401 protein-coding genes, 7 tRNA genes and 3 pseudogenes (2 of these 411 cut by a window edge) are annotated in these 459,085 nt (G+C 64.7%); 187 read left to right on the top strand and 224 right to left on the bottom strand.

Translation table 11 applies throughout. From position 1 onward, the window contains the following. From menE to DVR07_RS05900, 5 genes are all read right to left on the bottom strand, one after another. Window positions 1-201, bottom strand: the 5' end (the start) of a protein-coding gene (menE, locus tag DVR07_RS05920) for an o-succinylbenzoate--CoA ligase (protein ID WP_115795819.1). The gene continues 1,443 nt to the left of window position 1, outside the view; the window shows 201 of its 1,644 coding nt (coding positions 1-201); its start codon is at window positions 199-201; its stop codon lies off the left edge, out of view. Then, window positions 194-1,225, bottom strand: coding sequence for a mandelate racemase/muconate lactonizing enzyme family protein (locus DVR07_RS05915; protein ID WP_115795818.1), 1,032 nt, complete (start codon window positions 1,223-1,225; stop codon window positions 194-196). Before DVR07_RS05915 ends, menE begins: the two co-directional genes overlap by 8 nt. Continuing rightward, complete coding sequence (locus DVR07_RS05910) at window positions 1,222-2,163, bottom strand: 1,4-dihydroxy-2-naphthoate polyprenyltransferase (RefSeq protein ID WP_205254490.1); 942 nt, start codon at window positions 2,161-2,163, stop codon at window positions 1,222-1,224. The genes DVR07_RS05915 and DVR07_RS05910 overlap by 4 nt, the downstream gene beginning before the upstream one ends. A 184-nt stretch (window positions 2,164-2,347) precedes the next feature. Continuing rightward, window positions 2,348-3,367 (bottom strand): NAD(P)/FAD-dependent oxidoreductase, encoded by a 1,020-nt coding sequence (locus DVR07_RS05905; protein ID WP_115795817.1) that lies wholly within the window; start codon window positions 3,365-3,367, stop codon window positions 2,348-2,350. A gap of 138 nt (window positions 3,368-3,505) precedes the next feature. Next, window positions 3,506-4,399 carry a 1,4-dihydroxy-2-naphthoyl-CoA synthase gene (locus DVR07_RS05900; RefSeq protein ID WP_115795816.1) on the bottom strand — a complete coding sequence of 298 codons (894 nt, stop codon included), beginning with the start codon at window positions 4,397-4,399 and terminating at the stop codon, window positions 3,506-3,508. A 417-nt stretch (window positions 4,400-4,816) separates the two neighbouring features. Here DVR07_RS05900 and DVR07_RS05895 point away from each other — a divergent pair, with 417 nt between their 5' ends. Further along, a complete protein-coding gene (locus tag DVR07_RS05895) occupies window positions 4,817-6,016 on the top strand; it encodes a pyridoxal phosphate-dependent aminotransferase (RefSeq protein ID WP_115795815.1) in 1,200 nt (399 codons plus the stop codon). A gap of 79 nt (window positions 6,017-6,095) precedes the next feature. Next, entirely contained in the window at window positions 6,096-8,192 is a 2,097-nt protein-coding gene (locus tag DVR07_RS05890) for an alpha/beta hydrolase family protein (RefSeq protein WP_115795814.1), read from the top strand. Between the two features lie 14 nt (window positions 8,193-8,206). Here the strand turns inward: DVR07_RS05890 and DVR07_RS05885 are convergent, their stop codons facing one another. From DVR07_RS05885 to DVR07_RS05870, 4 genes are all read right to left on the bottom strand, one after another. Beyond that, a complete protein-coding gene (locus tag DVR07_RS05885; RefSeq protein ID WP_115795813.1) occupies window positions 8,207-8,581 on the bottom strand; it encodes a DUF7522 family protein in 375 nt (124 codons plus the stop codon). Between the two features lie 117 nt (window positions 8,582-8,698). Beyond that, entirely contained in the window at window positions 8,699-10,522 is a 1,824-nt protein-coding gene (menD, locus tag DVR07_RS05880) for a 2-succinyl-5-enolpyruvyl-6-hydroxy-3-cyclohexene-1-carboxylic-acid synthase (RefSeq protein WP_115795812.1), read from the bottom strand. Beyond that, the gene (locus DVR07_RS05875) at window positions 10,515-11,888 is read right to left on the bottom strand and encodes an isochorismate synthase (RefSeq protein WP_115795811.1); all 1,374 of its coding nucleotides are present in this window, start codon (window positions 11,886-11,888) and stop codon (window positions 10,515-10,517) included. Before DVR07_RS05875 ends, menD begins: the two co-directional genes overlap by 8 nt. 57 nt (window positions 11,889-11,945) lie before the next feature. Further along, window positions 11,946-12,542 carry a sulfite oxidase-like oxidoreductase gene (locus DVR07_RS05870; RefSeq protein WP_115795810.1) on the bottom strand — a complete coding sequence of 199 codons (597 nt, stop codon included), beginning with the start codon at window positions 12,540-12,542 and terminating at the stop codon, window positions 11,946-11,948. Window positions 12,543-12,770: 228 nt separating this feature from the next. Here DVR07_RS05870 and DVR07_RS05865 point away from each other — a divergent pair, with 228 nt between their 5' ends. The 4 genes from DVR07_RS05865 to DVR07_RS05850 all read left to right on the top strand — a co-directional run bounded on the left by DVR07_RS05865 (window position 12,771) and on the right by DVR07_RS05850 (window position 16,800). Further along, a complete protein-coding gene (locus tag DVR07_RS05865; protein ID WP_394338815.1) occupies window positions 12,771-13,052 on the top strand; it encodes a hypothetical protein in 282 nt (93 codons plus the stop codon). Window positions 13,053-13,247: 195 nt separating this feature from the next. Continuing rightward, the gene (locus DVR07_RS05860; RefSeq protein ID WP_115795808.1) at window positions 13,248-13,466 is read left to right on the top strand and encodes a ribbon-helix-helix domain-containing protein; all 219 of its coding nucleotides are present in this window, start codon (window positions 13,248-13,250) and stop codon (window positions 13,464-13,466) included. Window positions 13,467-13,538: 72 nt separating this feature from the next. Continuing rightward, window positions 13,539-13,817 (top strand): UPF0058 family protein, encoded by a 279-nt coding sequence (locus DVR07_RS05855; RefSeq protein ID WP_115795807.1) that lies wholly within the window; start codon window positions 13,539-13,541, stop codon window positions 13,815-13,817. Between the two features lie 460 nt (window positions 13,818-14,277). Next, a complete protein-coding gene (locus tag DVR07_RS05850) occupies window positions 14,278-16,800 on the top strand; it encodes a DUF7527 domain-containing protein (RefSeq protein WP_115795806.1) in 2,523 nt (840 codons plus the stop codon). Here DVR07_RS05850 and DVR07_RS05845 read toward each other — a convergent pair. Beyond that, window positions 16,797-17,102, bottom strand: a complete 306-nt coding sequence (locus tag DVR07_RS05845) for a hypothetical protein (RefSeq protein ID WP_115795805.1) — start codon at window positions 17,100-17,102, stop codon at window positions 16,797-16,799. The genes DVR07_RS05850 and DVR07_RS05845 overlap by 4 nt on opposite strands. A gap of 274 nt (window positions 17,103-17,376) precedes the next feature. On the opposite strand from DVR07_RS05845, the gene DVR07_RS05840 reads away from it, so the two are divergent. The 8 genes from DVR07_RS05840 (at window position 17,377) to corA (ending at window position 23,748) form a co-directional block, all read left to right on the top strand. Beyond that, entirely contained in the window at window positions 17,377-18,741 is a 1,365-nt protein-coding gene (locus tag DVR07_RS05840) for an adenylosuccinate synthase (protein WP_115795804.1), read from the top strand. A gap of 109 nt (window positions 18,742-18,850) precedes the next feature. Next, on the top strand, window positions 18,851-19,042 hold the full coding sequence (locus DVR07_RS05835; RefSeq protein ID WP_115795803.1) for a methytransferase partner Trm112: 192 nt from the start codon (window positions 18,851-18,853) through the stop codon (window positions 19,040-19,042). A gap of 34 nt (window positions 19,043-19,076) precedes the next feature. Beyond that, window positions 19,077-19,649, top strand: a complete 573-nt coding sequence (locus DVR07_RS05830; protein WP_115795802.1) for a DUF7524 family protein — start codon at window positions 19,077-19,079, stop codon at window positions 19,647-19,649. 92 nt (window positions 19,650-19,741) lie between these two features. Next, entirely contained in the window at window positions 19,742-20,236 is a 495-nt protein-coding gene (locus DVR07_RS05825) for a DUF7523 family protein (protein ID WP_115795801.1), read from the top strand. Between the two features lie 106 nt (window positions 20,237-20,342). Next, entirely contained in the window at window positions 20,343-21,791 is a 1,449-nt protein-coding gene (cysS, locus tag DVR07_RS05820; protein ID WP_115795800.1) for a cysteine--tRNA ligase, read from the top strand. Window positions 21,792-21,883: 92 nt separating this feature from the next. Then, on the top strand, window positions 21,884-22,522 hold the full coding sequence (locus tag DVR07_RS05815; RefSeq protein WP_115795799.1) for a DUF6517 family protein: 639 nt from the start codon (window positions 21,884-21,886) through the stop codon (window positions 22,520-22,522). A gap of 87 nt (window positions 22,523-22,609) precedes the next feature. Further along, window positions 22,610-22,771: a hypothetical protein gene (locus DVR07_RS22010; protein ID WP_165881733.1), complete on the top strand. Its 162-nt coding sequence runs from the start codon at window positions 22,610-22,612 to the stop codon at window positions 22,769-22,771. Beyond that, window positions 22,768-23,748 (top strand): magnesium/cobalt transporter CorA, encoded by a 981-nt coding sequence (corA, locus tag DVR07_RS05810; protein ID WP_115795798.1) that lies wholly within the window; start codon window positions 22,768-22,770, stop codon window positions 23,746-23,748. The genes DVR07_RS22010 and corA overlap by 4 nt, the downstream gene beginning before the upstream one ends. 15 nt (window positions 23,749-23,763) lie before the next feature. On the opposite strand, the gene DVR07_RS05805 is transcribed toward corA, so the two are convergent. Next, a complete protein-coding gene (locus DVR07_RS05805) occupies window positions 23,764-23,958 on the bottom strand; it encodes a hypothetical protein (protein WP_115795797.1) in 195 nt (64 codons plus the stop codon). A 201-nt stretch (window positions 23,959-24,159) separates the two neighbouring features. Beyond that, window positions 24,160-25,020 (bottom strand): DMT family transporter, encoded by an 861-nt coding sequence (locus DVR07_RS05800; RefSeq protein ID WP_115795796.1) that lies wholly within the window; start codon window positions 25,018-25,020, stop codon window positions 24,160-24,162. Window positions 25,021-25,120: 100 nt separating this feature from the next. Here DVR07_RS05800 and DVR07_RS05795 point away from each other — a divergent pair, with 100 nt between their 5' ends. From DVR07_RS05795 to DVR07_RS21405, 3 genes are all read left to right on the top strand, one after another. Beyond that, a complete protein-coding gene (locus tag DVR07_RS05795; protein ID WP_115795795.1) occupies window positions 25,121-26,038 on the top strand; it encodes a DMT family transporter in 918 nt (305 codons plus the stop codon). Between the two features lie 476 nt (window positions 26,039-26,514). Continuing rightward, a complete protein-coding gene (locus DVR07_RS05790) occupies window positions 26,515-31,035 on the top strand; it encodes a PKD domain-containing protein (RefSeq protein WP_115795794.1) in 4,521 nt (1,506 codons plus the stop codon). Window positions 31,036-31,358: 323 nt separating this feature from the next. Continuing rightward, window positions 31,359-34,646 (top strand): COG1470 family protein, encoded by a 3,288-nt coding sequence (locus DVR07_RS21405; protein WP_162829454.1) that lies wholly within the window; start codon window positions 31,359-31,361, stop codon window positions 34,644-34,646. A gap of 30 nt (window positions 34,647-34,676) precedes the next feature. Here the strand turns inward: DVR07_RS21405 and queC are convergent, their stop codons facing one another. The 10 genes from queC to DVR07_RS05725 all read right to left on the bottom strand — a co-directional run bounded on the left by queC (window position 34,677) and on the right by DVR07_RS05725 (window position 41,964). Continuing rightward, a complete protein-coding gene (gene queC, locus DVR07_RS05770; protein ID WP_115795792.1) occupies window positions 34,677-35,432 on the bottom strand; it encodes a 7-cyano-7-deazaguanine synthase QueC in 756 nt (251 codons plus the stop codon). Between the two features lie 42 nt (window positions 35,433-35,474). Further along, window positions 35,475-35,717 carry a hypothetical protein gene (locus tag DVR07_RS05765; RefSeq protein WP_162829453.1) on the bottom strand — a complete coding sequence of 81 codons (243 nt, stop codon included), beginning with the start codon at window positions 35,715-35,717 and terminating at the stop codon, window positions 35,475-35,477. 78 nt (window positions 35,718-35,795) lie between these two features. Continuing rightward, a complete protein-coding gene (locus tag DVR07_RS05760; protein ID WP_115795790.1) occupies window positions 35,796-36,575 on the bottom strand; it encodes a 7-carboxy-7-deazaguanine synthase QueE in 780 nt (259 codons plus the stop codon). Window positions 36,576-36,577: 2 nt separating this feature from the next. After that, window positions 36,578-37,030: a 6-pyruvoyl trahydropterin synthase family protein gene (locus tag DVR07_RS05755; RefSeq protein WP_115795789.1), complete on the bottom strand. Its 453-nt coding sequence runs from the start codon at window positions 37,028-37,030 to the stop codon at window positions 36,578-36,580. 35 nt (window positions 37,031-37,065) lie between these two features. Continuing rightward, window positions 37,066-38,121: a hypothetical protein gene (locus DVR07_RS05750; protein WP_162829452.1), complete on the bottom strand. Its 1,056-nt coding sequence runs from the start codon at window positions 38,119-38,121 to the stop codon at window positions 37,066-37,068. 49 nt (window positions 38,122-38,170) lie between these two features. Continuing rightward, window positions 38,171-38,599: a DUF3006 domain-containing protein gene (locus DVR07_RS05745; protein ID WP_115795787.1), complete on the bottom strand. Its 429-nt coding sequence runs from the start codon at window positions 38,597-38,599 to the stop codon at window positions 38,171-38,173. Continuing rightward, a complete protein-coding gene (locus DVR07_RS05740; protein WP_115795786.1) occupies window positions 38,589-40,034 on the bottom strand; it encodes a lamin tail domain-containing protein in 1,446 nt (481 codons plus the stop codon). Before DVR07_RS05740 ends, DVR07_RS05745 begins: the two co-directional genes overlap by 11 nt. 633 nt (window positions 40,035-40,667) lie before the next feature. Beyond that, window positions 40,668-41,126: an HTH-type transcriptional regulator Lrp gene (gene lrp, locus DVR07_RS05735; protein ID WP_115795785.1), complete on the bottom strand. Its 459-nt coding sequence runs from the start codon at window positions 41,124-41,126 to the stop codon at window positions 40,668-40,670. A gap of 133 nt (window positions 41,127-41,259) precedes the next feature. Further along, window positions 41,260-41,694, bottom strand: a complete 435-nt coding sequence (locus DVR07_RS05730; RefSeq protein ID WP_115795784.1) for an NUDIX hydrolase — start codon at window positions 41,692-41,694, stop codon at window positions 41,260-41,262. 123 nt (window positions 41,695-41,817) lie between these two features. Then, the gene (locus DVR07_RS05725; protein WP_115795783.1) at window positions 41,818-41,964 is read right to left on the bottom strand and encodes a rubrerythrin-like domain-containing protein; all 147 of its coding nucleotides are present in this window, start codon (window positions 41,962-41,964) and stop codon (window positions 41,818-41,820) included. 538 nt (window positions 41,965-42,502) lie between these two features. On the opposite strand from DVR07_RS05725, the gene DVR07_RS05720 reads away from it, so the two are divergent. The 5 genes from DVR07_RS05720 (at window position 42,503) to DVR07_RS05700 (ending at window position 47,256) form a co-directional block, all read left to right on the top strand. Then, window positions 42,503-42,745 (top strand): hypothetical protein, encoded by a 243-nt coding sequence (locus tag DVR07_RS05720; protein ID WP_115795782.1) that lies wholly within the window; start codon window positions 42,503-42,505, stop codon window positions 42,743-42,745. Then, window positions 42,738-44,126: an ammonium transporter gene (locus DVR07_RS05715; protein ID WP_115795781.1), complete on the top strand. Its 1,389-nt coding sequence runs from the start codon at window positions 42,738-42,740 to the stop codon at window positions 44,124-44,126. Before DVR07_RS05720 ends, DVR07_RS05715 begins: the two co-directional genes overlap by 8 nt. Next, a complete protein-coding gene (locus tag DVR07_RS05710) occupies window positions 44,119-44,478 on the top strand; it encodes a P-II family nitrogen regulator (RefSeq protein ID WP_115795780.1) in 360 nt (119 codons plus the stop codon). Before DVR07_RS05715 ends, DVR07_RS05710 begins: the two co-directional genes overlap by 8 nt. A 115-nt stretch (window positions 44,479-44,593) precedes the next feature. After that, window positions 44,594-45,553, top strand: coding sequence for a hypothetical protein (locus tag DVR07_RS05705; protein WP_115795779.1), 960 nt, complete (start codon window positions 44,594-44,596; stop codon window positions 45,551-45,553). An 8-nt stretch (window positions 45,554-45,561) separates the two neighbouring features. Next, window positions 45,562-47,256, top strand: a complete 1,695-nt coding sequence (locus DVR07_RS05700; RefSeq protein ID WP_115795778.1) for an NAD+ synthase — start codon at window positions 45,562-45,564, stop codon at window positions 47,254-47,256. 58 nt (window positions 47,257-47,314) lie between these two features. On the opposite strand, the gene DVR07_RS05695 is transcribed toward DVR07_RS05700, so the two are convergent. The 6 genes from DVR07_RS05695 to DVR07_RS05670 all read right to left on the bottom strand — a co-directional run bounded on the left by DVR07_RS05695 (window position 47,315) and on the right by DVR07_RS05670 (window position 54,053). After that, window positions 47,315-48,205 carry a carbohydrate ABC transporter permease gene (locus tag DVR07_RS05695; protein WP_115795777.1) on the bottom strand — a complete coding sequence of 297 codons (891 nt, stop codon included), beginning with the start codon at window positions 48,203-48,205 and terminating at the stop codon, window positions 47,315-47,317. Then, entirely contained in the window at window positions 48,202-49,161 is a 960-nt protein-coding gene (locus DVR07_RS05690) for a carbohydrate ABC transporter permease (RefSeq protein WP_115795776.1), read from the bottom strand. The genes DVR07_RS05695 and DVR07_RS05690 overlap by 4 nt, the downstream gene beginning before the upstream one ends. A gap of 131 nt (window positions 49,162-49,292) precedes the next feature. After that, entirely contained in the window at window positions 49,293-50,726 is a 1,434-nt protein-coding gene (locus DVR07_RS05685) for an ABC transporter substrate-binding protein (protein WP_115795775.1), read from the bottom strand. A 217-nt stretch (window positions 50,727-50,943) separates the two neighbouring features. After that, window positions 50,944-52,032 (bottom strand): ABC transporter ATP-binding protein, encoded by a 1,089-nt coding sequence (locus DVR07_RS05680; RefSeq protein WP_115795774.1) that lies wholly within the window; start codon window positions 52,030-52,032, stop codon window positions 50,944-50,946. A gap of 82 nt (window positions 52,033-52,114) precedes the next feature. Continuing rightward, on the bottom strand, window positions 52,115-53,188 hold the full coding sequence (locus tag DVR07_RS05675; protein ID WP_162829450.1) for an Ldh family oxidoreductase: 1,074 nt from the start codon (window positions 53,186-53,188) through the stop codon (window positions 52,115-52,117). 100 nt (window positions 53,189-53,288) lie between these two features. After that, complete coding sequence (locus DVR07_RS05670; RefSeq protein WP_115795772.1) at window positions 53,289-54,053, bottom strand: SDR family NAD(P)-dependent oxidoreductase; 765 nt, start codon at window positions 54,051-54,053, stop codon at window positions 53,289-53,291. Window positions 54,054-54,204: 151 nt separating this feature from the next. Between DVR07_RS05670 and DVR07_RS05665 the strand changes: the two genes are divergently transcribed. Both DVR07_RS05665 and DVR07_RS05660 read left to right on the top strand, forming a co-directional pair. Continuing rightward, the gene (locus tag DVR07_RS05665) at window positions 54,205-55,167 is read left to right on the top strand and encodes a transcription initiation factor IIB (protein ID WP_115795771.1); all 963 of its coding nucleotides are present in this window, start codon (window positions 54,205-54,207) and stop codon (window positions 55,165-55,167) included. A gap of 120 nt (window positions 55,168-55,287) precedes the next feature. Next, window positions 55,288-55,821 (top strand): hypothetical protein, encoded by a 534-nt coding sequence (locus DVR07_RS05660; RefSeq protein ID WP_162829378.1) that lies wholly within the window; start codon window positions 55,288-55,290, stop codon window positions 55,819-55,821. Between the two features lie 13 nt (window positions 55,822-55,834). On the opposite strand, the gene DVR07_RS05655 is transcribed toward DVR07_RS05660, so the two are convergent. Then, entirely contained in the window at window positions 55,835-57,175 is a 1,341-nt protein-coding gene (locus DVR07_RS05655) for a phosphoribosylamine--glycine ligase (protein WP_115795769.1), read from the bottom strand. A 152-nt stretch (window positions 57,176-57,327) separates the two neighbouring features. Between DVR07_RS05655 and DVR07_RS05650 the strand changes: the two genes are divergently transcribed. Further along, window positions 57,328-58,674: an FAD-dependent oxidoreductase gene (locus DVR07_RS05650; RefSeq protein WP_115795768.1), complete on the top strand. Its 1,347-nt coding sequence runs from the start codon at window positions 57,328-57,330 to the stop codon at window positions 58,672-58,674. A 614-nt stretch (window positions 58,675-59,288) separates the two neighbouring features. Next, window positions 59,289-60,739: pseudogene (locus tag DVR07_RS22595) on the top strand (ATP-binding protein). A 561-nt stretch (window positions 60,740-61,300) separates the two neighbouring features. On the opposite strand, the gene wecB reads toward DVR07_RS22595, so the two are convergent. The 3 genes from wecB to DVR07_RS05625 all read right to left on the bottom strand — a co-directional run bounded on the left by wecB (window position 61,301) and on the right by DVR07_RS05625 (window position 64,706). Continuing rightward, the gene (gene wecB / locus DVR07_RS05635; protein ID WP_115795767.1) at window positions 61,301-62,425 is read right to left on the bottom strand and encodes a non-hydrolyzing UDP-N-acetylglucosamine 2-epimerase; all 1,125 of its coding nucleotides are present in this window, start codon (window positions 62,423-62,425) and stop codon (window positions 61,301-61,303) included. After that, entirely contained in the window at window positions 62,422-63,393 is a 972-nt protein-coding gene (locus DVR07_RS05630) for a glycosyltransferase family 2 protein (RefSeq protein WP_115795766.1), read from the bottom strand. The genes wecB and DVR07_RS05630 overlap by 4 nt, the downstream gene beginning before the upstream one ends. A 284-nt stretch (window positions 63,394-63,677) precedes the next feature. Continuing rightward, window positions 63,678-64,706, bottom strand: a complete 1,029-nt coding sequence (locus tag DVR07_RS05625; protein ID WP_115795765.1) for a GNAT family N-acetyltransferase — start codon at window positions 64,704-64,706, stop codon at window positions 63,678-63,680. Between the two features lie 304 nt (window positions 64,707-65,010). Here DVR07_RS05625 and DVR07_RS22320 point away from each other — a divergent pair. Next, window positions 65,011-65,218, top strand: a pseudogene (locus DVR07_RS22320) (peptide-methionine (S)-S-oxide reductase); the annotation flags it as partial. 488 nt (window positions 65,219-65,706) lie between these two features. On the opposite strand, the gene DVR07_RS05615 reads toward DVR07_RS22320, so the two are convergent. Both DVR07_RS05615 and DVR07_RS05610 read right to left on the bottom strand, forming a co-directional pair. Beyond that, window positions 65,707-66,741: a glycosyltransferase family 4 protein gene (locus DVR07_RS05615; RefSeq protein WP_255457472.1), complete on the bottom strand. Its 1,035-nt coding sequence runs from the start codon at window positions 66,739-66,741 to the stop codon at window positions 65,707-65,709. Window positions 66,742-66,934: 193 nt separating this feature from the next. After that, a complete protein-coding gene (locus DVR07_RS05610) occupies window positions 66,935-68,068 on the bottom strand; it encodes a glycosyltransferase family 4 protein (protein ID WP_162829448.1) in 1,134 nt (377 codons plus the stop codon). On the opposite strand from DVR07_RS05610, the gene DVR07_RS05605 reads away from it, so the two are divergent. The 7 genes from DVR07_RS05605 (at window position 67,982) to DVR07_RS05580 (ending at window position 77,695) form a co-directional block, all read left to right on the top strand. Next, complete coding sequence (locus tag DVR07_RS05605; RefSeq protein WP_162829447.1) at window positions 67,982-69,949, top strand: asparagine synthase-related protein; 1,968 nt, start codon at window positions 67,982-67,984, stop codon at window positions 69,947-69,949. The two genes, DVR07_RS05610 and DVR07_RS05605, sit on opposite strands and share 87 nt — an antisense overlap. A 75-nt stretch (window positions 69,950-70,024) precedes the next feature. Next, window positions 70,025-72,118, top strand: a complete 2,094-nt coding sequence (locus tag DVR07_RS05600; protein WP_162829446.1) for a hypothetical protein — start codon at window positions 70,025-70,027, stop codon at window positions 72,116-72,118. Next, window positions 72,024-72,302 (top strand): hypothetical protein, encoded by a 279-nt coding sequence (locus DVR07_RS21400; protein ID WP_162829445.1) that lies wholly within the window; start codon window positions 72,024-72,026, stop codon window positions 72,300-72,302. Before DVR07_RS05600 ends, DVR07_RS21400 begins: the two co-directional genes overlap by 95 nt. A gap of 101 nt (window positions 72,303-72,403) precedes the next feature. Further along, on the top strand, window positions 72,404-73,930 hold the full coding sequence (locus DVR07_RS05595; protein WP_115795760.1) for a flippase: 1,527 nt from the start codon (window positions 72,404-72,406) through the stop codon (window positions 73,928-73,930). A gap of 191 nt (window positions 73,931-74,121) precedes the next feature. Beyond that, on the top strand, window positions 74,122-75,384 hold the full coding sequence (locus DVR07_RS05590) for a nucleotide sugar dehydrogenase (protein WP_115795759.1): 1,263 nt from the start codon (window positions 74,122-74,124) through the stop codon (window positions 75,382-75,384). A 5-nt stretch (window positions 75,385-75,389) separates the two neighbouring features. Continuing rightward, window positions 75,390-76,502 (top strand): DUF354 domain-containing protein, encoded by a 1,113-nt coding sequence (locus tag DVR07_RS05585; RefSeq protein WP_115795758.1) that lies wholly within the window; start codon window positions 75,390-75,392, stop codon window positions 76,500-76,502. Next, the gene (locus DVR07_RS05580; protein ID WP_240147439.1) at window positions 76,490-77,695 is read left to right on the top strand and encodes a hypothetical protein; all 1,206 of its coding nucleotides are present in this window, start codon (window positions 76,490-76,492) and stop codon (window positions 77,693-77,695) included. Before DVR07_RS05585 ends, DVR07_RS05580 begins: the two co-directional genes overlap by 13 nt. 2 nt (window positions 77,696-77,697) lie before the next feature. On the opposite strand, the gene DVR07_RS05575 is transcribed toward DVR07_RS05580, so the two are convergent. The 3 genes from DVR07_RS05575 to DVR07_RS21395 form a co-directional block, all read right to left on the bottom strand. Beyond that, window positions 77,698-79,263, bottom strand: a complete 1,566-nt coding sequence (locus DVR07_RS05575; RefSeq protein WP_162829444.1) for a hypothetical protein — start codon at window positions 79,261-79,263, stop codon at window positions 77,698-77,700. Continuing rightward, window positions 79,263-80,315 (bottom strand): glycosyltransferase, encoded by a 1,053-nt coding sequence (locus DVR07_RS05570; RefSeq protein ID WP_205254489.1) that lies wholly within the window; start codon window positions 80,313-80,315, stop codon window positions 79,263-79,265. The genes DVR07_RS05575 and DVR07_RS05570 overlap by 1 nt, the downstream gene beginning before the upstream one ends. A gap of 168 nt (window positions 80,316-80,483) precedes the next feature. Then, complete coding sequence (locus DVR07_RS21395) at window positions 80,484-82,472, bottom strand: hypothetical protein (RefSeq protein ID WP_162829443.1); 1,989 nt, start codon at window positions 82,470-82,472, stop codon at window positions 80,484-80,486. Window positions 82,473-82,782: 310 nt separating this feature from the next. Here DVR07_RS21395 and DVR07_RS05560 point away from each other — a divergent pair, with 310 nt between their 5' ends. The 6 genes from DVR07_RS05560 (at window position 82,783) to DVR07_RS21385 (ending at window position 90,216) form a co-directional block, all read left to right on the top strand. Continuing rightward, window positions 82,783-83,991 (top strand): lipid II:glycine glycyltransferase FemX, encoded by a 1,209-nt coding sequence (locus DVR07_RS05560; RefSeq protein WP_162829442.1) that lies wholly within the window; start codon window positions 82,783-82,785, stop codon window positions 83,989-83,991. Window positions 83,992-84,012: 21 nt separating this feature from the next. Then, window positions 84,013-84,957: a polysaccharide deacetylase family protein gene (locus DVR07_RS05555; protein ID WP_115795755.1), complete on the top strand. Its 945-nt coding sequence runs from the start codon at window positions 84,013-84,015 to the stop codon at window positions 84,955-84,957. A 182-nt stretch (window positions 84,958-85,139) separates the two neighbouring features. Continuing rightward, complete coding sequence (locus tag DVR07_RS05550) at window positions 85,140-86,060, top strand: DUF1616 domain-containing protein (protein WP_162829441.1); 921 nt, start codon at window positions 85,140-85,142, stop codon at window positions 86,058-86,060. Between the two features lie 275 nt (window positions 86,061-86,335). Continuing rightward, entirely contained in the window at window positions 86,336-87,709 is a 1,374-nt protein-coding gene (locus DVR07_RS05545) for an ATP-binding protein (RefSeq protein WP_115795753.1), read from the top strand. Window positions 87,710-87,976: 267 nt separating this feature from the next. Then, window positions 87,977-88,465, top strand: a complete 489-nt coding sequence (locus DVR07_RS21390) for a hypothetical protein (protein ID WP_162829440.1) — start codon at window positions 87,977-87,979, stop codon at window positions 88,463-88,465. 353 nt (window positions 88,466-88,818) lie between these two features. Further along, window positions 88,819-90,216, top strand: a complete 1,398-nt coding sequence (locus DVR07_RS21385; RefSeq protein WP_162829439.1) for a hypothetical protein — start codon at window positions 88,819-88,821, stop codon at window positions 90,214-90,216. Between the two features lie 79 nt (window positions 90,217-90,295). Here the strand turns inward: DVR07_RS21385 and DVR07_RS05540 are convergent, their stop codons facing one another. Beyond that, window positions 90,296-91,096 (bottom strand): helix-turn-helix transcriptional regulator, encoded by an 801-nt coding sequence (locus DVR07_RS05540; protein WP_115795752.1) that lies wholly within the window; start codon window positions 91,094-91,096, stop codon window positions 90,296-90,298. Window positions 91,097-91,530: 434 nt separating this feature from the next. On the opposite strand from DVR07_RS05540, the gene DVR07_RS05535 reads away from it, so the two are divergent. Further along, window positions 91,531-92,799 carry a glycosyltransferase family 2 protein gene (locus tag DVR07_RS05535; RefSeq protein ID WP_115795751.1) on the top strand — a complete coding sequence of 423 codons (1,269 nt, stop codon included), beginning with the start codon at window positions 91,531-91,533 and terminating at the stop codon, window positions 92,797-92,799. A gap of 22 nt (window positions 92,800-92,821) precedes the next feature. Then, window positions 92,822-93,568 carry an FkbM family methyltransferase gene (locus tag DVR07_RS05530; protein ID WP_162829438.1) on the top strand — a complete coding sequence of 249 codons (747 nt, stop codon included), beginning with the start codon at window positions 92,822-92,824 and terminating at the stop codon, window positions 93,566-93,568. A 24-nt stretch (window positions 93,569-93,592) separates the two neighbouring features. Here DVR07_RS05530 and DVR07_RS05525 read toward each other — a convergent pair whose 3' ends face one another. Further along, complete coding sequence (locus DVR07_RS05525; protein WP_162829437.1) at window positions 93,593-94,357, bottom strand: glycosyltransferase; 765 nt, start codon at window positions 94,355-94,357, stop codon at window positions 93,593-93,595. A gap of 700 nt (window positions 94,358-95,057) precedes the next feature. On the opposite strand from DVR07_RS05525, the gene DVR07_RS05520 reads away from it, so the two are divergent. The 6 genes from DVR07_RS05520 to DVR07_RS05505 all read left to right on the top strand — a co-directional run bounded on the left by DVR07_RS05520 (window position 95,058) and on the right by DVR07_RS05505 (window position 103,732). Beyond that, complete coding sequence (locus DVR07_RS05520; RefSeq protein WP_115795748.1) at window positions 95,058-96,257, top strand: glycosyltransferase family 4 protein; 1,200 nt, start codon at window positions 95,058-95,060, stop codon at window positions 96,255-96,257. A gap of 177 nt (window positions 96,258-96,434) precedes the next feature. After that, a complete protein-coding gene (locus DVR07_RS05515) occupies window positions 96,435-97,712 on the top strand; it encodes a glycosyltransferase (RefSeq protein WP_115795747.1) in 1,278 nt (425 codons plus the stop codon). A gap of 280 nt (window positions 97,713-97,992) precedes the next feature. Further along, entirely contained in the window at window positions 97,993-99,402 is a 1,410-nt protein-coding gene (locus tag DVR07_RS21380) for a hypothetical protein (RefSeq protein WP_162829436.1), read from the top strand. A 719-nt stretch (window positions 99,403-100,121) separates the two neighbouring features. Next, window positions 100,122-100,616 carry a hypothetical protein gene (locus DVR07_RS21375; RefSeq protein ID WP_162829435.1) on the top strand — a complete coding sequence of 165 codons (495 nt, stop codon included), beginning with the start codon at window positions 100,122-100,124 and terminating at the stop codon, window positions 100,614-100,616. A 601-nt stretch (window positions 100,617-101,217) separates the two neighbouring features. Then, entirely contained in the window at window positions 101,218-102,255 is a 1,038-nt protein-coding gene (locus tag DVR07_RS05510; RefSeq protein ID WP_115795746.1) for a DUF1616 domain-containing protein, read from the top strand. Next, window positions 102,248-103,732, top strand: coding sequence for a flippase (locus tag DVR07_RS05505; RefSeq protein WP_115795745.1), 1,485 nt, complete (start codon window positions 102,248-102,250; stop codon window positions 103,730-103,732). Before DVR07_RS05510 ends, DVR07_RS05505 begins: the two co-directional genes overlap by 8 nt. Here the strand turns inward: DVR07_RS05505 and DVR07_RS21370 are convergent. The 4 genes from DVR07_RS21370 to DVR07_RS05490 all read right to left on the bottom strand — a co-directional run bounded on the left by DVR07_RS21370 (window position 103,729) and on the right by DVR07_RS05490 (window position 110,647). Then, complete coding sequence (locus DVR07_RS21370; RefSeq protein WP_162829434.1) at window positions 103,729-105,663, bottom strand: hypothetical protein; 1,935 nt, start codon at window positions 105,661-105,663, stop codon at window positions 103,729-103,731. The genes DVR07_RS05505 and DVR07_RS21370 overlap by 4 nt on opposite strands. 61 nt (window positions 105,664-105,724) lie before the next feature. Beyond that, window positions 105,725-106,909, bottom strand: a complete 1,185-nt coding sequence (locus DVR07_RS05500) for a glycosyltransferase family 4 protein (RefSeq protein ID WP_115795744.1) — start codon at window positions 106,907-106,909, stop codon at window positions 105,725-105,727. Between the two features lie 621 nt (window positions 106,910-107,530). Next, on the bottom strand, window positions 107,531-108,484 hold the full coding sequence (locus DVR07_RS21365; protein ID WP_162829433.1) for a hypothetical protein: 954 nt from the start codon (window positions 108,482-108,484) through the stop codon (window positions 107,531-107,533). Window positions 108,485-109,699: 1,215 nt separating this feature from the next. Continuing rightward, window positions 109,700-110,647 carry a hypothetical protein gene (locus DVR07_RS05490; RefSeq protein ID WP_115795743.1) on the bottom strand — a complete coding sequence of 316 codons (948 nt, stop codon included), beginning with the start codon at window positions 110,645-110,647 and terminating at the stop codon, window positions 109,700-109,702. A gap of 128 nt (window positions 110,648-110,775) precedes the next feature. On the opposite strand from DVR07_RS05490, the gene DVR07_RS05485 reads away from it, so the two are divergent. The 3 genes from DVR07_RS05485 (at window position 110,776) to DVR07_RS05480 (ending at window position 112,171) form a co-directional block, all read left to right on the top strand. Next, window positions 110,776-111,111: a hypothetical protein gene (locus DVR07_RS05485; RefSeq protein ID WP_205254488.1), complete on the top strand. Its 336-nt coding sequence runs from the start codon at window positions 110,776-110,778 to the stop codon at window positions 111,109-111,111. A 12-nt stretch (window positions 111,112-111,123) separates the two neighbouring features. After that, window positions 111,124-111,348, top strand: coding sequence for a hypothetical protein (locus DVR07_RS22005; RefSeq protein ID WP_205254487.1), 225 nt, complete (start codon window positions 111,124-111,126; stop codon window positions 111,346-111,348). Between the two features lie 88 nt (window positions 111,349-111,436). After that, window positions 111,437-112,171 carry a hypothetical protein gene (locus DVR07_RS05480; protein WP_115795742.1) on the top strand — a complete coding sequence of 245 codons (735 nt, stop codon included), beginning with the start codon at window positions 111,437-111,439 and terminating at the stop codon, window positions 112,169-112,171. Window positions 112,172-112,174: 3 nt separating this feature from the next. On the opposite strand, the gene DVR07_RS05475 is transcribed toward DVR07_RS05480, so the two are convergent. Then, the gene (locus tag DVR07_RS05475; RefSeq protein ID WP_115795741.1) at window positions 112,175-112,399 is read right to left on the bottom strand and encodes a hypothetical protein; all 225 of its coding nucleotides are present in this window, start codon (window positions 112,397-112,399) and stop codon (window positions 112,175-112,177) included. A 910-nt stretch (window positions 112,400-113,309) separates the two neighbouring features. Here DVR07_RS05475 and DVR07_RS05470 point away from each other — a divergent pair. Together DVR07_RS05470 and DVR07_RS05465 are read left to right on the top strand one after the other, a co-directional pair. Next, window positions 113,310-114,926 (top strand): hypothetical protein, encoded by a 1,617-nt coding sequence (locus tag DVR07_RS05470; RefSeq protein WP_205254486.1) that lies wholly within the window; start codon window positions 113,310-113,312, stop codon window positions 114,924-114,926. Beyond that, complete coding sequence (locus DVR07_RS05465) at window positions 114,926-115,687, top strand: DNA polymerase (protein ID WP_115795739.1); 762 nt, start codon at window positions 114,926-114,928, stop codon at window positions 115,685-115,687. Before DVR07_RS05470 ends, DVR07_RS05465 begins: the two co-directional genes overlap by 1 nt. Window positions 115,688-115,898: 211 nt before the next feature. Here the strand turns inward: DVR07_RS05465 and DVR07_RS05460 are convergent, their stop codons facing one another. Continuing rightward, window positions 115,899-116,699: a nucleotidyl transferase AbiEii/AbiGii toxin family protein gene (locus DVR07_RS05460; protein ID WP_115795738.1), complete on the bottom strand. Its 801-nt coding sequence runs from the start codon at window positions 116,697-116,699 to the stop codon at window positions 115,899-115,901. Then, the gene (locus DVR07_RS05455) at window positions 116,696-117,529 is read right to left on the bottom strand and encodes a type IV toxin-antitoxin system AbiEi family antitoxin domain-containing protein (protein ID WP_115795737.1); all 834 of its coding nucleotides are present in this window, start codon (window positions 117,527-117,529) and stop codon (window positions 116,696-116,698) included. The genes DVR07_RS05460 and DVR07_RS05455 overlap by 4 nt, the downstream gene beginning before the upstream one ends. A gap of 232 nt (window positions 117,530-117,761) precedes the next feature. On the opposite strand from DVR07_RS05455, the gene DVR07_RS21360 reads away from it, so the two are divergent. Beyond that, window positions 117,762-117,947, top strand: a complete 186-nt coding sequence (locus tag DVR07_RS21360; protein ID WP_162829377.1) for a hypothetical protein — start codon at window positions 117,762-117,764, stop codon at window positions 117,945-117,947. A gap of 175 nt (window positions 117,948-118,122) precedes the next feature. On the opposite strand, the gene DVR07_RS05450 is transcribed toward DVR07_RS21360, so the two are convergent. The 9 genes from DVR07_RS05450 to DVR07_RS05410 form a co-directional block, all read right to left on the bottom strand. Then, the gene (locus DVR07_RS05450) at window positions 118,123-119,031 is read right to left on the bottom strand and encodes an ADP-ribosylglycohydrolase family protein (RefSeq protein WP_115795736.1); all 909 of its coding nucleotides are present in this window, start codon (window positions 119,029-119,031) and stop codon (window positions 118,123-118,125) included. A gap of 42 nt (window positions 119,032-119,073) precedes the next feature. After that, the gene (locus DVR07_RS05445; protein ID WP_115795735.1) at window positions 119,074-119,343 is read right to left on the bottom strand and encodes a hypothetical protein; all 270 of its coding nucleotides are present in this window, start codon (window positions 119,341-119,343) and stop codon (window positions 119,074-119,076) included. A gap of 51 nt (window positions 119,344-119,394) precedes the next feature. Continuing rightward, window positions 119,395-119,751, bottom strand: a complete 357-nt coding sequence (locus DVR07_RS05440) for a hypothetical protein (RefSeq protein WP_115795734.1) — start codon at window positions 119,749-119,751, stop codon at window positions 119,395-119,397. A 189-nt stretch (window positions 119,752-119,940) separates the two neighbouring features. Further along, window positions 119,941-124,971, bottom strand: a complete 5,031-nt coding sequence (locus DVR07_RS05435) for a sacsin N-terminal ATP-binding-like domain-containing protein (RefSeq protein WP_115795733.1) — start codon at window positions 124,969-124,971, stop codon at window positions 119,941-119,943. A gap of 306 nt (window positions 124,972-125,277) precedes the next feature. Further along, the gene (locus DVR07_RS05430) at window positions 125,278-126,303 is read right to left on the bottom strand and encodes an HNH endonuclease (RefSeq protein WP_394338814.1); all 1,026 of its coding nucleotides are present in this window, start codon (window positions 126,301-126,303) and stop codon (window positions 125,278-125,280) included. A gap of 233 nt (window positions 126,304-126,536) precedes the next feature. Beyond that, entirely contained in the window at window positions 126,537-127,199 is a 663-nt protein-coding gene (locus tag DVR07_RS05425; protein WP_115795731.1) for a 3'-5' exonuclease, read from the bottom strand. Further along, window positions 127,199-128,131 carry a hypothetical protein gene (locus tag DVR07_RS05420; RefSeq protein WP_115795730.1) on the bottom strand — a complete coding sequence of 311 codons (933 nt, stop codon included), beginning with the start codon at window positions 128,129-128,131 and terminating at the stop codon, window positions 127,199-127,201. Before DVR07_RS05420 ends, DVR07_RS05425 begins: the two co-directional genes overlap by 1 nt. Then, on the bottom strand, window positions 128,128-128,985 hold the full coding sequence (locus tag DVR07_RS05415; protein WP_205410971.1) for a hypothetical protein: 858 nt from the start codon (window positions 128,983-128,985) through the stop codon (window positions 128,128-128,130). The genes DVR07_RS05420 and DVR07_RS05415 overlap by 4 nt, the downstream gene beginning before the upstream one ends. Window positions 128,986-129,273: 288 nt before the next feature. Further along, window positions 129,274-130,239, bottom strand: coding sequence for a hypothetical protein (locus tag DVR07_RS05410; RefSeq protein ID WP_115795729.1), 966 nt, complete (start codon window positions 130,237-130,239; stop codon window positions 129,274-129,276). Between the two features lie 745 nt (window positions 130,240-130,984). On the opposite strand from DVR07_RS05410, the gene DVR07_RS05400 reads away from it, so the two are divergent. Continuing rightward, a complete protein-coding gene (locus DVR07_RS05400; RefSeq protein ID WP_115795727.1) occupies window positions 130,985-131,215 on the top strand; it encodes a transcriptional regulator in 231 nt (76 codons plus the stop codon). 21 nt (window positions 131,216-131,236) lie between these two features. On the opposite strand, the gene brxL is transcribed toward DVR07_RS05400, so the two are convergent. The 7 genes from brxL to DVR07_RS05365 form a co-directional block, all read right to left on the bottom strand. After that, window positions 131,237-133,264, bottom strand: a complete 2,028-nt coding sequence (gene brxL, locus DVR07_RS05395) for a protease Lon-related BREX system protein BrxL (RefSeq protein ID WP_115795726.1) — start codon at window positions 133,262-133,264, stop codon at window positions 131,237-131,239. 392 nt (window positions 133,265-133,656) lie between these two features. Further along, window positions 133,657-136,083: a PglZ domain-containing protein gene (locus DVR07_RS05390; RefSeq protein WP_115795725.1), complete on the bottom strand. Its 2,427-nt coding sequence runs from the start codon at window positions 136,081-136,083 to the stop codon at window positions 133,657-133,659. Window positions 136,084-136,089: 6 nt separating this feature from the next. Beyond that, window positions 136,090-139,806, bottom strand: a complete 3,717-nt coding sequence (gene pglX, locus DVR07_RS05385; RefSeq protein WP_162829432.1) for a BREX-1 system adenine-specific DNA-methyltransferase PglX — start codon at window positions 139,804-139,806, stop codon at window positions 136,090-136,092. Window positions 139,807-139,969: 163 nt separating this feature from the next. Continuing rightward, window positions 139,970-143,614: a BREX system P-loop protein BrxC gene (gene brxC, locus DVR07_RS05380; RefSeq protein WP_115795723.1), complete on the bottom strand. Its 3,645-nt coding sequence runs from the start codon at window positions 143,612-143,614 to the stop codon at window positions 139,970-139,972. After that, complete coding sequence (locus tag DVR07_RS05375) at window positions 143,607-144,176, bottom strand: BREX protein BrxB domain-containing protein (RefSeq protein ID WP_115795722.1); 570 nt, start codon at window positions 144,174-144,176, stop codon at window positions 143,607-143,609. Before DVR07_RS05375 ends, brxC begins: the two co-directional genes overlap by 8 nt. Beyond that, window positions 144,166-144,978, bottom strand: a complete 813-nt coding sequence (locus tag DVR07_RS05370; protein ID WP_115795721.1) for a BrxA family protein — start codon at window positions 144,976-144,978, stop codon at window positions 144,166-144,168. The genes DVR07_RS05375 and DVR07_RS05370 overlap by 11 nt, the downstream gene beginning before the upstream one ends. Before the next feature lie 9 nt (window positions 144,979-144,987). Then, a complete protein-coding gene (locus DVR07_RS05365; RefSeq protein WP_115795720.1) occupies window positions 144,988-145,638 on the bottom strand; it encodes a BrxE family protein in 651 nt (216 codons plus the stop codon). Window positions 145,639-145,704: 66 nt separating this feature from the next. On the opposite strand from DVR07_RS05365, the gene DVR07_RS22000 reads away from it, so the two are divergent. Next, complete coding sequence (locus DVR07_RS22000; protein WP_205254484.1) at window positions 145,705-147,075, top strand: metallophosphoesterase; 1,371 nt, start codon at window positions 145,705-145,707, stop codon at window positions 147,073-147,075. Between the two features lie 195 nt (window positions 147,076-147,270). Here DVR07_RS22000 and DVR07_RS21355 read toward each other — a convergent pair whose 3' ends face one another. The 3 genes from DVR07_RS21355 to DVR07_RS05345 form a co-directional block, all read right to left on the bottom strand. Next, on the bottom strand, window positions 147,271-147,966 hold the full coding sequence (locus tag DVR07_RS21355) for a hypothetical protein (protein WP_162829431.1): 696 nt from the start codon (window positions 147,964-147,966) through the stop codon (window positions 147,271-147,273). A gap of 55 nt (window positions 147,967-148,021) precedes the next feature. Further along, complete coding sequence (locus DVR07_RS05350) at window positions 148,022-148,882, bottom strand: hypothetical protein (RefSeq protein WP_162829430.1); 861 nt, start codon at window positions 148,880-148,882, stop codon at window positions 148,022-148,024. 289 nt (window positions 148,883-149,171) lie between these two features. After that, window positions 149,172-150,185, bottom strand: a complete 1,014-nt coding sequence (locus tag DVR07_RS05345; RefSeq protein ID WP_162829429.1) for a hypothetical protein — start codon at window positions 150,183-150,185, stop codon at window positions 149,172-149,174. Window positions 150,186-150,295: 110 nt separating this feature from the next. Between DVR07_RS05345 and DVR07_RS05340 the strand changes: the two genes are divergently transcribed. The 3 genes from DVR07_RS05340 to DVR07_RS05330 all read left to right on the top strand — a co-directional run bounded on the left by DVR07_RS05340 (window position 150,296) and on the right by DVR07_RS05330 (window position 156,257). Then, complete coding sequence (locus DVR07_RS05340) at window positions 150,296-151,282, top strand: HNH endonuclease signature motif containing protein (protein WP_205254483.1); 987 nt, start codon at window positions 150,296-150,298, stop codon at window positions 151,280-151,282. A gap of 135 nt (window positions 151,283-151,417) precedes the next feature. Continuing rightward, window positions 151,418-152,704, top strand: coding sequence for a metallophosphoesterase family protein (locus tag DVR07_RS05335; RefSeq protein ID WP_115795715.1), 1,287 nt, complete (start codon window positions 151,418-151,420; stop codon window positions 152,702-152,704). Next, the gene (locus DVR07_RS05330; protein ID WP_115795714.1) at window positions 152,697-156,257 is read left to right on the top strand and encodes an ATP-binding protein; all 3,561 of its coding nucleotides are present in this window, start codon (window positions 152,697-152,699) and stop codon (window positions 156,255-156,257) included. The genes DVR07_RS05335 and DVR07_RS05330 overlap by 8 nt, the downstream gene beginning before the upstream one ends. A 62-nt stretch (window positions 156,258-156,319) precedes the next feature. On the opposite strand, the gene DVR07_RS05325 is transcribed toward DVR07_RS05330, so the two are convergent. Continuing rightward, the gene (locus DVR07_RS05325) at window positions 156,320-157,057 is read right to left on the bottom strand and encodes a hypothetical protein (RefSeq protein ID WP_115795713.1); all 738 of its coding nucleotides are present in this window, start codon (window positions 157,055-157,057) and stop codon (window positions 156,320-156,322) included. A gap of 213 nt (window positions 157,058-157,270) precedes the next feature. On the opposite strand from DVR07_RS05325, the gene DVR07_RS05320 reads away from it, so the two are divergent. Beyond that, complete coding sequence (locus DVR07_RS05320) at window positions 157,271-158,554, top strand: restriction endonuclease (RefSeq protein WP_205254482.1); 1,284 nt, start codon at window positions 157,271-157,273, stop codon at window positions 158,552-158,554. Between the two features lie 5 nt (window positions 158,555-158,559). On the opposite strand, the gene DVR07_RS05315 is transcribed toward DVR07_RS05320, so the two are convergent. Together DVR07_RS05315 and DVR07_RS05310 are read right to left on the bottom strand one after the other, a co-directional pair. Beyond that, window positions 158,560-159,792, bottom strand: a complete 1,233-nt coding sequence (locus DVR07_RS05315) for a hypothetical protein (protein ID WP_115795712.1) — start codon at window positions 159,790-159,792, stop codon at window positions 158,560-158,562. 103 nt (window positions 159,793-159,895) lie between these two features. Further along, a complete protein-coding gene (locus DVR07_RS05310) occupies window positions 159,896-160,207 on the bottom strand; it encodes a hypothetical protein (protein ID WP_115795711.1) in 312 nt (103 codons plus the stop codon). A 2-nt stretch (window positions 160,208-160,209) separates the two neighbouring features. Between DVR07_RS05310 and DVR07_RS05305 the strand changes: the two genes are divergently transcribed. Further along, complete coding sequence (locus DVR07_RS05305) at window positions 160,210-160,593, top strand: hypothetical protein (RefSeq protein ID WP_115795710.1); 384 nt, start codon at window positions 160,210-160,212, stop codon at window positions 160,591-160,593. A gap of 622 nt (window positions 160,594-161,215) precedes the next feature. On the opposite strand, the gene DVR07_RS05300 is transcribed toward DVR07_RS05305, so the two are convergent. Continuing rightward, window positions 161,216-161,830 (bottom strand): DNA-directed RNA polymerase subunit epsilon, encoded by a 615-nt coding sequence (locus tag DVR07_RS05300; protein ID WP_115795709.1) that lies wholly within the window; start codon window positions 161,828-161,830, stop codon window positions 161,216-161,218. A gap of 156 nt (window positions 161,831-161,986) precedes the next feature. Between DVR07_RS05300 and DVR07_RS05295 the strand changes: the two genes are divergently transcribed. Then, the gene (locus tag DVR07_RS05295; protein ID WP_115795708.1) at window positions 161,987-162,871 is read left to right on the top strand and encodes an endonuclease NucS domain-containing protein; all 885 of its coding nucleotides are present in this window, start codon (window positions 161,987-161,989) and stop codon (window positions 162,869-162,871) included. 13 nt (window positions 162,872-162,884) lie between these two features. Here the strand turns inward: DVR07_RS05295 and DVR07_RS22585 are convergent. Both DVR07_RS22585 and DVR07_RS05285 read right to left on the bottom strand, forming a co-directional pair. Then, window positions 162,885-163,175: pseudogene (locus tag DVR07_RS22585) on the bottom strand (Zn-binding domain-containing protein); the annotation flags it as partial. A gap of 138 nt (window positions 163,176-163,313) precedes the next feature. Further along, the gene (locus DVR07_RS05285) at window positions 163,314-165,014 is read right to left on the bottom strand and encodes an ATP-dependent nuclease (protein ID WP_115795707.1); all 1,701 of its coding nucleotides are present in this window, start codon (window positions 165,012-165,014) and stop codon (window positions 163,314-163,316) included. A gap of 579 nt (window positions 165,015-165,593) precedes the next feature. Between DVR07_RS05285 and DVR07_RS05280 the strand changes: the two genes are divergently transcribed. Then, on the top strand, window positions 165,594-168,227 hold the full coding sequence (locus DVR07_RS05280) for an AAA family ATPase (RefSeq protein WP_115795706.1): 2,634 nt from the start codon (window positions 165,594-165,596) through the stop codon (window positions 168,225-168,227). Window positions 168,228-168,233: 6 nt separating this feature from the next. Beyond that, on the top strand, window positions 168,234-169,628 hold the full coding sequence (locus tag DVR07_RS22310) for a hypothetical protein (protein ID WP_115795705.1): 1,395 nt from the start codon (window positions 168,234-168,236) through the stop codon (window positions 169,626-169,628). A gap of 24 nt (window positions 169,629-169,652) precedes the next feature. Here the strand turns inward: DVR07_RS22310 and DVR07_RS05270 are convergent, their stop codons facing one another. Beyond that, window positions 169,653-171,062 (bottom strand): PD-(D/E)XK nuclease family protein, encoded by a 1,410-nt coding sequence (locus DVR07_RS05270; RefSeq protein WP_205254481.1) that lies wholly within the window; start codon window positions 171,060-171,062, stop codon window positions 169,653-169,655. A 146-nt stretch (window positions 171,063-171,208) separates the two neighbouring features. Beyond that, the gene (locus DVR07_RS05265) at window positions 171,209-172,888 is read right to left on the bottom strand and encodes an AAA family ATPase (protein WP_115795704.1); all 1,680 of its coding nucleotides are present in this window, start codon (window positions 172,886-172,888) and stop codon (window positions 171,209-171,211) included. A gap of 258 nt (window positions 172,889-173,146) precedes the next feature. On the opposite strand from DVR07_RS05265, the gene DVR07_RS05260 reads away from it, so the two are divergent. The 6 genes from DVR07_RS05260 to DVR07_RS05230 all read left to right on the top strand — a co-directional run bounded on the left by DVR07_RS05260 (window position 173,147) and on the right by DVR07_RS05230 (window position 187,221). Further along, window positions 173,147-175,816: a Piwi domain-containing protein gene (locus DVR07_RS05260; protein ID WP_115795703.1), complete on the top strand. Its 2,670-nt coding sequence runs from the start codon at window positions 173,147-173,149 to the stop codon at window positions 175,814-175,816. A gap of 63 nt (window positions 175,817-175,879) precedes the next feature. Continuing rightward, window positions 175,880-177,997 (top strand): phospholipase D-like domain-containing protein, encoded by a 2,118-nt coding sequence (locus DVR07_RS05255; RefSeq protein ID WP_115795702.1) that lies wholly within the window; start codon window positions 175,880-175,882, stop codon window positions 177,995-177,997. A gap of 5 nt (window positions 177,998-178,002) precedes the next feature. Further along, complete coding sequence (locus DVR07_RS05250; protein ID WP_165881729.1) at window positions 178,003-180,063, top strand: DNA helicase UvrD; 2,061 nt, start codon at window positions 178,003-178,005, stop codon at window positions 180,061-180,063. Next, the gene (locus DVR07_RS05245; protein WP_115795700.1) at window positions 180,060-180,962 is read left to right on the top strand and encodes a RecB family exonuclease; all 903 of its coding nucleotides are present in this window, start codon (window positions 180,060-180,062) and stop codon (window positions 180,960-180,962) included. The genes DVR07_RS05250 and DVR07_RS05245 overlap by 4 nt, the downstream gene beginning before the upstream one ends. Then, entirely contained in the window at window positions 180,959-184,411 is a 3,453-nt protein-coding gene (locus tag DVR07_RS05240) for an ATP-dependent helicase (protein ID WP_115795699.1), read from the top strand. The genes DVR07_RS05245 and DVR07_RS05240 overlap by 4 nt, the downstream gene beginning before the upstream one ends. Window positions 184,412-185,028: 617 nt before the next feature. Next, entirely contained in the window at window positions 185,029-187,221 is a 2,193-nt protein-coding gene (locus DVR07_RS05230; RefSeq protein ID WP_115795697.1) for an Eco57I restriction-modification methylase domain-containing protein, read from the top strand. Window positions 187,222-187,287: 66 nt separating this feature from the next. Here DVR07_RS05230 and DVR07_RS05225 read toward each other — a convergent pair whose 3' ends face one another. Next, window positions 187,288-189,564 carry a hypothetical protein gene (locus DVR07_RS05225; protein WP_115795696.1) on the bottom strand — a complete coding sequence of 759 codons (2,277 nt, stop codon included), beginning with the start codon at window positions 189,562-189,564 and terminating at the stop codon, window positions 187,288-187,290. A 107-nt stretch (window positions 189,565-189,671) separates the two neighbouring features. Here DVR07_RS05225 and DVR07_RS21990 point away from each other — a divergent pair, with 107 nt between their 5' ends. Both DVR07_RS21990 and DVR07_RS05215 read left to right on the top strand, forming a co-directional pair. Next, window positions 189,672-190,007 carry a type II toxin-antitoxin system HicB family antitoxin gene (locus DVR07_RS21990; protein WP_193570014.1) on the top strand — a complete coding sequence of 112 codons (336 nt, stop codon included), beginning with the start codon at window positions 189,672-189,674 and terminating at the stop codon, window positions 190,005-190,007. 694 nt (window positions 190,008-190,701) lie between these two features. Further along, entirely contained in the window at window positions 190,702-192,021 is a 1,320-nt protein-coding gene (locus tag DVR07_RS05215) for a tyrosine-type recombinase/integrase (RefSeq protein ID WP_115795695.1), read from the top strand. 31 nt (window positions 192,022-192,052) lie between these two features. On the opposite strand, the gene DVR07_RS05210 is transcribed toward DVR07_RS05215, so the two are convergent. From DVR07_RS05210 to DVR07_RS05195, 4 genes are all read right to left on the bottom strand, one after another. Further along, window positions 192,053-193,177 (bottom strand): tyrosine-type recombinase/integrase, encoded by a 1,125-nt coding sequence (locus DVR07_RS05210; protein ID WP_115795694.1) that lies wholly within the window; start codon window positions 193,175-193,177, stop codon window positions 192,053-192,055. A 221-nt stretch (window positions 193,178-193,398) separates the two neighbouring features. After that, window positions 193,399-193,473: transfer RNA gene (locus DVR07_RS05205), tRNA-Glu, on the bottom strand. Window positions 193,474-193,845: 372 nt separating this feature from the next. Further along, window positions 193,846-195,018 carry a helix-turn-helix transcriptional regulator gene (locus tag DVR07_RS05200; protein ID WP_115795693.1) on the bottom strand — a complete coding sequence of 391 codons (1,173 nt, stop codon included), beginning with the start codon at window positions 195,016-195,018 and terminating at the stop codon, window positions 193,846-193,848. A 186-nt stretch (window positions 195,019-195,204) separates the two neighbouring features. Beyond that, window positions 195,205-196,359, bottom strand: coding sequence for a metal-dependent hydrolase family protein (locus DVR07_RS05195; protein ID WP_115795692.1), 1,155 nt, complete (start codon window positions 196,357-196,359; stop codon window positions 195,205-195,207). A 158-nt stretch (window positions 196,360-196,517) separates the two neighbouring features. Between DVR07_RS05195 and DVR07_RS05190 the strand changes: the two genes are divergently transcribed. Beyond that, window positions 196,518-197,258, top strand: a complete 741-nt coding sequence (locus tag DVR07_RS05190; RefSeq protein ID WP_115795691.1) for an SDR family oxidoreductase — start codon at window positions 196,518-196,520, stop codon at window positions 197,256-197,258. On the opposite strand, the gene DVR07_RS05185 is transcribed toward DVR07_RS05190, so the two are convergent. Then, on the bottom strand, window positions 197,255-200,365 hold the full coding sequence (locus DVR07_RS05185; protein WP_115795690.1) for an FAD-binding and (Fe-S)-binding domain-containing protein: 3,111 nt from the start codon (window positions 200,363-200,365) through the stop codon (window positions 197,255-197,257). The two genes, DVR07_RS05190 and DVR07_RS05185, sit on opposite strands and share 4 nt — an antisense overlap. 121 nt (window positions 200,366-200,486) lie before the next feature. Then, on the bottom strand, window positions 200,487-201,488 hold the full coding sequence (locus tag DVR07_RS05180; protein ID WP_240147436.1) for a DMT family transporter: 1,002 nt from the start codon (window positions 201,486-201,488) through the stop codon (window positions 200,487-200,489). A 261-nt stretch (window positions 201,489-201,749) separates the two neighbouring features. On the opposite strand from DVR07_RS05180, the gene DVR07_RS05175 reads away from it, so the two are divergent. Next, window positions 201,750-202,235: an Lrp/AsnC family transcriptional regulator gene (locus DVR07_RS05175; RefSeq protein ID WP_115795688.1), complete on the top strand. Its 486-nt coding sequence runs from the start codon at window positions 201,750-201,752 to the stop codon at window positions 202,233-202,235. 18 nt (window positions 202,236-202,253) lie between these two features. On the opposite strand, the gene thyX is transcribed toward DVR07_RS05175, so the two are convergent. Continuing rightward, complete coding sequence (gene thyX, locus DVR07_RS05170) at window positions 202,254-202,997, bottom strand: FAD-dependent thymidylate synthase (RefSeq protein WP_115795687.1); 744 nt, start codon at window positions 202,995-202,997, stop codon at window positions 202,254-202,256. Window positions 202,998-203,113: 116 nt separating this feature from the next. Here thyX and DVR07_RS05165 point away from each other — a divergent pair, with 116 nt between their 5' ends. Next, complete coding sequence (locus DVR07_RS05165) at window positions 203,114-203,689, top strand: MBL fold metallo-hydrolase (RefSeq protein ID WP_115795686.1); 576 nt, start codon at window positions 203,114-203,116, stop codon at window positions 203,687-203,689. 83 nt (window positions 203,690-203,772) lie between these two features. Further along, window positions 203,773-204,339 (top strand): Rieske (2Fe-2S) protein, encoded by a 567-nt coding sequence (locus DVR07_RS05160; RefSeq protein WP_115795685.1) that lies wholly within the window; start codon window positions 203,773-203,775, stop codon window positions 204,337-204,339. Between the two features lie 3 nt (window positions 204,340-204,342). On the opposite strand, the gene DVR07_RS05155 is transcribed toward DVR07_RS05160, so the two are convergent. Together DVR07_RS05155 and DVR07_RS05150 are read right to left on the bottom strand one after the other, a co-directional pair. Further along, entirely contained in the window at window positions 204,343-205,161 is an 819-nt protein-coding gene (locus DVR07_RS05155) for an ATPase (RefSeq protein WP_115795684.1), read from the bottom strand. Continuing rightward, window positions 205,158-205,436 carry a DUF5827 family protein gene (locus tag DVR07_RS05150; RefSeq protein ID WP_115795683.1) on the bottom strand — a complete coding sequence of 93 codons (279 nt, stop codon included), beginning with the start codon at window positions 205,434-205,436 and terminating at the stop codon, window positions 205,158-205,160. Before DVR07_RS05150 ends, DVR07_RS05155 begins: the two co-directional genes overlap by 4 nt. 170 nt (window positions 205,437-205,606) lie before the next feature. Here DVR07_RS05150 and DVR07_RS05145 point away from each other — a divergent pair, with 170 nt between their 5' ends. Then, window positions 205,607-206,038, top strand: a complete 432-nt coding sequence (locus DVR07_RS05145; protein ID WP_115795682.1) for a DUF7522 family protein — start codon at window positions 205,607-205,609, stop codon at window positions 206,036-206,038. Window positions 206,039-206,098: 60 nt separating this feature from the next. Continuing rightward, window positions 206,099-206,413, top strand: a complete 315-nt coding sequence (locus tag DVR07_RS05140) for a DUF167 domain-containing protein (protein ID WP_115795681.1) — start codon at window positions 206,099-206,101, stop codon at window positions 206,411-206,413. An 82-nt stretch (window positions 206,414-206,495) separates the two neighbouring features. On the opposite strand, the gene sod is transcribed toward DVR07_RS05140, so the two are convergent. The 4 genes from sod to DVR07_RS05120 form a co-directional block, all read right to left on the bottom strand. Beyond that, window positions 206,496-207,107, bottom strand: coding sequence for a superoxide dismutase (gene sod, locus DVR07_RS05135; RefSeq protein ID WP_115795680.1), 612 nt, complete (start codon window positions 207,105-207,107; stop codon window positions 206,496-206,498). A gap of 208 nt (window positions 207,108-207,315) precedes the next feature. Further along, the gene (locus DVR07_RS05130) at window positions 207,316-207,948 is read right to left on the bottom strand and encodes a superoxide dismutase (protein ID WP_115795679.1); all 633 of its coding nucleotides are present in this window, start codon (window positions 207,946-207,948) and stop codon (window positions 207,316-207,318) included. A gap of 118 nt (window positions 207,949-208,066) precedes the next feature. Beyond that, window positions 208,067-208,597 (bottom strand): hypothetical protein, encoded by a 531-nt coding sequence (locus tag DVR07_RS05125; RefSeq protein WP_115795678.1) that lies wholly within the window; start codon window positions 208,595-208,597, stop codon window positions 208,067-208,069. Next, the gene (locus tag DVR07_RS05120; RefSeq protein WP_115795677.1) at window positions 208,594-209,337 is read right to left on the bottom strand and encodes a DsbA family protein; all 744 of its coding nucleotides are present in this window, start codon (window positions 209,335-209,337) and stop codon (window positions 208,594-208,596) included. The genes DVR07_RS05125 and DVR07_RS05120 overlap by 4 nt, the downstream gene beginning before the upstream one ends. Before the next feature lie 193 nt (window positions 209,338-209,530). On the opposite strand from DVR07_RS05120, the gene DVR07_RS05115 reads away from it, so the two are divergent. Then, complete coding sequence (locus tag DVR07_RS05115; RefSeq protein ID WP_115795676.1) at window positions 209,531-210,013, top strand: peroxiredoxin family protein; 483 nt, start codon at window positions 209,531-209,533, stop codon at window positions 210,011-210,013. Between the two features lie 20 nt (window positions 210,014-210,033). On the opposite strand, the gene DVR07_RS05110 is transcribed toward DVR07_RS05115, so the two are convergent. The 6 genes from DVR07_RS05110 to DVR07_RS05085 all read right to left on the bottom strand — a co-directional run bounded on the left by DVR07_RS05110 (window position 210,034) and on the right by DVR07_RS05085 (window position 217,370). Continuing rightward, the gene (locus tag DVR07_RS05110) at window positions 210,034-211,470 is read right to left on the bottom strand and encodes a cryptochrome/photolyase family protein (protein WP_115795675.1); all 1,437 of its coding nucleotides are present in this window, start codon (window positions 211,468-211,470) and stop codon (window positions 210,034-210,036) included. 95 nt (window positions 211,471-211,565) lie between these two features. After that, window positions 211,566-212,765 (bottom strand): NAD(P)/FAD-dependent oxidoreductase, encoded by a 1,200-nt coding sequence (locus DVR07_RS05105; protein ID WP_115795674.1) that lies wholly within the window; start codon window positions 212,763-212,765, stop codon window positions 211,566-211,568. 6 nt (window positions 212,766-212,771) lie between these two features. Further along, entirely contained in the window at window positions 212,772-214,058 is a 1,287-nt protein-coding gene (locus DVR07_RS05100; RefSeq protein WP_162829428.1) for an ABC transporter substrate-binding protein, read from the bottom strand. Between the two features lie 151 nt (window positions 214,059-214,209). Then, complete coding sequence (locus tag DVR07_RS05095; protein ID WP_115795672.1) at window positions 214,210-215,421, bottom strand: alpha-hydroxy-acid oxidizing protein; 1,212 nt, start codon at window positions 215,419-215,421, stop codon at window positions 214,210-214,212. 85 nt (window positions 215,422-215,506) lie between these two features. Beyond that, window positions 215,507-216,637 carry a putative sulfate/molybdate transporter gene (locus DVR07_RS05090; RefSeq protein ID WP_115795671.1) on the bottom strand — a complete coding sequence of 377 codons (1,131 nt, stop codon included), beginning with the start codon at window positions 216,635-216,637 and terminating at the stop codon, window positions 215,507-215,509. Window positions 216,638-216,734: 97 nt separating this feature from the next. Further along, the gene (locus tag DVR07_RS05085) at window positions 216,735-217,370 is read right to left on the bottom strand and encodes a S26 family signal peptidase (protein WP_115795670.1); all 636 of its coding nucleotides are present in this window, start codon (window positions 217,368-217,370) and stop codon (window positions 216,735-216,737) included. 188 nt (window positions 217,371-217,558) lie between these two features. On the opposite strand from DVR07_RS05085, the gene DVR07_RS05080 reads away from it, so the two are divergent. From DVR07_RS05080 to DVR07_RS05060, 5 genes are all read left to right on the top strand, one after another. Beyond that, window positions 217,559-218,563, top strand: a complete 1,005-nt coding sequence (locus DVR07_RS05080; protein WP_115796308.1) for a TIGR04024 family LLM class F420-dependent oxidoreductase — start codon at window positions 217,559-217,561, stop codon at window positions 218,561-218,563. A gap of 122 nt (window positions 218,564-218,685) precedes the next feature. Continuing rightward, window positions 218,686-218,871, top strand: a complete 186-nt coding sequence (locus tag DVR07_RS05075) for an HVO_2922 family protein (protein ID WP_115795669.1) — start codon at window positions 218,686-218,688, stop codon at window positions 218,869-218,871. A 99-nt stretch (window positions 218,872-218,970) separates the two neighbouring features. Next, complete coding sequence (locus DVR07_RS05070) at window positions 218,971-219,435, top strand: VOC family protein (protein WP_115796307.1); 465 nt, start codon at window positions 218,971-218,973, stop codon at window positions 219,433-219,435. Window positions 219,436-219,665: 230 nt separating this feature from the next. Beyond that, window positions 219,666-219,965: a hypothetical protein gene (locus tag DVR07_RS05065; RefSeq protein WP_115795668.1), complete on the top strand. Its 300-nt coding sequence runs from the start codon at window positions 219,666-219,668 to the stop codon at window positions 219,963-219,965. A 33-nt stretch (window positions 219,966-219,998) separates the two neighbouring features. Beyond that, the gene (locus DVR07_RS05060) at window positions 219,999-220,970 is read left to right on the top strand and encodes a quinone oxidoreductase family protein (RefSeq protein ID WP_115795667.1); all 972 of its coding nucleotides are present in this window, start codon (window positions 219,999-220,001) and stop codon (window positions 220,968-220,970) included. 3 nt (window positions 220,971-220,973) lie between these two features. On the opposite strand, the gene DVR07_RS05055 is transcribed toward DVR07_RS05060, so the two are convergent. Then, complete coding sequence (locus DVR07_RS05055; protein WP_115796306.1) at window positions 220,974-221,666, bottom strand: 6-hydroxymethylpterin diphosphokinase MptE-like protein; 693 nt, start codon at window positions 221,664-221,666, stop codon at window positions 220,974-220,976. 105 nt (window positions 221,667-221,771) lie between these two features. Further along, the gene (gene folP, locus DVR07_RS05050; protein WP_115795666.1) at window positions 221,772-222,914 is read right to left on the bottom strand and encodes a dihydropteroate synthase; all 1,143 of its coding nucleotides are present in this window, start codon (window positions 222,912-222,914) and stop codon (window positions 221,772-221,774) included. Window positions 222,915-223,275: 361 nt separating this feature from the next. Between folP and DVR07_RS05045 the strand changes: the two genes are divergently transcribed. From DVR07_RS05045 to DVR07_RS05020, 6 genes are all read left to right on the top strand, one after another. Beyond that, window positions 223,276-225,420: an NERD domain-containing protein gene (locus tag DVR07_RS05045; RefSeq protein WP_162829427.1), complete on the top strand. Its 2,145-nt coding sequence runs from the start codon at window positions 223,276-223,278 to the stop codon at window positions 225,418-225,420. A 195-nt stretch (window positions 225,421-225,615) separates the two neighbouring features. Then, a complete protein-coding gene (locus tag DVR07_RS05040; RefSeq protein ID WP_115795664.1) occupies window positions 225,616-226,209 on the top strand; it encodes a hypothetical protein in 594 nt (197 codons plus the stop codon). Beyond that, on the top strand, window positions 226,206-226,931 hold the full coding sequence (locus tag DVR07_RS05035) for an RNA methyltransferase (RefSeq protein WP_115795663.1): 726 nt from the start codon (window positions 226,206-226,208) through the stop codon (window positions 226,929-226,931). Before DVR07_RS05040 ends, DVR07_RS05035 begins: the two co-directional genes overlap by 4 nt. Before the next feature lie 209 nt (window positions 226,932-227,140). After that, complete coding sequence (locus tag DVR07_RS05030; RefSeq protein WP_115795662.1) at window positions 227,141-227,962, top strand: phosphatase PAP2 family protein; 822 nt, start codon at window positions 227,141-227,143, stop codon at window positions 227,960-227,962. Window positions 227,963-228,046: 84 nt separating this feature from the next. After that, the gene (locus tag DVR07_RS05025; RefSeq protein WP_115795661.1) at window positions 228,047-228,295 is read left to right on the top strand and encodes a hypothetical protein; all 249 of its coding nucleotides are present in this window, start codon (window positions 228,047-228,049) and stop codon (window positions 228,293-228,295) included. 158 nt (window positions 228,296-228,453) lie between these two features. After that, on the top strand, window positions 228,454-228,702 hold the full coding sequence (locus DVR07_RS05020; RefSeq protein ID WP_115795660.1) for a DUF1345 domain-containing protein: 249 nt from the start codon (window positions 228,454-228,456) through the stop codon (window positions 228,700-228,702). On the opposite strand, the gene DVR07_RS05015 is transcribed toward DVR07_RS05020, so the two are convergent. The 4 genes from DVR07_RS05015 to DVR07_RS05000 form a co-directional block, all read right to left on the bottom strand. Then, a complete protein-coding gene (locus tag DVR07_RS05015; protein WP_115795659.1) occupies window positions 228,648-229,481 on the bottom strand; it encodes a formate/nitrite transporter family protein in 834 nt (277 codons plus the stop codon). The two genes, DVR07_RS05020 and DVR07_RS05015, sit on opposite strands and share 55 nt — an antisense overlap. A 93-nt stretch (window positions 229,482-229,574) precedes the next feature. Next, a complete protein-coding gene (gatE, locus tag DVR07_RS05010) occupies window positions 229,575-231,452 on the bottom strand; it encodes a Glu-tRNA(Gln) amidotransferase subunit GatE (RefSeq protein WP_115795658.1) in 1,878 nt (625 codons plus the stop codon). 36 nt (window positions 231,453-231,488) lie between these two features. Further along, window positions 231,489-233,078 carry a PH domain-containing protein gene (locus DVR07_RS05005; RefSeq protein ID WP_115795657.1) on the bottom strand — a complete coding sequence of 530 codons (1,590 nt, stop codon included), beginning with the start codon at window positions 233,076-233,078 and terminating at the stop codon, window positions 231,489-231,491. After that, entirely contained in the window at window positions 233,075-233,539 is a 465-nt protein-coding gene (locus DVR07_RS05000) for a PH domain-containing protein (RefSeq protein WP_115795656.1), read from the bottom strand. Before DVR07_RS05000 ends, DVR07_RS05005 begins: the two co-directional genes overlap by 4 nt. A 190-nt stretch (window positions 233,540-233,729) precedes the next feature. Here DVR07_RS05000 and DVR07_RS04995 point away from each other — a divergent pair, with 190 nt between their 5' ends. The 3 genes from DVR07_RS04995 (at window position 233,730) to DVR07_RS04985 (ending at window position 237,589) form a co-directional block, all read left to right on the top strand. Beyond that, on the top strand, window positions 233,730-235,661 hold the full coding sequence (locus DVR07_RS04995; RefSeq protein ID WP_115795655.1) for an ABC transporter ATP-binding protein: 1,932 nt from the start codon (window positions 233,730-233,732) through the stop codon (window positions 235,659-235,661). Between the two features lie 88 nt (window positions 235,662-235,749). Further along, the gene (locus tag DVR07_RS04990) at window positions 235,750-236,697 is read left to right on the top strand and encodes a hypothetical protein (protein WP_115795654.1); all 948 of its coding nucleotides are present in this window, start codon (window positions 235,750-235,752) and stop codon (window positions 236,695-236,697) included. A 190-nt stretch (window positions 236,698-236,887) separates the two neighbouring features. Further along, entirely contained in the window at window positions 236,888-237,589 is a 702-nt protein-coding gene (locus tag DVR07_RS04985) for a TMEM165/GDT1 family protein (protein ID WP_115795653.1), read from the top strand. Window positions 237,590-237,611: 22 nt separating this feature from the next. Here the strand turns inward: DVR07_RS04985 and DVR07_RS04980 are convergent, their stop codons facing one another. Next, window positions 237,612-238,010, bottom strand: a complete 399-nt coding sequence (locus DVR07_RS04980; RefSeq protein WP_115795652.1) for a hypothetical protein — start codon at window positions 238,008-238,010, stop codon at window positions 237,612-237,614. A gap of 218 nt (window positions 238,011-238,228) precedes the next feature. Between DVR07_RS04980 and DVR07_RS04975 the strand changes: the two genes are divergently transcribed. Beyond that, window positions 238,229-240,175, top strand: coding sequence for a cupredoxin domain-containing protein (locus DVR07_RS04975; RefSeq protein WP_162829426.1), 1,947 nt, complete (start codon window positions 238,229-238,231; stop codon window positions 240,173-240,175). Between the two features lie 4 nt (window positions 240,176-240,179). Here DVR07_RS04975 and DVR07_RS04970 read toward each other — a convergent pair whose 3' ends face one another. Beyond that, window positions 240,180-241,595: a class II fumarate hydratase gene (locus DVR07_RS04970; protein WP_115795650.1), complete on the bottom strand. Its 1,416-nt coding sequence runs from the start codon at window positions 241,593-241,595 to the stop codon at window positions 240,180-240,182. Window positions 241,596-241,904: 309 nt separating this feature from the next. Here DVR07_RS04970 and DVR07_RS04965 point away from each other — a divergent pair, with 309 nt between their 5' ends. The 5 genes from DVR07_RS04965 (at window position 241,905) to DVR07_RS04945 (ending at window position 247,954) form a co-directional block, all read left to right on the top strand. Continuing rightward, on the top strand, window positions 241,905-243,290 hold the full coding sequence (locus DVR07_RS04965; protein WP_115795649.1) for an ABC transporter substrate-binding protein: 1,386 nt from the start codon (window positions 241,905-241,907) through the stop codon (window positions 243,288-243,290). A 27-nt stretch (window positions 243,291-243,317) separates the two neighbouring features. Continuing rightward, a complete protein-coding gene (locus DVR07_RS04960; protein WP_115795648.1) occupies window positions 243,318-244,442 on the top strand; it encodes a carbohydrate ABC transporter permease in 1,125 nt (374 codons plus the stop codon). A gap of 28 nt (window positions 244,443-244,470) precedes the next feature. Further along, complete coding sequence (locus DVR07_RS04955; protein WP_115795647.1) at window positions 244,471-245,409, top strand: carbohydrate ABC transporter permease; 939 nt, start codon at window positions 244,471-244,473, stop codon at window positions 245,407-245,409. 49 nt (window positions 245,410-245,458) lie between these two features. Further along, window positions 245,459-246,622, top strand: coding sequence for an ABC transporter ATP-binding protein (locus DVR07_RS04950; RefSeq protein WP_115795646.1), 1,164 nt, complete (start codon window positions 245,459-245,461; stop codon window positions 246,620-246,622). 156 nt (window positions 246,623-246,778) lie between these two features. After that, window positions 246,779-247,954, top strand: coding sequence for a carbon-nitrogen hydrolase family protein (locus DVR07_RS04945; protein ID WP_115795645.1), 1,176 nt, complete (start codon window positions 246,779-246,781; stop codon window positions 247,952-247,954). A gap of 46 nt (window positions 247,955-248,000) precedes the next feature. Here the strand turns inward: DVR07_RS04945 and DVR07_RS04940 are convergent, their stop codons facing one another. From DVR07_RS04940 to DVR07_RS04915, 6 genes are all read right to left on the bottom strand, one after another. Then, window positions 248,001-248,552, bottom strand: a complete 552-nt coding sequence (locus tag DVR07_RS04940; RefSeq protein ID WP_115795644.1) for a hypothetical protein — start codon at window positions 248,550-248,552, stop codon at window positions 248,001-248,003. Between the two features lie 227 nt (window positions 248,553-248,779). After that, the gene (locus DVR07_RS04935) at window positions 248,780-252,004 is read right to left on the bottom strand and encodes a right-handed parallel beta-helix repeat-containing protein (RefSeq protein WP_115795643.1); all 3,225 of its coding nucleotides are present in this window, start codon (window positions 252,002-252,004) and stop codon (window positions 248,780-248,782) included. Between the two features lie 87 nt (window positions 252,005-252,091). Next, window positions 252,092-252,943, bottom strand: coding sequence for a DUF7519 family protein (locus DVR07_RS04930; protein ID WP_115795642.1), 852 nt, complete (start codon window positions 252,941-252,943; stop codon window positions 252,092-252,094). Continuing rightward, entirely contained in the window at window positions 252,943-254,205 is a 1,263-nt protein-coding gene (locus DVR07_RS04925; RefSeq protein ID WP_115795641.1) for a DUF58 domain-containing protein, read from the bottom strand. Before DVR07_RS04925 ends, DVR07_RS04930 begins: the two co-directional genes overlap by 1 nt. A gap of 28 nt (window positions 254,206-254,233) precedes the next feature. Beyond that, the gene (locus DVR07_RS04920) at window positions 254,234-254,812 is read right to left on the bottom strand and encodes a DUF7269 family protein (RefSeq protein WP_115795640.1); all 579 of its coding nucleotides are present in this window, start codon (window positions 254,810-254,812) and stop codon (window positions 254,234-254,236) included. After that, window positions 254,809-255,699, bottom strand: coding sequence for a DUF4129 domain-containing protein (locus DVR07_RS04915; RefSeq protein WP_115795639.1), 891 nt, complete (start codon window positions 255,697-255,699; stop codon window positions 254,809-254,811). Before DVR07_RS04915 ends, DVR07_RS04920 begins: the two co-directional genes overlap by 4 nt. Before the next feature lie 315 nt (window positions 255,700-256,014). Here DVR07_RS04915 and DVR07_RS04910 point away from each other — a divergent pair, with 315 nt between their 5' ends. Next, window positions 256,015-257,205 (top strand): AGE family epimerase/isomerase, encoded by a 1,191-nt coding sequence (locus DVR07_RS04910; protein WP_115795638.1) that lies wholly within the window; start codon window positions 256,015-256,017, stop codon window positions 257,203-257,205. A 46-nt stretch (window positions 257,206-257,251) separates the two neighbouring features. On the opposite strand, the gene DVR07_RS04905 is transcribed toward DVR07_RS04910, so the two are convergent. The 4 genes from DVR07_RS04905 to DVR07_RS04890 form a co-directional block, all read right to left on the bottom strand. Further along, complete coding sequence (locus DVR07_RS04905; protein WP_115795637.1) at window positions 257,252-257,506, bottom strand: BolA family protein; 255 nt, start codon at window positions 257,504-257,506, stop codon at window positions 257,252-257,254. Between the two features lie 94 nt (window positions 257,507-257,600). After that, window positions 257,601-257,795 carry a hypothetical protein gene (locus tag DVR07_RS04900; protein WP_115795636.1) on the bottom strand — a complete coding sequence of 65 codons (195 nt, stop codon included), beginning with the start codon at window positions 257,793-257,795 and terminating at the stop codon, window positions 257,601-257,603. After that, window positions 257,792-258,151 carry a HalOD1 output domain-containing protein gene (locus DVR07_RS04895; protein WP_115795635.1) on the bottom strand — a complete coding sequence of 120 codons (360 nt, stop codon included), beginning with the start codon at window positions 258,149-258,151 and terminating at the stop codon, window positions 257,792-257,794. The genes DVR07_RS04900 and DVR07_RS04895 overlap by 4 nt, the downstream gene beginning before the upstream one ends. Before the next feature lie 120 nt (window positions 258,152-258,271). Further along, window positions 258,272-258,568, bottom strand: coding sequence for a hypothetical protein (locus tag DVR07_RS04890; RefSeq protein ID WP_115795634.1), 297 nt, complete (start codon window positions 258,566-258,568; stop codon window positions 258,272-258,274). Window positions 258,569-258,691: 123 nt separating this feature from the next. Here DVR07_RS04890 and DVR07_RS04885 point away from each other — a divergent pair, with 123 nt between their 5' ends. Next, window positions 258,692-259,135, top strand: coding sequence for a hypothetical protein (locus DVR07_RS04885; protein WP_115795633.1), 444 nt, complete (start codon window positions 258,692-258,694; stop codon window positions 259,133-259,135). A 145-nt stretch (window positions 259,136-259,280) separates the two neighbouring features. Here DVR07_RS04885 and DVR07_RS04880 read toward each other — a convergent pair whose 3' ends face one another. Then, window positions 259,281-259,556 (bottom strand): MarR family transcriptional regulator, encoded by a 276-nt coding sequence (locus tag DVR07_RS04880; RefSeq protein ID WP_115795632.1) that lies wholly within the window; start codon window positions 259,554-259,556, stop codon window positions 259,281-259,283. Between the two features lie 172 nt (window positions 259,557-259,728). On the opposite strand from DVR07_RS04880, the gene pan1 reads away from it, so the two are divergent. After that, the gene (gene pan1, locus DVR07_RS04875; protein ID WP_115795631.1) at window positions 259,729-260,943 is read left to right on the top strand and encodes a proteasome-activating nucleotidase Pan1; all 1,215 of its coding nucleotides are present in this window, start codon (window positions 259,729-259,731) and stop codon (window positions 260,941-260,943) included. Window positions 260,944-261,075: 132 nt separating this feature from the next. Here pan1 and DVR07_RS04870 read toward each other — a convergent pair whose 3' ends face one another. The 3 genes from DVR07_RS04870 to DVR07_RS04865 all read right to left on the bottom strand — a co-directional run bounded on the left by DVR07_RS04870 (window position 261,076) and on the right by DVR07_RS04865 (window position 262,663). Continuing rightward, window positions 261,076-262,077, bottom strand: coding sequence for a bile acid:sodium symporter family protein (locus DVR07_RS04870; RefSeq protein ID WP_115795630.1), 1,002 nt, complete (start codon window positions 262,075-262,077; stop codon window positions 261,076-261,078). A gap of 179 nt (window positions 262,078-262,256) precedes the next feature. Continuing rightward, a complete protein-coding gene (locus DVR07_RS21985) occupies window positions 262,257-262,394 on the bottom strand; it encodes a hypothetical protein (RefSeq protein ID WP_165881728.1) in 138 nt (45 codons plus the stop codon). 71 nt (window positions 262,395-262,465) lie between these two features. Next, window positions 262,466-262,663, bottom strand: coding sequence for a DUF5800 family protein (locus DVR07_RS04865; protein ID WP_115795629.1), 198 nt, complete (start codon window positions 262,661-262,663; stop codon window positions 262,466-262,468). A 114-nt stretch (window positions 262,664-262,777) separates the two neighbouring features. Between DVR07_RS04865 and DVR07_RS04860 the strand changes: the two genes are divergently transcribed. From DVR07_RS04860 to DVR07_RS04830, 7 genes are all read left to right on the top strand, one after another. Then, window positions 262,778-264,031, top strand: coding sequence for a polymer-forming cytoskeletal protein (locus DVR07_RS04860; protein WP_115795628.1), 1,254 nt, complete (start codon window positions 262,778-262,780; stop codon window positions 264,029-264,031). Window positions 264,032-264,239: 208 nt separating this feature from the next. Beyond that, window positions 264,240-265,091 (top strand): electron transfer flavoprotein subunit beta/FixA family protein, encoded by an 852-nt coding sequence (locus tag DVR07_RS04855; RefSeq protein WP_115795627.1) that lies wholly within the window; start codon window positions 264,240-264,242, stop codon window positions 265,089-265,091. A gap of 2 nt (window positions 265,092-265,093) precedes the next feature. Continuing rightward, window positions 265,094-266,662, top strand: a complete 1,569-nt coding sequence (locus DVR07_RS04850; protein ID WP_115795626.1) for an electron transfer flavoprotein subunit alpha/FixB family protein — start codon at window positions 265,094-265,096, stop codon at window positions 266,660-266,662. Window positions 266,663-266,683: 21 nt separating this feature from the next. Next, window positions 266,684-268,351, top strand: coding sequence for an FAD-dependent monooxygenase (locus DVR07_RS04845; protein WP_115795625.1), 1,668 nt, complete (start codon window positions 266,684-266,686; stop codon window positions 268,349-268,351). Window positions 268,352-268,372: 21 nt separating this feature from the next. After that, on the top strand, window positions 268,373-268,741 hold the full coding sequence (locus DVR07_RS04840) for a hypothetical protein (RefSeq protein WP_115795624.1): 369 nt from the start codon (window positions 268,373-268,375) through the stop codon (window positions 268,739-268,741). Window positions 268,742-268,845: 104 nt separating this feature from the next. Further along, window positions 268,846-269,577, top strand: a complete 732-nt coding sequence (locus tag DVR07_RS04835) for a bifunctional helix-turn-helix transcriptional regulator/GNAT family N-acetyltransferase (protein WP_115795623.1) — start codon at window positions 268,846-268,848, stop codon at window positions 269,575-269,577. A gap of 118 nt (window positions 269,578-269,695) precedes the next feature. Then, window positions 269,696-270,478, top strand: a complete 783-nt coding sequence (locus DVR07_RS04830; protein WP_115795622.1) for a hypothetical protein — start codon at window positions 269,696-269,698, stop codon at window positions 270,476-270,478. 72 nt (window positions 270,479-270,550) lie between these two features. On the opposite strand, the gene DVR07_RS04825 is transcribed toward DVR07_RS04830, so the two are convergent. Beyond that, window positions 270,551-270,760: a dodecin family protein gene (locus DVR07_RS04825; RefSeq protein ID WP_115795621.1), complete on the bottom strand. Its 210-nt coding sequence runs from the start codon at window positions 270,758-270,760 to the stop codon at window positions 270,551-270,553. Between the two features lie 128 nt (window positions 270,761-270,888). Here DVR07_RS04825 and DVR07_RS04820 point away from each other — a divergent pair, with 128 nt between their 5' ends. From DVR07_RS04820 to DVR07_RS04810, 3 genes are all read left to right on the top strand, one after another. Then, a complete protein-coding gene (locus DVR07_RS04820) occupies window positions 270,889-272,070 on the top strand; it encodes a redox-regulated ATPase YchF (protein ID WP_115795620.1) in 1,182 nt (393 codons plus the stop codon). Between the two features lie 108 nt (window positions 272,071-272,178). Further along, window positions 272,179-273,096, top strand: coding sequence for a M48 family metallopeptidase (locus DVR07_RS04815; RefSeq protein ID WP_115795619.1), 918 nt, complete (start codon window positions 272,179-272,181; stop codon window positions 273,094-273,096). 162 nt (window positions 273,097-273,258) lie between these two features. Continuing rightward, window positions 273,259-273,804 carry a hypothetical protein gene (locus tag DVR07_RS04810; RefSeq protein WP_115795618.1) on the top strand — a complete coding sequence of 182 codons (546 nt, stop codon included), beginning with the start codon at window positions 273,259-273,261 and terminating at the stop codon, window positions 273,802-273,804. A 37-nt stretch (window positions 273,805-273,841) separates the two neighbouring features. Here DVR07_RS04810 and DVR07_RS04805 read toward each other — a convergent pair whose 3' ends face one another. The 8 genes from DVR07_RS04805 to DVR07_RS04770 all read right to left on the bottom strand — a co-directional run bounded on the left by DVR07_RS04805 (window position 273,842) and on the right by DVR07_RS04770 (window position 281,888). Continuing rightward, window positions 273,842-274,786, bottom strand: a complete 945-nt coding sequence (locus DVR07_RS04805; RefSeq protein WP_115795617.1) for an alpha/beta fold hydrolase — start codon at window positions 274,784-274,786, stop codon at window positions 273,842-273,844. A 131-nt stretch (window positions 274,787-274,917) separates the two neighbouring features. Next, window positions 274,918-275,625, bottom strand: coding sequence for a DUF7282 domain-containing protein (locus DVR07_RS04800; RefSeq protein WP_115795616.1), 708 nt, complete (start codon window positions 275,623-275,625; stop codon window positions 274,918-274,920). A gap of 208 nt (window positions 275,626-275,833) precedes the next feature. Next, window positions 275,834-276,631, bottom strand: a complete 798-nt coding sequence (locus DVR07_RS04795) for a class I SAM-dependent methyltransferase (protein WP_115795615.1) — start codon at window positions 276,629-276,631, stop codon at window positions 275,834-275,836. Window positions 276,632-276,914: 283 nt separating this feature from the next. Next, window positions 276,915-277,766, bottom strand: coding sequence for a UbiA family prenyltransferase (locus DVR07_RS04790; RefSeq protein WP_115795614.1), 852 nt, complete (start codon window positions 277,764-277,766; stop codon window positions 276,915-276,917). Between the two features lie 226 nt (window positions 277,767-277,992). Continuing rightward, window positions 277,993-279,114 (bottom strand): pyridoxal phosphate-dependent aminotransferase, encoded by a 1,122-nt coding sequence (locus DVR07_RS04785; protein ID WP_115795613.1) that lies wholly within the window; start codon window positions 279,112-279,114, stop codon window positions 277,993-277,995. 122 nt (window positions 279,115-279,236) lie between these two features. Beyond that, the gene (locus DVR07_RS04780; protein WP_115795612.1) at window positions 279,237-280,655 is read right to left on the bottom strand and encodes a DUF6498-containing protein; all 1,419 of its coding nucleotides are present in this window, start codon (window positions 280,653-280,655) and stop codon (window positions 279,237-279,239) included. A gap of 276 nt (window positions 280,656-280,931) precedes the next feature. Further along, on the bottom strand, window positions 280,932-281,471 hold the full coding sequence (locus tag DVR07_RS04775; RefSeq protein WP_115795611.1) for a CBS domain-containing protein: 540 nt from the start codon (window positions 281,469-281,471) through the stop codon (window positions 280,932-280,934). A 39-nt stretch (window positions 281,472-281,510) separates the two neighbouring features. Next, window positions 281,511-281,888, bottom strand: a complete 378-nt coding sequence (locus DVR07_RS04770) for a DUF555 domain-containing protein (protein WP_115795610.1) — start codon at window positions 281,886-281,888, stop codon at window positions 281,511-281,513. Window positions 281,889-282,249: 361 nt separating this feature from the next. Between DVR07_RS04770 and DVR07_RS21980 the strand changes: the two genes are divergently transcribed. Both DVR07_RS21980 and psmB read left to right on the top strand, forming a co-directional pair. Further along, window positions 282,250-282,417 carry a hypothetical protein gene (locus DVR07_RS21980; RefSeq protein WP_165881727.1) on the top strand — a complete coding sequence of 56 codons (168 nt, stop codon included), beginning with the start codon at window positions 282,250-282,252 and terminating at the stop codon, window positions 282,415-282,417. A 123-nt stretch (window positions 282,418-282,540) separates the two neighbouring features. Beyond that, on the top strand, window positions 282,541-283,257 hold the full coding sequence (gene psmB / locus DVR07_RS04765) for an archaeal proteasome endopeptidase complex subunit beta (RefSeq protein WP_275895645.1): 717 nt from the start codon (window positions 282,541-282,543) through the stop codon (window positions 283,255-283,257). A gap of 118 nt (window positions 283,258-283,375) precedes the next feature. Here the strand turns inward: psmB and DVR07_RS04760 are convergent, their stop codons facing one another. The 6 genes from DVR07_RS04760 to DVR07_RS04735 all read right to left on the bottom strand — a co-directional run bounded on the left by DVR07_RS04760 (window position 283,376) and on the right by DVR07_RS04735 (window position 289,127). After that, entirely contained in the window at window positions 283,376-284,143 is a 768-nt protein-coding gene (locus DVR07_RS04760; RefSeq protein ID WP_115795608.1) for a hypothetical protein, read from the bottom strand. Then, window positions 284,140-285,387, bottom strand: a complete 1,248-nt coding sequence (locus DVR07_RS04755; protein WP_115795607.1) for an outer membrane protein assembly factor BamB family protein — start codon at window positions 285,385-285,387, stop codon at window positions 284,140-284,142. The genes DVR07_RS04760 and DVR07_RS04755 overlap by 4 nt, the downstream gene beginning before the upstream one ends. A gap of 93 nt (window positions 285,388-285,480) precedes the next feature. Continuing rightward, window positions 285,481-287,028, bottom strand: a complete 1,548-nt coding sequence (locus tag DVR07_RS04750) for a hypothetical protein (RefSeq protein ID WP_115795606.1) — start codon at window positions 287,026-287,028, stop codon at window positions 285,481-285,483. A 76-nt stretch (window positions 287,029-287,104) separates the two neighbouring features. Then, window positions 287,105-287,704, bottom strand: a complete 600-nt coding sequence (locus DVR07_RS04745) for a hypothetical protein (protein WP_115795605.1) — start codon at window positions 287,702-287,704, stop codon at window positions 287,105-287,107. Further along, on the bottom strand, window positions 287,697-288,149 hold the full coding sequence (locus DVR07_RS04740; RefSeq protein WP_240318850.1) for a CopD family protein: 453 nt from the start codon (window positions 288,147-288,149) through the stop codon (window positions 287,697-287,699). The genes DVR07_RS04745 and DVR07_RS04740 overlap by 8 nt, the downstream gene beginning before the upstream one ends. After that, on the bottom strand, window positions 288,150-289,127 hold the full coding sequence (locus DVR07_RS04735; RefSeq protein WP_115795604.1) for a hypothetical protein: 978 nt from the start codon (window positions 289,125-289,127) through the stop codon (window positions 288,150-288,152). A gap of 396 nt (window positions 289,128-289,523) precedes the next feature. On the opposite strand from DVR07_RS04735, the gene ligA reads away from it, so the two are divergent. Together ligA and DVR07_RS04725 are read left to right on the top strand one after the other, a co-directional pair. Then, the gene (gene ligA, locus DVR07_RS04730) at window positions 289,524-291,320 is read left to right on the top strand and encodes an ATP-dependent DNA ligase LigA (RefSeq protein ID WP_115795603.1); all 1,797 of its coding nucleotides are present in this window, start codon (window positions 289,524-289,526) and stop codon (window positions 291,318-291,320) included. Window positions 291,321-291,429: 109 nt separating this feature from the next. After that, window positions 291,430-291,948: a hypothetical protein gene (locus DVR07_RS04725; protein ID WP_115795602.1), complete on the top strand. Its 519-nt coding sequence runs from the start codon at window positions 291,430-291,432 to the stop codon at window positions 291,946-291,948. Window positions 291,949-291,974: 26 nt separating this feature from the next. On the opposite strand, the gene DVR07_RS04720 is transcribed toward DVR07_RS04725, so the two are convergent. Continuing rightward, the gene (locus DVR07_RS04720) at window positions 291,975-292,952 is read right to left on the bottom strand and encodes a sodium:calcium antiporter (protein WP_115795601.1); all 978 of its coding nucleotides are present in this window, start codon (window positions 292,950-292,952) and stop codon (window positions 291,975-291,977) included. A 125-nt stretch (window positions 292,953-293,077) separates the two neighbouring features. Between DVR07_RS04720 and DVR07_RS04715 the strand changes: the two genes are divergently transcribed. From DVR07_RS04715 to DVR07_RS04695, 5 genes are all read left to right on the top strand, one after another. Continuing rightward, a complete protein-coding gene (locus DVR07_RS04715) occupies window positions 293,078-293,812 on the top strand; it encodes a class I SAM-dependent methyltransferase (RefSeq protein WP_115795600.1) in 735 nt (244 codons plus the stop codon). A 106-nt stretch (window positions 293,813-293,918) separates the two neighbouring features. Next, window positions 293,919-294,680: an MBL fold metallo-hydrolase gene (locus DVR07_RS04710; protein WP_115795599.1), complete on the top strand. Its 762-nt coding sequence runs from the start codon at window positions 293,919-293,921 to the stop codon at window positions 294,678-294,680. A 66-nt stretch (window positions 294,681-294,746) separates the two neighbouring features. Beyond that, window positions 294,747-295,085 carry a hypothetical protein gene (locus DVR07_RS04705; RefSeq protein WP_115795598.1) on the top strand — a complete coding sequence of 113 codons (339 nt, stop codon included), beginning with the start codon at window positions 294,747-294,749 and terminating at the stop codon, window positions 295,083-295,085. 70 nt (window positions 295,086-295,155) lie between these two features. Beyond that, window positions 295,156-295,602, top strand: a complete 447-nt coding sequence (locus DVR07_RS04700; RefSeq protein ID WP_115795597.1) for a hypothetical protein — start codon at window positions 295,156-295,158, stop codon at window positions 295,600-295,602. Between the two features lie 130 nt (window positions 295,603-295,732). Beyond that, on the top strand, window positions 295,733-296,764 hold the full coding sequence (locus DVR07_RS04695; RefSeq protein WP_115795596.1) for a zinc ribbon domain-containing protein: 1,032 nt from the start codon (window positions 295,733-295,735) through the stop codon (window positions 296,762-296,764). A 42-nt stretch (window positions 296,765-296,806) separates the two neighbouring features. Here DVR07_RS04695 and DVR07_RS04690 read toward each other — a convergent pair whose 3' ends face one another. The 3 genes from DVR07_RS04690 to DVR07_RS04680 form a co-directional block, all read right to left on the bottom strand. Next, the gene (locus DVR07_RS04690) at window positions 296,807-297,016 is read right to left on the bottom strand and encodes a TOBE domain-containing protein (RefSeq protein WP_115795595.1); all 210 of its coding nucleotides are present in this window, start codon (window positions 297,014-297,016) and stop codon (window positions 296,807-296,809) included. Between the two features lie 114 nt (window positions 297,017-297,130). Beyond that, window positions 297,131-298,222 (bottom strand): DNA topoisomerase IV subunit A, encoded by a 1,092-nt coding sequence (locus tag DVR07_RS04685; RefSeq protein ID WP_115795594.1) that lies wholly within the window; start codon window positions 298,220-298,222, stop codon window positions 297,131-297,133. After that, window positions 298,219-300,627, bottom strand: a complete 2,409-nt coding sequence (locus DVR07_RS04680) for a DNA topoisomerase VI subunit B (protein ID WP_115795593.1) — start codon at window positions 300,625-300,627, stop codon at window positions 298,219-298,221. The genes DVR07_RS04685 and DVR07_RS04680 overlap by 4 nt, the downstream gene beginning before the upstream one ends. A gap of 179 nt (window positions 300,628-300,806) precedes the next feature. Between DVR07_RS04680 and DVR07_RS04675 the strand changes: the two genes are divergently transcribed. The 4 genes from DVR07_RS04675 to DVR07_RS04660 all read left to right on the top strand — a co-directional run bounded on the left by DVR07_RS04675 (window position 300,807) and on the right by DVR07_RS04660 (window position 304,084). Further along, window positions 300,807-302,108: an MFS transporter gene (locus DVR07_RS04675; protein ID WP_115795592.1), complete on the top strand. Its 1,302-nt coding sequence runs from the start codon at window positions 300,807-300,809 to the stop codon at window positions 302,106-302,108. Then, entirely contained in the window at window positions 302,105-302,980 is an 876-nt protein-coding gene (locus tag DVR07_RS04670) for a polymer-forming cytoskeletal protein (protein ID WP_115795591.1), read from the top strand. Before DVR07_RS04675 ends, DVR07_RS04670 begins: the two co-directional genes overlap by 4 nt. Before the next feature lie 131 nt (window positions 302,981-303,111). Continuing rightward, window positions 303,112-303,348 carry a hypothetical protein gene (locus DVR07_RS04665; protein ID WP_115795590.1) on the top strand — a complete coding sequence of 79 codons (237 nt, stop codon included), beginning with the start codon at window positions 303,112-303,114 and terminating at the stop codon, window positions 303,346-303,348. 4 nt (window positions 303,349-303,352) lie between these two features. Beyond that, window positions 303,353-304,084, top strand: coding sequence for a YqjF family protein (locus tag DVR07_RS04660; RefSeq protein WP_240147435.1), 732 nt, complete (start codon window positions 303,353-303,355; stop codon window positions 304,082-304,084). Between the two features lie 22 nt (window positions 304,085-304,106). Here DVR07_RS04660 and DVR07_RS04655 read toward each other — a convergent pair whose 3' ends face one another. Next, entirely contained in the window at window positions 304,107-304,805 is a 699-nt protein-coding gene (locus tag DVR07_RS04655; RefSeq protein ID WP_115795589.1) for a DJ-1/PfpI family protein, read from the bottom strand. A gap of 219 nt (window positions 304,806-305,024) precedes the next feature. On the opposite strand from DVR07_RS04655, the gene DVR07_RS04650 reads away from it, so the two are divergent. Next, the gene (locus tag DVR07_RS04650; protein WP_115795588.1) at window positions 305,025-305,837 is read left to right on the top strand and encodes an ABC transporter ATP-binding protein; all 813 of its coding nucleotides are present in this window, start codon (window positions 305,025-305,027) and stop codon (window positions 305,835-305,837) included. A gap of 43 nt (window positions 305,838-305,880) precedes the next feature. After that, the gene (locus DVR07_RS04645) at window positions 305,881-306,636 is read left to right on the top strand and encodes an ABC transporter permease (RefSeq protein ID WP_240318849.1); all 756 of its coding nucleotides are present in this window, start codon (window positions 305,881-305,883) and stop codon (window positions 306,634-306,636) included. A 28-nt stretch (window positions 306,637-306,664) separates the two neighbouring features. Here DVR07_RS04645 and DVR07_RS04640 read toward each other — a convergent pair whose 3' ends face one another. The 3 genes from DVR07_RS04640 to DVR07_RS04630 all read right to left on the bottom strand — a co-directional run bounded on the left by DVR07_RS04640 (window position 306,665) and on the right by DVR07_RS04630 (window position 309,885). Continuing rightward, entirely contained in the window at window positions 306,665-307,525 is an 861-nt protein-coding gene (locus DVR07_RS04640; RefSeq protein WP_205254480.1) for an ABC transporter permease, read from the bottom strand. Then, window positions 307,525-308,742, bottom strand: a complete 1,218-nt coding sequence (locus DVR07_RS04635; protein WP_115795586.1) for an ABC transporter substrate-binding protein — start codon at window positions 308,740-308,742, stop codon at window positions 307,525-307,527. The genes DVR07_RS04640 and DVR07_RS04635 overlap by 1 nt, the downstream gene beginning before the upstream one ends. Window positions 308,743-308,877: 135 nt before the next feature. Next, window positions 308,878-309,885, bottom strand: coding sequence for a hypothetical protein (locus tag DVR07_RS04630; protein WP_115795585.1), 1,008 nt, complete (start codon window positions 309,883-309,885; stop codon window positions 308,878-308,880). A gap of 267 nt (window positions 309,886-310,152) precedes the next feature. Between DVR07_RS04630 and DVR07_RS04625 the strand changes: the two genes are divergently transcribed. Continuing rightward, window positions 310,153-310,899: a hypothetical protein gene (locus DVR07_RS04625; RefSeq protein WP_115795584.1), complete on the top strand. Its 747-nt coding sequence runs from the start codon at window positions 310,153-310,155 to the stop codon at window positions 310,897-310,899. Between the two features lie 134 nt (window positions 310,900-311,033). Here DVR07_RS04625 and DVR07_RS04620 read toward each other — a convergent pair whose 3' ends face one another. Beyond that, window positions 311,034-313,139 carry an outer membrane protein assembly factor BamB family protein gene (locus DVR07_RS04620; protein WP_115795583.1) on the bottom strand — a complete coding sequence of 702 codons (2,106 nt, stop codon included), beginning with the start codon at window positions 313,137-313,139 and terminating at the stop codon, window positions 311,034-311,036. Between the two features lies 1 nt (window position 313,140). Continuing rightward, window positions 313,141-314,088 carry a twin-arginine translocation signal domain-containing protein gene (locus DVR07_RS04615; RefSeq protein ID WP_115795582.1) on the bottom strand — a complete coding sequence of 316 codons (948 nt, stop codon included), beginning with the start codon at window positions 314,086-314,088 and terminating at the stop codon, window positions 313,141-313,143. Window positions 314,089-314,525: 437 nt separating this feature from the next. Here DVR07_RS04615 and gyrB point away from each other — a divergent pair, with 437 nt between their 5' ends. Both gyrB and gyrA read left to right on the top strand, forming a co-directional pair. Then, on the top strand, window positions 314,526-316,445 hold the full coding sequence (gyrB, locus tag DVR07_RS04610) for a DNA topoisomerase (ATP-hydrolyzing) subunit B (RefSeq protein ID WP_115795581.1): 1,920 nt from the start codon (window positions 314,526-314,528) through the stop codon (window positions 316,443-316,445). A gap of 1 nt (window position 316,446) precedes the next feature. Beyond that, window positions 316,447-318,936 (top strand): DNA gyrase subunit A, encoded by a 2,490-nt coding sequence (gyrA, locus tag DVR07_RS04605; protein WP_115795580.1) that lies wholly within the window; start codon window positions 316,447-316,449, stop codon window positions 318,934-318,936. Between the two features lie 61 nt (window positions 318,937-318,997). Here the strand turns inward: gyrA and DVR07_RS04600 are convergent, their stop codons facing one another. The 3 genes from DVR07_RS04600 to DVR07_RS04590 form a co-directional block, all read right to left on the bottom strand. Further along, a complete protein-coding gene (locus tag DVR07_RS04600) occupies window positions 318,998-319,663 on the bottom strand; it encodes an HAD family hydrolase (RefSeq protein WP_115795579.1) in 666 nt (221 codons plus the stop codon). 222 nt (window positions 319,664-319,885) lie between these two features. Next, window positions 319,886-320,809, bottom strand: a complete 924-nt coding sequence (gene rocF, locus DVR07_RS04595; RefSeq protein WP_115795578.1) for an arginase — start codon at window positions 320,807-320,809, stop codon at window positions 319,886-319,888. Between the two features lie 116 nt (window positions 320,810-320,925). Then, window positions 320,926-321,855, bottom strand: a complete 930-nt coding sequence (locus DVR07_RS04590; RefSeq protein WP_115795577.1) for an NAD-dependent epimerase/dehydratase family protein — start codon at window positions 321,853-321,855, stop codon at window positions 320,926-320,928. A 234-nt stretch (window positions 321,856-322,089) separates the two neighbouring features. Between DVR07_RS04590 and DVR07_RS04585 the strand changes: the two genes are divergently transcribed. Both DVR07_RS04585 and DVR07_RS04580 read left to right on the top strand, forming a co-directional pair. Then, complete coding sequence (locus DVR07_RS04585; RefSeq protein ID WP_115795576.1) at window positions 322,090-322,623, top strand: Rrf2 family transcriptional regulator; 534 nt, start codon at window positions 322,090-322,092, stop codon at window positions 322,621-322,623. A gap of 233 nt (window positions 322,624-322,856) precedes the next feature. Then, entirely contained in the window at window positions 322,857-324,026 is a 1,170-nt protein-coding gene (locus DVR07_RS04580; protein ID WP_115795575.1) for an NAD(P)/FAD-dependent oxidoreductase, read from the top strand. An 86-nt stretch (window positions 324,027-324,112) separates the two neighbouring features. On the opposite strand, the gene DVR07_RS04575 is transcribed toward DVR07_RS04580, so the two are convergent. Continuing rightward, on the bottom strand, window positions 324,113-324,547 hold the full coding sequence (locus DVR07_RS04575; RefSeq protein WP_115795574.1) for an adenylyltransferase/cytidyltransferase family protein: 435 nt from the start codon (window positions 324,545-324,547) through the stop codon (window positions 324,113-324,115). Window positions 324,548-324,623: 76 nt separating this feature from the next. Continuing rightward, on the bottom strand, window positions 324,624-325,130 hold the full coding sequence (locus tag DVR07_RS04570; protein ID WP_115795573.1) for a Mov34/MPN/PAD-1 family protein: 507 nt from the start codon (window positions 325,128-325,130) through the stop codon (window positions 324,624-324,626). A 613-nt stretch (window positions 325,131-325,743) separates the two neighbouring features. Between DVR07_RS04570 and DVR07_RS04565 the strand changes: the two genes are divergently transcribed. Next, on the top strand, window positions 325,744-327,648 hold the full coding sequence (locus DVR07_RS04565; protein WP_115795572.1) for a DHH family phosphoesterase: 1,905 nt from the start codon (window positions 325,744-325,746) through the stop codon (window positions 327,646-327,648). A 37-nt stretch (window positions 327,649-327,685) separates the two neighbouring features. Here the strand turns inward: DVR07_RS04565 and DVR07_RS04560 are convergent, their stop codons facing one another. Beyond that, on the bottom strand, window positions 327,686-329,569 hold the full coding sequence (locus DVR07_RS04560) for a phospholipase D-like domain-containing protein (protein ID WP_240318848.1): 1,884 nt from the start codon (window positions 329,567-329,569) through the stop codon (window positions 327,686-327,688). A 79-nt stretch (window positions 329,570-329,648) separates the two neighbouring features. Here DVR07_RS04560 and DVR07_RS04555 point away from each other — a divergent pair, with 79 nt between their 5' ends. Then, window positions 329,649-329,891: a hypothetical protein gene (locus tag DVR07_RS04555; RefSeq protein ID WP_115795571.1), complete on the top strand. Its 243-nt coding sequence runs from the start codon at window positions 329,649-329,651 to the stop codon at window positions 329,889-329,891. Here DVR07_RS04555 and DVR07_RS21350 read toward each other — a convergent pair. The 3 genes from DVR07_RS21350 to DVR07_RS04545 form a co-directional block, all read right to left on the bottom strand. Continuing rightward, window positions 329,880-330,032, bottom strand: coding sequence for a DUF7837 family putative zinc-binding protein (locus tag DVR07_RS21350; protein WP_162829376.1), 153 nt, complete (start codon window positions 330,030-330,032; stop codon window positions 329,880-329,882). The genes DVR07_RS04555 and DVR07_RS21350 overlap by 12 nt on opposite strands. 136 nt (window positions 330,033-330,168) lie before the next feature. Continuing rightward, window positions 330,169-331,479, bottom strand: a complete 1,311-nt coding sequence (locus tag DVR07_RS04550; protein ID WP_115795570.1) for a HEAT repeat domain-containing protein — start codon at window positions 331,477-331,479, stop codon at window positions 330,169-330,171. A gap of 57 nt (window positions 331,480-331,536) precedes the next feature. Further along, window positions 331,537-332,277 carry a protein sorting system archaetidylserine synthase gene (locus DVR07_RS04545; RefSeq protein ID WP_115795569.1) on the bottom strand — a complete coding sequence of 247 codons (741 nt, stop codon included), beginning with the start codon at window positions 332,275-332,277 and terminating at the stop codon, window positions 331,537-331,539. A gap of 145 nt (window positions 332,278-332,422) precedes the next feature. Between DVR07_RS04545 and DVR07_RS04540 the strand changes: the two genes are divergently transcribed. After that, the gene (locus tag DVR07_RS04540; RefSeq protein WP_115795568.1) at window positions 332,423-332,848 is read left to right on the top strand and encodes a plastocyanin/azurin family copper-binding protein; all 426 of its coding nucleotides are present in this window, start codon (window positions 332,423-332,425) and stop codon (window positions 332,846-332,848) included. Between the two features lie 77 nt (window positions 332,849-332,925). Here DVR07_RS04540 and DVR07_RS04535 read toward each other — a convergent pair whose 3' ends face one another. Genes DVR07_RS04535 through DVR07_RS04520 form a run of 4 tightly spaced genes read right to left on the bottom strand, consistent with a single transcriptional unit; the run spans window position 332,926 to window position 335,575 of the window. After that, window positions 332,926-333,561: a 30S ribosomal protein S3ae gene (locus DVR07_RS04535; RefSeq protein WP_115795567.1), complete on the bottom strand. Its 636-nt coding sequence runs from the start codon at window positions 333,559-333,561 to the stop codon at window positions 332,926-332,928. Continuing rightward, window positions 333,558-333,872: a KEOPS complex subunit Pcc1 gene (locus tag DVR07_RS04530; protein ID WP_368280872.1), complete on the bottom strand. Its 315-nt coding sequence runs from the start codon at window positions 333,870-333,872 to the stop codon at window positions 333,558-333,560. The genes DVR07_RS04535 and DVR07_RS04530 overlap by 4 nt, the downstream gene beginning before the upstream one ends. Continuing rightward, window positions 333,869-335,110, bottom strand: a complete 1,242-nt coding sequence (locus DVR07_RS04525) for an exonuclease RecJ (RefSeq protein ID WP_115795566.1) — start codon at window positions 335,108-335,110, stop codon at window positions 333,869-333,871. Before DVR07_RS04525 ends, DVR07_RS04530 begins: the two co-directional genes overlap by 4 nt. Continuing rightward, window positions 335,111-335,575 (bottom strand): 30S ribosomal protein S15, encoded by a 465-nt coding sequence (locus DVR07_RS04520; protein WP_115795565.1) that lies wholly within the window; start codon window positions 335,573-335,575, stop codon window positions 335,111-335,113. 272 nt (window positions 335,576-335,847) lie between these two features. Between DVR07_RS04520 and DVR07_RS04515 the strand changes: the two genes are divergently transcribed. Beyond that, a tRNA-Ala gene (locus tag DVR07_RS04515) sits at window positions 335,848-335,919 on the top strand. A gap of 107 nt (window positions 335,920-336,026) precedes the next feature. On the opposite strand, the gene DVR07_RS21345 is transcribed toward DVR07_RS04515, so the two are convergent. Together DVR07_RS21345 and DVR07_RS04510 are read right to left on the bottom strand one after the other, a co-directional pair. After that, the gene (locus tag DVR07_RS21345) at window positions 336,027-336,665 is read right to left on the bottom strand and encodes a hypothetical protein (RefSeq protein ID WP_162829425.1); all 639 of its coding nucleotides are present in this window, start codon (window positions 336,663-336,665) and stop codon (window positions 336,027-336,029) included. A gap of 120 nt (window positions 336,666-336,785) precedes the next feature. Beyond that, window positions 336,786-338,324 carry an FAD-dependent oxidoreductase gene (locus DVR07_RS04510; protein WP_115795564.1) on the bottom strand — a complete coding sequence of 513 codons (1,539 nt, stop codon included), beginning with the start codon at window positions 338,322-338,324 and terminating at the stop codon, window positions 336,786-336,788. Window positions 338,325-338,521: 197 nt separating this feature from the next. Here DVR07_RS04510 and DVR07_RS04505 point away from each other — a divergent pair, with 197 nt between their 5' ends. Then, entirely contained in the window at window positions 338,522-340,990 is a 2,469-nt protein-coding gene (locus DVR07_RS04505; RefSeq protein WP_115795563.1) for a GAF domain-containing protein, read from the top strand. Between the two features lie 51 nt (window positions 340,991-341,041). Here the strand turns inward: DVR07_RS04505 and DVR07_RS04500 are convergent, their stop codons facing one another. The 11 genes from DVR07_RS04500 to DVR07_RS22475 all read right to left on the bottom strand — a co-directional run bounded on the left by DVR07_RS04500 (window position 341,042) and on the right by DVR07_RS22475 (window position 350,645). Next, complete coding sequence (locus tag DVR07_RS04500) at window positions 341,042-341,659, bottom strand: molybdenum cofactor guanylyltransferase (RefSeq protein ID WP_115795562.1); 618 nt, start codon at window positions 341,657-341,659, stop codon at window positions 341,042-341,044. Window positions 341,660-341,755: 96 nt separating this feature from the next. Continuing rightward, a complete protein-coding gene (locus tag DVR07_RS22480; RefSeq protein WP_255457459.1) occupies window positions 341,756-341,884 on the bottom strand; it encodes a hypothetical protein in 129 nt (42 codons plus the stop codon). Next, window positions 341,884-343,236, bottom strand: a complete 1,353-nt coding sequence (locus tag DVR07_RS04495) for an MFS transporter (protein WP_115795561.1) — start codon at window positions 343,234-343,236, stop codon at window positions 341,884-341,886. The genes DVR07_RS22480 and DVR07_RS04495 overlap by 1 nt, the downstream gene beginning before the upstream one ends. Continuing rightward, window positions 343,233-345,353 carry an assimilatory nitrate reductase NasA gene (gene nasA / locus DVR07_RS04490; protein ID WP_115795560.1) on the bottom strand — a complete coding sequence of 707 codons (2,121 nt, stop codon included), beginning with the start codon at window positions 345,351-345,353 and terminating at the stop codon, window positions 343,233-343,235. Before nasA ends, DVR07_RS04495 begins: the two co-directional genes overlap by 4 nt. A gap of 108 nt (window positions 345,354-345,461) precedes the next feature. Beyond that, the gene (locus DVR07_RS04485; protein WP_115795559.1) at window positions 345,462-345,758 is read right to left on the bottom strand and encodes a DUF6360 family protein; all 297 of its coding nucleotides are present in this window, start codon (window positions 345,756-345,758) and stop codon (window positions 345,462-345,464) included. After that, a complete protein-coding gene (locus DVR07_RS04480) occupies window positions 345,758-347,524 on the bottom strand; it encodes a nitrite/sulfite reductase (protein ID WP_115795558.1) in 1,767 nt (588 codons plus the stop codon). Before DVR07_RS04480 ends, DVR07_RS04485 begins: the two co-directional genes overlap by 1 nt. Window positions 347,525-347,841: 317 nt before the next feature. Further along, entirely contained in the window at window positions 347,842-348,681 is an 840-nt protein-coding gene (cobA, locus tag DVR07_RS04475) for a uroporphyrinogen-III C-methyltransferase (protein WP_205410970.1), read from the bottom strand. 353 nt (window positions 348,682-349,034) lie between these two features. Then, complete coding sequence (gene eif1A, locus DVR07_RS04470) at window positions 349,035-349,322, bottom strand: translation initiation factor eIF-1A (RefSeq protein ID WP_115795556.1); 288 nt, start codon at window positions 349,320-349,322, stop codon at window positions 349,035-349,037. Between the two features lie 148 nt (window positions 349,323-349,470). Further along, complete coding sequence (locus DVR07_RS04465) at window positions 349,471-349,659, bottom strand: hypothetical protein (RefSeq protein WP_115795555.1); 189 nt, start codon at window positions 349,657-349,659, stop codon at window positions 349,471-349,473. A gap of 419 nt (window positions 349,660-350,078) precedes the next feature. After that, window positions 350,079-350,408, bottom strand: a complete 330-nt coding sequence (locus DVR07_RS04460) for a HalOD1 output domain-containing protein (protein ID WP_240147434.1) — start codon at window positions 350,406-350,408, stop codon at window positions 350,079-350,081. A gap of 105 nt (window positions 350,409-350,513) precedes the next feature. After that, window positions 350,514-350,645 carry a hypothetical protein gene (locus tag DVR07_RS22475; protein WP_255457458.1) on the bottom strand — a complete coding sequence of 44 codons (132 nt, stop codon included), beginning with the start codon at window positions 350,643-350,645 and terminating at the stop codon, window positions 350,514-350,516. A 301-nt stretch (window positions 350,646-350,946) separates the two neighbouring features. Here DVR07_RS22475 and DVR07_RS04455 point away from each other — a divergent pair, with 301 nt between their 5' ends. After that, window positions 350,947-352,434: a DUF7289 family protein gene (locus DVR07_RS04455; protein ID WP_162829424.1), complete on the top strand. Its 1,488-nt coding sequence runs from the start codon at window positions 350,947-350,949 to the stop codon at window positions 352,432-352,434. Between the two features lie 9 nt (window positions 352,435-352,443). On the opposite strand, the gene DVR07_RS04450 is transcribed toward DVR07_RS04455, so the two are convergent. The 14 genes from DVR07_RS04450 to DVR07_RS04380 all read right to left on the bottom strand — a co-directional run bounded on the left by DVR07_RS04450 (window position 352,444) and on the right by DVR07_RS04380 (window position 370,473). Further along, complete coding sequence (locus tag DVR07_RS04450; protein WP_115795553.1) at window positions 352,444-353,235, bottom strand: DUF7289 family protein; 792 nt, start codon at window positions 353,233-353,235, stop codon at window positions 352,444-352,446. Beyond that, window positions 353,228-353,761 carry a DUF7266 family protein gene (locus DVR07_RS04445; RefSeq protein ID WP_115795552.1) on the bottom strand — a complete coding sequence of 178 codons (534 nt, stop codon included), beginning with the start codon at window positions 353,759-353,761 and terminating at the stop codon, window positions 353,228-353,230. The genes DVR07_RS04450 and DVR07_RS04445 overlap by 8 nt, the downstream gene beginning before the upstream one ends. Then, entirely contained in the window at window positions 353,758-355,143 is a 1,386-nt protein-coding gene (locus DVR07_RS04440; RefSeq protein ID WP_115795551.1) for a DUF7261 family protein, read from the bottom strand. The genes DVR07_RS04445 and DVR07_RS04440 overlap by 4 nt, the downstream gene beginning before the upstream one ends. Continuing rightward, window positions 355,131-355,733, bottom strand: coding sequence for a DUF7288 family protein (locus tag DVR07_RS04435; protein ID WP_115796299.1), 603 nt, complete (start codon window positions 355,731-355,733; stop codon window positions 355,131-355,133). The genes DVR07_RS04440 and DVR07_RS04435 overlap by 13 nt, the downstream gene beginning before the upstream one ends. 2 nt (window positions 355,734-355,735) lie before the next feature. Further along, the gene (locus tag DVR07_RS21340) at window positions 355,736-356,296 is read right to left on the bottom strand and encodes a DUF7287 family protein (RefSeq protein ID WP_449272227.1); all 561 of its coding nucleotides are present in this window, start codon (window positions 356,294-356,296) and stop codon (window positions 355,736-355,738) included. A gap of 2 nt (window positions 356,297-356,298) precedes the next feature. Then, window positions 356,299-358,323, bottom strand: coding sequence for a type II secretion system F family protein (locus tag DVR07_RS04425; protein ID WP_115795550.1), 2,025 nt, complete (start codon window positions 358,321-358,323; stop codon window positions 356,299-356,301). After that, the gene (locus DVR07_RS22300; protein ID WP_240147433.1) at window positions 358,320-362,387 is read right to left on the bottom strand and encodes an ATPase, T2SS/T4P/T4SS family; all 4,068 of its coding nucleotides are present in this window, start codon (window positions 362,385-362,387) and stop codon (window positions 358,320-358,322) included. Before DVR07_RS22300 ends, DVR07_RS04425 begins: the two co-directional genes overlap by 4 nt. Before the next feature lie 304 nt (window positions 362,388-362,691). Then, window positions 362,692-364,059, bottom strand: a complete 1,368-nt coding sequence (locus tag DVR07_RS04410; protein ID WP_115795549.1) for an ABC transporter ATP-binding protein — start codon at window positions 364,057-364,059, stop codon at window positions 362,692-362,694. Then, on the bottom strand, window positions 364,052-365,101 hold the full coding sequence (locus DVR07_RS04405; protein WP_115795548.1) for an ABC transporter ATP-binding protein: 1,050 nt from the start codon (window positions 365,099-365,101) through the stop codon (window positions 364,052-364,054). Before DVR07_RS04405 ends, DVR07_RS04410 begins: the two co-directional genes overlap by 8 nt. 2 nt (window positions 365,102-365,103) lie before the next feature. After that, window positions 365,104-366,297, bottom strand: a complete 1,194-nt coding sequence (locus tag DVR07_RS04400) for an ABC transporter permease (RefSeq protein ID WP_115795547.1) — start codon at window positions 366,295-366,297, stop codon at window positions 365,104-365,106. Beyond that, window positions 366,297-367,271, bottom strand: a complete 975-nt coding sequence (locus tag DVR07_RS04395; RefSeq protein ID WP_115795546.1) for an ABC transporter permease — start codon at window positions 367,269-367,271, stop codon at window positions 366,297-366,299. The genes DVR07_RS04400 and DVR07_RS04395 overlap by 1 nt, the downstream gene beginning before the upstream one ends. A 58-nt stretch (window positions 367,272-367,329) precedes the next feature. After that, window positions 367,330-369,240, bottom strand: coding sequence for an ABC transporter substrate-binding protein (locus DVR07_RS04390; protein ID WP_115795545.1), 1,911 nt, complete (start codon window positions 369,238-369,240; stop codon window positions 367,330-367,332). A gap of 235 nt (window positions 369,241-369,475) precedes the next feature. Further along, window positions 369,476-370,168: a DJ-1/PfpI family protein gene (locus tag DVR07_RS04385; RefSeq protein ID WP_115795544.1), complete on the bottom strand. Its 693-nt coding sequence runs from the start codon at window positions 370,166-370,168 to the stop codon at window positions 369,476-369,478. Window positions 370,169-370,398: 230 nt separating this feature from the next. Further along, window positions 370,399-370,473, bottom strand: a tRNA-Met gene (locus DVR07_RS04380). 304 nt (window positions 370,474-370,777) lie between these two features. Here DVR07_RS04380 and DVR07_RS04375 point away from each other — a divergent pair. Then, window positions 370,778-373,156 carry a DUF2298 domain-containing protein gene (locus DVR07_RS04375; RefSeq protein ID WP_115795543.1) on the top strand — a complete coding sequence of 793 codons (2,379 nt, stop codon included), beginning with the start codon at window positions 370,778-370,780 and terminating at the stop codon, window positions 373,154-373,156. A gap of 61 nt (window positions 373,157-373,217) precedes the next feature. Here DVR07_RS04375 and DVR07_RS21335 read toward each other — a convergent pair whose 3' ends face one another. From DVR07_RS21335 to DVR07_RS04340, 8 genes are all read right to left on the bottom strand, one after another. Next, on the bottom strand, window positions 373,218-373,376 hold the full coding sequence (locus DVR07_RS21335) for a DUF7576 family protein (RefSeq protein ID WP_162829423.1): 159 nt from the start codon (window positions 373,374-373,376) through the stop codon (window positions 373,218-373,220). Window positions 373,377-373,486: 110 nt separating this feature from the next. Next, window positions 373,487-373,777, bottom strand: a complete 291-nt coding sequence (locus tag DVR07_RS04370; RefSeq protein WP_115795542.1) for a HalOD1 output domain-containing protein — start codon at window positions 373,775-373,777, stop codon at window positions 373,487-373,489. A 157-nt stretch (window positions 373,778-373,934) separates the two neighbouring features. Then, the gene (locus tag DVR07_RS04365; RefSeq protein WP_115795541.1) at window positions 373,935-376,964 is read right to left on the bottom strand and encodes a PAS domain S-box protein; all 3,030 of its coding nucleotides are present in this window, start codon (window positions 376,962-376,964) and stop codon (window positions 373,935-373,937) included. A 128-nt stretch (window positions 376,965-377,092) separates the two neighbouring features. Further along, window positions 377,093-377,641: an iron transporter gene (locus DVR07_RS04360; RefSeq protein WP_115795540.1), complete on the bottom strand. Its 549-nt coding sequence runs from the start codon at window positions 377,639-377,641 to the stop codon at window positions 377,093-377,095. Window positions 377,642-377,841: 200 nt separating this feature from the next. Then, a tRNA-Gly gene (locus DVR07_RS04355) sits at window positions 377,842-377,912 on the bottom strand. Window positions 377,913-378,070: 158 nt separating this feature from the next. Then, on the bottom strand, window positions 378,071-378,769 hold the full coding sequence (locus tag DVR07_RS04350; protein WP_115795539.1) for a class I SAM-dependent methyltransferase: 699 nt from the start codon (window positions 378,767-378,769) through the stop codon (window positions 378,071-378,073). A gap of 405 nt (window positions 378,770-379,174) precedes the next feature. After that, window positions 379,175-381,319, bottom strand: a complete 2,145-nt coding sequence (locus tag DVR07_RS04345) for a type II secretion system F family protein (protein ID WP_115795538.1) — start codon at window positions 381,317-381,319, stop codon at window positions 379,175-379,177. Further along, entirely contained in the window at window positions 381,319-382,977 is a 1,659-nt protein-coding gene (locus tag DVR07_RS04340; RefSeq protein WP_193570012.1) for a type II/IV secretion system ATPase subunit, read from the bottom strand. Before DVR07_RS04340 ends, DVR07_RS04345 begins: the two co-directional genes overlap by 1 nt. Before the next feature lie 559 nt (window positions 382,978-383,536). On the opposite strand from DVR07_RS04340, the gene DVR07_RS04335 reads away from it, so the two are divergent. The 3 genes from DVR07_RS04335 (at window position 383,537) to DVR07_RS21975 (ending at window position 386,185) form a co-directional block, all read left to right on the top strand. Next, window positions 383,537-385,033: an MATE family efflux transporter gene (locus DVR07_RS04335; protein WP_115795537.1), complete on the top strand. Its 1,497-nt coding sequence runs from the start codon at window positions 383,537-383,539 to the stop codon at window positions 385,031-385,033. A gap of 697 nt (window positions 385,034-385,730) precedes the next feature. Beyond that, window positions 385,731-386,036 (top strand): DUF7344 domain-containing protein, encoded by a 306-nt coding sequence (locus tag DVR07_RS04330; RefSeq protein ID WP_162829422.1) that lies wholly within the window; start codon window positions 385,731-385,733, stop codon window positions 386,034-386,036. Further along, entirely contained in the window at window positions 386,036-386,185 is a 150-nt protein-coding gene (locus tag DVR07_RS21975) for a hypothetical protein (protein WP_165881726.1), read from the top strand. The genes DVR07_RS04330 and DVR07_RS21975 overlap by 1 nt, the downstream gene beginning before the upstream one ends. Window positions 386,186-386,318: 133 nt before the next feature. On the opposite strand, the gene DVR07_RS04325 is transcribed toward DVR07_RS21975, so the two are convergent. From DVR07_RS04325 to DVR07_RS04310, 4 genes are all read right to left on the bottom strand, one after another. After that, window positions 386,319-386,549, bottom strand: coding sequence for a hypothetical protein (locus DVR07_RS04325; RefSeq protein WP_115795535.1), 231 nt, complete (start codon window positions 386,547-386,549; stop codon window positions 386,319-386,321). Between the two features lie 386 nt (window positions 386,550-386,935). Next, entirely contained in the window at window positions 386,936-388,219 is a 1,284-nt protein-coding gene (locus DVR07_RS04320) for an OFA family MFS transporter (protein ID WP_115795534.1), read from the bottom strand. A 111-nt stretch (window positions 388,220-388,330) separates the two neighbouring features. Beyond that, window positions 388,331-388,987 carry an RAD55 family ATPase gene (locus DVR07_RS04315; protein ID WP_115795533.1) on the bottom strand — a complete coding sequence of 219 codons (657 nt, stop codon included), beginning with the start codon at window positions 388,985-388,987 and terminating at the stop codon, window positions 388,331-388,333. Window positions 388,988-389,133: 146 nt separating this feature from the next. Continuing rightward, window positions 389,134-390,249 carry a hypothetical protein gene (locus DVR07_RS04310; protein WP_115795532.1) on the bottom strand — a complete coding sequence of 372 codons (1,116 nt, stop codon included), beginning with the start codon at window positions 390,247-390,249 and terminating at the stop codon, window positions 389,134-389,136. 116 nt (window positions 390,250-390,365) lie between these two features. On the opposite strand from DVR07_RS04310, the gene DVR07_RS04305 reads away from it, so the two are divergent. Together DVR07_RS04305 and DVR07_RS21970 are read left to right on the top strand one after the other, a co-directional pair. Then, window positions 390,366-391,709, top strand: coding sequence for a heptaprenylglyceryl phosphate synthase (locus DVR07_RS04305; RefSeq protein WP_115795531.1), 1,344 nt, complete (start codon window positions 390,366-390,368; stop codon window positions 391,707-391,709). 144 nt (window positions 391,710-391,853) lie between these two features. Next, on the top strand, window positions 391,854-392,027 hold the full coding sequence (locus tag DVR07_RS21970) for a hypothetical protein (protein ID WP_165881725.1): 174 nt from the start codon (window positions 391,854-391,856) through the stop codon (window positions 392,025-392,027). Between the two features lie 1,555 nt (window positions 392,028-393,582). Here the strand turns inward: DVR07_RS21970 and DVR07_RS21330 are convergent. Together DVR07_RS21330 and DVR07_RS21325 are read right to left on the bottom strand one after the other, a co-directional pair. After that, window positions 393,583-393,840: a hypothetical protein gene (locus DVR07_RS21330; RefSeq protein WP_162829421.1), complete on the bottom strand. Its 258-nt coding sequence runs from the start codon at window positions 393,838-393,840 to the stop codon at window positions 393,583-393,585. A 435-nt stretch (window positions 393,841-394,275) separates the two neighbouring features. Beyond that, window positions 394,276-395,136 (bottom strand): hypothetical protein, encoded by an 861-nt coding sequence (locus DVR07_RS21325; protein WP_162829420.1) that lies wholly within the window; start codon window positions 395,134-395,136, stop codon window positions 394,276-394,278. Between the two features lie 416 nt (window positions 395,137-395,552). Between DVR07_RS21325 and DVR07_RS21320 the strand changes: the two genes are divergently transcribed. The 3 genes from DVR07_RS21320 (at window position 395,553) to DVR07_RS04300 (ending at window position 397,944) form a co-directional block, all read left to right on the top strand. Then, window positions 395,553-396,236, top strand: coding sequence for a hypothetical protein (locus DVR07_RS21320; protein WP_162829419.1), 684 nt, complete (start codon window positions 395,553-395,555; stop codon window positions 396,234-396,236). Between the two features lie 935 nt (window positions 396,237-397,171). Then, window positions 397,172-397,501 (top strand): hypothetical protein, encoded by a 330-nt coding sequence (locus tag DVR07_RS21315; protein ID WP_162829418.1) that lies wholly within the window; start codon window positions 397,172-397,174, stop codon window positions 397,499-397,501. 368 nt (window positions 397,502-397,869) lie between these two features. After that, window positions 397,870-397,944 (top strand) — tRNA-Arg (locus tag DVR07_RS04300). Window positions 397,945-398,244: 300 nt separating this feature from the next. Here DVR07_RS04300 and DVR07_RS04295 read toward each other — a convergent pair. Next, window positions 398,245-398,514 carry a DUF7571 family protein gene (locus DVR07_RS04295; protein ID WP_115795530.1) on the bottom strand — a complete coding sequence of 90 codons (270 nt, stop codon included), beginning with the start codon at window positions 398,512-398,514 and terminating at the stop codon, window positions 398,245-398,247. Between the two features lie 269 nt (window positions 398,515-398,783). Here DVR07_RS04295 and DVR07_RS04290 point away from each other — a divergent pair, with 269 nt between their 5' ends. Beyond that, on the top strand, window positions 398,784-398,990 hold the full coding sequence (locus DVR07_RS04290; RefSeq protein ID WP_008418277.1) for a cold-shock protein: 207 nt from the start codon (window positions 398,784-398,786) through the stop codon (window positions 398,988-398,990). Window positions 398,991-399,129: 139 nt separating this feature from the next. On the opposite strand, the gene DVR07_RS04285 is transcribed toward DVR07_RS04290, so the two are convergent. Next, window positions 399,130-400,314: a trans-sulfuration enzyme family protein gene (locus DVR07_RS04285; protein WP_115795529.1), complete on the bottom strand. Its 1,185-nt coding sequence runs from the start codon at window positions 400,312-400,314 to the stop codon at window positions 399,130-399,132. Window positions 400,315-400,540: 226 nt separating this feature from the next. Here DVR07_RS04285 and DVR07_RS04280 point away from each other — a divergent pair, with 226 nt between their 5' ends. Next, a complete protein-coding gene (locus DVR07_RS04280; protein ID WP_115795528.1) occupies window positions 400,541-400,861 on the top strand; it encodes an antibiotic biosynthesis monooxygenase family protein in 321 nt (106 codons plus the stop codon). Between the two features lie 242 nt (window positions 400,862-401,103). On the opposite strand, the gene DVR07_RS04275 is transcribed toward DVR07_RS04280, so the two are convergent. Together DVR07_RS04275 and DVR07_RS04270 are read right to left on the bottom strand one after the other, a co-directional pair. Then, entirely contained in the window at window positions 401,104-402,603 is a 1,500-nt protein-coding gene (locus DVR07_RS04275; protein WP_115795527.1) for a hypothetical protein, read from the bottom strand. 208 nt (window positions 402,604-402,811) lie between these two features. Next, a complete protein-coding gene (locus DVR07_RS04270) occupies window positions 402,812-404,044 on the bottom strand; it encodes a DUF7282 domain-containing protein (RefSeq protein WP_115795526.1) in 1,233 nt (410 codons plus the stop codon). 224 nt (window positions 404,045-404,268) lie between these two features. On the opposite strand from DVR07_RS04270, the gene DVR07_RS04265 reads away from it, so the two are divergent. From DVR07_RS04265 to DVR07_RS04235, 7 genes are all read left to right on the top strand, one after another. Further along, window positions 404,269-404,949, top strand: a complete 681-nt coding sequence (locus DVR07_RS04265; protein WP_115795525.1) for a helix-turn-helix domain-containing protein — start codon at window positions 404,269-404,271, stop codon at window positions 404,947-404,949. Window positions 404,950-405,020: 71 nt separating this feature from the next. Further along, window positions 405,021-406,376 carry an ABC transporter substrate-binding protein gene (locus DVR07_RS04260; RefSeq protein ID WP_205254479.1) on the top strand — a complete coding sequence of 452 codons (1,356 nt, stop codon included), beginning with the start codon at window positions 405,021-405,023 and terminating at the stop codon, window positions 406,374-406,376. Between the two features lie 24 nt (window positions 406,377-406,400). Then, the gene (locus DVR07_RS04255; protein WP_115795524.1) at window positions 406,401-407,312 is read left to right on the top strand and encodes a carbohydrate ABC transporter permease; all 912 of its coding nucleotides are present in this window, start codon (window positions 406,401-406,403) and stop codon (window positions 407,310-407,312) included. Beyond that, window positions 407,312-408,214 (top strand): carbohydrate ABC transporter permease, encoded by a 903-nt coding sequence (locus DVR07_RS04250; protein ID WP_115795523.1) that lies wholly within the window; start codon window positions 407,312-407,314, stop codon window positions 408,212-408,214. The genes DVR07_RS04255 and DVR07_RS04250 overlap by 1 nt, the downstream gene beginning before the upstream one ends. Beyond that, window positions 408,214-409,350 carry an ABC transporter ATP-binding protein gene (locus DVR07_RS04245; protein WP_115795522.1) on the top strand — a complete coding sequence of 379 codons (1,137 nt, stop codon included), beginning with the start codon at window positions 408,214-408,216 and terminating at the stop codon, window positions 409,348-409,350. Before DVR07_RS04250 ends, DVR07_RS04245 begins: the two co-directional genes overlap by 1 nt. Window positions 409,351-409,358: 8 nt before the next feature. Beyond that, on the top strand, window positions 409,359-410,711 hold the full coding sequence (locus DVR07_RS04240; protein WP_115795521.1) for a CaiB/BaiF CoA transferase family protein: 1,353 nt from the start codon (window positions 409,359-409,361) through the stop codon (window positions 410,709-410,711). Next, window positions 410,708-411,784 (top strand): LeuA family protein, encoded by a 1,077-nt coding sequence (locus DVR07_RS04235; RefSeq protein WP_115795520.1) that lies wholly within the window; start codon window positions 410,708-410,710, stop codon window positions 411,782-411,784. The genes DVR07_RS04240 and DVR07_RS04235 overlap by 4 nt, the downstream gene beginning before the upstream one ends. A gap of 149 nt (window positions 411,785-411,933) precedes the next feature. On the opposite strand, the gene DVR07_RS04230 is transcribed toward DVR07_RS04235, so the two are convergent. Further along, complete coding sequence (locus tag DVR07_RS04230; protein WP_115795519.1) at window positions 411,934-412,266, bottom strand: HalOD1 output domain-containing protein; 333 nt, start codon at window positions 412,264-412,266, stop codon at window positions 411,934-411,936. Window positions 412,267-413,064: 798 nt separating this feature from the next. On the opposite strand from DVR07_RS04230, the gene DVR07_RS04225 reads away from it, so the two are divergent. The 3 genes from DVR07_RS04225 (at window position 413,065) to DVR07_RS04215 (ending at window position 415,521) form a co-directional block, all read left to right on the top strand. Beyond that, entirely contained in the window at window positions 413,065-413,397 is a 333-nt protein-coding gene (locus DVR07_RS04225; protein ID WP_162829417.1) for a HalOD1 output domain-containing protein, read from the top strand. 52 nt (window positions 413,398-413,449) lie between these two features. Next, complete coding sequence (locus tag DVR07_RS04220) at window positions 413,450-414,340, top strand: YihY/virulence factor BrkB family protein (protein ID WP_115795518.1); 891 nt, start codon at window positions 413,450-413,452, stop codon at window positions 414,338-414,340. Between the two features lie 92 nt (window positions 414,341-414,432). Then, window positions 414,433-415,521: a pyridoxal-phosphate-dependent aminotransferase family protein gene (locus DVR07_RS04215; RefSeq protein ID WP_115795517.1), complete on the top strand. Its 1,089-nt coding sequence runs from the start codon at window positions 414,433-414,435 to the stop codon at window positions 415,519-415,521. A 23-nt stretch (window positions 415,522-415,544) separates the two neighbouring features. Here DVR07_RS04215 and DVR07_RS04210 read toward each other — a convergent pair whose 3' ends face one another. Further along, window positions 415,545-416,276, bottom strand: coding sequence for a hypothetical protein (locus tag DVR07_RS04210; RefSeq protein WP_115795516.1), 732 nt, complete (start codon window positions 416,274-416,276; stop codon window positions 415,545-415,547). A 249-nt stretch (window positions 416,277-416,525) separates the two neighbouring features. Between DVR07_RS04210 and DVR07_RS04205 the strand changes: the two genes are divergently transcribed. The 4 genes from DVR07_RS04205 (at window position 416,526) to DVR07_RS04190 (ending at window position 419,973) form a co-directional block, all read left to right on the top strand. Continuing rightward, entirely contained in the window at window positions 416,526-417,164 is a 639-nt protein-coding gene (locus DVR07_RS04205) for a 50S ribosomal protein L1 (protein WP_115795515.1), read from the top strand. 1 nt (window position 417,165) lies between these two features. Next, window positions 417,166-418,218: a 50S ribosomal protein L10 gene (locus DVR07_RS04200; protein WP_115795514.1), complete on the top strand. Its 1,053-nt coding sequence runs from the start codon at window positions 417,166-417,168 to the stop codon at window positions 418,216-418,218. A 24-nt stretch (window positions 418,219-418,242) separates the two neighbouring features. Continuing rightward, complete coding sequence (gene rpl12p, locus DVR07_RS04195) at window positions 418,243-418,587, top strand: 50S ribosomal protein P1 (protein WP_115795513.1); 345 nt, start codon at window positions 418,243-418,245, stop codon at window positions 418,585-418,587. A 144-nt stretch (window positions 418,588-418,731) separates the two neighbouring features. Beyond that, window positions 418,732-419,973 carry a tripartite tricarboxylate transporter permease gene (locus tag DVR07_RS04190; RefSeq protein ID WP_115795512.1) on the top strand — a complete coding sequence of 414 codons (1,242 nt, stop codon included), beginning with the start codon at window positions 418,732-418,734 and terminating at the stop codon, window positions 419,971-419,973. Here DVR07_RS04190 and DVR07_RS04185 read toward each other — a convergent pair. Then, window positions 419,944-420,477, bottom strand: coding sequence for an SRPBCC family protein (locus DVR07_RS04185; RefSeq protein ID WP_115795511.1), 534 nt, complete (start codon window positions 420,475-420,477; stop codon window positions 419,944-419,946). The genes DVR07_RS04190 and DVR07_RS04185 overlap by 30 nt on opposite strands. A gap of 113 nt (window positions 420,478-420,590) precedes the next feature. On the opposite strand from DVR07_RS04185, the gene DVR07_RS04180 reads away from it, so the two are divergent. Further along, entirely contained in the window at window positions 420,591-421,748 is a 1,158-nt protein-coding gene (locus tag DVR07_RS04180; protein WP_115795510.1) for a pyridoxal phosphate-dependent aminotransferase, read from the top strand. A 245-nt stretch (window positions 421,749-421,993) separates the two neighbouring features. Here DVR07_RS04180 and lrpA1 read toward each other — a convergent pair whose 3' ends face one another. Continuing rightward, complete coding sequence (gene lrpA1, locus DVR07_RS04175) at window positions 421,994-422,422, bottom strand: HTH-type transcriptional regulator LrpA1 (protein WP_115795509.1); 429 nt, start codon at window positions 422,420-422,422, stop codon at window positions 421,994-421,996. A 232-nt stretch (window positions 422,423-422,654) separates the two neighbouring features. Here lrpA1 and DVR07_RS04170 point away from each other — a divergent pair, with 232 nt between their 5' ends. Continuing rightward, entirely contained in the window at window positions 422,655-422,927 is a 273-nt protein-coding gene (locus DVR07_RS04170) for a hypothetical protein (RefSeq protein WP_115795508.1), read from the top strand. A gap of 113 nt (window positions 422,928-423,040) precedes the next feature. Here DVR07_RS04170 and DVR07_RS04165 read toward each other — a convergent pair whose 3' ends face one another. Together DVR07_RS04165 and DVR07_RS04160 are read right to left on the bottom strand one after the other, a co-directional pair. Beyond that, window positions 423,041-423,976 (bottom strand): thiamine pyrophosphate-dependent enzyme, encoded by a 936-nt coding sequence (locus DVR07_RS04165; RefSeq protein WP_115795507.1) that lies wholly within the window; start codon window positions 423,974-423,976, stop codon window positions 423,041-423,043. A gap of 1 nt (window position 423,977) precedes the next feature. Continuing rightward, window positions 423,978-425,882 carry a 2-oxoacid:acceptor oxidoreductase subunit alpha gene (locus tag DVR07_RS04160; RefSeq protein WP_115795506.1) on the bottom strand — a complete coding sequence of 635 codons (1,905 nt, stop codon included), beginning with the start codon at window positions 425,880-425,882 and terminating at the stop codon, window positions 423,978-423,980. A gap of 237 nt (window positions 425,883-426,119) precedes the next feature. Between DVR07_RS04160 and DVR07_RS21310 the strand changes: the two genes are divergently transcribed. Both DVR07_RS21310 and DVR07_RS22295 read left to right on the top strand, forming a co-directional pair. Then, entirely contained in the window at window positions 426,120-429,536 is a 3,417-nt protein-coding gene (locus tag DVR07_RS21310; RefSeq protein WP_162829416.1) for a PKD domain-containing protein, read from the top strand. Window positions 429,537-429,576: 40 nt separating this feature from the next. Further along, entirely contained in the window at window positions 429,577-430,497 is a 921-nt protein-coding gene (locus DVR07_RS22295) for a hypothetical protein (protein WP_240147432.1), read from the top strand. Window positions 430,498-430,502: 5 nt separating this feature from the next. Here the strand turns inward: DVR07_RS22295 and DVR07_RS04145 are convergent, their stop codons facing one another. After that, entirely contained in the window at window positions 430,503-430,715 is a 213-nt protein-coding gene (locus DVR07_RS04145) for a hypothetical protein (protein ID WP_115795504.1), read from the bottom strand. A gap of 3 nt (window positions 430,716-430,718) precedes the next feature. Then, a complete protein-coding gene (locus DVR07_RS04140) occupies window positions 430,719-431,753 on the bottom strand; it encodes an Mrp/NBP35 family ATP-binding protein (RefSeq protein WP_115795503.1) in 1,035 nt (344 codons plus the stop codon). Window positions 431,754-431,924: 171 nt separating this feature from the next. On the opposite strand from DVR07_RS04140, the gene moaA reads away from it, so the two are divergent. The 15 genes from moaA (at window position 431,925) to rpsB (ending at window position 439,744) form a co-directional block, all read left to right on the top strand. After that, a complete protein-coding gene (moaA, locus tag DVR07_RS04135; protein ID WP_115795502.1) occupies window positions 431,925-432,914 on the top strand; it encodes a GTP 3',8-cyclase MoaA in 990 nt (329 codons plus the stop codon). A 125-nt stretch (window positions 432,915-433,039) separates the two neighbouring features. Further along, a complete protein-coding gene (locus tag DVR07_RS04130; protein ID WP_115795501.1) occupies window positions 433,040-433,366 on the top strand; it encodes a hypothetical protein in 327 nt (108 codons plus the stop codon). Between the two features lie 175 nt (window positions 433,367-433,541). After that, window positions 433,542-433,626: transfer RNA gene (locus DVR07_RS04125), tRNA-Ser, on the top strand. Between the two features lie 17 nt (window positions 433,627-433,643). Then, a complete protein-coding gene (locus DVR07_RS04120; RefSeq protein ID WP_115795500.1) occupies window positions 433,644-434,165 on the top strand; it encodes a 30S ribosomal protein S13 in 522 nt (173 codons plus the stop codon). Next, entirely contained in the window at window positions 434,165-434,689 is a 525-nt protein-coding gene (locus tag DVR07_RS04115) for a 30S ribosomal protein S4 (protein WP_115795499.1), read from the top strand. Before DVR07_RS04120 ends, DVR07_RS04115 begins: the two co-directional genes overlap by 1 nt. Next, on the top strand, window positions 434,686-435,078 hold the full coding sequence (locus DVR07_RS04110; protein WP_115795498.1) for a 30S ribosomal protein S11: 393 nt from the start codon (window positions 434,686-434,688) through the stop codon (window positions 435,076-435,078). The genes DVR07_RS04115 and DVR07_RS04110 overlap by 4 nt, the downstream gene beginning before the upstream one ends. A gap of 3 nt (window positions 435,079-435,081) precedes the next feature. Continuing rightward, window positions 435,082-435,828: a DNA-directed RNA polymerase subunit D gene (locus DVR07_RS04105; protein ID WP_115795497.1), complete on the top strand. Its 747-nt coding sequence runs from the start codon at window positions 435,082-435,084 to the stop codon at window positions 435,826-435,828. Window positions 435,829-435,998: 170 nt separating this feature from the next. Next, a tRNA-Leu gene (locus DVR07_RS04100) sits at window positions 435,999-436,083 on the top strand. A 33-nt stretch (window positions 436,084-436,116) separates the two neighbouring features. Next, window positions 436,117-436,470 carry a 50S ribosomal protein L18e gene (locus DVR07_RS04095; protein WP_115795496.1) on the top strand — a complete coding sequence of 118 codons (354 nt, stop codon included), beginning with the start codon at window positions 436,117-436,119 and terminating at the stop codon, window positions 436,468-436,470. Next, the gene (locus DVR07_RS04090; protein WP_115795495.1) at window positions 436,467-436,904 is read left to right on the top strand and encodes a 50S ribosomal protein L13; all 438 of its coding nucleotides are present in this window, start codon (window positions 436,467-436,469) and stop codon (window positions 436,902-436,904) included. Before DVR07_RS04095 ends, DVR07_RS04090 begins: the two co-directional genes overlap by 4 nt. After that, a complete protein-coding gene (locus DVR07_RS04085) occupies window positions 436,898-437,296 on the top strand; it encodes a 30S ribosomal protein S9 (RefSeq protein WP_115795494.1) in 399 nt (132 codons plus the stop codon). The genes DVR07_RS04090 and DVR07_RS04085 overlap by 7 nt, the downstream gene beginning before the upstream one ends. 45 nt (window positions 437,297-437,341) lie before the next feature. Continuing rightward, complete coding sequence (locus DVR07_RS04080) at window positions 437,342-437,542, top strand: DNA-directed RNA polymerase subunit N (RefSeq protein ID WP_115795493.1); 201 nt, start codon at window positions 437,342-437,344, stop codon at window positions 437,540-437,542. After that, window positions 437,542-437,721 (top strand): DNA-directed RNA polymerase subunit K, encoded by a 180-nt coding sequence (locus DVR07_RS04075; RefSeq protein WP_115795492.1) that lies wholly within the window; start codon window positions 437,542-437,544, stop codon window positions 437,719-437,721. Before DVR07_RS04080 ends, DVR07_RS04075 begins: the two co-directional genes overlap by 1 nt. Beyond that, window positions 437,718-438,929 carry a phosphopyruvate hydratase gene (gene eno, locus DVR07_RS04070; protein WP_115795491.1) on the top strand — a complete coding sequence of 404 codons (1,212 nt, stop codon included), beginning with the start codon at window positions 437,718-437,720 and terminating at the stop codon, window positions 438,927-438,929. The genes DVR07_RS04075 and eno overlap by 4 nt, the downstream gene beginning before the upstream one ends. Next, window positions 438,926-439,744, top strand: a complete 819-nt coding sequence (gene rpsB, locus DVR07_RS04065; protein ID WP_115795490.1) for a 30S ribosomal protein S2 — start codon at window positions 438,926-438,928, stop codon at window positions 439,742-439,744. The genes eno and rpsB overlap by 4 nt, the downstream gene beginning before the upstream one ends. Window positions 439,745-439,863: 119 nt before the next feature. On the opposite strand, the gene meaB is transcribed toward rpsB, so the two are convergent. Further along, window positions 439,864-440,931, bottom strand: coding sequence for a methylmalonyl Co-A mutase-associated GTPase MeaB (gene meaB, locus DVR07_RS04060; RefSeq protein ID WP_115795489.1), 1,068 nt, complete (start codon window positions 440,929-440,931; stop codon window positions 439,864-439,866). Next, a complete protein-coding gene (locus tag DVR07_RS04055; RefSeq protein WP_115795488.1) occupies window positions 440,928-441,344 on the bottom strand; it encodes a cobalamin B12-binding domain-containing protein in 417 nt (138 codons plus the stop codon). Before DVR07_RS04055 ends, meaB begins: the two co-directional genes overlap by 4 nt. A 431-nt stretch (window positions 441,345-441,775) precedes the next feature. On the opposite strand from DVR07_RS04055, the gene DVR07_RS04050 reads away from it, so the two are divergent. Beyond that, complete coding sequence (locus DVR07_RS04050) at window positions 441,776-442,396, top strand: DUF420 domain-containing protein (protein ID WP_115795487.1); 621 nt, start codon at window positions 441,776-441,778, stop codon at window positions 442,394-442,396. Between the two features lie 245 nt (window positions 442,397-442,641). Here DVR07_RS04050 and DVR07_RS04045 read toward each other — a convergent pair whose 3' ends face one another. The 5 genes from DVR07_RS04045 to cyoE all read right to left on the bottom strand — a co-directional run bounded on the left by DVR07_RS04045 (window position 442,642) and on the right by cyoE (window position 447,257). After that, window positions 442,642-443,430 carry an ABC transporter permease gene (locus DVR07_RS04045; RefSeq protein WP_115795486.1) on the bottom strand — a complete coding sequence of 263 codons (789 nt, stop codon included), beginning with the start codon at window positions 443,428-443,430 and terminating at the stop codon, window positions 442,642-442,644. Beyond that, window positions 443,427-444,419, bottom strand: a complete 993-nt coding sequence (locus DVR07_RS04040) for an ABC transporter ATP-binding protein (protein ID WP_115795485.1) — start codon at window positions 444,417-444,419, stop codon at window positions 443,427-443,429. The genes DVR07_RS04045 and DVR07_RS04040 overlap by 4 nt, the downstream gene beginning before the upstream one ends. Before the next feature lie 42 nt (window positions 444,420-444,461). After that, a complete protein-coding gene (locus DVR07_RS04035) occupies window positions 444,462-445,091 on the bottom strand; it encodes an SHOCT domain-containing protein (protein WP_115795484.1) in 630 nt (209 codons plus the stop codon). Window positions 445,092-445,172: 81 nt separating this feature from the next. Further along, window positions 445,173-445,844 (bottom strand): DUF7546 family protein, encoded by a 672-nt coding sequence (locus DVR07_RS04030; RefSeq protein WP_115795483.1) that lies wholly within the window; start codon window positions 445,842-445,844, stop codon window positions 445,173-445,175. A 39-nt stretch (window positions 445,845-445,883) separates the two neighbouring features. Continuing rightward, complete coding sequence (cyoE, locus tag DVR07_RS04025) at window positions 445,884-447,257, bottom strand: heme o synthase (RefSeq protein ID WP_115795482.1); 1,374 nt, start codon at window positions 447,255-447,257, stop codon at window positions 445,884-445,886. Between the two features lie 170 nt (window positions 447,258-447,427). On the opposite strand from cyoE, the gene coxB reads away from it, so the two are divergent. Then, window positions 447,428-448,147 carry a cytochrome c oxidase subunit II gene (coxB, locus tag DVR07_RS04020; protein ID WP_115795481.1) on the top strand — a complete coding sequence of 240 codons (720 nt, stop codon included), beginning with the start codon at window positions 447,428-447,430 and terminating at the stop codon, window positions 448,145-448,147. Between the two features lie 91 nt (window positions 448,148-448,238). On the opposite strand, the gene DVR07_RS04015 is transcribed toward coxB, so the two are convergent. The 3 genes from DVR07_RS04015 to pdhA all read right to left on the bottom strand — a co-directional run bounded on the left by DVR07_RS04015 (window position 448,239) and on the right by pdhA (window position 451,194). Further along, window positions 448,239-448,994 carry a class I SAM-dependent methyltransferase gene (locus DVR07_RS04015; RefSeq protein WP_115795480.1) on the bottom strand — a complete coding sequence of 252 codons (756 nt, stop codon included), beginning with the start codon at window positions 448,992-448,994 and terminating at the stop codon, window positions 448,239-448,241. Window positions 448,995-449,164: 170 nt separating this feature from the next. Next, complete coding sequence (locus tag DVR07_RS04010) at window positions 449,165-450,016, bottom strand: cytochrome c oxidase subunit 3 (protein ID WP_115795479.1); 852 nt, start codon at window positions 450,014-450,016, stop codon at window positions 449,165-449,167. Window positions 450,017-450,123: 107 nt separating this feature from the next. Next, window positions 450,124-451,194 (bottom strand): pyruvate dehydrogenase (acetyl-transferring) E1 component subunit alpha, encoded by a 1,071-nt coding sequence (gene pdhA / locus DVR07_RS04005; RefSeq protein ID WP_115795478.1) that lies wholly within the window; start codon window positions 451,192-451,194, stop codon window positions 450,124-450,126. 208 nt (window positions 451,195-451,402) lie between these two features. Between pdhA and DVR07_RS04000 the strand changes: the two genes are divergently transcribed. From DVR07_RS04000 to DVR07_RS03990, 3 genes are all read left to right on the top strand, one after another. Next, window positions 451,403-452,713, top strand: a complete 1,311-nt coding sequence (locus DVR07_RS04000) for a M28 family peptidase (RefSeq protein ID WP_115795477.1) — start codon at window positions 451,403-451,405, stop codon at window positions 452,711-452,713. A 101-nt stretch (window positions 452,714-452,814) separates the two neighbouring features. Beyond that, entirely contained in the window at window positions 452,815-453,573 is a 759-nt protein-coding gene (locus DVR07_RS03995; RefSeq protein ID WP_115795476.1) for an NAD(+)/NADH kinase, read from the top strand. 68 nt (window positions 453,574-453,641) lie between these two features. Further along, window positions 453,642-454,079, top strand: coding sequence for a DUF7313 family protein (locus DVR07_RS03990; RefSeq protein WP_115795475.1), 438 nt, complete (start codon window positions 453,642-453,644; stop codon window positions 454,077-454,079). A gap of 608 nt (window positions 454,080-454,687) precedes the next feature. On the opposite strand, the gene DVR07_RS03985 is transcribed toward DVR07_RS03990, so the two are convergent. The 8 genes from DVR07_RS03985 to DVR07_RS21965 all read right to left on the bottom strand — a co-directional run. Further along, window positions 454,688-454,942 (bottom strand): DUF7314 family protein, encoded by a 255-nt coding sequence (locus DVR07_RS03985; protein ID WP_115795474.1) that lies wholly within the window; start codon window positions 454,940-454,942, stop codon window positions 454,688-454,690. Beyond that, window positions 454,935-455,249, bottom strand: a complete 315-nt coding sequence (locus DVR07_RS03980; protein WP_115795473.1) for a DUF7315 family membrane protein — start codon at window positions 455,247-455,249, stop codon at window positions 454,935-454,937. The genes DVR07_RS03985 and DVR07_RS03980 overlap by 8 nt, the downstream gene beginning before the upstream one ends. 22 nt (window positions 455,250-455,271) lie before the next feature. Beyond that, window positions 455,272-456,051: a cytochrome bc complex cytochrome b subunit gene (locus DVR07_RS03975; RefSeq protein WP_115795472.1), complete on the bottom strand. Its 780-nt coding sequence runs from the start codon at window positions 456,049-456,051 to the stop codon at window positions 455,272-455,274. A 3-nt stretch (window positions 456,052-456,054) separates the two neighbouring features. After that, complete coding sequence (locus DVR07_RS03970; protein ID WP_115795471.1) at window positions 456,055-456,858, bottom strand: cytochrome b; 804 nt, start codon at window positions 456,856-456,858, stop codon at window positions 456,055-456,057. 1 nt (window position 456,859) lies between these two features. After that, a complete protein-coding gene (locus DVR07_RS03965; protein WP_115795470.1) occupies window positions 456,860-457,711 on the bottom strand; it encodes a ubiquinol-cytochrome c reductase iron-sulfur subunit in 852 nt (283 codons plus the stop codon). A gap of 2 nt (window positions 457,712-457,713) precedes the next feature. Continuing rightward, the gene (locus DVR07_RS03960) at window positions 457,714-458,100 is read right to left on the bottom strand and encodes a DUF7318 family protein (protein WP_115795469.1); all 387 of its coding nucleotides are present in this window, start codon (window positions 458,098-458,100) and stop codon (window positions 457,714-457,716) included. 2 nt (window positions 458,101-458,102) lie between these two features. Next, window positions 458,103-458,759, bottom strand: a complete 657-nt coding sequence (locus tag DVR07_RS03955) for a plastocyanin/azurin family copper-binding protein (RefSeq protein ID WP_115795468.1) — start codon at window positions 458,757-458,759, stop codon at window positions 458,103-458,105. An 85-nt stretch (window positions 458,760-458,844) separates the two neighbouring features. Next, on the bottom strand, window positions 458,845-459,085 hold the 3' portion of the coding sequence (locus DVR07_RS21965) for a DUF7319 domain-containing protein (RefSeq protein ID WP_205254478.1). 764 nt of this gene lie beyond the right edge of the window; only the last 241 of its 1,005 coding nucleotides appear in the window; its start codon lies beyond the right edge, outside the window — the gene reads right to left on this strand; its stop codon occupies window positions 458,845-458,847.

Raw genomic sequence — 459,085 nt, 5'->3', positions numbered from 1 at the left:
AGCGAGTCGGCCCGCGGTCTCGTCGACAGCGTCGTCGAGTTCGGCGTACGTCCACCGAGTTCCGCCGTCGGCCTCGTTCAGCGCCGTCGACTCCGGGGCGGCCCGCGCGCGGTCGGCCAGCCAGTCGCGGGTCGGCGCGTCGATCGCTCGCCGCGCGGTCGCGTCTCCCGCCGCATCCGCCGACTCCGGCGCGTCAGTCATGGTACCCCCACGTGTCCGCGGTGCCGTTACCGGTGCCCTGGGGAACGACCGCCCGTCCGTCCGCGACCGGCGCGATGTCCGGTCCGAGGTCCTCCTCCAGCATCGTCGCGGTGGCGAGCCCGCAGGCCGGCACCGACGGGATCGCGGCCGCGACGTGGACCGCGGCGGTCCGGGCCACCGCGGCGTCGATGGTCGTCGTCACGACCGGGGAGACGCCTCCTTCGCGGGCGCGCTCGGCGAGCGCCGCCGCCCTGTGGGGGCCGCCGAGCGCCATCGGCTTCAGGACGACCGCCTCGGGGTCGGCGTCGAGCGCGTCGTCGAAGTCGACCGCGGACAGCGTCTCGTCGAGCGCGACCGGGCCCGAGAGCGCCGCGAGGCCCGCGAGGTCGGTCGCCGGCAGGGGCTGCTCGACGTACGCGAGGCGGTCGCCCGCGGCGTCGAGGAACTGCTGGGCCTGTCCGCGGTCCCACGCCGCGTTGGCGTCGGCCCGGAGTTCGATGTCATTGTGGGCGTCGCTCACGGCCTCGACTCGCTCGATGTCCGCAGACAGCGAGCGGGCGCCCACCTTGAGCTTCAGGCAGTCGAAGCCGGCCGTCGCGGCGCGCTCGGCCGCGCCGACCGTCTCGGCCTTCGGCGCGTCGCCGACCGTCGCGTTCACCGGGACGCTCTCGACCGCGCCGTCCGCGCCGAGATATCGGTACAGGGGAACCCCCTCGCGGGACGCCGCCATGTCTGCCAGCGCGAGGTCGAGGGCGTGGCGCGCGGCCGGGGTCGCATCGAGGTCTGCGAGCAGGTCGGCCGGGTCCTCGCCGGTGTCGATCGCGTCGACCGCGTCGGTCAGCACCGACTCGCACTCGTCGTGGTGCTCGGTCCACCCGGGCAGCGGGCCGGCCTCGCCGACGCCGACCGCGCCGTCGTCGGCCTCGATTCTCAGGAGGAGCCCCTCCCGGCGCTCGACGGCGCCGCGGGCCGTGTCGAGGGGGTCGGCCAGCGGGAGCGAGAACGGGCGGAGCTCGGCGTTCATACTATCAGACCCAGCGCGAACAGCGCCGAGAACGCCGCGAGCAGTTTGCTGGTCCGGGCCAGCGCGGGGTTGAGCGCCTCGCCCGAGGTGTCCGTCAGGACTGTCCGGGTGACGTCGGCGGCGTACGGGACCGTCACGAGCGGGAGCAGGACAGCCGGGGAGTAGTCGCGGGCGAGCCAGAACCAGAACGGAACGGCGTAGGAGAGCGCGAGCAGCCCGACGAACTCGGCCCTGCTCGCGCGGTAGCCGAGGATGACCGCCAGGGTGCGCTTGCCGGCCTCGCGGTCGGTCTCGAGGTCCCGGACGTTGTTCACGACCAGGATGTCCGTGGAGATGGCCGCGACCGGGAGGCTGGCCGCGAACGCCGCGAGCGTGACGGTGCCCTCCGGGACTCCCAGCGGGAAGGGCCCGGCGAGCAGGCTGGCGGCCTGGACGTAGAAGGTGCCCGTCACCGCCACGACGCCGAAGAAGACGAAGACGAACAGGTCACCGAGGCCGTGGGAGCCAAGCGGGTACGGCCCGCCCGCGTAGGCGATGCCGGAGGCGACGCTCGCGAGGCCGATGACGAGGATGGGCAGGCCGCCCACGTAGACCAGGTAGACGCCGACGAGTATCGCCAGGGCGAACGTGGCGTACATCGCGCGCTTGACCGACTGAGGGGCGATGAGCCCCGACTGGGTGACTCGGGTGAACCCCTCGCGCTCGTCGGTGTCGACGCCCTTCACGGCGTCGTAGTAGTCGTTGGCGAAGTTGGTGCCGATCTGGATGAGGGCCGCGCCGACGAACGCCGCCAGCGCGGGCAGCGGCGCGAACTTGCCGACGGCGAACGCGAGTCCGGTGCCGACGACCACGGGCGCGGCGGCCGCCGGGAGGGTGTGGGGCCGGGCGGCCATCAGCCACGCCTCGCGGCGGGAGCGGTCGGTAGCCATGTCGCTCATTGTCGGAGGTTACGGCGAGTGAACAATAGCGTCTGCGGTTTCGAGAGCGCGGCGGCGAGCACCGCGGCTACCGAATCGGATGTCCGAGAGAAGCGTTCTCCGTCCGTATCTACCCCTTGTCGCCAGAACCACTTAAATCGCGGTCGCGGCCGACCCGCAAGCGGGGTGACGTCCCGTCGAAACCTCAGTCGTCGCCGGCCGCGTTGAACTCCCGGGCCGCCTCGCGCAGCTCGTCGGACATGCCCGGCACCTCGTCGGCCGACACCTCTCCCTCGGCCTCGATCTCCTCGACGGACTTCGGGAACTCCCGGAGGGCGTAGTGGATGTCGATGCCGGCGTTGGCGCCCTCGCCCATCGCGACCGGAATCTGGTTGTGGCCCGGCGTGAGGTCGCCGACCGCGTAGACGCCGTCGACGCTGGTCTCGCCCGCCTCGCCGACCGCCACCGTCTCGTCGTCGTTGCGCTCCAGACCGAGCTGGTCGACCAGTTCGGCGTTGTAGTCCGAGCCGTACATCGGGAAGCCGCCGCGGTATTCCCGGAAGGTGCCGTCCTCGAACTCGAAGCCCGCCAGCCAGCCGTCGTCGGCCTTCTCCATGCCGGTGACTTCGTCGTCGACGATGTCGACGGGGTGGGCGCGGAGCTGGCGGTCGGTCTCCTCGCTCCACGTCGGGTCGTCGCCCCGTGTGAGCAGGTCGACCTCGTCGGTGAAGTTGAGCATGATCATCGCGACGTGGGCGGCCGACTCGCCGGCCCCCATCACGAACACCGGCTCGTCGACGAACATGTAGGCGTCGCAGTGGAGACACCAGTGGAGGCCCCGACCGGTCGGTGGCAGCGGCGGGTCGGGTCGGACGTCGTTGAATCCCGTCGCGAGGACGACCTTCTCCGCGACGAACTCGTCGCCGTCGGTGCCCAGGCGGAACCGGCCGTCATCGGCACGCTCGACCGATTCGACGTACCCTCGGACGTAGTCGGCGCCGTAGTGCTGGATCTGCTCGCGCGCGGTCCGGAGCAGTTCGTTGCCCGAGACGTCCTCCGTGATGCCGATGACGTTGTGCGTGTCGGCCATCATGGCGGCCCGGCCGCCGCCCCGGTTGACGACGACCGTGTCGTGGCTCAGTCGGGTGGTGTACAGCGCGGTCGTGAGCCCCGCGGGCCCGCCGCCGACCACCGCGACCTCGTACTCCCGGACGTTGTCAGTCATCGGGTAGGAGTAGGAACCTGACGGCCTTAAGTCGGCGGGCGACGGCGAGGGCGGCCGGGAGGGATGGAGTTCAGGGGTCGGTTAGTAGGTCTCGACCTCGACACCCGACGAAGAAAAAAGGTGGTAGTCAAAAGGTCGTTAGTAGTGCCAGTCGAACTCGTCGAAGTCGGGCTCTCGGCCCTCGACGAACGCGTCGCGGCCCTCCTTCGCCTCGTCGGTCATGTATCCCAGTCGGGTGGCCTCGCCGGCGAACACCTGTTGGCCGACCATCCCGTCGTCGGTCATGTTGAAGGCGTACTTGAGCATCCGCATCGCCGTCGGGCTCTTCGAGTTCATCTCCTCGGCCCACTCCAGCGCGATGTCCTCCAGGTCCTCGTGGGGCACCACCTCGTTGACCATGCCCATGTCGGCGGCCTCCTCGGCGTCGTAGTTCTTCCCGAGGAAGAATATCTCGCGGGCCTTCTTCTGGCCGACCTGCTTGGCGAGGTACGCCGACCCGAACCCGCCGTCGAACGACGCCACGTCGGGGTCGGTCTGCTTGAAGACGGCGTGCTCCTCGCTGGCGATGGTCATGTCGCAGACTACGTGCAGGCTGTGGCCGCCGCCGACCGCCCACCCGGGCACCACGCAGAGCACCGGCTTGGGGATGTGGCGGATGAGCCGCTGGACTTCGAGGATGTGGAGCCGGCCGCCCTTCGCGGCCCGGTCGGTCTCGCCATCTTCGCCCCGGTACTCGTAGCCCTCCTCGCCCCGGACGGTCTGGTCGCCGCCCGCGCAGAACGCCCACCCGCCGTCCTTCGGCGACGGGCCGTTGCCGGTCAACAGGACGCAGCCCACGTCGGTCTGGCGTTTGGCGTGGTCGAGCGCGTCGTAGAGTTCGTCGACGGTCTTCGGGCGGAAGGCGTTGCGGACCCCGGGGCGGTCGAACGCGATGCGCACGGTCCCGGAGTCGACCGCGCGGTGGTAGGTGACGTCGTCGAAGTCGGGACCGGCGGCCTCCCACTTCTCGGGGTCGAAGATCTCGGATACCATGTGTCGGCGTGGGGGCGGATTCCGCAAAAAGATTCCTCGTTCGGATTTCCGGGGGCGTGGATTGGCTCGACCAATCGACTACGGGGTTGGTGGAATCGAGGCCGATCGAACAACGAAGACCGCGATCAGCTAGCTTCAGCCGTCACCTGTGTCCCGCCCCGCACCGCGACCGCGAGCCTCATCCCGCCCCAGCCGACTGCGTTGCTCGCGTCGTCGCTTCGCTCCTCGTTGCGCTACTCGTCCACCTTCAGAGCAGAGCTCTGACGAGCCTGCGCTCGCCACGCTCGCGCAGACCTCGCACGCACCGGCGGGGTCACGGGGACCCCGCCAGCGCGCGCCAATTCCAGGAGTCCCCCAGGGCGCCAGTTGCCTTCCGCGAGACGAACTTACTTCACGCGGTGGTCCGTGACGTAGGCCATGACAGACACGAGCCAGCGGGCCGTCTCCGCGCGGCTGGCCGACCGCACCGCGAGCCTCGATCGCTCGAAGATCCGCGTGATGTTCGGGCTCGCCGAGGAGGCGCTGCGGGAGTCCGACCGGGACATCGTGCGCCTGGAGGTCGGCGAACCCGACTTCGGCACGCCGGACCACGTCATCGACGCCGCTGCGGAGGCCGCCCGCGAGGGCGCGACCCAGTACACCGAGAACGCCGGCATCCAGCCCCTCCGGGAGGCCATCGCCGACACGATGGCCCGCGAGAGCGGCGTCGAGGTCGGACCCGAGCGGGTCACCGTCAAGAGCGGCGCGATGGATGCGCTCGCGACGGCGATGATGGCGCTCGCGGGGCCGGGCGACGAGGTCGTCGTCCCGACGCCCGCGTGGCCAAACTACGTGAACCAGGTCCAGCTGGCCGGTGCGACCCCGGTGACGGTCCCGTTGCCGGCCGAGACCGGGTTCGACCTCGACCCGGAACTGGTCGCCGACCACGTCACCGAGGACACCGCGGCCGTCATTCTGACGAGTCCCTCGAACCCGACTGGCCGAGTGTACGACGAGGACGCAGTCGCCGCTGTGGCCGACGCCGCCGCGGCCCACGACGCCTACCTGGTCGCAGACGAGGTGTACGGCCGGCTCACCTACGACCGGGACTTCCGGGGCGCGGCGTCGTACGTCGACGACGCCGACAACGTACTGACGGTCGACTCCTGCTCGAAGACCTACGCCATGACCGGGTGGCGGCTCGGCTGGCTCGCCGGACCCGAGCCGGTGGTCGACGCTGTGACCCAGATCAGCGAGAGCACGACCGCCTGCCCGTCGAGCGTGAGCCAGCAGGCCGCGCTGGCGGCCCTGACCGGACCCCAGGAGCCGGTCGCCGAGATGAAGGCCGCGTTCGCCGAGCGACGGGACTTCGTCGTCGACCGCGTGGCCGAGATGCCGGTCGTCTCCTGTCCCCGGCCGGAGGGCGCGTTCTACGCCCTCCTCGACGTGAGCGACCTGCCGGGCGGGAGCTTCGACGTCGCGAAGCGCCTGCTCGCGGAGTACGGCGTCGTGACGGCGCCGGGCGACGGATTCGGCGACGCCGGCGAGGGCTACGTCCGCATCAGCTTCGCCAACAGCCTCGACCGCATCGAGACCGGCCTCGACCGCATCGAGCGGATGGTTCGCGACGAGACGTAGGAAACGAGGCCGCAGACGGTATGTGGCTGGATCGCACGGAAGGTAAGGAGTTATCCCGGACGCGTCTGAAGGCGTCCCCATGGCAGACCGCCCGCTCGACCTCGCGGACCTCTACGACCTGCGCCGGATCGGAAGCCCAACCGTCTCGCCGGATGGCGAGCGCGTCGCGTTCGTCGTCGCCGAGGCTGACGAAGGCGAGGACACCTGGCACAACAGCCTCTTCGTCGCGCCGACCGACGGGAGCCGGGACCCCCACCGACTGACCCGGCTTCCCGGCGCGAGCTCGCCGAAGTGGAGCCCCGACGGGAGCGCGCTCGCGTTCGTCGCGAACCGCGAGCGAGACCTGGACTTTCGCGCCGGCAGAGACGAGGGGGAGAACGGTGACGGAGCAGAAACGGACGAGGAGACGGAAGATGACGGCGACGAGACCGGCGAGGACCGCCCGCAGGTCTGGGCGTTCGACCTCGAACGCGGCGGCGACGCCCGTCAGCTCACCGACTTCGAGGAGGGCGTCCGGAGCTTCGACTGGGGACCCGACGGCGAGCGCCTCGTGGTCGCGGCCCGGGACCCGACCGACGACCAGCGCGAGTACCTCGACGCCCGGCGCGACGACGAGGGCCCGATAGAGACCGAGCGCCTCCAGCACAAGTTCGACGGCCACGGCTGGCTCGACGACGTGGCCTCGTACCTGTTCGTGGTCGACCGCGAGTCCCGCGAAGCGACCCGCCTCGACGACGCCTACGGCGGCGGCGCGATGGAACCCCGGACCGGACTCAGTCCGGCGTGGTCGCCCGACGGCGACCGCATCGCGTTCCTCTCGAACCGGACCGACCGCCCCGACGACTCGGGCGCGATGCACGTCTACACGATCGCGCCCGACGGGTCGGACCTCCGGCAGCTCACCGAGGGCGACCTGTTCGTGCGCGACTTCCGGTGGCATCCCGACGGCGAGAAGCTCGCGCTCGTGGCCCGGACGGCGTCGAACTGGTACGACACCGCCGACCTGCTCGTGGGCGACGCCGACGGCGGCGACTGGACCGACGTCTCGGCCGGACTGGACCGGAAGCTCGCGTGGGGAGGAACGCCGGCGTGGGTGGGCGACGACACCCTGCTCGCGCCGGTCGCCGACGAGGCCCGGACGCGCCTGGCCCGGTTCCGGGTCGACGGCGACCCCGAGCGCGTCTACGACGGCCAGGGGGAGGACCGGACGCTCACCGGCTTCGACGCGGCCGGCGGAACCGTCGCGATTACGCGCTCGGCCGCGGACTCGCCCTCGGAACTGTACTCGCTCTCGGTCTCGGAGATCGCCGCCGGGCCGGGCGACGAGGACCCAGCGCGTAAGCTCTCCCGGTTCAACGCCGACGTCGTCGCGGACGTCGACACGCCGCGGTACGAGCGCGTCAGGTTCGAGAACGGCGACGGCGACGAGATCGAGGCCATCGCATACCTGCCCGCAGACTTCGATTCGGAGACCGACGACCCGCTCCCGCTGGTCGTGAACGTGCACGGCGGGCCGATGTCCTACGATACGCCCGGGTTCGGCTTCACGGAGACGTACTGGACCGGGCAGGGCTACGCGGTGCTGGAAGTGAACTACCGCGGGAGTACGTCCTACGGCCAGGCGTTCAGCGAGCAGATCCGGGGCGACTGGGGCCCCCGCGAGAGCGACGACATCGTCTCGGGCGCGCGCGAACTGGTCGACCGCGGCGTGGCCGACCCCGACCGCCTGTTCATCACCGGGTTCTCGCAGGGCGCTATCAACACGCTCTACGTCGTCACGCGGACCGACGAGTTCGCGGCGGCCGCGCCCGAGCACGGCATCTACGACTTCCACGGGCTGTACGGCACGGCCGACACGCAGCTCTGGTACGACGCGGACCTCGGCCTGCCGTGGGAGGAGCCCGAGAACTACCGCCGCATCTCCAGCATCCAGGACGTCGACGAGGTCGACACGCCGGCGCTGATTACCGCGGGCGAGGAGGACTGGCGGTGTCCGCCGTGGCAGGCCGAGCAGCTCTACGTCCGGTTCAAGAAGCGCGGCGTCCCGTCGAAGCTCGTGGTCTACCCCGGCGAGCACCACAACGTCGGCGACCCCGAGCGGGCGATCCACCGGCTCCGAACGCTGACCGACTGGTTCGAGCGCCACGACCCCGCGGTCGAGGGGACCGAAGAGTAGGCCTGGGGAAGGGGCTACCGCTCCATCGCTTCCAGACACCGGCCGAGGAACGTGTTGTGGATGGCGAACACCTCGCCGTCGAGCGCGACCGCGGTGCCGCTGGTCTCGTCGCGCGGGAAGTGCATCTCGACCGCGTCGTCGAAGCACCGGACCGTGGCGTTGAGTTCGCCGTGCCGGTAGAGGTCCTCCTGGTGGTGTTTCGCGACGGCTTCGAGCCGCACGTCGTCGGCCACCCGGGCCATCTCCTCGTCGGTGTACTGGTCGGCGACGTCGTCGCGGACGTACAGCAACTCCGCGCCCTCGTCGTCGTAGGTGAGGACGCTCCGCATGTGATCGCCGACGCGCTCCCGAAGGAACTCCGTCAGCGCTTCGGAGGGCGTCTCGGTCATTGTCGAGATGGAGTTCAGCCCCGTCAGATATTAATATTCCTTTCGTTATCAGAGGATAGAACGACTCCTGATATCGGAAGCCGACCCGAGAGACCTCGAAGACGCCCGTCTCCGAACTTAGTTCGACCGAAGGACGTCGGCCGCGCGCTCGGCCAGTTCCTCCCGGAACCGGTGGCTTGCTTCGGCGTCCGTCGGTACCTCGACGACCTGCGTTCCCTCGCTGGCGACCGACTCGCGGAACGCCGACCGGAACGCGTCGAGGTCGGCCGCTCGTTCGAAGTCGAGACCGTAGAGGTCCCCGGTCGGTTCGTAGTCGAGGCCGTGGGGCGTCCGGAACTGCTCGGTGAACGGCGGGTCGAACTCCTCGATGGGGAGCATGTGGAAGATGCCGCCGCCGTCGTTGTTCACTTCGACGACGGTCGCGTCGACCCCGCACCGCGCGACCGCCAGCAGCCCGTTCATGTCGTGGTAGTACGCCAGGTCGCCGGTCACGATCACCAGGGGGTCGTCGGTCGCGCTCCCGGCGCCGAGGCCGGTGCTGGTGATGCCGTCGATGCCGCTGGCGCCCCGGTTGCCGAGGACCGTCAGGTCGGCCGCACGGGGTTCGGCGAAGCGGTCGAGGTCCCGGACCGGCATGCTGTTCGAGACCATCACGGTGGCGGGGTCGGGCGCCTCGGCCGCGACCGCCGAGAGCACGCCCCCCTCGAACAGTCGCTCGTCGCGCGCCTCGGCGACGAGGTCCCAGTACCGGCGCTCGGCGTCGGCGAACCGGTCGCGCCACGCCGCGGCCGCGTCCGAGTCGCCCGCTCCGTCACCGACAGTAGCGGCCAGATTGCGGGCGAATCGGGTCGGGTCGGCCGCCAGGAGGTCGGTCGCGGTGAACGACGCCTCGCGCCACCCGGCCGCGGGGTCGACGAGGAACTGCCGGGCGTCGCCGGCTTCGAGGTAGTTGCGCAGGACCTTCGAGGTGGGCGACGCGCCGAACCGCACGACGACTTCGGGGTCGGGCCACGCGTCGCCGACCGCGCCGAGGTAGCCGTCGTAGCCGCCGACGACGAGCGGTCCGTCCGCGGCGACTCCGTCCCCGTTATCCGGCAGGAGCGCCTCGTCGTGGCCGAACCGGTGGCCCGAGAGCGGGTCGGCGAGGACCGGGAAGCCGGTCGCGTCGGCGAGGTCGGCGAGGGCGTCGCGGGCGGGCGTCGGGGCGTCCGCGGGACCGGCGACGACGAGGCCCCGGTCGGCGCTCTCGACCGCCCGTCGAACGCGGCGGAGGTCGGCGTCGGCCAGTTCCGGTCGGCCCTGGGCCGTCTCGACGAAGGGACCGTCCCGTCCCTCGGCCGCGAGGGGCGCTTCGCCGGCGAAATCGCCGGGCACGTCGCCCTCGACCTCGACCGGTTCGAGGGGCTTGCGGAACGGGACGTTGAGGTGGACCGGCCCCGGCGGCACGCCGGTCGACTCGGCCACCGCCCGGGCGGCGGTCGTCCGGAGCGACCGGAGTTTTCGCGCTTCGGGCTCGGGCTCCGGCAGGTCGGCGTACCACCGGACGGCGTCGCCGTAGAGCTTCTCCTGGTCGACGGTCTGGTTGGCGCCCGAGTCCCGGAGCTCCGGCGGTCGGTCGGCGGTGAGGACGAGCATCGGGACGCGGGCCCGGTTCGCCTCGATGACCGCGGGGTGGAAGTTCGCGGCCGCAGTGCCCGAAGTACACACTAGCGGGGTCGGCTCGCCGGTGCGCTTGGCGCGGCCCAGCGCGAAGAAGGCGGCCGAGCGCTCGTCGAGGTGGGAGAAGACGCGGACGTCCGGGTGTTCGGCGAACGCGACCGTCAGGGGCGTCGAGCGGCTGCCCGGCGCGACGCAGACCGCCTCGACCCCGGCGGCGGCGAGTTCCGCGACGAGGCCCCGGGCCCAGAGTGTGTTGCGGTTCGGGGCGGGCGAGTCACTCATCTTCGAGTTCGTCGAGGATCGGCCGGTACTTCAGCTGAACCTCCTCGTACTCCTCGTCCGGGTCGCTGTCGGCGACGATGCCGTTGCCGGCGTAGAGGGTGGCCGACGACTCGCCGGTGACCGCACACCGGAGGCCGACCGCGAACGTGCCGTCGCCGTCGGCGTCGAACCAGCCGACCGGGGCGGCGTACCAGCCGCGATCGAACGTCTCGGTCTCCCGGATGGTCCGCAGGGCCGTCTCGGGCGGGAGCCCCCCGACCGCCGGGGTCGGGTGGAGCGCCTCGACGATGGAGAGGACGTGGTCGCTCTCGGTCAGGTCGGCCTCGATCGGGGTCCAGAGGTGCTGGATGGTCGCCAGCTTCCGGACTCGGCGGTCGGCGACCCGGACCTCGCCCGCGAGGGGCGCGAGCTGGTCCCGGATGGTGTCGACGACCAGTTGGTGCTCGTGGGCCATCTTCTCGCTGTTCTCGATGCTGGCCTCCAGCTCGGCGTCCTCCTCGGGCGTCGCCCCCCGCCCGATGGACCCCGCGAGGCCGTCGGCCTCGACCGTTCGACCGCGGAGGGTCGCGAGCCGCTCGGGGGTCGCGCCGAAGAACGCGCCCTCGGTGGTCGGCTCGAAGCAGAATCGGAAGCAGTCGGGGTACGACTCGCCCAGGCGCGCGAGCGCGTCGGGGACCGACACGTCGCCCGCGAGTTCGACCCGGAGCGACTGGGCGAGCGTGACCTTCCGGAGTTCGCCGGCCTCGATGCGCGAGACGGCGGCCGCGACCTGCTCGGCCCACTCCTCGCGGGTCGTGGTCGGTTCCGTGGCCAGCACGCCCGGCGGTCCGCCGTCGTCAGCGCCGTCGCCAGGTACGGCGTCGCCGTCTCCGCCGTCGATCGCATCGGCGAGCGCGTCCCGGACCTCCGCCAGTTCGCGCTCGACGGCGTCGGGCGAAGCGTCGAGCGCCGAGACGGTCAGCCACGTCTCGCCGTTCGCGCGGGTCAGCAGGGTCCGGGGGAGGACGAACTCGGCGCCGCCGAACCCCTGCCACGGCGGGGCCGGGTCGTGGTCGGCGTGGAACGAGAAGCCGCCAAAGAGGCGAGGTCGGGCCTGCTCGGGACCGACGTAGTCGAGGCCGTCGAAGAGGTCGTCCGCGGCGTCCGCGACCGCCGCGAACCGGTCGTCGCCGTCCGCCGCGACGCGGGCCGTCGTGCCCCCGCCCGCGAACTCCGGGCCGTAAGGACTGGTCCAGTACGTTCGGGGCGCGTCCCGGCCGGCGAGGAAGCGCCGGGGCTCGCAGTCCGGTAGTTCGGTAGCCCGGCTCACGAGGCTGGAGCCGGTCTGTTCGGCCGACACCTGTCCGTCGCGCGGCGGAGACTCCATTCAGTCGAAGTCGGGAGGCGGGAGCCTTTAGTCTAACTGTCTCGGAATCCCACGGCGTCAGCTGTACCGCTCCTCGTTCCAGGGGTTCGCGGTGTCGGAGTAGCCGCGCTTCTCCCAGTAGCCCCGCTCGGGCTCGGTGAGGAACTCCACGCCGTCGACCCACTTGGCGCCCTTGTAGGCGTACTTGTGAGGCGTGACCACCCGGAGCGGGCCGCCGTGCTCGCGGGGCAGCGACTCGCCGTCGAACTCGTAGGTGAACAGCACCTCCTCGCGCACGCAGTCTTCGAGCGGCAGGTTGGTCGTGTAGCCGTCGAGGGCCGAGAACATGACGTGGACCGCGTCGTCCTCGACTCCGGCCAGCTCGGCCAGGTCGGGGAACGTGACGCCGGTGAACTCGCAGTCGAACTTGCTCCACCCGGTCACGCAGTGGAAGTCCTGGTTCTGGGTCTCGCTCGGCAGTTCCCGGAACTCGTCCCACGAGAGCGACAGCTCCTCCTCGACCGCGCCGGTGACCGTGAACTCCCACGTCTCGGGGTCCCAGTCGGGCGTCCCGCTCTTCGAGAGGACCGGGAACTTGCCGGTCTCCCGCTGGCCCGGCGGGAGCCGTTCGCCGTCGAACTCCTCGTAGAGGTCGGTCACGTCCGTGACGCTCATGAAGACGAATCGGCGGCGGACGCAGGTAGATGTATCGACTGCGCGCGACCGTTCCGCCGTCCGGCCGGTTTCAATCGGGGATTTCCCGGGGTAGTGGGACCGGTGCGGGCTCCGTAACGAGCCGATTCCCCGAAAAACCGAATGAACTCCCGCAACGCATCGTCGATACTCCCGGGCATCTACTGAATAACAAAGAAGGGCGTGTCCCTAGTCGGAGTCGCGATGTCAATGGAAAATCAGCGGACGGTGGAACGAAAGGCCAAGATGGAGGCCGCCGAGGAGTCGACGACCGACCTGGCCGTCCTCGCGTCGGCCGCGTCGGTCGCCCTGTCGTGGTACCAGTTCTTCGGTCGCGGGAACCGGATGCAGGGGCTGTTCATCGGTCTTTGGCCGCCGACCATCCTGGCGTTCGCCAGTTACTTCAACCAGAAGCGGATGGAGGAGAAGCTCGGCGCGATGGGTCCGGGCCGAATCGTGAGCTCCATCGAGCAGATGCTCAGCAGCCGCTGAGACCGTCTCCGCGACTCGACACGTTTTTTCGGCCGGCAGTTGCGCACAAGCTCTGCAAACTATTGTTTCGAGATGAGCCGCTTCAGTTCCCGCACTCGGAATCAAAATTCGAGTTTTATTCAAAATCGTTCGCCGTCTCCCGTACTCGTCCCCGTCAGACTTAAGAACACCCCTCCCGAAGCCACCAATGTTCCAATGCCGAAGGTAGAGATAACTATTCCGGAACATCTCGAAATGCAGATCGCCCAGATGGTCGAACAGGGCGAGTTCGTCAACCGGGAGGAGGCCATCGAGGACCTCCTCTCCACCGGACTGAAGGCCTACAAGACCAGCGGTCCGATGGACGACGACGACCGCGAGCCCGGTATCGAGGACGAAGGGATGATGGGTCACGAGGACGAGTACGTCTTCTAATCCGCTCTTTTCGGAGCGCGTGCGAAGTGTTCTCAGAAACCCTTAAATCGGTTTACCTCCCTAGCCACGCCCATGCACAAGGACGAGCTTCTAGAACTCCACGAGGAGATGGTACTCATCATGGAGTACTTCCAAGACAAGGAGCGGGTGACCGACGGACTGTTCGACCCCTACGAGGAACTCGACGTCGAACCCTCGCACGTCCACAAGTCCAAGAGCGAGCACAAGCACGCCGTCTTCGTCCTCGGCAACGCGCTCGCCACCGCCATGAGCGACGACGAGTTCAGTGAGGCGGGCCGCATCGGCAAGCGCATGCAGGAGCTCGCCGACGACGCCGAGTCCAAGATATAGAAACGACCTGTTCCGCGGCGCGCCCCACGAGGCGCGCCCTTGCAAAAGCTCGACCGAAACCACCGTCAGAGCAAAGCTCTGACGAGCCGTCGTTCGCTCCGCTCACGACGACACGTCGGTCGTCTCGTTGGTCCTCACTTGGGCCGCTCGCTCACTGCGTTCGCTCGCGGTAGAACCACCTTGTACACCGCGTGAACCGTCGTAGTAATCGAAACCGACACTCTCATCTCGTAACTCGGTGAATCTCTGAACGGGATCTCCGAAATCCACCGCGAGCGAGGGCGAAGCCCGAGCGAGCGGACCAAGGAACCCTCGAGTGAGGACCGAGCGAAGCGAGGACCGAACGAGGGGGTGACGCCGGTTTTTCATCAAAGTTTTGCAAGGGAACGCCTCTCGGGGCGCGACCGCAGCAAAAGTTTGGGCCGCAAGATATTTGAGAGGCTTGTGGCTTCCTCGTAATATGGAAACGCGCACGGTCGAGCAGGTCGAAAGTTGGCAATCCCGTTCGTTCCGGGACGGGTTCGCTGGCCTGCGCGAACTCTCCGACGGGGAGTTCTCGGGGGCAGTGAAGACCGGTGGCGCGTGGCTGTTCATGCTCAACGGGCGAATAATCGGGGTCTACGAGGGGAGCCTCGACGACTTCGAGGACGCCGAGGGCACCGCCTACGCCGCGCCACACCCGTCGCTGCCGCTCCTGTTCAGCATGCAGGAGCGCGGCGGCGAGACACAGGCAAAGTACTACACGAACAAGACGCCGCTGTCGGAGGTCGACTCCACGCTCACGAGCGGGAAGTTCACGGGGTTCATCGAACTCAGCGAGAACGTCCTGAGCGGTGACTACTACGTGGCGTACTACGGCGGGCGCTCGATGAGCGTCGCGTTCGTCGGCGCGAGCGAGCAGGTCGTGACCGGCGACGAGGCGTTCGAGCGCGCCGACGACGAGGTGGGCATCTACGAGGTCACTGACGTCGACATCGAAGTCACCGACGTCCCGGAACCCGACGAACCGGAGGACTCGTCAGCGGGGGCAAGCGCGAGCGCGGGAGCATCGGCGTCATCGGACGATGCGGGCGGCGTCTCCGGCGGAACGGGCGAGGCTACCAGCGGATCGGCGCAGTCGGGCGGCGGGGGCGCGTCGACCGGGGCCGGGGGTTCGGGCGGCACGTCCGGCGGCGGGTCGCCGACCCCCGACTCCTCGGGGACCGACGCCGCATCGGCGAACGAGGGGACCGGAGGCGGGCAGTCGACCGCCGGCACCGGATCGGCAGTGAGCCAGTCGCCGGCGGGCGGCGCGGCGGCGACCGACTCCGCCCCGGAGCCCACGCCGGAACGGGACGCCGAACGCGACTCCGAGCCCACCAGCCCCGCCGAGTCCGGCCCGAGGGCGGGTCGAGCACCCGAGAAATCGGGTTCCGCCCGTCCCGAGTCTGGCGAGGCCGAAACCGAGGCCGAGGTCGGCGCGGGACGGAGCGACGCCGGCGAGCGTTCGCCCCGACAGAACGCGCAGACCGCCGACACACAGTCGGTCCAGTCCGAAGCGGCGACCGCCGACGCGACTGCGCGCGAGAGCGACCGTGCGGACGCGGGCGCCGGTGACGACCCTGCCTCAGTGCAGTCCGAACCGAGCCAGGACGTTTCCCGGCCCGAACGGAGCGACGAGGAGGACGACCAGAACGCCGGGAGCGCGTTCGACGAGGAGGAGGAGTGGCGCGAAGCCACCACCATCCCGTCGCTGGACCCGGACCTCAGCGAGGGGCCGGACGACGAAGCGGAGGCGGAGTCCGAGACCGGGCCGTCGCTGGGCGCGACGGCAGCGGCCGAGCCGACGAGCGGGAGTTCCGCGGACTCGGGGACCGGCACCGCTCCGAGCGCGCGGGGCGACGACGGCGACGACGCCGGCGCGACCCACCGGTCCGCGGAGCAGACCGTTGCGTCGAATCGCCGGGCCGGCTCCGGCGGGTCCGGATCGGCCGGGGCGGGCGCGGCGTCCGATGGGGAGACGAGCTCCGGCCGCGACCGTTCCTCGGGCGCGTCGGGCGGGGCGGCCGGCGGGGACGGCGACGAGTCGGGCGCCCGCGTCCGGGAGCTCCGATCGCAGCTCGACCAGCGCGAGCAGCAGGTCGGCCAGCTGAAGAAGCGGCTGTCGAACGTCGAGTCCGAGCGCAACGAGTACAAGCGCGAGCGCGACGCCCTGCGCCAGGAGGTCGAGCGCCTCGAGGCCAAACTCGAGTCGGCCGGGTCGAACGGGTCGGGCGGCGCGAAGCGCCAGCTCGACCGGGCCCAGGCGTTCGACGGGACCAACCTGTTCGTCCGGTACCAGTCGAAGGGGAAGGCGACGCTCGACGAGGCGGCCGAGGGCAAGGTCGACGCCGCCGAGGTCAACGCCAACCTCCGGCTCGAACACCACACCCAGTTCGAGGCCGACGACGTCGAGGTCGCGGGCGAGTCGTTCGAGTCGTTCCTGACCGACTCGTTCGAGTACCGGTTCGTCTCGTGGGTCGTCGAGGAACTGCTCTACGAGGTCCGCGACACCGGTCACCGGACCGCGCTGAAGGACCTCTACGAGTCGATCCCGAAGGTCGACCGCGTCGACCTCCACGGGTCGGTGAGCGCGGGAACTACCGACGACGACACGCGACAGGAGTCGTTCGACGTCATCATGCGCGACCGGATGGGCAACCCGCTGCTGCTCGCGGACCTCAACGGGTCGCGCGACCCCACGACCGGCGAGATGATGGGGACGCTGGTCGACGCCGCCGACGGCGTCGGCCACGCCCACGACGAACTCGCCGGGGCGTTCCAGGTCACGGAGAGCTTCTTCGAACCCGAGGCGCTCGAAACCGCCGAGTCGGCGACTTCGGGCGGGTTCTTGAGCCGCGAGAAGAGACAGAGCTTCGTCAAGCTCTCCCGCAAGCGGGGGTACCACCTCTGTCTCGTGGAGTCACGCAGCGGCGGCTTCCATCTGAACGTGCCGGAGCTCTAGCTCTCGGCTTCCGCGGTTCCGCTGATCTTCATCTCGTCGAGCTTCTCGCCGATCTCGTCGAGCTTGCCGTCGAGCTCCTCGACGAACTCCTGGGTGCGCTCGGTGGTGATGGCCCCCTGGCTCGACGGCTCGATGAGGTTCTCCTCTTCGAGAACGCGGAGGGAGTACCGGACCTTGTGATGGGGGTAGCCGGTCTCGTTGGACATCTTGACGATGCCGATCGGTTCGCTCTCGATGACCATCTTCAGGACCTGCAGATGGCGCTCCAGCATATCGACTTCCTTCTCCAGTCTATCTATCATGGCACGTGTTAACTTGTCTTAGAGACTTTTAAAAGTTGCTGTCCGCACGGGCGGACCGACCCGTTCAGACATCGCGTAATGCGACTAGCTAGCAGGTCAGGCGGCGACCACTAAAGCGTTGTCGGTCCCCGGTCGACCCGGCGATCCCGGTCGGTGTTGTACTCGATACTGGTGGCTCTCCCGCCCTACCAGCTCGAATGTGTTCACGTACGTGCATCATATCGGGAGAAAGACCGTAATCGGTTTACCGAGCGCCCGACAACCGTTCCGCGTAATGACCGTAACCATCGTCGGTTCGCAGCTCGGCGACGAGGGGAAAGGCGGCGTCGTCGACCTCTGGGGCGACGCCGCCGACGTGGTCGCCCGCTACCAGGGCGGGGACAACGCCGGCCACACCGTCGTCGAGGGCGGCACCGAGTACAAGCTCTCGCTGGTACCCAGCGGCGCCGTCCGCGGCAAGGTCGGCGTCCTCGGCAACGGCTGCGTCGTCAACCCCGCGACGCTGTTCGAGGAGATGGACGACCTGCGCGACCGCGGGCTCGACCCCGACGTGCGCGTCGCGCGCCGGGCGCACGTCATCTTCCCGTACCACCGGGTGCTCGACGGCATCGAGGAGGAGGCCAAGAGCGACACCGACTCCGAGGTGGGGACGACCGGCCGCGGCATCGGCCCCACTTACGAGGACAAGGCGGGCCGGCGCGGCATCCGCGTCGGCGACCTGCTCGACCCCGACGTGCTCCGCGAGAAGCTCGAGTACGTCGTGCCCCTGAAGCAGCGACTCGCCGAGGAGGTGTTCGGCGTCGAGACCGGCGAGGAGTTCGACATCGCCAGCCTCTACGGGGAGTACCGCCGCTACGGCGAGCGACTCGCCGAGGAGGAGATGACCGTCGACGCCGGCGAGTTCCTCGCCGACCGCATCGCCGACGGGCAGAACGTGATGTTCGAGGGCGCGCAGGGCACACTCATCGACATCGACCACGGCAACTACCCCTACGTCACGTCCTCGAACCCGACGGCGGGCGGGGCCGCGACGGGGACCGGCCTCAGTCCCGGCGTCGTCGGCGGCGGCGAGGTCGTCGGTATCGTGAAGGCGTACCTCACGCGCGTGGGAAGCGGCCCGCTGCCGACCGAACTCGGCGGCGTGGTCGGCGACACGCCCGGCTACGACGAGCAGGGTGCGGGCGACAACGAGGAGCTGGCGACTTACATCCGCGAGGAGGGCGGCGAGTACGGCACCGTCACCGGCCGCCCCCGGCGCGTGGGGTGGCTCGACGTACCGATGCTCCGCCACGCCGCGCGGGCGAACGGCTTCACCGGCATCGCGGTGAACCACATCGACGTGCTCGCGGGCCTCGACGAGGTGAAGGTGGGCCACAGCTACGACCTGGACGGGGAAGAGGTATACACCGTCCCCGCGACCACCGAGCGGTGGGCCGCCTGCGAACCCAACTACCGGACGTTCGACGGCTGGGAGGACACCGACTGGGGCCGCGTCGCCGATGAGGGGTACGACGCCATCCCCGAGAACGCCCGGGACTACCTCGAGTACGTCAGCGAGGAGGTCGACGCCGACATCTACGCGGTCGGCGTCGGGCCCGACCGCGAGGAGTCGGTCGTCGTCGAGGACCCCTTCGAGTAGGGTCGAGGACTACCGAGCGCCCGCCCCGACTCGGCGGCGTCCGCGGGGCTCGCGCGGGGTCGCCGCCGAACCCGTCACGTTTTTGGCCCGGCCGCTCGCAGCCAGTACCATGAAGCAGTCGCTGATGGACATCATCTGCTGTCCGCTGGACAAGCAGGAGCTCGAACTCGACGCGACCGAGACCGACGACGAGGAGGTGCTGTCCGGGACGCTGACCTGCACCGAGTGCGGCGAGACCTACCCCATCGAGGACGGCATCCCGAACTTGCTGCCGCCGGACATGCGCGACGCGGAGGCGTAGTTTTTTCTACCCTCGGTTGGAGCGTGACGGTAGCGTGCAAGACAGTCTCCCCGTCGACCTCAACGAGGAAAGCCTGCACGACATCAGGACGCCCGCGTCCTTCGAGGCGACGGACTCGTTTCCCATTCTGCTGCAGAACGGCGACGCGCCGGTCCACGTCCACCTCCACCTCGACGACGCGCTCTCGTCGGTGGCGTCGATTCCGGCGAACAACCACTTCCTCGACGCCGACTCGACCAGGCAGATCGGCGTCGAGGTCGGGGACGGCCCGCGGCCGGTCGAAGGACAACTCAAGATCGTCACCGGCCACGGCGCGGAGACCGACTACGTCACGGTGAAGGTCGTCGAACCCGAGGAGCGCGAGGACGCGGTAGCCGTCGACGAGTCGTTCGCGGCCCCGCCCCGCGACGAGAGCGACGACGATGACGAGGGCGTCGAGTGGCCCGACCTCTCGCTGGCCGAGAACGCACCCCTGGCGGCGCTCGGGGTGTTCGCGGTCGCGGTCGCGGCGGCGTCGGCAACCCTCTCGGGCAGCGTGGCGGTGCTGCTGGGCGCGCTTGTGGTTCTCGGGAGCGTGGCGGCCGCGGGCTACCTGCTCGTCCGGTAGACGCGGTCCTCACCGCTTCCCGATCGCCTCCCGTCTCTTCCCGCGTCCCGGCTTTCGCATCGCTTTTACCGGTCCCCGACCACGCTCCGCGCATGTCACTCGCCGAGGACACCCGCGACACGGCCCGGCGCCGGCCGTTCCTCCTGGCCGCGCTCCGGGCGGGCGTCGTCAACTACACCGCCGCCGCCCGGTACCTCTCCGGGGACGTCGACGGCGACATCGAGTCGATTGCGACCGCGCTCCGACGCTTCGCCGAGTCGCTTCCCGACCCGGACCCCGAATCGCGGACCGCTGCGGTCTCGATGAAGAGCGGCCTCGGCGAAACCGAGGAGCCGGCGGACGCGCTCCTCGCCGTCGGCGGTACCGCGCTGGCGCCCGACGCGGGGTCGCTGACTGGCGTGGTCGCCACCGGCGACGTGGACGCGCGTGCGCTGGCCCACGTCCTCTGGCGTCTGGACGCGGCCGGCGTCGACGTCCGGGCAGCGGGCGTCGCGGGCGACGGCCTGGCGGTCGCGGTCGAGCGCCGCGACGGGCCGGACGCGGTCCGGGTCGTGGAGGACGCGCTGGACGCGGTGCCGGCCGAGTGAGGCAGGCCCGCCGAACCGCGGGCGGGCAAAGAACGGGCCGGCCGGACGTCGGCGCCAAGTGCGACTTTCGACGCTTTGAAACGGGTGCTGGGGCTACTAGCCGGCAATGACGCTCCACGTGACGAACACCCTCACCGGTGAGCGGGAACCGTTCGAGCCCCAGGACCCCGACTCCGTGCTCCTCTACTACTGCGGGCTGACGGTCTCGGACCTCGCCCACCTCGGGCACGCCCGGTCGTGGGTCCACGTCGACGCGATGCACCGGTGGCTCGAGCACCTCGGCTACGACGTGCGCCACGTCGAGAACTTCACCGACGTCAACGAGAAGATCGTCGCGCGCGTCGGCGAGAACGACCTCGGCGACTCCGAGGGCGAGGTCGCGCGCCACTTCGTCTCGGAGGTCATCCGGGACATGCGGTCGCTCAACCTCCAGCGCGCGGAGGTCTACCCCCGGGTCAGCGAGCACGTCCCGGAGATCATCGACCTCGTGGAGACCCTCGTCGAGAAAGGGTACGCCTACGAGTCGAACGGGTCGGTCTACTTCGACGTGACCGAGTTCGACGGGTACGGCAAGCTCTCGAACCAGGACGTCGCGGAGATGGAGGCCCAAGGTGAGGAGGACGAGCGCGCGGAGAAGCGCCACGCCGCGGACTTCGCGCTGTGGAAGGCCGGCGAAGCGCATCCGGACGACGCGCCCGCCGGCGGGGAGACGTGGGACTCGCCGTGGGGCGAGGGCCGGCCCGGGTGGCACATCGAGTGCTCGGCGATGAGCATGACCCACCTCGGCGAGACGCTGGACCTCCACGTCGGCGGGCAGGACCTCGTCTTCCCCCACCACGAGAACGAGATCGCCCAGAGCGAGGCCGCGACCGGCCAGCAGTTCGTCGACTACTGGCTCCACGTCCGGCTGCTTGAGACCGGCGGCGAGAAGATGTCCTCCAGCCTCCAGAACTACTTCACGGTCCGGAACGCGGTCGAGGAGTTCGGCACGAACGCCGTCCGGATGTTCCTGCTGTCGACCGCGTACAACAACCGCCAGACCTACAGCGAGGCGACCTTAGACGAGGCGGTCGAGCGCTGGGAGCGGCTCGAACGGGGGTACGAGGCCGCCGTCGACGCCGCCGACAGCGAGGCCGCCAGGACGAAGGTCGAGGACGGCGACCTCCGGAATGCGGTGGCCGAAACCCGGGAGTCGTTCGCCGACGCGATGAACGACGACTTCAACACCCGCGAGGCCATCACCGCGCTGCTGGAACTGGTCAGCGCGGTCAACAGGCACGTCGACGCACGCGAGGAGTACGACTACCGGGCGCTCCGCGACGCCGTCGAGACCTTCGAGGAACTCGGCGAGGGCGTCCTCGGATTCGCGCTGGCCGGCAGTAGCGGGGGCAACGTCGAACTGCTGGACGAACTGGTCGAACTCGTCCTCGACGTGCGCGAGCGGGAGCGAGACGCGGGCAACTACGAGCGCGCCGACGAACTCCGGGACGACCTCCAGTCGCTCGGCGTCGAGGTGCAGGACACCGACGACGGCGCCGAGTTCCGGCTGGAGTGAAACGGTTCGATTTCCAACGGATAGCGCCTGACGAGCCGTTTTCTCCGAAGCCACGAGATTGATAACCCCTGCTTGTCTACGCCGCGAGTAGCATGACACGCAGCGCAGTCGCCGGCGTCTCGCTCGCCGTCCTCCTCGTGCTCGGCGGGTGCACCGGCTTCCTCTCGGGGCCGGTCTCGTTCTCGGCCTCGCAGGCCACGGTGAGCGACGCCGCGCTCGAAGAGACGGGGTACGAACACAACGGCACGCGGGCGATGAACGTCACGCGGACCTTCTCGGCCGCCGGCCAGGAGAAGCAGGTCGAGGTGACCAACTGGATCTCGGAGTATCACCAGTCGGTCGGGCTGCCCGGCGTCGGCGAGCGTAAGGTCGCGATGTTCGTGACGTTCTCCAGCCCGCAGGTGAACGTGCTCGGCAAGTCGTTCAACCCGCTCGCGAAGTACGACGACCGCCAGCTCGCCCGGCAGTTCACCTCTCAGCTCCGGAGCGTCGGCGGCGTTCGGAAGGTCGGCGGTCAGAACCGGACGATGCTCGGGAAGACGACCGAGGTCTCGAGGTTCGAGGCCACCGTGACGACGACCGCCGGCATCCAGTTCGACGCCTACCTCCACGTCGCGAAGGTGAAACACGAGGGCGACGTCGTGGTCGCGCTCGGAGTCTACCCCCAGAAGCTCCCGGGTCAGAGCGAGAAGGTCTACCGGCTCCTCCGGGGCGTCGAACACGCGAAGTAGCGAACGCCCGACAGCACCTCGCGTCCGACGTCGTCCGGTGCCGGACGTCTGACAACGCTTTTCTCGGTCGGGCGTGTCACCGGGGATATGAATACCCCGTTGGCCGCCGGCGCCGCGCTCACGGCCGCCGGACTTGTCGGCTACCTGGTCGGCGTCGTCGCGCCGTACCCGGGCCGGGCGTTCTCGGTCACCGGCGTGATGGTCGGGGTCACCCTGCTCGCCATCGGCCGGGGAGGTGAGTCGGCGTGACCGTCGAGGCGGTCGTCTACTCGCCCGACGGCACGACGACGTACGCCGACCTCCAGTCGGCACGCGACGCGGCCGGCACGACCTGGGTCCGGGCGTCGAACGCGAGCCAGAGCGAACTGGAGCGGGTCGCCGAGACGTTCGACGTCCACCCGCTGTCGGTCGAGGACGTGAGCAACGGGGTCCGGCCCAAGACCGAGGAGTTCGACGACCACGTGTTCGTGCTATTGAAGACCGCGACCCTGCGACGGGGCGAGACGACGTTCGAGGAGGAGATCCGCAAGCGCTCGGTCGGCTTCTTCGTCGGGGACGACTGGCTGGTCACCATGTCGACCGAGCCGGTCGACGCGGTCGAGCGCGTCTGGGGGATGGTCGTCCGCGAGGAGGGCCGCATCCTCCGTCAGGGCCCGGACTTCGCGACCTACCGCGTCGCCGACGCCATCGTCGACAGCTACTTCGACGTGCTCGACCGCATCGAGGACCAGATCGAGGCGGTCGAGGAGGACGTCACGACCTCGACCGACGTCGAGACGCTGGAGACCATCAACAACGTCCGGCGGGAGCTGCTCTCGTTCCGGAAGCTGCTGTGGCCCTCCCGCGAGGCGGTGGGCTACCTCGCCCGCGGCGACCCCGAGCAGATACGCGAGGCCACCGAGAAGTACTACCGGGACGTGTACGACCACCTGGTCCAGCTGGTCGACCTGACCGAGACCTACCGCGACCTCGCCAGCGGCGCGCGGGACATCTACCTCAACTCGCTGTCGCTGTCGACCAACGAGGTGATGAAGAAGCTGACCGTGGTGGCAACCATCGTGCTCCCGCTGACGTTCGTCGTGGGCGTCTACGGGATGAACTTCTCGGACAGCCCGTACAACATGCCGGAACTCGGCTGGACCTTCGGCTACCCCGCGGTCATGCTCGGGATGCTCGCGGTGACGGTCATCCTCGTCGCGTACTTCCGGAACGAGGAGTTCATCTGAACGGGACCGGCACGCCTACTCACGGACGCTCTCGACCGTCTTGACGACCAGGTCCTTCGCGTCGACGGTGAAGACGAGACTACCGACGACGCTCAGCAGGATGCCGACGACTGTCGCGGTGGAGTCCGGAAGGACCACCAGGACCGTGCCGGCGAGCAGGGCCGCCGCGGTGAGGGCGGTCAGCAACGCATCGCGAGTGCCGGGCACCATACGCTGTTGTATTTCAGACACAGTGATGTGTCGACTGGCACGAGGGTTTATCCCGAAAGACGGGACGATTCCCGACCGGACGCCTCGCGCGGTTTCGGTCGGGTCGCCCGCAGTTCGTTGCCCCGAGAAGCGAACCGCTCGCCCTGCCGAGACCGCCAGTCCGACTACCCCGAGAGGGCTGCGCCAGACCGACACCGCTGACTACGCATCGCCGATCTGGACGAGCAGGACACCTCCGAGCACCAGGGCGCCGCCGACAACCGTCGCGACCGTGATCGGTTCGTCGAGCACCGCCGCGCCGAGCAGGAGGGTCACCACCGGTTCGACGGTGCTGACGATGCTGGCTCTGCTCGCGCCAATCCGGCGGAGGCCCGCGAAGAAGGTGAAGATGGGGAGCGCGGTCGCCACGACGGCGATGGCGGCGATCAGTCCCCACTCGTACCCGGTCGCCGGGACGGCCAGTCGGCCGGTCGCGGTCCCGAACGCGAGGTAGGTCACCGCAGCCGCCGGGAGGACGTGGGCGGTCAGGACCCGCGGGTCCACCGTCGCCAGAGCCGACCGACTCGCCGCGATGTAGCCGGCGTACACCAGCGCGGCCGCGAGCACGACAGCCACACCGCGGGGGTCGGCGCCCACCGGGTCCGCGCCCGTCACGAGCGCGACGCCCGCGAGCGCGGCCCCGAGCGCCGCGACCGTCCGCCGAGTCACCGGCTCGTCCAGCCCGAGCGCCGCCGCACCGACGACGAAGACCGGGTAGGTGTAGAGCACGATGCCCACCAGGCCGGCGGTCATGAACGCCAGCCCCCAGAAGTAGAGGCCGCTCATGACCGCGTAACCCAGCGTGCCGAGCGCGAGCCCGACCGCGAGCGCCCGGCCGCGAAGCCGTCGCAGGTCGCCGCGAACGCCCAGCACGACCCACACGAACAGCGTCGCGAGCACGAACCGGTAGGCAAGCACGGTCGGAATCGACAGCCCCGCGGCCGCGGCCAGCTCGCCGAAGATCCCGAGCGTGCCGAACCCGACCGCCGACGTCAGCACGAGCGCCGTGCCCACCCTGTCCATGGCCGAGGTTGGCAGGCGCGACGGAAAACCGGTTCGGAGCCGGACGCCGGGCCGACCCGAACCGGTTCGCCTAAGCCGCCGCCGTCCGATTCCGTGGACGATGACGTGGCTGGCGTCGCTCGAGGAGCGGACCCCGCCGATGGCCGCCCTCGCGGTCTCGGTCGTCGCTATCAGCACCAGCGCCATCCTGGTCCGGTTCAGCGACGCGCCGAGCGTCGTCAAAGCGCTGTACCGCGTGGTGTTCACCACGCTGCTGCTCGCACCACTCGCGGGTACCCACTACCGAGAGGACCTCCGGGCGCTGTCGGTCCGGGACGCCGGCGTCGCCGTGGTGTCCGGCGTCGCGCTCGCGGCCCACTTCGCGACGTGGTTCGAGAGCCTGGAGTGGACCACCGTCGCCGCCAGCGTCACGCTCGTCCAGTCCCAGCCGCTGTTCGTCGCGGTCGGCGCGGCGGTGCTGCTCGACGAGGCCATCAACCGCCGGATGGTCGGGGGCATCCTGGTCGCCGTGGCGGGCGTCGCGGTCATGTCGCTGGGCGGCCTGCTGTCTGGGGCCGCGCTAGCCGGCGCCCGACCGCTCTACGGCGACGCGCTCGCACTGGTCGGCGCCCTCATGGCCGCGGGCTACGTGCTGGCCGGCCGGTCGCTCCGCCAGCGGGTCGCGCTCGTCCCGTACGTCACGGTGGTCTACTCGGTTTGCGCGGTCGTGCTGCTGGGCGTCGCGCTGGCCGACGGGACGACGGTCGCGCCGACGGCCTACCCGCCCGAGGAGTGGCTGCTGTTCCTCGGGATGGCGGTCGGGCCGGGCGTCTTCGGCCACACGGTCATCAACTGGGCGCTGAAGTACGTCGAGTCGAGCGTCGTCAGCGTCACCCTGCTCGGCGAGCCCGTCGGGTCGACCCTGCTCGCGCTCGTGCTGCTCGACGAGATCCCCGACGCGTACACCGTGCTGGGCGGCGCGGTCGTCCTCGCGGGCATCTACGTCACCGCGACCGGTCGCCCCGACCGGGACGGCTGACGGGAGCGGCCGGCGCCGATACCGGATTCGACGGGGCATCGTCGGCCCATCGAAATCGGGCGTATCAGTCTGTCTATCACCGAGTAGGCACCGCCTGTTGCTCGCCGATGTTCATTCAGGTGGCGCCAACGTTTCTTTCAGTCCTCGATAGTGGTCGGTATATGACCGAATAGGTGGTGATTTCAAACGGTGCAGGCGCTCTGTTCCGGTTCTACAGCCGAAGGATAACAAAGGGCCAGTCCCCCGGAAGTCTGGGCTAACGATGCTCTGACGAACGCCCTCCAGGTTACGAAGGTCCGAACGCACCGGTAAACGCCAAACTACCCCCGAAATCCGAAACGAATGCCCGACGCGAAACTCCCCAGAAAACGCCACGGAACGCCGTCGACGCGGCGGTACCCGTACGCTAGCATCGATAAGCAGACCGGAACGTCCCGCGGTCGACGCGGGCCGAGACGTCACGGAGGTGAGTCCGCGTGAGCGACAGCGCGCGCAGCGTCCTGTTGAGCCTCCTGCTGGTCGTGTCGACGCTCTCCACGGTGGGCGTCGGCGCGGCCGCTGCGGCTACACCGGCCAACACCTCGCCGGGAACGTTCCATATCGCGCAGAACGGTAACTGCTACCAGGTAGCGGCCTACGGTAGCGGCGACCAGACCGTCGAGGAGTTCTACGACTACCGGAAACCGAACAACACGGAGCCCGACGTTTACACGTATTCGTCGCACGGGACCAAGAAGTTCCAGAAGAATCAGGTCAGTAACCTGTTCTTCTACGACGGAGCCGACGGGTACAGCGTCGTCCTCCTCCACGACAAGCTCGATGAGGACAATGAGGCTGGTCCCAACGCCAGCACCATCACGTTCTCGTTCTCCAACATGAGCGGCGTGGAGTGGAAGGTCCGCGACGACAACTACACCATCGACGGCGAGCCCCAGGACGACAACTGGAACATCGACGGTTCCGACCACCAGGTCGACTGGATGTGGGCGGCCCACCGGACCGACGGCGGCGCGTTCAGCGGCATCGGCGACAAGTCGATCACCATCGACCCCGGATTCAACGAGGAGGCCTCTCACTGGACCTCCTGGGACTACGCCGGTGACGACGCCAACAAGACCGAGGAGTGGCGACTCCTCGACAATGGTGGCGAGAACGTCTCGCTCGACATGCAGTCGAGCCTGACCATCGAGAAGGGCAGTTGCCCCGACACCACCTCGCCGGAAGCGGCGCTCTCGGCATCGTCAACTACAGTCGCCAACGACGAGGCGGTCTCGTTCGACGCGAGCGGTTCCGCCGACGACGACGGCGGCTCCGGCATCGCCGAGTACCGGTGGGACTTCGACGGTGACGACCAGATCGACAACGTCACCGAGGGCCCGACGGACACGCACACGTACGACTCCACCGGGGAGTACACCGCCTCGGTGACTGTCGTCGACGAGGCCGGGAACAGAGACTCCGCGAGTGTGGACGTCACGGTCGAAGAGTCGAACACCGCGGACCCGACGGTCGAGGTGTCCGCGCCCGACACGGTCAACGTCAGCGAGACGTTCGAGGTCTCGGCCAGCGCGAGCGACGAGAGCAAGGTCGAGAGCTACGAGTGGGACTTCGGTTCCACGACCGAGTCCGGTAGCACGGTCTCGCACACCTACACCGAGGCCGGCAACCACACCGTGACGCTCACATGGACCGAGTCCGACGGTGACACCGGCACGAAGACGGTCGAGATCGAGGCCGTGAAGCCCGACGACGGCGGCGACACCTCGCCGACCGTCGAGAGCTTCCGGGTCACCAACCCCGAGAACAAGACGGTCCAGGTCTCGTTCCTCGGGTCGTCCTCGATCACGGACATCGGCGTGGAACTCCGGAACGACGCCGGGGACCTCGTCCAGGAACTCGGTGAGAGCAACTTCACCAGTTCGCCCGCGGGTGACTCCGTCGAATACACCGCGAACCACACGGTCGAGTCGTCCGGTAGCTACACGGCAGTGCTGCAGAAGGCCGCCGACAGCGACGGCGACGACGCCGCCGACGGCCAGACCGACTCCACCTACGTCGGCACGGTCGACGGCGAGATCAACTACGTCGACGCCACCCACGTCTGGGTGAACGGCACCTTCGACCAGGTCGACGCCACGGTCGGCTTCTACGACCAGTCCGGCTACGGCCAGTCGATGATTCGAAAGACGAACGTCTCCGGGTCGACGCTCATCTCCAGCGAGGGCATGGGTGGCGTCAACGGCACGGTCATCAACCTGGTCGAGGCCGACGTCGACAACTCCACCGCGGGCGACAGCCTCCGGAAGGAGCACCCGAACCTCTCGCGCTACGCCGAGCAGATCAAACCCCAGCCCGTGACCACCTCGGTCGAGAGCGTCACCGAGGTCGACGGCGGCGTCTACGAGGTCGCGTTCGGGTACGCGAACCCGAACGACGAGTCGCTGACGATGTCCAACAGCACGCTCTCGGGCAACGTCTCGGGTGACGCGCCCGAGACGTTCCAGTCGGGCGAGCACAACTTCACGGTGACGTGGACGCCCGACGCCGACGACGAGAGCGCGGCCTGGACGCTCAACCGGAGCGCCTTCGGCCAGGCCGACGCGACCGCGCGGACGGAGACCGCAGCCGACTACGGCGGCACCGGCCCCGAGATCGAGTTCGTCGACGAGTCGGCGGTCCGGGTGACCGGCGACTTCGCCGCGGTGAACCTGACGACGGTGTCGTTCACCGCCGACGGGAAGCAGACGACGACCCACACCTTCGAGAACGTCTCGAACGAGACGCTGCTGACTCCCTCGGTCGACGCGGCCTGGGGTCCAGTCACGAAGGAGGCAGCGGCCTACGAGAACGCCTCGGACGACGACGCCACGCTCAGTTCGCAGAACCCCGACTTCGCCGGCCAGCTCGACCAGGTTCGGCCGGAGAAGGTCAGCACCTTCGTCGATAGCGCGAACGAGACTGGCAACGGTACCTACGAGGTCACGTTCGGCTACGTCAACCCGAACGACCACGCGATGAACGCCTCGGAGAGCGCGTTCACCGCGGGTAACACCTCGGACCAGCCCCCGGCCCAGTTCGCGCCGGGCCGTAACACGTTCACGGCGACGTGGACGCCCGAGTCCAACGAGTCGAACCTGGTCTGGCGGACGGACCTCTCGAACTTCGGCTACACCCCGTCGACCGCGACGAGTCCGACGCCGGACCAGATCGCGGACGGCGAGATGCCGCCGACCGCCGACCTCAGCGTCGAGTCCAACACGGTGAAAGTCGACGAGACCGTCACCTTCGACGCCTCGGGCTCGTCCGACGACGCGAGCGTGACGGAGTACCGGTGGGACTTCGACACCGACGACGAGATCGACCGCACAACCACCGACAACGCGACCATCGGCCACGTGTACCGGTCGCCGGGGACGTACGAGGTCACCGTGACGGTCGTCGACGAGTCGGGCCAGACCGACACCGCGTCGACGACCGTGGTCGTCGAGCAGCGCGAGACCGGTGACACCGACGAGCCGCCGGTCGCCGAGCTCACCGCGCCCGAGAAGGGCCAGATGAGCCTGCTGTTCTACGAACTCGACGCCTCGGCGTCGACCGACGACAACGGTATCGAACACTACCACTGGGACGTCAACAACAACGGGACGGTCGAGTGGACGAGCCACGGCAAAAACGATACGACCTCGTTCAAGCCGTACAAGCGCTTCGACGAACCCGGCTGGCACGAAGCGTCCGTGACGGTCGAGGACGCCAGCGGTCAGACCGACACCGCCACGGTGAAGTTCTACATCGAGAAGGTCACGCCGACGGCCGACGTCTCGGCGTCCGACGAGACCGTGGAAGTCGGCGAAGACGTCACCTTCACCGCGAGCGACCCGAACCAGTCGTTCGAGAACCTCCACGAGGTCTACTGGCGGACGGGCGACCGGACCAGTCCGAACGAGACGTCGGAGTGGACCACCTCGTTCGACGAGACCGGCGAGCACACCGTCGAGCTCGTCCTGCAGACCCGCGCCGGCGTTCAGAACACTATCCCGGTGACGATCACCGTCACGGCAGCGGACGACGGTGGTTCCGACGGTGACGACAACGACAACGAGCGCGGGATAGACAACAGCCCCAACACCGGAAGCCGGAGCGGCAGCATCGGCGGAGCCAGCCCCGGCGGCAACAACAACGACGACTCGTCCGACGACACCGAGTCCGTCTCCGCGCCGATGCGAGACGCCGACAGCCGTATCGGCAAGGTCGTCGTCACCGCGAGCGGGTCGAGCGCCGACCCCGCGGTCGACGTGACCGACACGGCGCCCGCGGGCGTCACCGCGCCGACGGTCGCCGCGGACGGCTTCGCGGCGATCTCCTACCTGAACGTCAGCGGCGCGGAGCAGGCGACGTTCACCATCTCGAAGTCCCGGCTCCAGGCGAGCGACGCCGCGGCCGACGCGGTGAGCCTGTTCCGGTACGACGAGGGCGCGTGGACCATTGTCGAGACCGCGCAGGTCAACGAGACCGGTGACGCGTTCAAGTTCCGCGCGAACGTCTCCGACGGCGTCTACGCGGTCGGCGTCGGCGAGGCCGTCACGTCCGTCGCGGACGTGTCGGTCGACAGCCAGCGCGTCGAACCCGGCCAGCAGGTCACCGTGACCGCGGCCATCGAGAACACCGGGTACGCCGACGGCACCCGCGAGGTGGAGCTGAGCGTCGGCGGCGAGGTCGTCGCCACCAAGACCGTCTCGGTCGAGGCCGACGGCACGACCGAGGTCACCTTCACCCGCACGTTCGACGAGAGCGGCGTCTACGAGGTCGGCGTCGGCGACGCCAGCGCCGAGGTGGTCGTGAAGGGCATCGAGACCGAGACGGCGACCGAGGAGGGCTCCGACGACCGGACCGGCACCGAGACGACGTCCGACAGCTCGTCGGGCATCCCCGGCTTCGGCGTGGGCGTCTCGCTGGTCGCGCTCCTCGCAGCCGCGCTCCTCGCCCTCCGGCGGCAGTAACCGACCGCGGCTTTCGATTTCGTCCTTTTTTTTGCGTTGGCGAACGGTCACTCGCTGGCGGACCCGTCCCCGACCCCCGCGTAGCCGCGTCGCTGTTCTGACACCGCGGCGAATCGACATCCGGCGGCGGCCGACTAGGCCCCGACTGCGGCCGGTTAAGCGGCGACGACCGCCGAAGTCGGGGCGAAGTTATCGCCGCGCAGCCGACGTATAACAAAGGCCATCTCCGGGTTACATCGGTCCGAACCGTCCGCTAACGGGCGGTAGAACGACTCACGGACAGCGATTGCGGTGACTGCCCGTCACCCCATTCCCCGCTTCACATGACTCGGACACTATCGCGGCTCGCTATCGTCGGTATCGCCCTGCTGGTCGTCGCGTCCGCGGTGCCCCTCCCGGCTCCCGTCGGGACCGCGGCGGCCGCCGAACACAGTTTCGTCGTCGAACAGGGAAGCCAGTGTTACGAGGTGTCGCCGCTCCAGGGCGACGAGGACGCGGTGTCGTTCTACGACTACCGGACCGCCGACGGCTCTCCCGCGTGGTACAGTTCGAACATGCCCGACCGGTTCACGCGGGACGACGCCAGCCGACTGTTCCTCTACGAGGGTCCCGACGGCGTGAGCCTGGTAATCGTCCACAACGAGAACGGCGGCGACGGCGCCGGAAGCGCCGCCACGTTCCGGTTCGACGGCCTCCCGGGCGGCGGCGAGTGGGTCGTCGATGACGACAGCTATCCGGGCCAGGACGACCGGTTCGCCCGGGACCGCATCGACTGGTCGTGGGCCGGCCAGCGGACCGACGGCGCGGTCTTCCGGGGGCTCGACCGCGACGGCACCGAGGTCACCGTCGAGGCGGCGTTCGACGAGGACGCCGCGCTCTACGACGAGCCGGTCGACCGGACGGGGGACACCGACGCGTGGCAGTTCCTCGCCGGCAGCATCGACGACCCGAGCGCGGTCGACCTCGACGCGAGTGCCCCCGTCACCGTCCGGACCGGTCACTGCGGCCCCGACGAGACCGCCCCGAGCGCGGCGCTCGACGGAGAGGACGGCGTGGTCGGCTCGCCCGTGACCTTCGACGCCGGCGACTCCTCGGACGACCGCACCATCGCGGAGTTCCGGTGGGACTTCGACGGCGACGGCGAGGTCGACGAGACCTCGACCGACCCGACGATTCGGCACACGTACGAGGCGGCGGACACCTACGAGGCCTCCGTGACCGTCGTCGACGAGGCCGGGAACGCCGACACCGCGGCGGTCAGCGTGACGATCGAGACCGACGACCCGCCGGAGGCGGCGTTCCGGACCGACGGCAGCGCGGTCCAGGGCTTCCCGGTCAGCTTCGACGCCACCGGCTCCGACGACGACCGCGGCGTCGAGGAGTACCGGTGGGACTTCGACGGCGACGGCGAGGTCGACGAGACGACCGGCGACGCGACGGTCAGCTACACGTACGAGGAGGCCGGCGACCACGAGGTCGGCCTGACGGTCGTCGACACCGCGGGCCAGAACGCGACCGCGTCCCGGACCGTCTCGGTCGGCGAGGACGAGCCCCCGGAACCGGTGATCCAGGTCGAGTCGCCCGAAACTCCGGTCGAAGGCCAGGAGGTCGTCTTCAACGCGAGCGCGTCGACCGACGACACCGGCATCGCGGAGTACCGCTGGACGTTCGCGGGCGGGGATACCGAGACCGGCGAGCGGGTCGCCCACTCTTTCGATGGCAACGGGACGTTCACGGTGACGTTGGAGGTCGTCGACGAGGGCGACAACAACGCCACCGCGGAGAGCGAGGTCTCCGTCAGGCCGACCGACGAAACGGACCCCAGCGCCGCACTCGAGGCGAACCCGACCGACGTCGCCGCGAACGACCAGGTCCAGTTCGACGCGAGTGACTCGAGCGACGAGCAGACCAACATCGAGGAGTACCGGTGGAACTTCGACGGCGAGGGCGGCCCCGAGCAGACAACGGACGACGCGACTGTCACCCGCGCGTACGACTCGCCGGGCACCTACGACGCGGTCGTGACCGTGGTCGACGCCGGCGGGAACGAGGACAGCGCGAACGTGACCGTCGAGGTCCGGGAGCGCGACACGACCGATCCGAACGCCGCACTCTCCGTCGAACCCAACGAGACCGAGACGGGGAGGGAAGTCGAGTTCGACGCGAGCGGGTCGTCCGACAGCGGGACCGGTGTCGAGGAGTACCGGTGGGACTTCGACGGCGACGGTCAGGTCGACGACACCACCGGCGACGCGACGGTCACGCACACGTACAACACGCCGGACACGTACGATGCCACGGTGACCGTCGCCGACGAGGACAACAACACCGACCCCGCGAGCGTCTCGGTCCGCGTCGACCAGAACCGGCAGGCGAAGGATGACAAGGACGACGGCGGCAGCGACGGCGGGAGTATCGGGGGCGGAGGCGGTGGCGGTGGCGGCGGAGGCGGTAGCTACGGCCCGCCGCCGGTCGTCACGCAGGTCGAGTCGAAAGGTCCGAACGCGGGACTCGTCGACGTCCGGAACGCCCGGAGCGACGAGACGGTCGAGGCCGGCCTGCCCGAGAGCGAGGTCGCCGCCCGAACCGGCGTCGCGTTCCGACAGGTCGCGGTCGACCTGGACAGCGACGACCCGCACTTCGCGGTCGAGACGTCGCGGCCCGCCGAGGGCGTCACCGCGGCCGCGCTCCCCGCCGACGTGACGCTCGGGTCGCTGTCGGTCGGCGCGAAGTACCTCCGGACCGAACAGGTGACCGGGGTCGCCTACGAGGTGGCGGTCGAGCGCTCCCGGCTCGCCGACGCCGGGCTCGCGCCGGCGGACCTGACCGCCTACCGGCGCACCGGCGGCGAGTGGACGGCGGTCAACACCACGGTCGCCTCGCGCGGGAAGACCGTCGTCATCCGGGCCGAGACCGACGGCTTCGCCCCCATCGCGGTCGGCGGCGATCGGTCGGTGACGGTCGCCGACGCGACGCTCGACGCGACCGGCCTCGCGGCCGACGAACCCGTCTCCGTCACCGCGACGCTCCGGAACGAGGGCGAGACGGCCGTCCCGTACCGGGCGAACCTCACGGCCGACGGCGAGGTGGTCGCGACGAAGACGGTCGAAGTGCCCGCGGGCGAGACGACGAACGTCACGGTCGAACAGACGCTGTCCCCGGGGACCCACAGCATCGCGCTCGATTCCACCTCGGTCGGCGACGCGACGGTGGCCGACCCCGGCCCCGACATCGGCGTGGCCGAGGTGTCGCTCAACGACTCGTCCATCGCGGCGGGCGAGCGGGTCGAGATCACCGCCTCGGTCCGCAACGACGGCAGCGAACCGGGCGAGCGGACGGTCGCGCTGACGCTGTTCGGCGAGCAGATCGCGACGAAGACGGTCCGCGTGCCGGCCCACGAGACCGAGCGGGTCACCTTCGTCCGGTCGGTCAACGCCGCCGGAAACTACACCGCGAAGGTGGGCGACGCCTCGGCGTCGCTGGCGGTCGAGTCCGCGGAGAACGGGGACGGCAATTCATCGGCGCCGAGCGCGCCCATCCCCGGCTTCGGCGTCGGCGCGGCGGTGACGGCGCTGGTCGCGGCGCTGCTTCTACTTAGAAACCGGAGATAGACCGCACGTTTCCGGACTCGGGCCTTCGGCTCAGTCCGCGTACTCCGGCCGTTCCTCGTACTCGATGGGGTCGCGCACGCCGACGTTCTGGAACGCCTGGAGCCGGAACGCGCAGGCGTCGCAGGTCCCGCACGCCGGCGACTCGGCCCGGTAGCAGCTCCAGGTGTGCTCGTAGGGGACGCCGAGTTCGGTCCCGCGCTCGGCGATGTCGGTCTTCGACCACTCGACGAACGGCGCGCGGAGCTCGATGTCGGTCTCGTCCTTCGTGCCGGCGTCGATGACCCGCCGGAACGCGTCGAAGAACGCCGGCCGGCAGTCGGGGTACCCCGAGAAGTCCTCGCTGTGGGCGCCGATGAAGACCGCCTCGCAGCCGTTGGCCTCGGCGTAGGAGGTCGCCATCGCGAGCAGGTTGGCGTTCCGGAACGGGACGTACGACGTCGGGACCTCCTCGGAGTCGAGGTCGGCGTCGGCCACGTCCATCTCGTCGTCGGTGAGGCTGGAGTTCCCGATGGCGGCGAGGTGGCCGGTCTCGACCCGGAGGAAGTCGGCGGCGTCGATCTCCTCGGCGAGCCGCCGGGCGCACTCGTACTCCTTGCCCTCGGTCTGCTGGCCGTAGGAGGTGTGGAGCAGGTAGAGGTCGTACCCCTCCTCGTCGGCGAGGTAGGCCGCGGTGGCGCTGTCCATCCCGCCGGATGCGAGGACGACCGCGCGCCCCTCGGTCGGTTCGTCGGTCGGTCGGGAGTCGTCGGTGCTGGTCACGTCCGACCACTCGTGCGGGGCCGTCATGAGTCGTGCGGTCCGGCGAGTCCGTCCGACGGACCGGGCCGGTCAGTGCCGGGCGACGTGGTAGCAGACGCCCCAGACGAACGACAGGGCGGTCGCGATGAGCAGCGTACCCGCGAACCGCGGGGAGAACGCCACGCCGGTCGCGGCGACGAGGACGCTGCCGACGCGCCGGGACACCTCGACGAACGACGGGGTGTGCTGCCAGACGAACTTCGAGATGACCGCCGCGGTGAGCATGCTGGCGAACGCCGAGAACGAGTGGGAGCCGCCGGATGTGGCTGGCACGAGTAACTATCTCCTCTGTTACTAGTCGCGAGTGTGGTACGTCCAATTAAAGCTACCGCTCCCCGCCATCTTCGCGCGTCACGTCTCCGGGGCGTCGTTCCAGAGGGTGACGTGGAGGCGGGGCGTGTACCGGAAGCCGTACTCCTGGGCGAGTTCGGCAGCGACCGGTCGGGTCTCGGCGATGCGTTCGCGAGTCGCCCCTTCGGGCATCACGAGGACGTCGGTGTCGCGGATCTCGACGGCGGCTTCCTCGCGGAGTCGGCCGAGCAAGTCCGTGATATCGTCGACGTCGTCGCGCTCGCTGACGACGAACTTGAGCTGGAAGTCGTGCGACTCCACCAGCGCCGTCAGCGCGTCGAGGTCGACGCGGCGCTCCTCGTGGCGCTCGGCCCACTCGCCCGCTCCCTTCGGGTCCCGTTCGGCGGTGGGCGTGCTCGACGCCAGCTTCGGGCTGATGCTGGCGAGGTCGATTGGCGCGTCCCGGTGGATGGTCCCGTTGGTCTCGACGGTGGTATGGTAACCCCTGGTGTCGAGTTCGCGGAGCAGCGAAACGACCTCGTCGTGGAGCAGGGGTTCCCCGCCCGTGACGACCACGTGGTCGGCGTCGCGGGACTCGACCTCGGCCAGGACCTCGTCGACGCTCATCGTCGCGTGGGTCGGCTCCCACGAGGTGAGGTAGGAGTCGCAGAACCAGCACCGGAGGTTGCAGCCCGAGGTGCGGACGAAGACGCTCGGGACGCCCGCGAGTCGGCCCTCGCCCTGGAGCGACTCGAACAGTTCGTTTATCGGGAGAGCGTCGCCCTCGCTCGCGCGGTCCGCGCTCTCGTCCGCCTCGACCACGTCGCTGGAGACCGGCATCGTCAGAACGTCGCCCCGCCGCAGAGCTCGGCCGTCTCGCTCACCTGGACCGCGACCTCCGAGACGGTGTCGGGCAGTTCCTCCGCGAGCCGGCGCTCCAGCACCGCGCTCATCACCTCCGCGGTCGGCGGGTCCGCCAACACGACCACGGCGTCGTCGTCGCCCGACGCCTCGAACGCCTCGACCAGCGGGTCGCCGGCCTCCAGCAGGAACCTGTGGTCCCACTCGGAGAGCACCGAGGTAATATCGCCCTTGTCGACGACCCACCCCTCCTCGCGCAGTTCGCCGACGACCTTCACGGTGATCTCGTAGTTGTGGCCGTGGGGGCGGCTGCACTTGCCCTCGTGGTGCAGGATGCGGTGGCCGGCGCTGATTCGGATCGGCCGATCTCGACCGACGTAGAGCGTGCGCGCGTCGGACTCGTCGACGGAGGACTGCAATACTCGCCGAGACATACCCGAAGATTATTCGTCGAGCACTTAACTCCACCTCAACTCGGTCGGCGGGCGGACCTCACCGCCGCGACTCGGTTCGACCGGGTGGTCGTTCCGGCGAGCGAAACCGTCGCCGTGCCGGAGACGCACCCCTCGACGCTCGCGGTCGCCTCGCCCGCCGACGCGTCGGCGTACTTCGCGCTCACCGTCGTCGACCAGTCGACGCGGCCGTGCGCGGCGACACGCTCCCGGACGATGCGACTCTCGTCGTCGTCCGCGATGGTCGTCGGCCAGTAGACCGCCGCGAGGAACTCGCCGGCCCGGTCGGTCGCGTTCTCGGCGGTCAACGAGAGTTCGACCCCGTCGTCGGTCCTCGTCGCCGTGAACGACCGCAGTTCGAAGTCCGGCGGCGACCGGCCGAGGGCTGTCGCGGCATCCTCGGGAAGCGACCAGGTCGCGGTCTCGCCGCCGTATCGACAGCGAATCGCGGGCGTATCCGCGGTAAGCGGCGAGGGGAGCCCGAAGGCGATCCAGCCGACGCCGCCGTTCAGGCCGTCCGCGTACGGGTCGTCGTACTTGACGTCGCCACGGCCCGCGAGCGACGTGGTGAACGCACCTTTCGTCTGCGCTTCGATAGCGAGGGCGGGGTAGCTGTCTCCGCCGGCGACGAGGTCGAAGGCGTCGTAGGACGGCGGTCCCGCCGCGTCGGGAGCCGAGTCGGTCGCGCTCTGGACGGCCGCGACGACGAACTGCTCGCCGTCCGGGGCGAGAACGCCGCCCGACCCCATGATGGACTCGTAGGCGACCGCGCTCCGGCGGACGGGGTCGGCCACCGCGACACGGGCGTCGGCGACGGTCTCGACCGTCGACTCGGGGAGCGCGAACGACGCGTCGGCTCCGTCGGTCGTCGTCTCGGAGTCGGGCGGGTCGCTCGACGTGGTTCCCTGACGGGTCAGAGCGGTCGTCTCGGTGGGTTCCTGGCGGTCGGTCACGGTCGCGTCCGGCGTCGCCGCTTCGTCCGAATCGTCGCCGCCCGTGCAGCCCGCGAGACCCATCGCGGCGATGGCGGCGGCGCTCGTCCGGAGGAAGCGACGTCGTCTGGTGGAGGGCACGTCCGGAAGTGCTCGAACGACCGACAAGTACTTTCTGTCGAGAGGCGGGCTACTGCGCGTCGTCCGCGCTCTCGTCCGACCCGTCCGCGCTCTCGTCCGTCTCGCCCGCCGCGTCGGACTCGGGCCGCTCCGCGAGCGCGTCGAACCGCGACTGGGCCCCGTCGGCGCGCCGCTCGGTCGCGTCGGGGTCGTAGGACAGCGAGGTGACGTGGCCGCTGCTCACCGCGAGTTCCAGAACGGCGTCCTGTCGCCGCGCGTCCTCGGGGAGCCGCCACGCCGGGATCGCTCGCTCGGCCACGACCTCCTCGCCGGATTCCAGCAGCAGGACCGCCAGCTCCCGGCCGTCGTCGGCCGGGTCGGTCGCCTCGAACCGGTCGAGGACCGCGACGTACCGGCCGTCTGGGACCGCGTCGCGGCGCTCGGACCCGCCGCCGTCCGGGACGGGGCTGCGGTCGGGAGCGTTCCGGTCACCCGTCATACTCGGCCTCCAGCACGAGTCGGCCTTCGTCGGTCCGGACGAAAACCGTGTCACCCGCGTTGTTCCAGACCGGCGCGTCGGCGTTCCAGTGGTACTCCCCGTCTTCGTCCCGACCGCTCCCCGTTCGGAGCGTCAGCGTCTTGCCCGGCCCGAGCGTCGTCTCCGATGGGAACGCGTACTCGTGGTCCGCCTCGTCGGCGACGGTCCACCCCGAGAGGTCGAGCGGACGGTCGCCGTCGTTCCTGAGGACGACGTACTCGTCGTTCAGGTTCTCGTACTCGTCGCCGGCCGCGTCCGCGTGGACTCCGGCGAGTTCGAGGGCGGCGGTCGGCCCACCGGTCTCGGTCTGCGTTCCCCCGTCCGCAACTGCGGTCGGCCGCGGAGCGAAGTCGCCGACCGGGAACACCGCGCGGCGTTCGAGCGGACCGTCCGCGCTCGGGGCGACGGGGTCCGCGCGCCGGAGTTCGAGCGGGTCGGTCGGCGCGTCGGACTGGGTCCGGACCGCGACGCGCTCGCCGTCGGTCTCGAACGCGACGGTTCCGTGGACCGCGGTCCAGTAGGTCCGGACGCCGCGCGCCGCGAGGCGTTCGAGGACCTCCCGGTGCGGGTGGCCGTACGGCGAGTCGTAGGCGCTCTGGACGGCGGCCGCCCGCGGCGTGACTTCGGCGAGGAGTGCGGGACCGGTGCTGGTGTTCGACCCGTGGTGTCCGGCCGCCAGTATCGTGGCGTTCAACAGCGCGTCGTAGCGTTCGGTCAGGTACGCCTCGGCCTCGCGCTCGGCGTCGCCGGTCAGGAGCGCGCTCGCGTTCCCACGGGCGACCCGCAGGACGAGGCTGTTCTCGTTGCGGTCCCGGTCCGCGAGATACCCCTCGGGCGGCCCGAGCACCCGGACCGACGCGCCCGCCAGCGGAATCCGGTCGCCGGCCCGGGCCCGGTAGAGGGTCACGTCGTGCTCCTCGACGGCGTCGAGGTACGACTCGTAGGTCCGGGAGGCCGCCGCGATGCCCGGGTCGTACACCGCGCCGACGCCGCGGGCCTCGGTCTCGAAGTAGTCGATGACCGCGGCGTGCCCGCCGACGTGGTCGGCGTCGGCGTGGGAGGTCACGAGGTAGTCGATTCTGGTGATGTTCTGCCGTCGGAGGTAGTCCAGGACGTGCTCGCCGTCGTCGTTCCAGTTGCCGGTGTCGTACAGCAGCGTCTCGCCGGTCGGGCCGACCACGAGGACGCTGCCGCCCTGGCCGACGTGGATGAAGTGGAGTGTGAGGTTACCGGTCCCGCCGTCGTCGCCCGCCTGCGGAGTCCCGTGGGTCGCGGTCCGCGCGGTCGCGTCCGCGTTCGGCGCGGTGCCGCCGAGACACCCCGCGAGCGACGCGACGGCGACGACCGCGAGGAGCGCGACCGCCGCGCGGCGTGACGCTCCGAGGTCATGTCGCATCCCGTGTCCGAACGCCCCGCCGAGAGAACAGTTCTTCCCATGCGCACGCGACGACACGAGGTGAAAGAATCCGCGACGATCACCGGGGATGGCTGGCGATACGGATTCGGTTGCGGACGGAGGACGACACGTCCCGAATCTCCGACGTTCGAGCTGGATAAGCCTACACCACGAAACTAAACAAAAACTGAGTTCAAGCAGACGAATGGTGTTCTTCGACCTAATACACACAATATACTGCTAGGTGATGCCGATTCTACTGACTACTTGTAAGAAACTGTTTTATGGTTTCCGGACGACGTACCCGTATGGAAGGAGGTGACCAGACGCACTGTCCGGCGTAGCGAGCATCCCGTTCGGTAACCGTTGATCTCGCGGCTCCGTACCGGCCCGTCCGCCGCTACTGTCACCATGGATTCGAGATCAGCGACACTCCCCGTGGCTCGGATTACCTCGGGTAATTCACCTCGGAGATTTTCGGATAGAGCGCCGACGCACGTCGCTCACGGTCGGGACGGACCGCGTCGTACTGCGACACGCTCGTCCGGCGGAAGCAGTCCGACCGTCCGTCCCAATTCGTAGCTCCCGCTTCTCGAGATCGCAGAGACCCTCGCTACTTCGCGTACTGCAGCCTCAGTCCTCGACGTCGAGCGCGAACTGGTCGTGTTCGCTCGCGGTTGCGAGCACGACGCTCGTGTTGCTCTCGTTGACGTCCTCGTCGTTGAGCAGCAGCTTTATCTGCTCGTTCATCCCGTCGGTGTCGGCGAACTTCCCGACGGCGATGATGTCGTAGTCGCCGGTGACCTCGTAGACGCTGATCATCCGGTCGTGGTCCCGGAGCCGGTCGGTGACCTCCGGGAGCGCGTGGCCCTCGACCTTGAGCTGGATGATGGCGGTCACGTCGTAGCCCAGCGCGTCGTAGTCCACTCGCGGGGTGTACCCCTGCACGACGCCGGCGTCCTCCAGGTCGGAGAGGTGGTTCGAGACGGTGGTCACCGACACGTCGAGCTGCTCGGCCAGGTTCCGGAGGCTGGCCCGGCCGTCGTCGAGGAGGGCGTTCACGAGTTCCACGTCGAGGTTCTCGTACGTCATACTCCGTCACAGCACACCGCACGCTTTATAATTTGCCGAACGTCCAATGTTCGCCGGAAGAACGAGCCCGACGTTAACCTAGTGTCCTTTGTAACGCTCGGATGCGAACTACAATTGCGGAACCGGTGACTGTTCACGCGGTGGCCCCGAGCAGGTGGACGTAATCGTCGAGTTCCAGGGCGAACTCCTCCGAGGCGGGCAGGTCGACCCACGAGAACTCGAACTCCAACCCCCGCTCCTCGCCCTCGCTGGTGACGGTGTGGGTCCAGCTGTCGCGCGGTTCGTGGACGCTCGCGTGGAAGAAGTGACGGACGTACCGCTTGGGCGGGGACCGCCGGCGGGTCCAGACGTCGGTCGTCAGGTGCCGGGTCGGGCCGACCGCGCCCAACCCGCTCTCCTCGGCGACCTCCCGAAAGACCGCCGTGCGCGGATTCTCCTCGGACTCGATGGTCCCCTTCGGAATCTGCAATCCGTCGTGCTCCGGCCCCTCGAACACGAGCAGTTCGTCGTCCCCGCGCGTGATGTACGCGCAGGCCTTCTGGACGTACGTTACGGCTTGGGTAGACATTTTCATCGAAGGACAACAATCTCCCGTAAAAGGATTACGACGATGCAAGATTTAGGTGTAATAAGAATACAATCGATTCCTCGCGCCCCGGACCCGTGCCGGCCTGTCGGGCGGTTGCCGGGGCTACTCGCGCGGGACGGCGACGTTCCGGAGCTGTCCCTGGCACTCCGGGCAGGTCGACCGGTGTTCGTCGGCGGTGACCCGCGTCAGGCACTCTCTGCACTCGTACTGTTTCGTCGGTACGCCCGTGTCTGGGGTGTGTTGAACCATAACGTGATAGTGTTTTCCACACAGAATGTAAACTCTTCCCTAGTATCTCCTAGAGGAGTACAACCGATTCCAGATAGTAATTGACGTTCGACCATTATCAACTACTACTTTGGACGAATAGGTAATTCTTGATGCGGTCCAGATTGAACCGGCTCAGTCCAACTCGCTCGTACCCGTCTTCGGAGGAGGAAAGGCGGTGGTTGCACCCACAGAATTTTAATAAATTGTATCTATCTTGACTCAGCCTCCGTTTTCGAACCTATTCGCCCTAATATATTCCTTATACTGTTAACAATACCATCTCGGATTAGGCAACCGTACGAAACCTTTTAGTAAATGATAGCTGTTGCCGGACGGTGTAGACGATGAACGGACGAACGTCGAACGAGTGTCCGATAAGCGGACTAGATACGGTTTCAGAACCGATTACGAACGACAAACGGAAGAATATCTCATGAAAAAGTACACGAACGATTCCGGGAAAGATGGCGCCGCTGCGAGCGAACGCACGAACGATACCGACGGAGCTGACAAACCGATGGACGACACTCCACCGACGATCGACGCGACCGACCCCGACGACGGGAGATACGCCGAACTGAATCTCGCGGACGACGCGGTCGTGGTGTACGACCGCACCCGCACCCACGCCTGGATACAGTCGGACGTCACCTACCCGACCGACGTCCCGGGCGAGACCGGCTCGGCGGTCGACCGCGAGCGGGACCTCGCGGCTCGCAACGCCGAGCACCCCGTAACGGGAGGCGAACTCGATGGTTGACCTCGCCGCACTCCAGCAGTTCACCGAACTCGCGAGCGGGGTCAACACCGTCTGGGTGCTGACCGTGTCGTTCCTCATCTTCTTCATGCAGCCGGGCTTCGCGCTGCTGGAGGCCGGCCAGGTCCGGGCGAAGAACGTCGCCAACGTCCTCATGAAGAACCTGATGGACTGGGGCATGGGCGTCATCGTCTACTTCCTGGTCGGACTCGGTATCGCGGGCGTGGCCGCCACGCTGACGGCGTCGGGCTCGTCCGGACTCGCCTCGTCGTTCAGCTACATCAACGACTCCGGGTCGTGGGTCAGCTGGCTGTTCGGCGCGGTGTTCGCGATGACCGCCGCCACCATCGTGAGCGGGGCGGTCGCAGAGCGCATCAAGTTCAAGGCGTACGTGTTCTACTCGATCGGCCTGACCGCGGTCATCTACCCCGTCGTCCAGGGCTTCGCCTGGGGCGGCGGCCTGCTGTCGTCGAGCGGCTTCATCGGCTCGGCGCTCGGCGTCGGCTACCTCGACTTCGCGGGCGCCACGGTCGTCCACATGCTGGGCGGGGTCGCCGGTCTCGTCGGCGCGTGGATGGTCGGCCCGCGGCGCGGGCGCTTCGACGAGACGGGCGAGAGCAACCCCATCCCCGGCCACTCCATCACGTTCGCGGTGCTCGGAACCTTCATCCTGGCGTTCGGCTGGTACGGCTTCAACGTCGGCACCCAGGCGACGGTGCTCGCCGTCGAGGACGGCGGGCTCACCTTCATGGGCGACGCGCTGGGCCGGGTCGCGCTCAACACCACGCTCGGCATGGGCGGCGGCGCTGTCGCGGCCGCCCTCACCACGGTGTACACCGAGGGCAAGCCCGACCCGCTGTTCACGGCCAACGGCCTGCTCGCGGGTCTCGTCGGCGTCACCGGCGCGGTCCCCCACGTCACGTGGTGGGGCGGTCTCGCGCTCGGCGTCATCGCCGGCGTCCAGACCCCGCTCGTCTACCGGTGGGTCGTCGACTCGCTCAAGATCGACGACGTCTGCGGCGTGTTCGCGGTCCACGGCAGCGCGGGCGCCATCGGCACCCTGCTCATCCCGGTGTTCGCGGTCGGCGGCTTCTCGGCAATCCAGTTCGTGATGCAGGCCATCGGCATCGGCGTCATCGCACTCTGGACCGTCGTCACCACGTGGCTGGTGTTCAAACTGGCCGACGTGACGGTCGGGCTCCGCGTCGACGACGAGGACGAGCAGCTCGGCCTCGACCGGAGCGAGCACGGCTACACCGCCTACCCCGAGTTCGTCGAGGGGACGACCAGCGATTCGGGCCGGCGCCCGAGCGGTGCCGGCGAGAGCGGTCCGGTCGCCACCGACGGCGGTGCCAGCGCGTCGGAGGTGAGCCGGGATGAGTGAGACCGACGGCGACATCGAACTCGTGATGGCCATCGTCAGGCCCGACCGGCTCGGCGACGTCAAGGCCGCGCTCGCCGAGGTCGGCGCGCCCAGCCTCACCGTCACCGACGTCAGCGGTCGGGGCAGCCAGCCCGCCAAGACCGAGCAGTGGCGCGGCGAGGAGTACACGGTCGACCTCCACCAGAAGGTCAAGATCGAGTGCGTCGTCGCCGACGTCCCCGCCGAGGACGTGGTCGCCGCCATCCAGGAGGCGGCCAACACCGGCGAACCCGGCGACGGCAAGATATTCGTCCTCCCCGTGTCGGACGCGGTCCAGGTCCGCACCGGCAAGAGCGGCGTCGACGCGGTCTGACGTGACTGTGGGGGAGACCGACGTCGCGCAGTTCGCCCGTCCGGCCGGCCACCTCGGCGGTCGGCCGATTCGATTGCTCTCTCGGAACACTCGAACAACACCAGTAGTCCATCCAATGTCACGCACAGCCCAGCATCTCGATTGGTCCGCCGACGTCGATCAGCCCGCGCTCGACGACCCCCAGGCGACCGCCCGCGAGCGGAGGGCGTTCATCGAACGCGCCGTCGCCGACGCCGGCGCCGACGGCGTCGTCGTGGCCCTGACCGGCGACGTCGACTCGGCGGTCGTCGCCGCCCTGGCCGCGGAGGCGCTCGGCCGGGAGTCGGTCCGGGGTCTCCTCCCGACGACTGCCGGAGACGCCGACCGAGCAGACCCGAAGGCGGACGCCTTCGGCGACGACGCGCCCGGTCGGCGCGCCGCGACGGAGCTCGGCATCTCGGCGCGGCAGCTCGACGTCGCGCCGTACGTCGAAGCTCTGGCCCGGACGTTCTCCGACGACGCGACCGCCCTCGTGGGGGACCGTCCGGGAACCGGCGCAGCCTCGCCGGCCAAAGACGGTGACGCCGCGGACGCCGACGACCGCGCCCCGGCGGTCCGCCGCGCCGTCGCTCTCTGTCTCGGCGAGCTCGCGGCCGCCGTCGAGGCGAGCGCCGCCTCGCGGCTCGTGCTCGGTCCGGGCACCCGGACGTCGCTGGTCGGCGCCGCTCCCGTCCGGGCGAGCGACCCGGGCGCCGACCTGCTCCCGCTCGGCGACCTCTACCTGTCCGAGGTCCGGGAGCTCGGCCGCCACCTCGGCGTGCCGACCCCGCGCGCCGACGGCCCTGACGCCGACAGGCGGTGGTTCGGGCCGACCGCGACCCCGGACGCCGCGCTCACCGTGGAGACGGTCGACGCCGTCCTGTGGAAGCTGCTCGACGACGGCGCCGGCATCGAGCAGACCGCGGAGGCCCTCGACATCGCGCCCGCGCTCGTCGGCCGCATCGCGGTCCGATACGCCAGGCGGGTCCGGCGGAGCGAGGCGAGCGCGTCCCGTGCGACGGGGGAGCCGCGGGAGACCGACGGAGGAGGTGACTGACGGTGGCGATGCGACGGTCCCCGCCGGTCGAGTCGACCGCGCCCCGCGACCGGACCGGCCTCTCGCCGGACGAACTGCGGGAGCGCGCCGCGACACTCCTCCGCGAGACGGTCGAGGACGCCGACGCCGAGGGCGTGGTCGTCAACATGAGCGGCGGGGTCGACTCCTCGGCCACGGCCGCGCTGGCGGCCGACGCGCTCGGCGCGGACCGGGTGTCGGGGCTGTTGCTCCCGACCGCACAGAACCGGGCGGCGAACACCCGGGACGCCCGCCAGCTCGCGGTCGACCTGGGCGTCGAGTACGACCACGTGCCGCTCCAGTCGGCGCTCGACGCCTTCGAGCGGAGCGTCGGGCCGAAGATCGCGCCCGGCGGCGACCGGTACGCGGTCGGGAACCTCGCGGCCAGGCTGCGGATGGCGTGCGCCTACTTCGTGGCCAACGCCACCTCCCGGCTCGTGGTCGGCACGAGCAACCGGAGCGAGCGGTTGCTGGGCTACTTCACCAAGTACGGCGACGGCGGCGCCGACGTCCTCCCGCTCGCCGACTACTACAAGACCGAGGTCCGACGACTCGCTGGAGACCTCGAGGTTCCCGACGACGTAATCGAGAAACCCCCGACTGCGGGGTTCTGGTCGGGCCAGACCGACGAGTCGGAGCTCGGCGCGCCCTACGAGACGCTCGACGGCGTGCTCCGGTCGCTGGTGGACGAGGACCGGGACGTTCCGGCAACCGCCCGGGCGCGGGACGTCGACGAGGGCCGGGTCCGGCAGTACGCCGCCACGGTCGCCCGGACCGCCCATAAGCGCTCGCGGCCGCCGACGCCGACCAGGCGGACCGCGGCCGGCGACCCCCGGCCGACGTTCGCGTCCGACCGGGCCGGGGCGGCCCGGCTCGCCGACCGGCTGACCGAGTCCGTCCGCGAGTACGTCGAGCGCGCCGACGCCGACGGGGTCGTCGTCAACATGAGCGGCGGGCTGGATTCGAGCGCGGCGGCCGCGCTCGCGGCCGAGGCGCTCGGTCCCGACAGGGTCTACGTCCTCCACCTCCCCTGTCACAAGGGGACCGACGCCGCGACGGTCGACCCGGGGTCGCTGGCGACCGACCTGGGCATCGACTACGCCCGGGTGAACGTCCACCCGGTGGTCTCGGAGATCGAGCGCCGCCTGCCGACCGAGGTGACCCGGTCCGCCGGGACCCGGGAACTCGGCAACCTCGTCGCGCGCCTCCGGATGGCGTGCGCCTACTACGTCGCCAACGCCACCTCCCGGCTGGTCCTGGGAACGACCAACCGGACCGAACGGCTGCTGGGCTATTTCACCAAGTACGGCGACGGCGGGGTCGATCTCCGGCCGCTGGGCAACTGCTACAAGACGGAGGTCAGCGCGCTCGGCCGGTATCTCGACCTCCCGGCCGAGGTGCTCGACCAGCCGCCGACCGCCGGGTTCCGCGCCGGCCAGACCGACGAGGGCGACTTCGGGATTCCGTACGAGACCCTCGACCGGGTGCTCGCCCGGCTTGTCGACGGCGACCTCGGCGTGGCCCGGACCGCCGACGCACTCGACCTCGACCCCGAGCCGGTCCGGCGGTGCGCGGCATGGCACCTCGACACCCGGCACAAGCGGACGGTCCCGCCGACGCCGCGCCGGCTCGAGACCACCGACCGGCCGCGGTACTTCCACGAGGTCGAACTCAACTTCCGGTGACCAGTCGCGGGGCCACCGGGTCGTCCCGGCGTTCGACCGACGGCGGGAGCCGGTCGCGTCACAGCCCGGTCCGGAACCCCTCGAGGAGGTACTTCCGAAGCACGATCACGAAGACGAACGCCGGGAGGACGATCATGATGCTGGCGGCCATGATCTGACCCCAGAAGACCCGCTGGCCCTCCGACAGTGTGAAGAGGCCGACCGTCAGCGGCCACTTGCTCCGGTCGGACATCAGCACCTTCGGGATCGTGTACTCGTTCCACGACACCGCGTAGGAGAACAGCGCGACCGCGATCATCCCGGGCTTGGCGAGCGGGATCGCGACGTCCTTGAACGCCTGGAACCGGGTCGCTCCCGCGGTCCGGGCGGACTCCTCCAGCGACCGCGGGACCGTCTGGAAGAACTGCCACATCAGCCAGAGCGAGAACGGCAGCGAGAGCGCCGTCTCGGCCAACACCAGTCCGAACAGGTTGTTCGTGAGGTTGATCTCGGTCCAGATGATGAACATCGGAATCGAGAGCAGGATCGCCGGGAACATGTACCCGAACAGCACGAGCCGGGCGAACTTCCGCTTGAACCGGAAGTCCAGCCGGGCCAGCCCGTACCCCCCGAGCGTCGACAGCACCACGGTCAGCGAGACCACCCCGAGCGAGACGACGATGCTGTTGGCGTAGAACTGCGGGAACTCGGTCTCGAACAGCAACGTCCGGTAGTGGACCAGCGAGATCACCTCCGGCACCAGCGGGACCGATTCGATGAATATCTGGCTCTGGGGGCGCAGCGACGTGTGGAACATCCAGAGGATCGGAAAGAGGACGACGGCCAGCACGAGAGCGATCGCGAGGCCCAGGCCTGCCCGCTTCAGCAACCGGATCTGGCGGTAGCTCAGGGCGCCGTCGGTCGCCACCGCGCTGGCGGCGTCGTCGGGCGTCTCGGGCGGGTTGCTCATTCGGTACGCACCCCCTCGGCGGGTTCGAGCACCCGGAAGTAGACGAGCGCGACGGCGACGAGGAAGACGAACAGGAGCGTCGACATCGCCGCCGCCTTCCCGAGTCGGGTGAGTCCGAAGCCCAGTTCGTAGGCGTAGATGGGCGCGGTGCGGGTCGCGTCGCCCGGCCCGCCGCCGGTCAGCACGTAGACGATGTCGAACTTGTTGAACATCCAGACGCCCCGGAGCAGGATGACGATGAAGATGACGTTCTTGAGGTTCGGCAGTGTGATGTCCCGGAACACCTGGTAGGAGGAGGCGCCCGCCACCCGGGCGGCCTCGTAGTGGTCCTGGGGGATGCTCTGGAGCCGGGCGAGCACCATTATCGTGACGAAGATGGTGAACTTCCAGCTGCTCGTGAGGATAACCGACAGCATCGCCGTGCTGTGGTTACCGAACCAGCTGAACGGGTTGTCGAGGAGACCCAGTTCGATCAGCACCCCGTTGAGGACGCCCCACTGGGCGTTGCCGATCCACAGCGCCATGAAGCCGAGCACGGCCGTCGGAATCATGTACGGCAGGATGACGACGGCCTGGACGACGTTCGAGAACCGGAACTGGCGGTTGACGAGCAGCGCGATGCCGGTGCCGACGACGAGCTGGAACGCGGTCGACCCGCCGGCGAAGACGACCGACCGCCAGACCGTCATCCAGAACGTCTCCTCGGTGAGCAGCTCGACGTAGTTGTCGAACCAGACGAACTCCCACGTCGGGACGAACACCGGGATCTCGTAGAACCCCGCCGCGACGGCCCAGACGATGGGCCCGAGCGTGATGAAGACGAACAGCAGCAGCGCGGGCAGGATGGTGAAGGCGGCCATGACTCGTCGCCGCGAGAGGAACTCGTACAGCGAGTTCCGGTATCGGAGCCGCCGTTCGCGGAGCGACTGGTCCTCGGTCTGTGTATCGGTAGCCATGTTGTGTCGAGTCGGATGCTGGCGAGTGGTGTCGTATCGCTGAAAGTATCGTGCGGTGTTCAATCACGTCCCCGGCGGGAACTGGGTCCCGGTCGCAGACCGGACCCCGCCGGGAACCGCGCCCGGTCGTGCTACCCCCGCGACTGGTCGATCACGGACTGGATCTGGCCGGCGTAGTCGTCGACGATGGCGGCCGGGTCCCGCTCGTTGATGGTCGCGTCGTTCAGGATGTCGACCAGCAGCTTCGAGCTGTAGATGGTTCCCGCGTACGGGTTCGGCGGCGACGTCTCCTGGCTGAACGGCAGTATCTCGTCGGCGAACGCGAGCGAGGTCTCGACGTCCTGGTCGGTCCAGGCGTCCGAGAGCTGGTTCAGTCCCTGCTGGTACGCCTGGTTCTCCCGGATGGACGGGTACGAGGGGTTGTTGTGGATGGGCGTCAGCAGCAGCAGGTCGATGAAGTACCGTTCCTGGAACATGTAGCTGACGAACGTGTTGGCCGCCTCCGTGTTCGCGCCCTGGAACGTCATGTACGCGATGGAGTTCGCGTGGCTCTGAGACGTCCGGTTCGACGGCACGAACGACGCCCGGACCTGGTCGGCGAACGGCACGTCCTGCTGGACGCTCTGGACCTTGGGTCGGGCCCCGACGTAGCCCGCCTCCGCCGACGTCCCGGTCGGAATCGCCTGCACCTGCTGGGAGCAGCCGGCGTTCGCGTTGGTCGGCGAGTACTGGTAGAGGTTCCCGAGGAACTCCAGGGTCTCGATCCACCGCTGACGGTTGTCCCCCTGGTCCATGACGCACTGGACCTGCCCGTTGTCGTCGCGCGCACACACCCGGCCCTCGTTGGTGTAGAGGTACGCCAGGAAGAACGAGTCGTTGCACAGCGCGGGCGCGAGCGGAATCGACGTGCCCCGCGTCCCGTTCGGGTCGTCGGCCTGCTCGGCCTGGGCCAGCATCGTGTCCCAGTCGGTCGGCTCCTGATTGTAGATGTCCTCGCGGTACCACTGGCCCGAGGGGTTGATCCAGCACGGCACGCCGTAGTCGTCGCCGTCGACCTGCACCCGCGTCCCGCCCACGGGCTCGCCGTAGCGGTCGAGCATGTCCGACATCGCCGAGTTGACCGGCGCCGCGACCCCCTGGTGCTGGAGCTGGACCACCCGCGTCTGGACAGCCTGCATCACGTCCGGCGGGTCGCCGGCCTGCAACAGCTGGGCGAGCCGCTGGCCCTGCTCGCCGAGGTTCACCAGGTCGAGGTTGACGGTCGCGCCGGTGTCGCGCTCGAAGTCGCTCTTGACCCGCTGGAAGAAGTTGGTGAACGCCTCGCTCGACTCGTCGGTCAGGAAGTGGACCTCCGTCCCGCTAAGGTCGGGCCAGTCGCCGCCCTGGGTCGTCGTTTGCTGGGCCACCGCGGTCGGGTCCGCGTATCCCGACAGTCCGGACAGGCCGGCGACCGAACTCGCGCCGACCAGCTTCATCACCCGCCGCCGACTGTGGTCGCTCCCGGTCGCGCCCGATTCTCCGTCCCCCGTTCTCGCGTCGTCTCCCGAGTCACGTTCCCCCGTCATGTGACGGCATACCGCACAATTCGGGGATACATATACCTAGGGGATGTAACCAGTCCGCCCAGTATCTATATTCTCGGCATCATTATACAGTAACTGACATTCGGTGGCAACTGCTCGGTCGTCGTCAGCATCGACGTCGTTCGGGGTCGGCCGCCCGGCGCTCGCCGGGTCCGGAAGCCGAGTCGACGACGGCCGGCTGACGAGCGCGGCGGCGCTCTCAGCTGCTCCGCGCGATGAGCGTCGTGCTCTCGGGGTCGAACAGGTACAGCTCCGCGCTGTCGAAGTAGATCTCGGTCTCCTCGCCCTCGGCGACCGGGGCGTCCCGGGGTATCAGCGCCGAGAGCTCCCCCTGCGGGCCGTCGATGGTCGCGAGCGTGCGGTCGCCGATGGGTTCGAGCAACCGTATCGTACCGGCGAACGCCCGAACGCCCTCCCCGGACAGCGAGACGTTCTGCGGCCGGACGCCCACCGTGACGCCGCCGTCGCGCCCGTCGGCGAGTCGCTCGACGTCGAACGCGATCTCGTTCTCCTCGATCTCGACGGTCGCGGTCGCGTCCGACAGCTCCGACAGCGACCCGGTCACGAAGTTCATGCTGGGGTTGCCGATGAACTCGGCCACGAACCGGTTGTTCGGATAGTCGTACACCTCGTCGACGTCGCCGATCTGCTCGATGCGGCCCTCGTTCATCACCACGATGCGGTCGCTCATCGTCATCGCCTCCTCCTGGTCGTGGGTGACGTAGATGGCCGGCTCGCCGATGCGCCCGTGGATGCGCTGGATCTCCTTGCGGATCTCGACCTTGAGCTTCGCGTCGAGGTCGCTCAGGGGCTCGTCCATCAACAGCGCCACCGAGTCGCCGACGACCGTCCGGGCGAGCGCGACGCGCTGTTGCTGGCCGCCGCTCAGTTCGCCCGGGTACTTGTCCAGGTCCTCGTCGATCTGCATCACCTCGGCGGCCGCCTCGACCTCGTCGTTCAGTTCGTTCCGGGGAACGCCGCTCACCTTCAGCGGGTAGCCGATGTTGTTCCGGAGCGTCATGTGGGGGTACAGCGCGATGGACTGGAACATCATCGCGATGTTGCGCTCGTTCACCGGGACGTCGGTGACGTCAGCGCCGTCGTACCGGATGCGCCCCCCGGAGGGCGTCTCGAGTCCCGCGATGCACCGCAGCGTCGTCGTCTTCCCGCACCCCGACGGCCCGACGATGGAGAGGAACTCCTCGCCCTCGACGTCGAAGCTGATGCCGTCGACCGCCGTCACCGGGCCGAACTGCTTCGTGAGCGACTCGACCTCGATGCGAGTCATGCTACCAACCCACTCTCCGGTCCCGTATAGCTCTTTTCCCGGTCGGTTTCCGAAGAGGCGGCGCATCGGGCATCGCGCGCTCCTACGAGATCGCCTCGGGGAACGGAACGCCGTAGGTCTCGGCGAGCGACCGGAGGCTCTCGACCGCCCCGGGACGGAGTTCGACGCCGTATTCTCGCTGCTCCCGGAGCTTCCTCGCCTCGATCTCGCCGGGCACCAGCACCTCGTCGAACCCGTCCCGAGGTTCGACCGCCTTCAGTCGGTCGACGTAGTCGCCGACGTCCCGTTTGAACGCCCCCACGTCCCGGAACGTCTCGACGTCGACCGCGGCCAGGAAGTGGCCGAGGCGCATCGGTTCGTCGTAGTCGTCGTAGAGCGGTCCCACCGAGGGACTCGGCCCCGCTCCCGACAGGAGGCCGGAGAACACGTCGACCACGATGCCGAGCCCGTACCCCTTCGGTCCGCCCAGCGGTCGCACCGCGACGGCCTCGTGCGGGTCGGTCGTCGGTTCGCCGTCGGCGTCGACCGCCCACTCGGCCGGAATCTCGTCGTCCTCCCGCCGGGCCACCTCCTGGATCTTCCCCATGGCGACGACGCTGGTCGCCATGTCGAGCGTGACGGGGAACTCCCGGTCGGTCGGGACCGAGAACGAGATGGGGTTCGTCCCGAGCAACGGTTCGGCGCCGCCGAACGGGATGACGTCGGGCCCGACGTTCGTCATCGCGAGGCCGACGAAGTCGTTCTCCGAGGCGAACTCGGTGTACCCCGCCGCCGTGCCGAAGTGGTTGCTGTTCGTGACGGTCACGGCGCCCACGCCGGTCTCGGTCGCGAGCTCCATCGCGGTCTCCATCCCGGCGCGGGCCGCGACCTGCCCGGGACCGTCGTCCGCGTCGACGACCGCCGTCGCGTCGCCCAGCGCGGTGATGGCCACGTCCGGGTCGGGGTCGAACCCGCCGGCCTCGAAGTTCTCGACGTAGGCCTCGAGCCGGGCCACCCCGTGGGAGCTGACGCCCCGGAGGTCGGCCCGGACGAGCCCCTCGGCGACCCTGTCGGCGCAGTCGTCCGCGACGCCGCTCTCGCGGAGCACCTGACCGACGAACCGCCGGAGGTCGCCGTCGTCGATGCGAACTGTCGAACCGCTGTCGTCCCCACCCATGGTACCCCTCTCGGCCGGAACCACCATATGCGTTCGTGACGGTCGGCCCTCCTCGTCACGGTTCGGACCGTCTGCGTCGGTCCTCCCGGTCTCCTGCCGGCTACTTCGCGGTCGTCCCGCCGTCGATGTTCACGATCTCCCCGTTGACCTTCTTCGCGGCGTCCGAGGCGAGGTAGACGCCGAGCTCCGCGACGTCCTCCGGTTCGTTCAGCATGCCGACGGGGATGTCGGCGACGCGCTCGTCGACCCAGTCGGGGTCCTCCCGGCGGACCTCCTCGTTGATGGCGGTCTTCGTCGTGCCGGGCGCGATGGCGTTCACGTTGACCCCCTGCGGGCCGTACTCGACCGCGAGCTGCCGGGTGAGCGCGTTCACGCCGCCCTTGCTCGCGCAGTACACCGGCAGGCTCTCGATGCCGCGCTCGGCCGCCTCCGAGGAGACGGTGATCAGCGTCCCGTCGGTCTCGACCAGTTCGGGCAGGACCCCCTTCGCGAAGCGGATCGCGCCGGTCAGGTTCACGTCGAGGACCTGCCGGATGTCCTCCTCCGCGGTCTCGGTGACCGGGCCGCGGGTCATCGCCCCCGCGCAGTTGACCGCGACGTCGACGCGGCCGAACTCCGAGACGGTCGCTTCCACGGCGTTGTCGACGGACCGCTGGTCGGTGAGGTCGCACTCGACGAAGACGGCGTCGCCGCCGCGCTCAGAGATCGCTTCGTGCGTCGCGGTACCGCCGCCCTCCGGCGACCGGTGGAGGCCGCCGACCGCGACGGTCGCGCCCGCGTCGGCGAACCGGGTGGCGACGCCGCGGCCGATGCCCGAGGACGCGCCGACGACCACGGCGACTTTCGAAGCCAATCGATCTGGCATGGGGCCCAATACCACGGTCTCCCGTGATTAATCTTGTCCGGGTGGCGATGGGACAGGTCGGACTCGGACGGCAACCGGGAAACTTGCCTTCCGGTGTACGAACGTCCGCGCCTGCACAACTGTTACCCGTGCACGCACCGAACTCCGTGGTATGGAGAGGCTCCGTCGGCAAGACGAGCGCGACGAACGCGAGGAGGAGAGCGAGGAAACCGGAGGGCGGCGGCGGTGCCCGGAGTGCGACTCCGCCGGACTCGTCAAGAGCGCCGACGAGACGGAGCTCACCTGCGAGGACTGCGGCGTCATCCTGGAGGAGGAGACCATCGACCGCGGGCCCGAGTGGCGGGCGTTCAACACTCAGGAGCGCGAGAGCAAGTCCCGCGTCGGGGCCCCGACCACCCAGACGATGCACGACAAGGGGCTGACGACCACCATCGACTGGAAGAACAAGGACGCCTACGGCAACTCGCTCTCCTCGGAGAAGCGCAACCAGATGCATCGCCTGCGCAAGTGGCAGCAGCGACTCCGGACCAAGGACGCGGGCGAGCGCAACCTCCAGTTCGCGCTGGGCGAGATCGACAGGATGGCCTCCGGGATGGGCGTTCCGCGGTCGGTCCGCGAGGTCGCGTGCGTCATCTACCGCCGGGCCTTGAAGGAGGACATGATCCGCGGGCGCTCCATCGAGGGGACGTCGACCGCCGCGCTCTACGCGGCCTGTCGGAAGGAGGGCATCCCCCGCTCGCTCGCGGAGGTCGCGGAGGTGTCCCGGGTCGAACGCAAGGAGATCGGCCGGACCTACCGGTACCTCTCCCAGGAGCTCGGCCTGGAGATGCGTCCCGTCGACCCCAAGCAGTACGTCCCGCGGTTCTGCTCGGAGATCGGCCTGTCCGAGGAGGTCGAGGCCAAGACCAACGAGATCATCGACGTCACCGTCGAGCAGGGGTTGCTGTCGGGCAAGTCCCCAACGGGCTACGCGGCCGCGGCGATCTACGCGGCGTCGCTGCTCTGCAACGAGAAGAAGACCCAGCGCGAGGTCGCCGACGCCGCCCAGGTCACCGAGGTCACCATCCGGAACCGCTATCAGGAGCAGATCGAGGCGATGGGGCTCCACCAGTAGGATTCGTCTCGGGCGCGGCAAGCGATGGACTGCTGACGTTCCTCGGTCCCCCTCTGGTCCCTGCTCGGGTGTTTGCAACCTTTTAGCCGGGGCGGACGAAGAATCGGTCGTCTGGTACTCATGAGAGAACGCGTCTCGCAGTTGGAAGTGGTCCGGAGCTGGCTCGACCGCGAACGGCGGAAGGGGGAGGCCGAGATTTCGCTCTCGGGCGACGAGGCCGACTGGCAACTCGTCGGCGCGCTGTTCGCCCACCGCCCGTTCCAGGCCGCGTTCGTCTGGCGCCACCCGGTGACGTGGTACCGGACCGAACTCGACGAGACCGCGTTCCGGCGGCTCGAGGTCATCGAGGGACCGCGCGACGAGTCGTGGCGAGAACTCTCGCCCGACGGCACCATCCTCGGCGCGGCCCGGCGCATCCGCGGGGCCGACCTCCGCGGGCGATTCGAAGATATCGACGTGGACCACGTCCGCCGACTCGCCGGCAGGACGCCCGAGTCCGAGCGAATCGTCTGCTTCCGGCGGGGCACCGCCGCGCCGTACGTCGCCGACGGCAACCACTACGCGACCGCGACCGCCCTCCGACTCCTCCGCGACGGCGAGTACGCGCCACAGCGGGCCTATCTCGGCGTCCGCCGGTATCCGAGCGTTCGGTAGACGCTTCCCGGCTTCAGTCCGCGCTCCGCGGACCGACCGAGTCCCGCGGACCCAGGTACCCCCACGCGTGGAGCCTGTCGCCGTCGCCCTCCACCCAGCGGTCGCCGACGTCGTCGCGGTAGTAGAGGTTCGGGATGATGACGTTGTCGACGCGCTCGTAGCACTCGGCCTGAGCCTCCTGCATGGTCTCGCCCTTCCCGGTCACGACCAGGGGCATCCCGGACTCGCCGGCGGCGCGCCACTGGCCGTCGACGTTCTTCGCGTCCTCGATGTGGACGCCCTCCCTGTCGCCGTTCTCAAAGACGATGGCGGCGTTCCGGGAGTTCTCGTCGTAGGTCTTCTCGTCGTCGAACGGGAACGGCGGCAGCACGACGCGGACGCAGACCTGGTACCCACGGTGGACCCGGAGGTCGGGGTCGCGGCCGTGGGCGAGGTCGTGGAAGAACTCGCCGGTCGGCGACTCCATCGCCTCCGCCTGGAGCGCGATGGTCGGATAGCCGAATCGGGGCGTGAACTCCAGCGGGTAGATTCCGGTCGCGTTGACGATGCAGTTGAGGTCGATGCTCCCGACGTACCCCTCGTCGGCGAGCCAGCCCTCCAGCTTCCCGAGGGTCCGCTCGAACAGCTCGTTTCGGCGGCTCCAGAACATCGAGGTCCCCATCTCCCCGGTCGACGGCCCGATGTTGCCGGGGAACAGCTTCTTGTGCTCGAAGTTGAAGTTGACCGGCTCGACGAACCGGGAGCCGTCGAAGAGGCCGCAGACCGCGATCTCGACGCCCTCGACCTTCCGCTGGAGCTGGAACCCCTTCATCCGGTGGCCCCACGCCTTCTCGTAGGCCCGGAGCACCTCGACCACGTCGCTGCCGTCGTCCTCGGTCCCGACGTACAGGAGTCGCTTGACGTTCTGGACCTCGCCGAGCGGCTTGACGACGTACGGGCCGGGATTCTCCTCGACGTGGCGGATGCCCGCCGAGAAGTCCGAGAACTCGTGGTGGTCGACGGTGTCGATGCCGTGCTCCTCGAGGACGTCCATCGCGTACCCCCGGTCGTCCTCCAGTCGGTCGGTGTTCGGCGTCCCGCCGACGACGGCTTTGCCCTCGTCCCGGAGCTCCGCTGCGAGTTCGCCGGTTCCGAGCTCCGAACCGCGCCAGATGTCGTCGAAGATGACGACGTCGGCCCACCCGAGTTCGGCCTCCCAGTCGTCGGTCTTGGGCACGAACCCGTCGGCGATCTCCCGGTCGCTCTCGGCCTCGATGTAGTACTTCACGTCGTGGCCCTCGCCGTGGATCTGCCACGCGAGGTCGCCGATGAGCGCGGCGTCCGCCGAGACGAAGAGGAAGCGCTTGGAATCCATGGCCCTTCCGACGAGCGCCACCCTCAAAAGAACCGCGACGAGCGCGTCACCGAGTGGTCCGTAGCGTCGCTCTCTCAGTCGGATGGCGGTCCCGTCATCAGTATTGTTTGACCCTCGAAATTCTTTATAGCGACGCCCGCGTATCTTCACTCATGGGTGAGACCTTCGTCGTGATCGGCGGCGACGCAGCCGGGTTGAGCGCCGCGAGCAAGGCCAAGCGCGAGGATCCCGACCGGGACGTGATCGTCTTCGAGCGGGGGCAGTGGGTCTCCTACGCTGCCTGCGGGATGCCGTACTACGTCAAGGGAGACGTCCCGGAACTGGACGACCTGGTCACGCTGACGCCCGAGCAGGTCCGGGAGGAGCGGGACATCGACCTCCGGACCGGCCACGAGGTGGTCGGAATCAGTCCGGAGGCGCGGACGGTCACGGTGTCCGCCGACGGCGAACGGTTCGAGCAACCCTACGACGACCTGCTCGTTGCCACCGGTGCCCGGGCGATCGAACCCCCGTTCGACGGGGTGGACCTCGACGGGGTGTTCACAATCCACGACATGGACGAGGCCGAGGCCATCGAGCAGTACGTCACCGAGAACGCGCCCGAGACGGCGGCCGTCGTCGGCGGCGGGTACGTCGGCGTCGAGATGGCCGAGGCGCTGACCGAACGCGGCGCGACGGTCCACCTCTTCGAGATGCTCCCCCACGTCCTCCGACCGTTCGGCGATCCCGTCGCCGTGGCGGTCGAGGACCATCTCCGCGAACAGGGGGTGGAGCTCCACCTCGACACGCCCGTCTCGGGGTTCGCCGGCGAGGACGCCGTGGAGGGCGTCGCGTTCGACGACGAGTCGGTGCAGGTCGATCTGGCTATCGTCGGCGTTGGCGTCGAACCGAACGTCGAACTGGCCGAGGACGCCGGCATCGAACTCGGGCCGACCGGCGCCGTCGCGACCGACGAGTTCGGCCTGACGAACGTCGAGCGCGTCTACGTCGCCGGCGACTGCGCCGAGTCGACCGACGTCGTCACGGGCACCCCGGACCACGTTCCGCTGGCGCTGACGGCGAATCGGGCGGGCCGGGCCATCGGCCAGACCGTCACCGGGACGCCGACGCGAGTCGGCGAGATCGCGGGCACGGCCATCGTGAAGGCGTTCGACCTCGGCGCCGCCCGGACGGGCATCGTCCGCGAGGAGGCGGCGCGCGAGGCCGGATTCGACCCCGTCTCGGTGACGATTACGGACTCCACTCGAGCGGAGTACTACCCCGACGCCGAGGACCTCACGGTGACGCTGCTGGCCGACCGCGAGACTAATCGAGTTATCGGGGGCAGTGTAGTCGGCCGAGAGGGGGCCAAGCGCATCGACACGGTCGCGACTGCGCTCCACGCCGGACTGACGGCGACCGAACTCGAGGAACTGGACCTGGCGTACGCGCCGCCGTTCAGCCCGACCTGGGATCCGGTTCTGACGGCCGCGAAGGTCCTCGGTGGGAAGTTGGAGTAATCGGAGGCTGCATGCTATGTCAGCTTCTTCAAGAGGAAATGACTGGACGAGCGCGAGAGCGAACTACGAAAAATGTCAGATAGATATATTGGTTTCGGGGTCCGGACAGAAGTGCTCCGTTAGGGATTTGAACCCTAGTCCTTGCCGTGAGAGGGCGCCTCAAGCCTCTTATAAATACTTGATGGCTAGCCCTCGATCCCTTATCCCGCGTCGCCTGTTTTCGTCCGTGTAGGCGTCTCTAACGGGTCCTGGCTTTATATAACACGGTGGAATTGCCGGAAAGACAATGGAAGTTCAGTGGAATTCACCCAGGTCCATGCCCAACGTGGGTCAAAGAGCGGCAAGGACCTGGGGTCGCGGATTTCTCGATACTTTATATGTGAGCCGGGGGGTCAGCCATTATTTCGATACATCCTATTCCGGATAACCGCGATTCTTTATAAGGAATCTCCGAAAGTAGCTATCCTAAAGACGAACATCGAGATTTACCTGAGGTAAACCCCTGGCCTCTCTAGCCGCTTCAAATAGGAAATCGCAATTTCCGTACTCTGGAGTATCATACTCTGGAGTACGGTAATAGCAAATATCATCTAGAGTGGTGAAGTACGTCAATCATGACTGCGTTCGTGAATCGGACGGAGGAACTCTCTGTCTCCACGAGCTCTACGAGTCCGGTGATGCCGAGCTCGCGGTGATTTTCGGGCGACGACGGCTCGGGAAAACCGCGCTCGTCAAACACTCGCTCAAACAGCGCGACGACTGCGTTGTCTATCAGGCGAAGCAGAAAACGAGTGCACTTCAACTCCAACAGTTCATCGAGACCGCGGCGGACTCCAATCCGGGTATCACGCGGATCCTAGAGGACTGGGAGGCCGTCCTTGGATATCTCGCCGATCAAGACGCAGTCGTTGTTCTCGATAAGTTCCCCTACCTCGTCGAACAGGACGAGTGTCTCCTGTCCGTGTTGTAGGCGATGTTCGACCACGAACTGGACGACTCAGCCGCGACGTTCGTACTTGTTGGGTCGTCAATCATCATGATGGAAGAGGCCGCGTTACTGGGGAACAGTCCTTTATACGGTTGTGTCTCACTCAAAGTCGACATCCGGCAGCTCCCGTTTGTTGCCGCGATGGAGTTCTTCGACGAGCCGTATACTCCGGACGAGCAAGTGCTCACCTGGGGCGTGTTCGGCGTTGTCGCGTACTACTTGGAAGAAGTCTCGCCCAACACCACGCTCGCGGAATACATCCAGCAAACCATCCTCTCCCGGCATGGCATACTCCACCACGAACCCCACTACGTCCTCCGCATGTCACTCAGAGAACCGACACGGTACTTCTCCATCTTGGAGGCCATTGTCGGTGGACACACCAGTCGGAACGAGATTGCGGGAGCGACGGGAATCGACTACAATCAACTCTCGAAGTATCTCAACCGACTCTCCCGCCTTCGCCTCGTTGACCAACACGTCCCTATCACCGACCAAAAAGAGCGAAGCAAACGAAGCCGCTACCGCATCCGGGACTCGTTCTTTCGGTTCTAGTTCCACTTCGTCTACGGGACGGGAGATCAGTACGACGAACTCGGTGACAACGCGTACAGCGTGCTCGTCGAACCGGAACTGGTGGATTTCGTAAGCCGATACTTCGAGGAGTTATGTTGTTCGGCACTCCGAGCACTCTATTCGGACTACACGGTTCGAGAAACCGGGCAGTGGTGGTACGGGAAACACGAAATCGACGTCGTTGGTCTCGCAACAAGCGACACCCTCATCCTCGGTGAATACAAATTCCAAGAGTCCCCACTCGGAGCTGACGCCTTTTCGAAACTCCGGAGTCACGCTGACGAACTCCGCTGGGCGTCCGACGACGGCAGTGAGCGTATTGAGCAGTACGCGCTCTTCTCACGCAGCGGATTCAAATCATCCGTCGAAGAATCAGCGGCAGAACGAGACGATCTACGCATATTTACGGTCGCTGATATCGTCGAAGCAGTGAGCGCGAGATTGGACCATAGAGTTTCAAGAGACCAGGATGACGCTCGTTCTCGTCGGCTCCTCGATTAACGTCATGGAGGACAAGGTACTCTCCGGAAGCGGACCGGTTTACGGTCGCCGGACGGCGACGCTGATCTCAAGCCCCTCTCAGTAACTGATGCACGTTAGTTCTTCACGACGTACGACCCCGAGACCGCCATCACTGCGTGGTTGATCTACGACAGCAAGAATCTGCGGTCATGGGGTCAATACGCGAACCGGTCATTCGGCCGTATTTCGCTACCTCCTATTCCAGATAACAACGATTCTTCACAGCGCACCACCGAAAGTGGCTATCTTAAAGACGAACATCGGGAATTAACCTGAGAACCAATCTCTTCTTCAAAGTAGGTCATTTATTTGCATTGAGACAACTTTGGCGGCCGTAGCGCAATCAGTCGATTTTCGCAGATAATGTAGCAAGGGCGACCCCGCGGGTCCTATAGGATATCCGTTATCTTCGCGGAAGTCGGGCGAGTGATCGAGACGACGTACACCGATGCCGTTGGTGGGTTCGATAGAACCGTGTGGTTCGCAAACATCGCAGCTATCGGTAAGCCGACACAGTCCGACCTAGAGATACAACTGTACTTACTTCGAAACCTCCCGAATCGAGGTCATGTCTTGAGGCGGAGTCACAGATTCTAATATATCCAGAATTTGCGTTCCTGCGGTACCATCACCGAACGGACTCTCCCAGTTATCAGACGCACCGTACATCTGTTTTGCCCCGGCAACGATATCGGATGGGTCAGTTCCGACCAACGTGTTTGCACCGACGGCGATAGTCTCTGGTCGTTCCGTGTGGTCGCGCATCGTCACGCAGGGTACCCCGAGGATGCAGGCCTCCTCTTGGATACCCCCGGAGTCGGTTAGGATGATCTCGGCGTTGCTTTCCAACTCAAGAAAATCGAGATAGTCTTTGGGTTCCGTCAAGCGTATTCGCGGTGGGATGCGCAAACCGAACTTGTTCGCTTTGGTTCTCGCACGAGGATGAACAGGGTAGATTACCTCGATTCCGAACTCTGTCGCAACTCGCTGTACACCGTCGAGTAAGCTTTGAAAACACGTTCGATCATCGACATTCTCTGCTCGGTGGGCCGTCATCAAACCGTACTCTTGGTTAGTGAGATTAAAATCGGCGAGCACGTCGCTTTTCTCGTGCGCTAACCCCTTGTTCTGGGTAACAGCGTCAACGACAGTGTTCCCCGTCACGAAGATTCGCTCGTTTGAAATCCCCTCTTGACGGAGGAGGTCGTGTGCATCGTCTGTCGGCGCGAACAAGTAATCCGCTAAATGGTCGGTTGCCCTCCGGTTCGACTCCTCGGGCATCGACCGGTTGAAACTCCGCAAACCGGCCTCAACGTGACCTAATTCCATGTCCAACTTATCTGTCGCGATCGTACCAGCCAACACCGAATTCGTATCACCTTGGACGAGAACTGTATCGGGGTCTATCTCCAACAGAATCTTCTCAATCTCGGCGATCATCTTTCCCGTCTGCTGGCCATGTGGCTGGGAACCGATAGCTAAGTTGTACTCTGGGGTCGGGAGTTCTAACTGCTCGAAAAATACGCCGTCTAGCGAGTCGGAATAGTGTTGCCCGGTATGAATAAGCGTGTACTCAACGTCTCGGCGGTCACACTCACGGATAACGGGAGAGAGTTTGATAATTTCGGGGCGAGTGCCGAGGACGATAGCGACCTGTTGGGTCATTCCTCGATCACCTCAGTCAATTCAGCGATGATGGCCGAAATCTGATTCAGAATTAGCCCACAGAAAACACCGAGGATGCCAATTATCGTGACGAAACCACTGACGAGAACCTTCGCGGGATAGAATTCGCCCGTTTGCTGGTAGACGAGGATCGCGTCGATACCATACATCGTTCCAGCAAGCGTCAGCAGCGCTCCCGGAACGCCGAAAAAGAGTAGCGGATGTCTGTCCCGGACGAGACGAAGAAAGAAAGCGACTACAGAAAGGCCGTGGCGAAGTGGATTATACGTTTGTCCCTCGACTCCGTCGTATCTGATGTCGATGGGCGTCTCCTTTATCCTTAAACCCTGTTGGACCGCAGCGTCGATCATCTCGCTCTCGACGCAGATTCCATTCGATCTCAGCGGGAGGTTCTTGACTGTAGCGGGAGAGAAGGCACGGAATCCGCTCTGGGTATCGGTGAGTTTAACGCCAGTGGAGCCGGTCGTTAACAGATCTAAGACACGCTGGCCGAACCGTCGATAGCGCGGTGTTTCGTTCTCCGGATCCTGTTCCAGATACCGACTTCCGATACTGATATCCGCGTCGTTCTTGAGGATCGGTTCTGTGACGGTCGGGATGTCACTTGGAAGATGTTGCCCATCCCCGTCTAAAACGACGAGGACGTCCCACTCCAAACTGTCGATGTACGTGAAGAGGGTTTTAATCGCAGATCCCTTGCCTTTGTTCGTTTCGTGTTGGATGACCGTTGCGCCTGCTTGCCGTGCTCGTTCGGCAGTTTTATCGGTACTTCCATCATCGACAACGATGACTCGATCGACGTATTTCTTCGCTCCGAGGACTGTACTTGCAATAGCGTGTTCTTCGTTGTAGGCGGGAATCCCGACTACAACGTGAGAGACGGATTTCGTGGAACTCTCTCGAATGGGGCCGTCGAGTGTCTTTGCGGTGTCTATCGTTTTACTCATACAACCACTCCTTCCGTAGAAACTGCGTTGTACGGTGTCCGTTCCGGCTTCCGCCCAGCACTGCTCTGAATACAGGGACACCGTATTCAAAATACCCCGCTAATTGTTCAAGGGGATATTTTCTATGACCAAAGATAACGTACTGAGTACCGTTTTCACCGACAAGACCTAACGAATCGTAACTTACCGTTGTATTCGTTCCATCCCCCGTTTCTGACACCATTTTTTCTGCAGGCGGAGCAGGCTGAGTGCCTTGGGACTCAACCCCAAGGCGGTTCACGTTGTCAGAGACCTACGATATCCCGAAACATGTTCGACATACGGCTGTACGCCTGTTCTGCCACCGAGGCTACGATTCCTTTTCGTTCCATCGTGTACACTGGCACCGGGTCCGGGGCAAACTTGGACTTGTAATCACAGAGACTCTGCTCCATCGCGCCGACGAGGTCGTAGCATTTCAGGTCGCGCTCACGAGCGTCCTGGATGACGTGCCAGTCGAGAAGTTCAGTAACTGGAATGTCGACGTCCAATCGTGAACCGCTCTGCCAACGGTACATGGTATCGCCGTGTTCCAGCGCAAGGATTCCGCCGACTATCTTGCCGTCGACACGACAGACGTACGGTCGGACGTACTCGGAGGACGACGTGGTATAGAGGTCGACCGCCAACTCCGAATTGAGCCAGTAGTACAAGTCTTGCTCGTCGAAACGACGCTGTACGAGATTGACGATAGCTGGTATCTCTTCAGCACTCCCTCGTTCGGTGACGTACTCGTCGGCGTTGACGTTCGTAATATTGCTCCGGGCGTCCCGACTGAACCGGCCGAGCAGTTCCTCTTCGGATGGCGTTAGATCTAGAACATACGTGTAGGAGACACCCACGTCGTACCCTCGTCGAATGAACTGTCGAACGTCGTTATAACGGGTCGCTGTCTTTAGGTCTACGTAATTCGTATCGAAGTTACCTTCGATGAAGTCCAGACATCCATCAACGAATTCGCGGTGGCGTTTCTCCTTCTTTCGCTGTTTTACCTTGTCGTAGTTCAGCAATGCAGGCCCAATGTTCACTTCGAGGTGCGGGGGTGGCGATGCGATAATCGTGAACGGACCCTTTCCGAGTTCGAATAGCGGAAGGATTCCGACGGGTTCTTGACCTCGATAGCCGATTAGCGGATAAAGCGCCGCGTCGAAGTAGTCGGCAACCGATTGTAGAGCATCGTATCTGTGGAAGAAGGTCGTCTGTGGAGACTTCACCACGCACGAGTCCCACTCGTCTCTTTCGGTTTCGCGAATGAGTTCGATATCAAGTCCCATCGGAGTTACATGGAGAACACACTACTGTATCAATCTTCGTATGGTGGACTCCCTGCTACGGAATCGGGATATGATGAAAGGTAATCGTGTGGGCGCGGTCGGCGATAGCACGACGTCCAACACGGATAGCCGCGTGAGGCAACTTCCTGTGCCGCCCCAACGTCTTCTGGACACTCCGTTCTCGTCCTCTTCTTCTGCATCTGTCCGATAAAAACAGGGTCGAGATCCGAGACCGTCAGCCGCCCGTGATTTACTGTACGTCACATACATAGACCCCGGAAGCTAACGAACAGGTGGTAACCGAATCCGCCAAAGCACCGTTTGGCGACGGTGTTTCTGGTGCGAGGAAGCGGCGTTCAAGGAACTTGACGGAATTGAATCTGTCACGTCCGGCTACGCCGGTGGACACGGATGATCCAACCTATCAGGAAGTCTATACTGCGAATACGGGCCACGCCGAGGTCGTACACGACATCGTTAGGCTTGATTTCAGATACGAATTCGGTCCGGACGTTTTCTTCGGAAAGCGTGGTTTCGATCAGTCCGCGTTCGTAGCCCGATTCCGGCCGGAACACTACTGTTTAACTACCTACGTCAATAGTGACGGTATCAGGGCCGAACTTGTGTTTGGCTTGAGCGTACACCCGGCCGACAATCGGTTCGACGCCGGTTCGCCGACCTACTGTTCGTAGTGGAGTATGTGAACCACGTGCGAAGGGACATGTACAAACGTGTAAACTATACATTCTTTTCACTGATTTCACATATTCGACCCCGATTGTACCAAATTAATAATTCAAACAAGAACTGTACGTTCGTACCAGAAATTGCTCATGTTCTCGTCGAACGACTCGTGAATCTTCTGGAGTGCGGGGTCGACTCGTACGAACAGTAGCTATCCTGAACAGTTCCGTCGGCCAGACATCGTCTTTTCTGTGCGTCTGGTTCGCTTGGTAGGGGCGTGGCGAGTGATGGGACGTTGACACGCTTTCGGGTGTCTCTACCGGAGCGAGTCGTACATTCCGAGCAGTCGTCCGGCGGTGTCGTCCCAACTCATCTCGCGTTCCCCGAACCGGTGGGCCACTGCACCGAGTTCTCGCGCCCACTCCCGGTCGGTGAGGAGTCGCTCACAGGCCGCGGCCAACTGGCGGGGGTTCTCCGGGTCGACCAGCAGGCCCGTCTCCTCGTGGGCGACGAGTTCGGGGTTCGTCCCGACGTCGGTGGCGACGACCGGTTTCTCGAACGAGTAGGCGATGGGAAGAACGCCCGATTGGGAGGCGTCACGGTACGGGAGGACGACCGCGCGACACCTGCTGAACAGTTCGCAGACCGTCTCGTCGGCGACGTACTCGTTGAGCAGTCGGACGTGGTCGCTCTCGGCGATGCGCTCGCGGCAGAACTCGTCGAGTTCGCCCTCGCCGGCGACGACGATCCGGAAGTCGTCTACCCGGTCGGCGAGTAACCGCTCGGCCTCTAAAAGCACGTCCAGTCCCTTGTACGGTGCTATCCGACCGAAGAACAGCAGTTCGGGCTCGTAGGTCGTCGGGTCGTCACAGTAGGAGTCGAACATCCCGTAGTCGCCGTGCGTTATCTCGAAGGCCTTTTCGGCACTCCCGAACTTCCGGGCGAACTGCTCGACGTTGTACTCGCCGTGGACGACGACCCTGTCGGCGTACCGGACGAGCAACTGCTGGACCACACTCCCTCGTAGTGAGAACTCGCCGCTGTGATAGTAGATATCGTGGGAGGTGTAGACGAACGGCCGGTCGCGGACGGCCGGGAGGACGAACGGTATCAGTTCCTGACCGGAAGTGACGTGGACGACGTCGCTCTCGACGCGCTTCAACCGGCGGTACACCGTCCGGAGGCCCGAGACGGTAGATGGGCCGAGTTCCGAGACCTCGACCGGCAACGGGAGTTCGCGCAGGTCCACGCGGTCGGAGAAGACCTTGGAGTCGGCCCCCGATACGACGAACTGGGTCACGTCCGCTCGTTCGGCCATAGCGTTGGCTAACTGCGAGGTATAGTGGAGCATACCGCCGTGTCTGTGCGGCGTTACGAGTGTGACGTTCACGTTCAGTCCCCTGTGTTCGCGTCCCGTTCGTTTTCCGTTCGACGCCCCACGTTTGGTACTGTTCCCGCCAGGGACCGGTCCGACGCTTTTGAACGTTCTGGCCCTCTCGCCGCCCAGTCTCGCTTTGCTGTTCCGACGATGGGTTCGGAAACCCTCATACCGCGCCCCGACGATACGTGGCTTCGAGCTGGTCGGCGATGGCGGGCCAGCTGAACTCATCTACCACCGACTCCCGACCGGCGGTGGCGATGGCGTTCCGGAGTTCGTCGTCGTCAAGGAGTCGACGAATCTCGTCGCGGAGACTCGAAGCGTCCGCCCGTTCTGCGACGAGCGCTGTCTCACCGTGGTCGAGGTGGCCCTGTTCGCCGCTCGTGTGAGCCGTTGTACCTACGACCGGGGTCTCGCAGGCCATCGCCTCTAGGCAGACCACGCCAAAACCCTCCGTGAGGGACGGGAACGCACAAACGTCGGCGGCGTTGTAGTAATCGACCAGTTCGTCGTCCGAGACCCGACCCACAAACTCCACGTTCGTCCCCCAGTCGGTGGCGCGACGGCGCAACTCCGCGACGTGATCGTCGTCGCCGCCGCCGTAAACCAGCAGAAGCGTGGCCGGCACGTCCGCCATCGCATCGACGAGGTACGATACCCCTTTCGGTTCCTCCATCCGGCCCACGAAGAGAACGTACCGTCCGTCGCCGAGGCCGAGTCGCTCGCGGGCTTCCGATTTATCGCGCGGACGGTACTTCTCAGTGTCCACAGCGTTTGGGATGTACTCCACGTCGCTTCCGATGCTGAAGCGGCGGACGTTCCGGACCTCCTTGCGGTTGACCGACAGGACGGTGGCGTCGGTTCCAGCGAACGCCGCCCGGAGGCCGCGGTACCAGAGCGCGGTCCCGAACTCCGAAGCGTCACGCGACGGCCCGTGATTCTGGACCACGAGGCTATCGGTGAACCACTGGGAGACCAACAGCGGGACGTTGTTCAACTGGTGGAAGCCGTGGACGTGCACCACGTCGGGCGAGGCCCGAACCGTGGCCACGTACAGCGACGGCGAGAGCTCTTTGCCGAACTCTCCGGGGTTGATCGCAGGAAACTGCCTGACGAGGTGGCCATACTCGTGTCGGACGCTCCGTTCGGACCGTCCGAGGTGCCAGAACTCCACGTCGTGTCCCCGCTCGTCCATCAGCCGACAGTACTCGTGGTGGTACTCCGCGAACTCAAGGAACTCCTCACAGGAGTCGTAGCCGACAGACTCCGGCGTATGGAGTGCGAGGTATCGGATATCCACGGAGCATCGACGCCGACCATCGTAATAAAAATATCGTCGGTTCGACCGTACTACCCGCTATCTCACCGAAATATTCTATTATCAAAAGAATGTATAGGGAGTATGACCGGGTTGGTGGGCGGAGTACGGGGGAGCGGCGTCGAAGCAGTTCGAGCGGCGATGCCGACCGAATCGTGGTCAAACTGGAAGGATGTTAGCGGCGATGACGTAGAGGTGGGTCTTGCGTATCACGGCGACAGTGACCCCGGCGGAACGACCTGCTGGCAGTCGGGGTCCCGGCACGTGCTGGTCTTCGGCATCGTCCCGAACCGCGACGAACTGGGGTACTCGACCACGGAACTCGTGGACGAACTGTTCGAATCGCCCGAGACTACCTTCTCAAAGCTTGACGGTCCGTTCTCACTGGCGGGAGTGGACGTCGACCGGGAGATCCTACTGCTTGGGACCGACAAAATCGGTAGTCGTCCACTCTACTATGCGAACGCCGGAATTGGCACGACTGACGAGGAGTTCGCCTTCTGCTCACACGTCGGTCCGCTGTCGGAACTTGTGGACCCGGAACTCGACCCGCAGGCCCTGTCGGACATGCTGATGCTCGGAAGCGTCTGGGGCGAGCGGACCCTGCTGGCGGGCGTCCGCGGTCTCCGCCCGGGTCACTTCCTGCAGTACGAAGGCGGCAAGACCACCGTTACCCGCTACTGGCATCCGACCTGCGACACCTCCGAAACACGGTTCTACGGCCAGCGGGTGTTCCGGGAGTACCGGAACGCGGTGACGAACGTGACCGACACCGTCACCGGCGACATCGGTCTCTGGCTCTCGGGAGGACTCGACAGCCGTATGATGGGGACCGTCCTCGCCGAGTACGGCGTCTTCCCGACCGCGTTCACCTACGACCGGCCGTTGGATTACCGGAAGGTGGTCGGGTACAGCGACGTGGACCTCGCGCCAAAGGTCGCTAAACGGCTATCGCTCGACCACGAGACGGTGGCTCACCCGCCGAGCGAGGTGCCGGAGTTCCTGACGCGGGCCGTGAAACTGGTGGACGGGATGATCGCGTGGCCGTCTCTTCTGGGACTCGCAGCGTCGTTCGAACTCCCACGGTCGGACCTCGACGTGGTGTTCGAAGGGTCTGGTCACAGCGAGTTCCTCGGCGAGGGGTTGTGGCGCTACCACCTCAACCCGGGAAACTACTCTCGCCCCGAGTCTGCGATTCTAGCCCGCCACGGCAACTTAGACCCCGACGAGGCAGAGACCTACTTGACTGCCGACGTGAACCCCGTCGAGACGCTCACCGAGGAGGTCACTCGGAGCGAACAGGACACGTTCGCCGCGACGGTCACTGACGTGAACGTTCGCAACCTCTTCTCGCGGTTCCAACTTCTGAGCAACAAGGTACCCCGGAGCCTGTTCGGGACGCGCCACCCGTTCGCTAGCGGTGACCTGCTGGCGGTCCTCTGTCGTCTGCCAGCCGACCGCTCGATGGCGACAGTCCCGCTAACGGGCGGCAAGATTCCGTGGGGGTACTCCCCGCTGAAGCTCGACCTCGCTCGTCGTCTCGGACCCGCGATGGCTCGACTGCCCTACGAGCGCACCGGAATACCTCCGTCGATGCCCAACCGCCTCCACGGCGTCGGGTTCGTGGTTCAGGAGTCGGTCAATCGGACGCTGTCCGAACCGCCGTTCCATCGGTGGCTTCGAGAGTATCCGCCCTTCCGGGAGTGGACGGTGTCGCGCCTCGAACAGAGTCGCCGTCGCCCAGAGTGGTCGACGGACGCTATCGATAGCGTCGCCGCGGACGTATTGGAGGGCGAAGGCGAGTTCGGGACGGCGGCGGCAATCGCGTCGGTGGAACTCTGGTGTGATGCCTACGACCTCTGATCGGGACCAGTCGTCGCGACCGCCGGTCTGACACCCAAATCATTTATGTCGAACTACCGTTCACTCATCGAGGATTTGGCTGGAGCGCTCGCCCGACTCAGTGACTTCCTGAGGGAGCAGTTCCTCGGAGTGGCCATCGTCCTCTGTCTCGTCACGCTACTGGCCGTCACGAGACTTTTCGGACTGTACGTCGCCGTCCGTGGGACCTACGCGCTCGTCGGACTGGTCATCGCCCTCCTGCTCGTCACCCTGCCTCGTTTGTTTGGCGGGCGCGAGCAGAGTCTCGCGACCCTCAACGAGCGGACTGCTCGCCGATTGCCGAAGGTGACGTTCATCTTGTTCGGGCTGGCTATCGCCGCTGCGGGGACACTCGACGCTCGCTGGCCGCTCCTCCTGACCGTCTTTCCGGCGCTGTACCTTGTCGTCGGGGTCCAACTCGTCTACGGCGGCCAGAGACTACTCGCACAGTTGGTCGCGCTGTTTCTGGTCACACCGCTCACCAAGTACCTGAACACCGACTTCTACTTCGGGAACACCGACACACTCCTGCACGTTGACGCGGTCCGATCGGTCGTCTCGGTTGGCCACGTCTCGGCCATCGACGTGATGAACTACGAGAACGTACCGCTGCTCCACGTTCTGGGGGCGATGATCGATCTCGTCGGCGGTCTATCGGCGTATGACGCGGTCATGATCGCCGGTATCGCTAGTTTCGCGTTCCTGCTCGTGGTCTGGTTCCTATTTGTCGAGGTGACGGTCGGGAGTCGGCGTCTAGCGACAAACACGACGTTCGGCCTGATCGCCCTCCACCCGTTCCTCTACTACTCGACGTACTTCATCCCGCAGGCGATGGCCATCACCTTCTGGATATTCCTGCTGTACCTCCTCCTCAACGTCGAGTCTTTCGAGGGGTCGGTTGCAGTGAAGTTCCTCTTCTCTTCGGGCGCACTCGTCCTCGCCATCAATTTCACGCATCACTTCACGTTCGTGCTAATGGGCGTACTCCTCACGGTCTTTTTCGTCTCGGGACTGTTCTTCCGGCGGGTCCTCGACGTCGAGGTCCCACTTCCACGGTTCAAGCCGATACTCGGGACGTTCCTCGCGGGTCTGGCCTACCTCTCGTGGGTGGAGAAGGAGTTCCTCACCGAATTCTTCCACCTGCTCACTTCAGAGTTCGTCAGCAACGTCCTCGCTCGGGGGAGCGGTGTCTCGGAAGGTATCTCCATCTACGCACTCGGTCTGACGGTTTCGGAACCGACGGTCGCGGACGCGGTTCGTAGCCTCTTCGGACCGGTGGGAATTTACTACGCGCTTCACATCGCGGTGTTCGCGGTCGCACTCGCCGCCGTCCTCCGGCGTCCGGACCGTCACAAGCGCTACGCTCATCTGGTGGTCACCGGCCTATTCACCGCTATATTCATCTTCCAGACGCCGCTCGTGCTGCAAGGCGGCATCAAGCGCATCCGGTTCCCAATGACGTTCTTCTTCGCGTTCGTCACGGGACTCGGACTCACGAGGCTGTTCGCCGAGCGAACTCCGTCCCGGGTCCACGTGGGGTTGGTGGTGGCCGTGCTGGTCGTCCTCGGGAGTACCGCCAGCATCATGGTCGCCGACGACGCGTCGGGTGTGTTCTCTCGGGACGACGCTCCGCCCGGTCAGGTCCAGTACACCAGTCAGGAGTATGCACAGCTCCGGGCCGCCGGGGCGCAGGTCGAGGAGCATGGACTCGACCCGGCGACGCTCTGGCTGACGCGCCGGACGCTCTCGCACTTCGACGTGGCGGTCGACGGGTACGCCCTCGAGATCACGGACGGTGTCCGAGTGGACCGAGAGCTACTGCTGTATCGGTCGAACTGGGGCCAAAGACGACTCGCAGTCAGGATACGCGACCGACCCGGAAGCGGCGTCGTCTTCGTCTCCGAGCAGTGGGTTGGCGAGACGGTGGCGTCGAGCGGGAAGGTGTATACGTCCGGCGGGATCGGCATCCTCTGGTCGGAATCGCAGTTCTTCGGTCCGCGACGTCGACCGACCTCCGCCGTAGCTGTTAAGACGGACTCGGTGGTAAGACGTGTCGGTGAAACGACGAACCGTCTCCAGCGCCATCGTCGGCTTCCACACGTCGCTCATACTGGCGGCGCTGGCGCTGCTATTCGCGTTCGATACCTTTGAGCCGGACCTGTTCTTCGTGGTCACGTACGTCATCCTCCTCTTTGAGTGGGAGGCGCTGGAGGTGGTCGTCAGTGAGTCGCCCATCGACGACTGGATGCAGGCGCTCATGGTCGTCGGGTTCGGCGTCACCAGCTATCTCATCGGCCGCGAGGCCCTCACTCTACTGGCTCGGGGGCCGACGTAATGGGCCCCTCGACCGTAGCGTATCGTGTCACCGAACGTACTTGCGCGTCGAACTGCGCGAGCAGGCCGAAGCACGGGAGAGCAGGGTGAAGGACGGGAAACATGGATGACGGAACCGACACAGATGCCGCCTCAACGTTCGGCACGCTCTTTCGGGGCGGAAGTGTCATCTTCCTCGGTCTGATCCTCGAACTCGGCCTGACGTTCGTCTCAAAGATTCTCATCGCCCGGTTCCTCGGGAGCGTGGACTACGGGATGGTGGCGACCGGGTTCGCTCTGCTGAACATCGCGTCGTGGGTCACGCTCATCGGACTCCACGCCGGGGTCGCCCGTTACCTCCCGCGGTACGACTCGGCCGACGACAAGCGGGCGGTCTTCGCGTCGGCGCTCCAGATAGTGCTGGTCACGTCGATGTCGGCCGGTGTTGCCCTCTTCGTAGCCTCGCCGTGGCTGGCGACGACCGTCTTCGGGAACGCCGAGTTGACCCCCGTACTGCAGGTCTTCAGCGTCTCCATCCCGTTCGCCTCGTTCGTCAAGTTGACGAACAGCTCGATTCGGGGGCTGAAGCTGTCGCTCCCGAAGGTGTACCTCGACAACGTTACACTCCCGGTCGCTCGGTTCGCGCTCGTCGCGGTCGCGCTGTGGTTCGGACTTCGGTCGGTCGCCATCGCCGTCGCCTACGCGGCCTCGTTCGCCATCACCGCGCTGGTCGGGTTCTACTACCTGCGGACCCGAACCCGACTGTTCTCGTGGTACGGCGAGCGGTCGAGGCACCGGGAACTGCTGGCGTTCTCGTCGCCGCTCATCATCACGGCGATGTTCTCGATGCTGCTCGTGAATCTGGACACGTTCCTCGTCGGCTACTACTGGTCGATGAGCGAGGTCGGGGTGTACAACGTCGTCTACCCGCTGGCGAACCTGATGACCGTGTTCCTGAGTTCGTTCGGGTTCGTCTTCCTCCCGTTCATCTCCACGCTCCATCAGGAGGATCACGACGAGCGGTTGGCGACCGTTTATCGTACTGTCACCAAGTGGATCACCTTCGTCACGTTGCCCATCCTGCTGGTGTTCCTGCTGTTTCCTGGCCTCATCGTCGAGATCGCGTTTGGTGCGCAGTACGTCGACGGCGCGTTCGCGCTCTCCGTCCTCGCCGTCGGCTTTTTCGTCCACTCGATACTGGGACTCGGGTGGGAGACGCTCACCGCCATCGGGCGGACCAAAACGGTCATGATAGTCAACGTCGTGGCCGCGACCGCGAACGTCGTCATCAACGTCGCGCTGATTCCCGAGTTCTCCATCTACGGGGCCGCCGCGGCGACCACCGCGTCGTACCTCTTGCTCAACGCACTCTACCTGTGGCGACTCTACGTCGACGTGGGCATCCACCCGTTCGCTCGGGACTGGCTCGTGCCGACCACCGTCTTCTCCGGGTCGGTCGGGGTGACCTACCTCCTCGTGGTGAACACGTTGGGGATGGCAAAGACGACCCTTCTGGCGCTCGCTCCCGCCCTGTTGGTCCTCTACGTCGGCGTCATCGTCCACTTCGGAGGCATTCAGCGCGAGGAGCGCCTCCTGCTCGAAAAGGTCGAAGAGCAGACGGGCGTCGAACTCACGAAGTACCTCGGATAACAGTCACAGTAAACCGTCCAAACCGGTCTGTAATCGAGGTTACGAGCCCCCTACCCCGCTTGCGCACGTCGACGACCGACTGCCGGAGACGTTCAGGTCGCGTTACCATGCAGTGACGAGTAAATAACAATTATAGGGGCACTCGAACGTGTATCCCCTCGGATGAGTCGAGGGGAGCGCCGAGGAGAAACATGGTAACGATACGTGTACACGGGCTGGGATACGTCGGTTTGCCGGTCGCCGCACTGCTCGCAAACGAGGGCCACGACGTGGCGGGATACGACATCGACGAGAAACGGATTCGGGATCTCCGGGAGGGGAACGTTCCGGTCGAAAGCGAGCAACTCCGGGAGTTCGTCCGGAGCGCCATCGATTCGGGGTCGCTCACGCCGAGCAGCGCAGTCGGCCCCGCCGAGTGCCACATCGTCTGCGTGCCGACGCCGCTGGGTGAATCGAACGCCGCCGACCTCTCGATGGTCGAGCAGGCCGCGGACGCCGTCGGCGAAGTCCTCCGGCCCGACGACTTCGTCGTCCTACAGTCCACGGTGCCGCCCGGCACGACCTCGGGCGTCTTCAGGCGACGCCTCGAACGCGAGGGGCTTCGGGCCGGGGACGACTTCGGTCTGGCCTACGTGCCCGAGACGGTACTTCCCGGCGCGATACTCGACGAACTCTACGAGAACGACCGCATCGTCGGGGGCATCGACGAGGACTCGCGGAACGCCGTGGCCGAACTCTACACCTCGGCCGTCGACGGCGACGTCTGGCTCGCACCGGACCCGACGACCGCGGAGTTCGTCAAACTCGCCCAGAACGCCTACCGGGACGCGAACATCGCCTTCGCCAACGAGATGGCGAAGGTCGCACGCGACTACGGCGTCGATTCCCGGACCGCCATCGAGTTGGCGAACCACCACCCGAGGGTCGATATCCTCGACCCCGGTCCCGGCGTCGGTGGCCACTGCCTCCCGGTAGACCCCCACTTCTTCGGGGAGGGGTCGGACCGACTCGACCTCGTCGAACGAGCGAGAGCCGTCAACGACGGCATGGCCGAGTACGTCGTGGACGTTCTCGCCGAGGAAATGAGTCGCCTCTCGGAGGCCGCCGTCGCCGTCCTCGGAATCGCGTACAAGGGCGATGTGAACGACGTTCGACACAGCCCCGGTCTCTCGGTGGCCCGGGAACTCCAGTCGCGGACGAGCGGTGACGGTCGGTCGCCCTCGGTCAGGTTGCACGACCCGATGGTGGACGACCACACGCTCGACCTCCGACCGCTGGACGAGGCGCTATCGGATGCGGACGCCGCGGTCGTCACGACCGACCACTCCCATTACGAGAGGCTTGACCCCGCGACGGTCCGGGAAGCGATGGACCGACCGTTCGTTCTCGACGTGAAGGGAGTCCTCGACGCGGACGCGTGGGCTGCCGAAGAGTGTACGGTGACCCGTCTATGAACGGGATGCGAAACGAAGCGGACAGGAGGAGGACGCAGACCGGCGCGGCCGGGGAGACCGAGACGCGGACCGGCCGCAGACGGCCGTCCGTGTGGGTCGATCTCGTAAGCCCCTCACACCCCTTCTTCTTCGACGCGCTGTTGAAGCGACTCCCCGACGTGGACGTCACGGCGACGGCACGGCAGAAGACCGAGACCGTGACGATAGCGAACTCGCTGGGCATCCGACCGCGCGTGGTCGGTCAGGACCTCCAGCACCCGGCACTCCGGCCGTTCGGGATTCCGCTCCGGACCGCCCAACTCGCAGCTCGAGCGCCGAAGTGCGACGTGTCGCTGTCGTCCCGGAACGTGATGTGCATTCTCGCCTCGAAGGCCCGCGGCGTCCCCTCCATCCACTTCACGGACAACGACGTCACGGCGTACATCGACGGCCTCACTCAAGAGGAACTCTACCATCGACTCGAAGGGACCGCCACGTACAACGTCGTGCCCGAATCCTTCCGGCAAGCGACCCTCGCCTCGGAGGTCCTTCCGTCGTCACAGGTGTTCACCTACGACGGCTACAAGGAGGACGTGTCTGTCGCGGCGTTCGACCCGGACCCGACGTTCACCGACCGGCTTCCGTTCGAGGAGTTCGTCGTCGTCCGCCCGGAGGCGCTGACCGCCTCCTACGTCGCCGAGACGGACTCGCTCATCCCCGACCTGCTGGCCGGGTTCGCCAGCGCGGGCGTCAACGTCGTCTACCTACCGAGAGGCCGGGGCGACGAGAGCTACGCCGACGAGTACGGCGACGCTGTGTTCGTCCCCGACGACCCGCTCGACGGACTCCAGTTGGCGTGGCACGCCACCTGTGTGCTGACCGGTTCGGGCACGATGGCCCGCGAGGCGGCCTGCATGGGCAAACCGGCCGTCTCCTTTTTCCCCCACTCGCTGCTATCGGTGGACCGCAAGATGGTCGAGGAGGGTCGCGTCTACCACTCTCGGGACCCCGACGCCATCCTCGACTACGTGGTGTCGCTCACCCCGCGCAGGATTGAACCCGACCGGTCGCGCTCGAAAGACACCTACGAGGATGTCGCCGACCTGACCGAAGATCTGATTCGAAGATGTCTGGACTAACGACCACCGGGCGGACCGAGCACCGAACCGCCCGCGAGATGTGTTCCTCGGCCCTCGAATGGGCGCGAAACGAGGGCTACGCCGGATGGGACCCTTACGACGGCCTCAACAGTCCGCTGTTCGACGCCGAGGAGATGCACTGGCTGAGCAGGTTGCTCGCGCTCCACGGCGTCCAGAAGTCGCCGGTCAACCTGCGTCGGCTACTCGGTGTCCCCCGCGAACGGAACCCGAAGGGCGTCGCGCTGTTCGCCACGGCCTACCTGAATCGCTACGAGACGACCGGAGACGACGGACACCGCTTGGAGGCAGAGCGACTCCTCGACTGGCTTCGGGAGAACCCGTCCCCGTACTTCGACCGATACTGCTGGGGCTACAACTTCGACTGGCAGAACGGTCGAAAGTTCTTCCTTCCAGCGTACTACCCGTCGCTCGTGGTGAGTACCTTCTGCGCCCGAACGTTCCTCCGCCACTACGACGTGACAGGCGACTCGCGGTCGCTGTCAGTCGTCGAGGACGTCTGTCGGTTCGTGGCGGAGGAGGTCAACGTCGAGACGGTGGACGGCCACGGGGTGTACGCCTACTCGCCGCTGGACTCGTTCGTCGTCGTCAACGCCAACGCGCTGGCCTCGGCCTTGTTCGCCGAGACCGCGGACCGTACCGGCGACCGAGCTTGGTTCGAGCGGGCCCGGAAGCTAGTCGAGTTCGTCTGCGCGATGCAGGCCGACGACGGCGCGTGGTACTACGCGGTCCCGGCGACCGACTCGCATCTCTCGCACGACAACTTCCACACGGGGTTCGTGCTGGAGTCGCTCGAACGGTGTCGGCGGGCCGGAATCGACGGCGAACGCGTCACCGCGACGTACCAGCGGGGACTCCGGTTCTACCGGAACCACCTGTTCGACCCGGACGGCGCCCCCAGATTCGAACACGACGCTCCCTACCCCCGCGATGTCCACGCCGCAGCGCAGGCGGTCGTCACCTTCGTCGAGGATGGGTCGCCGGAGTCGATGGCCCTCGCGGCGGACGTGGTCGAGTGGACGAACGACAATCTCTACGACGACTCGGGCTACTTCTACCGGCGGGTCGGCCGACTGCTCACCGACAGGACCCCGTACATCCGCTGGTCACAGGCGTGGATGAGCTACGCGCTCTCGAAGTACCTCGCCGCGGGTAGTGCCGACGCTGGCAGATAGTTTCACTGTTCGAGGACGTACCCCGAAGCAATCGCGCCGTCGAGTTCCGTGAACGTGACCCACTTCGGGGCGTCGCCGTCCGTTTTCGGGAGGCTTTCGACGGTAATGCACCGCGAGTCGCCCTCCCGTATCTTCACCGGGTCGGCGTTCAACTGACCGGAGTAGGCCGCCGGTAGCCTGCCGACCGCCCGTAGCGTGGGCGCTTCGGAGAACCGAATCAGGCAGGTCGACGGCGATAGCCCTCCCGCCGACCGGACGCTGACGGGGAACCGTGACGCGGCGATGGAACCCCCGGCGATCTCGCTCCGTTCTGATCGGACGAACGTCACCCCGTCGCGATTCTGCCCGCGCTGCGAGACGTCGCAGTTCCGCAGGACCGACTTCGGTGCGTCCGTCAGCGTCACCGCGCTCGACTCGGTCGCAGTCCCCGTGACGGTGACGTTGTCCATGCGGACCCAGCGGGGACCGTCCGGGGGCTGATAGATGCCCGACTGAGCGCGCTTCGGGAGGCGGTGGACGGCGCGGTTGCTGTCGTCCATCTCAATGGTGGTGTTCCGGATGGTGGCGGTCCGGCCAGTTTCCCAGACGGCGATGGGGACCGCGCCCGTCCCGACGCGCCGGAACGTGATGTCGCAGTTCAGTATCCGGACGCCCGGCGGTTTGTAGTCCGGCCCCAGTTCGCCTTGTTCGATGCGTACGCCGTTGAAGTAGCTCTCCGAGGCGTCGGCCTCCGGGCCGGTGTACTTGTCGGGGTCGATCTCGATGGTCGCGCCGTCGACGTAACTGCCCTCGCCGCTGATCCGGATGCTCGACGCGTTGTTGTTGAGGAAGTAGCCGCCTTCGACCTGTACCGCGCCGGGGGTCCGACTGGCGTAGATGGCGTTGTTGCCGAACTCTCGCAGGTCCACGCCCTCCACGTCGATCAGGCCCTCGTTCTCGAATCCGACCCAGATACCGACCCGGCCATCACCGTCCTTGTAGGTGCTCCAGACGCTCCCCTTCTTGGCGACGACGTTCTTGACTACGCCGGTGGCGTCGGGCGCGGTGCAGGCTACCGACAGCGCGTTAGTGACGTTCGGGTCGGGGTGAGCGCCCCGGCCCACGTACCGGACGTTCTCGACCTGCAACCGACGACTGGCGAACACCTCGACGCCAGTAGTGGTCTCCGGTGCCCGGATGTCGATATCGAAGTTCTTGAACAGCAGTTCACCCACGTCGAACCTGAAGACGACGTCGTTGTACTTTTCGTCCGGTCGAAACGTCGCCTCGCCGGTTCCCGAGAACCCGATTCGGTCCACGTCCGTGACTTCCACTGGTTCGGTCACGCGGTACGTCCCCGGTGGAAAGTCGATTCGCACTCCGTCCTCGATTGCCTGACGTATCTGCTGTCCGCAGGGGTCGTCGGCGGAGGGGTCGCAACCCGCGTCTTCGACGGCGTCGATGACCCGACCGAACTCGAACTCACGAATCTGGTTCTCGTCGCCCGACGACTGACAACCCGAGAGCGGGGTCATCGCGGCTCCGAGCGCTCGCAGACAGGTCCGACGGTCGAACGCCGAGTCCCTCATTACCCGTCACCCCGCCGACTGCGGTCCGCACTCGGGGATGTCGAGGCGGGTTCTGCCGCCAGTTTCTCGTGGTCCTCGGTCGGGCGGAGGACGCCGAGAATCTCGGCCCAGTCTGCGGACGCCGCCTCGTAGGAGTACCGACGGCGGACCTCGGGCGCGTTCGCCGCGAATCGACTGCAGAGGCGCTCATCCCCGAGCAGTCGTTCGAGCGCAGTGGCCAGCGACGACCGGCTCATCCGGTCGAGGACGAGCGCGTTGTGGCCGTGCTCGGCCACGTCCGTCACGTTACCCACGTCGGGGACGATGCAGGCCGTGCCGGTCGCCATCGCTTCGACCAGCGTCAGCGGTAGCGCGTCCCTGCTGGAGGTGAGGACGAAGATCCGAGACCGGTGGTAGTAGTCGAGCGGGTCCTCGACCCATCCGGTGAGTTCGACGGCGTCTTCCAGTCCGAGTCGAGCGCGCTCGGCCGTCACCGCCGACCGGAGCGGGCCGTCGCCGATCATCACCCCGCGGAACTCCGCGCCCCGACGGTGCAACTCGGCGAGCGCCTGCAGGAACAGACGGGGTCGCTTCTCCGTCTGGAACCGGCCGACCCACACGAAGTCGAACGCCTCGTCCCGGTCTGGCGCTGGCCGATACCTGTCCACGTCCACGGGGTTCCGGAGGATGGCTATCCGGTCGTCGGCCACTCCGAGGTTCAGAAGCTGACGACGGTGGGTCGTCCCCGGGACCGAGACGGCATCGAACCGCTTGAGGAGGAGTTGTATCACCGGCCCGTAACTGGCGCGAGCGTGAACGTCGAGGTCCTGACCGATGACGCCGAGGTGGACCGGCAGGTTCCACGCCCTGCCGATAGCGAGCGCGAACGTCCCGTGCGGGATTAGCGAGAACGAGACGACGGCGTCGTATCGGTCGCGGCGACACTCCACGAGGCCGACTAGAAACATCAGTAGGAGGCCGATTGGCCGGACGCCGAACGAGGGAACCGTCCGGTAATCGAGGTTCTCGGCGCTCTCGCCGGCCTCGATGCACACCATGGTGACTTCGGCCACCTCGGTCAGCGGATGGACGTGTCGGACGATCTTCTCCGGATTCGACGAGAAGTCACCGACGAGGAGACATGAGACGTTCCTGGTGATAGATAACTCACCCGGTCACATCTGAAACGTCGGCTGAGAATATAAATATGGTGAACGGCGGAGGGCCGGAGACACGGAACTTTAGCCGTCGTTGTCCTCGAACTCGACGGAGGCAGTTCCGTTCACGTCGAGTCGGGTGACGTCGCCCGAGAACCGGTAGCCGTCCACGCCGTTCACGACGAACCCGCTCACCGTGCCGTTCGAGATGGTGTCGGCGTCGTTGACCGAACCGAACAGCGAACTCTTCTCGACCTGACCGTCAACGTCGAACTCGTACTCGGTCCTGTCCCCGGTCTGTCCGTCGATGACGAGCGTGTTGGGGAGCGAAGACCCGCTGTCCGACGACCCGAGCGAGGCCGGGTCGACCTCCTTGCCGTCGATGAGCACCGTCGCGTCGCCCACCATCTCGAAGGCGGAGACGTCGCCGGTGATGCGGTAGCCGTCCTGACCGCCCTTCACGAACCCGTTCACCGTACTGCCGGAGATGTCGTCGGCGTCGTTGACCGAACCGAGGTCCGAGGCCTTCCCGACGCTCCCGGTGACCGAGAACTCATACCGACTGAACTGGCTGTTCCCCTGCCCGTCGAGGACGAGTGTTCGCGTCGTGGGTTCGGTAGTCGTCGTCTCAGTGGTCGTCGTCTCAGTAGTCGTGGATTCGGTGGTCGTCGGTTCGGTCGTCGTGGACTCGGTCGTCGTGGACTTGTCCGAGGTCGAACAGCCACCGTCTTTGGAGACGTTCGTGGTCTCGGCCTGCGTGTCCGTCAGCGAGACGGCCCGTCCAGTCACGTCCACCGTCGTGTCTGCGATGACACTCGAATCGGAGTTGATGAGATGGACGCCGTCGCGGTCCTGTCCGGTTCCCGAGATGCAACATCCGGTGATCTCCGTGCCGGGCGCGTCCTCAATCCGGACTGTGGTTCCGCCTGAGGCGGCACCCTCGATGGTGACGTTGTCCATGCGGACCCAGCGGGGACCGTCCGGGGGTTGGTAGGTGCCGGACTGGGCGCGCTTCGGACGTCGGTGGATGGCGTAGCCCCCGTCGTCCATCTTGATAGTGGTGTTCCGGATGGAGACGGTCCGGCCAGTTTCCCAGATGGCTATCGGCTTGACTGTGGTGCCGACGCTCCGGGCCACGATGTCGACGTTCCGGATCTCGACGCCAGCGGGCTTGTAGTCGGGGCCGAGTTCGCCCTGTTCGATTCGGATGGGCGTGTAGTACCACTCGTCGTCCGACGCGATGGTCGGGCCGGTGTACTTGTCGGGGTCGATCTCGATGGTCGCGCCGTCGACGTAACTGCCCTCGCCGCTGATCCGGATGCTCGACGCGTTGTTGTTGAGGAAGTAGCCGCCTTCGACCTGTACAGCGCCGGGGGTCCGACTAGCGTAGATGGCGTTGTTGCCGAACTCCCGCAGATCCACGTCCTTGATGCGGACGGTCCCGTGGGTCTCGAACCCGACCCAGATACCGCCGCGTCCCTGCCCGTTCTTGTACGTTCCGCCCTGACTCCCCTCGTGGGCCACCAGATTTCGAACGAGACCGGTCGCGTCCGAATTGCTGACTACCGGCATGCAGGCGAAGGGAACCTGACTGTCGGTGTGGGCTCCCCGTCCGTGGTAGGTGACGTTCTCGATGCGCACGCCATTGGCAGAGTAGGCCTTGAACCCAGCGGAGGTGTTGGGCTTCTCCAGGTTCACGTCTATGTCCCGGAACTCGATGGTGTTCCCGTAGACGCGGAGGAAGTAGTCACAGAACCCCTCTGGGACGGTGAACGTCGCGTCCCCCTGACCGACGAGGCCAACTGGACCGCCAGCGGCGTTCTGGTAGTCGTCCCACGAGCCGATAGCCTTGTTCATCGAGAACAGGTACTCGCCGTCGGGGAACACTAGCTTGGTGCCCGGCTCGGCGGCCTCCGCGATAGCGTCTTCGACCGGTTGGCTTCCCATCGAGTCCACACCGAGGTCCTCGACGACGTTGACGGTTCGGTCGTAGGTGGGACTGGGAGTGCTCGACTCGGACGCACCGAGCGCAGTGTTCGCAGTTATCGCCGCCGCGCCAGCAACACCTGCCATCTTCAAATACGACCGCCGGTCGAACGTCGATCTCTCACTGCCACAGTTGCCACTGGCTCCATGCTTCTCGTCTTTGCGTGCCATGCATCTTCAATGCTCTGAAGACATCTTAAATATCTATCGGAACGCGTAAACGGTAACCTAACTTTATCAACGAATCATTACCTCACCCCCTCGATGCAGTTCCGGATATACACAAATCCGACGCTTCGATCGGCTCTGCCGTCAGAAACTAGGTTCGCCGACTGAAGCCGCTAAGGACGTGTCGGTCGTCCACCGACAACGCCAGCGAAAATCGGGGTCGAAGCATGTGAGGGACGGCTTAACGATTGTATTTCTGAAAGAACCGGGTCGCGTTGCCCGTAGACAGTGGCAAATAACAAAAACACCACCGACCCTTCGTTGGAGAGACGAACCGACGAGAGCCGTCGGAATACCCATCATGAGCGAGCTTGAGACGCGACTGATAGACACCGTCACGGAAATGAACGAGAACCAGTGGAACCACGTCGTTGAGCAGTCGGACCTCGGTTGCCTGTTCCACCGATACGGGTGGGTTCAGACCGTCGAGGAGGCCCTCGACGTCTCTCCGAACCACGTCGTCGTCTCGAAGGGTCAAAACCCGATTGCGGTGTTCCCGAACGTCACGGCCCCAGTTCTCACTGACCCGCCGGCCATCCCGGAGCGACTGCCGGACGTGGCCGGCCGAGTCCTGTTCAGACGCCTCGTCTCGACCGAACCGGGTACCGGTGGCCCTATCACTATGACCGACGAAAAGGAGTCGCTCCGGCGGATGTTCGAGGCGCTCCCGTCGGCCGCCGACTCGTCAGTGCTCTATCACTCCGTCATCACGAGCGACCCAGGCTACGTCCGATACGGCAAGCACTTCGCGCGCGAGGGGTACGAGTCGAATCTGGTCAACTGCCGACTACTCCTCGACCTGCGTCCCGACTGGGAGACAATCAAGGCGAACATGCACAAAAGCCGACGACAGGGACTCCGCCGGGCCGAGGACGCCGACGTGGAAGTGCGGACGCCGGAACTCGACCAGAGCGTCGTGCGCGAAACCTACAAGGCTTACGTCTCGAACATGGAACGCATCGACGGTGAGGTACTGCCCTACGAGTTCTTCGACGGACTCTACGAGTCAATGCCAAACCGCCTCGCGGTCTTCGTCGCCGAGCGCGATGGGATGGAACTCGGGCGCTACCTCTGTTTGCTAGACGACGAGCGGTCGGCGGTCCACTACTACTTCGCTGGGATTCCGACCGAGGATGTGCTCAAGTTCTACCCTTCGGAGGCGCTCCACGCCGCGGCTATCCAGTGGGCGCAGGACCGCAATTACGACTACTACGATTTCGGCGGGTCGGGGTCGGACTTCACGGACGGCGTCTTCCGATTCAAGTCGCGGTTCGGTGCGAAGGCGGTCCCGTCGCTGATGTGGCAAAAGGGGTATTCGTCGGTGGGATGGCCGGTATTCAAGCAGTTGCGTGACGTCTATCGGAAGTACGCCTACTGAATTCACTCACGGTCAGAAGACATGGGAACGGTCGTCGTCTCACTCGACGCGGAGCTCGCATGGGGGTTTCACGATCTGCCATCGCTCCCCTGGAAGAACGTGACGAGCGCCCGCCGTGGGTGGCAACGCACCCTATCGCTACTCGACAGGCTCGAACTTCCGGCGACGTGGGCGGTGGTCGGCCACCTGTTCCTCGACCACTGTGACGGCCGACACGCCGACCATCCGTCCCCGCCCGACTGGTTCGCCAGCGACCCCGGCGGAAACTCTCCAGACCGCCGCTACTGGTTCGACGACGGGCTGGTCTCCGCTATCGTCAAATCGTCGGTCGACCACGAAATCGCGTGCCACTCGTTCTCCCACCAGATATTCGGGAACGCCGCTGTCTCCCGACAGATGGCCGACGCGGAACTCGCAGCGAGCGTCGAAGCGGCGAGCGCTCGCGGCCTGTCACTTTCCTCGTTTGTCTTCCCGCGAAACAGAATCGGCCACCGCGACCTCCTCGCCGAACACGGCTTTGACTGCTACCGTGCGACGCCTGAACCTAACTGGTACGACGATAGCCTCGTCCCCACCGCGCTCGGAAAGTTAGCCTCCTTCTCAGTCGGCCGGAACGAACCGCCGACGGTAACCCCCTTCGTCGACGAGTACGGACTGGTCGCCATCCCCTCCTCCGTCTACTGCTTCACCTTCGAGGGACTCCCACGACAGTTCGTCAAACTGTTCCACGAGAGTCCGGTCGTCCAGCGGGCAAAGCGCGGCGTCGACGCGGCGGCCGAGAACAACGAACTTTTCCACCTCTGGTTTCACCCCAACGACCTCGTGACTGACGCCTGTTACGAACGAGTCGCCGAAATCCTCGAATACGTCGCAGAGCGCGAACGGGACGGACAGGTGGTCGTGAAGACGATGGCGACCGTCGCCGAGAAGTGGCAAGCGGGCCGGCCGTCGAACGAGTTCCACTGAGAGCCGTGTGCGCGCCGGAAACTATCAGGCTACTGTTTAAAGCCGTTCGACTTTTGTCAGTTCGGGTCGAGATTCGACCCGTGAGCTCGGGTTCCGACAGGAAGTGGCGGCGTCGCTGGCTCTCTGTTCTCCGATGGGTGTCGAGCGAGATACCCGCGGACCTCGGGGCCCTTCTGGTTCTCGTGGCACTATGTTACGCGCTCGTCGTCGGCCAGCAAGTCGAATCCGATCTGCTCCGGGCAACGTTCGGCGTTCCACTCGTCCTCTTCGCGCCGGGCTACGCCGTCGTGGCCGTTCTCTTCCCGAGGGCGGCCGACTTCGGCAGGTCGGTGACGTGGACCGAGCGCACCGTCCTCTCGTTCGGGACGAGCCTCGCGGTGTCGCCGTTGGTCGGTCTCGGTCTCGGCCTCACGCCGTGGCGCATCCGGCTACTCCCCGTCTTCGTCGCCATCAGCGGCGTGACGCTCGCACTAGTGGGAATCGCGGCCGTCCGACGACTGGCGGTCCCGGCCGAGGAGCGCCTGACGGTTCCGCTCGGCGACTGGACGGCCAGCGTCCACGTCGGTTCGTTCGCCCGCGGCGAGCGGGTGGACCTCCTTTTGAGCGTGTTGCTGGTCGTAAGCCTCGCCGCCGCGGGTGCGAGCGTCGCCGACGAGGTGACGACTCCCTCCGGCGACGCGGACTTCACCGAACTCTACCTGCTGACCGAGAACGAGAGCGGACGACTCGTCGCCGACGACTATCCCACCGAGTTCGCCGCGGGCGAGACCAAACGGATGCACGTCGGCCTCACCAACCGCGAGGGGCGGCAGATTTCCTACGCCATCGTCGTGGAGTTACAGCGGGTCGACCCGGCAGACGGGTCTGCCGAGTCGTCGGTCACGCGCGAGGAGGTCCTGTATCGGACCCACCAGTCGGTCTCGCCCGGCGAGTCGTGGGTCGAAGCGGTGTCGCTCACGCCGACCCTCACGGGACCGAACCTCCGACTTGCGGTCCTCGCCTACGCGGGGCCACCGCCGGAGAATCCCTCCGTCGAGAATGCCTACCGGGAGACCCACCTGTGGGTGAACGTCACCGCCGATAATCAGTCTGCCAGCCGATAGGTTAACGAGAGCGGCGGGGAACCGGAATAGACTACTCTATTGGAACATTTTATCTATAATAACCACTATACTTTAATTCTGAGGCAACATACTACCATGAAGACAGCAGAAAAATAAAAATACCTAAAAGGACGGTTGTATCAAATGTTGTTAAGATAGCCTCATCGTTGTTCTAGAGAACACACTATCGCTCTTCATCTGGAAGAAATCGTGATTTCTGAAATCGTAGTTTCCGAAATCGGAAGTTCCAATTAGGAAGAGATACAACTAGCTGTATGGCTCAATTCGTTGATCGAGACGTCGAACTCGATCAACTCACAGACTGCTACGAGTCCGAGACCGCAGATCTGGTCGTGATTTACGGACGGCGTCGTCTCGGGAAGAGTGAGCTCGTTCGTCAGTCCATCGCTGACCGGGACGACGCCGTCTACTACCAAGCGGTCGAGTCAACGGCGCAGAACCAGCTCGAACAGTTCGTCGATACCACCACCGCACAGTTCTCCTCATTGCGGAACGTCCGCCGTGATTGGGAGGCCCTTCTTGAAGCACTCGGTGAGGAAGACGCTATCGTCGTCATCGACGAGTTCCCCTTCCTCATTGAGGAGGACGAGTCGCTTCCCTCGCGGATTCAACGCGTCTGGGACATGGAGCTCCAAGAGACCGGGATGACGCTCGTTCTCGTCGGCTCCTCGATCAGCGTGATGGAGGACAAGGTACTCTCCGGAAGCGCACCGCTGTACGGTCGTCGGACGGCGACGATTGACCTCAAGCCCCTCTCCGCAGCTGATGCGCGCCAGTTCTTCCCGGCGTATGACCCCGAGACCGCCATCACCGCGTGGTCGATCTACGGCGGCACACCGTACTACCTCCAGACTATCGATCCGGAACAGCCGCTGGGGACAAACGTTCAGCAATCGATCCTCTCGGAGCGCGGCCTCTTGTACTCAGAGCCGGAGTTCTTACTCCGGACCGAACTTCGGCAGCCGAACACGTACTTCAGCATTCTCCGCGCGCTTGCTCACGGGCGTCGGACCCCGAACGAGATCGCAGGCATGGCCGGCATGGAGTCGGGATCGCTCAGCACGTACCTCCAGAAGCTTCGCCGGATCCGCCTCGTCGAACGCCACATTCCCGTGACAGAATCGCCGACGGCCTCTAAGCGCGGCCGATATCGCATCGGCGCGCCGCTGTTCCGGTTTTGGTTCCGGTTCGTGTACGGGAATCAGGACCAACTTCGGATGCTCGGCGACGACGCCTACAACGAACTCGTTGCGCCCGAACTCGCGGATTACGTGAGTCCGTTGTTCGAACGCCTCTGCCAGCGAGCGCTCCCGAAACTCATCGACCGCCGATTCCGTGACGTCGGGCAATGGTGGTTCAAAGAACACGAACTAGATGTCCTCGGTCTCACCGATGACGGACTCGTCGCGGGCGAGTGTAAGTTCACCTCCCGCCCCGTTAGTGAAGGCGTTCTCACCGATCTCGAACGCACGACGACGGAGGTGCGCTGGTCAGGGGAGCCAGCAGACGCAAAGACGCTGTACGTCCTGTTCAGCCGCTCCGGGTACACCGACGATCTCGAACACGTCGCTGACACGCGCGATGACGTCCTCCTCTTCGACCTCTCGAACGTCCTCTCATCACTATAAAAACGCGGTAGAGAACTGCTAGCCGTCGCTCACTGCTTTCCTTCCATACTCACGTGTACTGCTAAACAATGACGCACTATGCTACAGTTCTGAGCTCAACCAATCTGGAAGATCAGATGCCATGGTACAACGACGAATCTCCTATGCGTACTGTCTACGATACAAACCAGTAGTGGTGAATCACTATCTCCTCCACTGATGAGACTCTATAGCCTGTTCCTTCAAGACCGGAACCTACTTGCGTAATTCTTGGTTGGGTCAAATTGCATGGCACGCGAGCAACAGCAGCTTGAACGACAGAAAGACGAATCTCTGCTTCTTAATCGGCGATCATACTTGGCACTTGCTGGGTCAGCAATCGCAGCAGCCGTCGGAACTGATTCAGTACAAGCCCAAACTGCAACCGGATACGGAGAGGCAGGATACGGAGAATCTCCCTATGGTGGAAGTAACACCGAATCTGGTGTCCCGACGATTAACTCGTTCTCGTTGGCAACGAGTGAAGAACTCGGAGATGATCGAATGGTGACTGTCAAGTGGGAGGTCGCGGATTCCGGGAATGATCTTGACGTCGTCGAGGTCGTTGTCGGTGACGGTTCCTACAATCTAAACTTCGCTGTTACCGACGTAACCGGCGGAAGTGCATCGGGTTGGGATATCTTTCAATTCCCTATCGGGACCTCGTTAAACGTGAGTCTAAAGGTAACAGATACTGCCGGGAACACGACGCAGCAAAGCAAATCAGTAACGTTGTAGGCACCTAATAGCTAACTGAACGACGTTAAACCACCAAGAGAGGAAGCACAGCAGGACGAAACAACTTCTCTTGAAATATGATTCGTTGCAATCATCGAAGACCACGCTTCTTTCGGTTACTTTTCGAGAATCCTCATTACCAGAAACTCCAGCCGGTAGATCGATAGTAGCACGGTCTCTAGAATGAAGTAATCGCCATGGCCACAATATAGGCCTGTATTACCGCCGTTCCTCCCGTTTCTGGAAAAGTGTTATGGTGGTGTTAGTTATCCGAACTACCATCTATCTTTATAAGTATCGGACCTGTCCACAGTTCACTAACCATGTTGGGGGTAGGGACTGCATATCAAGAGATGGGGGAGGCCCTCGAAACGATTGAAACAGTTGGAACGGATGAGTCATTAACTCTTACGAGTATACAACCTGAAAGTCAGGAGTACCTTGACGATAAGAAGTTAAGTGTGAGGTTTGGGATTCAAATCCCATTTCTTCAAACTCAGTCCATCACCGACCCCGTGACAATCACTCCGTGCGATACTCAGATAGCAGATGACGGATCTCTATACGTAGAATGCCAAGCTACCATTAGGCAACAAGAGACTTCGAACCACGCCCGGCCATCGGAGGGAGAAGAAAGCTCAAAGAGTTCACTTGGCCAGACGGAGACCGAAATATCGAACGAACCGGATCAAATATCCCCGAGTAAGGATTGTCCAACTGCAGTTGACGGTAAAGAGCCTAAGACAGATACAGAGTCAGATGAATCGGTCGAGCCTTCAGAATCAGATCTGTCTAGCGAACCTCAAGGGACTGCTAGCCCGGAAAAGGGAATACAGTCCGGCAATGGTGAGACAGACAAGCAACTTGTAGATTTTAATAATTCAACGGATGAAGAGAATGACTCTCACGGGTCGTCTAACCGGGACAACAACGCTAAGCCCTCAAAGATAAATGTCGAGCCGACAAATAAAGAGCCATCTCGCCCTCCGTATCGGGATCCTGATCAACTTGAAGCGGTCTACGAGAAATACGATACATTTGCGGAGATGACCGATGCACTTGAAGTAGACGTAACGTCGCAAACGGTGCGGCGGTACATGATTCAACACGGAATCCATGAGCCGGCATCGCGGTCGGGGCCGACATCAGCTGATAGTCTCTTGGAGATGGATCCTGACGAGATCCCTGCGCTCAACGGCAGCGGGAGAGATCAGGAAGACGGCCGAGAAACTGATAATCAGGAGTCACGGACAGGTTCCTCGCAAGACGCAGCAACAAACACGCTACTGGTTACCGATGGCAATGGAGCCAAGATAGAGTCAGAAAGTGCGTCTGGCCAAGAATCTTCCTTGAAAGCCAGTGAAAGTCAAAATGAACCTACTGAAACAACAATCGAATCCGCAGAAGAGGAAGGTGATGAGGGAGACGGACATTCAAAACAAGAGAAGATACCTACCAACTCAGACAATCTAGAAATCAGAACATCCGATATCGCGGATTTTGTTGATTTACCCTCTGATCTGACTCTCTCCGAAGTAAAAACGGTTGTCCAAGAAGTAAAGACGCTCTACGAAGCCCAACAACGATTAGATTTAGAACGAGACGAAACCCGCCATCTCCTTCAGGAGCTTGATCTACTGGACTTGGTTCAAGGTCGCTTAGCAACACGAGAGTTAGAAGAGCGCACGATTGAGGACATTAACCGTCGTATTCAAAGTGCCTCCGTAGCTAGCGAGGGAAACAAGGACTGAAGGCGAAAATCACCGACGTTTGGCAGCTATAATGGGTTTTTAACCGGTCCTATAGGCTCAATTGGAATCTGATTCTAGGTCAGATATTGAACTCTTCTCCATCAAGGGGGGCGGCTTCAGACCGATGCTGTTGAAACACGTCTTTCCCCCAGGCGATAGCCTGTGACGTATCATTGACGATGATCCCCTGAAGTTGTTTATTTGGATCATAAATAATGAGGCATACGACAGTTCGATCTTCTAATGAAAGTATGAATAGTCCATATGGCAAGTCTCTAACTATGTATCCAGTGAAGTTGTTACTGGCTGTGAAATCTGTGACGGCTTCCGGATAGGTATCCGCCAAGACGACGAACATCTCTTTTTGGAATACCAACTCAGCTGTCATCCCAACGTCAAGTATCTGTTCTTCGAAGAGGCTCATCGCTTCAGGTGACGTATGAGCATACGCAAGGCCTTTCAGTTGAGATGCGTTCTCAACGAGTTCTGCTATTCGGGTAGTTGGTGTATGCGGAGCAGGACGTGACGTGGTGTGAACTTCAGCATCAATTAAGATACTAAATTCGAATGCTACATCAGGCGGTAACAACGCCAAGAGAGATTTTGCACGCTGAATATGTGACATCGTATCAAGAACAGACTCATAACAAGCCAATACGGTACGGCCATAGAGTGTAGCGTGATAACCGGATGTATGGTTCCTCACTAACTGTGCAGTTTCCAGTTCTCGAATAGCACGGTCAACGGTTGACCGGGAAACGTCAAGTTCAGTTACGAGATCTCGCTTCTGTAAGATCTGTGCGTCAAGCGCCGCTAGGAAGGAGTACCGTTGATTCACCAGTTGAAAGAGACTCGTTGGTGACTGTTGTGCATCCCCCATTTGCCGGTCATTACAAGCAAACTCCTGATAATCATTTTCTTCACAATCTTTTACATGAGGTCTATTTCCAAGATCTTGATGTACTCGAAACGCTTTTAAGTGAAAAACCAGTTTTTGAGGAACTCCTCAGGCGATGACTCTATCTAACTGATTGTTGGTCTGACGAGTATGGATGGGGGACAGCTGCTAGGTAGCCAATCGATTCACTCACAAAAGCCACGGACCATAAAAACGGGGTTGCTGAGTTCAAAGCCACTAGTTCGGAGGTTCTACGATGGGAAGTGATCGCTTCCCGAAGCGAGTCCGAGCAGCGTCGGTGAAGTGTATCGATTGTAACGCACCCGCTGTTGAGACAGTCGAATCACAATACGTCTGCGTCCGCTGTGGTTCACCCATGATTTCAGGAAAATCGCCTAGGGAGGTGACTGAGTAGCATGGCATCAGAATCCCACCAGCACGAAGCAACGGTACAGGAACCAGAAGTCATTTCTACTGATGCCGAGACGACAGGGCAGTCCCATCCCGATGTTGAACGGGCTACGCCAACACTGAGTATTGTTCTCCCAACTATGAATGAGGAAGACGGAATTGCAGAGTGTCTTGAGCGCATCCACCGGGCTAAAGACGTAATCGGGATGGATATCCAGATCATTGTTAGCGATAGCTCAACCGATCAGACCCCTGAGATTGCACGTGAATACGGAGCAACTGTAGTGAAGCCACCCGAAGAGGGCTACGGAAACGCGTACAAGCACGGATTCGAACATATCCGTGGGGAATACGTCGCTATCGGTGATGCCGACACCACCTACGACTTCGAGGAACTCCCGAAACTACTGACGCCGCTCGTACTCGAAGAGGCAGACATCGTCTTGGGGAGTCGCTTCGCAGGTGAGATAAAACCAGGAGCAATGCCCAATTTACACCAGTATGTCGGCAATCCATTGCTTACCACGTTCTTGAATAGATTTTATGATGCTGGTGTGACTGATGCCCACAGCGGTTTCCGTGTCATTCGTCGTGATGCGCTAGAAAAACTCGATCTCAAAAGTGGGGGTATGGAGTTTGCAAGCGAAATGATAATGGAAGCGGCAGAGAAAGACCTTGAGATTGTCGAGGTGCCTATCACCTATCACGAAAGGGTGGGCGATGCCACCCTCGAAAGTTTCCGTGACGGGTGGCGACACGTGAAGTTCATGCTCCAAAACGCTCCCAGCTATCTCTTCACCGGACCCGCAACCTTCTGTGGACTTGCAGGAGGACTTCTTACTATAGTCTCCCTGTTAGGGATCCAATTTGGCGGCATCTCGTTTGGCGTCCATACGATGATTGTTGCCAGCCTCTGCCTGCTCATCGGAACGCAAGTCGGTAGTTTAGCCGTCGTCAGTTCAATTGCTGCAAATCCCATTAAATCACCAAGTGATCGGGTTACGACATGGATTGCAGAAGAATTCCAATTGGAGCATGGTGCAACCCTTGGTCTATTCTTGTTAGGAATTGGGTCGGCTATGGCTGGATACATGACTGCTGAGTGGCTAGCCGGTAACGTGGCGACACCATTTGTCGTACCAAGTCTCATCGCGTATACGCTGATCATCCTTGGGGTGCAGACAATCTTTAGTTCGTTCTGCTTCAGTCTCCTTGTTGAGAGTCGGGACCTCAACAAACAGAGTTCAATACCGGTATCTAGGAATTATGAATAATTCGCCACATCTACGTTCGTACTTGAGGGAGGGGTTAGCTAAATTGCCTGATCAAATATTGACAGCCGCTAGAAATATTGAGGCGCTCAATTATCAACATGAAGTGAAAGGGTTACGGAAACAGGTACATGGGATTTCTTATTTTACTTATAGCCTTGCTCCATCACCATCTGAAGTATTGTTAACTGAGTTTCTTTCTCGCTCATCACCTGGAGATGTTCTATATGATGTAGGTGCAAATATTGGAAACTACACATTAGTAGCGGCCATAGCAGATCGTGAGGTGGTCTCTTTTGAACCAGACCCTGAAATGTTTTGTAGACTTCAAAAGAATATTGGCATTAATGACACCAATTTAGTTACTGCATATAATATTGGTTTAGCAAATAAGGAAACAACTCTAACTTTCTATCAGTCCTCACATCAAGGTAGAGGATCATTCAATAAATTCAACGCAACATATGATAATTCCCATATAGTTGGAACTCAGGACGTTGACGTAACTATGTTAGATAGAATTATCGAGTCAGATTCTTTACCATCTCCGAATCATCTAAAGGTGGATGTAGAGGGATTCGAAAAGGAAGTCCTACAAGGTGCTAGTCAGACAATAGAAAAATATCGTCCTACGCTCTACATAGAACCCCATGAAACCGCCGAAAATCACGGAATTGAGGGATTACAGAAATTAGTAAAGAGTTTCAATTATAAGATTGAGGATTATGGATATCCGTGGGTATGTGAACCAATAAATGATCAACAAGTATAGTTTAGAGGTGGAAATAATAAATTATTAAATTGAATTATTTACTAAAGAAAAGAATTCAGATTGAAACTGACCCGGACTAAAATAGTTGGCTGATTTAGCGAGTTCTTCTCTTACACGTTGGCACTGAGCGGGGTTCGAAAGGATATTGTCAATTTTACTTATAGCTTCATCAGGGGTATCATATAATAGGAGTTCGTTCTTATTGACGATCTCCCGTTGACCGCCGCCATTTGGTACAAACGGAATTGTTCCGGCTGCAACCAGTTCAGCAACGGCCATGCCATAGTGCTCTTGAGTCATACCATGTAGACCAAACCGATGCCGACAAATGAAGTCAACCAATTCAGTCCGAGGGAGAGCCCCTTCTAGAAAAACGAAGTCATTCTGAGCAACCTGTTTACGAACAGACATAGCGTAGCTAGTATCGGGAATCGGTCCCACTAGATGAAGATGTACATCATGTCCTTTTGTACGTATTTCCCTAATAATTTCTATTATCTCCAATACATTCTTTTCCCTGCTAATTCTACCCAAGGTAATAAAACCGTTTTCACGAGTATCCCAGGATCGGTTAACAAATCCTTTTGTATCTACTGGGGGATAGATGATCCTTGGGTTTACGTCATATGCTCTTTCGATAATTGAGGCGGTCCAGTTCGAATTAGTACACAATGTATTACTCGTAACGCGACCAGCAGAAAAACGGGCGAGTCTTCGGCACAGTAAATCATGTTGTGCGAGAAAATCTTTCTTTTCACCTCGACACATAAAGCGTTCAAATTGAGGCATATGAACATATTGAACAGAATCGGTTTCAAGGGGGAATTCATTATATGTGCTAATGACAGCGTCAAAATTCCCCGAATGTCGCCATAATCGCCTAGAAAACAAAGACATTCGGAGTGTATACAACCGTGGATGAAAGTGATCATGTAAAAACCGAACTAGGGGCCCTAATTGTTGGACGGTGATTAGTTCGGATTCTACAGAGGTATTATAATACGTATTTAGTTTCTTGAATGAAGGGTGGGTAAGGGTAAGAAGTGTCACATCGAACTTGTCTTGGAGTACTTCTAAGACGTTCATTGCGACGCCTTCTGCTCCTCCTCGCATTTGTAAATCGGGGTGAACTACTGCAAGGGATCTCATAACACACCCGGCAGTTAGCAGACCGCTACACTAATAGATGAGCATATTAATATCCGGGTGGCTCTTTTGTGGATGAATACTCTATATCTGCTGATTGGTGGCAGAAGGAAGACGCCCCGATAGTCTTATTTCTATCTGTTAGATGAGATATAGCCCTAGGTTTATTGCCCAGACTGGAATACTGCTCTTGAGTAATAGCGAAAATGGGAAGACTAGACAACTCCCATTCTAGGATGAGGAAAGGTGATTTGCAGTGAATCGTTCCGACCTTCCCTCTTTCATTTCAAGAGTAGAACTAGAATCAACCTTTCGAGAATGGAATTCTTAGTGGGAATTAAATATGAATATACTTCAACTCAGTAAGAACCAACCGTGTCCACCAACAAGTGGGGAAGAAACACGGATCTGGCGTACTACGAAACAGCTTGCTCAAATCGGCAAGGTTTGGTTGGCCTCCCCTTGGGACAGCGATGTTGTTCCACCGGAGGATATCAATGTTTTACCGATGAACTCACCTCTATTGACTTGGAAAACCCTCCAAAACGACCTTTGGTACGGCGGTTTCTTATTCCGCCACCATCCACTGGTGACGATAATGACAAATCGGATTGTCGCTGCAATAAGAAGGCAAAACCTGTCGTTTGATATTGTTGTCTCTGAATCACCCCAACTTATGGATGCCGCCAAGAAGATCGCAACTGGTCACTCAGCACCAGTCCTTCATAATAAGCACAATGCGTATTATAGATATCTTGATCAGTATCTTGAAGATAAATCATTCCCACGCTCAGTCCGCCACCGGGCAGTTAGGAACATGCGAAAGTATGAACAGCAGGGTATAGACAATGCTGACGCAGTAGTATTCATGTCAGAAAATGACCAAAAAGCGTTTAGCCTCTCTACAACAACCATATCAAAAATCATACCGAATGGAACTGATATAAGCCATATACAAGGCGGAGATAATCCTGCGTCTCTCATTGCGGAACTCGGAATTGATACCTCGAAGCCCGTCTGTGTCTTCGTCGGTTCATTTGACTATGATCCTAATCAGGGTGCTGCCAAAATCATTAGTACAGATCTCGCTCCTGCGCTTCCCGAAGTTGAATTCCTTCTCGTGGGTCGCCGCCCACCACGAAGCACTCCTGAGAACGTATACACTCCAGGATACGTCAACGACCTATCGGATATATTATATTTAGCTGATATTGCACTCTGTCCGTTACCGCGGGGGTCTGGAACGAAGCTCAAAATGCTAGATTATCTTGCGGCGGGTCTTCCAATCGTCACGACAACTGTTGGGACTCAAGGGATTCCTATTGAAGACGGTGTTCACGCAATTGTTCGGGATAATCCTGCAGAGATAGTGACTGCACTCCAGATGCTTATTAATTCGCCTAAACTCCAAGATTATCTTGCTGAGAACGCGTGTGATCTCGGTCAACAGTATGATTGGAAGTCCCTCATGAGTCGATATGACACCTTACTCAAGCGGTTAGTCGAAGTTGAACATCAATTCCCATCCTCCCAGAAGCGATAATGAAGGACCAACCACGGATCACATCAACTAACATGGTGCAACAACATTACCGCTCACCGGCCTGAGTCCAGTAGTTCTTGTCATACATAAACTGAACTTTGATATCACGATAGCCGTCAAGATAGCTTACATTTTTAGAGGTGGTTTTTAGCCTCGTGGAATAGAGTAAGGGATACAATGTTCACAGACCATGTGACGCGAGTGTCCATCGCACTTCTCTTCGCTGGAGTTTCAACCCTTCTCCTCCTTTGGTATTTCGGCGGGTATCCACTTCTTATGGGAATTACTGCACTGAGAACGGAGTCTCCTAACAAAGACCTAACTTCGACACCATTCATAACGATCATTGTACCCACCTATAACGAAGAAACTGTCGTCGCACAACGAGTGACAAATATCTCGGAATTATCCTATCCAGAGCACTCATATGAAGTCCTCTTTGTAGATTCCAACTCCAAAGATAGAACGGTTCCCCGACTGAAGGAGCATATCACCGAAGGTAAGCACCCCGAGATGCGCGTACTGACAGAATCAGAGCGACGAGGGAAAGCATCTGCAATCAATACTGCGATCGAAGCGGCTACCGGTGAAATCGTCCTCGTTTCAGATGCGAACACATGGTTCGACGACGAAGTCCTTCAAATGATAGGTGCCCACTTCAACGATCCGGCCGTTGGAGGTGTCGCTGGCCGCCTGAAACGTAGTGACGGTAACATTCCCACGACAGCCGAGTTCACTGCGTCAAATCAGGTCTATCACGACCTCGAACATATAAAATCAATGGGCGAATCCCGTCTTGATTCCGTGACCCAGTTCGTGGGCGAGATAAGCGCTTGGCGGAAATCTATCGCAACTGCAAACCCATCCAGTCTTGCAGAGGATCTTGATTTGTCGATTCAAATACGGAAGGAGGGATACGAAATCCGATATGAACCAGAAGCAGTCGTCTACGAACCTGACCCTGATGTAGCGAGCGAACAGGTGGAGGTCAACAAACGTCGATTAATCGGCGTCCTGCAAGCGATAGTGCGGCACTGGCGGTTCCTCGGAACACCGACAGATTACTACCGTGCCCTGATATTTCCTTCACGGAAAACGCTGCAACTTCTTTCGCCAATTCTCTTTATTTGCCTTGGCGGAGCACTCACAATATTATTGAGTGTCAGAGCGTACCAAGCCTTCAGTTGGTATCTTGGTTTAACAACCATTGGTGCACTCGGACTCGCCTCGGCTCTTCAAACCATTAAATCACGGGTCATTTCCACTGAATCCTCCCCCAGTGTCTCCATGGCTACAGGAGTCAGCTTAGTCAAGTATCTTATACTGATGGAATACGTGATTCTCCTATCATGGGCTGAATTTCTTCTGGGAAGATACTCGGTTCGCTGGGATAAATCGAACTCTGATAGAGATATGGTGAACAATGAAATGTCAGATAGGGAACATAATAATTGATATTTCATCAGAGGTCAATCAAATATTGACCCTAAATAGTGGACTACCCCCGTTAGACGCCCAAGAGAGGGAATTGCGGTAAGGATGGCAAATATATCACCACCTCAACTTACTGCGGATAGAGATTGACGGATTCTGCGATGGCTCAAGTAGTGATAGCGACGATAAGCCACTGTAGTACAGTAGCGGTAAAAGCGGTGGCATTGGAGGTGATCCAATCTGCACCTACAATCAATGCATAGCGGAGAATTTAATAAAGGCCGATAGAGAAACCCATCTCATGGTACAGAAGACTCCCCGACTTAACCTCTACGACTACGAACAAGGCGATACAAACTGGGATCACAGCGATCTCGTCAATGCTGTCGACGAACAAGCGATTGAACGCGGCCCTATCGCTAATCGACCGTCCTCCGGTGACTACGATGACGAGTTGTACTACGCGACAAATCAACGCATTATGTGGCGCTGGGACTCCAGCGCATCTGGTTGGATTGTCGCCGGCGGGACTGGTACAACATCGAAACCTCTCCCAGAGCAGCACGTTCAGAGATTCAATGCAGACCAATTATCTATCGGTTCGGATGGTCCGGTGGGTGATTTCGGGGGAATAGGCGGCGGCCATGCACTTTCGAATGGGAAACTTGTTGCTATAACGGATGGTGAGCGGACGGTAGTCAATCCTAATGACACCACAACGCCAGTACAAGATGCCTGTGACATTGCGATGAGTGGGAGTCAATCTACTGGTACTGTCTTACTCCCCCCGACAACTATCCAAGAAGCTGGAGATGTGAGTTTCGAGCGTGTTCGTCTTTTCGGCCACGGGACTGCAAAAACCAAGATTGAGTTCACTCATGGCGGCGATGGTCTGGTTGCTTCGTCAACCCAATATCGGCTGTCGGATTCGTTCATTGATGGCGTGAATATCTCCGGCCAGTCTGGGAACGAGTTGACAAACGCAATCCATTGGGATGACGACGCGGGGCCGAAATCGCATATCGGCCGTATCACGCTTTCGTATTATCAAACCGGGGTGAAGACAACATCGGATGCCCCGTGGGGGTCGCATTGGCACTCAATTTATGGCGGTACGGGTGGGACGGGGAAGACATTCCACTTCACCACGGGAGGGATGACTGACATGCGGCTTGACCAAGCAACGATTGCTAACACCACGCAGTCTATCGGATTCCATGTTGATGGGGGTGCGATTTACTTGGACATCGGAACGCTTCAGTTCGAACGGGATATGGGACAGGCGATGCAGTTGAAGATGAGTGGTGGGATGTTGAACGTCAATCAGATTGGGTACGAAAATAATGATCGGAATGACCTCACCGGCACGAACAAAGGCACGTTGGTAGATATTGTCGGAAATGGAAACATCCGCATCGGTCAAATGCGTCTCCTTGATGTAACCGTGAACTATCCAATAGAATGTGAATTTAACACGGAAAACGTCTACATCGGGACCATCACCACAACCACTTCAGCAACGATTGACAAGAATTATATCGCTGTTGAAGACGACCTTGAAAGCCACGTCATTTATGAAGGAACGATAGATGAGGTGGATAATAATACGGGTTCTACGTTGTCAAATCCAGTAGTCTGTCTCGGTGATATGAGTAAGAAGAAAAGCACTGGGACGGGGTATGACGGCGGTACGGACGATTCGCGGCTATAAGTTAGCGCGAGATATGCACGCTCATTTGAATGATGGGGATGTCGTCATGGGGATATCGTCATTGTGATCGGCACTCCGGATATCGGAAGCGAATGACGAGTGTTCCGTCGAAGTTGTCGGTGTCCGCGATGATTTCACGGAGCATGCGTTATCGACGGCCATTGACTGACTTCAACGCTCGGATAGTTACTGAGTCAGTGGCTATACCGAGTTTTCAAGTAAACACCGTGATTCTACACGTCTCACACCGTCTCTTCGTGTTGCCGATTAGTTCGACCAACCAGGTCGAAGTATTCCCGCCCTTTCTTGGGGGACTATGTCGAAAGAGTAGTACCCGTTGTGCGCAAGTTCCAGCGCTCGTTTCCTCGTCGCAGGAGCATCGAGTGAACTTTAGGTCCTCGACGACGGTCTTTCGAGATCACTCTGTTCTCATCCCCTAGTCGGTGACGACTTCTTGCCGGAAATGGTGTTAGAACGTTAACTGTCCGTCAGCAGGGAGTCTCCGGGGTCGGAATCGAGACGGCCATAAACGAACGGGAGTGTCAAGAGTCCTGCGACCGTTCGTAGGTACGTACGTTGGGTCAGTTGTCAAGATGGACGCCGGTTTTCTTCAACCGACTCCCGGTTCCAAGGAGTACGCTCTGATACAGTAATTCACGGGTTAACCATTTTACTGCGATATATTTTATAGAAATATCGCAAAATAACTATTTTAGAGGATGTTCTACTACTCTTGGTGTCATAAGATGACACGAAAGATGATCGTAATAGCGGTAGCGTGTACTCTATTGGTTAGTATTGCAAGTGGAGGGACATTTATATCACTAAAAAAAGGGGGTGGCCAAGGGCTTCAATCCGAGGAAACAAATGTGCAGTCAGAACCTCTGTCATTTAACGTAAGTTCGATAAACGCAGAAAATACTACTGTCGGTGGATTGACCACGGTTACTGCAGAAATCACAAATCCAAACTCGGTGAACTTGACTCAGAATGTTACTCTTCGAGCAGGAATCGAAAGCGAAGTGGTAGAAAGAATTCAGGTCTCCATTTCTGCTGATAATTCTACTACAGTTCAGTTTCATGTTTTTATCTCGGAACAATTAGTGGCGCAAAGCGGAATGGAAGCCGGTAGATGGAACTTCTTCACGGTACAAACGCGTCAACACGGGTCGCCAGCCTGGTTCTATCTTAGGAATCAGTCAGCAGAATCATAGTAGATTCCTCAGGCAAAGATATGTTCAGACTCCTAGACTATGATTCGCACCTCGTGTACTTCGGTTTCATATAGCTCACAAATTTGACGTTACGAAGTTCCACCCCGAATATGCCAATCAAAATGATCCAGCAACTTGGTTGCACGCGCATTAAATGGAGACCCCTAATCCGTACGCGAGAACCGATACTGAAGGACGTTGGCTTCATTTCGTAAGGGTGATATTCTCATCAAGAGCGACACGCTGTTGTCTACGTCGTTTCAAGGCTGGTAACGAAGACACGGAATCCAAAGAGAGTTCAGAAACAGGTCTTGAAGAGGCATAATAGTTAGTAAACTAATATGTTCGTAGATTATAATATCTATTTTATTGCCAAAATTTGTGGTAGTGGAGGGACAGCAAGTTCGGTAAAAAGAGCGAATAGTTACGGGATCGTCTACAAGATAGATGGAACGATTAGAAATTAGAACTATTTTACATGATGGCGGTGCTAATAGAACGGGGGCTATGAACTACTTTTGGTTATAAGACCCCGGTTCGTAGTCGCTCACGGAACTCCTGCTCCGTATCCTTTAAGTGTTTGTTCGTCAACCATCTCATAATGAGGCCCGGAAGAGGAAGGGACGATATATCACGAAAGTCCTCGGTGGACTTGCTGATAGGGGGGATACTTGCAGTAGCAACTATTATCTCTGTTCTATTCTTTGACTCGACACCTGCAGTACTGCAGGTCCCTCTCGGAGTTCTACTCACCCTCTTCCTCCCAGGATATGCGTTCGTCTCGGCCCTATTTCCTCACCAAATGCAAGTGGTAGAGAATGGCTCGGGGACGGAACGAACGATCCTGGGTGAGGGAATCACCAATGCGGAACGACTCGTATTTTCTATAATCGGGAGTGCGACTATCGTCGTGCTTCTCACTGCTATTGTGGCGCTCACGCCGTACGGGTTCCGAGTCGACCCAATAGTACTGTTGCTGACCGGGTTCACCATCGGAGTATCGCTTATAGCTATCGTCCGGAGACACCGGTTACCAGTCGACAGACGGTATCAGAGCCCCATTAATGAATGGCTCCAGCGCAGAACGACCGGGTTTCGGACAGGTTCACGGATTACTACTATATTGAATTTTCTACTTGTTATAACAGCCCTCATTGCGGCCGGGAGTGTGTACGGTACCACGTCCAATGATATGGCACCATCGACCGAGTTCTATCTCCTTACTGAGGATGACAATGGTGAATTGAGGGGTACTGATTACCCTACGGAGTACGTGCAAAACGAGAACCGTTCAATAGTCATCGGTATCGGGAACAATGAGAGTGTAGAAACCACTTACACTGTGGTGGTTAAACTTCAACGGCTCCACGTCTACAGTGGTGGCATCGCTATTCTACAGGAACGGAAACTTTCTAAATTTTCCGTGTCCGTGACTCCGGACGACACGCAGTTAATTAGCCACGAGGTTCAACCGTCGATGGTCGGTCAGGAACTCCGTCTCACATTTTTATTGTACAAAGGTGACCCGCCGAGCAACCCCACGATGGCAAATGCGTATCGGGAAGCCCATCTGTTCATCAATGTGACCGTAGAAAAACCACCAACACAGACCCGATATTTCGACAGGGGCGATGACTAAGGGCCTCCTACGGAGTTTTCTTTCTGTCTTCTTCGGTCGGGTCGGCGAACTTATCATTGGGATGAGCGTAACCCCTATACTTGTACGAATCCTCGGGAGTTCGAAGTACGGCGACTATGCGTTCGTAATGTCCATATTCTCGTTTCTCTTTGTCTTTGTTGAAGCGGGTATCTTCGACGGACTTCGGAAGCATATCTCTGAGTCTCACGACAAACACGACTGGCGCTCTCAGGTGTTCGGCTTCTATTTTAAACTTGCAGCAGTATGGAGTATCACGATTGCGTTGCTCTTGATAATTGCAGTCGTATCCGGGTTAGTAGAAAAAGTGTTTGGTAGCCGATCCCCGGTATACGTCCTCTTCATTGCCCTCTTGATTCTTGGGGAGCAATCATTTAGCGTCGTCAGAGCGACACTTATGGGTTTCAAATTGGAGTCCTACTCTGAGTCACTTCGGGTTCTTCGAAATCTCGTTTCCGGTGCAGTTGGTCTCACTCTCGCGTTCTCTGGTTTCGGACTAGTCGGCGTCTTTACCGGGGAGGTACTCGGAGTGGTCATCGTCTCGTTCGTCGGATTCATGCTCGTTGCAGGTCGTATTTCCCTTCGAACGATTGTCGAGCCGTCCCCAGATTACCTCCCTCGGAAGCAGTTCTTATCATTCAACACATACGGTATCTTACTCAACTTCCTCATGTTGTCTCTTTTTCAGGTAGACATTTTAGTAATACAGGCAAACGTTGGAAGCAGTGCTACGGGATATTATAAGGCTGCGCTGGTCGTTACCGAACTTCTCTGGTTTGCTCCGATGGCGGTTCAGATGGTCTTCCTCCAGTCAGCCTCTCGGCTCTGGTCGCAAGGAGAAACCAGTCGAATTACGTTGCTTTCCGCTCGCGGCACTAGATACACGCTTTTGTTCACGCTGCTCCTCGCTATTGGTATCGCTGCCTTGGCTGAACCGTTCGTCTCTCTCTATTTCGGCTCCGAGTTCGACAACGCTGTAACACCGCTGTTATTGCTTATTCCTGGAACTGTCTGTTTCGCTGTCGTCCGCCCCATTATCGCTATCGGACAAGCGAAAGGTAACCTACGCCCACTCGTCTATGCGACCGGTGTCGCAGCCGTCATCAATGGAGGACTGAACCTACTTCTCGTCCCCGAATTCGAAATAATCGGTGCGGCAACTGCTACAACAATCGGATATAGTTTGATGTTGATATGCCAAGTCTATACGGCATGGAACCTCGGATTCGATCCGGTGGCAAACATTCGATTCGGGCGAGTCGCGCTGACAGCGTCGCTGAGCGGATTTCTCATTTATGGAACGACGATACTCATTTCCTCAGAGCTGCTCTCGCTCGTAATCGTTCCCCCTTTTGGCCTCATAGTGTACTCCGGACTCGCTCTCAAAACGAGGGCTCTCGACTGGGAAGAGGTCGTTGAATCCCTGGAAAAGTTGCCAGCAGTGAGCCAGCGCGGTTAAATCCCAGTATTTTCCCTTTGGTTAAACCGAACATCAAACCCTCGAACGCTGGAGGCCGGAGTAGACGTTCCAAGGTTACCTCCACTCCGCGTCCAGAGTATGCCAGTATCGCCGGTTGTATAGACCTTGTTTTCAGTGGCGACCATGCGATCAAACCAAGCATCAGAAATCACTACGGTGCCGATCCGATTACCTCTGGTAAACGAGACGCGATGGTCAGTCCATGCTTCACGGTAGACGAAGAGTTCCTGAGACGTCCTAAATCCACGTTCGCTTACAGATGCCTCCTCAAACGACACTTCGAGCATTTTCAACGCCCTGCCCGTCATCGATAGGGTGCTAGCTCCATTGCCGTAGTTACGTACGAAATCACTTGTTACTTGAAGCTCCTGTACTTCAGTCCGCGAAAGTTCCTTCTCCGGTTCGGGGAGGGGTCGGAGTTCGTAGAGATCAGGACCAGCATTGAAGGCGTACAGATCGTGACTGGCTACTAGTACACCGGTCATACCCAGAGTAATGACTAGTATTGCCGGAATCACGCGTAGCATTTGACTGTCAAATTCTGTTCTCCAAAGCCATTCTAAACCTGGACCGACGATAAACGCGAAAAAAATGGCCAATGGGAACCGTATTCGAGAGACATCTGGCGCGATCGGCGTACGAAGTAGAAGAGGAGACGTGAGAATACCGACGACGACGAGGTGCCCCGCCCGAAAATAAACAGACGGAGAACGTAGTATGAGAACAATGCCAAGAGCAACCACAGCGACTAAAAGAGCAAAGTAGATCCCTTCAGGGCTAACAAGGCTTCGAAGTGCGACCCGCCAGCCCAACGGCGTTAGGGACTTTCCGAGAGTGACAACGGTCCGCCATTCAGTACTTGTTGCGGTCGGTTGAAAAACCTCAGATGTATGATATATTAGTTCTGATATGAAGTTTTGTTCATACACCCAATATACGACTGTGCCGAATCCGAACGCTACAAGCGGAAATGTTTCGGGCCCTACCCGAATGGTTTTATCCAGATACCGAAGGCAATATCGGCCGATTAAGACTGCTGCGATTACTGGAAGAAAAATAAAACTTGTAAGGTGGTGGGTCATAATCGTTGCTACCCCAACTAACGTTACCAAGATACTCCACGAGCGCCAAGTTTCGTCTCCTCGTCGCTTCATTACGAATGCCAAGTAAAGTAGAGCGGTTAAGAATAAGACCGCGATCGACTGGGGAAAGTAAATGCTACTGTACCGTGAGACGGTGTATATCATCGTAAGTGCAAAAGCTGTCAGGAGAGCGCGCCGGGATTCCTCAAAGACTGTGAGGGCAATGAAATACACGATGGGGATTAAAACGGTGAACAATACCAATTGGAGAACCACCATTGAATGATAAGGAGAGAATCCAGTTAAGAGCGAAATGGTTCCCGTGAGAAGGTGGTAGCCGGGGTAGTCGCTGTACCGACCAAGTGCCCAGAGGTGCCCACTGGCGATTAACTCATTTGTATGGTGGACGTGCTTGAACACATCGCCATTTTCGAAGTACAAACCGGTGGTGAGTACCTTCGTCACTGGGGAGATAAAGTAGACTGCGACCAGTTGAGTAATTAGAAACATTGGTGAGATTTTGTTAATTTGAAGCCAGATACAAAGGTAGCAGAGGGGTACGATAGTTAGGAGTGCTGGGAGCCGGGAGTTAGTAATTACAGTCAGTGGTACCGATGATAGAGCAAGAATGAGAGTAAGGTAGCCAAATTTAATTGGTTGTGTTGTTTCAGAAAACGCGGGTTCTCTCGAAGAAAGATATTGAAGAGAGATTGCAATGAGAATCCCAATTAGTGCATAGGTCCCTTTTATAGCCGTTACCATGTTGTCTACTATAACAACAACTGCTAAACCTACTAATACAGCGAAAGCCGCTATAGGTAATATCACCAGACTAATATATTCATAATTCATCTGTAATATTGTAGTAAGTGATGGGTTTTACGGTAATCTACATTAGTAGGTCTCCACTAGGGTTGTCACCCTTGATGGCTTTCATAAAGGGTTGAATTCCTGTTTCTACATCAGAGGCAGAGCTATTGTTGTTTGATTGGCTAGCTAATTTCTCTCGCTCTTTTTCGTCTAAAAGAAGTTGTTGTATAGCCTGATGAAGATCAGAGGAGTTCCTCGGTTCTATTATTATTCCGTTATTTTCTTTTTGAATAAGATGTTTAGATCCAGCTGCCTCTGTAACTATTATTGGAAGACCAAAATGCATCGCCTCATTCACAACTAAACCCCAAGGATCATGTTTAGTTGGTAACACAAACAAGTCTGCTTGTTTGTAACACCTAGCTTTTTCGTTGCCACTAACGTAACCAAGGAAGGACACATCAGGGATATTTTCTGCCTGAACATGCAGAGACTCCTCAATTGGACCTGATCCTGCAATCATGAGAGTAGCTTGTGCGATAGCCGGAGAGTCATTATTTCGCTTTAATCTTCCCCATGCATTAAGTAAATACTCTACACCCTTTCTATTATTTAGATATCCCAGATACAGTACTGTTAGTCCATCATCGTTATTCTTATCTGACTCATATGAATCCGGTAATGTTTCGATTGGCATTACCTGTCCACCGACGAACGTATTTTGCGTATCAGCCCCTCTAGCTTTAAGATACTCCACGCTCTCGGGCGAATACGCGATGAAGCCATCAGCAAATATATAAGAAAATGTTTGTATATAATCTTTGAACTTTCGATATATTCGAACGAATAGTTTCATGAGGATATGCTCTTGATGAGTCTCACTAGAGTAGTCTGAATCTAACCAACCAGTCCAGTAATAAATATCTGTTTCGGAGACGAGGGAATAGAACGAGATTATCAACATGGAGAGGAGCATTTGTCGAGTATCACTGACAATATACACATCGGATTTTTCTTGAAGTAATTTAACCGGGAGTGAATAGTTGACAGTTAAGGGTCCTATTTGAAAGCCCGGGAGAAACTCATATTTGAACTCCGTATTATGACTTTCAATGGAGGTATCCCACTTTCTGCCTTGTTCATTTCGCTTAGCAAACAACACCTTTAAGTCTGTTTTTTCAGCTAAGCTAGAGAAGAGGGGTAAGCGATAGGGAGAAACAACATTGTGAAATACAACGACCTGTTTTTCGGGATCCCCATCCATATTTTGATCTGGGTGAGTAGGACTACAGAGACACAAAAAAATCTACCGCTGTTATTACTTGAAAATCATATCTTTTATAAGTCCGAGGTAATCGTATAGGATTCATCTACCTCATTCTACTATGACCCAATTCAATTTCGATCCAGACTGGGTCGGTAGGGGCCGTCAACACCGTCTCGTTAGCGACGAGTTTTTCACTTCTCCTAGCCCGTGATTGATGTGAACGGCTTCGTTACCCCGTCTCTTTACCCTTCGTAGTTTCCAGGCCGGTCTGGGAAAAGTCGACTTCGAGATCGGCAAGTGGATCGTGTTTGAGTTATGGTTAATAATCTTATCGTGAATCATGACGTCATTTCCTTAATTAAGGTCTAAGAATACTTACACTCAGTATTCTGCATTTCGTAAAAGCTTTCCCAGGAGTAGTTATTTCTGTACGCGGCCCAGATACACACGCTAAATCCCCCATTGGCGAGGATGCATTTTCCGGGAGTACTGACTTGGTCAATACCTTCGACGTTGAGGATACCAACGCTAAATTCGTTATCTTTCCCGTTGAAACCATTTTCTTTCAGAGCTCGATCTATCCTGCTTGTAGTCTCATACGTGACGCCAAGGGACTAGTTATAAATATCCGAGGTGATTAAGTTTGTCCTTCACGCCTTCGTCCTCAATATTATCTTCAGTATCCCCTCTCGGTGGAGCAGCTGTTATTGTCCGACGTTGTTCCGATGGAAGAACGTGCCATGGTACTTTAACAAGATCTCGAAGAAAAATTCCCCTAGGATGTGGGAAGCCTTTATCAGGCAACGGAGGGAAACGGTCTGAGAAGAGATTTCCGTGGTCTGCTGTGATTACTGTTCGACCTTTTAATCCGGACACAAGACGTGTAATAGAGTCAAGAGCTAATTTAAGATTCTCCTCATAGGCTTCTCGTATTATTGTTTCAGATATTTCACCACGTTTCCTCCTATTGTAGGGGTTTTCCCCTTTCCAGTCCGGATCTTCCCCTAACGCCATCTCACGGTGTCCATCAACACTTTCGTACTCCTCAATTCTTTCACCTATTTCTCCGATGAATGGCCTATGTGGTTGAATGAAATGCGAAATTATTCTTTTTTCTGAGTATTTATTTGCCGTCTCGGCAGTAACATCTGCCATAACATCTGGCATCACAGTATGATAATGTTCATTCCAGTGAGTTCGCCAAGGGCTGATAACAGAATGAAAATTACCACTCACATACCTATCAACGTGTGGGTTTGCCGTCACATATACAGTATCAAAATATTTATTATCTAAAAAGTTATTTTGAATAAATTCTATCGTATTTGATCCTTTAGAAATTACTGCCCGGCATTTTCCTGAGAAGTTATTTCTCCTTAAGTATAGGTCGTACCGACAAGCATCGAGAATAATAAGATTATCCCAATCTTCTTTCAGAACTTCAATTCCGTCCTTTGATCTTATTTTTCGTTGGTAAAATGTATATAAGTCATAAATCGCGCGATGTTTAATGTAAGAGGGAATCCGGTCTGGCTGACGTACCGCCGTTGAGAGTTTCGAGGGCAATGTCATACTTTGAATCATCACCTGCATAGGTATATACGATATGGTTTAACGCATACCATGGAACCCAAACCTATGGGCAATAAATTTATGAGATATCGTTATATCTATGAGTAATTTTCTATGGCCGTATTTATGTCGTACCAGTGTCCACAATCCAAAACAGGGTAACTCGATCTGCGGAAGTGCTACTCACCGTATTATCCTCAAACGGTACTTGCCGAAAAGGAATTCTACAGCGTGAGACCTTTGCGACCAGACTGAAGACGAGTTACTTGGAAAAACGGTTACTGACTTTACTGTCATGAGTTCGATTTCGAGGTAGCATAAGATTTATTCCAGTAATCTGAAGAAGAGCGCGGACTCTTTCCCGTTGAACATCCCGACGGCACAGACCGGGTCGCCGAAAACGCCGCTAGCGCGAATATTTTGTCGGGCAAGCACCTGTCCGTTCTCTGTGACACCACCGAACGTAGTGAGAATACTTCGACCGCGCTTGTCGAGTTGAACGGCAACAAGAAGAGACGGCTTTAGACATATATAATCTCGGGATTTACATTGGACACTCGGTGTGGTCACCGACTCAGTAACTATCCGAGCGTTGAAGCCAGTAGCCGTCGACAGCGCATGCTCCGCAAAATCATCGCTGACACCAACAATGACGACGGGACACCCGTCGTCCGCCTCCGATGCCCAGAGTACCGATCCCAGATCGACCGTGAGTACCCCGTCCGGTACGGCGAACGGATCATGTGCAACCCGTGCTGAGAATACGTGCTCGTCACGTTCCGAGTCAAGCAAGTCCCGAAGTAACCCTGACCGACAACGAGATATCGATTAGCGCGAACTACCCGCGAGATGAAGTTTGGCTCCTGGCACGAGGCTTGACGTAGGTCTGGACGATAGGAGATAGTTCGTTGAGACTGCCGTTAGCGTGAACGATCCCGAGGTCGTTGAGCGCATGCAGATCGTGTGTGTCGAGAGACTCACCCAGCGGGTGGAGAACTGTCTGAAGCGCCTCATGATACCGTGATGTGAGGAACTCACCGGCGACAACATGTGCATTGCCGATATTCCGGGTTGGATGGATTGCCTCGTGGTGGTCGGCATCGCGGTGATCAACGTGGGTTCGAGGATAAGTCATGAACCACTCCCCACAACGTGGTACCAGGTCTTAACGTTCCGAGCATACCAACTCCTGCGGAAATCGACAGTGGCAAAGCCTTAGTTATCGGATTCCGCGTCCCATCCAGCGAATTCAGGGAAACATGATTCGCAGAACTCGACAACGTTCCCGCGTTCTATGACGTCGGCAACTGTTTGTCGCTCTACATCCAGCTCTTCCTGGAGGTCATTGTCAACGTCGTCTAACAGCCCGAGCCGCGTCTCGCGCTCATAACCACATGGCGAGGTTTCCGCGCGGTGTACTAGAGGAGCACGTTTCTCTCCTGTGTCCGTGAATCGATGCTCGTGCTCAACTGGGGTCAAGAGTGGCTCGTCACCGAGACGGTCCCTGACCTCGGGAAGCTCCTCCGGTTGAATCGTCCTGAGAGTGGAGACGTGCGCTATCGACGGTTCAACTGTAGCAGCTTCCTCGAACGACGTGTACTCACATCTCCGGATCGGCCGCAATGAGTACCGGAGCCGCTCCCCGACCGATCCTGCGTGTTCTCGTATTGCGTACGTCCGGTAGAGGAGTGACGTGTATGAGTCATGGACCGAGTCGAGATCCCATCCGGACTCCTTGTCGGGTCGGATCCACACCGGAAACACTGCTCCCTCCACGCCCGCTTCAGTAAGGATTCCGTCTTCTTCTCCTGCCTTATCGAGTCGCCGCTCGGTGGCGTACCTGGGGAAGCATTCGACGCACGGTGTAATATCACGCGTAAGCGCTTCCCGGTGTGTGATATAGAGATACCGCGACTCCCGCATATCTTCGGGTTGGCTGTCAGCGGTGACACGTCCACCGGATGCAGTCACGAACTCGCCATCCTGAACTGCTGGAGGGGTACCATCGACAACGTGCTCAGCATCGTGGAAGCCATGATGAGTATCGAGTTCCGGTTCCCCGTCGTCTTTGAACCTGTGCCACCATTCCACAGCAACGACCGCATCAAGCGGTGGTGTCTCCTCGTTCAACGTCGGAGGATCGGTAGACTCGTCGACGGTCATACGTCGACAAACGCAGTAAAGTATATAAGTCGAGGGTGTAGCCCACTTAAATGGGAGGTACGGATGGACGCTCAGGCTGTGTGACTTCTGGACGGTGTATATGTGGCAGGAAATGCTATGCCATCCTAATGGTGGTATACGATACGCTGGTCGTGGAGGACGGTGTTGAACTCCCGAAATTTCCACGAGATCGAAGCCCAGCCGAAATCGATTGGCAGACGAAGGAGATCGGCCATCCCTTCATGCGGACGTTCAACTTGACTGCGTCAGGACAGCTTCTTCGAAAGGAACGGGATCTGCGGGAGAAAACTGCTGAGGAAAAACGAGCGGAGGCCGAAGAACACGGCTTCGACTCGTGGGACGACTATGTCTCGTTCCGTGAGGACGCAGATCCACAGAAGCTGCTCAATCGAGGACTCGGGATCGGCACACCCGACGAGCAGACCGTCGCTGACGAATTCTGACTCGACCACAACATGCACGGCTCCTTCGAGTTCCACGGGTCGAACGACGGCATCGAGAACGGATTCTACTGGTCGTACGAAGCCCGCTTCACAAGAGGCGACCTCGATGCTATCGTATTCCTCGGTAAACGCGGTGGAGACTATCCTGAAGATTTCAAACCAGACGACCCCGACATCATCCGCTTCTGTCTCTACGCACCTACCATCCCGTCGTGGATGGGACGGCTCTGCGTCTGACTCCGTCGGTGGGCTCCACAGTGCCCTCTCTTAGTTGCAAAAATACGAATTTATTCATGTGTGGTTCGTAGAAATGCAATCGTGAGTCATGCCGGAGGCGCTGGTCAAGGGTGAAACCCACTCATCGAAGAAGGACAAACAGGCTCTACTTGACCTGGACCTATCAGAGTACGAGGCGGTCTTCCGTGAGGGCCACGATAAGGACCACTTCGAACGGGACATCGACTCACTGTACGCCTTATTCGCTATCGGGCACATTGTCTATGGTGCGACGTATAGCCGACTGTACCGCTCCAGCGACGAGTTCAAACAACAAGCGAAGCAGCAGGGGCTCCCAGTCCACGACCGGATCGACGCGGCTGTCTACGAAACCTACGAAATGGTGTCCCGATGGCAACGGGGCGGACTCTTCCTCCTCTCACCACTGTTCGCCGGGCTCATGCTTGGGTTCATTGCCCAGCCTGCCGAGTGGGTGCTGTCCCGAGTCGCACCTGGCCTGCTCCAAGAACTGACTTTCGCTGGTGTCGTGCTCACGCTCTTGTGTTTCGGATTTGTGTGGGCGCTCGCGTACTTTCTCCTCATTGAAGGCCGAGTGATGTATGATCGAGATGAAGCGATGGCGCGTGAAGTCGTACAAATCGCAGAAGCAAACGGGTACGAATCAATTCTCATCTCCTGTGGTGGAAATCACCGACCCGGAATCGCCTCGTATCTCCGTGGTGAAGGATGGGACGTGACAGAAGAACCCACCGACAGTCTTCTCGGGAAGCTACTCAATCTCTTATCGATCAAGCGGCTTCGTCGAAGGTGGGCTGAGCGGTGAGCGTTATTCGTCGGGATCGGCGTGATCCAGAAGTAAGAATCTGTCCTCAACCCGAAGCACTACTTCGTCCGTCTCTTCCGGATCTATGCCTTGTTGTTCAAGCTCTTCGGCGGTCAGGAAGGTTGGAACCCCGACAGCACCTTGCTCACCGGTTCGATTAACCTTTGCTCGCCGCAGCTGATCGGCGTTTCCTGAATCATCGATGAACGTGTCGATATGGCGTGTCATCGGGACTCACCTGCGGAGAGGACGTTACCTGTACTTGATTCCCTACGAGTTCTCAGCTTCATAGTTATCATCCTGTAATCCGGGGTAACCTGTATCCACTTTTAAAACCTCGTGCCCGCTCACTCAACGACGACCGCTGTTCAGCCCGAAACCCGGTATTCGGGGCAAAGAAAGGGTCTTCGGGGGACTGAACCGTTAGCGAAAACCGGAGTAATCGGAACCCCAACTGTCCACTCAGAGCGGACACCAGCGGGCCATTCTCATTGGAATCTTGAGAATCAATAAACGGCAGGAACATCCGCAATGTGGTCTTCATCAGTTTCTCATGTAGGACGACTATCTGCCCCACCAAAGGCAGCCTTCCAGCACCCTCAATGATTTCTTAGTAATGCCAGGACGTGGAGAGACTCCCGGTGTTTACGCGCGCGATTCACCCCCCGAGCAGTAACTCACAGCCAGTCCTCCTCGCTTACTTCACGACTGTGATCGAATCGTTTCTCACGCAAGATGGGATTAATCGGAAAGCTGCGTTACAAGCTTTGTAACTGCTGAATCGTCCACTTTCAAATAATACCACCCCCGATTTAAGCAGGTGAGGGGTGGATCTACAGGCCCTCTACGCGGTATTCTACTCTTTCTGCGGAATCACGCGGACGCACTAAGGGGATTATCGGAGAGGACCATAGCGTTCCTGCCGACGAGGGTTTATCCGTCGCTGGAGCAGATAATTAGGACTAGACGGGCAATGGCCACACATCAAGATGCATTCGCTAGTGAAACACGATATTCGAAGCAGGAACGCGTAGACGAGTTTAAATCATTCAATTCTGACGCCACAGACGACGTCTTCATTTCGCACCCGGCTGGCGGTCGGCGAACGATTGAATTACGGGAACCACTGCTCGTAGCGATGGCGCAGGAAAACGGGTTAGACTCCTACGGTGATGCCTCTAATGCGAACGGCTCCGTGGACGCCATTTTCGATGAAGCGATCTGTGAGGTTACCGAACTCGCGCTGCAGATCGTTGGACTGGATGGGCTTCAGGCTGACCTGTACAAGCTACGTGCATTGGTGATTCGGATCGCCCGCGGTTTCGCCTCGTTCGATGATTTAGCGACGCACGTATCGCAGTACTCAACTACCGAACTCAAGCAGTTTGGGCTACATCCTGCCCGCGGAGGGTCAACGTACACGAAAACGGCGAAGAAATTGAAAGAGAGCGACCAGTTCGAGGCGCTGCGTGAGGCGTGTTTCATCGCGGTTCATGCGCTGTTCTGGAACGGAATCCCGATCCCGGAGACAGTGAGAGAACAGTACGAGCTATCCTACGATGCGGGGCCCGCAGCGACTGATTTCTCGCCCGGAGCGAGGCAGTTAGCACTCTACAATCTCGTCGAAGCACTCTTACAAACCGTCGTTCAGAACCTGAGTTTCCAGCGCAGTACGAATAAGTCACGGCAGCTCCGGAGTCTGATCGGCGTATTCGCCTATGCCGCACATCACGGAGAAAGCATTGAGAACTACATGCAGACTGCTCAGCATACCTTCGATCTCACCGACGCATTCGGTGGCTCAACCCTCCGCGAGCACATTGACGAGTTGACGCTGTGGGAAATCGAAGAGATGTTCGACGATATCAATCAGGCGCTCCTTGAGTACGTCATCGAATCTGGAGTGGTGTCAAAACCGGTGATGGTTTCGTATGATCTCACAGACATCCAGAGCCTCGGCTTGAACGCGTACGACGGGACCTTTCTCACGGAGGATGGCCGCTGGCGGTTTGCCTCCCTCTCCTTCACGGACCCAGATCTCGAATTTGCCTTCGGGTTACGACTCCTCAAGTCAGAAGCCCAACGGGCTCGTGTACTGAAGAACTTCCTCCGGAATCTAAAGTCGATGGTCGATGTGAAACTCTTCATGGCTGACCGCGGGTTCGACGGCCGAGAAGACATCGAAGCCTGCCAGGCATTTGTTCCGGGACACTGGGTGATCTGCGCACAAGACGACAGTCACCCGCGCGGCCAACGGTCCGATTACGGACGTCTTCGCACAGAACTGGATCCTGGGCGAACGACAGTTCTACCGAGTGCCGGATATAACGACTTGCATCCGCCAGTCAAGCTAATTGGATACTCGGGAGCCGATCCGGAAGCGGACTCACCTGCACCCATTCGAGCGTTCTACACTGACATCTCGATCCCCGAAGACAAGGATGACGAAGAGGAGCTGATCACGGATATCAATTTCCAGTATAATCAGCGTGCGAAAATAGAGATCCTGTTCAGCATGGCGAAAAACCGGTTCGATGTCGCTACTGACACCGATAAACCACCGCGGAAAGCCTTCTACTTCCATATATCCGTGCTGTTCTACAATCTCTACAAGATCGTGAACACCGTCCCGTCACCGAAGCACGGGCTCGAATTCGACACCACGCAGAATGAATTGCTGGAAGTTCTCCACAACCTGGCCCTCGACGGACCAGCGCTCCCCGACGCACTCACCTACCATCGGCACCACTACTAATGCCCATTCGAATCGCCTTCAACACCCTCCAGCAAATCACTCGCCTCGCGTTAGCCGTTCGGAAAGACGGCGAGTGCCGGCTCGACATTACCTCCGATACGATCCGGTTGCGTGCCCGGTCAGAGGACCACGTGGCATACTTAGATTACTCACTCCCGATATCGACTCCAGAGTTCCCCGTTGCTGATGTCACCGGTGACTACTGGTTGCGATTTGAACACGTCGAAAAATTCTTGAACGCTAGCCCTGACGCGGAAGTTACCATTCGAACCCCGGCCGAGACACCTGACTCAACATTCACGCTCCAGTCAACTGGCCTCACCTATCGACGTACACCAATCACGAAATACACCGCCCACCGCGTGTTCGACAGTATCTCTGCAGAGTTACGAACAACCTTTTCGCTTCAAAATAGCGTCCTCACCCGAGCTGTTGACGCTGCAAACCTCCTCGGCACCAGCTTACGGGTACGATTCAACCACGAGACACATCACGTCGAATTCTCCGCGGAGGGCAACGCCATTAACGACGCATTCGCGTACACACAGCCCATCGAGCAGATCTGCAGCACCCAACCGTCTTCTTCAGAACTCACAATCACAATTGACCGCCTTCGAGAGATCGCATCTCTCGTTCCAGCGACCAACACCGTGTTGCTCGAAGTGACCCCTCACCATCTAACGTACCGTGCCGAACACCCAATCTCTGGCGCTAATTTGACCGTGTACATCGCCGAATACCTTGGCACAATCCGCGAGTAAACCAAACAACATGAAAAAGCGTGTCCGGGGTGCCGGTCGAATGCGGTCAAGACTATTGATGAACTCGTCGACGACCAATGCTCTGTCTGTGAAGCTGGAACGGTTATCGCCGAAGACACCGGCGCAATAGCATAGAAGAGCGGTACGATGTGACCGAAAGCGAACGCACCCGGGCACTCGATCCTGTCATCGCCCACCCCCAGAACTAGCGTTACTGCTCGTTTACCAGCGAATCGACGTAGTCTTCGAGTGTGTCATACACGGGGCCGAACTCGGGGAGGTCTGCAACCAAATCGGGAAGCGTGTTCTGCCAGCCGTCACGGATCTCTCCCCGTTTCTCTCCGGGAAGCCCGTCCCGAAGGTCGATGTCCAGGCCGTCGTGTTCACACTTCCGCGTGAATGCAGGAAGAATAACCGAGTCATCAACGTCAGCCTCCGTAAGCATCCGATACAGGTCGTAGTAGTCACGCGCCTGTGACCGCTGATAGAGCGCTCGTAACTTCTCCGCGAAGATTTCCTCCAAGCTGTACGCGGTCAACTCGAATTCGGGGACATTCTCGTAGCTGTGGCGATGGTTTACCGAAGCGAACGCCACGTGTTCATCGATCATCACGTCCAGACTCGTCGTGTTCTTGTGACCGAGCACAGCGTCGTACTGGATATCGATATCAACGTAGTGCGTCGGATACGCTTCTTTCTGCAGTTCACGGTGTTTGGTCACCTCGAAGTCGATACCGGAGGCTCTGGTCGCGTCTTCCAATGTGCTTTGCAACTCCGCTTCGCTCCCGTGATACCCTCCCTCGACACCGAAATCAAGGTCTTCCGAGTAGCGCCACGTCTCCGGGAAGTACAACTTGCTGAGCGCAGTGCCACCCTTGAACAGCAGGTTGTCACCGTAGGGACTCGTGTAGATCGCCCACAGAATCCACGAATTGACGTAGTTCTTCTCCGCGTAGCCAAGTCGAACATCCAGCTCTCTGGCCAGCCGTCGGAGTTGCGCTTCGGAGATCATGAGAAGTCACCAGGGAGGAACGATTCGGGACCGACGTTCAGACGGAGTTGGTACTTGCTGTCCCGGGTCCCCGTCGCTTCTCTCGTCGGGTCGAGCAGCGGGTACCCGGTCGTGAAGTTCTCGACGAGGTCCTGATACTCCGGAAGGTCGATGTCCAACTGGTCGGCGAGATACACGAGTCGCTTCGTTGCGGCACCGTTCCCAACCCGCCGCAGGTACTCGACGACGCGTTCCCACGAACAGCGAGTATCGACAGCGTTCTGCATTGCCTTCGCAAGCTCGCTGATACCCCCGCAAAACTCCGGATGGTCGGCGCAATCGACCAGCGTCTTTTCGATACTCGATATATTCACCTGGCTCGACCCGACCGCAGTCGGTTGATACCCGAAGAACTTCTGCTCAGTGACCGTCACCGGACGGTACGGGACACCGTGGATTTCACGCTCCTGGGCGCGCTCTGTCGTCACGACATACACCGTGCGGGACATCTGCTCGGTCAGCCCGTGGTGATTCAACGCACTCCAGTACCCGATGTACATCGGCTCTACGAGTGCTGACGCGATCACGAACTCGTGTTCGGTATACACGGCGTTCTCACCGGCAGCGAGCGGGAGAATTAGATATTTCCCGTGCGCGATCCGCTCAAGCCACCCTTTCTCCTTAAGCGCATACGCCATGTCCTTGGCCGACTTCCGCGGAATGTCAAGCGCGTCCGCGATGTCACTAATACTGATGACCTGCCGGTTCTCGCTTGCGAGCCGTGACAGTGCCTGCGACTCGCGCGTCGACAGGCTCTTTCGTTGAGTCTCTTCGTCGTTTGTTGACTCCATAGCCGCTCAGCGTACATAGAGTCTAAATCTCCCTCGGTATAAATGTGGTTGTTGAGAATTGTTTTTAGTAAAGTTGTCCTCATAGCCGCCCAGCGTACATAGAATCTAAATATACCTTCGATACCGACACAAAACAGGAGTGTTCCTTCCATCACCTGTATCATACCAACGCAAGTTGCTCCGCCAGCAACCGATACCGACGTTTTTGTCAATAGGGCACATGCCTTCCAGTATGGACGTTGAGGAGTTCCGGCGCTTCATTGCCAGCCTCAATCAGTTAGACCGACTGCTTAGACGTCCAATCGGCGATTCTGCCAAGGATGAAGAGAACAAGACACCGGTACAGGTGGACGAGTCTAAACTCGACGCAGAACTCACTGCCTTGGAAGAGGAGATGCGAAACGACTCCAGCCGATAATTGCATCTTGCCCAGGCGTCGTTATCTCATCCCTGTCCTGAGTAACATATGCGAGAGAATACTGAGAATCCTCGGGATGATGGTAATAGACGCAGGCAGTCATCATATCAGCGTAGGTGACAGACCGAATTAAAACACACCGCATCCAGAGCCTGGCCAACACATTTCCCCTGAGTTACCCTACGTTGGTAAGCTGGGTTGCCAGTCCTTCGAGTTCGTCGACCTCATCGATAGCACCCAACCATCGATCCGGAAGCTGTGACGCTCCGAACCGCGCCCCAGCGACTGCACCAGCAATCGCCCCAATCGTATCCGTATCACCGCCACGATTCACCGCCGTCACAATCGCTTCCTCGGCACTGTCCGCGAATAACCCATCGTGGAGTGCCGTCTGCAGCGAATGCACAACGTACCCCGACGTTTCCAACGTATCGGGCGAGTCGCCACGCGCAAGCGGTCGGAGTGCCGTCACAAGCTCATCAGGCGCGTCCGACCCAACATCATCGAGGGCATCCTGCAACGGTCTGTCCGCGTCTTCAAGCAGACCAGCTATCGTGAGATTCAGAATCGCACAGCCGTCGGTACAGCGCGGGTCAGCGTGCGTGATCTGCGAGGACTTCCGGCTCACTTCGGCGAGTCGGTCCCAGTCCGTCGCGTACGGGATGGCGAGCGGCGGACACCGCATTACACTCCCATTCCCCGCGTTTTGCCCTTCCGGACTGTTCTCCCACACGTGCTGACCTGCCTCGTCCCACGCGTCGCCGCGTTTGAGCCGGGTAAGCGACCGCCTCGTCATTCCTCCAATATCGAACGGGCCACTGTCGTACCACGCGACGAACCGATCAGCGACATCCGCCGGATCGAACGCTTGGTGTTCGACGAGACTTCGAGCAATACACAGCGCCTGTTCGGTGTCGTCCGTGATCGTCCCAGCCGGTTGGTTCCACGTGCCGTGCCCGACCATCTCGTCAAGCCGTCCGTACTCAGCGGAGATCCCCGACGCAGACGTAAACTCGGCTGGCCGGCCAAGCGCATCCCCACACGCTAATCCAAGTAACGCACCACGCGCCCGATCCAAATCCATACGTCACCAACGACTACCGCTGCGAAAAATGTAGGGTAGCAGTCACTCGCCAGGTTTCGTTCCGGTACGGAGGTTCTCCCGGTACCCAGCCCACGCCTGGTACATTTCGGTCCGTTCCTCTTCGGTCATCGTGTCGTGCTCGTCCGCGTCGTAGAACGGGAGTTCGTCCTTTTCGGGCATCTTCATGAGTCTCCCGAGTGGGTAGAGTTGCTGGTAGTAATTCTCCAGCACCCAGTCTTCGCCGTGTTCGTCGACAGCTTGCTGGATGTACGGGGCAGCTTCCGGGTACTCGTCGGCGAGTGTCTCAGTCATTGGGAGTCGTGTGGTAGGGCCTCTTGGGTTCTGTGCGTCTGCAGATCGGGTTCAGGCGTTTGTGAATTCAGTAAGCGAGTGGTTTGGACTGTCTCGGTTCCACTTGCCGATCTGGATGAGCTCGAACGTGTCTAAGGAATCGTCAAGCTCGTTGGCGAGTTGGGTCTGAACTGCAGTGGAGAGACTGTCGACGGGCATTGCGGTGAGCGTGTGCTGGGTGAGGAAGTAACTGGTTGCAAGACTCGTCGGGGCGACGACGATGACGTCTGAACCATCGACGTCGTCGAGCGCGAGTTGGGCATCTCGGTACTGGAGCACCGTCGCATCCAGGTCATCGACGGGGAAAAGACAGCCAGCAGCACCGTACTCGATACTCGCCCCCGACGATTCAAAATGCCCTTTGAACATAATCAATACCAGATATATGCCTGAAAGACATTAACTTTGTGTTGGATTGGCGGATTGATCTGTTGCTCCCGCGCGTCCTGTTCCCCAATTAGATTATCCTTGCCTTCCCCCACCAGAGGCTATGCCTCGTCATCTCTATGATTGCTTAGAGAAGGAAGGTTCGCATCAAACAAGGCTGCTGGATAGCAGTCAGTAGTCTATCCGGAGCTCACCATTCTTTTGGATAGTGATTTCACCCTTGTCCGACATAGCGGCTAAGTTCGTGAATCGCTGGTCAATGTACACATGTGGTGTCCCAACCTGACAGACCGTGACGATACAGTAGTCATCTTGCTGCTCTCGTGCCCGGCCATACTCTGGGATTGTTAAATTGAATCCATCCATGGTGCCGACTGACGACTTCACCTCAATCCATATTTCGGCATTTTCGGAAGGCTGAATCTGAGCCAATAAGTTGTTCGCCTCGTTTGATATCCTGAAGTCTGCGCCTTCAATCAAAATATCGGCACCAAGGCTAGTATCTCGTATATGCAGAACACGAACTGTCCAATCAGGGCCTGTGATTTCGACTCCGGGCACGGTAGCCCCGTAGCGGTCCATTGACAGCCGTGATTGCGATTCAAGACCGTCGGAGTCGTGCGCATGCTCGGGAAGTTCCAGAAACGTGGGATCCCAGAACCACGTCACTGTGCACTGCTCCTCAGCGAGTGCAGTCCGGAGCTCATCGACCAGCGATGTTAGCACAAACTCTTCACCCCATAGCCCAGCTTCCCAAGCGGCAGATCCGCCACCGCCGCCTCCACCACCGCTCCCAGTGCCTCGTCGGGATTTACTCCCTTCACCCTGGGAACGATTTCGTGAATCCGGTTTGTTTTCAATAGCGGTTCGACTACCTATCGAAGACGGCGAAACCTCCGATTCGAATGTGGATGACTGAGGGTCCGTATTCCGAGCCCCGCTATTATGTCTGTCCCTCGATTCCTGATTTGAGGAGATCGCTTCGGAAGAGTTGGAATTCGAGTCTGCTGTCGAGCGCCTACCAGAGGAACTGTCTCCCACTGGAGACCGGGAAGAAGTGTCTGAGTCCATCGACGGTGACTGGCCCGGCGTTTCGGGCTCGACCGATGCTGGCTCCGAATCTGAAGGCGGGTCCGAGGCTTCTACGGATCCATGCGATGAGTTAGCCTCCCCGGAACCCTCGACAGTGGCTGTTTTCGAGTCTCTTTCGGGCGGTTCGTTGGCAGTGGCAGCTATTTCATCAGACTCAGACTTCGTAACCGACTCACTCAATTCTGAACCGGAGGGTTTCGTCCTGGTGTCTGTCTCTTTTTCTTGTGTGGCCGTTTCGACTTCCTCAGTCGAATAGTCAGTGAACCAAACGAGAGTGATGTCGTGATCGTCGAGATAGGCCTCAAGAAAGTCTGATTCTGCTCCGACTGCCCCCGATAATAACGACCTGAGTTCTCGATGTTGGTCTAAAGGAAGTTGCAGTTCATCTGCTATCTTCGTTGCCATGTCGTAGTACGATTCGGCCCCGGATGCTCTGAGAATCCGTGTGTTAGTGTGGTCTATGTAGGATTGCAAAGGAAGCCGCTTGGAGATATTCTGTTTGTTTAGCGTATAGTATCCCTGTAACTCATTATGCTGTTCGACGTGATACCGGCTGAGCGTCGTAAGCTCGTTTAGTTCGTCGTCTCGATTCCCATTGGTCGTCTCTAAAAAACTTTGAGAGACTGTCAATAGCTTCCGGAGTCGGTCATCGTCAACAACCCTGTCCCACTCATCCGCCGGTTCTAAAGTAGCGGCATCGGCAAGATCAAGTTCCACGGCAGCTCGAAGATTTTCCAGCCCAAGAACCTCCCACAGAGGGATCAGCCGCTTCTGTGTCAGGTTTTGTGACTCGGGTTGTTGAATTACTCGGTGACCGATCTCTTGTTCTGTCGCCTCCAGAAGCCCCTCGTCATAGCAATAAAAATCGATCTCGGTGAGTGGCCCTGTTGTTCCCGAGGAGGTAGGTACGACAGCCTCTTCGCTGAGTCGCCTCAGTACAGCTAAATCACGGAATTCATGCTCACTCAACTCATCAAATTCATTCAACAGTTCTCGAAGAGTCTGGTTCCACGCTTTCGATTCCTCGTCGGTGAACTCCGTACCGGAGTGGCCGGCCAGGAAGTCTAGACAGTCTTCTATTCCTACCCGCCTCTGTACGCCGACCCTCTCTTGCAGGAATTGGTGGTGACGAGTGTAGAGCGTTGATATTGAGACAAATTGGTCACCGAGACTGATCCCCTCAAGCACCACTTGTGTCGACGTTCGGAATTGTGTCTCGGCTGCCTCGACGTATAGAAACGGAGCCTTCCGGAGTTCCGAGAGCAACCTTTCAGCCTCGTCGTCCGAACAATCGGCCAGACCAGCTTTGAACTGATCAAGCTGATCGTTAACTGCAGTTCGTATTTCACTCGGTTCTCCATCACTCCAGACCGTGGGGGCCTGTGTGAGTAATTTCAAGACAGACGACGGATCTAACCGGGTGCTGATATTCAGACCATTATAATTCGCTTCCGAAAACGGGAGATCATTATTGAGATACCGCCCGTCAGGTTGTCCCTGTGTTCGAGGTATCTCAACCAGCAACACTGATGGGGGGCTTATTGTCCCTGTTTTTGTTGGACACCATGCTGTGTTTCGAATCCGATTAGCGAATTTGGACGGGCATTGTGTCCCCTGAGATTTGGTGCGGAACGGATTTCCTTTCCCATACTGGGCTGTGTAGTAGAGTTCCTTATTCAGACGATCCTCGTAGTAGTCCCAGCACGACGCAAGCATCGTTGCCAGCTCCCACGCCTGTGCTCCCGATTCTCTCCCTTTCTCTGGGATGATGTCCAGCAAGTCTTCGAATGTGTCGCTGATTTCGTAATCCGAGAGCGCGTACCGATACCCCCTCAGCCACGTATCGTAGGTATCCCCCGAGTGTCTCGGTGCTTGCGGAATATTAGTCGATCTGTCACCACACGACTCAAGTTCCGTCTCTAAATCGTCCTTATCACGGAATCTTTCACGAGTTTTCGCACCTTCCTCCGTTACTTCGAGTTTGTCTCTCACCCCCGCCTTCGTCAAGAAACTCGACCACGGTGACAGCGAGTTCCCTAACTCCCGGTATGATGGTGTCACGAACTGTGCAGAGTCGATATCCTCAAGAAGTATCTCCAGATCGTAGTCCAAGCCATAGGCCTTTGGGAGATAGAGCTCGGATGGCTTTTTATATACTGACTCGTCGCTGCTGGACGATTTGACCCTCAGTCGAATTGCGTTCTTCTTACGCGCAACCTTCCGTCGGTGTTTGTCACTGATAACAAACTCTAGAAATGCATCCAACGTCGAATCAGTCTCGGCGCTTGGATTTTTGAAAGCTTCTGCGATTACCTCGGTGATGATGTAGTCATCTTCAACGACCGAGAGCTCTAGTGCGTTCTCAAAAAAGGATCGAGCATCAGCTGCGACTGCTTTGTGATCCTCAACCTTACCATTGCCATCCGACTCGTCAAAAGTCAGGTCTACTAGTGTAATCCGATCAGTGAAAATCTCATACTCGTCTCCCCCGCTATCGGGCGGAAGAACCGGATCCGAGTCCGTGTCGTTACTGCTGACTACAGCACCGGTTTGGAGTGGAACCAGCGGAATTTGCTTAACTGCACTAAGGAACTCTCTCCGTTCATCGTTGTAAGATCGTTTATCCCGATATGTGTCTTCCCACAATTCGTTGAAAAGGGCAGCCAAACGTAACAACTCGGAAGTTGACTTTTCGCGGTAAACATTACTATCCTGCTCAACTTGGGCAAGACTGGCAATCGTAAGCTCATCAATCAAACCCAACCCGACGAGATCATTGAGACACCGCTGCGTCAGCGAGTCTGCAGGATAATTGGTAGCCTCTCCGAACAGTTCTTGAACATCTGACTCAGAGAGCAGCCCTTCCAGTCGGGAATCGGGCACAATGATCTGCTCTGGGAGGTGGTATTCCCCATCCTGACCTAGAATGCATTCGTGCTCCCTCAGGACATCCAAGATATCTTCCTGAATGCGTTTAAGATGGGAATCAAGTGTTCTTCGAGTTGGAACAAGTTCCAAAAAAGTGGTTGTGGGTGAATCCCGCTCTAAATAATATTCAACTGCCTTTTCATAGACTGCACTTACGAGGCCGAAAATCCACTGGTTGTACGGGCTCTTGGTATTATGCAGGCTTGAACGGTCAGAGTCAAGAAGAAAATCGGCTTGAATATCGAACGGAATATCCAGTTCCGTTTCTGTGGGGAAAAAATTGAACAGCCGACTGGGTTCGTCTCCAGAGATTGGATTGCCATCCTCATCTACGGGAAACGAAATCTTGATCGGCACCGGTTCATCTCGGAACTCCTCCTCGTTTTCTAAAGCACGATGCTTGACTAGCTCGGAAAATTCAGCCTCCGGTGGTACCTCCTCAATACCGAAAATATGACGTCTCTCATAGAGAATTTCATTCTTGTAAATCTCAACCTCAGTAAGCTCTCCCCTGGTCGTTTCTTCCCGTCGATAGGTCGTCCGTTCGCCGTGATCAACGACACTGATTTTCGAGACGTTCCGGAGATACGGCATCAATCGAGGGAGAGACTCAATCTGCCCCATGAGCTGTGACCGATCATACTCCGAAAGGTCAGTGAAAGGCAACCTAACCTCGGTCGCAGGTGCGTACTTAATCTCATCAACGGCCGTCTCATCTACGAGATGTAGGGGTAGAACGCATCGGTCTCGTTTGAAGCCGAAGCGTAGGAATCCCGAACGAACCTGCGGGTGATCCGAGACGCTGAAAACAGACTTGAACCCACGGCCAAAGTGGCCAATATACCCCGGCTCCTGCTTTGTACTCTGTCCGATGTGACATATGGCTTCGAACTCATCTTCCAGAAGTGGTCGGCCATCGTTCCGAACAACGAGTTCATCTTCTGAGATTAGGATCTCGACTGTCTCACACTCCTTTACGTCATCAGCATTCTGCAACAGCTCAGGAATCACCTGTGCTGGAGTGTCAAGGTCCCGCTTGACATCCCGGTCGTAATTATGGAAGAGATCCTGAATGACCTCGTTGTCACTCTCGTATCCCTCTAGGAGAGTCTGCCGGCGTTTCTCTACGAGCTCTCTTGCTTCACGCGGCGTTTGTGGGTGATTTGGGGGAATTCCGGGCATGTATCTCTGAGTCAGTCGCTTGTTTGCGCCGTAGCACCGATTCGAGAAGCGGGCTCTTCAACAGTCGTTTCGCTGTCAGGTGTAAGTCCAGTGAATTCCTTCGGTGATGGAATCGAGAGTTGAAGTCTATTAGAATGACTCAAATGAGTACCACCAGCCTTCCGTTGAGCAACAACATAGATCACGAAGGAACATAATGAACTCATCAATAGTAGTCTTTCTTTAACAGACACATTTAGATTTGATGGAGCGTGTTGTTTTGAAAGAGTCCCCGACACCTCCGCATTCCAGAACCCCTATATACCCCTACAACTCCGAGTTCACTTCCTGTAGCGCCTCAATTGCTTGCTGTAGGTGCACACGCAACTCCTCCTCGGAACCGTTCTCACTCACCGCTTGATCAGTACCCTCCACGCTCTCATTCGAGGGCCGCGCTTCGGGGGCGGTCTCAGTCGTCCCCCACGTTTCTGTCCGGCCCAACGAGTCTGTGTCCTGTTCGGGGACTGCGTCAAGTCGCTGCTGTTCATCACCGTCGTCCTCTACTGTGTCGGTCGTGCCCGGACTGCGTTCCGACCGCTCGCTGTCGGTCGGCCGTCCCCCGCGGTTGAACGCGGCCAACGGGAAGTCGTACGCACAGGCTCGCTTCTGCTTGTTGAACGTCGTCCGCCGCGAGACATCGAACACGTTGATGACGTCACTGCGATCACACCCGCGGTCGAGTGCCTGTCGGACTTTCTCGTCCTCCATCCGCTGGAGCAACAGTTGTGGGTCGTCCGGGATGTGCCCGCGAGCGGAGTTCTCGATCTGTTCGGTGAGTCCCCATTCCCCGGTCTCGACGTCCTTATCGACGATCTGCCGGTCGCGGGCTTCGACCAAGTTATCGAGTCCCATCAGCACCCACAACCGCTCACGAACCGCTGACACCGTCAAGTCAGTCGGCACCCCGGACGCAATATCACCCGTTCGCGCCGGACCCGCATCTGCTAAGAACCGTAGGATCTCGATGTCCTGCGGAAGCAACACGCTCTGGTCTTCCTCCGTGATCTCGACGGGCGCGTCGTCAGGCGTGCTCTGTTGATGGAACCAACTGTGGCACGACCGGCACAGCAACGTCAGATTCTCCATATCATGCTCACCCATCCCGTCCGGGTCGCGTTCGATATGGTGGACATGCAGCGTCGCTAACCCGCCTTTCTCCGGTCCGCGTCGCCCGCAGACCTGGCAGCGATGGGCGTACTCGTCAAGCACCGCTTCCCGCGTCTTCGGATCAACCGTCTCGTGGCACTCCTCAGGCGTCAACCGCTCCGTTCGTTCACCGCTCGATTCGCTCATCCTCGTCGCGTCGTCGTGATTGTGTGACTCTGTTTCTGTCATTCGCTGATTTCCAGTGGTCGGTTCTGCAACTGTTCACACCGCTTGAACGGGAAGTCGTGGAGTATCGCTTCAATTCGCAGCTCGTCGTACCCGTGTCGCCGCCGCGTACCGCTCACAGTGCATCCGGCGGCACCACCCAGTCACGAACCCACCTACTGCGAACCCCACGTAGGACTCGATCCACCTGCATCTCAGATCGACCTCGTCGGCGTCAGCGACTTCACTTTGAACTCGGATTTCGAACAGTACCGCTCCGCAACGCGGCCGAGCGCCCGTGTCCGCAGCACATCCGCCACGTTATGCAACACGAGCTCCGCAAACCGCCCGTCCTCGAACGATGTCACAGCCTCTTTGCTGTCCGTGAACGGGTCGAGATCACCGTGCGATCCGTCGCACAACACGTCGTACGCCGTCACGAGATCACCGTTCTCGCCACCATCAACAGTCGTGTTGAACCGGTCGGTGACGAGCGGCATCACGTCCGCGTACGGCACATCGAACGGCCACGCCAACTCGCACTTCGCGTACCGCGTTCGCAGGAACGGTAGATCGAACCCGCCGTTCCACCGCTCCCCATTGTACGCCACGAGCAACACGTCACCATCACGGAACCGCTCGGCAACGAACTCCGATACCGCGACCAGCAACTCACGTTCAGACGCGTGCGTAGATACTCGCACGAGCGTCTCCGGCACTGCTGAGTCAACACGCGACTCAATACCCGACGCGTCCCGCTCGCCAGTCTGCAGGAACACGCGTACACCCATCGGCACCGCAAACCCAACCGTCGTCACCTCGTCATCAACATCGAACCCGGTCGTCTCAATATCGAACGCCACTTGCTCCAACACCATCACACACCACCTCCGTCCGACGCGGCCGCCGCACGCTCCGGCACCCGGTCCGCGTCACTCGGGCGCAGCCGAAACTCCCCGAACCCGAACCGAGAATGCGTTCCAACCCGCGTCACACCGTTCTTCGCCGTTCTCCCCGCGTCATCTCCGACGTACTCGACGACCTGCCCGTGATCAACCGTCGCCACAGCGTACGACTCGTCACCGTTCACGAGGCGCGTTTCACCGCGACGCAACCCGCCAGTAGGTACGTCCCACCACCACGGCACCGACTGCGAATCCGCGTTCGGAGCCTCACTCACCAGCACGAACGGCGTCACAAGCTCCAACTGCAACTCGTCAGCCCCTCGCACCCCAGCGTAATCCAACGCATCGAGATCCACGAGTTGTGTCTCCACCACGGACACATCCCCGAACCCGTAATTCCGCCACCCACCAACACGAATCCCCTCCAGTACATCCTCCGCGACCGGTACGACACCGTCACGCCCGGCGTGCAAGTAGCAGTGCAGGAACCACGACACGGACCGGCGGTGATCCCGCATCTCCGCCGGCCGCCCGAACCAACACGAATCGTCGAACGCAACACGGCCACCATGAGTTTGCAACGGGTGTACGTTATGCGCATCCCGCGGCCGTGAATCCAGAAGCCACCGCTGCGCCGCGTCCCGAAACACGAACAAGTCCTCGTACGACTCCACGTCCGGCAACGACAACCCGAGCTTCCCCGCATACCCATCCTGCGACGCGCCTGCCGGGTACTCACCGTACTCACCCGGGAGAAACACGCCGTGACTCACATGCAGTGCCCCACGCGTCGCAGCACCGACACGCCGCGCCACCGCATTGAACACGGCGTTACCCGACACGAAATACGGATGCCCGGAGTACGGCGACTCCAACTCGAAGAGAACCTGTTGGAGCCGCGTCACCGACCCTCACCTCCACCTCGACGGCCACGGCGACCATGCCCAGCGCACTGCGCCGGTGCGAACGCCGCGACGTAGTCCTCGATAAACTGTAGCGCCACCGACCACGAACGGATCCGCCGCAACTGCGAATCCAGCACGCGCCACCGACGTGACCCGGCCACGTCAAACGGGAGCGCCGGGAGCCGCGCCCACGTGTCTGCGAACGACCGTGCTGGCGCGTCACCCAACCGCGCTGCCGGCCGATCCCCCGGCTCCCCAGTCACAGCCAACGATACCCCACCCGTCGAGAGTACTGTTCGATGCGGGGTTACAGACTCCGTGTCCGGAGCCTCAACTGCGAGGAACAGGTCGCCGAACTCGTGACCTCCCCGGTAATTATCCAACAGCACCGCCGTCAAGAGCGTGTGGTACTTCACCGACGTGTACGGGTAGTACGGCGACTCATTGAACCCGGCCGGCAATGACGCCGACAACCACGTCGCGTGCAACTCCTCGGCGTCATCTGCCACGAGCAGCCCGTCCAGCGACTCAACCGAATCACTCGATACGACCTCCCCGGTCAGCAGCGACACGCGCCGCCACGACCCGTGCGCATCCAACGTCTGCTCCGGGTCACCGCGCGGCCGACTCAACAACGCCGCATCCCCGTCCGCCCCGTCCGGCACCGGCTCATTCACCCGCACACCGTCAACCCAATCCACTGCATGACTATGCGCCCGCGCCCGCAGCTTATGCACATCGTGCCGATACGCCGCCACCAACGGGTCCACCGCATCGGCGTCACCCTCTACGTCAGAATCCGAAATCGCATCACGCACCCCGATCACCCGCCCGGCCAGCTTCACCATCCTCATCACCAGTCGATGTCTCCGTCTCTTGTTCCTGGGCTGTGCGGAGCCCCGTCGACGGCTCCATCAACTCATCGAGACCGTCAGTATCAGAGCCACCAGTCGCTGAGGACCCATCACTCGCAGCACCCGCCTCCCCACCACCAGACGCAACAATCGACTCCTTCGATGCCGCCCGTTCTTGAGCAGTCCGCAGACCAGTCGCTGGCTCGGCTAATTTGTCCAGTTCCGCACCGTCCTGATCCATCTTTCCCGAATCATCATCGCCCGCATCCCGACCATCACGCCCACTAGTCATGCCGAACCACCCCCTGCCCCGTCACCAGCACCAGGGAACGACACATCACCATCACGCTGCGCAACCCGCGCCTGCAACGCCCTGACGAACTCCGGCCGGCACTCCGACCGCCACACCTCATCCTTCTCCTCCATCGCAGACGTCACCGCCTTCGCACGGTCAAACACGCGACGCACCTCCTGGTCGCTGTACAGCGGATTTATCACCCACACATCAGCGATACCAGCCCCAAAATTCCGTGCGCCGCCGAGCTGGAACTCGAACTGGTCACTATGCGCATCAAGGAACGACACAGCTTCCAAGAGTAACCCGACGAACTCCGGCTTCAGTTCCCGGAGCGTCAACTTCCACGTTCCCTCGACGTTCCCGAGCACATCACGATCCGCCTGGCGGAGCGGCTGCCCACCGTCCTCCTCGTTCCGCGACCGCACTTGGTTCGAGATCTGTCGGTAGTGCGCTTCCGCCTCTCCGTCCAGGACATCCACCTGTCTCCGAATCGGGGAGAACGACACCGGACGGCGCAGCAACTTCCCCGGCTGCGCACCGAACCCACCGAACAAGTCGTAGACGACACACCCATCATCGTATTCATCCAGACAAGTTCCCTTCTCGTGGTACCCGGACTCCAAGTCACGCTCATACGTCTCCGCACGCATGTAGTCCGCATTCGGTTCACCAGGGTGACACGCCGTCGCACCAGCGACCTGGACGACCTCCTCACACCCGTGTCGCAGCCAGCCTGACAGGGTGAATGGGCTTATCTGTCCTTCAATCTGATTCATCGGATCATCCGACTCATACCGATCCGCCGACGCATGATGCCGATCCGTGACGATGCCGTCCCCTGGAGACAGCAGGTCGATTTCGAGCCCAACGTACACATCCGGCAGCAACATCTCCTCCACCGACCGCGGCACATCCAACTCGACATCAAGATGCGAATCCACGAGGCCCGACGTCATCGCTGCTCACCCCAGAACAATCCGCGAACCACGTCACCATCCGCTCCGTCAGCTCGACGACGCGTCTCACCAACAGACACCTTCTCCGATGCCTTGGCGGACTCCCGCTCCTCAACACCGGAGGCAACGTTCGACCCCGTGCTACCACCATCCGGAATCAGACGTAGTGACTTCGTCGCTGCCGCGCTCACACCGACCACTTCAGGCGCAAGCAACACCGGCCACGACGACTGCGTCGCCCCATCCGAACACCACCCAACACGCCCCTCGACGAGCAACTCCCGCACACCCAACGGGTACTCCTTCGGAAGTTCGTGTTCGTCGTCACCGCAAACCACGTAACCAGTCTGAAAAAGCAGCTCTCCAGCCGGGCGAAACACGTACGCAACAACCGAATCCCCCTCGTGAAGAGGAGATCCGCACGCTTGACACGTCGCGGCCCCTTCCCCGAGCGAAATATAATTTATTTGATTTATTTCTTCAATTAGCGATCTGTCGTCGCCTTCTTGTGTTTCTGGATTTAATTTCTTCATGGGTTCTCGGACGGTATTCGGAACCCAGCCTGGGTGCTGCAACACCCGGGCACTTCTGTCGATCAGTGCCCAACGGCTGAGTTCACATCCATTAGTCGCTCGTCTAATGGTATAAACCTTTGGACACTCGACTAATGGTATAAACCTTTGGACACTCGACTAATGGAGAGTCATCCAGCAGTCATATGTGAAATGGCACTCACACCAGTACTATGGGCGACCGGGACCGGGACGAAAAAAGTGGGAAGTTTACTGAGGAATACCCTCACCAGGATTTTCTGGAAGCCTTAGCAGAACTCGGACCAAGTGGAACTACAGATATTTCGGATTATGTTGGCTGTGATCGCCGAACCGCCTATCTGAAATTAAAATCGATCGAAGAGGATGGGGAGATTAGAAGCAAAAAAGTCGGAAATTCCCTTCTTTGGGAATTAGACGAATAACTACGCACCCGTTCTGCGAGATTACTCCAACTCTATCGCTTTACTAGCTGCATCAAGCGGATTGGTGTAAAATACGAGTTGAAGTTGATCCAAGAGCTCATCGGGTATCTTCGCTAGGTCCTCTTTATTTTTCGCGGGGAGTAACACCGTCTTTGCTCCTGAATCAGCGGCTAACTGGAGTTTATCCACTAATGAACTCACGGCAACCAGTTCTCCCATCAAACTCATAGCACCTAGTACTACGGCTTGTGGGCGGACCGGTCGGTCGAGAATGCCGGAGACGATCCCAACAAGTAATCCGACACTTGTCTCACCACCTTCGCTCGCGTCTGCTGGATTGAGTACCTGTACATTGATATTGTACTCATCCAGCGTCTCATCGCGGCGGAGTTCTCGCATATTCGCCTGAAGGTAGTCGCACGCAGTCTCGAACGACTCTTTCATCTTTTTCCCCGGGGTTCCAGAGATGTTCGTCTTCCCGGAACCGGGAAGCGTTTGAGTTTCGATACGGAACGGAGCGTGACGACCTTCGCTTTCGCCGATGGTGTAGACAGTACCTGCTTGCTGTGTACCGGGCGGAATAAGCGCCTCATCGGCCTCCTCGGGAACCTGAACGTAGAGTTCTTCTTTCGTTTCTAAGTCCAGATAGGAGAATTCGACTGCCCGATACTCCATTCCACCCATCCGTTTCAACTGCTCCTTGACACGACGTCGCCCCTCCATAGCGAATTCAAGATATTCGCGGAGTTCCTCTTTCGTGTATTCCCCATGCGGATGGAGTAGTTTGATCAGGCCAGATACCGTCTTCCGGACGGCCCTTTCGTCTCGTTGGTTCAGGTGGTCTCCGAACGCGAACTCCTCGTTGATCGCATCACCGTAAGATTCCTTCCGCAGTTCGCGCACAAACTCGGCGAAGTAATCCACAATGAATCCGAACTGGTCGCCGAAGAATTCGGAGCGCATCTTCGGGACTTCCCAGCCAGGGAGATAGTAGTGGAAGCGATCGATGAGAGCGAGGTCCTGCATATCTTCTGGGAACGGCTCGAAGAGGTGGGAGCTCTTGAGAACGCCTTCGACATCCAGATCGATGTTTCCGACGTAGACCATCGAGGCCTGCGCTGTGAGTTCTTCAGTGCCGCGAGAGAAGCTTCCAGACTCCATGTAGTCTTTGAGCATCTGGACCGCTTCAGAGTCGCTGAACTGGAGGCCACCGACTTCGTCGAATGCAACGACATCCCAACGGCCAACGAGTCCAATCCGCCCCGTGTTGAGGTTCAGAAAGAGCTTCGCAACGGTGGTTTTTCCACCCGAGATGAGAATCGAGTGCGGGCTGATTTCCCGATATAAATAACTCTTCCCAGTTCCGCGGGGGCCCAGCTCGACGTAATTGTAGTTGGATTCGACGAGGGGAAGACACCGAGTCAAAAATAGCAGTTTCTCGCGGTCGCTGAACGCGGTAGGGTCGTACCCGACGCTCTGGAGGAGAAGGTCCATCCACTCGTCACGCGTGAATTCTTGTCGACGGTCTTTCAACTGGTCCAGGTCAAGATTCGATACCTGTATCGGTTTGAACGAGTCGATGCCGAACAGGCTCTTGGGACTATTCGCGTTGTCGGGAAGGTATTCCAGATCGATGATGGCCCAGACACCGCCGCCCAGAAGCTTCGGGTGCTTGCTGACGAGGTGTTCGTTAATTTCGACGTCGTTGAGCCCGAGGTTGACGAACGAGCCGATGTAGGCGTCCTGCTGCTCGTCGAGTCTGACGGTTACTTTGTCGATGACTCGGTATCGACCACGTTCACGTACTTCGCTTTTGACGTACTCGGCCTCATCAGGGCGAACGTAGTGCTTCGACAGAATCTGTTTGACTTTTTCGAGCCCCTCCTCAAGCGATTCCTCATCGTCTGTGGCACAGTATTGTCCGATGAGGTATTCGAGAACATAGGTGGGGACGTTTACTCCCGACTTGATATCTTGAACAAGATCCTTCCGGACGACGCGTCCGGGAAAGACGTCGAGAGCTTTCTGATCGACGTCCTCAGTAGTCATTATATTCAAGAAACAGAGCCGGGGGCATATTGGTGTCGGTCATCCCAGGCGGAACACCAATACCGGTTACCGATACTCATCTATTGGCTTCAGTTCAGATACGGGCGGCAGAGTCTCTTCGGTTGAGGATTCAAGCGCTATCGCTAATACACAACAATACTGACAGCGAGCACATACTAACCGCTATCCGTTTAGTTAGAAGCCGGCTCAGGGCCTACAAAATGTGGGAACACCACATTCTTATGCCCTTTGCTTACAGGGGAACTCCCTGATCACTATTTTTAGCTTTTCATCCTTTCATTTAGTAGTACCTATATCCATACTCTCAGCAATCATTGACTGGTGGCAGGATATAATGGTATCTATTCTAACACATGCAAGGGGATTGTAGGTTACACGTCAAATCCCATATCATCGTCTCCAAAGAGTAGATCAAGTTCCACCGTTTTCCGCGTGATCGTTTCTCGGGTGTCGGTGTCAATAACTTCGAACTGGACCGAGCTCTCTCCAGAGATTGCCCCCTGTTTGAGACGAATACGTTCGCTATTGGTCCCCGGAGAGATTTCCATCGTTACGGGGTCCGCCACCGCCTCGTCATCGATGTTCGCACGGATCTCTAGTATCGGTGCTGGGTCGAATGCCACTTGTCCACTCTTGGCCTCAATCTCAATGGAGATTATCGAGTTCGTGATCGGGTCGGGGATCGAGACGTCATAACTGATCGACGCGCTTTCTTCTATCTCGCCGGTGGTCACCGTGAGGCACGGAACGAGGAGTTCTTGGAGCGAAATCCCACCGTGGAAGTACTGCATGTTCCCACCCTGAGCCTTGAAACAGGCAACACTTCGAGGGAAGAGCAGCTTGAGTTCGGGAGCGTTGATGCCGAGATCAGACAGCGCATCGGAATCGACTTCGATGAATTCGCCCGTATCGACGAGTGGAGCATCGCTGTCAGCGGCTGCGAATCGTCGTTTGACGACCGGAGCAAGGTCGGGTGATTCGACTTTGAGGTCGTCGGACAACCGATCCGTGTAGAGGAACCCGTGGTCGCTCGTGATGACGAACCGAGTGTATCCGGCCTGCTTTAGTCGCTGGACAGTCCGTTCGACGTCGTCAACGTGGGAGTCCACCTGGCTGAAGGCTGCGTCGTCGTCGAGATTCTCACCGAGTTTGTCTATCGTTCCGGAGTAGACGACTCTTGGGACAGGGTCAGACTCCGTCAGGTTCTCCAACGAGATGCTGCTCACCTCGTCCATATCTACCACCTCGAAGCCTGCGGCGCTGAGTCTGTCGACGCGGTCTGACTTTCCGGTCATCTCCTCACCGCCACTGGTCACGACGAGGTCATCATCTTCGAGAGAGAGGCCGAGTTCTCCAGGTAGGTGTGCGGCCATCCCAACTTCGGTGATCGAGGGGAGAGCCGCGCTGACTGCGCTCAGGTCTTGCTCGAAGTCCGTCCGCCGTCCGAGGTTCTGTTTGATCGCTTCGGCGAGTTCGTAGCGAAGCCCGTCACAGATGATGATCGCCGTCCCGTTGTCAAGGTCCGCGAACTCATCGTAGAACGAAGTCTGGGGTGTCCCGAGGGTCGGGTCGTCACTCAGAATGTCCGCAAGCGGGCGGTTCACTCCTTGGAGGAAGGACATGTAGTGTTGAGTGACCCGCTCCTTCACCGTGGTTTCGTTCGGATATGGGAAGGTAGCCTCCTGGGTGGCATTGATATACTGCCGATAGGCCGCATCGACTTGCCACCATCCATCGTCACTCGTGTACTTCTGGGCGAGTTCCACCGATGAGAGCGTCTTAGCTTCGTCGGCGTCGATAGTTCCGATATGCTGGAGGGTTTCGACCGCCAGGACTGGGACTGACCAATCGACAAGGTCCTCGTTGCTCCAGAAGCTGTCCTGTCTCTCAGTGACTGTCTGCTGCAAATCTGCCGCGATATCGGGGAGGTCTGCGTAGGTCTCTTCGGCAAGTCGTTTCATCACCAGCCGGATGAGGCCCATGTCGATTCCCTTGAACGCGGTCGCGTCCCAGTGAATGCGGTCGGAGTCGATGACGGCCTTCGCAAGGTCGTATTCCTCCGCGATCTTCTGCGCATAGCGTGTGAACTCGGCAGGGGCGTATTGTTGCCACTCGTCACAAAATGCCGCAGCAGCGCGGGTGTCGTCAGCCGCGAGTTCGTCGTACCGGGATGTCGGTGCCCGACTGGCCACTTCGCCAAAGAGGAGCTGGGTCGCTAGCTCTTTCGGATCGAGTCCCGCGGTGACACCGTATTCCTCTCGGAGTTGGGCGTCCCAGGCGTCGGCCATCGCGTTTTCTTCGATCGTCTCACGGTACTCTTCCGGATTCGAGAGGTAGGCACGGACCCAGTCGTCGGTTGCCGGGCCAGCGGTGTCGAAGAGAACGCAGAAGAAGGCCAGGCGCTGAACCTCGCGGTTCTGTCCCCAGTCCTCGTACGCGTCAGGGATCTCTTCGTCGTGCTCGACGAGGAACTGCGTCACGGGCGTGTCGTCGATGTCCTGGCCGACGCGGTACTGTCGCCCGAGTGAGTGGACGTCGCGGAACCACTCGGCATCGTTTCGCGACTCGGGAATGTAGAACAGCCAGTCCTTCTCGTAGTTCGGATCCTCTTCGTAGAGGCGGCGCTTCAGTTCGAAGTAGCTGCCATCGTATCGTGCGAGCGTGACGCCGTCGAGGGCCACTTCGACCTCGTCGAGGACGCCCTTGTACTTCTCTTGGGCGTCATACCACACCCAGACCGGGTGTCGATCGAACTTTTGCCGGAGTTCCGTGATAATGCTGTCCGCGAGATCTCCCATGTCAAATCACCTCGAATAGCTCGATTTTAGTTTCGGGAGTCCGGTTTCGAGGAGTTCGTACTGGTCCCACTCTTTGATATTCTCCCAGATACCTCTCTCAGTATCAACTGTAACCCCGTCATCAATCATTTGATCGATCATATCGCCGAACTCACGAATGTCGGACAGACCCTCCTCAACAGTTTCTAGGCGATCAAGGAGCTCCGGATCTGGATTCTCGCCGCTTGTCTGTGCTTGGAGTGTGTCGCGTTCATTCTCCAATTCTTCAACCCTAGGATCGATGTACTGCCCCCGAAGTTTCGGCAGTGTGGTCTCATCAATCCCGTGGTAGTAGACATAACAACTAAACGCACCCTCTGGGCTTTCTAGTTGCCAGTAGATGGGGATTCGCTGGCCTCGGCGACGGTATTCCTTGCAGTGGTGGTGGCGGAAAAAACGGTTTCTGAACCACTCAACAGGATCTTGACCGAGAAGGGTGTTGAGGCTCTGAGCGCTCATCTGGTCATCACACTGGTTCAACGCCTCCTGAACCTTGCCAAGGTGAGTGTCCGACGAGAAGACTAATAGCTCATCTTGCAATGTATCGAATTCAGCGTTGATTTCCCACCTTCCAAACAGGACTCCAACAACAAACGAAACGATGTCCCCTCCCCACCCTTCTTCTACTTCAGACGCGTACAATCCTTCCTCGTGTCTGATTTCTGCGACTGAGATAGGGGACACATCTATGTCTTCAGAAATTTCTCGCAAATCCTCTCCGTCTGAAGATTTAATTAACGAAGGGAGGTCGTCGATCTTCTGCTTACTGCCTATTTCGACGTCGGGTTGTGTGGTATAATTGACGTCTGCAATCGGGAGGCGAGCGAGGTTTTTCGGAACCTCATCATAGATTAGCTCAACTGTGTCCTCGCTAAGTTCATAATCACGGAATATTTCGTTGTCTATCATCCCGTGGTGTATTTGAACAAGAGACTCCATTCGTTCACGTTCATATATCAATGACTCAAGATTATCATAAAATTTATCGGGGTCAAACTCTAGTTTTGTCTCTTTCAATGACTGCTGTGTTTTTCTCTCGTCCAAACCTCGTTTGGCGTAATCCGTTACCTGACGCTGTGTTTCTTTGGATAGTTCGGCTGGAACAGACTCAACAGCAGATATATTGAAATGTATTTGTGGGTTGAGAACGTTCAAAATGTACCTATTCATCGACGAGCAGAGCATAGCCATAACAGTGAAATCTGCTTCGGTACTACTAGTTTTGATCAAACGGGCCGTCGGTGTGAAGAACCAACCTGATTCGTGCTTCCTGACAGTAAAGTAGTTCCCAAATTTGCGGAAGTGGATTCCTTCTTTCCCATAATATCCTTCATTTCGGAGGTGGCTCCCCTCGAAATTTCTAAGTTCTTTTCCCTTATCACCCCAATCGACTACCATTTCTGGCGAATCGAAATATTCCATTGGGTCGCCACCCATTGCAATGGATCGGTATCTCTCTTCAGGGCCGATATCCTCTGAATCGATTTCCCACCATGACCGGAGGAACCGGTCATCATCCCCCGTGCTTAGACCTTCAAGCACAGCCTCTGAGACCTCTTCAACTGAATCGTGTTGAGAGATTGCAGACAAGATCTCGTCGCCAAATCGATATACAAAAGGTGTCCGTGGTAGATCGAAGAATGTAGACTGATCAACGACGAACACGTCTGGGTGGGACTTTTGGTTTCGTTGAGTTTTGATCAACTCTGGTAGTTTTTGTTCCTTCTTTTCATATGTGTCATACTCTTCCTGCTCATGTGTCATTCTGAAGAACCGGCTAGTTGTTGTACTATCTTCAGATTGATTTCTCATCACATACGCAGCCGTGTAGACATCCTTCTGCTGCGCGAATCCGTATCTCGACAGATGAACTGTATCGAGTATCGCCATATTTTCGAGAAGATATGGCCTGAGGGACCTGAAATCGTACTGGAACATAAATCCTTCAGGAGTAATCATCGCCGAGAGTCCATTGCCTGCAAGGAATTTGGTATTTCTCTCGATAAATGCTGAATAGAGGTTCTGGTGAGAAATATATCCGGACTTCAGGAATTCCTTCACTTCATTAGACATCTTTCGATCACTAAGATAGGGTGGATTCGATACAACAACGTCGTACTCGTCAACCAGCAAATCGAGCAATTCCACCGTCTTCCCGACCTCGTTGGCGAACATCTCCTCAACGGGATCGTCCTGTTCCAACCCATTGCGGGCGATCTCACGAGTCTTCTCTAAAAGATCCTCTCTCAGCGTATCCCACGAATGTTCCTCCCCGCCGGAGACGAACGTCGATTGTCCTGTTAGTTCACCCTGGTTTGTGATCTGTGTCTGTCCGCCCAATTCAAGCTCCTCGCGGTACTCATCAAGCAGTTCGTCGATCCGGTCCTCCACCTGAACGAGACTCCCGAGTTCACGGATATCATCGAAACTTTGCCAAATTTGTTCGAGTATTTCTTGCTCTAGATCTGAATCTGCACGATCAAGGACCTTTGCCTTCCGCTCGCCATTGATGAGGACTGCGTCTGCACTCACGACGTTCAACTGCGGTATTTCCACGTCAGGAGAGTGCTCTTTCGCCTTCAGGTACAGTGATAACGCCGCGATCTGGACTGCACCGGAGTCGATATCGATCCCATGGAGATTGTTCCGAAGAATCTCACGTGGGATGTACTCTTCAGGGATTTCACCCTCCTCCAGATACATCTGGTAAAGAACGTCGAACGCATAGAACAGCATATGACCGCTCCCGCAAGCTGGGTCGAGCACGGTGATCTCTTCGACCGGTTTCGACTCACGATCAGTCAGAGAGTCTTCTAACGGTGCAAGATAGAAGCAGTTGCCCTCGTCGTCGATATTCGTCCGTTCGCCTTGCATTTCGAGCCACGTCCGGCCCAGTGAGTTATCGACCATCCACTCGACGATGTACCGGGGGGTAAACAGCTGGGTCTTCGTGGCGATGTCTGTTCCTGCGATCTTGTAGTTCTCTTCATCAACCCGGTCGTCGATCTCTTCACGTTCTTCCTCACCGAAGTACTGGTATACCCAGCCCAGTGCCTCGTCGCTTTCCCAGGCATCGTCATCGATTGCGTCCAGTTCGTCGAGAACCTGTTCTCGAACCTGCGCGTCGAGGTCGATAGCGGTGTGTTCGGATTCCTCGAAGATCATTCGAATCTCCGCCCCGATCTCCTGATACGCAAGATCAAGGGCGGCATCGAAGCCGTCATCAGGTGCGTTTGTGAGTTCGCCAGCGATTTCGGCCACGGTGTGGTGCATGTACGACCGGTTGCCGTACTCCGGACGCTCGGTGATGGTTTCCTCGACGAGGCCGCGAACCTCGATGGTCTTCAGCGCGACAAACCGGTTGAGGTAGGTCTTCGTTGCTTCGCGGACGTAATTAGTGATTGACCGCTCCAGATCGCCTTCCGTAGATTCGAGTTCCCGTTCGATGGCAGCATCCAGCGTTCGTCGAGTGTGGCGTTCTTCTGTGGACAAGTGAGAGAGGTCTTCAAGGGGGAGACGCTTGTCCTCGTAGATACCGTATTTTTCGAGCTGGCGGCGAAGTTCGTCTTCGAGCGTGTGGCGAGTGCTGAGGATAGTGCTTCGGATGGTTGAGCGTTGATCCGACGAGAGACCAGGTTGACCGTGTGTCGTGGACATGGATATCAGAGGGTCGCGTACTGCCACGAAACGGACGGGACGGCAGTACGCTGTATCGGGATTCCCGCCCGCGATGACATACAACGAGCAAGTATTCGGCGTGTCTTATAATTGTGGGAAAGCGTGCTGCCCAGTGTTTGCCGAATCTAACAGCGGGCCACCAGCAAAAGGTCGAATCCGAACCGGTAGATTACCGGAACCGGATCTCTACGTCCCCGTCTTGTTCGAGGAGATCCTCGATTTCACCTCGTAATTCGTCAATTGGTGCCTCGATATCTTCGGGATCAGTTACGACGACGCTCCCGAAGATGTCGTCGATATCTACGCTCTCGCGGACTGTTCCACCACCGCCACCGCCCCCACCCAAATCGTCGATTTCGGTTTTCGCACCGTTCTCGTATGCGTCGACGGTCTGAATGTGTTCGATGAGGCGCGTGAGCGAGGGATCCGGATTGATATGGTCCTTGTTCGAGATGTCCAAATCGACCGACCCATTGCCCTGCCGTTCCGCCAGGTCCGACAGGGCCGAGTCGAGATCGTTCTCATCGATGTCGGGGCCTGCGTATGCTTCCACCGATTCGATGGAGTCAGTGTACGTCTCGTATCGTTTCTCGTACAGCGCTTCGTACGTCGAGACGAAGGCTTCAGCCGCCGCCCGGTAATCTGTCTTGACGTCGTTCCATTGTTGGATGACGCCCTCGGTGTCCAGTGTGTTCTTGACGCGGTCGGCGGCCTCGCGTGCTTCGTCACTGATGTCAACGAGCTCTGGGTGGTCGGCTGCTTCGTCGACGTGCGTCTCCCACTCTCCAGCGATGAAGTCCTGAATCGTCTCGTACTCTTCTAAGTGGTTCTCACCGTCCGGTTCGCCACAGAAGTCGGCGACCGCTTTCGCAGATTTGGTGAGATCCTCTAGTTCGTCCTCGAACTCGACGAACTTCTTGATGCGCTTAGCGGAAGTGGGTTGCTGGAGCAAATTGTTGAGTCGGTTCTGGAAGTCCTCGACATTATCGGCCAGCGGGAAATCCAACCTCCGTAGCTGGGAGAGCAGCGTACTCGTCGTTGACTCCCAGTCGTTTGCTTCTTCTCGGATTCCCTCGTCCACTGCCTGGTCAGTGGATTTGACCTTCCGGTCGAACAGTCGGTCGAGTAGCTGCTTGGCGTCGGTTCGAGTTTCGACATCGACGGTTTCTCGCTCGTCGAAGGACGTGGACTTGAACTTCGTGACCTGGGTGAACAGTTCCTGTGCGCCGTCCTCTGTGTACGTGCCGTACGTTCGTTCCTTGTAGGTCGGAATGATAGAGCCGTTCCGGAAGAGGACCGCTGTGGCCAGTCGGACGACCTCTCGACTCCATCCGTAGGGAGGTTCGGCGAAATGGTCGATCAGGTCGCCACCGGAGCGGTTCTCGCCGGCTTTTTCGCGCCGTTGGATTTCGTCCTCGATTTCGGAGGCGATGCGGGCTTCGGCGATGAGTTCACCGTCCTGAACGACACCTAACTCGGAAAATACCGACGGATTCGACGATCCTTGTAGGTCGCCGAAAATTTCTGAGATGTGTCGGTCTTTGACTGTCGCGGAGCCGTGCTTGAAGCTGGTGAAGACTTTCGGGATGGCGTTATCGGCTTTCCGTGCGACGAGCGAGCTGAGCGAGGTGTTAGTCGCGTCAAATTCGTCGGTTTCCCCGTTGTAAATGAGCTTGCCTCGCTGGAAGCTGCGCTCGAACTCCCGTTTGACTTCGTTACGGAGCCGCTGGAGATCTTCCTGTTTCTGGCCGAGCGCTTCCTGTTCTTCTTGGCTGAGTTCCTCACCGCGCTTCTCTTTGACGATAGTGTTGATCTGATAAATCGACTTGAGCTTCTCGTAGATATCGTTCTGTTTCGCGTCGTCTGCGACCCAGTAGAGAGTATCGTCCTCGCTGAAACTCTGGGTCTTCAGACCATCAGGGTCGATATCCTCGTATCGCTGGTAGATCGGAGAGTACGTTTTGAGGTCGATGTATCCCTTGGATGTGATTTGCTCGTCGTCAATAGTCAGGTTCAACTGGAACGTCTGCCCATCATAGTTGACGCGCGAGGTGTCGTCGAGGATATCGTTCAGGAAACGCTTGGACGACCGACGGATGTCGCCTGGCCCGACGTCGATTCCTTTGATTTCGTTTTCGAGCTCTTGCTCGGTTTCTTTCAGGATCCGATATCCTTCCTCATCATGGCGGACGTAGCCCGCATCGACGAGGGCTTCAAGGGTGTCTTCTACTTCACTCTCCAGCTCTTGGGTGGGGCCGAGTTCCCTCTGGAGTGACGTCGCAATGTTGTCGGCAGTGTTCGGGATCCACGGCAGCTGTTGGAGCAGGTAAAGTGCTTTCAGGACACGTCGGGAGATTTCATCGGCAGCATTCTGTGGACTTGCCTCGCGGATGGATTTGACGTCACTACTGGGGATATCGTTACTGATCTCGTCGAAGATCATGTCCATCGTGACAAGGGACCCCAGTTCGTCGTTGTAGAGGTGATCTTCGTCTTTGAGAACGCTTTGTGTGACGTCAATCAGGGTTCGTTCTCCTCCTGTTAACTGGTCGCTCGAACCCTTTCCGAGTGCCTGGAAGATTTCCGGCAGGATATCCAGTTGATATGGGAGGAAGGGGTAGCAGTCGATGAAGTTGTTTCTGGTGATCGATTTCAAACTCTGACCGGAGTCCAGCTTGTAGCGAGCTGAGAGGATTCCCTCGTGTTGGGTGTAGAGATCGCCGAGTACCCCTCTGAACTCGCCTTTTTTGCTAAGAACGCGGTCACGGACGACCTTATCGAGGTTTTCGGAGGTGAGATCGAACCGATGGGGGAAGCGGTCGATGACCTTTGACTCCTCAGCTTCCTTCTCAAGAACACCGGGAATCAGTTGCTGGAGTTGCTCTTGGGATGTGACGCCGAGGAAGATCTTTCCCTTTCCTTTCTGTCCGAACTCCTCAACGATGCTCTGCAGTTCCAAAAGGAGCTGTCCGTCGTCACCGATAAACTGAGAAATCTCGTCGATGAAGACAAAGTACCGACAATTGTCACCTGTTTCCGCTTCGCGTTTTTCGACGTGCTCCACGATATCTTCTGCCAGCGTTGAAGCGTTGATCAGGACGTTATCTTGAACGTCGTCAATTGCTCGGCCAGCTTCATCCTCACTACTGTACTCGCCGGTTTCGACGAGTGCTTTCTTCATATCCGGCCGGACGAACATAGCCTCGTTGCGCACCTCGGCCCAGTCTTTCCCGGTGTTTTTCTCGATAGCATCCACGAAGTCATCGTAGACGTCTCGGGATTCGAGTTCTTGTTCCATCTGGGCAACCCAGGGCATCGACGCGTAGCCACGTGAGATGTTGAATTCCCGGTGAATGATCTCCGTGATCGACTCGCTACCGGATGCATCGGCTTTTGCCCCGATTTGGAACATCAACACCTCGGAGTCGAATTTCTGAGTTACGGAGCCGACCGCGCCGTCGAGCATCTCGTTGTTCTCGATTCGATCTCGGAACATATCGGCTGCCTGGGTATCATCGAATTCGCGGTTTTCCAAGACGTGTCCGAGAATCTTCATGAAGTGGCTCTTCCCGGAGCCGAAGAAGCCGGAAACCCACATACCGACGTCTTCCGTCTGTGCGTGTTCAGTGTCGATGACGGCCTCTAGGGCCTCCGAGAAGTGCCGTTCAAGCTGCGGTGTGAGGATGTACTCTTCGAGTTCTTTTTTGACGACGCTTGGGTCGTCGTTGTCGACTTTGACGACGCGGTCGATCTTTCGGTTGATCGGCCGGTAGAATATTTCGTGTATCTGGTGTGATGTGGTAGTGTCACTCATGTCCGATCACTCTTGCGCGGTAATATGTTCCTTCAGATTCATCGAGGAATCTTAAGCTCTTGTCATCTACTTTCGCCGGATAACAGAATACGATTGGCGTATCGTCCGGCGTGTTCGTTTCTAATTGCCCCATCAGAGTGGAGGCGCTAGCGAACGGGTAGAGAATACCCATTCGGTAGACAATGACGGTGTCAGCTTTCTCTGCCTGTTCTGCAATCGCAGACGCCAGTTTTCCCATCTCTCCGCCGTCCAATAGAGATGATTTCAGCCCATCAAGTAGCTGGTCTCTATCTCTTCGTTCGAGATCGGCAACTCTGTCCAGAATTCCACGGTCTTCGAGGGTTGAAAGGACTAGTTCACGCATATCGATTCCCGCGACATTCTGATTATGGTACTCTAGTTTATCGATGAGATTCCGGACTTCCTCATCGACCTCGATCTCGTCAGCCGGGTCGTATGTGAATACAATAAAGGGTACTCCTGCCCGCTTCCCGACTTCGTCCCGGTCATCTCGAACGAGCCGTTCGACCTCTTCGAGCCGTTCCTGAAAGTCAGAAGGCATTGATGAGGTTCTCCATACTATCGTACTTTTTGACGAGTCGTTCTGTAGAGCCACGTTTCTCGTAGGTTACGTATTGCGGGGAGATATCCCGAATCCGTCGCTGCACCTCTGACTCATTCATGAGGAACAACTTCCAGTCTTCGTGATCGATGATTTCCGACGCGGAGTTTGCGCCTTTCTGGAAGAGCCGATACACTACATAGGCGATGGTTTCATCCGGGATGTATGTGACTGCGAATTCCTTCCGTTGGGTTCCCTCTAGGAGGCCAAAGTTACGGAGGGAGGTGAGATATTTGGTAGCGGCCTCGTTGATCGTTGATTCTGAACGTTCTCGCAGATCCGCGTAGTTCTCTTGAATCGATTCGATGAATTCAACGATGTCGACAGCTTGGACTGCGAGCGTTCCACGCTCAAATTCTGGATAGAGGAAATCAGTTGTAACGAGTCGAATAAACGGGTCTTGGGCGAATTCGTAATAAAGACACCAGTCCACCACGTCACTACGAACGGCCGCAGTCACCACCTGCATCAGCGGGGTTTCCGTGTACTCCTCCTTGTCAGGGAGATGGCGACGCGTTACTTCCCGGAGAATATTTGTCCGGTATTCGTCCGTGTTCTTGTTTAGGATGTTCCCCTCTACGACTTGGCGCTCCAGCTCTTCGTAGGATTCGCATTCAGCGTAGGTACTGAGAATTGTCTTGGTTTCGTCGATATACGTACTGTGGTGGGCGATTTTCGGGTCGAGACTCGCCGCTGCATCTGTTTCCTTGCCATCTCCCGGCTCGATATGCTCGTTACTCATATGAATATCTCACGCGTTTTCGGATTTAAGCTCTGACTTGAGGGGGTAGTACGGTACACGGAGGCGATCAGTGTTCTGTCCGTACCCTTGTAGAAGGGTGACCAGCAGCCGCCATTTCTCTGGTTCAATTTCGGACTGTGTGTACCCATCTTCCTCGATCTGGAATGAACCACCGGTTCCTGGCTCGGTGAGCGTGGTAGACTCCGCTGTGATATTTGATCCAGTTTCATCGATGATTCGGTCCGTCCACCCTTCATCCAGTGATTGCACAGAGACATTCTCAAGTTCCTCTAGAGGATTGTCGTCGACAGCATCGATGTCTTCAAGGGCTGCCGAGAGACGTGATTCCACTTGTGGGCCGAACGAGAACAGACAGATGGAATCTGCTGGAAGACGGTCTGCTTCTGCTTTCCGGCCGACTTTCGATGCGAGGGTGATTCGAGATTGGAGTTGTGTTTTCGGCGTTACTTCTTCGAGTCGTGCCCGCCCAGTCTCGGACAGAACTCGTGAGTCCCACCAACCTTGGTTATTCGACTCGCCCACGCGCTCTATCAACAGACGTGCGGCGATCAGGTCAAGAAAGAACTCGTCATCAATACCTGCGTCACTGAGAGTTTCTTTAGTCGAGACGAACCCATCGACGAGATCAGTTGAAGTCATATATACATCCAGAAGAGGTGGTGGCTTAGAACCAACGCCTTTCGTTTTCTGAAGAGCAAACGGTACGTGCCGTACATCACGGGTTTAATATCGCCCGACAGGATTGGGATAGTGTGTACGATGGGTACTGGGAATGAGTTGACTGAGCTGTACGATTCTCTCTCGGTCCTGTATGGTTCGCTGCCTTCTGGGGCCGATTCGGAGTGGAAATTGGCGTTGCGGTCTGTGCTGTACGGTGATGAGTTGTTGGCTAATGAGGCGTCTTGTTACGGCGCTCAGCAGAAGGAGCGAAATTTTGGGAAGCGGAAGGACTACGCGCGGCGACATGGGAATGGTGATCGGGTGACGGAGTTCTCGGCGATCACGGTGGCAAAGCCGCGAGAGGAGGATCGTCGGTATGTACCCGCGGGTGCAAGGTTGCCTGTTGCACCGGAGTCAGGAGAAGTGCTTCCAGTACAAGTCTCGACGGGGGAGGTTGATTGGGCGATCTCGCTGTTGGCGGAATTCCCAGCTGAACCGGCAGCTGATCAACCCGGTGATGGTGTGGAGATGCTGCTCGACCCGGAGCGGGTTCGCCAGGCACGAGAGAACACGGGACGCGGAGGGATTGGCGCTGAGACGACGGTCCTGTTTGTGAGTGATGCGCATCTCGGGTACGAGAATCGTGCGGAGACGGGGAGTGGGAAGACGGTGTCGTGGATTGAGGAGATTAATAGTCGGGACACGATGCGGCGGATTCGAACGATTGCGATGGAGCGGGACGTTGATGCGGTGATTCACACTGGTGATTTGCTGGATCACGAGGTGGATGCGGTGACGCTTGATGCTGCAGAGTCGAGTTTGCGTGATTTGACGCTCTGTGGTATCCCGGTGTACTGTATTCTCGGGACGCACGACCACAACGCAGCGAATCCGTTCTATTCGAATTCTGTGGATGGGATTGCGTGGATGAAAGACCAAGTGCGGAACGAGTACCTGATTGAACTCTCGACTAATCCGACGCCGGTTGCTGGCGGGCCGCTTGACGCGTACGGGGTCTCGGCGGAGAACGTTGGAATCGATGACGTCGGGACCTACGAGTCGCTTGGGTGGCGTCCGTCGGAGATTGCGTTCGGCGCGGCGTCGCCGGGGCCGAATGTGCTGTGTCTACACGATGGGGTGACGCCGTACCGGGACAGTTCGACTGCAGATGTTGATCTCGATGAGTTGCTCGCGCAGTCACGCGTCTCGTTCGACTGTGTGCTAGTGGGTGATGAGCATCGGCCGCGCGGCGATGACTTCGAGACTGGGTACTCGTTCGAGGCGATGGACGGAACACCAGTGTTGTACACGGGACCAGCAGCACGTGTCGGGCCAGCGTACCGTGATCACGACGGGTTTGTGACAGAACTCTCATTCTCTGACGCGGGGGTGACACCGACTCGGCACCCGATCTGACTGCGAGCACCATAGATCTCCGAGTGCTAATTACCATCACTGCCGTCTCATCTGATAATCCGGCGTTTCATTAAGCGAGATCGCATCCGGGTCGATACTCCTGATAATGTGGATTCGTTCACCGCTGACAAGCGGAGGCTCAGCTTTGCCGAGTTGCGTTTGATTCGGGTGAGACCTGATGATGGGATACTTGTTTTAGAAGTCAGTGACTGGGACATCGAATTTTGCTTCGATTATGTCGAGGACTGCGTCTGCAGTGAATTCAGAGAATGCTTCTGTGTCAATGTTGCTGCGGACTTTGTGTGGTCGATATGATGCGGTCTGCATATTTCGTGTGCGGACGGTTCTGAGCGAGTCTCGGAGACTGGCTTCTTGAACCGGGTTATCGAGATCGTCGATGGATTCTCCTTTCGGTCGAATCCAGAGTTCCCAGTCAAATCCGTCAGAAAGAATTGCTACTGCATGGATGTCGAGGTCGCTATCAAGATAGTTCTCCATGTCATTCCGGGCGTTCTCGATTTTCTTTGGGGGTTTTACTTCGCCGAAAAACCGGATGTCCTGCTGCATCGCTGCTTCCATTGGAATCGAAGTAATTGCGAAGTCGGGGATGCCGCCGCCTCGTGGCCATCGTGGCGCGTACTGTTTCGGTTGTGGGCGCAACGAGTACCCGAATGCCTGTCGGAGCATCGGGAACACGAGATGGTCTTCGATGAAACGCTCTGGTTTTTGGATGAGGTTCTGTCCTTTGAGAAAGTATTTTCCGTCAACGACAGTGTCGAAGTGTGCGGTGCATTCGCGTGCTCCGATCTCATCAATGAAGTCCTCTAGAACGTTCAGGATGTGGTTAGCGAGTGGGTCGTGATCATCGAAGGTAGTCGGTTGATTTGTCATTTAGGGAGGTGAAGTGTTAATCGGTTATTCTTCAGTGATTCTTTGGAGTGTAGTGTTAGAAATCGAAGAGGGATTGTTGCCGCTCGTACTCGTATGGTTTAGTGAGTACTTCCCTGATTGCTGAGTAATTGATTTGGGCATGCCGGTTCTCTTCGATTGCCCGATCAACGATCCAGGCTCGGAACTCCTTGTACCGTTCTGCATCATCGATGAGTTCGCTGATATCAACGGTTTGTAATTCTCCGTGGCGGGCGAAATAGATTCCAACGCGAGTTATTTCGGGGTACTTGCCATTGAATCGCTCTCGGCCGCTTCGGGAGACGGTCTCTGCATCATACAGTTCGCGTTGTACGTCATTCAGCACGTAGTACAACAGGAGTTGCCGCCAGAATGCGTTCGTGAATGATTTCCGCTCTGTTGTCTTGATGTCAACTAGTAAATCATCAACGATGAAGTCGCCTTCCCCGGGGAGAATGTGGCGGTAGTTTCCGAATCGGGGCTTTTCAAATACTACCCCGCCGTCACCCCATTCTTGGGTACGGAGAAGGCTGAATAGCTTTTCTATTTCACGGAGGAGTTCGTTCTCAATCGCTTCACGGTTGATCCAAGTTTGGATTGCGTCAGCGGGTTGCCAACCCGCGTTGAGTAGCGCGGCTTTCACGACACCGTCTGTATTCATTCCTGTCTCGACGAACTGATTGACTATTTTAGAGAGGGCCTCATTTTCTGCCCACTGAACCGAGCTTCGTTGATCCCAGTCGGGCCGGTCTTCATTCATCGCATCCCATTCGGTTTGATTTGACGGGCCCCCAGTACGGTCTTCCCATTTATTCCCGTCGAATACTGTTACGGTGATTTCCGGTATTTTACGGTGTCGAGCGCCTCTAACCCATTTCTCGCCATCATCGTCTTCCAATTCTCTGGATGAGTGGATTGACGGTCGAATAACTTCCTGACTGTTCCGGTACAACCAGACTTTGCAGAGGAATTCGACAGTCTGTCCGATTAGTTTGTGACTGTACCCGTTGTTCGGGACCGAAAGATCGCGTGAGGCGTCAGTGCCAGGGTTGGGATACGTAGAATCGATTTCGTGCCGCACTTCGTCAATTTGAATGAAATCCGTCACACCGGTTGCCATACTACTGTGAGTACGTACTCATGTCGTCGTGATAAGACCCCCGTGAATCAAGCGGGATACCATCGCATCAAAAAACGTCTTGCAGTGGCCCGGCTTGTTCGACTGTATCGTGGGTGTTTCGAATGTCTTCAAATGAGAGGTATCGGAGAGTGCAGTGGTCAGCGGGTTGAAGGACGTGTTGGAACGTTGGTCGGTTAATCTCTTCCCGAACCTTGTCCTCATCATCGTCCGGGGCGACGATGTGCATGTCGACGGCGATGTTTGGGACTTTCACCATGAAGTCGGTCATGCGGAGGATGCCGCTGTAGATGCTCGTGGTACTTTCGACTTCGAACATCTTCACGATGAAATCATCTTGCAGCCAGATGACATCCACGTATTTGATGATGCGTGTGGCGGCGGCACTGAACCCGGGGAGATTGAGGTTCTCAATGCAGTCATCACCGAGTCGGTTCCCGTTGTACGTGCGGTTTTTGTCATTCGTGGCGACGTACACGTCGTAGCCGTGTCGGAGGCCGAGTTGGACGAGTAACCACTGGATTTCGGTGTGTTCACGTGGATCGTCATCGTCTACACCAGTGTCTGGTGGGTCGATCTTGCCGCCGTTGTGGAAGTCTTGGAAGGCTTCTTCGATTGAATTGTATTCTCGGAGGAGACTACTGACTGCGTCCTGAGACACACGAAGGAACCGGTAGGGGACCCAGTTGTCCTCGTACCCCAGCAACTGCGCGATTCGCTCCCGGTCGACAGAAATCTCTTGGTAATCAGTGACCGTATAAATGAATCGACTGTCAGGGTTGTCCCACAGCGCGTCACCGACTGATGGATTTTCGAAGGCAACGCCCACACGACCGGCAGCAAAAAAATCACCGTCGTTATAGAAGAGGAGTGGGTCACCGGTCTCCATTTCTTCAAAAAACGTGCGTTTCTGATTCCCATCGGTGGTACCCCAAATCCGTGCTTCGTTTTGTTTCTGGAGGTCCTCGGGCGCTTCCGCAGGGACAGATACTGGCGAGGCAACGGTGTCATTGAATCGCTGAATCCAATCGTCACCGACAGGAATAACATACAGGCGAGTCACAGTCAGTTGATACCGATTGGAATGTCTTGTATCTTATCAGTCTACTAGTACAGAAAGCGTGTAATCCAATTCTAGAAAGATCCATACCATAGCTCTGTCACTGTTTCGTTATGCCCTCAGAACGCCTCCGTAGTATTGTCCCGATGTTTGGAGGTGGGACGCGGTATATCGAGACGTTGGATGCAATTCTCGACTTCGTTGAGGCGCATCACCCGACGTCGGATGAACTTGTAGGGTGGCATCGTGGTTCATTCCGCAATGTGTCGAGTCGGGATTCGATTATGCGGCGGGTGAGGTATTTACAGCAGGTCGGGTTTCTCCACCAGGCAAACGACCATTGGGAGCTCGGTGATGCTGGTCGGGAGTACGTTGAGCAGGGCGATATGGAGACGCTGCTCCGAATCATGTGTGATCGGAATGTCGGACTTCGGAGTCTGCTGTATGCGTTGGTTGCTGGTCCGATGACGCTCGGAGAGGTGAGTGATCAGCAGCTGGATACGCATCCGGAGTTAGGGTGGAGTCGCGGGGAGACTGACATGGCGAAACAGCGAGTGAATTGGCTGCGGAGTATGGGGCTCGTGGAGAAGCGCGGCGGCGAGTACGCGTTGACGGATGACGGCCTTCAGTTCGTCGAGAATGCGGTGGAGGAGTGGGCTAACTCGGACTGGACACCGTCGGTGAGCGATGCTGGGATGCGTGCTGGGACGTACGAAGCGACTGCCTACGCACGGTCGGTCGATCCGGAGTTCCGTGCGACGGTGCTGTCCCGTCATGACCGTACGTGTCCGGTTTCCGGGGTGGATCATCCCGGCCTGTTGGACGTGGCACATGTCCTGCCGTGGAGCGACTACCCGGAACACAGGGCTGATCTCTCGAACGTGCTGGCACTCAGTAAGACGCATCACGCGGCGTTCGACCGGGAGCTATTCACTATCGACCAAGACTACCGGCTGTGCGTAAATCCGAACTTCGAAACCCAAAGCAATCTGCTACAACGGACGATTATCGACCGTGAAGGGGAACGGATCTCGATCCCGGATGATAGCTTGAAGCCGCAGTATGTTGCGCAGCACAACGCAGCGATTGAGTGGGTGTGAGTCAGTTTACTGCTGAACGGAATTTCGCTCGCACGTAACGAGTCGTTGTCAGGACGATGAGGTTTACTGAAACCCCTCGACTGCTCTCAATCCGACCGCCGGGTTTATGTTAATCTCTTCTGATGGAATTATTAGATGACATCAGTAGAGGTTCTGTGTGTAGCAGATATTCATATCGGGCGTCGTCCAAGCCGACTCCCGGATAGATTCGATCCGGACGATTTTTCTCCCCGGACGATCTGGGCTGATCTCGCGGAGTCTGCTGTTTCTCGGGGAGTGGATGCGGTCGTCGTTGCGGGTGACCTTGTTGATCAAGAAAACAAGTATGCGGAGGCGTTCGGTGCTGTTGAGTCCGTAGCGACCGCGCTTGGAGAGGCTGGTATTCCTCTCATTGCTGTCGCTGGTAACCACGACGCCGATGTGCTCCCGGACTTGGCTGAGGCAATCGATAATCTCCAGTTGCTTGGCCGGGAGGGGTCCTGGGAGCGAACAGCCTTGACCGACGCCGAGGGTGAACCGAACCTTCACGTGGACGGGTGGTCGTTCCCCGGTCGGTACTACCACGAGAGTCCGTTGGCTACGTACGACTTGGTCGATGAGGGCGTTCCACGTCTTGGAGTCGTCCACGCAGATGTCAGTGGGGAAGATCGGTACGCCCCGGTCGCCGTGGACGACTTGGCGACGAGTGGGCACTCGGCGTGGGTTCTTGGTCATCTCCACGTCCCGGGGACCCGTCACGAGAACCCCCCAGTCCTCTATCCCGGGTCGCTCCAACCGTTGGATCCGAGTGAGACCGACGGTCATGGTGCGTGGCTCGTCTCGGTTGAGAGTGACGGGACAGTAGAGACAGAGTCGGACAGGTCAGCGACACTGCAGTACGAGGAGATCGTCGTCTCAACGGACCCTGAGCAGGGGTTCCACGACATCGTCGATGCTACCCACGAGCAGTTACTTGAGACAGCCACGAAGTGCGGCCCCCAGACCGAGCTTCTTGCCGTCACAGTAACCGTTTCTGGACGAACGGACGCGCACACAGATCTACGCAGCCGACGCGGAGAGCTTGAACAGATCGAACTCACGGAGGGCGGGACGGCAGTGCGTGTTCTCGACGTGACTATTGATACGAAACCGTCGATCACTCTCGCTGATCGCGCTGGCGATGATGATCCGGTCGGGTACTTGGCCGGGTTGCTGCGTGCCCTCGACGATGACGAACCGTTGGACCCGTATCGGGATGTCATAGAGGCCGCTCACACGAGTGTCCGCGAGACCCACGACTCGAACGCGTATCGGGAGCTCAAGAGCCACGACGAGACGTACACTCGCCCAACGGAAGTTGAAACGAAGGAAGTACTCCGCCGACAGGCTCGGCAACTCGTCGACGCTTTCGTTGAGCAGCAGGGGGTGCCCGCTGATGAGTGAGCCAGTCCCGTCTGACGCTGATCAGCCCGAGACCGACAGTGACACAGGAGGAGACCGAGAGACCCCGGTCGCAATTAACGCTGTTACTCTCGACCGTGCGCCGGGGTTTGAGACGGCTGGCTTCTCGCTTGATGGATTTTCGCCGGGAGTCAACGTTGTGTACGGCGCGAATGCAGCTGGTAAATCGACGCTGGCGGAAGCGATCCGCTGGTCGTTGTGGCCCGATGAGGCCCCCTCCTCTGCGACTGTTCGAACTGACCTGACCTACAATGGCGAGTCGCGGCGGATCGAACTGCACGGTAGCGTCAGCGAGCACTTTCGTGATGGCGAACCCGCTGACGCGATCCCGGTGCCGTCGCTGGATGGTGGTCGTCGGTACGCATTATCGTTGCACGATATGTTGCAAGAGGAAACGGACGACGGTGAGTTTGCAAGCGTCATTCAGCGCGAATCGACTGGCGGATTCAATATCGACGCAGTCCGTAACGAGTTCGACCTGACTGACGGGGCCAGCCCCGCAACACGAGGGATTAGTGCTACGAAAGAGGCGGCTGCAGCCATCGATCAGGTCGAGGAACTGCGGCGGAACGCGCCGGATTTGGAAGCAGAACGGACCCGTCTCAGTCAACTCGAAGAGGACCTCGCGGCCGCCGCCGATGCGAGTGAGCGCGTTGATCTGCTTGAGACGGCGATCGAGTATCGGAAGGCGCAGGACGCCTATGACCAGCGGGTCGATGAAGTAACATCATTCCCGGATGAGTTGGCTTCGTTCGACGGGGATGAGCTGGACCGACTCGACGCCCTTGACGAGCAGATAGCGCAACAGAAACGCGTTGAGCAGGAGGCTGCGGTGAAATACCGTGAGGCCGCTGACAAACTGGCCGGTACTGAACTCCCGGAGGACGGCGTTACCGAGGAGGTGTTGCAGACGCTTCGAGAGTACCGGGATGAACTCGATGATGCTGAAGATAATCGTGATCGCTTGCAGCGTGAAGTAGCTGACGCAGAAGCCAAGCGCAGTGAGATACGGGAGAAGATTCCCCTGGACCTTGACGGTGAGACGCTCCGCGAGATCGACACAGATGATCTTGCCGAGCTTCGATCGTTCGTTTCGAAGGTAGCGGAAGTCGAGGGGAAGGGGCAGGTCGAGGCTGCTATTGATGAGTGGCTTGCTGGGGAGTCGAAGGAATCAGCGGATCGTGGAACGCTCGAAAGCGGGCGGAATGCGCTTGAGAATTGGCTCGCAGCCCCGCCAGAACAAGCTACTGACGAGCCGAGTAGTCGAGGCCCTGTTGCAGCGGCCATCACGGCAGGGCTGTTGACGGCGCTGTCAGGCGTCATAATCGCGCTGACAGTAAATCCGGCAGGGGGTCTGCTGACGGTCCTCGGACTCGCCCTCGCTGGCTACGCGGCTCTCTCCGCGAGGAGTGACGATACTGGAACTGGCAATACTGCCAGAGCAACCCATGCGGAGACGTTCCGGCAGACTGGCCTTCCAGAGCCAGATTCGTGGGAACCTGACGCGGTCAGAGACCGGGTAGCTGGCCTTCGTGAGCGACTACGTGTCGTCGAAGTGGAGGAGCAGGAGGCTCAGAAGCGGGATGAGCTCCGTGCGCAGTTTAATATCGACGACGTTAGGGATGAACTGGAGACGGCGCGTGAGCGCCTTCGGGACCGGTTCGACACTGAGATCGACGACGATATTGAACTGGCGGTGACAGTTGAGCGTGTTGAGCGCTGGCAGGCTGCTGATGAAACTGTCACTGGGAAACAGGCGGCGCTACAGGAAGCCAGCGACCAGGTCGAGACGTATCGGGAGCAGTTCTGCGCGACGATTGAGCCCTATGTGACCGACGCGTACTCCTACGCGGTCGAAACGAGTGCCGATGCGAAGGCTGCTGTTGAGAGTCTTGAACAGCGAAAACGCGACTACGAGAATGCGACGCAGCGGCTCGCAGAGGTAGACGGGAGTGTCGCTGCGGCCCACGAGGAACTCGACCGGTACGGGGCCGACCGAGAGGTATTATTCACCGAGCGTGGCTTGGAGCCTGGCGACCGGGAGCGGCTTGCAGCGCTGTGTGAGCAATATTCGGAGTACGAATCAGCCGTTGAGGCGAAAGGTACTGCAGAGACCACACTTGAGAATCGCCGTTCAGACCTTCGTGGCCACGATGCTTTCGAGGAAGAAATCGAAGAGCGAGACAGGGACGACTTGGAAAATGAGTTAGACAAAAAACGAGAGATTGCGAACCGGTACGACGAGCTGTTACAGGAAAAAACGACGCTGGAGAAGGAAATCGAGGATGCGAAGGCGTCGACGGAGATTGCTGAGGCTGTTCAAGAGCGAGTTGAAGCATTACAGGGTCTTGAGGAAGCGCTCGAAGCGGACGTGGCTGACGCGGTCACGGATACACTCCTTGAGTTTGTCGAGGCAGAGACAGTTACCAGTAACCAGGAGCCGGTGTTTCAGCGGGCGGATGATCTCTTGCGGCGGATTACTGACGGGCAGTTTGAGCTCAGGCTCGATGACGGTACTTTCAGGGCATACGATACGGGAGAACAGCGACGCGTTGACCTAAACGATTTGTCGAGTGGGACGCGCGTGCAGGTCCTGCTCGCGGTTCGGGTCGCTTTCGTCGAACACAGAGAGCAGGAGACTGCGCCCCCGTTGTTACTTGACGAGACGCTGGCACCGTTCGATGACCAACGAGCCGAAACGGTCCTTGACACCGTGATTGACTTGGCCCGGGCAGGGAGGCAGGTATTCTACTTCACGGCCCGGCACGACGAACGCGCACGGTGGGAGACTCGGCTTGAAGAGTCGGACGTCGAGTACAGTCTCCAGCAGTTGACGGCGAGCGACGGGCACGACCCCGTCACGGAGCCGCCGACAGTTGAGACCGCCGGTTCGATCAACGTCCCAGCTCCGGACGGCGACGATCATTTGACGTACCGTAAGCGACTGGATGTACCGACGTTCGACCCACGACAAGGAGCGGCGTTAGCATCGCTCTGGTACGTGACTGAGGATCCAGAAGTATTGTACCGACTGCGGTCAGCAGGTATCGAACGCTGGGGGCATCTCCGGTCGTTACTGGAGATCGGTGCCGTTGATGGCCTCTTATCGGAGTCGGCCCACGAGCAGGTTCGTCGGCACGGTGCGGCACTTGAATCGTTCGTTGAGACGTACACAGTTGGACGAGGGAAGGCGGTTGACCGCGATGTCTTGGAAGCCAGTGGTGCCGTTAGTAATACGTTCATCGACAAGGTGAGCGAGTTGGCAGACAGTGCCGACGGGGATCCAAGGGAAATTCTTGATGCGCTGCCGGATGTCAGCCACTTCCGCCAGGATAAGATCGAGGAACTCCGGGAGTACTTCCGGCAAGAGAACTATCTTGATCCACGTCCGACGCGACCGGACGAACAGATCCGGTCAACAGTGGTTGACACGTACTGTCAGCATGGACTCGAACCGGCTACAGCAGCAACGGCCGCAGACAGACTCCTTGATCGGATTTCAGCAGGTCCCGACCCGAGTGAGAAATCGGACTGAGATCACCCTCAGTTCAAAACTATCCAGTTGTCCTGATATTAGGCTAACGGGAAGAATAAACATCAGGCGATATCGGTGGCAGTACGGCGGTAAGTATCGTCGAGGCTGAGACCACCGAGGGCGGTGTAAAGGTTGATTAGGTCCGCGACGTCGCTAATGCAGTAGTCTTTGAGGAGTTGTGTGAGTTCGCGGTGGACGCTGGTATGTTGGATGCCGGCTTCGACGTTTTGCACGTATTTGTCGCCGAGGACTTGCCCGATGTGCTTGCCTTGGACAGCTTTCCCGTCTATTCCAGAGAGGTAGTTGTCGGGGAAGTCGTAGTCGTCGTACCAGACGCTGTTATTGTCGATCCCAGCAAGGTCGTAGACTTTCCAGTCAGGAAGGATGTGCTGGTCGTCCCAGAGCTCGGCTTCGTACTCGTCGGCAGCCGCGAGCGCGACATCAACGTGGTTCTCGAACAAGGTTTCTGTGCGTGGTAAGAAGTCTCGGTCAGCTCTATCGTCGATGTCACGGGCCCAGTTCAGCAAATGCGTGCCGTCGAACCAGGTACCGTTGTACGTGAGGAGACGATCTACGCTGCGGTCATCGCACCACTCAAAGAGGCGCTCGTAGAGGTCAATCGTATACTGGTCGTCCCAATCGCCGCTCCGAAACAACACCGCGGTTTCTGGTGTGTCGTTCAGGTCGCTAGCGTACGCGAGGCTGACAGCGAAGAATTCGAAGTACTGGGTGTCGTTCGAGTTGTCGGGCGGCTCTTCGAACGGGCTCGCGGTTTCAATGTCGATGACAAGTGTACCCATCTAAACAGACCTCCAGACGTAATGCGTGTCGGACAATGGCTTGTTTGTTGTGGACGCCGCTCCGGAATTCAGACTGCAGAGTAACCGATAGAATCCCTGTCTACCCCTATGATTTTTCTCCTGACCGAGTAGTTATTCATTTACTTACGAATGACAGGGATTGCTATTATTACAGCTGGACGCGAGGACGCCTATCAGGATTATCTGTAGTCTGTGAAGGGAGGGCATGACCCTGCTGAGTTTGAGGAACATCTTTCTGACGCCGAAGTTGAGGCCGTCACTGATTCAGAGACAGAGAAGGTGCACCTTTGGGGAACCTCAGTTGATTCGAAGTGGCAGTTCGTGGAGGGTGGGGACATCGCGTTAATCTACCGGGATGGGAGGTACATTGCGCAGGCCACGGTTGTTCGGACACGTGATGATCTTGACCTATCTGAGCATCTCTGGCGTACTGAGGGGAATCCGTGGGATCCTGAAAGTCTGTGGCGGTATTTGGTGTTCTTGACTGGTGTGTCGGAGATTGATGTGGATGTCGAGTCGTTCAACGAGCTTGTTGGGTACCAAGATAATTATATCCCGCAGGGGTTCAGTCGGGTGTCGGATTCGCGTATCCGCGGCATAGAGGATGCGTATGAGTCCGTTGAAACCGCGGTTAATGAGTTGACAGGGAGCGGTGTCCGAGTTCATGAGTTTGATGAGGAGCCGTCGCAGGAGGAATCTGAAGAGGAACAGGAACTCGATCTAGGAGAGCGTATCGTTGCGGCGAGTCGGGATGGTGACCAGTATGAGGAGTTGGAAGAGCTTGTCGCTAAGGCGTTCTCTCGGTTGGGGTTTGAGGCACGGTGGATTGAAGGTGGGGACGATACGGATGTCGAGGTTACGGCACCGATTCATGCGGTCGTTGAAGTGAAGGCGCGAAGCAGTGGGACGCTGGCATCGCCAGATGCAACGCGAATCCAAGGGCATAGAGAGCGACATTCGGCCGACCAAGCGATTGTAGTTGCACCTAGCTTCACCCCGGCGGCAATTGAAGATGCGGACCGGCAAGGAATCGTCCTCCTTGCGACCAATCACCTCCAGGCGCTCCTAGAACGGCGTGATGCCTATGGAATCCCGCCAGAAGCACTCGCAACATATCTCACTGAACCGGGTGCATTCCAAGATGACCGCTTAGATCAGATCGATGATGAACTACGGACTCGTCTCGGTGGTACGGAGGACTTGCTCGCCGTGATGGAAGCGCTTCAACGAGCAAATCCAGAGGAAGGAACCGCTGACCGGCTCCGCTTGATTTTGAAAGGCATGTACAATGAGGAGCGGGTTCCGGACCAGCACGTCATTGAACAGTCGCTCAACCTATTGGCTCACCCAAGCATCCAACTAGCAGAGTACGAAGAGGGACAGTACCAGCCGACAACAACCAAAGAGAATGCAGAAGTCCTGCTCCGACGGTTCGGGAATCTCATCACCGAAGTTAGTAAGTCAGGCGAAGAGTGAGCCAGTCAGAGTCCGACCGCTTGATTTAGCGTCCACTCGTTCGATAGGACTTCGTCCTTGTCATCGGTCCCACCTTCCGTGAGCAGTCCGATGTGCCGAAGGTGGTATTTGAACTGGAAGTGAATGCCCGATTTGTACACGGTCGGATCGATAAGCACTGATTCGTCGATGTCACCGTCGGCGGTGAGGACGTCTTCGCGCCTGGATTGGGTGAAGAATACTTCCACGGTGAGTGGTTGGTTGATGCGGCAGGCTTCTCGCGCGACGTCGTCGATGGTTGCGGGTTTGATACCGCGTTGGTGGAGGCATTCGAGTGCTTCGATGATGATTTGCGTTGGGTCGTACTGGATGGCGACTGAGCGGGCGAATTGCGCCCAGCGGGGTGCGAGGTCGGTGAACGGTGTGGATCGGCCTTTCCAGGAGGCGAATTCGTCGAGTGCAGCATCGACGGTTCCGTGTTGAGTGCGAGCGAAGCGGACGACTTCTGCGCCGAGGTGCGTGAGTGTCTTTCCGTCAGGTCGATTGTCGACGAGACCGAGGAGGATTGCCCCGCGGCGGCCTCCAGATACGCTGTTGATCACGTGTTCGGAGTAAAGGTCAGGCGTGTCGCCATCTGCAGCGAGGGCGAGTGCGTAGCCGAGGTAGTTCTTCGGATGATTGACTGGAAAACTGCCTTCGGTGAGTCGGTGCGTCGTGGCCTGGAATCGGATGGCGTCGATGGTGGTGGAGAAGTCACCGACGCCGGTGACGCGAGCGGGTTCAATGAGCGTTGCGTCGTGCGGGCTTTTGACGCCGATGACGCCGATGTTGAGATCGCGTGCTAGAGCGCGTGCTTGATCAGAGATGCTCTGTATGGGGGCGGCGACGTACCCGATGTTGACTTCGGAGAGGTGGCCGTGCGCCTGGTTGATGCCGGTTCGGACATCGGCGGCGCTCGGGTCGGTGTTGTGGCCTTTCGCTTCGATGACGGCGACAGGGGTTGTCGTGGTGTCGGCGTTCAGGACTTCGAGAGCGGGCATCCCGACGCCGAGGAGATCAGGTTCGCCGTCGGCAAGGCGAATCGTATTGTACGGCGCAAGACGACTGCGCAGATCTTCAGGGATTTCCCACCCACCCCACGTCGGTTTCGTGAACTGGGTTTCCGTAACAGCGTAGTGATCTGGACTGGTATCGAGATTCGGGTAGAGGGTGTCCTTCGCGGCAGCGAGAACGGCAGGTTCGGTGAGTGTAGCTGCCATTGCTACAGCCCTTCTCAACCGGTCGTCATTAAATTGGGCCGTGCAGGACGTCAATCCGCCCGAGCACAGATACCGATTCGAGTGCAGAACGGTGAGAGGTGCGCTACTCGTCGTTCGGGTCGTAGATCTTCCGAATCCACGCGCCTTGGGCAAGCTTCAACTGTATCTCTTCGCCGTCTGGCCAGAGGTTGTCGAAGCCACCGAAGACGTAACCACAGCCTTCGTCAAGCGTGATGTCGTCGTTGAAGACGACGCAGGGGCGTTGGACGTCGCCGCGGTCGCTGTTGCCGAGCATGACCTTCTGGTGTGGGGTGTGGCTGTTGAGGTCAATGGAGTAGTTGACGAATGCTTTCGTTTTGATGAACCCGTTCGTGCCGTCGAACTCGTCGATGTGGAGGAACGGTGGGCTGCTCATCGGTGACCACCTCCGCGGATCACGGTGACTTGTCCGCAGGTTTGGACGGCGGGTTGTGGTTCTCCGCAGGTTGGGCAGCACGTGTCTGTGATCGGGTCTACGAGGTCGTCGCAGGCGTCGCACATCACGAGGCCGGTCGTGTCGAGGCGACCGTCGTTGATGAGGACGGTTCGGAGCCAGCCGTCGCGGACGAGCATGAGTGCGTCGACGGGTTCGTAGAGACGGGCGTGGCTGCAGCGGGCTGCGGGTGCATCGACGGGTTTGGCGGCGCGCCAGGCAGCTTCGAGCGGGCGGTCCGTGGGGAAGCGTTCGTGCCAGCGGTCGCGGGCGTGCTGTTTGATCGGCGGAAGATACGTCTGGTCGAGGTTGGTGTAGCTGGACATTGATCGAAGGAGTCGCGTGGTGATGCGTCGTCGTCTGAGTGCCAGTGGCTGCGTAGGGAGTGTATCTGCGCTGGCCAGTGTTGCCACTGGGCGCGGTGATACAGACTGTTGAGGAAACCCTTCGAGGTGAGCCGTCGAGAGGGATGGAGCTCTCTGAGGGAGTGTCGAAGGGTCTCTAAGGGATGTCGCTGGCTAACGACGAGAAGCGATGCGTGAACCTCGCGCGTACGATGGAATGTACACCGAAGCGGTTGGCTGGGTCGAAGCCTCGAAGCTCGCGTGCGTAATGTAGTAACCCCTTCGTGGCTGAAGCAGAGTCAGAGTCCTCGTGAACTGGCCACTTCGGAATAGGTGTTACAAAGGGGCCAAACTGGGTACCCTGCTTAACGAAGGGCTGGCGAACTTCGCGCGATAATTGGCAGCAGGCCGTCGCTCCGCCTTATGGCGGAACCGACGACCGACGACCCTCATCTCGCATATTGTCGCAGGGAATACTTAAAAGAAAATTATTCCCGAATATTCTGGACCCACATATAATAACCATTGAGCATTTACCGGCAGAAATAGGGGAGTACCGTTGTCCGATGAGGCTTCTTTGGCGAATTCGGCGGGCACGAAGCCGCAGTCATAGTGGGAAGTGATCGTGTTTTTTGAGTTCGCGTTTGACGAGTTGTGAAACGCTATAGAGATCGGATTTCGAAACCTCTTGTTCCTCCAGCAGAGTTTGGAAATCGTCTTGTTCCAGCATCCGCGGCGGGAGTCGGTCGGCATCGAGGTCCGGCAATGCCTCATCAGGAATCCGATTAAACCGGTCCCACTCGACGACGACTTTGATCGTGGCGAGGGCAACTTTTGACAGGCGTTTCTGCCGACCGAATCGATCAAGATTCATCGTCGCCATCGCGGTGACTGCCGCTTGTTGCTGATGGGCGGGGATATCGAGCGCAGAGCAGAAAGCCTCGGTCACACGAACCTTATCGCGGATTGCCTCACGGGTACTGTGATTGCCGTCAGAACGATGCCGGCCTTCATTGTGCCGAATGAGTTTCTCTACCTCTCCGCCAGCACTACCAATGCCGACGCGAGTCTCACCAAACGGATCATACCCCGAGGAATACGCATCCGGGGAATGGTCACGCTCCTGTTGACGGGAGGGCTGGAGCTCCGGGGTTTCATCGACTTGCGAACTATCTGCCTCCTCTGACTCAGTTTGATCCCCGGCGGTGAATTTCTCACTCACGGCAATATTCCAACTACAACTAAAATAGCTACCAGCTACAGTATAACGTTTACCCGGACTAATTTATTGCCAAATTGCTCACAGTCATACTGGAATATTCCTACTACCGATGTCTGGACATTCAAATTTAAATGAGTTCTACAAGTTCGTCGTGCTATGGTAAATCAAGATATCAATTGGTGGAGGATGACCGCTGGCCATGGTGGGTCGTTAGCTATCGATTGGCTTGAACAGGACATTGTCACGGTCGGGTGGGCACGCTCAGTTGGTGATTTCCGGGATCAAAGCGCAGAGAAGATCGTAGATAAAAGCAAGGATGCGGGCGCTGGCCGCCAAGTAGCCCGTTTTCTGGGTAAGACAAAACGCGGAGATGGAATGCGCAAAGGCGACACAGTGATCGTCTATGCACCGAATCCGAAAGGACTGGTAGTGGGCGTTGGTGAGGTCGGTGAGCCGGAATACGTTAGGCACCCCAACCTGCCATTCGATGACCATCGATACCACCGTACCGTCAGATGGTATGACTGGGGCACTCCAGTATCTAAGGACGAACTGCCCTCTGACTGCCCTCAAGTCTATACGCCAGCTACATTAGCTAACTTTGGTGGTTCCCGGGAGGATCTCAAAGCGGCGGTGAATCGAGCACCAGAGATTCCGACCGAGGAAATTGAATCGACGATCTCGCTAGGATCATCGGAGGACGATATGCATGTTTGGGCGATGAGGAATCTTCAGAAAATAGATAGTGGCCTCACGGTTACAGAGCATGAATCTCCGATTCCTGTTGGTGATATCGATGTCCTCGCTGAAGATTCGGATGGCTGGGTAGTTGTGGAGCTGAAAAAGGGCGAGGCAGACGATAGTGCAGTTGGTCAGATCAAGGGATATATGAATGATTTGAAGCGTGAGACTCAGGATGAGGAGGAGGTACGAGGTATCCTGATCGCGGAGGACTTCTCTACACGGGTGAAGCGTGCAGTAGCGGATGATAATGTAGATCTATACCGATTGAAGCTCAATCCTAGTTTGGAATCGACGTAATCCGGATCTTGTTTTAGGAGTAGAAGACGACGGGGCGGCGGTCGCTGCCGTGTTCGTCGTCGGGGAGGTGTTCGGCGAGCCCGTCGCGGTCTTCCGCGCCGAGGAGTTGGTTGAGGACGTCGATGGCGGAGGCGCGGAGGAGGGGTTTGTTATCGTTGCCGCAGTTTTCGTCGAAGGTGCAGGCGGGGCAGCCGTTGGGTTGGCCGCAGTGGCAGTCGCGGAGTTGGTCGCGGGCGCGTTCGGCGAGGGCTTCGAAGTTCTCGTAGATGGCACGGGCGGAGCCGAGGCCGCAGGTGTCGCCGTCCGGAAACTCTTTAGTTGGCGTGAGGACTGAGAATCGTACCCCCGTTACCGTGTTCGGTATAAGATGGTCGAGTCGCTCAATCGGGAAACAATCGAAGAGTTAGCTACTAAAAGTTAACAGAAACTATTCGAAGAATGACTATGACAACTGTTCAGCGACGCGATCTAAGAAATCGTGAAGTTCCTCGATTTCTTCGCCTTCCCTGTACATCGCTTCGACGATTTCTGTGCCCCGTTTCTTGTCATATTGCCTGCCAGCGTCAGGAGCAGTGATATTGCCGCACGCGTCACACTGTCGATCCTCTACGGATGCTCCCTCCTCCCCAATATGTGTCTCTGCAATCTCTGAATGGAGTTTCTCGGGGATGTCCTCGTAGCTTCCAACGAAATCTGGACCTACGTCGAGACCGAGCGTTTGGTTGATTCCAGTCGGCGAAAAGTAGTTCTCGATCTCCCGTTTTTCCAGGATATGAACGAATGCTCGAAGTTCTCTACAGTCGTCCTGAATCTGTTGTACGGTATCTGAAGGACGGGTATCTTCGGACCGGCGGTCGCTGTCCAGCAAGAAGCAGAAGTTGTGATTGATCCCTTGCAAGTCTTCCGGGTTGCAGCTCTGGATGTTGCCTGTCCCCCCGAGGTGCTGAATTGTGATGTTCTTCCGCTCCCAGTCTTCTACGTACTCTCGTGCCACGGTTCTGAGAATACTCGCGTCACTGGGGCCCTCAGTGTAGATGACGAAGTCGCTTTGGAGGATGTCACTGTTTCGAGCGCCAAGTTCCTCTACTGCGGAGAGATAGTCTTCGTTGATCATCCGAATCGATGTTTTTCCGCCTTCTCGTTGCACAAGATGGAGGTCTCCATGACCTCGACGATCGATGAAGATAGGTGAGTGTGTGGATAGCATTATTTGTCCCCCGGACTGGGCAATCTGTTTAAGCGAGCCCAGCATCTCTCGTTTCGCTTCTGGGTGGAGCCAAACTCCGGGCTCTTCGAAGAGTAGGAAATACCCCTCGTCAACGTGCCGTTCTCGGTAAGCCTCAACCAGTGAAAGAACGAACATGCTCCCCACTCCCGAGCCTCGTTCTCCAACCGGGACTGACGTTTCGGTCGAGTGATCCTTGACCGTAATCGAGGGAGTGAACGCTTTTCCCAAGTCAATTGCCCCAGGATCAACTTCCACTTCACTGATCGAGTCCAGTCGGCTCACCAGTCGGTCTTCGATTAGACCGGAGAGAACCCCCATCTCGTCTTGAAGTTCCTCCTCCAGTGATTCGCGCTTTGCGCTGAGCGACTCGCTATCGTTGAGGAGGGGACTCAGCAGGCGGTCGATCCAGGTGTCTGACTTGAACTTTGTCTGCTCGGAGATATTCCGCTCCGCGGGAATGTAGATAGGTTCGGGAAGGTATGACCAGATTCGCTCACGTGACGGAACCTTATTGAGTTCTTCGCCATCCTTTACGATTGTCCCGGAACCTAGCGTTTCCTGCTCGTCTTCTCCCAATAGTGTCGTTCGGGATGGAGCCCGCTCCCCATTCTCGCTGTACTTTCGGACGATTTTCAGAGTCCCGTCCGACGTGTCGACAGAATCAGTGAGCTGCTCTGAGAGTTCATCTGGCACTCCTTCGAAGCGGCCAGAGAAGACGATCTCCTCCGCTTCGCGCATGTGGAAGTGACTGGGCTCGGGCTTCCCCTTCTCCTTGAGGAAGATCCTAACCGCTTCCAGAAACGACGATTTGCCTGCGTCGTTTTTTCCGATCAGTACTGAGAGTTCTTCAATCGATTCGAAGCCGTCCTCTTCTATCGGTTTGAATGTCTCGACTTGAAATTTAGTTAAATTCATGGGGCGGTTATTATTACGTCATCATTCACTCAGCCAGGCTTCCAAAATGTTCCGGTAGTTATCGGTGCCCGGATTGTTGAGCATCTTTTTGTGTCGCCCACACATAACATCAATAATATCTTATCTGAGATGCGCCACCTCCAGCAAATCCACTACGTCCTGGTAAATACGCCAATTACGTCCTCTTCGTGCTCTATGCCCAAGGTTACCGAGATCACGAAGAGGCCCCCTCTACATTGAAGCATACAGGGCCGCGGCATGGTTCATTGACGAACATGTTACGTGCGATGTAAGTGACGACGTCGAAGCGACCATCACGACATCTACGCTCAAGGCGTTATACAACGTCGTTGCAGAGCACCGCGGCCGCCGAACCCCAGACCTGGAATACGCAGCAGAGGTGGTGATCATAGACTGGCATCTTGGAATTCTGCCGGTAACTCAGATGGTGAACTTGCGAACGACTGGGCCCGTTGGACGATACTTACCCCACCCACGAGAGTCCCTGTGGCCAGAATGACTCCTCGTCGTATTTTCGTTGGGGTACGTTTAAGCGAGTAGATGAGACAGTGTTGATGAATGAGTGAATCGTCTTCTGAGATTGTGTTTGATGGAATCGATAATGTTGTTGATCGGTTTGTTGAGGTGTGGGATGCTGGTGGGTATGAGGAAGGTGCGGCGTCGCCTGTTGGGTGGGAGACGTGGAAATGGGATTATCAGCGGCATTTGGAAGCAGAATTCTTAGCGGACACGGAGGTGACGGAGTTATCGCCGAGTGATGTTCCGGTGCTGCTTGAAGTTCTTGATGAGCAGGTGAGTATCGACACGAAAATCCCGGCGTATATGTTAGGTGGTGGGCAGAATGGCGGTGTAGCGTGGCATGAGTTCAAAGAGGTTTCTGAAGCGGACGTTGAAGCAACTGCGGATACGCTTTCGTTTTTCTTTGATCCGACTGAAGATCTCGTTGAGCGGTTAGACCGGTTTCGGGAGTTCTACGCGGATGTGGAAGCTGGGAGTGCGCCTGGTTCGCTGCTTGGACTCGGTGGGTGTCTTCTGATGTTTGTCCATCCAGATCAGTATGTTCACTACAAGTGGACGCAGATGCGGGATTTCTTCGGTGAGTTCGCGGACTATAAGGTGAATCAAGGGTTCAATGCGCGTCAGTATCAGGAATTAAACGAGGCGTGTGCGCAACTGTTAACGCGGCTTGAAGGGCGGGTGGAGGACCCGTCGATGCTGCACGTCCAAACGATGATTTGGAGTTGGAGCGATCTTCTCGCTCCTGACGCAGTCGAACCCGATGCATTACCTGACGTCGCGGACGACATCGATTTTTATTGGGTGAATCAAACACACGACGAAGAATTAGATGGGGAGTATCTTCGATCAACGGATACGAAGTGGCAACGCGATCTCACAGTTTTGGATCCGGGGGATGTCGTTTTCCACTACGCGAATCAGGAGATCCGTGCGTGTTCAGTCGTTGAGGCGGAAGCGTATCAGGATGAATTCGACGGTGAACAACACTTCTTCGTCAATCTGTCGACAGACCGATTAAGTGATCCAGTGCCGCTAAACGAGATTCGGGACGGGCTGCTTGATCCGGAGGTCCGGCAGGAGAAAACCAGGTACCCATTGAATGACGCTGGGAAGGTGTTGCAGGCGTATCTTTGCCACCTCACACCGGAAGCTGGTGCATTTCTTTTGGACGCAGCAGGAATAGAACCGCCGGAGCCGGAAGGGGAAACGCAGTACTTCTGGGTGAATGCTGAGGCAACTGACTGGCATCAAGAGGGCGGTGAGTCGTTTTATCAGGTGACAAATTCAGCTGGTGAAACGCGACGGAATCTGGAGGCGTATCAGGAGGCGATGCCAGGGGATCAGGTATTAATATATCAGATTGCGCCGGTGAAGGAGATTGTCGGGCGAGCGCATGTTGTGCGTGGATTTCACGAGGAGGCTTCTACGTCCGGTAATTCTGAACCCGTGCAAGGCATCACGCTCCAATGGGAGGAGTCAGTAGATGGAGCAAGTTGGCGGGATGTGAAGTCAGACGCGGAGTTAGATGGAAGCCGACTCGTTGAATCTGACAACAGCTTCGTCATCACGCAACTCACAGAGGGTGAGTACGAGCGGATTCTGGAGTTATGCGAAATGACGCGGTTTGATGACTTTGCTTCGGAGCTTACGGTCCCGGACTCGGAGATTGCGGTTGAGCAGGAGCACTTGCATTTCCCGGAGGAGGAATGGGAGCGAATTCGGTCACGGGTGGAGCAAGCGTTAGCAAACGGGAATCATGTTTTGTTGTTTGGCCCACCGGGAACTGGGAAGACAAAGCTGGCACGTCAGGTGTGTGAGGAGACAGTCGGGGAAGATAAATACGAGCTCGTGACAGCGTCGGCTGATTGGTCGACGTTCGACACGGTCGGCGGGTATCAAACGACCACGCAGAACACGCTTGAATTCGAGCCGGGTGTTGTGTTGGACCGGTTCCAAGCAGATGGCGACGGGACTCCAGCGAATGAGTGGTTGGTCATTGACGAACTCAACCGGGCAGATATCGACAAGGCATTCGGGTCGTTGTTCTCGGCGTTGACGGGAGAGAGCGTCACGTTACCGTTCGATGACGCTGACGGGGATCCGATTGAAATCCTCGACGCGTCCCGTGGCCACGAGGAGATCGGGCAGAACCGGTTTTTCATCCCTGAGGACTGGCGGATGCTGGCGACGATGAACACGCTCGACAAGACGTCGCTGTACGAGATGAGTTACGCGTTTATGCGGCGTTGGGCGTTCGTCCCTGTTGGAATTCCTGATTTGCCTGCCCGTGAGGATGGTGATGATTCTGCACTCGAATCACTTGTCGCGGACTATGTCGCAGTCTGGGCGGCAAACGGTGGCGTGCCGGATGCAGACCAGCACTACGAGACGGTCGGGCGTATTTGGCGAGCGGTTAATGAGCAGCGAGCTATCGGGCCAGCCATCGTTGAAGACATTTATGAACACGTTGCAGCTGCTTCCTCAACGGGGACCGCGGATTATGTTTCGCCGATAATTATGTACGTGTTTCCGCAGTTGGAGGGGCTGCGGCGAAACGAGTTAGAGCAGCTGATCGGGGCGCTTGACGAGATTGTTGACGACGAGACGGGTGAGTTGTGGACAGTTGCACGTGATTTCTTCCAGATTGACCTGCAGCCGGGTGGGGGAGAGTAACTGAAGATGGCGAAGACGACTGAAGAGGCGTTGTTGGGAGAGATTGCCGATGATTTTCAGACGTATCTTCGGAAAGGCGTTCGATTCGATCGAGTCATCGGGTCGGCGCATGCGGATCTTGATATCGACGACATCGAAACGCTGCTTCGGATTCACTTCGTCTTGACCGATGCTGAAGACGACAGCTCGGAAGTCGGTGTCCTGGATTTTATGCGGCAGTTGGAGGATCGGATTCGGCAGATGAAGACGACAACCGCTCCGGAGTCGTTCCAGTACCGTGGTGAGATCCGCGGACAGATTGACTGGCAGGGAACGGTGAAGACACGGGCACGCGCTGGTCGGCTGGATGAGCCGCTGTTTGTGTGTACGCAGCCTGAAGAGCACTATAACATCGACGAGAATCTCGTGCTGAAACGGTTACTGACGATTATTCACGAGATCGTTACGGATGACCTTGCGTACGCGCTGGACAACCCGGAGGGGTATGACTGGCTGAACGAATGGGTGATGCCGCACACAGGTGGGAGTGGTCGGGGTGTAGAGTCAGCAGCGGAGATGCTTGACCGGATTTACGAGCAGAACATCTACCTGCAGCGGATCAACGTCGCTGATACCGATATCACAGACAGGACCATCGAGTCAGTCAAGCGCTCGCGCTCGCAGTTCTATCAGGATGCAGCGGTCTTGCTGGATCGGTATCGGCAGTTGATGAACCACGAGTTGGACAGTACCGAGGCGCGCGATATATTGAATCACACACTCATTGCGCCAGCGAACACGGACACACTGTTCGAACTGTACTGGGTGTTCCGCGTACTTGATTCGTACGAGGGCGTGGAGTATCGGGTGTTGACTGACAGTCGAGATAGTCCGTCGACGATTGCTACGTGGGACCAGGACGGGTCACGGTTCGTCTTGTCTCACGATGCGACCGGTCAAGGGCTTTCATTCAGCGAATCAATTGGCTCTGAAGATATCGAGCCTGACGGGTACTTGTACCGTATGAACGAGGTGCTCTCCCGGTGGCAAACGATTTCTGAGGATCTGCTTGGGCGTGGCGGCAGTGATTCACTGTGGGGCGGCCGTCCTGATATCGTTTTAGAGAGATACCGAGAGACAGAGCCTGGCGGGATGGAACTTGAACAAGTGTTCCTTGGTGAAGTGAAGTACACGCAGAATACCGACTACGTCGCAACCGGGCTCCGGGAACTACTGGAGTACATGGCGTTTGTCAAACAGTCGGCGACTGATGAGTACGTTGAATCCGCAGAAGACCTACTGGAGTCAGTCGATGTCAAGGGGCTGCTGTTCGTCGACGAGTTAGCGCGCGAAACACCCGCTAACCGCGACGAAGACGTGAAAATCATTCAGTATCCGGAATCACCAGGAGCAGTATTGTAAGTCAGCACGACACGAGCTTCGAACTCAGTTTTGTTGGGGACTCATTGTGATCTTGGTGTCGTAGACCTCTGTGACGGCGTCAGTGTAGATGTCGTCGAGGAGAGCGATTAGTTTGGGGTTGTCAACAACGAGGTCAGTGAATCCTTCTTCGAGTGCCGCGATATAGGCCGCGAAAAAGTCATCATACTCGTCGGGAGCGATATCGTACTCTGCTGAGATCATATTGCGTTTGTTTCCGGTGAGGCTGGCAGTATCCGGCAGCGTGGCTTCGATAGCATCTGCTTGCGCATCGAAGTGGTCAGAAACAGCATCGATGAAGGATTGATCGTTGGCCCCCATGTTTCGGAAATACAGTGTGAGCGTGTTGTCTCGGAGTGCTTGCTCACGGTCGTTTTCGAGGCGGTGGTGGAACCCGATTCTGGCATCGTTCCGATTGTCGGGTCGCTCGTGGAGCACGTCAGAGAGGTCATCGGTGTGTCGCCACCAGCCGTGTTTGAAGATCATCCCCCAATCGGAACTCGTTGAGCGGAACCACCAGTCCCCGACAGCGTCGTTCGAGCACTCGAATAATACGTGGTAGTCGTTCTCCGAGCGGATCGATCCTTGATCGGCGGTGACGAGACGGTCAGAAAGGCGTGAGGGCCAGTTATGAGAGAACGTCTCCCACTGGTTCTCGAACGTGGCGGTTACGTCAGCAATGGCCTTGTAGTGGTCGAGATACAGTTCGATCTTTTCGTCAACGTTGTCAGTGGGGTCTGACATACCTGTGATGGATCGAATATCGTCAGCGAATTCGTGAAGCTGTACGACTGTTCGTTGTGGGTACCGGGGTGCGTTATCGACAATAAAGTCTGTCAGGACGGTTTCGACGAAGGCTGTCCACGTCCAGTTACTGAATTCTGGATCGTTCGCGTCTGGTCGGTCCCCTTGATGTAGATAGAGATAGTACGCGCCAGACTCGTAGTCGTCCTTCGGAACACCGTCGATGTGCGTAACGTCCTGTCGATAGAACTCCGTTTGCGTGTCCTCAGCAGAGAATTTGAGTTCGACCAGAAGGAACCATTCGTTCGGGACTTGAACTGCTAAGTCGACGAATCCTGACGACACTGTTTCTCCGTCGACCTGCTCAGTGAGCCGTACTTGATCATCGACGACAACATCGGAGAGATCGTGGACATCCTCCTCGAATCCACACGTGCTGGGTAGGCTATTGAGAAATACGCGGAGAAATTCCGCGTTCATCCGGTGGGGCTGCTCCGGATTGAGGAAGTATGCGAAGAGCCGGTTGATGTACACCTCGGCCTTCCGTTGCGTTCCTAACGAGTATTCGATCACGTCCATCAGCGAGCGAGGTGTCTCGGGAACCGCGGTAAGTTGCTCCCATCGGCGTGTGAAAGTCTTCAATTCCCGCCGCAAGTCGTCAGTCTCAGCCATACCATCATCTCCGGACAACTCAACGCGGAGGTATAGACGCTTTGCCGACAAACTGCGACGCTGGAACGAATACATCCCCTAAGAGAGCCGTGGGGGCACGACTCGCAATACGGAACAGGCCGCCGACAGAGACCGCAGGGGCTTTCTCAGCAGATCAGTAAGAACAACCAGAATGGGAGATAGCAGATACTGGTCTCGTCTTTCTCGATGACTAGGGATTCCTCCTCTCTAACTTCTTTTGGCAAGCTGTCGGTGATGACGAACCGGTAGGGTGCTTGGTAGTCGAATTCTTGGAGCTCTTCACTGTCGGATTCGGTGTGCTGGCCGGATTCGGGGGTGAATTCTTCGGCGATTGTTTCGGCGTTGCCAGTGTGTGGGTGGTAGGAGAGGATGAAGGGGAGGACGTGCCCGTTGCGGTGGAGGATGTAGTCAACGAGGCCGGATTCGGTTTCGGTGTATTCGACGTCGTATGCTCCGACGTTGAAGGCGAGGCGTTTGGCGTGGTCGAAGGCGACGGTGCGGGCGAGTTTGTATTCGAATTCGTGGTTGAGGGTGTCTTGTCGTTCGTACGCTTCGAAGCCGTGGTGTTCCTGGCGTTGGGAGAGGAGGACGAGGTGGCGTGGGTTGCGGAGGTACAAGCGGGTGCGGCGGTAGCGGCGCAGGGAGTAGTCGTGGGATTCGGTGACGGCGATGCCTTCGTCGAGCACGTCGAGGTAGTTGTCGACGGTTCGCCTGTCGACGCCGATTTGGTCGCTGAGATCGGTGTACTGGAGTTCTTCACCGGCGTTGGTTGCGGCGATGGAACTGAGTCGGTGGAGGTTTTCGGGTTGTTGGATGGATCGGTGCTTGGCGAGTTCTTTGTAGAGGAAGAGGAGGAAGTGGGATTTTGAGAGGTCGTTCCGGATTGACGGGTCGTCTGTTTGGTGGAGGGTGCCGCCTGTTCGGAGGTATGCGCGCGCAGCGTCGTGGAGGTTGTTTCGGTCGTCCTCGTCAAAAATGTCGAAACAGAGTTCTGAGAGCGTCTCAACAGCTGTGTCGAGACTAGTTTCCGAATTTGCTCCCGAAAGTCCGGTCCGAATTGTTTTGATCGGTGATGGGCCGTCTAAGTCAGGTGATTGGAATTGTTCGAGTTGGGTTCGGAATTCCTCAGTGAATGTGACGCCCAGGCCTTCGCCAGTTTGGACGGTGTCGATGAATTTCATTGGGAGGATGGGCCATGGGCCTTCGAATTCATCGACGGTGTCGGCGGTTTCGGCGGTGGAGAGGTTGACCTGCGCGCGGACGTTGCCGGTTAGGAATACGTACGTATTGTCGTCGATAAGGTCAAGTAGCTCTGCTTTGCGGTTCTCGTCGAGGTCAAGGGCTTGGACGTCGTCGAGGAGGATGAATTTTTGTCCTTGACGGGGTGCGACGTGGGTCTGGAAGTAGTCGATGACCTGGCTGAGGCGTTTGATATCGTCGCCTGGTCGTTCCAACTGATACAGAGAGTCTTCTAAAGGGAGGTAGAGGATTTGTCTGGGGGAGAGTGCGGAGGTGAGTTCGAGGTCTTGGTTTTGGTGTGGGAAGTCCGTTGTGTCGAGGAGAGCTGCGATGAGTTGGTGGAGAAGCGTGGTTTTCCCAATGCCAGTTTGTCCGTGAATCGCGTAGACGAGACTCTCGACATCGTCAGTGTAGTGGGTGTTTGTTCCCTTGAGGACGCGGTGGAAATCTGAGCGAGGGATGAGGTCTGTGGCCTGCGATAGTTCCGGGGAAGTGCCGTTACTCCACCACTGGTTGTGGTGTTCGGCGTCGTCGATGAATTCTTCTGCGGTCCCTGTCCCGAGCATAGGGCTGATTATTCTGCGCTAGTACAAATATTCACGCATCCTGATGTCCCTATTTTCAATTCTGTCATAAAATGTCTGTTCGCCGCGGGTTGTGAGGAAGGCCTCCGACATCGTCGTTGTCCAGTGCTGTCTCCGCAGCGTCTCCTGAACCATCAATGGAGGTGTTAAGCCGTTGTGTTCACGCTAAAATTTATTTTTCGTGTTTCAGATTCGCCTAGTGGCAATCTATTTATTCTGGGAGTTCGTTGGTCGGTGTAGATGGCAGTGAAGGATGACATCGAGGATGGGGAACAGGTCGATATCTCACTGCGCGTCACAGGGACTGACGAGTGGGACCACGACGCCATCGCTCGGAAAGTTCAGTTGGCGGATGTCGAAGGGACGCCAGTGGAACTGACCGTGTTCCACAATAACGAGATTGCGGATTTCGAGTGGGAGGTCGGGCGCTGGTACGTTCTGGAGAACGTAGTCGGGAACGAATACCGCGGTGAGATGCAACTCAACCCGGGGTATGATCTGATCGTCACGCCGCTTGACGAGCCACCTGCCGAAGCCGAGAGCAGCGGGGCAGAGAACACATCGGCTGCGCAGTCCTCCGAAAGTGACGCTGGCGAATCTTCAACGGAGGCAGATTCAAGCGATGAGTCGGAGTTCGTTCGGGGGAGTGAAGTGACGAGCGAGCCACGACCGACGGCAGATGGTGGCGGTGAACTGTTACACCAACAGCCGTTGTCGGACGGGAACTACCTGCTACAGTTCGAGCTCGGGGACCTGCCGGAACTAACCGTCCACGAATATGAACTCCGCGCAACCGGAAGCGGCGGGCTCGACCCGGATGACTTCACGAACGGGATCGAGGGGTTCACGGCGAAAGCAGCGAACTACTACCAGTCCCGGAGTAACAGCCCAGTTACGACAGCTGATGCGTCCCGGCGGCGTATCTACGCGACTGAGAAGCTCCACAGTACGATCTCGATCCACGGGTACACCATCGAACCCATCCACCAAGGAGAAACGACCCTGGAGGCGCGCTCGTACACGGACGACGGACCGCTCCAAGAGTTCGTCAAGCAGGACGTGAAGCGTGCTGTTGCTGGTCGCTTCGAGGTGTCGGGAATCGATTCGATCATCGAGCCTACCCCGCAGCGAACCGCAAACAGCGGCTTGTTCGAAGCATATCGGAAGTATAAGTGCCGGATTCGTGTTGATGCTGACGGGACCGTGATTTGTGGCGTGAACGTCGCGTACCACTTGGAATCGACGTTCTCCGCTGCCGAGTGGGTTGAGCGTGGACACGACATCGCCGAGGTGACCGTCGAGCACGACACTGACCTCTACGACAGTGCTCGCACGGCAACGGTCAAGGAGGTCATTGATATGGACTACGATGATGTGCTGGACGGGCCGGGAGTCCCGATGTCGGAGTACCACGAGAAGCACGTCGAGCAGGACGTCATCAACTCGATGCGGGCCGGTGACCCAATCATCGCTGATCTGCAGTACGGGAGCGGCGATGATTCGATCTTCCCGCAGCTCTTGGAGTACTGTAAGGTCATCCCGACGTTCGAGCAGTTGGGCCGTGTCGATGACACGTTCCTGGACGTCATCCACAACGAAAGCCGGATGAAACCCGAGGAACGGTTCAACGTCGTCACGTCGTTCGTGGATTTGCTCGGTCCGACGCCGTACTTCAGCTTCGACCCCGTCCCCCAACCCACGAACGCCGGGTACCGGGAGCACAAGACACCGAACACCCCGAACCTACGGTTCGGAGGTGGCAATACGGGGTACTACGGGGCTGGCGGGCTGGAGCGGAAGGAATACGGCGTGTACAAGGCTCCTGAGTCGTTCGACATCATCGCGCTGTACCCGGAAGATGAGGAGAGCGACGCACGGCCGTACGTGCTCACGCTGCTCAACAAGCTCGCGGACTACGATGCGGGTCCAACGGCGTTCGATCAGGAGACCTACGAACTCGGCTCGGAGTTCCACTACTCCCAACACGCGCAGAAAGCGAGTGACTACGATGCGGCGCTGATCGTCGTCCCAGATGCAGACGACGCGGCGGAAGCGGAGTACGACGATCCCTATCCGGAATTTAAACGCCGACTCGGACAACTCGGCGTGCCGAGTCAGATGATCTCCATCGACAACCTCGGTAACGACAACTACCGCGGGAACATCTGCTCGTCGCTTATCGGTAAAGCGGGCGGCGTGCCGTGGCGTATCGACGACGTTCCCGGGGGCGTTGACGCGTTCGTCGGTCTCGACGTGACGTACGACCACGCGACCAAGCAACACCTCGGCGCGGCCGCGAACGTCATCATGGCCGACGGAACCATCCTCGCGTCTGAGGCCGTCACGAAGCAGGCTGGCGAGACGTTCGACGAGGACGACGTAGCGAACGTCATCAAGCACGTCCTGGAAATCTTTGCCGAAGAGGAAGGCCGACCGCCGCGGCACGTGGTCATCCATCGTGACGGGAAGTTCTACCTCGACGTCGAGAGCCTCATCAACCGTCTCGACAAAGCCCGCGATCTCATCCAGCGGTTCGACCTCGTCGAGATCCGGAAATCCGGGAACCCCCGCATCGCCGAGTACGACGAATCGAAATCACGGTTCGATATCGCAGACAAAGGCATCGCATTCCACGTCCACAACGGCGACCACTCCTACCTGACCACGACCGGTGGGAAGGAGGGCAGTCCAGGCACGCCGCGACCGCTGCAGATCGTGAAACGCCACGGATCGACAGACCTCGATACGCTCGCGGAGCAGACCTACTGGCTGTCTGAAGCGCACGTCGGGTCGCTAAGCCGGTCCACCCGGCTTCCCATCACCACGTACTACGCCGACAAGTGCGCCGACTTCGCCATGAAGGGCTACCTCACCAAGGGCAGCGTCATCCGCGGTGTCCCGTACATCTGAACATGCGCCAGTACAGATTCACGCAACCACTCACGTACCCGCCAACACACCGGTAACCCTCGCATGACCAAGACAGAATTCGAAGCAACAGTCGAGTTCGATGACGGCAGCACCGCCGACCTGGAGATGGCTGCCGACAAATCATGGGACAGCTTCCTGAACTACTTCGGTGACGCCCAGCACGTCTACTGCGTCACGTACAGTCAGTCCCCGGCGTTCATCTACAAGATGTTTCAGAACCGGGACCTCTCAGTGGACTCGCTGGAGGTCATCGTCGGGGACAACCAGCACGACGACTACCGGCGGTCGCTGAAGAACACGAACAACGCGAAGAAAATCGCCGCGCAACTGGAATCACTGCGGCGAGACGGTGATCTCCTCATTCACACCGTCGATTCCGCGCGCGTTCTCCTCCACACGAAGATCTACATTGTCGAGAACCAGGACGGATCTCGCACACTCATCTGTGGGTCGGCGAACCTCTCCAAGCAGGCCTGGCAGGGGAGCAAACAAACCAACGTCAACATGGCCTGGCGTACCGACGGGGACACGCCCGTCGACGAGTGGTTTGAACGACTCTACGCGTTCCACAAGGACTACGCGACGCCGTTCATGGAGGATCTCACGGAGGAGATCGAAGACGCTGAAACGGCAGAAGAAGAGGCGAAAATCTACGATATCTGGCTGGGCGGGGACGAGTTCAGTGATGACCCGGTCGCCGAGCTGAACGCCCGGCTCGACGAAGCAGTTGACGACGACCAAGTCAACACGTACAATGTCGTCACTGACGCCGAAGAAGCAGAGAAGGCGGTGTTCGCCGCCGAAGATACGGATACCGACCCAACAGAGATTAGTCCGGACAAGCGTGTGCGCCTCTCTCCGCAGGGTCTCGAAGACGCTATCTCGAATCTGGACGACACGCTGTCCGCCAATAACATCCGTATCAACGACGGTGAAATCGTAGCGACACCCGCCGGTATCGCACGGTACAAAGAGACCTTCACCGGGTATCCTGACCTCAACGTCGACAAGGAAGAGAAGACGGTCGGGCTACGGGTTGACGACTCCGTCCTCGAATTATCGGCACCACTCCCGGATGACCCGCAGGAAGTCGCTGACGCGCTCGACCTGATCGAGCAGTACGTCGAAACGGTCGGAGAGTTCGGGGAAACGAGAACGACGAAGGAGACGCGTGCGCACTTCTACGAGGGTGTTATCTACTTCTGCTGGGCTCCGTTCGCTAACTACTGCGCCCATCACTACGCTGAATACGAATCTGCGGAGCTGGACAAGGATCTGCCGTTCCTGTTCCTACACGGCGACAACGACAGCGGGAAGGGCATGTTCCTGCGGTTCGGGGCGCGGCTCATCTCGAACGGGTACGTGCAGGAGGTCACGACCGGCGACGACTTCGTCAAAGACAACATCGAGCGTGCTCGTGCGTCGGACACTGTTTTCCCGTACATCGTTGACGACGTGGCGAAGTCGAAGATCGACCGGGACATCATCAAGTCGTATTGGGAGGGGAAGTGGGACGGCTCCATCCAGATGCCGACGTTCATCTTCTCCTCGAACGACTCGACGAAGCCTAAATCCGAACTCCGAACGCGGATGAAGACGCTGGATTTCAACGTCAACTTCTCCGAACTGGAGAAGGACGAACGGGAATCGGCCGCACAAATCGCGGGGAAAGCGGACAGCTGTAACCTGTTCCCGTGGTTCGCTCACTTGATCTTGCAGCGGGATATCTCGCTTCCAGACCAGTCGGACCGACTCGCGGATGCTCGGGACGTGTTCGCGGAGCTGTACGCGTATGCCGAGAAGGAACGACCAGAGTACGTGCCGCTGGAGAAACCCGCCGAGCAGGAACACGACCCGGGACGTCGGAAGTGGATCAGCGCGCTATCCGACGGGCTATGTGAACTCGATTTCAAGGACGACGGACGTGTCATCGCTGATTTCTCAGCGCATCTGGATCAGCAGCAGTGCTGGGAGTTCCAGAAGGCTACGCCAGCCCATATCCGGGCCAATATTTACGGGCCGGCAGTCCAGTTTGAAAGCGCAAAGAGGTTCAAGGATTGGATAGATGAGCTCAGTATCATCGAAGATGCACGACACGACACTGAAACAGCTGCTGACACCGGCGTTCTGTCTCGGGTCACGCGGCTCGTCCGAGGGTAACCGCCATGTCTGACCACTCATCTCACCGGCGATTCGACGGGACGTTAGTCACGGCACCGTTCGGGGGCGAAAACGTCGAACGGACAGCGCGGGACGAATACCGGATGCTTCTCGACGAGCACGATTCTGAGGATGTGCTCGTCATCACGGGTGCGCCGACGAGTACGGACACGTTCCGGGAGACGTTAGGTGCGGAACTGCCGAGTGCGGCGACGCCGTACGTGACGTCGCTCGTCGTGCACGCGACCGATGTCCTCAATCAGGCTGATGACCGCGTCATTCTCTCCGACGCGCTACGGCGAGAACTCCTCCATCGATTCCTCGCAGACTACGAGTGGGAAACGGAGTACCTCCAACGGGCGTCTGAACAGCCGTCGTTTATCGAGGACGTGGACGCTGTGATGGGCACGATCTCCTGGCAGACGGTCACGCCTGACGAAACCCCGGAACTCCGTGACATCACGGCCGCGCTTGACGCGTTCCACGAGTGGCTGGCCGAGCACGGTCACATGGAACGCGGGCAACTCATCTCGGAAGCGCTTGATGTCCTCACCGGGGATGCCCGCGGCGACGTCGTTGATTTCGACGCGGTGCTCGCGGTCGAGTTTGAGGAGTTCTTCCCGCTCGACCGCGCGTATCTCGACGCTCTCGTAGGGGACTGTGAACTCGTCTGTATCGCCGAAGAGAACGCGAGTGTGCGCCGGACGTGGGTCGAGACAGGGCCAGTCACGGACTACGTCTCGTTCAGCGAGTCTCGCCGCGGGACATCGAGAACGCCCTCGACGCGACCAGCTGCCACAGCAGCGTATTTCGCCGACGAGACGGCCCCGGCAGACCCGGAAACGGGGTCGGTGTCCGTCCTCGCTACAGACTCCAGTGACGAACAACTCGCCGAGATTGCCAACGAGATCGAAGACCTCGTCGCACAGTTGGACTGTAATTACGACGACATCGCTGTCGCCACGAAGCAAAGCGGGAGTACCGTTACGGATACCATCGAAGCGCTCGAACGCGCCGGGATTCCAACTGAATCGACGACCGTCACTGGGTTCGGTGACGACCCTGCAATTCGGGAACTCCTTGCTGCCGTTCGACATCTTGCTGCCGACTACGAGGATGAGGGAACCGGTCACGGCCCGGAACTCGATACGGAGCGCTTAGACCACGTCCGCGATATGGACAGCCTCGAAGATGGGGTCCGCTGGTGGGCGACAGACGCGGGGTTGAAAGAGCGGATCGCGGAGCGAGCGGCCCCGTTGAATGCGCGGGCGCAGTTCGGGAACGTCCGACGGGCGTTCCGCATGGCCGAGTTTCTTGAGGAGACCGCGTTCGTGGAAGCGACGTGGGAGTCGTTCAAGGAGATGCTCGAACGCGCTCACGAGTACGCACCGCAGCAGAACCAGACGAGCGCGACGGACCTCGACGGCGGCGTCCGCGTCGATCACTTGCAAGCGATCAAGAACGAGTCCTTCCGCGCGGTCTTTCTCGTAAATCTCGTCGACAGTGAGTACCCAGGCGACCCGTTCCTGACACGGTTGTTCCCGAGCGAGCGAGTCGCGTCAATGCCGGACTACCCTGGTGTAACGGAACTCGATGGAGCAGATGTAGATGCGACGTTCCCGACGACGTCGACAGCGTCAGGACGACCGTTCGCCCACTACCACACGGAGCATGCACGGCGACGGTTGGCTGTCGGTGCTGGCGCGGCGACAGAGCGGCTCTACTGTTGTCTCTACGAGTACGAAGACACGGCCCTTGAAGAGCGTACGCAAGCGTCGCGGTTCCTCACAGCGGCGTATGCGGAGCTTCCGTGGGTGACCGAGGCCGATGAGCCACACATTACGAGTGAGAAAGCGGCGGAGCAGTTCCTGCTGTCGCGGGTTGATGACGCGTTAGCGGAGGTGCGCCGCGCGAACAGTCAGGACGTGACGGTATCGCTTGACGGGGTCGAAGCGGAACTCGGTGAGATTCAGGACCTGCTCGAACAAAGCGGCTCCCGAGGAGACGAGCTCCGAGAAGCGTTGCGTGCACGTGTCGAATTCGCTAACGGGGAGGTGCGGCGATGAGTTCGTCGCTCTCCCCGTCGCGGTTAGCGAATTACGCGACGTGTCCGCGGTTGTACGACTACCGCTACGCGCAAGACGTGAACGCGCCGGACCGTACAGAACTGTATCTCAACCAAGGAACGATCTACCACGAGACTATCGAGGACGTGTGTGATGCGACTGACCGCGATGACGACCCGGAGACGATACACAACCGGGCGATGCAGGTCTTCGATGCGAAGTGGGACGAACACAGTACCCCGGATGACTACGAATCTGCTGCGCATCAGGAGTACCAGCGAGCTGAGAACCGCGCTGCTATCGCGTCGTTCTTCGATCCGGACGGCGGTGACGGGATCGAGCATGCTCGCTACTCGGTCGCCACGGAATGTTGGGTGGACTGCGAAGTGAATGGTCGAGAACTCCACGGGAAAGCTGACAACGTCGTCCGGACTGATGACGGGCTGCATATTTTCGACTACAAGCGGAACACGGACGGGGTTCTTTCGTCGGGGACGGCCGAGTACCTTGGCGACCATTTCGACGGAGAGGCCCACGAACCGAAGCGGGTCCGGAACGCGTTCCAGACGGCGACATACGTCGAAGGCGTGAAGAACGAACCGTTCTACGAGGACGGGATGGAGGTTCGGTTCAGTTTTTACGGGATCCTCAACAGCACGTCGTTCGAGAGCACCCCGAGCGGATACGACGTGTCCGCGCGTGGCTGGCCTCGGGAAACTACGGAAATCTACGAGAACCACTACGACACGATTTGGGCGCTCATCCGGGAGGCCCACGATGGTATCACGGGTGAGACGTACAAGCCGGAACCGCTCGACCTTATTACTGAGGAGGCGTGCCCGGACTGCGACTACCGAGAGATGTGTACTGACCGACTGTCCACGGAGGTGCAACGATGAGCGACGAGTCCGAGTACCCGTCTTGGTTCCCGGTGCCGGAAGAAGACGTGTCCCCAGAGCCTCAACAGCGGACAATCATCAACTCCGATGCGTACCCGATGCGTGTGCTCGCAGGAGCAGGAACGGGAAAGACGTTCACGATGGTGCGGAAGATCGAGCACCTCATCGACGAGGAAGACGTCTCGCCGGACCGGATTCTCGCGTTGACGTTCACGAACAACGCGGCGGACTCGATGCGGGAGAAGCTTAACGCGAAACTCGGGACAGCGGGGTACGACATCGACGCGTACACGTACCACTCGATCTGTAACGAGATCCTCACTGACTACGCCTACGAAGCCGGGATCGCCCCGGACTTCGAGGTCGCCACGGACGCCGAGAAGTACGCTATCGTGCTGGATGTTCTGGACGACATCGAGTACCGGTCGGTCAAACCCAACGTGTACGGCAGCGACGGGTACGCGTCCGGAGCTGCATCGAAGCTGCTCAGCTTTATCGGGTCGATGAAGCGCAGCGGCATCTCGCCAGACGACATCGACGCGTTCCTCGGGCCCGCCGACCGCGTCTACGATCTCGCCGACCTGCCGGAACGCATCGAAACGATTGCCAGCGATAATCTCGGCGGCCGGTCCGTGTCGAGCGTGCTGGACTCACTCCCCGATGTGCGCGATGAGCTCGCCGCGGAACGCGATGCATTGGGAACGGAGGGGATCGAAGCCAGTGCTCGGGATTTCCTCGACCGGCTGGTCGATCTGTGTGATGCGCTTGAAACCGCGTTCGAGGCCCACCAGAATGGCGAGCGTGATCTGCCAGACAACGCGTACAAACTCCCGAAGTACCTGTTTGGAGGGTACGCAAGCGGTGCTCCGAAAGGGATCCCGGACGATTTGGATCTTGAACTCACGGACCACCTCGACTCGTTCGTTTCCGACTGTCTTGCTGCCCGAGATCTCACCGCAGGGTACGTTGCGTACGAGCGAGAACTGGACGAGCGCAATCTCATTGACTTCGACGGCCTGGTAGTCAAGACGGCTGCGCTGATGGACTCGCCGGTTGGTGAGGAAATCGCCGATCGGTGGGACTACGTGTTCTGTGACGAGTTCCAGGACACCGACCGGCTTCAGTTCGATCTCGTAACGTCGCTGGTCACCGACGAGAACCTGTTTGTTGTTGGTGACGACGATCAGGCGATCTACGAGTGGCGTGGCGCGAACGTCGCCAACATCACTGACGAACTCGACCGCGCGTTCGCCACACTCGAAGATGAACCGTTAGAAGAAAACTTTCGGTCCCGACAGCCGATCCTCAACCTGGCGAACGAAGCGATTCAGAAGCTCGATCACCGCGAACGACACAAGACACTGAAACGCGTCGACGAACCTGCGTATGACGGCGACACCGTCGCAACCGTCGAACTGCCGGACGAGGACGATGCGGATGGTGCGACCCAGCTTCGCACCGTCGTCCAGAATCTGGTGAGCGGCGCAGCAGAAAACCTCGACGAGGCGTACGACCCAGGCGACATCGCGTTACTCGTTCGGAAGCACGCCCACGCGACGCCTGTCATCGACGAGTTCGAAGATGCTGGCATCCCGTACCAGGTTGCTGGCGATCTGGCCACGGAATCAGTCGGCGTCGGAACCGTCACTGCCTACCTGAAGGCGCTCGCACGCCCCGAAGACGAGGTAAGTTGGAATCGCATCCTCCTAATGCGGTACCGTCTGTGCGACGCCGACCTCCGCACGCTCAACGCGGGCGACGACCCGCTCGTGGATGCGCTTCAGGAGACGCCGCTCGACGAGTTTGAGGAGCCTGACCGCGTCGCAGAAGCCCGCGAGCACGTCACGGAACTACTCGATATCCGTGATTCGGCGTCGCTCAGCCACCTGTACCGCGAGCTCACGGACCGCACGAACATCGAGTGGTATCTCAGCGAGCAAGAGCGCCGGGATCTCGCCCAACTGGAGGACGTCATCGAACAGTACGGAGACAGTGCTGTCCAACCACCGCTCACGCCGGAGTTCATCGACTCGCTCGAACACTACGACTCCCTGTTCGACGAGAGTGGCACCACACCCACAAGTCAGCCGGACGTCGCCGACGACGCCGTTAACGTGATGACCATCCACAAAAGCAAGGGCCTGGACTTCCCGGTCGTCCTCATCCCACAAGTCACGGCTGATGAATGGGCCCCGAGCTCACGTACGTACGACGCGCTCGAAACCAGCCTCTCGGATGGCGCGGAAGCAGCGTTCGCGCAGGACTTCGTCGAGCGTGATGCCCGTGAGACACGCCGCGTGTTCCACGTCGGAATCACGCGTGCCGAGGACATCCTCGTCCTGCAGGGTGGCCGCGAGGAAGGCGACGATGCTGCGGACGAGGATTCGGTTTCGGAAGTGGTCGGCGAGATTCTCCCACCTCGAATCCCATGGCAGCCAGAGCGAGGGCATCTTCCGCTCTGGACTGATGTTCAAGAGTGTCTCCCGGACGACGCAGTAGACTGGACGAACACGCTGGCCAGCGAGACTGTCGGAAATATCGGCGGGACCGTCAGGCACGGTGGGGAGGAGCTCGCCGTTGAGATTGCACGTGACCGCGTGCTAAACCTTGCAACGGCCACCCTCGACGGGAATCTCTCACCAGTAACTGAGCGGGAGGCCCTCCAAGTTACGTCGCTGACTGGCCCGTCGACACCGTCGCCCTCGCTCTCTCACAGCTACACGTCACTGGCGGCCTACGAGGACTGCCCGCGGAGTCACTACTTGGAGTACGTGATCAACGCGTTCCCCGATTACCAAGAGACCACAAGCGACGCCGGTGGTGGCGTGTCGCAACGTACAATCGGGTTGTTGTTCCACGACACCGCCGAGCAAGCTGCGAATCAAGATGTGAAACGCCGTGAAGAGTGGTACGAGATCTGCGAGCGACTCGCCAGCCAGCGCCGCTCTGAGGACGCGCTCCCGGCGGCAAAACAATGCATCGACCGGTACTTCGAGTTAGATCTCCACAGTTACGAGATCATCGACGCGGAGCGAGAATTCGAACTCGATATCGATGGGCACGAACTCGTCGGCTACATTGACGCCATCTACCGGACGCCTGACGACGAACTGGTCGTCATCGACTACAAGGCGACCGAACGCCACCGCGACCTACAGGACGACAAACAACTCCCAATCTACCTGTTAGCGTGCCGCGACCTGTACGATAGACCTGTAGCACGTGCGGGATACGCCTATGTCGGAGACATCGGTCCAAAAGTTGAATCCCGAACATTCAGCGATAGTGACCTGGAAGCAGTCAGAGATGACGTGACGACGTCGATGAACCGCATTGCTGAGTTCTCGTTCAGTCGGTACACTGCGGGCGAGCACTGTCAATGGTGTCAACACAACCAACTGCCCTGCGCACCAGACTCGTTTACCGTTGGCCCAGGGTTCGAGGAGTAAATATTGACACCACGCGAAGTCTCTCGACGCACGTTGTAACCACGTTCGGGGGATGTGTGACAAGAAGCCGCCTGCGAGGGATTCGATTTGGCATGATCGATCCGTACTCGGAAGTCGGCCGCTGGGGGCACGGGGAAGAGGAAATCAATCTCGTTGGGTTGGCACCGAATGACGATTGGGTACTCCGACACCAATCTATGGGAAATTCTTTGACTGGCCGGCTAACTATCTCAGGAGCGGTTCTCGGCTTGCCTCTGTCGTGTCTTTGGAAAGCCTTCGCGCTATACTGGGATTACAAAAAATTCATTGATGAACTCCCTTCCATATCGGCCTGCGCGCGCGGTGGTTCACCATTGATTCGCCGCTGACTCTTGGCAATCGGGGTACTCAATTGCCCTTATTGGCGATATGGTCGTGCTGTCAGTTGGGTGTCCACGCTGTGAGTCCGAATTTGGCTTCTAACGGCCTGTAGCGTTAGAATCTCGGACTCAGGGGGCGAGGGTTTATAACTGCCAGATTCATGATGGCAGGCTACCCCGATGTTAGATGAAACGAACCTTCGACGCTGCCGTACAGACACTCCAGTAGATCTGGAATTGGCCCTGAGTAAGGCGGAAATGGCAGATATATCACCGATAACTCCTGCTGCGCCTGATCATCAGTGGGTAGATAAGGATCACGGGATACCCGAGTTCAGCCGGTCAGTTGACACCGACCGCCTCGCCGAGATCATCACAACGGTAGCTGATCGACTCGCACCAGCCTTCGCTGAGATCCCAGACTCACTCCACGGGCGAGTCGATACATGGTGTCTGTCTCATGGGTTGAATGATGCGACTACCAGTGCTAGGAGACGCCTCGTCGCCCGCCAGGCCGTCTTGACCCGGTTGCTAAAGGCCACCGTGTATGAGTGGCATCATCGACGTGGTGAGTTGCCGGAGTTCCCTGCCGATACTTGGGAGATAATTCAAAGTGTTGCAGAGGTTGGGGCGAATCCAGGTTTCGGAGAGTGCGTGTTGGATTATTTCCTTCTCCATGTCGATGAATCGGAGATGGAGGTCATCGACGAGAATCGAGATCGGTTGCTTGCGTCCACGCAACCCGCGGAAGACATCGGACGACTCTACGAGGCAGTAACTCCGAAGGAATGCCGACAGGTGCTCAGCCAGTTCAGGACACCACCTGACATTGGTCAGTTAATGCAGTCATGGGCAGGGGAAAGCGATGATACCGTCATGGATCCTGGGATGGGAGCCGGCGTCCTGTCTAGTCCATTTCACCCGGACTGGCGTCTGAGTACCGATCCAGCGCGCATTAACGGGATCGACCGGAGCCAACTCGCACTCCTCATGGGAAGCACTGCGCTGACCTTGTCCGGGCAACCGCATGAGTTGAATGAAACTGATTTTCTCAATCTCCGACCTGCGGATCTACAACAGGATGTTGATGCAATCGTCTGTAACCCGCCGTACACGAAGGGGGATGCACTCCAGGACTGGTACAAAGAACGGACTAACACGCAACTGGAGGAGGCTACAGGGATCGAAATAAGCGCTCGATCACCCCTCCATGCCTACTTTATTTACCATTCACGTGCCTTCCTGTCGCCAGGTGATCGTGCAGCCTTCATCACCCCGCAAAGCTTCCTCAGCAATCGATACGGGGAGTCGCTAAAGCAGTTCCTCCTCGACAACTACACAATCAAAGCGTTCGTACAATTCAACCCGGAGAGCTACTGTGTCTTCGACAATGCCGACACGACTGCTCTGCTCACGTTCTTAGAAGCGAAACCCGAGGGTGAGACAGCTGGCGAGACGCACTTCATTCGTGTCGACGAGAAAGTCGAGTCGAAGATGATCCGTGAGGCAGTCGAAAACGGTGAGCCGGGTTCAACTGACTGGGGCTTCATCAATCGTGTTCCACAGACGGACCTTCGCCCCAAGAAGAACTGGCAGGTACTGTTCGACCCCGTCGAGATCGACACGAGCCACCTCCCACAACTTGGGAAGTTCCTCACCATCCACCGTGGTCCAACCACAGGCGAAGTCAATCTCTTCTGCTTGTCAAAACAGGAGGTTGAGGAGAACGACCTTGACGAACGCCACCTGTCACGGATCGTCCGTAAGCCGAGTCAGATAGACGGATACGACTACCAAGAGTTCAACTGGCAAGAAGCACGCGCGAACGGGAAAGACGTCTGGCTTCTGGATCCTGATCAAATACCCCGAGTCCCGAATACGATCGCGGACTTCAAACACCAGTTCTCGAAGGGGGCAAATAGAGAAGCGCCCGAGCGATCCGATATCGAGAACGGGTACTCGGCCGTGCGAGAGTACCTTCGAGACGGTGTAATTGAATATGGGCTTAATGACACGAGCACGTTCTCGAACCGTCCGTACTGGTACCGTCCTCGACGAAAAGATCCAACTCGCGTCCTCGTTCAAAATGCGAGCCGAGATCAGTTCAGGTTCATCTTGAACGAAACAGATGTGCGGAATACAAACGCTTGCTACGGCTTCTACGACATCACGCTTTCAGAGACCGAACTGAAAGCGTTACTAGCGTACCTCAATAGCGACATCTTCGACGAGGTTGTTCGTAAGTACAAGCAAACGCGGGATGGCGGCCTCGATAAAATCGAACCGAACCAATTGGAACAGGTTCCAGTGATTAATCCACCAGAGATGAGGGATGAGACCGTGAATACGCTGGCTGAGTTGTTCGACGAATTGCGGCAAACAGCACGAAATAACAGCAACTGCAACCCGGTACTAGACCGTATCCATGTAATCCTCCAGCAAGAACTCTGACTTGACCAAGACCTGAGTTGGTACTTTCGTGAAACAAACCCGATTATATCGCTAATTAAGGGCCGGTCAGCTGCCAAGCAATCGTGCGAAGAAGCCAGTCGATTCGCTATCATCCACGTTGTCTTCCGAGCCGCTATTTTGCTGGGTGGTATCAGATTCTGTCTTAGTAGCACCATTCAGTAGCTCGTCAACCGAGTACCCGATCCACTCAGCGAATTCCTCTGGTGCGCCGATATAGACGCTTGTGGACGATTTCTCGGACATGAATCGTTTGGGGAGGCGCTTCTCGTAGTCGTACACCTCATACTCTTCGCGGTCGAAGTCAGCTGTGATGGCATTCGGCTCCGGCTCGAACGTGACACGGCCGCCTTGGATATCCCGCTGCCATTTCAACCGACCCGTATCATACGTTTTTTCGGCCGGCTCGTCAGCGGGGAAGTACTCGGGTTGCTCTCGACCCGCTTCGTCGTAGAATTCGCGGACAATGCGGCGGACGTCTTCGATAGTACCGTTCCCGTCAGTCCACGGTTGCTCGGTGAGCATCCGGCGGGCCACGTAACTGAAGATCGGGTTCTGCCGTTCTAACACGTCCGAAAGGTCTTCTTGCGCTTCGCGGAAGCCTGGGTCTTCCGGGTTGGAGGGGAAGGAGACATCCATGCTCAGGATTTTCATCCGGTTCCGGAACTCAGATTTCGGAAGCGCGTCGTTCGTCGTGAAGATGAGGCACGGCTGATCGACGCTGGTCGGCGTCCAGTCGCCCCAGTAGTTCCGAATCGGGCTCCACCGCTGGATCTTCTCTTTCTCCGCGTCGATGATTGCGTACGGGAAGCACGTGTCCCACTCGCGGACGCCACGGACCTCCTTTACGCCGACCTCGTCCGCGTCGACACCGGAGATGACTGTGTTGTCGGAGACGAGTCGAAGAATGTACTCGGTGAGCTTGTCCTTCCCTGCGTCGCTCTTTCCTTCGATGTAGAGATGCTGGAGGACGTTATCCAGCGTCCGCGACGGTGACGAGAGGGCTTCAGCGTACTGGTTGGCGAACGGAGCCCAGAACCCGTAGAGGAACGCCTCGTACATCTGCGCCATTACTGCGGTCTCGGACTGCGTGTGGCCGTGGTTCTCGACGGTCTCGATGTAGTCCTCGATGGTTTCGAGGCAGTGATCCAGGACTTCGGGCGTCGGCTCGTCGGTGGCGACGAGAATCATCTCGTCGTCCTCGCCGATCACGACCTGCTCGGCCTCCGGAAGGACCGACATCGTCGGGATGGCCGTCGATTCTTTGACCTGATTGTTGTACGCGCTCAGCGGCGCGGTGATGCTGTGGTCTTCGACGGTCGCACCGCGGTCACGGAGACCGGCTCCGAACTCGTCCGCGGTATCCTTGTCCACCTTGCTAGTTCCCATCCGAATCTTCTCGTCGGGTGCGCGAACCCGCGGCCGGTCAAGCGTATCCGTCAACTCCGTTTCGTGGTCCGACTCCACGAGCCCGACATCCGGCGACTGGTCACTGTCCACATCCTCGTCGGACTCTTCCTCACCTGTCGAAGTGTCTGGTTCGACGACGCTGCGGTCTGCGTTCTCGGGTTCTTCGACGAACGCGACCGTCTCGTCGGCCTCATCGGGATCGTCGACGACGGCGGTGACCTGGTCGGCGACGTCTTTCAGATCCTCGACGGCATCCTGGTTCAGGGCGGCCGTATCACTGACGTCGAGGTCGCCCGCACCGACCCAGTACTCGATGCGGTTCTCCCGCTCCTCCGGCGAATCGGCCTCCTCCAGCGCTTCAACGAGCCCCTCAAGGAGCGTCTGGTCGCTGTACCCCTCGCGGTACTCGTCGATAAACCGCTCGAACTCCTCGTCCAGCTCAGTCCCGACCTCAGTCGTGAAGACCGAGATCTGGTTCGTGTGGTACTCCCACGAGTTCCGCGAGAGGTTCGCCGACCCCTGTACGAGCTTCACCGTGTCGTCCGGCATGACGATCCGGTAGATCTTCGAGTGGACGGTCTTCCGATTCTTCAGTCGAACGGTAAGCCGGTCGTCTTGCCGAAGTCGGACGAGAGACCTCGCCGTCGAGACTTCGCTCACTTGGTCTGCGTAGTCCTCGGCGTTCCCGATGAGTACGTCCAGCGACCCGATGTCGTACTCGGTCAGCATCTTCACCATCAGCTCGGGCGTCTCCGCGTACGTCACCGCATCCACGTGACGAGCGCCTTCGAACAGGTCGAGGAAGTCGTCTCGTTCTTTCACCATCGCCAGGCGGTACTTCGCAGCACCCGATCCGTAGAACTCCGGCATATCCGCGAACCTGTCGAACGAGATATTCGCTCTCAGTTCGTTCATAAAGGAGGCATTCACCTAACACGAATAAACCCCTGCCACAGAGTGATAGGGTGGTGCACTCTAACCGTACCCGGAGACACTTACCATTCCTCGCTGTTGAGAAAATCATGCCGACGATTACGATTGAGCGAGAAGACGATTGGTTCGTGATTACGGACGAAGAGACCGGAGTGACGACGCAGGGAGAGACGAAACTGGAGTCGTTGCTGATGTTGGCTGATGCACTCGCTGGCTACGAAGACGCAGATGAAGACCTGCTAGCGATGGCACTCGACGTGTTCGTTCCCGAACCGGAGGCCGAGGAGTTGGTCGCTGAATTACGCGGTGACGAGTACGAGCCTCCGAATGTGTCTGAGGAACAGATTCGGAAACAACGTGATGCTACGCTACGACTGGCGAAATCCTACAGGACTACGGACTACGGACTACTCGGATACGGATAATCTTGAGATGCTGTATTCGCTATTTAATGACTAAATTCTCGATTTCTTAGCCCTGCTGCTGGCTAATCTACGCGAAGCTCCTGAGAAGCGGTTGCTAAAGTCGAGTGGAATGACGGAACACCCGTTAGATCTAATCTATCGTCTTCCGTAGTTCCGCATACCGGTTCGTACATACTGAGACGAGTACATATCTGCCTACTCATTGGTGTTCGCCAGTGGGTACTGAGGTACCTGTGTATGTACCTGAGTACGTACTTAGCCGTGTACATGGCATCGACGATGGGATCTTTGGAGGGCGATTGTTTGTCGAGGGCATTGTTTCGACGGTCGTTTCAGGCAGTCTCTGCTGTCACAATATTCCCGGCAATTCCTGATGGGATTCCGCCAGATAGCCCGCCATCGGTACCGCCAGAAGGAGATGTGGTTTTCTAGTATCACTTTTAGGCCGGTATCGATATTTCGTTAACGGCCAGACGAGGGTATCTCTTTCCGGGAAACGGATCGCTTCACGGGATTACAAACATTCCATTGTGGAGACCGGTAGTGGCGTAGGATCGGTTACCGTATTCCCCAAACAGAACTTACAGACCCTGAATAGGGCGATTATCCGGGGAAGGATACATTCGATGGAAGCACCGGAAGCGGTTGATTACGAGGGTACTTACATGACCGGTCCATTTCCCGGTGTGCTTCGATGCCAGACCACCAACCAAAACCGATCACGAACGCGCTTGCGGAGTCACTCAGTGACGACGCGAGCAGAGTACAGCGCGATCTCGACGAGTTCTACAACTGGATGCTGACGAAGGGGAAGAACCCGAACCGACGACAGCCGCTGTCATCGTCGCTGTCGGAGAACTATCACGCACGCGTTGACCAAGTCTTCAGATTCGTCATCGACCGCTTTAACCCATCGGACCCGACGGAACTCACGCACGATCAGGCGGATCTGATCGTCAAGTGGTTGGACCGTGACGAAATCTGCACGCAGAGCGGTGATCCGTACTCGGAGACGAGCAAGCGGAAGTTCGCTGATGCGCTCCAGAAGTACTTCGCGTGGAAGCACGACCAGAACGGGGCAGAGAAATGGCGGCCGCGGATCAACTTCACTGACGGTGAGCACGAACACGCCGACAAACTAAATTTCAAAGAGCGTTGGCAGGTTCTCCAAGCGGCAAAGGAGTACGGTTCGCTGCCATCGTACTACGAGACGTCCGAGGAGGAGCGCGACAAGATCGATAGTCTAGTCGCGCAGCGACTCGGGAAACCGAAAGCCGAAGTCATGAGAAAAGACTGGGAGCGCGCAGACACCAGCAATAAAGTCGGTTCGCTCATCGCCGTGGCCCTGGAAACGGGGATCATTCCGATTGAGGTCAAGCGAGCGCGTACGGACTGGTACGACGCGAAGCGGAACATCCTCAAAATCACGAAAGAAGATGCCGGCAAAAACCGCCCGACTACAGAACTGCCGCTAACAGAGCGAACTGGCGATTTGCTTAGCAAGTGGATGCAAGAGCGTCGCCACTACGAGAAATACGACGGAACGAACCGTCTCTGGCTCAACCGTGACGGGAACCCGTACAATTCGAAGAATCTCTGCTACCTACTCAGGCAGCTCTGCGATGAAACTGGCATCGACCGCGAGAACCGGAAGATTGTGTGGTACAGTCTCCGGCACAACTTGGGACAGTCAATCGAAGAAACAGAGGACGTGTCGCAAGCACGCGATCAACTTCGCCACGAACACATCGAGACTACGAAGCAGACCTACGGTGAGTCCACCATCGAGAGCCGACGGCATACGCTCGAAAAAGTAAACGAAACCGCACGGCGAGCGGTCGAGGAAGAGGGGTTCAATCCCTATGCGGACGAACCAGACCAATCAACTCCACAGCCCCAGGAACACTCCACCACATCATCGGAGTATAGTTCTCCCAATCACATCGATGCGATTGTGGATAGTCGAGAGCAGCGTGTTGACTTGGCGCGAAAATTGTTGTCCGAGGACGATTGAGAATCGGTCACCTAGCAGCTAGCTGAGATTCTCACCCCATCCGGTCTAATGCGTCCTGACGATCCTCCACGGGCGCTTGGTCGTACTTCATCGTCGTCTCTGGACTCTTGTGCCGGAGTTGAGCTTGGGCTGCGGCGAGATCTTCCTCTCTGGTCATGTAAGTACCAGTAGAGTGACGTATTGAGTACCAACTCATTTGTCGGTTTTCGTATGGGATGTCCGCCTGATCGCAGAGCCGGCGGAGGACCTTTCGCAGTGAGGCTGACCCGTAGGTGTTGCTGAACCGGGTCAGCCAGAGCTTGTCGGTATCGTCGTACGTCGGGTCGTTCTCACGCTGCTCAAGCCATCGGTCGAGCGTCTCGGCCGTCCGGTCCTGAAGACCCACGATCCAGTGGCCGGTGTTCTTCGAGGACTGCTCCTTCGGGATACGCAACACGGCGTTCTCGATATCGACCCAGCCCGTCACGGCACGCTCGACTTCGATTGGACGCAGTCCTGCGTCGAGACTCACCGAGACGAGACTCGGAATCTTCCAGCCGTTCGCCTCGTCCCAGTCTTCCGGCGTCACTTCGGATTTCGGTTTCTCGAAGCGCTGGGCGAGGTAGGCCTTCCACCGGTCGCGCTCCTGGGAATCGAGGCCCTTGTACGACGGGACGCTTCCGTATTCGAGCGCGGCTTCTCGAATCTGGCCGCGTTCCTCGCGGGTCAGGTAGTCGCGCGGCGTAGTCGTCTTGTGACCGGTACTGAAGGACAGCTCCGGGTCCCACTCGTCTAACCCGTGTTCGTGCTCGCGCCACTTGTACAGCATCAGTAGCGCCTTCCGGCAGTTGTCCTTGTGGGCGTTGCTGTGGTCCTGCTTGGCGAGCCATCTCAGGTATGCGTCGGCGTGGTCGTGCGTGACGGTCGTCGTGTATCCGTCGCGGTCCCACACCCATCGGTAGAACTGGTCCATTCGGTGGGCGCGGTTCTTGACGGTAGTGCGTGCGTAACCCTCGGCTTTCTTGGGGTCTTTTCCGAATACGAGCAGCCATTCGAGGCACTGCTCGCGCTGGTTGCGGTAGTCGATCTGTTGGCGTTCGTTGAGGAGTTCTGCAGAGGGTTCGGGGACGACCGTGATTCCCTCTAGAGGGGTCGTTGCCTCGTCGGCGTTCTTCATTGCCTGCCACCTCGCGGGGAACCCAGGTGCTTGCCCGTCGATTTCACCCAATCGCCAGAAGGCGCGGGGTTCAGTACATCGAAGGTAATTGCCGCCGCTATTTGGCTAATCGCAAGATGGCGGCAGGTTCGACCGGTCCATCGAAGGTAATTGCCCGTGAACATGCGTTGGTTTCACCATTGTTCACGGACGAAAACTGCATGACGGGAGAAGGATGGAAGTGCTCCGTCAGGGATTCGAACCCTGGTCCTTGCCGTGAGAGGGCAAGATGATTGGCCGGACTACACCAACGGAGCGTTCCGTTTCACGTCACGCTTCGAGCATCGACGGACCGTATCCGTCTCCGCAACGGAGCGTACCTCGTGTCTGCACTCAATCGTAGTCGGACGGACTGTTTAACAGTTGCGCTTTCATGCCGCCGTGTCTCGGTTCCACACGCGTGGCCCCGACCCTGAACTGTTCATCCGAACGAAACCGCGGCTTTACGTCCGTCGCCGTCTCGACATGCTCAATTACCAATCAGCGAAAACGGAGGTGAACGATGCGGCCTAGTGGAAGAGTCAACGATCACACTGCCAAGCGCACGCTCGTAGCCGTCGATTCGCCGGAATCCACGAAGAGAGGGGCCGGCGTCGAGACGCCATCGTCGAGGACCGCTCGTAGCAGGACTACTCGCCTTCGAGCGGCGACCCGGCAGCGTCGGGCTCGTGACCTTCGAGGCTGATGATGTTCTCCCGACCGACCCGGAGTTTGCTGATGTCGCCGTCCTCCTCCATCTCCGAGAGGAGCATGCTCACCTTCGACTTCGACCAGCCGGTCTCGTCCACGATGTTGACCTGCTTCATCCGGCCGCCGTTCTCGTCGAGCAGCTTCTTGACGCGGGCCTCGTCGGTGAGCAGTTCCTCGTCGCTGACCGACGGTTCGGCCGCCGTCGACCCGCCGTTTCGGGTGGCGGTCGCCCCGCCGTCGTCGTCGCCGGGGTCGTCGGCGTCGGCCGCGAACGACCCGAAGTCGCCCTGCCGCCAGGCGAACGCGGCCGCCAGTCCCAGCAGGACCACCACTGCGGCGACGAACATCATCAGCAGCGGCCAGTCGTCGCCGGCGGGCTGCTGGCCGGCGCCCGGCGCGGTGGTCTCGTCGGAGTCTCCGCCGCCGGCGGATTCGTTCGTCGTCGTGGTCGTGGTCGTGGTCACGGTGACGGTCCCCCGAACCGGCTGGAACGTCACCCGCGGCCGCTGGTCGATGAAGTCGCGTTCGCCCTGCCAGGTCACCGTGTCGCTCGACCCGAGGTCGCTACCCGACGGCTGGGCCGGCGCCGCGGGCTTGACCGCCTCGAACTTGAGGCCCGGTCCGGCGTGGATCACCAGCGACTGGTTCGGGCCGATGTAGAGCCCGCCCTCGAACACGTCGCCGATCATGATGTTGTCGCTGTTGTCGGCCGAGTAGCCGAAGCCGGTCCACTGGAACGACATCTTCACGATGCCGAGGTTGTCGTTGAGACCGCCGACGTCTGCCGTCTTCGAGAAGCCCTCGGCCTCCATCACCCGGTCGGTCGTGTTGTGGCCGGCACTCGTCAGCTGGCGGCCCTGGCGCCTGAAGTCGGTGAACAGCGCCGTCGAGTTGTTGTTGAACTCGTCGGCGAACTGCTGGAACTGTTGGCGCTCGGAGTCGTTGTCGAGCCGCCGCTGGTAGGTGAACGACCACTCCGCCGTCCCGTTCTCGAAGACGGTGATGTGGAACTCGACGCTGTCGAAGTTGTCGGTGGCGACGAGCGTCTGCGGAGCGCCGGCCGCCTCGCTCGACGCGGTGCTCGACGTCTGTGCGGCGGCAGCGCCCGGCATCTTCGCAGCGGCAGCGCCCGATGTCTGCGCGGCGGCGGCGAGTTCGCGCGAGGAGTGACTGCCCAAAACCGTCGCTACGGGGGCCGTCCCGACGAGTAACACGACGACAAGGGCGACAGCCAGCAGCCGTCTCATGTACCTTAACCCTCCATTGCCCGGTATAAAAGACCTTTTGACGTGGGCCTGTCACCGGACCGCGGTTCCACGCCGCACGACGCGGGCCGGCGACTGCCAGGCGGTGACGTCCGACAGGGGGTCGTCGTCGAGGACCACGAGGTCCGCGCGAGCCCCCTCCGAGACCGTGCCGACGTCGTCGAGTCCCAGCAGGTCGGCGGCGTTGACCGTCGCGGCCTCCAGCGCCTGGCGCTCCGAGAGCCCGTGGTCGACCATCAGTCCGAGCTCCTCGGGGATGTCGCGGTGGTAGTTGAACGGCGTGCCGGCGTCGGTCCCCATCGCGATGTCGACGCCGGCGTCGAGCGCGTGGTCGAACGCCTCGGCCCACGCCTCCTTGGCCGCCTCGGCCTTCTCGACCGCGAACTCGGGGATGCCGGCCTCGGTGCCGGCGTCGACGATGCCGTACAGCGCCTTCGCGGTCGGCACCCAGTAGGTTCCCCGGTCGGCCATCAGTTCGGCGGCCTCGCGGTCCATGAACGTCCCGTGTTCCACGCTGGAGACTCCGGCCCGGACCGCGTGCTTGATGCCGGCGGTGCCGTGGGCGTGGGCCGCGGTCGGGACGCGCTTGGCCTCGGCGGCCGACACGACGGCCTCGAGCTCCGCCTCGTCGAGTTCGGGCGCGCCGGTCAGCGCGCCCTCGGTCAGGACGCCGCCGGTCGCCATGCACTTGACCACGTCGGCGCCCCGCTTGAGTTGCTCGCGGACCGCCTTCTTCACCTCGGGCACGCCGTCGGCCTCCCGGCCGAACCAGTGGCCGTGGCCGCCGGTCATCACGACGTTCTGCCCGCAGGCGAGGACCCGCGGGCCCTCCAGCACGCCCCGCTCGACTGCTCGACCGGCGTCGAGCGCCACGGTCCCCGCGGCGCCGAGGTCCCGGACGGTCGTCACGCCCGCGTCGAGCGCGTCCCGGAGGTTGGCCGCCGCCCGGTAGGCCAGCGCGGCCTCCCCGTCGCCCTCTACGGTCGCGGGGTCGGCCCGGCCGTCCATCATGAGATGGACGTGGGCGTCCACAAGTCCGGGCGCGACGAACTGCCCGCCAACGTTGATCTCCTCGTCCGCGTCGTCGGGCGCGTCGCCGACCGCCGTTATCTCGCCGTCCTCGACCGCCACGTCGGCCTCGCGCCGCCCGTCGGCGTCCACGACCGTCCCGCCTCGAAGAACGAACATGCCACCGTGTTGATTCGCCGACGCATAAACTCCGTGGTACCGGCCCGCGCACTCTCGGCCGTCCTTCCCGTCGTTAGCCTCTGCTTATCGCGCCGACGGCCCGCCGCAAAACGCCCGCCGACGAAAGAACCAACGTCCTCGCCGTCACATCTCGGGGTATGGCAGACGACCCCCTCGACGGCAAGGCGGCACTGGTCACGGGCGCGAGCTCCGGCATCGGCGAGGCCGCGGTCCACGCGCTGGCTCACGACGGCGCGGACGTCGCGCTGGCGGCCCGACGAGAGAAGATCCTCGACGAGGTGGCCCGAACGGTCGAGGACGAGTACGGCGTCGAGACGCTAGTGGCTCCGACCAACGTCCGCGACGAGGACTCGGTCGAGGGGACGGTCGAGGCGACCGTCGAGGAGTTCGGCCGGCTCGACGTGCTGGTCAACAACGCGGGGCTCGCCCGCGGCGACTCGGTGGAGGAGATGACCACCGGCGAGTACGACACGATGATGGAGACGAACGTCGACGGCGTGTTCTACGCGGCCCGGGCCGCCGTCCCCCACGTCCGGGAGACGAAGGGGAACCTCATCTTCGTCGGGAGCTTCGCCGGGAAGTTCCCCCGGCCGTTCAATCCGGTGTACGCCGCTTCGAAGTGGTGGGTCCGCGGATTCGCCCACAGCCTCGAGGGCAACGTCGGCGACGACGGCGTGGCGGTGACGGTGGTCAACCCCTCGGAGGTCCGGACCGAGTTCGGGTCGGCCTACGGCGAGTCGTTCGCCGAGCGGTTCGACGAGGGCGAGGTGACCGAACCCGAGGAGGTCGCCGAGGCCATCGCGTTCGCGGCCCGCCAGGAGAAGTCGACGGTCAGCGAACTCGACATCTACCGGCGGGACAAGTTCTCGGAGTTCTAATCCCTGACGGCCTCGGCGACCTTCTCGATCGGGTGGGGCGGCTCGCTCCGGAGCCCCTCCCAGTCGCCGAGCTGGGCCCGGCAGGACGCGCCCGGCGCGACAACCGTCTCGCCGCCGCTATCGGCGACCTGCTCGAACAGGATCTCGCCGATCTGTCGACTCATCGAGTAGTGCTCGGCCTCGTAGCCGAAGCTGCCGGCCATCCCGCAGCAGCCCGAGTCGAGCTCGTCGACCTCGTAGCCCGCCTCTCGGAGGACGCTGGCGGCGTGCGTGTCTTTCTTGGTCGCCTTCTGGTGGCAGTGACCGTGGTATGTCAGCGTCTCGTCGGGCGCGTCGAACGACAGGTCGAGGTCGAAGCCGTCGAGGTACTCGCAGACGCCGTACGTGTTGGCGGCCACGCGCTCGGCCGCGGTCGCGAGGTCGTCCGGGTTCGCGGTTGCTGCGCCGCCGTCGCTGGCCGCTCCGGCCTCCGCGTCGGCCACCCCGGCCTCCGGGTCGGCGGTCCGGGGCTCGGCGTACTGCTCGCCGGAGCGACTCGCTTCGGGGCTCTCGTCGCCGCCGAGCAGGTCGAGGTAGTCCGACTGGAACATCACCGCGTCGGAGGGTTCGACCACCACGACGTCCCAGCCGTCGCGGACCTTCGGCGCGAGCGCCTCGACGTTGGTCCGAGCGCGCTCGCGGGACTTGTCGAGAAAGCCCTTCGAGTGGGCGGGTCGCCCGCTGTCGGTCACGCCGGCCGGCAGGCGGACGCGGACGCCCGCGGCTTCGAGCACCCGGACAGCAGCCTTGCCCGCCTCCGGGTGGTTGTGTTTGGTGTAGGTGTCGGGGAACAGCGCGACTTTCCGGGTCGCCTCCGACTCGGGGACCTGCGGGCCGCCGCGGGCAGCGAACCAGTCCTCGAGCGTCTCGCGGTGGAACGTCGGCAGCGAGCGCTCGCTGGCGATGCCGACGGTCTTCTCCATCACCGTCCGGGCGCCGGGTACCGCGCTCGCCCAGTTCGAGACCGGCGCGAGCGCGCTCCCGACCTTCGAGAGGGTCCCGATCTCGGCGAACAGGCGCTCGCGCAGGCTCGCGCCGTGCCGCCGGTGGTGCTCGTGCTCGATCTCGGCCTTGAGCTTGGCCATGTCGACCTCGCTCGGGCAGTCGCGGGCGCAGCCCTTGCAGCCGATGCAGAGGTCCATCACCTCGGCCATGAACTCCACGTCGAACTGCTCGCCCTCGGGCAGATCGCCGGACATGGCCTGCCGGAGCAGGTTCGCCCGGCCCCGGGTCGCGGTGACCTCCTCGTCGGCCGCCCGGTAGGTCGGGCACATCACCCCGCCGGTGGTGTCCTGGCCGCCGCGACAGCCGCCGCAGCCGTGGCAGAGCTCGACCATCCCCTGGAAGCCGTTCTCGTTCTCCCACTCGAGTTCGGGCGCGAATCCGGCCGAGAACTCGTAGTCGGGGTCGAACCGGAGGTTCTCGGTCATGTCGTGGTCGCCGCAGACGTTGCCCGGGTTGAGCAGCCAGTCGGGGTCGAACGCGGTCTTGAGGTCGCGGAAGACGTTCCAGACGTGCTCGCCGTAGAGCTTGCGGTTCCACTGGGTCCGGGCGTGGCCGTCGCCGTGTTCCCCGGACACCGACCCGCCGTACTCGACCACCAGATCGGTGGCGCGGTCGGCGATGGCCTCCATCTGGTTGATGCCGGCGGGCGACTTGGTGTTCACCAGCGGCCGGATGTGGAGACAGCCCGGGCCGGCGTGGGCGTAAAAGCTGGCGAACGTGTCGTTGTCTTCGAGGACCTCCCGGAAGTCGGCGACGTACTCGGGGAGGTTCTCGGGCGGCACCGCGGCGTCCTCGATGAACGAGATGTGCTTGGCGTCGGAGGTCCGCGAGAGCAGGATCGGGAGCCCGGACTTCCGGAGCTTCCAGAATCTGGCGCGCTCGGCGTCGTCGTGGGCCTCCAGCGCCTCGAACGCCAGGTCGCCCGCTCGGTCGGCGAGCAGGTCGGCGACCTTCTCGCGGCCGTCCGCGTCGTCCTCGGCGTAGAATTCCACGAGCAGCACCGAGTTCGTTCCCTCGGGGAGCATCCCGACCACGTCGGCGAACTCCTCGGTGTCGCGGGCGAGGTCGACGAGCACGTCGTCGAGCACCTCGACCGCCGACGGGTCGTGCTCGAGGACGTGGGCCACGTCCTCCATCGCGTCGAGCAGGTCGACGTAGGCCAGCAGCGCCATCGACTTGGTCTCGGGCACGGGTTCGAGACTCACCTCGGCCTCGGTGACGATTGCCAGGGTGCCCTCGCTGCCCGCGAGCAGGCGGGCGAGGTTGACCGTGCCGGACTCCGCTTCGTCGACGAGTCTGTCGAGGTTGTACCCCGAGACGTTGCGCTTGAGCTGCGGGTACACCTCGTCGATGGCCTCGGCCTCCTCGTCGAGAATCCGGGCGACCTCGGCGTAGATGCGCGCCTCGACGTCGCCATCGGCGTCGCCGCGGGCGCGGAGGTCGTCGACGGCCACCTCGCCGAAGGTTGTCACCGTGCCGTCCGCGAGCACGACCTCGCACTCCTCGACGTAGGCGTCTGTCTTGCCGTACTTCAGGGAGTGGGCGCCCGTCGAGTTGTTGCCGATGGCGCCGCCGAGCGCCGACTTGTCGCCCCACGCCGGGTCGGGCGCGAACTTCAGTCCGTGCGGAGCGAGTTCCTCGTTGAGTTCGCCGAGCACCGCGCCGGGCTGGGCCCGAGCGGTCGGGGTCTCGGCGTCGGGATTGACGTCGAGCACGGCGTCCATGTACCGGGTGAAGTCGAGGACGACCGCCTCGTTGACGGCCTGGCCCGCGAGGCTGGTGCCGCCGCCCCGCGGCAGCACCGGAATCTCGCGGTCGGCGCAGTATGCCATCACCGCCGCCACGTCGTCGGTGTCGGTCGGGAACACGACGCCGATGGGCGTCATCTCGTAGGCGCTGGCGTCGGTGGCGTAGAGCTGCCGGGAGTAGCCGTCGAAGCGGACGTCGCCGTCCACGCGCTCCGCGAGATCCGAGACGAGCCCCGGCCGGACCGACTCGTCGGACCGGTAGTCGTAGTCCGCGCGGGCGTCCAGCGCCGGGTCCTGCGCGTCGTGGGTAGCCATGCCGCGGCGTACGGGAGGGGAGCCGAAAAGTGGTGGGTTCGTTCGGGGGATTCGCCGCGACGCCGGCCGCGTCTTGAGGCATCGCTGCACCGCCGCACCGCCGGCCGCGAGAGCCGTCGCGTCAGTCGTCGGCGGGACCACTCGAGGCGGACCACGCGCCCTCGCCGGCGTCCGACTCCCGGTGCTTCGCGTCGGGAGTTCCGGCGCGCCCGAGCGACCCGCGCAGCGACGTCGCGAGCGCAGTCGGTCGGACCGACTTCCAGAGCGACCGCATCGCGTCGCGGTGGAGCACCGCGAACCCGGCGAAGATGGCGGCGAAGCCGGCGACCGTCGAGGTCGACACCACCTCGCCGAGCACCGCCCAGCCCGCGAGCGTCGCCACGACCGGTTCGAGGTAGCCGACCAGGTGGAGCTTCGTCGGCCCCATCCGGTCGAGCAGCCGGAAGTACAGCAGGAAGGCCACGACGCCCGAAAACAGCGTCAGGTAGGCCAGCGACGCCAGCGCGGTCGGCGTCGGCCGAATCGCCGACAGCGACTCGCCGCGCAGCCCGCCCCAGCCCAGCAGCAGGGCCGCCCCGCCGAGCATCGACCAGGCCTGGAGCGCGGCGGCCGGCAGGTCGGTTCGGAGCGGCCTGGTCAGGACCCCGCCGAGCGCGAAGCAGGCCGCGCCCAGCAGGACCAGTCCGACGCCGACGACGCTGGTCGAGAGCGCGCTCGCGGGGTCGAAGCCGGCGACGACCGCGACGCCCGCGACCCCGACCGCGAAGCCGAACCCCTCGGTGAGCGTCAGTCGCTCGTCGAGCACCGCGGCCGCGAACCCGGCGGTCAGGACCGGCGCGAGGCTGACCACGACGGCTGCCACGGCGCCCGAGACGTTACGTTCGCCGAGGTAGAGCAGGCCGTGGTAGCCCGCGATGACCAGCGCGGCGACGACCCCGACCGCGAGGTACTCGTCGCGCGCCCGGGGGCGCCAGCGGTCGGTCGCGACCGCGGCGTAGCCGAGGATGATCGCGCCGGCGGCGGCGTACCGAATCCCGGCGAACGCCAGCGGCGGGAAGTAGTGGAGGCCGATCTCGATGGCGGTGAACGACCCGCCCCAGAGCGTTGCGAGCAGTACGAACATCAGCGGTAGAAGTGGGAGTCGACTCCCAATATCTCTCGAAATCATGGTTCTGTTACAACCGTCGTATTTCGTCGGCCTTAAGCCCTTCTACAAGAGTTTGATAGAAATTTGAACTGGAATCGAAATACCGGCAGTGATTGAGAATATACGCCCTCCTTCTGAGTCAACTTCGACAATGAATGACGGTTAAATTACCGTTCTCGGCGGGACTCGCGACGAGGGACCCGCCGTTAAGTAGACGGGGACGTAACGTGACCGTCAATGGACGAGCGCGACGTGACCATCCTGAAGGCCATCGCGGACCTCGGCACCGGCAGTCCGGAGCGACTGAGCGAGGAGACCGACATCCCGGTCTCGACCATCCACTACCGGCTGAACAACCTCCGGGAGGAAGGCGTCATCGAGAACGACCTCTACGACATCGATCTGGAGAAGGCCGGCCTCGGCGTCACGGTCCTGGTCGAGGTGCTGGCCGACTACAGCGACTCCTACGAGGAGTTCGGCCAGAAGCTGCTCGACGTCGAGGGCGTCACCCAGGCGTACTTCGCCATGGGCGAGACCGACTTCATGCTCGTCGCCCGCCTTCCCGACAGCGACGCGGTCGAACGTCTCATCAGCGAGTTCGAGGCCATCGAGGGCGTCGAGCGCACCAACTCGACGTTCGTCATCTCGACGCTGCGGGACACCGACAACCCCCTGGAGAGCTACAGCCTGGAGACGCTGATCGAGGAACTGGCCGACGAGTAGGGCGGAGGGGAGGGACGTTCAGGGCGCGAGGCGGTTCTTCCGATTCTTCATGTTCTCCTCGTAGTACTCGAAGGTGATGGGACACCACTCGCTCGCGAGGTCGAGCACCTGCTCGGTCATCTCTCTGATCTCCCACTGGGCGTCGGCCGCCGCGCGCATGTCGGCGACGTGCATCAGCATCCGGGCGTTCATCGACATCACCATGTTGACCTCGGTCCCGATGGGGAGGACGAACCGGGCGTCCTCGGGCGGCATCCCGAGGTCGAGCAGTTCCTGGTAGTCCTCGACCGACCGCTTGACCGACTCCCGGAAGACGGCCTCGCGCTTCTCGACGGTCTCCTCGTCCACGGAGCCGGTCTTCTGGTTCCGGCCGACCCAGTCCGGGTCGTTCGCCGACGGGGGCGTGACGACCATCTCGCCCTCGCCGACGTCCGCGGGGTCGACCTCGTCGAACGCGACGTAGCGCATGCTCTGCACGTCGAAACTCGCGTGCCTGTGGCGGGTGATCTGGGCCATGCAGGACCGGCTGATGCCCTTCACCGCGAAGGTGGCCTGCGCGTGCTCGAAGGGACCGAAGTGGCCGTGGCTGAGCAGATGGCCGATGAGCGTCTCCTTCTTCTCCTCGACGTCGTCGCCCTCGATGGAGTCCATCGTCTCCTCGAACGACTGGTCCCCGAGCCAGTCGCTCATGTAGTCGTTGCGCGCCGCCGAGCAGATTACCTCCTCCGGGTCGTCGGTGGCCTCCAGCAGTTTGACTTCCATGGCTGTGAGGAGGTGGGTCCGGCCACATAAATCGAACTCATCGACCCGTCGCGTCCCCGGCTCCACCGCGAACGCACAGCGATACCCACAAACCCCCGCCGCTCCAACTGCCGGCCATGATAACCAACCTCGCCCGCGACGTCCAGGCGTTCACGAGCAACGCGTTCCTCGTGGAGGGCGACCGCACGGTGCTGGTCGACACCGGGTCGAACTTCGACGCGATCGGGAAGATCCGCGACCGGGGCGCCGACCTCGATGCGGTAATCCTGACCCACACCCACCACGACCACGTCGGCAACCTCGAATCCGTGACCGAGGCGTTCGGCGTCGAGACGTGGGGGTTCGACGCGAGCCTGTCGGCCGTCGACAACGCCATCGCCGACGGGGAGACGGTCCGCCTCGGCGACCACGACTACGTCGCGCTCCACACTCCCGGCCACAAGAACGACCACCTCTGCTTCCACTCGGCGGACGCGAGCGTGCTGTTCGCGGGCGACCTCGTCTTCCAGAACGGCGGCTTCGGCCGGACCGACCTCCCGGAGGGCGACCGGAACCGGCTCATCGAGAGCATCGACCGGGTGCGCGAGACGATAGACGAGTCGCTCGGCGAGATGCACGTCGGCCACGGCCCGAGCGTCGCCACCGATCCCTACCGGGACGTGGAACTGGCGGCGAACGCGGCCCGGATGTAGCGGTCGCGGAATCCCGTAGACCGCAGCACGCCACCGCAGGGACCTCTCAGAACGTTTAACTCTCCGGAGTCGTCACTCCCGGTATGGCCGACGGAGCGCGACTGACCGCGACGGAGACCGTCTACGAGTCGGGGTCCTGGCTGTTCACCGTCAGGGACCGGTACGACGAACTCGACGAGGTCATCCTCGTCCCGTGCGAGGACGACGGCGACGAGTTGGAGACCGACGGCGCGCGAACCGACGGTGGCGCTACCACCGAGGACGGCGGGTCGTCCGCCGACCGCGGCGTCGAGGCGTGGGTCAACCGCTGCACGCACGAGGCCCAGCGGCTCGACCGGGGGTTCGGCGCGGCGATGCGCGACGGCCAGGTCATCTGTCCGAAGCACGGCTCGATGTTCGACGCCTGCTCGGGCTACTGCGACAACGGCGAGGCCGCCGACACGACGCTGGTCTCGGTCGAGGTCGCCGTGGAGGACGGCGCGGTCTACCTCACCGACGACGGGTACGACTACGTCCACGAGGGCAGCATCGAGGACGGGGAAGACGAGGAGAGCGATGAAGGGACGGACGAAACGGGCGGGAGCGACGACGAGGACGACGGGGGCGACGATGACGACATGCCGAGTTCGACCTCCCACATCGGCTTCTGACCCTCAGTTCTCCGCGACCGCGAGGAGGTCGGCGTACGCCTCGTCGTAGGCCCGCGCGACCGCGGCGGGGTCGCGCCGGTCGCCGTCGGGGAGCGCCGACAGTCGGACGGTCGCCTTCGGCTCCGCGAGCTCGGTCACGTCCGCGGCGTGGACTTCCAGCTTGCCGTCCCGGGGGCTCCCGCCAGCGACCTCGCAGGCCTTCAAAAACCGGTCGCCGTCGTAGGCCCGCATTCGGCCGGGCTCGACCACGGCGACCGCGTCGAACCCGAGTCCCCGGATCGGAAGCGCCACGTCGGCGTACGACTCCACGACGGCCGGGCGGCCCGTCTCGGCCTCGACGTCCCGGATGCGGTCGGCGAACCCCTCGAACATCGGGAGGTGGAGCCGGCGGGTGATCTCGTCCAGTTGCTCGACCGATTCGACCGCGGGCGCGTCGTCGAGCGGGAGGTTCCGTCGGGCCGACTCGGGGACGTCGGCGCCGGCGTTCACCACGAACGACTCCCCGACCCGGTCGAGCACGAACTCCCGGTGGGCCTGTCCGACCAGCCCCGTGTCCGGACCCGGCGAGGGGCGCCAGAGCCGGTGGACGGGGTTGAGGTCCTCGGGGTCGTACTCGCCCGCGCTCGCGGCCGCGAGTCGCTTCGCGTCCTTGCCGTAGAGCCTGCCGTCCGCGACCGCTCGCCGGTAGTCGTCGTGGTCGAACCAGTAGTCGTTGCCCGCGCGGGGCTTGAACCCGACGCCGTCGAGGCGGTCGAGCAGGCCGGCCGAGAACGTCGTCTTGCCCGCGTCGACCCGGTCGGCGCCCGCGACGAGTATCCTCATCGGTCGTCGTCGGGCTTGAGGCCGTAGTAACCCGGCTCGTCGTCGCTCTCCGGTTCGGCGATGACGAGGTCGGCGGCGTTGTTCATCACCCACGGGATGGCCCAGTCGAGCAGGATGTCCTCGGTCTCGGCCTCGATCTCGGCGTCGGGGTCGAGCCCCTGGAGCAGCCGGGCGATCTCGTAGACGGTGTACATCGCGTCGGCGTCGAGCAGTTCGTCGGCGGTGTAGAAGTCGCAGGGGTGGAGCTGTTCGAAGTCCGACTTGGGTTTAGGCATGTCCGGCCGTACGGCCGAGCGCGGCGTAAAACGTTCGTCTTTCGGCGACCGTGCGTGCGTTCATTTGGCAATCGGTGGCCAACGCCGGTCGTCTGAACCCCGAGTCGGCTCTCGTCGCGGCAGCCGAAGTCCTAATTTTTATGCATGGTGCCTTCTCATGTTTCGTATCGATGGGAGACGCTACCGAGGAGCGTAGGCGGGGCGCCAAGTCGGCGCTCGTCGACGCGTTCTCGATGTTCGAGGGCGACGCCCTCCGCGACGTGTGGTTGTTCGACCAGCGCGACCACGAGGAACTGTACGTCCGCGAGGACGTGTGCGACAAGATCGCCGACGTCGACGTCTCGCAGTTCGTCGACAACGAGCGGTACGGCTTCGTCACCCGCGAGACCTACAGCGACCTCCACTACGCCTCCTACGAGTACACCGTGCGGGGGTTCGACGGCTACGAGCAGTTCCGGACCTTCCTGAGCGAGGGCGACGCGAAAATCGGCGCGTTCGGGAGCTTCGACCGGCGCGAGGGCGGCTACGACTTCGGCGCGCTCCACGACGCCATCGAGTCCGTGGTCGCCGACTACCCGGCGGACGCGTTCGCGCCGGAGTGATTCGACCCCGCGACAGCACGTGGCGGAGCCTTCTTCTCGACGCCCGTCCTACCGCCGAGCATGGCCACGGGCGACCCCGAGGACGCGCTGACCGAGTCGGGCGACGAGACGCTGGTCGCCTTCGACGTGACCCCCGGCGCGGCCGACCGGCGGGTCCCCGGCGGCTTCAACGAGTGGCGCAACCGCTTCGAGGCCCGGCTGTCGGAACCGGCCCGCGACGGGCGGGCGAACGCCGAATTGACCGACGCGGTCTCCGACCTCGCCGACGCGCCGGCGCGACTCGCACGAGGGGCGTCGTCCTCGAAGAAGACCGTCGCCGTGGCCGCGCCGCCCGACCGTGTACTGGCGGCGTTTCTCGCGGCTATCGAGGACTGAGATGGACCGCTGGGACGCTGCAACGGCTAGACTCGCGACCGTCCGGGAGTGTCGCGCGAAAGAAAAGCGGTAGCTCGAGAGCTTACTCGTGGTTGCCGACCGTCTTCTCGTACTGCTCGGCGACGTTGTCCCAGTCGACGACCTCGAAGAAGTTGTCGACGAAGTCGCCGCGGTCCGGACCGTAGTCGTAGTAGTACGAGTGCTCCCAGACGTCGAGCGCCAGGATGGGGTGTGCGCCCCACAGCGCGCCGTTGTCGTGCTTGTCGACCGCGAGGTTGCGGAGCTGCTTCGCGACGGGGTCGTAGACCAGGAGCGCCCAGCCGCCGGCGGCGCTCGCCGCGGTCTCGAACTCGCCCTTCCAGCCCTCGTAGGAGCCGAAGTCCTCCTCGATGCGGTCGAGCAGGTCGCCCTCGGGTTCGCCGCCGCCGTTCGGGGACATGTTCTCCCAGAACAGCGTGTGCAGGTAGTGACCCGAGCCGTTGTGGGTCACGTCGCCGAGCGCGCCCGCGGTGCCGCCGTAGTCGCCGCTCTCGCGGTTCTCGGCCAGCGTCTCCTCGGCGCTGTCGAGCCCGTTGACGTAGCCCTGGTGGTGGGTGTCGTGGTGCCACGTGAGCACCTGTTCGCTGACGTGTGGCTCGAGTGCGTCGTAGTCGTACGGAAGCGGTGGCAGTTCGGGGTTGGATCGCTCGGACATAATTGAACCTCCAGTAGTTAGATGTCACTTCACGGTGTTAAACCTTGAGAAGTCGACTGCTAACATCCCTCTAGGTCGGTCCCGAATCCGGCCGCAAGGCTATCTCCGTGGCGTTCTGCCGCCGACCGGTGAAATCGATTAAAGTAAGTTTAGTTAGGTTTCCGCCGGCCGTCGACCGGGTCGGTCAGACTACGACGAGCCGTCTCGACTAGTGCGTCTGGGTCTGCTTGGGAATCGTGTCGGCCTGTTGTGCCTGCTGGTAGCGCTGCTCGACGTCGTCCCAGTTCACCACGTCCCAGAAGTTGTCGACGTAGTCGCCGCGGTTGTTCTCGTACTGGAGGTAGTAGGCGTGCTCCCAGACGTCGCAGACCAGCAGCGGGGTCGCGCCCTGCGGGTGCTGGTTCTGGTGGTTCTCGGCCGCGGCGACGATGGGCTTGTCCGCGATGTGGTCGTACACCAGCATGCCCCACCCGGAGCCCTCGACGCCCTTCGCGGCCTGCGAGAAGTCCGACTTGAACTGGTCGTAGCCGCCGAAGTGCTCGTCGAAGGCGTCGGCGACGTCTCCGGAAGGTTCGCCCCCGCCGTCGGGGTGCATGTTCTGCCAGAAGACGGTGTGGTTGACGTGGCCCGAGAGGTTGAACGCGAGGCTGCGCTTGACCGACCGGACGTCGCCCCAGTCGTCGGAGCCCCGCATCTCCTCGAGTTTGTCGAGGGCGGCGTTCGCCCCGTCGACGTACCCCTGGTGGTGCTTGTCGTGGTGCAGCTCCATGATGCGCTGGTCGATGGCCGGTTCGAGCGCGTCGTAGTCGTACGGTAGCTCAGGTAGTTCGTAAGTAGCCACTTTGTCTCTCCCCCGTCTCTCGGGGCAACGGCCACGGGGTTAAGCTTTAAGCGAGTGGTCGAGATGGCGATATGCGGGTTCGCGGACACGCAGACCGCGACCCGAGGCCCGGCGCCGGTCAGACCCTGCACTCCCGGGGATCGCCCGAGCGCGCGAGGAACCCCAGCAGGAGCGCGATACCGCCGACGCGCAGCAGGTCACCGTGGAAGGGCAACGCCGCCATCGCACCGGCGAACCCGAGGAACCCGAGCAGGCCGGCGCCGCAGCTCGCACACCCCGAGGCGACGAGCCCGGGGAGCACGCCCAACAAGTCCGAGGCGCTGGACACGCCCGCCGTCCTGACCTGCCCGGCAGTATTGATCACGGCGACCCCGGTGAGTCCGGCGTACACCGCGATCAGCCCGAGCCCCGTGGCGCCGTTGGTCGCGTAGGTGTTTTGCGTCAGCAGAATCAGCGTCTCGTCGAACCAGTGGAGCCCGGCCCCGAGCATCTGGAGCGACATCCGGGGGAACGTCGAGAGGACCAGCAGGACGTACGTCGCGGTAGCGACGACTCCGGTCGCGACCGCGCGCCGACCCGACCCGAACGGATAGGTCAGCGCCCCGCGAAGCCGGCCGCCGAGCCGGTCGGCTAATTCGGCCCCGGTCATGCGTTCTTGACCTGCTCGATCGCGCTCTCGAACCGCTCGTACGGCTGCGCACCGACGATTCGTCCGGCCTTGTCCGACTCCGTGTTGTAGAGCACGAACCCGGGCGTGGCCGAGATGCCGCTGTCGGTCCCCGCCGACACGTCGTCGCCGACCGCGCTCTTCGCCCACTCGGTCTCGTTCTTCCTGCAGTCGGTGGCGACCTCGGCGTCGAGGCCGTCGATGTCGTTACCGATGTCGATGAGGTTCGGCATCGTCGCCCACCCGGAGTTGGGCTTCTCCTGTGCATCGAACACCGCGGCGTGCCAGTCGAGGTACGCGCCGGGGTTCGACTCCTTCACTTGCCGCCAGACGCACTTGTCGAGTCGGGCGGCAGTCGTCGACGCCTCGCCGATGTTGGGGAACTGGAGCAGGACGAGCCGAATCTCCCCCGCGGCGACGTGGTTCTCCAGCAGCTTCGGAAACGCGTTCTCCTCGAACCGCCCGCAGAACGGGCACTGGTAGTCCGTCCAGTAGTAGACGTCGACCGGGGCATCGCTCGACCCCAGCACCGGGTTGGCGCTCAGGTCGATGCCGTACCCGGTCTCGGCGGTCGAGGCGCGGACCTTCGTGTCGGTCAGCGCCGACGCAGTTGTCGTCGTCCCGGAGCCCGAGCCGGTGAGTGTCGAACAGCCGGCGAGACCCGAGAGGGCGGCCGCGGCGGTGCCGGTCAGGAGAGTCCGTCGAGACGTCTGGCTCGTCATCGTTCTTGTATGTGATTGGGGGATTCATACATTATTCGGTCGCAGCAACGGCAATCGGCGCTCGTCCTGATCGTTCGACCTGTCGGACGAGTCGACCACGTAGACTCCCGCGCCGCTCCGTTCCGCGTCACAGAGCGCGGCCGGTTCCGCCGTGGTCGCAAACCGCTTTGGACTGGCTACCCTCCGGTCGGACGTGACACTCGACGGTTCCGAGGCGCCAGACTTCAGCCTCGAAAGCACGTCCGGCGGCGAGGTATCGCTCGAAGAGACGCTCGACTCCGGGTCGACCGTCATCCTGATAAACCGCGGCCACTGGTGCAGCTTCTGCGCCGAGCAGTTGGCGACGTTCGGCAGGGTGTACGAGGACCTGCGCTTCAACGAGGGCGTGGACGTCCTCCCGGTCGTGACGAGCGAACTGCCGGAACTGGTCGAGATGCGCGACCGCTTCGACTACAACTTCCAGTTGCTCGCCGACCCCGAGGGAGAGGTCGCCGAGCGGTACAGCGGGACCGAGCAGACCAGCCACGGGCTGACCGGCGTCGCGGGGACCTACGTCGTCGACACCGACGGCGTCGTCCGGTACGAGCAGGTCGCAGACCACCCCGCCGACCGGACCTACGGCAACTGGGTCCGGTACTTCATCCGGAACGACTTCGAGGACCCCTTCGGCGAGTAAGCGGTAGCTCCAGCGACTGGCTATTCGTCGCCGCGGGCGCGCTCGAACATCGCGATGGCCTCCTCGCGGCGCTCGGCGTGGTCGACTATCGGCGCGGGGTAGTCCGGTGCGATTCGATCGCGCTCGGCGGCGTCGAGTTCGTGCCAACTGTGGACCTGCTCGGGGCTCGCATCCCGGAGCTCGGGGACGTACTCCCGGACGAACTCGGCGTCGGGGTCGTACCGCTCGCCCTGCGTCATCGGGTTGAACACCCGGAAGTACGGCTGGGCGTCGGTCCCGGTCGAGGCGGCCCACTGCCAGCCGCCGGCGTCGTTCGCGGGATCGTGGTCCGCCAGCCTCTCGCGGAACCAGTCGTACCCCTCGCGCCAGTCGAGCAGGAGGTCCTTCGTGAGGAACGAGGCGACGACCATCCGGAGGCGGTTGTGCATCCACGCTTCTGCCCGGAGCTGGCGCATCGCGGCGTCCACGATGGGGTAGCCGGTCCGACCGTCTTTCCACGCCTGCAGGGCGGTCTCGTCCTCGCGCCACCCGATCTCGTTCTCGTACCCGCGGTAGTTCCGACTCACCACCTCGGGGCGGGCCGCGAGCACGTGGGCGTATAACTCCCGCCACGCGAGTTGCCGCTGATACTCTCGAACGGACGCAGCCTCGCTCGGCTCGCCGGCATCCCCGCCGTCGTCGTCGGGGTCGCCGTCCGCCCGCGCCATCGCCTCCTCGGTCGCCCGCCAGACCTCCCGAACCCCGACCGTGCCCCACTTGAGATGGACCGAGAGCCGCGAGGTGGCGTCCCTGGCGGGGTGGTCGCGGTCCTCGGCGTACCGGAAGACGGCTTCGTCGCAGAACGACCGGAGGCGCTCGCGGCCGGCAGCGGTTCCCGCCGCGGGAATCTCGGCCTCGGGGTCGTCGACCGCGAGGTCGGCGAGCGTCGGGAGTTCGGAGCGGTCGGGCGTCGCGACCCGTCCCTCGGCCGGAGGGTCGACCGGGGCGTCCTTCTCGCGGTCGCGCCACTTCTTCCAGAAGTAGCTGAACACCGAGTAGTGCTCGCCCGCGTTCGTCCGGATGCTGCCGGGCTCGTGGAGGAGTTCGTCGTGGTACGCCGCCCGCGGAATCCCGGCGTCGTCGAGCGCGAGTCGAACCTCGCCGTCCCGCTCGCGGGCCAGGCCGGAGTAGTCGCGGTTCCAGTAGACGGTTCCGGCGTCGCGCTCTGCCGCGATGCGTGGGAGTTCCTCGCGGGGGTCGCCCCGGGTCACGAGCAGGTCGCCGCCCAGTTCCCGATAGTCCGCGCGGAGCGACCGGAGGGCGTCGAGCAGGAACGCCACTCTGGGCGGTCCGGCGTGAGCGAGCACCTCCGGGTCCAGAACGAAGACAGGCAGTACGGCCGCGCCGTCCGATGCGGCCTCGGCCAGCGCGCGGTTGTCAGCGACCCGGAGGTCCCGGCGGTGCCAGTGGAGGTTCATACGGCGGCTACGGACCAGGGTTCCGTGAAACCCGGGCACGCGTCGGACCCGACCGTGCCGTCTCGAGGGAGGGGCTCGCGGCACGCTCCGGCCGCTCAGGCAAGGTCCTCCGGCAGGCCGTGTCCCGCCGGGTCGTCGTCGAACCGGTCGAGCGAGAAGAACGCCGCGTCCGCCATGTCGGTGTCGCCTCGGGTCAGGAGGTCGGTCAGCATCTTGCCGACCGCCGGACCGTGTTTGAACCCGTGGCCGGAGAACCCGCAAGCCAGATAACAGCCCTCGGGGCCAACCTGGTCGACGACGAAGTCGTGGTCCGGCGTCGTCGAGTAGACGCCGCAATACCGACCGGCGATCTCGGCGTCTCCCAGCCCCGGCAGGACTTCGTCAAGCGCGCCGACGAGGTCGAGCAGCGTCTCCTCGTCGGGTTTCCGGTCGTACGTGTCCGGGTCGACCTCGTCGCCGGTGTGGTGGGTCGCGACCAGAATCCCGCCGCCGAAGTCCGGCCGGACGTACCACTCGCCGCCGGGCAGCGCGGTCGTCGGCGTGAGGTCGGGATACGTCTCGGCGTACTCCTCGGGCGGGTCGAGGACGACGACCTGCTCGCGGGTGACGGTCACCGGCACCTCGACGCCGACCGTCTCGGCGAGTCGGGGCGTCCACGGACCGGCCGCCAGTACGGCGTCGTCACAGTCGACGCGCCCGTCGCTCGTCTCGACACCGGCGACTGCCCCGTCGGCCGCGGCGATCTCCTCGACTTCGACGCCGGTCACGACTGTCGCACCCTCGCGGGCCGCCGCTCGCGCGAAACCGTTCGCGGCGTCGGTGCCGTCGGAGTAGCTCGCGGCGTCGTCGCTGACCGCGAAGTCGTACTCGTCGAACCCCAGCATCGGATACTGCTCCTCGGCCTCCTCGCGGTCGTAGCGGCTGACGGGCACGTCGAGTGACGAGAGCACGTCGTAGCCCGCCTCGGCGTAGTCGCCGCTCGGTTCGCCTTCGACACCGAACCTGACGAGGGGGTTGTCCTCGTGCGCGATCACCTCGCCGGTCTCGGCCTCGAACCGCCGGTAGAACTGGTGGCTCCACCACGCCATCCGCGAGTACTGTTCCTGGGGACCGTAGTGGTGCCGGAGGATGGCCGACGAGTCGCCGGTCGACCCCGATGCGATTGCCCCCTTCTCGACGAGGGTCACGTCGCGGTCGGTTTCGGTCGCGAGGAAGTACGCGGCGCTCGTGCCGACGATGCCGCCGCCGACCACGACCACGTCGGACCGTCCGGGGAGGGTTGGGCCGGTGCTCATGCGGGTTCAGAGCTTCCCCTCGAAGAACGACCGGGGCACCGTCTCGAGCACCTCCGTCTCCCCCTGCCGGACCTGCATGATGGTGTACTGATTGAGCGGTTCGAGCGATTCGTTGAGGTCGACGGGGCTCGACGCGCCCTGGTAGTTGACGTCCCGGCCGTTCGCGAGCAGCTCTTTGGCTCTCTGGAACTCGCCGACCGTGACGACGTCGCCCTGCTGGCCGCCACCGTCGCCTCCGTCGGGGGTGGTCGCGGCAGTGGTTGTCGTCGGACTCGCTCCCTCCGCGGGTCGCGACACCGCGCGGATGTTCTCCGCGATGGCAGTGCCGGTGGCCTCGCCGGCGCGCTGGATGGCCAGTGCCTGGAGCACTACGGCGTCGTAGGCGTGGGGCGCGAACAGTGTGTTCTGCTGCCCGATCCGCTCCTCGAACTGCTGTCCGCCCCGGGTCCCCTCGGGGTCGGGCGAGGTGACGTAGAACCCGTCGGTGATGTCCGAGAGCTCCCGCCAGAACTCGGGGCTGTTGATGCCCTCCGAAGAGACCCACTCGCCCCCGTAGCCGCCGCGCTGCCACTGCTGGAGGATGGTCCGACCGTTACCGGGGTAGCCCACGAAGCCGACCGCGTCCGGGTCGTTCCGGAACACCGAATCCAGCGTCGAGGTGTAGTCGGTGGTCCGCTGGTCGTAGCCGACCATCCCGACCGTCTCGCCGTCGAAGGCGGCCCTCGCCTTCTCTGCCAGCCCCTCGCCGTAGGGGTTGTTGACGTAGAGGAACGCGACCCTGTCCGCGCCGATGTAGTCGGACTTGTTCAGGATCCGCCCCATCAGGATGCCCTGCTGGGCGTCGTTGGGCGCGGTCCGCCCGAAGTACTTGACCGACTCGTCCTGGTTGTAACCGATCTCGGCGAGCGACGGCGTGGTGCTGGCGTGGCTGACCTGCATGACCCGGTCGGCGGCGACGTTCTGGGCGAGCGGGACCGAGACGCCGCTGGAGGCGGCGCCGACGAACCCGATGATGTTCTGCTCGTTGACCAGCGAGTTGTACCGCTGGATGGCGCGCGATGGCTGAGTCTGACTATCGGTGTTGGTCATGTTGATCTGGCGGTCCAGCGGCCCGCCCGCGTCGTTGACGTCCTGTACCGCGAGGTTCACCGCTTCTTGCATTCCGCTCCCGTACGCACTCAGACTCCCGGTGATGGGGAGGATCGACCCCATCGGGATGGGGCCGCCCTGCCGTGCGCCCGCCGACGCCGACAGCCCGGTCATCCCGGCCACCCCCGCAACCGTCGCTTTCACGTAATTCCGCCGCGTCGTTCTCCAATTCCCTGACATCTCGGAGTGAGAAACGATAACGAGTGGCATAAATTGTTGTGTATGGTTTCCGACTCACCGGCGGAAAGTTCCGCCTCCGAGCGTTCGAACCCACCGCCACCCCCCTCGCCGGGCGTTACGTCCGGCCCCCGTCGGCCAGCACCGACTCGTCCAGTTCCGCGACCGAGTCCCGGCCCGACAGCGCCAGCGTCAGGTCGAGGTCCGCCAAGAAGTTCCGGACGACCTCCCGGACGCCGGCCTCGCCGTCGATGGCCAGCCCATACACGTAAGGGCGTCCGAGTAGCACGGCGTCCGCGCCGAGCGCGAGGGCCTTGACGGCGTCCGCCCCCCGGCGAATCCCGCTGTCGAACAGGACCGCGAAGTCATCGTCGTCGTCCAGCGCGCGCTCGTCTTCGACGGCCTCCACAACGTCCGGGAGTGCCTCGATGGCGGAGATTGCGCCGTCGACCTGCCGGCCGCCGTGGTTCGAGACGACGACGCCGTCGACCCCGCGCCGCACCGCCTCGCGGGCGTCCTCCGGGTGCAGGATGCCCTTCAGGACCACGGGCAGGTCCGTCTGCTCGACGACCGCGTCGACCGTCTCCCAGTCCATCGAGAGGTCGCCGAACTGCTCGATGAACTGCCAGAGGGCAGCCCGCTCGTCCTCCTCGGGCGGCGCGGAAAGCGTTTCGCGGAACGCCGGGTCCGAGAGGTAGTTCGCCACGCCCTCGCCGTCGAGGAACGGCAGGTAGGCGTTGGCCACGTCGCGCTCGCGCCACCCCATCGTCGGCGTGTCGAGCGTGATGACGATGGCCTCGTAGCCCGCGTCCTCGGCGCGCTCGACGAAGCTGGCGGTCACGTCGGGGTCCTTGCTCGGGTAGAGCTGGAACCACCCGGTCGCGTCGCCGAGTTCGGCCGCGACGTCCTCCATCGTGGCCGACGCCGCCGAACTGGAGACGAACGGGACGCCGACGTCCGCGGCGGCCCGCGCGCTGGCCAGCTCGCCGCCCTCGTGGATGATTGACTGGACGCCGACCGGCGCGAGGGCCACCGGCACCGGCAGCTCCTGCCCCAGCAGTTCGACCGAGAGGTCGCGCTCGGCAACGTCCCGCAGCATCCGCGGGACGATGCGCCACCGCCGGAACGCCTCGCGGTTCCGGTCGGCGGTGTCCTCGCCGCCCGCGCTCCCGACGACGTAGGCGTAGGCCTCCTCCGAGAGGGCGTCCATGGCCTCCTCGCGGAGGTCGTCGGGGTCGGTGGGGAGGTCGGGGCGCTGGTCGGCGAGCATCCCGCTGGCGTACACCTCGCGCTGGCGATTCGGGCCGAAGGGCTCGGAAGGCTCGTCCATGGTTCCTCGGAGGCGGTGTGGGGTGTTATAGCTTGGTCCGGGTCCGGCCGCGTCAGTCGTCGCGAACCACCGCGGCCGAGTGGTGTCATCGCCGCCGAGTGGTGTCGTCGCCGCCGAACCGCGCCACCACCGCCGACGCCGCGATGCCGGCGACGAACGCCAGTCCGACGTTCGTCGCGACGCCGAGCACGCCGACGCCCGCGGTCAGCGCCGGCGAGTCGGTGTCGAGGCTCGCCCGGCCGAGTTCGACGCTGACCAGCGCGAGCACGATACCGAGCGCCGCCATCGGGAACGCCGCGACGAGGTCGGCCGCGCCGAGCGCCGCCACGGCGTAGAGAACCCCGAGCACCAGGTTCGCGCCCGCGGTCCGCGCGCCGAAGGCGTGCTTGCCGGCGACGCCGCCGCTCCCGTGGCACATCGGGAGCGCGCCCAGCGGGACCGCCAGCAGGTTCATCGCCCCCATGCTCGTCGCGAGCTTGTCGGGCGAGACGTCGGCGTCGTAGAGGTCGCTCAGCAGCAGCGAGGTCGCGACCGCGGCGTTGCCGATCGTCATCGCGAGCTGCGCCCCCGCGGCGGCGAGCGCGTCGCCGGTCGGTGTGAAGTGGGTCGACAGGGGCGCGAATCCGACGGCCCCGACCGCCAGGTCCGGTACCGCGAACCCGGGCAGCCCCGTCTCGAACCCGGCGAGCAGGACGCCGAACGCGAGCACGACCAGCGCGCTGGCCCGCCGGAAGCCGAGCGCGACGACCGCGCCGCCGACCAGCGCGGCCGCGAGCGCCGTCGCCGGCGCGCCGGCGCCGAGTTCGAGACCGGTCCGGGCGAGGACGAGCGCGACCGCCAACTGGACCCCGCGGATGACGGCGGGGTCGATGCGGTCGGCGAGCGCACCCAGCGCGCCCGCGGCACCTAGTGCGAGCAGGACGCCGCCGGCCAGCGTCCCCGCGGCAGCGAGCTCCGGCACCGTCAGCGAACCGGCGATGACCAGCGCCGCGAGGGCCTTCATGGGCTCGACCGAGACCGGCGCGCCGTACCGCAGCCCCCAGACCGCCTGGAACGCGCCGAACCAGAGCAGCAGGACCGGTAGCCGGAGGTCGGTCAGGGTCGACACCGCGACCACGACCGGGAGCACCGTCACCGAGTCGCCGACGGCGCCGGTCACCTCGCTGGCGGAGAACTCGAGCCGCCGCCCCGCCGCGCTCACGACCGGGAGATCCATGTTCGGGGTTCGGTCGTAACCGACTTAGATTTACTCAGAAACCGGAATTCGCCTCGTGAGGGAAGATTGTAACTGGTATCGATTACGTGTGCGGTCCTCAGCGCAGCGCGAGACGGAGGTGGCCCAGGAACGGCACCCGCACCTCGGCGGTGGCCCGGATCCACGAGGGCCGGACCGGCCGGCTCCGGCCGACCGCCTGGTCGTAGTACGGGTTGGCGTCGCCCAGCGTCACGAACCCGGCGTTCGGGGCCGGGCAGCTCCGGACCTCTGCGCAGCTGTCGCCGGGCAGGTACTCCGGGTCGGCCTCGTCGTACCAGTTCTCCGAGTCGTTCACCCAGAACCGCGCCCGATGGATGATCGGCGTCTCGGACGTGCTCCCGTCCGGTCGATAGATGATTACGTCCCCGTAGTCCCCGAGTTTCCGATAGCCCGCCTCCTCGGCGTTCCGGTGGGTCACGACGCCGGTCCCGCCGGTCGCGGCGCCGGGCGCCAGCCGGCGTTCGTCCATCACGAACACCAGGTCGCCACGCTGCATGTGGGGTTCCATGCTCCCGCTCTCGACCGCGACCATCGGCGGCCAGACGCCGCTCGCGCCGAACACCACCAGGGCGAGCAGGCCGACGAGGAGGGCGCTCTGTGCGGTTTCGCGGAGGAGCGCGACCGCGGCGTGGTCGCTGTCCCGGAACCGGGCCAGCAGCTCGCGCACCCGCTCTGCCGGCGTGTCGTCGCTCATCGATTCGGAGGTCTCGGGGCGGTCCCGTTAATCTTCTGCAGAGTCCCGGGACGTGAGGCGGCGAGGCGCGTCTGAGGACGCCGGTACGACGGCGCGCCATCAATTCCAAACCGCGGTCTCGATGAACCCCGTTTCCGGTCCTCGGAGTTGGCACGGGAACTATGGTGGACGCCTGCGTGGTCTCGGCCATGACCGACCGAACCGTCCACCTGCCGGTCGCCGCCCGACCGAGCATCGACGACGTGGTCTCGCTCGCCCAACTGGCCGAGGAGAGGGGCTACCGCCGGGCGTGGCTCCCCGAGACGTGGGGTCGGGACGCCTCGACCGTCCTCGCGGCCATCGCCGAGCGCACCGACGACATCGGCATCGGCCCCTCGATCCTCAACGTCTACTCGCGGTCGCCCGCGCTCGTGGGCCAGACCGCCGCGACGCTTCAGGAGCTCTCGGGCGGCCGGATGCGCCTCGGCATCGGTCCGTCGGGTCCCGCCGTCATCGAGGGCTGGCACGGCCAGAGTTTCGACGAGCCCCTCCGGCGGACCCGCGAGTACGTCGACATCGTCCGGAAGGTGCTCTCTGGAGAGACCGTCAACTACGCGGGCGACATCTTCACCCTCGGGGGCTTTCGGCTGCGCTGTGACCCACCCGAGACTCCGGTGGCTGTCGACGCCGCCGGGATGGGCCCGAAGTCGGTCGAACTCGCCGGCCGGTTCGCCGACGGCTGGCACGCCCTGATGCTCACGCCCGACGGGGTGCGCGACCGGATGGAGGACCTCCGGCGGGGCGCCGAACTCGGCGACCGCGACCCCGACGACGTGCGGGTCACGCTCTCGATCACCTGCGCCGTCTCGGCGGACGGCGAGCGCGCCCGGAGCCTCGCGCGCCAGCACCTCGCGTTCTACGTCGGGGCGATGGGGACGTTCTACCGGAACGCCCTCTCCCGGCAGGGGTACGAGGAGACCGCCGAGACGGTCGCGTCGGCCTGGGGGAACGGCGACCGGGAGGCCGCGCTCGACGCCATCGACGACGACCTGCTCGAGGAGCTCGGCGCGGTCGGCACGCCCGAGGAGGCCCGCGACCAGTTGGACAAGTTCGAGGCCATCGACGGCGTCGACCGGGTCGCGGTGTCGTTCCCCCGCGGCGCCGAGCAGGACGAACTGGAGGCGACCCTCGACGCGCTCGCGCCGAATCGGTAATCGGTTCCCCTGTCGGGTACGACCGATAACCCGATTTAGAGCGGTCCGGACGCCTGGGGAGTAGTCGGGACCACTACCCACCGAAGCCTTTTATCGTGTGCTTGAGGAGATTTGTTCGCAACATGAGCAAATCGACATTCGAGCTGTACGAGGACCGGTCCGAACAGTGGCGCTGGCGACTCGTCCACGACAACGGCAACATCATTGCCGACTCCGGAGAGGGGTACGCGACCAAGCAGAAGGCCGAACAGGGTATCGAGAGCGTGAAGGCGAACGCGGCCGACGCCGACGTCGTCGTCGCCGACTGAGCCGGTGTCGCTCCGCGGCCGGTTCTCTGCCTACACGGGGCGACGCGGGGAAAACCTAACTCGGTCGCGACCGAGACGGGAAGCGTGACCGAACCCGAGATGCCCGACGTCCGCGTCGACCACGTCGGCGTCGCGGTCGAGTCGGTGGCCGACGCCGAACCGCTCCTCGAACTGCTCGGGGCCGAGAAGCTCGTCCACGAGGCGGACCCGACCGGGGCGTTCCGGTGGGCGTACTACCTGCTCGGCGACGCCTCCCGGGTCGAACTGATAGAGCCCGTGGACGGCGAGCAATCGTTCCTCACCGACTTCCTCGCCGAGAACGGCCCGGGGATGCACCACGTCACCCTGGAGGTCGGTGACATGGACGCCGCGGTCGCGGCGCTCGAAGCCGACGGGGTGCGGGTGGTCGACCGGACCGACTACGATGCGTGGGCCGAGGCGTTCGTCTCGCCCCGCAATCCGACGGGCGTCCTGTTCCAGCTGATGGAGTACCGCGAGCCCTTCGAGGCCGGCCGGCCCGACCCCGGCCGGCTCTACATCGGCGGAAAGAAGCTCTCGGAGTAGCGATTCCGGGCCGCCCGTCGTCCGTCGCGCTTGATGCCGTACGGGGGCTACGACCGGCATGGTTCCGCTGGGCCACGTGGAGATGGCCCTCTATTCGCGGCACCGCTCGCGCTCCTGCTCGACCGCGAGCGCCGGTACCCGTCGGTCCTGGTGCTGGCGCTGGCCACCGCGCTCCTGCCGGACCTAGACGGCAAGATCTCCTTCTCGCACCACCACGGCGGGTCCACACCGTGCTGTTCGCGCTCGGGGACCGCCTCGCGTTCGGACTCGCCCTCGCGTTCGTCTCGGCGACTCTCCTGTGGTTCGCCAGCCAGGTCGACAACGTGCCTGCGTTCCGGCCGCGGGCGGCGTTCGCGCTCGGGTTCGGCGGCGCGCTCGCCGGTCTCGCCAGCCACCTGTTCGCCGACCTCCTGATGATTCCGATCGCGGACAACCCGGTCGAACCGCTCGCGGTAGCCACCGTGGAGGCGCGGTGCCCTGCGAGGGCCGAGCAGGGAGCGCGCGAACCGGAAAAACGAACCACTCCATGAAAGTTTATCGGCGTCCGGGCCGAAGCCGAGGCCATGCGACAGGTCGAAGTCACCGAGTTCGGCGGCAGCGAGGCACTGAATGTGACCGACGTCGAGGCCTCGGAACCGGGCCCGGGCCAGGTCCGCATCGCGGTCGAGGCCGCGGGCGTCAACTTCGCGGACATCATGCAGCGCCGGGGCCACTACGTCGGCGGGCCGGAGCCGACCTACGTCCCCGGGATGGAGGCCGCGGGCACGGTCGACGCCGTCGGCGACGGGGTCGACTACGAAGAGGGCGACCGGGTCGTCGCCATGACCGGCCGGGGCGGGTACGCCGACTACGCGCTCGCCGACGCCGACTCGCTGTTCGAGGTGCCCGAGCCGATGTCGTTCGCCGAGGCCGCCGGCTTCCCGGTCCAGTTCATGACCGCCCACTCGGTGCTCCACGAGTGGGGCGAACTGGAAGAGGGCGAGCGCGTGCTCGTCCACGCCGCCGCTGGCGGGGTCGGCACCGCCGCGGTCCAGCTCGCCAGCGCGGCGGGCGCGGAGGTGTTCGGCACGGCCAGCACCGACGAGAAGCTCGAACTGGCCGAGCGGCTCGGCTGCGACCACCCCATCAACTACGAGGAGTCCGACTTCCGGGACGTGATCGACGAGAAGACCGACGGCGAGGGCGTCGACCTCGTCCTCGACGGCGTGGGCGGCGAGACGTTCTCGCGGAGCCTCGACGCGCTCGCGCACTTCGGTCGCGTCGTGACCTACGGTGCGGCCAGCGGGGAACCCGGCGAGGTCGAGACGACCCGGCTCCTCTTCGAGAACAAGTCCGTGGTCGGCTACCACCTCGGCAACGCGCTCCAGCGCGACCCCCAGCGCATCCTGAAGGCGGTGCCCGAACTCCAGCAGCTGCTGGCGTCGGGCGACCTGGAGGTCGTGGTCGGCGAGCGGTTCCCGCTCGAAGAGGCGGCGGCGGCCCACGAGGCCATCGAGAACCGCGAGACCGTCGGGAAGGTCGTGCTGGAACCCTGAGGATCAGTCCGGAAACTCGCCCGTGTCGATTCCCTCTCGCCGCCCGTCCAGCACGGCGAACTCCTCGCCGCGGCGCAGCTCCAGCCAGCGGAGCAGGCGCTCGGCCCACCGGAGCTTCTTCGCCTTCGTCTCGTCTACGTCGGGGTCGTCGAGGTCCCAGCCGACGAAGACGAGTCGGTCGGCGCCGAGGCGGTCGGCGAGGAACGCCGCCCGGTCGCCGTCGGTGAACCCGCCGAAGTTCCGGACGGGCCCGACCGGCCTGGCCTGCGTGGTCGCCAGGACGTTGTCGGCGTCGAACCGGGGCACCCACTCGCGGACCGCCGGGACGTTGTCGCCGTGGGCGTGGGCCGCCACCGGGGTCCCTTCTCGGGTCAACTCTCGGGCGGTCTCGGGGTTCTTGTCGAGGTCGGTGACCATGCAGTCGACCGCGACGCCCGCGTCTCGGAGGTCGTCGGCCGCGGTCGAGGCCGCGAACACGGCGTCGGCCTCGCGGGCGCGGTCGAGTTCGGCCGGGTCGGTCAGCGAGGGGCCGGCGCCCGCCACGGCGACCGTCCGGCCGGTCGCGTCGAGGCGGTCGAGGTCGAACGGCCGGGCCAGGTCGGCCAGCGCGTCGCGGGCGCGCTCGTCGGCCGAGCGGTCGAAGCCGAAGTCGGCGAGTATCAGCTCGTAGACGGGTCTCCAGGTCTGGTAGCGCATCATAAGAACCGTCGAGCCGGAAGTTCGCTGGCAAGTACCCCTACCCGCGAGCGCCCTTCCGGCTTCCCGAGCGGTGGTTCTGGCTCCCCCGGCATAAGTTTTCTCTTAGCGTTTCGGCTCGCCGACGCTTTCGAGCGCCCTCTGGAGTCGCTCCGAAGGCTCGACGACGAGGGTCCGGAGTCGGTCGAGGACCGCCGGCGACCCCGCGAGCAGCAGGCCCGACTCGCCGGGCGCGGCGACCGCCCCGGAGTCGGCCGCGGCCGCGACGAGGCGGTCGCGTTCGTTCGCCGAGAGCCCCGAGAGCTCGAAGACCCGCGCCGACATCTCCTCGGCCCGGTTCCGGTCTGCCCCGAGGCGGTCGAGATGTCGGGCGGCCTCGTCGGCGGTGGTGGCGTCGAGTTCCTCGACGTCGACCCCGTCGGCATCTTCGGTCACTCTCTCGCGGGCGAACGCCGCACCTATCTTCGCGGCGTCGGCGGTCTCGGCCACGTCGTGGGTCCGGACGACGTGGGCGCCGCGCTCGACCGCCATCGACGTCGCGGCCAGCGACACCGGCAGGGCCTCCTCGGTGGACCGGCCGGCGAGGTCCCGGAGGAAGTTCTTCCGATTGATCGAGACCAAGATGGGCCGGCCGAGCCCGCGGAACTCCCGGAGGCGCCGGAACGTCTCGCGGTCGTCCTCCAGGGTCTTCGCCTCGGACCACCCGCCGAACGCCGGGTCGACGACGGTCTTGTCGGTCAGCCCCTCGCGCTGCAGAGCGTCGTAGATGTCGTCGGGCTTCTCGACGGCCCCGGGGCGTTCGAGGTCGGGCGGACTCGCCATCTTGACCACGGCGGCGTCGTGCTCCCGGCAGACGTCGGGCATCGCGGGGTCGGCGAACCCGCAGATGTCGTTGACCATGTCGAACCCCCGGGAGAGCGCCTCGTCGGCCACCTCGGCGTACCGGGTCTCGATGGAGAAGACGGCGTCGCCCGACACGCTCTCGATGGCCTCGACCGCGGTGTCGAGCCGGTCGAGTTCCTGCTCAGCCGACAGCACCTCGAAGCGCTTGTTGGCGGACTCGAGGCCGACGTCCACGATGTCGGCGCCCTCGCCGACGAGCTCCTCGTCGACGTACGCGGCCGCCTCGCCCGGGTCGTCGTAGACGCTCGGGTCGTAGGGCGATTCCTCGCTGACGTTGAGGACGCCCATGATCCGCGGCGGGTAGTCGTCGCCGATGCCCAGCCCCGCGGCGGTGACGTTCTGCATGTCGGGACGGCGGTGCGCGAGGGGTAAAAAGGAGGTCGTTTCGGCAGCGATTACAGGGACTCGCCCTCGGATGCGCTCGGGGTACCGTTCTCCGTTTGGGTGGACGGAAGGGGCCGGCCGCTCGCGTTTACGTGGTCGCCTCAGCGACCCCTATCCGAGGCGAGCGCAGCGAGCCGAGGATATGTCGCTGAGAGACCGCGAGCGGCCGGGGGCTTTCTACATCACCTTCCCTCTGGCTAGGGACATTTCAGCAGCCCATCCTCCAAAGTCAGCCAAACTACTATCCTACAAACTTCTCCTCCGAAAACCACCCGCCGGCGCAAACCTAACGTTTAAATCCTGCTTCCACAGGGGATGTGACATGAACTTCGTCTCGTCGGGCCATCAGGCCGACCACTCCGGAGCCGACGCCGAGCGGGCGGTCTGGAACCGGCTCAAGTCGGCGTTCGGACCGGACGACGTCGGCGTCGCCTACCACCGCTATCCCATCGTCGACCGGACCGCCGGGGAGTACGACCGGGAGATGGACTTCCTGCTCTTCCTCCGGGACGCCGGCGCGGTGGTCGTCGAGTGCAAGGGCTACCAGATCGACCACATCCGGGCCATCGAGGGCGACAAGTGGCTGCTGCGGGGGACCTCCCAGTCGAGCGCCGCGCCGTACTCCCAGGCCCGCGACCAGGGGTTCAAGCTGCTCTCGCACTTCACGAAGGAGCCCGAACTGATGGACGAGCGCCACAACCACAAGGTGTCGATGAACCCCGTCGTCGCGCTCCCCAACATCAGTCGGGAGGAGTGGGAGGCTCGCGGGTTCCACGAGGGGCCGGCCGCGCCGCCGGTGCTGACCGCCGACGACCTCACGCCGAGCGCGCTCCGCCGGCGCGTCCGGTCGCTGCCCGGCGAGGGGCTGACCGCCGACGAGTACGAGGCGGCCAGGGCGGTGCTGAGCGGCGGCCAGCCGATTAGCGGCGAGCGCAGCCCGAACCTCGAGGACGGGGCGACCAAGGCCGGCCTGTACGAGCGCGTCCGGAAGGGGCTGAACAGGCTCGACGAGAAACAGGAGGAGGTCGGCCTCCAGATTCCCGAGGGGCCCCAGCAGGTCCGAGGCATCGCCGGGTCGGGCAAGACCGTGCTGATGGCCAAGAAGGCCGCACGGATGCACGCCGCCCACCCCGAGTGGGACGTCGCGCTCACGTTCCAGACCCGGAGCCTCTACGACACCATCACCGAGAAGGTCCGGCGCTACTACGCCTTCTTCACCTCCGAGGACGCCGAGCCAGACTGGGACAAGTTCCACGTCCTCCACGGCTGGGGCGGCAAGGAGCGCCAGGGCCTCTACTACCGCATCGCCCAGGAGGCGGGCGTCACGCCCCGGACCTACGGCGACGCGAGGGAGGCGTTCGACGAGGAGGACGGCAACCTGCTCCACTCGTGCTGCCTGGAGGTGCTGGAGGAGGGCACCGTCCAGGAGTCCTACGACGCGATTCTCATCGACGAGGCCCAGGACTTCGACCCCGGGTTCTACAAGCTCTGCCGGGCCGCGCTCCGCCCGCCGAAGCGGCTGATCTGGGCGTACGACGAGGCCCAGAACCTCCAGACGCTGACCGCGCCGAGCCCGACGAACGTCTTCGGGACCGACGAGGCCGGCGAGCCGGTGGTCGACCTCCGGGGCACCTACGAGGGCGGCGTCCAGAAGAGCCAGGTCATGCGGCGGGCCTACCGGACCCCGCGGTCTGTGCTGATGCTCGCCCACGCGCTCGGGATGGGGCTCGTCAGGGACGGCGGCGCGGTCCAGGCCATCACGACCCAGGACGGCTGGGAGTCCATCGGCTACGAGGTCGAGTCGGGCGACTTCCGGAAGTTCGGCGACCCGGTGGAACTGACCCGGCCGGCCGAGCACTCGCCGCATCCGCTCGCCGACGAGACGGCCGCGACGCCGTTCGCGGCGTTCCAGTCGTTCGCCGACAAGGGCGAGGAGGTCGAGTGGGTGGCCGACCGAGTCGCGGACGATATCGCCGACCACGGACTCGCGCCCGAGCGGATACTGGTCGTCCCGCTCGGCGAGTACTGGTCTTCCAAGGAGACCGGCGAGCGGCTCGCCGACGAACTCGAATCGCGGGGGGTGACCCCCAACCTGGTCTGGGAGGGGAGCAAGGACGTGTTCGCCGAGGACGGCGCGGTCACCGTCTCGCGGGTCAACCGCGCGAAGGGAAACCAGGCCGCGATGGTGTACGTCGTCGGCGTCGAGCACGTCGAGGACGACGCCCGGCGGGCCGACCTGGTCCAGCGCCGCAACGAGGCGTTCGTCGCGCTCACCCGGACCGAGGCGTGGTGCACCGTCACCGGGACCGGCGACGACGAGCCCATCTTCCACGAGATCGAGGACATCAACCGCCAGGTGTCGTGGTTCGACCCGGCGCTGACATTCCCCGCGCCCCACCCCGACGACCTCGAGCGCGAGATGGACGACGGCTCGCGGGCCACGACCATCGACCGGTTCGTCGGCTGAGGGGCGACCCGCTCGCAGCACGACCCAGCGACCGCAGATAGCCGATTGCAGATAGCCGACTGCAGACCACCGTCCGACGACCGCAGTTCGCCGACCGCACCCAGTCGTTCGGCGCGACCGGCAGCCGAATCACGGGTCGGCCGCCCCGCGGGCAAACGGGCTCTTTTTCACGCCCGAACGCCAACCCACGCGCAAATGGGCAAGGTCAGCATCGGGCTTCGCGGCTGGCGGTTCGACGAGGACGAGGTGTTCACCGAGGACGGGGAGTTCCGACCGATGGACGAGATCCCGAAGGACCCCCGCAAGCGGCTCATCAGGCTCCAGGCGCTGGTCAACGCGCCCTGCGACGCGTGCTGGCTCATCCACGGCGACGAGGCGGTCCACGAGTGCAACGTCGCACAGGTCGTCTACGGCGAGGCGCTCGGCGAGGTCGTGCTCTGCGACGAGCACGAGCCGGACTTCCTCTACTGGTTCGCCGAGGCGGGCGGCGACCGGTTCAAGGGCCAGCAGGAGCTACAGGACGAGTTCCACGAGTGGTTCGCCGACGGCGGGCGCGCCCCCGAGGGGTACGGCGGCGTCGAGCACGTCGACACCGACCCCGAGGACGTGCCCGAACCGCCCGAGGTCGACCAGGAGGAGCTCAACGTCGAGCTCCCCGAGGAGGAGCGCGAGCGCATCGACCTCCGGAACATGGACGTGGACGGCGAGGACGACGAGTCGGACGTCGAATCCGTCGACGAGGACGACGTGGACGACCTCGACCTCGGGCGGGACTACCCCTCCTCATGAATCCGCCCGCCGTCGCCGTCGTCGAGCCGAAGACCCCCGGCAACGTCGGGACCATCGCCCGGGCGATGAAGAACTTCGGGATGGACGACCTCAAGCTGGTGGACCCGCCCGAGCTCCACCGGGACAGCGAGGCCTACGGCTTCGCCGGCCAGGCCCGCGAGGACGTGCTGCCCGAGGCCGACGAGGTGACGTTCGACCACCTCGTGGAGAACTACCACACCGTGGGGCTGACCGCGCGCACCAACGAGGACGCCCGCAAGCACCGCCGGTTCCCGTTCGTGACGCCCGACGAACTGGCCGACGACCTCCGGGACGTCGAGGCCGACACCTGCCTGATATTCGGCCGGGAGGACAACGGCCTGACCAACGACGAGATGGCGCGGGTCGACCGGGTGTGCTCGATTCCGGCCAGCGCCGACTACTCGTCGCTCAACCTCGGCCAGGCCGCGACCGTCACCCTCTACGAGCTTCGGGACCTCACCCTCGAAGAGACCCAGCTCCCGGACGTCGAGCGCCAGCGGGCCGACGAGGCCGAGATCGAGGGGTTCTACGACCACTTCGGCGAGTTCCTCGCCGCGGTCGACCACCCCGAGGAGAAGCGGGACAAGACGCTCCGGCTGGTCCGGCGGCTCCTCGGCCGCGCCCATCCGACCGGCCGGGAGGTCCGGACCCTGCGCGGGGTGCTCCGCCGGGCCATCTACCACGCCGAGGACGGCGACTGAGCCCGCACTCGGCATCCGTCGGCGGGCGACACCGGGGCCGGCTGCCCCGAACCGGCCGCGGTCGCCCGAACGGTTTTCCGGCTCGCCCGCCAACGTGCGAGACGGTAGTGGGGGTTCCTTCAATGCTACAGGTTCTTAGAGTGCAGTTCGCACGGCGGCGGACAGATAGTCAAATCTTTTATCAGATAGGAGCGTAGCTACTCGATACTATGTTTGCCTCCCTCCCGCTCGGTACCCAGTTCACCCTCCTCGTCGCGGTCCCGAGCGTCGCGGCCATGCTCGTCGGCAAGCGGCTCTTCCTCCCGGACGAGCGGTTCCGCACGCTCCTGGTCGACTTCCTGAAGACCGACTGGAAGTACCTCGGGGTCGCGTGGATCGTCACCGAGATCGTGAACACGCTGGCGATGCACTTCCACGTCGCCCGGACGTTCACCGGCGCCATCTACGCCGTCGAGGGCGCGACCGTCGCGGCGTTCCAGGCAGTCACGGCCACGCCGCTGACCGTGCTGGCGACCGGCGTCTACCTCGTCGGCTTCCCGTTCGTCGTGCTGTTCACGTACTTCAAGCTGAAGGCCCACGACGAGGAGGAGGCCCACCGCTACGCGCTGGCGTACATCATCGTCGTCGTGACGGCGGTGCCGTTCTTCCTGCTGTTCCCGGTGAAGGTGTCGTCGCTGTACCTCTCGACGGTCGAGCCGCTGATGTACGAGCTCAGTCCGGCCATCCAGTACGGCATCTTCTCGACCGACACGCTCGTGAAGGCGTTCCCGAGCCTCCACACCGGCCTGTCGGTGCTGGCGGCGCTGTACGCCCAGAAGGCCGACACGCGGTACGCCTACACCGCCGGGGTGCTGGCGGTCGCCATCGTCCTCTCGACGCTGTACCTCGGCGTCCACTGGGTGACCGACGCCGCGTTCGCGGTCCTGCTCGTGTGGGTCGCCTACAGGCTCTCGCGCCGGGTCAGCGACCCCCGGTGGTCGGTCGTCACGCGGGAGGTCGTCTCGGGCGTCCGGCGGCGCACGCCGCTGTAGGCGGCCGCGGACGCGTATCGTCTGTTCGCGGCGGCGCCGATACGTTTAGTCCGCTCGGGGCGGTATCCCGACCGTACCGCTCCGATGCTCACGACCGCTGCACGGTACGCGAGCCGCCCGCTCGACCGGGTCCCGACGCCGCTGGCAGTCGCGTGCTTCGTCGGGGTCTACCTCCTGCGACCCGACCTCGTGACCGAGACCCGGATACTCCTGGCGTGGAACGGGTACGCGGCGGCCTGGCTGGCGTTCTCCTGGCTTCTGGTGGTTCGACAGACCCCGGAGGAGACGAGCGGCTGGGCCCGGACCGAGGCGGCTGGCTCGCTGCTGGGATAGTTGCGGCCGGGACGCGCGGTCGACTTCACGCTCGTCGTGTTCATCAGCTTCGCCGGCCTCGCGTTCGCGTTCGTCCTGTTCACGCTCGAGACCGGGTCCGGAACGCCGCGGGACACCGCCAAACTGCTCGCCAGCGCGACCGGGGTCTGTTCGCGTGGATGGCGCTCCACACCGCGTTCGCGCTCCACTACGCCGCCGAGTACTACCGGACGGCCGACGACGGACTCGCCCTCCCCGGCACGGACCGACCGGGCCAGTCGGACTTCGCGTACTTCGCGTTCGTCCTCGGAACCAGTCGCGGCGTCCGACCGACGTTCGTCCGGAATCGTAACCACGCGGGGGTCCCGACTCACTACTCCCCGGCGGCCGTGTCGGTCTCCTCGCCCGAGAACGCGGCGTGGCCGTAGTTGAGCAGGCCGACGAACACCGACCCGCCCACGACGTTGCCGAGGGTGGTCCACCCGAGGAAGTGGGCGTACTCGGCGAGCGTGACGCCGGTTCCGAGGAACAGCGCCGAGAGCACCTCCGTCGTTCCCAGGAGCGAGTGGTGAAACGGACCGAAGCCGATGCCCGCCGTGACGACGACGGTGAGCAACACCCGGCTGACCGTGTCCCGACTCGCGGCCACGAGCCACGTGACGAGACCCATCAACCACCCGGCGACGACGCCGCTCAGCAGGATCACCCACCACGAAAGCGGCACGAGCGCACGCGCCAGTGAACCGAACGCCCGGGCGTCGACGATGTCCATCGGCGGTCCGACGAGCGCTATCAGGCCGGCGAACGCGGCACAGCCGAGCAAGTTCGACGCGTAGACGACGGCCCAGAGTCGTGCGAGGTCGACCACCGAGGCTCGGCCGTCGAGGACGGGGAGGACGGCCATCGTCGTGTGGGCGGTGAACAACTCGGTCTGGCCGAGGATCACGAACAGGAAGCCGATGGAGGAGACGCTGGCCAGCGTGACCTGCTGGGTCAGCATCGACTCGAACCCCCCCGAGAACGTCAGCGCCATCCCCATGAACAGCGCGCCGAAGCTCACGGTCAAGCCGGCCGACAGCCCCGACAGAAAGAGCCCACCTCGGGGTCGTCGCATCTCCTTGAGCGCGTTCTGTATCTCCCGTTCCAGGATGTTTCCGTACGATAGCGTCGCACCCGACGGGGACACGCCCTCGTCCGAATCAGTCATGGTCGGGAGGCGCTTCCGATCACGTATCGTCTCGGCGTGACGAGACCGACCCTGAAAGAGGTTCTGCCCCCGTCACAGTCTTCGGCTCCGTTCTCAGGCCCGCTTCTGGATCTCCTCGCGCAGGAGCTGACTCACCTGGTCGCCGTCGGCGCTCCCGCCGAGCGCGCCCATCGCCTCGCCCATCAGGGCCGAGAACGCCTGCATCCCCTGCTCCTCGACCTGGCCCTGGTTGCGCTCGACCACGTCGACGATGGCCTCGCGGACCTCGTCCTCGTCGGCGCTGCCCAGGCCCTCCCGCTCGACCGCCTCCGCGGCGGTGAGGTCGGGGCTCTCGGCGAGCGCAGTCAGCGCCTCGCCGACGTTCCCCTTCGCGGTCTCGCCCGCGGCGACCAGTTCGAGCGTCTCGAGGAAGTGGTCCTCCTCCAGGTTCTCGACCGGCACGCCGTCGCGCCGGAGCTCGGTCACAGTGCTCTCGACGGTCTGGGCCGCGAGCGTCGGGTCCGAGCCCAACTCCTCGACCGCGCGCTCGAACAGCGGCATGCGTTCGCCGTACGCGACCTGCTCGGCCAGCCCCGCGTCGAGGCCGTACTCGTCCCGGTAGCGCTCGACCTTCTCGGTGAGGAGTTCGGGGGTTTCGACCTCGCTGGCGTCCGGCTCGACCGGGGGCACGTCGGTCTCGGGGTACATCCGGGCCGCGCCGGGCAGCGGCCGGAGGTACCGGGTCGTGCCGTCCTCGTTGGCGCCGCGGGTCTCCTCGGGCACGCCCTCCAGCGCGGTCGCGGCCCGCTCGGCCGCCGCCTCGATGGCGAGGTCGGCGGTCTCGGGGTCGGCCGCGACGATGGCGACCGCGTCGTCGTCGCCCGCGCCGACCGCGTCCCGGAGCGCCGCGACCTCCTCGTCGGTCACGCCGTAGGCCGGGAGCTCGTCGGTGTGGAAGATGCCGCCCGCGCCGTGGCGCTTGGCGTGGTCCGACAGCTCGGTGCCCAGGCGGCGGTCGGGCTGGAGCTCGGCGCCTACGACGCCGTCGAAGTCGTAGAGCGGGACCGCGGTGACCTTGCCGCCGGACTCGATGGCCGACTCGATGACGCCCGACTCGGTGTCCGCGAACACGTCGGTCACGTCCGCGACGTCGCCCACCGAGGCGTCGCGTTCGCGGAGCTCGTCGCGGAGCTCGAGCAGGCGGACCTGGCGGTGGACCTCGTTCTCGACGAGGTCGTCGATGTCGTCGAGGCTCTGGACGCCCTTGACCTCGACCCGGGCGCCCTCGGCGATGGAGATGTTGACGTCCTGGCGGATGGTGCCCAGCCCGCGCTTGACCTTGCCGGTCGAGCGCAGCAGCATCCCGATGGTCTCGGCGGCCTCGCGGGCCTGCGCGGGCGACCGGATGTCGGGGTCGGTGCCGATCTCCACGAGCGGGATGCCGAGCCGGTCGAGGCTGTACCGGACGCCCTCGTCGGTCTCCGCGACGCGCTGAGCGCTCTCCTCCTCCAGCAGCAGGTCCTCGACGCCGACCGGGCCCTCGCTGGTCTCGATCTCGCCGTCGGTCGCCATCAGGGTCGAGCGCTGGAAGCCGGAGGTGTTCGACCCGTCGACCACGATCTTGCGCATGACGTGGGCCTGGTCGACCGGCTCCATGTCGAGCAGCTGGGCGATCTCCAGGACGACCTCCTGGGCCTCGTCGTCGAGCCGGTGGGGCGGCTCGTCGTCGGCCTCGACCAGACAGGTCGAGTCGTAGGCCAGGTACTCGAACTCCCGGTCGACCCGGCTCTCCTCGACGGCGGCCTGGTCGAGCTCGCCGAGTTCGCTCTTGGTCGGGTGGAGGAACCGGGTGAACCGGCGGGTCGACTCCTCGGGCTCGCGGAGTTCGGTCGGGCACTCGCAGAACAGCTTGGTCTCGGTGTCGAGCTGCTGGTGGATCTCCAGTCCAGCGACGAGGCCGAGCTCCTCGTAGTCGTGGTCGTAGTCGGTCATTACCCGCCACTGGGACCGCGAGGGGTAAAAAACCGTTCAGTCTCGACGAGGGGAGTCCCGGTCGGCGTCGGAGTCCGAGTTCGAGTCAGAGTCCGCGTCCGGCTCGGCATCCGGGTCCGCATCTACGGCCGAGTCGTCGTCTGCGGTCGCGTCACGGTCGGAGTCGGACGCTGCAGCCCGCCGGGGCGGCGAATCGACGATACTCGCCTGCAACCGCTCGGCGACGGACTCCCGGAGGCGCTCGGCGTCGGCCGCGTCGAGGTCCATCGCGGCCGCGGCTCCGCCCGCCGAACTCGCGGTGTCGACGACGACGCTGGCGAGCCGGCGGCGGCGCTGGAAGACGGTCTGGCTCTGGATTACGGTCTGGACCCGGTAGTACGGCACCACCTTCGTCGTCCGGTTCCAGAACCCGTTGCGCGTGAACGCGTGGTCCTCGCCGGTCGCGTACCCCCGGTTGCGCCACGCGAGGTGGGCCGCGACCGGCGCGACGACGAGGAGCGCGAGCGGAATCGCGGCGAGCGGGACGGGCGCCGGCGGTGCCACGACGAGTTCGAGGACGTACAGCGCACCGGCGAGGCCGAGCAGCGCGAGCGCGTACCGGAACGCGTACCGCGTCCGGGCCCGCTTCGGCGGGCGCTCGAACGCCGGCAGGTCGAACTCCTCGACCTCGCGGGCCAGCCGGAGCACGCGCTCGCGGGTCGCCAGCGGCACCGCGGCCTCCGACCCCTGCGAGGGCGCCTGTCCCGGCCCGTAGCCGGCGGTCTCGACCGCCAGCGTGGCGTAGCCGAACCGCCGCATCAGGACGTTGGCCTCGAGGGTGAGCGTCTGGACCTTCGACAGCGGGATCGACCCGTCGTAGCGCTGGAGCAGGCCGCGCTCGTACCGGAGCTCGTCGTCGACGCGGGCGAGCCGGAAGCCGTAGTAGCGGGCGAACGTGACCGCGGCGCTGATGACCCACAGCGCGCCGAGCAGCAGCGCCACGAGCAGGACGCCGCCGACGACGGCGACCTCGGCGAACCCGGGCAGGAAGGGGAAGGCGGCCGGCCCGAACGCCAGCAGCGAGAGGTACCGGAAGTCGAACGAGAGGACGCTCAGCAGCGCCAGCTCCTCGGTCCGGAGCTCGAAGAGCAGTTCCTCGGCCTCCTCGCGCGGTTCGCCGTCGGCGTCCGCCTCGGCGCCGTCGCGTTTCAGTCGCTGTATCTCGCGCTGGAGGCGCTTGGCCTCGTCGTAGCCGACGTACCGGAGGCTGGCCTCGGTCGCGCCGCCGCCGGCCGTCTCGACGTCGAGAGCGGCGACCCCGAGCGCGCGCTGGATCACGTTGCGCGAGATGTCGACGTTCTGGACTCGGCCGAGCGGAATCTCGCGGTGGCGGCGCGAGACCACTCCCGACGCGATTTCGAGGCCGTCGTCGGTGAGGTCGTACTCGAACCGCCGGTAGTAGGCGACCTGCCAGAGCGCGGCCGCGAGCACGCCGAGGGCGGCCAGCGCGACCAGCACCGGCCCCGCGAGCGGGAACGGGAGGAAGTCGGTCCCCGACAGCGACTGGCCGAGGAAGAACAGCATGAGGCCGATGCTGAGCCCGCGGGACGCCGCCCGGAGCGGGACGGAGAACGGGTGGAGCCTCATACCGCGTCGGCGTCGCTCTCGCTCTCGATGGCGAGGCGGCGGAGCCGTTCCTGGAGGTCGTCGGCCCGCTCGGGCGTCAGCCCCGGCACGCGCACGTCGGCGCCCCGCGACCCGGCGGTGTACACCACGACGCTGGCGAGTCCGAGCGCGCGCTCGACCGGCCCGCGCTGGGTGTCGACGTGCTGGACCCGGACGAACGGGACAACCGTGTTCACCCGGGTCAGGACGCCGCGCTCCAGGTAGAGGTCGTCCTCGCGCACCTCGAACCGCCAGACGCGGTACCGGAGGACGGCGAAGGCGACGCCCAGGACCAGTGCGGCGACCGCGACCGCGACTGCGACCCAGAGGCCCACGCCGAGCGCGAACCGGTCCACTGCGGCGACGGCGATGCCGAGGACGACGGCGGTCGTGACCGCGCCGACGCTCCAGGCGAGCCGGACGCGCGGATTCAACACTTCCATGTGCGGGTGAAGTACCTCGCGGCCGATAAGTCCCCCCGTCTGCGCTCGACGCGGTCCGGAACAGCCCGGCCCCGACGGGACGACGCGGACGCAATCTGGGACAGGAGGCAAGCGATTCCCCGGACGCGCATGCTGGTTCGCCAAGATTTTTGAGAGGCGTGCGGGTACGACCCAGGGATTACCGACTTCGATGAGTAGGGACCAACCCCTCGACGCCGAGTACGTCGAGAAACACCGCGAGGAGGTAGAGCATCCGCTGATACAGCTGTTCGTTCGGTTCGGCGAGGGCGCACGCAAGTGGTTCCTGCTCGGCATCCTGTCGAGCATCGGAGCCAGGGGGCTCTCGCTGGTCCCGCCGGTCGTGCTCGGGGTGGCGATAGACGCCGTGTTCCGCAGCGACCAGCCGTTCGCGCTGCCCGGCTTCCCGGCGGCGCGGCTCCCCGACGGCACCCTCGACCAGTTCTGGTTCGCCGTGGGCCTGATGGCGGTCGCGATGGTCGGCCAGGCGGTCCTCAACTTCGTGCGCCAGACCTCGCTCAACCTCTTCTCCCACCGGGTGAAACACGAGGTCCGGACCGCCACCTACCAGCGGATGCAGCGGCTCGACATGGACTTCTTCGACGAGATGCAGACCGGCGAGCTCATCTCCATCCTCTCGAACGACACCAACCGGCTGGAGCAGTTCCTCGACTCGATGATGGGCGAGGCCATCCAGCTCGCCGTCCTGATGGCCGGCACCGCCGCCGTCCTGCTCTGGTTCAACGCCCAGCTGGCGGCGGTGACGCTTGTCGTCATCCCCCTCTCCGTGCTGTTCACCTACTGGTACACCCGGCTGGCCGAGGAGCGCTACTCGGACGTCCGGTCGTCCATCGGCGACCTCAACAGCCGGCTGGAGAACAACCTCAACGGCATCCAGGTCATCAAGGCGAGCAACACCGAGGAGTACGAGGACGAGCGGGTGGAGGACCACTCCTACCGGTACTTCCGGCTCGACTGGCTCGCGCTCCGGCTGAGCTTCGTCTACCGACCCGGTCTGCAGGCGCTCACGTCGCTGGCGTTCATCGCCACGTTCGTCGTCGGCGGCGTCTGGATACTGCAGGGGCCGCCCGACCCGTTCTCGGGCGACCTCACCGTGGGCAGGCTCACGACGTTCCTGCTGCTGACCCAGCGCATGGTCAACCCCCTCGCCCAGATGGGCAACATCGTCGAGCGCTACGAGGACGCGAAGGCCTCGACCAAGCGCATTCTCGGGCTGATGAGCCTCCCGGTCGGCATCGAGGACGCGCCCGACGCCACCGACCTCGGCGACGTCGAGGGCCGGGTCGAGTTCGACGACGTCTCGTTCGGGTACGAGGACGAATTTGTCCTCGAGGACGTCGACTTCGAGGCCGAACCCGGGGAGACTGTCGGCATCGTGGGCCCGACCGGCGCGGGCAAGACGACCATCGTCAAACTGCTGCTGCGCCTCTACGACGTCGACGAGGGCGCGGTACGGATCGACGGGACGGACGTACGCGACGTGACCATCGCCAGCCTCCGGCGGTCGATGGGGTACGTCGGCCAGGACAACTTCCTGTTCGACGGGACGGTCGCGGAGAACATCCGGTACGGGAGCTTCGACGCGAGCCGCGAGGAGGTCGTCGAGGCCGCGAAACGGGCGGAGGCCCACGAGTTCGTCCGGAACCTCTCGGCGGGCTACGACACCGACATCGGCGAGCGCGGCGTGAAGCTGTCGGGGGGCCAGCGCCAGCGGGTCGCCATCGCGCGGACCATCCTCCAGCGCCCGGAGATTCTCGTCTTCGACGAGGCGACCTCCGCGGTCGACACCGAGACCGAGATGCTCATCCAGCAGTCCATCGACAAGCTGGCGGCCGACCGCACGACCTTCGTCATCGCTCACCGGCTCTCGACGGTGCGCGACGCCGACACCATCCTCGTGGTCGAGGACGGCCGCATCGTCCAGCGGGGCACCCACGAGCAACTGCTGGCCGAGGAGGGGCTGTACGCCAACCTCTGGCGGGTCCAGGCCGGCGAGATCGACCGCCTGCCCGACGAGTTCGTCGAGCAGGCCAGCGCCCGGGTCGCCCGGGAGGGGATGGGGAGCGGCGAGTCGATGGACTGAGGCCGACCCGACCACGGCGCGGCAGTGCAGCGCGCTCGCCCGCGCCGCCTCCGCGAAATTTATATCAGCCGTTCGTGAACGACGCCGCATGGACGACCGGCGGGACGGAACCGGGCGCGAGTCCGTCGAGCGCGACCGCGACCGCGGACGCCGAGACGCGACCGGACTCGACGGCAGCACGACCGGCCACTCCCCTGTCGACGACGGTGGCGCCCGCGACGCCCGCAACCCCGCGGCCGCGGACAGCTCCGTCGACCACTCTGATTCCGAGGACCGTTCCGCCCGGCGGTCCCCCCGCGTCCACGTCCGGAAACTCGACGTGCTCGACACCCTCCGGTGGTCGTGGGGGGTCGCGCGGCACCGCCGGGAACTGTTTGGGGTCGCGCTCGCCGCGGGGCTCCCGGCGGTCGTCGCGGTGGCCGGCGTCACCCGGTCGTCGCCCACCGCCGACCTCGAGGTCGCCGACTGGGTGCTCCCGGCGTACCTCGCCCAGTTCCTCGCCCTCGCGGTCGCGGCCGGCGCGTTCTCGCTGACCGCCGCCGACGCGGTGGCCGGCGAGACGCTGACCGCCGAGGCCCGGCCGCTCGGCGCCCGGGTGGTCGCCGCGACGAAGCGACTTCCGGCATTGGCCGGCACGGCGGTCGCCGTGGGAGTGCTGGTCGCGTTCGGCGGGCTCCCGTCGTACGCCGCGATGGAGAGCGAGCGCTATCTCCCGGGGCTGGCGCTGCTGGTCGTGCCGGCGTACCTCCTCGACCGCCTCCTGCTCGCGTTCCAGGCCTGCGTCGTCGACCGGGCCGGCCCCCTCGCCAGCGTCCGGGCCGGGTGGCGCGCGACCCGCGAGAACGCCCGGAAGATGTTCGTCGTGGCGGTCGCCTACCTCCTCGTCGTCCTGGGCTCGGACTACGTGGCGGCGGCGTTCGGCGGACCGTACGACGTCGCGCCCGCCATCGTCGGGGCCGCCGTGGGTGCGGTGCTGTTCCCCGTGTTCGGCCTCGCGCTCGCGCACCTCTACCTCGAGAGCAGTCGGAACTGGTGAATCGAGGTCGAGAGCGCTCACGGGTTCAAGGCCCCGCGACTCGGGAGAGGGCGTCCCGGACCCGGTGATTAGAGCGACAACCTTTTTGGTTTAGACGAATCTAAATTATACCAACTATGCTGTCTACAGTCGGTGCCCGCTCTCGCGGCCACCGCTCGGTCTCGGACTTCTCCGCGGAGGTGAGACGCCGATGACCGGCTGGCTCGAGATCCTCGTCGTGGCGTTCACCGCCCAGCTGGCCGTCCTGCCCGGCGAGAAGGTCCAGTTCATCATCGCCGGTCTCGCGACCCGCTACGACCCCTGGGTCGTCGTCGCGGCCGCCGGCAGCGCGTTCGCCGGGTGGACCGCGCTCGAGATCTGGTTCGGGAGCGCGCTCAAGGGCGCGCTCCCGCCGGTCGTGCTCACGGCGTTCACCGCAGTGCTGTTCCTACTGTTCGCCGCCCTGCTAGTCCGGTCGGCCCCCGACCCGGGGGAGGCTCCCGCCGAGACCGACGGCGGCGTCATGGGCGCCGGCGACCTCGACGTGTCGGTGTTCGGCCGCGACGTCCCGAACGCGCTCGGCGGGTTCCTCCCCATCTTCGCCATGATGGCGGCCGGGGAGTTCGGCGACAAGACCCAGCTCGTCACCATCGGGCTGGCGGTCCAGTACGGCGCGAGCCCGGCCATCTGGGCGGGCGAGATGCTGGCCATCATCCCGGTCAGCATCGCCAACGCGTTCTTCTTCCACAAGTTCTCCCACTCGTTCGACGTCCGGAAGGCCCACTACGCCGGCGCGGCGCTGTTCCTGTTCTTCGGGCTGGACGCCGTCCTCCAGATCCTCACGGGCTTCTCGGTCTGGGAGGCGGTCGTCGGGACCATCGCCGGCGCGATTACGGCCGCACTCCCGTTCTGAGTCCGGGCTTCGGAGGAGTCCGCTACCGGCTGTCGTCGAAGGCGTCCGCGACGCGCTCGCGCACGTTCTCGGCCGTTCCGGCGTTCTCGTGGGTCTCATCCAGTTCGAAATCGGCGAGCGAGTCCAGCACTACGTCGGCCTCGGCGCGCGAGAGTTGAATCTCCTCGGTGTCGTCGGGGTCGTTGTCGCCGAAGATGGCGTCGTTGTCGAGCCAGCCGCCGTCGTCGCCCGCCGCCATCTCGCCCTTCTCGACGCCCCGGTGCTCGTCGAAGTCGAACTCGGCCGCGAGGTGGTCCTGGACGTTCTGGAGCCGAACGGCCCGGTCGCCGGAGGCGGTCATCTCCTCGTCGGAGAGCGCGGCGATGACGACCCGCGCCTCGTTGCGCGTCATGTCGAAGGTAGCGGTGTCTCGGTCGGACATGCACTAGCGGCACGGTAGCACGCCTGAAACGACTGGTGGGCGTTTCGGTCGGCGGCGGTTGTGCATTCGAATTGCGCATCCGCCCCCGACTTATCAGTGCGACCGCGGTACGCTCTCCGGGGGTACGAGAAGCAATGACAGACGACGCGAACGGCGGATTCCGTACGAAACCGGCTTCGAGACGGCGATTCCTTCGCGGGGCGGTCGCGACGGGAGCGGTGGGCGCAGTCGGCGGCCTCGGCGGACTCGCAGCCGGACAGGACGACGCGACCAGGTACGAACTCGGCGGCCGCATCCAGGGGTGGCAGGGCCGCGCACCGGCGTCCATCGAGAGCGAGACGAACCCGACGTTGACGCTTCGACCGGGGACCGAGTACGAGGTCGTCTGGGAGAACCTCGACGGCGCGCCGCACAACTTCACCATCACGGACGCCGACGGCGACGACGTCGCGAGTACGGAGACGATGTCGAACCAGGGGGAGACGCGAACGCTCTCCTTCACGGCGTCGGAGGAGATGGACCGGTACGTCTGTACGGTTCATCCCTCGACCATGGTTGGCGACATCCAGGCCGGGGGTGGCGCGACACAGACCACGCAGACGACACAGCAGGCGGCCTACAACTGTCAGGACGCGACCTGGGACTCCTACTGGTACTCGCTGTACAACATGAACACCACCATCGCGGTGAGCGGCGTCGGGGTGTTGTTCCCGCACAACGAGCAACAGCAGCAGATGTTCGAGCAGCGACTGCGGGGGATACTGCAGAACGCCGACGTCGACCGGCCGCCCATCAGGAACCCGAACCTGAACATGGCGCCGTTCACCGAGGGCGACCCGCAGTTCACCCAGCAGCCGGTCGCGCCGTTCAGCGCGGACGTCGAGCGCATCCACGCCGACACGATGGCGTGGGACGAGTCGGAGATGTCGGGCGTGGTGAGCCCGGCGTCGGTGGCGTGGACCCACCTGAAGGGGGTGACGTGGGCGAAGAACTTCCAGGCGCACTTCGACAAGCTCCCGGGAGGGATGGCCCCGAAGTTCCGGACGCAACTGCTCGCGACCGTCGCACAGATCGCCATCAACGCCACGCTGATCGAGGGCGGGCCGGACGGCAACGGCGCGCTCACGAGGGGCGACGACACCCTCGAGCTCGTCTCCGGCTTCAACCCGAACACGGGCGAGGTGGTGGACGCCACGGCGCGGCCGATGCAACACGCAGCGATGCTGTGGTTCCTCTCGGACATGACCAGCCTCGCGAAGGGCGGGTGGTACGGCTACGTCAACCCCGAACCGTTGATTCCGGCCGAGAAGATCCAGCGGCTCACCGACGGGATGGCGAAGACGACGTTCGAGGCGTTTCCGCCCGAGGCCGTGCTGGAGATGGGCTCGGTCCGGGACCTCGGCGTGATGCTCGGCGCGGTCGGCTGGTACGGGACTCACGCCGGGAGCGAGGAGCTCCGGAATCGGGCCACGGAGTACGCCGAGGGCCTCGCGAGTGCGGTCGAGGAGCGACTCCGCGACGGCGGCGCGCTCTCGGTCGAGTCCGGGAACCGGGCGGCCGCACAGGGAGCGGTCGGTCAGGGGCTGCTCTGGGCCTCCCAGATTCCGGGCGTGGACCGCGAGGAGATGGCCCGACCCGTCCTCACGTATCTTCTGGAGGACCTCTGGGACGAGGGGGCTGGCACCTTCGCCGACGGCACCGGCGACGGAACGTACACCGTCACCGCGCGGGACGCCGGCGACATCACCGGCGGCGTCAACGCGGCCGACGCCGTCCTCGGCATCGGCGGCGCGCGGGAGAAGTACGCGTCGTACTTCAACCAGACGTTCAACCGCGGGCGACTCCAGCGCGCCGAGCGCCCGCAGTCGCGGAGCGAGGACGCCGAGTACGCCCTCCCGCTCCCGCAGGACGCCGGCGGGGAGTTCGGGCAGGCTGCGGTGTACAACACGGAGGTCACCTACGACACCGACGCCGACGAGTGGTCGGTGTCGAACGACCGGTTCACGACGGCGCAGGCGCTGTACCTCGCCAACCAGGACATCTGGATCGCACAGTGGGCCGGCGACTTCTTCGAGGGCCGGGGCGTCCCGGGGACGAACGACGAACCGCCCGAGTCGGGGAGCGAGACGACCACTGGCGCCGGTGGGACGACCACCGCCGAGTAGCGACTCAGTCGTCGCTGCCGAGGATGCCCCGGTGGGTCATCGCCTCGGGGTCGATGACCTCGTCGGCCTCCTCCTCGCTGAGGTAGCCCTTCTCGACGACGACCTGCTTGACCGTCTTGCCCTCCTTGAGCGCGGTCTTGGCGGCGTCGCTGGCCTTGTCGTAGCCAATGTGGGGGTTGAGTGCGGTGGCCAGCGCCATGCTCTGCTCGACCTGCTTCTCGACGTGCTCCTCGTTGGCCTCCAGCTTCCGGACGAACTTCTCGGCGAACACCTCCGAGCCGTTCGCGAGCAGTTCGGCCGACTGGAGGAAGTTGTGCGCCAGCACCGGCTTGTAGAGGTTGAGGTCGATCTGGCCCTCGGCGGCGCCCGCGCTCACCGCGGCGTCGTTGCCGACGACCTGCTTGTGGACCTGGTTGACAGCCTCGGCGACGACGGGGTTGATCTTGCCGGGCATGATGGAGCTGCCGGGCTGGTTCTCGGGCTGTTCGAGCTCGCCCAGGCCGTTACGGGGGCCGGAGGCGAGCAGTCGGAGGTCGTTGGCGATCTTGTTGAGCGACCCCGCGATGGTCCGGAGCGCACCGTGGGCCTCGCTCATCGCGTCGTGGGCGGCCTGGGCCTCGAAGTGGTTGTCGGCCTCGCGGAACTCGACGCCGGTCTCCTCGGAGATGTACGCCGCGGCCTTCTCCGGGAAGTCCGGATGGGTGTTGAGGCCGGTGCCGACCGCGGTGCCGCCGAGGGCCAGTTCCGAGAGGTGGTCCCTGACGTGGTCGAGCCGGGCGAGGCCCTTCTCGACCTGGGTGCGGTAGCCGCCGAACTCCTGGCCGAGCCGGACCGGCGTGGCGTCCTGGAGGTGGGTCCGACCGGTCTTGACCACGCCGTCGAACTCCGCTTCTTTGTCCTCGAGCGCCTCGCGGAGCTGGTCGAGCGCGGGCAGCAGGTCCTTCTCGACCGCTTCGAGCGACGCGACGTGCATCGCGGTCGGGATGACGTCGTTGGACGACTGCCCGAAGTTGACGTGGTCGTTGGGGTGGATCTCGCGCGTGCCGACCTCGCCGCCGTAGATCTCGGTCGCGCGGTTGGCGATGACCTCGTTGGCGTTCATGTTCGTCGAGGTGCCCGACCCGGTCTGGAACACGTCGACGGGGAACTGGTCGTCGTGCTCGCCGGCGATGACCTCGTCGGCGGCCTCGACGACGGCGTCGGCCTTCTCCTCCGGGACCAGTTCGAGGTCGCGGTTGGCCTCGGCGGCGGCCTTCTTGACGACGCCGAGCGCCCGCACGAACCGGCGGCCGAAGGTGATGCCCGAGATGGGGAAGTTCCCGAGCGCGCGCTGGGTCTGGGCGCCCCAGTAGGCGTCGGCGGGCACCTGCATCTCTCCGAGGCTGTCCTGCTCGATCCGGTAGTCCTCGTCGTCGCTCATACGGGTCGAGGGTTGGTCCCCAGCGGGCGTAAAACCCTCCGGAACGCTCCCGCCGGTGGGGCCGACTCGGCGGTCGACTCCGGAGACCCCGGTACGGCGGCGATTCAACTGCGAAAGAGTTGATAGAATCCCGTCACCTCCGGAAATGGCAGAAATCCTGATAGAAATCTCGGGCCGAAAACCACCGTACTGCGACGGGTGGCGTCGAGTAGCACCCGTCATGTTACTGGTTGTCAATTTACTCGGTATTGCATTAATTTCAATAACGTTTAAGTAGCTGGTGGCTGATGCACTCCCTAGGCTTTGAGCATGACAGATGCCAACGAAGGTTCCGACGTTTCTCGGCGCGACTACCTGAAAGTCGCCGGTGCGGGTACCATCGGCGTGACCGGTCTCGCGGGCTGTATGGGCGGCGGCGGTGACGGCGACGTCGAAACGACCACCGCGGACGACACCACGACCGAAGGCGGCGACTCCGGCGGTGACACGACGACGGAGGACGACTCCTCGACGGACTACAACACGCTGGAGGTCCAGCACTGGTGGACCGGCGGCGACGGCGGTCCCGCCATCAAGGCGCTGTTCGACGGTTTCAAGAAGAAGTACCCCGACATCGAGGTCAACGAGAACCCGGTGTCGGGCGGCGCGGGCCAGAACCTCAAGACGGTCATCAAGAAGCGGGTGCTGAACAACAACCCGCCGAGCACCTGGCAAGCGTGGCCGGGCGCGAACCTCCAGCCGTACATCCAGGCGAACAAGCTCGAGGACATCGGTGAGTCGGTCTGGTCGCAGAACGGGATGAAGGACGCCTACCTGCAGGGGCCGAAGGACGCGGCCGCCCCGAACGGGACGTTCGTGTCGGTGCCGATCAACATCCACCGGCTCAACAACCTCTTCTACAACGTCTCGGTCGTCGAGGACGCGGGCGTCGACCCGTCGTCGATCAGCAAGCCCAGCGACCTCGTCGCCGCGATGAAGAAGGTAGAGAACAACACCGACGCGGTCGGGATGGCCCACCAGACCTCCTCGGCCTGGTCGACCACCCAGATGTGGGCGTCGGTGCTGCTCGGCGAGTACGGCGTCGAGACGTACAACGCGTTCACCGACGGTAAAGTCGCCGAGAACAAGAAGAAGATCAAGGACTCGCTCAGCATCGTCAAGCAGTACAAGGAGTACTTCAACGACGACGCGGGCTCGGTCGACTGGACCCAGACCAACCAGAACATCCTGAAGGGCGACGCGGCGTTCTTCCACCAGGGCGACTGGGCCGCGGGCATGTACCGCTCGCAGGACGGCTTCGAGTTCGAGTCCGACTGGAACCACGTCCCGTTCCCCGGGTCCGAGGGCGTCTACGCGCTCAACATGGACTCGTTCCCGATGCCGACCAACAACCCCTCGCCCGAGGCGACCAAGAAGTTCCTGCAGTACTGCGGTTCGGTCGACGCCCAGAAGCGGTTCAACCCCAAGAAGGGGTCGATCCCGCCGCGCACCGACGTCCCGAGCGACGCGTTCGGGCCGTTCCTCACCCGGCAGATGGACGACTTCAAGAACTCCGACGCCCAGGTCCAGTCCATCCAGCACGGGCTGGCCGTCGCGCCGGAGATCAAGAGCAACATCGGCGAGGCGATGTCGACGTTCATCTCGAACTGGAACGTCGACGAGACCTACAACCAGTTCGAGCAGGCGTTCAACTGAAGTCGGTCCCGACTGTCCGTTTTTCCCATGCAACGACTTAGAGACGTACTCCGACGGGTAACCCCCGGAGATAGCGGAGACGGCGGGGCGCCGGACGTTCCCACCGGCGGCGCCGAGCCGACCGCCGACTCGGGTGACTCGTCAGAGCTCCGTTCTGACGGCGGTGAGCGGACCGACAGTCCGCGAACCTCGTCAGAGCTCCGTTCTGACGGCGGCGCGACCGTCACCGGCGAGCGCACAGACTCCGAGACGGGGACCCTTCGGTCGCTCACGTCGAGCGACTTCGTGCAGTCGATCCCGTTCTGGCTGCCGCCGTTCCTGCTGATGGCGTTCTTCGTCTACGGCGCCATCGGCTGGAACCTCGTCATCTCGCTGACCGACTTCAGCGGGCTCATCCTGCCGGAGTACGCGATTTCGGAGTTCGACCTCGAGATGTACCGACAGGCGTTCTCGGACCCCACGTTCTGGACCGCGGCCCGGAACACCCTGGTCCTGCTGGTGGTGTTCACCACCGTCTGCCTGCTGTTCGGCATGCTGCTGGCCATCCTGATCGACCAGGGCATCAGGTTCGAGAACACCTTCCGAACGATATACCTGCTGCCGATGAGCCTCTCGTTCGTCGTGACCGCGAAGTTCTGGGCGTGGATGTACAACCCCCAGATCGGGATGATAAACGTCACGCTCCGCCAGTTCGGGCTGGGCTTCCTGACGACCCAGTGGATCTCGAACCCGTCGACGAAGCTGGCCGCGGTCATCTTCGCGCTCATCTGGCAGTACTCGGGCTACGCGATGGTCGTCTACCTCGCGGGCCTGCGAGCGATTCCGACCGCTCACTACGAGGCCGCCAGGGTCGACGGCGCGAGCACGATCAAGATGTACTGGCGGGTCATCCTGCCCCAGCTGCGGGCCTCGACCATGAGCGCCGCGGTGGTGCTGATGGTGTTCGCGCTGAAGGCGTTCGACTTCCTCTACGTGATGTTCGGCAACCACCCCGGCCCGGCCGCCGACATCCTCGCGACGATGATGTTCCGCGAGGCGTTCGGGTCGAACAACTGGGCGTACGGGTCGGCCATCGCCATCGTGCTGTTCGGCATGGCGCTGGCGGTGGTCACCCCGTACCTCTACAGCGAGTACCGGAGGGGAGAGCTATGACCGACCGACGGAACCGAAGAGGTGAGCGATGAGCAGTCCGCCGGCCACACCCACGCCGGAGAACCGCACGCGCCGCGAGGAGATCGCGGACGCCGTCCGCGACGCCGGCAGGCGACGAATCGCGCTGTACGTCGTCCTGTTCGGCCTCGTCGGCTTCTACCTCGCCCCGCTCGAGGCGGGGCTGATGACCGCGTTCAAGACGACCGACGCGTTCAACCGGACGGTGCCGTTCGTCCCGCCCATCTTCGGCGGGTTCACCCTCGAACCGTGGCGGGTCGCGTTCAACGAGATGTCCCACGCGCTGATCAACAGCATGCTGCTGGCGGTCCCGGCGACCATCCTGTCGGCGGGGCTGGGTTCGATCGCGGCCTACGGGCTGACCACCATCGACTGGAAGTACCAGATGCCGATCGTCGCGCTGTTCGTCGCCGGCATCTTCATCCCGTACCAGGCGGTGCTGGTGCCCCTCTCGCGGCTGTTCGCCATCGTGAACACCCAGGAGCTGCTGTCGTTCCTCTGGGGGCTCCCGCTGATGCACGAGCACTACGCGAGCATCATCAACCTCATCATCACCCACGTCGCGTACGGGATCCCCATCACGTTCCTGCTGTTCCGGGGCTACTACCAGAACCTCTCCGTCGAGATGATCGAGGCCGCGAAGCTCGACGGCGCGAGCGTGTTCAGCATCTACCGCAACATCGTGCTGCCGCTGTCGACGTCGATGTTCGCGGTGACGCTGATCTACCAGTTCACCCAGATCTGGAACGACCTGCTGTTCGCGCTGGTCATCCTGCCGTCCGGCGGCGGGGCGGCCGCCCCGGTGACCGTGGCGCTCAACAGCCTCACCGGCGGCATCATCCAGTCGTTCAACACCCAGATGGCGGGCGCGTTCGTCGCGGCCCTGCCCACGCTGCTGGTGTACGTCCTGTTCGGCGAACAGTTCGCGGAAGGAGTTGCGGGTTCGTAACCATGAGTGCGACAAACATTTACACCGGTTCGCGACGGAGGACAGTACGATGGCCGAACTGACGCTCGACGGCGTCACCAAGTGGTTCGACGACGACGGCGACCGCATCGTCGCGGTCGACGACGCCGACGTCGACATCGAGGACGGCGAGTTCCTCGTGCTGGTCGGCCCCTCGGGCTGCGGCAAGTCGACGACGCTGCGGATGATCGCGGGCCTGGAGACGGTCTCGCGGGGCGACATCCGGCTGGGCGGCCGCTCGATCACCGACGAGCCGCCGACCACGCGGGACATCGCGATGGTGTTCCAGTCGTACGCGCTCTACCCCCACATGACCGTGCGGGAGAACATGAGCTTCGGGCTGGAGGAGTCGACCGACATGCCCGACGACGAGATCGCCGCCCAGGTCGAGCAGACCGCCGAGATGATGGGCATCGCCGACCTGCTCGACCGCAAGCCCCGGGAGCTCTCTGGCGGCCAGCAGCAGCGGGTCGCGCTCGGCCGCGCCATCGTCCGCGACCCCGAGGTGTTCCTGATGGACGAGCCGCTCAGCAACCTCGACGCCAAGCTCCGCTCGCAGATGCGGACCGAACTCCAGCGCCTCCAGGAGGACCTCGGCGTCACCACGGTGTACGTCACCCACGACCAGACGGAGGCGATGACCATGGGCGACCGAATCGCCATCCTCAACGACGGCGAGCTCCAGCAGGTCGGCACGCCGCTGGAGTGCTACCACGAGCCCCGGAACGTCTTCGTCGCCGGGTTCATCGGCGAGCCGTCGATGAACTTCTTCGACTGCGAACTCGAGGACGGCGCGCTCGTCGCCGACGACTTCGAGTACGCGCTGTCCGAGGAGACGCTGGCCGACGTCGAGGGCCACGACCGGCTCGTCCTGGGCATCCGCCCCGAGGACATCGAACTGGTCGGCCAGGGCGACGAACGCCACGACTTCCGGACCCGCGTCGACGTGGTCGAGCCGATGGGCGACGAGAACAACGTCTACCTCACCTTCGCCGGCGCCGAGCGCGTCGACGCGACCGGCGAGGAGGTCGAGACGTTCGTCGCCACCGTCTCGGGCATGCGCAACGTCGAGAGCGGCCAGGAGGTCGTCTCCCGCATCCCCGAGGAGGCCATCCACGTCTTCGACCGGGACACGGGCGAGGCGCTCCACAACCGCGAACTCGAGCGGACCGAGGTCGCGCAGGCCAACTTCTGAGCGACGACCCGGCCGTTCACCGCCGATTCACCGTCGGACCTTCTTCTGACTGTCCCCCCTCGACGAGCGTCGCATTCATCCGTTCTCGCGACGACCGCCGGTGTACCCGTCTCTCGACCCTGAAAACTATCCCTCCTCGCGTGCCACTGGGTCACGATGCCAGCCGAATCGTTCACCCTGGCGGCCGCGCAGGTCGAACCCGTCTACCACGACAAGGAAGCGACGCTCGACAGGACGTGCGAGTGGATCGAGCGCGCTGGCGAGCGGGACGTCGACCTGCTGGTCTTCCCCGAGACGTACTTCCCCGGCTACCCGTACTGGCGGCGCTCGGTGTCCATCCCGCGGTGGACCGAGCTGATGGTCGAACTCCAGCGGAACAGCCTCTCGGTCGGCGACGACGCGCTGGACGTGTTGGGCGACGCGATACGCGAGGCCGACCTCCACGTCGCGCTCGGCGTGAACGAGCTCGACGACCGACCCGGCAGCGAGACGCTGTACAACTCGGTGTTCTGGTTCGACCGGTCGGGCGACCTGGTCCGGCGCCACCGCAAGCTCATGCCGACCCACGGCGAGCGCTCCATCTGGGGACGGGGCGACCCGGCCAGCCTGGCGACCCACGACACCGACCTCGGCACCCTCGGCGGACTCGTCTGCTACGAGAACCACATGACCCTCTCGAAGGCCGCGCTGGCGACCATGGGCGAGGAGATCCACGCCGCGGTCTGGCCGGGGTTCTGGTCGCAGAACGGCCACCCCGGCGACAAGTCGCGGGCCGAGTCCGCCGAGGACGTCGACACCTGCGACATCTACCCGGCGGTGCGCGAGTACGCCTTCGAGACCCAGTCGTTCGTGGTCTCGTGCTCGGCATACATGGGCGACCCGCCGGAGGGGTACGAGGACGAACTCGGCTACGACCTCGGCGCCGGCGGGAGCATGCTCGTCAACCCGGCGGGCGTCGTGAAGGCCGGGCCGGTGGTCGGCGAGGAGGCGCTGCTGACCGCGGAGTTCGACCGCGACGAGCGCCGGGCCACGAAGGCGTACTTCGACGCGATGGGCCACTACTCTCGCTGGGACGCCGTGAACCTCGAGATCAGCGACGAGGTGCTCGAACCGGTCCACCGCCACGACCACGACGGCCGCGCGGCGGGCGGCCGCACCGACGCGCGGTCCGGGTCCGGCGGTCGCGACGGAGCGTCGACGAACGGACGGCGGGGGCTGGACGGCACAGAGGACGCCATCTCGCCGGCGGAGGCGGCGGAAATCGCCGACGAGCACGACGTCCCGGTCGGCGCGATAGAGGACGTCGCCGCGGCGCTGCGCGGGAGCGACTGACTGCGAGAGCGGGAGCGCGAGCGAACCACCCCGTCCGCGCCGACGACTACGACTCGCCGTCGACGGCCGATTCGAGCAGCACGTCGGCCGCGGTCCGGTTCGGCGCTCCCAGCGAGTCCTCGCGCGCGAACCGGGCGATCGCCTGTCGGGCGTCATCGACGCCGGCGTCGCCAGACTGGAGCCCCGCGAGCAGTTCCTTGTAGAGGTCGAGTTCGTCGTCGAGCGACCGGGCCAGCGCCGACCGGGCCTCGCCGTACGACCGCTCCTCGTCGAGGAAGACGTGGAGCTTGGTGCCGTACTCGCGGAGTCGCTCCTTGGTCTGGTCGCTCACCGCGGGGTGGTCGAGCAGATCCTCGGCCGGGATGTCGGCGGCGTCCCCGTCGTCATCGGTCGCGTCCCGGATCTCGTCCCTCGCGAGCTGCTTTGCCGTCTCGTACTTCGAGGAGAGTTCGGTGCCGGTGTCGCGGCTCGACTCGGTCCAGTCCTCGAGCAGGTCCAGCGCTTCGCCGAGCGTCTCGACGCGGTCGGCCAGTCGCCGGCCGAACGCCGCGGCGTTGTCGTCATCGACCGCCTGCACCTCCTCAACGAACGTGGGCATGGGAGGTGGTGGGCGCGCCTTGTGGTCGTCGCGCCCGTCGACGCGAGCGGGGCGAGCGAGAACCTGCGGTGGGAGCGGGACTCGCCGGTCCGCGCCCGTCGTCGGGCCTGCCACGAGCAGAGCGCCTGTCCGAAGTGGTCATCGGGTCACGGTTCACGTGAAGTCCACTTATGCTTACTGACGGGGCCGCGCGACCGGCCTCGAAGAGCCGGTCCGGTGGGATTCGCTCAGTCGTAGAGCACGCGCGTCACTGCCCACAGGAGGACGACCCCCGCGACCCAGACGACGCCGCTGCCGAGTCCCACTTCGAGCAGTCCCTCGGCGCCGAGCAGACCGGCGAGCGCCCAGACTCCGACGCCGGCAGCCGCCAGGCCGTTGATGGTCAGCCCGCTCACGGGGACGCCCGCGCTCCGGAGCGTCTGGACCGCCCCGAACGCGCCGAGCGCAAGCCCCGCGCCGTAGAGCGCGAGGCCGAGCAGCCCCCCGAGCGTCCCGAGGAGGGTCGCCGAGGGGAGGAGCCCGGCGCCGCCCGTCGCCGCGGCGGTCGTCTCCCGCTCGCCGGCCGTCGTCGCGTTCGCCACGTCGGAGGTCGAGGTCGGGGTAGTCGTCCGGAGCGCCGCCGGGGTCCAGTTCGCGGGCCGCACGTCGACCGTCGCGGTCGCCGGCGGGCTCTCGACTCCCCAGTCGTCGGTCGCGACCAGCGAGACCGTGTAGTTGCCGGGCGCGTCGAACGAGGCGGTCAGTTCGGGCGAGGCCCCGAACGTGACGTTCGACCCCCGGGTCTCGAACCGGTAAGAGGCGACCCGGCCGTCGCGGTCGGTCGAGTCGCGACCCGAGACGACGACGCGCTCGCCGACCTGGACCGGGTTCGGCGAGGCGCTGACGTTCGCCGTGGGGCGGTAGCGCCGCTCCCCGTAGGGCGAGTCCGCGGCGGGGAGGAAGTCGACCCAGCCCCGCCGGGTGACGACGCGGTCGCCGGTGCCCTCCGGGCGGATCGACGAGTGGGTCGGACCGTCGGACGCGCCCCAGTAGTTGCCCTCGGCGTCGACCGTCCGGGTCGTGTTGACGAGCAGGCGGATGGTCGTGTTCGCGTCGACCAGCGCGGCCACGTTCACCGTCAGCCCGCGGGCGTGGCCGTAGACGTCGTTGCCCCGGACGACGATCCCCGAGCGTCCGTCGTCGTCCCTGGTCAGCGTGATGCCGGTGGGGATGTCCTCGGAGACCGACCGGGCCGTGAGCGCGGCGGCGCTGCCCGTCCAGACCTCGCCCTCCGCGCCGGGCCGAAGGACGACCGTGTACTCCTGTTCGTCGCGCGGGTCGGGGAGCTTCTCCTCGACCTCCCTGTCGTCGAGCAGCGCCCGGAGTTCTTCGCGGACGGCGCCCCGCCGGAATATCGCGCCCGCGTCGCCGCCCTCGACGACGATGCCCGTCCCCGGCGGAATCCCGTCGATACCGGCCGGCCGGCCGCCGTAGGTGTTGTAGACGACCGTGTTGTTCGCGACTCGCGCGCCGATCGACCCGGCGACCCGGACGCCGTAGGCGTTCGCCGCCGCGACGTTCCGGGTCAGGTTCAGCCGCCCGGCGTGGGTCAGCGCGTTGTCCAGATTCAGGCCGACGCCGGCGTTGTCGAACGCGCGGTTCGCCGCGACCGTGAGGTTGTCGACGGCGGTGCTCGTCCGGACCGAGAGCCCGTGGCCGCGGTTGTCGGCGAAGCGGTTGGCCGCGACGCGGCTGTTCCGCACCTGGCGAGCGACCAGTTCGAGGCCGGCCCAGCCGTCGGTGGCTGCGGTGGCGTTCCCGTCCCCGGCGCGGGGGCTCGGACCGTCCCCGCCACTCGCCAGTCCGTTCCCCGCGAGCTCGTTCCCGCGGACGGCGAGCCCGACGAGCTTCGCGCTCGGCGCCCGGACGAGCGCCCCGCGCCGGGCGTTCCGCGAGAAGTTGTTGTCGACGATGGCGAGCGAGAGGGTGTGGGACCGGTACTCGGGCACGTGCCGGACCCGGAGCCCGGTCGTGCTCCCGGTGACTGTGTTGCCGGCGATGCGGACCCCGTCGACGGTCCGGTGGCGCGTGGCGAGGGCGATGCCGGCGTCCGCGCCCGAAATTCGGTTGTCGCGGAGCACCGAGTCGGTCGCCAGCTTCGCGGCGACCCGGACGCCGTCGGCCCCGCGGTCGAGCGACTCGACGCGGTTGCGCTCGACCGTCGCGGCCCGGACCAGCGGGGCGCGGAGGCTGACGGCCGACCCGCCGACGTCGGCGAACGAGTTCCCCGCGACCCGGAAGTCCCTGACTGCGTCGGCGGCGACGAACACGCCCTGGGCGCCGACCGACTCGAACGTCGAGCCCGTGACCGAGAACCCGGCGGCCCGGCTCTCGGCGGTCGACCCGGCCCCTCGACCCCGGTTGCCGCCGGAGCGGAGGTCGAAGGGCAGGGTCGCGGTCGCGGCCTGCTCGACGCCGTGGGCCCGGAAACTCACCTCGACCGGGTAGGTCCCGTAGGTCCGAGGGTTGACGACGCTCCGGTACACCGCGACCACGGTCGCGCCGGCCGGCACCGTGATCGACCGGTTCAGCCGGAGCTCGAACCCGTTGGGGGTCGAGTGACCGACGCTCTCGACCGAGGACGTCAGCCGACGGTCGACGCGCCCGTCGCCGTCGCGGTCGAGGCCGAACCGGACGATCGACCCTCGGTCGACGTCGCCCGCCTCGCCTTGTCCGCGGTACGACACCCGGACGGTGTCGACAGACGTGTCGGCCCCGAGCGCGACCGCGGTCCGGTGGGTCGCCCGGCGGCCGAGCCGGCTCGTGTTCGAGACGACGTCGGCGGCCGTCACCGCGCCCATCCCGGGCGCGATCGAGACGCCGCGGCCGCCGACGTCGGTGAACGTCGAGCGGTCGACGGTGAGTTTCGGCGTCCGCGTGGCGTCGACGACACGGATCCCGTCGCCGGCGACGTCCCGGAAGGTGGCGTCCGAGACCCGGACCGCGCCGGCCGCGCTGCTCACGGTGAGTCCGTTCCGGGCCCGCTCGACCGCGACGTGCGACAGCGAGAGGTGCGAGTCCGCCCCGCCGGCGTAGCGGATGGTGGCCCACCGGACGCGGTCGGGCGCGCCGGGCGCGGTCCCGAACGAGACGGGGTCGGCCGCCGTCCCCGCGGCAGAGAGGTTCCCCTCGACCCGGATCGCGATGTCCTCGGCGAACTGGACGCTCGTTCCGGGTTCGACGCGCAGCGTCGCGCCGGCCTCGACGGTCACGTCCGCGACGACGCGGTACGGGCCGCCGGCTGCGGTCCAGGTCGTGTTCTCGGTGACGTCGTCCTCGACGTAGGTCACTTGCTGCGCCCCGTCGGCCGCGGCGGCGCCGGCCGGAGAGCCGACTGCCGCGAGACCGGCCGTCGAGACGCCGAAACCGACGACGAGGACGACGGCGAGTGCCCGTGTCGACGCTCGCTTCACGGTGGGAGTTCAGAGATGCAGGGCATAAATCATGCCCTTCCTGACCTGTCTGATATATCGCACGGAAGCGCCCGCAACCGTACCGGTCTACTCGTGGAGCGCGATACTGAGGAGGACGACAGCGACGAGCAGCAGCGCGAGCGCCGGCAGCGACAGCCCGCTCGACCCGATTCCGCCCACGAGGTCGCCCAGCAGGACCGCCGCGATGCCGACCAGAGTCGCGCCGGCAGCGTGGACGGTCTCGGTCCGCCAGGTCGAGGCAGCTCGGCCCAACTGCTCGCCGACGTTGACGGCGTTCTCGCCGAGATCCCAGCCGACGACCGCGGCGGTCGCGCCGGCGACCAGCGTCCCGGCCGGCACCGCGTCGAACACGCCCGCGACCAGGACGCCGACGAGGACGAAACCCGCGCCGAGTTTCACCAGCGCCCGCGACCCCTCCCCTCGCGCCGGTGCCGCGCCCGCGCCGAACAGGAGGACGCCGAGCAGCCCGGGCAGCGCCCGGAGCGTCGCGGGGAAGGTGCCGGCGAGCGCCGCGCCCCCGGCGACGCCGAGCAGGCCGACGGCGCCCCCGGCGGCGAGCGCGGCCACCGACTGCGCCCGCCGGTCCCGCGCCCGGAGTTCGTCGCCCACTGCCATCGCGACGAGGCCGACCAGGACCAGGCCGACCGCGGCCCCGCCGGGCCCCGCGACGAGGAGCGTCCCCGCCGCCAGGGCGAGCGCGCCGAGCCCGGCGCTGAGTCGGGTCGGGCGGCGACCGACGGCGACGCCCTCGTCGACCCCTGCGTCGTCGGTCGCGTTCGTTTCGCCGGAATCGGGCCCTATCGCCCTGGTCGCGTTCCCAGCGTCGGCTGTCACATCGTCGGTGTCCGTCGTCGCCGCGGCGTCACGGCTCGTCTGGGCCCGGTCCCCGCCGACCGTCTCTCCGACGCCGCCCGCCATCAGGGCACCCCCGTGTGGCCCGCCTTGGCGACCGCGGCGACCAGGCCCTCGCCGTCGGCCCAGTCGACCACCGGAATCTGTCGCCGGCGGAGCGACGCGACCCGGTTCTCCCGCTCGGTCGCCGCCAGCCGCCGGCCCGGCGTCCCGTCGTCGGTCGCGTCCGGACTCACGACCGTCACGCGGTGGCCGCGGGCTTCGAGTGTGCTCGCGGCCGTCACCGCGCCGTCGTCGCACAGCGGCGTGAGCAGCAGCACCTGGGCGTCGCCCGACAGGTGGCGCCGCAGTCGGTTCACCTGGTCCTCGACCGGCGCGCAGTCGTCTTCGTCCGGCGGCGCGGCCGCGAACGCCGGGTGGGTCGCCAGCAGCCGCTCCGCCCTGGCGCGGTGCTCGGCGCCCGCGCCCGGCGCGAGCCAGCAGTCCTCGCGGCCGAGCGCCGTCACCCCGACCCGGTTGCGCTCGCCCAGCAGCGCGCCGACGAGCCGCTGGGCCGCGGTGACGCTCCGGACGACCGCGTGGGGCCCGTCGCCGGCGGCCCGGTATGCCGGCTCGCGGGCGTCGACGACCAGCACGACGGCGGCGCTGCGCTCCTCGCGGTACTCGACGGTGGTGAGCTCGCCGACCCGGGCGAACCGCTTCCAGTCGATGCGGCTCATCGCGTCGCCCGCCCGATACTCGCGGGTCTGGTGGAACTCGATGCCGGCCCCGCCGGTGTCGGTGAGGAGTTCGCCGGCGTCCCTGACCGCGAGGTCGCGCTTGGGCGGGGTCTCGCGGGCGGCGGTGCAGTCGATCTCGGTCTCGGCCTCGACCGGGGTCTCGACCTCGCGGGCGCCGCTCAGGTCCCGGACGACGACCGTCGCCGGCTCGAAGCCGTGCTTGCCCTCCTCGGCCCGGACCGCGTAGTCGAACGTCGCCTCGTCGCCGGGCCGGAGCGGGCCGCCGTACCGCGGCGACCCCCCGGTGACCGTCAGCGCGGGCGGGACGCCGTCGACGACGCGGACGTCGGCCAGCGCGTCGCCGCCGACGTTGCGCACCGTCACGCTCACCTCGACCGCGCTGCCCGGGTCGGGCGCGTGGTCGCCGACGCGACGTTCGATCTCGAGGTCGGGCGCGGACGGCGGCGCGGGCGAGAGCCGGGGGTAGACCGCGAACGCCACGCCGACGACCGACACCAGGACCATGTCCGGGCGGTCGGCCAGGACGCCGACGCCGCCCACGAGCAGCGTCACCGCGACGATACCGCGCCACCGGTTGGTCCCGGTCACGCCGGCACCTCCCGCCGGGGAGCGGGCGTCACTGCTCGCCCTCCCGGTCGGCGACGGCCCGCACGGCCCGGCGGGCGCCGCGACGACTCCAGGGTTCGGCCCGCAGGACCGCCGCGACGCGGGCGTCGGTTCCCGGGTCGCGGCCGGCGAGGAACGCCGCGGCCTCAGGGTCGTCGGTCCAGGTCCCTTCGTCGAGCCGGCGGCGGGCTTCTTCCGGACCGCACTCGCCCCGCCGGACCCGGGTCTCGACCGCGGCGGTCCGGAGTCGCTCGCGTAACTGCTCGCGGCGGGCCTCGCCGACCACCGGGAGCAGCGCGGTTCGGCTCGCCAGCGCCTCGTCGACGGCGTCGCCCGCGGCGGGCGCGGTGACCGGTCGCTCGGGCGTCGGCGTCTCGGTCTGACTGATACCGCTTCGCTCCCGCGACGCCATCACCGAGGCGGCGACCAGCAGCCCCGCACCGGCGAACGCCGCTACCACGAAGTAGTCGTTGCCGAGCGCCCTCACCAGAGCCGCCACCGCGCCGCCGGCCGGACTCCCGCCGAGCGCGAGCGCCGCGGCGAGCGCGACGACGCCGGCGGCGCCCGACGCCACCCGGTACCGCTTCACCGGGAGCCCTCCAGTTGCGACCGGACCTCGCTCAGGGTCTGCTCGGCCCGACGCCGCCGCTCGTCGGTCACGCGGGCGCCGCCGTACCGGACCTCCTCGAACAGCGCGGTCAGCGACCGCGCGGCGTCGGGGTCGACGCCCCGGTCGCTGGCGGCCGCCGCGCACTCCCGCGGGGTGAGGTCCCGGCGGTCCGCGAGGCCGAGGCGCTCGACCATCTCGAACCACGCCGACGCGACGTCGTTGTCGGGGCTCGGGTCGCGCGGCGGCGCTTCGCCGTCCTCGTCGTCGGCATCAATCGGATCGCCGACGAGGAGTCGGTCGCGGTACCGGTACGCGGCGGCGAGCATCGCCGCCAGCACGGCCCACGGCAGCACCGCCAGCAGGAGGTCGAGCAGGTCCTGGAGCAGCCACAGCAGTCTGTCGAGCAGGCTCGGCTCGGCGAGCCGCGTCCCGTCGCCGGACTGGTCCTGCTTCGAGTCGCTGCCGCCCGAACTGCGCTGATCGTCGCCGCCGCTGCCGCCGCTCTGCTGCTGGCCGTCGCCGCTCCCGCCGTTCTGGTTCTGCTGCTGGCCGCCGCCGGACTTCGACGCCTGGCCGGTCCGGCTCCCCTCTTCGGCGGGCCGCGAACCGGCGCTCTTCGAGCCCGACCCGTCGTTCGAACCACCCGACGACGCCGACCCCGACTCCGCCCCGTCCGAGCGGCCGCTGTCGATGGCGTCGTCGAGCGCCTGGGCCGGCCCGGACCCGATCGGGACCTTCGAGTAGTCGAAGTTCGTGACCTCCTCCGGGTCGGTCGCGACGGTCGAGTCGAGCGTCGTCGAGGTCGCGCCGATGGCGAGCACGCAGCACAGGCCGACGACCGCCGTGAGGACCGTGTCGGCGTTCATCCTCGCGGCGGCCCGGCCCGACGGTGAGTCGCTCGGCGTGCGGTGCAGTACATCTCTCGTCCGGTCGCTGGGGACGGTCGGAGAAAGTTATGTGGCGCTTAAGCAATCGTAGGCCGGCGATACGGTCGGCGTCGCGCTCCCGTCGCCGTGTCGCGCTCGGAGTGACTGCGCCCACGCGGAGACTTCGAGTCGGCCGTAGTCCGGCGGTAACCGCGTTACGGACCGACTTCCACCGTTGGAAACTCGGCGCGGCGGGCGGTGGGCGCCGCCGGTACGACCGCCGGGATTTAACCGCGGGCCCGGCCACGTCCCGGTATGGCCGCGACCGTCTACCGGGAGCCCGCGATGCTGTGGCGGCAGGTCCGCGACGTGCTGAACTTCTACCATCCGGCGTGCCTCGACGACCGGTTCGGCGGGTACGTGGCCCAACTCGACGAGCGGACCGGCCACGTCTACGACGGCGAGACGAAGCACCTGGTCGCGACCGCGCGGGCGGTCCACAACTTCAGCCTCGGGGCGGCGCTGGGCGGACCGGACTGGTGCCGACCTGCGGCCGAGCGGGGGCTGACCTTCCTCGCGAACGCCCACTGGGACGCCGACCGCGAGGGGTACGACTGGCTGCTCGCGGGCCGCGAGACCGTCGACGACACACGGTACTGCTACGGCCACGCGTTCGTCCTGCTCGCGGCCGCCAGGGCCGTGGAGGCCGGGATTCCCGGCGCCCGGCGGGAACTCGACCGCGCGTTCGGGGTCATCGACGAGCAGTTCTGGGAGCCCGACCGCGGCCTGTGCGCGGACCGCGCGGACGGCGACTGGAGCGAGCTCGCCTCCTATCGCGGCCAGAACGCCAACATGCACGCCTGCGAGGCGATGCTGGCCGCCCACGAAGCGACCGGCGAGGCGGAGTTCCTCGACCGGGCGTACCGGATCGCCGACTCGTTCGTCCGCGAGGTCGCGAGCCAGACCGACGACCTGCTCTGGGAGCACTACACCGAGGCGTGGGAGCCGGACCTGTCGTACAACCGTGACGAGCCGCGCCACCAGTTCCGGCCCTGGGGGTACCAGCCGGGCCACCACGCCGAGTGGGCGAAGCTCCTCCTCGTCCTCGACCGCCACCGGCCGGAGGAGTGGCCGGCCGAGCGCGCCCGGGAACTGTTCGACGCCGCGACCGACTGGTGGGACGACGAGTACGGCGGCTTCTACTACACCGTCGAGGCCGACGGCGAACCGGTCGTCGCCGACAAGTACGGCTGGGCGGTCGCCGAGGCCATCGGGGCGGCGGCGCTGCTCTCGGAGCGCGACGACGACTACCTGGCGTGGTACGACCGGCTCTGGGCCTACGCCGACGAGCACTTCGTCAACCCGAAGTACGGCAACTGGTACGAGCGGCTCTCCCGGGAGAACGAGCGCGACGGGCCGAACCGCGGCACCGCGGTCGAACCGGGCTACCACCCGCTGAACAACGCGGTCGTCGCCATGGAGTCGTTCGAGCGGCGGGCCGAGTGAGTCGGTCGGCTGCTCGCACTCGCTCTCGTCGCTCACCGCCCGTGCGTTACTCGCCGTGCTCCTCGTACTCGTCGGGCGTGTAGGTCTGGAGTTCGAGCGCGTGGATGTCCTCGGTCATGTGGTCGCCGAGCGCGTCGTACACCATCTCGTGCTGGTCGACGAGCAGTTCGCCCTCGAACGCGGGCGAGACCACGACGGCAGCGAGGTGGTCCTCGTCCTCCGGCCCGCGCGGGTGCGTGACCGTCGCCTCGGCGTCCTCGATGTTGTCCTCGATGAGCTCCGCCACGTCTTCGGCGTTCATGGGTGCCCGTACGCAACCAGCGGTCAAATGCGTGTGGATACGAGCCACCGCTCCGGGCCCCCGTTGCAGGTCGTCCGTTCGAACGGGAGGGCGGTCAGTAGCCCCCCGCGTCCTCGAAGCACCGACCGCACCGCTCGACGTCCTCGCCGAGCAGGGCGTCGTCGGTCCCGACGGTCGTGACGTACCGGCGCGGCACGTGTCGGAGCGCGCCGCAGGCGGTCGACCCGCCGGTCGACCCGGGCTGGAGCCGGTGGAGCGTACCGGTGTGTTCGTTGAGCAGTCGCTTCATCTGTCCCGGAGGCTCCGTGGTACGTCCGCCGAGACCGGCTCGGCCACCCCGTCCGGTGCGATGGCTATCTCCCCGGTCGCGGCGACGGTCACCGCGCAGTCGTTGTAGCAGAACGACACCCAGCAGTCCCCGCGACCGGGACCGCGGGCCGTCGATCGGTACAGCTGGTCGAGCGCGTCGGGGTCGAGCGTCTCGAACAGCGGGTCGAGCTCGGTCGGCGCGGTGTTCGTCACCGCCGCGACCCCCCTGACGACGGCGGCGCTGACCGACTCGTCGCCCCGCCAGTCGTGGTGCAGTCGGTACGTGTCGGTGTCCGGGTCGAACGTGACACCGGTGTCGTGTTCGGAAGTCCCCATAGGTCATCCCCCACGACACGATTGTGTGCTAACTGTGGTCAATGTTTTTGCCAGCGACTAATTGATTGTTTAACGACGGGTAAACGCGACTACGGTCGGCGCGGTCCGCGGTAACGGATATTACCCGCCGGCGGGCACGATGCGGTCGAGGCGGCCCACCGTCTCGGTCTCGGGCTCGTCGCCGTCGAGCCCGCCCTCCACGCGCTCGACCACGGGATTGCGGTAGTCGGCGTACACGTTGATGGCGCCGTCGTCTACGTCCACCGTGAACTCCTCGACGTCGCCGTCCGGCCGCCAGACGCGAGTGACTTCGCCCGTCGCGTCGTCGCCGGGACCGCGACCACCCCGGGGCGACCACTCGACGCGGACGCGGCGTCCCTCCTCGAGGTCGTTCGGCTGGAACTGGTCGGTCGTCACGGTGCGTCGAACGGCGGCCGCGTCCCTCAATACTTCGGCCGCTCGCCGCCGTCGGCCCGCCGGGTCGACCCCGGCCCGGTATCGTAACAGTTGAGTCCCCCGAACGAACACTGCGCACCGTCGATGCACACCGTCGTCCACGGGATCGCGCTCGGAGCCCTCTTCCTCGCGACGCTCGCGGTCGGTATCTGCGTTCACGAACTGCTCCACCTCGTTCCGCTCCACCTCGTCGACGCCAGCTACACGGTCACCGTCCTGCCGAGCGACGCCGCGTCGGCGGCGGGGCGGCCCGGACTCCAAAACGTCCTGTCGGGCAGCCTCGTGCGCGTGGAGGTCACCCGCGTCCCGCCGGCCACGCCCGAGTGGGTCGTCCGCGCCGCCGCGCTCCTGCCGCTCGCGCTGGCGCTCCCGTTCGGCCTGGTCGCGGCGGGCGTCCTGGCGAATCCCATCGCGGCCGGCGACCAGGCGGGCACCGTCGTGCTCGTCGCCGCGACCGCGTGCGGCCTGCTCAGCCCGGCCGACTGGTCGGTGGTCTGGCACGGGCTGGCCCGGTCGCCGGAGTCGTAACGCGGTCCGACGCGATACCTGGCCGTTCAGTGAGAACGCAGATTCCGACGCGGTAGGCGCCGGGTACTTCGAGAACGGATCGGGCGCGAAATCGGTCGACTTGCCGCGGAACTGTTCGACCGACCGAACGCCGTCGACGGTGTCGCTACTCGAGGTCCAGCGTGTAGAGCCGCTTCCGGGCGTCCGAGAACGAGAACCGGGAGCTGACGACGCCCTCGTCGTCGAGCCGGTTCAGGGCGTACCGGACCGTGCGGTCGGGCAGCAGCGACTCCTCGGCGATCTGGCTCTGGGTCATCGTGTCGTTGTACTCGAGGACCTTCGCGACCAGCTTGGCGCTCGGCGGCAGGTCCCGGATCTCCTCGGTCACGTTCTCCCCCGTCAGGCGACCATTCTCGGGCCGTGCAGTTTCTGAAGCACTCATGGTACTACCCCTCTTTTGGATACAGCGTAATAATATTTCCCATTCAGGGATATTACTAGAGGGCATTATGCGAGACCTGGGGCGCTGTCGCGTCTCCCGGCGGATACGGGGCGTCCGACAGGTGTCACACTCACCCGAAGCCTCTTATGAGGGTGGGACCTAGAGCGTCGTGATGACCGACACTGTGGAAGACGTCGACCTCCCCTACGACGAGGAGAGCGCGTCCCAGCAGGACAAGATCGAAGCCCTCCAAGAGCGGTTGGAGGTTCTGGAGTCGCAGAACGAGGAGATGCGCGACAAGCTCCTCGACGCCAACGCGGAGAACAACAAGTACCAGCAGAAGCTCGAGCGGCTGACCCACGAGAACAAGAAGCTCAAGCAGTCCCCGCTGTTCGTCGCGACGGTGCAGGAGCTCACCGACGACGGCGTCATCATCAAGCAGCACGGGAACAACCAGGAGGCCGTGACCGAGGTCACCGACGAGATGCGCGAGGAGCTCGAACCCGACGACCGCGTCGCGGTCAACAACTCGCTGTCCATCGTCAAGACCCTGGAGAACGAGACCGACGTCCGGGCCCGGGTCATGCAGGTCGAGGAGAGCCCCGACGTGACCTACGAGGACATCGGCGGCCTCGAGGAGCAGATGAACGAGGTCCGCGAGACGGTCGAGATGCCCCTCGAGAACCCCGACATGTTCGGCGAGGTCGGCATCGAGCCCCCGAGCGGCGTGCTGCTCTACGGCCCGCCGGGGACGGGCAAGACGATGCTGGCGAAGGCGGTCGCGAACCAGACCGACGCCACCTTCATCAAGATGGCCGGCTCCGAGCTCGTCCACAAGTTCATCGGCGAGGGCGCCAAACTGGTCCGCGACCTCTTCGAGGTCGCCCGCCAGCACGAGCCCGCCGTCCTCTTCATCGACGAGATCGACGCCATCGCAGCCAAGCGGACCGACTCGAAGACCTCGGGCGACGCCGAGGTCCAGCGGACGATGATGCAACTGCTCAGCGAGATGGACGGCTTCGAGGAGCGCGGCGAGATCCGCATCATCGCCGCGACCAACCGGTTCGACATGCTCGACCGCGCCATCCTCCGGCCCGGCCGGTTCGACCGCCTCATCGAGGTGCCCAAGCCCAACCTCGAGGGCCGCGAGAAGATCTTCCAGATCCACACCCGCGACATGAACGTCGCCGACGACGTGGACTTCGAGAAGCTGGCGAAGAACGCCGAGGACGCCTCCGGCGCGGACATCAAGGCCATCTGCACCGAGGCCGGGATGTTCGCCATCCGCGACGACCGGACCGAGATCACGATGGACGACTTCGAGAGCGCGAAGGCCAAGATCGACGCCGAGGACGAGGACGAGGAGATCTCGAAGACGTTCGCCTGATTCGACGCGCCTGCTGACGACGCGACCCTCGTCGTATTTCGTTTCGTTCGCTTCGTTTCTCCGACTACTTCGACAGAATAGCGGCCGCTCCACCAACGGTGAGCGCCGCCGGGAAGAAGGAGAAGTCGGACGTCAGTCGCCGGCCGACGAACCGGGCCGGTTCGCCGACCCCGATTCCGCCGTCCCGGCCGGTTCGTTGCGCGAGAAGTACGAGGCCAGCGCCGGGCCGGTCACGTTGTGCCAGACGCTGAACAGCGCGGGCGGCAGCGCCGCCGCCGGCGAGAAGAACGCGGTCGCGAGCGCCACCGCCAGCCCGCTGTTCTGCAGGCCGACCTCGAACGCGCAGGTCCGGGCCCGGTCCTCCGGCATCCCGGCGAGTCGACCCACGCCGTAGCCCGTGCCGAGACCGATGCCGTTGTGGGCGACGACGGCCACGGCGGCCGCGGCGCCCGCCGACAGAATGGTCCCCTTGCTCAGCCCGACGACGGCCGCGACGATGGCGACGATGGCGACGACGCTGACCGCCGGGAACACGTCGAGGCCCGCCTCGGCGACCTCGGGGGCCTTCCGGTCGAGGACGTACCGGAGCGCGAAGCCGGCGACGACCGGGACGATGACGATCTGGACGATGCTGGTGAACATCTGGCCGAAGGTGACGCTCAGCTGCTCGCCGGCGAGGAAGACGACCCACGCGGGCATGACGACCGGCGCGGCCAGCGTCGTGACGGTGGTGATGGCCACCGACAGCGCCACGTCGCCCTTCCCGAGGTAGGTCATCACGTTCGAGGCGGTGCCGCCCGGCGCGGCCCCGACCAGGATGACGCCGACGGCGAGTTCGGTCGGCAGCGACAGCGCGACCACGAGGGCGTACGCCGCGACCGGCATGACCACCCACTGGGTGACCGCGCCGATGGCGACGTCGCGGGGCCGCTCGGCCAGCCGCCGGAAGTCCTCGGGTCGGAGGGTCAGCCCCATCCCGAGCATGATGACGCCGAGCAGCGGCGTGATGTACGGCTCGATCCACGTGAACGCCGACGGGGCGGCCAGCGCGAGCCCCGAGGCGACCAGCACCCAGACGACGAAGTAGCGGTTGGCGACGTCGCTGGCCCGACGCAGGGCGTCGAGAGCGCTCACTCTGAATCACTCCCGAATCGGACTGTGTCTTGCGATAGCATCTCGTTCGAGAGCTTCGAATCGAAAGTGATAGGTCTACCGGTCGAACAGTTCTCGGCAAAAATTCGGCCGACAGCGAGACGATACCGAGTCGACGCCGACGATATGCGACGTTTACGTACGGGCGCGACCGGAACGCGCTATCCGAGCGCGACGAACACCGCGTACGGCAGGAGGAAGAGCACGACGAACATCGCCAGCAGAATCGCGCCGTAGCCGGCGAACGTCCCGAGCGCGGTGGTCCACGAGGGGTGGTCGAGGTCGGCGGGCAGGTTCATGGTCGATGCGAGGGGCGGACGCCCCTTAACGCTACCTGAAGCCGACGGGGCGGACTCCGGCGACCGGATGCCTACCGGACGATGTCGCCGATGCGGCGGGCCTGGCCGGTGAGCTCCGGGCTCTCCTCGACGATGCGGAGTACCTCGTGGTCGGTCACGTCGAAGTAGGACTTGCCGGTCGCGCCCTCGATGAGGTCCTTCGAGAGCCGGAACTCGGTCCCCTCGTACACCACGTCCACGCCGTCCTCGTCGAACGCGAGCGTCGTCATACCCCCGCGTTTGACCCCGCCACTCAAAAACCCATCCGAACCGCGCCGGTCGGGACAAGTCTGCGCCGGATTGTCTGACGGAAGTTTATTAGGCTCGAACGGAAAGGAACCGGTGTGCCGCTTGGATCGGACCCACTGGACGAGCTCGCGATTCCGGACGGGACGACCGTCGAGGAGCACGACCTGGTGACCGACGGCGACGTCATCGTCGGCGGTCAGAGCACGGTCGAGTTCGGCGTCCGGGGTCACAACGTCATCGCGGGCGAGCGCGTGCAGTTCGGCGGCCACATCGAGGCCGAGGCCGACTGCCGGCTCGACATGTGGTCCGACGTCCAGGACAACGTGCTGGTCGGACGCGACGCCTACCTCGGCGAGCGCGTCCACATCGGCGGCCGCCTGATGGTGAGCGGCGACCTCGACATCGGCGACGACGTCGACATCGAGGAGGGGTTCGAGGCGAACGGCTGGATCGTCATCCGCAACCCCATGCCGACCATCGTGTTCGTCTTCGTCTACCTCCAGCAGTTGCTCCGCATCGGCGAGGAGGAGGCCGCCCAGGAGGTCGTCTCCGAACTCATGGAGAACGAGGACATCGAGGCCGACCCGGTCGTCATCCCGCGGAACGGCCACGTATCCGACGACTCCTGGCGGGTCTCGACCCCCGCGACCATCGGCGACGACTGCCGGCTCCACGGCAACATCCGCGCCGAGTCCATCGAGGTCGGCGAGCGCAACGACGTGTTCGGCAGCCTCCGGGCCCGCGGCGACATCTCGGTCGACGAGGGGACGGTCATCCACGGCGACGTGACCACCCGGAGCGGGACGGTCGAACTCGCCGACGACGTCGAGATACGCGGCGACGTCTCCTGCGAGGACCTCCACTTCCACGACGGCGCCGTCGTCGACGGGACGATGCGCGCCAGCGGCGAGATGTCGATGGTCCAGGGCGGGACCCACGAGCGCATCGCGGCCGACGGCGACGGGGGCCGCAAGCGGTTCCACGGCGACGACGCCGAAAGCGAGTCCGCGGGTAACAGCGATGCAGCCGACGACGGCGATACCGAGGCCGCGACCGGCGGAGACGGGGCCACTACTGACGACGAGGCCGCCGAAACCGACGACGACGGAAGGGGCGCCACCGAGACCGACTCGGGGGCCGACTTCGACGTCGACTTCGAGACCGGTGACGGTTCCGAGGCCGACGGTGACGCGGACTCTCGGACGGACGCCAGCATTTCGACGGACGTCGGCGCGGACGCCGACTCCCCCGCGGCCCCGGGCGGCGAAGTGGAGTCCGGCGCCCAGAGCGACCCGGAGCGCGAGGTCGACGACGCCGACCCGGCGGTCGAGTCCCCCGCCGACGAGTAATTCCGACCGCTCGAGGCCGCAGTTTCAGTTCTCGTAGCCCGGCCGATCTCCGGCACCCGGTGAAGCACTAATTCTACACCTTACAGCGATTTACTGGCCGATTTCGGCGCTTGCGGTACTCTGCAGTGTCGGGGATAATATAATAAACATTGAGGCTGAATATCCCATGACTCATGGGAGAGAGACTCACCCGCATGAGGTGGTATCGATGCACTCGGTAGTGCTGACGAAGGGCGTGCCGGACTTCCGCGAGGGGCAGGTGTCGTTCGACGAGGACGGCCACCTCGAGCGCGGTGCGACCCCCACCGTGATGAACCCCAACGACGAGTTCGCGCTGGAGGCGGCGCTCCAGACCAAGGTCAAACGCGGCGGCACGGTGAGCGTGATGAGCATGGGGCCGCCGGGCTACGAGAGCGTGCTGGAGGAGGCGATGGGGGTGTACGCCGACGACCTCTACCTGCTCTCGGACCGGGAACTGGCCGCCTCCGACACGTGGGCGACCGCGATCACGCTGTCGGCGGGCATCGAGAAGCTCGACGAGGAGCCCGACGTCGTGTTCGCGGGCTTCAAGACCGCCGACGGCGAGACCGGTCAGACCGGTCCCCAGACCTGCTGGTGTCTCGACCGGTCCATCGTCACCCACGTCATCTCCCTGGAGGTCGACGAGGAGGCCGGCCAGCTCCGGGCCAAGCGCCTGGTGGAGGGCGACGTCGACGAGATAGAGACCGTCGAGGCGCCCCTGCCCGCGTTCGTCGTGACCGACCCCGAGTTCGAGCCCTCGTACCGCCGGGCCGAACACCGACTCCGGCACAAGCGGTTGCGGGCCGAGACCGAGGAGCGCGTCGAGGAGTACGAGGACCACCTCACGTCGTGGAGCGCCGAAGAGCTCGACCTCGACCCCGACTTCATCGGCCTCGACGGCTCGCCGACCATCGTCTCGGGCGTCGACCCCATCCCGAAGGCGCCCTCGGAGCGCGAGGCCACGATGGTCACCCCCGACGACCCCGAGGGGATGGAGCAGGTGCTCGACGAGATGCGGCCGCTCGCGGGAGGTGACTGACCGTGGGCGACGACGTCGACCTCGACCCGAGCGAGTACACGGTCGACGAACTTGAGGAGAAGCTCGCGTCGGTCGAGGACCCGGCCGACCTGGACGCCGCCCTCGCGGCCGAGCAGGAGGGCGACGACCGCAAGACCGCCAGGGAGGCCATCCAGGCTCGCATCGACGAGCTGGAAGCGGAGACGCCGGGCGAGCCCGCCGATACCGACCACGAGGAGGAGTACGCCGACGAGGGCGGCACCGAGGCGCCCGAAACTGCCGGCGGCGAAGGCGATGGCGAATCCACCGACGACGGCGAGGTCAACTACGAGGTCGAGAACCACACCCGCGACAAGAAGCACGTCCGGGCGCTGAAGGGCGGCGCGTACGAGGACATGTGGGTCTACTGCGAGACCCAGCAGGGCGAACTCCTCGACGTGTCCAAGGAGATGCTCGGGAAGGCCCGCGAGCTGATGGACGCGTACAACGACGAGTACGACGGCGACGAGCGCGTCGTCGGCGTGCTCGTGGGCGACGAGACTGTTGCCGACCTCACCGACGAGGTCGTCGCCTACGGCGCGGACGTGGCCATCTACCACGAGGACGACCGTCTGGAGCGGTTCCGCCACAAGCCGTACACCGAGATCGTCGCCGACATGGCCCGCGGCGGGGCCGAGCCCCCGAACTGGGAGACCGGCGACCCCGGCACCGAACCCACCGCCGAGTGGCGCGACTACGACAAACCCCGGTACTTCCTGTTCCCGGCGACGAACAACGGCCGGGACCTCTCGGCGCAGGTCCAGGGCGAACTCGACTCGGGGCTGGCCAGCGACTGCTCGGGACTGACCATCGAGAAGGAGCTCGTCTCGAACCCCGTGAAGACGGGCGAGCCCGGCGAGAAGGTGGAGTTCGAGCGCGTGCTCCACATGAAGCGGCCGGACTTCTCGGGGTTCGAGTACTCCACGATTCTGTGTCTGGACAACCCCGGCCGGGAGTTCCACCCGCAGGGCTGCTCGGTGATTCCCGGCAGCTTCGACCCCATCGACCCCGACTACGAGCGGGAGGGCCAGGTCGTCGAACACGACATCTCCCTGCCCGACGACTGGTTCCGGGTCGAGGTGACCGAGTTCGACCGCCTCGACGAGGGGGTCGACCTCACCGGTCACGAGGTCGTCGTGGCGCTAGGTCGGGGCATCGGTGACGACCCGACCGAGGGCATCGAACTCGGCCTCGACCTGGTCGAGGCCTTCGACGACGCCGCCCTCGGCCTCTCGCGGGGCGTGGTGACGGCCTCCTACGACGTGGACGGCCACGTCGCCGACTACGTGGCCGAGGAGCGCCAGATCGGCGAGACCGGCCAGGTGGTCCAGCCGACGCTGTACATCGCGGCCGGCATCTCGGGCGCGGTCCAGCACAAGGTCGGGATGGACGAGTCCGACACCATCGTGGCGATAAACACCGACACCGACGCCCGCATCAGGGACTTCAGCGACTACTTCGTCGAGGGCGACCTGTTCGACGTGCTCCCCCGCCTGACCGAGTCGGTCGAGGCGGGCGAACTGACGATGACGGCCGAGGCGAGCGATGACTGACGACGAACGCGGAGGACAACGATGACTGACGACTACGAACACTACGAGGCGGTCGTCGTCGGGGCGGGTCCCGGCGGCGCCGCCGCCGCTGCCGTACTGGCGCGCAACGACGTGGAGACCCTGGTGCTCGAGCGCGGGGTCGAAGCCGGTTCGAAGAACGTGACCGGCGGGCTCATCTACGCCGAGGAGTCGGCGCCCTACACTATCGACGGGCTGTTCCCCGACTTCCGGGAGGAGGCGACCGAGCGGCCGGTCACCGACTACCTCCTCCACAACGTGGCCGGGGACAAGGTCGAGACCTTCGACATCACGGACCTCCACGACCACGACACCGAGTGGGCCGACGCCGTGCTCCGCCGGAAGATGGACTCGTGGACCGCCGACCGGGTCCACGAGATGGCCAGCGAGACCGGCGGCGGCCTGCTGACGGACGTCCGGGTCAACGGGCTGCTCCGCGAGGACGGCGAGATCGCGGGCGTGACCTGCGACGAACTCGACCCCATCCGGGCCGACGTCGTGATCGCGGCCGACGGCGTCAACTCCGAGCTGGCCCGCGACGCCGGCCTGATGGACTGGGAGGAGCCCGACGAGTGGTTCCAGGGCGTCAAGGCCGTGGTGGACGTGCCGAGCGACGTCATCGCCGACCGGTTCGGCGTGGCCGACGACGAGGGCGCGGCCCACCTGTTCTCGGGCGACCTGTTCGAGGGCGTCCGGGGCGGCGGGTTCGTGTACACCAACGACGGCTCGCTGTCCATCGGGTCGGTGTTCCACCTCGACAGCATCGTCGAGGAGGAGGCCGAGCCCCACCAGTTGCTCGACAACCTGCTGACCCATCCCCTGCTGGCCGACTGGCTCGAGGGCCACTACGACGAGGTCGAGTACAGCGCGAAGCTGGTGCCCGACTCGAAGAAGGCCGCCCACCCGTCGCCCCACCAGGGCCGACTGCTCGTGGTCGGCGACGCCGCCGGCCAGATGCAGGCCCAGGGCCCCATCATCAAGGGGATGAACCACGCCGTGAGCGCGGGCGGGCTCGCGGGCGAGGCGTTCGCGGAGGCCAAACTCCGCGACAGTCCCGAGAAGACCGGACAGCTGTATGAGAAGAAGCTCCGAGACGAGGGCGTGATGGGCAAGCTCAGGCCCTCGGGCTACCGGGCGGTCAGCGCGCTGGGCGAGCACGAGGCCGTGACGAACCTGGCCGACTCGGTGCTCACCTCGGGCGTTGGCCGGACCGCGGTGTCGCTGTTCGGCGGGACCCTGGAGCGGCTCTACTCCTCGCCCCGGCTCTCGATGCTGGTGCCCGACACCCGGACGCCGTACGTCACCCTGCCGACCGTCATCGCCGAGGAGCTCGGCGAGCGCGTCACCGGCGAGGCCGACTACGAGCCGAAGAGCCTCGTCGAGCGCATCGGGGACCTGACCTACGACACCGACGTGGGCAACCCCCACATCGAGCTCCGCGACGCCTCGGTCGAGGCCAGCGGCGCGGCCGTCACCGCCTGTCCGGTCAGCGCGAAGGGGTTCGGCGGGGGCTGCTACCGCGAGGAGACCGTCAAGACGAACGGGACCGAGGAGAAGCGGGTCAGCCTCGACACCCAGCCCTGCGTGGAGTGTGGCACCTGCGCGGTCGTCGCCGACACCGAGTGGGAGCACCCCCGCGGCGGGAAGGGCGTCGAGTTCAAGCAGGGGTAGGGCCGGCCGGCGCACAATCCAATGAGCGAGTACCGCGACCGAATCGACGACCTCGCGGCGCGCGCCCGGGCGGACCGCCGGGCGTTCGACCCGCCGGCCGACCCGCCGGACGAGGAGCGCGCCGTGGCGTACCTCCGGGACGGCGTCGGCGACGTCGTCTCGGTGTACGTCGAGGCCCGAACCGGCGAGTTCGCGCCGCTCGACGCCGACGAGATGGAGGGACTGGAGCGAGCGCTGAACGACTGGCTGGCGCTGTACGCCCGGTGCCACGGCCGGGCGGTCGACCCGGAGTTGACGGTCCGGGAGGTCGCCGAGACCGTGGTGATGGACACCTACGACCTGGTCGACGCGGCCCGGATTCACACCGGGGTGCCAGGGCGGGACGGGTGAGAGACCGACCGAAGTCGGGACCGACGCGGCGTGGAAACGTCTGACGGCCTCGTGTCGGCGTCACGGGAAGAGTTAAGTTCGCGGGACGTGTGTTACCATTAACCATGCAGTTCTCCGAGACGCTGGAGTTCGACCACGAGGACCGCAAGCGAATCTACGAGTACGTCGAGAGCCACGGCGAGGTGGACGCCGCCGACGCCCGCGACCGCCTCCGCGTCGACCCCGGCGGGTTCCGCCACCACGTCGCCATCCTGAAGCGCGACGGCTACCTGGCCGAGCGCGACGGGAAGCTCCGGGCGGCCTTCGACGAGGGCGCGGCCGAGGAGTACGACACCGACGAGGTGTCGTTCGTCATCCGGCCCGCGCGACAGGAGGACCTCTCGGGCATCGTCGGCGCCATCCGGGAGGTCGCCGAGCAGGGCAGCTACATCGTCGCCGAGAGCGTCGCCGACGAGATCGACCACGACGAGGCGCTCTTGCGCCACAACGAGATCGAGTCCCGGATGTTCTTCGTCGCCACGGTGGGCGAGGAGGTGGTCGGCTGGGTCCACCTCTACGCGCCGGAGCTCGACAAGCTGGCCCACACCGCCGAGCTGACCGTGGGCGTCCTCGAGGCCTACCGCGACCACGGCATCGGGAGCCACCTGCTCGAGCGCGGCCTGGAGTGGGCGGCCTCGAACGGCTACGAGAAGGTGTACCAGAGCGTCCCCTCGACCAACGAGGACGCCATCGGGTTCCTCGAAGATCACGGCTGGGAGACCGAGGCGGTCCGCGAGGACCACTACAAGATCGGTGGGGAGTACGTCGACGAAGTGATGATGGCTGTCGAGCTGTAGGCGCGGAGCGATTGGGGCCGACCTGGCCGAGGGCGAGGAGCTGGACGTCGGCCTCGCGCGGAATTGGTCGTGGCGGTGACACCACAAAGCGTTTAGTTTCCCGGACGGGACGCCGGGTATGAACACCCGGACGGTCGGTGTCCTCGTCGCGGTCGCGAGCCTCGTCGTCCTCGCACATCCCCTCTATCTCTTTCCCCACCACGGCGAGACCGCCTCCTTTCTCTCGCAGGTCGAACGAATCGGCGAGCGGGCGCCGGCCGAGACCATCGCCTACGAGGAACTGCCGCCGGTCGGCAAGGACCGCTTCGAGCAGGCGTTGGAGGACAACTTCTCCGAGGACGTCTGGAGCGGCGAACACGCCGCGGCCTACGAGGCCCTCTCCGAACACCAGTACGTGCGGTACCGCGGCGATTACTACCAGTACCAGTTCAGAGACGCCGGCGATTTCGGCGGGGGCATGCGGAGCATCCTCCGGATGGTCCTCTCGACGCTCGCCGTAATCGCGCTCGTCGTCGGCGTCTTCACGACCAGGACCGGGCGACGCCGACCGCTGACGCCCCGGCGGGCGCTCTGGATTCCGGTCGGCGTCTTCGCCGTGCTGGTGGCAACCGAGTACTACGACGCGGCGGCCGGCGGCGCGGTCGCTCCGCCGTCGCCGGTCCACCTGCCGGCGATGGCCGCGGCGTTCGTCGCGGCGTCGGTCGTCGGGTCCGCGGTCAGACACCGGGGATCGCTCCGTCCCCTGCTCCCGGTCGCGCTGCTCGTGGTCGCGGGAACCGGAGTCACAATCGCGACGGGTCACGCCTCGGCGGTCGGGGCCGGCCTCTTTGCGTTCACCCTGGTCACGACTCCGTGGTTCGCGCTCGGGTACCGCCTGACCGGGTCACCGAAGTCGACCTGATGCCCGCGTGTCGTTCGGTGTTCTCGTCGCCCGTCCGCTCGGTGCCCGGGCGGAAAAGAGCGTTCGCCGCAGTTACTGCTGGTCGTGGACCGGGAACGCCACCTCGACGGTCGTCTTGTACTCCTGAATCTGGCCGTTCTCCACGTTGGCGGTCCAGTCCTCGACCTCGATGCCGTGGATGTCGTCGATGGTCTGGCTCGCCTGGTCGACCGCTTCCTGAGCGGCCTGCTCCCAGCCCTCGTCGGAGGTGCCGAGCACCTTGATGATTTTCACTGCCGTCATGGCCGGTGACCGTACGACGTTCTCCGAGTAGCGTCTTGTGGCCGTGCTAACGATACCCGAAAATCCGCTTCGGGCTCGCGACTCCCGGAACCGAAAGGCAGTTCCCCCGAACGCGGGTACTCTCCCCCATGATCTCCATCGCGCTGGCGGGCAAGCCCAACGCGGGCAAGTCCACCTTCTACAAGGCGGCGACGATGGCCGACGTGGACGTGGCCAACTACCCGTTCACGACCATCGACGCCAACCGCGGGGTGAGCCACGTCCGCACCGAGTGTCCCTGCCTCGAACGCGACGAGCGCTGCGGCGACGACAACTGCCGCGCCGGCAAGCGCTACGTCCCCGTCGAACTGCTCGACGTGGCCGGGCTGGTCCCCGGCGCCCACGAGGGCCGCGGGCTGGGCAACCAGTTCCTCGACGAACTGACCAACGCCGACGCCATCGTCAACGTCGTCGACGCCTCCGGCGGAACCGACGAGGAGGGCGAACCCGTCGAGGTCGGGACGTACGACCCGGTCGACGAGGTCGACTTCATCGAGGAGGAGATGGACCAGTGGCTCGCCGGCATCATCGACCGCAACTGGGAGAGCGTCGAGCGCAAGTCCCGGTCGCCCGACTTCGACATCGACGACGCGCTGGCCGACATGCTGACCGGGTTCGGCGCGACCGAGGCCGACGTGGCCGCCAGCCTGCGCGAACTCGACTACCCCGCCGACCCCATCCAGTGGACCGACGAGCACCGCGAGGCGCTGGCCCGCGACGTCCGCGCCCGGACCAAGCCCATCATCCTCGTCGCGAACAAGGCCGACGTCGCGCCCCCGGAGAACGTCGAGCGCCTGCGCGAGACCGGCAAGCCGGTCATCCCGGCGACCGCCGAGGGCGAACTCGCGCTCCGGCAGGCCGAGCAGGCCGGCGTCGTCGACTACGACCCGGGCGACGACGACTTCGAGGTGGTCGGCGACCTCTCGGGCGAGCAGGAAGCGGGCCTCGAGAAGATTCGGGACGTCATGCAGGAGTGGGGCGACACCGGCGTCCAGGAGGCGATGAACGCCGCGGTGTACGACCTGCTCGACCGGATCACCGCCTACCCGGTCCAGAACGAGACCAGGTGGACCGACGCCAAGGGCAACGTCCTGCCCGACGCCTTCCTGCTGGCCCGCGGGTCGACGCCCGTGGACCTCGCCTACGCGGTCCACTCCGACATCGGCGACGGCTACCTCCACGCGGTCAACGGGAAGACGAATCGGGACGTCGGCGACGACTACGAGCTCGAGGAGGGCGACGTCATCAAGATCGTGAGCACCGCGAACTGACCGACCTTCCCCGCGCGCCGGTCCCCGACCCGTCCGACCGGCCCACCGCGAACCGTTACTGTCAACTGAAGAGGAACGTTTTTCACCCCGGCGTCCGCGCTCGTCGGCATGACACCGTCGCTGGCCGTCCGCATCTGGGCTCTCACCGCGGCGCTGCTGCTCGCGGCCGCGGTCGCCGTCGGGACGCTCGTCCGGACCGGCGCGCCGCCGCTCTACGTGGGGGCCGGCGTCCTGTTCCTGGCGTACGTCTCGCTCCAGGCGTACTACTCGGGCGGTCGGTTCGACGTCGAGGCCGAACTGCTGGCGACCGACGCCCCGCGGCTCGCCGACGCGCCCGAGATACAGTCCGCGCTGTTCGCGGTCTGCGAGCGGGCCGGGCGGTCGGTTCCAGAGACGGTCCTCGTCCGGATGGACGTGCCGGGCGCGAAGGTCGGCTACGACGACGGCGCGCCCCTCCTGGCGGTCGACGACCGGCTTCCGGCCGTCATCGGGCCCGCCGGTCTCCGGGCCATCCTCGCCCACGAACTCGGCCACCTGGGCCGCGATCTCCACACCGACGCCATCAGACTCTACCTGCCGCAGGTCGTCGGTTTCGCCGCGTACTGGTCGGCGTTCCTCGCCGGCCGGGGGCCGACCGTCGCGTCGGCGGGCAGCGCCGCGTTCCTCGCGCTCGCGTACGTCTCGGATCGGCGGGCCGCCGCGGTCCGGTACGCGCTCGGACTCGGCGCGGAGGTGCTCGCGCTGGCGGCGAGTCGGTACGCCAACCGGCTCGAGGAGTACCGTGCCGACGCCTACGCCGCCCAGGTGGTCTCTCCCGCCGACCTGACCGAGGCGCTCTACCGCATCGCGGCGGTCGCCACCGGCGACAACGACGAGGACGTCGCCGGGCCGGTGCCGTGGGACGCCGACCGTTCGCTGCTGTTCGCGGTGTTCGCGACCCACCCATCCATCGAGTCCCGCGCCGGGGCGCTCGGCTGCGAACTGCCGGCGTGGGTCCGACCGTACCGCCCGCACCTCCGCGAGTAGCGGTCGAGGTCGACGACCGCGCCGAGGGCAGCCGTGAAGCCGGAGCCGGTCGCCACCGGACGCGGTCGCGAGAGCCGAGACAGCACCGTAGGCGTCCGTCTCGCGCCGGAAACCTCGGAAATCTTACGCGGCGTTTTTCCACGTTCCCGTCGCAGTGACAGCATGGCCTCGGTGGATTCTGACCTCGTGACCCAGTTGTCTCGCCACGACGAGTACTACACCGCCCGCGAACTCGTCCGGTACCTCGAACGTCACCACCCCGTCGAGGGGCCGGGCGTCCCCCGCGACCTCGTGGAAGCCTACGCCGAGGAGCTCGAGTACGATCTGGAGCGGTTCGAGGAGTCGCTCGAGGACCGGCTCACCGACGCCCGGACCTGGCAGCCCGGCGACCGGCTCTACCGCGTCGACGGCAACGTCAGCATCTACCCGCCCTCGTGGCACGAGCAGCTCGCGGACACCACCGACCTCTCGAAGTTCGTCGAGGTGATGCTCGAGAGCGTCCGGACCCCCGAGGGCGTCGAGGTCGACCGTAGCGACCTCGGCGTCGCCCAGGACGACCTGCTGACGGCGGTCGAGATCATCGCGGATATGGACCGGAGCGAGGCCCGCCGCCTCCTGCGGTCCCAGCGGCTCGAGGGTCGGGTCGTCCTCTGGGCGTTCCAGAACCCCGAGGAGATCGTCCGGCTCCCCGAGGAGCACGACGAGTGAATCGGCAGAGCCACCGACGAGCGAGCGGACGAGCGGCTCACTCCTCGAAGTGGTCGACCAGCAGGTCGCTCACCGCGTCCGGGCGGTCGTTCTGGACCCAGTGGGTCGCCGCCGGCAGGCGCTCGACACGGAGGTCGGGCACCCACCGGTCGAGCCCCTCGGTCAGTTCCACGGCGAGAGCTGGGTCCCGCTCGCCCCAGATCAGCCGCGTCGGCGCCCGGACCCGGTCCCGGCGCTCCCGTCGACCGACGGCGCGCCGGAGCTCGTCGCCCAGGCTCTCGCGGAAGAGCGCCCGGTAGTAGTTCAGGGCCGACGAGAGCGCACCCGGTCGCGAGGCCGCCGCCCGGTAGCGCCGGACCTCGGCGTCGCTGAAGGTGTCGGGGTCGGCGCTCTCCCGGAGCAGTCGACCGACCCCGGCGGCGTTCCGCGCGCCGAGGAACGTCTCGGGCAGGGCCGGCACCTGGAACCAGCCCACGTACCACGACCGGCGCCACTGCTCGGGGTTCCGCTTGAGCTCCCGCCGGTACGCCGCCGGATGCGGCGCGTTCAGGACCGCCAGGCGGTCGACCGCGTCGGGGCGGCGCATCGCGGTCTGCCACGCCACCAGTCCGCCCCAGTCGTGGCCGACGACGTGTGCCCGCTCTCGGCCGAAGTGCTCGATCAGGCCCGCGACGTCGCCGACCAGTTCGTCCGTCCGGTAGCTGTCGAGCCCGCGGGGCTTCTCCGACCGGTTGTACCCCCGCATGTCGGGCGCGACCGCCCGGAAGCCGGCGTCGGCCAGCGCCGGGAGCTGGTGGCGCCACGAGTACCAGAACTCCGGGAAGCCGTGGAGCAGGACCACCAGCGGGTCGTCCTCGTCGCCCGCCTCGACGTAGTGGAGGCGGACGTCGCCGACGACGGCCTGGTCGTGGCTCCACGGTCCCTCGACGTCGGCGGTCGGTTCCCCGGCGGTTCCCGGGCGGCCCGAACCCTCGGTTGCCATATCGGACGTGGACGGGCCACGCGATTAAGCCTTGAGGCGGGCGCGGGCTACCGCTGCTCGCACCGGATGATTCCGAAGAAATGAGGTCCCGTACTGTCTGTCGTCCACCGACCGGAACGACCGGTCCGACCTCAGGCCTCGGTCGTGGTCTCGTTCGCGGCCGTCGTTTCCCCGTCGGTCTCGGCGGTCGTCGTCTGTTCGTCGCCGAACTCCGCGTCGATCACGTCGTAGTTGACGATGATGTACGCGGACTCGGTGACCGGACTGCCGTCGGTCACGTACGGATCGTCGGCCTCGGGGAAGTCGTACTCCCGGTTGTCGTTCGTGTCCCGGTGGGGCATGGCGACCAGCGTCTGGCTCTCGTTGACGTTCTCGTCGACCACGACCGCAACGTTGCTGTGGTCGCCGGGTTCGAGGTACGTCGAGTTCCCGACCACCGGACCGATGGTGAGGTTGTCGGCCGACGCGTAGTCGCCCGAGACGTTCGACGCCTCGTGAATCACGACGAAGCCGCCCTCGGGAACGACGGCGCGCTCGACCATCACGGACGTCTTGTTGGGCACGCCTTCAGTGAAGGTGAAGCCCGCGCTCTGGTTCAGGAAGATGACGCTCGCTGTGTCGGCGCCGGGCTGTCCCTCCGCCGTCGTCGTCGCCTCCGCGTCCATCTCCGCCGTGGTTTCGTTACCGTCGTCCGTCGTTTCGCCGTCCGCCGCGGTCGTCGTCTCCTGCGCGAGCGCCGCGTCGCCGGTCGCGCTCGGCGCGGCGCCCGCCGCCAGCGCGGCCGACGTTCCCGCGACGACCAGTGCGACTACCGCCAGAACTGCCGTTTTGCGTGTCATGGCTCCGGTGGGACGCAAGCCGCTCGGAGGGAAGAGCGTATCAATCGTTCACCCGGGAACGACCAGATAACCCGGGCGAATTCCCCTTTACGACGGAGTCGGCGACCGATAGTCCGACCGTAACGATCGGCAATCGCCGACGGAACGGACGGTGGCCGGCCACTCGGGGACGACCGCCGGGATTACCCCGGCGCCGTTCACCGCCTCGTCACTCCGCGACGAACATGCCGACCGATTTCTCGACCCGGAGGCGCCCGTCCGCGAACCGGTCGGCGAACGCCTCGCGCAACTCGGGCGCCAGCGATTCGTCGACGTCGTCGCGGGAGATCGCGTACGCGACCAGCGCGTCGGGGTCGGTGACCGCCAGCGCGTCGTCGTACTCCCGGAGCGCGACCTCGTCGAACACCGCGGCCAGTTGCTCGCGGCCGTTCTCCAGTCGGAAGCCGGTCCCGCTGTCCGGTCGCTCGCCGGTCACCGATTCCAGCACGTCGTAGACGACCGCCATGTTGTCCTCGCCGTTCGTCGTCGCGTAGAGCCGCCCGCCGGGTGCCAGGACCCGCCGGAACTCCGAGAACGCGGCCTCCCGGTCCGGGACGTGGTACAGCATGTGGTGGGCGGTGACGGCGTCGAACGCGTCGTCGGCGAAGGGCAGCGCGACCGCGTCGGCGACGCCGAAACCGAATCCCTCGGTCTCCGCATCTGCCGGCGGTTCCGCCGCGTCGAGGTTCGCTCGCGCCTCCTCGGCCATCCCGGGCGAGAAGTCGGTGAGGACGACGTCCCAGCCGCCGGGAACCCGGTCGCGGTTCGCGACCCAGAGCTCGGCCGGCCCGACGCCCACGCCCAGCACCCGGGCGTCGGCCGGCAGGTCGAACTGGTCGAACTGCCACGGCCGGAAGTCCCGGTCGGCGACGCTGTACCGCTCGTGGAGGGCGATGCGGTCGTTGAGGTTCTCCGCGTCGGCGTACTGCTCGGCGAGCGCGTCGGCGTCCTCGAGCCAGTCGGCCATAGAATCGGTATCGCAGGCCGGCGGCAAAACTGTTCAGGTCGGCCGGATGCAGGGTCTCGGGCCGGCCACCCCGTTTTCCGCGGTCGAGACCCCCGACGGACCACGTCGGACGGGACTGAAAGGGGCCGCGCGGTCGCGTTTACCTGGTCGTCTGAGCGACCCCTATCCGAGGTGAGCGGAGCGAACCGAGGATATGTCGCTCAGCGACCGCGACCGCGCGGGGGCTTTCGATACGTTCTTCTCGTCACCGTCTTCAAGAATCGACAGCCTCGCCGACGACACCTCATCCCAGCGGTCGGAACCACACCGCCACGAGCAGCAGCGCGAGGAAGACGTACGACCCGCGGACGAGCAGCATCGTCGCGATCTCCGGGTCGGCCCGGCGGGCGACCCCGGCCACCGCGCCGAAGCCGGCGACGGCGGCGACGCTGCTCGGCGGGAACACCGCCAGGCCCGCCAGCGCGACCACGAGCACGAGCGCGGTCGCCATCAGCGCGTACGCCGCAGTCCGGGCCCGTTCGGGGCCGACCGTCACCGCGACGGTGCGCTTCTGGATCGACCGGTCGTAGTCGAAGTCCTGGGCGTCGTCGATGACCTTCACGCCCGAGAGCAGCACGAGGAACACGGCCGCGAACGCGACCGGTACCGCCGTCAGCGCCCCGGCCTGAGCGTAGTAGCCTCCGAGGATGGCCAGCGAGATGCCGAGGGGGTAGCCCGTCGTCGCGGTCACGGGGTTGGTGTCGAGTTGCGGGGCGTGGTGGAAGGCGATGAGCCAGGTCGGCAGGGTCACCAGCGCGGTCCCGACGCCGGCGACGAGCCAGAGCCCCAGCAGGCAGGCGAAGAAGAGCCCGGTCGACCCCGCGAGCGCGGCCCGGCATCCCCGCTCCGAGAGCGGATGGTCGTCGTCCTCGTCGCGGACGTAGAAGTCGACGTAGCCGTCCTTGACGTGGGCGGTGTACACCGCAGCGAAGATGGCGGTCGCGTGGAGCATCCCCGACAGCGGCGCGAACGCGCCGGCCAGCACCCCGCCGAACAGCGAGCAGGCCACCGGCGGGAGCATGAACACGGGGTGGACCTGCGACGCCAGCGCGCGGACCGCGGGGACGACGCCGGACTCCCGGCGCGATACGGGCATGGTACCAGTACACGGGAGCGAGACGCATAAATTCTCAGGCGAAACGAGGGCTTGTCGGGCCGCGCCGCCGCGATTCCGCCACGCTCCGGCGAGGTCGGCGGAGCGGCGGTCTCTGGCGGGAGAAACGGGGACGGATATCGGAGAAACGCGCTGATACGCCGGCCCAGTCACCGGACCGGGTTCGGCGTCACTGATTCGCGTTCAGCGTCACCGAATCGTTTCAGCGTCACCGGACCGCGTTCGTCGCCTCGCGCATGACCTCGATGGCCTCCTTCAGCGTCTCCATGTCGGTCGCGTACGAGATGCGGGCGTAACCTTCGCCGTGCTCGCCGAAGGCGTCGCCGGGCACGACCACGACGCCGCGGTCGAGCACCTCGTCGACCCAGCCGTCGGGCACCTCGGGCATGGCGTAGAACGCGCCGCGGGGCGTCGGTGTGTCGAGACCCATGTCCGCGAGGCCGTCGAGCAGGACGTCGCGGCGCTCCTCGAAGGCGGCGACCATCTCCTCGACCGGTTCCTGCGGCCCCGTCAGCGCGGCCTCGGCGGCGAACTGGGCCGGGGCGCTGGCGCAGGCCTGGGCGTACTGGTGGACCCGGAGCATCCGCTCGACGCGGCGCTCGCTGGCGGCGACCCAGCCCAGCCGCCACCCGGTCATCGAGTAGGTCTTCGAGCAGGCGTTGACCACGACCACGTTGTCCGACTCGGCGTAGGCCATCGGCGAGTGGTGCTCGCCGTCGAAGACGATGTGCTCGTACACCTCGTCGGAGATGCAGAGCACGTCGTGCTCGTCGGCGATGCGGGCGAACTCCCGCACGTCTTGCTCGCTCTGGACCGCGCCGGTGGGGTTCGAGGGGCTGTTGACGACGAACGCCGCGGTGTCGTCGGTGATGGCGTCCTCGACCGACGCGGGGTCCATCGTCAGGTCATCGCGGAGCGCGACCGGCTTCGGCTCGCCGCCCGCGATGCGGGTCAGCGCGTCGTAGGAGACGAACCCGGGGTCGGGGAAGACGACCTCCTCGCCCGGGTCGACGTGGGCCTCGATGGCGATGTGGAGCGCCTCGCTCCCGCCGGAGGTGGCGATGAGGTTCTCGGGCGGGACCGAGAAGCCGTTGTCCCGGTCGTGCTTCGCGCTGATGGCCTCCCGGAGTTCCCGGGTCCCCTTGTTGGAGGTGTAGGCGTCGACCTTCCCGGCCTCGATGGCCTCCACGGCGGCCCGGCGAGCGTGCTCGGGCGTCGGGAAGTCGGGCTGGCCCAGCCCGAGGTTGATGGCGTCGTCGCCGGCCGCCTCGAACACCTCGCGGATGCCGCTGATCGACACCTGCTCGACTCGCTCGGAGAAGTCCGTCATGTGTCCCCCTGTGTCACCGCGCACGATAATTGTTGGTGGTCTCGGGAGCCGCGCTTTCAGCAGACGTTGTTACTTCGTCCAGTCTCGATCCTGAAACCGTGGTAAGCGGTCTAGCAACCGCCTCACGGGTGTGCGAGTCGCCAGAGTCCCTTCGGGACGATGGTAAGGAACGGAAGGCAGAATACCACGAACAGCCAACCGGTAGACGGACCGAGTGGGGTCACGACCAGGACGACACCGGCGACCGCCATGAGGGCAACCGAGCCGACCGCGGCACTGGCGAACCGCCGGTCGAGTGGCGGGAGTTCGGTCGACCCGACCGGGAGTTCGAACGTCTCGACGAGTCTCTCGGGGTCGCTGACCGGACCAAGGGTACGCTCGGTTTTGTCGTCTCCCCATCCCGCCGTCACGGTGACCGTTCGCGTCCCGAAGTACCGGTCGGAGGGTCGAGTTTCCACGACCGCGGCGTCACGGAGACCGCCCACCGGTGCCACCCACTGTGGGTCGTCGGTCAGACGGTCGTAGGCGACGAGTCGGTCGCCGATACGGCGGTAGGTCATCCAGCCGCTCGCGAGGACGTCCTCCACGATTTCGCCGGCCAGCATGAGGACGAACAGGAGAAGTGCGACGAGACCGACCCCGACCCAAAGAGTCAGCGAGGCCGTTCCTTCGGTGAGGACCCCGATCGTCCCGACCCAGATAACCGTGGTCATGGTGACGTAGAGCGGTCCCACCGTGGTGACCCCACGCCGGACTGCGGCCGCCGCGACCGCACGCCGGTCGACGTCGACCGTAGCCGACGGCCGATATCCGGGAACGTCCAACGAGTCCACCGTCGAGTCGCTCTCGGGGCCGGAGAACCAACCAGTAATCCGTCCCCCACCGTCGGACTCAGCGCGGAAGCCGGACCACTCAAAGAGTACCTTCACGAGGACGAATCCGGCGAGCACAACCGTCGGTCCCCCGGCCGTGACAACGAGCAGAAGGAACGCTAGAAAGAACCCTTGCCGTGCGGGAGTTTCGACGACAGCGTACGGGGAGTGGTCTGCGTACTGGTCGCTTCCGATGTACGTGTTCGCGGTTTCGACGAGTTGGCCGACGACGAGCGCAGCGACGCTGGTGAGAACCTCCGGGCGGCGGAAGATCTCCGTGACCGCCACGACTTCCGAGACAGTGGCGACGATGAAGAAGCAAATCCACGCGCCACCGCTGACGACTGCGGTGACGAACGGAACGTTACGAGGGTACATCGGCGGAAGCCGGTCGTGAATGGTGACGCTCCCGCGTTTGTCGACGAGTTCGCTTTCCGACACGCTGAAGACGCCGCTCTCGCGGTCGGAAACCGGTGGACGCCCGGCGAAGAGCGCTTTGGCCCCCGCAAGCGGAAACATCACCAGCAGTTCGAGCGCGTAGACGGCGACCAGCGTCTCGGGGTTCCAGTCGAACCACAGCACCCCAACAAGTGGGGGGAGATTTGTGAGGAGAACCGGGAGGAATCCGAGCTCGGTCGGCAGGATGTCGCCGTACCGTCTGGCTGACATTGGTTCCTTTGTCGCTCTCGCCAGGTCATATAGTTGGTGAAGTGCCCCTTTTCTTCACTTCCCTGCTCTCGGAGTCCGCGCTCGGGACGGTTTCCGACTCGCCTGTGTATCCCTCCACGCTGAGAGCGTCGATGAACACGACCGCAGTCGACTCGCGGCTGATGAAAATAGAGAGCTGACAGGAACTCGCCCGATCAGTTCCCGGACGTACTTGTCGAAGTCGCCACGCGGGGTTTGGAGTCCGCTCTAGAGAAGGAAACGGTGTACAGACTGCTGCTACGAGAGTCGAGCCGCGATGTCGGCCTCGGTGATGATGCCGACGGTGTTGCCGCGCTCGGTCACCACGACCGCCTTGTTGTGGCCGAGGTCGGTGCTCAGTTCGTCGAGCGTCGCGTTCTTGGACTTGGTGGGGAAGCTCTCGCCCATGAACTCCGAGACCGGTCGGTCGCGGCCGTCCTCGCCGACGTTCATCAGGTCCTCGAAGCTGATGGAGCCGACCGGGACGCCGTCCTCGATGACGGGCAGTTGCGAGAACCCCTCCTCCTGCATCCGCGAGACCGCGCTGCTCACCGGTTCGTCGGGGCCGACGCTGACGACGTCCTCGTGCATCAGGTCGCCCGCGCGGACGATGTCGCCCTCCGACTCCTCGAGCGCGTCGACGATGTGCCGGAGCGTCGAGAGCCGCGGGTCGACGTCGCCGCCCTCGATGCGCGCGATGAGCGGCTGGGAGACGCCCGCGCGGTCGGCCAGTTCGCTCTGGGTCAGGCCGAGTTCGGTTCGGTGCTCCCGGAGGTCCTGGGGCGTCGGGAGTTCCATGGGGGGAAGATAACTACGGGTTATAGATAAAGGTTCGGTCTACTCGTCGGTGCCCAGCTTGATCTCCTCGTCCTCACCGTACTCGATGGTCTCGACGACTTCGAGCGGAACGTCCCGGAGCGCGCCGCCGACCTCGCTCTTGGCGATGCGCTGGGCGTGCTCCTCGCTGTCGGCGTTGAACACCTTCATCTCCAGCAGCAGTCCCACGAGCGAGGTGCCGGCCGCGATGAACGCCGAGTCGAACGGTTCGGCGCAGGCCGGGCAGGTCGTCGCACCGACCTCGACCTCGACGTAGTCCATCTGCTGGTCGTTGAGCCGCTTGCCGGCTTCGCTGACCGCGACGCCGATGGCGTCGTCGATGTCCTCCACGTCGCGGACCAGCCACGCCGCCTCCATCGCAACGAGATAGTTGCTCATATCGGGGAGTCGTGCCGTGATGGTTCGTGTCTTTCGGTTTTGGGACGGAGGATTCACGTGTCAGCTGACGCGGCTAGTCGACTCCGGTGCGCCAGGACCGCATCCCGACCGAATCCAGACCGCGCGCCGACCGCGCACGTGAACCGCATTATCCTCATAAGTTATGCGTACCGCCGCCGTTGCAACGCCGCCGCCTACGGCTGCGCGGTCCGCAGTCTCGTCATCGTTGGATGTAACCCAACTGCAGTTGAATCGCAAGACTGCGGCGCCCCGGAACGATATTAATAACCATTATGGAATATATTTTTCAACAATCTTTTTATAACCGGTCGGCCGACCCTCGCTCGAGGTACGAACTCCGATGGCCACACGGCTACACCGCGCCACACTGTTCGCCCTGTATCAGCTCAGCGTCGCGGCCAGCATCATGCTGCTGCCGCTCGCAGTCCTCACCCGCCAGGTCGGTCTGACGCTGCCAGCCCACCGGCTCGTCAAGCGGCTGGAGCAGGCCTACGAGATGACGTCGTAACGACGAACGCAATCCTTCCCTCCACACCCCAGGACGGCTCCCGGGGTTACTACCGCCACGCGCTCGCCTGAAGAGTTGGTTTTATCAGTGCTGGCGAACTACAGACGGGTAATGCGTAACCCAATGCACGGTTCCGAATTCTCTCAGAACGCTGCCCGCTTCGAGGCCGACCACACGAACCCCTACGAGCCGGAACTCGGCTCGCTCCCGGACCGGTCGGTCGACACCTCGGACGTCGAGGAGCTCAAGACCGGGACGACGACCATCGGCCTGACGACGGCCGACGGCGTCGTGATGGTCACGGACAAGCGGGCCAGCCTCGGGAACATGGTCTCCTCGAAGACCGCCCAGAAGGTCGAGGAGGTCCACCCCTCGGGCGCGCTCACCATCGCCGGCTCGGTCTCGGCGGCCCAGTCGCTCATCCAGACGCTCGAGATCGAGACCAACCTCTACGAGACCCGCCGCGGCGAGGACATGAGCATGGAGGCGCTCTCGACGCTGACGAGCAACCTCCTGCGCTCGGGCGCGTTCCTCATCGTGGTTCCGGTCCTCGGCGGCGTCGACGACGAGGGCGGCCACATCTACTCCTACGACGCGCTCGGCGGCGTGACCGAGGAGACCTACAGCGTCTCCGGGTCCGGGTCGCAGTTCGCGCTCGGCGTCCTCGAACAGGACTACCACGAGGACATGAGCCAGGACGAGGCCCGCGACGTCGCCGTCCGCGCGCTCAAGAGCGCGGTCGAGCGCGACACCGCCTCGGGCAACGGCATGTGGCTCGCCGAGATCGACGACGAGGGCGTCGAGATCTCCGACTACGAGGACTACGACGAGGCGCTGTAGCACTCCGAAGAACCACGCCGCTTCTCGCGAACTACTCGGGCGCTCCGCGCCCCGTTTTCTCGCCCGCCAGCGAGAGCTCCGGCTCGGAGCCGTCGCGTTCGTCGGCGGTCGGTCGTCCCTACGCCTCGGCCGATTCGACGAACGCGACGGCCGCGACCGCGTGCACCGGCGCGACGACCGCCGTGCTCAGAAACGCTCCGACGACGGGGACGCTCCCGAGCAGCCACGCCGCGAGGCCGACGAGGACGACCAGTGCGACGACGGTCGCACCTTCGCCCCGGGACCGTCGGGCGCTCTCGCCGATCGCCGTCCGGAGGTCGCGCCCGGCGACGACCAGCGCCGGCGCCGCGAACAGCCGGACCGCCGCCGAGAGGTACGCCGCCAGCGCGAGCAGCGCCAGCCAGCCGAGCCCGTCGAACAGCGCGAACAGGCCGAGCAGGACGTGGGCGCCGACCGCGAACGCGAGATACCGGGCGAGCGACCCGGGAGTGCGCTCGGCGTCGGCGGCCCGCGAGAGGACGACCCATCCGGCGAGCGCCACCGCGAGGAACGCCGCGAGCTCGGCCCCGACCGTCCACGCCAGGTAGGGGAGTTCGAGGTCGACCAGCGCGGCGGGCCGGACGCCCGTCCCCCGGACCCCCGCGGGGTAGAACTGGTAGGCGACGTGGACGGTCACGTCGCCCATCCGCGGCGGTGTCGTCGTCGGAACCGGGTCGCGGAGCCGGAGCCAGTCCACCGCGGCGAGCAGGAGTCCCGCGACGACGAACGGGAGCGCGAGCACAGGGTCGGCAGCGATGCGTGCGACCGACTCGCGGAGGATGTCGCCCGCCGACGTACCCGGAAGTCGTTCGCGGTCGACGTTCTCGGCGGGCGCGTCGGTGCTCATCGCTCGCCCTCCGCCAGCGCGACGATTCGACCGTGCGACACGGCGTACAGCACCCCGTCGCCGATCGCGGGCGTCGAGATCGGCATCCGGGAGTCGTACCGCCAGCGGACCGTCCCGTCGCTCGCGTCGACCGCGACGAGGTCGTTGTAGTCCCGGGCGTATACCACCCCGTCGGCGACCACGGGCGTCCCCTCGCCGGAGACGGTGGCCGACCAGCGCTCCTCGCCGGTCGCGAGGTTGAGCGCGTGGAGCGCCCCGTCCTCGTGGTTCGACTGGACGTACACCGTTCCTTCGGCGACTGCGGCTGCGCCCTCCGTCGCGTTCCCGTCGTGGTCGAACCGCCAGCGGACGCTCCCGTCTTCAGCGGCGAGGGCGCTGATTCCGGTCCGCTGGGGGACCACGACGCCGTCCGCGGTCGCGGTCGGCGGGAGCACCATCTGGTCGGCGAGGTCGGTCCGCCACAGTCGCTCGCCGGTCGCTGCGTCGTAGGCGCTCGTCTGAGAGGGCCAGTTGACCGCGTAGAGCCTGCCGTCGCGGACCGCGGGTCGGTGCAGTTCGTCGCCGGGCGAGACGCGCCAGCGCTCCCGGCCGCTGCTCGCGTCGAGCGCGACGACGTGTTCGGTGCCGGGAATCGCCGCGTACACCGTCCCGTCGACCGCCACCGGCGGAACCGCGGTCGGCGGTCCGAACACGCTGAATCCGGGCTCCTCGCCCGGGCCGTGCCACCGCTCGACGCCGAACGCCCGGCCGAGAAGCCGGAGGCCCCCGCCGGCGTTCAGGCCGTAGGCGCCCGCCGGCGCGGTGACCGCCAGCGTGTCGGTCGCGTACGCCTCGGCCGCGGCGCGGGCCGGGCTCGACCGGTACGAGCCCTCGTGGGCGAACCGCGTCTCGCCGGAGTCGGCGTCGAGCGCGAGCAGGCTCCCGCCGGTCGCGAAGAGCGTCCCGTCCACCAGGACGGGCGACCCGGTGCCGCCGGAGAACTCGTCCGGTTCCCGGACCCACTTCTCGCGGACGCCGTCCGTCGGCCCTGACGCCCGCGGGTTGTAGCCCGTGCCGGCCGCGTCGTACCGCGCCATCGGCCAGTCGAGACCGGCGTCGTCGGCGTCGTCTGCATCCGGGTTCTGCCGTGCGCCCGCCGAGACGTCGAGGCGCGACGCACCAGACCCGACGACGGCGGACCCGAGACCGACGAGCCCGCAGCCGAGGCCGCGGAGGGCCGACCGCCTGGAGGAGTCGGAGACCATACCGGCGAATGGTAGCTGGCCGACAAGAAACTCCCGCTTGCGTCCGGCGGTCGAGGGGCCGCCGGGGGACGTCCGACGCGGGACCGACGACGGTCAGTCCTCGCGCTCGAGTTCGGTGGCGCCCCGGCCGACCCAGTCGGCGAACGTGCCGTCGATGAGGGTCTCGGCCTGGCGCTCGACGTACTCGGCCTGCATCCCGTGGACCGCGTCGGCGAACGCCTCGCCGTCGTCGAGGCGCTCGCGGACCCGCTCGCGCTTCCAGCTCGCTGGCGTCAGCCGGTGGCGGGCGCGCTGGCGGAGCGGGTAGAGGTACTTGGCGGCCTGCTCGTCGGTGAGCCCCCGGGACTGGAGGCCGTCCTTGGCGTGGGCGAACAGGTCCTCGTAGACGGCCTCGTAGTCGGTGGTCTCCTCGCCGGCGTTGGTGATCCAGTAGAGGTCGGCGTCGAGCCCGTCGCGCATCGCGTCGTAGAAGTTGTCCCTGGCGATGACCCAGTCGAGGTGGCGGACCGGGTGCTCGCGCCGGAACATCGACTCCACGAGCCCGGCGAATGCGGCCTGGAACGCGATGGAGTCTCTGACCGTGGGCTGGGCCGCGATGGGCCGGAACTCGATGCGGGCGTTGGCCGACGACCGGGTGGCCCCGCCGAACACCGGCCGGACCCACCGCCAGTAGGTGCCGTGCTTGAGCCGGAAGTGGGCGAACTCGTCGTCGAACCGGTCGCTGGTCTCGACCGGCATCGGGACGATGGTGCGGTCCTCGGCGACCCGCTCGACGGCCTCCTCGACGCTGTCGACGTCGCGGGGGAACCGGACCTTGTCGGGGTCGTCGCCGTCCCGGTTGAGCACCGTCTCGAAGACGCTGATGCGGTGCTCGTCCCAGCCGTCGGCCAGGACGTCCTCCGGGTCGGCGCCGGGTTCGTAGAGGTCCGGCGGGAAGAACGGGGAGTTGACCCCGAGCGCGAGCAGCGGCCCGGCGATGCGGACGGCGTACTGGAAGTAGGTCGGCAGGTCCCTGGCGTGGGGCACCTGGTAGTGGGGCTGGATGGAGGTGATGAGGCTCTCGGGCATCACGGTGTCGGCCTCCAGATCCACGTGCGGGGCATCGAGCTTCATCCCGGCGCTCGATTCGCTGTTGGCCATCGCGTGATAGCGCACCGAGTCGCTCATGTTCGAGGCGATGCGGACCCCGCGGTCCTCGACGCTGTCGGTGAGGTACTCCCGGGCGCTCTCGCCCTCGGGCGGGATGGTCCACATGGCGTCGCTGACCAGCCGCATCCCCTCGGCGCCGGTCCGGTCCTCGGCGGCCGAGAGCCGGGCCTTGACCTCGGCCTCCTGGGCCGCGAGCCCGTGGGGGTTCAGCGGCTGGGGGCTGGTCGACATCTCGGCGTTGTGCAGCCCCAGCTCCTTCTCGAAGCCGATGAGCTCGAGCAGTCGCCGGGGGACGCGCCTGAGCGCGGCCGTCTCGGCGTCGACCGCGTAGAACTCGTACTCGAAGCCGATGATGGCCTGGGGGTTGTCGAACGTTCCGTCGTCGACCTCCTCGATGATGACCTCGGCGTCGGCTTCGACCTTCGACTGGAACTCGTCGGGGTCGACCGAGAGGACGTCGTCGACCTGCGCGGCGAGGTCCGACTCGGGCATACGGGGTACGTCACACGGAGTTCCCTTGAATCCACGGGCCACGGCTCCGGTCCCCGGCGTCGGCCTGACCCGTCGGTCACCCGCGAGACGCCGACGAGTCACCGGACGAGAGCGACCGGGCGATCCGGAACAGCGCGAGGTCGAGGGCCGCGAACAGCACGCCGACGATGCCGCCGACGCCGAGCGCGAGTATCGAACCGATGCCGCCGTAGAAGAGGAAGAGGAGGATTCCTTCGAGGGTGACGTCGCTGATCGCGGTGCCGGGCACCACAGCGACCGCCAGCAGCACCCAGAGGAAGCAGGCCCCGATGACGCCGCCCCACTTGCCGCCCTCGCGGAGGACGGCGAACGCGGCGCCGTCCTCGACCTGGGCCACCGCCCGAACGACGCCCCGAGTGGCCCACCACGTGAGCGCCCAGAGCGCGAGGTAGAGACCGAGGCCCTCGACCGTGCCGAGTCCGGAGAGCGCCCAGTTGACCGGACCGAATAGATAGAGTGCGACGACCAGCACCGCCACCAGCGCGGCGGTGTGGAACGACGCGAGCGCCCAGACGACCAGCGAGTCGCCGTCCACGAGCGGTGACGACGCGCCGCCGGACCGGGCCGGCCGGTCGTCGGAAGACGCCGCCCCGGTCTGGGACGCCGGGGAATCCGACCGCTCCGTCGACTCACCCATGGGCTAGCACCTCCGCGAGCGCGACCAGCACCGCGAGCGCCAGCGCTGTCGCGCCGTAGGCGGTCCGAAGGGTATCGGTCGCTGAGTTCGAGGAAGTCGCTTCGCCAGCGTCGGCCGCGTCGGCTGCACGGCGGTACCGAGCCACGACGAGGGTCCGGACCAGCGAGAGCGCCAGCACCGCCAGCACGAGCAGGAGCTTGACCGCGAACGCGGTGCCCCAGGGCGTCGTTCGGTCCGGGACGTACGGCGCGAGGCTCCCGAGGTTGCCGACGCCCGTCATCACGAGGACGCCCGTCGCGGCCCAGAAGGCCCGTTCGTAGCCGGCCGCGATTTCCAGCGCGGTCGCACGCGCTGCGGAGTCGCCCCGGAGCGCCCACCACGTCAGGGTCGCGCCGCCGAGGGCGAGCGCCATCGCGAGCACGTGGAGCAGGCGGACCGCGAGCACCTACTCGTCCTCCCGGCGGTCCCAGTAGTCGGCGTCCGCAGACCCGTCGGAATCGGCGTCGGAGTGCCGGTCCGAGTCGCGGTCCTGACCGGAGTCGTCTGCCCGGGACTCGTCGACGCTCCAGCGGTCGTCAGCCGCCGCGCCGCGACCGCCGTCGTCGGGGTATCCGTCAGCCCTCCCGGCCCCGCGCTCGTCGGCGAGGTCCGCGACGAACTCGGTAGTGGCGAACGTCAGCGCGAGCGCGACCGGGGCGGTGACGACCGCGCCGACGCCGATGCCGACGACGCCGAGATTCACAACGAAGGCCGAGACGAACGCCGAGACCGCGGCGACCGTGAGCAGGTAGCCCCCGGCGTAGGAGAGGTACGGACCGCCCGCGACCGCCCAGTCGTAACTCCGGGCCAGCGCGTCGCCGACCGAGTCGTCGGCGACCACCAGCAGGTACGGCGTCGCGTAGAAGAGGTACGACAGCAGCAGGAAGAGCGGGACGGTCAGGAGGACGAACGGGGGCGCGAGGGCGGTGAGCGTGACGGCTCCGAACCCGACCGCGCGGACGAGCGCGACGAACACCAGCACCGGGACGAAGTGCCGCCGGACGTTCTGGGAGAAGTCGTACCGACCGGTGCGGATCGCCTGGCTGGCGCTCCCGACGAGGCCCGCGACCAGCGCGGCGTGGAGGGGAATCACCACGGGCAGGAGCCAGACCGTCGGCGAGACGTGGACGCCGGCCGGCTGGCTCGGCAGGCTCACGAACGACCAGAGGTCGGGCAGCGCGGCGGGGAACCGGAACGCGATGCCGAAGTTGAGGTCCTCGGCCGCGAGCACCCGCCGGACGTTCTCCGGCGCGAGCAGGCTCGACAGCAGGGGCACGAGCGCCAGCGGAAGATTGGCCATCGCTCGCTCCCAACCGACCTGGAGCCGGGTGCCGAACGACCGCGAGTTCCGCGAGGTCTCGGGCGCGTCGGGAGTGGAGGGCATCGTCCGTCACTGGCTCACGCCGGCGCGAAAAGTGTTGTCCTCCGGAGAACTCTGGACGGGGCGTCGCCGATGACCGAGCTCCCCCGAACCAAAGTCCGTCGGCGCGTGCCGGCGCGGCCTCCGTGCCGCGCCGAGCGCGCGAGGGACGAGCGAGCGCAGCGAGCGAGGAGGCTGGGGAGGTGTGAGGCTCTCGCGGTGCGGGGCGGTTGCGGTAACAGAGGTGACGGCAGTAGCTAGCCTCTCGCCGGGTCTCACCGTTCTCGATGTTCTCGCGGCGTTCACCGCTCTCAATTACCTGAACCCCTACACGGTCACAGATTCACGAGCGTCCCCGCGTCACGAACCTCTCAGACCAACCCGAACCGTTTAATTCGGGGTGCCGACTACCTTCGCCCGATGGAGTTCGGGGAGTTCGCCGACGCGGCCGCCGAGATCGAGGCACTGAGCGCCGACACCGACATCGTCGAGCGAGTGACGACGCTCCTCGAGAACGCCAACGACGACCTCCCCGTGCTGGCCCGGTTCGTCCAGGGCCGGGTGTTCCCGGCGTGGTCCTCCCGGACCCTCGACATCGGGCCGAACTACTGCTACGAGGCCGTCGCCCGAGCGGCCGGGACCAACGTCTCGGCCGACGACGTGGAGGCCCGTCTCGCCGAGGTGGGCGACATCGGCGAGGTGGCCGCGAGCTACGACTTCGGGGGCCAGCGGGGCCTCGGCGCGTTCGCCGGTGGAGGCGACGGGGACGGCGCAGATGGGAACGACCTCACCGTCGCGGAGCTCGCAGACGAACTCGACGCGCTGGCGGCCGCCGCGGGCTCGGGCAGCCAGGACAAGAAGATCGACATCCTGTTCGGGCTGTTCAACCGGGCGAGCTCGGCGGAGGCCCGGTACCTCGCCCGGCTGGTCCTCTCGGAGATGCGCATCGGCGTCGGCGAGGGCACCGTCCGGGACGCCACCGCGCAGGCGTTCGACGTCCCGGTCGAGTCGGTCGAGCGCGCGCTCCAGGTTTCGAACGACTACGGCGACGTCGCCCGCGTCGCCCGCGACGAGGGCGAGGCCGGCCTGGACGCGATGGACCTCGAACTCGGTCGGCCGGTCCAGGCGATGCTGGCCCAGGCCGGCACCGTGAGCGACGCGCTCGACGACTGGGACGCGGCCGCGGTCGAGTGGAAGTACGACGGTGCGCGCGTTCAGATTCACTACGACCCGGACGGCCTCGGCTGGGCGGGCGGCGAGGCGGCAGAGAGCGGGACGGATGCGGCAGGAGGCGAAAACGGCGACCGTCGCGAGGTCGCCGTCTTCTCGCGGAACATGGAGGACGTGACCGACGCGCTCCCCGAGATCGTCGAGCAGGTCGAGACCCGCCTCGACGCGCCCGCGATCCTGGACGGCGAGGTGGTCGCCGCCGAGGACGGCGAGCCCCTGCCGTTCCAGGAGGTCCTGCGGCGGTTCCGCCGGAAGCACGACGTCGAGGCCGCCCGCGAGGCGGTCGAACTCGACCTGTTCGCGTTCGACTGCCTCCACGCCGATGGAGACGACCTGCTCCGAGTTCCCCTGACCGAGCGCCACGACCGACTCGAGGAGGTCGTCGACGCAGCGGGCGAATCAGCGAGCGACGGCGCGGCGGACGGGTCGACGGTCTCCTCGCTGTGGGTCACCGACGACACCGAGGAGATCGCCGAGATAGAGGCCGAGGCGCTCGACGCCGGCCACGAGGGCATCATGCTCAAGGACCCCGCGTCGACCTACTCGCCCGGCCGCCGCGGGAAGCACTGGCTCAAGCGCAAGCCCGACGTCGAGACCCTCGACCTGGTGGTCACCGGCGCCGAGTGGGGCGAGGGCCGGCGGGCGAGCTTCCTCGGGACGTTCCTGCTCTCGGCCCGCGTCGACGACGGGGGCGCGGACGCCGACGAGTTCGAGACGCTCGGGAAGGTCGCGACCGGCATCACCGACGAGGAGCTCGCGGAGCTGACCGAACTGCTCGAACCCCACGTCCGGGCGCAGGACGGCCAGGCGGTCGACATCGCCCCGTCGGTCGTCTTCGAGGTGGGCTACGAGGAGATCCAGGCGTCGCCGACCTACTCGTCGGGCTACGCGCTGCGGTTCCCCCGGTTCCTCGGGGTGCGCGAGGACAAGGACCCCGAGGACGCCGACTCGCTGTCGCGCGTCGAGCGGCTCGCAGAGCAGCAGTAAGCGGCCGGCCGGCACTCGGTGGACAGTCGAAAGAGGCCGACACGCAGACGTTCCGCCGCTGGCACCGCCGTCAGCAAGCTATTCCGACCTGGAGGCCCACGGGACGACCGTGGCGAGCTTCCGGACCCGGCGCGGCCGGTGCGTCCTGACCGACGACGAGCTCCGCATCGAGTCGGGGCTGGCGAGCCACGTCCTTCGCTACTGGGAGGGCAACAGACTGTTGCTCGCCGCCTATCTCGCCGTCTACGCCGCGCTGACCGTCGCCGCCGGCCGGGTCCTCGCCCGCGGCGACTGGGACGCGCTCGCGTTCGGGGTGGTCGCGGTCGCGGCGGCGGTCGTCGCCGGCCGCCGATTCAGCGCTCGCCGGGACGTCACTCGCGACAGTCGCATCCCGCTGTACGACGTGGAGGCGGTCGAGGCCTACGCGGGCGAGGCCCGGTTCTCCCCGCCGCGGTTCGTCGTCCGGTACTGGCGCGGCGGCGACGTCAAGCGCCGGTACGTCCTGATGCCCTCCCGGACGCTCTCCTACGCGGACGCCGAGTTCGAGGCGGCGACGCGGCTCCTGCGAGAGCGCGGCGTCCCGGTCGAGTTCGTCGACGATGGCGGGGCCGTCGTGCGCGACTGGTGACCGACGCGTCGAGGGTGCGCCGACCGTCAGAACGCGTATATCGCGACCCAGTACGCGGCGTACACCGCGAGCAGCACCGCGCCCTCGAGTCGGCCGACCGACCCCCGGAAGAGGAACGCCAGCACCAGCGCCAGCGACCCGAGGAAGAACGGCCAGTGGACCGCGAACACCGCGCCCGAGAGCGTCAACGGGTGGACGAGCGCGATGACGCCCGCGTTGGCCGTGACGAAGAACAGCATGCTCCCGACGATGTTGCCGATGCCGACCGCGGGCCGGCCCTCCCGGACCGGCTCGACCGTGAGCAGGATCTCCTCCAGGCTTGCGATGAAGCTCATCACGGTCGCGCCGAACGCCAGCCCCCGCAGGTCGAAGATGGCCAGCACGTCCCGTGCGCCGGTCACCGCCAGCTCCGACCCCGCGGTCATCCCCGCCACCGTGAGCAGGACGATTCCGAGTTCGACCAGGTCGCGGTCGTCGGTTTCGTCCTCGTCGCGGTCGGACTCATCGCCGTCCTCGAACTCGTCGGCGTCCTCGGCCTCCAGGAACCGTGTCGACCGGTCGGCCTCCCACCGGTAGACCGTCCAGAGCAGCGGCGCGAACCCGACCACCAGCAGGAGTCCGTCGAACCGCGAGAGCCGACCGTCGAGCGAGAGCAGACCGAGCAGCGCGGGCGAGACCGCGGTCAGCGCCAGGTACCCCCGGGGCGTCGACTGCTCGAAGGGGACCAGCACGCCGGCGAGGCCGACCGCCGCGCCGAGGATGAACACCGCCTCGCCAAAGACGGTGCCCAGCGCCACGTCGGGCAGGTCGCCGGCCGCGGCCGCGACGCCGAGCACCGCGTTCTCGAGGTCGATGCCGGCCAGCAGCACGGTCAACAGGAACGTCGAGACCCCGATTCCGGTCGCGGCCTCGGCGACGTGCTCGACGAACTCCTCGACGCTCCAGACCACCAGCCCGATGCCGACCAAGAAGACGACCACCGGAATCAGCGGCGAGGCGACCATGTGGCCCCGGAATTCGAGAGCGACGATGATAAGGCCGGTGGTGGGAAGGCGGGTTCTCCGGTCGCTCGGACGCCGAATCGCCGCCGGCCGGTGGACCTTTAGGCGAGGGGTCCGTCTCGCCGGCAGTGAATTCTAACGAAGTCCGTCGACAGTGGGCCGACCGGTCCGGGGCCTACTCGCCGCGCTACTACGCCTACTACGGCCCGGACGAGACCAGCGAACTGCTCGCGGAGCTGCTCGACGCGTTCGTCGGGCCCGACGCGGCCGTACTGGAGCTGGGGTGTAGCTCGGGCCGGCACCTCGCGCACCTCCGGGACCGCGGCTACGACGACCTCCACGGCGTCGAGATAAACGGCGAGGCGTTCGAGGTGATGGCCGACGCCTACCCCGAGCTCGCGGCGGACGGGACCTTCCACCACGCCGCCATCGAGGACGTCGTCGAAGAGTTCGACGACCGCCGGTTCGACGCCGTGTTCTCGGTCGAGACCCTCCAGCACGTCCACCCCGACTCCGAGGCCGTGTTCGACGAACTCGCCCGGGTCACCGACGACCTGCTGGTCACCGTCGAGAACGAGAACCGGGACGGCGAGTCCGGGTCGACCGACCCGGCCGACGCCACCAACGGCGGCGATTCCGGTTCCAATCCTGGCTCCGGCTCCGACTCTGATTCGGCGGTCGACTCCCCGGACGGCGGAGACGTCGACGAGCCGGCGGCCGGTCGGGGAATCAACTACGTCCACGGGGAGTTCCCGCTGTACTACCGGAACTGGAACCGGATCTTCACCGAGCGCGGGTTCGCGGAGGTCGAGCGCCGGTCGACCGACCGGGACACGGTCCGGGCGTTCCGGCGCGAGGACTGACCGACCGGGCCGCCCGGGCCGAGAACGACCGGCGCTCGCCGGGAGATCGGCACCGCCATGTGCTCGAAGCCGAACCGTTTAGGCCCGCCGCCCGCTACCACGGGGTATGACGATCCGACACGACGGACTCCTCGCCGAGTGGCTCGGCTACGCCGGCCTCCGGCTCGAATCGCCGGACGGCACCGTGGTCTACGTCGACCCCGGCCGGTACGGCACCCTCACCGGCGAGTGGCGCCCGGACTCGGCCGGCGTCGGCCACCCCGAGGCCCGGGACTACCGGCCCGAGGACGGCGACCTCGTTCTCGTGACCCACGACCACCACTACGACTCCGACGGTATCCGGCGCGTGGCCGGCGAGGAGGCCACACTGGTCGTCTACGAGGCGGTCTACCCGCCGAAGATTGACCGCGACGTCGAGGACTTAGACGACCTCCCGTACGACGTCGTCCGGGTCGGCGAGGACGACGACCGGCTGTTCGGCGAGGTGGTCGTCCGGTCGATCCCCGGCTACAACGAGCCCGACGGTCTGCACACCGACGCGAGCGGCGAACCCTTCCACCCCGAGGGGTTCGGCGTCGGCTACCACCTCACGCTCCCGGGTCGGAACGCCGAGGACGTGACGGTGTTCTGGCCCGGCGACTCCGACGCGCTGGCGGGCCACGCCGAGCTCGACGTCTCGCTGTTCTGCCCGCCCATCGGCGGGTCGTTCACGATGGACCGCCGGGAAGCCGCCGACCTCGCCGGCGCGATGGACCCCGACCTCGTGTTGCCCGTCCACTACAACACCTTCGAGGCGCTGGAGGCCGACTCGGGCGCCTTCGCGGCCGATGTGGCCGGCCGCGGCGTCCCGGTCGTGCTCGACGAGTAGACGTCGGCCCGTCCGCGCTTCACTCGACGCAAACCTTTATGTGTCATCTGCATTGTACCCGAGTGCATGGACTGGCACGCCCTGGCCGCCCTGCTCCTCCAGTACACCCTCCTCGGCGCGGCCCTGACCGTCGGCGCGGCGTACTTCGCCTTCAGTTCGGGGCTCACCCTGCTCCTGCTGGCGGGCGCGGGCGTCATGCTCGTCGTCCTCGGGGCCGCCGAAGCCGGCCCGGCGCCTGCCGCGGGCGTCGAGGCGGCCGAGGACGCCGACGTGGGTACGACGGCGGAGGGGATGCAACTGGTGCCCGGGTCTGGGTCGAACTACTCGATCAGGGCGAAACTCCTGTTCTACGGGCTCGGACTGGTCGCCTGGCCGCTGGTCGGGCTCGCGGTGCTGCTCCGGTGACCGAGCCGTCGACCCCGCTCGACGGACAAGAAAGGTAGATTTTTCATCACGTCGCCGTCAACCGTCTCGCATGGACGCCGAACCGCCCGACGACTGGCCCTACGCCGACGAGCTCGCAGTCTGCGCAGCCTGCGGGAGGGACGAGGACCGGCACGTCGTGGTCGACTCGCTGGGCCTGGTCTGGGGCGCGGCGATGCGCGGCGGGCTCGCCCCAACCGACATCGGCGACAGGAGCGGGACCCTCGCGTTCCGGTGCTGTCGGGACTGCTGGGAGGACGGCGTCGACGTCCTCGACGACGCCCGGACGCTCGTCGCCCGCGAGGGCCGCGGCGAGTCCGGCCGACCGTTCGCCCTGGACGACGAGAAAGTCGCCGCGGCGGCCCGGCTCGACGCCGAGCGCGTCGCCGTCCGGGACCTCCGACCGCTGGAGTTCCGGAGCGACCCCGAGCGCGAGCACGTCCGCTCGCAGGACGAGGCGGTCGAGTCGCTGCTCGACGCCTGGTTCGACGACGAGTGAGTCAACGTTCATCGAAGCGTCGGCCGGCCCGCCGAGTGTCCGGCGGTGGCGCCTCTCGCGGTGAGGCCCGCGGCCGACGACGGCTCGCGCTCGGCACAATCTACTTGGCCTCCGGGACGTAGGTTCGAGTATGGGTCCTCGCACAGCTCCGAACTTCTGTTCGCAGTGCGGGTCGTCGCTGTCGCCCGACGACGCGTTCTGCTCGCAGTGCGGCGCCGACGTGGGGAAGCCGACGGCGACCGAGGCCGCGACCGGCCCCGCTACCGGCGGGGCGACCGGGCCGAACGCGCGGGAAGCCGGTCGTGGTGCCGGGACCACCGGGTCCCACGCTCGCCGGACCGGCTCCGCGGGGGGTTCGACCGCCGGCCGAAGCCGCTCGGCGTTCCAGCGCCGCATCGAGGACAGGGCCGTCGACGGCTGGGAGCTCGAACGCGACTACGGCGACCGGGTCGTGATGGTCGACCGCGGGTTCGGGTCGGTCATCGTCCACGCGGTGCTGTTCCCGCTGACGTGGGGAATCGGTAACGCCATCTACGCGTGGTACAGCTACGCGCCGGGCGCCGACCGCGTCGAACTGCGCGACGACGGCACGGTCCGGGACGTGTCGGGCAGCGAAGGGCGCTTCGAGACGAACTCCGGGACCAGTTACGGCGCGGACGGGAACCACGACGCGTATTACCCCGAGCACGGTGAAGCCGACGACGAGTCGGACGACTCGCTGCTCGGTAATCCCGGATCGCTCGTGACCAGCGTCGTCCTCGCGCTCGTCGGTCTCGGGATGCTCGGCGACGCGACGGGCGTCAAGACCGTGTTCATCGGCCTCGCGCTGCTCGCGGGTGCGCTGCTCGCGCTGCCGCCGGTCCGGAGACGCCTGGAGGAGCGCGAAGAGGTCACGAAGTTCGGCCGCGTCCGCACGACCGACGAGGAGGTCGTCGACGCGCCAGACGTGCCCTGCACCGCCTGCTCGCGGCCGGTCGGGACCGGCGTCAGGCGGACGTTCGCGGAGAAGCTGTTCGTCGCGGGCGTGCCGGTCGCGGTCGACGAGCGGGGCGAGAACTGCTACTGTCGGTCGTGCGCGCAGGGCGACCCCTTCACCGACGACTTCGCGTTCGAGGGGGCGCGCGGGGAGGCGACGACCGCCGAGGTCGAGCGGGAACTGTAGGCGGCGGTCGTCGGACTCCCTGGTGCGGTTCGATACCGGGAGCTACCGGTTCTCCACCATCACTTCAGTCGCCTTGACGACCGCGCTGACCTCCTCGCCCTCCTCGAGGCCGAGGCGCTCGGCGGAGCTGGCGGTGATGACCGCCGTGACCGTCTGGCCGTCGTCGACCTCGACGGCGACCTCCGCCATCAGTCCCTCTCTCTCGACCGATTCGACCGTTCCCGCGAGCCGGTTGCGCGCGCTGAGTGCCATACGCGCGGGATACGACGAACCAGTTCAAAAGGGTCGCGGCCGCGGGTTACAGGCCGCCCATCTCCGCGAGGCGTTCGGGTTGCATCGACCCGAACGCCATCTCGATGCGAGCCCTCAGAGGACGCCCATCTCCTCGAGGCGTTCGGGTAGATACGTCTCGGTCACGAAGTCGAGACCGTGGGACGCCAGCGACTGCTGCTCGGACTTCTTGTCGATGTCGAGCTGGATCTCGATCTGCTCCTCCCAGTAGTCGGTCTGGAACCTCGGGTCCTCGAGCTCGCTCTCGAGGGCGTTGACGTCCGAGTCGCTCAGGGGGTCGGTCGGCAGGTCGTACTCCACGATGTCCTCGGGTTGGATGCCGATGAACTCGGCCTCCGGGGTGGCGAGGTACTCGCTGAGGTGGGCCGACTTGATGGAGCCGTACGCCACCGACCCGAAGATGCGGTACGACCACGGGTCACCGTCAGTGAACACCGTTACCGGCAGGTTTAGTTCGTCGTGGAGGCGCTTGGTCAGCCGGCGGGTCGCCCGCGCGGGCTGGCCGCCGAGGTGGACGACGATGCAGTCGTGCTCGTCGTCGAAGCCGTTCTCGACCAACCGGTCGCGCATGCCGCCCGTCTCCACGCACATCACGAAGTCGGCGTCGTTGTCGAGGAACTCGATGGTGTCGACGTTGTTCGGAATCTGATAGCCACCCTGCCCCACGTCGTCCTGGCAGTGAATCTCTCTGTCGCCCCGATTGGTCTGCTCGCGGAGCAGTAGCGGCCCCATCACCTTCGCGCCCGACTCCTCCGGGCGCATGTGGAAGTCCTCGCGAGTGACCTCCGAGACGATCTCCAGGTCCTCGACCAGCTGGTTCGACTCGTCCTGGGAGTTGAACTGGGCCTCGTCGACGTCCCAGCTCTCGCTGAGGTAGTAGAGCTCACGCAGGGTCGACGAGCGGTCCTGGTCGAGCTGCTCGGAGAGGAAGTCGATAGTGTATATCGCCTTGAGAAGTTTACGGGCGCCCCGGACGCTGTTTGCGCTCCGGGTGCTCTCGCGGTCGCCGTACACCCAGACGTCCTCCTCCTCGTCGAAGACGATGTTGCTCTTGGTCCGGGTGGGGACCGACATCTCGGGGATCTGGCCCCGCTGGAACTGGTCGTAGAACTCCGCGGCGAGGTCGATGAGCTTCTCCTGGGCTTCGGCTTCGTTGTCTGCGCTCATTGGTTGATGGTGAGTTTGGGGTCTTCGACTCCGTCGATGCTGACGTCGAACTCCGCGTCGCCGTCGATCTCGTACTCGAGGACGGCCTCGTCGCCGCTCTCGACGGTCGGCGACCACTTGACGAACCACTCGCCGTCCATGTCGACCGCGGTCGCGCCGTCCGAGAGGGCGGTCGGCTCGGCGGTCACGATGTCGGTCACCTCCGGCGACTCGTTGGTGCTGGTGTGGTTCTCGATCACGAGGCGGACCTTCCCGTCCTCGACTTCGCGCTCGACCAGCACGTTGTTCATGATGCGGGCCAGCGCGTCCTCGTACTCGGGTTCGCCCTGCTCGGTCACGTCGGCCAGCTTCTCGGCCATCTTCGGCAGGATGGAGGCGATGACGTTCTGCTTCTTCTTGCGCTTCTGCAGCGACTTGCGCTTGTTGAGGTACGACTTGAGTTCGCGGGCCGCCTCCCGGATGGCGAGCTCGATCTCGTCCTCGATTTCGGGGACGTTGGCCACCGCGTCCTTGCTCTCGCTGGTGAACGGGACGTTGGTCGAGGCGACGTGGACCATGATGACCGCCGGGCCCTTCGGGATGCCCGAGCCGCCGGGCTGGTCGAGGTTGTAGTTGCGCCAGCCGATGGACTTCACGACGTCGGTCGTCGCGCAGGCCCCGCGCTGGTAGACGAGCGGGACCCGGTTGGCGAACCGGAGCACCTCGGACTGGCCGTCGGCCTCGAGTTCGCCGCCGTAGGCGATGCCGGCCTCCACGATGAAGGGGTCGCCGCCGTGGACGTCGGCGTCGCGGGTCGAGGCCGCGTAGAAGTCGGCGTCGTACTCCTTCCGGAGGCCGGCCTCGACGAGCTCGTCGGTGATGGGCGACAGGCAGTTGGTCGGCGGCGCGATGATGTCGGTCTCGGTCATCGCCGCCAGCAGGTCGCTGGACATGTCCCGGTCGTCGACGAACTCCCGGACCTTCGGGACGGCGTCGGGAATCGTGACCATCGTGTTCCAGACCTCCATCACGACGTTCTCGCGGGCGGTGTCGCCCATCGTCGCGTCGTCGTACTCCTCGGTCTGGTCGGCGGCCTTGTCGACGTACGTTCGGACCTCGTCGTGGGTCGCGCGGTCGCGCTCGCGGCCCTTCTCGAACCGCTTGGCGAGGCGCTCGGCCATGCCGTGGACGGTCTCATCGTCCTTCCGGGTGCTGGTGGCCTTGTCGACCAGCCGGTAGAGGTCGGCGGTCCGGTCGTCGGTGAGCTCGGCCCACGCGGCCGCGACCGCCTTCTCCTGGACGGTGTCGCCGAACGTCGCGCCGTGGTCCTCGCCGACATCCTCGGCCGTCTCGGCCACGATCTCGACGAGCTCGTGGTGGGCGACGCGGTCGCGGGCGACGACCTTCTCGGCCACCTCGTCGCCGAACGCCGCGGTCGCGTCCTTGCCCTTGTTCGAGACCGCGTTCGCGACCGCACGCGCGAGGTCGGCCTTCTCGTGGTTCTGGGGCGGCCGCCACGACGCCTCCCGGCCGAAGTGGCGGTCGCGGAAGTTGTCGAGGATGGAGTCGGCGGTCTTGCGGCCGACTCGGGTGAACTCCTCCTGGACGAACCCCGAGACGCTGTGGGAGTCGGTGCTCGCGAGCATCTTCAGCACCGTGCCGAGCTCGACGCCGTGGGGGTGCGGGCGGATCTCCTCGGTCTCGGCCGGGAGTTCGGCGCCCTCGGCCCGCTCGAACTGCTGGGGCTCGTCCATGCCGGGCTCGCGGTACTCGATGCGGGCGTGGGGGTTGACGACCGCCGTATGCTTGACGTACCGCTGGAGCTGCTGGCGGGCCCGCATGTTGGCCTCCATCTCCAGCTCGATGCGGGTCCCGTGGGTGTCGTTGACGTGCTTGCCCGCGGGCGGGGTGTCGGACTCGTCCTTGATCTCGGGCTCGTTCTCGTCGGTGTCGATGATGAGCTCGAAGTACTGCTCGGAGCCGCCTTCGGTCTTGCTCGTGATCTTGGCGGGCTTGCCGGAGGTGAGCTGGGAGTAGAGGACCGCCGCGGAGATGCCGATACCCTGCTGGCCCCGGGACTGCTCGCGGGCGTGGAACCGCGACCCGTACAGCAGCTTGCCGAAGACCTTGGGGACCTGCTCCTTGGTGATGCCGGGCCCGTTGTCCTCGACGATCAGGGTGTAGTAGTCGCCCGAGTCGTCGATCTCGACGTAGATGTCGGGCTTGATGCCGGCCTCCTCTGTCGCGTCCAGCGCGTTGTCCACCGCCTCCTTCACCGCGGTCACTAGCCCTCGGGCCCCGCTGTCGAACCCGAGCATGTGCTTGTTCTTCTCGAAGAACTCGGCGATGGAGATCTGGCGCTGGCTCTCGGCCAGTTCCTCGGCGATCCCCTCCTCCTCGCCGAGCGTCGACTGGATAGATGGCATTCTGTGGTACCCCGTAGCCGCGTGGATGTTAAAGGCTTCTCGGTGCCAGAGCGGAAGTAAAAACCATTAACAAACCGGCTTTGGATATACGAAATCGGGGCGCCCCGCCGTCACCGGACGCGTCCACGACCCCTCTCGATGCGGGGTTTGAAGGGTGAACGCGTCGATCTGACTGTCGGATGCGACTCTTCGGATTCCTCCGGGAGCGCCGGTGGACGCCGGCGGTCGGGTACGGCCTGTTCGTCGCGCTGCTCGCGGCCGGCTACTACTACAACGTCACGTTCGTCCAGTTGGGCCTGCTCGACCTCGGGACCCGGCTGGTCGGGATGACCGAGACCCAGGTCTCGGTGTGGATGGCGGCGCTCGCGCTGCTGACGTTCGGCGTCGCGGTCGCGACCGGGGTGACGATGGACCGCCGTGGCTGGAGCGCGGACCTGCTCGTCAAGCTCCGGCTGCTGTTCGGCGTGGTCGCGCTCCAGACGGTCCTGACCGCGGGCGCCCCCGCCATCAGGACCGTCCCGGCGTTCGGCGCGTGGATCGTCGCGGCGTCGGTCGCGCTCGGCGTCGGGATTCCGGCCTCGTTCGGTCTCACCGTCGACCTCGTGCCGGTCGAGGACCGGGGCTACGTCGCGGCCGCGACCACCGCCCTCGCCTACTTCGCGGCGAACGTCTACCCGCTCGACTGGAGCATCGAATCGTTCGCCGCGATCATGGTCGCGGCGATGGTCCCCGGCGCGCTCGCGCTCGGGGTCCTCGCGTCGGGCCGCGTCGGGCCGGCGAACCGGCTGCTCGCGGGGCTCGCCGACCAGCACGAGGAGTGGGGCGTCGGCCGGTTCTGTCGCCCCCGCCCGGTCCGGACCCGGAGCGTCGCCTTCTGGGGGCCGGTCGCGCTGATGTTCGGCGTCTTCTTCGTCGACAGCCTGGGCTTCCTCCGCATCGTCGAGACGCCGGCGCTGGTCCGGGGCGCGTGGCGGTCGCCCGACTTCGCCGACCACCTCTTCCTGGGCGTCGTCCACGTGCTGGGCGCGCTCGTGGCCGGCGTCCTCTACGCGAACTTCGACCGGAACTGGCTGTTCGCGTGGGTGTTCGGCCTGTTCTCGCTGACCCACCTGTTCTACACGACCGACGTTCGCGTGGCGGCGTGGTTCCCCGGCCTCGCGTCGGGCGGAGCCTCCCCGCTCAACTCGGCGGTGTACGCGGTCGCGGTCAGCTTCTACACCACGCTCAACTTCGCGCTCTGGCCCGACCTCTCGACGCCGGACACGGTGGGAGCTCACACCGCGCTCGGGGTGGGGCTCGCGGGCTGGGTCGCGACGTTCCTCAGCACCGCGGTCGCGCTCTACTTCGAGGCGGCCGAGGTGACGCTGCTGTCCCACCTCAACCTCGTGAACGCGCTGGCGCTCCTGCTGTTCGCGGGGCTGGTCGCGGCGGTGTACCTCCGGCGCCTCGTCGCGGCCGCCCGGGAGGCGAGCGCCGGATGACCGACCCCGTCGAACTGCTGCCGCTGCTCGTGGTCGTGGTCCTGCTGCTGTCGCTGAGCGGCGAGCGCGTCGAGCAGATGGAGGTCGTCTTCGAGGGCGACCGCGAGATCACGGAGATCGACGACGTGCTGGTGGTCGGCGGCGGAACGGTGACCGTTCCCGCGAACGAGAACGTCTCGGGCCCCGTCTACGTCGTCGGCGGCGACCTCCGGATCCGGGGGCGACTCGACGGCGACGTCGACCAGCTCGCCGGGAACGTCACGGTCGTGGGGACCGGCGCGGTCGCCGGGGAGCTCCGGACCATCGCGGGCAACGCCTCGGTCGCACCGGGCGCGACGGTCGGAACGCGGACGACGGTTCCGATAGTGCAACAGGAGCCCTCGCCCGCCCGGGAGTACGGCTTCCTCGCACTGCGGGCGCTCGTCCTCGCGCTCGCGGCCGGCCTCCTCGCCCGTCGGGAGCCCGCGCTGCTCCGGAACGTCGGCGACTCGGTCGTCCACCACCCGGTCGTCAGCGGCGTGGTGGGGGCGTTCACCGGGGCGACCGCGCTGGCGCTGTTCGTCTTCATGGCGTTCACGCTCGTCCTCATCCCGGTCAGCCTCTTCGGTCTCGCGGTCGGTCTGCTCACCGTCGCCTACGCCTACGTCGCCTACGGTTACCTGGTCGGCCGGGCGCTCCCCGGCGACCGCCCGGACCTCGCCGCGGCCGCCGGCGCCGCGCTCGTCGTCGTCGCCGTCGACCTGCTCGGCCGGGTTCCGCTGGTCGGCACCGCCGTCCAGTTCGTCCTCGTCGCGACGGGACTGGGCGCGGTGCTCGTCACGTACTACGGGTTCCGAGAGTTTGAGCCCGCGCTCGCGGACTTCCCGGAGTGACCGGCCGCGGCCCGGGGCGAGGGTCGTGCAACCCCCTCCGCCGGGTCGAACCCCGGGGGTGTGGCGGTGAGAACCGGGTCGGCGCGCCGAGGAGGACGTAGCTTTTTGTCCTGCTGTCCGAAGAGACCGATATGAGCAGAGCCGCCAGCGCGGTCCTGAGCTGGGTCAGTTCGTTCGTCGTCGCGTACCTCGTCGGGTGCGCGGTCCGCGACCGGCGGACCGGCCTCCGGGCGGGGCTGGTCGCCGGGACCGTCGCCGCCGCCGCGAGCTGGGTCGCCTACGGAATCGCCGGGGCGGTCGAGCGTCGCGATTTCACCGAGATCCCGGACGCCGACGACCCCGCTGCGTCTGCGACGGGGAGCGACTGACCGCATGCTCTCGCTCGCGATGGGCTGGCGCGACGTCCTGTTCGCCAACTGGTCGGTCGACCCGGCGACCGTCGAACCTCGAATTCCCGACGCGCTCGAGGTCGACACCCACGACGGCCGGGCGTACCTCTCGGTCGTGCCGTTCGTCAACGTCGACCTCCGACCCCGCTTGCTGCCCCGGGGGCTCGGCTTCCGGCTCCCGGAGCTCAACCTCCGGACGTACGTCCGGCCCGACCCGTCGCGGTTCGACGACCGGACGCCCGGGGTCTACTTCTTCAACCTCGACGCCGACGGTCTGCCCGGCGTCGGCCCGGCCGCGGTCCTCGGAGCCCGGCTGCTCCACGCCCTGCCGTACTACTGGGCCGACATCGACTGCACCGACTCCGGCGACGCCGTCCGGTTCGAGAGTCGCCGGCGCCATCCCGGCGCGCGGCCGGTCCACTTCTCGGCGACCTACGGGCCGACCGGCGGGCCGTTCCGGTCCGAGTCCGGGTCGCTCGCGGAGTTCCTGACCGAGCGCTACCGGTTCTACACCGAGGCCCAGTCGGGCGCGATCCGGTACGCCGACGTCGACCACCCGCGCTGGCCGCTGGCCGAGGCGGAGATGGACGTCCGGGAGAACACGCTGTTCCGTGCCGACGGGTTCGCCCGTCCCGAGGGCGACCCGGTCTGCTACTACAGCCCGGGGGTCGACGTGACGACGTCGCCGAGTCGGCGGCTCGACCCGGGACGCTGAGCGGGACGGCGCGGCCGCCCCGTCAGGCCGACGTCTCGACACCGAGTTCGTCGAGGAGCGTCCTCGCGCCTTCGCGGGAGGACTCCGGACCACGGGCGGTCACGAGGTCGCCGTCGACGGTGACGCTCGCGTCCGAGTCGACCTCGGCGTCCCAGTTGGCGCCCGCGGCCCTGACCTCGTCTTCGACCCAGTAGGGCATCTTGCGGCCGTCGGGCAGCACGTCGTTGTCGTCGACGATGTCCTCGTCCCACTCGTTCGGGAACCCGGTCACGTTCCGGTCGGCTGCGATGGGTTCGCCGTCCTCGTCCCGGGCGAAGGCCAGCAGGGCGACGGCGTGACAGACGACCATCGCCTTGCCGTCGTCTCCCGAGAGGGTTTCGCGCAGAAGCTGACGGGCGTGTGTATCCTGATTGACGTCCCACTCGGTGCCGTGGCCGCCGGGGAACACCGCGACGTCGTAGTCGGCGGCGTCCTGCGTCGCGACCGCCACCGGGTCGTTCAGTCGCTCGTCGTTCTCGTGGACCTCCGTGACTCGCTCGGCGGTCTCCTCGTCGACGAACGGCGCGTCCGGGTCGGTCGAGGTCGGGTCGATGACCGGCGGCGACCCGCTCGGCGTGGCGACCGTGACGTCGAACCCCTCGTCGTCGAGCGTCTGCAGCGGCTCGACGCACTCCTCTCCCCAGTACCCCTCTTCGCTCACGACAAACAGTGCAGAAGGCACGGGTGGTCGTTGGGGTGTCCCGCGTAAACCCGCTTTGGCAACTACCTTATAAACCCGGATCCGAAATCGGCCGGGGGTGGGCGAATCGCATCGCTCCCGGCGCGTGAACGTCTCCGGGCTCGGACAGGGGGAGCGCGTCGCGTTCGACGGCGTCGCGCCGCTCGGCCCTGCCGGGCGAAAACCACCTATGTCTCGGCGCCGTTACGTCCCACGAACTCGATGGTAGACGACGAGACCGGCGTGCGCGCGGCGGGCGAGTCGGCCGACCAGCGACGCGACGACGCCATTCGGCTCGACGGCGTGACGGTCGAGTTCGACGCCGTGCGCGCCCTCGCGGACGTCGACCTCCGGGTGGGTGAGGGGGAGTTCGTCACGGTCATCGGCCCGTCGGGCTGCGGCAAGACCACGCTGCTCCGGACGGTCGGCGGCCTCCAGGAACCGACCGCGGGCGACGTCCGGGTCGCCGGCCGGCCGCCCGACGCCGCTCGCCGGGAGGGCGAGTTCGGCTTCGTCTTCCAGCGCCACGCGCTGCTGCCCTGGAAGTCGGCGCTCGAGAACGTGACCTTCCTCCGGCGGATGGCCGGCAAGTCGGCCGACCGCGACCGGGCCATGGACCTGCTAGAGACGGTCGGCCTTTCGGGATTTGCCGACGCCCGGCCCGCCGAGCTCTCGGGCGGGATGCGTCAGCGGGTCGCCATCGCCCGGGCGCTCCACCTCGGCGCCTCGGTGCTGCTGATGGACGAGCCGTTCGGCGAGCTCGACGAGCTCACCCGCGAGGAGATGGGCGTCGAGGTCCGGCGGGTGTGGCGCGAGGAGCGCAAGACGGTGCTGTTCGTCACCCACAGCGTGCCCGAGGCGGTGTTCCTCGCCGACCGGTGCGTGGTGATGAGCGACCAGCCCGGCGAGGTCGCCGGCGTGTTCGACGTCGAACTCCCCCGACCGCGCGACGAGTCGGTGTACGGCACCGCGGCGTTCCAGGAGCAAGTCGCGCGGGTCCGGACCGCGCTCCACGAGGGGTACGAGCTGCGATGAGGCCCGCGACGACCGAGTTCCGGCTCCGGAGGTGCGGGCGCCGGTGAGCTACGCCGACCGGATTCCGGCCGCGCGGGTCTCGCTGCCGGCGGGCGGCCTCGCCGTCGGCGTTCTGGTCTGGTGGGCGGTGGTCGCGCTGCTCGGCGTCCCGCCGTACCTGCTCCCATCGCCGGTCGCGGTCGCCGACCGGCTCGCCTCCCGGCCGGGGCTCTACGCGCACAACGGGCTCGTCACCCTCCGGACCGTGCTCGGGGGCGGCGCGGCCGGCGTGCTCGCGGGGTTCGGCGCGGCCGCGGTGACGGTCCACTCGACGCTGCTCCGGCGAGCGCTCTACCCCTATCTGGTCACCGCGCGCGTGCTGCCGAAGATCGCGGTCGCGCCGCTACTGTTGGTGTATCTGGGGACCGGCGCGGGCACCGCGCTCTGGTTCGTCGCGCTCGTCGCCTTCTTCCCGACGTACGTGAGCTCGGCGTCGGGGCTCGACGGGACCCCCGAGGAGTACCTCGACCTGCTCCGGTCGGTCGACGCCGGCCCGGTCCGGACGTTCCTGTTCGTCCGGGTGCCGGCCGCGCTGCCCTCGGTGTTCGCCGGCCTCAAGCAGTCGGCCGCGCTCGCGACGGTCGGCGCGGTGGTGGCCGAGTGGATCCTGACCGACGAGGGGCTGGGCTACCTCGTCCTCATCGGGGCCGAGAACGTCCAGACCGACGTGGTGCTGGCGGCGGTCGTCGTCCTCTTCGCCGAGGGCATGGCGGTGTACGGCGCCGTCGTCGCGGTCGAGAACCGGATCGACTGGCGGTGAACCGCTCGCGTTCCTGCAGCCCCGTCCGCTACCCCCAGTCGAATCGGCGTTCGACAAGCGCTGGCACCAGGTAGAAGCCGACGCCCAGCAGCGCCAGCACTCCCAGCGCGGCGAGCATCCGGGCGGTCTGGAGCCGGGTCGACGCCCGGAACACCCGGTAGCCGACGCCCGCGGTCAGGGTCAGGAACTCCGCGACCACCGCGCCGACCACGCTCGCGGCGGCAGCGACCTTCAGGCCCGCGAACGCCTGCGGGGCCGCCGCCGGGAGCCGCACCCGGAGGTACTGCGTCGCCGGCGAAGCGCCGACCGACCGAGCGAGCGCCACGAACTCGTCGGGCGTCGCGGCAAGCCCCTGGTAGGTCGCGATCGTCACCGGGAACACTGCCAGCGTGGCCGCCAGCGCGGCGCGGGCCCCCACTCCGTCGCCGAACCACCGGAACAGCAGCGGCGCGACCGCGACCAGCGGGACCACCCGGAGCGCGACCACGTAGGGCCTGACCACCGCACGGGTCGTCTCGGAGGCGGCCATCGCCACCGCGAGCGCCCCGCCCGCGAGCGCTCCCGCGACGACGCCGAGACCCGCGGTGAGCGCGGTGACGCCGGCGGCTTCGAGCAGGATTCGCCAGTGGGCTGCGAACGCCGCGCCCACGTCGACTGGACTCGGAAGGACGACGGCCGGCACGTCGGCGGTCCGGGCGGCGGCCCACCACGCGACCACTGCGAGCACTGCGGTGACGACTGCCGGGGCGGCGCGCGCCGCGAGCCCCGAGGCCCGGGTCGCGGCCGACGTCCGGGTCCGCATGTCTTGCCGGCGCGACGTCGCGTCCGACGCGGGCGTCCCCGACGCCGACGAGCGCGACCCGGACGCCCGCGACCCCGAGCCGTCCATCAGTTCGAACCGTTCGCCGCCGTCGTCTCGACGGTCGTCGGCTCCGAAGTGCCGCCGGCCGCGGTCGTTCCGGCGTCGCTGCCCGTCGCGGTGCCGGTCGTCGTCCCGGACGCGCCCGCCGCGGTGGTCCCGGTCGCGCCGGCGCCGCCTGCCATCGTCCCGGTGGCGGTCGACTCCGGCGGCGTGACCTGCGACGCGTACTGCCCGACGTACTCGTACTCCGTGTCGAGGTAGTCGTTGGTCCAGACCGACGTCGGGTCGGTCTCGCCGCCGAGGAGCTCCGCGTCCCGGAGCGCTTCGTACATCGTCTGCCACGGCTGGGCGTCGCTCCACCCCCAGCCGCGCCGGCGCACCGCGTCCGACAGCACGTAGTCGCCGGCCATCTCGACCCACTTGGCGCGCTGGACGTCCGCGGTCTCGGAGATGGCCGGGTTGGCCTCGACCAGGTGGTCTGTCGCCCGCTCGGGGTTGTCGGTCGCCCACGCCGCGCCCCGGGCGGTCGCGTTCAGGAAGCCCCGTACCGTCTCTGGGTTGTCGGCCGCGAACTGTGAGTTGGCGGCCACGACGTGCCCGTACGAGGGGATGGTCTCGGCCACCGGAATCGAGTAGACCTCGCCCGCCTGCCGGCGCGCGGTCACCGCGTCGGCGAACACCCCGCCGGCGGCGTCGATCTTGCCGCTGAGCAGCTGCTGGACCGTGTCGAAGCCGGTGTCGACCAGCTCCACCTCCGAGAGCACGCCCTTCCGCTCAAGCAGTAGCTTCGTGAGTATCCGGACCATGCCGGGGCCGGTGCCGACCGTCTTCCCGGCGAGCTGGTCGACGCGGTCCATCGGCCCGCCGAAGGCGTCGCTCGTCGTGAACACCACGACCGGGCTCCGCTGCATCACGACCCCGACCGACTGCGGATTCAACCCCCTGGTGTTGATGTTGAGCACCTGGCTGGCGCCGGTGACGGCGAGCGGCGCGTTGCCGAGGCCGACCTGCTTGGCCGCGAAGTCCGACCCCTGCCCGCTCTTGATCCGGGTCAGGTTCACGCCCTGCTCCTCGTAGTACCCCCGCGCCCTCGCGGCGTAGTAGGGGATGTGGAGCCCGTTGGGCTTCCAGTTGAGCAGCAGACTGACCCCGTCCGACTGGCCGGCCGCCCCGCCGACCGCGCCCGCCAGTCCGACCGCCGAAACACCCGTCGCTCGAAGGAACTGTCGTCGTGTCTCCCCCATGTTGTCCCACAGGAGGTTCGGCTATCAGCCGTATAATGGTTCGGGCGGACGAGGGGTCGGCGCGCCCGCCGACCCCCACTCTCGTCTCGTCCTGAGCGGTTCCCGTCCGGCGCGACGGGTCCCCTCAGCGAGTCGTCATCCCTCGGTCTGGTTCCCGTCGGCCGAGGTGGTCGTCTCGTCGTCGGTCGCGCCGCTCCGGGCCTCCGCCGGCGTCGTCTCGGTCGGCGTGGTCGTCTGGCCGCCGGCCGTGGTCTGGGCCTCGTCGGTCGCGGTGGTCTGCTGGGCCGTGGTAGTCCCCTCCGCCGAAGTCGTCTGCCCGGCGGCGGTGGTGGTTCCGGCCGCGTCGGCGGTCGTCTCGGCGGCCTCGGCGGTCTCGTTCCCACCGGCCTGGCCGAGCGAGACCCCCGACAGCTCGAGCCGGGTCAGCGAGTAGTTCTCGACCACCGCGGTCTCGGCGGCCAGTGCGGGCTGGCCCGCCGACTGGTCGCCGCCGGTGGCCGCCGCCCCGCCGTCCCGCGACACCGAGACGTTCTCGGTCGCGCCGACGTTGACGGTCGCGCTCTCGACCGCGAGCCCGCTCACGGTCCGGTTCTGGAGCACGGCTTCGTCCATGACGAGCCGGGTCTCGATGCGGACTCGGCCGGTCTCCTCGATGAGCGCCTCGGCGAGCGACTCGTTCCTGATGGTGACGTTCTCGACCGTCAGGTCGGTCGCGAACCCGGTCGACGCGATCTGCCGGACCGTGACGTCGCTGTAGGTCCGCTCGGTCGCGTTCTCGCCCGAGGCGTTCACCAGCGTCAGCTGGTCGAACTGGGCGTTCGTGACCGTGACGTTACGCAGCGTGAGCTGCTCGACGGTCACGTTCCGGGCCTCGACGTGGGTCCCGGAGCCCTGCGCCGCGTCGGAGGACTGGGCCTGCTGGGTCCCGTTGTCGGCCTGCGACTGCTGGGACGCGGTCGTCTCGGCTCGCATCGTCGTCGCCTGTGCCTGCGTCGTCTCCGCCTGCGCCGTCGTCGTCTCCTGAAGGGCGGCGTCACCGGTTCCCGCTCCCGACTGGGCGGGGCCGGCGCCGCCGAGGAACCCGGCCACCCCGCCGGTGAGCGCGAGGACCAGTGCCATCAGTATCGCCAGTGTGTCGTTCATTCCGCGCTTCGGTACGCCGAGCCCGCGGATAAACGACCGAGTCCGTTGTGACGACCCGGCGCTGGCATTCCGCTCCGTTTCGAATTACAGCGGCGTTTCGATTCCGGCCGGGACGTTACACCGGGGTTAATCCGGTCGGCCGGCCGCGGTCGGGGGGAGGGTCCGCCTCCGGTCTCCGGGGAACGACTCACTACCGCCGGGCGGACGCCGCCGCGCCCGCGCAACGGTGACGCCGATTTAAGGGCGTCTGCGTGCGGTTGTCCGTGAATGCTCGACAGCGAATACCCGACGCTGGTAGTCGCCGCCATCGCGCTCGCAGTCGCCGCGCCGCTCGCGGCCGGAGCCACAGTCCCGGCCGGACCGGACGACCGGTCGCAGACACCGGTCCCAGAGCACGACGATATACATTTCGAGTCGCCCGGTTCGGATATCTCCGCCGCCGATGCGCGGGCCCAGTCCGGACAGGGGGTCGGCGTGCGGAACCTCTCGGCGGAGACGGTGGCGCTCCGCGACGTCACCGCCACCGACGTGGTGGTCCGGAACCTGACGGTCCGCCAGATGGGTCAGCAGCGGAACGTGACGCTCGCCAACGTCTCGCTCGAGCGCGTCCACGTCCGGCGGGCGAACCTCTCGGACGTGCGCATCAGGGACGCGACGATACGGAGCCGCCAGCTGCTCTCGGCCTTCGGCGTCCCCTTCGGCGGCGGCTTCAACGTGACGAACCGGTCGGTTCGGCGGGTCGGCATCCGGAACCGGACGGTCGACGGCGTCGTCGTCGAGAGCGTGACGGTGCAGTCGGCCGCGGGCCTGAACCTCTCGAACCCGGGGAACGTCGCGGGCGACGCCCCGGTGAACGCCTCGTCGCCGGCCATCACGGTCGGCAACGCCAGCGTGGAGACGGTCCGGTCGTTCCGGGTCTCGCTCGCCGAAGGGCCCGCGACGAACGGGACCGCAACGACCGAGGCGACCCAGGCGGCGAGAGCGGGCGCCGCGACGGTTGCGGAATCGGCGTAGTCGTTCTCCGGCCGCTTCCGGTTTCTCTCCGCAGAGCGATACGTAACCGAACCCGGTTCCCGAGGGCGGCCGAGTCGCGAATACGAGAGCCGCGGAAAATCTTCGGCGAACCGACGGGAAGCGCCGGTCCGGACTTACTCTTCGAAGCCGCCGGACGACCAGACGGTTATCTCGTCGTCGGCCGCGACCGCCACGTACTGGGTCCCCTCGGTGGGGTCGTCCCACACCACCGGCGCCGGGGTGATGCGGTCGGCGTCGGTCTCGGCGCTCCAGATGCGCTCGCCGGTCTCGGTGTCGAGCGCGTAGACGTGGCCGCCCGACGAGGGGACGAACAGGACGCCGCCCCCGGTGGCGGTCGTGCCGCCGGGCCAGATGCGCCAGTGTGACCACTCGGGGTTGACGTCCGGGAGCTCGGTCCGCCACGCGAGGTCGCCGCTCGCGGGGTCGACCGCCTGGACGTACGCGTTGTGGGTGGTGTCCTCCGAGGCGAGCCGCGACCCGCCCTCGGCGAGGGTGATGTCGCCCTGGGTCTCGTACTCCCAGTCGGGGTCGTAGGAGACCCGCTGGGCCGCCTCGACCGCGGCGACGTACCGCATGCCGGTGTCGGGATCGTAGGCGCACGGCGGCCACTCGGTCGCGCCGATGGTGCCGGGCCAGCAGGTCCCGGCGTTCTCCTCGCCCCGCGGCGGGAGCGCCAGGAAGTGGTCGGCCCACTCGTGGTCCTGCTTGGTCCACGGCGCGGTGCGCTCGAGCAGCCGGCCGGTCTCGGCGTCGTAGACGTAGGTCCAGCCGGCCTTCTGGTCGGTCGAGACCGCGCGGCGGGTCTCGCCGTCGACCTCGAGGTCGAAGACGGTCGGGGTGGCGTGGCTGTCGTAGTCCCACAGTTCGTGGGGTATCTGCTGGCTCGCCCAGTTGATCTCGCCCGAGTCGATGTCGACCGCGACGATGGAGTTCGAGTACTTGTTCGGGCCCGGCCGGACGATGCCGTTCATCATCGGACAGGGGTTGCCCACCGAGTAGAACACCGTGTTCGTCTCGGGGTCGACCGAGGGGTTCATCCACGGGGCGTTGCTCGCGAACCGCCAGCTGTCCCCGACCCAGGCGTCCTCCGGTGCCATGTTGACCGTCCACTGGACGTCGCCCGACTCGGCGTCGACCGAGGAGGCGACGCACCAGCCGCCGAAGTCGCCGGACATGCCGACGAGTATCCGGCCGTCGTAGGCGATGGGCGCCTGGCTGATGGACATCCGCTCGGGCCGGTCCATCTCCTGCTGCTGGCGCTCGGTGAGCATCAGGGTCTCCCACTCCTTCTCGCCGGTGTAGCGGTCGAGCGCCACCAGGTACGAATCGGTCGTGGCGAAGAACACCTTGTCCTTCCACACCGCCACGCCCCGGTTGCGGCCGGTCTGGCCCACCGCGTCCTCCGGCAGCGCGTACTTGAACTGCCAGTACTTCTTGCCGTTCCTGGCGTTGGCCGCGACGATGGAGAGGTTGCTCGTCGTGTAGTACATCACCGGCGGGTCCGAGGGGACGATCACCGGGTTCGTCTCCATCCCCGCGCTGTCGGTCGGGATGGTGTACTTCTGCTCGAGGCTCGCGACGTTGTCGGCGTCGAGCCGGTCGGCGGGCGTGTACCCCCGCTGACCCAGCCCCTTGTCGTAGCTGAGCCACGAGTCGCGGCGGTCGCGGTCCTCGCGGAGCATGTTAGTCGTCACCGAGAGCTCGGGGACGTCGCCCTCCGCGGCTCCGGGGCCGGGCGGCTGCTGGATCGGTTCCTGCTGGCCGCCGGGACTCGGCCCTTCGCCCGCGATCTGGACGTCTCCGACCATCGAGTTGGGATGGACGGTGCAGATGTACCGGGACATCTCCTCGGTGGCCTGGAACGACAGCGTCACCGTCTCGCCCTGCGAGGCGTACACCTCGGTCCCCACGATCCGGTTCCCGTCGGCGTCCTGGATGACGAAGTCGTGGGGCGCACCGTCGACGTTCTCCCAGACCACGCTGTACGTCTGGCCGGCCTCCAGCTCGAGCGTCGGGTTCACCTGGCCCTCGAGTCGCGACGGGGCGCGCGCCTCCCAGCCGGCGATCCGCCCGGCGAACCGGTACTCGGTGGCCGCGGCCTCCTGGATGTTGTACCGGACGTGCTCGTCCTCACCGCGGGCCTCGGGGCCGGTGTCGATGTAGTGCGGTCGCTCCTCCGGTTCGATCTCCTCGTTCTCGGGGTCGATATCGGCGGGCATGTTAGTTGGGAATCTCCAGGTCGTTGTCTCGCTGCGCGCGGGCCGACTCGTCGATCCAGTAGGCGTCCTCGGGCAGCAGGTTCTGCGAGATGGCCTGCAGCGCGAAGCCGCTCGACAGCAGGCCGGCGAGCTCGTCGTCGCCGGTGTCGGCGCCGTGCGAGTCGCCGTCGGCGACGCGGCGGGCGCCGTCGACCATCAGGTCGAACCCGGCCGCCATCCCGCGGGCGTCCCACGCGGCGTCGGCCAGGATGTCGTCGGTCAGCAGCACCGCGTTCGTCCAGACGTGGTCGTCTAAGTCCTCGAGCCACAGCAGGACGCCGCCGGCCGCGGCCTTCGTCATCGGCGGGACGTACTCGCCGAACTCCAGCTCCTCGCGCGGGAGTTCGTCGGTCGAGACCCAGTGACGATCGCCGATGCGCTCGCGGTGGTTGACGGTCGTCGCCAGCAGGTCGACCAGCTCCTGCTGGTCGAAGCCGAGGTCCGACAGCGACCCCGCCAGCCCGTCGCTCACGACGAACCGCCGGACGCTGTCCTCGATGAACGTCGGCGTGAACTCGGGCAGCCGCTCGGTCGTGCTCTCGAAGAAGCCGACCTCGCCCAGGTGGTCGTAGACGGGCCGGGCCGCCTCCGCGACCGCCGCGAACTCCTCGCGGGGCCCCTCGTCCATTCCGGGGAGGCCGCGCTCGGGGACCGCCGTCAGCCCCGAGGCCGCGGCGGCGACGTCCTCGTGACCGCTCGCCAGCAGTTCTGCGTCGAGTTCGCCTGCGAGGTCGCTCCGTATCGCCTCGCCCACCGACGCGAGTTCTTCCGACGCTCCGGTTCCGACCGCCTCCCGCACGTCGTCGAGCGTCGCACCCCCGGCGGCGACCGCGCCGCCGACGCCGAGCGCCTTCAGGAACTCCCGGCGCTGCTCGTCGGAGATACTCCGCTCGCGATGTCCGTGTACCATGCGTCGCAACTGGGGGCCGTACGGGGATAAGGGACCGATTCCGTTGTTCACGGTTGCAGGTTTCAAGCTCTCGTTCGGGCGCGAGGAGCCGATTTTCCGCGGGTGAGACTCGGCCCGAGAGGGTTAGCCCGCCCCTGGAAACCGGATCGACACCGCCGAGTCGCTCGGTTCCGGGCGACGGGCGGCGCACCGACCGGTAATCGGGCGTTTCGGCCGGAACCCACTTGTCGGTGGAACCGACGCTCGCCGTCGGCTCCCGGAGTTGTTTCGGCATCGTTCGGTCCGACTCGCGAAGCCGGCTCGCACCGATTCTGTCGACTGACGTGCAACCCGAAGTCGGTCACGGTTCCGCCGGACATCCCCAGCGGCTGACACGGGTTTCGCGCGCGCGTGCGAGGGATTTATCAGGACGGAACTGCTACCCTGAATCAGGTTTTATGAGTCAGGAAAGTGAGTACGGGGCCGGGCAGATTCAGGTTCTCGAAGGCCTCCAAGCGGTGCGGAAACGCCCGGCGATGTACATCGGTTCTACCGACGCGCGAGGGTTGCACCACCTCGTGTTCGAAGTCGTTGACAATTCTATCGACGAGGCGCTCGCCGGTTACTGTGACTCGATTGAGGTGAGCATCCGCGACGACGGGTCGGTCGCCATCGCCGACGACGGTCGGGGCATCCCCGTGGACACCCACGAGGAGTACGACAAGCCCGCCGTCGAGGTCATCCTGACCGTCCTCCACGCCGGCGGGAAGTTCGACAACAAGTCCTACCAGGTCTCCGGCGGCCTCCACGGCGTCGGCGTCTCGGTCGTCAACGCCCTCTCCGAGCGCTTTCTGGTCGAGGTCAGGCGCGACGGCGCGCTCTGGCGCCAGGAGTTCGAGCGCGGCGAGCCCGCCACCACCCTCGAGCGGGTCCGCGACCTCGAGGACGGCGAGGGGACCGGGACCGAGATCCGGTTCTGGCCCGACACGGAGATATTCGAGACCACCGAGTTCACCTACTCGACGCTCGAGAGTCGGCTGCGCGAACTCGCCTTCCTCAACTCCGGGGTCCGCATCTCGCTCGACGACGAGCGGGAGGGCCGCGACCACGCCGACACGTTCGAGTACGAGGGCGGCATCCGGGAGTTCGTCGAGTACCTCAACGAGACCAAGACCCCGCTCCACCGCGAGGTCATCTACTTCGAGGACGAGGCCGAGGACATCCAGGTAGAGGTGGCGATGCAGGCCACCGACGAGCTCCAGGGCTCGATCCACGCCTTCGCCAACAACATCAACACCCGCGAGGGCGGTACCCACCTCACCGGGTTCAAGACCGCGCTGACCCGGGTGGTCAACGACTACGCCAACGAGAACAACCTCCTGGCGGACCTCGACGAGAACCTCAAGGGCGAGGACGTCCGGGAGGGACTGACCGCGGTCATCTCGGTCAAGCACCCCGACCCCCAGTTCGAGGGCCAGACCAAGACCAAGCTGGGCAACAGCGAAGTCCGGGGCATCGTCGAGTCGGCGATGCACGAGGGGCTGTCGACCTACTTCGAGGAGCACCCCGACACCGCCGAGTCGGTCATCTCGAAGGCGGTCGAGGCCGCGAAGGCCCGGAAGGCCGCCAAGAAGGCCGAGGAGCTGACCCGCCGGAAGAACGCGCTCGAATCCACCGCCCTCCCCGGAAAGCTGGCCGACTGCCAGACCCGCGACCCGGGCGAGGCCGAGCTGTTCGTCGTGGAGGGCGACTCCGCGGGCGGGTCGGCAAAGCAGGCCCGCGACCGGGAGTTCCAGGCCATCCTGCCGCTGTTCGGCAAGGTGCTCAACGTCGAGAAGCACCGGCTCGACCGGGTGCTGGAGAACGACAAGATCCGCCACTTCATCACGGCGGTCGGCACCGGCGTCGGCGAGGAGTTCGAGATCGACGACGCGCGCTACGAGAAGATCATCATCATGACGGACGCCGACGTCGACGGCGCGCACATCCGCACCCTCTACCTGACGCTGCTCTACCGCTACATGCGGCCGCTGCTCGAGGCGGGCTACGTCTACGCGGCCCAGCCCCCGCTGTACCGCATCCGCCACCGCGGCGAGACGTACGACGCCATGACCGAGGAGGAGCGCGACCGCATCATCGAGGAGGAGTGCGACGGGAACCCCTCGCAGGTCCAGCGGTTCAAGGGGCTCGGGGAGATGAACCCCGAGCAGCTGTGGGAGACCACGATGAACCCCGACAACCGCATCCTGAAGCAGATCACCATCGAGGACGCCGCCGCGGCGGACAAGATGTTCTCGGTGCTGATGGGCGACACCGTCGAACCGCGCAAGCAGTTCATCAAGGAACACGCGACGGAAGCGGACTGGGTTGACATCTGATATGAGTTCGGACGCATCTGACCTCCCCAACGAGGTCGCCGAAAGAGTACGGAACGTCCGCGTCGAGGACGAGATGGAGCAGAGCTACATCGACTACGCGATGTCGGTCATCGCGGGCCGGGCGCTGCCCGACGTCCGGGACGGGCTCAAGCCCGTCCACCGGCGCATCCTCTACGCGATGCACCGGGCGGGCATCACCAGCGGCGCGAGCCACCGGAAGTGCTCGAACATCGTCGGGGACACGATGGGCGACTTCCACCCCCACGGCGACCAGTCCATCTACGACGCGCTGGCCCGGATGGCCCAGGACTTCTCGATGCGGTACCCGCTCGTCGACGGCCAGGGTAACTTCGGGTCGGTCGACGGCGACCCGCCGGCCGCGATGCGGTACACCGAGGCCCGGATGGCGCCCATCGCCGAGGAGCTGCTGGCCGACATCGACATGGACACCGTCGACTGGCAGTCGAACTACGACGACCGCCTCCAGGAGCCCGAGGTGCTGCCCTCGGCGTTCCCGAACCTGCTGGTCAACGGGTCGTCGGGCATCGCGGTCGGGATGTCGACCAACATCCCGCCGCACAACCTCGGCGAGGTCATCGACGCGACGGTCGAGCTCATCGAGAACCCCGAGGCGACCGTCGAGGACCTGATGGACCACGTCAAGGGACCCGACTTCCCGACCGGCGCGAACATCGTGGGCCACAACGCGGTCCACGCCGCGTACAAGACCGGCCGGGGCCGCATCCGGGTCCGGGCCGAGTTCGAGGTCGAGGAGCGCGAGACCGGCAGCGACCGCATCATCATCACGGAGCTCCCGTTCCAGACCAACAAGGCCCGGATGGTCGAGAAGATCGCCGACGCCGTCAACGACGGCTCCATCGAGGGCATCCGCGACCTCCGCGACGAGTCCGACCGCGACGGCATCCGCATCGTCATCGAGCTCAAGCAGAACGCGATGGTCGAGGTCGTCAAGAACCAGCTGCTCGAGAGCTTCCTCGAGAAGACGTTCGGCGTCATCAACCTCGCGCTGGTCGACGGCGAGCCCAAGGTGCTCTCGCTCAAGGAGACCATCGAGCACTACCTCGACCACCGCAAGGAGGTCGTCCGGCGCCGGAGCCAGTACGAACTCGGCGAGAAGGAGGACCGCGCCCACATCCTCGAGGGCCGGCTCACCGCGCTCGAACACGCCGACGACGTGGTCGACATCATCCAGGACGCCGAGGACCGCAACGAGGCCAAGGCCGACCTCAAGGCCGAGTACGGCTTCTCGGACGAGCAGGTCGACCACATCGTCCGGATGCAGCTGGGTAGCCTCACCTCGATGGAAGCCGCGGAAATCGAGGACGAGTACGAGGAGGTCCAGGCCCGCATCGAGCGGCTCGAGACCATCCTCGGCGACGAGTCCGAGCTGCTGTCGGTCATCAAGAAGGAGCTGCTCGAGGTCAAAGACGAGTACGCCGACGAGCGCCGGACCTCGTTCATCGAGGACACCGACGAGGTGACCCGCGAGGACCTCATCGCCGAGGAGGACGTCGTCGTGGTCGTGACCGAGCAGGACTACGTCAAGCGGATGCCCGTCGCCCAGTTCGACGCCCAGAACCGCGGCGGCAAGGGCATCATCGGCGGCGACATCAAGGAGGGCGACCGGGTGTCGAAGGTGTTCCGCGCGAACACCCACGACTACCTGCTGTGCTTCACGAACCAGGGCCAGGTCTACCGGCTGAAGGCCTACGAGATCCCCGAGATGTCCCGGACCGCCCGGGGCAAGTCGGCCGTGAACCTGCTCGACCTGGACGACGGCGAGGAGATCACCGCGGTCGTCAACACCGACGACTTCGAGGACGAGGAGTGTCTGAGCATGGTGACCCGCGACGGCTACGTCAAGCGGACCGCGGCCGCCGAGTTCGACAACATCCTCTCGACCGGCATCATCGCGGCCAAGCTGGAGGACGGCGACGAGCTCGTCGACGTGAAGGTGACCGACGGCGCGACCGACCTGGTGGTCGCGACCCGGGGCGGGATGGCCATCCGGTTCGACGAGGACGAGGCCCGCGAGATGGGCCGGAACGCCCGGGGCGTCCGGGGCGTCGAACTCGAAGGCGACGACGAGGTCGCCGGGATGGTCGCGGTCACCGACGACACCGAGGAGGACCTGCTGACCGTGACCGAGAACGGTTACGGCAAGCGGACGCCGCTCTCGGAGTACCGCAAGCAGTCGCGCAACGGCAAGGGGCTGGTCGACATCAAGACCGGCGACCGGAACGGCCCGGTCACGTCGGTCAAGGCGGTCGGCCCGGACGACGAGCTCGTCATCATGAGCGAGGGCGGCCAGATCATGCGCATCCGGGCGGCCGACATCTCCGAGGTCGGCCGGAACACGATGGGCGTGACGGTGATGGAGGTCGAGGCCCCCGACACCGTCGCCAGCGTGGACGTGATTCCGGGCCGAGACTCCGAGGGCGCGTCCGCCGACGACGCGAGCGAAGAGTAGCCGGTCGAACTACCCACCTTTTTTATTTCGCAAACGTCCGGACGTCGACCGCCAGCAGTCGCTACCTCGCGCCCGCGATCTCGGCGACGCCGTGAAGGTCGGCGACCTCGTAGTCGGGCTCGACCGACAGCTCGACGTCGGCGCAGTGGTCCCGCCGGACGAAGACGGAGTCGAGCCCCGCGCGCCGGGCGGCCTCGACGTCGCTCTTGCTGTCGCCGACGAACAGCGCGGTCTCGGCCCCGAGGTCGTCGAGCGCGCGGTCGAGGAAGTGGGGGTCGGGCTTCTTCCGTTCGAGGTCCTCGACGCCCATTCCGCGGCCGTAGTAGGTGCCGAACAGGTCGCTCATACCGTAGTAGTCGAGGATGAACTCGACGGTCTCGTGCTGGTTCGAGCTCACGACCCCGAAGTCGTGGGCCAGCTCCTCGATGGCCGCCACGTCGGGGTAGCGGTCGCGGTCGCCGTCGCGGAACTCCGCGACCTGAACCTCGGAGGCGTGGCGGTCGCGGGCGGCCCAGAACTCGTGGGGGTCGAGGCCGTAGACCGAACAGACCTCCCGGAGACTATCGGGCGTGACGCCCCTGATTATCTCGGCGAGGTGGCTCTCTTCGGGACGGTCGACGCCCACCGCCGCGAAGGCCGACTCGGCGGCCGCCCGCAGGGCCTCGTCGGAGGGCGGTTCGACCAGTACGCCGTCGTTGTCGAACAGCACCGCGTCGTACTCGGTCATCTATCGGAACGCGCTCGGGGCGGGAACTTCGGCGTATCGGTTCGGCGGGAGTTCCGCTCGCGAACTACTCCTCCCACCTCGATCGCGAGCGTACGGCGCGGAGCGCCGTTTCGCCGCGAGCGAAGTGAACGCAGGCTCGTCAGAGCTTCGCTCTGACGGTGTTTTTGGTCGAGCTTTTGCAAGGGAGGCGCGTTCGTGCGCCGACCGCTGGAAAAGGTCGTTCTACAGAATGCGTTTCCCCAGCCCGCTGGCGGCGAGTTCGGTCGCCAGTTCGGCGGTCACGTTGTGCTCGTCCAGGATCGGGTTCACCTCGACCACCTCCAGCGACCGGAGGACGTCCTCGCCCTCGTGGCGCTCGCCGACCATCTCCAGCGCGGTGTGGGCCTCCCGGTAGGAGACACCGCCCCGGACCGGCGTCCCGACGCCCGGAGCCTCCCGCGGGTCGAGCCAGTCCATGTCGAGGCTGACGTGGATGCCCTCGGTCCCGTCGGCCGCGACGTCGAGGGCGTCCTCCACGACGGGGGCGACGCCCCGCTCGTCGATGTCCGACATGGTGAAGGCGGTCACGCCGCTCTCGCGGATGGCCTCGCGCTCGGCGCCGTCGAGGCTTCGGAGCCCCACGATGGCGACGTTCTCCTCCCGGAGGTTCGGGGCGTTGGCCCACTCGGTGCCGGCGAAGTCGCCGATGCCGAGGACCGCCGCCAGCGGCATCCCGTGGACGTTGCCCGACGGCGAGGTCTTCGGCGTGTTGAAGTCGCCGTGGGCGTCGAACCACACCACGCCGAGGTCAGCGTCGCGGGCCGCACCGCGGACCGTCCCGATGGCGATGGAGTGGTCCCCGCCCAGCACCAGCGGGAAGCTGCCGGCGTCGAGCGCGTCGGCCACCTCGTCGGCGAGGCGGCCGCAGACGTCGGCGGTCTCCCGCAGGAACTTGGCCGACCCCTCGCTGGGCTGCTCGGCGTCCGGGTCCCGCTCCTCGGCGTGCGGGACCGACAGGTCGCCCGTGTCCGTCACCCCGGTCACGTTCGCCGCGTCGAGTTCGGTCGCGAGGCCCGCGTACCGGATGGCCGACGGTCCCATGTCGACGCCGCGTCGGTCCGCGCCGAGGTCCATCGGCGCACCGATGAGTCGCACCTCTCGGTTCATGGACGGGAGTTCGGCGACCCGCGGTAAAGAAGACGTGATTTCGGTTCGGGGCGAGATTTGCGAGCGACAGCCGCGGGGAGCCGGGGCGACGACCCTCGGGGACCGGAATCAGGCGGTCACTTGTACGGCGCGCAGACCTCCTTCAGCCCTTCCTCGAAGGATATCCGGGGCTCCCAGCCGGTGGCCTCCTTCATCTTCGAGGGGTCGGCCATCGTGTCGTGGACGAACATGTCGTCGTCGATGGGGTTCTCGACGTGCTCGGGTTCGACGTCCGAGCCGAGTTCGGCCTTGAGCATCTCGACGACCTCGTTGGCGTTGTAGGACTCGCCGGTGCCGAGGTTGTAGATGCCCGTGAGCCGGTGGTCGGCCGCGAGTTCGAGCCCGCGGACGACGTCCGAGACGTGGGTGAAGTCGCGGGTGTGGGTGCCGTCGCCGTAGATGACCGGCGACTCGCCGTTAGCGATGTCGTCGGCGAACTGCGAGATGATGTTGGCGTACTCGCCCTTGTGGCCCTCCGAGCCGCCGTAGCCCTGGTACACCGAGAAGAAGCGCATCCCCGAGACGTGCATGTCGTGGGCGTTGGCGAAGTACTCGCCGTAGCGCTCGCGGGCGAGCTTCGACGCCTCGTAGCCGGTGCGGGCCTCGACGTCCATGCTCTCGGGCGAGGGCTCGGTCCGGTCGCCGTAGATGGAGGAGGTCGTGGCGTACACCACGGTGTCGCAGCCGTCCTGGCGGACCTGCTCGACGGTGTTGGCGAACCCCTCGACGTTGACCCGGGCGCCGCGCCGGAGCCCCTCGAGGCTCTCCTCGTGCATCGTGAGCGACGACAGCGCGGCGAGGTGGAAGAGGACGTCGACGCCCTCGGTCGGGAGGTCGTCGTCGAGCACGCTGACGTCGCGGAACTCGACCGCGTCGTCGAGGTTCTCGGGAGTGCCGAGATAGAGGTCGTCGACCGCGATCACGTCGTTGTCCTCGGCGAGGTAGTTCGCCAGGTTCGACCCGATGAAGCCCGCGCCGCCGGTCACGAGCACACGTTTGTCCTGCATACGTCGACTCACCGGCGCCACCGTCAAATCGGTATCGCTCCGCCGACGCGGTCGAGTCGGTGTCGTCGCCGTCGGACCCTCCGAATCGACGCCGCTCAGTCGTCGCCGCCGAACCGGTTCCGCTCCATCGGCCGGTTGGAAAGCGTCAACTGAAGGATACCGGAACTGTACGTTCGGGCGGCTGTGTCACCCGGTCCGCCGCATTTAAGGCAGTCAGTTGCCAACCTTTTACTAATGTCGTCAATCGAACTGACCGCGAGCCAGAAGAAGATTCTCCGCGCGCTCGTAGACCTCCACCGGGAGACCGAGGACGCCGTCAAGGGCGAGGACATCGCCGATGAAGTCGACCGCAACCCCGGCACCATCCGGAACCAGATGCAGAGCCTGAAGGCCCTCCAGCTCGTCGAGGGCGTCCCGGGCCCGAAGGGCGGGTACAAGCCGACCGCCAACGCCTTCGACGCGCTCGGCGTCCAGGACATGGACCAGGAGGCCGAGGTGCCGCTGTTCCTCGAGGGCGAGGAGGTCGACGAGGCCAACGTCGAGGAGATCGACCTCGCCAGCGTCCACCACCCCGAGCTCTGCCGCGCGGAGATCCACGTCCGCGGGTCGGTCCGCGAGTTCCACGAGGGCGACTCGGTCCGGGTCGGTCCCACGCCGCTGTCGAAGCTCGTCATCGAGGGGACGGTCGACGGCAAGGACGACACCAGCAACATCGTCATCCTGAAGATCGACTCGATGGAAGCGCCGGCCGAGGAGCCGGAGCACTAACTCGCGGTCGTTCGTCCGGGCTGCGGACGGGGCGGCACCTCGTCGGCGGGCGGACCGCCGCCCGGACCCGATCGGATGGAGAACCACTGCCCGGGCGCGCTCGCCGCCGAATCGCACGCCCGATGCTTCAGATCTCGTTTATCCCCTCTTCTCCGACCCCACTTGGGAGACACTCACACTCATCCGGTGCGTCTTTCAAAGCCTTTGTATCCGAGGACTTCGGAGTTCTCGGTATGACTGAGAAGGTCGTCGTGCTCGGCGCGGGTTACGCCGGTGCAGGCGCGGTCCAGCGGCTTGAAGACGAGCTCGAGCACGCGGACGCCGAGCTGACGTGGATATCGGAGCACAACTACCACCTCGTCCTCCACGAGGCCCACCGGGTCATCAGCGACCCGAGCGTCGAGGACGACATCACCATCCCGGTCGGCGACATCGCCGCCCCGAGCACCAGGTTCGTGCAGGCCCGGGTCGAGGGCGTCGACACCGACGACCAGACGGTCGAACTCGACGACGGCGACGCAATCGACTACGACTACCTGCTGGTCGCGCTCGGGAGCCAGACCGCCTACTACGGCATCCCGGGGATGGAGGAGAACGCGCTGACCCTCAAGGGCCTCGACGACGCCCACCAGATCCACGAGCAGGTGAAGGAGGCCGCCTCGACGGCCTCGCGCAACGACCCGGCCCAGGTCGTCATCGGCGGCGCGGGCCTCTCGGGCATCCAGAGCGCGGGCGAGGTCGCGGAGTTCCGCGACGAGCACCGCGCGCCCGTCGACATCTACCTCGTGGAGGCCCTCGAGGAGATCATGCCCGGCCAGGACTCAGAGCTCCAGGGGACGGTCCGGCGCCACCTCGAGGAGGCCGACGTCGAGATCATGACCGACGACCCCATCACCGAGGCCACCGAGGACGCCATCCACTTCGACGAGGGCGACCCGCTCGAGTACGACGTGTTCGTCTGGACCGGCGGCATCACCGGCCAGGACGCGCTCGACGACTGCGACCTCGACAACGAGCACAACCGGGTCACCTGCGAGTCGGACTTCCGGACCAGCGACGACCGGGTGTTCGCCATCGGCGACTCGGCGGTCATCGACCAGGGCGACGACCCCGCGCCGCCGACCGCCCAGGCCGCCTGGCAGGCCGCCGAGGTCGCGGGCCAGAACGTCGCCCGGGCGATCAACGACCAGCCGCTGAAGACCTGGACCTACGAGGACAAGGGGACGCTCATCTCCATCGGCGAGAACGCGGTCGCCCACGACGTGAAGGCCGGCGGCGTCTCGGTCCCGATCCGGACGTTCAACTCCTACCCCGCCCAGTTCCTCAAGAAGGCGGTCGCGGCCCGCTGGATCGCCGACATCAGCTCGCTGCCGCGCGCGCTGAAGGCCTGGGACTCGCTGTAGGCCTAGGACTCGCTGTAGAATCAGACGGTCGAGCTCGGTTTTCGGACTCTGTTTTCGGTTCAGTACTGCGAATTACGAAAGCGGCGTCAGCGGTCGCCCCGTTCCTCGAGGATCCGGTCGATGATGCGGCCGGTCGAGAGCAGTTCGCCGTCGTACTCGGGCTCGCGCGGACTGGCGCGCCGGACCTCGCAGTCGACGCCCCGGTTGGCGAGCTCGTCCTCGATGGCGGCCTCGTCGTGGTGCTGGTCGTGGCCCAGGACGATGACGTCGGGGTCGAGCTCCTCGATGGGCGCGAAGATGTCCTCGGGGTGGCCCACGACGGCGTCGTCGACCGCGTCGACCGCGGCGACGACGTCCCGGCGCTGGCGGTTCGGCAGAATCGGCGGCTCCTTGTGGGTGACGTTCTCCCGGCGGGCGACGATGACGGTGAGCCGGTCGCCGAACGCGGCGGCGTCCCGGAGGTAGTGGACGTGGCCGGGGTGGAGGAGGTCGAAGGTGCCCTGTGCGATGACGTGCGTCATGGTGAGTCCTCGTCGGTCATGCTGTGGTCTCGTCGGTCGTTCGGAGTCCAGCGTCGCCGGTCGCGAGCCGGCCCGGTCATTCGGGGTCCTCGCGGAGGTCGTAGTCGAGTTCGGCGTCGATGTCGGCCTGCGTGAAGTCGAAGAACGACTCGCCCTCGGGCAGCGACACGTCGAGGACGTCGAGCTCGGTGGGCTCGCCCTCCCGGTCGAACGCTTGCCAGTCCTCGTCGTCGTAGGGGTAGCCGATGATGATGTGGACCTTCCCCTTGCCGAACGTGGCGAGGTCCTCCTTGCTCGGCTTGAGGACGCCGTTCGGGTGGGAGTGGACAGACCCGACGGAGTTGAAGTCGTTGGGGATCATGCTGGTCTTGACCGTGGCACTCACGGGGTTGGACTCGGTGCCCGGGATGACCAGCACGTCGGTGATGACCGTCCCCTCGCGCTCGAGCCCGAGCGACCGGGCGTCCTCGCCCCGGAGGAAGCCCATGTACTCGTGGGGGTGGGCGTCCTCGGACGCCGCGAGCCCGAACTGGAGGGCGTCCTCGGCGATGCCGAGTATCTCGCTCGACCGGAACAACCGCATGGTGGAAACTCCGGGCGGGCGCGTTCTAAAGGTTGCGAACCGGGAGGGGAAGGTGGGGAGGTTGCCCGTGCCGTCAAGAGTGGTACCTCTTCGTAATACTTTGATTGGCTGTGTCGAACCGCTCTCGGAGTCAAACTCGGAACCACAGTGGTGTCCTCCTCGAAAGCCCCTGCCCGGTCGCGGTCGCCTGAACGCCGTCGGACAAACCGCGTCCGACGAGCCTCCACCGTCAGAGCACGCGCTGACGAGCCTGCACTCGCTACCCCTCGTGCAGACCTCGCGCGCTTGGCGCGACATGACGCGCCAGCGCGCGCCGAAGTGGAACAGGCCACCGAGCGTCGACCGGTCCAGCAACCACCGCTAGGCAGGGCTGAAAGGGGCCGGTCGATCGCGTTCACTTCAGTCGTCTGAGCGACCCCTATCCGAGACGAGTGTAAACGAGCCGAGGATATGTCGTTCAGCGACCGCAAGCGGCCGGGGGCTTTCGGAAACGAAAGTCCGGTACCTTCGTCGGAGTCGATTCCGCCGGAGACTCGGGTCAAATCGTCGGTTCTGCGCTCACGAATCCAGTTGCAAACCCTTAAAATCGGCCGAACCGAAACCCCGAACAAGAATGGCATCTACCGACACCTCCGGCGAGGCCGACACCGTCGTCTACGACCTCGACCCGGACTGCACCCTCGAGGACGTCGAAGAGGGTAACTACTACCACGCCACCGTCAACGGCGTGGTCGACTACGGCGTGTTCGTCGACCTCTCCCAATCGGTCTCCGGACTCGCCCACGAGTCGAACTACGAGGGCAGCTACGAGGTCGGCGACGACCTCGTGGTCGAACTGACCGAGATACTGGAGAACGGCGACCTGAGCTTCGACCCGGTCGAACTCGACGAGTACGAGACCGTCGCGGTCGACCACGACTACGACGTCTCGGACGCGGGCGAACTCGGCGACGCCGTCGGCGACACCGTCCACCTCGAGGGCGAGGTCGTCCAGATCAAGCAGACCGGCGGCCCGACCATCTTCCACGTCAGCGACGAGACCGGCGTCGTCCCCTGCGCGGCGTTCGAGGAGGCCGGCGTCCGGGCCTACCCCGACGTCGAGATCGACGACGTGGTCCGCATCACCGGCCTCGTCGAGGAGCGGGACAACTCCCTCCAGGTCGAGGTCGACAACCTCGACGTGCTGACCGAGGACGACGCCGCGGACGTCCGCGAACGCCTCGAGGCCGCTCTCGAGGAGCGGGCCGAGCCCCACGAGACCGAGCCCCTCGTCGAGTGGCCCGCGCTGACCCAGATGTTCCCCGACCTCGAGAAGGTCGCCAAGCAGCTCCGCCGGACCGTGCTCGAGAGCCGTCCGATCCGGGTGCGCCACCACGCCGATGGCGACGGGATGTGCGCCTCGATTCCGGTCCAGTACGCCCTCGAGCGGTTCATCGAGGACACCCACCAGAACCCCGAGGCCAAGCGCCACCTGTTCAAGCGCCTGCCGAGCAAGGCGCCGTTCTACGAGATGGAGGACGTCACGCGGGACCTCAACTTCGCGCTGGAGGATCAGGCCCGCCACGGCCAGAAGCTCCCGCTCCTGCTGATGCTCGACAACGGCAGCACCGCCGAGGACGTCCCGGCGTACAAGAACCTCGCGCACTACGACATCCCCATCGTGGTCGTCGACCACCACCACCCCGACCCCGAGGCGGTCGAGCCCTACGTCGACAACCACGTCAATCCGTACCTCTACGACGAGGACTACCGCATCACGACCGGGATGATGTGCGTCGAGCTCGCCCGGATGATCTGGCCGCCGATCACCGAGGAGCTCCGCCACGTCCCCGCGGTCGCGGGCGTCTGCGACCGGTCGAAGGCCGACGCGATGACCGACTACGTCGAGCTCGCCGAGTCGGAGGGGTACGAGGAGTCGTTCATCCGGGAGATCGGCGAGGCGCTCGACTACGAGGCCCACTGGCTCAAGTACGACGCCGGCCGCAACCTCATCAACGACGTGCTGAACGTGGGCAACGGCGACGGCGACGAGCGCCACCGCGAGCTGGTCTCGTTCCTCTCGGAGACCGCCGAGTCCGAGGTCGACGACCAGCTCGAGGCCGCCATGCCCCACGTCGAGCACGAGCGCCTCGACAGCGACGCCCACCTCTACCGCATCGACGTCGAGAACCACGCCCACCGGTTCACCTACCCCGCGCCGGGCAAGACCACCGGCGAGATCCACGACCGGAAGGTCGAGGAGACCGGCGAACCGGTCATCACCATCGGCTACGGGCCGGACTTCGCGGTCCTCCGGAGCGACGGCGTGCGCCTCGACATCCCCGAGATGGTCTCGGAGCTCAACGAGGAGGTCGTGGGCGGCGGCGTCTCGGGCGGCGGCCACCTCGTCGTCGGCTCCATCAAGTTCGTGCCGGGGATGCGCGAGGAGGTGCTCGACGCCCTGGTCGAGAAGATGGCCGACGCCGAGATAGACGAGGAGCTCCAGAGCACGACCGTCGGCCACGAACAGGACGACTGAGCGACCGAGTGCGTTCCGGAGCGACCCGCAATCCCACCTACTTCTCGAACGCCACCTCCCGCCGCGAGTACAGTATCGCCGCGAGCGCGCCCACCGCCACGGCCGCGAGCAGACCGACCGGCACCCGACCGCTCCCGCGACCCTCCGCACTCGCCCGCCAGTCGGCGTCGAACGCGCCGGCGTAGAAGCCGCCGGCCTCCCGGCCGCGTAACACGACCGCGACCTCCCGGTTCGCCCGCGCGGAGTGGTTGTTCCAGTTCAAGCTGCCGACGACGGCTGCGTCGCCGTCCACGACGACGCCCTTGGCGTGGATCTTCTCGTAACGTCCGCGGGGGTCCGCCAGCCGGGCCTCCAGCGGGAGGTCCTCGGTTTCGGCGCGACGGTTCAGCCACTCGACCAGCGCCCGGTTGTCCTCCTCGACGTACCACGCGCTGCTCAGGAGGATTCGAACCTCGACGCCCCGACGGGCGGCCCGGAGCGTCGCCCGAAGCAGCGAGTGACGACGGCCGCCGACCGAGACCTGCTGGACCCGGATCGACTCGTCCGCGCCGCCGAGCAGGTCGAGGAGGGCGCTCTCCGCGTTGTCCGGGGCGACGAGCACGCTGCTCGACGACGCGTTCACGACGGTCGGCGCGATCCGGGACGGGTACGTGCCGTCCGCGGGTCCGGCGTCCGCCGGCTCGAAGACCCGCCCGCGGCGGAACTCGGACCACGTGGTCGCGCCCCGCCACCCGGCGTCGGCATCGAACACCGCGGCCAGGCGGCCGGCGACCGACTCGCTCCGGACGACCGCGCCCCAGCCACGACTCGAGCGGCCGCCGGTGCCGGCTGGCTTCCAGTTCTCGGTCGTCACCAGCGCACGGTCGTCGACGACGGCGTACTTCGGGTGGTGGAAGTCGTAGCGGGCCCGCGACCCGCCGAGGACCCGGACCGCGACGCCGCGGGCGACCAGCGAGTCGAGGAGTCGGGCCTCGCGCCGGGGCAGCCCGCCGACCGGCGCGGCGTCGACCAGCACCCGGACCGAGACGCCCCGCCGACTCGCCGCCGCAAGCGCGTCTGCGACCCGCCCGGACGTGAAGGAGTATCCCGCCAGCAGGACCCGCCGGTCGGCCCCTCGAAGTGTCTCGACGGGAACGTCCGGCGAGTCGGGGAGCACGAACGCGCGAGTCGTCGTTCGGTCGGTCCGGAGGACGTCGAAGTCGGTCGCACCGAGCGGCGTCCACCGCCAGCAGGAGTCGAGGTCAGTCTGGTTCGGGGAGCATCCGGAACGAGTGGCCTGGCTTCCCGACTTCCGCCCTCCGTTCTCGACGCGGTGCCAGCGCTCGCCCTCTGGCGCGTCTTCGTAGGTCACCGTCTCGCCGATAGTCGCGTTTTCGTTCGTTTCAGCGCCGCTCGCACCCGTCTGCCGCTCGACCAGCCGAACGGTCTCGCCGGCGTTCGCGAGCGGGAGGTCGCCCGTCAGTCTCACGACCGGCGCGTCGGTCAGGGTTCGGGCGGTTTCGGGGTCGGTCGACGCCGCGACGCGGCCGGAGACGGTCGCGTTCGGCAGGCGGGCCGCGGAATCGTCGTCGGCGAGCGACCAGTTCGCGAGATTCGTTCGCTCGGGGACTCGGATGACGACGAACTCCCCGGCGTCGCCGTCGGTCGCCGGGTTCGGGTAGACGGCGACGATGCCGGGCGTCGTGGCGTTCGGCGGAGTCGTGGTGGTGTTCTGGGCGGGTCGAGAGCCGGGTGACGGAGTGGTGGTCGGCGCGAGGCGGGCGGCCCTCGAAGTCTCCGGAGTCCCAGAAGTCGTTCCTGCGCCGTCTCCGGCCAGCATCGGTGACGCGTCTGCGTCGACCGCCGCCGGAACGGTCGCCGGCGCGACGACTGCGAGCAGGACCGCCGCGAGCACCGGCAGATCTGGCGCGGAGCGGGGCACGGGCGGAGTTGGTCCCGGCTTCGGTCTTAAACCCTCGGCGACCGGTGGCTTTTTGCTCGACAGGTTCGCCGGTGTGGGTATGGTAGACCTCGTGTCGGCACTCGAACTGTCGGGTTACGCGCTGGGAGCGCTCGGCGCGGCGCTGCTGTTCTTCGAGTTCTTCCAGTTACCGAGCTACGTCGAGTACAGCGAGGAGTACAACGACTACAGCGTCGACATCTCGCCGATGGAGGTGACCGAGCACACGTGGATCGGTCGCATCGGCGCGTTCCTGCTCATCGTCGCGTTCGCGGTGCAGTTCGTCGCCGCGCTACTCGGCTGACGGGTGGACCACGTCCCGGCAGTCGGGACACTCCGCGAAGCGGGCCGGGCGACCCTCGGACTCGTACTCGATGAGGAGGTAGTCGCTGGTGATGGCTTCCCCGCAGTTCGGGCAGAGTCCGAGCGTTTGCGTATCGAACACCATAGTTCGCCTACGTAATACGACGAAAAGGGGTGGCTTTGTTATGGTGTGGCTACGAGACGGCGCAAGCCGGTATCGTCGTACTACGACGGGCGCGCAGCGAGTAATGTAGTACTGAAAGCGAGGTACGGAGCGATTACGCCGGGGTTTCGGACCGACCGTCGGCCGCCTTCTCGGCCTCGACCTGCACGAGGTACGCCCGGTCGTCGGCGTAGGGCCGGACGGCCTCGAGCGCGCGCTCGGTGCCGATCTGGTTGAGCGCCCAGGCCGCGCTGGCCCGGACCTCGTCGGCGTCGTCGTCTTCGAGCACGTCGGCCAGCGGATCGATGGCCCGGGTGTCGCCGAGGAGCCCGAGCGCGCGGGCGGCCTGACTCCGGACCGAGGCGTCGTCGGCCGCGAGCCGGTCCGCGACGGGCTGGGTCGCCTCCTCGCTGCCGATCTCGCCTGCCGCCTTTAGCGCGGGCCTGGCGAGGCCGGGGTCGGAGTCGATGTAGTCGAGCACCGCGTCGAGGCCCTCCTCGCTGCCGATCTTGCCGAGGATGCGGATGGCGGGCTTGTCGCGGCGGCCGGCGCGCTCGACCATGGCGTCGAGCGAGTCTGGGTGGCCCATCCGCTCGAGCGATTCGAGGCAGTGTTCCTCCATGAAGTTCGACTGGAAGTTGTCGAGGCCGAGCAGGATCATGTCGGCGCGGCCGCGCTTCTCCCAGACCTTCAGCGCGTGCCACTCCGGCGGGTAGTCCTTGCGGTGCTCGAGCGCCTCGTAGAACCCCTGGGCCTGGAGCTGCTCGCGCGTCTCGAGGTCGTCCCACTCCTCGGCGTCCTCGACGCCCGCCTCCAGGTCGGCGGTGGCCTCCTCCAACTCCGCGATGGTCTCGGCGTCGTCGTCGGGGTCGAGTCCGGCCTCGCCGACGACGACCGCGGTCTCCTCGAGCGCATCTACGAGGTCCTCGACCTCGGGCGAGACGGTCACGCCGACGCTCGTGTCGAGAATCTCCTCGACGTCGGCCACGAACGCGTCGACCACGTCGGCCAGCTCCTCGCGGCCGGTGTCGGTCCACTCGGTGTCCTCGATGGTGGTGCCCGCCGCGGTGACGTCCTCGACGACGTCCTCGGCGTAGGGGCCCCGGGCCTCCTCGAGGTCGCTCCGGAGGTCGGCCAGCCGGTCCTCGAACCGCTCGCGGGGGTCCTCGGCCTCCTCGTCGTCCTCGTCGGGCTCCGGGAGGTCGGCGCGCTCGATGTCGGCCTCGACGTCGTCGAGTTCGGCCTCCACCTCGTCGAGGTCCGCCTCGGTCTCGGCGGCCTCCAGGTCCTCCTCGGCCGCGTCCAGTTCGGCCTCGATGTCCTCCTCGGTGAGCGCCGGTTCGACGGCCGTCTCCTCGGCCTCCGACTCTTCGACCTCCTCTTCCGGCTCCTCGGCCTCGTTCTCCTCGGCTTCCTCGTCGCTCATTCGACCCACCCCGCAAGGCTTACCGGACTCATATGTGCAAAACTCGGTGCGTACACCTCAAGAGCGTTTCCCTTCCACCTCGCGCGGGCTCACGTCGCGCTCCTCGAAGTCGCGGTCGGTCTCGCGCCAGTAGTACCGCGGTCCGAGCAGCAGGTACGCCAGCGCGGCCGCGAGCAGCAGTCTGGGGAACGCGCGGTCGAACGCCGCGGGGGCGAGGATGGCCAGCGCCTGGACGCCGCCCATCGCCACCGCGTCGCGGGCGAACAGGTCGGGGTAGGTCACGCGGGTCACCATCAGGTACGCGAAGACGGCCGTGGCCGCGACCAGAACCGGAGCGTTCGCGACGCCGGCGAGCACCGCGGCCGAGAGCACCGTCGCCGCGAGCGTGCTCGGGACGCCCTCGGTGTGGCCGTTCCCGACGTCGTAGGCGGTGTAGAGTCCGAGCCGGACCACCGCCATCGCCACGAAGACGGCGGGCACGCAGAACGCGACGACCGCCATCGGCGAGGGGTCGGCCAGCCCCCAGCGCTGGCGGGCGAGCTCGAACACCACCATGGCGGGCGCGACCCCGAACGAGGCGACGTCGGCCAATGAGTCGAGGTACTCGCCCGCCGGGGTCGACCCCACCTTGCGGGCGACCACGCCGTCGAGGCCGTCGGCGACCGCCGCGAGCAGCACGAGCTGAGCCGCCAGCCCCGGGTCGACGGTCGCGACCGCGGCCGCGAGGAAGCCGACCGCGGCGTTGGCGACCGTCACCGCGTCGGCCAGACCGAGCCGACCCACGAACCGGGGTTCCATACGTGTCGCGTGTGCGACGGCCGTTCATACGTCTTTATATCCGGCCGACTCTCGCCCGCCGGACAGGTCCGGCGACCGGACCGTCCCGACCGCCGGCCGGTGCAGTTCCGCATGACCTAAATCGCTCGCGTGCCGAGTGTCGGGCATGGACCGCCGAACGTTCCTCGCCGGAGCCGCGGGCGTCGGATCGCTTGGGTTGGCCGGCTGCACCGCGCTCGGGGGCGGGGGCGACGCACCGAGCGACTACGACATCGGCATGGGTGCGGCGTTCTTCCGGCCCCCGGAGCTCGAAGTCCGGGCGGGCGAGACGGTCGTCTGGGCCAACACAGGCAACCGCCGCCACACCGTCACCGCCTACGAGAACCAGATCCCCGACGAAGCGACCTACTTCGCATCGGGCGGCTTCGACTCCGAGCAGGCCGCCCGCGACGGCTGGATGGACGGCTTCGAGGGGCGCATCAACGCGGGCCAGACGTACGAGCGGACCTTCGAGATCCCCGGCGAGTACCACTACTTCTGCATCCCCCACGAGCCGAGCGGGATGGTCGGCAAGATAATCGTGACGGAGTAGCGACTCGGCGCTCGGATAAAACGAGAATCGAATCGGCCCGACCGTTCGGGTTCTGAATCGAGTTCCGACGTCCGCGCTCAGACCTCGACCTCTTCCTCGTCGACGTCGACGGAGGTCTCCTCCTCGGCGGCGACCTCCTCGGGGCGGGCCTCCAGCGTCGCCTTCTGGACCTCGACGCGGCGGAGCGGGTAGATGGTCTTGGCCTCGCCGTAGATGGCCGACGAGAGCCGGCCCTCGACCACGCTGTCGATGAGGGCCTCGAAGGTCCGGTCCTCGGCGGCGTCCTCGACGATGTCGACCATCGTCTCGCGGATGGCCTTCTCCTGGCTCGCGTCGGCGTCCTTGGTCGTGAACGCGACCGGCTGGACCTGGACGCGGTAGTCGTCGGTCGTCAGCACCGTGACGTACGCCTCGACCTTCGAGGCGCCGCGGCGCACGAGGCTCCGCAGGTAGTCGCGGGTGAGCTCGTGCTTGATGAACTCGGTGTACGCCGAGTCGCTGCCCACGTCGTTGATCTTGAACGTGAGCTTGGTGTTGTTCTCGCTGGCGTCGCCCTTCAGCTCGCCCAGCGTGGTCTCGACGTTGCGGCCGAGCACCTTGTCCGGTTCGTCCGCGGGGGTGCCACCGAGCTCCTGTCGGTCGAACTGCTCGGGAGCGTGGATGGTGTACCACCGCTTCTCCTGCTTCTGCTTGGATACGGATCGTTCGCTCATGATTGGGTTTCGTCTGTGTGGTCTGCTTCGAATCGTTTCGCTGCCTGTACGACTTCCTGCGCCACCGCGAGGTTCACGACGTAGTCGTCGACCGTGGTCCGGAGGCCGCCGGTCGTCCCGCGCTCGATCGACGTCTCGACGACGCCGCCCTTCGCGCGAGTGTCGATCTCGGGCGTGTTGTCCGGGCGAACCGACGCCGCCAGCACCGCGGCGTCGTCGACCTCGGTCCGGATGGTCGCCGAGCGACCGGTCTGCTCGTCCGCGCCGGGCCGGCCGGCAGCCTCCCCGGCATCGGGTTGCCGACCGGTCACGGTCTGGCCTCCCGGAACGCGGCGAGGAACTCCGTGGCCTCTGTCTCGGGGTCGAAGCGGGCGTAGCCGCGGTCGGCCGCGCCGCCGCCGGTGCCGCCGACCGCGCGCGCGGCGTCGGTCATCGCCGGCCCGACGCGCCCGTCGGCGTCCGCGACCGCCGCCGCGGCGGCTTCGGACTCGCTCACGACCAGCGCGACGGGTTCGGGCGACCGGAAGTCCCGGAGGAGCCGAGCGACCGTCTCCACGGGCGCGTCCTCCGTCCGGAGCGCGAGCAGGCCGTCGTACCGCCCGGTCGTCCCCTCGCGGAGGACCCGGTGTGCTCGCGCGGCGTGGTCGCGCCACGCGTCGAGCGCGTCGGTCCGCGCGCCGTGGCCGAGCGCCAGGGCGACGCCGGTGCCCGGGCGCTCGCGCGCGACGGCGTCGAGCACGTCGGCGTAGCCCTCGACCGTCGCGAAGGGGCCGGCCGAGCTCCGGTCGTCGGACTCGTCGTCGGTGATCGCGTGGGGTCGGAGCGCGCGCTCGACCGACTCCGCGGCGCGGTCGGTCGCGCCCTCGGCGCCGGCGACCGCCAGCGCGTACTCGGAGGCGACCCGGCGGTGGGCCGACTCGTCGAGTTCGGCGGGCAGGCCGAGTTCGGCCAGCGTCGCCTGGGCGGCCTCGCGGTCGCCCGAGTACTCGGCGTGGGCCAGCGTCGAGTGGGCCAGGCCGTCGGCGAGGTCGTCGGTCGGCACGCCGACGCCGGGCCGGCGCTCGATCGCGGACTCGCCGGCCTGTTCGAGGACGTGGGCGCTCTCGCCCGCGCCCGCGGGGTGGCCCGCGGCGACCGCGCCGGCGAGCGCCAGCACGGGGTCGGGCGACGCGCCGAGGTCGCGGGCCGCGTCGAACGCGGTCACGCTCGCCGGCGCCGCCTCGCCCGGCAGGCTGACGTCCGCGGCGTCGTCGAGGCCGATGCCGACTGTGGTGTCGTCGGGGTCTGCCGGTCCGCGTCCGTCGGTCTCGTCGCTGTCGGCTCCGGCGTCATCGCCGGGGCGGGCGAGCGTCTCGCCGAAGCGCCCGACCCGGATCTGGTAGGGGACGCCGCGCTCGGCGAGGGCGCCCGCGAGCAGCCCCGCGGCCGCGAGGCAGTCGCCGTCGGCGCGCGCGAGGACGCGAACGAAGTCGGCCTCGCGCAGGCCCGCGGCCACGTCGCCGGCAGAGGGGGCTGGCCCGTCGGTTCCGCTTCGACCCGAGGTGGACATCTACTCGAGGAGTTCCTTGGCGGTCTCGTAGGAGTACGAGAAGTCCGCGTCGAGTTCGTCGCCGCGGTAGTAGTCGACGAGCCGGCGGACCTTCGACTGGGTGTTCTGGAGCGCCCGCTTGTTCTGGGCGTCCTGGGGGTTCTCGTCCATGTGCTCGCGCAGGCGGACGGCCCGCTCGAGCAGGTTGCGGAGGTCCTCCGGGATGTCGCCGTCGGCGTCGTTCTCCTCGAGGATCTCGGTGACCTTCTTGCCGGTCGCCAGCTTCACGTCGGGGACGGGCGTGCCCTTCACGCCCTCGTCGCGCAGCTTCAGGCCGATCTCGCTCGGGCTGTGGCCCTGCTCGGCCAGCTCGACCACGCGGTCCTCGATGGCGTCCTCGTCTACGTCGCTCCACTCCGGCGGTTCGTCTGCCACGGGCTTGTCCGAGTCGGACGACCCGCGGCGGCGGGTGTGCATTCGTGCCATGGTTATCGGATTGGAACTGCACAGGCCGCTTATCGCTGACGCAGAGAGCGTCGGCGTGCAAATACGTCGGTGAGACGCGGCGCACGTCCGCAATCCCGAGCCGAGCAAGCGCCCGGCGAGTCAGATTTGCGGCTGTGCTGTTCCCGTACTCGGTACGGAGTGGGCGGAGGTAGTTAAATGGTAAGATTCCGCCGCGGGTGTCGTACCCTCTCCAGGTGGTCGGATTCCGAGAGGTTTATCAGTACCCCCGGACAACGTTGGGATGCGTTCGAGGGCTCGTAGATCAGCGGTAGATCATCCCCCTGGCACGGGGAAGGCCTCGGGTTCAAATCCCGACGAGTCCACTTCCTTCCCTCGTTTCACTCGGTCAGTCGTGGACTCGTCGACCTTCGCGAACAAACCGCGTTCGCTCAGTCCCGACGAGTCATTCTCCCAAAATTCTGTCCCCTGATCATGGATTCATTTGATTGTACCACCGATCTCGTAACTCCCTTTCAGGACTACAAATCAGCAAGAACTGTACATCATACTCTTCAGCATGCTCTGAATGGCCGGTTCGCTGAATCGGCCAAAGCAAGCCCTGGTATGGATACGTTTCACCGTACTTTGCTGCGCGGACAGACTGAATAACGTGACTTCGACTTCCCCAATTATCGGTTGAGGTTTCACCGCGGAACTTCACATCACCAATTTGCCCTGCGACTTCAATATAGGTCTCTCCATCCACATCGCTTTCAAAGGGCTTCGTAGAAACTTCACAAGAAAACCGATATAGCTGACTTAGGTCAAGACCTTCCTCACTAACCTCCGAAAGACTCGGTATCTCCTCGTCAGAGAGAATTTCATTGGCTAGCTTTTTGGCCTTTAGCATGTCATCATCGAAGTTTATACTGTGAATCTCAGATTTTGTCACCTCACCAGAAACGGTGCTAGAAATGAACGAGAAAAATGAGCCGAGTTTACCACGAACAGACCCCATAACACGCGACCCACGCTCTATCTCTATTTGTTCAACATCACCGTATAACTCGGAATAGGCTTGCTTTACTGCGCTTTTAGAAGCATACATCACATGTTGATAGTCAGTCATACGAGCTGTAAAATAGTATAAGAAGATAGAAGATAAAACCCTTTTGCAGATTTAAATATAATTTAATCCGTCAATAGAGATCATAGTGGGGATTGAGATTCGCCGGCTCTTAATTGATTCTCAGAAGTCCATAACACCCTTGTACAGTTGCTTCACCGTCAGGTGGTCCCGCTCGACCTGCTCACGCACGTCCTCGTAGAACTCGTCTCTCTCACGAACAACGTCGTCGCTCACGTCGAAGTCGTGCTCCTCGTAGAACTCCGAGGTGGCGCCCATGTTCCGCATGACCGTGTAGAAGTCCGGTAGCGCGAAGATCTTGAGTTCCGCCAGGTGGGTGGCGTCCGCGGTGTCGACGGTCCAGTCGTACCCGTACCGGTCGAACTCGTCGGCGACGAGTTCGGTCCGAGGGCTGCCCACCGCCGACCGGACGTCCTCCCAGAACTCGGTGTCGCCCGAGGCGTACTCGTAGTGGACGCCGATGAAGTCGTGGATGGACTCCCAGGTGCGGGCGACCGAGGTGCTGAACGCGTCCCGGAGCGCGTCGTCGGCGACGCGGCCGTGCGACGAGAGGAGGTTGGCGAACTGGAGCGCGAGCGAGGCGTTGGCGGTGAGCGCGGTCGACTGGAGCGGTTCGACGAACCCCTGGGCGTTCCCGATGGCCAGGCAGTTGTCGACCCAGGCACGCTCGTAGTAGCCCGACGAGAAGTCGTAGCGGTCGACGTCGTCCGCGGAGATGTCCGGGTCGGCGCCGTCGGGGGCCACCGACGCGACGAACTCCCGGAACTCCGCGAGGGCCGCCTCGTCGTCGGCGTACTCCGAGGCGAAGACGTACCCCAGGTCGCGGTCGTCGTAGGTGTCGATCTGCCAGAACCAGCCCTGGTCGCCGGTCTCGATGACGGTGGCGGGCACGACGTCGTCGAGCGACAGGGGAATCCGAACGTTGAGCGCCGCGTCGAGCGGGAACCCGAAGTCCCGGAACGCGACGTCCTGCTCCCGTCGGAGCACGCGGTTGAACCCCGTCGCGTCGACGAACAGGTCGGCCTCGTAGCTCTGCTGCTTGCTCCGGACGCGGTCGACGCGCGACCCCGTCGTCTCGACGGCCGTGATCTCGTCGTCGATTAATGAAATGCCGCGCTCCCGGCAGAGTTCCCGGAGGAAGCCGTTGAACCGCTGGGTGTCGAGGTGGTAGGCGACCTTGTCGTACCGGTCGAGGTCGCCGTCGGGCCCGTAGAACCACGGCGACTTGCCCTGCGCGACCAACTGCTCGCACTTCGTCAGGTGGTCGGGGCTGTCGTAGAGCTCGTCGTAGTGGTGGTAGTAGTGCTCGACCGCGTTCGGCGTGTCGGCGTCGGGGTACTTGTCCGGCGGGTCGAACGGGTACTGGAACTCGGGGGAGTCACACCAGTCCCGGAAGTACACCGACGCCTTCCAGACGGGCTTGACCTCCGAGACGAACCGCGGTTCGTCGATGCCGAGCGACCCGTGGAGGATGGTCTGTATCTCCCGGTAGGTGCTCTTGCCGACCTGCGGCACCGCCTGCTGGAAGTCGTCGACCACCGACACGTCGACGCCCGGGTTCATCCGCCGGACGGCCAGCGCCGTCAGCAGCCCCACGTCGCCCCCGCCCGCGATGGTCACGTCGTCTACCGTGCCGTTCATGACTACTACATCGCGGATACCCGCGGACAATAATAGCTTCGACGGTTCAGTGCCGCGGTAGCATCCCGCAGTGACACGGGCGGCGTCCCGCGCGCCTCTCGAAATCGAGGGACGCCCGTGCACACTCTTTATTTCCAACATCATTCGCGGTAATTTTGGAAACATATTTACGAGCTTGTTCGGTAAAGATATCCTGAATGTCGGACAGGCAATCATCCCCGTCGGATTCTCCGATCTCGGTCCTCTACGTCGACGACGACGAGCAGCTCCTCGAGCTCACGCGGGAGTTCCTCGAGACCGAGAATCCGCGGCTCGGCGTCGAGACCGCCGCGTCCCCGCAGCGCGGCCTCGAACTGCTCGACCGCCGGGAGTTCGACGTCGTGGTCTGCGACTACCAGATGCCCGAGATGGACGGCCTGGCGGTCCTGGAGACCGTCCGCGAGGAGCGCGGGAGCGACGTCCCGTTCGTGCTGTTCACCGGGAAGGGCCGCAAGGAGGTCGCGATAGACGCGCTAAACCTCGGCGCCGACCGGTACGTCCGGAAGGGCGGCGACCCGACCGCCCAGTACGGCGTGCTCGCGGAGGCCGTCCGCCAGGAGGTCGACCACCACCGCACGCGGAACCGGCTCGAACGCCGGGAGGGGAACCTGCGGCGGGTCCTCGAGTCCATCGGCGACGCGGTCATCACGACCGACGTCGACGGCCGTATCACCCGGATGAACTCCGTCGCCGAGGAGCTCACGGGGTGGACGTCCGCCGACGCGGTCGGCCGCCCGCTCCCGGAGGTGTTCGAGATCCTGAACCAGGAGACCCGCGACCCCGAGCCGAACCCGGCCGAGAAGGTCCTCGACACCGGGCGGATCGTCGGGCTCGCGAACGGGACCGTCCTCAAACGGAGGGGCGGGTCAGAGCGGTTCATCGCCGACAGCGCGGCCCCCATCGAGAACGAGGACGGCGACGTCCTCGGGGTCGTCATCGTCTTCCGGGACGTCACCGACGAGTACCGGGCCCGCGAGCGCCAGCGCGAGCAGCGACGGACCGTCATCGACCTCTCGGTCGACGACGACATCTCGGCGGGCGACCTCGACCGCGGCGCGCGGACGATAACCGAGGCGGCGGCCGACGCCCTCGACGTCGACCGCGTCGGGCTCTGGCTGTTCGAGAACGGGAACGCGGTCCTCCGGAACGTCGACCTCTACGAGCGGGCGACCGACGCCCACGAATCGGGGGCCGAACTGACCGCGAGCGAACTCCCCGACTACTTCGACGCGCTCGAGAGCCACAGGGTCGTCGACGCGACCGACGCCCGCACCGACCCGCGCACCGCGGAGCTCCGCGACGAGTACCTCGACCGGCTCGGCATCACCTCGATGCTCGACGCCACGGTCCGATCGGGCGGCGAGGTCGTCGGGGTCCTCTGCCACGAGCACGCCGGCGAGCCCCGCGAGTGGACCGACGACGAACTCCGGTTCGCGGGCGAACTCGCCGACCAGGTCCTCCGGCTGCTCAACAACCGGCGACAGCGGGCGTACGAGGCGGCCCTGAAGGAGCTCCACGACATCGCGACCGACATCACGTCGTACGACACGCGCCGGGAGATCTGCCGGCGCACGGTCGACGTCGCCGAGACCATCCTCGACTTCGACCTCTGCGTGGTCAACCTCGAAGAGGACGGGACCCTCCCGATAATGGCCATCTCCGAGGACCTGCCGCCGGACGCCGCGACGCCGATGTCGGTCGACGAGGGCATCGCCGGGAAGACCTACCGGGCCGGCGAGTCGTTCCGGTACGACGACGTGCAGTCGGTAGACGAGGCCAACCCGCAGGGCCCGTACCGGGCGGCGCTCAGCGTGCCTATCGGCGACCACGGGGTCTTCCAGACCGTGAGCGAGCGCGTCGGGGCGTTCGACGAGCACGACCGGGAACTGGCCGAACTGCTGGTCTCCCACGCCGCCCGGGCGCTCGACCGACTCGAAGGCGAGCGCGAGCTCCGCCGCCGGAACGAGCGGCTCGACGACTTCGCCGGCATCGTCTCCCACGACCTGCGCAACCCGCTGAACGTCGCCCAGGGCCGGCTCGAGCTCGCCCGCGAGGAGTGCGAGAGCCCGCACCTCGACGACGTGGCCCGGGCCCACGACCGGATGGAGACCCTCATCGACGACCTCCTGACGCTCGCCCGCCAGGGGCGGACCGCGACCCGGACCGGCCCCGTCGACCTCGCGGAGACGGTCGAGCGGTGCTGGCGGAACGTCGAGACCGAGGGCGCGACGCTCGCCGTCGACGCCGACCGCGACGTCCGGGCCGACGACGGGCTGGTCCGACAGCTCCTGGAGAACCTCTTCCGCAACGCCGTCGAGCACGGCGGCCCCGACGTGACGGTCCGGGTCGGCGTCCTGGAAGATGTCTCCGCGAGCAACGCGAGCGGAGGCTCGACGGACGAGTCCGTCGGCGGGTTCTTCGTCGAGGACGACGGTCGCGGCATCCCCCCGGAACGGCGGACCGAGGTGTTCGAGATGGGGTACTCGACCGAGGAGGGCGGAACGGGGCTCGGGCTCTCCATCGTGAAGCAGGTCTGCGACGCCCACGGGTGGGACGTGACCGTCGCCGAGGGGACCGACGGCGGGACTCGACTCGAGATCACCGACGTCACCGTACTGACCGAATAGAGCCTCCGTTCTCTCGACGCAACGCCCTGCCCCGCCAGCGTCGGCCGCGCCCTATCGGAGCGACGCCTCGTCCGTCCGCAGGTCCGACCGGGCGTTCACGTTCCGGAACGTGGCGCCGTCGGTGCGCTCGCGGACCGTCGCCTCCGGAACGACGACCGGGTCGAGGCGGTCCAGGACGCCGCCGAACCCCGCGTCGGCCTCCGAGTCGAGCGCGGCGACGCACGCTTCGACGGTCGGCTCGACCCGGTAGACCGCGGCGAGCGGTTGCCGGCGACCGTCGAACGTCGGGACGGCGCCGGTAGCGCCGCGAGCGTCCGCGAACAGCGACGCCAGGAACGCCGGGTCGAGAGTCGGCATGTCGCAGGCCGTCACGACCGCGACGGGCTCGTCGGCAGCGCGGAGACCCGTCGCCATCCCGGCCACGGGTCCGCGGTCGGGCACCGCGTCGACGGCGAACCGCGGGTCGTACGATGCGTCCGTCAGGGCGCGACGGAACGGGTCGACCTGCCCGGCGCGGCAGTTCACGACGAGTTCGTCGACGACCGCGCTCACCCGGTCGGCGGTCCGGCGCAGGAGCGGGTCGCCGTCGAACTCGGCGAGCGCCTTCTCGGAGCCGCCGAACCGCCGCGACCGGCCGCCGGCGACCACGACGCCCGCCCGCGTCGTCACGTCGGACCCTCCGGCCGCGTCATCGCGTCACCACCTCCGCCCGCATCGTCACGGGGACCGCTAACTGGGTCGTCGCGCGGGCCACCCTCCGCATCGTCAGGTGAGGAACCCCGCTCGCCCGGTGAACGCCATGTAGAGCGCGAACACCGTGAGCAGGATTGCGATGACCATCTCGGCGTAGAGGACCGCCTTGCCCCATCGGTACCAGGCGCCGTACTCGGCCATCAGTCGTCGCCTCCCGGGACGGTCGCGGACTGCCCGTCGTCCGAGAGCCACCGGCGGGCCGACCCGATGCCGCGCTCGCGGGGGTCGTCCTCGTGGCGCATCGCCCAGACGTAGAACAGGACGAACGGGACGAAGAACACCGCGGCGACCACCGCGTAGCCCAGGTGGATGTTCGGGACGTAGCCGTACACCAGCGGGTAGACGATGCCGCCGCTGGTGGAGACGCCCCCGATGAACCCCGAAGCGGTGCCCGGTCGCTCGTCGAACAACACCGGCACGATGGCGAAGACGCCGCCGGTGCCGAAGCTGACGGTGACGCCGAAGACGGCGAGCACGACGACCGACGCCGGCAGCGCGCCGGCCAGGCCGGCGAGCGTCAGCGCGACCATCGCCGCCGCGATGAGCACCAGCGCGGTCATCAACCAGTGGACCCGCGGGGAGTACTCCTGGGTCGTCGACAGGAACGGGTAGGGCGTCCACCCCTTGCGCTGCCACAGGTCCGAGACGTAGCCGGAGAACGGCCGGAACAGCGAGGCGTTGAACGACTGGACCGCCGCGAAGGTGCCCGCCGCGGTCTGGATGGCCGCGGTCTGGATGGCCGCGGTCCCGGCGAACCCGAGGTCGCCGATCGCGGCGTCGAACCCCTCGGCGTAGTAGCTCGGCAGCCAGGAGTTCATCGCGATCTCCAGGCCGAACGACATCGCGTAGGCCAGCATCAGCCCGATGGCGGCGTAGCGCGTCCAGACGAACAGCGTATCGCCCAGCGAGGCGTTGCGCCTGACGGTCTCGGCGGTCTCGACGTCGCGGGCGGGCTCGCCCCGCCACTTGTAGACGACCGCGATGAGCAGCGCCACGATACCCAGGTGGAGGAAGGCGTCCGAGAAGTTGGTCTCGTACACCCGCGGTAGTACGAGCGCGCCGACGCCCGCCCCGGCGTTGCCGGTGCCGGCGTACAGCCCCTCTGCGGTGCCGATCTCGTGCTCGTCGAACCACTGGGCGACGTGCTGGATGCCCACGACGAAGCTGATGCCCGCCGACGCCACGACGAGGCGCTCGACGAACAGCACCTCGTAGGACGCCGCGAACGACGAGGCGATGCTCATCAGCCCGGAGTACGCCAGGATGACCGCGAAGACGTTGTGGGCGCCGAGCCGGTCGGCCGCCCAGCCCGCCAGCACCCGGCCCGGCGGCGCGAGCCAGATGGCCGAGCTCGCCAGCAGCGCGAGCTGGCCGGTCGTGAGCCCGTAGAACGCGCCGATGCTCGGACTGAACGCGGCGGTCGAGAACCACATGAGGAACGCCCAGAAGAAGCCGACCGTCGCGATGACCAGCTGCTCGATCTTGTTGGTCACGCGAGCTCACTCCCCGCGGTCTCGACCGCGACCGCCTCGCGGGCGGCGACCAGCCGCACCGCGCACTGCTTGAAGTTCGGCTCGTCCGACCGGGGGTCGGTCGCCGGCACCGTCAGCTCGTTGGTCGCGGGGTGGTGGACGGGCAGCCAGACCAGGCCGGGGCGGACCGCCTCGTCTACCTCGATCCGAGCCCGGACGCTCCCGCGCCGGGACTCGACGCTGACGGAGTCGGTCTCACCGGAGTCGTTCTCGCCGAGGTCATTCTCGCCGGTGTCGGCGAGATGCGCCGCCACCGTATCGGGGTGGATTCGGGCGACCAGGTCCCCGGGGTCGTCGGGCGACTCCCGACTCCGCACGCCCGTGTTGTAGCCGTCGGCCTCCCGCGCGGTCGTCAGGGTGAGCGGGTACTCCTCGTCGGGCGGTTCGGGGAGCTCCCGGCCGGTGCCGCCGGCGAACCGGGCCCTCCCCGAGGGCGTCGGGAACGACCACTCGCCGTCGTGGTGGTACCGGTAGCCCCCGCTCACCTCGGCGTCGGGTGCGGGCCATCGGACCGCGAGCTCCGCATCGAGCCGGTCGTACCCGATGCCCGAACAGTCGGCGGGCGTCCCCGCGGTCAGGGCGGCGAACTCGGCGAACACCGACTTCGGGTCGGTGTTCTCGCCGAACAGCCCGTCGACCAGCGCGTCCCCGACGGTGGTGACGATGTCGAGGTCGGTCCGGATGCCGCTCGGGAGGTCGGTCGCGGGCCGGACCCGCGAGACGGTCCGCTCCATGTTCATCGCGGTCCCGTCGGACTCGCCCCAGGTCGCGGCCGGCAGCACGACGTCGGCGAGTTCGGTGGTCTCGGTCCGGAACGTGTCCTGGACCACGAGGAAGGCGTCGTCCAGCTTCGCCGCCGCATCCGAGGCATCCGGCATGCCCGCGACGGGGTTGGTCGCCACGGCGTACACCGCCTCGACCGGGCCGTCCGCGACGGCGTCGAGGGTGCCGACGGGACCCGGCCCGGAGTCGTCGGGCAGGCGCTCGACCGGGACGTCCCAGGCGTCCGCGACGGTCGCTCTGGCGTCGGCGTCTCCGAAGTCGCGGTGACCGGGCCAGGTCCCCTTCGAGGAGCAGACCCGCGTGCCCATCGAGTTGGCCTGGCCGGTCAGCGAGAACGGCCCGCTCCCCGGCCCGAGGTTCCCGGTCGCCAGACAGAGGTCGATCAGCGCGCCCGCGGTGTCGGTGCCCTGCGTGCTCTGGTTGACGCCCATGCCCCAGTAGACCAGCGTCGGTTCCTCGAAGGCCGCCGCCAGCGTCTCGACGACCTCGGCGTCGACGCCCGCGCGCTCGGCCGCCGTCTCGGGGTCAGGCAGGTCGGCGCGAAGTTCCTCGAAGCCGGCGGTCGCCTCGTCGACGAACGCCTCGTCGACCCGGCCGGTCTCGACGGCGCGGGCGAGGACGGCGCGGGCCAGGTCGAGGTCGCCGCCCGGTTCGAGGGCCACGTGGGCGTCGGCGACCGCCGCCGTCTCGGTCTCGACGGGGTCGACGACGATCAGTTCGCCGTCGTCCCCGCCGGCGCTGTCGGCGATCCACCGGAACATCACCGGGTGGGCGACCGCGGGGTTCGCGCCCCAGACGACGTGGGTGTCGGCCTCGGGGACGTCGTCGTAGGTCGGCGGCGGCGCGTCGCTGCCGAACGCGTCGTAGTAAGCCGTCACCGCGCTCGCCATGCAGAGGGTGGTGTTCGCGTCGTAGTACCGGGTGCCGAAGCCGCCGCGGGCGAGTTTCCCGAGGGCGTAGGCGGCCTCGTTGGTCTGCTGGCCGCTCCCGAGCACGGCGATTCCGTCCCGGTTCCGCTCCAGGATCCGGCCGAACCGCTCGACGATGCGGGCCAGCGCGAGGTCCCAGGTGGTCTTCCGGAGCTCGCCGTCGCGCCGGACCAGCGGCTTGGCGAGCCACTCGCCGTCGGGGTCGGCGGTCTCGCGGACGCCCCGCTGGCAGGCCAGCCCGCGGTTCACCGGGTGGGCCGGGTCGCCCCGAACCGTGTCGAGGCCGTGACCGACGTCGACCCCGCGCTGGACGTGACCGCAGCCGACGGCGCAGCGCATGCACGTCGTCGAGGTCCACTCGGTCACGCCCGCGTCACCTCCCGAGCGGGGTCGGGGCGGTCGATTCGGGAAGCGAGCGGTCTACCGGCCGCTGTCGAAGTCGGATTCTGTTGTGTCGTCATTCGTCTCCTCCGGTCAGCCCCGCAGGCGGCGGGGGCGCTCGCTCCCCTCGTCGTCGATCGCCTCCTCCAGCGCCTCGACCAGCGTCCGGGCCTGGTCGGCCGTGAGCGAGACGCTGTGGGCGTGGGGTTCGACGCGCTCGACAGAGGCGGGGTCGGGTTCGAAGTCGAGGACCACGGTGTCGGGCTCCTCGACCGGCGACCGCACGTCGAGCACCGCGGTCCCCTCCTCGCGCCAGCCGTCGCCGCGGGTCGCCGCCTCGACGAAGTCGAGGGTGGTGTAGGCGGTCACGTCGAGCACGCGGCCCGCCATCAGTCGCCCCCCTCGATGGGCGTCCCGTCGGCCGCGGTGGGCGCGGGGCTGACGCCGTCGTCGAACGGGTACCACGACTGCTTGGCGTCGTGGAGGCAGGGGTCGTCGTACCCGGAGACCTCCTCGGGTTCGGCGAGTTCCACGATGGTCTCGTGGCCGGTGGCGTCGACCCACTCCCGGAAGGTCTGGCCCTCCTCGCGGAGCGCGGCGAACGCCTCGACCAGGTTGCGGATCATCCCCGGCACCTCGTCGGCGGGGACGCGCTGGCGGACCCACTCGATGAACGTCGGCTCCTCGCCGATGCCGCCGCCGACGCCGACGTCGAGCGCCTCGACCATCTCGTCGTCCTTCCGGCCGCGCATCCCCTGGATGCCGATGTCGGCGGTCATCGCCTGGCCGCAGTCGGCCGTGCAGCCCGAGTAGTGGATCTTGATGCGGTCGACGTCCGGCGGGAGTTCGGTGTTGTCCCGGAGCCACCGCAGGGTCCGGGCCGTCCGGGCCTTGGTCTCGGTCAGCGCGAGCGAGCAGAACTCCGTGCCCGTGCAGGCCATCGCGCCCCGGGTGAAGGGGTTTGGCTCGGGCTTGTGCTTCTTTAGCAGGGGCTCGTTCAGCAGGTTCGCGAGGTTCCCGTCGGGCACGTCCGTGATGATGGGGTTCTGGCGGCGGGTCAGCCGGACCTCGCCCGAGCCGTAGGCGTCGGCGAGGTCGGCGAGCTCGATGGCCTCCTCTGCCGCGAGTCGACCCACCGGCACCGAGAGGCCGACGTAGTTGCGGCCGTCCGTCTGGTCGTAGACGCCTACGTGGTCGTGGGCGCCGCGCTCGGTCGGGCGGCCGGCGTTGTAGGTGTACTCCCCGCGGAAGCTCGTACCGGCCCGCTCCAGCTCGAAGTCGAGTCGGTCTGCGAGCGCGTCGCGGATCTCGTCGGTGCCCCATTCGTCGACGAAGAAGCGCGCCCGGTTCTTCGAGCGGTTCTGTCGGTTCCCCTCGTCGTGGTAGAGTTCGACGAACGCCCGGACCGTCTCGTAGGCACGCTCGGGCCGGACGAACAGGTCGAGCGACCGGGCCCGACGGGGCTCGCGACCGCCGAGACCGCCGCCGACCCGGACGTTGAAGCCCTTGACCTCCTCCCCGTCGACGAACTTGTGGGCGGGTTCGAGCCCGACGTCGTTGATGGAGTCCTGGGCGCAGCCCTGGCGACACCCCGTCACCGAGATGTTGAACTTCCGGGGCATGTTGCAGAGCGCGTCGTCTCCCCGAATCCCCGCCTGGATGTCGTCGAGCAGGTTGCGGGTCTCGACGTACTCCTCGGCCTTGCCCGCGACCGGACAGCCCGAGATGTTGCGCATGGTGTCGCCGCCGGCCGAGCGCGAACTCACGCCGACGGACTCGAGCTTCTCCCAGATCGCGGGGACGTCCTCGAGCTTGATCCAGTGGAGCTGGACCGACTGACGGGTGGTGAGGTCGATCCACGCGTCGCCGAACTCGGGGTTCTCGACCGGGCCGGCGGCGTACTCGCGAGCGACCTCGCCGATAGCCCGGAGCTGGCCGGGGTCGAGCACGCCGCCGCAGTTGGTCAGCCGCATCATGAAGTAGCTCTCCTGGCCGCTGCGCTGGTGGAACACGCCCCAGAACTTGAACCGGGAGAACCACGCGTCCTTCTCGTCCTCCGGGATGGCGTCCCAGCCCCGGTCGGCGAACTCGAGTATCTTCTCCCGCACCTCGTCGCCGTACAGCCCCTGCTTGTACTCTTCTTTTTTATGAGCCATGACCGCCCTCCGACTTACGAACGTCTAGAACGGGCTCGATTAGCTCCTCGTATGTACACGAATTCACGGTTGATATCGAAAATGAACGCTTCCTAAAGGCTACTGCTATTACGTCCTAATATTCTCCTTTCTCACGTGAAGAGTGCATACTAGGAAACAAGTGGGGTTCCAGAAAGGGAAAATAATCCCTGGATAGTTTTAGAACGTCATTTTCTGGCAATGGCTCTGAGGGGCGGGCGAGCGCGCCAGCCGTCGGTCTTCAGATTCTCAAATAATTCAGCCCCCTCCACCGCAAGTACTGCCACCGACCCGGTCAATCACTCGACGCCCCTGTTGTCGGAGACGGGGCGCTCGGCCCCGCCGACGGCGCCGGTCGCGCCCGCACCCCGCAGGTACTCCGCGACCCGGCCGCGGACGTCGACCACGTCGCCGACCACGGTGACCGCGGGCGGGTCGACGCCGACTCGGCGGGCGCGCTCGACGATGGTATCGAGCGTGCCGGTGACGGTGAACTCCGCCTCGCGGGTCGCCCGCTCGACCATCGCCGCGGGCGTGTCGGCGTCGAGGCCGCGCTCGCGGAGCGCCGCGACGTTGTCGGGAAGCCGGCCCACGCCCATCAGGACGACCAGCGTCCCGCCGGCCGCGACGTTGCCCGCCAGCGACTCCCAGTCGAGCGCGCTCTCGGCCTTGGTCGGGTCCTCGTGGCCGGTGACCACGGTCAGACTCGAGGCACAGTCGCGGTGGGTCGGCGGGATGCCCGCCACCGCGGGCGCGGCGACGGCGCTCGTGATCCCTGGGACCACCTCGAAGTCGACGCCGGCGGCCGCGAGGTGCTCGCTCTCCTCGCCGCCCCGGCCGAACACCGTCGGGTCGCCGCCCTTGAGCCGGACGACGTCGCGGCCGCTCCGCGCTTTCCGGACGAGCAGGGCGTTGATCTCCTCCTGAGTGGTCCGCTCGCCGTCGGGGCCGGGTTTCTTGCCCACGTCGACGACCTCGGCGGAGTCGGGACACGTCGCGAGGACGTCGTCGCCGGCCAGCCTGTCGTGGAGGACGACGTCGGCCTCGTCGAGCAGGCGCCGCGCCTTGACGGTCAGCAGGTCGGGGTCGCCCGGCCCAGCGCCGACCAGGTACACGGTGCCGTCGCTCGCGAGGGTCACCTCGCTCCCTCCCGGAGTCGGTCGCGGTCGAGGCGCGCTGCGGTAGTCATCGTCTTGGCATCGCCGACCATCCGTAAAAAATTTCGTGTGCGTGCAGATTATCCGATTGTTGCATCCCATTCCACACCTATAATCCGATTATACACGTTGTATGTATTGTGATTGGGTAGGGAAGTCGACGTTCGGTCTGCAGTCCTCGGGGTCATCGAAATTGCCAGTGCGCCGCATGCGGTGACCGTCGCGCGCCACTCGGCCCGGCGGTGGCTATCGGTTACCGACGAGCGGACAGCGAGAAACAGCCGCCGTTGTCGACCTCGTCGGAGTCAGACGTTGATGTGACCTTCGCGCCGGAGTCAGACGTTGATGTGACCTTCGCGCCGGAGCTGGTCCTGCGCGGAGCCGTCGTACCGCCACTCGATGTCGGCCTTCTCGTCCTGCCAGTCCCACGGCTCGCACAGCACGATGTCGTCGCGACGGATCCAGATGCGCTTGCGCATGCGGCCCGGAATCCGGCCCATGCGTTCAACGCCGTCGTTGCAGCGAAGGCGCACGCGGTTCTTGCCGAGCATCTCCGTCACGATGGCGAACTGCTCGTCGTCGTCGGGCATGCGGAGGTTCCGTCGTCCAGATTCTTCACTCACAAGCGTGATAGGTGGCGAGGACTTTTAAACGGTTCTATCGTGGGACGGAGTGACGGGGCCCGTTCGTACGGGCGAGTTTGCGGTCCGTACCCCGGTCGTAGGGGGAACCAGGGTCGGACGAGCGACGCCGAACCGACCCCGGAGCGTCTCAGAAATCCGCCCGGGAGATCCACTCGCGCGCGACGGTCACGAACCACGCCATCCACACCGCGAACGCGACCAGCCACGCCGCGTACCGGACCAGCGGGTCGGCGGCGACGAACGCGACGGCGAGAATCGCCCCGACGACGGCGAGCGCGGCGAGGTTGCGATAGGTCGGTCCGAGGAGTTCGCGCATCCGGCGGACGTACGCGGCCCGACCACATCACTGTTGGCCGCGAGCGGACCGACGACCGTCGGACTATCTCATTCCGGTCGGCCCGCGCGGCGCCGCGGTCCCGGTCGGCCGGGTTCGCCGCCGGACTCGCTCGTCCCGCCGCGGATAGCCACGCCACCGCGCCGAGCGCGAGGACATGACGATGCTCGCCGTTCCGATGACGACCAGTCGGACGTCGTCGCCGGTCCCCCGACGGCGACGACCTGCAGCACCGCCGCTCCCACCAGAACGGCGACGAGTCCGACGAGTCGTCGGTCGAAGCGGTCCGAGACGGTTGACACGTGCTACCGCATCAGCCGCACCGTCGAAATACTGTCGCCGGATCCGCCCGAAAGGAGTGACTGGAGAGTCCGGCCCACAAATACAGGCGCGCGTCGCCCTTACTCCTGGACGACGACGCGGCCGCTCGAGTAGACCGTGACCTCGTAGACGTCGTACGGGAACGACACCGAGAGCTCGTCGCGGAGGTCGCCGTAGCGTCGGGTGTGGAACAGCATCTGGAGGGCGTCGCAGTCCACGACCGAGCTCAGGGGCGTCATCCGGGCGGGATCGCGCTCCACGATCTCCGAGAGCGCCATCGCCAGACCGGTGCACACTTCGCCCGCCAGCATGTGATCGCTGATGTCCAGGACGTAGGTAGAGGTGACCCCGCCGTCCCCGGACGGTGACTCGATCTCCACGGGCTCTATGTTGTTTCTCGACATGCTCATTCGATAGCTATGCTCTCTCAGGGTGGACCCTACAAAGGTCTACCGGTAGTCCAAAGTACCAGATGGCGGCCGATTTTCGGTCCTGGTTCGACGGCGTCGCGTCGGCTACCGGTCGGCGAGCAGGTACACCCCGATACCGACGAACATCACGAGACCGCCGAGGATGAACGTTCCCGGAATCGGGAGGACGAACAGTCCGGCGCCGAGCAGCATCACGACTGTCGAGATGTTGGGCACACGTCCACTACTGTCGACACGCGGGTATCAGTTGTGGGCGGGCCCCTCGGTAGACGGGACCGGCGACGGACCGGACTGCCACCGGCGACCCTGCGGTCCGTTCCACCGACCAGATGATCCGGACCGCGGTTCCGTCCCGCCGACCGGACGACTCGACTCGCGGACCCATTCCACGGACTCCTTCCGACGCCCGGTACCGATCGGCCGCGCCGAGCGAACCGGAAGGGCGGCGTCCGACCGCAGATTCGCGGTCCGATTGCCCATCAGATTTAAGCTATCCGGCCCGAAACGAAGCGGAAACATGTCGCGAGCGAGCGGTTCGCCGGACCGGGGCCAGACCGAGACGCTCGGCGTCGTGCTGCTGCTCGCCGTCACCGTCGCCGGGACCGGCCTCATCCTCGGCTACGGCGGGGCGTCGCTGGAAGACACCCGTTCGTCGGCCGAGCTCCGGCAGGCCGAACTCGCCATGACCGTCTTCGACTCCCGGGCGGCGAAGGTGGCGCTCGGCGACGCCGACGTCCAGACGGTCGACTTCGGCGGAACGACCGGGACGTTACACCCCGAGCCCGGAGCGGGGAAGGTGACCATCGAGCACGTCAACTACGACGGGAACGGCAACGACAGAGTCATCAACGAGACCACCCTCGGGGCGCTGGTGTACGAGAACCGGGACACGGAACTCGTCTACCAGGGAGGCGGCGTCTGGCGACGCGACGGGAACGGCGGCGTGTCGATGGTGTCGCCGCCGGAGTTCCACTACCGCGGGTCGACGCTGACGTTCCCACTGGTTCGAGTGACCGGCTCCGGCGGCGCCTCGGGAAGTTCGACCGTCCGGGTGACGTCGGGCGCCGCGATGGAACACGTCTACCCCAACGCGTCCCGGACGTATCCAGACGGGACCGCATACGCGAATCCCTCGGAGCACGGACAGGTGCGGATATCCGTCGAGAGTCGGTTCTACGAGGGGTGGGCGACGTACTTCCGAGAGCGGACGACCGCCGAGGTCGACGCCTACGAGGGCAACCAGACGGTCGTCGTCAGACTCATCAGCACGGGCGACACGGGCTTCTTCGAGATGCCGGGCGAGGACAGTTCGGTGGACGTCCGGGGCGTCGGCGGTCACGGGATGTCGAACTTCCGGGTCACCGTCCGGCCCGACGACGCCGACAGCGCGAACTTCGCCAACCTCAAGTGGTCGATGTACGTCGACGAGGGGGCCACGGAGTTCGAACTCCACGTCCGCAAGAGCGGCGGTTCCGACTGCAGCATCACGGCGTCGGCGACGGTCTACTACTCGACCGACGACGGGAACACCTACCACGGATGGTACGCGCCGGACGCCTTCGAGTCGGAGTGCGGCGACTTCGACGCCGACGGGGACGACGAGATCCGGATGGTGCTGGACTTCGCCGACGACGACCCGGCCGAGTCCGGCGGCATCCACGACGTCGAGACCGGCGACCCGATGCTGACGTACCAGGGGCTGTCTTCGGGCGAGACTCTGGAGTTCAATCCGTCGGGCAGCACGCTCGACGGCTCGGCGAGCCTCGGCGGCCACGGCGTCTACTGGGAGTCGAAGTCCTACGCCTCGGGCGATCAGGAGTCGCTCGACCGACTCCTCAATCACTACTTCTCCGAGCTGGGCAGCTTCGATCTCACCGTCGCCGACAAGGGAGGGGACACGGTCAACGAGGGCGCGTCGTACGGCACCATCGAGTACGGCGGCGGCGGCAGGTACATCACGTACCTCCACGTCACCGAGAACGAGATCGAGGTCGAGACGAAGTAGTCGCGCGCCTCAGGTGAACGAGACGTCGACTCGGACTGCGGTGACGTACAGCCGCTGGACGTCGAAGGTGCAGATGACGGTGTCGTCCGGGGCCTCGCAGGCGTCGTCGGTCCACGGAATCCGCTCGTTGAGGGCAGCCACCCACAGCTGTGCGCGCGTCGGGGTGGTCTCCATCGTGTACGTGACCTCGTACTCGTCAGTTCCGTCACCGTCGGGGTCGCTCGACGGGGTCCGGTGGGCGCCGAGCACCTCCGACCCGGCCTTGTCGGTCCGGATGCGAACGGTCGAGGAGCCCCCGACGCTGGCAGTCCCCGTCCTGCGCGTCTGGACGAGCGGAATCACCGCCGTCCGCGTCGCGCCGTCCCGGAACATCGCGCCGGACTCGTGGCGGACGACGCCGCCGACGCCGGGGCGCTCCCGGAAGACGGCGCCGTTCTCGTAGACGAGTCGCGCCGGCGAGTCCGCCGGCGCGTACGCGATCGGTTCGAGGGTGGTGCTGTAGGACGGCGTCGGCGACCCGGCGCCGGCCACCTCGACGGTCAGGGTGGTCTCGTCCCCGTAACCCAGCGTCGCGTCCGAGAGCTTGATCTCGGTCGCCCGGCTGGGCGCGCCCCTGTGGTGGAGGTCGGCGACGTTGTCCGCCAGGATGTCGAACGCCCGCTCGGCGTTCGAGAGCCGCTCCTCGGCCCGGACGTCCTGGAGCCCGGAGAACCCGACGGTGTAGACGATGGCCGCGGTCGAGGTGATCAGCGCGAACACCAGCACGAACCCGACCACGTCGCTGACCCCGCGTTCAGTCATCCGCCACCTCCAGCTCGTAGGTCGAGTCGGCGTCGGGGTCGGCGTACCGAATACTGACCCGGCCCCCGTTCGTCGACGACGACGCGACCGAGATCTCCAGCGCGAGCGGGAGCGCCACGGTCACGTCCGACCCCGTCGCGGTCAGCACCAGGCACGTCTCGCCCGGACAGGGCTGTCCCGGGCCGGGTTCGACGAGGTCGACGGTGTACGACCGGCCGGCGACCTCCCGCGGGAGCCGTCGCTCGATCCGGACGGTGTCGCCCGCGTTCGCGGTCGCGGCGAGCTCGTCGGCCGCCGAGAGGTCGGCCGCGAACTGCTGGCCGACGACCCGGAGCTCCGACCGGACGGTCTGCTTGCGCTGGTCCTCGACGATGCCGCCGCTGGCGACCAGGAGCCCGGTGACGACCAGGGTCGCCACCGTGAGGTTCAGCACGTAGCCGAGCGCGGTGGAGACCCCGCGGTCGTCCCGGGCGAACAGCCGGCCGGTGTCGCCCCGGCTGACTCCCCGCTGCGAGGCGCCCCTCACGGCGGACACCCCGACTCGTCGCCGTCGTCGTCGTGGCGCTCGGTCGCGCCGCGCTCGTTGCCCGCCGCGTCGGTGACCGTGATGCGCACGTCGTAAGTCGAATCGGCCGCTCCCGCGTCGGTGAGCGTGGCGGACCCCGGGCCGGCCTCGGCGCCGCTCAGTCCCTGGGTCGTCGACGCCACGACGGTGCCTGCGGTGTCGAGGAGTTCGATCTCCAGGCTGTCCAGGTCGCCGTTCGGGTCGGCGACCGCCCAGTCGACGGTGAACGCGCCGTCGTCGGCCGTCGGGTCGGTCACTTTGAAATGGGTGACGACCGGCCGGGTCGCCCCGGGCCCGGGTTCGCCCGCCGCGGCCCGCACGTCGGTCTCGTAGGTGACCGACTCGCTGTCGTACCGGAACTCGACGGTGGCCGAGTAGACGGCCGCGGTCGCGTAGGGCGACCCGCTTCCGGGGCCGTCGGCGTAGGTCGGTCCCTCACAGTGCAGGCCGTAGTTGGCGTCGTCGACGCGGTCCTTGAGCGGGTCGTCGGTCCGGTGGCCGGCCCGGTCGACGGTGAGCTCGTAGGTGCCCGCGACGTCGTCGCCGTTCACGTAGTAGACCGCGACCGGTCCGTTCGCCTCGTCGAGGAACGAGAGGGGCTCGCAGGCCCGGCCGTCGACCGTCGCCCCGGTGAGGTCGACGGTCGCCGTGCCGTCGGCGGCGCAGGAGCCCACGGCCGACTCCTGGTCCTCGTCGCGGACCATCACGCCGACGCCGCCGCCCGCGTCGTACAGCGCGACCTGCCACTCGTTCGAGCCGGTGGCCTCGCGAACCTCGACGTAGAAGACGTCGGACGCCGTCTCCGGATCGAAGGGCGCGCTCGCGCCCGTCAGGTCCGAGGCCGATACCTCGGCGAGCCGGAACTGCCGGACCTCGACCGGAGCCGCCACCAGCCAGTTGGGAGCGGCGTAGCCGAGCGGGTCGGCACCGGCGGTCCGCGGCGTGAACTCGGCGACGCCGTCCTGGGCGATCCTGGTCCCCTCCATCCCGCGCGCCCGGGTGACCCGGAACGTCCGGCCGGCGACCGCCCGGTGGCGGACCGCCATCGGTCGCCAGTCGGCCAGCGCGGTCGGGAGCCGAGTCCCGTAGAGGGTGGCGTAGTCGTCGCCCGCGTGGTTCTCGTTCGCGCGGTCGGTCAGGCCGCCGACGCCGTCCCGGACGCTCTCCCTGACGTCGACCGCCGCACCGACCCCGGCGTCGTCGCTCCGGCTCGCCAGGTTCTCGGTGTAGATGGCGGAGTTGAGCACGACCGCCACCGCGACGAGCGAGACCGCGAGCGTGAGCGCACCGACCAGCACGAGCTGTCCCCGGTCGCGTCCGCCGGCGTCGGTCACTGGCGCCATACTGTCACCTCCACCGCGACGACGTTGTAGACGCCGCTGCTCGTCCCCGCGTCGGGCGCGTAGAACGAACTGCCGGACAGCTCGGTGTCGGTACGGTCGGCGACGCCGTCGCCGTCGGGGTCGTCCCGGAGCACGTCGTCGTCGTACAGCGTCAGTGCTGTCGTCGCGGTCGCCGCGTTGTCGCTCGGTTCGCCCCGGTAGAGCATCCGCTGGCGGTGGCGCCGACCGTCCGAGTCGACGTAGACCAGGTGGACGTTGACCGAGATGCCGCGGTCCTCGAACGCCCGGGTCAGCGCGTCGAGGAACCGGTTCGGCGGCGTCCCCGGGTCGGTGTAGTGCTGTCCGTTGTCCGCGCCGCGGAACTTCGCGTTGGTGGCGTCCCAGAAGAGGACCGCGCTCCGGAGCGCCCCCGACTCCTCGGCGGTCTGGAGGACGCCCTCGGCGGTGGCCCGCTGCTGGTTCTCGATGTGCTGGCTCGACGTGCTCCCCGAGAGCGGCGTGACCGCCGTCACCTGGTAGGCGAACACCAGCGCGCTGACAAGCAGGAGGCCGGCCACGACGCCCTCCAGGGTGTGTGCCTGCGCCCGCACGGTCACCACGTCCTCACGAGTAGGGTCGCGTCCCCGTGTTGTATCGAGACCACCCGGCGAGCGACCGCGACCGAGCCGGTGTCGTCCGGCGGGGCGTCGCCGGCCTCGAAGGTCGTCGCGCAGGACTGGTCGCCGGTCTCGTCGATAACGACGTCACCGTCGCCGTCGGCGTCTCCGTCGGAACAGAGCAGGTCGGGGTCGCCGTCGCCGTCCGCGTCCTCGCCAACGAGCCGGACGTTCACGTCCGCGTCGTTGGCCAGACCGAGCCGGTCGCGGAGCGTCGTCCCGCCGTACCGGCAGTCAGCCGGCGACGATTCGGCCGGCGGACCGCTGTCCGCGAAGAACGCCGCGGTGCACGACGCGTCGAGGACGAACGGCTCGGCGCCCGCGGCCAGAAGCCGCCGACCGAGCTGGTCGGCGACCCGGTCGGCCGCGACGACCGCGGGGCCGTCGCCGCCCTCGAACGGCTGGAACATGCCCGGCAGGAAGGTGACGACGAACGCGACCGTGACCAGGAAGATGCTCATTCCGACGGCGAAGTCGAGAGTGGTCTGTGCGCGCATGGTTAGATGAACGAGAAGACGACGAGCGCGACGGTCGGCAGCACGACGGCGAACTTCACGCCCGACAGCAGCGAGGCGTCCCGGATGTAGCCCGCGATGAACCCCGACAGGACCGCCTGAAGCGTCACGGCGTGGAAGAACAGCATCGACAGCAGGTTGGTGTCGATGCCGCCGCCGAACTGGGTCGCGCCCGAGCCGCCGCCCGACGAGGCGGCCTGGCCGGCGAGCCCGGCCATCACGTCGAGGAACTTCACCTTCAGGATGGCCATCACCGCCAGCAGGGTGAGGTAGGTCATGATGATGATGACCACCTGCATCCGGGAGCGGGACTTGCGCTCGCGGGCGATGTCGTCCTGGTTCTCGCTGGCCTGGGCCGCGGTCGAGAGCACCGCCGAGATCTGGCTGGAGGCCTCCTGGGCCTTCGAGACCAGCTTGACCGTCCGGGCCAGTCGCGGGATGTGGTACCGGTTGTTGAACTCGATGAGCGCGGCCTTCAGGCTCATGCCGTACTCGACCTTGGCGTGGACCACGTCGAACTCGTCGGCCAGCTTCCCCGAGGAGGTGTCGGCGACCGTCCGGATGGATTCCAGCAGGGTCAGCCCGGTGTCGTTGGCCGACGACAGCTTCCGGAGGTTGTCCGAGAGCTTGTCGACGACCCTGTTCCGCGACCGGACGTTCCAGGTGTGAAAGACGGCCAACGGCAGGAAGTTGACGTACACCGGGACGTAGACGTAGATGAACGTGCCCCAGATGGGATTCGCGACCATCCCGTCGAAGGTCCGGGGCGCGACGCCGGTCCAGACCGCGTTGCCGACCAATACCAGCGACGCCGGGACCGTCAGCCCCAGGATGAACAGGGGGTGTTCCCGGAAGAAGACGTGGGGCTGCTTCAGCAGCGAGACCGTCTCGTAGGTCCCCTCGCGGCTCTTGATGCGGTCGAACACCGAGAACTCGCCGACGTACCGCTCGACCAGCCCGAGGTGGAGCAGCCCCGCGCCGGTGGTGGCCTCCAGCCGGTCGCCGCCGTCCGAGGGATTGAGGTAGCCGTCGCCGGGGTCGTCCTGCTTGACCGTCGAGACCAGCACGAGGAAGCCGACGCCCGTCAGCGGAATCAGGCCGTAGACGGTCGCGTACAGCATCGACTCCTGGGCCTGGCCGAGCATCGACATGATGACCAGGATGATGATGAGCAGCAGCGGGAACAGCGAGAGGGTCATGTACATCTCGCCGAACAGCTCGAGGGTCTCCAAGGTCATCTCCTGCTGCTGCTTGGCGGTCCGCATGTGCTTGTCCTTCTTGTCGTCGAGGAAGTCGCTCATGTCCCCGCCGGAGTTGACGATCGAGAGCATGTCGGTCAGGAACTGGCCGAGCTCGTCGCTCGGGGTCTCGAGCGACCGCTTCCGGATGGCGGTCCGGTAGTCGGTGTCGAAGTACTCGGTCTCCTGGACGATGGACTGGAACTCCCGGGAGACCTCGCCGTAGGTGTCGTCGGCCTTCGCCATCGCCTCCAGTATCTCGAGCTGGTTGAGCCCGCCGACCGACAGCGCGTACATGAACGAGATGGCGTCGGGCAGCAGCATGTTGATCTCGCGCTCGCGCTCGCTGGCGCGCATGTACGGGATGCCGACGACGACGCCGAAGCCGATGCCGAAGCCGATGGCGCCGAAGACCAGGCCGCTGACCGCGACCAGCGAGGGAATCTTGAACGTCCTGATGATCCACGCAACCGTCTCGTTGGGCACCGGGACGCCGATGAGCACGCCCACCTCGACCACGCCGGTCACGAAGAGGACGTAGCCGACGAGCGTGCCGAGCAGCCAGAGGACCACGCCGGCGAGGACGCCGACGGCCAGCCCGCGAGAGAGGTACAGCTCGACGGTGTCGGGCATCCGGGCCTCGGCGAGCTTTGTCTCGACGTCGGCCACGAAGTCGCCGTCGGCGTCGAACAGGTAGTCGAACAGGGGGTAGAACGCGTCGGCCAGCGAGTCGGCCGACCGCTCCGGCGAGGCGGCGTTCCCGGTGCTCATCTGGCGTCCTCCTCGCCGTCGCCGTCGGTGGACTTCCCGTCGCCGTCGTCGAACGCGGCCTCGAAGTCCCCGAACGCGTCGTCGCCGGCCCTGTCGATCTCGTCGGCGTCGCCGACCTCCCCGTCGGCGCTTCCGACCTCCCCGTCCGCATCGTCGGCTCCTCCGTCCGCATCGTCGCTATCGTCGTCTGCGGCGGCCTCGTTGTAGACCTCCGGGAACTTCCCGAGCTCTCCGGCGTCGTTGACGTTTCGGACGCTGTCCTCCGGGCCGACCGACTCGGTGTCCTCGAACCGACTTCCGCCGTACGGATCCGCGACCGATCCGTCGCCGTCGAAGGCCTCGCCGAGGTCGAGGTCGGCCTCGCCGGACTCGGTCTCGGACCCGTCGTTCGCGCCGGGTTCGGCCTCGATCTCGGCGGGCGCGTCGGTCGGCTCGGCCGACTCCGCCAGCGCGACCGCCAGCCCCTCGACGTCGGCGTCGGCGCCCCGGTAGTCGTCGAGCAGCCGGTCCTCGGCCTCGGCGAGGATGCCCTTCGAGAGCTCGTAGGTCTCCCGGCCGGGGTCGGGCCGGGGCACCATCTCCTCCTTCTTGGGGTCGACGTCGATGGAGACGCTCTCCATCTCCCGGAGGTCCTGGAGGCTCTCTTCGAGCTTCTCGTTGGCGACCAGCGTCAGGATGGTGTCGGGGTCGTTGATGAACGCCTGGACCGTGGCGGCGACCTGGGTGTACTCGTTGAGCCCGTTCTTGATGAGGTACGCCAGGATGACCCGGCGCTTGAGGATCTCGCGTTCGAGCTGGTCGCGGTCCCATCCGCGGTCGAACATGATCTCGTCCATGGTGTTCGACCCCGACAGGCGCATGAACTCGTCGTCCTCGGCGCGCCACTGGAAGATGTCCTGGACGTTGATCTCGTCGTTCTCGGCGTTGTACTCGTTGATCTCGGTGAGCGACTTGTTCCGGCGCACCTTGCTGCCCTGGACCCGGGTCTGGGTCTGGATGGAGACCAGGTCGAGCGCGGTGAACAGGGTCTTGGAGACGTTGATGGGCTCGGTGGTGAACCGCTTGAGCACCTCGCCGACCGTGTCGGCGTGGAAGGTGGTGTAGGTGGTGTGTCCCGTCGACATGACCTGGAAGAGCGTGCGGCCCTCCTCGCCGCGGATCTCGCCCATCACGATGTAGTCGGGGCGCTGGCGGAGCGCCGCCTCCAGCAGGTCGAACTCGTCGACGTCGCCCTTGTCGTCGTCGCTGAACGACGGGCGGGTGACGCTCGCGATCCAGTTGCGCTGGGGGAGTTCGACCTCCCGGGTGTCCTCGATGGAGACGATCTTCGAGTTGCTCGGGATGAACAGCGACACCGCGTTCAGGCTGGTGGTCTTCCCGGACGCCGTCCCCCCGGCGAAGATGAGCGACTTGTGGTTCTCGATGGCGAGCCACATGAACGCCATCTCCTCGAGCGAGAAGGTGTTCCAGTTCACCAGGTCGACCGGGGTGAACGGCACGTCCTTGAACTGCCGGATGGTGTAGTTGGTGCCGTGGTCGCTCACCTCGCGGCCGAGCGTCAGCTGAGCGCGCGAGCCGTCGGGCAGCGTGGCGTCGACCTGCGGCTGGCGCTTCGAGATGCCTTTCCCCGACCGCTGGGCCATCTTGACCACGAAGTCGTCGAGTTCGCCCTTACCGTGGTAGACGTTGGAGATGACCTGCTCGTGGTCGGTGTGGTAGACGAAGACCGGGGAGTTGTACCCGTCGACCGAGATGTCCTCGACGTTGATGTCGTGCTTGATACCGTCGATTCGCTCGTAGCCGATGAAGTCCCGCCGGAGGTAGTACAGCAGCTTCTCGGTCTGGTACTCCGAGAGGGTCTCGTCGTCCTCCTCGATGAGCACGGGCTCGGGCCGGACCATGATGCCGTCGAGACCGCCCTCGTCGTCGGGCTCCAGCTCATCGATCTTGGCCTCGACCGCGGCCCGGACCTGCTCGCGCAGCGACCCCTCGGCCTCGAAGTCCAGGTCGAGGTACTCGTCGAGCCGGATTCGGGGGCCGTCGTCCGCGTCGGCCTCCTCGTCGGCGGTTTCGAGGAAGTCGGCCTCGTCGTCTTGCGCGTCCGGCAGGTCGGCGTCCTCGCCCGCCCCGGCGTCGGCGTCTCCGGTCACAGGTGACTCTGGCGATTCAGGTGAGTCCGATTCCTCGACGACACCGGTCGCGGTTTCGGGATCGGAAGTCGAGTCGTCGCCAACTGCTCCCCCGTCCGCGACGACCTCGTCGGTCTCACCGTCGGCGTCCGGCGAGGGTTCGGCTCCGGCGTCGGCCTCGACCGTCGACTCCTCGTCGACATCGCCGATTGCTTCGCCGTCCGGCGCGTCTTCGGCAGCGTCCTCGCCGTCGTTTGCGGCTGCCTCGGCCGCCCTTCGCTCCCTGTGTTCTTCGATGGCCTCTCGGAGCGGTTCGACCGCGGCGTCGGTCTCCTCGCGGAGCCGGTCGACGTAGGCCGAGACGGCGTCTCTGGCGTCGTCGTAGCGGTCGAGCAGCTCCCGGAGCTGGCGGGCGCGCTCGCCGTCGTTCTCGGCGTAGAGGTCGTAGCGCGCGAGCAGCCGGAGGGTCTCGCGCTCGATGACCTCCTCGCGCTCCTCGGCCTCGGCCTCGACCACGACGTCCTCGCTGGAGTACTTGATCGACGACCGGAGCTTCCCGGTCAGGAACTCGGTGAGGTCGTCCTCGATGGGGGTGCAGTAGGGCTCGACCAGGTAGTACTTGGTCTCGTTCTCCTTCTCGGAGTGGAAGATGACCACGAACGAGTAGGGCTTGTTGACCCAGTAGCGGTCGACCTCCCGGAAGTGCTGCTTCTTCGGGAGCGCGACCTCCTTCTCGAGGTCGTAGCGGTTCGCCACCGTGGTGTGGCCCTCGACCGTCGAGAAGAACGCGTCCTCGTCGAACTCCTCGGGGACGTCGAGGGTGCGCTCGTCCTCGATCTGCAGGAGCTTCCGGGCGTCGTGGGCGCCCTCGGCGAGCAGTTCCTCTAGGTCCTCCTCGGGGAAGCCGAGCCACTCCTCCTTCTCGAAGCGCTCGATCTCGCCCGCCTCGTCGCGGGGCCGCTCCGGCGCGGTGACGCTCGTGTCCGCGTAGTAGTACTCGTACTTGAAGTGCTCCCAGTAGTACTCGCCCTTCGTGACGGGCGTGGTCGCGGGGTCGAGCCACTCCTCGAACGACGCGCTCAGGTCGGTGACCGCGACCCCACCTTCGAAGACGCTGTCCGGGACGTCGTCGTGGCCGGTCCACTCGCTGCGGTCGAACGGGACCACCTCGCCCGACTCGTCGCGAGGCCGGGCGATTCCGTCCTCGTCCCGGTCGTAGTAGTACTCGTACCGGAAGTGCTCCCAGAGGTAGTCGCCGAGCGATACCGGCGTCGCCTCGGGGTCGAGGAAGTCCTCGAAGTAGGCGCTCAGCCCCGCAGCGGTCTCGGCGGCGCCGGCGACCCGGTCGCCGGTCTCGTCGGGGTCGTGGCCGAGGTGCTCCTCCGGGTCGAAGGTGTAGGGCTTGCCCCGCCAGTTGGTCGGCGGGCTCCCGTCCTCGTAGAAGAACTCCTCCTTGAACGCGTCCCAGTCGTACTCGCCGACCGTGACCGCCGCGCTGGCCAGTTCGTCGTCGCTGATGTCGAGCGGTCCCGGGCCCGCGTCGTCGTCCTGCGATACATCGTCGCCTTCGGACGACGCTTCGTCATCGCCTGACGGTCCCGCGTCGCGCTCGGACCCGTCGTCGCCTTCGGGCGAGTCCCCATCTTCCTCGGTCGCGTCCGACTCATCCCCCGGTGAGTTCCCGTCCCCTTCGTCCCCGTCACCATTCTCTCCAGCCACGTCGTCCGCGCCCTCGTCGTCAGAGTCCGCTTCGGCCGCGTTCTCGTTCCCGCGGTCGGCCTCGGCCCCGTCCCCGTCGCTGGCGTCGACCTCGCCCGTGTCCTCGTCCGGACCGTCCGCCTCTTCGTCCCCGTCGTCGGCGTCCGCGCCGTCTGAAAACGAGATGCCGTCGTCGTCGGGCGGGTCCTCGCCGTCGGCGTCGCGTTCGTCGCTCATTTGCTGTTCCCCTCGGCTGATACCGCAAAAATCCTCGTAACAGAGAAGAGATACGTCCCCATACTTACGATACATGCTCAAGGGAGAGGTAATGAAAATTGTGGCCGATAGGACGATGAATTGATACTTCGAAGTCCGCGATTTTGCCGCGACGGTGGCCGATTACGCTGAGAATCGTTCAACAAGTAACAGCTGCACGTCGCGCAGGGGTCGTCGGAGTCCAGTCACTGACGATACGTGTAGATAAAATACAATTAATTCGTTCGCCGGCGTCAGCGCGGTTCGGCGACAGGCCGGGGCGAGGTCAGTCCGAGAGCGAGGCCGACTGCTCGAACTCGTCGCCGGTCTCGGCCTCGTGGAGCAGACAGCTCGCCTTGTGTCCGGGCTGGGTCTCGGTGTACGTCGGCTTCCGGGTCTCGCACACCGTCTCGAACTCGGTCGAGAGCAGGTCGTCGGCGCTCTCGAAGTCGCCCGCCGCGACGTGCTCGAGCCCCTCCGCGAGGACGGCCTCGGCGTCGGCGTCCGGGAGCGGGTCGGGGACGTCGAACTCGTCGCGGATGACCGCGTCCATCTGGTCGGCCGTCACCGCCTCCTCGTCGATGTCGCCGTCGTGCTCGCCGACCACGTACTCCCGGACCGCCTCGACGTCGATCTCGTGCTTGCCGATGCGGTCGCGGAGTTCCATCACCGACCGCCAGTGCTCCTGCTCGAAGTCGTAGCCCTCGGGCTGGATGACCTTGGGACACCGGGTGTGGAAGCGACAGCCGCTCGGCGGGTTCGAGGGCGACGGGACGTCGCCCGAGAGCTCGACGCCCATCCCGCGCTGGCGGGGGTCCGGCACCGGGATCGACGACAGCAGCGCCTGGGTGTAGGGATGCTGGGGGTTCTCGAACAGCTGCTCGGTCGGACCGAGCTCGACGATCTCGCCGAGGTACATCACGGCCACCCGGTCGCACACTTCCCGGACGACGCCCAGGTCGTGGCTGATGAACAGCATCGACAGTCCGAACTCCTCCTTGATGTCGTTCATCAGCGAGAGGACCTCGGCCTGCACGCTCACGTCGAGCGCCGACACCGGCTCGTCGGCGATGATGAGCTCGGGGTTCAGCACGAGCGCGCGCGCGAGCCCGACCCGCTGCTTCTGGCCGCCCGAGAACTCGTGGGGGTACCGGTGGTAGTCGTCGGCCGACAGCCCGACCCGTTCGAGCAGGTCCTCGACGATGGCCTTGCGGCGCTCCTTGTCGTCGAGCCCGTGGACCCGCAGCGGTTCGGCGACCGACTCGCCGATCGTCATCCGCGGGTCGAAGCTCGAGGAGGGGTCCTGGTAGATCATCTGGGCCTGGCGCCGGAACTCCTTGAGCTGCCGGTCGTCGAACTCCGTGACGTCGTTGGGGTGCGGGTCGGCCGACGGGTCGGCCACGGGGTCGTACTTCTCGCTGTTGAAGATGACCTCGCCCTCGGTGGGCTCCTCGAGCTGGATGATCGAGGAGGCCGCGGTCGACTTCCCGCAGCCAGACTCGCCGACCAGCCCCAGCGTCTCGCCCCGCGCGATGTCGAAGCTGATGCCGTCGACCGCTCGGACGCGGCCGACCTCCCGCGAGAGGATGCCCTCGGTGATCGGGTAGTGCTTCTTGAGGTCGCGGACCGACAGCAGCGGTTCGCCGTCAGTCATCGTCGGCACCCCCCTTGAAGCCGGCCGACGCGTCGCTCGGGTCGGTCCCCGACACCACGGACTCGTCGTAGCTCGGCTGGTAGTAGATGCACGAGGCGCGGTGGTCCTCGGCGTCGGTCGCGACCAGCGGCGGCTGCTCGCCCTCGCGGCAGACGTCTATGGCGTGGGGGCATCGCTCGGCGAACCGGCAGCCGTCCGGCGGGTCCGTTGGGTCTGGCAGCGACCCCGGAATCCCGTGGGTCTCGTTGCCCCGACCGGGCAGACACTCCATGAGCGCCTGCGTGTAGGGGTGGGCCGGGTTCTCGAACAGGTCGTAGACGTCGCCGGTCTCCATCACCTTCCCGGAGTACATCACGATGACCCGGTCGGCGACCTCGGCGACGACGCCCAGGTCGTGGGTGATGAGCAGGATGCTCATCCCGAGCTCGTCCTGGAGCTCGTTGAGCAGCCGGAGGATCTGGGCCTGGATGGTGACGTCGAGCGCGGTGGTCGGCTCGTCGGCGATGAGCAGGTCGGGCTCGGTCGCCAGCGCCATCGCGATCATGACCCGCTGTTTCATCCCGCCCGAGAACTGGTGGGGGTAGTCGTCGAACCGCGCGGTCGCCTCCGGGATGCCGACCTGGTCGAGCAGGTCGATGGCCTTCTCGCGGGCCTCGTCCTTCGAGAGGTCGTCGTGGAGCCGGATGGCCTCGACGATCTGCCAGCCGACGGTGTAGCAGTGGTTGAGCGCGTCCTGCGGGTTCTGGAAGATGTGGGCGATGTTGTTCCCGCGCACCTGCCGGAGCTCCTCGTCGCCCATCTCGTTGATGTCGCGGCCCCGGAACCGGATCTCGCCGTCGATCTCGCCCGGCGGCGTGTTGATGATCCGGGTGATGGATTCGCTGGCCACGGTCTTGCCGGAGCCGGACTCGCCGACGATGCAGACCGTCTCGCCCTCGCGGATGTCGAAGTCGATGCCGTCGACCGCCTGAACGACGCCTTCGTCGGTCGTGAACGTCGTCCTGAGGTTGCGAACTGAGAGTAGTGGTTCGGTGTCAGTCATGATTACGTCTCGGACTCCGAGTCGGCTTGCGGGTTGAGCGCGTCGAGCAGCGCGTCCCCGAGGAAGTTGTACGCGAGGATCGTGAAGAACAGGAAGATCCCCGGAATCGTCGAGATCCACCACGCGAACGAGAGGTCGCTCCGCCCGGCGGCGATGACCTGGCCCCAGGACGGGACCGTCGGGTCGCCCAGGCCGAGGAACGACAGCGACGCCTCGAACAGGATGAACGACGGAATCAGCAGCGTGAGGTCGGTGATGATGCTGCTGGCGGTGTTCGGGATCAGGTGGCGCCGGATGATGTGCCACGTGCTCGCGCCGCTGGTCTTGGCCGCCTTGATGTACTCCTCTTCGGTCTTCTGGAGCGCGTTCGAGCGCACGTATCGCGCGTTGTTGCCCCAGGTGAGCCCGCCGAACATCAGCACGAACAGGAACAGGCTCGGCTCGTACATGTAGGTGATGAGCAGGTACGCGATGAAGGTCGGGAAGACCATCTGGATGTCGACGTACCGCATCAGCACCTCGTCGACCAGCCCGCCGGCGTACGCCGCGACGGTGCCGACGACGCTGCCGATGACCATCACCAGCAGCGCGGAGATGAGCCCGATCTTCATGCTGACCTGCATCCCGTAGACGACGATCTTGAAGATGCTCTTGCCGTCGCCGGTCGTCCCGAGCGGGTACTGCGTGCTGCCGTGGCACAGCCCGTTCGACACCTCGCCGGCGCACTCGATCACGTACGACGTGTCGACCGCAGTGAACATCGGCGGCTGGTACTTCTCCAGCAGCGCCAGTTCCGGCTTGCTGATGAACAGCGGCCCGACGATGCCGACGACGAAGATGGTGATCAGATAGCCCAGACTCACCATCGCGGGCCTGTTCTTCTTGAACTCCTCCCAGTAGTACCGCGTCATCCGCGGGTTCTGGTACATCGGGACGACCGCGAAGAAGAACAGCGCCACCAGCGTCAGCGCGAACAGCCAGTCGAGCTGGGAGACGCTGTACGACCAGCCGACGGCGCCGAACGTGGGTTCGCCGTCCGGCACGATCAGGGCGTCGTAGATGAACAGGCCGGTCATCGCGGCGAGCACGGCCGCCAGCCCCTTGTCCCGGGTCGAAAGCGAGAGGCCGTGACCGCTCGTCTCCTCGTCCCAGTCGACGTCCTCGAACGTGTCGTTCGGAGAGTTCTGCGTCGCCATCACCGATCACCGTACCCGATGCGCGGGTCGAGCAGCGTGTACACGATGTCCTGCAGGAGGTTGCCGATGACCGAGGCGAAGATGCCGATGAACGAGGTCCCGATCACCAGGGCGGTGTCCTGGGACCGGATCGCCTCGATGGTCAGCAGGCCGAGCCCGGGAATCCCGAACACGACCTCGACCAGGTACGACGAGCCGATGAACAGCGCGATCATCGAGCCGACGAACGTCGTCGACATCGGCACCGATGCGGGCCGCAGGATGTGGCGGGTCAGGATGCGGGTGTTGTCGGCACCCTTCGCGCGCGCCGTCTTGACGAAGTCCGTGTTGAGATACTCCGCGGCCTCGTTGCGCGTGACCCGCATGTACGTGCCGATGGAGCCGGTCACCAGCACGAACACCGGCAGGATGAGCTGCTTGACGTTCGCCCAGCTGAACACCGGGACGTCGCTGTTGTAGATCACGGGTACCCAGCCGAGTTGGACCGCGAACACCAGCAGCAGCATGATGCCGAACCAGAAGTTCGGGATCGACATCCCGAAGAACGCGAAGAAGGTCGCGACGTGGTCCTTCTTCGTGTACTGGTTGACCGCCGAGTAGAGGCCGACGCTCGCGCCGATGACCATCGTCAGTATCGTCCACGGGATGGAGTACTGGGCCGTGTAGTACAGCGAGGTCAGTATGGCCTCCGTCACGGGTTGGCCCCTGCTGTCCGACCACCCCCAGTTGAGGGTGAACGTGTCGACCATGTAGTCGGTGTAGCGCTGCCAGAGCGGCCGGTCGTACCCTCGCAGCTTGTTGAGGCGCTCCTCCGCCGCTTCGGCGCTCTGACCCGCCTGTGCGGCCTTCTGCTTGGCCTCGATGATGTCCTTGTCCGGTGCCGCCGCGAGCAGCCCCCAGGTGATGGAGATGATGATAAACGTCACCACGAACGTCCACATCAACCTGCGAGCCACGTACCATCTCATGCCCATAGTTGAAAGTCTCGTATCTGAAGTACTGAAATCGGAGGGAGTTCGGTCGGCGCTGCGCTTACTCGTCGTTACGGTGCCACGTCGAGAAGTCCCAGCCGCTGAAGAACTCCTCGATGGGGCCCTCGATGCCCTCGCGGTAGCCGTAGATGTCGGAGTTGAGCGCCAACATCCCCATCGGCTGGTCCTTCGAGAGCTTGCCGAAGATCTCGGCGAGGATCTCCTTGCGCTTCTGGGGGTCGGTCTCCTGCTTGGCCTGGCTGAAGAGGCTCGCGAAGTCGAAGGACGGGTAGTAGCCGTACGGGTTGTACGTGCCGTCCTTCTTGAAGAAGACCTCGTTGGTGGTCGGCGTCATCGGGTAGGTGTTGAGGCCGTAGACGCGGGCCATGTCCCAGCCGTTCTTGCTGGTCGCCTTGTCGCGCGGGCCGGCGTTGTACGCGCCGTGGCTCCACTCGAACGAGTCCGCGTTGTCCGGCACCTGCTGCTGCCAGTAGTCGCGGACGAACTTGGTGGCGCCGACGCCGTTGAGCTTGACCTTGATGCCCGCGTTCTTCGCGAACTCCTGCTTGACGAACTGGGCGGTCGCGACCTCGGTCTGCTGGCTCGACTGGTACATCAGCGTCAGCTCGACCTGCTCGTCGTTGCCGTCGACCAGCGTGTCGCCGTCGTAGCTGTACTCGGTGTCGCTGAGCGCCTTCTCCATCCGCGAGCGGGTCGCCTCGGGGCCGTAGAGGTCGCCGGTGCCGTACTTGACGACCTTGCTTTCGTCGTACCAGGGCGACCACTTGGGCTGCCAGGTGTACTCGGGCTCGGCGTAGTCGCGGAACACGCCCTTGACGAATTTCTTCTTGTCGATGGCGCAGCCCAGCGCCTGCCGGACGCCCTGCTTGCGGAACGGCTTCCAGCCGTTGGCGCGCTGGTTGTAGAACAGCGGGACGTTGTACGGCTGGGGCGTGACGTTCAGGTAGACGTCCTCCTGCTGCTTGAAGTTCGAGGCCTTGTTCGGCGGAATCTGGGCCTCGTCGAGTTCCCCCGTCTTGAGCGCGGAGAGCCGCGAGCTCTCCTCCTTGATGATCTGGGTCTCGACCGTCTCGAAGTACGGGGCCTTCGAGAACGCCTTCTTGACGTCGTCGGCCTCGCGCAGGTAGTACTCGTCGTTGCGCGTGAAGACCATCTTGTTCTGGCGCTTCCAGCTGTCGAGCTTGTAGGGGCCGAGGTTCCCGGTGAACGACAGCGAATTGAGCTCATCGTCCTGCTCCAGCCCCTCCGCGTCCTGCTCGTCGACGTAGGGCTTGAGCAGTTCCTTGGGCGCCGTCTTCATCAGCCACATGGCCGGCCGCTTGGGGAACGCGGGGTCGACCTCCGGAAGCTGAATCTCGAAGGAGTACTTGCCGGTCTTCTCGACCGGGATCGGCTCCTCGTCGATGTACCAGTCGCCTCGGGCCGCGCTGCCGGCCCACTCGGTCTGGTGGACGTTCTTGATGAGGTAGACGTAGTCCTCGGCGGTCAGCTGGCCGTAGGGGTCGCTCCACTGGAGGTTCTCGCGGAGCTTCGCCGTGTAGACCCGGTTGTCGTCGGTGGTGAGTTCGAGCCACCGCGGGAACATCTGCTGGCCCGGTTTGAAGCCGTAGGCGCTGTCCAGGGTCAGCGTGATCATGTCGTTCGTCGTCGACTCGGTGTTGTAGATGAAGTTCAGCGAGTCGAAGCTGGAGGAGACCGCCTGCGTGTAGGTCCCGCCGACCTCGGGGAGTTCGCCAGCCTCGGTGGTCGTTCCTTCGGTCTCGGTCTCCTCGCCGAACCCGACGTCGTCGGTCGTCGTCGACCCGGTCGTCGTGTCCTGCGGACTGTCCGAGCCCTGGCAGCCGGCGAGACCGGCGACGCCAGCGACGCCCAGCGCCTGGAGCCACTTCCGCCGGTTCATGCCCGGACTGCCTTGTTCTGTGGTATCAAAGCCGTTGTTGCCAGATGGCATATCCTTTACCTAATCCTAGCTCCCTATATAAGTGTCGATTCGTTCGATTCGTTCCGATTCTGGTAGGTAGAATAGTCGAATGTATGTGCTAACTACCTAGCGTTTTTACGAAGATTCTAAACTTAGATCGGGTTGAAACACCACGATGAACAAACATGTGCAATAATGCATATAGATACGGCCCACAGGATTATGACAGGAAGAGCGACGAGTCGGTCGGCCGCGGACCGACGGGTTACGCCGGCCGGGTCACGCCGAGCGCCTCGACGAGCGCCGTCACGCCGGCGTGTGACGACTCGGGCCCGCGGGCCGTGATGAGGTCGCCGTCGACGGTGACGCTCTCGTCGGCGTCGAGTTCGGCGTCCCAGTTACCGCCGGCGGCCGTGACCTCGTCCTCGACCCAGTAGGGCAGTTTCCGGCCGTCTGGCATCAGGTCCTGGTCGTCGACGATGTTCTCCTCCCACTCGTTGGGGAAACCGGTCACGTTCCGACCGTCGACGAGCATGCCGCCGTCGCTGTCGCGGGCGAACGCGAGGAGGCCGACCGCGTGACACACGACCAGCGCCTTCTGGTCGTCGCCCTCGACCGCTTCGCGCAGCAGGGCGCGGGCGTGCTTGTCCTGGTTGACGTCCCACTCGGTGCCGTGCCCGCCGGGGAACACCACAGCGTCGTACTGGTCGGCGTCCGCGGCGGCCAGCGGCATCGGGTTCTGGAGGCGCTCGTCGGAACTGTGGACCTCCTCGACCCACTCTGCGGTCTCCTCGCCGACGTTCTCCGGGTCGACGGAGCGGTCGTCGACCACCGGCTTGCCGCCGGACGGCGTCGCGACGTCGATGCTGGCCTCGGTCTCCGAGAGCGTCTCCAGCGGGTCGACGCACTCTTCGCCCCAGTACCCCTCCTCGCTCACGACGAACAGTACGGATGTCATCGGGGAGCCGTAGTGGCTGGCGGCCAATAAAACGTTGCTTACCGGTCGTCGTGGCCGGTCCTTCGGCGGGTTACGCCGAAAGTGTAGACTGGAATAGACGAGGCATAATCACTGTCAGGCTCGATATTCACGCAGTGCTCCCTACAGTCCGGCGATCCGATTCCGGGTCTGTTCCGACTCAGAGACTGCTCGACGAAAAGAAGGCTCGCAGTGTGAGTTCGCTCAGAAAGTAGCGGGAGGTAGATTTGAACTACCGATCTGCGGGTTATGAGCCCGCCGGAATCTCCTGGCTATCCCATCCCGCTACCATTTCGTAGCGCCGTCCGACAGATAAGGATTGTGATTCGGTCGCCGTGTGCGAATTTATGCCGGTGGCGTCGCCCCGTTCGACGACTACAGGAGCCGCGATGACTGGCGCCACTACGGACCGTAATGCTACTTCGATCCGGTCCGTCGCGTTCGCGAAACGGTCGTGGTACGGGGTCGAACTGTGCCACCCGCAACGAGAGCTAATCGGCGGTTACGCCCCGCCTGTCGGCGCGAACGGCCGGAGCGGCGGTGAGACGAACCCCAAGACGTTTATCGCTCGGTCGCACGACTACGTATCGAATGGAGTACGCGCTCGTCCTGCTGTGGTTCGTCGCCTTCCAGGCGCTCGCGTTCGTCGCGCTGCCGCTCGCCGCCCGGCTGTTCCCCGGCTTCCCCGACCGGGGAGCGGCGTTCGCCCTCCCGGTGGCGCTGGTGGTCTCGACCCTCGTCGCCTACTGGGTCGGCCACCTCTCGTTCGGTCGGTGGACCGCGTTCCTCGGCGTCGGCGCCGTCGCCGCGCTCTCGGGGGTCGTCCTGTGGAGCGACCGTTCGCTCCGCCCCGGTGCGGACGACGCCCCGCCGATGGACACGCGCGCGTACGTTGAAACAATAATCGTCTTCGGCGTCGCGTTCGCGCTCCTGGTCGCGGTCCGGGCCGTCGACCCGTCGGTCCACCCCGGCGGCGGCGAGAAGTTCCTCGACTTCGGCATCCTCAAGTCGCTGTTGCGGGCCGACGTCCTGCCGCCGCAGGACATGTGGTGGGCCGGCGAACACGTCCTCTACTACTACGGCGGCCACCTCATGGCAGCCCTGCTCGCCCAGCTCACGGGCACCGAGGCCGAGTTCGCCTACAACCTCGCGCTCTCGGGGTTCTACGCCGCGCTGGTCACGGCGGCGTACGGACTCGCGGGGGCGATGGCCGACGCCCGCGGCGCCTCGCGCCGGATCGCGGGCGCGCTCGGGGCGTTCTTCGTCGGCTTCGCGGCCAACCTGGTCACGGCGGTCACGGGGCTGGTCTGGCTGCTGCCGGCGCCCACGGACCGGCGGGTCGCCGACTGGCTCGCCGAACCGCTCGGCGACTCCTCGTCGAGCGGCCTCGTGGCCGACGGACTCGACGCGTTCGGCTACTGGGCGCCGAGCCGGGTGATCCCCGGCACCATCAACGAGTTCCCGCTGTTCTCGTTCCTCAACGGCGACCTCCACGCCCACATGGTCAGCACGCCGTTCCTGCTGCTGGTCGCGGCGCTCGGGTTCGCGTACTACCGGACCCGGCCCGGCGCGCTCCGGCGCCGGCGCGCGCTCGCGTTCGGCGCCTTCCCGCTCGTCGTCGGCCTGCTCGGCCTCGTCAACGTCTGGAGCTTCCCGACCGGCCTCGGCGTGGTGTGGCTCGCGGTCGTGTTCGCGCCCGCCGACCCGCTGACGCTGTTCCCCGGCGTCGCCGCCGACGAGGCGGCCGAACCGGTCACCGACGGCGGAGCCGGTGCGAGCGCGGGCGACGGAGCGGCGAGCGGAATCGACTTCGCACTCCTAGCGGAGGCCCGTCGGGTCGGCGCCGCGTTCGCCGCCACGGCCGCGGTAGCGGTCGCCGCTATCGCCTGGGTCGCCCCGTTCGTGTTCGGCATCCTGCTGCGCTCGACCGGCAACCGCAGCATCGCGGTGCTGCCCGAGCAGTCCAGCGCCGTCGGCCTGCTGCTCGTCCACGGCGCGTTCATCGCGACGTTCGCGGCGTTCCTCTGGCCCCGGGCGAAGGCGGCGTTCGACGTCGACCCCGTCCGGTTCGGACTGCTGGCCGCGGCGCTGATGGGGTGGGCATGGGTCGTGGACTACCCGGTGCTGGTGCTGGTAGTCCCGCTGCTGGCGGTCGGCTGGCTCATGCTCCGGACGGTCGGCGACGCGGTCGACGCCGGCGGCGTCGGCTACGAGACGGTGCTGGTGGTCGCGGGCGCCGGCCTCGTCACGCTGGTGGAGTTCGTCTACGTCCAGGACAGCGCGGCGGGCGGCCGGTTCAACACCGTGTTCAAGGTGTACATGCAGGTGTGGGTGCTCTGGGCGACCGCCGCGGGCGCAGCGCTGGGGACCCTGGTCGCCTCGTCCGGTCCGACAGACTGGGCGCTCCCCCGCGTCGGAATCGACCGCTCGGACGTCATGGGCGGGCTGGCGGCGGTGCTGGTCGTCTCGACCGCGCTGTACGGCGGACTGGCGCTCGGCGGTCACTTCACCGCCGAGGGCCACCGCACCGACGACCCGACGCTGGCGGGCAAGGCGTTCGTCGAGGACCGTCACCCGGGCGAGGCGGCCGCCATCGCGTGGCTCGACGCGAAGGCGGGCCAGCCTCACATCGTCTCGACGCCCGGCCGGGAGGTGTACACCTGGACCAGCCCCGCCTCGTCGCTGACCGGCCTGCCGACGGTCATCGGCTGGGTCTACCACGAGGGCATCTACCGGGGCCACGAGACGGCGGAGTTCCGGGCCGAGGAGGTCGACCTGATCTACACCGGGACGTGGGCCGACCGGGCAGAACTGCTCCAGAAGCACGACGCGAAGTACATCTACGTCGGCCCCCGGGCCCGCGAGCGGTACGCCGCCGAGAACCTCCGCTTCGGCCAGTACCCGGGCATCGAACCGGTGTTCGACCGAGGCGAGGTCGTCATCTACCGCGTCCACCAGTCGCGGCTCTGAGTACGTTGAGAGAGAAGCGACCGAAACCCGAGAACCGTTTTCCGCGCCCAGCCCTGCCGATTCAGTCGTCGGCGTTCTCGACGTCGACCCACGCCGTGCGGCACGCCTCCGAGCAGAAGTCGTAGATCTCGACGGTGCCGTCGTCGTCGCGGACGGTCGCGACCGGATGCCACTCCTCGGCCGGAACTGGGCTCCCGCACCGAGCGCACTCGTCCGTCATGGCGTAGGCGTCCCCCGATTCGTCTGTCGCCGCCGGGTGAGCCGGGTCACGGCTACGCTGCACCGGGCCTCCGTCGTGGGTGTCGGAACGTCGTCATCGTTCGGGGGCGCTCACCGGGTCTCGTCGCCGAGCCCGGTCGCGACGGAGTGCTCGGTCACCTCCACACTGCCGCTTCCCCGGACGACGACGTCGCAGCCGGCGAACGCGAACTCCACGTGGCCCCCGTTCCGGCCGCCCGCGCCCGTCGCGGCGAACAGCCGGTCGAGCGCGTCCGGGTCGATGACGTGGTAGAGAGGTCCGACGTCGGTCGGGTCCCTCCCCGTCGCCTCGGCGACCGCATCGATGACGCGCTGGCTTACCGACTCCTTCCCGAAGGTGTCCCCGCTGATGCTCTGACTCATGTTCTATACACCAGTCTATAGTACGACGTAGGATAGCGATTAACGATAGATGCATACGCGCTTTGGCTCCCTCGGGGTTATACATCTAAATACGGGCAGAGAGCGTCCGACTCGTCCCGGGGTGACAAGTGGCCACACTGCCGGATGACCGGAGACGTTACTCGTCGAACAGCAGGCCGAACAGGGTTCGTTCGGCGCCCCGGATGTGGCGGCTGACGGTCGGCTGTGACACGTCGAGCGAGTCGGCGACCTCCTGGGCGGTGCTCTCGCGGGGCCACTCGAAGAAGCCGCCGAAGTAGGCCGTCCGGAGCACCTCCGCCTGGCGCTCGGTGAGCCGGTCGGCGAGTTCGGACTCGAAGTCCTGCCGGGTCATCACCGGTTCGTCGAGCTCCCGCCGGGCGACCAGCTGGGCCTCGCCGTAGTACCCCTCGAAGAGGTCCACGAACGTCCGGACGTTCGCGCTCTGTGGAACCCGTATCACGAACCGGCCCTCGTCGGGGGTCGCCGAAATGGACCGGGGCATCCCGCCGCGGTCGACCAGCGACCGGAGGAACGACTCGTCGGTCAGCACGGCCTCCAGAAGGAGCTCGCCGTCGCGCTCGGTCACGAGGCGGACGTCCTCGACCCACGGGACGTCCGCGGCGAAGTCGAGCGCCCGGTCCGCCGGGGCACCCCGGATGGCGTAGAAGACGTGCAGGCGGCCGTCGCTCCGCTGGACGGCGTCCTGGAACTCGAACTCCGCGCCGGTCTCGGCCACGAAGGCCAGGACGGGGTTCTTCGTGCCCCGGATCCGGAAGTCGAGCTCGACCGACCGCTCGCTGACCAGCGCCTGCTTCTGTTCCAGGGCGTTGAGCGCGTAGCCGATGGTCTCGCCCAGTTCCGACAGCACGGTCCGCTCGCGGTCGTCGAACACGTCGGTCTCGCCGGCGTAGAGGTTGAGGACGCCCCGGAGCGTCCCGGCGTAGACGACCGGCACGGACGCGCTCGCTCGGTAGCCCCGCTTGAGCGCCTCCTCGCGCCACGGCTCGAACGGCGGGTCGCCGAGCAGGTCGTTCTGGACCTGGGGCTCCTTCGTGCGGACCGCCCGGCCCGCGGGACCGCGACCGTGCGGGTCCGAATCGTCAGCGTTCACGGTGACGGCGTCGAGGTAGCCGTCCTCGACGCCCGCCCGCGCCCCGGGCGCGACCGCGTCGGTGACGCGGTCGTGCGTGCCGAACCACGCGAACCGGTAGGGGCCGGCGTCGGTCAGCCGTTCGCACACCGCCTGCATCACGTCCTCCCGGTCGGACGCCTGGGTCAGCGCCTTGGTTATCTCCCGGATGACGCTGTTGAGTCGGTTGACCCGCTCGAGCTCGCGGTTCTTGGCCTGGAGGTCGTTGCGCTGCTCCCGGAGCGTGGCCTCCCGGTCGGCCCGGTCGAGCGCCGACCGGACGTTCGAGCACAGCACGTCGGCCAGCGACCGGTCGGTCGCGTCGAACGCCGCCCGGTCGGGCGACGCGGCGAGGAACACCCCGTGCTTGCCGAGCGGGACGACCAGCGCGCTCCCCATCTCGGTGTCGGCGTCCACCGCAGCGGGGAGGTCGTCCAATCGCTTCGGCTCGTTCTCGACGAACGCGCGCCAGGCGACGTCGTCGCCCCGACCCCCGAAGAGTTCGTCGTCGATATTGCCGCGCCACCGCCGCACCGTCGAGGCCAGGCTGCCGCCCTCGCCGTCGTACAGCGCCACAGCGGCGTTCGGAAACCCCAGCACATCGACCGCCGCGTCGACGCCGAGGTCGCAGATATCGGTCCGGCTCTCGGCCTCGGCCAGCGACTCCAGCATCTCGTTGAGCGCGGTGAGCGTCTCCTCGCGGCGCTTCCGGTCGGAGACGTCCCGGACGACCCCGACCCGGCCCAGTTCGCCGCCGAGGTCCAGCGGCGCGATGCGGGCCTCGACGGGGACCGAACCGCCGTCTGCGGTCGGTAGCTCCCCCTCCATCGTCGCCACGCCGCCCTCTTTCTCGAGGGTGGCCTGTATCCGCCGGCTCTCCTCGATCCGGTCGTCGCCGACGACCATCGATGCGGGCGCCCCCAGCAACTGCTCGCGGTCGTACCCCGTGAGCTCGACGTAGGCGTCGTTGACGGCGACGAACCGGGAGTCGGCGTCGAGCGCGTACACCCCGTCGCTGACCGCGTCGAGCATCGCCTCGGAGCGTTCGAGCCGACGCTCGCGCTCGCGGCGCTGGACGACGGCCGCGAGGATGTGCGCCATGCTCTGGACGAACTGCACCTCGTGGTCGGCGTAGGATCTCGTCGCCGTGTCGTGAGTGCCCAGGATACCCCACGGGTCGTCGGCGGACCCGATGATCGTCGAGATGCCGCTGCGCACGTCGTGGGACGTGAGCAGCTCGGGCCCGGTGAACCGGTCCTCGGTCTCGAGGTCCTCGACCACGACCGGTTCGGCCGACAGCAGGGTGTAGCCCGCCTGCGAGTCGCGCTCGGTGCCGACGGTCGCCGACCCGACCAGCCCCTCGCGCCAGCCGACGCCCGCCCGGAGCAGCAGGTCGTCGCGCTCGGGTCGGAGCTCGAGCACCTTGCAGTAGTCGTTGCCGAGCGCGTCGGCCACCAGTTCGACCGCCGCGTCCGTGAGGTCGGCCAGCGACTCGTCGCCGAGCGCCCGCTGGGAGAACGTCGCGAGCGCCTCCTGCTGGGCCACTCGGTCCCGGAGCTCCGACTCCCGGCGCTTGCGCTCGGTGACGTCCCGGACGACGCCGGTGAACCGCCGCTCGCCGTCGGCGGCGAACTCGCTGAACGAGACCCCGAGCGGTATCTCGGTGCCGTCCCGGCGCTCACCCGTGAGTTCGACGTAGCGCCAGTCGACGTGGCGCTCGTCCTCCCGCAGGTAGCGCCGTATCCCCTCGCGGTGGCGCTCGGCCAGGTCCGGCGGCATAAGTTCCGTCAACTGCTCGCCGACGAGTTCCTCGGGCGCGTAACCGAACAGGTCCTCGACCGCCGGGTTGGCGTAGTGAACGACGCTGTCGGTGTCGACGACCAGGACGGCGTCCGCAAGTTCCTCCGCGAGCGCCCGGAAGTGCTCGCCCTCGACGCCGCCGTCGGCGACGGCGTCGCCGGTCGACCCGGTGGCGGCCGCGAACGGGACTCGGGCGAGGGAGAGAGGCGCCTTCCCGTACCGATACGGGCCGTTCATCGCTGGGTAGACACTCCCGCTGGTCGATTGCCGGTTTGTTTCACTGGAAGCTCGGGTACGTCCACGGGTCCGACTCTGACGGAAATCCAACGAGCCGATTCCAAAAAAGCCCCTCGGCCGGACGGGAGTCAGTCCTGGCCCGTCTCGATGTCGACGTCCTCGAACGTGACGGTGACCGGCTCGCCGTACCGGTCGCCGTTCTGCTCGTCGTGGCGCTTGAACTCCGGCGGTTCGACGTGCACCTCGACGTCGTAGGCCCCCTCGCCGGGCACCGCGAGGTTCTTGCCGTAGTGGTACAGCCCCGGGTGCCAGAGCAGCGGGAGTCGGGTCGGGCCGACCCGCTCGCCGCCCTCGTCGATCAGCGAGGCGAGGACGGTGCACTCCGGGACGAGTCGGCCGTCCTCGGCGTCGCAGACCGCCACTTCGAGGTGGCAGTTCTCGTCGTCGGGTTCCACCCACTCGAACTGTCCCTCCTTCTGGAGGACGTACATCCCCTCGGCCTCCTCCTGGGCGAACCCGACGACGTACTCGCCCGCCTCCTGCTTTCCGCCGGTGTGAGCGACCTCGTTGGCCATGTAGTCGAGCGCCTCCTGGTAGGCGTCGCCCGCCTGCTGGGCGAGATCGAGCTGCTTCTGGTCTACCTCCTCGCTCGTCTGCTTGGCTGGATTGTCGGGCATGCGGACGGGAGAAGAACGACAGGCGCGAGATTAAGGGTTGTGGCGGTGAACGAGGTCCCGAGCGGACGAACTGGTGGTCGACGTGGTTTCCCGAAGAGTGCGCCGGCCGGGACTTGAACTCGATGGCGAGACTCGCTCCGCTCGCCTCGCGTAGTTCAACCCCCGCTGGCGGTTTTCGTCTCGCTTCGCTCGACAGAAAATGCGCCGGCCGGGACTTGAACCCGGGTCGATGGCTTGGAAGGCCATAGTCATACCACTAGACCACCGGCGCACTGCGTTCGCTTCGCTCACTTGTGCGCCGAGGCTCGCAAATCCTCCGGATTTGCTCACCACCGGCGCTCACACGTGCCGAGTGTCGACGGCTGTGGTCCGTCTGACTGCCGGCACGCGTCGTGGCATCCCGAAATTCGCCACCCGGCAATAAGGGCCTTACTGTTTCGGCGCGCGAGCGACGCCGTAGCAGTTCCCGCTCGAGAGCTCGAAATCGACCAGCTCCAGGGCGCTCTCGGCCACGTCGTCCCGGAACTCGGCGGGCGCGTAGATGTGGTAGAACCGCTCGACCGTCTCACCGCCGGGCAGGGTCCAGTCGACGGCGGTGTCGAACCCAGTCTCGGCCTCGCTCGCCGGTCGGTCGAACCGGTCGTGGGCCGTGCTCCACGCGCTCACGAGCGCGCGCCCGCCCGACGCGAGGACGCGCGCGAGCTCGTCCAGACTGTCGACCCGGGCGGCGCGGGTCGGCAGGTGGTGGAGCGTCGCGACGTACACCGCCGCGTCGATACTCGCGTCCCGGATCGGGAGGCGGGCGGCGTCGGCCTGGACGAGGTCAACGTCGAACGCTCGGTCGGTGGCCCGCTTGCGAGCCGCGTCGAGCAACCCCCGGCTGACGTCCGCGCCGACCACGCGGTCGGCGCGCTCGGCGAGGAGTTCCGCGTGACGCCCGTTGCCGCAGCCGAGGTCCAGCGCGGTCTCGGGGTCGTCAAGCGCCGCGACGAACTCCTCGACCTCCGGCCAGGCGTACTCGCGGGTCTCTGCGAAGTGGTCCGCGATGTAGTCGTAGGTCGCCCGGACCTCGGCGCGTCGGTCGGCGTCAGTAGGAGAGCCGCCGAAGTCGCAGTCCGCCTCGTCCATGTGGCTCCGTGGTGACAGGGCGTGAAAACGGCACCGATGCCGACGAGCTACTCTCTGTACGTCTTCACTGTGCTATAGTCGGTTCACGGTTGGTCACTGCTATTCGGAATGTCAGTTGAACAAGTAGTTTCAAAAACTCGACAATGAGCGGGTAGCTAGCTACTGCCGTCACATATGTCCCGCAACCGCACCGGGACCGCGACAGCCTCACACCTCCCCAGCCTCTTGCGGTCCTCGCACCGGAAGACTCGCTCTGCTCGTCTTCCGAGCCTCGCTTCGCTACGCTCAGCGAGACTCCGCTGCGGTCCTCATCCCTCGCACGACGATGGCGCGACACGGAGGTCGCGCCAGCGCGCGCCGACCGGTAAATAACGGGCCTCGTCCGTCGGACGTGGATGCGTTCGCTCAGAGCACCAGGAACACGCCGTACGCGATGGCGAGCATGACCGCCGCGTGCTTGGCGCCGTTCCGGACGCTCCCCTCGCCCATCTGACCGGCGACCAGCCCCGAGCACACCGACTGGACCAGCGCGGCGTGGAAGAACAGCAGGGTGTAGGCGTCGGTGTCGACGCTGGAGATGTTCGCGAGCGGCCCGCCCCCGACGGCGCTGCCGGTCGACGTGGCCGCGTCGGTCGGCAGGTTCGGAATCAGGATGGCGTCGAGCGCGGCCACGATGACCAGAAACACCGCGAACGAGAGGTAGATGATGACCACGTAGGTCACCATCTCCTGGCGGCGCTGGCGCTTGAGCCGCCGGGACGCCTGGGCGTCGTCGGCCGCGATGCGGAGCACCCGCGCGACGTCGCCGCTGGCGGCCATCGCGTTGGCGATGAGCGAGACGACCCGGGTGATGGTCGGGGTGTCGAGGCGGTCTTCGAACCGGTAGAGCGCGGCCTCGGCGTCGACGCCCCACTCGATGTCGGTCCAGAGCCGGTCGACCTCCTCGTCGAGCGCGCCGAGGTCGCTCCGGGCGATCCGGCCGAGGCTCTCGACCACCGACATCCCCGCCTCGTTGACGCTGGCGAGGCGGTCGAGGAAGTCGGGCACGGCGGCCTCGATGGCCGCGATGCGCCGGCGGTGGAGCTCCTGTACGACGGCGAACGCGCCGACGACGACCAGCGCGGCCTGGACCACGAAGTCGTCGGCGACGCGGAGCGAGAACGTCCCGGCGACGAGGTGAGGCCACGCCCGGACCAGGACCGAGAGCAGGCCGAGCGGGACCGCCGCGTACAGCACGACCGTCGGGTCGTCCCGGACCGTCGCCACCGGGTCGGCAAGCGCCTCGCGGATCCAGCGCACGTCCTCGAAGGCCCGCAGGCGCTCGAAGTTCAGCACGGCCTCGTCTGCGACCTGGCCGCCGTCGCTGCGCACCGCTTCGGTCGCGACGACGGCCTCGCCGTCGACGTCCGGTTTCTGGACACCCGTCCGCTCGGCGGTGTCGTCGTCCGTGCGCCGGACGCCGGCGAGCGCCGCGGACGCGAGGTCGACGTCGCGGGCCTCGCGGGTCGCCCGGAGCGACTCGGTGATGCTGTCGAGGTAGACCACGAACCCGACGTTCGCCAGCGGAATCGCGGCGTACGTCAGGAACTGGAGCAGCGGCAGGGTGTCGCCCAGTGCCATCAGTCCCATGATGACGAGGATGGTGATGAACAGCAGCGGCGCGACCACGAACACCGAGACGTACGCCTCAGCGAGCGTGGCGAGGAGTTCGAGGAACGACTCCTGCTGGGCCTCGGCGTCCTCCTGGTAGCGCCGGTACTGGTCGTCGAGGTAGCCCGAGATGCTCTGGCCGCTCTGGAGGACGCTGGCGAGGTTGTCGGCGAACTCGCCGAACTTCTCGCTGGGGGTCCGCTCGGCGGTGCGCTCGATGGCCGTCAGCACGTCCAGCCCGGCGTAGTCCATCGCTTTGACCGCGACGCCGAACTCCTCGGCGGCCTCGCCGTACACCGCCCGGTTGCGGGCGAGCGTCCGCAGGATCTCGGGGAACGCCATCCCGCTCCGCGAGAGGGCGTAGACGAACGCCACGGTCCGGGGCAGGCTCTCGTCGATCTTGCGCTCGCGGGCGTTGGCCCGGTACGAGAGCGTCTCCCACCGGAGCCAGTAGGTGAGGCCGCCGGCCGCCACGCCGAGGGTCGCGCTGCTGGTCAACAGGAGCGCGAACAACTGCCCGAGCGACAGGTCCGGGAGGACCAGGAGGCTCGCCAGGAAGTCGAGCCGGGTCGGTAGCGCCGCCCGCATCGCCTCGGGGGAGATCCGGAGGACGGCCAGCGCGCCCGCGGCCAGGTAGACGCCGAGGACGCTGCCGGCAACCCCCGCGACCCCGGCGTACAGCCAGGTCTTCGCGGCGTAGGTCCGGTAGGTCTCGCCGACGTGGACCGCCTGGAGCAGTCGACGACGCCGGGCCCGATGGCGACCGCGACCCCCGACCCAGCCGCCGAACGCCGTCAGCGCGAGGTGGGCGACCGCCCGGTCGACCCGCCGGGAGAGCGGAACGACTGCGAACGGCGCGACGAGGCCCGCCACCAGCGCGAGAGGGAGGAACTCCAACATCACTCGAAGCCGGTCGAGACCTCTTCGTCGAGGTCCAAGGTGGCCAGCACGCGGTCCGGCTGGGCGTAGTACTCGTTTACCATCGCGGTGAACCGCCGGTAGTCCGAGACGCCGCGCTCGCGGAGGTACTGGAGAACGCGGGCGCGGTCCCGGAGCTCCCGGAGGAGCTCGCCCCGCGACCAGCCCCGCTCGTCCTGTATCTCGTCGAGGACGCTGCTGTCGCTCTGTCGGAAGGTGTCCTCGTCCGGGCGCCACGAGAACGCGGTCGAGTAGTCGAGGTCGCCGGTCCGCTGGTCGATGCCCTCGATTTCGGCGACGACGCGGTTCCGGCGGACGCGCTCGTCGCCGACGTACGTCAGGGTCTGGACCGAGAGGACGTCGAGGCTCTGTATCATCGCCCGCGGGACGTTGATGGGGTCGTTCTCCAGGCGGTTGATGACGGTCTGGACCGAGTCGGCGTGCATCGTCGAGTAGGTGGTGTGGCCCGTGTTCATCGCCTGGAACAGGGTCATCGCCTCCTCGCCCCGGACCTCGCCGACCACGATGTACTCCGGGCGGTGTCGCAGCGCCGACCGCAGCAGGTCGTACATCGTGATGTCGGCGCCCTCGCCCCGGCGCTCGCGGGTGACCGACGAGAGCCAGTTGTCGTGGTAGAGCGCGAGTTCGCGGGTGTCCTCGATGGTCAGCACCTTCGAGCGCGGCGGGATGAACATCGAGATGGCGTTCATCGAGGTGGTCTTGCCGGAGGCGGTCCCGCCAGCGAAGATGAGCGACTTGTTGTTCTCGATGGCCAGCCAGAGGTAGGCCATCTGGTCGAGACTGAAGGTGCCGTACTCGACGAGGTCCACGGGCGTGAACGGCTCGTCGGCGTACTTCCGGATGGTGAACGCCGACCCCCTCGGGGTGACCTCCTCGCCCAGCGCGAGTTCGGCCCGGGAGCCGTCCGGCAGGGTGGTCTCGACGACGGGGTCGCCGATGCTGACGTGGCGGCCCGACTGCTGGGCGAGCCGGACCACGAGGTTGTCGAGTTCGGTCTCGTCGTAGACGACGTTGGTCTCGATGTCGGTGTACTCGTCGTGGTAGACGAACAGCGGGACGTCGTAGCCGTCGCAGGAGACGTCCTCGATGTGGGGGTCGGCCAGCAGCGGGTCGAGCCGGCCGAACCCGCGGAACGTCCGGAAGAGGTAGTAGAACAGCCGGTAGAACGACGCCGCGTCGACCTCCACGCCGTACGTCGAGAGGAGCTCTCGCAGTTCCTCTTTCAGCACGGCCTCGGCAGTGGCGTCGTCGTCGGTGTTCGCGCGGGCGTCGCGCCGGTGGATGAGCGAGTTCCGGATGTCGGTGAGCAACCGGTCGAGCAGGTCTGTCTCGAGGTCGTCGAGTTCGGGCTCGACGACGTGGTACCGGTGCTCGTTCTCGGCGTCGTCGTAGTTGATGGAGACGAAGGCGAACGGCGCGTCGACCCAGTAGCGGTCGACCTCCTCGTAGCCGTCGAGGCCGGAGAACGTGACCAGCGGTCCGTGCTCGGCGGGGTCGTACTCGTCGGTCGAGATCGACGACCCCCGGAGCACCTCCGCGGTCCGCCGGAGCGTGCGCTCGAACTCCCGGACGCGGATTCGGACGTCGTCGGTCCACTCGGACAGGGGTGACTCGGACATGGTGGGTCGCGTCGGGCGGTCCGGCCGCCCGCGACAGTCACGCCTCACATCACAGCGGTGGTACTTAAATCACCGGTCGGACGACGCGGAGGCTCGAAATGATTGACGAACTCCCCGTCGGTAGTGGGGCCACCGTTTTCGGGGAGTGTCTCGGAGAAGCCGGTGAATACAGATTCCGTACTACCCGGTTGACAGAACTTATTTATCTGATACTGCCGTCGACTCAGGTAACTCTCATGAGCGCCGCCCTGTAGCCGGGCCCCATGCACGCGGGCCCACGGTCGGTCGCCGTGACCGAAAGCGACGGCCTTCCTGAACCGACCCTCGCCGCTGGCGCTTCCCTGGCGGCGCTCACTTTGGCGCCCTGCGTTTTCGCACACCGATAGCGAATCGTTCGACGACCACGCCGTCCGACGAGACACACAAGAATCTCGATGAACAGATCGCAACGCAGTCAGTCAACCAGACCGCGGCTCTCGATTCGAGAGCGAGCCGCGCACAGTCGAATAGCCCGATTATTCGTTCGGGGTAACCTCCGAATCGCCGTCGGGGGTGGAGAGTGACGGACGCCTCCGCTGACCGGGCGGATCGATTCACCCAGGGTTCGATTGTTCGGCCACTACTCGCGCTTGCCGGGCCTCTCACTGCGACGCAGTTGCTTCAAGTGGCGTACAACCTCACCGATACGTTCTGGGTCGGTCAACTTGGTGCCGATGCAGTGAGTGCGCTCTCCTTTTCCTGGCCACTCATCTTCCTGCTGATAAGCATCGGTGCGGGAATGACCAATGCCGGAACGATCCTCATCTCGCAGAATGTCGGTGCGGGCAACGACGACCGACTCGGTCACGTCGCCGGTCAGACGATAGCGTTCGTCGGCTCGCTCTCGGTCGGCATGGCGGCGCTCGGGGCGGTGTTCGCTCCGCATTTACTCCAGGCGATCGGTGCTCCCGCGGAGACGACGGTTCATAATCTTGCCGTCACGTATACACGAGTTATCGTCCTTGGGATGCCCTTTACCTTCGGGTTTTACGTCTTCATGGCGCTGCTTCGTGGCTGGGGCGATACAAAGACGCCGATGTACCTGATGGCACTCAGCGTCGGCCTCAACATCGTCCTCGATCCGTTTTTCGTCCTCGGATTCACCGGAAATCCGCTGTTTAGTTGGGTGGGCCTCGGCGGTCTCCAGCAGTCGCTGTTCACCGCCACTGGCTTCACCGGATTCGGGGTGACGGGTGCGGCGGTGGCGACGGTCCTTTCGCGGGCCGTAGCAGCAGTCGTCGGCCTATGGCTGCTGTTCGGTGGACGCGTCGGCCTGCAACTCGGACGGCGAGACCTCTTGTTGGAATCAGAGACCGTCGCAAAGATCGTCCGAATCGGGGGCCCCGGAGCCATCGACCAGAGTACCCAATCCGTCGCGGCCATCGTCGTGACGGCGCTGATCGCCACCGTCGGTACTGACGCCGTCGCCGCATACGGTATCGGCAACCGATTCGTCTCGCTCGTTTGGCTTCCCACTGTGGCGATGGGAATGTCTGTCGAGACAATCGTGGGACAGAATCTCGGTAGCGGTCACCGGGAGCGAGCACGCCGCACGGTGTACGTCGCTATTGTAATTCTCGCAACGGCCTCCCTCGTCGCCAGCGTCGTCACTGTCTGGTTCGCCCGGTCTATCATCGGGATGTTTATCGCTGGCCCGGAGGTCGACCCGATAATCAGCCACGGTGCAACCTTCCTCCGTATCGTCGCACCGACGTGGGCCATCATGGTCTCGTACCACATGATGAACGGGGCCTTCTACGGGTCCGGGTCGTCCCGGATTGCGATGGGTATCGGAGTAACGACGCTGTGGGGAGTCCGTGCCCTTACTGCCGTCTTGCTCGTACTCGTGTTCAGTCTCGGTGCGACCGGTGCGTGGTACGCCATCGCGCTCTCCAACGTCACCGCAGCCATCACAGGGGCGGTCTTCTTCTTCCGTGGCCGGTGGCAGCAGGATGTCCTCGGAGACGATTCGATGGAGGAAACGACTCACGGCGTAGACACGAAAGCAACTGACTGACCCGGGGGCCCCGTGCTGTACCGATCGGGTCACCAAGAGGCGTCCGATCAGTAAGCACCCCCAACACGTCACTCGCAGCACCCCAGTGGTCGGTTCAGAGCGTGAACTCAGCAATCGGTAGATGGGGGAGAACCCGGCTCACGGACATTGAGGCGGTAGGATTCTGATATTCGGCTCACTGGTCTTCCTTGAGGAGGTAGGAGTCGTTATCTAGTTCTGCCCAGACGTCAACGGCCTGCTGATCGGGCCGGCCTGCTTGACATGCTGGCGAAGCGTGTCAGCCTCCGCTGGCGCTAACTCGGCTTGAGTTCGGCATCGTCGATGAGTTCCTGAAGGGGTCGACCTGCTACCGCATCACCTGGACGGGCATTGTCGGGTATGGGGTTTAAGTAGCACGCTACGGGAGTTTGGGGCCCTATCGATCGAGGAGAAGGCGATGGGGCAAGGCGGTGCGCTCGGAAACGAACCCCTTCGAGAGAGCCGACAGTCATCGAAATGGCATCGGAGTGACTCGGGCGGGCGAGCCGATTCACCCGGTTCCTTAATAGAACAGTTAGCGTGAAAATGTCGTGGTTTGTTACGGTTCGCAGTCGTGCCTTCTCGCGTCGCCGAACCATGTGACCGAGAGATGGAGTACGTTCGTCTCACGCGAATCACGACCATGACACGCCCAACTAATTCTGCGTCACTCGACGCCATGTTCGACACGCTGAGTGACGTTCAGCGCCGTCGCATCCTGGTGGCGATCTCCGACCACAACCCACGCACCGAGGACGAGTTCGTACCCGACAATATCGCGCCAGCCGAGGCAGATGATGCCGACCGCGACCGATTGAAAGCGGAGCTACAACACGTTCACTTGCCCAAATTGGCCGAGCAAGGCTTTATCAAGTGGGACGCGGAGGCACGGACGATACGACGTGGGCCGAAGTTCGACGAGATAGCGCCACTCCTCCGACTGATGGACGACCACCGCGACGATTCATCAGAGGGCGAACTCTAGTGACGTACGAGCAACAAGGTTCGCGCACCACGCAGCACCGGAAACGGGTACATCATCACCTGCGGGCGGCGCTGTCCGCCGACGAAACCGCCGAGAAACACTTCCACATTCGAGAGGCCATGCAACTGCTCACCATCGAAGAACGATAGGTGTGCAGTGTCCACTCACCGATTCCGCAACGGTAGTGGTGAGCCTCTCGATCCGGGATTCTACAGAGAATCGAGCGACGGTGACGAAAACGAACCGGAAGAAAAGAGGTCCAAGAGGCGGAAGAGACGCCGATTAATCGGCAGGTTCGAAGGTCGCGGACGAGGAGTCGGCAGTCGCCGTCGGAGACTGGGTATCGTCGACGGGACTGTTGACGAAGAGAGCGTGGCCGATGAGCGCCACGGGGATGCTCGCAGCCAGCGGCACGGCGGCGGTGATCGAGAAGCCGACGACGCTGAGCGCGGCGGTCACACCGATGAGCGAGAGCGGAATCAGTCCGAGGATGAGGTCGTAGTACCCAGTCATAATCCATTACAGAATATGCGGGGTAGGTATATAATTCTTTCCCGTAGTTGAGCGAGCAGTTTCTGATATGCGAATCTTATGTATTCGATTGAATATCCATAACTTATGGATACGCTACGAAACTGTTTCCAGTCGAAAACGGCCTGAAAGTAGTCTCTCGTCGGGTCTCAGTCGCCGTCGAAAATTTCTCCTGGTTATCGTCTCGTGGTCGGCGAGCGACTTCATTCGAGGTCGGCCGGAGTTACCACCGGATGGAGTGTCGAGGCGAAGGCGGCCGAGCGAAAATCGAAGGCGGTAGTCGAACGGAGCGTCCAGGCCGGACGACAACGCAGAAGCGGTCGGTCCGGAGTCGGTCGATCCGAGAAACAACGGAGGAGGAGACGTCGCTACGCGGCCGGCTCCCGGAGGACCAGCGCCGCGAGACCCGCGAGTACCGCGAGCCCGCCGCCGAGGGCGAAGGCGGTCGGCCAGCTCGTCCGGGTCACGAGCCAGCCCGCGACCCCGCCGCCGAAGACGCCGCCCCACATCTTGCCGGAGTACAGCAGCGCGTAGTTGGCCGAGGAGTGGCGCTGGCCGTAGTAGTCCCCGACCACGCTCGGGAAGAGGGTGTACTGGGGGCTCCAGAAGAACGTGGCCAGCACCACGGCCGCCAGGAAACCCAGCGAGGTGTTGACCACGCCCGACCAGACCACCGCGAACAGGCCGAGGCCGCAGAGGGTGAACGAGACGGCCATCGCCCGCTCGCGGTCCACCCGGTCGGAGAGGTCGCCGACGACGAGTCGGCCGACCCCGCCCGCGATCGGGAGCACCGTCGCGCCGGCGGTGGCGGTCAGCGCGGTCAGCCCGACGTTCTGGGCGAACGACACCACCTTCGCGGTCAGCATGAGCCCCGCCCCGGAGACGCAGACGAACATGGCGTACATCAGCCAGAACTGCCACGTCCGGAGCATCTCGCGGGAGGTGTACTGTCCCTCGGCGGTGGCGTCACTGTCATCCGTCGCCGCGTCGGCTTCTGCGACCTCCTCGTCGGCCCGACCGTCAAGCGCTTCGGCCCACCCGGTCGGCGGGTCCCGAAGCACCAGCGCGCCGACGAGGACCCCGACCCCGATGAGCAGCCCCATGTTTCGGAGGACGTCGGGGTAGCCGCCGACGCTCGCGTTCGCCCGGACGTACGGGACGAACAGCGCGCTACCGCCGGCGAACGCCATGGTCCCGAGCCCGGTGGTCAGCCCTCGGCGGTCGGGAAACCACTTGAGCGCGGTGTTGACAGCGACGGTGTAGACGATGCCGACGCCGACCGCGCCGATCGAGTAGAGGGCGTAGAGCTGCCAGAGCTCGGTCGCGTAGGCGAGTCCGAGGTAGCCGCCCCCCGCCAGCACGCCCGCCAGCAGGGTCAGCCCCCGCGGCCCGTGGCGGTCGCGGTACCACCCGACCGGGAACTGCGACCCCGCCTGGAAGATGACGAACAGCGTGAACACGAACCCGAGCGCGGTCGGGTCGAGTTCGAGCGACCGGGCGATGGGCGACTCGATGGACGACCAGACGTACTGGTACGGGCTGATGAGTCCCATCATCACCGCGGCGGCCGCGACCTGCCACCACCGCGAGAACCCCAGCACGTCCCGCGCACGGGCGGCGTAGTCGATGTCGGACTGCGACGACGCTGTCATTGATTGGAGGTGATGGCCCGCTCCAATCAGCGTTGTGCTTTCGGCAGTCCTGGGCGAGCAAACCGACCGAGGGCAGCATCGTCCTCCGGCGAACAGGCGATTCGGCCGCGCTCAGTCCGGCGAGAATGGCCGCCAGTCGGAGTCCGCGCCGACGCCGCGGACCCGGAGCTCCGACCCGCCGCCGTCGGCGCCCCGGACCTGGATCTGGCCGTCGAACAGCTGCTTGAGGGTGCTCATCGTCTGGCGGTCGTGGGCCGTCTCGTCGATGACGAACACGCCCAGCGCGTCGGCGCTCTGGACCCGGCCGGTGAAAACGTGGAGGAACCGGAAGACGGTCTGGAGGTTCGAGTACATCAGCAGCGTCGACAGCGAGTGGAGCAGGATGCGGTTGCGCTCGACGCCGGCGTCCTCGTAGAACGTCCTGAGGAGCTCCGAGAGCTGGATACCGATGCCGGTCATGTCCTCCGGCGAGGAGACGTAGGTTATCTCGTCGGTGTCCGCGGGAGCCACCCCCTGCTGCTTGGAGACGCAGTCCACGATGCCGACCGGACCGGAGTCGCCGTCGCCGACCCGCCCTCGCAGGCGCTCGAGGACGTCCCCGCCGCCGTCCTTGGTCGTGACGACGATGGAGCCGTCGCCGCGACGACTCCCGTGCGCGAGAATCTCCAGCGAGAGCGGTCGTTTGCCCGTCATCGGCGGCCCGGTCACCAGGAGGTTCGTCCCCGGCTCGACCTCGACCCCCGGACAGACCTCACCCAGTCCGTACATGGCAGTTCAGTTCGGTGCAGCGGGGTCCGGGGCGGGACCCGGCCGGTCCCGGCCCCGGTATCGTCTGGCAATAAAGTATCCTGTTCCGCTTATATTCTTTTTGATTACTATCGGGCGAGTGGTACGCCGGCCGGGCCCGCAGTTCCTCACGGCCGCATCGCCTCGATGCGGTCGACCGACTGCTGGCGGATGTACTCGACCGCGATGCGGGTGAGGTGGTCGTCGGCGTCGGCGCAGGCGTCGGCCCGGTCGAGGTACGCCTCGACGATGCGCCGGACGCGGGAGACGCCCGCCGCCCGGTTTTCGGCGAGGTTGAACTCGGCGGTCACCGGCGTGAGCTGGGTCCGCCTGTCCTCGGGGTAGTCGTCGGTGTCGTCGAGGCCGACCTGCGCGCCAAGCACCATCAGCACGATGGCGCGCTTGAACCCCTCGCCGAGGTCCAGGCCGAGGTCGGCCTCGTACATGTTGAGCATGTCCTCGTAGAGGACGCCGACCCGGGCGTACTGGGTGGCGAAGTACGGGAGGTCGGCCGCCTCCTCGAAGAGATCAGCGTCCTCGGCCTCGGCGAACTTGTACCGCTCGCGGATGGCGTCTGCGGCCGCCTCGCGCTGGTCGGCGCCCTCGGCGGCGTGGAACCGGTCGAGGAGCTCCCGGAACTGCTCGTCCTCGTCCTGGTGGCGCTCGGAGAGGCCGACCGCGTGCTCGTATGCCTCCCGGACCGCGTCGGGGGTCTCCTCTGTCTCGAACCAGGTCTCGACGCCGTCCTGGAGGTGCCGCTGGGCGAGTTCGGCGACGCGCTCTCGCGGCCGCAGGTTGGTGTCGAAGTCCTCGTACTCGTCGTCGTTGATGGCGTCGCGCATGTCGCCGTCGAGCAGCGCCCGGACGACGTTCCGGGTGGTCTCGCGCCCGCGGGCGATGAACTCGTAATCGACGTCCGAGCCGACCCGAAGCAACGGGACGTCGCCCGCCTCGACGTGGATGCGCCCGAGCGTCAGCATCGCCGGCAGGACGAGCCGGGTGTCGTAGTCGAACCGGGCGGGCTCGTCCTCGGCCCCGGGAACCGCCTCGAGTTCGCCGGCCTCCCGGGCGTCCTGGAGGCTGCGCTCGACGCTCAGGAAGAGGCGCTCGGTCATCGACTCGATCTCGGCCTCCGCCTCGTTGCGGAGCAACACCATCGCGACCACCCACGGGTCGCGGGTCTCGGCGAGGTGGGTCGCCAGGGCTCGCGCCGCCGCCGGAATCCGTGACCGAACGCTACCCATGTGGTCGGAGAGTCGCCCGGCGCGGTATATCAGGGTTGTGGAACCGACCGCCGGGGCGTCGGGACTCGCCCGCGGAAGCGAGCGTTTTATCTCTCTGACGTGGGGTTGTGGGATGTATGACGAGTCTGGACGGCGCCGCGCGCCTGCTCGGTCGCGCCGGGCGCGGCGCCTCGCTGGCCGCGCGAACCGTGCTGCCCGTCGACACGAACCCGGTCCCGGCCGACTGGACCCACGTCACCAAGGTCGACCCGGAGGACGCCAAGAAGCTCCCGCTGCTGTACCCCCTCTACCTCCGCCACACCAGCGCGGTGTCGGTCGGCGGGTCGGCCGACGTCACCGCCCGCAACACCGAGCAGACGTTCGACCTGCTCGCGCCCGCGTCGGTTCCCGTCTTCCACGAGCCCAGCGGCCCGCGCCACGTCACGCCCCGGACCCGCGAGCGGGCCGACCTGCTGGCCATCCCGGAGGTGCTGAACGGCGACTCGGAGTCGCTGGTCGGCCAGCTCGGCGCGGGCACCGAGTACATCCGCGAGGAGCTCGTGCCGGACCTGCTCGCCGACGCGCTCCCGTGGCTCCCGGGGTTCGCGGCCGACGGGCTCGCCGACCTCGCCACCTCGTGGCTGCTCGCCGACGCGGTGTTCGAGGCGTACATCATCCAGAACCCCGACAGCGCGGCGGCCCGCGAGGCCAACGTCACCGAGGCCGACCTGCTGTCGCCCCGGGAGGCCAAGCAGCGGGCCATGGCGGCCGAGCGCCACCTCGAGAGCGAGCTCGTCTACCTCGAGTACTCGGGCACCTACGGCGGCGAGGAGGCCGCCGAGACGCTCGCGGCGATTGCCGACGGACTGACGTGGTCGCGGCTCTGGTACGGCGGCGGGCTCGACTCGCGCGAACACGCCGCGGCGATGCTCGACGCCGGCGCCGACGCCGTCGTGGTCGGCGACGCCTTCCACCGGATCGCCGACGAGGAGGCCGACGTCTGCGAGCGAGCGGTCGACGCGCTGGACGCGGACGCGTCGGAGTCGGCGGTCCGGGAGTGGATCCGCGAGAACGCCGCCGTCGCCGACTCGCACGCCGCGAGCTACCTCGCGACGATTCCGTGGCTTGCCGACCCAGAGCGGCGGGCCGAGCGCTACCTGATTGCCACCGTCCGGACGTGGCTCCGCTTGCGGGAGCTGGCCGACGCGGGAGACGGAGCCGTCGCAGGAGATCGGGCGGGCGGGCGCGACCGGGGCGAAGCAGAGGGCCGGAAGGCCGCCGCGGACATCTCGACCGCTCGGCTGCACCTCCGGCGCACGCTCGGCCCCGACGCCTTCGACCGACTTGACTCCGCGGACGCTGCGCTGATTCGGCGGTACCTGGGCGCGCTGCTGGCCGAGCGAAACGACATCTCGGCGCATCCGGGCGATCTGACCGACGGCGCGACCGACCACCTGGCGCTGTCGCCACAGCGACGGTAGCGGCCGGCAGCACTGCGATTTCGGCACGCTACAACGGCGATATTTCTGCGTGCTCAGGCGCTCTTCGTTCCTTTCGCGCCTCGTCGAATGGAAAACGTCTTAACTCAGTTCGTAGAAACGCTTCTCCGTGGCGGTACAGTACGCATGAGTCTCACCGATAAAATCGCACGTGTCGTCCGCGCTACCGGCGACGAGTCGGACGAGACGTACGAGTGCAAGACGTGCGGCACCACGTTCACGCTCGACCGCCAGACGTGTCCCGACTGCGGCGGTTGTACCATCGACCGCATCGACTGGGACGGCGTCGTTTCCGGGTGAGGCTCCGGGACGACCGCGCGCGCTCGGCCGAAACCGCGGTGTTTAAACCGGGCGGACCAGTACGACCCGATGAGGGCGCTTAGCTCAGTCTGGACAGAGTACTTGGCTTCGGACCAAGCTGTCGCGGGTTCAAACAATCGTCCATCCAGACCACTGCTGGTAGTTTTCTGGCCTTCACAATGGCAAGACAAACCCATGTGCAAGGCTATCCAGATTCACCGAAATCCGTCACCCCTACGACGTATAGCGAATCCGACTAACAGTCATTCTTATGAGGGGTGTACCCTCTATGACTGATGGCGATTTGACCACAGAAGTAAAAGGTATCTCCCTTATCACAGAACAAGCAAGGGAGGTACTCAACCAACGGCAACTCATTGACTACCGTGATCACCGAGAAAAGTTGATTCGATGGATGCTAAATCTGGGCAAAGATCCTTCTTCTGCTGAGGGATACGCCTATCATACAGCACGACGCCGTGCTGATGACTGTGACAAGTTCTATCGGTGGAAATGGAGTGAGGGTGGTTACACTACCGAAGTTACTCACGACGATGCTGACGCCTACATGAGGGAGTTAGTCTATGGGGATAGAAGTGCCAGCTACAAGACGAACATCCAAAAGACCCTCAAAATGCTATTCCGTTGGCGGTCATGGGAATACGACGAGGACAGATGGGAACCAGAATTGTCGATTAGTGATAGTCGTGGAGCGACACAGCCCCGTGACTTCCTAAGTCGAGAAGAACGTCAACAGATACGTGAAGTAGCCTTAGAATACGGGAGTGTTCCGCACTATAACTCTCTATCCCCAACAGATCGAGATAAGTGGAAACGATACTTGGCGAGACGTTTCCGCAAACCTATGTCCGAAATCGCGAAGAGTGATTTTGAACGGGCTAATGGCTTCAAGATACCCTCGTTGGTATGGACGTCACTGGATGCTGGTCTCCGTCCTATTGAGGTAAAACGAGCACAAGTTCAATGGGTTGACACGGACAATGCCGTTTTGCGTGTTCCCGCCGACCAAGCTGCGAAGAACAATGAGCACTGGACGGTTAGTCTTCAACAGCGTACCTTCATCCCTATTTGCATTCTTCAAGATGACTATACACGGTCATATATTTATTGGGGAGACAGTCCTTACAATACATCGATCCCGTACTATCATCCGCCCATTGTATACAAACTACTGAGTCCGATGTACAGTTCCCACAACTACCCCAGTTTGGCGTTAGTACCATCCTCCCCCCCCATGTATTAAAGCCCTCAACACCACCCCAATTCGCGCCACGAACATGGTAATAACACAGATTGCATGAATACGGTTCACATCTCCATTTTGTTCCTTCAATTTCGTGGGCAGTGTCGGGACTGATTTCTTGATATACTTCGTTTTGTCTGCATTCTGGGCAATACCACGTTGTCTCGGGGTCCGCAAGCGGCATTAGACAAACATCAAATATTCAGTTGCGATAACAGTGTTGGTTATGTTTAGGAGTAGCTCCGTACCAGCCAAGACTCTACTTCCTCAATGCCCTCACTACCAGCTACCTCATTTTCCATAGCCGTATTCTTTACAGTACTCGTCCGCACATCGCCCACAGAACCACAAATCTTCACCGACCTTCTCTAACATCTCCTTCGGGACGAATTGCCGTCCGAGATATCGGCGTGGGATGTCTTTTATCGTTATCTGATGGCAGTCGGGGATGGTGTGAAAGCAATTTGGTGCATACCAGTATGCCCATGGCTCTACCACCCAGAATTCGATCTCCTCAATGTCCTCATCTTCAGCTTCGTCACTTTCCATAGCCGTATTCCTCACAGTACTCTTCCGCGCAAACGGGACACCACCAGAGTTTCTCACCATTCCCTTCTATCGTAGCCACTGGTATGAACTTCCGAGCCAACGCATCTTCTGAAATCTCGTTGGCTTTGAGTTGACGGCAATCGGGCTTAGTGTGATGGCACGTCGGGGTCTCTTCGTCTTGGTATGTGCAAGTGTAGAACAGTACTGATTCTGGGAATGATTTGGCTAGCATTGTTCATCACCTTGGAGGCCTATGACCGTTCTCCGCCACATCTCTATGAGCTCAACAAAACCTACTCCGTAAAACGGCCATTCTATGAATCCCGCTAAGGGTAGAGAGCATCTTTGTTATGGACTATCAATATCGTGGCAAGAAGTTCTTGAAGGAGGGCAATCATCGAGACCACCTTAGATTGGGAGTGAACAGTTGCTAGACTAAAGAAGCAAACTCGCACACAAATCTAGAATCAAAATCGCTACAGAAGTAAATAAAAAGATAGTAGTTCCAACTGCGAAAACTTTCTCCAGACGAGTAAATTGATTTGGGAACCGGCCACCGTCCTCTTGCAAGAGTGCTTGACCTAACGATGTGTATCCCCCCTCATCTTCTGATGGAGAGAATAGACCATTCAATACAATTGCGGAAATGGATGATGGTATAACTAAGGATGCGTTAAACAAAATTAAATCCCACAAATCAACTGTTGATAGCTCGTTAAGAATCTGGATTGCAGTGAAACCGATGACAATGCTAGCGGGTACTCTTATTAGCGCCATTTTGAAATCCCGCCAACTAGTACGGATTATATTCTGGTTAGATACTACTGAAACATTTAGGTGATTTTGGAAAGTAGGTATATCCATTTGGTCGTGATTTAACACACTCATATCTTCTAAGACAACAATATCGTTCTTCCACAAACGAGGTTTCAAAGGCGGACTGGCGGCTATATCATACCATTTGTATAAAGAATAGAGTATTGCCACTATCGCTAAGCAAATAAGCGATAGACAGAGGAGATAGTTAAAAGCAAAAAAGAATGAAACCCCAATCCAACTGAAGATCGAGTCTCTAGCAACCGCTCTTACATCAACCAGAATCGGAATAGGTACGGAAATAACCTTAGACGTATTTACCCAGATGGACACTAAAATAGCCAACAGTGTTAGAACACCGCCAAGGAGAGCTAACGAGAGGTTTTTGATATGATGATGTTGATTCTGCTGCCAGTTCACCAAATAACGAATATCATCATAGCTACCGTACAAAGTATCCTTGTCGGATTCCCCATCCATCTTTCTCCGTGGTCATTCTATTCGCTTGATGTAAATATCTCTCTATTTCAGTTTGTTTAATACTGGAATCAAGAACTGAGAGAAGATAGAGATCGCCATATATCTATACGCGGAAACCCAGATATTGTCATCGGTCGGGTTGAGTAATGCCCGTGAGCCGACGAGAGCGAGCGTCGTGAAGCAACCATCTCCGTCTGAAGGTAGAAGTTTGTCTGTCGAAGAAGGGCCTCATCCTACACTGTGGCACCAAAATCGTGTCTCTCGGGGAGAGAAATGGACCCCCACCAGTGGAGCAAGGGATGTTAGTTAAATAATATAGTTTTCACGGGGCAGTATCGGGGTGGGATCACGGTCGTTGATATGATAGTCGTAAGAATGATAACTTCTATTAGTGTTCATTCTACAGTTTTCAGACTATGATTCATCGAACCATGTATCACTGGACTACTGAAGAAGGTTGTACCCACATCTTTATGGATAATCACATGCCGCCGAGCACGGGATTTGGTTGGGGAAGTCTATGTGACGAATGGCAACTCCCGATTGAGGGAGAACATGTTGAGGTAAAAGAAAACCCGAGCAAAGGATTCATCTCGTGCAAATACTGCAAAGAAAAAGTCAATGAGAGGAACATTGATCTTGACGATGAGGACGTTTTGGGAATACGTTGTAGCAACCATCCCATGACGGACATTGTTACGGGTATAGGAGGTTGCGTGGCAAAAGACCAAGGAGGGAACGGTAGCTCACTAGCCGACTTGAAAACAATTTGCCATCGCAAACCCCTACATCATGAAATCTCATTTGAACCAGAGGAGGTAAACGGAGATCCCCGAAATCAAGTTGAGAACGTATGTGACGAATGTCTGCAAAGCCTTGTTGAACGCGAATGGAGTGAGTGGACAGAAGAGAGTGAGTTGGCTGTTGAGTGCTGGACAGATACTGGTAAGAGGATCTATTATGCGGAATCCATTGAGTCAGTAGCCGGAATGGGAGAGCCCAAGCTTCGTCTTTCGAGCGAAAACGGTCTTACAATGGAGATTCCACGAGAAAGAATAGAGTCGATCACTCTCACGGAGGCGCAAAGAGTCATTCATTAGAAGTTCAGCGATAATCAGAAAAGGAGGATGGACGATGGCCCAACGGTCGTAGATTGTGAGGCCCGTGAATGAGATACACGTCAGAGATAGTCCTATTGTGATGCATAGGTGAGTCTATCTCGGTTACTGGAACTACTCAATAAATCCACATATAGGTCGACTTCATGCGGTTTTACATAACTCTCTCCTCGTAGTACTACTAATTTATTGCCTTCATAGAAATAGAGCAGAAAATAAGTATGTAATATGATATTGTGCTACCCACTACTGGAGTGACTCACCTCGATCACAGTATGGTCAGACGAGTTTAACCAACGAGACGTAGATTAGACCGAGGATGTTGGTTAAGGAACACACAGCCGTCTCAAGCCATTCCCTTACGGGGATAATGCCCTTCACTCGGATTGTCAAAGAAGCCATCTACTGACACTCACGGGCCTCTGATACCCTCTGAAGGAAGGTCACTGTGCTTCTCGGTGTTAACGTAGAACCCACGACCATCTACTCACAGTCTTGAAGCTATGAGCTTAGGGTCGTACAATCATATAGGTGTTTGCTCACAACTACTCCGTGAAGCGGTCGATGGAGTAGGTGGTGGTCCCGTGGAGTCGAAGACGGAACACTCGGCCACCTACTCCATCGAAACACTACTGCGGTCACGGACGTTTGCTAATGGTCGTTATTAGACCGTAGGGGAAGTCCGTAAATCTATGATAAAGCTAGATTCATTCACTCCCATTCAGAATTTGGGATTTGAATGGCCTTCTACACACGGTCTTAGTATCAAAAATATAGGATCGAATGTAACGGATTCAGCCACTCCATTAGTGAGATATTAATTAATTGTCATTTAGGTCTCTTCTTCACTACGGGTCGTTGCTCACTATCTTACACTATCCGATAAATTTATGCATTATACATAATCTGTACTTGATATGAACGTACTCGGTCTAATTGGCTCGGTTGATGAAATTGTTCGTTTATTAATCAGAGTCCTACCTCAAATAAGGGAACTTGTATCAAATTACGGCGGATTCATCATACTAGGAATAAGCTTTTTGATATTTCTGTCTGCCGTTTCTGATTTCCTTGAAGGATGGGGGGAAAGTAATGAAGTGAGTGAGAAGAAAAGTTCGGGTCCTAAAAATACGGGCCAATGTTCTGTTTGCCAAGGAAACTTCTCGAAAGAACAGTTGCGGGTGGTGAACTTGAATAATGGATACCAAGCAGTTTGTTGCTTAAACTGTATCGCTCAATCCCAATAAGGAGATAAAATTTGGTATATAGGTGGCATGTTGATACGCTCGTTCTCCTTCTAGAATTACTCCGTATCCAAAACTACAATTGACGTCCATCGCAGTAACCGAATCACCACCAACTCTGGATACCGTTTGACCCCCTACTACACATGAACACAGCCATCACCAATGACGATCATCCTTAATCGAGTCTAAGAAAGAGTGCATCTCTGGAGGGAGAGATTTATTGCATGAGAAACGTTCAGTGACAGTGTGGAGGCAGAGAACTGTCAGCACTGGAGTTGGGCTATCACCAGTCAATTGGTGTCATACGGCCTAATACGCTCGGCCGAAACCGCGGTGTTTAAACCGGCCGGACCAGTACGACCGTACGAGGGCGCTTAGCTCAGTCTGGACAGAGTACTTGGCTTCGGACCAAGCTGTCGCGGGTTCAAATCCTGCAGCGCCCATATATTATCGAACAGTCTTCCCTTCTGAGACGGCGGCAGATTGACTCGGTATTCTCTGCCTCCGGGTATCCTTCAGCAGTGCGAATCTGGCCAGATGGCGAACTCCGGGCCGTCGGAAATGGTCGATAGGGTGAGTGTGACAGTCACCCGTTTCACTGACCCGATTGGTCCGTCCTACCTCTGCAGCGAACACTCCTGAGGAGACGACCGTTGAACACGTTCAAGGGACCCGGACTAACACATAAAATCCGTCTGCATAAGTACGTAAGAATAAATATCGGTTGAGCGGTGAGGTGGCGTTCAGGAAGACGTAAGGTCACGATTCCACCCGGGATCGTGACCAGTGCGGTCGATGAGGTCCGACCGACACGCCGGGCAGTAGTCAGGGGTGAGCGATTCGCTCCGAGGGACGTACACCGCGCCGCCGCACTTCACGCACGCGTCCGCAACGATGGTCGCGCAGTCCGCGCAGACGTTGAAGTCGTCGACTGTGAGGTCGCGCAGGGGTTCGAGTTGTTTGTCCAAGATGTACTCGTCGATGGCCGCCTGACAGCTTTGGCACGGTTTCATGGCGATGCACGTCGCACCATGCGACCGTCACGTAAATAGCTGCCTTCGGGAACTGATGGACTCGCTGTCGTCCGGGCGAATAGTGTCTCTCCTAGAGGTGTCGCTCGCTCTCGACCAGCGCTTTCGATTCCTCCCGACGGGCGGATTCCTGTACGACACACCTCAGTGGACCGGCTGACCATTACACCTGCGCACCGATTGTAACGAGGGTCCGTGATACCGCATCTCTCGGAAGTGTTATCCGCGCCCCGGGACTACGTTTATTCGTAATGGCAAACGGTAAGGTTGACTTCTTCAACGACACTGGCGGCTACGGTTTCATTTCGACTGACGACGGCGACCTCGACGACGACGAAGACGTCTTCTTCCACATGGAGGATGTCGGCGGTGAGGACCTGACGGAAGGTACTGAGGTCGAGTTCGACATCGAGTCCTCACCGAAGGGGCCTCGCGCGGCGAACGTCGTCCGTCAGTAATCCCGAGACATACCCGTCGCTCGCAGCGACGACCAACGACCTTGATTTTTCGGACGGCATCGCGTTCTAGCTGACGCTGTTCGTATACCACATACAATCGCCGGGTAGCATGGCTGATATCGATCGAACGGGTTCGCTCCTACGGCAACGCCGTCCGGAGGTCCTCGCGGAGGTCGTCAGCGTCCTCGATGCCGACCGACATCCGGACAAGGGTCTCGGGGACCCTCGCCGTGGCCTCCCCATGGCTGATCTCGTCGGGAATCATCACCGACGGCACCTCGACAAGACTCTCAACCCCACCGAGACTGGCTCCCGGAGTGAACACCTCAAGCCCCTCGATGAATGCCTCGAGTTCGACTAGCGTGCCGTCGAACTCGAACGACAGCATCCCGCTGTACCCCGACATCTGTTCGCTCGCGAGGTCGTGTTGCGGGTGACTCGCAAGACCCGGATAACAGACACGAGCCACCCGGTCGTGGGCCTCGAGGAAACGAGCGACCGCCATCGCGTTCTCCTGGTGGTGTTCCATTCGTGCTGGCAGCGTCTTGATGCCTCTCGAAACGAGGTAGCAGTCGAACGGCGAAAGCATGTTCCCGAGCCCAATCCGCTGAGCGAACGCCAATTTCTCGAAGACCGCTCCGTCGTCGGCGATAACGGCACCACCGATCGAGTCGGAGTGCCCGTTGAGATACTTGGTAGTGCTGTGGACGACGATATCGGCACCCAGTTCGAGCGGGGCCTGGAAGTACGGACTCGCAAAGGTACTGTCCACCCCGAACGGGATGCCGTGATCGTCGGCGATGTCGGCTATCGCCCGGACGTCGTACAGCCGCATCAGCGGGTTCGTCGGCGTCTCTATCCATATCAGCTCGGTGTCCGAGTCGACGACGGCGGCGACGTTATCGGGGTCGCGGGCGTCAACGAACTCGACATCGACGCCGAAGTGACCGGCGACGAGTTCCGTGAGCAGTTTTTCGGTTCCGCTATAGAGCGAGTCCGACGAGACGAGGTGGCCCCCCGGAGGGACCAGCGACAGTACCGTTGTCGAGATGGCAGCCATCCCTGAGGCGAACGCCAACGCATGCTCGCCGCCTTCGAGGCGGGCCAACTGCTCCTCTAGGGCCGCTCGGGTCGGGTTGCTCTCACGCGAGTAGTCGTGTCTATCGGCATCGTCCCCCTTGCTCCACTCGAACGTGGTCGAGAGGTGTATCGGCGGGACGACGTCGTTCGTTCCACCCCTGTGGGGACGCGTCGCGGTCTCAGATGCGCCGACCGCGATGGTTGCGAATCGATTCTCGTTGGACCGGTCGTCGCGTCGTGTCATAGGTGATTCACCACAGGACCCACTCGGGGATGTGACAGGCCTCCGAGACGGTTGGGCAGTTCATGACGAGTGTTCTCCGTAGGGATGGATAGTTGTGCAGGTCGAGGCGAGACTGGCCATGGACGAAAAGCGAGATAGGGCGCCGGGTCAGTGAGCACCATGTGGCGGAAGTTTGCGCTCACGGAGCGAAATTATCTTATCCGCGTGGGTGAGTGAGTACGTGGTAATGTATCTCGTTACGTTCCGTCTCGATCCGGGGGAGTACGATGAGGAGTTTCACGAGTTGAACGATGCGATACAGGCGGCCGCCGAGGACACAGAAGGGTATCTGGGCAAGCGGACGTGGGACGCTCCGGAGAGTGAGGAGGTTCTCGTCATTTACTACTGGGAGTCACTGGACGCACTGGAGTCGTTCGGTGCGGATTCTGACCACGAACGCGCGAAACAGCGGTGGACAGAGTGGTACGACGCGTACGAAGTCACCGTTACGGAAGTCGTCGAGGCGTACGGGAGCGGATTCGGTGACGATGCTGACCCGCCCGCGTAGCTCACCGAGACGCTGCCGACCGCTACGGGCGTGGATACAACGGGTAGGATGGGTGAATACGACCGACTGTTCTCGTTCGGTGCGAACGTCTGATAGACACAGGGTGGGGCGTTCCAAATACTGTGGCCTCTAGTGGTACGGGCCTGCCGTCATACCCCCGGGTGCGCAGGCGTCCGCGGCGGGGAGTCGGTCGACGATGCCCCGCTAACCGACCGCTCCCCGAGACTGGGGACTCTCCCGCGTCACTCGGTGGTCGTCGTCGCGCCGCTCGCGGTCTCGCTCGGGTCGAACTCGCTCGCCGGCGGCGTGGCGGCGCTCACGGTCTCGTCGGGGCGCCCCGCCGGCGAGAACGCCCACCGGAGGCGTTCGTCGGGGTCGCTCGGCCGCCAGGTGGCGGTGAACGTGTGACGGCCCGGCCGGAGCGTCCCCGGCGGGGCGTCGGGCGAGTTCCCCGCGGCGAACTCGTCGGCGGCCCGGACCACCACGGTCGCCGGGTTGACGTACACGAAGGTCACCTCGTACTCGCCCGGTCCGGCCGCGGCGACCGACTCGACCGAGAGCGTCGGTGGCTCGGGCGCCGTCTTCGCCAGGCACCCCTGGGCGGGGTTCTCTACGGACAGGTCGGGTCGCCCGCTCGGACTCCCTCCTGAGACGTCCTCCCACGCGTACACCGCCTTCACGTGGAAGTAGTCGCTCCGGTCGACGTCGTGTGACGGGAACACGTCGGGGTAGCCGACGACCGTGTCGCCGGACACCGACCCAATCGGGGCCCGCGGCCCGCCGGGCGCCCGTCCCTCCGCGTAGACGCCCCACTGGACGTACACCGCGTCGTACTCGCCGACGATGCGGAACCGCGAGCAGCCCAGGAACTCCACCGGGTCGGTCGGGGCCGCGTCCGAGTCGTCGTCCGAACTCCCGTCCGAACCGTCGCTCGAATCCGAATCGGCTGTATCGCCGGAACTGTCGCCCGAGCCCTCGTCCGGTTCCGCGTCCGAGTCCGACGGTGAGTCCGAGTCACCTCCGGAACCGCCCAGCGACGACGGTCCCCGCTGCTCGCCGTTCCAGAACAGCGCGTACTCGCCGTCGGCCCCGTTCGTCTGGAACCCGGTGACGTCGCCGAGGACCTGATACGAGTCGCTCTTGCCCCGACCGGTGACACCGGACGCGCGGAACGTCTCGTCCGAACGTGCCTCGACGGTGTCGTTGCCGGTCGGTTCGGCGCCGGCGTCGGGAGGGAGGGTGACCGGAATCACCCGTCCGTCGGCCGCGAACTCGTAGCGGACCTCCCGGGCCTCGGGAGCCGTCCGAATCACGAACCGATTGCCGGGCGTCGGCGGGGAGACCGCTTCGCCGTTCCAGACCAGCGCGTACTCGTCGGGCGACCCGACGGCGTTGAACCAGACCAGGTCGCCGCCGACCCGCCAGGTGTCGCTCTTGCCCCGACCGGTGACCCCGACGGCGCGCGAGAAGGCGTCGCTACTGACCTGGACCGCGTCGTTGCCGTCCGGTTCGGCCGCGACGGCCTCCGGCCGGGTGACGGCCCGCACGGGACCGGCGGCCGCGAACTCGTACCGTATCTCCCGGGCCGCGGCGACCGTCCGGACCTCCAGGCGATTGGCGCCGTCCGCGGACTGCCGTGCGGCGGACCGACCGCCGGCGTCCGCGGCACCGACGCCGCCGAGCCCGACCGAGCCGGCGCCGACGTACCCCAGTACCTCCCGTCGAGTAGCTGTTGGTCGCATATCGGTCCCGGAGCGACACCGCAGTGCCGAATAACAGTTGTGTATGTGTTCCGGTCTGTCGCCCGCGTAATTACCGGACTGCGACGAGGTCGGCCCGCGGCGGCTCCCTCGGTCGTCGACCTGACGCCGAGAGTCGCCCGACTGCGCCGGCCGGGAGCGACCGACTTGGGACTGGCGGACCGCGAGCGAAGACGGCCGAGAGCCGGGCTTACCCTCTGAACCGGGCCAGCGCGACGGCGAGTCCGAGCGCGACGAGCGCGAGGGGTCCGGTGAACCCCGGTTGCGACGCCTCGCTGGAGGTCCGGCCGTCGTCGTCCGACCGCTCGACCGTTTCCCCGGCGGCTCCGCCGTCGGTCCCGGTCGGCGACTGCGAGGCGTCCGGGTCGCCCGTCGCGGCGCTCCCATCGTTCGCGGTCGAGTCGGAGTCCGATCCGGAATCTGTACCGGTGGTCTCGCTCGGCGCGGTTGAATCGGTCGACGTCCGGTCTGTGCCAGGGTCGGCGGCCGGCGCGCCGTCGGCATCGCCGGCGCCGCCAGTCTCTCCGGACGACGGTTCACCCGCGGATGCGGACCCCGAACCGGCCGCCGGGGCGGACCCGACGTCCGACGACCGTTCGGTCGTCAGCGCGACGGTCGTCCAGTAGTCGGTCGCCGTCGGCCGGACCGTGGCCGAGGGCGTCACCGTGGCGTGTCCGGTCGTCGCGGGAGTCTCGCCGGTCGTCGACGAAGGGGTCGCTGTGGAGGCTTGCCTGGTCGTCGCGAACCGCGCGGTCACGGTGGTCGGTTGCGCGGTCGGCGTCGCCGTGGCGGGGAGTTCGGTCGCGGTGGATCGCGTCGTGCGCTCGGTGACCGTCGCTGTGGTCGAATGCTCGGTCGCGGTGACCGTCTCGGTCGCGGTGACCGTCTCGGTCGTTCGCTCGACCGTGACGGACGCGTCGTCCGCGACGACTCGGCTGTCGACCGCGTAGAGGCCGTCGGTTCGGCCGTCAGAGGCCTCGAAGTCGTAGGTCCGGTCGGCGTCGGTGTCGCGGTGGGCGACCGCCACCAGCGTCTTCGAGGTCGACACCGGTTCCCGCAGGCGGACCGTCACCTCCTCGTGGGTGCCGGCGCCGAGGAACGCCGAGACGCCGACGACGCTGTCGAGGACCGCACCGGACAGGAACCGGCTGTCGTGGACGACGACGAACCCGCCGTCGGGGAGGCGTACCTCTGCGATTGTGACCGCGGCCCCGGTCGAGGTCTGGTTCCGGAACGTCACCGACGCCTCGGTCGGTGCGCTCGGTGCGTCGCTGTTCGAAGCCGCGCTTGCGATGCTCGCGTCAGCGTCGATTCCGCCAGTACCGTCGGGACCTGCCACTGCGGCGGGGGCGACCGCGGTGACCGCCAGCACTGCGAGGGCGGCGAGGACCGTCAGGGTCGGCGTGTCGCGTCTCTGGGTCATCGGTGTAGTCGGGCGCTCACATTCAAATGCTATAGCTTTAACTCATAAGTAAACTGAATCGGGCCGCGCACGGACCCTCGGCGCTCCGGAACCGGGTGACGTACATATTAGATCGGTTATCATTTTGTTCCGACCGGCGGAGTCGGTCGTCCGCTTTCATGCCGGGGATTCGCCGGCGAACGAACACCAAAGATTGATACGGATATCTTGCCAATCAGTAACAAATGTTTCGGGCGAAGCTCTACCTGGACCTCCGGACCGACTGCGTCCTGAGCGAGGTCACCAGCCGGTGGAACACCTCGTTCACCGCCAACCACGAGGAGCTGCTCGACGACGAGCACATCAACTTCGTCATCGACGCCGGCGACAAGGTCGAGGAGTTACTCGCCGCGTTCGAGGAGGCCGAGCAGGTCGAGGACGTCGAGCGCGTCGACGACACCCACATCAAACTCACCAAACAGTCCTGCGGGGCGCTGCCTATCATCCGGCGCAACCACGGGATGATGCAGTGGTGGGACCGGGTCAACGGGAGCCAGCGCGTGTTCGACATCGTGGTGTTCCGGCGCGACGACCTCCGGAACATCGTCGCCGAACTCCGGGAGATCGGTTCGGTCCGCCTCGCGCAGCTCACCCCCTACCGGGCCTCGGAGGGCCTGCTCTCGGACAGGCAGGCCGAGGTCGTCGCGACCGCGCTCGAGGGCGGCTACTACGAGTGGCCCCGCGAGGCCGACGCCGAGACGCTGGCCGCCGAACTCGACATCAGCCACACCACGTTCCTCGAACACCTCCGGAAGGCCGAGCGCACCCTGCTGCGGAACGCGCTGAACCGGGAGGTCCGCGCCGACGCAGCCGACGGCGACGGGCCGGCGTTCGTCCGCAACTCGCCCGTCAGCGGCGATGACTGAGCGCGAGTACTTAAAGAGCCAACGAGTGAAGGGGAGAAGACCTTCCCCACGTAAGTATGGTATATTCTCTCATGGGTTCCGACACACCGACCCGACGGCGGTTCCTCCAGTCCGCGGGGGCTGCGACCGTCGTCACGGCGGCGGGCTGCATGGGCGGTTCGAACGACGGCGGCGAGTCGAGCGGCGACGGCGGAACGACGGCCGGCTCGATGAGCGGGGGCGGCGCGCAGTCGAACACGATCAAGTACCTCTCGGACAGGGGCGACTCGAAGCAGGTCATCGACCAGATCATCTCCGAGTTCGAGAGCGAGCACGACTACACGGTCGACGTCACGTACACCTCGAAGGGGACCTCGACCGACGAGCAGCTCCAGAAGATGAAGGCCGCCGGCAACCCGCCGGACATCGTCTTCGACACCTCGGCCGACGCCTACCGCTACCAGCGCAACGGCAACCTGGCGCCCGTGAGCGAGGCGGTCCAGGGGACGGGGCTGCCCGACCCGGTCAACGTCGACGGCGAGTCGTACTTCGCCGCGACGATGGTCGAGCCCCTGATGGGGTGGTACCGCAACGACCTCTACCAGGAGAACCCCACGAACTGGGAGACCTGGCGGTCGGAGGCCCAGCGCGTCACCGAGCAGGAGGGCATCAACGGCTACGTCGTCCAGTCGGGCCAGACCAACAACGCCGACACCCAGATCACCCAGTACCACTGGCAGAACGACGTGAACATCTACGGCGGCCCCTCGGGCGACATCGAGGTCACAATCGACAACGAGCAGAACCGCCAGGCGGCCGTCGACACCTACCGGTGGATCCAGCAGATGAACGAGTACTCCCCCAACGGCGCCGGGTGGGAGTGGGGCGACGCCATCGCGGCGCTCCAGCAGGAGAACGCCGCCGCCATCATGAGCGTCGGCGGGCTCCCCATCCTCACCATCCAGTCGAACCGGCCGGACCTGGTCGAGCGGCTCTCGCCGACCGCGTTCCCCGTCCCGAACGGGAACCAGCAGGACAAGTGGTGGGCGTACATGGAGGGCCACGTCGTCTGGAACGACGGCAACGCCACCAAGGGCGCCAGGGAGTTCGTGAACTTCTTCAGCAAGTCCGACAAGTTCATGGACTTCGTGCTGTCGGCGCCGCTGTTCCAGTTCCCGCCGACCAGGGAGGGGCTGGACAGCGACGCCGTGAAGAACAACGAGGTCATCCAGCAGCACCCCGACGTGATGGAGCTCGTGCGGAACAACTGGGACGCGTTCACCTCCATCCTCGCGACCGGGCAGAACGGCCAGCCCAACATCCTCGCGGCCGACGCGTACGGCCAGCAGGTGTTCGGCCAGTCGGCCGAGCAGATGCTCGTCGGCGGCAAGTCGCCCGAGCAGACCGTCGACTGGGTCGCCCAGAAGCTCCGGAGCCTCCAGGGCTGACCGCCCGCTTCTGACTCCAACTCTATGAGCACGGTAACATCGGTCAAGTCCTCGGTCGCCAGTCTCGACGAGCGACGGCTGCTGCTGCTCGCGACGTTCCTCCCGTTCGCGGCGTTCTTCACCCTGGTCTGGCTCATCCCCATCGGGTACGCGCTCTGGATGAGCCTGCTGAACGATCCGACCGGCGCGGCGACGTTCGCGGGGCTGTCGAACTACGTCGAGATACTGACGGGCCAGGGCTTCCTCAAGTTCCTGTGGAACAGCGTCGTCTACGCCGTCTCGACCACCGTCCTCAGCCTCGTGGTCGGCCTCGGGCTCGCGCTCGTGGTCAACCAGGAGATACGGGGCGGCGGCGTCCTCCGCACGATGATGATCTTCCCGTACCTCCTGCCGACGCTGGTGGTCATCTTCATCTGGAAGTTCATCCTCGACCCGAACGTCGGCGTCCTCAACCAGTGGCTGGTCCAGGCCGGCCTGGTCGAGGACCCCGTCGCGTTCTTCTCGACCCTCCAGTGGGCGATGCCCGCCGTGGTCGTGACCAGCGTCTGGAAGTTCGGCTCGTTCGCCTTCTTCATCCTGCTGGCGCGGCTCCAGGCCATCGACCCCAACCTCTACGAGCGGGCCCGGGTCGAGGGCGCCTCGACCTGGCAGGCGTTCCGGGACATCACCGTCCCGCACCTGCGCGGGGCCATCCTCATCATCCTGCTCGTGCGGGGCATCTGGATGTTCAACAAGTTCGACATCATCTACCTCTCGACGCGGGGCGGCCCGCTGGAGGCGACGACCACCCTCCCCATCAGGGTGTACCAGATCGCGTTCGACGCGGTCGACTTCGGCGGCGCGACCGCCCTCGCCGGCATCATGTTCTTCCTGCTGGCGGGGGTCGCGGTCGTCTACTTCCGCGTCTTCGAGCCCGAGAAGGAGGTGGCCCACTGATGTCGCTGGGCGACCGCACCGGCGTCCTGTCTCGGCTCGGCGAGGGTGCCGCCGGCTCCTTGCTCCCCCAGAACGTCCAGCAGCGCGTCAAGCGCGCGGCGGTCATCCTCACCGCGCTGGCGGTGGCCGTGTTCGTGACCATCCCGGTCTACATCATGGTCGCCATCGCGGTCCAGTCGCCCGCGGAGGTGTTCGCGGGCGGGGACGTCAACCTGCTCGTCGACTCGGTGACGTTCCGGAACTTCCAGGTGCTGCTCGAGGACACCAACACGGTCCAGTACTTCACCAACAGCCTCATCGTGACCGCGAGTTCGACGGTCATGTCCACCGCGCTCGCGGTGGCGGCGGGCTACGGGCTCACCCGGTTCGACTTCACGGGCAAGACGCTGGCAGCGCGGGCGGTGCTGTTCGCGTACATGTTTAGCCCCATCGTGCTCGCCATCCCGCTGTACGTCATCTTCTTCACGCTCGGGCTGCTGAACAGCTACTTCGCGCTGGCGATGGCGCTGACCGCCATCTCGGCGCCGTTCACCATCTGGCTCATGTGGCAGTACTTCCAGACGGTTCCCATCTCGCTGGAGGAGTCCGCGTGGGTCCGCGGAGCCAGCCGCACGCGAACCCTCTGGGACGTCGTGCTGCCGGTCGCGCGCCCGGGGTACATCTCGGCGGCCATCTTCGCGTTCGCGGTGGCGTGGAACGACTTCACCATGGCCCGCGTCGTGATGAGCAGCGACGAGATGTACACCATCACGGTCGGGGCGAGCCTGTTCCTCGACCGCGTAACCATCGGCTGGGGCGAGACGATGGCGGTGTCGCTGCTGATCTGCATCCCGCCGTTCCTCATCGCCCTCTTCCTCCAGAACTACCTGCTCCAGGGGTTCAACGTCGGAGGTCTCGAATAATGGCACGTCCAATCCACCTCGACTCGGTCGACAAGGAGTATCGCTCCGCCGGCTCGGTCCACGTCGCCGTGGACGACCTCTCGCTCACCATCCCCGAGGGGTCGTTCACGACGCTGGTCGGCCCGTCCGGCTGCGGCAAGACGACGACGCTGCGGATGATCGCCGGCCTCGAGACCCCCACCAGCGGCCGGATCTCGTTCGGCGACCAGGACGTCACCGACCTCTCGCCCCAGGACCGCAACTGCGCGATGGTGTTCCAGTCCATCGCGCTCTACCCCCACATGAGCGTCCGGGAGAACATCGGCTACGGGCTGAAGGTCCAGGGCGTCCCGAAGGACGAGCGCGACCGTCGGACCGGGGAAGCCGCCGAGACCCTCCAGATAACCGAGCAGCTCGAGAAGATGCCCGCGGAGCTGTCGGGCGGCCAGCAGCAGCGGGTCGCGCTCGGCTCGGCGTTCGTCCAGGACCCCGACGTCCTGCTGCTCGACGAGCCGATGAGCGACCTCGACGCCAAGCTCAAGGCCGAGCTCCGGGTCGAGGTCCAGCGGCTCCACCAGGAGCTCGACGCGACGATGGTGTACGTCACCCACGACCAGACCGAGGCGATGACGATGAGCGACCACGTCGTGCTGCTCAACAACGGCCGGCTCGAGCAGTTCGCGCCACCGGGCGAGCTGTTCGACCGCCCGGTCTCGGAGTACGTCGCGCGGTTCATCGGCACCCCCTCGACCAACATGCTGCCCGCGGCGGTCGAGCCCCGCGACGACGGCTACGCGCTCGTCGGCGAGGGATTCGACGTCCCTGCGCCGGCCGAGCACTTCGCCAAGCACGAGGGCGAGACGGTCACCCTCGGCATCCGACCGCAGTACCTCTCGGCAGACGGCGGCGACCACCGGTTCGCGGTCATCGCCGACGTGGTCGAGCAGCTCGGTACCGAGTTCGTCGTCCACGGCCAGACGCCCGAGGGCACCGACGTCGACGTGGTCTCGTCGACCTTCGGCGACGTCCAGCACGGCGACGAACTGGCGGTCGGCTTCGACGCCGGCGACCTGTACGTGTTCGGCGACGACGGCGCGACCATCTGCTACGGCGACGAACTGGCGAACGACTCCCCCCAACCCCAGCGCAACCCCTGACCCCCACCATGACAGACGACGACATCCGACCCGCGGCGAGCGACCGGACCGCAGACGACACTGACTCCGGCGACGAACGCAGAGTCCTAACTGACGGCGGTGAGCGACTCGACGAGTCGCGAATCTCGTCAGAGCGAAGCTCTGACGGCGGCCGCGTCGCGCCGGGCCTGCTGCCGGGCGCCGGGGGCCAGCCGCTCTCGGACGTGACGGTGCTCGAACTCGGCCACATCATCGCCGGCCCGTTCTGCTCGCTGCTGCTGGCCGACCTCGGCGCCGAGGTCATCAAGGTCGAACACCCCGAGCGCGGCGACGCGGTCCGGGACTCGAATCCGGTCGGCAACAGCTCGTTCAACTACGTCAACCGGAACAAGCTCGGCGTCACAGCCGACCTCAAGACCGAGGAGGGCCGGACCGTCCTCCGTGACCTGGTCGAGGAGGCCGACGTGCTGGTGGAGAACTACGCGGCCGGCACGGCCGACCGACTCGGCGTCGGCTACGACGAACTCCGGCCGGTCAACGAGGAGCTGGTCTACTGCTCCATCAAGGGGTTCAACCCCGGCCCGTACGAGCAGTTCCCGGCGCTCGACCCCGTCGCCGAGGCGCTGTCGGGGATGATGAGCGTCACGGGCCACCCCGGCAGCTCGCCGGTCCGGAGCGGGACCAGCGTCGCCGACATGGCCGCGTCGCTGTACGGCGCGCTCACCGTCGTGGCTGCGGTCCGCCAGCGCGACGCCACCGGCGAGGGCCAGCACGTCACCGTCCCGCTGTTCGAGAGCAGCGTCGCGCTGATGGGCTACTGGCTCGCGTTCACCCAGGCGTACGACGAGGTGCCCGAGCCGATGGGCGCCAGCCACCCGAGCTGGGCGCCCTACGACGTGTTCCGGTCGGCCGACGACGAGTGGGTGTTCGTCGGTCCGTCGTCGGACCGCCAGTGGCGACGGTTCTGCGAGGCGCTCGAGGTCGACCTCCACGAGGACGACCGGTTCGCCGCGCTCGACGACCGGCTCGACAACCGCGAGGCGCTGAAGGAGGAGGTCCAGACGGTCTGCGCCGACTACGAGGCCGCCGACCTGGTCGAGCGCCTCCAGGGGGCGGGCGTCCCGGTCGCGCCGGTCAACGACACCGCCGACGTCTGCGAGGACCGCCACCTCGACGCGACGAACGCGCTGGGCGAGGTCCGGGCGACCGAGGGCGAGGGGGGCCGGATCCGCGTCCCGCGGTTCCCCGCCCGGGCCACCGGCTTCGACCGGGTCGAGTCGAGCGACCCGCCGGCGCTGGGCGAGGACACCGACGAAGTGCTGGGCGCGCTGGGGTACGACCGCGAGCGCATCCGGCGGCTCCGCGAGGAGGGCGTCGTGTGAGGCTGCTCGACCTGACGCTGCGCGAGGGCGAGCAGCGCCCCGGCGTCCACTACTCGGTCGACCGGAAGGTCGCGGCCGCCCGGGAACTCGACGCGCTGGGCGTCGACCTCCTCCAGGTCGGCTTCCCGGTCGCCGACGACCGGACCGCGGCGTTCTGCGACCGCGCCGACCTCTCGGCCGCGGTCACGGGGCTCGCCCGGGCGATTACCGGCGACGTCGAGGCCGCGGTCGACGCCGGCGTCGACGTGGTCGACCTGTTCGCCCCGACCAGCGACCGACAGCTCGACCGCGTCCTCGGGAAGGACCGCGCGACGATGACGACCGCCGCGGCCGACGCCGCCGACCTCGCTCGGGACCGGGGCGCGACCGTCCACTTCACCGCGATGGACGGCTTCCGGACCGACCCGGCCGACCTCGACGACCTGTTCGCCGCGGTGGACGCCGACTGCTACACGGTCGCCGACACCGCGGGGAGCCGAACCCCGGCCGGCGTGGTCGACCACCTGGAGGCGCTCGAGACGGACCTCGCAGACGTCGGGGTCCACTTCCACGACGACCTCGGCGTCGGGACCGCGAACGCGCTGGCGGCCGCCCGGCTCGGCGTCGGGAAGGCCGACGTCTCGGTCGCCGGCCTCGGCGAGCGAGCGGGTAACGCGGCGCTGGAGGAGGTCGTCGCCGCGGCCGCGGTCGGCGACGAACCGTTCGAGACCGACGTCGACGAGGACCGACTCCTCCCGGTCGCCCGCGCGGTGCTCGACGCGCTCGACGAGGACACCGAACCGGGCAAGGCGCTGCTCGGCGACGCGGTGTTCTCCCACGAGTCCGGGCTCCACACCGCGGCGATGCTCGACGACCCGACCACCTTCGAGCCGTTCGACCCCGCCCGGTTCGGGGGCGAGCGCCGGCTCCTGTTCGGGAGCGACACGGGCCGCGGTGCGGCCCGCCGAATTCTGGAGCGGGCCGGCCGGGAGCCGACCGACGACCGGGTCGAGCGACTGCTCGCCCGACTCGACGCCGAAGACGGGGAACTGACCCTCGACGAGGCGGTCGCGCTCGCGGCGGATCTCGACTGAGCTGTCGGAGCGGCCCGGCCGGAACGCCCGGCGGCGGATCGCGCAGGTGGTCGCGCTGGAGGAGACGGCTGCAGACCTCGAAGCGAATCTCGGGCTGGAGCGGAGTTCGTGAATCGCGGACCCCCGCCGGGGTCTACAGTGCTCGTCGGTCAGTCTCGTCGGGGCGCCTCGTAGACGGCGACCCGGCCGTCGCTCTCGACGGCGACCTGGTACCCGGCGACGCAGAACGAGAACGACCAGCCGTCGCGCGGGTCGGATGCGGAAGACGGGGGCCGCGAGGACGCGTGCCGGAACAGCGCGTCGAGCGCGTCGACGTCGACGTTGCGATAGAGTTCGAAGTCGAGGTCGGTCGGATCCACGCCCTCGGCGTCGGCGAGCGCCCGGTACACCGTCCGGCTCAGGGGGTCGTCGGTCGCGACGTGTCGTCGCTCGGCGACGGGCGGCGATTCGAGGTCCAGTGCGGTGGAGGTCGTGATTGCCACACGCGATAGTGGGTCGCACGGAGAATAAATCCCTATCAGACGACTGTCAGACGCGCGTGAGACGGGGGACCGCGGCGAGTGGTGGGAAGTTCCCCACCTCCGGGCGTCCGCGCGGACCTGCTCCATCAGTTCGAGCACCCACCGGCTGTGGGACAGCGGCACGGGCGGTTGCCCGCCGCGTTCGAGCGCCATCGCGGCAATCGGGCTCCCTCGAACTGTACGAGCCGGGAAGTCGGTCAGCGCGGCGGCCAACCCGGTGGCCGCGGCGGGGACCTGGCGCTCGACGATATTGTCGGCGTCGACGCGTCGCTTGGACTGGATGACATTGTGGCGGTAATCGGTGTTGCGGAACGCGGGACGCTGTGATGCGTCCCGCGTGACCACCACGCGAAGGACACGGCGGGTGACGTCCCAACCGTCACGACCGGGATGAGTGGGCCCCTCGTGATCGGGGCGCGAACGCACAGTGCGTAGCTGAATTCGTCCATAGGGATCACTCGCTAACGGAATCGGTCTTCCGGGAACGGGGGAGTCGACGGGTGGGAGTGACGTCTCCCGGTCGGCACCCAGTATCGCCCGACGCGCGCCTCGTCGGCCGGCGGTCGGTTTCCGAACACTCCGGTAAAACCAATTTCTTAAGGGCGCGGCGTTCATTGAACAACGGCGAGAGAGTACACACTGTGCGTCCGCTGTCATCGGTAGCGGTACCAAAACAGGACAGTGGTGTCCGGACCTGTGCGGGAGGCCACAGCAGGCGGGGCGCATCACAGAGTTCACACTCGCTGCGCTCCCAGACATATGACCGAACACAACGTGCCGGACGACGAAGACGACCAGCGCCCGGAATCGACCGCGCTCCTCAGACACGGCTTCGACCCGCGACGCGACTCGGCGAGCGAGGAGCTCGTCCGGGCCGTCGCCGCGGTCGACGACGCGGACCCGATCGACCTCCCCGTTCTCGCAGAGGCAGTAGACCCGGAGGCCCTCGACCGGCTCTTCGGCCGCCGCCCCGACGGCGCCCCCCGCGACACCGACGGGCGAATCCGTTTCGAGTACAGCGGCCACCGGATTCTGGTCGCGTCCGACGGCACTATCGCCATCGATCCGTGCGAGTCGGCGGGCGACGACTGACCGGCGGCGGCTTCCCCAGTTTATCCGGGTGGCCGCCGTACCCTCGTTCGGAGTGGGGCGACTCGACAGACTCGAGTCGGGGGTTCGCGCGGTCGTCCTCGAGATGCGTCGGGAGGACGTCACCTTCATGGCCGCCAGCATCGCGTACCACGCGCTGGTCTCGATGCTCCCGCTCCTGTTCCTGCTGGTGCTGGTCGTCTCGACGTTCGGGAGCGCGGAGCTGGTCGACACCGCGCTCGGACTGACCCGGTCGTTCCCCCCGACGACCGGCCGGCGGATCGTCATCGACGCGCTCCGGAACGCCACGGACGACACGGGGCTGTCGGTAATCGGTATCGCCGTCGGCGCGGTGCTGTTCGGCACCGTAGTCCGGATTCCGCCGACCGTCCCGTTCGCGGGGTCGCTCGCCGACCTGGTCGGGGCCCTGGCGCTGGCGGTGGCGTTCCTCCCGATATTCTCGGTGTTCCCCGACACCGGCGTGTCGCTCCGGGAGGCGGCCCCGGGCGTGGTCGTCGCGGCGCTTGGATGGGCGGCCTTGGAGTGGCTCTTCCACCGCTACGTCGCGTTCACGAACAAGCCCGACATCTACGGGCTGGTCGGCACCCTGCTGCTGGTGACCTGGCTCTACGCCGGGAGCCTCGTGCTGCTGGTCGGCGCCTCGGTCAACGCCACGCTGGCGGGCCGCGACGGCAAGCGGGAGGCCGAGCGCCGCTCCAGGCGCACGTTCGGCCGGCGGGTCACCGACGCCGGCAGCTTCGCGGACCGCCTGGACGACGTGGTCCACCGAGCCGACAGCGCCGGCGTCTCGGCCGAGGAGATCCGGCGAACGCTCCGACAGCGGGCCGACGACGTCGAGACACCGGCGGAGGCGGAGGAGGACGCCGAAGACAGCACGGTCGGCGAACCCGCTGCCTCCGCAGAAACAGACGGGAGCCGCGAGTGACGCTGCTGGGTCGGGCCGAGATGGCGGCGGTCGACCGGCTCGGGCGGGAGCGGACCACGACCAGTTTAGGGGGTCGGCGTCCAAGCCCGACCATGGAAGACCGCGACGAACTGCTGATGACGCCCGGTCCGACAGCCGTCCCGCCCGAGGTCCGGGAGGCGACGAGTCGCCCCATCGTCAACCCCGACGTGGAGCCGGAGTTCTCGCCGTTCTACCGCGACCTGCTGGGCAAACTGGCGCGGGTCTACGATACCGACGACGACGTGCTGGTGCTGAGCGGCGAGGGGATGCTCGGCCTGGAGGCGAGCGTCGCCTCGCTGATGGCGTCGGGCGACGAGGTGCTGTGCCTGGCCAACGGCATCTTCGGCGAGGGGTTCGCCGACTTCGCGGAGATGCACGGCGGGGAGGCGACCGTCCACGACGCGCCCGCCGACGCCGGGTTCGACCCGGAAGCGGTGAAGGAACGCGTGGAGGACCGCGACTTCGCGGTCGCCACGATGGTCCACTGCGAGACGCCGACCGGCGTCCTGAACGACCTCGACGAAGTGCTCGGAGTCCTGCAGGACGCGGGGGTCCTGACCGTCGTCGACGCCGTCTCGTCGCTCGGCGGGACCCCGGTGCCGACCGACCGCATCGACGTCTGTCTGGGCGCGTCCCAGAAGTGCTTCAGCTCCCCGCCGGGGCTGACCACGCTGTCGGTCAGCGACGGGGCGTGGCAGAAGGTGGATGCGACCGAGCAGGACACCTTCTACACCAGCCTCGAACCGTGGCGGGACGTCGACATCCCCGAGGAGGCCCCGCCGCACCTGCCGTACACCCACTCCATCTCGAACCTCTTCGCGCTGGACGCGTCGCTCGACCTGCTGCTCGATGAGGGGCCGGAGGCGGTCTACGACCGCCACGAGTCGGTCGCCGAGCGGTGTCGCGAGCGCGGCCGGGACCTCGGGCTGGCGCCGTTCGCCGCCGACGAGGCGCTCTGCTCGCCGACCGTAACCGCGTTCGAGGTCGAAGGGCGAGCGAGCGATCTCCAGCGGCGGCTCGCCGACGAGCAGGACGTGATCCTCTCGACCGGACTCGGCGACCTGGCCGACGACGTGCTGCGGGTCGGCCACATGGGGTACAACGCCGACCCCGAGCGCGTCGAGCGGACGATGGACGCGCTCGCCGCGGTCCTCGACTGACGGGATTCGGTCGTACGACGGTCTCAGACCAGAATCAGAAGTGCTGCGTACGCGCCGGCGCCGGCGCCGAACGCCCAGAAGTTGCTGTTGCGCTCCTCGGGGAGCTCCTCCTTGACGACGTTGAGGACGACGCCGCCGGCGAGGAACGCGAACAGCGCCGACACCGCCGCGTGGGTCAGCGCGGTCGCGACGCCGACGACGGTCCCGGCGATGACCCCGCCCGCGAGTAGCCACCGGCCGGTGTCGTCGTAGGCCTCGTGGTGGTGCTCGCGGAGGCCGTGGTCGTTGACCACGAAGTGCAGCGCCATGGCGACCGCGAAGAACGCGAGGCTCGCCGGATCCGACTCCTCGCGGTGGACCAGCAGGTAGCCGACGAGCAGGTTGTACGCGGTGAACGAGCCGACGTGGAGCCAGAAGACCCCCGCGGAGGTCTCGGTCGGCTCGCCGCCGATGGTCTCGGGGCTCTGGGACTCTCGGGCGAGCCGCTCCAGCCCGTAGAAGGCCGCGAAGCCAGTCAACGCGAGCAGGTAGACGTGGTGCTCGAGGAACCCGACCGCACCGGTCTCGAAGGCGCGCTGACGCTCGCCGAGTTCGGGCAGGACGTGGACGAACACGTAGGCCACCGAGACCCCGCCCGCTCCGGACAGCCAGTAGCTCCGCGGGACGGCCCGGAAGCCGAGTCGGCCCGCGAAGAGGTGGACGACCGCGAGGACGAGCGAGAGCGCGACCTCCGCGACGAGGACTGTCCCGGCCACGGCGGGCGTTGGGGTCGGCCAATCTAACTCGTTACGGCCGTGCGCGCGGCGGTCTCGGGCCCGAGGGTGACGCCGCTTCGACGGGTTTAAGTTTCGCATGACCATTCTCTCGGAACGAGACAGGCGTTTACTGTCGACTGTCGTTCGGTCACGGATTCGCCGTCCTGGCGAACCGTGACGACAGCGCCAGCAGACAGTAACCTGTTTCACTGACCCGTAGGAGCGTCCTGCGTACTACGGAGGTGAACAATGGCAGATCAGGAGATAGAGCAAGCAGTCTCTCGCGCACTCGAGGATGCACCCGAGCGGAACTTCCGCGAAACGGTGGACCTCGCGATAAACCTGCGCGACCTCGATTTGAACGAACCGTCGAACCGCGTAGACGAAAGTATCGTCCTCCCGTCCGGCACCGGACAGGAGACGAAGATCGTCGTGTTCGCGGAGGGCGAGACCGCCCTTCGCGCCGAAGACGTTGCCGACGAGGTCTTCGACGGCGACGACCTCGAAGACCTCGGCGACGACGACGACGAGGCGAAGGACCTCGCCGACGAGACCGACTTCTTCATCGCCGAAGCGGCGCTGATGCAAGACATCGGTCGCTACCTGGGTACCATCCTCGGTCCGCGAGGGAAGATGCCCGAACCGCTCCAGCCCGACGACGACGTCGTCGAGACCGTCAACCGGATGAAGAACACGGTCCAGCTCCGGAGCGGCGACCGGCGAACCTTCCACACCCGCGTCGGCGCGGAGGACATGTCCGCGGAGGAGATCTCGGACAACATCGACGTCATCCTCCGTCGACTCGAAGCGAACCTCGAGAAGGGGCCGCTCAACATCGACAACATCTACGTCAAGACGACGATGGGCCCGTCCGTGGAGGTAGCCTAAGATGTCAGCTGAAGCCGAGCGCAAGACCGAAACCATCCCCCAGTGGAAGCGCGAGGAGGTCGACGACATCGTCGACCTCATCGAGGGGTACAGCAGCGTCGGCATCGTCAACGTGACGGGCATCCCGTCACGCCAGCTCCAGACGATGCGTCGCAATCTCCACGGCAGCGCCGAGCTCCGGATCAGCCGGAACACGCTGCTGAACCGGGCCCTCGACGAGGTCGACGAGGGCGTGGAGGCGCTCAAGGAGTACGTGGCCGGCGAGGTCGGCCTCATCGGCACGAACGACAACCCCTTCGGGCTGTACAAGCAGCTCGAAGCGTCGAAGAGCCCCGCCCCGATCGGCGCGGGCGAGGTCGCGCCCAACGACATCCTCATCCCCGAGGGCGACACGGGCGTCGACCCGGGCCCGTTCGTGGGCGAACTCCAGTCCATCGGTGCGGCGGCTCGCATCATGGAGGGTTCCATCCACGTCACCGAGGACAGCGTCGTCGCCGAGGAGGGCGAGGAGGTCTCGGAGGACGTCGCCAACGTGCTCGCGGAACTCGGCATGGAGCCGAAGGAAGTGGGCCTGGACCTCGAAGCGGTCTTCTCCGACGGCGTCATGTTCGAGGCCGACGAGCTGGCCATCGACGTCGAGGAGTACCGCGCCGACGTCGAGGCCGCGGCGGCCCGCGCCCGGAACCTCTCGGTCAACGCGGTCTTCCCGACCGCCCAGACCACGCCGACGCTCGTCCAGAAGGCCGAGGGCGAGGCCAAGAGCCTCGGCCTCCAGGCCGAGATCGAGAGCCCGGACGTCGTGCCGGACCTCGTGAGCAAGGCCGACGGTCAGCTCCGCGCGCTCGCGGCGCAGATCGACGACGAGGAGGCGCTGCCTGACGAGCTCGCCGACGTCGAAGCGCCCGCCGCGGGCGCCGAGACCGAGGCCGAGACCGAAGACGAATCGAGCGACGAAGACACCGAATCCGACGCCGACGAGGCCGACGCCGACGAGGAGGACGACGATGACGACGACTCCGGCGGTGGCGAGGGCCTCGGCGCGATGTTCGGATAACCAACCAACCTTCAGACTACAACAATGGAATACGTTTACGCTGCACTCATCCTGAACGAATCGGGCGAAGAGATCAACGAAGACAACCTCACCGGCGTCCTCGACGCCGCCGGCGTCGACGTCGAGGAGTCCCGCGTCAAGGCGCTCGTCGCCGCGCTGGAGGACGTCGACATCGACGAGGCCGTCGAGCAGGCCGCGGCCGTGCCCGCCGGCGGCGCCGCCGCGGGCGGCGCTGCCGCCGAGGGCGGTGCCGACGAGGATAGCGAAGAGGCCGAAGGTGGCGAGGAAGAAGAAGAGGAAGCGGCCGAAGAAGAGGAAGACGAGGACGAAGAGGCCAGCGGCGAGGGCCTCGGCGAACTCTTCGGCTGAGTCGGCTCGACGCCCAGGAACTCGGTTTTTCTTTCGCGAGCAACCAGGGAGCGGTAGCTACGTGGCGACCCCCGCCGTCAGAGACCTCCGGTCGCCGACCAGCGCACGAACCCTTAAATCCGAGAACGGGACGAAGCCGTCCCGATGGAGGCACTCGGCGCGAGAGTCGGACTCGAAGTGGGAGCGTCAGTCGCGGTGCTGGCGTTCGTCCTCGGCGGCATCGCGCTCGGCGCGCTCAGCGGGCTGACGCCGGGCCTCCACGTCAACAACCTCGCGCTGCTGCTGGCGTCGGTCGCGCCCGCGGTGCCCGGCCCGCCCCGGCTCGTCGGCGCGGCGATGCTCGCGGCCGGCGTGGTCCACTCGTTCCTCGACGCGGTGCCGGCGCTGGCGCTCGGGGTGCCCGACGCCGCGATGGCCGCCACCGCCCTGCCGGGCCACCGCCTCGTCATCGCGGGTCGGGGCCGGGAGGCGGTGCGGCTCTCGGCGCTCGGGAGCGGACTCGCGGTCGCGTTCGCGGTCCCGCTCGCGATTCCGGTCACCCGCGCCATGACGGTCGCCTACCCCGTCGTGCGCGCCCACCTCCCGATCGTTCTCGGGCTGGTCGTCGCCTTCCTGCTGCTCACCGAGGGGTCGCTCCGGGCGACCGCGGGGGCCCTGGCTGCCTTCTTCGGCAGCGCCGCGCTCGGTCACGCGACGCTCGACCTCGCGCCCGCCGCGCCCCTCGACGCCGGCGGGATGCTCACGCCGCTGTTCGCCGGGCTGTTCGGCGCGCCGGTCCTCATCGAGGCCTGTTCCGGGTCCGGCGTCCCCGAGCAGGCCGACGCGGAAATCGCGACCTCCCGGCGGTCCGTCTGGGTCACGGCACTGACCGGGAGCGTCGCGGGCGCGGTCGTCGGCTACCTCCCGGGGGTCTCGGCCGCGGTCGCAGCTGTATTGGCGCTGGCGGTCGTCCCCGGGTCGACCGACGCCCGCGGGTTCGTGGTGACCACCAGCGGCGTCAACACCGCCAACACGATTTTCGCGCTGTTCGCGCTCGCGGCGCTCGGCACGCCCCGGACCGGCGTCATGGTCGCGCTGCGGGAGGCCGGCGCGCCCGTGAACCTCCCGCTCCTGCTCGCGACCGCGGGCGTCGCCGGGGTCGCGGGCTTCCTGCTGGTGCTCGGGGTCGGCGACCGCTACCTCCGGGCGGCCGGGGCGGTCGACCAGTTCCGGCTCTCGGCGGCCGTGCTCGTCCTGCTGGCCGGACTGAGCTGGCTGTTCGCCGGGGTCGTCGGGGTCGCCGTCTTCGGCGTGGCGACGCTGGTGGGCCTCGTCCCCGCGCGGTACGGCGCCCGCCGGGTCCACCTGATGGGGGTGTTACTCGGACCGCTGATGCTCGGCGCGTGAGTCCCCGTCGGCCGGTCGCCAGCCCTCGAGAGCCCGCCTCGTCCGGCGGTGGCGCTCGCGGAACATCGGCTCGAAGCCCAACCGGCCGAGCGGTCCGAGCAGGCCGCGAACGATCGGAAGCTCGTACGTCACTCGGTCGCGGACGAGCGTGGTGCGCTCGTCGACGGCGTAGAACTGGTGGGCGTGTCGCCACGCGGGGAACGGGCCGTCGTCCATCACGTCCTCGAAGACCGCCGCGCCGTCGCTCTCCTCGCTACGGACGATGCGCGACGTCCACCGCTGGCGGGGCCCGACGCCGAACGGTCGCACCGACAGGTCGATTTCGGACCCGGCCGTCAGTTCGGCGTCGGCGTCGCGCTCGTCGCCGTCCGGCCCGCGGACGCCCTCGACCCGGAGGTGCATCCAGTCGGGCGTAAGTGCCTCCAGTCCCCCGATTCGGGAGTGGAACGCCCACACGTCGTCGAGCGGCGCGTCGACCCGGACCTCGCGCTGGTAGGTTGGCACGGTCGGAGGTAGTGCCACCGGCGACAAAACTCTCGCGGCGGTGACGGATTCGACCGGCAAATACTGACTGTCACATCGAGGGTTTATATTCCCGTACCGTCTTGCCTCTCTACATGGTTTCGGAGCGCGCGACTCGGACGACCCCGTTCGCCGCGATGGACGTGCTCGAACGGGCCAACCGGATGGACGACGTGGTACACCTCGAAGTGGGCGAACCCGACTTCGACACTCCGGCGGCAGTCACCGAGGCAGCGGTCGCAGCGCTCCGCGCAGGCGAGACCGGTTACACCTCCTCGCGGGGCAAGCCCGAGCTCCGGCGGGCCATCGCGGCCTACTACGACCGGCGGTACGGCGTTGACGTCGACCCCGAGCGCATCGTCGTCACCTCGGGGTCGTCGCCCGCGCTGCTGCTGGCGTTCTCGTCGCTGGTCGACCCCGGCGACGAGGTGGTGCTGACCGACCCGTACTACGCCTGCTACCCCAACTTCGTCCGCCAGACCGGCGGGCGCATCTCGACGGTCCCGCTGTCGGCCGACGAGGGGTTCCGGCCGCGCGCGAGCGAGTTCGACCGCGTCCTTGGCCCGGAGACCGAGGCGCTGCTGCTCAACTCGCCCGCAAACCCGACCGGCGCGGTGCTCGAGGGCTCGACGCTGGAGGAGCTGGTCGACCTGGCCGCCGAGAACGACGCCACCGTGGTCTCCGACGAGGTGTACCACGGGCTGACCTACGAGGGCGAGGACCACACCGTGCTGGAGTACACCGACGACGCCTTCGTGCTCGACGGCTTCTCGAAGCGGTTCGCGATGACCGGGTGGCGGCTCGGCTGGATGGTCGCGCCGCCGGAGTACGTCGGTCACGTCAACCGCATCGCGCAGAACACGCTCATCTGCGCGCCCAACTTCGTCCAGTCCGGCGGCGTCGCGGCGCTCGAATCGGGTGCGGACTTCCTCGACGAGGTCCGGGACACCTACCGCGAGCGCCGGGACTACCTCGTGAGCGAGGTCGAGGACTGGGGGCTGAGCATGGGGTACACCCCCGGCGGCGCGTACTACCTGCTCATCGACGTGAGCGATCTACCCGGGGACGCCTTCGACGCCGCGGACTTCTTCCTCGAGGAGGCGGGCGTGGCGATGACGCCCGGCCCCGACTTCGGCACGAACGCCGAGGAGTGCCTGCGGGTGTCGTACGCCAACAGCGCCGAGCGGCTGGCCGAGGCCTCGGAGCGCATCCAGCGCGCGCTGGCGAGCGTCGAGCTCTCGGCCGCGGACTGAGAGCGGAATCGGATTCGGTAGCTATCGGTTATCCCGAACCGTCGATGCCGACGGACGCAGTCCTCGTCGTCTTCGAACGTCGATTCCTCGTCGACCGTTAACAGCTGTAGTGGGACCTTTCCTGGCTGGGCGAGACATTCCGCATCCCCGGAATCACCGACCCTTGTGGAGATAACCCCGGCCCCTGGGAAGGGAACCCCACCCCTGCGAAGGAAACCCCGGCTTCACGGCCTCCGAAAGGACCCTTACTTCAGACGCTCCTGGAGGAACGACGGGTGGGCCGCGGTCACGCCCTCGACGTTCAGGATCTTCTCGCTGATGACCTCGCCGACGGCGTCGCCGTCCGCCGCCCGGACCTCGGCCATGAGCATGTGGTCGCCCGACGAGGAGTAGAGGGTCTCGACCTCGTCGAGCTCCTTGAGTTCGCGGGTCGCGTCGACGTACTCCTCGCTGGCGACCTCGATGCCGACCATCGCGATGGACTTGCTGGAGAGCTTCTTCGGGTCGATCTCGGCGGAGTACCCCACGATGACCCCCTCGTCTTCGAGCTTTTCGATGTACTTGCGGACCGTGGGCTTCGAGACGTTCGCCCGTTCCGCTATCTCGGCGTAGGACGCCTGAGCGTCCTCTTCGAGGACCGATAGAATCCGGTCCTCCGTGGACTGCGTGCTCATTACCAGTGTATTTCGGATACGGGAAAAAATACCTTCCGAATGGGAAAACGGTTTGCGTTCCGACCGAACGCGCGTTCGGCCGAGTTGCGTCGAGCTTACTCCGGTCCGTCGAACGGGAACGAGTCGTTGCGCGGACCCACCGACCGCAACCGGACGAACGCGGCGGAACGGTGGCAGCCGTCGGGCCGGAACGGTACCCTCCCTTTTCGGAAGTCGGGGGCGTTCGCGCGGTATGGTCCGACGCTCGCGACGACGATTCGTTCGACTCTCGCTCGCCGGAGCCGTCGCCGTACTCGCCGGCTGCGGGATGCCCGGCGGTGGCGGTGAAGAAGGCGGTGGCGAGGAGGGCGGAGAGAACGGCGGGGAAGAAGGCAGCGGGGAGGAGGGTGGCGAAAGCGGCGGAGAAGAAGGCGGTGAGGAAGGTGCGATTGGCGGTGGCGGAGAGGAAGGTAGTTTGGGCGGCGAGGAAGGCGGAGATGGAGAGAGTGGCGGGGAAGACGGCTAAGAGAAGGGAAGCTGTCGAAGCGAACAGAGCTCTCTCGCAGTCCGCGACGAGTGACGCAGTCGCTGACGGGATAAAATACGAAGAAAGCGGCGGGGCCGAACCACGAGCGCGGCTTACTTGTGGCGCTCGAGCAGGTCGTAGCTGCGCTCCCACTCGTAGTCCTCGTCGAAGTACCGCTCGGCCAGCGGTTCCTCGGGCATGTCGCCCGTGGCCTGCTTCTCCTCCTGGTAGGACGGACGGTCGGCGTCGCGGTAGAACCGGCCGGTGAGTACGGTGCCCTCGTAGAGGGCGTCCTCGGCCTCCTGCATCATCTCCGACGCCTCGCCGCGGTCGGTGATGTCGAAGTCGTAGTCGTCGCTGTCCTGCACGTCGATGTACGGGACGTACTGCTTGGCGTCCTTGTTCCAGGTCGGACACTGGGTCAGGAAGTCGACGTGGGCGAACCCGTCGTGCTCCATCGCCTCCGCCAGGATCTCCTTGGCCTGGTTGGGGTTGACCGCCGCGGTCCGAGCGACGTACGACGCCCCGGAGGTCAGCGCGAGCGACAGCGGCCGGATCGGCTGCTTTGCGCTACCGTGGGGCTGGGTCTTCGACTTGTGGCCCTTCGGGCTGGTCGGGGACGTCTGGCCCTTCGTGAGCCCGAAGATCTCGTTGTCGAAGACGATGTAGGTCATGTCGTGGTTCTCGCGGGCGGTGTGCATGAAGTGGTTCCCGCCGATGCCGTAGCCGTCGCCGTCGCCGCCCGCCGCGATGACCTCGAGGTCGGGGTTGGCGAGCTTCGCCGCGCGGGCCACGGGGAGCGACCGGCCGTGGATGGAGTGGAAGCCGTAGCTCCGGAAGTAGCTCGAGAGCTTTCCGGAACAGCCGATTCCCGTGACCAGCAGGGTCTCCTCGGGGGTGCGGCCGACCTCGGGCATCGCCTGCTTCAGCGCCTTCAGGACGCCGAAGTCGCCGCAGCCCGGACACCACGTCGCCTGGGGCTCGATCTCCGGGGTGAACTCGTCTCTGTCGATCTCGCGCTCCTCGCCGATTGCGTTGAATGCACTCATGTTAATCACCCGTCGCGGACTCGATGCGGACGTTGTACTCGCTCAGGTCGGCCTCCCCGCCGAGCCGGCTCTCGAAGCCGGAGACGACCTCCTCGGGCTCGAAGGGGTTGCCGTCGTACTTGAGCAGGCTGTACAGCTTCTCGCCGAAGCGGCCGAGCTGGCCCTGGACGTGCCGGCGGAACTGGGCCGACGCGTTCATCTCGACGACCAGCGCCTCGTCGACGTCCTCGAGGAACGCGGTCACTTCGTCCTTGGGGAACGGCATGATGTCGCTGACGTTCATCGACTTGACCGAGTGGCCCGACTCGTTTATCTGGTCGACCGCCTCCTCGATGACGCCCTTGGTCGACCCGAAGCTGAGGATGCCGTACTCGGCGTCTTCGGGGCCGTACACGGGCTGATGGTCCGAGTTCTCGTCCAGGTCCTCGCGGATGGCGTCGAGCTTGGCCATCCGGCGGTTCATCTGGATGGTGCGGTTGTCGGGGTCCTCGCTGATGTGGCCGACCTCGTTGTGCTCGTTGCCCGACGCGAGGAAGTTCCCGCCCTTCTGGCCGGGGAGCGATCGGCGGCTGACGCCGCCGAAGCCGCTGCCCTCCTCGTCGTCGTACATGTACCGCTTGAACCGGCCGGCCTCCTGGACCGCGTCCTCGAGGTCCTGCTCGGTCACGACGCTGCCGAGGTCGGGGTTGGGCTCCTCGTCGAACACGCCCTCGGGCACGGTCTGGTGGCCGCCCGACAGCTTCTGGTCGTAGAGGACGATGGCCGGAATCTGGTAGTTGTACGCGATCTCGAACGCCTTGCGGGTCTGCTCGTAGCACTCCGCGGGGTCGCCCGGCGCGAACACGACGCGGTTCGAGTCGCCCTGGCTCGTGTAGAGGACGTGCTCGAGGTCGCCCTGCTCGGGCTTGGTCGGCATCCCGGTCGAGGGGCCGGCCCGCATCGCCTCGACCAGCACGATGGGCGTCTCGGTGATTTCAGCGAGGCCGAGCGGTTCGGACATCAGCGCGAACCCGCCGCCCGACGATCCGGACATCGCCTTCGCGCCGGCGTGGCTCGCGCCGATCGCCAGCGACGCCGCGGCGATCTCGTCCTCGACCTGCTCGGAGATGCCGCCCATCTCCGGCAGATGCTGGGTCATGATGGTGAACACGTCGGTCCACGGGGTCATCGGGTAGCCCGAGATGAACCGGCAGCCCTCGTCGAGCGCGCCGTACGAGATGCCGTGCGAGCCCGAGACGAGGACCTGCTCCTCGTCGTGGCTCCCGGTCGGCGCGCGGAGGTCGTGGGTGTGCTCGTAGTCGTCCTTCACCGACTCGTACGCCTCCTCGAGGATCTGGAGGTTGGCCTCGAGCACGTCGCCGCTCATCGCGTCCTCCATCAGCCCCTCGATGTGCTCGAGGTCCATGTCGAGCAGCGCCGCGGTCGCGCCGACGCCCGCGGTGTTGCGCATGACCTCCCGCCCGTGCTCCTTGGCGAGGCCGCGCAGGTCGAGGTCGTACACGTGCCAGTCGTTCTCCTCGGCGCGCTGGTCGAAGTCCTCAATCTCGTCGGTGTCGAGCAGTCCGGCGTCGTAGACGATGACGCCGCCCTCGCGGAGCTCGTCTAAGTTCTCCGACAGCGGCTTGATCTCCTCGTTGCCGTAGTAGGCCTCCTCCTGGGGGTTCCGGGCGAAGCTGTCGCCCAGCGCCAGCAGGAAGTTGTAGTTGTCTCCCCGGGACTTTACCGGCTCGTCCTTGGCCCGGATCTCCACGTACGTGTGACCGCCGCGGATGCGCGACGGGTAGTGACGGTGCGTGAAGACGTTCAGGCCAGACCGCATCAGCGCCTTGGCGAAGTTCTGGCTCGTCGAGTCGATCCCGTCTCCGGAACCGCCCGCGATTCGCCAGATGAGTTCGTCGTCAGTCATATTCGTAGCTCACGGCCGTTTGGGCCAGTGTTTGGTGGTAGGTGGGTGAATCAGTAAAGCCTTTGCTATAGATTAGCAAGGATTGTTCATGAGGAATCGGCGGTAATGCCGGGTTTCTTACCGGTTTTCGACCGTTCGCAAAACTTGCTTCGTCTGCCGAATTCTGTCGTTGGATGGTATTGTATTATCCTGCTCTAAACATGTATTTTATAAGTGAAGAGGGCAGAACGTACCCCCATGTCGAAGTGGATATCGGTGGCGCTGCTCGTAGTATTCATCTCGACTACTGCTGTAACTACGGCACTTCCTCGGACCGCTGCTCCCGCGAACGAACCGCCGCTCGCTGATGCAGGCCTCGACCAGGACGTCACGAAGGGTGCGACCGTCCTCCTCGACGGGTCCGGTTCGCGTGATACGGATGGCCAAATCCGACGCTACGAGTGGTCGATACGGACGCCCGAGGGTCGGGAAATTGACCCGGACTGTTCCGACTGCGCCCGGACTCGATTCACGCCGACCGAGACCGGTCGGTACCGGGTCACGCTCACCGTCACCGACGACGACGGTGCCAACAGCTCCGACACGCTCTTCGTTGCGGTCTCGCCCGGAACGGACCCGTCGGTTTCGCTCTCCGGGCCGACCCGACCGACCGCCGGCTCGACGGCGAATTTCACGGCGGACATCGATGCCGGCGCCGCCGCCCTCGACTATGTCGTCTGGACCGTCGACGGCGTGCCGTTCGCCAATCACTCGCTGTCTGCCGGACAGCGGTCCGACGCGGCGACGAAGCTCTTTCCGAGCCCGGGAGACCGGACGATTACCGCGACCGTCTACGACGTCGACGGGCAGTCCGACGCGGCGTCGCTCGAAACGGTCGTCTCGACGGGACCGGACACGCCGCCCTCGTGGCGATCTCGGGACTCGGACTCGTCCGTCAACATCGCCGAGCGGGCCTCGCCCGTCGTCGACGGCGACGCAGTCGTGACCGGCGCGAGACCGCTTTACGGTCGGTACGACGTTCGATTGGACGTCTCGACCGCCAGCGTCCGTTCTATCACGTGGCGAAACACCTCGTCAAAGGTTGGAAGCGGTACCGTCCTTCGCCGGACGTGGGAACCGGGCGACCACAAGCTCTATGCGGTCGTCATGTACGTCGACGGCTCCCAGAACGTCGCGACGTTCGCCGACGGTAGTACGACCGTCGTCGTCGATCCGAAGCCGAACGTGTCCATCGAATCGCTCGAGCGATTCGGCTCGATTTCCGGGACCGTCGCGGGGTCCGACGACTACGAGAATCTCGACTCAGTCCGCGTCGAGGTCGACGGAGAGACGGTGGCGACGACGGAGTCGCGGGTCCGCCAGCGGTATCGTTCCCGAACGGGCGCCAGGCAGTCCCTGTCGTTCTCGCACTACGATTTCACGCCCGGAAAGCGGTATCGGGTGACCGTCGTCGCGATTGACGACAGAGGGCAGACGCGGCGGACGAGTGCGTACATTGAACCGGTGAAAGAACCGGAAATCGTCAAGTCGGAGTTCGTCAACGGGCCTGTCGATTCGTATCACGAGCGTATCGACCCGAGTCGGTACAAAGCGCATCACGTTATGAAGATTGATCTTAACGGAGTTGATGAGGAAAATATTACTATAAATATACGGCATGAATCTAATAAAATCGTGGAAATTAGAAGTAAGAAGCATGGTCGAGAAAAGGAGAATAGCCTAATAGTCAACTCAATTTGGGCCGGACAAATTCCGAAATATTATCAGATAAGAATACGATACCAAACATCTTTCCAGCAAGTTACTTGGGAAGGTTCCAAAATTAGTAAATTCCAAGTAACTCCAAGTAAACCAGAGTTGCGACTCGATGTCATCAATGACGGAACAAAAAATTACATCACAAGGGACCATGGTATCCTTATAAATGCAAGCAGTTCATTCGACCCCGATAAGACGGATTTAAAGTATATCTGGAAATACGGTGCAACACCGACGAAACCGGACAATACAACTGCAAAATTCCGTGCTTACGAAAGAGCAGCGAGTATCATCGAAGATGGGTTCGATTTACAAACAAAACGGAACTTCGATTTCCTGGATTATTTCGTCCCGGAGATTACGTCAAGTAAAGTTGTGACAGAGGGACCATACTACCCCGGCGACGAAGTACGTCTGCGAGTCGAAACGGACGCCTATCACCTCTCAAAGCAGACGTACTACGACGATCTTCACGTCGGCATATCAACCTCAGTTCAGGGAGCGAATGTGGTGAAATGGGAGACGGTCAAAGCACCGAAGAGTGACCACTCGGAACCCACAGAATACGCCCGCCGCTACGTCGGTATCGTCGAGATTCCCGCATCGGCACTCTCCGATCAGCGTCCGTCGGTTACCGTGTACAACAAGGAGAATCGGCGTAAAGAGAGCGAAGTATCGTTCCCCGCTGTAGACGTGTTTGTCAAGGATGGTCGATATTGGCCGGATCCCACCTTGACGAACCTGAGCTACCGCATCGAGAAGCAGCGCACGGAAATAGTGACTGCCGAATCGAGAGGCGAGCGCGATCGATATCTCTCGAAAGGGTACAAACTCGAAGAGAAACGACACAAACCAGAATTCGTGCTTGAGAGGCGAGTGAAAGAACAGGATGCGAAGTACGAAACGGTGACGAGGAACTTCTCGTCGAAGCGAATCCGCGATATCTTCCTCGCCTCCGAGTGGAGTGCATCCGGGACGAATCTTCGGGAGGTCACCAGAACGGAAACCGAGACGTACTGGCGGGACAACGTCCGGTCGGAATGGCGCGATTCGAACCGCTGGAACGGTGAGTTCACGGGAGATACCCGTCAGGTGGTTGATCCTGCCGAACATCGTACTGACAAGCAGTACGAGTACGAACAGGAAATACAGAAAACCGGTACGAGGACCGACTGGGAGACGAGAACGGTGACCGTTACCCACACTGACACGCACACCGTGACTCGGTGTCACGGGACCTTCGCTTGTACCGAGGTCACCGAGACGTACACGTATCAGACCTACGAGACTTACCGCTACCCGACCACGGAAACGTACACCTACACCGTCACGCGTACAGAGACGTACTGGGCACCCTTCCCGACCGACCAGCATCACCACTTTACAGGGAAAACGAGGCAAGTAAAAATAGAAGACGAAACCCAGAAGACACAGTACGAAATCACGGAGAAGAGTAAATACACGAACCTCATCACACTGTATGAGGCCGAACGCCAGAAGCAGGTAAGCCCACCAAAGTACGAATGGAAGGTGACGTTAACAACTGATGATCGACGGTTTGCTGTTCGCAAAGCCAATGCCAACGATGGCATCAGACTTGGAAGGTCTCGGAACAAAACCGTCTGGGTCCTGAACAAAACGGAGACCACGGAATTTGACGCTCCGAGTTATGAGAAGGAAGAAAACGTCGTTGGAACCTCTGGTAAGGTTACTGGCGATGTTGTTCAAAGATATTTAAACCTACAAACTGGTGAAATAGCGAGGGAACGGATCCCTGATCAAGATAGGATATTCACCTATCAAGAGGCGAAGAGCCGTCAAGAAATCCGATCTGACTTCAAATACATCCACCAAGAAAAATCTCCCTGTGAGGGGGTTTCAATGTGCTCTGATTAATAAAATTTAAGTAAATATATTCTGTATTATTTTCATACATATGGTAAGCCAAAGAAAGTTGGTATTACTTATGACTGTTAGTGTTTTATTGATTTCCGCAGCCAGTGGAGGTCATGCTAATAGAAACAACACGGTTGATAGAATAGTAATAGATCCTGCAGGTGTCCTATACAAACTTGACTTTGAGGGCGGCAATAATACCCTTACTGTGGTAGCGATGAATGAAGAACAGTCAAACAAAAAAAGCGGATATAATGTAGTTGTCGACAATAGAACGGTCTACAATGCAGACCTGAGACTAGATCAAAACAAGACTCACACCAAAGAGATATCCATCACCTCCGGACTCAACGTCAACCAGGACAACCACACCGTCACCTTCGAAACGTACGGGAACTCCACACAGTTCAACTTCACACGAGAGATAAACTCGAGCGACCCCGCCGGCGTCCCCAGACCCCACATCACGAACGTCGAGGTGACGAACGGCAACGTCAAAGGCGAACCGTCGGCGGTCGCCGAGGTGACCCTGGTCAATCCCTCAGACCAGATTTACAGCACGAAGCTCTTCGTCCACACGACCGATACAGACGGGAGCCTGTACCCGGCGTCGGTCCGACCCGGGGATACTCGGACGATCACCGTCGAACTCCTCGACGAACGCGGTTCCAAGATCGCGGGCGAGGCTCGGTTGTACACCGGAAACCTGACCACGAAGGACGGTGCGATGGACCAGGTAGAGTTCGCCGGCCAGGCCGGATCGGATACCCGGACGTGGAACACCTCGTACGAACCAGTCCGGCCGACGTGGATGAGCGACAACTATCAGTACCGCAACGACAGCTACGCCCGAAGTTTGGGTGAGAAGGTCAGCGGCGGGTACGAGGTCGGCGGTGTCCCGTTAGCGTACGTCGGCCTCGCACTCGTCGGCGGATTCGCGATTCTCAGGAAATTGCGATAACGGTTCTACGACTCCTTCGTCCGGATGATCTCCCGCATATTGACGTAGATGTCTCGGGGAGATGTCTCCTCGTCGGGATCGTAGAGGTCGCTGACGCGGTAGAGCATCGCCGCGACAAGCTTGCTCTCCGAGGACTCGCCGCGGACGTCCTCGGCGGTCTCCCGTAGCGTCTTCGCGCGTTCCGCGTCCGGCCCGTAGGAGCCCTGGTCGTGCGACATGGGTCAGCGTTGCTGTCGGCGCTTGATAACGCCGACGTTGTTGGCGACGTTCTCGGTCAGGACGCGGAACGCGTCGCCGGTGTCGCTGTCCTCGTCGAGCACGATGGGCCGGCCCTCGTCGCCGCCGGTCCGGACGGACGGGTCGATGGGAATCGAGCCGAGGAACGGCATGTCGTTGTCCTCGGCGAACTTCGCGCCGCCGCCGCGGCCGAAGATGTCGTGCTCGGAGCCGCAGTCCGGGCACTTGAAGGTGGACATGTTCTCGGCAATGCCGAGGACGGCGGTGTCGTGCTTGCCGAACATCCGGAGACCCTTGCGGGCGTCGTCGATGGCGACCTCCTGAGGCGTCGTGACGATGACCGCGCCGGTGACCGGGACGCTCTGGAGGAGCGTGAGCTGGGCGTCGCCGGTCCCCGGCGGGAGGTCGACGACCATGTAGTCGAGGTGGCCCCACTCGACGTCCTCCCAGAGCTGGGTGAGCACCTTGTGGACCATCGGACCGCGCCAGATCACCGGGTCGTCCTCGCCGACGAGGAACGCCATGCTCATGAGCTTCACGCCGAACTGTTCGGGCGGAATCATGGTCTCGTCCTCGGTGGCCCTGGGGACGTCGTCGGCGTCGACCATCCGGGGGACGTTCGGGCCGTAGACGTCGGCGTCGAAGAGGCCGACCCGGGCGCCGAGTTGCGAGAGGCCGGCCGCGATGTTGACCGCGACGGTCGACTTGCCGACGCCGCCCTTGCCGGAGGCGACCGCGATGATGTTCTCGACGTCGGGGAGCACCTGCTCGTCGGCGCTGATGCCGTCGTCCACGCGGGCCGAGAGGTCGGCTTCCATTCCGTGGTCCGAGAGGACCTCGCGGACGCGATTCGCAATCTGGGTCTCGTGGGGCGAGTAGGGCGCGCCGAGCGCCAGGGAGATGCTGGCGGTGTCGCTCTCGACCGCCACGTCGTTGACGAGTCCGAGCGAGACGATGTCGTCCCCGAGGTCGGGATCCTCGACCTCGCGGAGTAGCTCGCGTACCTCTGATTCGTCCATATCGAGGGTACGGGCCGAGGCGTCGATAAGCCTTGTCAACTTCCGGGTCGCTCCGAGCGGGTTCGAAGTGCGAGACACAGGTAGCCCCAGCGAGAGGTAACCAAAACCGGTTACGAAGCCGGCGGTGTCGACAGCGATTTTAAGGACTCTGACGCGAAACGTCCACAAGAGATGTTGGAGGACGATTTCGGGCGCGAAGTCTCCGGCGTTCGGGTCTCGCTCACCGACCGGTGCAACTTCGACTGCGTCTACTGCCACAACGAGGGGCTGGGGGACACCCGGGGGCCGATGGATCCCCAGGACGACGAGATGACAGCCGACGAGGTCGTCCGCTTCCTGGAGGTGGCCCGGGAGTTCGACGTCGAGAAGGTGAAGTTCACCGGCGGCGAGCCGATGCTCCGGGACGACCTGGAGGAGATCATCCGGCGGACGCCCGACGAGATGGAGGTGTCGCTCACGACCAACGGCACCTTCCTCCCCGGTCGCGCCGAAGGCCTTGTGGACGCGGGCCTGGAGCGAGTCAACGTCTCGCAGGACGCCCTCGACCCGGAAGCGTTCGCCGAGGTGACCCAGAGCGGCGCCTACGACAAGGTCATCGAGGGCGTCCACGCCGCCGTCGACGCCGGCCTCGACCCCGTGAAGCTCAACATGGTCGTGTTCGAGCACACCGCGGGCTACGTCGAGGAGATGGTCGAGCACGTCGCCGAGAACGAGGGGCTCCAGCTCCAGCTCATCCAGTACATGCCCGAACTCACCGGCAAGCCCGAGTGGAACATCGACATCGGGCGCGTCCACGACTGGCTGGCGGACATCGCCGACGAGGTCGAGACCCGGGACATGCACAACCGCAACCGCTACTGGGTCGGCGGGACCGCCGCCGACGAGTCGAGCGGGATGGTCGAGATCGTCGACCCGGTCGAGAACCCGCAGTTCTGCGCGAACTGCCATCGCGTGCGCGTCACGCACGAGGGATACCTGAAGGGGTGTCTGAACCGCAACGACGACCTCCGGCCGATGGGCGAGATGTCGAAGGAGGAGATTCGCGAGACGTTCCGGGAGACAGTGGCGAACCGGGTGCCCTACTACGGCGAGTACATGGTGAAGGGCGACGACGGCGAGTGGGAGATCAACGACAAGTACGTCAGCGGTCTCGAAGCCTGAGCGACTTTCCTGCCCGCAGCTGACCCGCGAGCGGCGGTCGTTGAATTCGGTCGGTTCTTCGCGGTTACCGAACTGCACGGCTCCCGGCCCGCACGCTTAACCGCGACTCCCGTGAAGGCCGACCCATGAGCGAGTCCGAACTGGTCGAGCGCCTCGGCGAGGCCGACCTGAACGACCGCGTGCGCGTCGCGCTCGCGGACGGGACCACCTTCGAGGGGCCTGCGAGCCCCATCGACTACGTGCCCGAGGAGTCGCTCCGGGTCGAAGTCCGGCCCGGGGACGGGTCCACCGAGCGGTACGAGCTCTCGGCCGAGTACGACGACGGCTGGGGAGACCTGTCGGTCCGCCGCTCCGACGCCGCCGACGGTGACGCCGCCTGGGAGGAGTTGGGACGGGTCGAACAAATAGAGGTCGGGGGTGACGAGAGCGACTGGGACTGGGGCACCTCCTGAACGGTCGAACGACTAGCCTCGCGGACAACCGAACTGGGCCGCGTTCCGCAGTGGGAGCCCGCCGCAGGGAGTCGGCGTTTCGTTGTATTTATATACCCGCCACCGGTACGTTTACTCGCAAACCTGTAGGGGCGTCGGGTCCCGAGTCCGGAAGGGCGACAGTGAATGCACGCGTGTCGAGGTAGCCTAGTCTGGCCCACGGCGCAGGGTTGCTAACTCTGTGGCGTCAAGCCTCGAGGGTTCAAATCCCTCCCTCGACGCTTTCCAGTATCCAACCATGAGCACGGAAGAACCACAGGAGGAAGACGAGGACCTCCGATACTTCGTCCGCATCGGGCAGACAGACCTCGATGGGACGAAGTCCGTCGAGCGGTCCCTGTCGGAACTGAACGGGATCGGTCGCCGAGCGGCGCGCATCATCGCCGAGCAGACAGGCGTCGACCGCACGGCGACGTTCGGCCGACTCGACGACGACGAGATCGAGACCGTCGTCGAGGCGGTCGAGAGCTTCGGCGACAAGGTCCCCGAATGGCTCGCGAACCACCGCAACGAGTACTTCTCCGGCGAGACGACCCACCAGACGGGCAACGACCTGAACATGACCCGTCGGCAGGACATCAACCGGATGAAGATGATCGACTCGTACAAGGGCGTCCGCCACAAGCGCGGTCAGAAGGTCCGCGGTCAGCGCACCCGCTCGACGGGGCGTACCGAGGGCACCATCGGCGTCAACGTCGAGGAGATCAAGGAAGAACAGGCCGCCGAAGAGGCGGCCGAAGAAGAGGGTGGTGAGGAGTAATGGCGCTCGGCGAGAACACCAAGTTCTACGAGACGCCCAACCATCCCTACCAGGGCGAGCGCATCTCCGAGGAGCGCAGCCTGGTCGACCGCTACGGCCTCCAGAACAAGGAGGAGCTCTGGCGGGCCCAGTCCGAGCTTCGGGGCTACCGCCGCGAGGCCCGGAACCTGCTCGCCCAGCGCGCGCAGGGCGACACCGAGGCCGAGGAGGGCCAGGAGTTCGTCGCCCACCTCCAGCGCATCGGCGTCCTCGACGACGGCGACGAGCTCGACGACGTCCTGCTGCTCGAGGTGACCGACGTGCTGGAGCGCCGGCTCCAGACGGTCGCCTACCGGAAGGGCCTGGGCAACACGCCCAACCAGGCGCGTCAGTTCGTCGTCCACGGCCACGTCACCGTCGACGACCAGCGCGTCCAGGCGCCCTCCTACAAGGTCGAGGTGGCCGAGGAGAGCACCGTCGAGTTCGACGAGAACAGCCCGCTGGCGGACGAACTCCACCCCGAGCGAGCGGAGGGTAACGAATGAGCGAATCTCAGGACGACAAGTGGGGCGTCGCCCACGTGCACGCATCGTTCAACAACACCATCATCACGGTCACCGACCTGACCGGCGCCGAGACCATCGCGAAGAGCAGCGGCGGGACCGTCGTCAAGCAGAACCGCGACGAGTCCTCGCCGTACGCCGCGATGCAGATGGCCGAGACGGTCGCCGAGGAGGTCAAGGCCGCGGGCATCGAGGGCGTCCACGTCCGGGTGCGCGGACCCGGCGGGAACCTCCAGCAGAACCCCGGCCCGGGCGCGCAGGCGACCATCCGGGCGCTGGCCCGCGCCGGCCTCGAGATCGGTCGCATCGAGGACGTGACCCCCATCCCGCACGACGGCACCCGCGCCCCCAAGGGCAAGAGCGGATTCTAACCCATGACCGAAGACTACGAGGTTGAGTTCGTCGAACGCGGGGACCGGGAGGCCCGGTTCCTCGTGCGCGGCGCGACCCCGGCGTTCGCCAACGGCATCCGGCGGGCCATCGTCGCCGACGTGCCGACCCTCTCCATCGAGACGGTGCGGATGGTGGAGAACTCGTCGGTGATGTTCGACGAGCAGATCGGCCTGCGACTCGGGCTAGTCCCGCTCAGCACGCCGCTGGGCGAGTTCGAGGAGGGCGACACCGTCACCCTCAGCCTCGACGTGTCGGGCCCGGGGACCGCCTACTCGGGCGACCTCGTGAGCTCCGACGGGATGGTCCAGCCGGCCGACGGCAACGTCCCCATCATCGACCTCAAAGACGGCCAGCGGCTCGAACTCGAGGCCGACGCCGTCCTCTCGACCGGGAAGGACCACGCCAAGCACCAGGGCGGCGTGGCGGTCGGCTACCGGCACCTCCAGCGCGTGGAGGTCGTCGGCGACCGCGACGAGTACGACGAGGAGGAGACCAACATCCTCCGCGGCGTCATCGAGGAGGACGGGGAGCTCGTCCCCACCTCCGAGTTCGACCACGACCTCACCGAGCGGTACCCCGGCAAGGAGGTCGAGGTCCACGACGTCGACAACGCCTTCGTGTTCCACGTCGAGACCGACGGGTCGCTGACCATCGACGAGCTCGTGACCGAGGCCGCCGCCTCCATCGGCGACCGCGCGGCCGAGCTCGAAGAAGCAGTACAGCTATAGAACCATGCAGGGCACTTCAGACCGCGTTTCGGCGTTCGACGCTTCCGGAAAGTCGCAGGACTCCGCGGCGACGACGGGGCGTCCAGGGTCGAGTCAGACCGAAACTGGTTTGAAGGGCCACCCACTACACACTGATGCCCGCGACGGGCTGCACGTGTGTTCTCAGACGTGCAGGGATAGCCAAGTCAGGCCAACGGCGCAGCGTTCAGGGCGCTGTCTCGTAGGAGTCCGCAGGTTCAAATCCTGCTCCCTGCACTCCAGTTTTCGATTCCATCAGGAGGAAGTAGTATGAGCAAGACGAATCCGAGGCTTACCAGTCTCATCGCCGACCTCAAGTCGGTGTCCCGCGATTCGGACGCCGACGTGTGGAGCACTGTCGCGGACCGCCTCGAGAAGCCCCGGAGCACCCACGCGGAAGTCAACCTCGGCCGCATCGAGCGGTACGCCGAGGAGGACGAGACCGTCATCGTGCCCGGCAAGGTTCTCGGAAGCGGCGTCCTGCAGAAGAACGTCACGGTCGCCGCCGTGGACTTCTCGTCCAGCGCGGAGACCAAGATCCAGCAGGCCGACGGTGAGGCGCTCGAACTCGAACAGGCTATCGAACAGAATCCAGACGGCTCCGACGTGCGGGTGATCCGATGAGTCTCGCAGAATTCGACGCAGACGTCGTCGTCGACGCCCGCGACTGCATCCTCGGTCGCGTGGCCAGCAAGGTCGCACAGCGCGCGCTCGACGGCGAGCGCGTGGCGGTCATCAACGCCGAGGACGCGGTCATCACCGGCAGCGAGGAGGACGTCATGTCCACCTACGAGAAGCGCGCCGAGCTGGGGTCGGACAGCGGTCCGTACTACCCCAAGCGCCCCGACATGATCTTCAAGCGTTCCATCCGCGGCATGGTCCCGTACAAGAAGGACCGCGGCCGCGAGGCGTTCGAGAACGTCCGCGTCTACGTCGGCAACCCCTTCGACGAGGACGGCGAGGTCCTCGAGGGCACGTCGCTGGACCGGCTGTCGAACATCCGCTTCGTCCAGCTGGGCGAAGTCAGCGAGAACCTGGGTGCTAACGTCACATGGTAACCAACACGAGCGGCAAGAAGAAGACGGCCATCGCCCGCGCCACCGTCATCGAGGGCGAGGGCCGCGTGCGCATCAACTCCCAGCCCGTCGAGCTGGTCGAACCGGAGACGGCCCGGCTCAAGATGCTCGAGCCGTTCCGCGTCGCCGGCGAGGACGAGCGCGACAACGTCGACGTCGAAGTCGACGTCCAGGGCGGCGGCATCAGCGGCCAGGCCGACGCGGTCCGCACCGCCATCGCGCGCGGGCTCGTCCAGTACACCAACGACGCCGAGCTCCGGGACGCGTTCATCGAGTTCGACCGGTCGCTGCTGGTCAACGACTCGCGTCGCTCCGAGCCCAAGAAGTGGGGCGGTCCCGGCGCTCGCGCCCGCTACCAGAAGTCCTACCGGTGATCACCATGACAGGAAACCCGCGGTTCCGAACGGAGGCCCGATAACATGATGGTACCCGTCCGCTGTTTCACGTGCGGCAAGGTCGTCGGGGAGTACTGGGAGGAGTTCAAGGCACGGTCGGCGACGAAGGAGGGCGACGAGGACCCCGAGAAGGTCCTCGACGAACTCGGCGTCGAGCGACAGTGCTGCCGCCGGATGCTCGTGTCGCACAAGGACCTCGTCGACATCGTCGCTCCCTACCAGTAATGGCTCAGCAACGCTACTCCCGCTACGAGAAGGCTCGCATCATCGGGGCTCGCGCCCTGCAGGTGTCGTACGGCGCGCCCGTGCTGACCGACACCGACCAGACCGAGCCCATCCTCATCGCGGCCGACGAGTACGACGCCGGCGTCCTGCCGTTCACGGTGCGCCGGGGTGAGCGATGACGCTCGTCAGCGACGTGCGGCTCCGCCAGATCCTCGACTCCCGGGGCAACCGGACGGTCGAGGCCGACGTCCTCACCGAAAGCGGCGGCTTCGGCCGGGCGGCGGCGCCGAGCGGCGCCTCAACCGGTGAGTACGAGGCCATCGAACTCGACCCGAGCGAGGCCATCGCGTCGGCGCGCGAACATGCCGTCCCCCGGCTCGAAGGCAAGGTCTTCGTCGGCGACCAGCGCGACGTCGACCGCACCCTCCGGGCCGCCGACGGTACCGACGACTTCTCGGAGATCGGCGCGAACAGCGCGGTCGCCGTCAGCATGGCCGCCGCGAAGGCCGCAGCGGACGTGCTCGGCGCGCCGCTGTACCAGCACCTCGGCGGCGCCTTCCGGGGCGAGGAGTTCCCCACGCCGCTGGGCAACGTGGTCGGCGGCGGCGAGCACGCCGCGGACGCGACAGCGATCCAGGAGTTCCTCGCCGTCCCCCTCGGCGCGCCGAGCGTCCAGGACGCGGTGTTCGCCAACGCCGCGGTCCACCAGGCGGTCCACGACCTGCTCGACGAGCGGGGCGTCGCGGCCGGCAAGGGCGACGAGGGCGCGTGGGCGCCCTCCATCGACGACGAGGAGGCGTTCGAGATCGTCGACGAGGCGACCGAGACCGTGGCCGACGAGTTCGGCTTCGACGTGAAGTTCGGGCTCGACGTGGCCGCCTCGGAGATGTACGACGAAGACGACGAGGAGTACGTCTACCGCGAGACGACCCGGTCGACCGACGAGCAGATCGCGTACGTCGCCGACCTCGTCGACGAGTACGACCTCGCGTACGTCGAGGACCCCCTCGACGAGAACGACTACGAGGGCTTCGCGGAGCTGACCAAGCGGGTCGGCGACCGGACGCTGATCTGCGGCGACGACCTGTTCGTCACCAACGTCGAGCGACTGGAGACCGGCATCCAGCAGGGAGCCGGCAACTCCATCCTCGTCAAGCCCAACCAGATCGGCACGCTGTCGGACGCGGTCGACGCCGTCGAGCTCGCCGTCGAGAACGGCTACGAGCCGGTCATCTCCCACCGGAGCGGGGAGACCGAGGACACGACCATCGCACACCTCGCCGTGGCGACCGGCGCCCCGTTCATCAAGACGGGCGCGGTCGGCGGCGAGCGAACCGCCAAGCTGAACGAACTCATCCGAATCGAGCAAAACGTATCACGACTATGAGCGAGAACGACCCCGAACAGGTAGAAGACGAGGAAGGCCTCGACGCCGCGGAATCGGAGATCGACCCCGAGCCCGAGGGCGCGGGCGGTGCGGAGCCGGCCGAGGAGCCCGACGAGGACGTGGCGGCGGAGGCCGACGACGAACAGACGACCGACGAGCCGGCCGAGGCCGAGACCGAGGAGGAGGCCGACGCGGGCCCGGCCCTCGACGAGGACGTCATGGAGAACCAGGAGGAGGCCGACCTCCTCATCCCCGTCGAGGACTACCTCGGCGCGGGCGTCCACATCGGGACCCAGCAGAAGACCCAGGACATGGAGCGGTTCATCCACCGCGTCCGGACCGACGGGCTGTACGTCCTCGACGTCTCGAAGACCGACCAGCGCATCCGGACCGCCGCGGACTTCCTGGCCAACTACAACCCCGAGCAGATCCTGGTGACCAGTTCGCGCCAGTACGGTCGCTTCCCCGCCGAGAAGTTCGCGGAGGCGGTCGGCGCGCGCGCCCGGACCGGCCGGTTCATCCCCGGGACGCTCACCAACCCCAAGTACGACGGCTACATCGAGCCCGACGTCGTGGTCGTGACCGACCCCATCGGCGACGCGCAGGCCGTCACCGAGGCCATCACGGTGGGCATCCCGGTCATCGCGATGTGCGACTCCAACAACAACACCAGCAACGTCGACCTCGTGGTCCCCACGAACAACAAGGGCCGCAAGGCGCTGTCGGTCGTCTACTGGCTGCTGGCCAACGAGACGCTCGACCGCCGCGGCGCCGAGCCGACCTACTCGCTCGACGACTTCGAGAGCGAGATCTAGACGTCAGTTTCGAGTTTTCGTTTTCCGCAGTTCCGTATCACACGTAGCGGCGCGTCAGCAGGCGGAGTCGCGACGGTTCTCGAAAAAGGGAGTCGTCCCGCGAGCGGTCGCTGGCCGGGTCACTCCGGTTCGTCGAGGCAGTCCTCGATGGGAGCGATGACCTCGTCGGCCACAGAGTAGGGGTCGGTCTCGCGCTTCCGAACGCGCTCGACCAGGTCGTCCATCCCGCCGTGGCGCTCGATCTCGCCTTCCAGCATGTCGCCGACGTCCTCGCGGAGCAGGTTCCGGATCTCCTCGGCGTAGCGCATCCGCTCCTTCTCGGCGAGCATGCCCGACGATTCGAGGTGGGCGCGGTGGTCGGCCAGCGTCTCGACCAGTCGCTCGACGCCCTCGCCGCTCTCTGCGACGGTCTCGACGATCTGGGGCTCCCAGCCGTCGGCTGCCTCGTCGCCAGTAGTGTCGTCGTCACCGCTCTCGTCCGCCGGAAGTCCTCCCGCGCCGTGGTGACCGGTCGCGAGCCCCGCGGTGTGGTCGTTCTGCATGTGGACCATCTCCCGGAGCTCCTGGACGGTGCGGTCCGCGCCGTCGAGGTCGGCCTTGTTGACGACGAACACGTCGCCGATCTCGAGGATGCCGGCCTTGAGCATCTGGACGTCGTCGCCGCTCCCCGGCGGGACCAGCACCGCGACCGTGTCGGCCGACTTCACGATGTCGATCTCGTTCTGGCCGGCGCCGACCGTCTCGATGATTACCTTGTCCTTGCCGAACGCGTCGAGCGCCTTCACCGCGTCGGTGGTCGCGGTCGAGAGCCCGCCGAGGCTCCCCCTCGCGCTCATCGACCGGAAGAACACGTCCATGTCGCCGACGTTGCTCGCCATCCGGATGCGGTCGCCCAGCACCGCGCCGCCCGTGAACGGCGAGGAGGGGTCGACCGCGATGACGCCGACGGTCTCGCCCCGGTCGCGGTAGTAGTCGGCCATCTTGTCCACGAGCGTCGACTTGCCGGCGCCGGGGCTGCCGGTGATGCCGATGACCTCGGCGTCGCCGGTGTGGTCGTGGAGCTGGGAGACCAAGTCGCGGTAGCCCGGCGCCCGGTTCTCTATCTTGGTGATGACCCGCGCCAGCGCCCGGTGCTTGCCTTCCAGCAGGTCCGCGACGAGGTCGGCGTGCTCGTGCTCGGCACTCATCGCTCGGGGGCGTTCTCCCGGACGAACTCGATGGTCTCCTCCATCGGGGTGCCGGGGCCGAACACCTCGGCGACGCCCATCTCCTTGAGTTCGGCCTTGTCGTCGTCCGGGACGACCCCGCCGACCAGGATGAGGGTGTCCTCGAAGGCGTCGTACTCTTTGAGGCCGTCGATGATCTTGGGGACGAGCGTGTTGTGCGCTCCGGAGAGGATGGAGATTCCGAGGACGTTGACGTCCTCCTGGACGGCCGCCTGCACGATCTCGTCGGGGGCGTTGTGGAGGCCCGAGTAAATGACCTCGAACCCTGCGTCCCGGAACGCGCGGGCGATGACGTGGGCGCCCCGGTCGTGGCCGTCCAGTCCGACCTTGGCGACGAGGCAGCGAATCGACTGCTGTTCCTGGTCTGCGCTCATACCCGTGTTTTCAACACGTTCGGCTTTGACAGTTACGGAAACCCTGCTGAAAGTTCGTTTGGGTTCGTGAAACCGTAGTTGTAGAACGGGGACGGCGACGCGTTGTACCGCGGGTGAGCTATCGCTTCTTCCGACACCGGCGCGCACTGGCGCGGGCCTCGTGGCCGCGCCGACGTGTGCGAGGGACGAGCATCGCAGGCCGGAACGGAGTGGAGGCCGAGAAGCGCAGGCGGCTGGGGAGGGGTGAGGCCGTCGCGGTGCGGGGCGGTGCGGAAACTCATCGGTGACGGCAGTAGCTAGCTTCGTGGTGTCGTCCGTCCGCTCACCGTCGAGTGGTGTCGGAAAATGATCTGCACGTGGCAACTCGAACTTCCAAAATCGTTCGAGGACGGACAGCAATACACTTGAGTCGATAGTCCCAACGACCGGACATGGCGACCACAACCGCAAAGCGCCGGGTGAAGGACAACCCGCGCGCCGCGACTGCGGTCCTCTCGATACTCGGCTACGTGCTCGTGCTCGGGACGTTCGCCGGCCTCCTCCCCATCTACCCGGAGCTCGAACGCCCGACCGTGGACCTGCTGAGCCACGCCATCGCGGTCGTGAACACCGTCGCGCTCACATCGCTGCTGCTCGGGTGGCGCTGGATCCGCAAGGGCGAGGTCCGCAAGCACCGCGCCGCGATGCTGACCGCGTTCACCCTCATCCTTGCCTTCCTGGTGCTCTACCTCGTGAAGGTCGGCGGGGGCGGCGAGAAGTCCATCGCCGTGACCGGGCCGGTCTACTACGCCTACCTCGCGATGCTGGCGATCCACATCGTGCTGTCGGTGGTCGCGGTCCCCGTGGTGCTCCACGCCGTCGTGCTCGGACTGACCCACACGCCCGCGGAGCTCCGGGACACCGCTCACGCGAAGGTCGGCCGCTGGGCGGCCGGCGCGTGGAGTCTGAGCCTCGCGCTCGGCATCGTGACGTACCTGATGCTCAACCACGTCTACGGCGTCGACGAGTACATGGCCGCGGTTGCGCCGTTCGTATTTTCGCTGCGACGGTAGAGAGTGCGGTCAATTCGATTCCGAAGACGACTGATTCGGTGGAGCTAGCTACTGCCGTCACCTCTGTCCCGCACCGCCCCGCACCGCGACCGCGAGCCTCGTCCCTCCCCAGCCTCTTCCTTCGCTCCCTCCGATCGCTCAGTCATCCCTCGCACGCACTGGCGGACCACGAGGGTCCGCCAGCGCGCGCCAGCGGTGAAAAATCGGTCGAGCGCGAAAGGACGACACGGCGGCGTCCGATTTCCTCAGTCCGTCCGGGGAATCGCGTACGCCCCGGCAGCGAAGAACACCAGAGTGAGCGCGGCCAGCACCGCGAGGTTCGCCCCCCAGCCTGCGACCAGCGGATCGGCGCCCACCACGCCGGACTGATATGTCAGGTCACGGACTCCCCGGGCGAAGTAGGTCAGCGGCGAGAGGTTCATCGCGGGCCGGAACCACCCCGGCAGCAGCCCCGGCGAGACGAACGTGTCCGAGAGGAACAGCAGCGGGAGCGCGATGGTGTTGCTCGCGGCGATGACGCCGTCCTGAGAGTCGGCCAGGCCGCCGAGCACCGCGCCGAGACCGCAGAACAGCGCGACCGCGAACGCGACGAGCACCGCGACGAGCGCGAGGTTCGCCGGGCCGAGCGCCAGGCTCGCGGTGCCGGTCACCAGCGCCATCAGCCCGAGGATGAGCAGCCCCGCGATGCCGATGATGGCGACGTTGACCAGCGTGTGGGCCAGCAGCCACTCGGCCCGGCCCAGCGGCGTGGTCGCCAGCTTCTCGAACCGGTTGCCCTCGCGGTGGCGCGCGACCTCCGAGCCGACCCGCGAGAGCGGCGTGAACAGCACCACGACCGCGAGGTAGCCAGGCAGGTAGTAGCCCGGCGGCTGGGCGAATAGGCCGCCGCCGCCCGGGTTGGTCTGGACCAGCACCGCAAAGATGAGGATGAGGATGACCGGGAAGAAGAACGTGAAGAACACCGCGGTCCGCCGCCGGGTGAACGACCGCCACGCCGCGCTGGCCTCCGCCCGGACCCGACCCGCGGTAGTCATCGCTCGCCTCCCGCGAGGGCGGTTTCGCTGTCGCCGCGCTCCTGACCAGCCAGGTCGCTCTCCCGACCGACCGTAGCGTCCGTGCCGCCCGCGACCGACCGCCCGGTCAGCCGGAGGAAGGCGTCCTCGAGGTCGGGCTCCTTCCAGGTCAGCGACTCGTAGGCGACGCCCGCGTCGTTCAGGGCCTCGACCACGTCGCCGATGTCCTCGGGGGCGACGCCCGCGACGACCAGCCCCTCGTCGGTCACCTCGGCCTCGAAGTCGGTGTCGGCGAGCGCCTCGACCGCCGCTTCACCGCTGCGCTCGGTCTCGACGACCACCCGCGTCCGGCCGCCGTGCTCGGCAACCAGGTCCGTCGGGGTGCCGACCGCCGCGACCTCGCCGTCGGCCAGCAGGGCCACCCGGTCGGCGAGCCGGTGAGCCTCCTCCATGTAGTGGGTCGTCAGGAACACCGTGGTCCCGCGGTCGGCCAGGTCCTCGATGAGGGTCCAGAGCGCGCGCCGGCCCGCGGGGTCGATGCCCGTGGTGGGCTCGTCGAGGAAGAGCAGGTCGGGGTCGTTGACCAGCGCGGTGCCGACGCAGGTCCGGCGGCGCTGGCCGCCCGAGAGGTTCTCGTACCAGGTCGCGTCGGCGTCGGCCATCCCGACCTCCGCGAGCACCGCCTCCGGGTCGCGGGCCTCGTCGTAGAGGCCGGCGTAGTAGTCGACGAGCTCGCGCGCGGTGAGCCGCTCGGGCGGGTCGAACGACTGGGGGAGCAGGCCGAGCCGCTGGCGGTCGACCGCGGTCGGGTCGGTCCCGAACACCGACACCGACCCCGCATCCGGGTCGGTCGTCCCGGTCAGCGACCGGACCAGCGTGGTCTTGCCGGCACCGTTCGGCCCGATGAGCGCGAACACCTCGCCCTCGCCGACCGACAGCGAGACGCCGTCGAGCGCCGTCGCGTCGCCGTAGGACTTCCGGAGGTCCTCGGCGACGAGTACCTCGCTCATGGGCGGAGATTGTTGCGGTCGGCTGGTAAGCCGTTCGATTCGCTACTCGTCGTACTCCTTGAGGTTCTGCTTCCGGCGCTCGAACTCCTCGGTCGAGATGAGCCCGCGCGAGTGGGCGTCGCCGAGCCGGCGGAGCCGCTCCTCGACGGTCTGGCTCTCGGTTCGGGACACGTCGCCGCCGCCGGTGTCCGGCGTCTCGGCCTTCCGTCGGTAGGTGGCGTATTCCGCGGCCCGGGCCACGTCGTCGGCGTCGAACCGGCCCGGAATCCAGAGGTAGTACGCCGTGTCGGCGACCGACAGGTCGATGCGGTGGCGCTTCGGCCCGTCGCGGTGACCCACGCCGTCGATGTCGCCGTAGGGGAGGCTCAGCGACTTGTCGCCGGTCTCGCCGACGCCCAGCTGGAGGTACACCCGGAGGTCGGTGAACAGGAATGCCCCGCCGCGCTCGGGGTCGACCGTGTCGTCGGGGTCTCCGAGGCCGACGCCCTCCCGGGCGGCCTCGAAGCAGAACCGCGGGCGCTCGCCGTCCGCGAGGTGGGTGACGAGCGCCGACTCGAGGTCCGCGACGCCGTCGGTCGTGCCCGCGAGCCGATCGGCCGTGACCGATGAGTGGTCGGCGTTGTCGGCCAGCATCGCGGCGAACCGTCGGGCGTCGTCGCCGGGCGGAGACATGGTCGTCAGACGAACGTCTGACGCGGAGTCAATTATAGTTGTCCGTCATTATCACGCAAAATAATCTCGTCTCCGCGGCGGTCAGAACCGCCCGCCGAAGGAGGGGCGCCACCGGAGCAGCGCCACGGTGACGACGAACGCGACCGTCCCGAGGGTGTACGACCACTCGCTGGCCGCGGCCGCCACCGCGGTGCCGCTCCCGACGACGCCGGCCGCCAGCGTCGCGGCGACCGGCCACGTGCAGCTGACGCACGAGACCAGGCCGAGCAGCCCCGACACCGCCGACCCCGCTGCCTCCAGCACCGTGTCGTAGACGAGGTACGCGAGGGTGAGGTAGCCCACCAGCTTGTACGGCATCACCGAGAGCTTGACCGCCGAGCCGGTGTACAGCAGCGCCGGCCCCCATCCGGGCGGGAGCCACGCGACCCGCCAGCCGAGCGCGTGGTGCCCGCCGGGCCCGACGATGCCGCCCGCGTACGCCAGCAGCCCGAAGTAGCCGACGGCCATCGCCGCCGCGACGTAGCGGTCGCGCGGCGACTGGGCCGCCGGGTCGGTCCGGACCAGCGCCCACGCGCTGACGTTGAGCCAGACGAACGGGAAGACGAGGTACCGCCACTCGGTCACGGTCACGTCCGCGAGCAGCAGGTACGCGAACGTCAGGATGAGTTCGGTGTTGATCAAAAGTCCGGCCCACAGCAGAGCGTCGCGACTCGGGCGGAGTCGACCGACGTCGAAGCCGAGCGTTCGGGTCATGGTCTGAGTCGAGTGTCGTAGAGTCCGTTTCTGCCGAGGTCAGAACACCAGCGCGTCGGCGACGACCGCGAGCAGCAGTGCGCCCAGATAGGCGTTCGAGGCGTGGAACGACCGGAACGCCGCCTGCTCGGTCTGCTCGTTGTGGAGGCGGACGACCGTCCAGAGGAAGACGCCGCCGAAGGCGACGCTGGTTGCGGCGTAGAGCAGGCCGAGCGTGGTGACGGCCGAGAGCAGGCCCGCCGCCAGCAGGGTCGCGCCGAGGTACAGCAGGATGTGCTTGCGGGTCACGGCCTCGCCCCGGACCACGGGCATCATCGGGAAGCCCCCGCGGGCGTAGTCGTCCTTGTACGCCAGCGCGAGGTTGTAGAAGTGGGCGGGCGTCCACAGGAAGATGACCCCGGCGAGCACGATAGCCGGGAGGCCGATCTCGCCCGTGACCGCGGCCCCGCCGATGAGGGCGGGCAGCGCGCCGGCGAAGCCGCCGATGACCGTGTTCTGGACGGTGTTGGGCTTGAGCACCAGCGTGTAGATGACGCTGTAGAACAGGATGGCGAACATCCCGAGCGCGGCCGCCAGCACGTTGACCGTCAGGAACGCGACCAGCGAGAGCGCGGCCAGCCCGAGGCCGAACGCCACGGCGTTCCGGACCGGGGTCCGGTCGGTCGCCGCGGGGCGGTCGGCGGTCCGGTTCATCTTCCGGTCGACGTCGCGCTCGAGGACGTGGTTGAACGTGCCCGAGGCGCCGATGGATAGCACGCCGCCGGTGAGGGTGGCGACGACCGTCTCGACCTCCAGTGCGGGGCCGGCGGCCAGCGCCATCCCGGCCGAGGCGACCAGACAGAGCAGCCACATCAGCCGGGGCTTCATCAGCCGGAAGTAGGCGAACCCGGTGCGCTTCGCGCGGGCCAGCGGACCACCGGGGAGGTCGGCGGTCGGCGCGGGACCGGACTCCGCGGCGTCGGGAACCTCGTCCGGGTCCGCGACGCCGGTGGGTTCGTCGAACGTCTCGGGTTCGAGCGTCCACGCGAGCGCGAGGACGATGCCGCCGAAGATGGCCATGCCGCCGACGAGGTGGACCGCCGACAGCAGCGCCGGCGTGCCTGTCGTCGCGGCGAACGCGCCCAGTGCGACCTGGGCGGGGTAGAGCACCGCCGAGGTCGCGAGCGCGGTCCGGACCCGGCGGTCGGCGTCGCCGGTCCACGCGAGCGCGGTCGTGACCGCGAGCCCGGTGCCGACGACCAGCGCGGCGACCCGGTGGCCCCAGGCAACCGCGAGCGTCGGCCGGTCGAGCGGGACCAGCCAGCGACCGTTGCACGCGGGCCACGTCGGGCAGGCGGCCGCGGCGTCGGTCAGGGCCGTGGTCGCGCCGACGACCACCAGCAGGTAGACGCCCAGCGCCGTGCCGGCGAGCATCGTGACGAACCGCCGAGGCGTGTGTCCGGTCACGAGAATCTCCTAGTCGGTTGTGGGGACTCGTCGTATTTAGAAGAACCGAATCGCGGGGCGGACGGCCCGTCGAATCCGACGTCTCGAATCGGGAAGTCAGTAGGTATTTATGAGTCTCGTCCCAATTCCTCACCGACATGAGTGCAAAGCGGACAGCGTTCGCAACGCTACTGGGGATCGCGGGGCTCGCCCTGTTCGCCGACCCGGTGCTCGCGCAAGGGTACGACTCCACGACGGAGGCGCTGATACAGTCGCTGAACACCCAGCTGCTGTACATGGCGATACCCATCACGGTGCTGGTCGAGGGCATCCTCGTCTACACCGTGTGGAAGTACCGGAAGAACGACGACCCCAAGCCGACCAAGGAGAACCGGCGGCTCGAGATCTCGTGGACCATCGCGACCGCGCTGGTCCTGCTGGTCGTCGGGTACGCCTCCTACGGCGTGATGGCCAACGAGTACGTCGCCCAGCCCGAGAGCGCCTACCAGCCGACCGACGAGGCGGTCGAGGTCGAGGTCGTCGGCCAGAAGTACCTCTGGAACTACAACTACCAGGACGCCAACGTCTCGACGACCGGCACGCTCGTCCTGCCGCGGGGGAAGAACGTCTACCTCAACGTCACGTCGAACGACTGGCTGCACGCCCTCCACGTGCCCGAGATGGGCCTGAAGCAGGACGCCGTCCCCGGCACGCACAACACCATCAAGACCAAGCCCACCAGCCTGGGCACCTACCAGCTCTACTGCGCGGAGTACTGCGGCGTGGGCCACTCGAAGATGCTCGGCGAGGTCGAGGTCGTGACCCAGGAGGAGTACCAGGACTGGCTCGACGAGCAGCAGGGCAACAGTTCGGCCTGACGTCGCGCCGCTCCGCCTCGCTTCTCTCGACACCGCTCCCTTTTCGTTACACCGTACTCCCAGCAGTCGATAGCTACTCGGGAGATAGCGCTCAGTCGGCCGTCGGGCCGGGCTCGGCGACGACGACCACGTACTCCGTTCCGGCGCCGTCGCCGGTGACGGGCTCCGCGCGCCGGACGTCGAACCCCGCCGCGTCGACCAGCCCCCGCCAGTAGTCCACCGGGTCGGCGTCCGCGCCGTGGGTCAGCGGAAGCTCCAGGACGCCGACCACCCCGTCGGGCCGACACGCGCGGCGGGCTTCGGCCAGCGCGCGCTCGGCGTCGGCCCGCGGCAGGTCGTGGAGGACCCGGCAGGCCGTGACCGCATCGGCGGTGTCGTCCCCGAGGGGGAGCCTGCTCGCATCGCCCGCCACGGGCGCGACATCGAGGCCGGCCCGCGCCGCGTTCCGGCGGGCGAGCGCGGGACCGTTCCCGAGGATGATCCGCGAATCGAACACGTCGAGCCCCACGACGGTGGCGTCGTCGGGGAGCCACGGTGCGAGGCCGACCAGCGAGCGACCGGTGCCACAGCCCACGTCGACCACGAGGTCGGCGTCGGCGACGGGGAGCGCCCGGCCGAGCGCGTCGTACTTCTCCCGCTCGACCGTCCAGGGCGGCGGCGAGAGGAGCCGCCTGACCGGAGCGTAGCCGCGCCACACGGCCGCGAGCGCGAGGAGAATCGCCGCGGGGCGGGTCGAGCGACCGCGGCGCCACAGCAGTCGGCTCGCCGCCGCGAGTGCGAGCGCCGACGCGATGCGACGGAAGCGGCGTCGCCAGTGGTACGCGCCGAAGTTGTAGGTGGGCCCCATCGCCCGGATCGACGGGGCGGAAGGAGAAAAAGACCGGAGCCGAATCGCCTCTCGGCGGCTCGTAGGGTCGGTCGTAATTCTGTATCGGTCAAAATCCGGCGGCGGAATATTTCACGACCGAAAAACGGTTGGTGGAGCGCCCGTGCCGAAAATGGTCACGACCGACCCTATCAGACCGCGATCTCGGCGCCGGCGTACAGCACGACGACGAGGAAGATCCAGACCGCGTCGACGAAGTGCCAGTACATCGAGACCGTCGTGACCGACAGGTCCTGGTCGGCGGTGTACTGCCCGTACAGCGCGCGGACGAACACGATGCCCAGCAGGACCGCGCCCATCGAGACGTGGAGCCCGTGGAGGCCGGTCAGCGCGTAGAAGGCGCTACCGAAGATTCCGGACCCGAGGTTGAAGCCCTCGTGCTGGATGAACTGGTAGTACTCGTACACCTGCCCGCCGATGAAGACGATACCGAGCACCAGCGTGGCCGCGAGCCCGACGAGGAAGTTCTGGCGGTTGTCCTTCCGGAGTTCCACGTGGGCCCAGTGGAGCGTGATGCTGGACAGCACCAGCAGCGCGGTGTTGATGAGTACCAGCGACCCGAGCAGGTGCGGGAGCCCTTCGGTCGACCACGTTCCCACGCGGATCCAGAAGTAGTAGACGAACCCGGCGCCGAACGTCGCCATCTCGGAGCCGAGGAACAGTACCATGCCCCACTTGAGCGCGTTGCCGCCGTGGCCGTCGCTCGACCAGAACGCCTTGACGAAGGCGTGGTAGACCCACCCGTACAGGCCCACGAGGAACAGGGTGACCGCCCCGACGAACGCCACGGGACCGTAGATCGGGTCGACGACGGGCTGCTGGCCCCGCCCGAGCAGGAACAGGGCGGCCCCGATGTAGATGCCCGCACCGCCCAGCGCGGTGACGAAGGGCCACCAGCTCGCCTCGCCGAACCCGCGCGGCCAGTCCTCGACGGCCGGCAGGTGGTGGCCGTGCTCTTCCGATGAGTCGTCCGCTACTGTCATACCCGGACCTTGCGGGTCGAATAGTAAAAAGCCACCTGAACGCGGCCGCGGGCCGGGGCGACTCCGCGACGGAGACCCGGCCCCGACTGCCGGACCGCCGTCCCCGACTACCGCTCGACCTCCGGTTCGTCGACGACCTCGCGGCGCTGGCGCCGCAGCGTTTCGGGCGTCCGGGCGTAGACGTGCTCGAAGATGTCGTCGACGTCCATGCCGGTGCGGTCCTCGACGTTCACGACCGCCTCGGCGACCCGGTCGTCGGCCCACTCGCGGACCTCCCGCTCGTCGTCGTCGCCCCAGTCGTGGGCCTCCTCGAGGTAGTCGCGGGTGCGCTCGAGCGGGTCCTTCTGCTGCCACTCCTCGACCTCCTCGTCGTCGCGGTACTTCGAGGGGTCGTCGGTGGTGGTGTGGGCGCCCCGGCGGTAGGTGACCGCCTCGATGAGCCGCGGCCCCTCGCCGTCCTTCGCGGCGTCGAGGGCGTCCCGGACCGCGCCGTACACCGCGAGCACGTCGTTCCCGTCGACGCGGACCCCGTCGAAGCCGTACGCGTGGGCCTTCTGGGCGATGGTCGCCGAGGCGGTCTGGCGCTCGCGCGGGACCGAGATGGCCCACTGGTTGTTCTGGCAGAAGAACACCGTCGGGGTCTCGAAGACCCCGGCGAAGTTCATCCCCTCGTGGAAGTCGCCCTCGCTGGTCGCGCCGTCGCCGAAGCTGACCAGGGTCGCGGAGTCGTCGCCCCGGTAGTCGGCCGCCATGCTCGTGCCGACCGCGTGGGGCAACTGGGTCGCGATGGGGATGGTCGGCGGGAACGTCCGGAGGCCCTCGGAGTCCTCGCGGTCGACGTAGTTGCCCTCGCCGAGCAGGTGGACCAGCACGTCCTCGAGTTCGAGCCCCCGCGTGAGGTACATCGCGTGGTCCCGGTACGTCGGGAAGCAGTAGTCCGACTCCGAGAGCGCGAAGGCCGCGCCCACCTGGGCGGCCTCCTGGCCCTGGAGGGGCGCGTACGTCCCGATACGCCCCTGGCGGTGGAGTTTCACCGCCTTCTCGTCGAACGTCCGGGCGAGTACCTGGAGCCGGTAGAGGTCGGTCACCGCCGACTCTGTGAGGTCGGGGACCGTTCGCTCGTCGACGGTTCCGTCCGGTTCGACCACGCGGGTCACGTCGGGTGCCTGTATTGCCATATCGTCGATCACCGACCGTCTATGGCAAAATGTGCCTCCATCGTTATAAAGTATTGTTGGAGGCTCAAAATGTCTTAAACTGGCCACCGTCTTTAAAAGCTCCTCCCCGAATCTTCTAGGAGTCGTTGGCGAGAACCGGGTTCGAGTGACGAATCGTCGGAACTTTCGATTCGAAAAACTTACGCCGTCACCCGATTCATGCGGTGGTATGACACAGTGGATCGGCGAGACGTTCGCAAGCGACGCCGGATGGGACCTCCTGGAGTCGCTGGTCGACGTCGGCGACCGGATGGCCGGCAGCGAGGGCGAGCGCGAGGCCGCCGAGCTCGCGCGCGAGGCGCTCGACCGCGTCGGCGCCCGGAACGCCCGCCTCGATGAGTTCGACGTCCAGGGCTGGACCCGCGGCGACAGCGCGGTCCGGGCCGGCGACACCGTCCAGGACTGCATCGCACTCCCGCGGAGCCCCGCCGAGACCGCGGCGGGCGAACTCGTGGACCTCGGCCACGGGCTGCCCGAGGACTTCGAGGACGCGGACCTCTCCGGCAAGGTCGTGATGGCCGCCTCGAACGTCCCGGACTACTACGACCGGTTCGTCCACCGCCGGGAGAAGTACTACCACGCCGTCGAGGCCGGCGCGGCCGCGTTCGTCTTCCGGAACCACGTGGAGGGGTGTCTCCCGCCGACCGGCAGCGTCGGCACCGACGAGGACCCCATCGGCGACGTGCCGGCGGTCGGCGTCAGCAAGGAGGTCGGCGCCCGGCTCGCGCGGCGGTGGGAGGGCGAGGAGGTCGAGGTGGCCGTCGAGGCAGATGCCTCCGAGGCGACCAGCCGGAACGTCCACGCCGAACTCGGTCCCGACACCGACGAGGAGGTCCTGGTGACCAGCCACGTCGACGCTCACGACATCGCCGAGGGCGCGATGGACAACGGCGCCGGCACCGCGATGGTGGTCGAGATGGCGAGGGCGCTCGCGGCCCGCGAGGACGAACTCGACACGAGGGTCCACTTCATCGCCTACGGGGCCGAGGAGGTCGGGCTGGTCGGGTCGGGCCGAGACGCGGAGAGCCGGGACCTCGACGACATCAAGGCCATCGTGAACAACGACGGGGTGGTCCGCGGGCGGACGCTCTCGTTCCACACGCACGGCTTCGACGCGCTCGACGAGGCGGCCGAGGCGGTCGGCGACGACTTCGGCCACCCGGTGACGACTATCCCCGAGCAGGGCCCGCACAGCGACCACTGGCCGTACGTCCAGTGGGGCGTGCCGGGCTACCACGTCATGAGCGAGACCGGCGACGAGGGCCGCGGGTGGGGCCACACCTACGCCGACACGCTCGACAAGCTCGAGGTCCGGGACCTCCGCGAGCAGGCGATACTGCTGACCGAGCTGACGGTCCGGCTCGCGAGCCAGGAGTTCGACGTAGAGCACAAGGAGCCCGAGGAGATCGCGGCCGCCCTCGAGGCCGAGGACCAGGCCGAGGGGATGAAGATCATCGGCGACTGGCCGTACGACGGATAGCGTCGCGGGGCCGCCGGCCAGCCGACTCCGTATGCTTTTCACAGATGGCGACGCAAGGAGGTACCAATGGGTAGCGCGAACGCCGAGGAGGCCGGACGGGGATGACGCTCGGAATCGTTGGCGAGGGCGCGCTCGCGGACCGGATCCGCGACGCGGTCGCGGACGAGGCGTCGGTTGTCGACGGTCCCGCGAGCGAGGTGGTCGCGGCCGACCCCGACGCGGTCGCCGCGGTCGGCGAGTCGGCGCTGCTGAAGCTGGTCCGCGCGGAGGTGGACGCGCCCGTTCTACCGGTCGACGCCGGGCCGGGTTACGGCGGAATCGCCGGGGACCGGGCGGTCGACGGCGGGGACGATTCGTTGTCGGCCATCGACGCCCTGCTCGCGCGCGAGTTCGAGACCGAACCGCGAGCGGTCCTCGGGGTCTCGGTCGGGGGCGAGCGCGTCGGGCGCGCGCTGGCCGACGTGATGCTGGTGACGACGGAGCCCGCCCGCATCTCCGAGTACGGCGTCCGGTCCCGGGGCGAGCGGGTCGCGCGGTTCCGCGCCGACGGCGTGGCCGTCTCGACGCCGACCGGGAGCCACGGCTACGGCCGGAGCGCGGGCGGCCCGCTGCTCGAACCCGCGTCGGGCGTGGTCGGGGTCGTCCCGGTCGCGCCGTTCGCGGTGAACGTCGACCACTGGGTGGTGTCGGCCGACCGACCGGTGGAACTCACGGTCGAGCGCGACGAGGGCGCGGTGTCGCTGCTGCTCGACGACGAGGCGGTCCGGCGGGTCCGGCCCCACACGCCGGTCTCGGTCCGCGAGGACGGTCACCTCGACCTGGTCCGGGTCGCCGATAGCCGGCCCTTCTTCGAGCGGTAGCCGGCGGGCGACGGCGATCCGAGGACCAATGGAAAGGATATAATACGTCGGCTTTCCGAATATCGTGTATGGAACCGCTGTCACTGCTCGGACCCATCGACGTGCTCGAACCCTACGTCGAGTACGTGGTGTTCGCGCTCGTGCTGGTCAACATGGGCACGCGCTGGTGGGCGTACCGGGACTACCGCAAGCAGGCGCGGAGCGACGACCGCGAGGAGGAGCTCGACCGCAACTGGCTCCACGAGCTGTCGAACGTCGTCCTCGTGCTCGGGTCGTTCTACCTGCTGACGCTCCACCACCACGCCGGCATGGTCCTCTCGTCGCTCGTCCTCGGGCTGTTCATCACCGACTTCTTCGAGTTCGAGTCCAAGGAGGTCGAACTCCGGCGCGACGAGAAGATCACCAGCCCCAAGGGGTCGATAACCGCCTCGGTCCTGGTGCTGCTCTACGCGGGCTACATCAGCCTGTTCTTCCTCGTCGACCAGTGGTGGAACGCGGTCGTCTGAATCCGGTCGTCTTTGCTCTCGGTCGTCTGGTTCTTCCTCGTCGGTTGGCGGTCGCAGCCTATTGGCCCGCAATTCTACGCTCCACTCCGCAATCCTGTGCTCCACTCTCATAGCTGTAGAACCGGCAGGTGACAGCGCACATCGTCGGTTGCTCGTCCGGTTCGCGTCGCCGCGCATCCGATAGCTCGACCTTCCTCCTCGCCGTTTCGTTCCATTGCCGACGGACTGCGTCGGCGATATCTTGACGGCGTCAGCACGACGACGTCCCGTATCCCCAGGACCTGGGTCCCGGGGGTAGTAGTCGAAGGGACGTACCGGACCGTTACCCGCTGTACCGAGTCGGCGTCCGTCACGTAGTGCGGAAGAAGGGGCGTCGTCGGCCGGCTCGGAGGGGCGACCGAGGCGAGAGACCCCCACCGCGGCGTCGACTCGACGCGCAACCCGCGCGTGCTGAATCGGAGCGTCGACCGGAGGGCACGCGCGACGGCCCACAGCAAGGCGGCGCGGAGACCGACGGTTCGGGGTCGGTGAGCGAGCCGGGGCGGTCGCCGGCGAACGAGAACCGCAGAAGGGGTCGGCTGTGGCCGCGGTCGCGGGACGGGGTCGGTCTACGACCGGGCGCTGCGGAGCTGTTCGATCGCGGGGATGACGACCCAGAAGGCCAGGACGCCGAGGATGATGAACCAGGCCAGCACCTCGCGGAGGGCGATGGACACCTGGCCGTACGTGTCCAGGTTACCGGGAATCTCGCCCCAGAGCTGTGCCTCCTCGAAGCCGGGCGTGGTGTACCAGCCGGACAGCACCATCCAGAGCAGGCCGCCGCCCGTCGCTATCGCCAGTCCCTTCGCGAATTCGTCAGCCATCGTTCGAAGGTTCGTCGGAGCCGTCTTTAGGTTTTCCCATTCCCTCGGCGCGGAACCGGGTCGCGAAGGCGTACACCGCCGCGCCCGCGGCGATCATCGCCACGCCCAGGACCGCCAGCGGCAGGTCGAGCTCCGACAGCGAGAGGGTCGCGCGCTGGGTCGCGGTGTCGAGGACGATGAACCCGCCGACGACGAACGCCACGGCGAACATGGTCGAGAACACCGTCACGACCTTGTAGAGTTCGAGCGGCACCTCGACCTCGCGGGCGCCGGACTCCCCGTCGGTGTCGTCGGTACTCGGATCCATGAGGCGAAAAATCGCTACGGAGTCACTTCGGCGGTCGGAGCCGGTAGTACCGCCGGTTGAGGTCGAACATGTACCCCTCGCGCATCGACCGCAGGACCGCGTACGTGATGGTCGCTCCGACGATGGGCAGGAGGAACGAGAGGTCGAACAGCAGGTGGGAGTCGATGGGGACGAGGTTCTTGATGGACACCAGGCTGATGGTCCACGCGAAGATGAAGCCGGCCATCCCGACCGCGGCCCAGAACGGCTGCTCGACGGGCCGCCGGGCGCTGCCCTTGTTCAGGAACGGGACGATAGCGATGAACCCGACCACGACGATGTTGGCGATCACGCCGTACGTCCGGTCGGCCATCAGCTTCTCGCCGCCCAGGATCGCCAGCTCGGGGTTGAGCGGGCCGAGCTTCAGCAGGCCGAACGACCAGTAGAGGTACCAGTCGGGCAGGATGACCGCGGGGGTCGAACTCGGGTCGGCCGGCGCCCCGAGGTGGGGCGGGAGCGTCGCCGACAGGAAGATGATCATGCCGACGAAGAAGCTCGTCAGCGAGAGGTTCCGGATCATCTCGTGGGGCCACACCGGGAACGCCAGCACGTCGCGCTCGACGTAGCTGGACTCCTGGCGGAGGTCCTGGTCCTCGCGACGGGCGCGCTCGAAGTACTCGTAGGTCAGCCGGGAGAGCCCCTGCGTGCGCTCCTTGCGCTCGCGCCACGTCGGGGTCTCGTCGTCGGGCGGGACGATGCCCGTCCCGCCGCCGTCGGTCTGTGCGTCTCCGCTGCCGTCGGTTCTGGTTTGTTCGTCTGACATTGTTTAGTGGGGTTCCGCGATGCCCTGGATCCACACGATGGCGATGTGGACCGCGACGAGGGTCGTGACCACGAACGGGAGCAGGAACACGTGCATGATGTACATCCGCTGGAGCGTCGCGGCGCCGGGACTGAACCCGCCGAACACGAGCTGGGCGACCCACTCGCCGATGAGCGGGATCGAGAGGCTCATCTCGACGCCGATCTGGCTGGCCCAGAACGCCAGCTGGTCCCAGGTGAGCAGGTAGCCCGAGTACCCGAACACCATCGTCAGGCTGATGAGGATGATGCCGAGAATCCAGTTGAGCTCGCGGGGCTCCTTGTACGCTCCGGTGAAGTACACCCGGAGCATGTGGAGGAACACCGCCGCGACCATCACCTGGGCCGACCACCGGTGGATGGACCGGAGCATGAACCCGAAGTTCAGCTCGGTCATGATGAACGTCAACTGGTTGTACGCCAGCGACGCGTCGCCGGACGCCGACACCGTCCCGGGCGCGTAGTAGAACCCGAGCAGCGCGCCGCTCAACGCGGCGACGACGTAGGCGATCGTCGAGAAGCTCCCGAGCGCGTACAGGGGGTACCAGTACCAGAACTTGTTGTCGAGGTTGTACTGCTCGGTGTGGCTCTTGGGCATCTGCATGTTGACCCTGTAGTAGAGGGTCTCGAGGATCTCGAGGTAGTCGACGATCCGGAAGCGCTTGTCCATCCAGATGAGCGCCGTGAGGAACGTCGTCTCCACCGGCGTGAGCTCCTTCTCCTGCATCCACTCGCCGTGGTCGTGCTCGTCCTTGCGTTCGATGCTCATGTTAGTCGTCCTCCGGTCGCGGGAGCGCGACGAACGATTTCTTCACGATGTTGAACGGGTCGTACACCGACTGGTGACACTGGCAGTAGATCATGTCCTGCGCGCTCGCCACCTTCGACCCGGCCAGTCCCTTGAACGACGGCACGCAACAAAAGTGCGTGCATTTGTTCAGGTTGGCGATGAATCCCTCCGAGGTGCTGGCCTTGAGCCACTCGTCGTTCTTGGCCATCTCCTCGACCCGCGTGCTCCGGATTACCTGGATCGGAATCGTGCCGCTCGGCGGGACGTCCTGGGAGCGCCAGGTCCCCATCGCGGGCTTGCCGAGGCCCGCCTTGCCGATGCCGTTGCCCCAGGACTCGTAGTCCGAGAAGTCGTCGACGTGGATCTTGGCGCCCTGCTCGACCTCCTCGTTCTGCCACTCGAACTTCGAGTTCCCGCTGTAGCGGAAGTAGTTGTCCTGGTCGGCTTCCGGCTGGACGCCGGGGTAGGTCTGGACGCCGCAGTACTGGAACCACTCGTTCGAGTACGTGACGCCCCCGAGGTCCATCTCGGCGATCGTGACCTCGCGGCCCTGCTGGGTGACGGTCTCCGGTTCGGGCCAGAGCCCCTTGAGGTACCCCTCCGAGTCAATCTCGACCGGGATCTGGGGCATCCCTCGCGGGGCGGGGCCCGCGGTGTTCTCCATCGCCATGAACTGCCGGATACCCCCGCCCTGGCCGGTCGGCGCGGTGGCGGAGTTGATCCCCGCCGCCGCGGCGGTTCCGACGCCGGCCAGCGACGCGCTCCCGACGACGCCCTTGACGAAGCGGCGTCGACCTGTGCTGTCTGGATACTTGTCGTCTTCACCTGGCATTGTTATCGCTTGTAATACGGATAGACTGCGCGCTTGACCTGGTCCCACGCGTCACCGAGGGTCTCGGTGCCGTACTGCTGCTCTTCGCGAACGTAGAGGTCCTCCCACTTGCGACGGCGCTTCTTGACGATCATCACGTCCGGGAGGAACTCCTTGCGGTACAGCAGAAGGATGAACGCGAGGTCGACGAAGATGATCGCGAGCACGAATCCGAGGTACATGTTGCCGATCTCGCTGTACCCCCAGCCGCTCACCAGTCCGTAGGTGAACAGGCCGACGAACACGACCTCCACCACCGTCAGCAGGACGATGGCGATGGCCGCGGCCGTGCTCTCGCGGGCCGGTTCGTAGCGGTGGATGTCGCCGTAGGTTGAGCCTGTCGATGACATGGTTATCGGTTACTCCCGCTCGCGTGCGGCGATTCGCCGTACTTCAGGAGGAAGAACGTGTAGATGAGCGAGACCGCTATCATCAGCAGGGTCGCCAGCCCGACGAAGTGGGCCTGGAACGGGACCCCCATGTGCTCGGGGTCGGCCTCGCCGCCACCGCCGCCGCCCGTCGAGGCGCCGCCCTCCTGGACGGTGATGGTGCCGGTCATGCCGGCGGTCTCGTGGGGTTGGCAGTAGTACTCGTAGGTGCCGGTGGTCTCGAAGGTGTGGGAGTACTCGTGGCCCGTGTTGTACGTCTTAGTCTCGCCGCCCGCGGTCCCCTCCCAGTTAGCGCCCTCCGGTTGGCTGGAGGGAACGACGTTGTGGTTGTCCGACTCCCACACGAAGTGGACCGTGGTGCCGGGCGCGATGGTCAGGTCGGCGGGCTCGAACACCAGGCTCCCGCCGGGACCGACTATCACCTCTTCGGTCGGACCGCCGCCGCCGGACGCGCCTCCGCCCGTGGCCGTCCCGTTGGCGGCGGTCGTGGTCTCGTTTCCGGTGGCAGTGGTGTTGCCCGACGACGTGGTGGTCGTCTCCTGGGCCGCGGCGGCCGCTGCGCCCGCCCCGGCGCCGCCCGCAACACCGGTTGCTGCCGTCAGAAAGTCCCGCCTCTTCATACGGATGAAAGTCAGGACAGGAATCGCTTAAAGCCACCGATGCTACCGTAACGGAGTCTGCGCGGCGGACGCGCCGGGAACTGCCCTAACTGCGGCCGTCGGACGCCGACGAAACGCCGGTGCCGGCCGCGTCGCCCGACCGGCCGGTCGCGTCGTCCGGGAGCGAATCGTCGCTCTCGTCCGGGAACGAACCGCTTTCGCTACCCGGCGCCTCCTCGCCGCCCTCGCCGGGCAGGAACTCGGGGCGCTCGTCGTCGTCCAGCCCGACCGCCCGGAGCCGGTTGCGGTACTCCTCGGCCCGGAACCGGTCGGAGAGCCGGGCGTTG

It is taken from the genome of Halorussus rarus (genome assembly GCF_003369835.1).
Classification (GTDB): domain Archaea; phylum Halobacteriota; class Halobacteria; order Halobacteriales; family Haladaptataceae; genus Halorussus; species Halorussus rarus.
Note: the sequence above shows the minus strand (reverse complement) of the source record. Positions and strands in the feature narration are given on the sequence as shown.

Bases quoted from the DNA above. Each gene is read 5' to 3' on its own strand.
- DVR07_RS04675 (WP_115795592.1), top strand. From the start codon at position 300,807: ATGCGACTCTTCGGATTCCTCCGGGAGCGCCGGTGGACGCCGGCGGTC.
- DVR07_RS05080 (WP_115796308.1), top strand. From the start codon at position 217,559: ATGACCGACCGAACCGTCCACCTGCCGGTCGCCGCCCGACCGAGCATC.
- DVR07_RS03975 (WP_115795472.1), bottom strand. From the start codon at position 456,051: ATGTCAGACGAACAAACCAGAACCGACGGCAGCGGAGACGCACAGACC.
- DVR07_RS05280 (WP_115795706.1), top strand. From the start codon at position 165,594: ATGAGTGAATCGTCTTCTGAGATTGTGTTTGATGGAATCGATAATGTT.
- DVR07_RS05030 (WP_115795662.1), top strand. From the start codon at position 227,141: ATGTTTGCCTCCCTCCCGCTCGGTACCCAGTTCACCCTCCTCGTCGCG.
- DVR07_RS05365 (WP_115795720.1), bottom strand. From the start codon at position 145,638: ATGACTTCAACTGATCTCGTCGATGGGTTCGTCTCGACTAAAGAAACT.
- DVR07_RS05795 (WP_115795795.1), top strand. From the start codon at position 25,121: ATGACGTGGCTGGCGTCGCTCGAGGAGCGGACCCCGCCGATGGCCGCC.
- DVR07_RS05590 (WP_115795759.1), top strand. From the start codon at position 74,122: ATGGTAACGATACGTGTACACGGGCTGGGATACGTCGGTTTGCCGGTC.
- DVR07_RS04580 (WP_115795575.1), top strand. From the start codon at position 322,857: ATGACTGAGAAGGTCGTCGTGCTCGGCGCGGGTTACGCCGGTGCAGGC.
- lrpA1 (WP_115795509.1), bottom strand. From the start codon at position 422,422: ATGAGCACGCAGTCCACGGAGGACCGGATTCTATCGGTCCTCGAAGAG.
- DVR07_RS04985 (WP_115795653.1), top strand. From the start codon at position 236,888: ATGACCGGCTGGCTCGAGATCCTCGTCGTGGCGTTCACCGCCCAGCTG.
- DVR07_RS05885 (WP_115795813.1), bottom strand. From the start codon at position 8,581: ATGACCGAGACGCCCTCCGAAGCGCTGACGGAGTTCCTTCGGGAGCGC.
- DVR07_RS05585 (WP_115795758.1), top strand. From the start codon at position 75,390: ATGCGAAACGAAGCGGACAGGAGGAGGACGCAGACCGGCGCGGCCGGG.
- DVR07_RS05340 (WP_205254483.1), top strand. From the start codon at position 150,296: ATGCCCTCAGAACGCCTCCGTAGTATTGTCCCGATGTTTGGAGGTGGG.
- DVR07_RS05370 (WP_115795721.1), bottom strand. From the start codon at position 144,978: ATGAGTAACGAGCATATCGAGCCGGGAGATGGCAAGGAAACAGATGCA.
- DVR07_RS04255 (WP_115795524.1), top strand. From the start codon at position 406,401: ATGAGCACGGTAACATCGGTCAAGTCCTCGGTCGCCAGTCTCGACGAG.
- DVR07_RS05660 (WP_162829378.1), top strand. From the start codon at position 55,288: ATGAGAGAACGCGTCTCGCAGTTGGAAGTGGTCCGGAGCTGGCTCGAC.
- ligA (WP_115795603.1), top strand. From the start codon at position 289,524: ATGGAGTTCGGGGAGTTCGCCGACGCGGCCGCCGAGATCGAGGCACTG.
- DVR07_RS04825 (WP_115795621.1), bottom strand. From the start codon at position 270,760: ATGACGGCAGTGAAAATCATCAAGGTGCTCGGCACCTCCGACGAGGGC.
- DVR07_RS21980 (WP_165881727.1), top strand. From the start codon at position 282,250: ATGGCCACACGGCTACACCGCGCCACACTGTTCGCCCTGTATCAGCTC.
- DVR07_RS04840 (WP_115795624.1), top strand. From the start codon at position 268,373: ATGAGCGAGTACCGCGACCGAATCGACGACCTCGCGGCGCGCGCCCGG.
- DVR07_RS05105 (WP_115795674.1), bottom strand. From the start codon at position 212,765: ATGAGCACCGGCCCAACCCTCCCCGGACGGTCCGACGTGGTCGTGGTC.
- DVR07_RS04885 (WP_115795633.1), top strand. From the start codon at position 258,692: ATGCACACCGTCGTCCACGGGATCGCGCTCGGAGCCCTCTTCCTCGCG.
- DVR07_RS04410 (WP_115795549.1), bottom strand. From the start codon at position 364,059: ATGACTGACGGCGAACCGCTGCTGTCGGTCCGCGACCTCAAGAAGCAC.
- DVR07_RS04955 (WP_115795647.1), top strand. From the start codon at position 244,471: ATGAGCAGTCCGCCGGCCACACCCACGCCGGAGAACCGCACGCGCCGC.
- DVR07_RS04215 (WP_115795517.1), top strand. From the start codon at position 414,433: ATGGAAGACCGCGACGAACTGCTGATGACGCCCGGTCCGACAGCCGTC.
- DVR07_RS05595 (WP_115795760.1), top strand. From the start codon at position 72,404: ATGGATGACGGAACCGACACAGATGCCGCCTCAACGTTCGGCACGCTC.
- lrp (WP_115795785.1), bottom strand. From the start codon at position 41,126: ATGACGTACGAGAACCTCGACGTGGAACTCGTGAACGCCCTCCTCGAC.
- DVR07_RS05650 (WP_115795768.1), top strand. From the start codon at position 57,328: ATGGGTGAGACCTTCGTCGTGATCGGCGGCGACGCAGCCGGGTTGAGC.
- brxL (WP_115795726.1), bottom strand. From the start codon at position 133,264: ATGACTACTGAGGACGTCGATCAGAAAGCTCTCGACGTCTTTCCCGGA.
- DVR07_RS05245 (WP_115795700.1), top strand. From the start codon at position 180,060: ATGAGTTCGTCGCTCTCCCCGTCGCGGTTAGCGAATTACGCGACGTGT.
- DVR07_RS05425 (WP_115795731.1), bottom strand. From the start codon at position 127,199: ATGGTGTTGGAGCAAGTGGCGTTCGATATTGAGACGACCGGGTTCGAT.
- DVR07_RS05000 (WP_115795656.1), bottom strand. From the start codon at position 233,539: ATGGAAGTGTTGAATCCGCGCGTCCGGCTCGCCTGGAGCGTCGGCGCG.
- DVR07_RS05575 (WP_162829444.1), bottom strand. From the start codon at position 79,263: ATGAGGGACTCGGCGTTCGACCGTCGGACCTGTCTGCGAGCGCTCGGA.
- DVR07_RS21985 (WP_165881728.1), bottom strand. From the start codon at position 262,394: ATGAACCTGCCCGCCGACCTCGACCACCCCTCGTGGACCACCGCGCTC.
- DVR07_RS04535 (WP_115795567.1), bottom strand. From the start codon at position 333,561: ATGAGCGAACGATCCGTATCCAAGCAGAAGCAGGAGAAGCGGTGGTAC.
- DVR07_RS05545 (WP_115795753.1), top strand. From the start codon at position 86,336: ATGGCTCAATTCGTTGATCGAGACGTCGAACTCGATCAACTCACAGAC.
- sod (WP_115795680.1), bottom strand. From the start codon at position 207,107: ATGTCCGAGCGATCCAACCCCGAACTGCCACCGCTTCCGTACGACTAC.
- DVR07_RS05440 (WP_115795734.1), bottom strand. From the start codon at position 119,751: ATGTTCAAAGGGCATTTTGAATCGTCGGGGGCGAGTATCGAGTACGGT.
- DVR07_RS05695 (WP_115795777.1), bottom strand. From the start codon at position 48,205: ATGAGCAACCCGCCCGAGACGCCCGACGACGCCGCCAGCGCGGTGGCG.
- DVR07_RS04055 (WP_115795488.1), bottom strand. From the start codon at position 441,344: ATGAGCGCAGACCAGGAACAGCAGTCGATTCGCTGCCTCGTCGCCAAG.
- DVR07_RS04600 (WP_115795579.1), bottom strand. From the start codon at position 319,663: ATGACCGAGTACGACGCGGTGCTGTTCGACAACGACGGCGTACTGGTC.
- DVR07_RS04550 (WP_115795570.1), bottom strand. From the start codon at position 331,479: ATGAGCGACGAGGAAGCCGAGGAGAACGAGGCCGAGGAGCCGGAAGAG.
- DVR07_RS05835 (WP_115795803.1), top strand. From the start codon at position 18,851: ATGAAGCAGTCGCTGATGGACATCATCTGCTGTCCGCTGGACAAGCAG.
- DVR07_RS04970 (WP_115795650.1), bottom strand. From the start codon at position 241,595: ATGAGCGACGACGAGGACTACCGGATCGAGCAGGACAGCCTCGGAGAG.
- cysS (WP_115795800.1), top strand. From the start codon at position 20,343: ATGACGCTCCACGTGACGAACACCCTCACCGGTGAGCGGGAACCGTTC.
- DVR07_RS21385 (WP_162829439.1), top strand. From the start codon at position 88,819: ATGGGGGAGGCCCTCGAAACGATTGAAACAGTTGGAACGGATGAGTCA.
- DVR07_RS05915 (WP_115795818.1), bottom strand. From the start codon at position 1,225: ATGAACGCCGAGCTCCGCCCGTTCTCGCTCCCGCTGGCCGACCCCCTC.
- gyrB (WP_115795581.1), top strand. From the start codon at position 314,526: ATGAGTCAGGAAAGTGAGTACGGGGCCGGGCAGATTCAGGTTCTCGAA.
- DVR07_RS04700 (WP_115795597.1), top strand. From the start codon at position 295,156: ATGGACGCCGAACCGCCCGACGACTGGCCCTACGCCGACGAGCTCGCA.
- DVR07_RS04385 (WP_115795544.1), bottom strand. From the start codon at position 370,168: ATGACATCCGTACTGTTCGTCGTGAGCGAGGAGGGGTACTGGGGCGAA.
- DVR07_RS04565 (WP_115795572.1), top strand. From the start codon at position 325,744: ATGGCATCTACCGACACCTCCGGCGAGGCCGACACCGTCGTCTACGAC.
- DVR07_RS05095 (WP_115795672.1), bottom strand. From the start codon at position 215,421: ATGGACGAGCCTTCCGAGCCCTTCGGCCCGAATCGCCAGCGCGAGGTG.
- DVR07_RS04895 (WP_115795635.1), bottom strand. From the start codon at position 258,151: ATGGGGACTTCCGAACACGACACCGGTGTCACGTTCGACCCGGACACC.
- DVR07_RS05705 (WP_115795779.1), top strand. From the start codon at position 44,594: ATGTCACGCACAGCCCAGCATCTCGATTGGTCCGCCGACGTCGATCAG.
- DVR07_RS05465 (WP_115795739.1), top strand. From the start codon at position 114,926: ATGCCCATTCGAATCGCCTTCAACACCCTCCAGCAAATCACTCGCCTC.
- DVR07_RS04770 (WP_115795610.1), bottom strand. From the start codon at position 281,888: ATGAGCAACTATCTCGTTGCGATGGAGGCGGCGTGGCTGGTCCGCGAC.
- DVR07_RS05145 (WP_115795682.1), top strand. From the start codon at position 205,607: ATGGGAGACGCTACCGAGGAGCGTAGGCGGGGCGCCAAGTCGGCGCTC.
- DVR07_RS05430 (WP_394338814.1), bottom strand. From the start codon at position 126,303: ATGAGCGAATCGAGCGGTGAACGAACGGAGCGGTTGACGCCTGAGGAG.
- DVR07_RS04315 (WP_115795533.1), bottom strand. From the start codon at position 388,987: ATGTACGGACTGGGTGAGGTCTGTCCGGGGGTCGAGGTCGAGCCGGGG.
- DVR07_RS04685 (WP_115795594.1), bottom strand. From the start codon at position 298,222: ATGAGCGCAGACAACGAAGCCGAAGCCCAGGAGAAGCTCATCGACCTC.
- DVR07_RS05070 (WP_115796307.1), top strand. From the start codon at position 218,971: ATGCCCGACGTCCGCGTCGACCACGTCGGCGTCGCGGTCGAGTCGGTG.
- DVR07_RS05140 (WP_115795681.1), top strand. From the start codon at position 206,099: ATGGCCACGGGCGACCCCGAGGACGCGCTGACCGAGTCGGGCGACGAG.
- DVR07_RS05445 (WP_115795735.1), bottom strand. From the start codon at position 119,343: ATGACTGAGACACTCGCCGACGAGTACCCGGAAGCTGCCCCGTACATC.
- DVR07_RS05730 (WP_115795784.1), bottom strand. From the start codon at position 41,694: ATGTCTACCCAAGCCGTAACGTACGTCCAGAAGGCCTGCGCGTACATC.
- DVR07_RS05400 (WP_115795727.1), top strand. From the start codon at position 130,985: ATGGGCGACCGGGACCGGGACGAAAAAAGTGGGAAGTTTACTGAGGAA.
- DVR07_RS05805 (WP_115795797.1), bottom strand. From the start codon at position 23,958: ATGGTGCCCGGCACTCGCGATGCGTTGCTGACCGCCCTCACCGCGGCG.
- DVR07_RS05760 (WP_115795790.1), bottom strand. From the start codon at position 36,575: ATGCCGGTCTCCAGCGACGTGGTCGAGGCGGACGAGAGCGCGGACCGC.
- DVR07_RS05185 (WP_115795690.1), bottom strand. From the start codon at position 200,365: ATGGCTACCCACGACGCGCAGGACCCGGCGCTGGACGCCCGCGCGGAC.
- DVR07_RS05410 (WP_115795729.1), bottom strand. From the start codon at position 130,239: ATGACGTCGGGCCTCGTGGATTCGCATCTTGATGTCGAGTTGGATGTG.
- DVR07_RS05670 (WP_115795772.1), bottom strand. From the start codon at position 54,053: ATGCCAGATCGATTGGCTTCGAAAGTCGCCGTGGTCGTCGGCGCGTCC.
- DVR07_RS04080 (WP_115795493.1), top strand. From the start codon at position 437,342: ATGATGGTACCCGTCCGCTGTTTCACGTGCGGCAAGGTCGTCGGGGAG.
- DVR07_RS04050 (WP_115795487.1), top strand. From the start codon at position 441,776: ATGGCGACCACAACCGCAAAGCGCCGGGTGAAGGACAACCCGCGCGCC.
- DVR07_RS04425 (WP_115795550.1), bottom strand. From the start codon at position 358,323: ATGAGCACCGGGAACGCCGCCTCGCCGGAGCGGTCGGCCGACTCGCTG.
- DVR07_RS04735 (WP_115795604.1), bottom strand. From the start codon at position 289,127: ATGCCCTCCACTCCCGACGCGCCCGAGACCTCGCGGAACTCGCGGTCG.
- DVR07_RS05270 (WP_205254481.1), bottom strand. From the start codon at position 171,062: ATGGCTGAGACTGACGACTTGCGGCGGGAATTGAAGACTTTCACACGC.
- DVR07_RS04750 (WP_115795606.1), bottom strand. From the start codon at position 287,028: ATGCCCGAGTCGGACCTCGCCGCGCAGGTCGACGACGTCCTCTCGGTC.
- DVR07_RS05045 (WP_162829427.1), top strand. From the start codon at position 223,276: ATGAACTTCGTCTCGTCGGGCCATCAGGCCGACCACTCCGGAGCCGAC.
- DVR07_RS05845 (WP_115795805.1), bottom strand. From the start codon at position 17,102: ATGATAGATAGACTGGAGAAGGAAGTCGATATGCTGGAGCGCCATCTG.
- DVR07_RS05865 (WP_394338815.1), top strand. From the start codon at position 12,771: ATGGAAAATCAGCGGACGGTGGAACGAAAGGCCAAGATGGAGGCCGCC.
- DVR07_RS05700 (WP_115795778.1), top strand. From the start codon at position 45,562: ATGCGACGGTCCCCGCCGGTCGAGTCGACCGCGCCCCGCGACCGGACC.
- DVR07_RS04755 (WP_115795607.1), bottom strand. From the start codon at position 285,387: ATGGTCTCCGACTCCTCCAGGCGGTCGGCCCTCCGCGGCCTCGGCTGC.
- DVR07_RS05870 (WP_115795810.1), bottom strand. From the start codon at position 12,542: ATGAGCGTCACGGACGTGACCGACCTCTACGAGGAGTTCGACGGCGAA.
- DVR07_RS05875 (WP_115795811.1), bottom strand. From the start codon at position 11,888: ATGGAGTCTCCGCCGCGCGACGGACAGGTGTCGGCCGAACAGACCGGC.
- DVR07_RS05720 (WP_115795782.1), top strand. From the start codon at position 42,503: ATGGACGACACTCCACCGACGATCGACGCGACCGACCCCGACGACGGG.
- DVR07_RS03995 (WP_115795476.1), top strand. From the start codon at position 452,815: ATGACGCTCGGAATCGTTGGCGAGGGCGCGCTCGCGGACCGGATCCGC.
- DVR07_RS04635 (WP_115795586.1), bottom strand. From the start codon at position 308,742: ATGGGGGAGACACGACGACAGTTCCTTCGAGCGACGGGTGTTTCGGCG.
- DVR07_RS04440 (WP_115795551.1), bottom strand. From the start codon at position 355,143: ATGGCGCCAGTGACCGACGCCGGCGGACGCGACCGGGGACAGCTCGTG.
- DVR07_RS04345 (WP_115795538.1), bottom strand. From the start codon at position 381,319: ATGTTGGAGTTCCTCCCTCTCGCGCTGGTGGCGGGCCTCGTCGCGCCG.
- DVR07_RS04145 (WP_115795504.1), bottom strand. From the start codon at position 430,715: ATGTCGCACGACCAGGGCTCCTACGGGCCGGACGCGGAACGCGCGAAG.
- DVR07_RS05755 (WP_115795789.1), bottom strand. From the start codon at position 37,030: ATGTCTCGGCGAGTATTGCAGTCCTCCGTCGACGAGTCCGACGCGCGC.
- DVR07_RS04245 (WP_115795522.1), top strand. From the start codon at position 408,214: ATGGCACGTCCAATCCACCTCGACTCGGTCGACAAGGAGTATCGCTCC.
- DVR07_RS04555 (WP_115795571.1), top strand. From the start codon at position 329,649: ATGGTAGACCTCGTGTCGGCACTCGAACTGTCGGGTTACGCGCTGGGA.
- DVR07_RS21375 (WP_162829435.1), top strand. From the start codon at position 100,122: ATGTTCTACTACTCTTGGTGTCATAAGATGACACGAAAGATGATCGTA.
- DVR07_RS04405 (WP_115795548.1), bottom strand. From the start codon at position 365,101: ATGACTGACACCGAACCACTACTCTCAGTTCGCAACCTCAGGACGACG.
- DVR07_RS05180 (WP_240147436.1), bottom strand. From the start codon at position 201,488: ATGTTCGTACTGCTCGCAACGCTCTGGGGCGGGTCGTTCACCGCCATC.
- DVR07_RS05055 (WP_115796306.1), bottom strand. From the start codon at position 221,666: ATGCGCTACCAGACCTGGAGACCCGTCTACGAGCTGATACTCGCCGAC.
- DVR07_RS05690 (WP_115795776.1), bottom strand. From the start codon at position 49,161: ATGGCTACCGATACACAGACCGAGGACCAGTCGCTCCGCGAACGGCGG.
- DVR07_RS03955 (WP_115795468.1), bottom strand. From the start codon at position 458,759: ATGAAGAGGCGGGACTTTCTGACGGCAGCAACCGGTGTTGCGGGCGGC.
- DVR07_RS04180 (WP_115795510.1), top strand. From the start codon at position 420,591: ATGGTTTCGGAGCGCGCGACTCGGACGACCCCGTTCGCCGCGATGGAC.
- DVR07_RS05860 (WP_115795808.1), top strand. From the start codon at position 13,248: ATGCCGAAGGTAGAGATAACTATTCCGGAACATCTCGAAATGCAGATC.
- DVR07_RS05325 (WP_115795713.1), bottom strand. From the start codon at position 157,057: ATGGGTACACTTGTCATCGACATTGAAACCGCGAGCCCGTTCGAAGAG.
- DVR07_RS04265 (WP_115795525.1), top strand. From the start codon at position 404,269: ATGTTTCGGGCGAAGCTCTACCTGGACCTCCGGACCGACTGCGTCCTG.
- DVR07_RS05195 (WP_115795692.1), bottom strand. From the start codon at position 196,359: ATGTTCGTTCTTCGAGGCGGGACGGTCGTGGACGCCGACGGGCGGCGC.
- DVR07_RS04980 (WP_115795652.1), bottom strand. From the start codon at position 238,010: ATGTCCGACCGAGACACCGCTACCTTCGACATGACGCGCAACGAGGCG.
- DVR07_RS21390 (WP_162829440.1), top strand. From the start codon at position 87,977: ATGGCACGCGAGCAACAGCAGCTTGAACGACAGAAAGACGAATCTCTG.
- DVR07_RS05740 (WP_115795786.1), bottom strand. From the start codon at position 40,034: ATGCGACATGACCTCGGAGCGTCACGCCGCGCGGCGGTCGCGCTCCTC.
- DVR07_RS04845 (WP_115795625.1), top strand. From the start codon at position 266,684: ATGACTGACGACTACGAACACTACGAGGCGGTCGTCGTCGGGGCGGGT.
- DVR07_RS04250 (WP_115795523.1), top strand. From the start codon at position 407,312: ATGTCGCTGGGCGACCGCACCGGCGTCCTGTCTCGGCTCGGCGAGGGT.
- DVR07_RS03985 (WP_115795474.1), bottom strand. From the start codon at position 454,942: ATGGCTGACGAATTCGCGAAGGGACTGGCGATAGCGACGGGCGGCGGC.
- DVR07_RS04630 (WP_115795585.1), bottom strand. From the start codon at position 309,885: ATGAACGACACACTGGCGATACTGATGGCACTGGTCCTCGCGCTCACC.
- DVR07_RS04200 (WP_115795514.1), top strand. From the start codon at position 417,166: ATGTCAGCTGAAGCCGAGCGCAAGACCGAAACCATCCCCCAGTGGAAG.
- eno (WP_115795491.1), top strand. From the start codon at position 437,718: ATGACGCTCGTCAGCGACGTGCGGCTCCGCCAGATCCTCGACTCCCGG.
- DVR07_RS05800 (WP_115795796.1), bottom strand. From the start codon at position 25,020: ATGGACAGGGTGGGCACGGCGCTCGTGCTGACGTCGGCGGTCGGGTTC.
- DVR07_RS04485 (WP_115795559.1), bottom strand. From the start codon at position 345,758: ATGGCGGGCCGCGTGCTCGACGTGACCGCCTACACCACCCTCGACTTC.
- DVR07_RS05475 (WP_115795741.1), bottom strand. From the start codon at position 112,399: ATGACACGCCATATCGACACGTTCATCGATGATTCAGGAAACGCCGAT.
- DVR07_RS05825 (WP_115795801.1), top strand. From the start codon at position 19,742: ATGTCACTCGCCGAGGACACCCGCGACACGGCCCGGCGCCGGCCGTTC.
- DVR07_RS04940 (WP_115795644.1), bottom strand. From the start codon at position 248,552: ATGCCCACGTTCGTTGAGGAGGTGCAGGCGGTCGATGACGACAACGCC.
- DVR07_RS04400 (WP_115795547.1), bottom strand. From the start codon at position 366,297: ATGGCGACGCAGAACTCTCCGAACGACACGTTCGAGGACGTCGACTGG.
- DVR07_RS04270 (WP_115795526.1), bottom strand. From the start codon at position 404,044: ATGACCCAGAGACGCGACACGCCGACCCTGACGGTCCTCGCCGCCCTC.
- DVR07_RS04660 (WP_240147435.1), top strand. From the start codon at position 303,353: ATGCTCTCGCTCGCGATGGGCTGGCGCGACGTCCTGTTCGCCAACTGG.
- DVR07_RS05890 (WP_115795814.1), top strand. From the start codon at position 6,096: ATGGCAGACCGCCCGCTCGACCTCGCGGACCTCTACGACCTGCGCCGG.
- DVR07_RS05375 (WP_115795722.1), bottom strand. From the start codon at position 144,176: ATGCCTTCTGACTTTCAGGAACGGCTCGAAGAGGTCGAACGGCTCGTT.
- DVR07_RS05265 (WP_115795704.1), bottom strand. From the start codon at position 172,888: ATGCTCGGGACAGGGACCGCAGAAGAATTCATCGACGACGCCGAACAC.
- DVR07_RS21345 (WP_162829425.1), bottom strand. From the start codon at position 336,665: ATGACTGACTATCAACATGTGATGTATGCTTCTAAAAGCGCAGTAAAG.
- DVR07_RS05310 (WP_115795711.1), bottom strand. From the start codon at position 160,207: ATGAGCAGCCCACCGTTCCTCCACATCGACGAGTTCGACGGCACGAAC.
- DVR07_RS04835 (WP_115795623.1), top strand. From the start codon at position 268,846: ATGCAGTTCTCCGAGACGCTGGAGTTCGACCACGAGGACCGCAAGCGA.
- DVR07_RS05680 (WP_115795774.1), bottom strand. From the start codon at position 52,032: ATGACTCGCATCGAGGTCGAGTCGCTCACGAAGCAGTTCGGCCCGGTG.
- DVR07_RS21340 (WP_449272227.1), bottom strand. From the start codon at position 356,296: ATGCGCGCACAGACCACTCTCGACTTCGCCGTCGGAATGAGCATCTTC.
- DVR07_RS04015 (WP_115795480.1), bottom strand. From the start codon at position 448,994: ATGGGGCCCACCTACAACTTCGGCGCGTACCACTGGCGACGCCGCTTC.
- folP (WP_115795666.1), bottom strand. From the start codon at position 222,914: ATGCAGAACGTCACCGCCGCGGGGCTGGGCATCGGCGACGACTACCCG.
- DVR07_RS04095 (WP_115795496.1), top strand. From the start codon at position 436,117: ATGAGCAAGACGAATCCGAGGCTTACCAGTCTCATCGCCGACCTCAAG.
- DVR07_RS04505 (WP_115795563.1), top strand. From the start codon at position 338,522: ATGTCGGACAGGCAATCATCCCCGTCGGATTCTCCGATCTCGGTCCTC.
- coxB (WP_115795481.1), top strand. From the start codon at position 447,428: ATGAGTGCAAAGCGGACAGCGTTCGCAACGCTACTGGGGATCGCGGGG.
- DVR07_RS04330 (WP_162829422.1), top strand. From the start codon at position 385,731: ATGTTCGACACGCTGAGTGACGTTCAGCGCCGTCGCATCCTGGTGGCG.
- pan1 (WP_115795631.1), top strand. From the start codon at position 259,729: ATGACCGACACTGTGGAAGACGTCGACCTCCCCTACGACGAGGAGAGC.
- DVR07_RS04120 (WP_115795500.1), top strand. From the start codon at position 433,644: ATGAGCACGGAAGAACCACAGGAGGAAGACGAGGACCTCCGATACTTC.
- DVR07_RS04030 (WP_115795483.1), bottom strand. From the start codon at position 445,844: ATGACCCGAACGCTCGGCTTCGACGTCGGTCGACTCCGCCCGAGTCGC.
- DVR07_RS21380 (WP_162829436.1), top strand. From the start codon at position 97,993: ATGGTACAGAAGACTCCCCGACTTAACCTCTACGACTACGAACAAGGC.
- DVR07_RS04820 (WP_115795620.1), top strand. From the start codon at position 270,889: ATGATCTCCATCGCGCTGGCGGGCAAGCCCAACGCGGGCAAGTCCACC.
- DVR07_RS05160 (WP_115795685.1), top strand. From the start codon at position 203,773: ATGGCCGACGGAGCGCGACTGACCGCGACGGAGACCGTCTACGAGTCG.
- DVR07_RS04115 (WP_115795499.1), top strand. From the start codon at position 434,165: ATGGCGCTCGGCGAGAACACCAAGTTCTACGAGACGCCCAACCATCCC.
- DVR07_RS04360 (WP_115795540.1), bottom strand. From the start codon at position 377,641: ATGCCCGACAATCCAGCCAAGCAGACGAGCGAGGAGGTAGACCAGAAG.
- DVR07_RS05900 (WP_115795816.1), bottom strand. From the start codon at position 4,399: ATGGTATCCGAGATCTTCGACCCCGAGAAGTGGGAGGCCGCCGGTCCC.
- DVR07_RS05240 (WP_115795699.1), top strand. From the start codon at position 180,959: ATGAGCGACGAGTCCGAGTACCCGTCTTGGTTCCCGGTGCCGGAAGAA.
- DVR07_RS05120 (WP_115795677.1), bottom strand. From the start codon at position 209,337: ATGACGAGCCAGACGTCTCGACGGACTCTCCTGACCGGCACCGCCGCG.
- DVR07_RS05520 (WP_115795748.1), top strand. From the start codon at position 95,058: ATGAATATACTTCAACTCAGTAAGAACCAACCGTGTCCACCAACAAGT.
- DVR07_RS04545 (WP_115795569.1), bottom strand. From the start codon at position 332,277: ATGGAACCCCGGTTCGTGGGTCGGCTCGGTCTGGCCGACGCGGTGACG.
- DVR07_RS22480 (WP_255457459.1), bottom strand. From the start codon at position 341,884: ATGGCCGAGTACGGCGCCTGGTACCGATGGGGCAAGGCGGTCCTCTAC.
- DVR07_RS05125 (WP_115795678.1), bottom strand. From the start codon at position 208,597: ATGACCGGGGCCGAATTAGCCGACCGGCTCGGCGGCCGGCTTCGCGGG.
- DVR07_RS04525 (WP_115795566.1), bottom strand. From the start codon at position 335,110: ATGTCCACCTCGGGTCGAAGCGGAACCGACGGGCCAGCCCCCTCTGCC.
- DVR07_RS03980 (WP_115795473.1), bottom strand. From the start codon at position 455,249: ATGGATCCGAGTACCGACGACACCGACGGGGAGTCCGGCGCCCGCGAG.
- DVR07_RS05850 (WP_115795806.1), top strand. From the start codon at position 14,278: ATGGAAACGCGCACGGTCGAGCAGGTCGAAAGTTGGCAATCCCGTTCG.
- DVR07_RS05910 (WP_205254490.1), bottom strand. From the start codon at position 2,163: ATGAGCGACATGGCTACCGACCGCTCCCGCCGCGAGGCGTGGCTGATG.
- DVR07_RS04810 (WP_115795618.1), top strand. From the start codon at position 273,259: ATGGCCTCGGTGGATTCTGACCTCGTGACCCAGTTGTCTCGCCACGAC.
- DVR07_RS04625 (WP_115795584.1), top strand. From the start codon at position 310,153: ATGCTCGACAGCGAATACCCGACGCTGGTAGTCGCCGCCATCGCGCTC.
- DVR07_RS04290 (WP_008418277.1), top strand. From the start codon at position 398,784: ATGGCAAACGGTAAGGTTGACTTCTTCAACGACACTGGCGGCTACGGT.
- DVR07_RS04240 (WP_115795521.1), top strand. From the start codon at position 409,359: ATGACAGACGACGACATCCGACCCGCGGCGAGCGACCGGACCGCAGAC.
- DVR07_RS21330 (WP_162829421.1), bottom strand. From the start codon at position 393,840: ATGGAAAGTGACGAAGCTGAAGATGAGGACATTGAGGAGATCGAATTC.
- DVR07_RS05625 (WP_115795765.1), bottom strand. From the start codon at position 64,706: ATGGGACTTGATATCGAACTCATTCGCGAAACCGAAAGAGACGAGTGG.
- DVR07_RS05615 (WP_255457472.1), bottom strand. From the start codon at position 66,741: ATGCTCCACTATACCTCGCAGTTAGCCAACGCTATGGCCGAACGAGCG.
- DVR07_RS04225 (WP_162829417.1), top strand. From the start codon at position 413,065: ATGACCGAACACAACGTGCCGGACGACGAAGACGACCAGCGCCCGGAA.
- DVR07_RS04670 (WP_115795591.1), top strand. From the start codon at position 302,105: ATGACCGACCCCGTCGAACTGCTGCCGCTGCTCGTGGTCGTGGTCCTG.
- DVR07_RS04995 (WP_115795655.1), top strand. From the start codon at position 233,730: ATGAGTAGGGACCAACCCCTCGACGCCGAGTACGTCGAGAAACACCGC.
- DVR07_RS21365 (WP_162829433.1), bottom strand. From the start codon at position 108,484: ATGACATTGCCCTCGAAACTCTCAACGGCGGTACGTCAGCCAGACCGG.
- DVR07_RS05230 (WP_115795697.1), top strand. From the start codon at position 185,029: ATGGCAGATATATCACCGATAACTCCTGCTGCGCCTGATCATCAGTGG.
- DVR07_RS04570 (WP_115795573.1), bottom strand. From the start codon at position 325,130: ATGCGGTTGTTCCGGTCGAGCGAGATACTCGGCATCGCCGAGGACGCC.
- DVR07_RS04695 (WP_115795596.1), top strand. From the start codon at position 295,733: ATGGGTCCTCGCACAGCTCCGAACTTCTGTTCGCAGTGCGGGTCGTCG.
- DVR07_RS04295 (WP_115795530.1), bottom strand. From the start codon at position 398,514: ATGAAACCGTGCCAAAGCTGTCAGGCGGCCATCGACGAGTACATCTTG.
- DVR07_RS05255 (WP_115795702.1), top strand. From the start codon at position 175,880: ATGACCAAGACAGAATTCGAAGCAACAGTCGAGTTCGATGACGGCAGC.
- DVR07_RS04140 (WP_115795503.1), bottom strand. From the start codon at position 431,753: ATGGACGAATCAGAGGTACGCGAGCTACTCCGCGAGGTCGAGGATCCC.
- DVR07_RS05390 (WP_115795725.1), bottom strand. From the start codon at position 136,083: ATGGGAGATCTCGCGGACAGCATTATCACGGAACTCCGGCAAAAGTTC.
- DVR07_RS05500 (WP_115795744.1), bottom strand. From the start codon at position 106,909: ATGGATGGGGATCCCGAAAAACAGGTCGTTGTATTTCACAATGTTGTT.
- DVR07_RS04640 (WP_205254480.1), bottom strand. From the start codon at position 307,525: ATGGACGGCTCGGGGTCGCGGGCGTCCGGGTCGCGCTCGTCGGCGTCG.
- DVR07_RS04190 (WP_115795512.1), top strand. From the start codon at position 418,732: ATGGAGGCACTCGGCGCGAGAGTCGGACTCGAAGTGGGAGCGTCAGTC.
- DVR07_RS04310 (WP_115795532.1), bottom strand. From the start codon at position 390,249: ATGGGTAGCGTTCGGTCACGGATTCCGGCGGCGGCGCGAGCCCTGGCG.
- DVR07_RS04105 (WP_115795497.1), top strand. From the start codon at position 435,082: ATGACCGAAGACTACGAGGTTGAGTTCGTCGAACGCGGGGACCGGGAG.
- menD (WP_115795812.1), bottom strand. From the start codon at position 10,522: ATGAGTGACTCGCCCGCCCCGAACCGCAACACACTCTGGGCCCGGGGC.
- brxC (WP_115795723.1), bottom strand. From the start codon at position 143,614: ATGAGTGACACTACCACATCACACCAGATACACGAAATATTCTACCGG.
- DVR07_RS04590 (WP_115795577.1), bottom strand. From the start codon at position 321,855: ATGCAGGACAAACGTGTGCTCGTGACCGGCGGCGCGGGCTTCATCGGG.
- queC (WP_115795792.1), bottom strand. From the start codon at position 35,432: ATGACGGCCCCGCACGAGTGGTCGGACGTGACCAGCACCGACGACTCC.
- DVR07_RS05225 (WP_115795696.1), bottom strand. From the start codon at position 189,564: ATGAACGAACTGAGAGCGAATATCTCGTTCGACAGGTTCGCGGATATG.
- DVR07_RS05035 (WP_115795663.1), top strand. From the start codon at position 226,206: ATGAATCCGCCCGCCGTCGCCGTCGTCGAGCCGAAGACCCCCGGCAAC.
- rpsB (WP_115795490.1), top strand. From the start codon at position 438,926: ATGAGCGAGAACGACCCCGAACAGGTAGAAGACGAGGAAGGCCTCGAC.
- DVR07_RS04950 (WP_115795646.1), top strand. From the start codon at position 245,459: ATGGCCGAACTGACGCTCGACGGCGTCACCAAGTGGTTCGACGACGAC.
- DVR07_RS04040 (WP_115795485.1), bottom strand. From the start codon at position 444,419: ATGAGCGAGGTACTCGTCGCCGAGGACCTCCGGAAGTCCTACGGCGAC.
- DVR07_RS04045 (WP_115795486.1), bottom strand. From the start codon at position 443,430: ATGACTACCGCGGGTCGGGTCCGGGCGGAGGCCAGCGCGGCGTGGCGG.
- DVR07_RS05840 (WP_115795804.1), top strand. From the start codon at position 17,377: ATGACCGTAACCATCGTCGGTTCGCAGCTCGGCGACGAGGGGAAAGGC.
- DVR07_RS04170 (WP_115795508.1), top strand. From the start codon at position 422,655: ATGGTCCGACGCTCGCGACGACGATTCGTTCGACTCTCGCTCGCCGGA.
- DVR07_RS05535 (WP_115795751.1), top strand. From the start codon at position 91,531: ATGGCATCAGAATCCCACCAGCACGAAGCAACGGTACAGGAACCAGAA.
- DVR07_RS05150 (WP_115795683.1), bottom strand. From the start codon at position 205,436: ATGCCTAAACCCAAGTCGGACTTCGAACAGCTCCACCCCTGCGACTTC.
- DVR07_RS21325 (WP_162829420.1), bottom strand. From the start codon at position 395,136: ATGGATGGGGAATCCGACAAGGATACTTTGTACGGTAGCTATGATGAT.
- DVR07_RS05110 (WP_115795675.1), bottom strand. From the start codon at position 211,470: ATGAACCTCCACTGGCACCGCCGGGACCTCCGGGTCGCTGACAACCGC.
- DVR07_RS04205 (WP_115795515.1), top strand. From the start codon at position 416,526: ATGGCAGATCAGGAGATAGAGCAAGCAGTCTCTCGCGCACTCGAGGAT.
- DVR07_RS05210 (WP_115795694.1), bottom strand. From the start codon at position 193,177: ATGAAGAACGCCGACGAGGCAACGACCCCTCTAGAGGGAATCACGGTC.
- DVR07_RS04790 (WP_115795614.1), bottom strand. From the start codon at position 277,766: ATGCCCGTATCGCGCCGGGAGTCCGGCGTCGTCCCCGCGGTCCGCGCG.
- DVR07_RS05040 (WP_115795664.1), top strand. From the start codon at position 225,616: ATGGGCAAGGTCAGCATCGGGCTTCGCGGCTGGCGGTTCGACGAGGAC.
- DVR07_RS04375 (WP_115795543.1), top strand. From the start codon at position 370,778: ATGGAGTACGCGCTCGTCCTGCTGTGGTTCGTCGCCTTCCAGGCGCTC.
- DVR07_RS05905 (WP_115795817.1), bottom strand. From the start codon at position 3,367: ATGACTGACAACGTCCGGGAGTACGAGGTCGCGGTGGTCGGCGGCGGG.
- DVR07_RS05450 (WP_115795736.1), bottom strand. From the start codon at position 119,031: ATGGATTTGGATCGGGCGCGTGGTGCGTTACTTGGATTAGCGTGTGGG.
- DVR07_RS04690 (WP_115795595.1), bottom strand. From the start codon at position 297,016: ATGGCACTCAGCGCGCGCAACCGGCTCGCGGGAACGGTCGAATCGGTC.
- DVR07_RS04880 (WP_115795632.1), bottom strand. From the start codon at position 259,556: ATGAGTGCTTCAGAAACTGCACGGCCCGAGAATGGTCGCCTGACGGGG.
- gatE (WP_115795658.1), bottom strand. From the start codon at position 231,452: ATGACCGACTACGACCACGACTACGAGGAGCTCGGCCTCGTCGCTGGA.
- DVR07_RS05020 (WP_115795660.1), top strand. From the start codon at position 228,454: ATGGCGCTCCACACCGCGTTCGCGCTCCACTACGCCGCCGAGTACTAC.
- DVR07_RS05815 (WP_115795799.1), top strand. From the start codon at position 21,884: ATGACACGCAGCGCAGTCGCCGGCGTCTCGCTCGCCGTCCTCCTCGTG.
- DVR07_RS21320 (WP_162829419.1), top strand. From the start codon at position 395,553: ATGATTCATCGAACCATGTATCACTGGACTACTGAAGAAGGTTGTACC.
- DVR07_RS22300 (WP_240147433.1), bottom strand. From the start codon at position 362,387: ATGAGCGACGAACGCGACGCCGACGGCGAGGACCCGCCCGACGACGAC.
- DVR07_RS05090 (WP_115795671.1), bottom strand. From the start codon at position 216,637: ATGGATCTCCCGGTCGTGAGCGCGGCGGGGCGGCGGCTCGAGTTCTCC.
- DVR07_RS21395 (WP_162829443.1), bottom strand. From the start codon at position 82,472: ATGGCAGGTGTTGCTGGCGCGGCGGCGATAACTGCGAACACTGCGCTC.
- DVR07_RS21335 (WP_162829423.1), bottom strand. From the start codon at position 373,376: ATGACGGACGAGTGCGCTCGGTGCGGGAGCCCAGTTCCGGCCGAGGAG.
- DVR07_RS05315 (WP_115795712.1), bottom strand. From the start codon at position 159,792: ATGGCAGCTACACTCACCGAACCTGCCGTTCTCGCTGCCGCGAAGGAC.
- DVR07_RS05155 (WP_115795684.1), bottom strand. From the start codon at position 205,161: ATGAGGATACTCGTCGCGGGCGCCGACCGGGTCGACGCGGGCAAGACG.
- DVR07_RS04085 (WP_115795494.1), top strand. From the start codon at position 436,898: ATGGTAACCAACACGAGCGGCAAGAAGAAGACGGCCATCGCCCGCGCC.
- gyrA (WP_115795580.1), top strand. From the start codon at position 316,447: ATGAGTTCGGACGCATCTGACCTCCCCAACGAGGTCGCCGAAAGAGTA.
- DVR07_RS05630 (WP_115795766.1), bottom strand. From the start codon at position 63,393: ATGAGTAAAACGATAGACACCGCAAAGACACTCGACGGCCCCATTCGA.
- DVR07_RS04620 (WP_115795583.1), bottom strand. From the start codon at position 313,139: ATGCCCGCCGATATCGACCCCGAGAACGAGGAGATCGAACCGGAGGAG.
- DVR07_RS04800 (WP_115795616.1), bottom strand. From the start codon at position 275,625: ATGACACGCAAAACGGCAGTTCTGGCGGTAGTCGCACTGGTCGTCGCG.
- DVR07_RS05460 (WP_115795738.1), bottom strand. From the start codon at position 116,699: ATGATCTCCGAAGCGCAACTCCGACGGCTGGCCAGAGAGCTGGATGTT.
- DVR07_RS21405 (WP_162829454.1), top strand. From the start codon at position 31,359: ATGACTCGGACACTATCGCGGCTCGCTATCGTCGGTATCGCCCTGCTG.
- DVR07_RS04680 (WP_115795593.1), bottom strand. From the start codon at position 300,627: ATGCCATCTATCCAGTCGACGCTCGGCGAGGAGGAGGGGATCGCCGAG.
- DVR07_RS04365 (WP_115795541.1), bottom strand. From the start codon at position 376,964: ATGAACGGCCCGTATCGGTACGGGAAGGCGCCTCTCTCCCTCGCCCGA.
- DVR07_RS04305 (WP_115795531.1), top strand. From the start codon at position 390,366: ATGACGAGTCTGGACGGCGCCGCGCGCCTGCTCGGTCGCGCCGGGCGC.
- DVR07_RS04910 (WP_115795638.1), top strand. From the start codon at position 256,015: ATGGCCGCGACCGTCTACCGGGAGCCCGCGATGCTGTGGCGGCAGGTC.
- DVR07_RS04165 (WP_115795507.1), bottom strand. From the start codon at position 423,976: ATGAGTGCATTCAACGCAATCGGCGAGGAGCGCGAGATCGACAGAGAC.
- DVR07_RS04325 (WP_115795535.1), bottom strand. From the start codon at position 386,549: ATGACTGGGTACTACGACCTCATCCTCGGACTGATTCCGCTCTCGCTC.
- DVR07_RS03990 (WP_115795475.1), top strand. From the start codon at position 453,642: ATGGAACCGCTGTCACTGCTCGGACCCATCGACGTGCTCGAACCCTAC.
- rocF (WP_115795578.1), bottom strand. From the start codon at position 320,809: ATGAACCGAGAGGTGCGACTCATCGGTGCGCCGATGGACCTCGGCGCG.
- DVR07_RS05250 (WP_165881729.1), top strand. From the start codon at position 178,003: ATGTCTGACCACTCATCTCACCGGCGATTCGACGGGACGTTAGTCACG.
- DVR07_RS05455 (WP_115795737.1), bottom strand. From the start codon at position 117,529: ATGGAGTCAACAAACGACGAAGAGACTCAACGAAAGAGCCTGTCGACG.
- DVR07_RS05745 (WP_115795787.1), bottom strand. From the start codon at position 38,599: ATGACGGGTGACCGGAACGCTCCCGACCGCAGCCCCGTCCCGGACGGC.
- DVR07_RS04650 (WP_115795588.1), top strand. From the start codon at position 305,025: ATGGTAGACGACGAGACCGGCGTGCGCGCGGCGGGCGAGTCGGCCGAC.
- DVR07_RS04905 (WP_115795637.1), bottom strand. From the start codon at position 257,506: ATGAACGCCGAAGACGTGGCGGAGCTCATCGAGGACAACATCGAGGAC.
- meaB (WP_115795489.1), bottom strand. From the start codon at position 440,931: ATGAGTGCCGAGCACGAGCACGCCGACCTCGTCGCGGACCTGCTGGAA.
- DVR07_RS21355 (WP_162829431.1), bottom strand. From the start codon at position 147,966: ATGACAAATCAACCGACTACCTTCGATGATCACGACCCACTCGCTAAC.
- DVR07_RS04160 (WP_115795506.1), bottom strand. From the start codon at position 425,882: ATGACTGACGACGAACTCATCTGGCGAATCGCGGGCGGTTCCGGAGAC.
- DVR07_RS04260 (WP_205254479.1), top strand. From the start codon at position 405,021: ATGGGTTCCGACACACCGACCCGACGGCGGTTCCTCCAGTCCGCGGGG.
- DVR07_RS04930 (WP_115795642.1), bottom strand. From the start codon at position 252,943: ATGGCGGGCGGCGTCGGAGAGACGGTCGGCGGGGACCGGGCCCAGACG.
- DVR07_RS22010 (WP_165881733.1), top strand. From the start codon at position 22,610: ATGAATACCCCGTTGGCCGCCGGCGCCGCGCTCACGGCCGCCGGACTT.
- DVR07_RS05470 (WP_205254486.1), top strand. From the start codon at position 113,310: ATGGCGCAGGAAAACGGGTTAGACTCCTACGGTGATGCCTCTAATGCG.
- psmB (WP_275895645.1), top strand. From the start codon at position 282,541: ATGCACGGTTCCGAATTCTCTCAGAACGCTGCCCGCTTCGAGGCCGAC.
- DVR07_RS04285 (WP_115795529.1), bottom strand. From the start codon at position 400,314: ATGACACGACGCGACGACCGGTCCAACGAGAATCGATTCGCAACCATC.
- DVR07_RS04775 (WP_115795611.1), bottom strand. From the start codon at position 281,471: ATGGAACTCCCGACGCCCCAGGACCTCCGGGAGCACCGAACCGAACTC.
- DVR07_RS05525 (WP_162829437.1), bottom strand. From the start codon at position 94,357: ATGCCTCAATTTGAACGCTTTATGTGTCGAGGTGAAAAGAAAGATTTT.
- DVR07_RS05675 (WP_162829450.1), bottom strand. From the start codon at position 53,188: ATGGGTGGGGACGACAGCGGTTCGACAGTTCGCATCGACGACGGCGAC.
- DVR07_RS21990 (WP_193570014.1), top strand. From the start codon at position 189,672: ATGCCGACGATTACGATTGAGCGAGAAGACGATTGGTTCGTGATTACG.
- DVR07_RS05480 (WP_115795742.1), top strand. From the start codon at position 111,437: ATGCCGGAGGCGCTGGTCAAGGGTGAAACCCACTCATCGAAGAAGGAC.
- DVR07_RS04900 (WP_115795636.1), bottom strand. From the start codon at position 257,795: ATGAAGCGACTGCTCAACGAACACACCGGTACGCTCCACCGGCTCCAG.
- DVR07_RS05165 (WP_115795686.1), top strand. From the start codon at position 203,114: ATGATAACCAACCTCGCCCGCGACGTCCAGGCGTTCACGAGCAACGCG.
- DVR07_RS04785 (WP_115795613.1), bottom strand. From the start codon at position 279,114: ATGACGGACTTCTCCGAGCGAGTCGAGCAGGTGTCGATCAGCGGCATC.
- DVR07_RS03970 (WP_115795471.1), bottom strand. From the start codon at position 456,858: ATGAGCATCGAACGCAAGGACGAGCACGACCACGGCGAGTGGATGCAG.
- DVR07_RS04450 (WP_115795553.1), bottom strand. From the start codon at position 353,235: ATGACTGAACGCGGGGTCAGCGACGTGGTCGGGTTCGTGCTGGTGTTC.
- DVR07_RS05335 (WP_115795715.1), top strand. From the start codon at position 151,418: ATGACATCAGTAGAGGTTCTGTGTGTAGCAGATATTCATATCGGGCGT.
- DVR07_RS04130 (WP_115795501.1), top strand. From the start codon at position 433,040: ATGAGCGAGTCCGAACTGGTCGAGCGCCTCGGCGAGGCCGACCTGAAC.
- DVR07_RS04720 (WP_115795601.1), bottom strand. From the start codon at position 292,952: ATGGTCGCCTCGCCGCTGATTCCGGTGGTCGTCTTCTTGGTCGGCATC.
- DVR07_RS05415 (WP_205410971.1), bottom strand. From the start codon at position 128,985: ATGAGGATGGTGAAGCTGGCCGGGCGGGTGATCGGGGTGCGTGATGCG.
- DVR07_RS05665 (WP_115795771.1), top strand. From the start codon at position 54,205: ATGGAGAGGCTCCGTCGGCAAGACGAGCGCGACGAACGCGAGGAGGAG.
- DVR07_RS04010 (WP_115795479.1), bottom strand. From the start codon at position 450,016: ATGACAGTAGCGGACGACTCATCGGAAGAGCACGGCCACCACCTGCCG.
- DVR07_RS04350 (WP_115795539.1), bottom strand. From the start codon at position 378,769: ATGGACGAGGCGGACTGCGACTTCGGCGGCTCTCCTACTGACGCCGAC.
- DVR07_RS05085 (WP_115795670.1), bottom strand. From the start codon at position 217,370: ATGAGCGACGACACGCCGGCAGAGCGGGTGCGCGAGCTGCTGGCCCGG.
- DVR07_RS04075 (WP_115795492.1), top strand. From the start codon at position 437,542: ATGGCTCAGCAACGCTACTCCCGCTACGAGAAGGCTCGCATCATCGGG.
- DVR07_RS04915 (WP_115795639.1), bottom strand. From the start codon at position 255,699: ATGAACGCCGACACGGTCCTCACGGCGGTCGTCGGCCTGTGCTGCGTG.
- DVR07_RS04035 (WP_115795484.1), bottom strand. From the start codon at position 445,091: ATGTCTCCGCCCGGCGACGACGCCCGACGGTTCGCCGCGATGCTGGCC.
- DVR07_RS05655 (WP_115795769.1), bottom strand. From the start codon at position 57,175: ATGGATTCCAAGCGCTTCCTCTTCGTCTCGGCGGACGCCGCGCTCATC.
- DVR07_RS04990 (WP_115795654.1), top strand. From the start codon at position 235,750: ATGGACGACCGGCGGGACGGAACCGGGCGCGAGTCCGTCGAGCGCGAC.
- DVR07_RS04780 (WP_115795612.1), bottom strand. From the start codon at position 280,655: ATGTCAGCCAGACGGTACGGCGACATCCTGCCGACCGAGCTCGGATTC.
- cyoE (WP_115795482.1), bottom strand. From the start codon at position 447,257: ATGCTCGCCGGCACGGCGCTGGGCGTCTACCTGCTGGTGGTCGTCGGC.
- DVR07_RS04540 (WP_115795568.1), top strand. From the start codon at position 332,423: ATGGACCGCCGAACGTTCCTCGCCGGAGCCGCGGGCGTCGGATCGCTT.
- DVR07_RS04615 (WP_115795582.1), bottom strand. From the start codon at position 314,088: ATGGTACACGGACATCGCGAGCGGAGTATCTCCGACGAGCAGCGCCGG.
- DVR07_RS04575 (WP_115795574.1), bottom strand. From the start codon at position 324,547: ATGACGCACGTCATCGCACAGGGCACCTTCGACCTCCTCCACCCCGGC.
- DVR07_RS04510 (WP_115795564.1), bottom strand. From the start codon at position 338,324: ATGAACGGCACGGTAGACGACGTGACCATCGCGGGCGGGGGCGACGTG.
- rpl12p (WP_115795513.1), top strand. From the start codon at position 418,243: ATGGAATACGTTTACGCTGCACTCATCCTGAACGAATCGGGCGAAGAG.
- DVR07_RS04965 (WP_115795649.1), top strand. From the start codon at position 241,905: ATGACAGATGCCAACGAAGGTTCCGACGTTTCTCGGCGCGACTACCTG.
- DVR07_RS05490 (WP_115795743.1), bottom strand. From the start codon at position 110,647: ATGACCGTCGACGAGTCTACCGATCCTCCGACGTTGAACGAGGAGACA.
- DVR07_RS04480 (WP_115795558.1), bottom strand. From the start codon at position 347,524: ATGGCTCATAAAAAAGAAGAGTACAAGCAGGGGCTGTACGGCGACGAG.
- DVR07_RS05540 (WP_115795752.1), bottom strand. From the start codon at position 91,096: ATGGGGGATGCACAACAGTCACCAACGAGTCTCTTTCAACTGGTGAAT.
- DVR07_RS05505 (WP_115795745.1), top strand. From the start codon at position 102,248: ATGACTAAGGGCCTCCTACGGAGTTTTCTTTCTGTCTTCTTCGGTCGG.
- DVR07_RS05895 (WP_115795815.1), top strand. From the start codon at position 4,817: ATGACAGACACGAGCCAGCGGGCCGTCTCCGCGCGGCTGGCCGACCGC.
- moaA (WP_115795502.1), top strand. From the start codon at position 431,925: ATGTTGGAGGACGATTTCGGGCGCGAAGTCTCCGGCGTTCGGGTCTCG.
- DVR07_RS05330 (WP_115795714.1), top strand. From the start codon at position 152,697: ATGAGTGAGCCAGTCCCGTCTGACGCTGATCAGCCCGAGACCGACAGT.
- DVR07_RS05215 (WP_115795695.1), top strand. From the start codon at position 190,702: ATGCCAGACCACCAACCAAAACCGATCACGAACGCGCTTGCGGAGTCA.
- wecB (WP_115795767.1), bottom strand. From the start codon at position 62,425: ATGACCCAACAGGTCGCTATCGTCCTCGGCACTCGCCCCGAAATTATC.
- DVR07_RS04520 (WP_115795565.1), bottom strand. From the start codon at position 335,575: ATGGCACGAATGCACACCCGCCGCCGCGGGTCGTCCGACTCGGACAAG.
- DVR07_RS04760 (WP_115795608.1), bottom strand. From the start codon at position 284,143: ATGAGCACCGACGCGCCCGCCGAGAACGTCGACCGCGAACGACTTCCG.
- DVR07_RS05435 (WP_115795733.1), bottom strand. From the start codon at position 124,971: ATGCCCGGAATTCCCCCAAATCACCCACAAACGCCGCGTGAAGCAAGA.
- DVR07_RS21310 (WP_162829416.1), top strand. From the start codon at position 426,120: ATGTCGAAGTGGATATCGGTGGCGCTGCTCGTAGTATTCATCTCGACT.
- DVR07_RS04960 (WP_115795648.1), top strand. From the start codon at position 243,318: ATGCAACGACTTAGAGACGTACTCCGACGGGTAACCCCCGGAGATAGC.
- DVR07_RS05025 (WP_115795661.1), top strand. From the start codon at position 228,047: ATGCTCACGACCGCTGCACGGTACGCGAGCCGCCCGCTCGACCGGGTC.
- DVR07_RS04465 (WP_115795555.1), bottom strand. From the start codon at position 349,659: ATGCGCGAACTCCTCGGACCGACCTATCGCAACCTCGCCGCGCTCGCC.
- DVR07_RS22310 (WP_115795705.1), top strand. From the start codon at position 168,234: ATGGCGAAGACGACTGAAGAGGCGTTGTTGGGAGAGATTGCCGATGAT.
- DVR07_RS04805 (WP_115795617.1), bottom strand. From the start codon at position 274,786: ATGGCAACCGAGGGTTCGGGCCGCCCGGGAACCGCCGGGGAACCGACC.
- DVR07_RS04745 (WP_115795605.1), bottom strand. From the start codon at position 287,704: ATGGGTGAGTCGACGGAGCGGTCGGATTCCCCGGCGTCCCAGACCGGG.
- DVR07_RS04460 (WP_240147434.1), bottom strand. From the start codon at position 350,408: ATGAGCATGTCGAGAAACAACATAGAGCCCGTGGAGATCGAGTCACCG.
- DVR07_RS04815 (WP_115795619.1), top strand. From the start codon at position 272,179: ATGACACCGTCGCTGGCCGTCCGCATCTGGGCTCTCACCGCGGCGCTG.
- DVR07_RS03965 (WP_115795470.1), bottom strand. From the start codon at position 457,711: ATGCCAGGTGAAGACGACAAGTATCCAGACAGCACAGGTCGACGCCGC.
- DVR07_RS04855 (WP_115795627.1), top strand. From the start codon at position 264,240: ATGCACTCGGTAGTGCTGACGAAGGGCGTGCCGGACTTCCGCGAGGGG.
- DVR07_RS05060 (WP_115795667.1), top strand. From the start codon at position 219,999: ATGCGACAGGTCGAAGTCACCGAGTTCGGCGGCAGCGAGGCACTGAAT.
- DVR07_RS21315 (WP_162829418.1), top strand. From the start codon at position 397,172: ATGAACGTACTCGGTCTAATTGGCTCGGTTGATGAAATTGTTCGTTTA.
- DVR07_RS05710 (WP_115795780.1), top strand. From the start codon at position 44,119: ATGAGTGAGACCGACGGCGACATCGAACTCGTGATGGCCATCGTCAGG.
- DVR07_RS05555 (WP_115795755.1), top strand. From the start codon at position 84,013: ATGGGAACGGTCGTCGTCTCACTCGACGCGGAGCTCGCATGGGGGTTT.
- DVR07_RS04705 (WP_115795598.1), top strand. From the start codon at position 294,747: ATGGACTGGCACGCCCTGGCCGCCCTGCTCCTCCAGTACACCCTCCTC.
- DVR07_RS04710 (WP_115795599.1), top strand. From the start codon at position 293,919: ATGACGATCCGACACGACGGACTCCTCGCCGAGTGGCTCGGCTACGCC.
- DVR07_RS22295 (WP_240147432.1), top strand. From the start codon at position 429,577: ATGGTAAGCCAAAGAAAGTTGGTATTACTTATGACTGTTAGTGTTTTA.
- thyX (WP_115795687.1), bottom strand. From the start codon at position 202,997: ATGGAAGTCAAACTGCTGGAGGCCACCGACGACCCGGAGGAGGTAATC.
- DVR07_RS05510 (WP_115795746.1), top strand. From the start codon at position 101,218: ATGAGGCCCGGAAGAGGAAGGGACGATATATCACGAAAGTCCTCGGTG.
- DVR07_RS05285 (WP_115795707.1), bottom strand. From the start codon at position 165,014: ATGAATTTAACTAAATTTCAAGTCGAGACATTCAAACCGATAGAAGAG.
- DVR07_RS04320 (WP_115795534.1), bottom strand. From the start codon at position 388,219: ATGACAGCGTCGTCGCAGTCCGACATCGACTACGCCGCCCGTGCGCGG.
- DVR07_RS04280 (WP_115795528.1), top strand. From the start codon at position 400,541: ATGTATCTCGTTACGTTCCGTCTCGATCCGGGGGAGTACGATGAGGAG.
- DVR07_RS05295 (WP_115795708.1), top strand. From the start codon at position 161,987: ATGGTAAATCAAGATATCAATTGGTGGAGGATGACCGCTGGCCATGGT.
- DVR07_RS05580 (WP_240147439.1), top strand. From the start codon at position 76,490: ATGTCTGGACTAACGACCACCGGGCGGACCGAGCACCGAACCGCCCGC.
- DVR07_RS04665 (WP_115795590.1), top strand. From the start codon at position 303,112: ATGAGCAGAGCCGCCAGCGCGGTCCTGAGCTGGGTCAGTTCGTTCGTC.
- DVR07_RS04395 (WP_115795546.1), bottom strand. From the start codon at position 367,271: ATGGGCATGAGATGGTACGTGGCTCGCAGGTTGATGTGGACGTTCGTG.
- DVR07_RS05725 (WP_115795783.1), bottom strand. From the start codon at position 41,964: ATGGTTCAACACACCCCAGACACGGGCGTACCGACGAAACAGTACGAG.
- DVR07_RS04945 (WP_115795645.1), top strand. From the start codon at position 246,779: ATGCCAGCCGAATCGTTCACCCTGGCGGCCGCGCAGGTCGAACCCGTC.
- DVR07_RS05075 (WP_115795669.1), top strand. From the start codon at position 218,686: ATGAGCAAATCGACATTCGAGCTGTACGAGGACCGGTCCGAACAGTGG.
- DVR07_RS05855 (WP_115795807.1), top strand. From the start codon at position 13,539: ATGCACAAGGACGAGCTTCTAGAACTCCACGAGGAGATGGTACTCATC.
- DVR07_RS22005 (WP_205254487.1), top strand. From the start codon at position 111,124: ATGCACGGCTCCTTCGAGTTCCACGGGTCGAACGACGGCATCGAGAAC.
- DVR07_RS21360 (WP_162829377.1), top strand. From the start codon at position 117,762: ATGGACGTTGAGGAGTTCCGGCGCTTCATTGCCAGCCTCAATCAGTTA.
- DVR07_RS04110 (WP_115795498.1), top strand. From the start codon at position 434,686: ATGAGCGAATCTCAGGACGACAAGTGGGGCGTCGCCCACGTGCACGCA.
- DVR07_RS04585 (WP_115795576.1), top strand. From the start codon at position 322,090: ATGTCGTCAATCGAACTGACCGCGAGCCAGAAGAAGATTCTCCGCGCG.
- DVR07_RS04795 (WP_115795615.1), bottom strand. From the start codon at position 276,631: ATGGCCGACTGGCTCGAGGACGCCGACGCGCTCGCCGAGCAGTACGCC.
- DVR07_RS05715 (WP_115795781.1), top strand. From the start codon at position 42,738: ATGGTTGACCTCGCCGCACTCCAGCAGTTCACCGAACTCGCGAGCGGG.
- DVR07_RS05485 (WP_205254488.1), top strand. From the start codon at position 110,776: ATGGTGGTATACGATACGCTGGTCGTGGAGGACGGTGTTGAACTCCCG.
- DVR07_RS04865 (WP_115795629.1), bottom strand. From the start codon at position 262,663: ATGACGACGCTCGCGTTCGACGAGGACGGCGTGGACGTGGTGTACGAG.
- DVR07_RS05190 (WP_115795691.1), top strand. From the start codon at position 196,518: ATGGCAGACGACCCCCTCGACGGCAAGGCGGCACTGGTCACGGGCGCG.
- DVR07_RS04275 (WP_115795527.1), bottom strand. From the start codon at position 402,603: ATGCGACCAACAGCTACTCGACGGGAGGTACTGGGGTACGTCGGCGCC.
- DVR07_RS05015 (WP_115795659.1), bottom strand. From the start codon at position 229,481: ATGACTGATTCGGACGAGGGCGTGTCCCCGTCGGGTGCGACGCTATCG.
- DVR07_RS21970 (WP_165881725.1), top strand. From the start codon at position 391,854: ATGAGTCTCACCGATAAAATCGCACGTGTCGTCCGCGCTACCGGCGAC.
- DVR07_RS03960 (WP_115795469.1), bottom strand. From the start codon at position 458,100: ATGTCATCGACAGGCTCAACCTACGGCGACATCCACCGCTACGAACCG.
- DVR07_RS05685 (WP_115795775.1), bottom strand. From the start codon at position 50,726: ATGACGGGGGAACGTGACTCGGGAGACGACGCGAGAACGGGGGACGGA.
- DVR07_RS05005 (WP_115795657.1), bottom strand. From the start codon at position 233,078: ATGAGGCTCCACCCGTTCTCCGTCCCGCTCCGGGCGGCGTCCCGCGGG.
- DVR07_RS04340 (WP_193570012.1), bottom strand. From the start codon at position 382,977: ATGTCCGAGTCACCCCTGTCCGAGTGGACCGACGACGTCCGAATCCGC.
- DVR07_RS04455 (WP_162829424.1), top strand. From the start codon at position 350,947: ATGTCGCGAGCGAGCGGTTCGCCGGACCGGGGCCAGACCGAGACGCTC.
- DVR07_RS05260 (WP_115795703.1), top strand. From the start codon at position 173,147: ATGGCAGTGAAGGATGACATCGAGGATGGGGAACAGGTCGATATCTCA.
- DVR07_RS05200 (WP_115795693.1), bottom strand. From the start codon at position 195,018: ATGCCGGGCGCTGCCGCCGCACAGACGTCGAGCACCGCGTCGAGCGAG.
- DVR07_RS05175 (WP_115795688.1), top strand. From the start codon at position 201,750: ATGGACGAGCGCGACGTGACCATCCTGAAGGCCATCGCGGACCTCGGC.
- DVR07_RS04390 (WP_115795545.1), bottom strand. From the start codon at position 369,240: ATGCCATCTGGCAACAACGGCTTTGATACCACAGAACAAGGCAGTCCG.
- DVR07_RS04370 (WP_115795542.1), bottom strand. From the start codon at position 373,777: ATGAGTCAGAGCATCAGCGGGGACACCTTCGGGAAGGAGTCGGTAAGC.
- pdhA (WP_115795478.1), bottom strand. From the start codon at position 451,194: ATGGCAATACAGGCACCCGACGTGACCCGCGTGGTCGAACCGGACGGA.
- DVR07_RS04830 (WP_115795622.1), top strand. From the start codon at position 269,696: ATGAACACCCGGACGGTCGGTGTCCTCGTCGCGGTCGCGAGCCTCGTC.
- DVR07_RS05515 (WP_115795747.1), top strand. From the start codon at position 96,435: ATGTTCACAGACCATGTGACGCGAGTGTCCATCGCACTTCTCTTCGCT.
- DVR07_RS04000 (WP_115795477.1), top strand. From the start codon at position 451,403: ATGACACAGTGGATCGGCGAGACGTTCGCAAGCGACGCCGGATGGGAC.
- DVR07_RS04090 (WP_115795495.1), top strand. From the start codon at position 436,467: ATGAGTCTCGCAGAATTCGACGCAGACGTCGTCGTCGACGCCCGCGAC.